We start from the raw sequence: 455,319 nt of genomic DNA, 5'->3' as shown, positions 1-455,319 counted from the left end.
TACTTTGTGTACGGCAGAGGCCAGGCAACAACGCCAGAACAGATTTGCCGGCGACTCTTACTTGCTGCGCTTCATCGAGTCGAAGAACTCGTCGTTGGTCTTCGTCTGGCGCAGCTTGTCGAGGAGGAACTCCACGGCAGCGATCTCGTCCATCGGGTGGAGGATCTTGCGCAGGATCCACATGCGCTGCAGCTCTTCCTCACCGGTGAGCAGCTCTTCGCGACGGGTGCCGGAGCGATTGATGTTGATCGCCGGGAACACGCGTTTTTCCGAGATGCGACGGTCGAGGATGAGTTCCGAGTTACCGGTACCCTTGAATTCCTCGTAGATCACTTCGTCCATCTTCGAGCCGGTTTCGATCAGCGCGGTGGCGAGGATGGTCAGCGAACCGCCTTCCTCAATGTTGCGCGCGGCGCCGAAGAAGCGCTTGGGCTTTTCCAGGGCGTGGGCGTCGACACCACCGGTGAGCACCTTGCCGGAGCTGGGGATCACGGTGTTGTAGGCACGGGCCAGACGGGTGATGGAGTCGAGCAGGATGATCACGTCCTTCTTGTGCTCGACCAGGCGCTTGGCCTTCTCGATCACCATCTCGGCGACCTGCACGTGGCGGGTCGGCGGCTCGTCGAAGGTGGAGGCGACCACTTCGCCGCGCACGGTGCGCTGCATCTCGGTCACTTCTTCCGGGCGCTCGTCGATCAGCAGGACGATCAGGTGGCACTCGGGGTTGTTGCGGGTGATGTTCGAGGCGATGTTCTGCAGCATGATGGTCTTGCCCGCTTTCGGCGGGGCGACGATCAGGCCGCGCTGGCCCTTGCCGATCGGCGAACAGAGGTCGATCACACGGCCGGTGAGGTCCTCGGTGGAGCCGTTGCCGGCTTCCATGGTCAGGCGCTTGGTCGGGAACAGCGGCGTCAGGTTCTCGAAGAGAATCTTGTTCTTCGCGTTCTCCGGACGATCGAAGTTGATCGAGTCGACTTTCAGCAGGGCGAAGTAACGCTCGCCTTCCTTCGGCGGCCGAATCTTGCCGATGATGGTATCGCCCGTGCGCAGGTTGAAGCGACGGATCTGGCTGGGCGAGACGTAGATGTCGTCGGGGCCGGCCAGGTACGAGGAATCGGCGGAGCGCAGGAAGCCGAAGCCATCCTGGAGAATCTCCAGCACGCCGTCACCGGAGATTTCCTCGCCGCTTTTCGCGTGCTTCTTCAGCAGTGCGAAGATGATGTCCTGCTTGCGCGAACGGGCCATGTTTTCCAGGCCCATGGCATCGGACATTTCCAGCAATTCGGCAATCGGCTTTTGCTTGAGTTCGGTCAGATTCATAGAAGGGACGTAAATACGCTGAAAGGGGAAAAGGGAACAAGCGTGATGCTTGAAGAGCCGCGCCGTAGATGACGGACAGGATCGCTTGGAATTCGAATGGGAAGTGCGTCGGCGACGGCTTGCAGGGGACAACGAAATAATCGTTGTGCGCCCGAATTTAACACCCGGGTTTCGGAGCGTCTAGGGGCAATAACGAAAAAACCCCGCACATTGGCGGGGTTTCTCGAGGCTTCTCGACTTAGATGTTGCTGTCGAGGAAGGCAGCCAGTTGCGACTTGGACAGTGCACCGACCTTGGTCGCTTCGACGTTGCCGCCCTTGAACAGCATCAGGGTCGGAATGCCACGCACGCCGTACTTCGGCGGGGTGTCCTGGTTCTCGTCGATGTTCAGCTTGCAGACTTTCAGCTTGCCCTGATAGTCCTTGGCGATCTCGTCGAGTACCGGGGCGATCATCTTGCACGGACCGCACCATTCGGCCCAGTAGTCGACCAGCACGGGACTATCGGACTTCAGTACGTCCTGCTCGAAGCTGGCATCGGTAACATTGACGATATGTTCGCTCATGTATTCTCTCCGTCAATCGGATGCGAAAAAGTGTCCGCCATCATATCCCGCCTCGGCCCACACCGAAAGGCGCAGCCGATTGAGTGTATCTATCGCTGCCGCGGTGACTTCTGATCGGTGACAACCCCTTCATTGGCACTACCTGCCTAAAATGGCAGGATGTCTCCCGTATTTATCCGGACCCGCCCCTATGCCCCATACCCCTGCCAAGACCTTTCCCATGATCGCGGCCATTGACCTTGGCTCGAACAGTTTCCACATGGTCCTGGCGAAGGCCGATCACGGCGAGATCCGCATCCTCGAGCGGCTGGGCGAGAAGGTCCAGCTGGCCGCGGGCATCGGCGAGGACCGCATGCTCACCGCGGAAGCGATGCAGCGCGGCTACGACTGCCTGAAGCAGTTCGCCCAGTTCATCAGCGGCATGCCGCCGGGCTCGGTACGCGTGGTGGGCACCAACGCCCTGCGCGAGGCGCGCAACCGTGCCGAATTCATCCGAGAAGCCGACCAGATCCTCGGCCACCCGGTGGAAGTCATCTCCGGCCGTGAAGAAGCGCGTCTGATCTACCTCGGCGTGTCCCACACCCTGCCGGACAACCCCGGCAAGCGCCTGGTGGTCGACATCGGCGGCGGCAGCACCGAGTTCATCATCGGCCAGCAGTTCGAATCGCAACTGCGCGAGAGCCTGCAGATGGGCTGCGTGAGTTTCACCCAGCGCTATTTCAAGGACGGCAAGATCACCCCGGCGCGCTATGCCCAGGCCTACACCTCGGCCCGCCTGGAGCTGATGAGCATCGAGAACAGCCTGCGTCGCCTGGGCTGGGACGAGGCCGTTGGGGCCTCCGGCACCATCCGCGCAATCTGCCTGGCGATCCAGGCCGGTGGCCACGGCAACGGCGAGATCAACCCCGAAGGCCTGGCCTGGCTCAAGCGCAAGATGTTCAAGCTGGGCGAGGTCGAGAAGCTCGACATCGACGGCATCAAGCCGGACCGCCGGCCGATCTTCCCGGCCGGCATGGCGATCCTCGAGGCGCTGTTCGACGCCCTCGAACTGACCCGCATGACCCATTCCGAAGGCGCCTTGCGCGAAGGCGTGCTCTACGACCTGCTCGGCCGTCATCACCACGAGGACGTCCGCGAGCGCACCATCGGCGCCCTCATGGAGCGCTACCACGTCGATCCGGAACAGGCCACACGCGTCGAGGCCAAGGCGCTGGAATCGCTGGATCAGGTCGCCAAGGCCTGGGACCTGAACGACGAAGGCCACCGTGAGCTGCTGATGTGGGCGGCGCGCGTGCATGAGCTGGGTCTGGACATCGCCCACTACCACTACCACAAGCACGGCGCCTACCTGCTGGAGCACTCGGACCTGGCCGGCTTCTCGCGCCTGGACCAGCTGACCCTGGCGCTGCTGGTGCGCGGCCACCGCCGCAACATCCCGGTGGACAAGTTCAACGAGCTGGGCGACGAGGGCGACAAGCTGATCCGCCTGTGCATCGTGCTGCGCTTCGCCATCCTCTTCCACCACATCCGTGGCACCCAGGAAATGCCGGCCGTGGCCCTGAAGGCTTCCGGCAAATCGCTGGACGTGCGCTTCCCGGACGGCTGGCTGGCGGCCAACCCGCTGACCCAGGCCGACTTCGAGCAGGAAGCCGAATGGCTCAAGCGCGTGGGCTATGCGCTCAGCGTGAGCTGATCGCCCCCGCGACAGACAAGGCCCCGGCGCGCAAACGCCGGGGCCTTTGCATTTCCAGGCATGACCTGCAGGAGCGGGCCATGCCCGCGAAATCCCGTGCGGCGGAATCCGCTCTCCACGTTGACGATCGAGCGCGGCACCAACGCCGGCCTTGCCGGCGGCTCGCGGGCATGGCCCGCTCCTACAAAAACGTGCTCATGAAAAAGCCCTGCCGAGGCAGGGCTTTCAAAGGCACCAGTCAGATCAGCGCGAGTTGATCACCGGCGTGCACAGGCGCTCCAGCAGGGTCGCCTGGGCGTTGCGGGCGTTCTGGTTGCCGCTGGGGCTCTGGCGCACGTAGCTGCCGTCGGACTGCAGAACCCAGGCCTGGGTGTTGTCGCTCAGGTAGGACTCCAGCTCCTTCTTCACCCGCAGCACGAGCTTCTTGCCTTCCACCGGGAAGCAGGTCTCCACACGCATGTCGAGGTTGCGCTCCATCCAGTCGGCGCTGGAGAGGTAGAGCTTCTCCTCGCCGCCGTTGAGGAAGTAGTAGATCCGGCTGTGCTCGAGGAAGCGGCCGATGATCGAGCGCACCTGGATGTTGTGCGACACGCCCGGCACGCCCGGACGCAGGCAGCACATGCCGCGCACCACCAGATCGATCTTCACGCCGGCCTGGCTGGCCTTGTACAGCGCGCGGATGACCTTGGCGTCGGTCAGCGAGTTGACCTTGGCCATAATGTGCGCCGGCTTACCCTCGGCAGCCTGGGCGGCCTCGCGGTTGATCATCTCCAGCAGGTTCTTCTTCAAAGTGAAGGGCGCGTGCAGGAGCTTCTTCATGCGCAGGGTCTTGCCCATGCCGATCAGCTGGTTGAACAGCTTGTGCAGGTCCTCGCAGAGCGCCAAGTCGGCGGTCAGCAGGCTGTAGTCGGTGTACAGGCGGGCGTTGCCGGCGTGGTAGTTGCCGGTGCCCAGGTGCGCGTAGCGGCGCAGCTCGCCGTCCTCGCGACGGAGGATCAGCATCATCTTGGCGTGGGTCTTGAAGCCGACCACGCCGTAGATCACCACCGCACCGGCCTGCTGCAGGCGGCTGGCCAGCTGCAGGTTGGATTCCTCGTCGAAGCGCGCCCGCAGCTCGATCACCACGGTGACTTCCTTGCCGTTGCGCGCGGCTTCCACCAGCGCGTCGACGATCTCCGAGTTGGCCCCGGAGCGGTACAGCGTCTGCTTGATCGCCAGCACGCTGGGGTCCTTGGCGGCCTGGCGCAGCAGGTCGACCACCGGGGTGAAGGACTCGAACGGGTGCATCAGCAGCACGTCGAGCTTGCCCAGGACGTTGAACAGGTTTTCCTTCTTCTGCAGCAGCTTGGGGATCGCCGGGGTGAACGGCGGGGACTGCAGCTCCGGGTGGCTGGCGAGGCCGGTGACACTGAACAGGCGGGTCAGGTTGACCGGCCCGCTGACGCGGTACAGCTCGGTCTCGGACAGGCCGAACTGCTTGAGCAGGTAGTTGGACAGCGGCACCGGGCAGGTATCCACCACCTCCAGGCGTACGGCATCGCCGTAGCGGCGCGAGAACAGCTCGCCGCGCAGCGCGCGGGCCAGGTCTTCGACGTCCTCGGCATCCACCGAGAGGTCGGCGTTACGGGTCAGGCGGAACTGGTAGCAGCCCTTCACCTTCATGCCGTGGAACAGGTCGTCGGCGTGGGCGTGGATCATCGACGAGAGGAACACGTAGTTGTCGCCGGGGCCGGCGACTTCCTCAGGCAGGCGGATGATCCGCGGCAGCGAGCGCGGCGCCGGGATGATCGCCAGGCCGGAATCGCGGCCGAAGGCGTCCAGGCCTTCGAGCTCGACCATGAAGTTCAGGCTCTTGTTCACCAGCAGCGGGAACGGGTGGGTCGGGTCGAGGCCGATCGGGGTGACGATGGGCGCGATCTCGTCGCGGAAGAAGCGACGGACCCAGGCCTTGATCTTCGGCGTCCAGTAGCGGCGGCGGATGAAACGAATGTCGTGCTTGGCCAGCTCCGGCAACAGGATGTCGTTGAGGATGCTGTACTGGCGACTGACCTGCTCGTGCACCTGCTCGCTGATACGCGCCAGCGCCTGGTGCGGCAGCAGGCCATCGGCGCCGGCCTGTTCACGGGCGAAGGTGATCTGCTTCTTCAGGCCGGCAACGCGGATCTCGAAGAATTCGTCGAGGTTGCTGGAGAAGATCAGCAGGAACTTCAGGCGTTCCAGCAGTGGGTAGGACTCGTCCAGCGCCTGTTCCAGCACGCGGATGTTGAACTGCAGCTGGGAGAGCTCGCGATGAATGTAGAGGGCACTGTCGTCCACGTTGATCGCCGGCGCCGCCGGTTCGACAGGTGGCGGCGGCGCCTCGACGGCCTCGGTCACCACGACTTCGCTGATGTCGGTGATTTCGGCGGTGGTGTCAGCTTCGATAACTTCGGTTTCGCTAATGCCTTCGGTATTCATCGCTCGTCTCTTCGACGGGGGAGATCAGCCCCCGCTTTGCATTTTCAATTGTTGTGCCGCGCGCTTGGCGAAGTAGGTCAGGATGCCATCTGCGCCCGCACGTTTGAAGGCCAGCAGCGATTCGAGGATCACCGCCTCGCTGAGCCAGCCGTTGTTGATCGCCGCCATGTGCATCGCGTACTCGCCGCTGACCTGGTAGACAAAGGTCGGCGCGCGGAATTCGTCCTTGGCCCGGCGAACGATGTCGAGATACGGCATGCCCGGCTTGACCATGACCATGTCGGCGCCTTCGGCGAGGTCAGCGTAGATCTCGTGCAGCGCTTCGTCGCTGTTGGCCGGGTCCATCTGGTAGGTGGCCTTGTTGCCCTTGCCCAGGTTGGCGGCGGAGCCGACGGCGTCGCGGAACGGGCCGTAGTAGGCGCTGGCGTACTTGGCCGAGTAGGCCATGATGCGGGTGTTGATGTGGCCGGTGGACTCCAGGGCCTCACGGATCGCGCCGATACGACCGTCCATCATGTCCGAGGGCGCCACGACCTGGGCGCCGGCTTCGGCGTGGGAAAGCGCCTGTTTGACCAGCACATCAACGGAAATGTCGTTCAGAACGTAGCCGTCCTCGTCGAGGATGCCGTCCTGGCCGTGGCTGGTGAACGGGTCCAGCGCCACGTCGGTGATGATGCCCAGCTCCGGGAAGCGCTCGCGCAGGGCGCGGGTGGCGCGCTGGGCGATGCCGTCGGGGTTGAAGGCTTCGGCGCCATCGAGGGATTTCTTCTCCAGCGGAGTCACCGGGAACAGCGCCAGCGCCGGGATGCCCAGTTCCACCAGCTCTTCGGCTTCCTTGAGCAGCAGGTCGATGGACATGCGCTCCACACCCGGCATCGAGGGCACCGCTTCACGCTGATTCTTGCCGTCGAGGACGAATACCGGAAGGATCAGGTCGTTGCTGGTCAGGACGTTTTCGCGCACCAGACGGCGGGAAAATTCGTCACGACGATTGCGACGCAGTCGAGTGAAGGGGAAGGCACGATCGGCGGGAATGAAGCTCACGGCGTACTCCAGGGCCTGATACAGCAGGCACAGTCTGACAGTTATAGCCCTGAATTATGACCGATTGGTAACAACCGGTAACAGTGACCCTTGGTCGCGGCATCCTGCCGCAGCGGCACGGCGCCGCTCTGCACCGGCACAGACTTGTTCCAGGTCAGCTGTGCGCACTGGTGTACCTTCCCTGCGGGCCGCAACCGGGTTAGGCTTCGCGTTCATTTCGCTGCGTTGCCTCGATAATGCTCCAACAATTCCTGCAGGATTTCGGCTACTTCGCGCTGTTTCTCGGCACGTTCTTCGAGGGTGAGACCATTCTGGTCCTGGCCGGCTTCCTCGCTTTCCGCGGCTACATGCAGCTGGAGTACGTCGTCGCGGTGGCGTTCTTCGGCAGCTACGCGGGCGACCAGCTCTGGTATTTCCTCGGCCGTCGCCATGGTCGCAAGCTGCTCGCGCGCAAACCGCGCTGGCAGAAGATGGGCGACAAGGCTCTGGAGCACGTGCGCAAGCATCCCGACCTGTGGGTGCTGAGTTTCCGCTTCGTCTACGGCCTGCGCACCGTGATGCCGGTAGCCATCGGCCTGTCCGGCTACCCGCCGGCACGCTACCTGCTGCTCAACGGCATCGGCGCCATCGTCTGGGCCACGGTGCTGGGCAGCGCTGCCTTCTACTTCGGCAGCGTGCTCGAAGGTGTGCTGGGCAACATCAAGAAGTACGAACTGATGGTCCTCGGTGGCCTCGTGGTGATCGGCCTGCTGTTCTGGCTGCGTCGCCGCTTCAAGGCCAGCAAGGCCGACTGAGCGCGTCGGCCCATCGGGTCGGCCGCTCAGGCCGCCTGCGGCAGGCGCTCGGCGCGCCGCAGGCCGAGCAGACCGATCAGGCTGAGCAGCGAGTAGACCGCCAGCGCCCAGGGCGCCCACTGCGGCAGCTCGATCCCTCCCCATAGCGCCATTGCCGCCACTGCCGCCACGTTCAGCGCCAATCGCAGCAGTTCCAGGCGCAGTGCCCAGCTACGGTTCTCCAGCCAGCAGCCGATGGCGTAGAGCCCGAAAGCCATCCAGCTCCAGCCGATCACCAGCGGCAGCACCTGCCAGTGCTCGCCGACGCCCAGCAACCAGGTGCCGACCACCACGTAGGTGGCGAACTGCAGCCCGGCGTACCACTGCCGGCCACGCGTCAGCGGCACCTCGAACTTGCGGAAGGACGCCAGGTCCGGCTTGGCCATGGGGTAGCGCTGGGCGACGTCCTCGGGGCGCCAGCCGGTGCGCATGAACCAGATGCGCAGCTTGTCCCACAGGCTGCCGGCACGGCGCGCATCGCTCCACAGGTGTGCGTAGACCTGCAGGTTGGCCCACAGCGGGTTCCAGCTCGCCAGCGGAACGGTCACGCCGAACACCACCGGCTCCTCGTCCAGCTCTTCCTGGAAGGTGCCGAAGAGGCGATCCCAGACGATGAACACGCCGCCGTAGTTGCGATCCATGTAGACCGGGTTCTGCGCGTGGTGCACGCGGTGGTTGGACGGGGTGATGAAGATCCACTCGAACCAGCCCAGCTTGGGGATGTGCCGGGTGTGCACCCAGAACTGGTAGAGCAGGTTCAGCGCACCGACGGTGAGGAACACCAGCGGCGGCACCCCGGCGATGGCCATGGGCAGGTAGAAGATCCAGCCGAAGATGAAACCGGTGCTGGTCTGCCGCAGGGCGGTGGAGAGGTTGTAGTCCTCGCTCTGGTGGTGCACTGAATGCGCGGCCCAGAGCACGTTGCGCTCGTGGCCCAGGCGGTGGTTCCAGTAGTAGCAGAAGTCATAGAAGACGAAGGCGAACACCCAGACCCAGAGGTTCTGCGTGGACATCTCGAACACCGCCAGGTGCTGCCAGGCGATGGCGTAAGTGAGCACCGCCAGACCCTTGGTCAGCAGGCCGCTGGTGGTGGACAGCACACCGGCGCTGAGGCTGTTCAGCGCATCGCTCAGGCGATAGGTGCGCATGCCGCGCCAGCGGTCGGCAAGCAGCTCGATGGCGATCAGGAGGAAAAAGAAGGGTACGGCGAAGAGGATGTAGTTCATGTCGCGGCCGAGTCGTTATGCTTATGGGAAGGCCTCAGGGCTCAAACGCCCTGATGATTGATCCTAGCCCCTACTCCCGCGCCGGCCCCGACCGCCGGCGACAACCCGGGCGGCATATCGCGACACGCCCGGCATCCTCGAACAGGAGCAGTTCATGCAGAAGAAAGTTGCCGTCATCCTCTCCGGCTGCGGCGTCTATGACGGCGCCGAGATCCACGAAAGCGTGATCACCCTGCTGCGTCTTTCCCAGCGCGGCGCCAAGGTGCAGTGCTTCGCCCCGAACATCGCCCAGCACCACGTGCTGAACCACCTCACCGGCGAGGAAATGGCCGAGAACCGCAACGTACTGGTGGAATCCGCGCGCATCGCCCGTGGCGAGGTGAAGGACGTACGCGAAGCCAGGGTCGAGGACTTCGACGCCCTGATCGTGCCCGGCGGCTTCGGCGCGGCAAAGAACCTCAGTGACTTTGCCTTCAAGGGCGACCAGTGCGAAGTGCAGCCTGATGTCCTGGCCCTGGCCAAGGCCTTCGCCGCGGCGAAGAAGCCGGTCGGCCTGCTCTGCATCGCCCCGGCCATGGCCGCGCGCATCTATGGCGCCGGCGTGGAATGCACCATCGGCACCGACGCGGATACCGCCCAGGCGCTGACCAGCATGGGTGCCAAGCACATCGATTGCGCCGTGGACGACATCGTCGAGGACAAGGACCACAAACTGGTCACCACCCCGGCCTACATGCTTGCACAGTCCATCGCCGAAGCCGCCAGCGGCATCAACAAGGCGGTAGACCGGGTGCTGGAGCTGGCCTGAGCGGCACGCTGAATGCAAAACGCCCGGCAATGCCGGGCGTTTTCGTTTCAGGCCGGATCAGCCCTTGCGAGCCTCTGCTTCTCGCAGCAGGCGCGTCAGCAGCCGGTCCAGACCATTGGCGAAGGCCTGGCGATCCTTGTCGCCGTAGGGCGCCTGCCCTCCTCCCACCTGGCCCTGTTCGCGCAGGTCGGTGAACAGGTTGCGCACGGCAAGACGCTCACCCATGTTCTTCTCGTCGAACTCGCGGCCACGCGGGTCGAGCGCGTCAACGCCCTTCTTCACCAGGCGGTCGGCCAGCGGCACGTCGCTGCAGATCACCAGGTCGCCGGGCTCGGCCTGCTCCACCAGGTAATCGTCGGCGGCGTCCATCCCGCTGGGCACCACTATCAGGCTGACGCAGGCGAACGGCGGCTTGGCCACGGGCTGGCCGGCAACCATCACCACCTCCAGCTTGCGCTTGAGGGCGAACTTGGCCACCAGCTCCTTGGCCGCGCGCGGGCAGGCGTCGGCATCGATCCAGATACGCATCGGAAAACCACTCTCCACAAAGCACAACGGCCAGTATCGCACTGGCCGTTGTGTATAGCTTGGCTATTGCCTCAGGACGAGGCGATCTCGGCGGCCTTGCGGCGTTCGGAGAAGTAGCTGCGTCCGTAAAGCACGGCCACCGCCACCAGCGCCACGGCCTGGGCCGACAGCGAGTAGGCGTCGGCCTTGATGCCGAGCCAGTCGAAGTCGAAGAACGGCACCGGGCGGGTGCCGATCACACCGGCTTCCTGCAGGGCGACCACGCCGTGGCCGGCGAAGACCACCGACAGGGCGCAGAGCAGCGCGGCGTTGACGGTGAAGAACAGCTTCAGCGGCAGCTTCGCCGAACCACGCAGGATCACGAAGGCGATGCCGATCAGGATCACCACGGCGGTGCCCGCGCCGGCGATTACCGCGTTGTGCCCGGCCGGGCCGGCCTGCAGCCAGAGGGTCTCGTAGAACAGGATGACCTCGAACAGCTCGCGGTAGACCGAGAAGAACGCCAGCACCGCGAAGCCGAAGCGGCCACCGCCGCCCACCAGGCTGCTGCGGATATAGTCCTGCCAGGCGGCGGCGTGGCGGCGGTCGTGCATCCACACACCGAGCCAGAGCACCATCACGCAGGCGAACAGCGAGGTGAAACCTTCCATCAGCTCGCGCTGGGCGCCGCCGATGTCGATGACGTAGGCGGCGACTGCCCAGGTGGCGAAGCCGGCGACGAAGGCCAGGCCCCAGCCGACGTGAACGCCGCGCACTGCCTTTTCCTGTCCGGTGTTGCGCAGGAAGGCAAGGATCGCGGCCAGCACCAGGATCGCTTCCACGCCTTCGCGCAGGAGGATCAGCAGGGCCGAGACAAAGCTGATGGAGAAGCTCAGCGAGTCGCCGCTCAGGGCCTTGGCGGCGTCCGCCAGCTTGGCCTTGGCCAGTTCCAGCTGCTTCGCCACTTCGGCTTCCGGCAAGCCGTCACGCAGTGCCTGACGGTAGGCCATCAGTTGCTTCTCGGTGGCCTTGCGCAGGTCAGCGTCGACGTTGTCCAGCGAGCTTTCCACCAGCTCGAAGCCTTCCAGGTAGGCCGCCACGGACAGGTCGTAGGCCTGGTCGTGGTCGCCGGAGCGGTATACGGCGAAGCTCTTGTCCAGGGTTACGGTGGTGTAGTCGATCTGCTGCGCCGGGCCACGGTGCTCCAGCGGCGGGTGCGCGCGCAGGGCACGGAAGCTTTCGGCCGCAGCCTCGCCATCACGCTCGGCGACGTCGGCCGGGGTCTGGGTCGAGAGGGTCGCCAGCGGGTAGGCATGCGCCGGATCGGCCTTGGCCTGGCCGGCGCTGAGGCTGGCGACGTAGGACGCCAGGTCCCAGCGCTGACGCTCGTCGAGCTGGTCGGCGAAGGCCGGCATGTCGGTGCCGGAAATGCCCAGACCGATGACGTTGCGCAGGTCGTAGAGACTCAGCTGGTCAAGGCGCGCGCGGTCGGTCAGGTTGGCCGGCGGCGGCTCCAGGCCGATGCCGGCCGGGCCATTGCCCTTGCCGGCGTCACCGTGGCAGATCGAGCACTGCTGGGTGTAAACCTCGGCGCCGCGGGTCGGGTCCGGAGTGATCGCAGGGGTCTGCACCACCTGGTAGAGATCGGCGACGCGCGCCTCCAGGTGACGGGCCTGCTGGGCGACCTGCTTGCCCGGAAGCCGCTGCTCGATGGCCTGCTTGAGGCCGGCGGCGTCCTTCTCCAGGTCGGCGCGCTCGGCAACGGCCGGCAGGGCAACGATCAGCGCCTGCAGAGTGCCGACGAATTCCAGTTGCTCCTTGTATTCGCTCTCGTCGACGACCTTGCCGTCAGTGACGGTGGCCGGGTAGTCGGCAGCGAGATAGCTGAGCAGGTGAAGGGCTTGGGAGGGGTCGACAGCCGTGTCGGCTTGAGCTCCAAGGCTGAAGAGGCCGACCAGCGGCAACAGCCAGACGAAAAGTTTGGAGGGGCGCATACGGAAAGGTAAATGAGAATGAAAGAGGTTAAATTGTCACCTCAGGTTTCCGTCTATGCAAGGACAAATGTCCCGCACAGTTGCGTCCGAAGCGCCCACAAGGTCGCTCCGGAGCCAGGAAATCACCCTCAGGCCGGCGCGCGGCGGACGGTGGCGAGCAGCGCGGCGGCCCCCACGAACAGGGTCGCGAAAGTCCGATTCATCACCCGCTGCTGGCGTTGCGAGCGCAGGGCGCGCAGTACGCGAGCGGCCAGGCCGGTATAGCCGGCCATGACGATCAGGTCCACGGTGATCATGGTGGCGCCCATGATCACGTACTGGATCGCCATCGGGCGGTGCGGGTCGACGAACTGCGGCAGCACCGCGAGCATGAAGATCACCGCCTTGGGGTTGCTGGCGTTCACCAGGAAGCCGCGCAGCACCAGAGTCAGCGGCCGGCCGATGGCGCGCTCGCCGCTGGCTGCCATGACTTGCGGAGCGGCGGTCCACTGCCGATACGCAAGGTAGACCAGGTAGACCACGCCGAACCATTTGATCGCACTGAACGCCACCGCCGAAGCCGAGAGCAGCGCACCGACCCCCGCCGCCACGATGGCGATCTGCAGCGCCAGGCCGATCTGCAGACCCAGGGCATTCCAGTAGCCGCGCCAGAAGCCGTATTGCAGCCCGCAGGACATCGAGGCGATGGCCCCGGCGCCGGGCGACAGGCTGATCACCCAGCAGGCGATGAAGAAGGCGAACCAGGTACTGGCGAGCATTGCGGACCTCACGGCGCCCAGGCAGGCGCAATAATTTGTTACGGGCAGCCAGTGTGCCTCAGTCGAGCCGACTCTCCCAGCGCTGCCGACGAAGGTCGGGTGCCCCCTGTAGGAGCGAGCTTGCTCGCGAACAGAGACTCCCGGCGACACTTCCCCTGGGCGGTTCGCGGGCAAGGACTAGGCGTCCCCCTCGGTCCTACGAAAAGCAAAGACAAAAAGCCCGGCACTGGGCCGGGCTTTCTTGCTTCAACACAGAGCCATCAGCTCGGCACGTCCTTGCGCAGCTTCACCGGCTCCTCGCCACGCTTGCGCGCCAGGGCGCCGCGCAGGCGGATGTTGATCGCCTCCACCGCCAGCGAGAAGGCCATGGCGAAGTACACGTAGCCCTTGGGCACGTGGATCTCGAAGGCCTCGGCGATCAGCACGGTGCCGACCACGATGAGGAACGACAGGGCGAGCATCTTCAGCGACGGGTGCTTCTCGATGAAGGCGCTGATGGTGCCGGCCGACAGCATCATCACGCCGACCGAGATGACGATGGCCGCAACCATCACCGGTACGTGCTGCACCAGCCCCACGGCGGTGATCACCGAGTCCAGGGAGAACACGATATCGATGATCGCGATCTGGATGATGATGCCCATGAAGCCGCGGGACTTGCCGCCCTGCTGCCCGCCCTCTTCCGCACCTTCGAGGCTGTGGAAGATTTCCATGGTGCTCTTGAACAGCAGGAACAGGCCGCCGAAGAACAGGATCAGGTCGCGCCCGGAGATACCGTGGTCGAACACGGTGAACAGGTCGGCGGTCAGGCGCATGACCCAGGTAATCGAGAGCAGCAGCAGGATCCGCGTGCCCATTGCCAGCGCCAGGCCGAAGAAGCGCGCCTTGGGTTGCTGGGCGGGCGGCAGGCGGCCGACCAGGATGGAAATGAAGATGATGTTGTCGATGCCCAGTACGATTTCCAGGGCAGTCAGGGTCAGAAAGGCAACCCAGATTTCGGGGCTAGTGAGCCATTCCATAGTGGGGGAGTCCGTTGAGGGCAGTGGGTCAGGGAGTGGTGGGGAAATTCGATCCGCGCCAGCGGCGGATGGCTTTCTGGAAGAACAGGTTGTTCGGTACCTGCAGCAGCGCACCAGGCGTGCCGTCTTCGTTGGTCTCTTCCAGGGTGGTATAGAGCAGGTTGATCGCTATCACCCGCCCCTTCACGCCGGGTTTGTCGGCGGACTCGATGACTTCCACCCGGTCGCCCAGGCGAAACGGCCCCATGGTGAAGATCATCAGCGCGCAGAACAGATTGGAGAGCACACTCCAGATGGCGAAGAAGGCCACCGCGGCAACGGCGGCGAAGCCGGTCAGCGCGGCCCAGAGCACATCGGCGGAGACGCCCAGGCGCTCCAGCACCAGCATCAGCGCCGAGCCCATGATCAGCCAGCGCAGGCCACCACGCAGCGGCAGCAGCAGCTCCGGCGGCATCGGATAGCGCTCGCCCAGGCGACTGATGGCGCGCGCTACCACTCGCTGCAGCAGCCACGCCAGCAACAGGACGAGGATGATCTGCCCGCCACGCAGCAGCGGTTCGCTCCACGCCACCAGCAGGTTCACGTCATCCATCACTCACTGGCCTCGAGCTGGCGCTGCAGTTCTTCGAGGGTTTCCAGGGCCATCAGCCAGGACTCTTCCAGCTCGCTCTCGCGGGATTTCAGGGTTGCCTGACGGGCCAGCAGGTCACGCAGTTCGTCCTTGCGCGCAGCCTCATAGAGCGCGCTGTCGCCCAGGCGCTCCTCCAGTTCAGCGAGCAGCTCGTGGACCTTGCCCAGTTCCTTCTCCAACTTGTCCGCCTCGCGCTTGTGCGGGGCGAGTTGCTGGCGCAGGGCCGCGGCGGCCTGGCGCTGGGCGCGCTTGTCGGTCTTGTCGCCAGCCGGCGCAGAGGATGTCGACGGTGTCTGCCGCGCACGGAAATCCACCAGCCAGCGGGCATAGTCCTCGAGGTCGCCGTCGAACTCCTGGATGCGCCCGTCGGCGACCAGGAAGAACTCGTCGGTGGTGCTCTTGAGCAGGTGACGATCGTGGGAAACCACCACCACGGCGCCGGAGAACTCCTGCAGCGCCAGGGTCAGCGCCAGGCGCATTTCCAGGTCGAGGTGGTTGGTCGGTTCGTCGAGCAGCAGCAGGTTGGGCTTCTGCCAGGCGATCAGCGCCAGGGCCAGGCGCGCCTTTTCGCCACCGGAGAAGTTCAGCACCGGCTCGTCGCAGCGCTCGCCGCGGAAGTCGAAGCCGCCGAGGAAGTCGCGCAGGGTCTGCTCGCGTTCCGCCGGGGCGATACGCGCCAGGTGCAGCAGTGGGCTGGCCTTGGGATCGAGCGAGTCGAGCTGGTGCTGGGCGAAGTAGCCGATGGCGAGGTTCTCGCCACGGGCAAGCTCTCCCGACAGCAGCGACAGGTCGCCGGACAGGGTCTTGATCAGTGTGGACTTGCCTGCGCCGTTGGGGCCGAGCAGGCCGATGCGCGCGCCGGGAACCAGTTGCAGCTTGACCTTCTCCAGCACCGTTTTCTCGCCGTAGCCCAGGCGGGCCTCGGACAGGTTGAGCAGCGGGCTGGAAATCTTGTCGGACTCGCGGAAGGCGAAGTCGAACGGCGAATCGACGTGGGCCGGTGCCAGTTCCTCCAGGCGCTCCAATGCCTTGATCCGGCTCTGCGCCTGGCGGGCCTTGGTAGCCTGGGCGCGGAAGCGGGCGATGTACTTTTCCATGTGCGCGCGTTGCGCCTGCTGCTTCTCGTACGCCTGTTGCTGCTGGGCGAGGCGTTCGGCGCGGGTGCGCTCGAAGGCCGAGTAGCCACCGCGGTACAGGGTCAGCTTGCGCTGTTCGAGGTGGGCGATGTTGTCCACCACGGCGTCGAGGAAATCGCGGTCGTGGGAGATCAGCAGCAGCGTGCCCGGGTAGCTCTTGAGCCACTCTTCCAGCCAGAGGATGGCATCGAGGTCGAGGTGGTTGGTCGGTTCGTCGAGCAGCAGCAGTTCGGACGGGCACATCAGCGCCTGCGCCAGGTTCAGGCGCATCCGCCAGCCGCCGGAGAAGTCGCCGACGCGACGGTCCATCTGCTCGGAGGTGAAGCCCAGGCCCGCCAGCAGCTTGCGCGCACGGGCGTCGGCGGTGTATCCGTCAGCACTGTCGAGTTCGCTGTGCAGGCGCGCCAGGGCAGTGCCGTCGTGGGCGTCTTCGGCCGCGGCGAGGTCTGCCTGGATCTTGCGCAGGTGCACGTCGCCATCGAGCACGTAGTCGACGGCGAGGCGGTCGAGGGTATCGACCTCCTGGCGCATGTGCGCGATGCGCCAGTCCGCGGGCAGGTAGCAGTCGCCGGCGTCCTGGCCGAGCTGGCCGCGCAGCAGGGCGAACAGGCTCGACTTGCCGGCGCCGTTGGCGCCGATCAGGCCGACTTTCTGTCCGGCGTGCAGGGTGAGTTCGGCACCTTCCAGCAAGCGCTGGGGGCCACGCTGTAGCGTAAGATTTTGTAGTCGAATCATGGCGGCGGAGTTTATCAGCTTCGCCTGGCAATCGCTGTGGGTGCTCTATGTCTGATGATGTCTGGTCGTATGCACTGAAACTCTACGCCCGCCCTGGGGTTGAGGCGGCTTGCCTGACCCTGCAGGAAGGCGGCGCGGATGTCTGCCTGGTGCTCGCTGCAGCGTGGCTGGGCGGCACTGGCGTGGCCTTCGCGGCGGCGCGAATGAGCGAGCTGGAAAGCACGGCGCAGGGATGGCGCGAAGAGGTGGTTGTGCCTTTGCGTTCGCTGCGTCAGCGCTGGCGGGAATCGGCGGAGCAGGATGCGCAGCTGGCGCCATTGCGCGAGCGAGTCAAACAGCTCGAACTGGAAGCGGAAAAGGTGCTGCTGGGAAGACTGGAGACGGTGGCGCAGGATTGGCCACGGGATGAAGCGGAGGACCTGGCGCGCTGGCTGGAAGCCGCGACAGGTGAAGCGGGCGGCTTGCGCCGCGATGCGCGGGAAACCCTGCACACCGCGGCGAGCCTCTCCTGAGCCTCAGGAAGCGCTGGAGGAGTTGCTGCTGGCCGGAGCAGCCGGTGCCGGAGTGGCGCTGGCAACCGGGGTAGCGGCCGGAGTGCTCGGCTGAGCAGCCGGGGCGCTCGGAGCAGCCGGAGCGGCCGGCTTGGCAGCCACGGCGGGCTTGGCCGCAGCCGGTTTGGCGGCAGCCTTCACGGCCGGCTTGGCAGCCGGTTTCGCAGCGGGCTTGGCGGCCGGTTTGGCAGCGGCAGCGGGCTTCGCGGCAGGCTTTGCAGCAGCCGGTTTGGCGGCAGCGGCGGGCTTGGCGGCAGCAGGTTTGGCAGCCGGTTTAGCGGCGGCTTTCGCAGCAGGCTTGGCGGCCGGCTTGGCAGCGGGCTTCGCAGCAGCCGGTTTGGCGGCAGCGGCGGGCTTGGCGGCAGCAGGCTTGGCAGCCGGTTTCGCGGCAGCTTTTGCAGCCGGCTTGGCGGCGGGTTTAGCGGCGGGTTTAGCGGCAGCCTTGGCAGCCGGCTTGGCAGCGGCAGGCTTGGCGGCAGCGGTGCGCGCGGCGGGTTTGGCAGCGGGCTTGGCAGCTGCTTTAGCGGCAGGCTTGGCAGCCGGTTTGGCCGCGGGTTTCGCAGCAACTTTAGCCGCGGGCTTGGCAGCGGCAACCTTGGCGGCCGGCTTCGCAGCAGGCTTGGCCGCGGGTTTTGCTGCAGCTTTGGCGGCAGGCTTGGCGGCAGCTTTCACGGCCGGCTTGGCAGCCGGTTTGGCAGCGGCCTTGGCAACCGGTTTTGCGGCAGCAACCGGCTTGCGGGTAGCGAGGGATTTGCCAGCGGCTTCCTTCACCTTGGTCACGCCCTGGGCGAGCTTCAGGCTCTCCTGCACATCGCGCTTGAGGTTGGCGATGTAGGCACGGGTTTCAGTCTGGCGGGCCTTCAGAACATCCAGCACGCCATCGAGCTCAGCGATGCTCGACTTGGCCTTGGCCTGCGCCTTCGCCTTGCCGGCCTTGGACGCGTCCTGCAGCTTGGTGCGTGCGTTGTGCAGCTTCTCCTGAGCCTTGCCGCGCTGTTTCTCGAGCTTGGCGAGCAGCTTTTCGGAATCGACAAGCGCCTGCTTGCAGGCACCTTCGAGGTGTTCGATCAGACTGTTGGACAACTGGTGCAGCAGGTGCAGAGGGGTAGTGACGGGTTTCTTGTTGGCCGACATGACGTGCCTCCTGGCGGACGTGGTTGCGCCCATACTAGCCCCGCTGATGGCCTCTCGCCAATGTCCCTATTGTGCTGCAGGCCGCAGCAGGCATTGGCTTCAGGGGTTTTCAGCAGTGCGCGAAGGCGCGTTTTTTCACTCACCCAGTGACGCCGCATCTCGCACTTGGTTCCATTGACGCAACCGTCGTGGCGGCGCAAACGCCCGTGGCACGGGCGTTTGACGGATGAAAAAATATTTCCCCGACACGCCTGGGATGCCCGTCGCAGAGCTTTCGGAACACTGCCTGAAGGCCCCGATGAAGGCGGATTGCGCGGCGTTAGCGGCGCACCAGCACGACGCCGAAATCGCGATCAGGACACAGTGGAAATGCTCGCGCGAACACGCCTTCACAGTCACCCTGGCGATCCATTTCCAGCCGTGAACCAGGGCCCGAAAAAGACTGCGCCAGCACCGCTGCAAGCTGCCGAACGGCGCGAACTTTCAGCGCTGCGGATCCTGGTACGCGGCTCGATACATCGCCGACAGACATCCGCTCCTGCGCGGAGGGGTGAACCTTGGGCAGGAACGGACTTCGCCCGCGATCGCATGAACAGCCCGGACTCAAAACGACAACGGCGCGAGTGCTGGAGGCACCCGCGCCGTTGTCGGACGTCCCTTCGCTCAGGCCGTAACGGCTTTCTGCTCGTGGGAGTTGTGCAGTACTTCGATCAGGCAGTCTTCCAGTTCGAAGCGTTCGTGCAGTTGCTGGCGCAGGCTTTTCAGCTCGCTGGTCAGGCAGGTGCCTTCGCGGCAATCGCCGTTGTCGCAGCGGTCGTTGAAGTTCAGTGCATTGGCGGTGATGGTCTCCAGGCGCGGGTAGATCTGCTTGGCCAGTTCCAGGCCGCGCGTATCACCGAAGGCCTGCGCCTCGTTCATCAGTTGTTCGTAGACCTCGAAGTGGCCCGCCGATACGTAGTCGAGCAGAAGCTGGCAGAAGCTCTGCAGGTTCTCGGCATTGGTCTTCGGCGCCTGGACACCGTCCAGGGAATCGAATGCCCGGACCAATTCATGTCGATCCCGCAACCAGCGGTCGATCAGCTGGTGTACGCCTCCCCAACGTTCCTGGGCATTACGGCAGCTCTCGAGCATGTTGTCCTCACTTCCCTTTTCGCCGTCCCGGCTAGGTCCGCCCCGGGACAATATTCTGTCGAATCTCGACATCCGCGATGTGTGAAGCTTGTTCGGCGGCGGCTTTCCGACGGAGTGGAAAACCAGAGTATGCCCGCCCGTTGCCGCCTTCAAGACACCGGCCGCGGGAAAATTCATACGGGCGTTTAATCGACAGACCGCGACGCCTCTGGCCTGCACCGATGGGACGCAGGCCATGGCGAATTGCGATGCGACCCTCAGCCGCGGCGGCGGAAGAACTGCACGATGGCGAACAGGGCGTAACCGACGAAGGCCAGCAGGCTCCACTCCGCGATACTCATGCCGAGCAGGGTCCAGGTCACCTCGGCGCAGTCGGCCGAACCGTGGAACATGGTGTAGAGAATCTGCGTGTAGGGCATGCTTTCGAGCATGAAATCCAGCGGCGGCAGGCAGGACGGCAGCTGGTCCGGCGGCAGGGTCTGCAGCCAGATCTGACGGCCTGCGGTGCCGGCACCACCCAGGGCACTGAGCAGAATCAGCAGCGAGTACACGCGCGGCGCACGGCCATGTAGAGCGGCGATCAGCGAGAACAGACCGCAGCCGGCGAAGAAGATGCGCTGCAGGATGCACAGCGGACAAGGCTCCAGCCCGACCACGTACTGCAGGTAGAAGCCGGTGCCGAGCAAGGCGACGCAGGCGAGGAAGGCAAGGAAGAACAGGGAACGAGGGCTGGCCAGGTTCATGGCGGCTCCGCTGAAAAGCGCTGTTGCAGGAAAGGCCGCTACGGTAGTGGAAACACGACGATCAGTTCAAGGCGAGTGTCTAGACTGGCCGTGGCACTCATCCGGGAATTCCTGCCATGCGTCGTCATTTCCTGCTTTTCTCGCTGCTTTCACTGACAGCATCGCCGGCAATTGCCGCCACCGACCTCAGCCAGATCCGACTCCCTGAAGGCTTCCACATCAGCCTGCTCACCGACCAGGTGCCGGGCGCCCGCGCCATGGCCTGGGGCGAAAGGGGTACGCTGTTCGTGGGCAGTCGCTCCGCCGACAAGGTCTTCGCGGTGAAGCCTGACGGCCAGGTGAAGGTAATCGCCGATGGCCTGCAGATGCCCGTGGGCGTGACCTTCCACAAAGGCGACCTGTACGTGTCGTCGATCAACCGCATTGTCGTGCTGCGCGACATCGAAGCGCACCTCGACGCACCTCCCAAGGCCGAAGAGCTGCCGGCGCAGTTCCCGAAGGAGACCGCGCATGGTTGGAAATTCATCGCCTTCGGCCCGGACGACAAGCTCTACGTACCGGTCGGCGCGCCCTGCAACATCTGCCGACCGGACCGCGAGCAATACGCCAACCTGCAGCGCATGAACGCCGATGGCAGCGCGCGGGAAGTGGTCGCCTACGGCATCCGCAACACCGTCGGCTTCACCTGGCATCCGCAGACGAAGCAGCTGTGGTTCACCGACAACGGCCGCGACCTGCTCGGCGACGACAAGCCCGACGATGAACTGAACAAGGTCAGCAAGGTGGGCGAGGACTTCGGCTATCCGGACTGCCACCAGGGCGATATTGCCGACCCCGAGGAAGGCAGAACTCCCTGCTCGTCCTTCACCCCGCCAGTGGCCAAGCTCGGCCCCCACGTCGCTGCGCTCGGCCTGCGCTTCTACACCGGCGAGCAGTTCCCCGTCGAATACCGCGACAACCTGTTCATCGCCGAGCACGGCTCGTGGAACCGCACGCGGAAGATCGGCTACCGGGTGGCGCGGGTCGAGCTCAACGAGGACGGCACGCTGAAGCGCCAGAGCGTGTTCGCCGAAGGCTGGCTCGACAAGGATGGCGGGGTTCACGGGAGGCCAGCTGACGTGCTGGTCGCCCCGGACGGATCGCTGCTGGTCAGTGATGACCAGAACGGCGCGATCTACCGCATCCACTACGGCAATCCCTGACAACGAAAACGGCGCCCTCGGGCGCCGTTTTCACTCACGTCGACAGGATCAGGCGCGCACCGCCACCGGCAGTGAAACAGGTGGAGCCAGCAGGCCCAGGCCTTCCTGGAACAGCTGGTTGCTGCGCTCCACTTCGCCCAGTTGCGCCAGCAGACGCGCCAGTTCAGCGCAGGTTTCCGCGCTGCGCTGGCGGGCCAGACTGGCTTCCAGGTACTCGCGCGCCTTGCCCCACAGCTTGTTCTGCAGGCACAGGCGGCCGAGAGTCAGCAGCAGTTCGGGATCGTCGCCCTGCTGCTTCAGCCAGCCTTCGGCGGTCTTCAGCTGGTGCGCGCCGTCGCGGCCGCGGGCGCGGCCATAGAGGTGCACCAGACGGCTGTCGTAGCCTTCCTTGAGCGCCTTGCGCAGCACTTCTTCGGCCTCTTCCGGCGCGCCCAGACGCAGCAACTGCTCGGCGTAGGCAGCCACCAGCGGCGGCTGCGCGCGAAGATTGGAGGGCACGTTCTGCCAGCGCTGGGTCAGCGGCTGCAGGCTGCTTTCGCCCTGGCCGATGCCCTGCTCGCCCGCCTCGCCCAGCGCGGCCATCCAGGTGCGGCGCTCCAGGTCAGCCAGCTCGGCGTTCTGCAGCACACGCTCCTTGCGCAGCTCCGGCAACAGCACGCACAGCGCCTGCCATTCGTGGAGGCTGACGTAGAGCTGCTGGAGCAGGCGCAGCACGGTCGGGTGGCGCGGGTGATCCTGGTGCAGCTTGTCCAGCACCACGCGGGCGCGGGCGAAGTCGCCACGATTGATCAGCAGTTGAGCGCGGGTAAGACCCACCGCAAGCTCGGAGCCGGGCTCGCGCTCCTGGGCACGGTCCAGCAACTCGTCGCACTCTTCGATCTTGCCCAGCTCGTTGGCCGCGCGGGCAGCGCCCAGGTAATGCGGCAGCGGGCGATCACTCAGCTCGGCGGCACGACGCAGGTGACGCAGCGCCTGCGTCCAGTGCCCTTCGGCGAGATCGCGCTGGCCATGTTCCTCGGCCAGTTGCGAGCGACGGCGGCGGTTGAAGCGCGACCAGGGATTCACCACTCGGCCGGAGACCCCCAACAGACGTAGCACCAGGCGCACGGCGAGGTAGATCACCCAGAACACCACCAGCAGCGCGAGGAAGGTCCACAGGCTGGATTCGTAGCGGAAGCTCTTGTAGGCGATCAGCACGTAGCCGGACTGCTCGGCGACGGCCAACCCGACCAGGGTGGCCGCCAGAACCACCGCAAGGATCAGGACGTAGAAGCGGCTCATGGCTGGGTCCCCGCGTCGGGCGCCACTGCCTCCTGCTGTTGCACCGCATTCTCGCGGCGCGACAGGTAGGCCTGCAGCGAACTCAGGGCCGGGCCGAGGTCCGGCGTCTGCACGGTGACGGCCTGGCCACTCAGCTCATCCAGGCGCGCGACCAGCGCGCGGCTGTCGGCGAGGTCGGCGTTGAAGAAGTCGCTGACGATCTGCCTGGCCTGTTTCAGCGCCTGCTCGTAGACGTCCTGCTTGCCGTTCAACGCGGCCCACTGCGCCTGCTCCAGGGCGAGGCTCAGGGCAAGGCGGACGCGGTCCAGTTGCTGGCCGGAAAGCAGCGGGCGAATGTCCTGTCCGGCATTGAAATCGATGCGCACGTACTGCGAGACGCGGTCCCACCACTCGCTCCAGCGGTCGTTGCCGTCGCTCCAGGCGGTGTTCGGGCCAGTGCCGGTGTCGGAGGGCTTGAAGGCGGGGTTCAGCGGTTGCAGCTGGGCAGCCTGGTCGCGCAGCGCGCCCAATTGCAGGAACAGACCAGTGCGGTCGGGCTGGGGCAACGCACGTAGCGCTTCGAGGCTCTTGGCCAGTTGCGCGCGAGCAGCGAAGGCGCCCGGATCGTTGTTCACACGAAGGATGTCGTCGGCGCCCTGGACCAGCTCGATGGCGCTGTCGATGTCCTGCAGCGCGGAGAGACGCAGCGCGGCCAGACGCAACAGGTGCTCGGACTCGGCCAGGCGCCATTGCTGGCGGCCCTGCCCCAGCACCTGCTTGACCTGCTTGGCCAGCTGCTGCTGGTCGCCTTGCAGTTCCACCACCAGGCGACGGCGGGCTTCGAGCTCGTCGGCGTTGGGCAGGGTATCCAGGCGCTTGTTCAGCTCGGCGTTGGCGCTCTGCACGCCCTGCGCCTGGGCGCGGGCGTCTTCCAGTTGCGCGGCGCGCTGCTGCTCGGCGCCCTTGAGCTGCTGGACCTGCCAGACGCCCCAGCCGCCAGCGGCGAGACCGGCGGCGCCGACCAGCAGGGCCAGCAGGGCGATGCCCGTGCCGCCCTTGCGCGGGGCCGGCGCGGCGGCCGGACTGGACGATGTTGGTGAAGTCTCTTGGGGAGTGACGGCTTCGCTCACAGATCCATCCTTCGCTCGGAAATTGTTCTAGTCGGCGCTTCTCAACGCTTCCATTAATGCCGTCGGGCTTGCGCCCCGGCAATCGATTACTCGCAGCGCCCCCATCTCCCGCGCCTGCTCAGCCACCCGCGGGCTGGGCACGAACAACGGCATCGCGCTGACTTGCGGCCAATCCGCCGCCGCCAGCTGGCGCAGGTGCTCGAGCCCCTGCCCACTACTGACCGCGATGGCGTTCAAACGCTCCCCCTGGATTCGCCGCAGCAGTTCGCCCGGGGGGTAAGCCGGCATTTCGCGCCGGTAGAGTTCCAGATAGTCGACCATCACGCCTTGGCCGCGCAGGCGTTCGGCAAGGAATTCTCGGCCACTCTCGCCGCGCATGATCAACACCTTCGGATCATGCACCTGCAGGGCCTGCTCGAACTCCGGCAAGGCCAGCAGGGCTTCGCTGTCGTCACCACCCTGCGGGCAGACCACATCCAGACCGTAGTCTTCGAGGATAGCTGCCGTGGCGGCCCCGACGGTGAACCAGCGCTGGGTCAGCGGCGCTTGCGGCCAGTAGCGGTCGACCCGCTCCAGGCCCAGGCGCGCCGCGGGCTTGCTGACCACGATAACCGCGCAGTAGCGGTCCAGGTCAAGGATCAGGCTGCGCTCGGCGGGGGTTTCTTCCCGCGGCGTGATCGCCAGCAAGGGCAGGCAGTCGCCGTGGATGCCGTGTTCGGCGAGGGTGGCGGCGAGCGCCGCGCAATCCTCTTCGGGACGGGTCAGCAGCAGCCGCCAGCGGCTCACGGGTGACCGGCCTCGCCGTAGACCGCATCGAGGATTTCCTGGGCGCCCTGGCCCAGCAGATCTTCCGCGACCTTCACGCCGAGGGTTTCGGCTTCGGCGAACGGTGCGCGGGCTTCAGCGCGCAGCAGTTCGGTGCCGTCGGGCTGGCCAACCAGGCCGCGCAGCCACAGCTGGTCGCCTTCGAGGATGGCGTAGCAGGCGATGGGCACCTGGCAGCCGCCGTTCAGGCGCTTGTTCAGCGCACGTTCGGCGGTGACGCGCAGGGCGGTCTCACGGTGATGCAGCGGTTGCAGCAGGGCATGGATCTCCGCGTCGGCGCTGCGGCACTCGATACCCACCGCGCCCTGGCCGCCAGCCGGCAGGCTGGCCTCGACGCTGATGGAGGAACGGATGCGGTCTTCGAAGCCGAGGCGGATCAGGCCGGCGGCAGCGAGGATGATCGCGTCGTACTCGCCGGCATCGAGCTTGGCCAGGCGGGTGTTGACGTTGCCGCGCAGGAAGCGGATCTGCAGGTCCGGGCGGCTGGCCAGCAGCTGGGCCTGGCGGCGCAGGCTGGAGGTGCCGACCACGCTGCCGGCGGGCAGGTCGTCGAGGCTGGCGTAGGTATTGGAGACGAAGGCGTCGCGCGGGTCTTCACGCTCGCAGATGCAGTACAGGCCCAGGCCTTCGGGGAAGTCCATCGGCACGTCCTTCATGGAGTGCACGGCGATGTCCGCTTCGTTGTCCAGCAGGGCGGTTTCCAGCTCCTTGACGAACAGGCCCTTGCCGCCGATTTTCGCCAGTGGCGCGTCCAACAGCTTGTCACCGCGGCTGGTCATCGGCAGGAGGGTCACGGTCAGGCCGGGATGGGCCTGTTCCAGGCGGGCCTTGACGTATTCGGCCTGCCAGAGTGCCAGGGCGCTCTGGCGCGTGGCGATACGGATTTCGCGAGACATGGGCATTTCCAGGCAAAGGAAGCGTGCAAGAAAGTGCCCGCATGATAACAGCTCACGCAAACGAAAAGCCCGGGGGGGGTGGCCCCCGGGCTTCGAGTGCTGCGGCACTGTGTCGCTACAGGTTATGCATGAGTCGCCGGACACCGGCGACATGGCGGCGGCTGACGGTCAGCGCGTCGCCGTTGAGTCCTTTCAGGTACAACTGGAAGTGCCCCAGCGGGGTGCGCTGCAGGCGTTCGATACGCTCGCGGGAGACCAGCGCGTTGCGGTGGATGCGCACGAAGCGGTCACCGAACTCGTCCTCCAGCGCCTTCAGCGGTTCGTCCAGCAGCACTTCGCCGCCCGCGTGGCGCAGGGTCACGTACTTGTGGTCGGCGATGAAGAAGATCACGTCTTCCAGCGGGATCAGCTCGATGCCCTTGCGGGTCCGCGCACTGATGTGGCTGCGCGGGCCGGGGCCACCGGCCGCCGGGGGCTTGGTCAGCGCCGCAAGCTGCACGCGGTTAGGCCGCGAGGCTTTCTTCAGGGCGTCGGCCAGGTCCTCGCTGCGGACCGGCTTGACCAGGTAGCCGACCGCACTGACCTGGAACGCCTCCAGGGCGAATTCATCATGGGCGGTACAGAAAATCACCGCCGGCGGGGCTTCGCGCTCGCACAGCTTGGCGGCCACCTGAAGCCCATCCAGGCCGGGCATGCGGATATCCAGCAGGACGATATCCGGCTTCAGGCTGTCGATCAGCGTCAGCGCTTCTTCGCCGTTGCTGGCGGATGGCTCGAGGACGCGATAGCCGTCCAGTTGCCCCACCAGCCGGGCCAGGCGCTCTCGCGCCAGGGGTTCGTCATCGACGATCAGGACATTCATAAGCTCAGGCTTCCTGCATGAGACGCGCACATGGATAGCGTAGACAGGTGAAGTGCCGTCCGTCACGGCGCTCGACGGTGAGACTAGCTTTTGGCCCGAAAAGTGCCGCAAGTCGCGCTGCAATATTCTGCAGGGCCTGCTTGGTCCCCTTCGTGGGCAGCGTCTCGGTCGCTTCGTCGTACGGGTTGCTCACGCAGAGCTGGAACACACCGTCACGGTAGTCCGCCTCAACTTTCACCAGACCGCCTTCGATGCGCGGCTGGATGCCATAAATCAATGAGTTCTCGAGCAACGGCTGCAGCGTCAACTGGGGAATCGGCACGCCTTCGGGCACGCCGCTCACCTGCCAGTCCATCTGCAACCGGTCGCCAAGACGGAACTGCTCAATGGAAAGATAGCGTCTGGCCAGCTCAAGTTCCTCTCCCCAGGAAATTAATGTTCCAGGTTTGGCCAGGCTGGCGCGAAAAAGGTCCGAAAGATTCAGTACCGCCAGCTCGGCCTTGCCCGGATCGATCTCGATCAGGCTGGCGATGCTGTTGAGGCTGTTGAACAGGAAGTGCGGACGGATGCGCGCCTGCAGCGATTCGATCCGCGCCCGCAGTTCTGCCTGCTCCTGCCTTCGCCATTGGCTCACCAGGTAAAAGTAGCGTAGCAACAGCGTGGACATGATGAGCGCAATCAACGCATGGCGCAGGTAAAGGTTGACCTCGCCGGTGCGGCTCATGGGCCCGCCGAGGGAGAAATAATCCGCCACCCAGGTGCAGCCCAGCGTCAGCAGGACCACCAGCGCGCAGCTGAGCAGCCCGGAGAACCATGCCGGCCAGCGCGCCATGAACGGCCGCAACTGGCATAGCAGGCCGGCCGAGAGCAGCACGATCCACTGCACGAACAGCGAGGAAAGGGCCAGGCGCACCCAGTTGAAGCTGGGCGTCATCGGCTCGGCGAGCACCAGCACGAGCACCAGCAGTTCGGCGAGCAGCACCAGGCTGAACAGCGCTTCGGGCTGGCAGAGTTCGGGGATGAAATAGTCTTCGTTGGGCGCCGGCTGGTCGCCGGTCTTCGTCAGTCTGGGCATCGACGCAGTTTCCGTAAGCGCCTGCACGGCGGCAAGCGCCGCGTGCGACCAAAAGCCAGGAATTGTCGGACAGCGCAAAGATCGGCACGGGGCTCGCGACGATTCACCGCCACTCCCCCGCCGCAACCTGCCAAAGCGCCGCCGGTTTTGTCCTTCAGCCTGCTATTATCGTCGCACTTTGCCCTTCATGCAGGCCGCGCGCCGCGCCTGCCCGTTTCAGCGAGAGAGATCCATGAGCGTAGAGAAGACCAACCAGTCCTGGGGCGGCCGTTTCAGCGAGCCCGTCGATGCCTTTGTCGCCCGCTTCACCGCTTCCGTCGACTTCGACAAGCGCCTCTATCGCCACGACATCATGGGCTCCAAGGCCCACGCCACCATGCTGGCCAAGGTCGGCGTACTGAGCGACGCCGAGCGCGACACCATCATCGACGGTCTCCAGCAGATCCAGAGCGAGATCGAGGCCGGCACCTTCGACTGGCGCGTCGACCTGGAAGACGTGCACATGAACATCGAAGCACGCCTGACCGACCGCATTGGGGTCACCGGCAAGAAACTGCACACCGGCCGTTCGCGCAACGACCAGGTCGCCACCGACATCCGCCTGTGGCTGCGTGACGAAATCGACCTGATCCTCGCCGAGATCACCCGCCTGCAACAGGGCCTGCTGGGTCTGGCGGAAGCCGAAGCCGACACCATCATGCCCGGCTTCACCCACCTGCAGACCGCGCAGCCGGTGACCTTCGGCCACCACCTGCTGGCCTGGTTCGAAATGCTCAGCCGCGACTACGAGCGCCTGGTGGACTGCCGCAAGCGCGCCAACCGCATGCCCCTGGGCAGCGCCGCGCTGGCGGGCACCACCTACCCGATCGACCGGACCATCACCTGCGAACTGCTGGGATTCGAAGCGATCTCCGGCAACTCGCTGGACGGCGTGTCCGACCGTGACTTCGCCATCGAATTCTGCGCTGCTGCCGCTGTGGCGATGATGCACCTGTCGCGCTTCTCCGAAGAGCTGGTGCTCTGGACCAGCGCCCAGTTCCAGTTCATCGACCTGCCCGACCGCTTCTGCACCGGCTCCTCGATCATGCCGCAGAAGAAGAACCCGGACGTACCGGAGCTGGTGCGTGGCAAGTCCGGCCGCGTGTTCGGCCACCTCGCCGGCCTGCTGACCCTGATGAAGGGCCAGCCGCTGGCGTACAACAAGGACAACCAGGAAGACAAGGAGCCGCTGTTCGACGCCGCCGACACCCTGCGCGACAGCCTGCGTGCCTTTGCCGACATGGTTCCGGCGATCAAGCCCAAGCGCGAGATCATGCGCGAAGCGGCCCGCCGCGGCTTCTCCACCGCCACCGACCTGGCCGACTACCTGGTGCGCCGCGGCCTGCCGTTCCGCGATTGCCACGAAATCGTCGGCCACGCGGTGAAATACGGCGTGGACAGCGGCAAGGACCTGGCCGAAATGAGCCTGGATGAGCTGCGTCAGTTCAGCGACCAGATCGATGACGACGTGTTCGTCGTGCTGACCCTGGAAGGCTCGGTGAATGCCCGCGACCACATCGGCGGCACCGCCCCGAACCAGGTCCGCGCCGCCGTCGCTCGCGGCCAGGAACTGCTGGGCACGCGCTAAGCGCCATCAGGCCGCGCCACCCGGCGCGGCCATCGAGGGGAACGGATTCCCATGCTCGACGACCTTCCCACCGCCCTGCTCGGGCGTCTGCTCCGCCTCCTGCTGCTGGGTCTGGAACTGGTCTTCGAAGGGCTGCTCGACGCGCTGTTCAATCGCTTCAGTTACCTGCTCGGATGGCTTCTGCTGCGCGCCTTGACGCTCGGCCGGAAACCCCGGGGACCCGCCTTTCCCGATGACTTTCGCGGCACCGACTGGCTGGTCCAGCTGGCGGGCGCCCTGGTATTGCTGGCGATGATCGCCGTGGCGCTCTGGATCGCCCTAAGTCCGCCCCAGCCCTAGGTCCGCCCTAGATAACCCAGCTGCGCCGGCGTCAGCTGCAGCATGCGCGCGGCCTTGTGGTCCTTGAGCCTGGGCAACTCCTCCTCGGGCAGACGCGCCGCACTGGCCGCCAGGTTGACTATCAGTGCCTCGCGGCTGAACACGCCGTTATCGATGGCGTAGGCAGCGGCGATCAGGTTGCGCAGCTCCAGCGGCAGGCGCCAGCGGGTGCGCAGAGCGGAGCCGAAGCTCGCGCCGTGCTCCTTCAGGGCCCTATCCACATCCGCCTCACTCAGCTCGCCACCCGCGCTGTGCCAGTCCTGCAGACTGCGCAGCAGCGCAAGATCGCCCAGACAGTGCAGCAGGCCGGCGGTAAAGCAGCGGTCAGCATCGGCGCCGAGGGACTCGGCCAGCGCAAACGCAGCGTCGGCGGTATGTTGGGACAGCTCCCAGAAACGCCCGGCGTGCTCCTTGAGCAGCGGATCATCGAGGGTCGCGGCGCGCTGCAGCGCGACTGCCAGCATCAGGTTCAGCGCCTGCGCCACGCCCAGCCGCGACAGCGCCTGCATCAGCGTCTGGCAGGGCATGCCGACGTGCCGCGCGGCGCTGTTAGCGGCGGAGATCAGGCAGGCGGTGATCTGCGGGTCGTGGCCGAACTCCTGTTCGAGCATCTCCAGATTGACGTCACCGGCCTCCATGCAGCGATTCACCGCCGCACCAACCTCACCCATCAGCGGCGCGCCTTCGGTGGCATCGCGCTCGGTCTGCAGGAAGCGCTCCAGCGACAGGCTCTGCTCCAGCGTCGGCAACTCGCAGACGACGTTCTCACCCGGCGCCAGCAACAGCGAGCGCAGGCGTTCGCGCAGGTTCTCGGCGTTGAAGGGTTTGACCAGGTAGGCGGTGGGCGCCAGCGGCAAGGCCGCGCGGACGCTGGCGGCGTCGGCCTTGGAGCTGATCAGGATGAAGGGCTGGGCAACCGGGCCGCGGCGGCGCATGCGCACATGGCGCAGCAACTCCAGGCCATCGCTGCCGGGCAGTTCACGCTCCGCCAGGATCAGCGCGAAGGGATGACGGCGGCAGGCCTCGATGGCCGTGTCACCGTCTTCGCAGAATTCGACATTGGCGTCGCAACGCACGCTCAGCACCAGCTGGCCGAGCAGCTCACGGCTCCAGGGGTCGCTGGCAGCCACCAGCACGCCGGGAGAAACGCTCATGGATCGCACCTCGTTCGGGACGTCTGCCGTCGCGGGCGGAAACAGCCGATCCAGAGCCATCCCTGTCGAGTGCCCGGTCCTTCGGATGCCGCCGGCCAACGGCCTTCGGATACTGCGCAGCGTAGTCCAAAGCCCACGAGCTTTCCCATGCGCGCCATCAACTTCGACGGACATTTCGCACAAAGAACACGCCCAAAGCGCGGGCATAAAAAAAGGCCCGCTTGCGCGGGCCTTTCTCTCGAACCGTTAGAGCGGTAAGGCTCAGGCCAGTTCGTCGAAGCACTCGGCCAGAATGGCCAGGCCTTTTTCCAGCTGCGCGTCAGGGATGGTGACGGGCATCAGGAAGCGGATCACGTTGTAGTAGGTACCGCAGGAGAGCAGGATCAGACCTTTCTCACGGGCACGAACCACGATCTTGCTGACCAGTTCAGCGGCCGGCTTGTTGTGATCGCCGCCTTCGAACAGCTCGATGGCGATCATCGAACCCAGGCCACGAACGTCGCCGATGACCTTGTGCTTGGCCTGGATGTCGCGCAGACCCGCCTTCAGGCTCTCGCCAACGGCTTGCGAACGCTCCAGCAGCTTCTCTTCGTCGAACACTTTCAGCACGGCCAGGGCCGCGGCGCAAGCGATCGGGCTACCGGCGTAGGTGCCGCCCAGGCCGCCGGGAGCGATGGCGTCCATGATTTCAGCTTTACCGGAAACACCGGAGATCGGGAAACCACCGCCAACGGACTTGGCGAAGGTGGTCAGGTCCGGAACGATGCCCAGTTGCTCGGTGGCGAAGAAGGTGCCGGTACGGCCAGCGCCGGTCTGCACTTCGTCGGCGATCAGCAGGATGCCGTGCTCGTCGCACAGGGCGCGCAGGCGCTGCATGAAGGCCTTGGAGTTGACGTAGAAGCCACCTTCGCCCTGAACCGGCTCGATGATGATGGCAGCGATGTCGCGCGGCTGGGCGTCGTTCTTGAAGATGCGCTCGATGCTGGCGATCGACTCGTCTTCGCTCACGCCGTGCAGTTCGCACGGAGCCAGGGCGCGGAAGATGCCGCCCGGCATCAGGCCCATGCCAGCGGAGTACGGAACGACCTTGCCGGTCAGGCCCAGGGTCATCATGGTACGGCCGTGGTAGGCGCCGGTGAAGGCGATCACGCCAGCGCGGCCGGTGGCGGCACGGGCGATCTTGACGGCGTTTTCAACGGCTTCGGAGCCGGAGGTGACCAGCAGGGTCTTCTTCGGGAAGTTGCCCGGAACGCGCTTGGCGATCTCTTCGGCCAGCTCGATGTAGGGCTCGTACGCCAGCACCTGGAAGCAGGTGTGGGTCAGCTTGGTCAGTTGCTCCTGAACGGCGGCAACCACTTTCGGGTGCAGGTGGCCGGTGTTCAGAACGGCAATGCCGCCGGCGAAGTCGATGTACTCACGACCTTCGACGTCCCACACGGTGGAGTTCTCGGCGCGCTCGGCGACGACCGGGTGGATCTGGCCTACACCGCGCGGTACGGCGGCCTGACGACGTTGCAGCAGGGATTCGTTGGTTTTGCTCATAGCTTCCTCAGTGGCCGCTCATCGGGCGACCGGATCAAAGGATGAAAGCGGGGAGAAGCCACACACGACAGCATACGATGATCGACTGTCATGGCACTTGCGGCCCGCCGGACGGGTTGTCCGGTGCTACCACCGGAAAACGCCGACGCGAAGGTGGCTGTCAGCTCTTGCCTGCCACCTCGCGCCCACGGAAAAAACGGGTCAGATACCGCCGAGGCAGAGGTATTTGACTTCGAGGTAGTCCTCGATGCCGTACTTCGAACCTTCACGGCCCAGGCCGGAGGCCTTGATGCCGCCGAACGGCGCCACTTCGTTGGAGATCAGGCCGGTGTTGATACCCACCATGCCGTATTCCAGCTGCTCGGCAACGCGGAACACGCGGGCCAGGTCGCGGGCGTAGAAGTAGGAAGCCAGGCCGAACTCGGTGTCGTTGGACATGGCGATGACTTCGGCCTCGTCCTTGAAGCGGAACACCGGCGCCAGCGGGCCGAAGGTCTCGTCCTTGGACACCAGGGCGGACTTCGGTACGTCGACCAGGATGGTCGGCTCGAAGAAGGTGCCACCCAGGGCGTGCGGCTTGCCGCCGGTGAGGACCTTGGCGCCCTTGGAAACGGCGTCGGCGATGTGCTCTTCGACCTTGGCCACAGCCTTGGAATCGATCAGCGGGCCGGTGGTGATGCCCTGCTCCAGGCCGTTGCCGATGTTCAGCTTGGCCACGGCGACCTTCAGCTTCTCGACGAAGGCGTCGTACACGCCGTCCTGAACGTACAGGCGGTTGGCGCAGACGCAGGTCTGGCCGTTGTTGCGGTACTTGGAGATCAGCGCGCCTTCGACGGCGGCGTCCAGGTCGGCATCGTCGAACACGATGAACGGAGCGTTGCCGCCCAGTTCCAGGGACACTTTCTTGATGTCCTTGGCGCATTCGGCCATCAGCTGGCGACCGATCTCGGTGGAACCGGTGAAGGTCAGCTTGCGCACGATCGGGTTGCTGGTCAGCTCACCGCCGACTTCGCCGGCGCTGCCGGTGACGACGCTGAACACGCCCTTCGGAATACCGGCGCGCTCGGCCAGCTCGGCCAGGGCCAGGGCGGAGTACGGGGTCTGCGAAGCAGGCTTGAGCACCATGGTGCAGCCAGCGGCCAGGGCCGGGCCGGCCTTGCGGGTGATCATCGCGGACGGGAAGTTCCACGGAGTGATGGCCGCGGTCACGCCGATCGGCTGCTTGATCACGATGATGCGCTTGTCGGGCTGGTGGCCCGGAATGGTGTCACCGTAGATGCGCTTGGCTTCTTCGCCGAACCACTCGAGGAAGGAGGCGGCATAGGCGATCTCGCCCTTGGCTTCGGCCAGCGGCTTGCCCTGCTCGATGGTCATCAGGCGGGCCAGGTCGTCCTGGTTGGCGATCATCAGGTCGAACCACTTGCGCAGCTTGTTGGCGCGTTCCTTGGCGGTCAGCGCACGCCAGGCCGGCAGGGCCTTGTCGGCGGCTTCGATGGCACGACGGGTTTCGTCGGCGCCCATCTTCGGCACAGTGCCGATGATCTCGTTGGTGGCCGGGTTGTTCACGTTGATGGTCTTGCCGTTGTCGGCGTCGACCCAGGAACCGTCAATGTAAGCCTGTTGGCGGAACAGCTTGGCATCATTGAGTTGCATGACCTGTCTCCTTTCGAGGAAAGCCTGTGGACGGCGGGTCTGACTCGAGTCCCGCCTGCCTTGTTGTCTGGATGGGAGAGACCGCAGCCTCTGCCGTTCATTCACCCCGGCCGATCAGTATCGACGCGGAAGGCGAACGTCGCCTCAGCTTGGAGGCGATGCCAGGCGAACGGCTCTTAGTTCGCTCGGCATGCGGACACGAAAAAACGCAGGCCGGGGTCATTGCCCGGTCTGGTTGAACTCGTTCACGCACAGATTCCCGGGCTCGGCCCAGGAGTACGCCTGCCCTACAACCTTCCGGTACGCTGATCGACGGAAGCCGCACGGAGACCTGTCACAAGGGACATGCGGTGGGTGCAACGGAAGACTGTCATCCCGCAGGCTGATGGCCGGCTGGTGTGATGCCAATGCTCCGGTCTCCTGTTGTTGTGATGGGGAGGCGTTTGAAATCTCAAACGAATCCTAGGGCCCTCGACTGCAAAGGGCAAGAGCTCGTTCGACAAAACCAACGAAGCTATCAGATTGCAGCGGGTTTTCGGCGGAGTTCTACCGACAGGCGGCAGTTTTCGTTCGATATCATGAACGAGCGTACCTGCATTGGACGCCCGCACGGGAGATGCGTATGATTGCCGCCTGCCGCGCCAGCCGCGGCATACGCACCAGTAGCTCAGCTGGATAGAGTACTGCCCTCCGAAGGCAGGGGTCGTGGGTTCGAATCCCGCCTGGTGCGCCATCTCCTCGCTTTCCTTGCCCAGGGAAAGCCGTAAAAAGGCCCGCAGATGCGGGCCTTTTTTGTTTTCGCCGGCACTGCCGGGCTTACTGCGCCATGATCTGCTGATAGCGGCGCTGGTATTCCTCGTACGACATCGGTGTCGCCTGCAACATTTGCAGCTGTTGCTGCTGCCATTGAGCCTTGTTCAGCGAACCATTGGAAGCAGACTGGGCTTGCGGCTGAATCTGCAGAGGTGCAGCTGCACTCTGGCCGACCTGCGTGCCGAGATTACCCAGGCACTGATACTTGACCACGATCTGCGCGGCGATGCAGGTGCCGTACCCATTGAACTGGTTGCAGTGTTGGGTCTGGCCGCCAAAGGCCTCGGCATCCTGATAGCCCCACACCTGGCACTTGGACTTGGCAATGGCCTGGGCTTGCGACACGTCGACGACCGGCTGCTCGAACTGCTGGACGTCGTAGGCCAGGTCGACAGTGCCGTCTGCGCGACTGCCACCGGATGCATAGAAATTCTTCTTCACAGCACAGCCACTGCTGGCAGCGAGGGCAATCAACAGCAGAGCGAGGGAAATACGGCGCACGGCAACCTCCTTGTCATCGATAGCTTCATTTTGCCATCACGGCAGACCAGGCGCCAACCGATCATCCAGCAGGCCTGCACGCCGACAGGCGCCGGTGAGAAGGTTGCCCTCGACGCCCGACGATTCCGCTTCGCCATCAGAGGCTGTATAAGCCTTGCGCCATCGCGCGCGAAAAGGACAAACCGCCCATGCTCCGGCTTCTGCTGCCCGCCCTGCTGCTGACACTTGCCGGCTGCGCCACCAAGCCCCCGGCGCACCCCGAGAACCTTTGCGAGATCTTTCGTGAAAAGCCGCAATGGCACGAGGCCGCGCTGAAGGTGCAGAAACGCTGGGGCGGGACCGTTCAGGTGCCCATGGCGATGATGTACCAGGAGTCCTCCTTCAGGCACGACGCCCTGCCGCCGCGTTACTACTTCCTCGGCTTCATTCCCTGGGGCCGGGTCAGTTCCGCCTACGGCTATGCGCAGGCCAAGGACGAGACCTGGGCGGACTACAAGAAGGAAGCCGGTGGCTGGGGCGCCGACCGCGACGACTTCGCCGACGCGCTGGATTTCATGGGCTGGTACATGAACAAGAGCTACAGCGTGAACGGCGTGTCCAAGTGGGACGCCTACGGCCAGTACCTGAACTACCACGAGGGCTGGGGCGGCTACCGCCAGCGCAGCTACGACGCCAAGCCGTGGCTGAAGACGGTGTCGCAGAAGGTCCAGGCGCGTGCCTACCTGTACGGCGCGCAGTACAAGAGCTGCCAGCAGGAGCTGTCGGGCGGCGGCTGGTTCTAGCTGCCGCGTCTGCCCGCTGGCGACATCAGGGGCTCAGTGCCCCATGATCCGCCGGTACTCGTCACGGTATTCCTCGTACGGCAGGTTGCGCCGCTGCAACTCCATCAGTTGCTGCTCCTGGGTCAACGGACGGGAGACGTGGGCGACGGTTTCCGCCGCGGTGGGCGAGACCGGCTGCGGTACGGCCTCGGGCGGCTGCGCCGGCGTGGCGGCAGGCAGCGGCTTCGGCAGGCTGCGCGACGGACGGGCGACCAGTAGCGCACCGGTGATTTCTTCGACTATCTGTTCCGACACCGCACTGACTTCCGAGGAGCCCATCGAGGTGAACAGGTCGCCGTCGGCTTCGCTTTCATAGCGGCGCGAGGCGAGCAGTTGGCCGGTCAGGCCGTCGTGGTAGCGCACGGTGGAGGTAATCCACTCCTCGTCGCCACTGCCGGGACGGTTGTTGGCGTTGTGGCCGGCACCGACCTCGATCACCACCAGGGTGGACAGGGTGTCGGTGGCACGCGGCTCGCCGTCCTGCTCGGTGAGCTGGTAGTCCGCCGAACCCGCCTCGTCGCGCAGCGCTTCGCGCCAGCTGGCCTTCAGCGCGCCCCAGCGCGGGTTGGCCGCCACCGTGGCGTCGGGCTGGAAGTTCACCACCATCACGTGACGGGTGTCGCGGTAGAGGGAGATGGGCGCGGTGCGGTCATCCCGGCGGACGTCCGAGGAACATCCACAGAGCAGGGAAACGGCCAGGGCGAGCGTGACGTTGCGCATGGTGCTTTCTCTTTATTGTCTGGCCAGCATTCTGCCAGCCAATCATGACGCCCGGAAATCGTCCGAAGGTCAGTCCCTTACCAGTCCTCGTCGTCGTCCAGGCCTGGCTGGTATTCCTCCGCGTCCTCGTCGTCCTCCTCATGGTCGCCGGGCGGGTCCTCGAAGAACGCCGCATCCTCCTCCAGCAGGCCGTCGAGGTCGTCGTCGAGGTCCAGCAGGTGGTCGTGTTCGGGCTCGTGGAGGTCGAGGTCTTCGTCAGTCATGGCCGGTCTTTCGTAGGGGGAAACGGGGAAGGGAATCACAGTATAAGTCGCGCCGCGGGTGGATGACGCTCCCGTGACGGCGGACGGCGCTTTCCGGCCTTGCCGGATCGCGATTCGTCCACGATTCTCTATGGACCACGGGCTTCGCGCCGTGCGACGACAAACAGGGGGTATGAATGAAGACTGTGGCTCAGCTGTTGAACGCCAAGGCGGACCAGCAGGTTTACACCATCGCCCCGGATGCGCTGGTGATCGATGCATTGCGCCTGATGGCGGAGAAGAACCTCGGCGGCCTGCCGGTGGTGGAGGCCAACCAGCTGGTCGGCTTCTTCAGTGAGCGCGACTACGCCCGGCGCCTGGCGCTCAAGGGACGCAACTCGGAGAACACGCCGGTCAGCGCGGTGATGACCGCTCCGGTGATCACCGTGGACACCCACCTGAACGTCGACAAGTGCATGGGCATCATGACCGAGCGCCACCTGCGCCACCTGCCGGTGGTGGAGAACGGCGAGCTGCTCGGCCTGCTGTCCATCGGCGACCTGGTGAAGGCCGCCATCGCCGAACAGGCCGAGCTGATCCAGCAACTGGAACAGTACATCCGCGGCGAGTGATCGCCCCGGCGGCCGCTCAGCCCGCGGCCGCCGTTTCCACCTTGCCGGTTTGCATGTCGACAATGCTCAGGCAGCCGTCGGCATAGCCGCTGCCCGTGTCGATGTAGTGGGTGTTGCCGAGCGGGCGCACGGCCCTCTGCGCGGTATGCCCGACATAAAGGCGCTCCAGCCCGGCAATCGGCGTCGCATCTTCCTTCTCGATTCGCGTGCGCGCCCACATGGCCAGGCCGACGGCATTGCGCCGGGCGGCTTCGCCCAGCTCACCGGCCAGCGCGGCGACGCCGCTGTCCCAGTCGGGGAAGGCCGGTGAAACTGGCGCCTCGGCGTGCACGATGCCGACGCGCCGGCCCTCTTCCAGCTCCACTTCGATCACCAGCGGCAACTGCTGCAGCCGGCGGGCGATGCGCTCGCGGGTCACCGGGGTGAGCTTGTACAGCCAGGTGCCGCCATTGCGGAAGTGCAGATCGCGGTCATCGCCGGTCAGCACCACGTCGATCACCAGTTGCTCGTGGTTGCCGCGCACCGAGGCGAACCAGGGCCTGGCCAGCCAGTCCATGACCTGCGGCGAATAGGGGCCGCGGTCCACCAGGTCGCCGGCGGCGAACAGGCGGTCGGCGGCCGGATCGAAGCCGACCTGGTCGAGCAGTCGTTGCAGCAGTTCGAAATGGCCGTGCACATCCCCCACCACGAAATCGCGGCCGCGCAGGTTGCGCGGGAAACGCTTGAGGGGTTGTTCCGGCAAGAGCGTGTTCATTGCCAACTCCAGGGCTTTCAGGAGATCAGCTTATCAGCTGCAAATGGCGTTCCCGCGGCAGTTCGACGAAAGCCGCGGGAGCCTGCTGACGCGCTGCTGCCCAGGCAGCGATGGCCCAGCATGGACTGTTGCCTCAGCAGCACCCCGGCCGCAGGAATCCATAAAAACCCTTTTGCATCAACAAGTTAATAGGAAGCAAAAAAGCGGTACGGATGTTGCGATGTCCCCGGCAAGCCTTTCGGCCTTATCACGCGTGAGCCAGCACAAGAGCAACGCAATAACCGCTTCATGCCTTGCGGCGACGACCGAGCACCACAGAGCCAGCCGTCCTTTCGCCGCCCCCCGGGGACACCATGTTCAAACGCACCACCCTTTCCCTTGCCATCCTGGCGAGCCTGGCCAGCGGCGCGGTCCACGCAGCCGACGGCAACGCCCAGAAAACCGATGCTCAGAGCACTGATACTCAGAGCACCGATGCTCAGAACACCGCAGAAAGCAGCGCCGCACCGACCCTCGGCAAGGTGGTGGTCACCGCGCAGAAGCGCGAGGAATCGGTACAGGAAGTACCGGCGCCGATCACCGTGCTGAGCGGCGAGAAGATCCGCGACGCCTCCCTGCAATCGGCCAGCGAAGTCACCCGCTACACCCCCAACGCCTCCGCCGGCACCACCGACGGCCACGGCCGTCCGCGCTGGTGGATCCGCGGTCTGGGCACCGGTGACCAGGGCGCCAACACGGTCAGCCCGATCGGCATCTACGTCGACGACGTGTACATCGCCAACATCAGCGCCACCGGCTTCCCGCTGTTCGACCAGGAGCGCGTGGAAGTGCTGCGCGGCCCGCAGGGCACCCTGTGGGGCAAGAACACCACGGGCGGGGCGATCAACTTCATCTCGCGCAAGCCGACCTTCAGCCCCGAGGGCTACTTCAAGGTCGACCTGGGCAACTACGCCAACCGCATCGTCGAAGGCGCGGTGAGCGACGCGCTGGTGGACGACAAGCTGGCCGGGCGCCTGTCCTTCCACCACCAGGGCCGCGACGGCTATACCGAGAACGAGAACGACGGCAACGACCAGGGCGCGCTGGAAGACGACGCCGTGCGCCTGCAACTGGCCGCGCGGGTGAACGACAACCTCGACGCAAACCTCAACGTCCACGCCCGCCATTACCACGACACCGCCAGCTACAACACGGTGAGCTACGGCACCCGTCCGGACGGCACCAATCAGTTCGGCTATTCCATCGACCCGAAACTGGGAAAGGCCAACTTCAACGCCAAGTACCAGGCCGAGATCGACCAGGCCGGCAGCAACCTCAACCTGGTCTGGCAGCTGGGCGAGTTGGAGCTGACCTCCATCACCGCCTTCGAACACTTCACCCGCGACGGCTGGACCGACAGCGACAACACCCCGCTGGAACTGCAGCGCAGCTACAGCTACGCCGACAGCCAGCAGTGGTCGCAGGAGCTGCGCCTGGCCTCACCGCGCAGCGACCGGCTGAACTGGGTGCTGGGCTTCCACTACTTCAACGAGGACCTGGAGTCGAAGAACGCCAACGCGGCGCTGCCCAACGTCTACGTCCCCAGCTACTACAACAACGTCAGCTACGACCAGAAGACCGAGAGCTACGCCATCTTCGGCAGCACCACCTACAACTTCACCGACGACTTCAGCGTCACCGCCGGCCTGCGCTGGACCCGCGAGACCAAGGACATCGACCTGGAGCGCCTGGTCAACCGAGGCGCCGCCAGCTTCGGCGACGGCCACTGGTGGCAGCCGGGCAACGTCGACTCGCCGCTGATCGTCAACGCCACCCAGGACGAGAGCAACACCTGGAGCGACTACAGCTGGGACCTGACACCCGAGTACCGGATTTCCGATAACGCCCGCGCCTACTTCCGCTATGCCCGTGGCTTCCGCTCCGGCGGCTACAACGCCGGCGTCACCAGCCAGGCCACGGTGGCCAAGGTCGATCCGGAATACCTCACCTCCTATGAGCTGGGCCTGAAGTCGGAATGGTTCGACGGCCGCCTGAACGCCAATGCCAGCGTCTTCTACTACGACTACGAGGACATCCAGCTCAACATCGTCACCGCGGTGAACAACCAGACTGTCTCGCGCCTGGCCAACGGCGCCCAGGGCGAGGCCTACGGCGCCGAGTTCGAGCTCGAAGCCATCCCGGTGCAGAACCTGCACCTGAACCTCGGCCTCGGCCTGCTGCACACCGAGTTCACCGACTACACCTCGGGCAACGACGACTACTCCGGCAACCACTTCGTCCGCGCACCCAGCGTTTCGGCGGTGATCGGCGCCGACTACCGCATCCCGCTGAACGTCGGCGGCGCGGTGGTGCTCGGCACCGACTGGAACACCCGCAGCCGCCAGTACTTCTTCACCAACGACCAGAGCGCCAACATGCGCACCGGCGGCTACACCCTGGGCAACGCGCGGGTGACCTACGAACTGCCGGGCGAAACCACACGCATCACCGCCTACGTGAACAACCTCACCGACAAGGAATACCGCAACCACACCCTGCCTACCGGCTACCAGACCGCCGCCGTCATGTACGGCGACCCACGCACCTTTGGCGTCTCGGTCACTACCGACTTCTGAGCGAGGTAATCCCCATGACCCTTCTGCATCGCGCGCTGCGCCGGCTGCTGCCGGCCGCCGCCGTGCTGCTCGCAGGCAGCGCCCTCGCCGCCGAGCAGCCGACCACCCTGCGCATTGCCACGGTGGCCTACGCCAACGCCGGGCACATCACCTTCAACGGCCCGTCCTACGTAATCGACCGTGACAAGTGGCTGGAGCAGCAACTGGCCCGGCGCGGCATCAAGCTGGAATGGGTGCCCGCCGCCACCGGCTCGGTGGGCACCTTCGTCAACGAGGAGTTCGCCAACAAGCGCATCGACTTCGCCTTCTACGGCGACCTGCCGTCGATCATCGCCAACGCCTCGGGCGTGCCGACCCAGCTGATCGTCCCCGGCGGCATCGGCAACAACGTCTACCTGGTGGTGCCGCCGGGCTCCACGGCGAAATCCATCGCCGACCTCAAGGGCAAACGCATCGCCCTGCACCGGGGCCGGCCGTGGGAGCTGTCGTTCGCCAAACTACTGGAAGCCAACCACCTGGGCTTCGAGGATTTCCGCATCTTCAACCTAAATCCCCAGGCCGGCGCCGCGGCATTGAGCGCCGGGCGGGTCGACGCCTTCTTCACCCTGAGCGATGCCTTCCTGCTGGAAGACAAGCAGGTCGGCCGCGTCATCTGGTCGAGCAAGGAAGCTCCGGCGGACTGGAAGATGCGCGCCGAGGTCTGGGGCACGAAGGACTTCGTGAAAGACCATCCCGACCTCACCCAGCTGGTGGTGGACGCCTACCTGAAAGCTGCGTGGTGGGTCTCCCAGGACGCCAACCAGGCGGAGTACCAGCAGGCCCAGACCCGTTCCGGCGTGCCGCTGAGCGTGCTGCAGCGCGAGGTCGCCGGCGAGCCGTGGCCCGCGCACTTCTCTCCGCTCTACGACGACGCTCTGCGCCAGCACTACAGCGACGGCATCGCCTACAGCCTGAAGGCGAAACTGATCCGCAACGAGGTGAGGGTGGACGACCTGCTGGAGCCGAAGTTCGTCGAGCAGGGCTTGAAGAACCTCCAGCTGGAAAGCTTCTGGCAGCGCAGCGCCGGCCCCTCGGTCGCCGCCAAGCCCTGATCTGAACGTAGGAGCGCCCCTTGGGCGCGATCGCGGGCATGGCCCGCTCCTACAGGAGCGCAGCACCTGACCAAATCTGTAGGAGCGAGCTTGCTCGCGAATAACCCCCGCTGCGGAGGCGGTTCGCGAGCAAGGACTGGGCGTCCCCCTCGGTCCTGCGAAAAGCGCGATCCGCGCCCACAAAAAAGCCCTCGCAAGAGGGCTTTTTCATGCCGGGCAGAAACTCAGGCCGCCGCGCCCAGCAGCTTCTGGCCCTGCTCCCAGAGGCCGGTCATCTTCCACTGCTGCTCCAGCACGCCGGGGCCGAACTCCCGGGAGCCGCCGAGGCTTTCGGCGAGGCCCTGGAAGTAGGCGCCTTCCTCCAGCAGCAGGATCAGCTTGGACGCCTTGATCAGGTCGTCGCCCCAGAAGGTCGCGCCGCCGTTGGCTTCGAGGATGGCCGGGGTGTGCGGGTTCTCCGCCAGCTTGTCGAGGATGAACAGCGGCTCGGGCTGGCGGCGGTCGATGTAGATCGGCAGCTCGCGGGCCAGGGTCACGCGCTGGGAGGCGGCGTAGCGGATCGGCAGCACGCGGTGGGCGCTGGCCCAGCCACCGAGGTAGGCGGTGTGCACGTGGATCACCACGTTCACCTCCGGGCGCGCCTGGAAGATCGCCGCGTAACGCTTGCCGTTGCCGCCTGCGCCACGGCCGCTGAGCGGGGTCGCGCCGGGGATGCTTTCGTCGAGGATCACCTCGCCGTCGTAGGTAGCAACGACCGCGCGGATTTCCTGGTCGTCGGCCCAGGGGTTCGGCGCGTGGACGGCGATCACCCGGTCACTATCCGGCACGCGCACGTAGGCCTGGTAGGTGTTGCTGGCGGTGAGGGTGCGGCTTTCCTTGAGCACGCGGAAGGCCTTGGCGAAGTCGCGGCGGACTTGTTCGAGCTGGCGGGCGAGTTGCGGATCGAGGGTGGACATGGAGTGCCTCCTGGCAGTCGGGGATGGATGAACCGCGTGGCGGTGTTCCAGTGACTGAGCAGGACTTGTGCCACTAATAAATATATTTACGAATCAATACGTTAGAGGAAGACAAGGCCATCAGCAGGCCGACAACCCCGCCTGAGCGGGCAAAACTGCTGCCCGCCCAGCATCCCCTGCTGCCCCACTGCTGCTGTACAGACAAACGCCCTGCTGCCACAGCAGCACGCCAGCCTGAAAGCCCCGCCACGCCTGGCCTGCAGGCTTTGGGCACAGCCCTTGCTCAAGACCTTGCACGAGCAGCACGACGCTGCCCCCGCCAAGCAAAGGAGCATGGCCATGAGCACCGAATTCTTCTGGCGACTGCCGCTGGGCAGCGACGGTCCCTATCTCGCCTCGGACAAGAACAACCGCGGCAGCCACATCGAGCGCCCCGGCAACATCGCCCCCGGCCGCCTGGCCAACGGCGAGCCGGACGGTTTCACCTACATCGACTACATCGCCCAGGTGGCCAAGGCCGCCGAGATCGCCGGCTTCGAGGGCGCACTGCTGCCCACCGGGCCGGAGCCGTGGATCGCCGCCGCCGCGCTGGCCCGCGAGACCCGCCGGATCAAGTTCCTGATCGCCTTCCAGGCCGCCTGGACCCTGCCGGCCTACGCCGCGCAGCAGGCGGCGATCCTCCAGCACCTGTCTCGCGACCGCCTGGAGTGGAACATCATCACCGGCGGCAACCCCGCCAGCCAGCGCGCCAACGGCGACTTCCTCGAACACGACAAGCGCTACCAGCGCACCGGCGAGTTCCTCGACATCATCGACGGCCTGTGGAAGAACGAGCAGTTCTCCTACCAGGGCGACATCTACCAGCTGGAGAACGGCTCGCTGCCGATCGCGCTACGCCACGTGCGCAAGCCCGGCGTGTACTTCTCCGGCTTCTCCGACCCGGCGCTGGACGTCGCGGCGAAACACGCCGACGTCTACCTGAACTGGGCCGAGCCGATCGACAAGCTCAAGCCGCACCTGGAGCGGGTGCGCGAGCTGGCCGACAAGCAGGGCCGCGAAATCCGCTTCGGCATCCGCATCGACCTGTTCGCCCGCGAGACCGAAGAAGCCGCCTGGAGCGAACTGCGCCGCCAGTACGAGCGCATCGACGCGCGCACCAGCGCCTTCATCAAGAACTTCGCCACCGGCTCGGACTCCGTCGGCGCCGCGCGGCAGACCGCCTACCACCAGAACGTCGAGCGCTTCGACGACCTGATCCTCGGCCCCAACCTCTGGGCCGGCTTCGGCAAGGCCAAGCCAGGACCGACCATCGGCCTGGTGGGCAGCCACGAGAACGTCGCCGAACGCCTCGCCGAATACCGCGACGCCGGTTTCTCCACCTTCATCCTCGCCGGCAATCCGCACCTGGAAGAAGCCCTGCGCATCGGCCAGGAAGTCCTGCCGCTGGTGCAGGGAAAACGCGCCGACGTCCACGAACTCAAGGCCCGCGCCTGAGCCACAAGGAGCTGAACATGTCCCGTCCCCTCGATACCCTCTGGTACACCCGCTGCCCGGTTCCCACCGGCCTCGGCATCGCCGTGCAGAAAGGCTGGCTGGAAGAATCCCTCGCCGAGCAGGGCACGCAGATCAAGTCGCTGCGCGAGTCCGCCGACCAGGCGGTGCGCGAGTCGCACTTCGACCACACGCTGCAGAACTCGGTGCGCCACGGCGGCAACATCCCGGCCATCTGGGCCCGCGCCAGCGGCCGCGAAACCCGCGTGATCGGCCTGTCCTGGGCCGATGAGGCGCAGCTGATCCTGACCACCGCAGAGAGCGGCATCCGCAGCGTGCGCGACCTCAAGGGCCGGCGCTTCGGCCTGCCGGACTGGAGCGGAGCGCAGATCGACTTCACCCGTGCCCAGGCCATCCGTGGCCTGGAGAACGCCCTGCGCCTGGAAGGCCTGGAAGTGCGCGACCTGGAGCTGGTGGACTTCGGCCTGAAGGGCACCTTCAGCGACGAGGCGCCGGGCAACATCGTCGGCATCACCGGCCACGGCGGCAGCCGCCGGCGCAGCCAGAACCCGGAACTGGTCGGCCTGCTGCGTGGCGAAGTGGATGCGATCTTCCTCAAGGGCGCCCACGCCGTGCAGCTGGCGCAACAGTTCGGCCTGCACACGGTGGTCGACACCGGCGCCCATCCGGAGCCGCTGGTCCGCGCCAACAACGGCACGCCGCGCACCCTGAGCGTCGACCTCAACCTGCTGGAGCAGCACCCCGACGCCGCCACCGCGATCCTCGCCTCGGTACTGCGTGCCGAGGACTGGGCGCACCAGCACCCGGACGACACCCGCCGCTACCTGGCGCGGGAAACCAACAGCAGCGAGTTCTGGGTCGCCAGCGCCTACGGCGAGGACGCCCACCTGCGCCTGCGCACCAACCTCGACGAAGGCTCGATCCTCGCCCTGCAGGACTTCACCGACTTCCTGCAGCGCTGGAACTTCATCCCGGCGCGCTTCGACGTGCGCGAGTGGATCGACCCGCGCCCACTGGAAGCCCTGCGCAGCCGCCTTGCACAGAAGACTGCCTGAGCAACGTCACGAGGGCGCTTCCCTCTGTTTCCCGCCCTGGGCCCCCGCGCGACGGCGCGGGGGCTTTCTTCCCTGACGGACACCCATGAGCACACCGCTGGAAACCCTCTGGTACACCCACAGCCCCGTTCCCACGGGGCTCGGCATCGCCGTCGAATCCGGGCGCCTGGCGCAGGCCTTCCGCCCGTTCGGCACGCGCATCCAGTCGCTGCGCGAGTCGTCCGAACGCGAGGTGCGCGAGGCGCACTTCGACCATCACCTGCCCTATTCCGTACGCCACGGCGGCAACATTCCGGCCATCTGGGCCCGCGCCAGCGGTGCGCGCACGCGGGTGGTCGGGCTGTCGTGGAGCGACGAGGTGCAGCTCATCGTCAGCGCCCCGGACAGCGGCGTGCGCAGCATCCGCGACCTGCGCCACCGGCGCTTCGGCCTGCCGAAGTGGGCCAACGTGCAGATCGACTTCACCCGTGCCCAGTCCCTGCGCGGCCTGGAAAACGCCCTGCGCCTGGAAGGCCTGGAGGTGCGCGACGTCGAGCTGGTGGACTACCCCTACGGCGGCACCTTCAGCGATGACCCGGTGCGCCACGTGTTCGGCGCCCAGGTAGCGCTCAAGGGCAACCGCGTGGTGCAGCGCAACAACGAGCTGATCGGCCTGCTGCGCGGCGACATCGACGCCCTCTTCCTCAAGGGCGCCCACGGCCTGCAGCTGGCCCATGAATTCGGCCTGCACGTGGTGATGGATGTCGGCTCGCACCCCGAGCCGCTGGTGCGCTCGAACATCGGCACGCCGCGCACCCTGACCGTCGACCAGCAACTGCTGGACGAACACTTCGATGCCGCCGTGCGGGTGCTCGACACCGTGCTGCGCGCCGAGCAGTGGGCCTGGGCGCATCCCGAGGAGACCCGCCGCTTCCTCGCCCGCGAGCTGAACACCAGCGAGTTCTGGGTCGCCAGCGCCTACGGCGAGGACGCGCACCTGCGCCTGCAGACCAACCTGGCGGAGCGCTCGGTCAGCGCCCTGCGCGACCTCACCGCCTTCCTCCAGCGCTGGGAGTTCATCGGCGCCGATTTCAGCGTCGACGACTGGATCGACCCACGTCCGCTGGAAGCCCTGCTGGGGAAGATCGATGTCGCCATCTAGCCCGGCGCGGCCCGCCGCCTTCCTGCTCAACTTCATGCTGCTGGCGGCGTTCAGCGGCGCCACCATCGGCATGGCGAAGATCGTCACCACGCTGTACGCCATCAGCATCGGCGCCAACGCCATGCAGATCGGTATCATCTCGGCCATGGAGGCGCTGGGCATGGTGATCCTCACCCTGCCCGCCGGCTTCGTCATCGCCCGCTTCGGCGCGCGCCGGGTGTACTTCCTCGCCAGCCTCGGGCCGATGCTGCTGAACCTGGCCATCCCGCTATTCGGCGGCTGGCTGTGGCTGGCGTTTGCGCGACTGCTGATCGGCCTGTGCATCCCCTTCCGCATCGTCGCCATGAACAGCGCCTTCCTCCGTCAGCTCAAGCGCATCGGCAACGACAAGGCCGGCTGGTACCGCGGCTCGCTGACCCTCGGGATGGGCCTGCTCGGCCCGCTGCTGGGCAACTGGCTGAGCGGCGCGGCGAGCTTCACCTGGGGCTTTGCCGCCATCGGCCTGTGCTTCGGCCTGATGGCTTTCTACAGCCTCGGTTTCTGGGAAGGCGAGGCACCCGCCGAGGACCTGCCGATGGCCGCCACCGGCGGGTTGCTGCAACAGGTCAGCGCCATGCTGGCCAATGTCGAGATCGCCGAGAGCTGCCTGGTGGAGCTGCTCAGCGCCGCCACCAGCGCGCTGTTCGGCACCTTCATCCTGCTGCTGGCGATGGAAGTCGTCGGCCTGTCGCAAGGCCAGGCGGTGAGCCTGGTGATGATCCAGGGCCTGGCCTCGGTGCTCGGGCTGTTCGGCTTCGGCTACCTGATCGAACGCAGCGGCCGGCGACTGGCCTACGTCGGCAGCCTCGGCGCGGCGCTGGCCGCCCTGCTGTTGCTCGGCGTCGCCCGAGACTACTGGCTGCTGGCGCTGGGCGGCGTGTTGCTCAGCGCCGCGGCGGCACTGATCCACCTGGTGAACATGGCCCAGTTGGGCGAGCACGCCATGGACAAGAGCAAGATTTCCGGGTTGTTCAACCTCGCCTCCATGTCCGGCAGCTTTTCCGGCGCGCTGCTGGGCGGGGCGGTCAGCCACTTCGTCGGGCTGGGCAACCTGTTCCTCTGCTGGATTCCCCTGGTGCTGCTGGCTGCGCTGTTCTGCTGGCAACGCAAGCAGCGCCGTCAGAGTGCCGGGCCACTGCTCGGCCAGGAGGGTTGACCCATGACTCGAACACTCGATCGCCTGAGCTGGTTCGCCTCGCCGCTGCTCCTGCTGCTGGCCTGGTTCGTCGCCGCCCGCGCCGGCTGGTTCCCGCCACAATTACTGGTGCCGCCGGCGGAGGTCTGGGCCAGCTTCCAGGACCTGCTGGCCAGCGGCGAGCTGCGCGAGCACGTAGTGAACAGCCTGTCGCGCCTGGCCATCGGCTTCACCGTCGGCGCCGTAGGCGGGCTGCTGTTCGGCACCGCCATGGCCCTGTCGAAGACCGTGGAAGCCTACTGCGCGCCGCTGTTCCAGAGCCTGCGCCAGGTGCCGTCGATTGCGCTGATCCCGATGTTCATCCTGTTCTTCGGCGTCGAAGAGACTTTCAAGATCCTGATCGTCACCAAGGCCGCCTTCTTCCCCGTGGCACTGGCCGCCAGCGAAGGCGTTAAGGGCATTCCGCGCGGCTACTTCGAGGTCGCCAGCGTGTACCGCCTGCCGCTGTGGAGCCTGCTGCGCGACGTCGCCTTCCCCGCCGCCGCGCCGCCCATCGTCACCGGCCTGCGCATCAGCCTGAGCCGCGCCTGGATGGTGCTGGTGGCCGCCGAACTGCTCGCCGCCGACAGCGGCCTGGGGCAGATGATCGAGCTGAGCCGGCAGATGCTGCGCATCGACATCGTGATGGTCGGCGTGGTCGTCACCGGGGCCATCGGCTTCGTCCTCGACTTCGCCTTCCGCCTGTTGGAGAAGCGCCTGCTGCGCTGGAGACCGACGCCATGATCCGACTTCTCAAGCGTCTTCGCGGGCTGGTATTGCCGGCGCTGCTGATCGCCGCCTGGCACTGGCAATCGCAACAGGGCGCCAGCGCCGCTTATGCCTTCGTGCCGCTGGAGCGCATCGGCGCCGGCTTCGCCGAGCTGATCCGCACCGGCGAGCTGTGGCTGAGCGTTTCCGCCAGCCTGCAACGCACCTGCCTCGGCCTGCTGCTGGGCGTGCTCGCCGGCTTCGCGCTGGGCGCCGGCATGGCGCTGTCGCGGCCGCTGGAGCGGCTGTTCGCGCCGCTCTACCACACCATTCGCCAGGTGCCGATCCTCGGCCTGATCCCGCTGATCGCCCTGTGGTTCGGCAGCGGCGAGCCGTCCAAGGTGCTGATCGTCAGCCTCGCCGCCTTCTACCCGATGACGCTGAATGCCTTCGAGGGCTTCCGCGACGTGGAGAAGCGCTACCGCGAAGTCGGCCGCCTGTATGCCTTCGGCCCCTGGCAGCAGTTCCGCGAGGTGCTGCTGCCCGGCGCGCTGCCCAGCCTGAGCAACGGCGTGCTGCACGCGCTGGCCTTCGCCTGGGTCAGCTCGGTGGGCTGCGAGCTGTTCCTCTCCACCGGTATGGGCCTGGGCAACCTGATGATGAACGCCGAGACCGGCTCGCGCATGGAGATCGTGGTGATCGGCGTGCTCAGCATCGGCCTGCTCGGCTACGCCATGAACCAGCTGTTCGCCCGCGCCGCGCGCCACCTGCTGCGCTGGCGCAACCTGCGCTAGCTCCTTCCAGATTCGGCCTATTCGTTATGAGTGCCCAGACCATGAACGCGATCCTCGATCCCGCCCTCCTTCCGGCTCAGCAGACGCAACACGGCGCGCTGGCCATCCAGGGCCTGAGCAAGGCCTATTCCATCGACGGCCGCAGCCTGCCGGTGCTGCAGAACATCGACCTGGCGGTGCGCCCTGGCGAGTTCGTCAGCATCGTCGGCGCCAGCGGCTGCGGCAAATCCTCGCTGCTGCGCCTGATCGTCGGCCTGGAGAACGACTACAGCGGACGCATCCTCCTCGACGGCCAGGCCGTGACCGGCACCGGCCTGGAGCGCGGCATCGTGTTCCAGGACCACCGGCTGTTCCCCTGGAAGACCGTGGAGCAGAACGTCGCCCTGGCGCTGAAACAGCAGAAGCTCAGCCGCGCCGAGAAGCGCGAGTTGGTGGCCGGGCACCTGGAACTGGTGGGCCTGACCGGCTTCGAACAGGCCTACCCGCATCAGCTGTCCGGCGGCATGGCGCAGCGCGCGGCCATCGCCCGCGCGCTGATCACCCGGCCCAGGGTGCTGCTGCTCGACGAACCTTTCGGCGCCCTCGACGCCCTCACCCGCGTGCGCCTGCAGCATGAGCTGCAGCGCATCTGGGTGCAGCAGCGCAGCACCATGATCATGGTCACCCACGACGTGGAAGAGGCGCTGTACCTGGGCGACCGGGTGATCGTCATGGACGCGCGGCCGGGGCGGATCCGCCATGAGGTGCGGGTCGATCTGCCGCATCCGCGTGAGCGTGGGCATGCGCGGCTGGCCAGTTTGAAGGACGAGCTGCTGGCGGAGCTGATGCAGGGATAACGAGAGACATCGGCGCGGGGCCTTTCCCCTCTCCCCCGCCCTCTCCCTGAAGGGAGAGGGAGTTTCCGTGCCACCCAAGCTCCAGTGTATTCCTGACACGTCAGCATCAAGGACGCACGGCGCCACCGCTCACACCGATCCAGTCCCCTCTCCCTTCAGGGAGAGGGCTAGGGAGAGGGTGCAAAACCAACGCACCCAGCTCTCCCGTTACTCCTCCAGACCCGCCGCAAGCGCCGCCGGGAAGTCCGGGTGATACCCCGCGCCGATCTCCTCCAGCACACCCGCCTTGCGCAGCTTGCCGAGCACCCGCGCGTTGGCCTCGCACAGGCGTACTTCGATGCCGCGTCGCTGCAACTGCGCAATCACCTCCTGCAGCGTCTGCAGGCCGGTGATGTCCATGAACGGCACATGGCGCAGGCGGATGATCAGCACCTGCGGGTCGGTGTGGGTCTTGGCCAGGGCGCGTTCGAAGGTTTCCGCCGCGCCGAAGAACAGCGGCCCCTCGATGCTGTAGACCAGCACGCCGGGTGGCAGCTCGCCGAGGCCGCGGCCGCGCAGTTCCACGTCCAGTTCGGGACCGGCGTCGGCGTGCACTTCCACCGAGGACGCCATGCGCCGCAGGAAGTGCAGCATGGCGAGGATCACGCCGATGTTCACCGCGATCACCAGGTCGCTGAACACGGTGAGCAGGAAGGTCACCAGCAGTATGGCCACGTCGGCCCGCGGCGCGCGCTTGAGCATGAACAGGAAGTGCCGCGCCTCGCTCATGTTCCACGCCACCACGAAGAGGATCGCCGCCAGCGCGCAGAGCGGGATGTTCGACGCCAGCGGCGCGAGGAACAGCAGGATCAGCACCAGGGTCAGCGCATGGGTGACGCCGGCCAGCGGACTGTTGCCGCCGTTGCGGATGTTGGTCGCGGTACGGGCGATGGCGCCGGTGGCGGCGATGCCACCGAACAGCGGGGTGACCAGGTTGGCGATGCCCTGGCCGATCAGCTCCTGGTTGGAATCGTGCCGGGTGCCGGCCATGCCGTCGGCGACCACTGCCGAGAGCAGCGATTCGATGGCACCGAGCATGGCGATGGCGAAGGCCGGGCCGATCAGTTCCAGCACCCGCGGCAGGGTCACTTCCGGCAGGCTGAAACTGGGCAGGCCCTGGGGGATACCACCGAAGGCGCTGCCGATGGTGGCCACGCCGTCGAAATGGAACAGCGACTGGATGGCCGTCACCACCACCATCGCCACCAGCGGGCCGGGGACCCGGCGCAGCGCGGCGATGCGCGGCGTGAAGAGCACCAGCGCGAGACTCAGCAGCGCCAGCAGGGTCGTCGCCAGGTGCAGTTGCGGCAGCGCCTGTATCAGGTGCCAGAGCTTCTGGTGGAAGTGTTCGCCGGTCACCGTCGGCAGGCCGAAGAAGTCCTTCCACTGGCCAACCCAGATGATCACCCCGATGCCGGCGGTGAAGCCGACGATCACCGGCGCGGGGATGAAGCGGATGATGCTGCCCAGCCGACTGACGCCCAGCAGCACGAGGATCGCCCCGGCCATCAGCGTGGCGATCTGCAGACCGTCCACGCCGTACCTGGCGGTGACGCCGGCGAGGATGACGATGAAGGCGCCGGTCGGCCCGGCGATCTGCACGCGGCTGCCACCCAGCAGCGAGACCAGAACGCCGGCGAAGATCGCCGTGTAGATACCCTGCTCTGGCTTCACCCCGCTGGCGATGGCGAAGGCCATCGCCAGTGGCAGCGCGACCACCCCGACTATGACCCCGGCGACCAGGTTGCGCGTCCAGTGCTCACGACCGAAGAGTCCGGCCTTCCAGGCTTCTCGCAGGGCGATCATCGCAGTCTCCGACGGGATATCGATGGTGGATGCTAACAGGCTGCACACCGGAAGGGCCTGGCGCAGGTCATGCCTGTGGCGCGCTGTCGCAGGCCGAACGAAGTGAACAAAATATTGCACAGACCTGATGGCGCGCAGGGTCCAACGGGGTTCGCAGGCGCCTGTCCATGGGCATTCATGACGCAAATCAACCGGGTCGATTTGCCAGTGAAGCGAAAAATGGGCACAATATGTTCATTATGTTGAACATCAAGGCTCTACCTCTTCCCACTTCCCGCCTGGTTTCGCGCGAGCGTCACTGGACCGGCGACCTCTAGCTCCTCCCTTCGGCCACCCCCTTCTGGTGGCGCCAGGCGCGGTGAACACCCACAGGTGATTCCCGCCCGAGTCGGCACCACTGAACCCGAACCGAAACCGCCGCAAGGATGCTCTTAGCGAGACTGCGCGCGGCTGCCCGTGGGAGGGCTTTACCATGCGTTCCTGGATCTATCTGCTGGCCGCCATCGGCTTCGAAGTCGTTGGCACCACCTCGATGAAATTCACCCACACGCTGTTCCCGATTGCCGGGCTGCTGCTGATGTACGTGATGATCGGCCTGTCGTACTACTTCCTCTCGCTGGCCATCAAGCGCGTGCCGGTCGGCGTGGCCTACGCCCTGTGGGAAGGCATCGGCATCGTGCTGATCACCCTGGTCAGCGCCTTCTTCCTCGGCGAACACCTGAGCCTGGACAAGACCCTGGGCCTGGCGGTGATGATCGCCGGCATCCTGCTGGTGAAGTCCGGTACCCGTACCGGCCCGCGTGAAGACAGCCGCGCCCTGAATGGGGAGGCCGCGACATGCTGAACCATGACCTGATTCCGATGGCCTGGCTGGGCCTGGCCATCGTCCTGGAAGTGATCGCCAACCTGCTGCTCAAGTACTCCGACGGCTTCCGCAAGCGCCTGATCGGCGCGACCTCGATCCTCTGCGTACTGGGCGCGTTCACCGCGCTGGCGCAGGCGGTACGCGGCATCGAACTGTCGGTGGCCTACGCCATCTGGGGCGGTTTCGGCATCCTCGCCACCGTCGCCATGGGTTGGGCCCTGTTCGGCCAGCGCCTGGTCTGGCGCGGCTGGGTCGGCCTGGCGATGCTGGTGCTGGGCATGGGCCTGCTGAAGCTGGCCTGAAGTCGGGACTGTCTCCCGCATCACCGGCCGCCCGGTTCGATCCCGCTGCGCCCGGCACGTCGGCCGAACATGACCAAGCTCACGAAAGCCACTGCCAGCGATGCCATCCCCCCTGCGTCGCCCCTCGCCTGCAACCCCGTCGTTAACATTGCCGCTTTTGCGGACGACCCCTCAGGTCGTCCCGCAGGACTGGGCGGCAATGTCCGCCGGAGAAGACAGGAGGAGTTTTTCGTGACACCCCGTACGTCCCGCCGAGCCGCCGGGCTCATCCGTGGCTCACAGGCCGCCGCCCGAGTACGCACTACGCGCACCGCGAACGGCAATGGCCAGGGCGCACTCGAAGCCGGTCCGCGCAGGGTCATCTGCCGCCTGTCGAGGCGGCCACTGTGATCCCGCGCGCCCTGGAAGATGCGCGCAAGCGCCGCAAGATCACCCGCGAAACCCCGCAGCTGTGGACTTTCCACGACCAGGGCTTCGGCTACATTCAGATTCCCAAGGTGGCGACCCGCTCGATCCGAGCAGCGCTGGGCGGTCTGGGCGGGCTGAGCGACGAAAGCTCCGACCGCACTCGCTTCGCCGATTTCGAACAACGCTTCAGCCGCCACCTGCCGCACCACGACATACGCCGGAGCGCCGAAGGACTCCTGGTGTTCGCCTTCGTGCGCGACCCTCTGGCACGACTTTACTCAGCCTATGTGAACAAGATTGTCGACGCCGAACAGCAGGGGCTGAGGAACATCCTCCGCTGCCACGGCATGCGCTTCGGCATGTCCTTCGAAGACTTCGTGGTACGGACCTGCGAACTGGATGATCGCCACATCGACCGGCACCTGCGCTCGCAGGCCTGGTTCCTTACCGACGGGAACGGGACGATTCCGGGCTTCATCGGGCGGATGGAAAGCTTCGCGCAGGACTGGAACAGCCTGCGCGACCGGCTGCCCTGCCTGGGCCCGGTGGGGCACCATAACAAGGCAGTCGGCAAGACGGACTATCGCCAGTTCTACTCTGACCGCGCCCTTGAGCTGGTTGCTCGGCGCTATGCACGGGACATCGAGCTGTTCGACTATCGGATCGGCTGAAGCGCAGTGTCGGCTCAGGCCAGCAGGCTGACCACCGCGAAGCGACTCAGGTTGGCCTGGGCCACCACCGTCTGCGCCGCCGCACTGTAGTGCGTGGCGCTGCGCCCCATGCGGTCGAGCATCGAAGCGGCAAAGTTGTGCGCCCACTCGCGCTCGTCTTCGCTGGCATGGCGGTCGAGGAAGTCGCGGATGTCATCCTGGCGATGGCGCAGCTGGTCGCGCAGACCGCCGATGCGGTCCAGCGCCGACACCACCGAATCGAGCAACTGACGCTGTTCGCGGAAAGCATCGGTCCTGATCTCGGTGGGGAACGCCAGCAGCCCTTCTTCCTGGCTCTTCAGCCGGGTGTTCTTGCCCTTGGCGAACAGCTTGCCCTCGCCCTGCACCGCCAGCTGGCCCTTGAGCTGCTGCCAGTCGGCCTCGGGGGCGGAGAACTTCAGCGCGCCATCGCCATCCAGCTCGGCGCGAATGCCGGCCTGGCCGAGGGTGGCGTTGAAACGGCGCAGCACCTGCTCGGTACTCATGCCGTCGTCCAGCACCACCGCCGCCGGTTCGGCGAGCTGGCGGCCGGCGCTGAACAGCAGGGTTTCCTTGCCCGAGCGCTGGATGTCCTGTACCGACTCCAGGCCTTCGAGGCTGAAGCGGCTGCGCACCGGCTCGTTGAGGCGCAGGCGGAAGTTGGCATCGAGGCTGCCGTCCGAGCGCTGGGCGCGCTGCTCCAGCAGTTCGTTGACCTGCCGGGTAGCCTGGCGCACGCCTTCGCGGTCCTGGGACTGCGGCACGCTGAGTTCGCGGCTGAGGTTGAGCTTGAGGCCGCCGAGGCGGTCCTGCAGGTCGCCCAGGTAGCTGTCGGCCGACTGTATGGAGGACAGCTGCTGGTTGAGCTGCAGGTTGAAGCTGCCGCTCTTCTGCGCGCCCCGCGCCATCTGCGCGGCGTTCTCACCCTTGTCCTCACCCTTGCGCAGGGCGTTCTGCCGCTCGCCGGCAGAAGGCAGGACGACATCGCGGCGGGTACTGGGATCGAAGACGGCGGCGGCCGGCAGTTGCTTGATGACCTTCATGGCGACCTCTGCACCGGGTGTGCTTCCGCCCGGCACTGGGGGCCGGGCGGAGGCGGGATAAAAAGCAGGGGAACCGGGCACTGCGCCGCCGATTGGCGTCCAGACCTCCTTGCGGTGCGGCCCGGCTCCCCTGCGAAGAAACTTACAGGCGACTGAACAGCGACAGGTCGTTGAGCTTCAGGTAGGTCTTCTGCGTGGCCTGCAGCGCCAGCTGGTAGGTGTTCAGGTCGATGCTCGCGCCGGCGTAGTCCAGCTGCGACAGCTCGCCGTTGATCTTCTGGTTCACCAGCGACACCTCCTCGTTGCTCGAGTTGAGCATGGTCAGAGTGTTCTGCCGGCCACCCAGCTCGGTGATGGCGCCGAGCACACCGTCGTGGGCGCTGTCGAGGCTGTCGATGGTCGCCGCGATCTGCGCATGTACCGCAGGATCGGTGATGTCCAGCGCCGGGTCCTTGAGCATCTTCACCGTGGCGTGCAGCTGGTTGAGGAAGTCCATGTTGCTGCCGAACACGCCCAGCGCGGTGACGTTCTCTTCCACCTGCACGCCGTTGGCCACGGCAGCCTGGCGCGACTTGTCGTTGCCAGTGGCGACGTAGGTATCGGTCAGCGGCTCGTAGGTCGCCGCGGCGGTATCGCTCAGGGTTCCGGAAAACAGGTAGCGACCTTCCTCGTCGCGCACGTTGACGAAGCTGACGATGGTCTTCTCGATGTTCTCCAGCTCGCCGGCCATGGCATTCAGGTCACCTCCGGTGTTGGAACCGTTGGCCGCCCAGAGCAGCAGGTCGCGCACGTTGAGCATCGCGTCGGAGGTCGCCTGCAGGTTGGTTTCCTGGGTCGACAGGTTGCCCGAGACGTTGCCGATGTTGGTGCGGTACTGCGCCAGGCTCGCTTCCTCGCGCTGGATGCGCAGCATGCGCACGCTGGCGATGGGGTCGTCGGAGGGCTGGAGGATGCGCTGCCCGCTGGACATCTGCTGCATCAGCTTGCCCAGGGCCGCCGAGTTGCTGTTCATCGAACCGCCCATCAGCGCGGTGATCTGTGCATTGGTAATGCGCATGGTGCTTTCCTTAGCCAGGGGCCCTTAGAAGGCCGCGAGCATCGAGTCGAACAGCTCCTTGGCGGTGCTGATGACTTTCATGTTGGCCTGGTAGGCCTGCTGGTAGGTGATCAGGTTGACCGCCTCTTCATCCAGGCTCACCGCGCTGACGCTGTCGCGCTGGGCCTGCGCCTGGGTGGCCACGGTGGTGGCGGTCTTCTGGTCGGCCTGGTTCTGCCGGCTGGCGCTGGCGACCTTCCCGAGCAGGCCGGCGAAGGCGTCGTTGAGGGTCACCTGGCTGCCGTCGAGGGTGATCGACTGGCCCTTGAGATCGAGCAACGCCAGCAGGTTCACGTTGTTACCGGACTCGCCCGCGGTGTCCGACAACGCCAGCTCCTCGGGCTTGAGGTCGTTCACGCTGAGCATCGCCGTGGTGCTGCCGGCGTTGTAGCTGAGCAGCGCCTGGCCGGCGTTGCCGTTCAGGTCGAAGCCATTGGCCAGGGTGTCGTTAACCATCTGCGCGAACTGTCCGGCCATCTCGTGCAGGGCGGTCTGGTTCGGCCGCAGGGTGTCGTACTCGGTGTCGAACAGCGCCCCGAGGGAACCGCCCATGCCATCCTGGGCCAGCGGGAAGCTGGTGCCGGCGAAGGTCAGGGCGATTTCCTGCTCGCCGCTGGCGGTGCGGCTGATCGCCAGTTGCCCGGCGGAGTTGCCGGCCACCAGCGGCTGGCCGTTGGCCAGGGAGACGGTGAGCGAGCCGTCGGCTACCTCGTTGACGCGAATCGAGGCGTACTTGGAAAGGTCCTGCACCAGGCTCTCGCGATGGTCGCGCAGCGCCGTGGTGTCGCCGCCGGAGGAGCCGACCTCGACGATCTGCCGGTTCAGCGCGGCGAGGTTGCTGGTCAGGCCGTTGATCTCCCCGACCATGGAACCGCGCTGCTCCTGCAGGGCGCGCAGCTGGCTGTCGATGTTGCCGGACAGGCCATTGAAGCGCTGGGCGAGGTTCTTCGTCTCGTTGACGATCTGCTGGCGCAGGGCGACCGAGCCGGGCGTGGCGGTGGCCTCGCTGAGTGCAGCGAAGAAGTTGTCCAGGCCGACGCTGATGCTCGAACCATCGCCGCTCATCAGGCCTTCCAGCGCGGACAGGTACTGCTGGCCGCTGTCGTAGTAGCTCTGCTCGGTGGTGGCGCGCCACAGCTGCTGGTTCTGGAAGTCGTTGGCCATGCGGCGGATGCTGGTCACCGTCACGCCGCCACCGACGTTCAGGCCACCCTCGCCGGCCAGCGAGGCGAGCACCGGGTTCAGCCGGCTGAAGCCGGGGGTGTTGGCGTTGGCGACGTTCTGGCCGGAGGTGGCCAGGGCGATCTGCGCCGCGCGCAGACCGCTGTAGCCGATCTGGCTCAACATACTCAAGAGGCATTCTCCTTCGACTCGAGGCGGATCGGCTGGGCAAACGCCGCCGAGGCCGGTCGGGAAACAAATTCGGGCTGTTGTCCCTGATAGGCGACGGAATCCGCGTGGCGCTTAAATCCTTCCTGCGGCGCGTGCTTCAGGCCGCTCTCGGGCGACAGGCCGCTGCCGGGAAGCTGCGCCGGCGCCTGGGCCTCGCGCACGCGGCGCAGCACGCCGAGGGTGTAGTCGCGGGTCTCGTCATAGGGAATGCTGCGCACCCAGTCGGCCATGCCGATCTGTCCGCTGCGCGGGTCGCCGTTGTTCTTCAGCCACTCGTCCACCTTGCCGGGGCCGGCGTTGTACGCGGCCAGGGCGAGCACGTGCTGGCCGTCGTAGCGGTCGAGCAGCTTGCCCAGGTAGGCACTGCCCAGGGCCTTGTTGTAGGCCGGGTCGCTGGTCAGGCGCTGCTCGTCGTAAGGCAGGCCCAGCTCGCCGGCGACTTCGCGGGCGGTGTCGGGCATCAGCTGCATCAGGCCGCGCGCGCCCTTGGGCGAGACGGCGGCAGTATTGCCGCCGGACTCCTGACCGATCACGCTGTCCACCAGGGTGCGGAAGCCCGCCGTGCCCTGCTGCCAGGCGTGGGCGAGACGGTCCACGCCACGCTGCCAGGTGTCCACCAGCGGGTTGCGGCTGGACACCGAAGGCCGGCGCAGCGCCTCACCGCCATCGGCGAGCGCCACCGGCTCGGCGGTGTCGGTCGGCTCGGCGGAGAGCTGGCGCACCAGCAGATCGGCGATGCCGGTCTGCTTGCGCGTGGCGAGGTGCTCGGCCAGCGCTTCGTCGTAGAAGTCGCGCATCGTATCGAGGTCGCGGCTGCGCAGCGGGCTGCCGGCGGACAGCACGTCACCGGCCTTGCGCATCTGCTTGAGGATCTGCTGCAGGAACATCGCCTCGAACTGTTCGGAGGCTGCCTGCAACTGCTCGCGGCGCACCTGCTCGGGCGACTCGCCGGGCTGGCCGCTCGGCACGATGGGGCGGTTCAGGGACGTGATGCTCATGCTTCAGATCACCACCAGCTCGGCGTTCAATGCGCCGGCCTGTTCCAGCGCCTGGAGGATGCTCATCACGTCATCGGGCGTGGCGCCCAGGCTGTTCACCGTGTTGATGATGCTTTCCAGACTGGTGCCCTCGGGCCACTTGAACATCGGCTTCTTGTCCTGGCTGACCGAGACGTCCGACTGCGGGGTGACCGCCGTGGTGCCGTTGGAGAAGGGCCCCGGCTGGCTGACCTGGGGGTTCTCGCTGATGGTCACGGTGAGTGTGCCGTGGGCGACGGCGGCCGCCTTCACGCGCACGCCCTGGCCGATCACCACGGTGCCGGTGCGGCTGTTGAACACCACCCTGGGCCGGGTGCGGCCTTCCTGCACTTCCATGCCTTCGAGCAAGGCCATGAAGCTGGTGCGCTGGGCCAGGCTGACCGGGGCGCGGACGGACACTTTGGTGCCATCCAGCGCGGTGGCGGTACCGGAACCGAAGCGTTCGTTGACCGCGTTCATCACCTGGTTGGCGGTCTGGAAGCTCGGCTTGCGCACGTTGAGCATCACGTCCGGGCGCTGGGCGAAATCGCTGGGAATCATCCGTTCGATGGTCGCGCCGTTGGGAATCAGGCCGCTGTTGGCGCTGTTGATCGACACGCTGGAGCCGCTCTGCCCCTGCGCATGCAGGCCGCCGACGACGAGGTTGCCCTGGGCCAGCGCATAGACCTCGCCGTCCACGCCCTGCAGCGGCGTCATCAGCAGCAGGCCGCCGCGCAGGCTCTTGGCGTCGCCCAGCGAGGACACGGTGACGTCGATGGTCTGCCCGGCGCTGTAGGAGGGCGGCACGCTGGCGATGACGCTGACCGCGGCGACGTTCTTGAGTTTCGGGTCGACGTTCGGCGGCAGGTTCACGCCGAACTGCTTGAGCATGTTGGCCACCGACTGGTTGGTGAACTTCACCTGGTTCTTGTCACCGGTGCCATCGAGGCCGACGACCAGGCCGTAGCCGATCAGCTGGTTCTCGCGCACGCCTTCGATGTCCACCAGGTCGAGCAGCGGGATGGCCAGCGCCTGCGCCTGCCAGGACAGGCAGAGCAGCGCCAGCAGGCGGGTAAGGTTTCTACGCATGAGCGTTCTACGCATGGACGGCTCGCCTGCTTACATCGGGAACAGCGGATGGGTGAAGAAGCGCGTCAGCCAGCCGGCCGAGTTGCTGTCGTTGAGCACGCCGCGCCCGGCGTAGGAAATCTTCGCGTTGGCGACGTTCTGCGAGGAGACCTGGTTGGAGCGGTTGATGTCGTCGATACGCACCAGGCCGGTGAGGCGGATGAACTCGTCGCCCTGGTTCAGGCGCAGGGATTTCTCGCCCTTCACCAGCAGCACGCCGCCGGGAAGCACCTTGTGCACGGTCACCGCAATGGAGCCGGAGAGGGTGTTCTGCTGCGAGCTCTTCGCCGAGCCGGTGAAGTCGCGGTTGGCCGTGGCGGAGGTTTCCAGGCCGCCGTAGTCCTTGGTCAGGATGGTCGGTACCGGCACGTCCAGGCTGGACTGCTTGCCGAAGCTGGTGCCCGCGCTCTTGCTCGACTGGGTGGACTCGCTGAGCACCACGGTGACGATGTCGCCGACGCCGATGGCGCGCTTGTCGCGCAGCAGCGAGCCGCCGTAGCCGGAACGGAACAGGCCGCCGCTGGTGGTCGGCGGCTGGCTGTAGTCCAGCTCCGGGGGCTGGTAGGTCGAGGAATCCTCGTCCGGCAGCATCTCGTCGAAGCTCTGGCATCCGGCGAGCAGCGCCAGGGCGAGCAGCAGGGCAAGGCGCGTCATGGTCAGACCGTCTGGTTGAGGAACTGCTGCATGCCCGACGCGGCGTCGAGCACCTTGGCGTTGGCCTCGTAGGCGCGCTGGATGGCGATCATGTTCACCATCGCTTCCACCACCTGCACGTTGGAGCCTTCCAGCACGCCCTGTTTGAGAGTGCCCAGGCCTTCCTCGCCCGGCGTGCCTTCCTGCGGCTCGCCGCTGGCGGCGGTTTCCTTGTAGAGGTTGCCGCCGAGGGCTTCCAGGCCCGCCGGGTTGGTGAAGTTGACCAGGGTGATCTGGCCCAGCTCGGTGGGCAGGGTCTCGCCCGGCAGCACGGCGGTGACGATGCCGTCGCTGCCGACGGTGAAGCGGCTGGCGCCGGCCGGCACTTCGATGTTCGGCGTCAGCGGCAGGCCCTGGGCGTTGACCACGATGCCTTCATTGTTCAGCTGCAGCTGGCCGTTCTCGGTGTAGTAGGTGTCGCCGTTGGGCGCTTCGACCTGGAAGAAGCCGCTGCCGACGATGGCCAGGTCCATGGGCTGGCCGGTGGTCTGCATGCTGCCTTCGGTGAACACCTTCTGCGTGCCGACGACGCGCACGCCGCTGCCCAGCTGGATGCCCGAAGGCACGGTGTTGACCTGGTCAGCCTGGGCGCCGGGTTGCAGCTGCACCTGGTAGAACAGGTCCTCGAAGACCGCGCGGTCGCTCTTGAAGCCGACGGTGTTGACGTTGGCCAGGTTGTTGGCCACGGTGGACATCGCGGTGTCCTGGGCCGCCAGGCCGGTCTTGCTGACCCAAAGTGCCGAACTCATGTTGTGCTCCTGTCTGCGTGCCGCGGGTTAGCCGCCACGGATCATGCGGTCGCCGGCCTCGGCAAGATCCGAGGCGGCCTTCATCATCTTCACCTGGGTCTCGAACCGCCGGTTCAGGCTCATGGTGCCCACCAGCTGGTCGATGGCCGAGACGTTGCTCTGCTCCAGGTGCCCGGAGACCAGGCGCACGTCCTCGCTGGCGGCGACGTTCTGGCCGTCCTTGCTCACCAGCAGGCCCTGGGCGTTCTTCACCAGAGAGGCAGCCGGCGCGTCTACCAGCTTCAGGCGGTCGACGTCGGTCATGAGAAAATCGCCGCGCGGCATCACCGAAATGGTGCCGTCACTGCCGATGGCGATGGCGTCGTACTCGGGCAAAGTGATCGGCCCGCCCTCGCCGAGCACGGCGCGGCCGTTGATCATCAGCTGGCGGTCGGCGTCGATCTCCAGGTTGCCCTGGCGCGTGTACGCCTCGCCGTTGCCGCTCTGCACGGCGAACAGGCCCTGGCCCTGGATGGCGACGTCGAGGTCGCGCCCGGTGGCCATCAGGGTGCCGGCGCTCATGTCCACGCCGCTGCTTTCGATGCGCGCGAGGTGGCGGCTGTCATAGCCGGCGCCACTCACGTCGACGGCGGTGGCGTGTTCCAGGTCGGCGCGGAAGCCGGGGGTGTTGACGTTGGCGAGGTTGTTCGCGCGCACGTCCAGCGCCGCCATGCTGCGGCTGGCGGCGGTCATTGCGGTGTAGCCGAGGCGATCCATGACGAGTCCTTAGATGGCCGAGAACAGCACCTGGGTGAGTTCCTTGTCGGTGGTCATCACCTTGGTGTTCGCCTGGTAGTTGCGCTGGCCTTCCATGAGGCCCACCAGTTGCTGGGTGATGTCGACGTTGGAGCCTTCCAGGTTGCCGGCCGACAGCGAGCCGAACTGGCCGATGCCGGGCACGCCGATCAGCGGGGCGCCGGAGGCGGAGGTCTCGGTCCAGGCGGTGCCGCTCTGGTTCTGCAGGCCGCCGGAGTTGATGAAGTTGGCCAGGGCGACCTGGCCCTGCAGCATGCGCTGGCCGTTGCTGTAGTTGACGTAGACCTTGCCGTCGTTCTCCACCGCGATACCGGTCTGCTCGCCGGCGGCGTAGCCGGTGGTGCGGTTGGTGGTGACGACGAAGTCCGAGCCGTACTGGCTGGTGCCGGTGTAGTCCAGGGCGATGTTCATCGGATCGACACCGGGCAGGGTGAAGCTCACCGGTACCGAGGCGATCGGCGAGGACAGCGAGCCGTCCGGAGCGAAGGTCAGCGACTGGGTGGCGCCGACGGCATTGCCGTCCACCGCGTAGTGCGCGTCCCAGGTGTTGGTGCCGGTCAGCACGAAGTACTGGGTCAGGGTGTGTTCCTTGCCCTGGGAGTCGTAGATCTTGCTGGTGTAGGTGGAGTTGTAGGTCTCCACCTTCTGCGGGTCGAACGGCGAGACGGTCGGTACTGTCTCGTTGGAGTCCAGGTTGGCGACGAACTCCAGCTTGTCAGTGGCCTTGGCCGGCAGGTTGGCGGTCTTCACCTGCAGGTCGGAGACGGTGCCCACCAGCAGGTTGCCGGCGGCGTCGGTCGGGTAGCCCTGCAGGCGCTGGCCGGTGGCGTTGATCAGGTAGTTGGCGTTGTCCTGGCTGAACACGCCGGCGCGGGTGTACTGGGTGTCGCCGTTGCCGCTCTTGACCACGAAGAAGCCGCCGCCGGAGATGGCGAGGTCCAGTGCGCGGTTGGTCGACACCAGCGAGCCGCCCTGGCTGATGCTCTGGGTGGTGCCGGCGACTTCCACGCCCATGCCCTTGCCGTCGGCGTAGACGCTGCCGAACTCGGTGCGCGAGGACTTGAAGCCCACGGTGCCGGAGTTGGCGATGTTGTTGCTGATGGTGTCCAGCTGCTGGGTGACGGCGTTCAGGCCGGTCAGGGCGATGTTGAAGCTCATGGCGTTAGCTCATCCTAAGAGGGGGGAAACAGGCGTTCAGGCGGCCTGGCCCTGACTGAATTCGACGATCTTGTAGAAGGGCACCGAGCCTGCGCCCTCGACTTCCAGCACCGGCCCGTCGGCGCTGACACGGACGTTGTGCACCAGGCCGGAAACCTCGATGCCCGGCGTCTCGCCACTCTCGGTCTTGACCGCCAGGCTGTACTTGCCGGGTTTCAGGCCCAGCGTCTGCGGGTCCACGGTAAAGGGCACGGCACCGGCTTCCTGCGGGCCGAGGGGGATGTCGGTACGCACGCCGTTGGCGTCGGTGAGCTGCAGCACGGTGGTGGCCGAGGCGTGCTCCAGGGTGATCTGTCCGCTGACCTGGTCGCCGTCCAGCTGCAGGCTGTCGGCGCTGACCTTCACTTCCTGGCCCACCAGGCCGGCGGCAGTGAGGGTCTGCAGGTTGTCCATCAGCACCAGGTTGTTCTGCTGCAGGGTGGTCATGTTCTGCATGCTCTTGACCTGCGCCATGGCCGAGTACTGGTTGATGAACTCGGTGCTGTCCACCGGCTTGGTCGGGTCCTGGTACTGCACCTGGGCGACCAGCAGGGTGATGAAGCTGTTCTCCATGTCGGTCATCTCGCCCAGATTGACCGCCTGCCTGGGCGTATCGGACGAGGTACCGCTGGTGGTGCTGCTGGTGTCGTTGTTGACCGTGCTCATCAGGCGTCTCCCAGTTTCAGCAGGCTGGACTGCATGCTCTTCACCCGGTTGAGCACTTCCACGCCGGTCTCGAAGCTGCGGGTGGCGGACATCATGTCGGTCATCTCTTCGATCTCGTTGACGTCGGGGTAGTAGACGTAGCCGGTGGCGTCGGCCAGCGGGCTGCCGGGCTCGTAGCGGCGCTGCGGCGAGCGGCCGGAGGTCACCACGTCGAGCACCTGCACGTGGGCGCCGCCCATGCCGGCGCCCCGGGTCAGCTGGTCGTTCTCGTAGACGGCGGCGAACATCGGCTTGCGCGCCTGGTACACGGTGTCCGGGCTGTTGGCGGCGGAGTCGGCGTTGGCCAGGTTGCTCGCCACGGTGTTCAGGCGCACGGTCTGCGCGTTCATCGACGAGCCGGCGATGCGGTAGATGGAATCGAATGCCATGGCGTCAGCGTCCTTCGATGGCCTGCTTGAGGCCGCGGAATTTCAGGGTCAGGAAGGTCAGGCTGGTCTGGAAATCCATCGCGTTGCGCGAGAACTCCGCCTGCTCGGTGGACAGCTCCACGCTGTTGCCGTCCTGGGAAGACTGGTTGGGGATGCGGTACTTCAGGTCCGGGCGCGCGGCGCTGGTGCTCGCCAGCAGGACGCTGGGGCTGTCCTGGCGCTGCATCTCGGCGGCGAAGTCGATGTCCCGCGCCTTGAAGCCTGGGGTGTCTTCGTTGGCCAGGTTGGAGGCCAGGATTTCGCTGCGCTGCATGTGCAGCGAGAGGGCTCTCTCGTGGATACCCAGGGTCTCGTCAAACCGTATACTCATTCGCGCAACCCGCTCTCGTCGTTCGGCCATCTTTCGGTGTGCGCAGCGATAGAGCACAAAGCATGCCCACCCCGGAATACCGCTTCATGCCGTTGATTTACAAGGATTTATTCGAATTGCAGAGCCACGCGCGCAACGCGGCTCTTCCGCTTTCGACGCACCGCGCGACGGGATGCGGAAAGGTCCTTTCCGCCTGCTTCCTCCTGCTGCTGCCCGCCCTCGCGCAAGCCCAGGATGCGCGCGCGCAACTCGACGCCGCGGGGCGGCAGCAGGTCGCCGCCGAACTGAAGGAAGCCGCGCGCAAGGCCGGCTGGAAAGGCATGACTTTCAGCGTGAACAACAACCTGCCCAACAGCCTGGGAAAACTCGCTGCCTGCCCCGGCAGTCCGCAACTGCGCGCACTCGAAGCGCCCGCCGCGATCACCGCGCGACGGCGCTTCGAAGCTTCCTGCGCGGGGCAATCCGGCTGGCCGGTGACCTTCATCAGCCAGCCCACGGTGTACCTGCCGGCCGTGGTCGCCAGCAGCGAGATCGAGCGCGGCCGGACGCTGGATGCGGCGCAGCTCAAGCTCGCGCCGGTGGAACTCGGCAAGAGCTCGCGGGGTTACTTCACCGATACCGCCGAGGTGACTGGCAAGACCGCCCGCCGCCGCATCCGCGCCAACCAGCCACTGACCCCGGCGCTGCTCGATGGCGCGATGCTGGTGCGTCGCGGCCAGCAGGTGAAGATCGTCGCCAGCCAGGACGGCATCCAGGCCAGCGCCGTCGGCGAGGCGCTGGCCAACGGCAAGCAGGACGAAGTGATCCGCGTGAAGAACCTGCGCAGCCAGAAGATCATCGAGGCGAAGGTGATGGCGTCAGGCGAGGTGAGCAGCATCTTCTGAATGCCGCTCGCGCCAACCTCCGGAATCTCCCTGCAGGAGCGCGCCATGCGCGCGATCGCGGGCATGGCCCGCTCCTACAGGTTGACGCGGTGATACACCGGCGCGCCTCAGGTCCACCAATAGCGGACGAAATGGAAGAACACCGGCGCGGCGAAGCACACCGAGTCCAGGCGGTCGAGCATGCCGCCGTGGCCTTCGATCATGTGGCCCCAGTCCTTCACCCCGCGGTCGCGCTTGATCGCCGACATCACCAGCCCGCCGAAGAAACCGAGGATGTTGATCATCAGGGCGATCAGCAGCGCCTGCCAGAAGCTGAAGGGCGTGATCCACCACAGTGCGCCGCCGATCAGCGTGGCCAGCGTCACGCCGCCGACGAAGCCTTCCAGGGTCTTGGATGGCGACAGATTCGGCGCGATCTTGCGCTTGCCCATGAGCTTGCCGCAGACGTACTGCAGCACGTCGGACAGCTGCACGACGATGACCAGGAAGGCGATCAGCAGCAGGTTGCGCCCCTCGTAGCCGGCGATCTCCAGGGTCAGCAGCGCCGGCACGTAGGAGATGCAGAACACCGCCAGCATCAGCGCCCACTGCACCTTCGAGGCGCGTTCGAGGAAGTGCTTGGAGTCGCCACCCAGCGAGGCGAGGATCGGCAGCAGCAGGAACACGTAGACCGGGATGAAGATGGAGAACAGCCCGTACCAGCCAATGCCGATCAGCAGGTACTGCATCGGCAGCACGAAGTAGAACGCCGCCACCAGCGCCGGATAGTCGCTGCGCCGGGTCGGCATCAGGGTGAGGAATTCGCGCAGGGCGTAGAACGACACCCCGTAGAACAGCAGGATCACCGCCCAGTACCCGAGGGCGAAGGCGCAGCCGATCACCGCGACCATCACCCACCAGGCGTTGATCCGCGCGTTGAGGTTGTCGATCACCGCGTGCGGTCCGGGCGGCGCCTTCCAGCGCAGCACCGCGCCGACCAGTGAGGCGAGGATGAGGATGGCGCCGATGCCACCGAAGAGCAGCCAGGTCTGGTTCATTTCAGCGACCCTCCGGCGCGGCGAGCTTGAGCAGCGCCTCGCGAGCGCGTTCGAGGAAGGCTTCCTTGGCCTCGCCCTCCTCCACCGCCAGCGGGGCACCGAAACTCAGGGTGCACAGTAGCGGCAAAGGCAACGCACGGCCCTTGGGCATCACGCGGTTGAGATTGTCCAGCCACACCGGCACCAGTTCGACCTGGGGATAGGCCCTGGACAGGTGGTAGATGCCGCTCTTGAACGGCAGCAGACGCACTTCCTCGTCGAGGTTGCGGGTGCCCTCGGGGAAAAGGATCAGCGAGTCGCCTTCGGCCAGGGCGCGCTCCACCGGTTCCAGCGGGTTGCCACCCTCGGCACCGCGCGTGCGGTCGATCAGCACGCCATGGAACACGCGGTTGATGATGAAGCCACGCAGGCCGCCCTTGCCCCAGTAGTCCATGCCGGCAACCGGCCGCGTGCGCGAGCGCAGCTCCGCCGGCAGCGACGCCCAGAGCAGGACGAAATCGCCATGGCTGCTGTGGTTGGCGTAGTAGATGCGCTGCGCCGGGATCGGCGTGGTGCCGAGCCACAGGCTGCGCAGGCCGGTCACCGCACGGGCGCCGGCGATGATGGCGTAGGCGCAGAGTCGTTCCAGCATTGCGGGTACGTTCCTCAGGATTGGAAGGTCAGGGTGATCAGGCACAGCAGCGCAATGAGCCACTGTGCGGCGCAGAGCTGCACCTGCCGGCGCAACAGGGCGAGCGCGCCACGGCTGCGCTCGCTCCAGGGGCGACCGGTCTTGTCCGTCGGCACACCGGCGTAGGTGGCCAGGGCGTCGTCCAGTTGCCGGGTTTTCTCCGGCAGCGCCTCGCCGGCGTTGGCCATGGCCTCGAACAGGTCGGCGTCCAGCGCCACGCGCATGGCATAGAACTTCTGCACCAGCCCCAGCAGCACCAGCAACGCCATGCTCAGGCTGAACGCCAGGGTGGCGCTGGCCATCAGCACGCCGTAGAAACCCAGCGCCAGCGCCAGCACCGTGAGCGCCGAGGACAGGCCATTGAGACTGCTGCCGCGGCGCAGCAGGCTGGCCACCAGGATCAGGGCCGGATCAACCGACATGACTCACCTCCTGTGTCAGGTTCGGCTGGCCGGCGATCTGCGCCAGCACCGCCAGTTGTTCGGCCTTGAGCACCACCTGCGGACGTGCGTGGCGAACCTGCGCCAGCGCTTCCTCGAGCGTGGCCGCACGGCCGGATATCAGCAGCCACGCCGCCACCAGCGTGGCGCTGCGCGAGTAGCCCAGTGCGCAGCACACCAGCACCGGGCCTTCGGCATGCATTCGCTGGATCAGCTCCGCGCCCTGCCGGCACTGCTCGACACTCGGCGCCACCAGGTCGAGCAGGGGCAGGCACTCGTAGCGCCGGGTCAGCGCAGTGCAGGGCAGCTCGGCGCACAGGTCGAGGATCGACAGGCTCGGCAGATGCCGGGGCTTGTACCAGTCCGGCAGGCGCCCGAGCCAGAGACCCGGCAGCACTTCGTCCGGCTGCGGATGGCGGCGCGTCCACCAGCGCGCGTTGAGCCACGCGCCCAGCCAGCAGGGCGCCAGCAGCCAGGAGACTGCCACCGAATGGCGACCGTCCAGGCGTTTCTGGAAGCCCACCGTGCCGATCGCCAGGTAGCACAGCGCGACCAGCGCCAGGGACACCGCAGGCCAGCACAGCCAGAGCCACAGGCCGCCGCCGGCCAGCGCCAGCACCAGACAGAGCAACGACCCGGCGCCGTAGATCGCGGCCAGCCTGCGCCGCTGCGGATCGCCGCTGAGGCTCCACGCCTGCAGCGGCGAGCGCACCTCCCGTGGCCACAGCCAGACGCAGAAGAAGCCCAGCAGTGCACCGGTCGGTACGTCGATGAAATGGTGTTGCCAGGTGGTCAGCACCGACAGGCCGATCAGCGCGAACCAGCCGTGCAGCAACCAGCGCCATGCGCCACTGGCGTAGCGACCGTAGGCGGCCCAGAGGATCACCAGCAGGGCGATATGCAGCGAGGGCGCCTGGTTGAAGGGTTTGTCGAAGCCCATCAACAGGTCGAACAGTACGCCGAAGAAGCCCTCCAGCATGGGCCGCTCGAAGCTGAAGCGCAGCGGAAACAGCAGGAAGCAGGTCACCGCGATAACCTGCGCGGTGAGCAGGCGCAGGGCGTGGCAGTCCAGCCCGCGGCGGGTACGCGGCAGCAGGAAGGACAGCCCGTACAGCAGGTCGATGGACCAGTACGGGATGATCGTCCAGGGCCATAGCGGCATGCCGCGCTCCCAGTCGAACACCAGCACACCGACCGTTTCGCGCTGCCCCGCCACCCAGTTGGCGAAGCCATAGCTGAGGAAGAAGAACGGCCCGAGGAACAGCAGCCAGATCACCGCGCGCCGCAGGACTCCGGGATCGCGCGCCGGCATCGACGCCATCAGCTGCGCTCCCGACGGGCCAGGGAGACGGTGAAGATGCCATCTTCATCGATGCGCTGGGCCAGCTTGCGGAAGCCGGCAGCGGCCACCAGCTGGTCCATCTCTGCTTGCGTGCGGCGGCGCATGACCCAGGCCTGCCCGGCGCGGTGACTGGTGAGGGCGCGGGCGATCAGCTCCAGCTGCGGGTGCCAGGGCTGGCCGGTGTAGATCAGGTAGCCGCCCTCTTCCACTGCCTCGCCCAGGCCGGCCAGCGATCCGCTGACCAGGGCGTTGTCGGCGAACAGCTCATAGAGACCGGAGACCACCGCCAGCGTCGGCTTCGGCTCGACGGCGGCGAGGTCGGCGCCATCGAAGGCGTCGCCCTGCACGAAACGGGCGCGCTGCTTGAGCCCCAGGCGCTCGATCAGCGCCGAGCCCTCGCGCACGTTCAGCTCGCTGTAATCGCGTAGCAGCACGCTTTCGGGCAGCGCCTCGAGGCCCTGCAGCGCTTCGAGGATGTAGCGCCCGTGGCCGGCGGCGATGTCGAGGATGCGTACCTCGCGACCCTGCTCGCGCAGGCTGGCCATGGCCAGGCGCAGCAGCTCCTCGATGTTCACCTTGCGCTGGCGGATGCCGCGCCAGCCGGCGGACTCCAGGTAGGTACGATCGATCATCCGGCCCACCGGCCCCGCTCCGGCGGGCTGGTTGCGGTAGACGTAGTCCAGCGTGCTGCCGGAGTCGAAGCCGGTCTGGAAGCCGAGGTTGATGCCGTCGGACAGCAGCCGGCCGAGGCGCATGTTGGCGCGGGTCGCGCGCCAGTAGAGATCACGGATCGACCAGGCGGGCAGCGGTGTCGCCAGTGCTTCCGCCTCGGCGCAGGTGTAGCCGAAGCGGTCGGCGTCGCGCAGGTCCGCGCACTCAGGCTGGCGGGTGAAGCATTCGAGGATGAAGCGCCGCGCGCGGGTCACTGCCTGCTCGCGCTTCAGCTCGCCCAGGGTGTCATGGAAGAAGCCGGGCAGGATGTGCAGCTCCTTGCGGGCCGTGCCGAGATTATCGAAGAAGCGCTGCTGCGGCTTGCGGTGCACCACGAAGTCGGAACCGGAAATCAGCAGTTGCGTCGGCACCTGGATCGCCTGCGCATCGGCCACCACACGGTCGGCCGCTTCGTACAGGCCCAGCAGCACGTTCACCGAGATGGCCTTGGCGATCAGCGGGTCGCTGTCGTAGGAGGCGATGCGCTCAGGGTCGTGGGTGAGGAATTTCGCTTTCACATAACTGTTGACGAAGAAGTTGCCGCGCCACCCGCGCGCCAGCTTCAGGCCCGGCCGGGCGAAAGGCACGTAGAGCTTGACCTTGAACGCCGGCGAAGCGAGCACCAGGCTGCGGATCGGCGGCGCATAGTCGTGCACCCAGGTGGAGGCGACCACCGCGCCGACACTCTGCGCCACCACCGCCATATCGCTGATGGCAACGCCGTAGGTCGAGGCGATGTGCTCGACGAAGGTCTGCACGTCGCGGACACTGGTGCCGAAACTCGGGCTGTCGCCACGCGCGCCGGGCGACTGGCCGTGTCCGCGGGCATCCCAGGCGAAGACGTCGAAGCCGGGCAGGTCGAGTTCGTCGGCCAGGTGGCCGATACGCCCGGAATGCTCATGGCCGCGATGGAACAGCAATACCGCGCGGCGCGGCTCGTCGCTGCCGGCAACGGCCGGCCAGTGGCGGTAGAACAGCTCGACGCCGTCGTGGGTAACGAAGTGGTGATTCGAAGACTCGCGCATAACTTCCTCTGTTCGATGGCTTGCGGGACTGTCCGGTCCCCGTCCTGAGATGGCGGCCGTGGCTCAGGCCTGTTGTTCCTTCTGCTCGGCCAGCCCCTGGCGCACCCGGTTGACGATAGTCAGCACCAGCAGCAGTGCCAGCAGCACCAGCAGCGGGTTCAGCCAGACCAGCGGCAGCTGCCCGGCCGCCACGGCCGCGCCGAAAACGCCGAAGCACAGTGCGCGGTCGCTCTTGCCCATGGGGCCGTCGTAGCGCCGCGAAGCTCCCACCATCAGCCCGAGCACGCCGGCGTATTCGCTGATCACCGCCAGCAGGACCACCAGTACCACCAGCGCCGGGCTCACGCCCGGCAGCAGGGCGAATGGCAGGTACAGCGCGCCGTCGGCGATCACGTCCGTGAGTTCGTTGAGATAGGCGCCCAGCTTCGACTGCTGGCCGAACTCGCGGGCGAGCATGCCGTCCATGGCGTTGAGCGCCATGCGCAGGAACATCCACAGGGGGATCAGCAGGAATATCCAGGCGTGGCCGGCCAGCAGTGCGACCGTGAGCGCCACCAGCAGCGAAAGGCCGCAGGCGGCCAGCGTCACCTGGTTGGCGCTGACGCCACGCTCGTGCAGGCGGGTGACCAGGGGGCGGAGCAGGTTCTGGAAACGGGACTTGAGCTGGTAGACGGAGATCATGAGGTTCCTTTCTCACAGTTCGGAACGAGGGATTCGGTCGAACGATCCACAACCTTGTGGACCCGGGGAGCTTAGCCGCACCCCGGCGCCAGGGCTGTCAGATATGTCTCAACAAGATAGATGACCGATCCTGAGATTCAGGGCACAGGGTGTCGGTCAGGGAAGTCGACGGACCGACTGCCGGCTTCGCCGGAATCCCCGCGCCAAATTTTTTTCATCCCCCCTTAATCCTTCCCCGCGAGCTGTCGCCTTACCCCTTCAGCAGGCACAACGCCGGCTTCATTCAGCTCATACAGGAAGTCCACCATGGCCTTGTCGATTCAAACCAACTACTCCTCCCTGATCACCCAGACCAACCTGGGCAAGACCAACAACCTGCTGGCCACCAACCAGCAGCGCCTGGGCACCGGCCTGCGTATCAACTCCGCTTCCGACGACGCCGCCGGCCTGCAGATCGCCACCCGCCTGAACGCCCAGTCCCGCGGCATGGACGTGGCCATGCGCAATACCAGCGACGCCATCTCCCTGATGCAGACCGCTGACGGCTCCTTCAGCGAGCTGACCGACATCACCCAGCGCATGAAGGACCTGGCTACCCAGGCTGCCAACGGCACCAACACCACCGACGACGGCAAGGCCCTGTCCGCCGAGTTCAACGAGCTGGGCAAGGAACTGAAGAACATCATCGCCAACACCAAGTTCGGCGGCGATGCGCTGTTCGGCGTCGATGGCGCCAGCGGCAAGTTCGGCGCCACCGGCGGCGTGACCTTCCAGATCGGTTCGGACAAGGCCGAGACCCTGAACGTCGACGTCACCACCGAACTGAAAGCCGTGACCGACGCCTTCGGCGCCCTGACCACCCAGTTCCAGGCTACCAGCGCCGACGGCACCGAGCTGGAAACCATCACCAACGCCAACGGCTCCATCGACAAGGCCAACGATGCCCTGGACGCCATCGGCGCCCTGCGTGCCCAGTTCGGTGCGAACATCAACCGCCTGCAGCACACCTCCAACAACCTGGCCAACATGAAGGACAACACCGACCTGTCCAAGGGCCGCATCATGGACGCCGACTTCGCCGTCGAAAGCGCCAACATGAGCAAGAACTCCATGCTGATGCAGTCTGGCATCTCCATGCTCAAGCAAGCTGGCCAGATGCCCAGCATGATCATGGGCCTGCTGGGCTAAGCCCCGGCCAGCGCGAGGAGCCCCCCGCCTCGCGCGCCCTGATCCGCCATCGCCCCGCCCAGGCGGGGCGTTGTGCTGTCTGCGGGTCCGCTGACAAACGGCATGGCGACTACCGGTCGCGGTGCAGCCCCTCTGCGTCGGTGGTTTCTAGGCTTGCGTGAAAATTGCAAGCACGAGTGTGCAAAATTCAGAACTTGCACCCACATTTTTCTGACGTCAAAATAATGCCTCTGCCTCCATGGACAAATGGAGTTTCCCCGCGACCGTCTAGGGAGCGGCTCGCAAGGGCAAGATGAACACACTCACTTCCACGCCAGCGGACAGTCGGCCGATCGCCTGCCTGACCCTCCGTACCGGGCGTTCCGATTGCGTCGCGCAGTTCTATCCCGCGCTCTATCAACTCGACCTCGACCGTGACGGCCAGGTGGAGCGTATCGACCTGGGTTTTTCCGGCAGCCGCGTGCTCGAACGCCTGCTGCAGAGCCCGGGCGACGTGGTGGCGCGCGATGAGCTGCTGACCCACGCATGGTCCGACCGGGTGGTCGGCCAGGGCAGCCTGAACCAGCAGATCTACACCCTGCGCCAGGTGCTGGCGGACGAGAAGCAGCGGCAGATCATCCAGACGCTGCCGCGCCGCGGCTACATGTTCAACCCGCAGTACCTGATCGGCCAGGCCAGCGAGCCGGATGCGGAAGTCACCGACGCCACTCCGGAGGTCATTCCGCTGGAGGAAGTCGTTTCCGTCCCCGGGCTGCGTCCGCCGAACCTGCGGCGCCTGAAACTCGCCGCCGCCAGTCTCTGCACCTTCGGCCTGCTGGTCCTCTCCGGCGCCTTCTACTACACCCAGGTTCGCAGCCCGGTCCTCACCGCCGAACAGAAAGTCGGCTCCCTGCAGATCACCTACGTCGAAGACAACGAGCAGGACCTGCAGCGGCTGATCAGCAACACCCGCCCCCTGGCCCACCAGCTGGCCGACCTGGCCAGCCGCCCCATCGGCCTCATGCTGCACATGACCTCGGGCTTCTATGAACTGGTCTGCGTGCAACCCGAAGGCAATTCCAACTGGCTGCTGATCCATGAAAGCCAGGTCGCCCGGATTCCCCAGGAGCAGCTGCGCAAGTGCCTGAACTGAACCTACGCCGCCAGCTCGGCGCGGCGCGCCGCTGCCTGGTGATCTCGCTGTTCGGCGTGATCTGCCTGACCCTGGCGCTGGGCATGCTGTGGAAGCACGCCCACAGCACCTCGGCCATCGACGGCCGCTACGCCTCTTCCGGGCAGGTGCTGCTGGGCAACGGCAAGGTGCTGGAGATCGCCCAGACCACCATGTTCCATGAGGGGCGCTTCTACTCGATGATCCAGCAGGACGCCAACATCCTCGAAGTCTCCGGCCTGGTCGGCAGCGACCTGGGCGGACGCTTCCAGCTGCAGGTGGAGGAAAACAGCATCAGCAACCTGCAGGCCGACAGCGGCCTGGACAGCGAGCTGATCTTCAACCTGCTCTACGGCCGCCAGCGCGGCGCCCGCATCACCCTCGAACCCCTGGGCGGCTGCCTTTATGGCGTCGAGACGCGCCAGGTGTTCTGCCCGCGCCACCTGCGCAATCGCTGAACCCTCTCAGAGCTTGAGCGTCGGCTCCGCCGCCCTGGCGGGAGCCGTTGCTTCGAGCGCCGCTGAAGCCGGCGCCTTCTCCTCCGCTTCCTGCCGCAGCTGCGGCTGCGGCTGCGGCTGCGGCTGCGGCTCGACGAGCTTCGCGCCCGACTCCGAGTAGTGCACCTGGGCATAACTCTCGCCGAAGATTTCCCGGTACAGGCTCTCCGCACGCCGGGTCAGCAGAAGGATTTCGATGCGCCGGTTGGCGCCGTTCTCCGGGTCCTCCGGGCGCAACGGCATGACGTCGGCCTGGGCCGCCACCTGCAGGACATGCGCGGCCGGCAGGCCGCTGTCGACCATCACGTTGCGCGCACGCAGGGCACGGTCGCCGGAGAGGTTCCAGTTGTTGTAGCCATCCGGCCGGCGGTATTGCACGGCATCGGTGTGGCCACTGAGGATCAACCTGTTCTGCACCTTGGCCAGCACGCCGGACAGCGCGCCGAGCAGGGTCTGGAAGTGCGGATCGAGGGTCGCCTGGCCACGGGCGAACATGAAGCGCTGCTGGTCGTCCTTGATCAGGATGCGCAGCCCCTGCGGCACCACCGTCACCTCGATGTTGGCCAGCGCGTCGACCTTGCCGGACACCTCGCGGATCAGCTCGGCCAGCTCACGCAGGTCCTCGTTGCTGTCGTACTGACGGCCTTCGCCGTCCTGCTGCACGCTGGAGTCCTTCGCCTGTTCGCCCGCCTTGCCCTGCTTGCCAGCCTCCAGAGCCAACTGCGGCGCGGGCTTTTCCGGGGTCTTGATCGGCTGCGGCATGCCGTCCAGCTCGATGGGTGTGCGGCTGGCGCCATCGAACACGCCGGCGCCGCCATCGACCACCGGGTTGGCGTCCTGGTCGCCCACCGCCACCGGCTGCGGCTCGGTCTGCGGATGGACGATCCACAGCACCATGAACAGCGCCATCATCGCCAGGGTGAAGTCGGCGAAGGCTACCTTCCAGGCGCCGCCGTGCTCGTCATCGTGGCCTTTCTTGCTGCGGCGCTTGATGATGACTTCGCTGTGCTTGTCGGCACGCTTCTTCATGCTGCGTCCCGCTCTTCCTCATAGCGGGTGACCCAGGTCTCCAGCTGCTTGAAGGCCGGTTTCACGTCCTGCTCGATCAGCTTGCGACCGGCATCCACCGCCAGCAGCGTGGGCTTGCCGGCAACGTGGGCGACCAGCGTGGTCCGCACGCATTCCAGCGCCGACAGCTCGGTCTTCACGCGCTGCGACATGGCGTTGGACAGCGGGTCCATCAGGCAGTAGCAGACGAAGATGCCGAAGAAGGTCCCCACCAGCGCGGCAGCGACGTGGGCACCGATCTCGGCGACCGAGCCACCGATGTTGCCCATGGTGATGATGATGCCGAGGATCGCCGCGAGAATGCCGAAGCCGGGCATCGCCTCGCCGACCTTGTGCAGCGACTTGGACGGCTGCAGCAGGGCGTGCTCCATTGCGTCGAGTTCCTGTTCGAGGAAGCCTTCGAGCTCGTGGGCGCTGATCTTGCCCATGGCCATCAGGCGGAAGTTGTCGGCGATGAACGCCATCAGGTTCTTTTCCTGGAGGATCAGCGGGTAGCGGGCGAACAGGTCGCTCTGCTCCGGCTCCTCGATGTGCGCGTCGAGCACCTTCAGGCCGCCGACGTCGACCATTTCCAGCAGCTCGTAGAGGAGCATCAGCAGCTGCCGCTGGAACTCTTCGCCACGGCGCTTGAAGACAAACACGCCCTTGATCTGCGAGCACATCTCCAGCAGCACTTCGCGCGGATTGGCGACGACCAGGGTGCCCAGGCCGGCGCCGAGGATGATGAGCATCTCCGCCGGTTGCCAGAGTGCGCGCATGTCGCCATGGGCCATGGCGTAGCCGCCGAGCACGGCGGCGATGATGATCAGGGCGCCGATGATTTTCTGCATGGTGATGGGTTCTTCAGAGAGGGTCGGGATCGTTGAGGAAACGGCTGCACTTGCCGATCGCCTGCTTCATCAGCTGGCAGATGCGCGCATCGGTCAGCTCCAGCACCAGGGCGATTTCCTTGAGGTTCAGCTCGTGCTGGTAATACAGGTTGAGGATCAGCCGCTCGCGCTCGTTGAGGCGCTCCAGCGCCTGGGCCAGCAGGCGCTCCTTGAGCACACGTTCTTCCAGTGCGTCACCGCTGCCCTGCACGCCGTCGTGGCCGTTCTGCAGCAGCGCATCGAAACTCTCGATGGCCTCGGAGGACTCGGCGCGCAGATAGTCCTGGTAGCCCGCCTCGTCGAGGCCGGTGGCGGCGAGCACTTCCTCGTCGCTGGGCACGCGGCCGAGCTGGCGTGCCAGCGCGCGGATGCCGTCGCGCACCTTGTGCGCCTGCTGCCGCACCTGGCGCGGGCGCCAGTCCTGGCGGCGCAGTTCGTCGAGGATGGCGCCGCGAATGCGCAGCGCGGCGAAACGGCCGAACTGCTCATCCGGCTCACCGTAGCGGCGCAGCCCTTCGAGCAGGCCCATCAGGCCGATCTGCTCCATGTCCTCGCGATCCAGCACCTGGTTGGCCTGCAGCGACAGCTGGCTGACGATGCGCCGCACCAGCGGCAGGTACTGCATCATCCAGCGCTGCTCGGCCGCCGGCGACAGGCGCGCATGGCCGCCTTCGGGGCTGTCGTAGCCACCGGCACCACTGGCATAGCTGAGGGCAGGATCGCGAAGGGCGTGCATGGCGGTTTACTGGACGATCATCTTGCTGAGCATCACGTGCTCGAAGGGCACCACCACCTTGCGTGCGGCGAAGTCGTCGATCACTGCCTTCTCCAGGCGTGCCTGCACGTCGCCGATGGGCATCGCGCGCAGCACTTCGAACTTCTCCGGGGTCAGGTTGGCAACTACCGAGCTGCGCACCATCGGCGCGACGCTCTCGAGCTTCTTGCGCTCCTGCTCGGCCTTCGCCTGCAGCACCAGGTCGATCACGAAGTAGTGTTCGCGGTCCTCGCCACGGGAGCTGACGATGATCTTCTCCACCGGCACGAAAAGGTACTCGGCACTCTCCTGCTCTTCCTCCTCCCTGGCGTCGTCCTTGCCACCCTCCTTGCCGGAAGCGGCGGCGGCCGGGGCGAGGCTGGCGGCCTTGATCATCTTGTAGTTGACGAACACGCCACCCAGCACGACGGCGATATTCACGATGAGCATCAGTAGAACGAGACGCGGCGTGGTCATGGGGTTTCTCGAAAAATCCTGTGGGAGTACGGGCCGCTGGCGGCCTACACGGTAATCAGTACGTCGCTGTCGCCACGCGGCGAGGAGCGTTCGCCCGCCTGCGCATCGCGCGGGTTGGCGGCCACCGCAAGCTGTTCCTCGGCGAAGCGCTGGCGGTGCTGTTGGCCCTGCTGGCCGGACTGCGAATCGGATGAGACCTGCACGTTGACCTGCAGGAAGTTCTGCCCGACCAGCTCCTGGCGCAGGCGCTCGCTGGTGTTCTGCAGCAGGCGCACCACGTCGCCGTTGGACGCGGATATCTGCACGTTGAGCTGGCCGGCCTCATGGCGCACGAGGATCTCCAGGGCGCCCAGTTCCGGCGGGTCGAGGCGGATCGTGGCGTTCTGCACACGCTGGCCGAGTTGCAGCTCGACGTTGTCGCGTAGCGCACTGACCATCTGCTCACCCCAGTGGGCCTCGTTGCTGCCCTTGAGGTGCAGCGGCCTGTCGAACAACGGCGAGGCCGGTGTCGAGGCGGCGGGCTGGGCGGTGCCGTCGGTGGCCGGCAAACGCGGATCGAGTACAGCGCCCGGCAACGTCGGAACGCCGGACTCCGGCGCCTGTGCGGCAGCGGCCAGGTGCTGTTGCAGCAGCGTCTGCGCCTGGCTCTGGGTCGCCTCACGGGGTGCCGGCGCAGCGGCCTTGGCGGGCTCCTCGGAGAGTTCGGCAGGCGGCAGCAACACATCTTCCGGCTTCACGGCGGCGGGCGTCGGCTGCGCAGACGTATCAGCTGCCTGGGTGGCGAAGCCGGCCACGCGGGCGCTGGTCTGCTCGGGCGGATTGTCCCGTGCCTGCACCACCAGGCCAGCCTGACCGAGCATGCCGGCGAGCCAGCTCTCCGCACCAGAGGGCGAAGACGCTTCGGCCTGCTGGCCCGGCGTATCGCTGTCGCGGGTGTCCGCGGGCAGTGTTTCAGGCAGCACTGGCGCTGCGGCGTTGGGCTGCTGCAGCGGCTCTTCGATCTGCGCGGTGTCGAACTGCGCGAGGAAGGACTGCACGGTGATGGTCCGCTCGCCGGCATTCGACGGCATCATTTGCTGCGCCTGGAAGCCGGCAACGCTGGCAGCACCGGCGTCATCACGACGCGAATTCTGCGGGCGCGCTTCGGCCACCACAGGTGTATCGCGCTCGGTGCTCGGCAGGGACTGGGTCGGTAGCTGAATCACGGTCTATCGACCCTCCTGGTACGTATCCACCTGCATGTATGCCGAGCGTCCCTCGGCATATTCCAGGTGCGAGAGCAGGAGGCGACGCAGACGCTCGCACTCCTCGGCGCAGGCCTGCGAGGCTTGCTCATGCAGGCGCTTCAGGTGCTTCCTGGCCAGCAGCACATCAGCCGCCAGCTCGGTGCGCGAGGACATCGCCACCAGTTGCGCGCGGATCGCCAGGTCGACCTGCCCCATGGCTTTCCAGTCCTTGCGCTGCAGCGCCCCGCCGAGCCGTTCGTACAGCTGCAGCAGGCGCTGGCGATCATCCACGGGCGGCACTCACGCCCTCCCAGCCTTCACGCAGGATGCCCAGCAGGCGCACCACTTCGTCGATGCCGGCGACCTCCAGCGACACGCTGACGTCGGAGAGGCGGTAGATGCAGTAGTCGTAGAGGCGCGCCAGGCCCTGCACGGTCTCGCCGCCGTTCTCGTAGTCGAGCGCGCCGTTGAGGCCGTTGAGAATGTTCAGGCACTTCTCCAGGGAGCGGCCCTTCTGCTGGTAGCGCTTGTGCTCGATGTGCCCGCGGGCGCGGGCCAGTTCGTCGAGCAGGCCGTCGAACAGCACCAGCACCAGTTCATAGGGCGAAGACGAGGCGGCCTTGGATTCCAGGTCGATCATCCGGTAACTGTCGTAGCTTTCGTTCATGCCGTAGGCGGTCATCCGAACATCCCGCTGGTCTGGTCCATCGACTGCATGGTCTGCATCATCGAGGTGTATTGCTTGAGGTAGCGCGCGTAGTAGGTGTCGTACTGCTTCTGCAGGTTGTCGTAGTCATCGTCGACGCGGCGCAGGCTGTTGTTCAGGGCGTCCTTGCGGTTCTTCATGACGCCGTTGACGCTGTTGGTGTACACGGCGACGCCCTTGTCCAGGCTGTCGAGCAGGTTGCCCTTGCCCATGAACAGCTTGTCCAGGGCCTCGGGGTCGCTGGCGATGGCCTTCTCGAAACGGGTGGCGTCGAGGGTCAGCTTGCCGTTGCGGTCGGCACTGATGCCCAGGGTGATCAGGTTGGCGCCGCCGAAGCTGGTGCGGACCATCTGGTTCAGCGCGTTCTCGATGGAGCGCACGCTGGAATCGCCGGCCAGGGCGCCGCGTGCGTTGCCGTTCTGGTCGCCGGCGGCGGTCAGGCTGTCGATGGTGCTGGCCAGCGCGTTGAAGGCGTCGATGAAGGTCTGCACCTTCTTCTTGGTTTCGCTCTGGTCCTGGGCGACGGTCAGGCGGATGGCCTGCTCGCCGGACTTCTGCGCCTGGGTGAAGGTGGCGCTGACGCCGTCGATGATGTTGTCGAAGGTGTTGCTGGAGTTGGTCAGCAGCATGCCGCTCTCGCCGCCCAGGCGGACGCGGGCATCCTGTGCCCTGGACAGTTCCTGCGGGTTACCGATGGCGTTCTCGAAGGCGCTGTTGGCGCTGTCGGTGCCGCTCAGCGACAGGCTGATGGCGTTGTCCGCGCCGGACTTCTCGGCACCCAGCACCAGCGACACCTGGCCGTTGCTGCGCACCAGGGTGGCTTTAACGCCGGTGTTGTCGGTGGCCTTGTTGATCGCTGCGGCCAGCTCGTCCAGCGAGTTGCTGCCGTCGCCGTCGGTGTCGATGCTGCTCAGGTCGATGTCGAACGACTTGCCGTTCTGGGTCAGGGTCAGGGTGCCCTGGGTGTCGACATCGCCGGCCTGCAAGCCGGAGAAGGACAGCTGGTGGCTGGTGGCGAGCTGCTCGACGAAGAAGTCGTAGCTGCCGGGCACGGCGTTCTTGTCGACCTTGGCGGTCAGGTAGCCGTCCTTGCTGGTGGTGGCGCTGTTCACCAGCATGCTGGTGTTGCTGCCGGTCACGCCCTGCAGGCTTTTCACCGCCGAGGAGAAGGTCTTGAGCGCCGACTCCAGGGAGGTCACGGCCGTCAGCTGGGACTGGTACGAGGTCTTGTTGCGGTCCGCCTTGTTCAGGCCGTTCTGCACTTCGTACGTGGCCAGCTGCTGGGCCATGCTTTTGACGTAATCGGAATCTATGGTCGCCATCTGAATCCACCTCTTTGGGTCGGAAGAGCAATTACGGTGCCAATGCCAGAAGGCCCGCAGCACGGGGCTTTCCGGGATTACCGGGGAGAAGTTTCACTTCCGCCCGGCGTGCCTTGGCGCGCAGCGGGAAGCGGTATTTCCGCCTGCCGGGTGCGTGCCCTGATGGAGGGAAAGGGCGACCGTGGGGAGGGATTCGTTAAGCGACTCTGGCGGGGTATTTTCGCGAGCTACGACGGGATTGGGTGCAGTGCGGTTCGCGAGCAAGCTCGCTCCTACAAGGGAATGCCGGCGCGCTCTTCGTAGGAGCGAGCTTGCTCGCGAACAGAGCCGGGAAAACGCGAAGCGTGGGTCAGTACAGCTGGCGCGAATAAACCGGCTGTTCGCGAGGATCGCCCATCAGCTGACTGAGGATGTCGTGGTGCATCGCCAGCAGCTTGCCGTTGCGTTCGTTGAGGCGTTTGCACTGGGCGGTGAGCTGGCCCAGTTGCTGCCACTCCTGCTGCAATTCCTCGCGACGCGGCGGCTGGTAGTTGGACAGCAGCGTACGCATGCCGTCGGCGTCCATCGGCAGCTGGAAGGCGCGCAGCACGCGGCTGCGGCGCTGGGCGCGGCCGGCGACGGCTTCGAGCAGGGCCTGGATATCCGGGTTCAGCGCTTCGATCTGCGCGCTGTCCCGCGCCAGCAGGTGGCGATACAGCTCCTGCAGGCGATCGCGCAGCGCCAGGCAATCGCGGCCATCCTGCTGGATGTCCTGCTCGATGACCTGCAGCAGCCGCGCGCGCTGGGTCATGCGTCGCTGCCGCGGTGGTAGGAGAGGATGCTGGTGGCAAGCACGCTGGTGTCGTTCTGCAGCTCGCCATTCATCAGCGCGCGGCGGATTTCGGCGACGCGGCTCTGGTCCACGTCGGGCATGGCGCGCAGGGTTTCCTGCATTTCGTCCAGGCGCAGCGAATCGCTGACCGGCGCACTGGCGCTGGTCTCCGCCACCGGGGCGACGCGCTCGCTGCGCGCGCTCTTGGCGGACTCGCTGGTGGCCAGCGCGACGCTGGTCAGTTGCCGGGTGATTTCCATGGTCGGTATCCGAATGTCTTTGGGCCTTTCACTCAGAGGGCGACCGCCTCGGAGGAAAACTTAAATGTCGAATTTCGCGGAACAGACGGCGGATAACCGCAAGCGGTTATTCGCCCTGCGGATCCCCCGCGTAGGGCGCATAACGCGGCACGCGTTATCCGCCATTTTCGCTGGCCACGTTCACGCCCGCGCCCGCCACCAGGACTGCGCGGCGAGGCCATCCTGGATTTTCTGCTCCTGCTGCGCAAGCTGCAGCTGCCACAGGCCGACCCTGGCCTCGATCACCTGGGCCAGCACCTTCTCGCTGCGCATGGCCGCCATCAGCTCGCCCTGGATGCGCGCCAGGGTCTGCTCGGCGACTTCCAGCTCGCGGCGCTGCAACTGCAGCATCTTGTGCAGGGTGGCCTTGTACTGCTGCTGGTTGTGCCGCTGCAGCGGCGTACTGGTGGCCACGCTGAAGCCGCACAGGCGATCCAGCCCGGTGATGTTGTTGCGGTAGCGCTGGCAGAGGTTCTGCTGGTAATTCACCCGCCCCAGCAGCTCGCGGACCTTGCCGCCGCGCACATCGGCCAGGCGCCCGAGCATGTCGATCTGCGTCTTCATCAGCGGCCCCCGACGATGCTTTGCAGGGTAGCAACGCTGCTGCCCAGCTCCGCGCCGTCGGCGGTCTCCTGGCGCAGGTAGCGTTCCAGCATGGGCGCCAGCTGCACGGCGCGGTCGGTCTTCACGTCCATGCCCGGGGTGTAGCCGCCCAGCGGGATCAGCTCCTTGATCCGCTCATAGGTGCCGCTGAATTCCTTGAACTGGCGCGCCGCGGAGAGGTGCAGCGGGTCCGCCACCTGGCTCATGCAGCGGCTGACCGAGGCGCCGATGTCGATGGCCGGGTAGTGCCCGACGTCCGCCAGCCGGCGCGACAGCACGATGTGCCCATCGAGGATGGCGCGGGCGCAGTCGACGATCGGGTCCTGGTGATCGTCGCCCTCCGCCAGCACGGTGTAGATGGCGCTCAGGCTGCCGGTCTCGCCCTCGCCGTTGCCGGCGCTTTCCACCAGCTCCGGGAGCATGCCGAACACCGACGGTGGATAACCCTTGGTGGCCGGCGGTTCGCCCAGGGCCAGGGCGATCTCGCGCTGGGCCATGGCGTAGCGGGTCAGCGAATCCACCAGCAGCAGCACGTCCTTGCCCTGGTCGCGGAAATAGGCGGCGATGCTGTGACACAGCTCGGTGGCCTTCAGGCGCATCAGCGGCGACTCATTGGCCGGCGCTACCACCACGACTGCCTTCTGCAGGCCTTCCGGGCCGAGGGAATGCAGGATGAACTCCTGCACCTCGCGGCCGCGCTCGCCGATCAGCCCGACCACCACCACGTCGGCCCTGGTCTGCCGGGTGATCATCCCCAGCAGCACGCTCTTGCCCACCCCACTGCCGGCGAACAGGCCGACGCGCTGGCCCTTGCCCAGGGTCAGCAGGCCGTTGATGGCGCGCACGCCGACATCCAGCGGCTCGGACACCGGGCGCCGGCGCAGCGGGTTCACCTGCGGCAGCTCGGTGGGCAACGGGTGGCGGCCGGCGAGCTTGCCGAGGCCGTCCAGCGGTTCGCCGAGGCCGTTGACCACGCGCCCCAGCCAGGAATGATCGATGTGCAGCACGGCTTCGTCCGGCGCCGGGAAGACCCGCGAGCCGGAGGTCAGGCCGACGGGCTTCTTGAAGGGCATGAGGTAGGTGATGTCACGGTTGAAGCCGACCACCTGCGCCTCCAGGCGCTCGCCGTCGGCGACTTCCACGTAGCAGCGCTGGCCGGTCATGCGCCGGCAGCCGAGGCTTTCCAGCAACAGGCCGGAGACCCGCACCAGGCGACCGCTGACCCGCGCCAGCTGGACCGAGTCCAGCGAGCGCAGCGCTTCCTCGAGCTTGAAGCCGTCGCCCAGGGCCATGTCAGTCTTCGTCCTGCAGGTGCGCGCTCAGGGCTTCCATGCAACTGTCCAGGCGCTGCTGGCAGCCGATGTCCGCTTCCGCCTGGGCAGTGACGACGCGGCATTCGCCCAGCGCCAGGCGCTCGTCCGGCACCAGCCGCCACCTGGCGGCGCGCTCGGGGTTCAGCTCGCGGATACGCGCGCATTCTTCCGGGTTGAGCAGGATCTGCACGTCGCCCTGCTCACCCGGCATGGCCGCGAGAGCTTCCTCGGCCAGGGTCAGCAACTGGGTGGGGTTGAGCGTCAGCTCGACGCGGATGACCTGTTTCGCGACCTTCTGCACCAGCTCCAGCAGCTCCTTCTGGCGGCTGCGCTGGAAGGCCTGGTGGTACTCGCCGAAGGCCTCGACGGCGGCCTGCAGCGGCGCGCTGGCCTCGTCGAACACCTGGCGGCCGGTGGCACGGCCTTCCTCGCGGCCCTTGCGCAGGCCATCCTGGCGACCGGCTTCGAAGCCTTCGCGCAGGCCGGCTTCACGGCCTTCGCCGACGCCATCCTGGTAGCCCTTCTCCAGGCCTTCCTGGAAGCCGTCGGAGATGGCGCGCTGGCGCGCCGCCGGGTCGCTGTCCCAGCCATGGTTGTCGGCGCTGGCGGTGGCGCAGCGCGGCGGGAAGCGGTACGGACGCCAGGCGCGGCTGTCGGCCTTGATGACTTTGATCGCCATGCGCGGTTACTCCACCGTCTGCTCGCGGAACAGCTGCACCTGCAGGTCGCCGTCGGCGGCCAGCTCGCGCACCACGCCCATGATGTCCTTGCGTACCTGCTCCACGCGGCTCAGCGGCACCGGGCCCTGGCGGCGGTTGATCGACTCCATCTGCTGCGCCTGGCGCTTCGGCATGGCGCCCTGGATGGCGCGCACCAGCTCGGGCTCGGCGCCCTTGAGGGCGACCACCCACTCGTCCAGCGGGATGACTTCCAGCAGGGTCTGCAGCACTTCCTGGTTCTGCCGGGAAAGGATGAAGAAGTCGTACATCTCGTCTTCGATCCTGCCGACCAGGTCGTCGTTGTGGGCGCGCAGCAGCTCGAACATCTGGTTACGGTCGCCCTTGAAGCGGTTCATGATGTCCGCCGCCTGCTTCACTCCGCGCACCTGCGAACCCTGGGTGGAGAGCACGCGCAGGCTGCGATCGATCAGTTGTTCCAGCTCGGCAATGACATCGCTGTTTACCTCGCTGAGGTTGGCGATGCGGAACAGCAGCTCGTCCTGGCGCTCCGGCGGCATGGCTTCGAGCACGTCGGTGGCCATGCCCGGCGGCAGGAAGGCGAGGAACACCGCCTGCATCTGCGCGTGCTCCTTGGCGATCAGCGCGGCGAACTGCTTGGGATCGATCCACTCCATGCGCGCCATCTTGGCGCGGATTTCCTCGCCGTAGATGCTGTCCAGCAGATTGCGCGTGATGTCGCTGCCCAGCGCCTTGCCGAGCATGCCGGCGAGGTAGGAGCGCGACGCGCCCTTGATGCTGGACTGCAGCTTGTAGTCGTCGAAGAACCGGCCGATCACGTCGGAGACGGTGTTCTGCTTGACGTTGGACAGCCGCGCCATCGCCTGGCTGATGCTGACGATCTCCTCGCGGCTGAAGTTGCGCAGGATGCCGGAGGAGGCTTCGTCACCCATGCTCAGCATGAGGATCGCCGCCTGTTCCAGGGAGCTCACGGCGCGCATCTGCGGGCCGCGCTTTTTCGTTTCTTCAGGCAGGCTCGTGTCGGTCATTGCGGCCAATCCAGTGCTTGATCACTTCCGAGACCCGTTCCGGGTCGTTCTTCGCCAGCATCTGCAGATGCTCGATCTGGTGCTCCAGGCCCGAGCCCGGTGCCGGCAGGCGGATTTCCGAGAGCGGGTTCAGCTCGCCGAGCACGTTGAGCCCACCGACGCTCTCGCTGCCCAGCGACAGGCGCCGCTCGGCGTCCAGCGCCAGCGGGTACTCGGCGCCGCCCTCGGCCAGCTCGGCGGTGGCCGACGGCTGCGTGCGCTGGGTCAGGCTGCGCACGGCCGGGCGCACACCGAACAGCAGGAACAGCAGCGCAATCAGGCCGAGCACGGTGTAGCGCACCAGCGACTGCAGGGCGCTGCTCTCCCACCAGCTGGCGGTGGACTCTTCCACCGCGGTGGCAGCGAAGGGGAACACGCTGACGGTGATCAGGTCGCCGCGCTGGGCGTTGAAGCCCACGGCGCTCTTGACCATGGTTTCGAGGTCGGCGCGGGCCTTGTCGGTCCAGCCGCCCTCGGGCGCGGTGGAGGCGTTGATCACCACAGCGACGCTCTGCTGGCGCAGGGCGAAGGCCGGGTACTTGATGTGGGTGACGCTCTGGTCGAAGTCGTTCTGCCGGGTGGCTTCCTCGCGAGTCGAGGTCGCAGCCTTGTTGCCGGTACTGGCGACCTTGCCGTTGCCGGGGGGCCCCCCAGCAGCTTGATTGTTGCCCTGGGCGTTGTTCTGGCCCTGCTGCACTTGTGGCGGCGGCTCCGGCGGGCGGTTGCTCAGCGAGCCGGGCACGCCGAGAGCAAGCTGGTCCAGCGTGCTCTCGTTGCGCAGCACTTCGCTGCGCAGGCGCGGCGCCTCACCGTAGGCCTGCAGGGTTTCTTCCTTCTGGCTGAAGTCGATATCCGCGGACACGCTGATGCGGTAGTTGCCCAGGCCGAGTACCGGCGCCAGCACTTCCTCGACATTGCCCACGGCCTTGCGCTGGTACTCGTCCACCGCCTGCCAGTTCTGCGAGGGGCCGCCGACGCCACTGATGCCGCGCGACAGCAGCACGCCGTTCTGGTCCACCACGCTGACATCTTCGGACTTCAACTGCGGCACGCTGCCGGCCACCAGGTTGACGATGGCGCCGACCTGCTCGGGGCTCAGCCGCTGGCCGGGCGCCAGTTGCAGCAGTACCGAGGCCTTGGCCGGGTCGCGCCGGCCGACCACGAAGGAATTGCTGTCCTCGCGGGCGACGTGCACGCGCGCCTGCTCGATGCCTTTCAGGCCCATGATGGTGCGGGCCAGCTCGCCTTCCAGGCTGCGCTTGAGGCGAACATCCTGGAGGAAGTGACTGGTGCCCAGCGGCTCGTCCTTGTCGAACAGCTCGTAGCCGGCCGGCAGGGACACCTTCACGCCCTTGGCTGCGAGCAGCATGCGGGCGCGCGCCAGGTCTTCCTCGCGCACCAGCACCTGGCCGCTCTGCGGGTGCAGGCGATAATCGAAGGCCTCGGCGTCCAGCACCTGCATCACGTCGGCGGCAGGATAAGCTTCGCCGGCACCATACAGCGGGCGGTAGGCACCCTGGTCGCGCCACAGGTAGAAGACCACGGCAGCGGCCAGCAGGGCGGCGCCCAGGGCGATGCCGAGCAGCCCCAGGCGCGGGTCGAGCTTGAGTTTGTCGAGCGGCAGGCGCCCTTTGAGATTCTGCAGCACTGTCAGTCCTTACAGCGGCATGCGGATGATTTCATCGAAGGCGCCGGTGAGCTTGTTGCGCACCTGCAGCAGCGCGGAGAACGACACGCTGGCCTTCTGGCTCTGGAGCATGGCGCCGACCAGGTCTTCGCTCTGGCCGCTGTCCACCGCGGCCATGGCGGCGCTGGACTTGTGCTGCTCGGCGTCCACCGAGCGCAGTGCCTGCTCGAAGCTGGCGCCGATGCCCGCAGCCGGCGCATCGCTTGCGAGCTGCGCGGAGGGCCGCACGGCCGGGCCGCTGGCGAGGTCGGCGTAACGGTTCATCCGGTCCAGCATGTCCTGCTGCACCTGCATGATCGAACTCATGGAAGTTTCCCCCGGAAACGAAATCAGAACTGCACCTGCACGCCCTGCTCACGCATCGCGTTGAGCCGGTAGCGCAGCGCGCGGGTGGTCATGCCCAGGCTCTCGGCGGCCTTGGTCTTGTGCCCGCCAAAGCGGCGGATGGTGTCGATGACGTGCTGGTACTCGGCGAGCTTGCCGCTGGCGCGCAGCGCGGCGCGCCCGCCTTCGGCTGCCAGCGGGATCACCGCAGCGACGGTACCGGCAGGCACATCCGGCGCAGCCAGGCCCAGGTCGCGCGGCTGGATGAACAGGCCGTTGCGCAGTACCAGCGCGCGCTGCAGGGTGTTCTCCAGCTCGCGCACGTTGCCCGGCCAGTCGTGTTGCAGCAGCGCACGGCCGGCGGCTTCGGTGAGCAGATCGTGCTCGGCGTCCTGCGGGGCGAACTGACGGATGAAGCGGCGCGCCAGCGGCAACACGTCTTCCTTGCGCTCGCGCAGGGGCGAGATATGCAGCGGCAGCACGTCGAGGCGGAACATCAGGTCGGCACGGAAGCGCCCTTCGCTGACTTCGGCCTGCAGATCGCGGTTGGTCGCGGCGATGATGCGCACGTCCAGTTCGATCTCGCGGCGCCCGCCCAGGCGCTCCACACGCTGCTCCTGCAGCACGCGCAACAGCTTGGCCTGCAGGGCCAGCGGCAGTTCGCCGATCTCGTCCAGCAGCAGGGTGCCGCCGTTGGCCAGTTCGAACTTGCCCGGCTGGGCAGTCACCGCGCCGGTGAAGGCGCCGCGTTCGTGGCCGAAGAGGATGGATTCGAGCATCGCCTCGGGGATCGCCGCGCAGTTCACCGCGATGAAGGGCGCGTCCGGGCTGGCGATACCGTGGATGTAGCGGGCCAGCAGCTCCTTGCCGGTGCCGGTTTCGCCGGTGATCAGGATCGGCGCGCGGGTCTGCGCGACCCGTTGCGCCATGGCCAGCAGGCGGCGCCCGGCCTGGGAGCGCGAGACGAACAGTTCCTGGGCGGCGCTGGAGGCTTCCTGGCGGCGCAGCAGTGCGGCCAGCTGGCCGGCGCCGAAGGGCGACAGCAGGTAGTCGACGCAACCCAGGTCGAGCAGGGTCGCGGCCTTGTCCTGCTCTTCATAGCCGACGATGGGCACCACGTCGCGCTCGCGGCCATCGCTGAGCAGCGCGCCGACCTGTGCATAAAGGTCAGGGGCGGGGAAGGCGCCAGCGAGGATGAACAGCAGGCCGGCATCGCTGCGTGCGCGGGCCAGTTCGGCGAAGCCGGAGAAGCGCTCGACGCGGCAGCCTTCGGCCAGCAGCGTCTGCAAAAGGTGGGCGTGAGCGGCGTCCGAGGACGGCCCGATGATCGCAACTTTTTTCTGCGCCGGCCGCTCTTCGAGCAGCGTTTCACATAATTGGTCGATCGACTGGCTTAAACTGTTCACCGCAACTTTCCATTCGCTAGTGCGTTCGAAAACCCTCCTGCGTTCAACGCCAGCATCGGCCGAAAAATGTTATCGGCGACTGCGGAACTTCGTGACGGATCGGTTATCTCACGGGGGGCATTGCAACAACTTCGTCACACCTGAAGTCGCTGCAACCTGTAACTAACCCACCCACACTAACAAGTGCCAGCACTACGCCATAGCTTCCCGCCGATTAATTTAAATCAATAGACAAAAAGTTCCGTCAAAAACAGCATTTGATATCTATTGATTTAATCGAACGACCTCAGATCGCTATCATTGCGCCACGTCAGCAGCCTGTGACGCAGCAGTCACGGGCCTCCTGAAAGACAGAGCATGCCGCGAGCAACGATCAGCCGATCCCGGCGGTCATGACACCTCCCGTGTCCTTGGGCAGATGGCAGATCGAACCTGGAAGTACGACGCTGAGCATGACTGGTAAATCAAAAGTCCACCATGGCGTGCCCGCCGATAGTCTGATTCGACTGAAACCGCAGAAACTCGGCCGGCATTATCACAAGATCCCGCAGTACATCAAAGAGATCTCCGGAAAGTATCCGAGGATTATCAGCGACTACTTCCTGCGGCATTATCGAATCAATCTCGAACTGCATAACCTGACGATTCACGAGGAACTTCCCCGTGAACTGGAGTGCCTGTTCGATTCGCCCCTGGGCAAGTTCGGTTTCGCCATGGACCGCGCCCTGCTCACCGAAGTCATCGAGTGCTATTACGGCGGCACCGTGGTCGCCAATCGCGACACGCCGCCGATCAGCAGTTCCGAGCAGCGCATGCTCGACCGCCTCGGCCTGGATGTGGTGGACCTGTTCGGCCGCGCCCTGCTGATGGGCGAGTCGGTCGGCCGCCTGCAGCAGATCGACCCCACCTATGAAGAAGTGCAGTGGGAGTACGTCGCCGAGTTCAGCTACGTCAGCCACCTGACCGGCGAACGCTCCTCGCTCTACCTCTACCTGGACAACCCGCTGGCGGACGAACTGACCCGCCGCCTTGCCGGCCCGCCGCCGCCGCGCCTCACCGGCAACCCGGTGGAGCACATCAAGCACCTGCCGCTGCGCCTGGACTGCGTGGTCGCCGCCGCTCGCCTGCCGCTGTCGCAGGTGCTGGCCCTGGAGCCGGGCGATGTGCTGACGATCCGCCCGCTGGAGCGCGTCGACGTGCGGGTCAACCAGCAGAAGCTGTTCCGCGGCGCCATCTTCGAAGACGACGGCACCCTCTTCCTCTCCTCCCTGGAAAGCGTGAAAAACCCATGACCGGTTCTCTCTCCGACTCCGAGTTCGAGTCGCTGATCAACGACGGCGACCTGGGCCTCACCCAGGACGTCACCGACCTCCCCGCCGAGCCGGTGCGCGCGCCGCTGCCGCAGCAGGACCTGAGCTTCTTCGGCAAGATCCCGGTGAACGTCACCCTGGAAGTCGCCTCGGTGGAAATCTCGCTGAAGGAGCTGATGGACGTCGACGCCAACAGCGTGATCATCCTCGACAAGCTCGCCGGCGAGCCGCTCGACGTGAAGGTCAACGGCGCGCTGTTCGCCAAGGCCGAGGTGGTCGTGATGAACGGCAACTACGGCCTGCGCGTGCTCGAACTGTGCGGCGCCAGCCTCGACGCCCTGACTGCGTGATGCTGCCGCGCTGCCTGGCCACGCTTGGCCTGCTCATCGCCGCGCTCTGCCCGCTCTACGCGCAGGCGGCCGGCGGCGAGGTCACGCTGTTCAACCTGCATGACACGGCGGACGGCCAGGCCTTCAGCGTCAAGCTGCAGATCCTCATCGTCATGACCCTGCTGGGTTTCCTCCCGGCGATGCTCATGCTGATGACCTGCTTCACCCGCTTCGTCATCGTGCTGGCGATCCTCCGGCAGGCCATCGGCCTGCAGCAGAGCCCGCCGAACAACGTGCTGGTGGGCATCGCCCTGGTGATGACCCTGCTGGTCATGCGCCCGGTCTGGCAGGACATCTACAGCAACGCCTACCAGCCCTTCGAGGCCGACCAGATCAGCCTGGAAGACGGACTGGGCCGTGCCAAGCAGACCCTCAGCCGCTTCATGCTCGCGCAGACCAACCGCACCTCACTGGAGACCATGGTCAGCCTGGCCGGCGAGACGCTGCCGGAGAACCTGAATGACCTGGACTTCTCTCTGCTGCTGCCAGCGTTCGTGCTCAGCGAGCTGAAGACCGCGTTCCAGCTGGGCTTCATGATCTTCATCCCATTCCTGGTGATCGACCTGGTGGTGGCCAGCGTGCTGATGGCGATGGGCATGATGATGCTCTCGCCGATGATGATCTCGCTGCCGTTCAAGCTGATGATCTTCGTGCTGGTGGACGGCTGGGCCCTGATGATGGGCACGCTTACCAGCAGCGTGCAGCCGTTCTAGGAACCCTGCGATGCTCACTCCGGAAAGCGCCGTCGACATCGTTTCCAACGCCGTGCACATCACTGCGCTGATCGTCTGCGTGCTGATCGTGCCGAGCCTGATCGGCGGCCTGCTGGTGAGCATTTTCCAGGCAGCCACGCAGATCAACGAGCAGATGCTCAGCTTCCTCCCGCGTCTGCTGATCACCCTCGGCATGCTGGTGTTCGCCGGCCACTGGATCCTGCGCACGCTCTCGGAGCTGTTCATCGAGTCGTTCCACCAGGCAGGCCGTCTGGTCGGCTGATGCCATGCAGCAAGGCGCATCCCTCCTGCAGGCCTTCGACACCCTGCAAACGCTGCAGGCCTGGTGGTGGCCCTTCTGCCGGATCATGGCGGTGTTCGCCCTGGCGCCGATCTTCAGCCACAAGGCGATCCCCATGCGCCTGCGCATCCTCCTCGGCCTGGCCCTGACCGTCGCCCTGGGCGCCGCGCTGCCGCGCCCGCCGGCCATCGATCCGCTGTCCGCCCAGGGCCTGCTGGTGGCGCTGGAGCAGATCGCTTTCGGCCTGATGCTGGGCCTTGCGCTGATGCTGGTGTTCACCGTGTTCACCCTGGTGGGCGACGTGATATCCACCCAGTTGGGCCTGAGCATGGCGGTGTACAACGACCCCATGAACGGGGTGTCGTCGTCCTCGATCTTCTACCAGCTGTACTTCATCCTGCTGGTGTTCCTGTTCCTCTCCATCGACGGCCACCTGCTGGTGGTGAGCATCCTCTACCAGAGCTTCGTCTACTGGCCGGTGGGCAGCGGCCTGCACTACCTGGGGCTGGAATCGGTGGCCGGCAGCCTCGCCTGGGTGTTCTCCGCCGCCGTGCTGATCACCCTGCCGGTGGTGTTCTGCATGACCCTGGTGCAGTTCTGCTTCGGCCTGCTCAACCGCATCTCGCCGGCACTCAACCTGTTCTCCCTGGGGTTTCCCATGGCGATCATCGCGGGTCTTGCGTGCATCTGGCTGACCCTGCCGGACATCCCCGAGAACTACCTGAAGCTCACCCGCCAGTTGCTCGACGCCATCGGCGTGATCTTCCGCGAGGGGCGCCATGGCTGACCAGCACAGCGCCCAGGAGAAAACCGAAGAGGCCTCCCAGCAGAAGCTGAAAAAGAGCCGCGAGGATGGCCAGGTCAGCCGCTCCAAGGACCTCTCCACCACCCTCTCGCTACTGGCCACGCTGGTGGCGCTGAAGTTCTGCGTGGAGCACTTCTACGACGGCATCAAGCAGGGCTTTGCGCTGTCCTTCATCGATCTGCGGCACAGCGAGATCGGCCTGGACGACCTGCCGCTGGTGCTCGGCCACCACCTGGTGCTGTTCATCACCACGCTGCTGCCGCTGCTGGTCACGCCGCTGCTGGTGGTGCTGTTCTCGATGATCCCCGGCGGCTGGATCTTCTCCAGCAAGAACTTCATGCCCAAGCTTTCCAAGCTCAACCCGATCACCGGGCTCGGGCGCATCTTCTCGCTGCAGAACTGGACGGAGCTGGCCAAGTCGCTGCTGAAGATCGCCGTGCTGATCCTGGTCGCCCTCTACCAGCTGCACGGCGCCCTGCCCGGCCTGCTGGCGCTGCAGCGCAGCAACGTGCACAGCGCCATCGCCGCCGCCTTCGGCACCTTCTACAACATCACCCTGTCGCTGCTGGTGGTGTTCATCCTGTTCTCGCTCATCGACATCCCGATCCAGTACTTCTTCTTCAAGAAGAAGCTGCGCATGACCAAGCAGGAACGCAAGGAGGAGCACAAGAACCAGGAAGGCCGCCCGGAAGTGAAGGCGCGCATCCGCCAGATGCAGCGCCAGCTGGTGCACCGGCAGATCGGCAAATCGATCAAGACCGCCGACGTGGTGATAGTGAACCCGGTGCATTTCGCCGTGGCGCTGCGCTACGACCCGAAGAAGGCCCAGGCGCCCTACGTGGTCGCCAAGGGCCTGGACGAGACCGCGCTGTACATCCGCAAGCTGGCCAAGGCCCAAGAGCTGGAAGTGATCGAGCTGCCGCCGCTGGCCCGCGCCATCTACGCCACCACCCAGGTGAACCAGCAGATCCCCGCGCAGCTGTACAAGGCCGTGGCCCACGTCCTCACCTACATCCTCCAGCTCAAGGCCTGGCGCTCCGGGCGCCGTGAACGGCCGGAGCTGATACGCAACGTCCCCATTCCCGAAGAACTGCTGAACAGAGTCTGACCATGCGCCTACTGCAGTCACTATTGCCGACCTTCCAGAGCGGCCGCATCGGCATCCCGCTGATCATCCTGTCGATCCTCTCGATGATCATCCTGCCGCTGCCGCCGCTGGTGCTGGACGCCCTGTTCACCTTCAACATCGTGGTGGCGATCCTGGTGCTGCTGGTCAGCGTGTGGTCGAAGAGTCCGCTGGACTTTTCCCTGCTGCCCACGGTGATCCTGGTCACCACGCTGCTGCGCCTGACCCTGAACGTCGCCTCCACCCGCGTGGTGCTGCTCGACGGCCACACCGGCACCGGCGCGGCGGGCAAGGTGATCGAAGCCTTCGGCCACGTGGTGATCGGCGGCAACTTCATCGTCGGCCTGATCGTCTTCGTGATCCTGATGATCATCAACTTCATGGTCATCACCAAGGGCGGCGAGCGCATCTCCGAGGTGACCGCGCGCTTCACCCTGGACGCCCTGCCCGGCAAGCAGATGGCCATCGACGCCGACCTCAACGCCGGCCTGATCGACCAGAACGAAGCCAAGCGCCGCCGCTCGGAAGTGGCCAAGGAAGCCGACTTCTACGGCGCGATGGACGGCGCCTCGAAGTTCGTCCGCGGCGATGCCATCGCCGGCATCCTGATCCTGCTGATCAACCTGTTCGGCGGCCTGGCCATCGGTGTCTTCGTCTACGACCTGCCGGCGGCGCAGGCCTTCCAGCGCTACGCCCTGCTGACCATCGGCGACGGCCTGGTGGCGCAGATTCCGGCGCTGCTGCTGTCCACCGCGGCGGCGATCATCGTCACGCGGGTCAACGAGTCGGCGGAAATCACCAGCCTGGTGCGCAAGCAGATGCTCGCCTCGCCGTCGCTGCTCTATACCGTCGCCGGCATCCTCGTGGTGCTCGGCCTGGTGCCGGGCATGCCGCACATGGCGTTCTTCGCCTTCGCCGCGCTGGTGGCCTTCATCGCCTGGCGCCTGTCGCTGGCCGGCCCGCCCGGCGAGGCGAATACGCTGGAGCAGACCCAGGCGCTGACACAAGCGATGGACCAGGAGCGCGCGCAGCAACTGGGCTGGGAAGACATCCCGCTGGTGGAGCGGTTGTCCATCTCGCTGGGCTACAAGCTGGTCAGCCTGGTCAACGAGGCCAGCGGCGCACCGTTGCCGCAACGGATTCGCGGGGTGCGCCAGACGCTCTCGGAGAACCTCGGCTTCCTCCTGCCGGAAGTGCAGATTCGCGACAGCCTGCGCCTGAAGGCCTCGCAGTACGCCATCCACATCAACGGCGAGCGCATCGACGGTGCGGAAATCCACGCCGACCGGCTGATGGCGATTCCCTCGCCGGAGCTCTACGGCGAGATCGACGGCATCCTCGGCGTCGACCCGGCGTACCGCATGCAGGTGGTGTGGATTCTGCCGGCAGACAAGTCCCGCGCGCTGAACCTGGGCTACCAGGTGATCGACTGCGCCAGCGTGGTCGCCACGCACCTGAACAAGGTGGTGCGCGAGCACCTGCCGGACATCTTCAAGCACGACGACGTCGAGCACCTGATGCAGCGCCTGACCCTGCAGGCGCCCAAGCTCGCCGAATCGCTGAAGGCGCAGCTGACCTACTCGCAGCAGCACCGGGTGTTCCGCCAGCTGCTGCAGGAAGAAGTCGCGCTGAAGGACATCGTCACCATCGCCAGTGCCCTGCTCGAAGGCAGCGAGACCACCAAGGACCCGGTGCTGCTGGCCTCCGACGTGCGCTACGCGCTGCGCCGCAGCATCGTCTCGTCGATTGCCGGCGATCGCCCGGAGCTGAGCGTGTTCGTGCTGGAGAACGCCCTGGAGAACACCCTGCTCGGCGCCCTGAGCATCGCCCAGCAGGCCGGCCCGGTGAGCCTGGACAACATCCCGGTGGAGCCCAGCCTGCTCAACCAGCTGCAGCACAGCATGCCGGTAGTGAAGGAGAAGCTGCGCAAGGAAGGCCACCCGCCGATCCTCACCGTGATGCCGCAGTTGCGGCCGCTGCTGGCGCGTTACGCGCGGGTATTCAGTCCGGGGCTGCACGTGCTGTCGCAGAACGAGATTCCGGAGCGGGTGGGGGTGCAGATTTTGGGGACGCTGGGGTAGGGCGTTCCAGGCGAATCTCGAGCTGGGCGTTGCCCTCTCCCCCCCTGGCTGCGCGCCCCGCTCCGAAGGGAGAGGGGACTGTCCCGAGTGGGCTGGAGATTCAGCGCTCGCCGGCTGACTCAGAAACGTCCGCAGAATGCCTTACGGCCCCCTCTCCCTTCAGGGAGAGGGCTGGGGAGAGGGTGCAACAGGCCCGCACCCAAGCCAACCCCATCACGACAACCGCGCCCTCCCCAACAAACTCCGATTGAAACTCACCGACATCGACGTCACCAGCTCGGTGAACGCCGCGCTCGGCCGGTCCAGCTTGAAGCCCTGCTCGAAGCGCACGTTCTTCGCGTCCTTCTTCGACCACTGGCAGATCGCGGTGATGTCCACCGAGCGCGTGTGATCCTCGCGCACCGGAATCTCCAGGCGCATGTCGTAGCAGCTGCCCGGCGCCAGCGGCTCCTCCGTCACCAGCCGCAGGCCACCCATCGAGACATCCAGGACCACCCCCATGGGGTCGCCGCTCAGGCGGTTGGTCACGTTGATCTGGCCGATGTGGCGGAAGGTCAAACGGCGGTGCTTGCGCATGGGGGCCTCTTGTAGGGAACGGGCTCTGGGACAGGCGCCTCAGGGAGCGAAACGCGCGCGCATCCTAGCAGCGTCAGCACCTCAAACGATCTCAAAAGCTATCAACTGGCCAGTATTGGCCGCGAAAAGCCCAGCGCCTTCCATCGGCCGGCGCGCCGCTGCAGCGATGCAGCGGATACCCTGCAATCTGCGCTGCGTGATTGCCCGCAGTGCTGCGTTTTTGCATACACCCTCCAGCGCCACCCCACGGCACACGGGCTTTGCCGGCTGGCATGCAACATGCCTGCGCTCTTCCCCCGCGCCTCAGACGGCGCCTCGCCGTGTTGGGAATTTGCATTGGAGATCTGCCTTGGAGGGACAAATGGACCCACTCAAACTGCTGCTGGACAGGGGCCTGCTGCTGTCCGACAGCCTGACGTCCCAGGGACGCTTCATCGAAGTCTCCGCCGAACAGACCGACCAGCTCGGCTACCCGCCCGGTTCGCTGGATGGCCAGGGCGCCGAGCTGATCTACACCGCCGACTCGCTGAACGCGCTGATGCAGCTGTTCGCCAGCCCGCCGGCAGATGAGCGCGTGCAGGACCTGGAGCTGACCCTGATCCGCCACAACGGCGGCCTGCTGCCGGTACTCGCCAGCGGCGTGCTGCAATGGCGCGACGGCGAGCCGGCGCGCCTGCACCTGGTGAAGATGCCGCTGGGGCCGATCAGCCGGCGCCTGGGCGAGCTGCAGAGCGCCAACGAAGTGATGAGCCAGATGCTCTTCAGCGCGCGGGTGGCCTACTGGTGCATCGAGTTCGCCGAGTCGGTGGATGTGCGCGAGACGCCCGACGAGATCGTCCGCCAGGTGTTCGAAAACCGCTCCTACTGGCGCATGTGCAACCGCGCCATGGCCAACATCTACGAGATGCCCGCCGACGTCGATTTCAGCGAACAGCCGGTGCGCCTGTACTGGCCGCGCAGCCCGGCCAACGAAGAGTTCGTGCGGCGCCTGATCGAGGCGGAATTCCACGTCGACGGCGCGCTGTCGGTGGACCGCCGCCACGACGGCTCGCCGGCCTACGTGGAGAACGACGTGCGCGCCAGCATCCACAACGGCCGCATGCTGCGCATGTGGGGCAGCCTGCGCGATGTCAGTCAGGAGCTGCGCATGCAGCACGACGCCGAGCAGCGCATCGAAGCGCTGCGCCGGGTGTTCGACGCGGTGCCCGACGCCGTGCTGGTGATCGACGAGCAGGCCCAGCCGCAATGGCGCAACGCGGCCTTCGAGCAGACCTTCGGCATCACCCGCGCCGCCGGGCTGGCCTCGACGCTGAACCGCATGCCGCTGCCCGAACGCACCTGGCAGGTGCTCGACCTGCCGGACCAGTTCGGTAACTACCAGTCCTTCAACAGCCATTGCTCGCGCATCCTCATCCGCGAGGGCGTGGCCTGGCGCGTCTTCGTGCTGCGCTTGGCGAACAAGGCGACGGAGCTCCATCCATGAGCAAAAAAGCATGAGCGAAGAAGGCTTCTTCGCGCCGCTGCGCATGGGCATGCGCTCGTCGGTCAGCGCCTCGGCGGAGATGCTCTCCGCGCTGCTGGAGACGCCAGCCCTGCACGCCCTGCTGGACAGCTTCAGCGAGGCGCTGATCGTCTGCGATGGCGACTCGCGGGTGCGCTTCATCAACCTCGCGGCGGAGCGGGTCAACCGCGTCACCCGCGTGGATGTGCTGGGGCTGCCGGAGGTGGACTTCTTCCAGCGCTCGGCACTGCAGTTCGACGACTTCCAGCAGGCCCTGCGCCGCGGCGGCAAGAGCGCGCTGACCCGCTCGCGCGATGGCCGGGTGTTCCTCACCCGCGCCCAGGCCGTGCCGACCACCGCCTACGAGAAGCCTTACACCCTGCTGATCCAGCGCGAATACGAGCCGGGCACGGCGGGCAGCCTGCGCAGCCCTTCCGGGCGCGCCTCGACCACCGACCTGCAGGGCCTCGGTGACCCGCAGGACAACGCGCTGCACATGTCGCCGCTGCTCTCATCCATCGCCGACATGGGCGTACGCGCCTTCCGCCGTCGTGCGCGCCTGCTGCTGCTCGGCGAGCCCGGCGTGGGCAAGACCGCCATCGCCCGGCACATCCACCGCGCCGCCGGCTGGGGCGACCGGCCCTTCATCGACGTGAACTGCGCGAGCATCCCGGAAACCCTGTTCGAGTCGGAGATGTTCGGCTACGAGCGCGGCGCCTTCACCGGCGCGTTGCAGTCGGGCAAGCGCGGCTACATCGAGAGCGCTTCGGGCGGCACGCTGTTCCTCGACGAGATCGGCGAAATCCCGCTGCAGGTGCAGGCCAAGCTGCTCAAGTTCCTCGAGGACGGAACCATCCAGCCGGTGGGTTCGCCGCTGTCGAAACAGGTCCAGGTGCAGGTGATCGCCGCCACCAACAAGGACTTGCGCGCCCAGGTGGCGGCCGGCGAATTCCGCGCCGACCTCTATTACCGCCTGGCCGTGCTGCCGGTGGAAATCCCGCCGCTGCGCGCCCACCGCGACGACCTGCCAGTGCTGATGGACATCCTCCTGGCGCGCATCAACCGCGACCGCCAGCCGCCGCTGCGGCTCGCCTCGGGTTGCCGCGAACGCCTGCTGGGCTACGACTACCCCGGCAACATCCGCGAGCTGGTGAACATCTTCGAACGCCTCGCGGTGCTCGCCGACGACGTGGCGGAAGAGTTGCACCTGCCGCCGGAACTGCTCGGCGCGCCGCCAGCCGGCAGCCCCATCGCCCACGACGAACCGGCCGCGGCCATCGACGACCAGCCGCTCAAGGCCCAGGTACAGCGCTACGAGCGCCAGGTGATCCTGCGCGCGGTGCGCCTGTGCGGCAGCAAGCGCAAGGCAGCGATCCACCTGGGCATCGATGTCGGCACGCTGATCCGCAAGTTGCAGCGGGACGATTGAGCGCCGCCTCTTTACGCCGTCCTTCCCGGCACGCGTAGGAGCGGACTCCGTCCGCGATAGGTCCGCATCGCGCCGGAGACCATCGCGGACAGAGTCCGCTCCTACGCAAATCCCATCCACGGTATGCCTGCTCGGGGCCACCCGGTCACGCCGCCGTGCCGCACCCGGCAGAAACACCCCTGCGACAATCCACCGCTGCAAGCCTGCCTACAGGCGTTGTCATTTCTGCTTACACCTGCGTTTTCGAATTCTTACTTTTCCTTTTAATTTCAATTACTTAAATATTTGGCACAGCCTGTGCTCTGTGTACCTCCGACCCGTGGCCGTGCACGGGTCCTCGAATCGCGCTGGCTTTCTGACCACAGAGTGCCGGCAGTTCTGGAGGCACAAGAATAATGCTCATCACAGGTATCAAGAGCCGGCCGGTCTACGACCAGTTGCGCCCGCTCGCAGGTGGTCACCACCACATCATCGCCGGCCAGGGCAGCGGCGGCGCTGCCATGCTCCGTCTGCTCGCCGAGATGCCGCGCACTGCGCCCATCCGCGTGCTGTATTCCAGCGAATCCTTCTCCGGCCAGGATCACCTGGCGGCGCTGCGCGACATCACCGACGTGGAGCTTTCGATCTACCCGAGCAACCGCGCGCTGGTCGATGACCTGCACGCGCTGCTGGGCCAGTCGCGCATGGGCACCCGCCTGTACCTGGCCGGCTCCGAGAGCTTCATCGGCACCGCCATGCAAGCCGCCGATGCGATCAACCTGAACAAGGACGAAGTGCTGCGCGAGCACGCCGGCTCCTTTGTCCGCCGCGTCTGGTGCGTGCATTGCGACGGTTACACCGAGAACGTCACCCAGCGCGTCTTCGACTGCCCGCACTGCGCCCGCACCCTGGTGGTCCGCGACCACTACTCCCGCCGCCTGGCTGCCTTCCAGGCAGTGAAGGCCGACGCCGAAGTTCCCGGCGAACTGCCCGATGCCGAGGAGCTCGACACATGACCCAGTCCAACGGAACCCTGAATGTCCGCGTCACCCGCATCGAGCAGGTGACCCCGGAGATCAAGCGCTTCACCCTGGCCTCCACCGACGGCGCACACCTGACGCCGTTCTCCGGCGGCAGCAACGTCGTGGTGCTGATGCCCCACGCCAGCGGCACCTACCGCAACGCCTACTCGCTGATGAGTTCGCCCTACGACGCCAGTGCCTACCAGATCGCCGTGCGCCGCGTGGAAGAAGGCCGTGGCGGTTCGAAGCACATGCATGACGTGGTGCGCGAAGGCGACGAGCTGGAAATCCTCCGCCCAGTGAACCTGTTCCCGCTGAGCAAGCACGCGCGCCTGCACCTGTTCATCGCCGGCGGCGTGGGCATCACTCCGGTGTGTTCGCAGCTGGCGGAACTGCGCCTGCGCGGCACACCCTTCGAAGTGCACCTGGCGGTGCGCGGCGACGCCCATGCGCGTCTGGGTGAGGAACTGCTGCAGGAATACGGCGACGCCGTGCGCCTGTACCGCGACGAGCGTGGCGAGCGCCTGAACATCAGCGCCGTGCTGGCCGACCGGCCGCTGGGCAGCGACGTTTACGTCTGCGGCCCCGAGGGCATGATCCAGGCGACCATCGACGCCGCCCACGCCCACGGCTGGACCGACAGCCATATCCACTACGAGCGCTTCCTCGAACAGGGCAGCGTCGGCGAGGCGTTCCAGGTCACCCTGGCGCGCAGCGGCGCGACCCTCTCCGTGTCGCCCGACCAGAGCCTGCTGGAAGCCGCCGAGGCCGCAGGCCACGAAATCCCCTACCTGTGCCGCGGCGGCGCCTGCGGCATGTGCGAGACCAACGTCCTGGAGCTGGACGGAGAAATCCTCCACACCGACGACTGGCTGTCCGACGAGGACAAGGCCGCCAACACCAAAATCATGCCCTGCGTGTCGCGCGCCAAGTGCTCGCGGCTGGTCATCGACTGCTGAGCCGGAGAACGACCATGACCATCCAATTCCGCCCCGACGAAACCTACCGCGACGACTACACCTACGCCAACAGCCAGGCCTGCATCGACCGCGCGCCCTGGCCCTTCCCGGACGACGAGTACATGTACTCGATGAACCTGGAGCCGCACGTCCCGGTGGGCACCGATGCCTTCCGCGCGGTGTTCGACATCGACGAGCACTACATCAGCGAGTGCCGCGACCGTGCGATCACCCTGGAGAAGGACCCGGGCATGCACTACGTCTCCGCGCCGCACATGATGGAGGCGCAGTGGGACCTGCTCGAGCTGATCATGGAGTCCTACGCCAAGGACTACCCCGAGTACTTCTCCCTGGAGAAGGACGGCACCCGCTGGCACTGGACCAACAAGCTGCTGAACATCGACGACACCTTCACCTTCGGTGATCCGTCGACCCTGCCCTATGAGCCGATGGAATACGTGACCCGCCAGGCCCAGGGCGACTGGGTCCTGCAGGAAGAGCGCGACGGCACCCTGTACTGGGGCGCGGGCATCGCCACCCAGCGCGCCGACTACTCGCTGCGCTTCAACCTGGGCATGGCCTGGCACGAGTTCCACGGCCCGGTGCCGCTGGTGAAGGAGAGCGGCATGCTCGACCGTGCGCTGAAGTTCCTCCTGCGCCTGCGCAACGGCCACCCGGTGCGTCGCCTGAACTGGTCGCTGACCGTCAACCCGCGCCTGGACGTGTCCGCCGAGTCCCTGCCCGAGTGGGCGCCGGACCGCACCACGGTGACCGCCGAGAATGCTGGTCAGAAGGTCTACTTGCGCATCGAGCTGCAGCCGCTGCACCGTCTGCCGCGCAGCAACGCCATCGTGTTCCCGATCCGCACCTACCTGCTGAGCCTGGAAGACATCGCCACCAACCCGGCGTGGGCCAAGCGCATGCACCGCGTGCTCAAGAGCCTCGACCAGCAGCTCGTCGACTACAAGGGCTTCACTCGCTACCACCAGCAGGCGGTGCAGTGGCTTTCGCAGTTCGACGACGGCCAGTAGTTCCACAGCAGTACACACAACTACAAACCCGAAAAGGGAACCGGCGGGCGTCGTGAGGCCCGCCGGTCGATTGCCTTCTGCCCATCACCCCCCCGAGAGGAAACAACGATGAGTGGGTCTCCTGCCAAGCGTGCCGCTGGCGTAACCGATTCCGATGCCGAGCAGCTCGCTGCCCTCGGCTACAGCTCCAACTTCGAACGCAGCATGAGCCTGTGGGAGAACTTCTCCCTGGGCTTCACCTACCTGTCGCCGGTGGTCGGCGTCTATACCCTGTTCGGCCTGTGCCTGGCCGCCGGTGGTCCGCCGATGTTCTGGACCTACCTGCTGATCGGCCTGGGCCAGATGCTGGTGTGCCTGGTGTTCTGCGAAGTGGTCTCGCAATTCCCGATCTCCGGTGGCGTCTACCCCTGGGCGCGTCGCCTGGTGGGCAAGCGCTGGGCGTGGATGGTCGGCTGGGTGTATGCCTGGGCGCTGTGCACATCCATCGCCGGTATCGCCGTGGGCGCCAGCCCGTACATGGCCGCCATGCTCGGCTTCGAGATGCACGGCAACGCCGCCATCGGCATCGCCCTGGCGCTGATCGCGCTGTCCACCGTGCTCAACCTGTCGGGCACCAAACTGCTGGCCCGCGTCGCCATGTTCGGCTTCATCTGCGAACTGGGCGGGGCGCTGCTGGTGGGCGGCTACCTGCTGATCTTCGAGCGCCACCAGTCGTTCAGCGTGCTGTTCAACACCTTCGACATCAAGATCGACGGCAGCTACTGGCCGGCCTTCCTCGCCGCGTCCCTGGCGGGGCTGTTCCAGTACTACGGTTTCGAGGCCTGCGGTGACGTCGCCGAGGAAACCCCGAACCCCGGCAAGATGATCCCCAAGACCATGCGCATGACCATCTACATCGGCGGCGCCGCCGCGATGTTCGCGTGCCTGGCGCTGATCCTCTCGGTGCCGGACATCCAGCGTGTGATCAACGGTGAAGACACCGACCCGGTGACCACCATCCTGGCCAACGCCTTCGGCCCGGTGGGCTCGAAGCTGGTGATGGCGGTGGTGATGGTGTCGTTCGTGTCCTGCGTGCTGAGCCTGCAGGCTGCCGCCAGCCGCCTGCTGTTCGCCTATGCCCGCGACGAGATGATCGTCGGCAGCAAGGCCCTGTCGAAGCTGAACACCAACCACGTGCCGGCCGTCGCGCTGGTGGTAGCGGGCGTGATGCCGGCGGCCATCGTCTGCCTGGGCCTGTTCATGGGCGACGCCGTGGCCACCATCGTCGGCTTCGCCGCGATCGGCATCTACGTGTCGTTCCAACTGATCGTCATCGCCTCGCTGATCGCCCGCGCCAAGGGCTGGGTGCCCGGCGGCCACTTCAGCCTGGGCAAGTGGGGCGTGCCGGTGAACGTTGCAGCGCTGATCTACGGCGTGGCGGCGATCACCAACATGGTCTGGCCGCGCACCCCGGACGCGCCCTGGTACATGAACTATTCGATGATCCTCACCACCGTCGTGGTGATCGGCGCGGGCCTTATCTACATGCTGCTGGCCAAGCCCTACGACAAGGGCACGGCACCGGCGGGCGACGCCCACCGGATCTCCGGCCGCCAACTACCCGCGCGCGCTACGGGCGCGCAGACCGAACCGGCTTGATCGCAACGTTGACGCAATTCGGGCCATACGCCTGAGGGGCTGCGTCTGGAGCGTCACCTACCCCTGGTGACGCTCCCCTGCGTTTGCGCAACGGACCCGCCATCCCCGCGATGGCCGGTCCGTTTTTTTATGCCCGGTTTTTGTAGGAGCGAGGGGGACGCCTAATTCTTGCTCGCGAACAGATTTTCCGGCGGCTCCGGAGCTGGGCGGTTCGCGAGCAAGCTCGCTCCTACAGGGTTACGCCGATGCCGCTGAAAACGTAGGGGCGGACTCCGTCCGCGATGGCTTCCGGCGCGCTGCGGACCGATCGCGGACAGAGTCCGCTCCTACGCAAGGTCTGCTATCGGGCGATCCAGAGCAGGCACAGGGAGAGCGTGACCAGCGACCCCAACGTCGACACCAGGATGCTCCGCGACACCACTGCCGCCTCGCGCTGGTAGTACTCGGCGAGCATGAACGGTCCGGTGCCGGTGGGCAGTGCGCTGAGCAGCAGCGCCGAATCCGCCCACAGCGGCGGCAGGTCGAAGACCTTGTAGGCGAGGAAGCCGGTGAGCAATGGCTGGCCGACCAGCTTGATCGCCACCAGCGGCCAGGCGCCGACCTGTTCGCCCTCCTGCTTCTGCGCCAGGAACAGGCCCAGCGAGACCAGCGCGCACGGCGTGGTCGCCGCAGAGAGCATGTCGAGGAAATGCAGCAACGGCGCCGGCAGGCCGATGCCGGTCAGCGCCCACAGGCCACCAATGATCGGCGACACCACCAGCGGGTTCTTGCCCAGCGCCTTGCTCACCACCCAGACGGCACGGCCGAGGTGCTTCTCTTCCTGCAGGCCGACCTCGATGCACACCACGGCGATGGCGAACAGCACGCAGACCACCAGCAGCGAGGCGATCAGCGCCGGCTCCAGGCCGTCCTGGCCGAACACCAGCAGGCACAGCGGAATGCCCATGTACCCGGTATTGGCGTAGGACGCGCTGAGGCCATCAATACTCGCCGCCGGCAGCGCCCGGCCCTGCATCAGGCGCCAGACGAGGGTGGCGAAGAACACCAGCAGGCAGCCGCCGGTGAAAGCGGCGAGGAAGCCCGGCTGCCAGATTTCCGCCCAGGTCGCGGTGGCGGTGACCTTGAACAGCAGCGCCGGCAGGCACAGCCAGACCACCAGCTTGTTGATCTCCGAGGCCGCCTGCGGGCCGAGGCGGTTGGTGCGCCGGCACAGCCAGCCGACCAGGATCAGCGCGAAGATCGGCAGGACGACGGCGAACACGGTGTGCATGACAGGGAACCTGGAGAGCGGGAGCGGCAGGCGAGCATAGGGTTGCCAATTGATACCGTCCAATGCTTACTAAAGCGCAAATTCATACCTGATCCGTATCGATGATCGACTTCCGCCAGCTGCGCTATTTCCTCGCCGTTGCCGAGCACTTGCACTTCGGCCGCGCCGCCGAGGCGCTGCACATCACCCAGCCGCCGCTGAGCCGGCAGATCGCCGCGCTGGAAGAGGAACTGGGCACTCCGCTGTTCGCCCGCCACTCGCGCTCGGTGGAGCTGACCGCCGCCGGCCGCGACTTCCAGCAGCAGGCCCGGGCGCTGCTCGCCGGCCTCGACCTTGCCGTGCGTTCGGCCCGCGCCACTGCTCGCGGGGAGCGCGGCGAGCTACGTATCGGCTTCACCATGCTAGCCGCCTGGACGCTGCTGCCACGCCTGCTGAAAGCCTTCGCCGACGGCCACCCGGAAGTGAAGCTGGTGCTCAACGAGATGCTCCCGCGCGACCTCGGCCCGGCGCTGGACAGCGGCGAGGTGGACGTCGCCCTGACCTTCCCCGAACGCGAGCCGGGCCAGCGGCTGTACCGCACGCTGCAGCGCGAGCCGCTGTGCGCGGTGCTGCCGGCCGATCACGGATTGGCGCAGGAACCCGAGTTGGACGTGGCCAGGCTGGCCGGCGAGCCCTTCATCACCTTCCCGCCGGCCACCGCGCCGGCGCTGCACGAGTCGGTGATGGACTGCTGCCGCCAGCACGGTTTCGCCCCGGCGGTGCGCATGGAGACGCACCTGCAGCAGACCATCGTCAACCTGGTGGCCGAGGGGCTGGGGGTGTCGCTGGTGCCGGATTCGATGCGGCGCATGCAGCTGCCCGGCGTGGCCTTCCGCGCCATCGGCCGGTCGCCGCAGGTGGAGTACGGCGCGGCCTGGAGTCCGCACAACGACAACCCGTGTCTGGCAGCTTTCCTGCGCAGCGTGGGGGCTGTCGAAGCCTGAACCCACACCGGATTCCACCTGTAGGAGCGAGCTTGCTCGCGAACCGCCCAGCGCCGAAGCCGCCGGAAAGTCCGTTCGCGAGCAAGCTCGCTCCTACGAATAGCCCCCCTGCTCAATACGCAGGGCGCATAACGCCGAGGTGTTATCCGCCATCGCGGCGGATAACCCGTGCCGGGTTATGCGCCCTACCAAAGCCGCGCAATCACACCCGCCCGGTCACCGGAATGCACGCCCCGGTAATGGCCGCCGCCGCGTCGGAAGCAAGGAACAGCAGCGTCGCCGCCAGTTGCTCCGGCTGCACCCAGCGGTCGAACTCGGCGGTGGGCATGTCGGCACGGTTCTGCGGGGTGTCGATGATGCTCGGCATCAGCGCGTTGACGGTGATGTGCGCGTCCTTCAGTTCCTCCGCCAGCGCTTCGGTCAGGCGCATGACGCCGGCCTTGGACGCCGCATAGGCGCCCATGCCCAGTGCCGCGCGGGTGGCGGCAGCGGCGGCGATGTTGAGGATGCGCCCGTGCCCACGTTCCTTCAGGTGCGCCAGCGCAGCCTGGCTGGAAACCACGGCGGTGCGCAGGTTGATGCGGTACATCAGGTCCCAGGTGTCGATGTCGCCATCGCCCAGGGTTTCCCAGTGGAAGCCGCCGGCCACGTTGATCAGCGCGTCCAGGCCGCCGAAATGCTCGCCGACCTGGTCCAGCGCCGCGCGGGCGGCAGCCGGATCGGTGAGGTCGATGCCGCCGATGGACAGCGCACCGGCCTGTGGATAACGCGGGCCGACGGCGCGGTCGAGCAACGCGACCTGCCAGCCGGCGTCGGCGAACGCCTGGCCGACCACGCTACCCAGATGGCCGAAGCCGCCGGTGATGGCGACGATCCTGTTCATGCTGCTACCTCGTGACGGTGGGAGAGGCGTTCTTATAGGGGTAGCAGGGGTTGCGCGAAAGGTCGCGGGCGCCAGATGAGGGGACGGATCGGGACGGCGAGCAAACCCTCTCCCGAAGGGAGAGGGTCAGAGATCGGCCTTACTTCACCAACCGCGCATCCAGGCTGTTCTGCGCCAGCCGCTGCGCCTGCTCCTTCGTCATCCCCAGGTGCTCGTGCAGGGCGTGGAAGTTCTCGGTGACGTAGCCGCCGAAATAAGCCGGGTCGTCCGAGTTCACCGTCACCTTCACGCCACGTTCGAGCATGTCGAGGATGTTGTGCTCGCGCATGTGGTCGAACACGCAGAGCTTGGTGTTGGACAGCGGGCAGACGGTCAGCGGGATCTGCTCGTCGATGATGCGCTGCATCAGCCGCTCGTCCTCGATGGCGCGCACGCCGTGGTCGATGCGCTCGATCTTGAGCAGGTCCAGGGCCTCCCAGATGTACTCCGGCGGGCCTTCCTCGCCCGCGTGGGCGACGGTGAGGAAGCCTTCGCTGCGGGCGCGGTCGAACACGCGCTGGAACTTGCTCGGCGGGTGGCCGACTTCGGAGCTGTCCAGGCCGACGGCGATGAAGGCATCGCGGAACGGCATGGCCTGGTCGAGGGTCCTGAAGGCCTCTTCCTCGGAAAGATGGCGCAGGAAGCTGAGGATCAGGCCATGGCTGATGCCCAGCTGCTTCTCGCCATCCTTGAGCGCGCCCTGGATGCCGCGCAGTACCACCTCGAAGGGCACGCCGCGGTCGGTGTGGGTCTGCGGGTCGAAGAACGGCTCGACGTGGATGACGTTCTGCGCCTTGCACTTCTGCAAGTAAGCCCAGGTCAGGTCGTAGAAGTCCTGCTCGGTGCGCAGCACGTCGGCGCCGGCGTAATAGAGGTCGAGGAATTCCTGCAGGTTGTTGAACGCATAGGCCTTGCGCAGGCTCTCGACGTCGCCCCACGGCAGGGCGACCTTGTTGCGCTCGGCCAGGGCGAAGAGCAGCTCGGGCTCCAGCGAACCCTCCAGGTGCAGGTGCAGTTCGGCCTTGGGCAGGGCATTGAGCCAGTCGTACATGGTGAGGTCTCGTTATCGGTGGGTCAGGCGTCCGTGATTGGCACACAGGCCGGCCCGGCAAGCAATTGGCAGCGGGGCGGCGGGCCCCATCACGCAGTGGACGGAGATAATTCTGACGCAAAAGACAGATATCCGCGAAATCTTCCGACCGGGCCCCTTTCTAGAATCACCTTCCTCCTCTCCCATCCGGCCCACTCCATGAACAAGACTCTCCTGGCCCTGTTGCTGCCGCTGGCCCTGGCCGCCTGCGGGCAGCCCGGCGACCTGAAATACAACGAGGTGGTGACCTCTGCCTTTCTCGCCAACGTGCAGCGCATCGACCGGGACATGGAACGCCTGATCAACGGCGATTTCGATCCGGGCCAAGGCGCCAGCCCCGGCTCCCCGGCAGGGAACCCCGGCGAGCACATTGCCGAACTCGAAAAGAACCTGAACCAGGTGCAGCAACTCCAGCACAGCCCGGATGCCAGCCAGTTCGCCAGCAACCTGTCCCGTTACTACGAACTGCAGATCGGCTACTACCAGCAACTCAAGCGTTACGCGGAGACCACCGACCAGGCGAAGAAGGAGACCCTCGCGCAAAGCCTGGCGACCACCTACCAGAGCCTGCGGGGACTGCCCGAACAGATCTTCGCCGCACAGAAGCAGTTTCTCGAGCGCACCGGCCGGCTTCACTGAGGACCCGCGCGGCAAGCCGTCGCCCGCTGGTGCGCTTACCGGGCATTGCCTAAGATGGCGCACCCGCCTCTCTTCGGAAATGGATAGCCCTCGATGCTACGCGCGCTCAAAGAAGAAAAATTCCTCCTCCTCGTCGTGCTGGTGGCCATCGCGGTGTACCCGCTGGAGCACAGCCTGCTGGGCGGCGGCAAGATGCTCGCGGGGATCGCCGCCACCGCGCTGCTGGCGGTGATCATCGGCGTCTCGCTGCGCGTGGCGCACCACGCCGAGATCCTCGCGGAGAAGGTCGGCGAGCCCTACGGCACCATGATCCTGACCCTGGCGGCGGTGCTGGTGGAGGTGGTGATCCTGGCGATCATGATGAACCACAACCACTCGCCGACCCTGGCCCGCGACACCATCTACGCCGCGGTGATGCTCGACATGAACGGCATCCTCGGCCTCGCCGCGCTGCTGGGCGGCCTCAAGCACGGCGAGCAGTCGTACAACGACGATTCGGGCAAGACCTACGTGACCATGATCCTCACCGCCGTGGGCATCTCCATGGTGGTGCCGGAGCTGATCCCGGCCGAGCAGTGGAAGCTCTACTCGTTCTTCACCATCGGCTGCATGGTCATGCTCTACGCGCTGTTCCTGCGCATGCAGACCGGCCAGCACAGCTATTTCTTCAGCTACAACTACGCCACCCACGGCGAGCACCCCGAAGGCCACGAGGCCCCCGGCAACAGCAAGCAGTCCATGGGCCTGCTGGTGGTCGGCGTGGTGCTGATCGGCGCGCTCGCCGAGGTCATGTCCAAGGCCCTGGACGTCGGCCTGGAAGGCAGCGGCGTGCCGCCGATCGTGCCGGCGCTGCTGGTGGCAGCGATCTCCGCCAGCCCGGAAATCCTCACCGCCCTGCGCGCGGCGATGGCCAACCGCATGCAGCCGGTGGTCAACATCGCCCTGGGCGCGTCGCTGTCGACCGTGATCCTCACCGTGCCGGTGATCGAGGCGCTGGCGTTGTTCAAGGGCCAGCCGATCCAGATGGCGATGACCCCGCTGCAGACCGGCATGATGTTCATCACCCTGATGGTCGCCGGCTACAACCTGCATGACGGCAAGACCAACGCCATCGAGGGCATGACCCACTTCGTGCTGTTCGCCACCTTCCTGATGCTGTCGTTCATGGGGCTCTGACCATGCTCAAGCTGTACCTCGCCGGCCCCGATGTGTTCCTCCCCGATGCCTTCGAGCAGGGCGAGCGGCTCAAGGCCCTGTGCGCCGAATTCGGCGTGCAGGGGCTGTACCCGCTGGATCACTCGGTGCCGGCGGGCATCGTCGAGCCGGTCGAGCAGGCGCGCTGGATCTACCAGGCCAACCTGGAACTGATCCGTCAGGCCGACGCGGTGCTGGCCAACCTCAACCCCTTCCGCGGCGCCGAGCCGGACAGCGGCACGGCCTTCGAGCTGGGCTACGCCGCCGCACTGGGCAAGCCGCTGTTCGGCTACCTCAACGAAGGCGGCAGCTGCCTCGAGCGCCTGCCCTGCGAATGGAAAGGCGAGGAAGAGGGTCGCGACCGCGACGGCAACCAGATCGAGGCCTTCGGCCTGCCGCTGAACCTGATGCTTGGCGTGCCGGCGAAGATCGCCGTGGGCGGGGCGCGGGAGGCGCTGGAGCTGCTGCGCGCGGAACTGATGCCACTGTAGGAGCGGGCCATGCCCGCGATCCGCGCCTGCAGGGCGCGCTGGCAGGCCAATCGCCGGCAACAAAAAACGCGCCCCGGGGCGCGTTTTTCGTTTCACTCGGCCGGCCGTCAGCGACGCCCTTCGAGCTTGAAGAAGAACACCTTGGTCGCCTGGCGGGCGACGATCCGGCCGCCGCTGACGCGCGGCTCGAAGCGCCACTTGTCCATGGCGTCGCGCACGGCGTTGTCGAACATCCGCGCGGGCGAAGACTCCAGCACCTGGATGTCGGCGATGCGGCCGTCGCTGGTGATGGTGAACAGCACCTTCACCCGGCCTTCGATGCCACGGTTCAGCGCCATGCGCGGGTAGACCGGCGGATCCATGCGCAGCGGCTTGATGTCGCTGTCATTGAGGCTGCCGGTGGGCAGGCCGGCGGGTCCCTGGGAGCCGGTCGGCGCAGCCTGGGCGCCCGGGGTGAACTGGCCGACGGTGGGTGCGGCGGGCGGCGGCGGTGCGGCCGGAGTCGGCGGCGCGGCAGCTTCCTCGGCGGGCTCCGGGTCCGGTTCGGGCTTGGGTTTCGGCTTGGGCTTGGGCGATACCTTGGGCACGGCCTTCTCGGGCGGCTTGGATTTCGGCTTGGGCTTCTCCACCGGCTTGGGCGGCTCGATCGGTTTCGGCGGCTCGGGCTCCGGCGGTGGCGGGGTCGGCGCAGCGGCGGGCGGCTGCTGCACCGGCTCGGGTTTGGGCGGCAGGGTGACGACGCTCACCTGCATGGCCTTGGGCATCTCGCCGGCACCCAGATTCAGCTCGGCCGGCGTAGGCATCACCCAGACCAGCGCGGCGACGATGGCCAGGTGCAGGCCCACGGCCAGGCCGGAGGATTTCCACCAGCCACCGGGAGGCGGCGGCTGGTCGCCGTCTTCCACGCCTTCGACCGGTGCGGCGTAGGGAATCAGGACCTCTTCGGGAACCACTTCGTCATCCCGGCGGGGGCCCGCACAGCTGACGAGTCGCAGGTTGGCCTCACTGGCGCGCTGGGCGTTCACACTGGGCAAAGGGGCGCCGTCATCCGCCGTGGCGGAAGTGAACAGCTGTTCCTCAGCGTCCACGGCAGGACTGGCGTCCGCCGCTTTGCGCGGTTGGGGTAACGACATGAGAAAGCCTGCGGGAAGAGTTCACGAAGCAGTATCTGCTGATAATTATTATCATTCACTCGTTCCGCGAGGGCAACCTTCTCTGTCAGATCGGTGATCTCGCGCAACGCAGAAGGCCTTGCTGAAGGGCCTGTGGATCAGCCTCGGCGGCCAGGATCAGCTCTATCCGACTGTCCTTGCGCCAGGCACTGGGCGTCCACGGCGCCGGACCAACGGTACGGTTACAGGCCAGCCAGGCGTCCTCGGCGTGCACCACCGCCTTGGCCCGCAACAGGCCGGGAAGCCCGGCCAGCCAGGCGTCCAGCTCGGCGATGGAGAAGCGCCAGTCACGGTGGAAGCGCCAGCCGACCGCCTGCCGGCCCTCTTCGAGGCGTACCTGGCGCAGCGGCGATTCACGACGCAACAGCATCGCCGGTTCGGCAGGTGAAGCGCCCTGCGGCAAATCAGCGCCCGCCGCTTCAATCGGTGCGCTGGGCAGCTCGCCCAGCGGTAGCCGGCCGTGGCTCGTCCAGTACAACGCCACCTCAGGCATGCGCGCCGCCAGGGCTGCACGCGCGGCGTCGTCCACGGCCTCGGATTTGTTCATCAGCAGAAGAGCCGCATCGGCGAGTGCCAACTGCTGAGCTTCGGGCAGGGGCTGCCCGGCAGCCAGTGCGGCGGCATCCAGCACCATCACCAGTGGCTGCACGGCCAGTACGCCCTGCCAGGGCGCCGCAAGCAATTGCGCCAGCAGTTGCGCGGGGTGGCCAAGGCCGGACGGTTCGATGAACAGCCGCTGCGGCCTGGCCTTGCGCAACAGCCGGCCGAGGCCGACCTGGAACGGCGCACCATTCACGCAGCACAGGCAGCCGCCGGCGACTTCGCCCAGGGCGATGCCGTCTTCGTCACGGGACAACAGCGCGGCATCGAGGCCGACCTGGCCGAATTCGTTGACCAGCACGGCCCAGCGTTCGCCCGCCGGGCGTTGCGCCAGCAAGTCCTGCAGCAGGCTGGTCTTGCCCGCCCCGAGGGGACCGGCGATGAGATGAGTCGGGATCTGCTTCAACATTCGCCCATGGTGCCGCCTGACGCTCGCCGGGAAAAGCGCTAGAGTCGCGGCTTTCTCTCGCCAACCCCGGATCGATCATGCGCCTGTTGCTGCCTCTCGCCTTCGCCTGCCTGCCCCTGCTCGCCCACGGCGAGGCCTGCATGGTGCACACCCAGGGCAAGGACGTTGACGTGAAGGTCTGCCAGCAGAACCGCACCATCCCGGAAAAGCTCTTCCGCGAGGGCTTCTGCCAGCCGCAGTTGAAAGACCAGAAGGTCGAGGTCACCTATTCCGAGAGCTGCCCAAGCGGTGCCTTCGGCGTCTGCGAGAACGCCCAGACCCAGGGCGTGCCCTACCGCCAGGACATCCACTACTACGGCGTGGCCAGCGATGCGCGCATCCTCCAGCCGTTCTGCGAACAGCAGAGCAACGGCCACTGGCGCCAGGGCGAGTAACGGTCATCGCCCTGTCACACGGCTCGGGCTTACTGTCGTCGGGTACCTCACACCCTCCCGGCACCCCACGCCGGACATGATCTTGGTGAATTGGGCCGCTCTCCCCGGGCGGCCTGTTTTTTTGCCCGCGCGAAACCTCAGCCAAGCCAGTCGAGCGTGAGCAGCAGGCGTCGTTCCCCCGGCGCCGGCAGCGGCGAGCGATGGACGATGCCGCCGCCGAGATTGCCGGCCCATTTCTCGCCCTTGAACAGCCCCACGTCGCCGGCAGACATCTCGCGGATCTCCGCCCGGCTGACCGGTTCGGCCGCCGCATCGCCGAGCCGTGCGCGGGCCATGGCCCACTCCTCCAGCCATTGGCTGGCGGGCCCGGCATAGGTGGTCACCAGGCGCAGCGGCACATGGTCGACGTGGAAGCGCGGGCACATGGCCTTGTCCAGGCTGCGCAGGCGCAGGCCGATGCGCTGCGCGCCGGTCAGGCAGGCGAAGGCTTCGGCCAGCCATTGCAGGTCACTGCGAAACAGCGTGCAGCCCTCGAGCATGGCGTAGGGGCGCAGCAGGTCGCCCAGCTCGACGCGTTCATCGACCACCTCGAGGCTCTGCGTCAGGTCGACCGCCTGGGTGCTCAGCCAGCCACCGAAGCGGCTGATTTCCGGGTACAGCGTGCGCTGCCAGACGGTCAGGTTGACGTCGTCCCTGAGCACTTCGGCAAGCACCTGCGGATCGTCGCCAAGCACCTGGCGCGGCCAGGCCGGGGTTTCGAGGGCGAGCATCAGGCGCCGGCCTCCCAGGGTTCGAAGGGGTCGGGCAGGCGTTTCCACGCGGTAGTGCCAGCGGCCATCTCTTCATCGTCGAGCAGGCAGTCGTCCAGCTCGGCGAACAGCTGCGGGAAATCCAGGTTCTGGCCGATGAACACCAGTTCCTGACGGCAATCGCCGCTGTCTTCGCGCCAGTGGCGGAGCACGCCCTGCAGCTCGGTGGTGTCCTGCGGCCAGTGCTCGCGCGGGACGAAGCGCCACCAGCGCCCGGCCAGGCCGTGGCGCATCAGGCCGCCGGCCTGGGACCAGCTGCCCGCCTCGCGGTAGCGGCTGGCCAGCCAGAAGAAGCCCTTGGAGCGCAGCAGCCGGCCGTTGCTCCAGGGCTGGGCGAGGAAGTCGTGGAAGCGCTGCGGGTGGAAGGGCCGACGCGCCCGGTAGACGTCCGAGGCGATGCCGTAGGCCTCGGTCTCCGGCAGGTGCTCGCCGCGCAGTTCCTTGAGCCAGCCCGGAGCCCGCTCGGCACGCTGAAAGTCGAAGCGGCCGGTGTCGAGGATGCGCGCCAGCGGCACCTGGCCCATCACCATCGGCTGGATGTCGGCGTCGGGGTTGAGCCGACGCAGGATCGCCAGCAGTTCGTCGCGCTCGGCGCTGCCGATCAGGTCGATCTTGCTCACCAGGATCACATCGGCGAATTCCACCTGTTCCACCAGCAGGTCGCTGAGCGAGCGCTCGTCGTCCTCACCCAGGGTTTCGCCGCGCTCGGCGAGGCTGTCGGCACCCTGGTAGTCGGCGAGGAAGTTCAGCCCGTCGACCACCGTGACCAGGGTATCCAGCCGCGCCAGGTCGGACAGGCTGCGGCCCTGCTCGTCGCGGAAGGTGAAGGTCTCGGCCACCGGCAGCGGCTCGGAGATACCGGTGGATTCGATCAGCAGGTAGTCGAAGCGGCCTTCGCTGGCGAGCCGGCTGACTTCTTCCAACAGGTCCTCGCGCAGGGTGCAGCAGATGCAGCCGTTGCTCATCTCCACCAGGCGCTCCTGGCCCCGGTTGAGGCTGACATCGCGCTGCACCTCGCGGCCATCGATGTTGATCTCGCTCATGTCGTTGACGATGACCGCGACCTTGAGGTCCTCGCGGTTCTTCAGCACGTGGTTGAGCAGCGTGCTCTTGCCGGCGCCAAGGAAGCCGGACAGGACGGTAACGGGAAGTGGGGCATTCACGGTGCGGCTCACGGGGATCATCTCCAGGGAATTCAGGCTTCGCGGACGTGCAGTTCGCGCCGTTCCTGGCGCTCCTTGGCCTCGATGCACAGCGAGGCGGTGGGGCGCAGCAGCAGGCGGCGCAAGCCGATCGGTTCGCCGGTTTCCTCGCACCAGCCGTAATCGCCCCGGGCCAGGCGCTCCAGCGCCTGGTCGATCTTGTCGAGCAGCTTCTTCTCGCGCTCCAGCAGGCGCAGCTGCCACTGGCGCGACTCTTCGCGGCTGGCGACATCGGCTTCGTCGCTGGCCCGTTCGGTGTCCTGCAGCGCCTGGAATTCCTCTTCGATGCGAACCTGCAATTCGTCGCGCTGGTCCAGCAGCAATCCGCGGAAATAGCCCTGTTGCGCCTCGCTCATGTAGGCCTCGCCGGGCTGGGCAAGCAGTTCCTGTTCGGTCATGACCGTCTCCGGAAGGGAGTGATCTTTTATGTTATATTATAACAATGCACACCTCTGCAATCTGCGTCCGACCACCGCTGATCGACAAGGCGTCCACCGCCGTGCGATACCGATGCTCCGCTCCGCCCCTTCCGAGAACCCCGATGCCGCGCCGCGCTCTGCTGCCCCGTTTGCTTGCCTCCTTCGCCAGCTTGTTCGCCCTGGGCGCCCACGCCTCCGGCCAGCTGCCGATCCCCTTCCCCGGTGAGGCACCGGCGCGCTGCGCCTGGTCGGCCAACGTGCTGGCCTGTATGGACGACTCGGGGAATCTCTACAGCGTCGCCACCCTGGGCCGCGACACCTACCTGCGCGGCTTCGAGGCGAGGAGCGGACGGCACTGGGCGCAGACCGGCACGCGCTACGGCAGCCTGACTTTCTTCAGCGGAGTGACCAGCGATGGCCAGGTTTGGGTCGGCACCAGCCGCGGTATCGGCTGGACCAACATCAGCCGTTTCAGCAGTTCCTCGGGCGACAGCGCGCGGCTGACCTGTGGCCGTGTCAGCGGTTGCAAGCAACAGGAACGCTGACGAGGCCATTGCGGGATCGTCGCGAAGCAAATACGTTATATTATAACAATTGCCGACCGTGACCCGCCCATGACCGCCCTGCTCCCCGATATCGCCTGCCAATCCACCCGCCTGCCCATCCCGCTCGACTGGGTCGGCATGCAGGGCATCGCCGTGCCGCTGCGTATAGCCGGCGAGCGCGTTGCTGCCTTTGCCGACGCCGGCGTCAGCCTCGATGAAGCCGAGGCGCGCGGCATTCACATGTCGCGGTTGTACCTGGCGCTGGAAACGCTGGCGGAGGCCGAGCTGTCACCGGCACTGCTGCGCGACTTGCTCAAGCAGTTCCTGCGCAGCCACGCGCAGCTCTCGCGGCGAGCCAACCTGGCGCTGCGTTTCGAACTGCTGCTGCGGCGCCCGGCGCTGGTCAGCCCGCTGAGCGGCTGGAAGCGCTACCCCTGCGAAATCCACGCGCAGCTGGAGAATGACGCGCTGCAACTGGAGTTGCGCCTGAGCCTGCCCTACTCCTCGACCTGTCCGTGCTCGGCGGCGCTGGCGCGCCAGCTGATCCAGGAGCGCTTCGACGCCGACTTCACCGGCCGCCCGCTGAAGGCCAGCGAGGTCCGCGCCTGGCTCGGCAGCCCGCAGGGCATAGTCGCCACGCCGCACAGCCAGCGCAGCGAGGCGCGGCTGCACCTGCAGCTCGATCCGAGCGCGTCGGCCTTCACTTTCAGCGAGCTGATCGACCACGCCGAAGACGCCCTCGGCACTGCCGTCCAGACGGCAGTGAAACGCGCCGACGAGCAGGCCTTCGCCCTGGCCAATGGGCAGAACCTGATGTTCTGCGAGGACGCCGCACGGCGGCTGCACCGGGCGCTGTTGCAGCGCGGAGAAGTGTCAGGCTTCGAAGTGCGCGTGGTCCATGCAGAAAGCCTCCACGCCCACGATGCGGTCGCGGTGAGTCGCTGGGTGCGCGGCTAGACGCCGAGGTCGAGCGCCAGGCGAATCTGGTCGCGGCAGTGGATACCGTTCTCGTAGATCGGCTCGGGGTAATGCCGCACGAAGTGATCCGTCTCGATGCCGACGATGCGGAAGCCCAGGCGCTGGTACAGGCCGAGCTGGGCCAGGCTGGAGTTGCCGGTGGCGATGGTTACTCGCTGCAGGCCGGCCTCGCGCGCCTGCTCGATGGCCGCCAGCAGCAGGCGTCGGCCCAGGCCGCGCTCCTGCCATTCGTCTTCCACCGCAATGCTGGTGATCTCGGCGACGCCGGGTTCGCGGGGAGTCAGCGTCAGGACGCCGCGCACGGAATCCGCCTCGTTCAGCGCCAGCAGGCGCGAGTCGGCCAGGTAGCTTTCGATCTGCTCGCGGCTGGGGTCGGCCTTGAGCAACAGTGGCCAGGGCGCCTGCGCGGGCGAGAGTTCGACAAGGGACAGGTCCGGGAAGAAGTTCACCATGATTCATCTACCAAAGAGTCAGTGGGGAAAGGGGGTTTAGCCTCCCGCGCCCCTCGATGCAAGCCTTTTGCTCCTCTCCGGAAAGGCATCGGGCCCCGGCAAGCCGGGCCCGATGCACGCCCTTGCAAGGCTCAGGCGTAGATGTCGCGGCGGCTCCAGGGCACTTCGTGGCCGCCGTCGGTGTGCGGCTTGCTGGCCAGAATCTGGTGCAGGTTGATCCAGCCCTTCTTGAAGCCGTAGGCGCAACCGGCGAGGTACAGGCGCCAGATGCGCAGGGCCTGGTCGGGCACCAGCTGCGCCGCCTCGGCCAACCTGGCTTCGAGGTTGGCGCTCCAGAAGTCCAGGGTGCGCGCGTAGTGAAGGCGCAGCCCTTCGACGTCGACCACTTCCAGCCCCGCCTCGCTCATGCGGTTAACGGCCAGGGACAGGTGCGGCAGCTCGCCGTGGGGGAACACGTAGCGGTCGATGAAGTCACCGGCGCCGCGTCCGACCGGGCGGCCGTCGGTGTTGCTGGAGGTGATGCCGTGGTTCATCACCAGCCCGCCCGGCCGCACCGCGTCATACAGGTGCTGGAAGTAGAGGCCCAGGTTGGCGTGGCCGACGTGCTCGAACATGCCGACGCTGACCACCTTGTCGTAGCGGCCGTCGCGCGGCAGGTCGCGGTAGTCCAGCAGCTCCAGCGTCACCTGGCCTTCCAGGCCGTCCGCCAGGACCCGCTCGCGGCCGAGCTTGAGTTGCTCCTCGCTGAGGGTGATGCCGTGCACCCGGGCGCCGAATTCCCGCGCCGCCAGGCGCGCCAGCCCGCCCCAGCCGCAGCCGACGTCGAGCAGCTTCTCGCCCGGTTTCAGGCGCAGCTTGCGGCACAGGTGGCGCAGCTTGGCCAGCTGGGCGCTGGCCAGGTTTTCGTTGCCGGTTTCGTAGTAGGCGCAGGAGTACACCATCTCCGGGTCGAGCCAGAGCTGGTAGAACGCGTTGGACAGGTCGTAGTGGTAATGGATGGCTTCGGCGTCGGTGGCCTTGTCGTGGCTTTCGCGCACGTAGTCGGCATCGTCGTCGTCATCACCCAGCGCGGCGCTCAGGGCGTCGGCGGTGGCGATCACTTCCTGCATCGGCCCCTCGATGTCCATGCGGCCCTCCACGTAGGCGCTACCGAGGATATCGAGGCTGGGGTGGGTGATCTCGGTCAGCAGCGTGGGATCGCGGACAACCAGAGTTACCTGCGGGTCGGGGCCGAGGTCGAAGGCCTGGGCCTCGCCGGTGCGGATGCGCAACGGCAACTGCAGGGACAGCAACTCAGAGGGCAGATTGGCTTTCATGCAAACCTCCTGGTCACAGGGCTGAGGAACTATAGACCAGCACTTCCATAGTCTTCGCCTATGGCCTGGCCCGCGAAAAACTATCGGGCGCCGATCCCTGCAACAGGTCCGAAGATTCCCTTGCAGTGGAGTACGCCCCGGCGGGTTGCGTTCCAAAAAGAACTGCACGGCAGGATAGCTCGCCTATCAAGCGTAGCAGCCGCTTCGCCCATCATCTTTGTCAGGCCTGAGATAGAGCCTTTCCTGCCCGGTAACTATCGCGCAGGTGTGACAGTTCGCCGCTGCCTTGCACTACACTGGGGGCCGCCCGCGCCCATCCCGGCCGGTGCACCTCTGCAGTGAAGGGGGCCTTCCTTGAATACCTTGTCCGAGCCGCGTCCGGCGGTCCGCACCGTGCTGGTGGGGCTGATGCTGGCGATCTTCCTCGGTGCGCTCGACCAGACCATCGTCGCCGTGTCCCTGCCGGCGATCTCCGCCGGCTTCGGCGACTTCGACCTGCTGGCGTGGGTCATCTCCGGCTACATGGTGGCGATGACCATCTCCATGCCGATCTACGGCAAGCTCGGCGATCTCTACGGCCGCCGCGTGCTGATGCTCTTCGCCATCGGCCTGTTCACCTTCGCCTCGCTGCTCTGCGGCGCCGCCCAGAGCATGGAGCAGCTGGTGATCGCCCGCGTGCTGCAGGGCATCGGCGCCGGCGGCATGATGTCGGTGAGCCAGGCGATCATCGGCGACATCGTTCCGCCGCGCGAACGTGGCCGCTACCAGGGCTACTTCAGCAGCATGTACGCAGTGGCGAGCATCGCCGGCCCGGTGTTGGGCGGCGTGCTTACCGAGTACCTGTCGTGGCGCTGGGTGTTCCTGATCAACCTGCCGGTGGGCCTGGTTGCCCTCGCGGTGTCGCGCCGGACCCTGCGCGGCCTGCCCGTTCCGGGACGCAAGCCGGTGATCGATTACCTCGGCACCGTGCTGATGATCGCCGGCCTGGGCAGCCTGCTGCTGGCGATCACCGAGGTCGGCCAGGGCGCGCGCTGGAACGACCCGCAGATGCTCGCGCTGTTTGCCGCCGCGCTGGTGCTGATCGCGCTGTTCGTGGCGCAGGAACGCCGCGCGCCGGAGCCGCTGGTGCCGATGCACCTGTTCGGTATTCGCGCGGCCACCCTGAGCTGGCTGATCAGCTTCTTCGCCAGCTTCCAGGTCATCTCGCTGTCGGTGCTGGTGCCGCTGCGCTTCCAGTCGGTGACCGGCGCCGGTGCGGACAGCGCCGCGCTGCACCTGCTGCCGCTGGCCATGGGCGTGCCGATTGGCGCGTACTGCTGTGGCCGCCTGACCGCGATCATCGGCCGCTACAAACCGCAGATCGTCGGTGGCGGCCTGCTGATGCCGCTGGCGATTGCCGGCCTGGCACTGACACCGCCAAGCGCATTCCTGATCTCGGGCATCTGCATGCTGCTCACCGGCATTGCTGCCGGTACGCAGTTCCCCACCAGCCTGGTGGCGGCGCAGAGCGCGGTGGAGACCAAACACCTGGGAGTGGCGACCAGCAACATCACCCTGTTCCGCTCACTGGGCGGGGCGGTGGGGATCGCGCTGATGTCCGCGCTGCTGCTGGCGATGCTGCAGCCGCTGGCGGGCGAGGCGGGTCACGGGCTGTCGACCAGCGCGCTGCTGGCCAGCCTCGGTGGAGCCGGCCACGAAGCGCAGCGGCTCACGCTGGATGGGGTATTCGGGCACCTGTTCCTGATCAACGCAGGCTTAGGCGCCCTGGCCCTGCTGATCGCCCTGGCGCTGCCCGACCACGCCCTGCGTGGCCGCGGCAACGACCAGGGAAGTCGCGCAGGTCAGTCCTCGTCGTTGAGGTAGCTGACCTTGCGCAGGTCCGGCAGCAGCAGGCAGACCAGCAGCGCCACGCCGCACATGACCGAGACGTAGATGTAGAACACCTCTTCCATGCCCATGGTCTTGAGGCCCAGCGCGGCGTATTCCGCCGAGCCGCCGAAGATGGCGTTGCCCACCGCATAGGACAGGCCGACGCCCAGGGCGCGGATTTCCGGCGGGAACATCTCCGCCTTGATCAGCCCGCTGATGGAGGTGTACAGGCTGACGATGGCCATCGCCGCGATGATCAGCACGAAGGCCAGGTACGGGCTGCTCACCGCCTTCAGCGCGGAGAGGATCGGCCAGGTGAAGATCATCCCCAGGAGGCCGAACCAGAGCATCGAGGTCTTGCGCCCGATGCGATCGGACAGCGCGCCGAACAGCGGCTGCATGCACATGTAGCAGAACAGCGCGAAGGTCATCACGCCGCTGGCCACCTTCGGGTCCATCCCGGCAGTGTTCACCAGGTATTTCTGCATGTAGGTGGTGAAGGTGTAGAAGATCAGCGAGCCGCCGGCGGTGAAGCCGAGCACGGTGAAGAAGGCGCGCTTGTGGTGGGTGAACAGCTCGGCGAGGGTGCCCGACTCCTTGCGCTTGAGGTTGGCCTCCTTGGCCGTCTCATGCAGTGAACGGCGCAGGTAGAAAGCGATCACCGCGGTGATTGCACCAACCACGAAGGGAATCCGCCAGCCCCATTCCTTCAGCTCGTCGGTGGTCAGCAGTTGCTGCAGGATCACCACCACCAGCACCGCCAGCAGCTGGCCGCCGATCAGGGTCACGTACTGGAAGGAGGCGAAGAAGCCGCGCTGGCCCTTGAGCGCCACTTCGCTCATGTAGGTCGCGCTGGTGCCGTACTCGCCGCCCACGGACAGCCCCTGGAACAGCCGCGCCAGCAGCAGCAGCGCCGGCGCCGCGACGCCGATGCTGGCGTAGGTCGGCATCACCGCAATCGCCAGCGAGCCGCCGCACATCATCAGCACCGAGATCATCATCGCGGTCTTGCGGCCCTTCTTGTCGGCGATGCGGCCGAACAGCCAGCCGCCGATGGGACGCATCAGGAAGCCGGCGGCGAACACCCCGGCGGTGTTGAGCAGCTGCACCGTCGGATCGTCTGAGGGGAAGAAGGCATGGGCGAAGTACAGTGCGGTGAAGGCATAGACGTAGAAGTCGAACCACTCCACCAGGTTGCCCGACGAGGCGCCGACGATGGCGAGGATGCGCGAGCGGCGCTCGTGGGCGGAATAGTGCGGTACGGCAGGTGTGTTCATGGGGATTCTCTTGTCAGGTGGAACAGCGTCCCGTCTTGATGGACGGAAATCCTTCTGCCGTCCGTGCCCGCGCGTCGCTCCAGAAGCGGAGTTTTCCCGGACACAATCAGAAACAGTATAGACACCTCCGATAGCCGGCTAACGAAATCCGCGGCCCCGACCGGCCCTTTTTGGTTCGAATATCGGACACTGGCGAACGCGTGTTTGTCGTTTCCGATTGACCGGCCACTAGCCAGCTTCTATCGTTGGCCCGCTCCCGGCCCTGCGGGAGACTTGTCAGGTACCCCTCGCAGGGCCGGAGCCCGACCTTGTCCACAAGACAAGGTCGATCTCCATTCCCCTCGTGTAGCGGCCTCTGCCGCCTGGCCTCGGTGCCCCGTCCACACCCCCGGACGTGCAGGCACCGGGGGAATGTTGATTCCCCCGCGCCGCGCCACCAAAGCGAAATATCCCCTCCGTAGACTGCCGAAAAATGCTGCAGGTCGCGCCGTGCGCGGCTTTCGTCCATCCGGCAAGGGGCCTGGCTTGAACGCCGTCAATCCACTCTGGTTCGCCATCGGGCTGCTCGCGCAGGCTGCCTTCTCCGCTCGCTTCCTGGTCCAGTGGCTGCTCTCCGAGCGCGCGCGGCGCAGCCTCATGCCGGTGCACTTCTGGTATTTCAGCTGCGCCGGAGCCGTGCTGCTGCTGGCCTACGCGACGCACCAGCGCGACCTGGTGATCTGCCTGGGGCAGCTCGCCGGCCTGGCCATCTACCTGCGCAACCTGGAACTGGAGCGCCACCACGGCGGTGGCCGGCCGCTGTTCTTCGCCTGGCCCTGGCTGGCCTGGGTGGCCGTGGCGGTGATTCCCGGCTGGTTGTCCAAGCCCGAACCGATGATTCAGGCGATCAGCGCCGCCGATCCCTGCTGGACTGCCGTCGGGCTGGTCGGCCAGGTGCTCTTCACCGGGCGCTTCGTGCTGCAGCTGTGGTTCTCCGAGCGCGCCGGGCGGCCGGTCAACCCGATCCACTTCTGGTACCTGTCGATGGCCGGCAGCGTGCTGCTGTTCAGCTACGCGGTGGCCCAGCGGGACCCGATCATCATCCTCGGCCAGTCCTTCGGCATCCTGGTCTATCTGCGCAACCTGGCGCTGCTGCGGCGCCAGGGCGGAGGCGCCGGCGCGCAGAGTCACTGAGGCGGGCTCAGCGCTTCTCGAAGCGGTAGAACAGGTTCGGCTCGCTGACCACGTAGAGGTTGCCGCTGGCGTCCATGGTCAGCCCTTCGGCCTGCGGCGCGCGGTGCTTGAGGTCGCCGAAGCCGCCGAGGGAGCGGAAGCTCACCAGGCCGCCCTGATCGTCCAGTTCCATGATCAGCCGCGACTCCTCGCTGAGCACCAGCAGGTGGCCGCTGCGGCGGTCATAGTGCAGGTCGGAGATGTCGGTGCCGAACACGCTGCGCTTCACCCAGGCGGTGCGGTCGATGATCTTCAGCTGCAGCTTCCCGGCCAGGCTCGCACGCACTCCGGTGACCTCGTAGATCTGCCGCGGGCCGCGCTCCTTGCCGATGAACAGACGGTCGTGGTCGGGATCGTAGGTGAGCCCTTCGAAGCCCTTGTTGTGGATGCTCGGGTTGATCGCCAGGGCGAAGGACTGCACCTCGCTCGCCTGGATGGTCTGGCCAGGGCGCTCGGGCAGGGTGAAGAAGTCGATCTGCTGCAGGTTCTCGTCGGCCACCGCGACCAGGCCGCCGCCCAGGTAGGCCACCGCCTCGACATCTTCGAAGCCGCGCATGGGGTACTGCGCGAGCATTTCACCGGTCTTGCTCAGCACCGCCAGCTTCATGTTGCCGGCATTGGTCACGGCGAGCAGGCGGTCCTGGTCGAAGTCGTAGCTGATGGCCGACAGGTCCGACTCGATGCCCTTCACCGGCAGCGCATCGATGGTCACCTTGTAGTCCGGCAGCCAGACGCTGCGTCCTGCCCAGTCCGCCGCATGCAGCTGGCTGCGCAGGTAGAACCAGGCGCGCTGCTGCCAGTGCTCGGTCAACACCAGCGACACAGCCGGCACCAGCAGGGCCAGGGCCAGGCCGAGGCGCAGCCAGGTGCGACGGTCGATCCGGCGCCACGACGGGCTCCGCGGTAATGCTTCGATGCTCTCGACGATCTGGCTCACGTACGGGCTCCTCGCGGGGGTTCAGGGCAGCGGGCGCTGCCAGACAAAGCGGTAGGCCGGGGCGCTGGCGTCCTCGGCGCACTGGCCGTTGTCGGCCTCGGCGCCGACCAGAAACCAGTGCTCCTCGTAGTCGCCCTTCACCTCGCGGGCAGCTTCACGGCGGAAGCAGCGTTCGAGGTCTTCGGCGCGGACCATCGCCAGCGCCTGCGGATGAGCACGCACCCAGGTCAGGGCCTTCCCGGTCTGGTTCGAGGTATCGATGCCGAAGTGCACCAGCGGCTGTCGCGCGTAGAGCCAGTGGCCCTCGCGCCATTGGGTCAGCACCAGCTCGCGGCCGTCGCTGAGGCGCTGTACCTCGGCCATCAGCGGCCGGCGGTCGTCGCCGGGGTCGTTCAGCGGTTCGATGAAGCCGCGAGCGAACCAGGCGCCAAACCAGACCAGCACCAGGCCGATGAAGACCTTGCGCGCCCATGGCCGATCAGCGAACCAGCGGCGCAGCAGCCAGGGCAGCAGGGGCGCCATGGCCAGCACCAGGCCGGGCAGCGCGGGGAAGATGTAGAGCTTGCGCTTGCCGCTGCTGAGGCTGAAGAACAGCAGCACCAGCGCGACCCAGCCCAGCAGCACCAGCAGCCTGCCGTCGCGCCGCGCCAGCTGGCGGCGCCAGGCCGGCAGCATCCAGGGCAGCGCGAGGATCAGCGGCAGCCAGTACTGCGGGATGACCTTGGCGAAGAAGTACCAGAACGGCTCCTGGTGCTGCCAGGCGCTGGCATAGCGCTTGGCGGTCTGGTGCAGGAGGATGTCGTCGAGGTAGGCGCGGCCGTCGGCGCTGCCGCTGCTCAGCACGTGCAGCACCACCGGCAGCAGCCACAGCAGGATCGCCGCCAGCGCAACCAGCAGGCCGAACCACCAGCGCCGCGCCTGACCGGGCATCGCCACCACACCCGGCCACTGGCGGCGCACCGCGAAGGCGTACGGGATGAGCATCAGCGCCGGCAGGAAGCCCACGCCCTTGCTGATGACGCCCAGCCCCATTGCCGCGCAGGCGACATAGAACCAGCGCCAGGCCGGCCCCAACAGCAGGTGCCGGCACAGGCCGTAGATGCCCAGGCTTGTCCACAGGCAGAGGAAGCCGTCGATGCTGCCGTCGCGCAGCACCGAATAGGTCTGGTAGCTCGCCAGGAACAGCAGCCCGGCGACGAGACCGATGCGCGGGTTCCACAGACGCCGGCCGAGGTCGTAGAGGCAGGCGGTGGCGACCATGCCGGAGAAGAGCGCCGGCAGGAACAGCGCCAGGTTCGGCGCGATGCCCAGGCGCACTAGGGTCGCCAGCAGCCACATGAACAACGGCGGTTTGTCCGGGTAGATCTCGGCGGCGCGGCGGGGGATCAGCCAGTCGCCGCTCTGCAGCATCTCCAGGGCGACACCGAGGAAGCGTTCCTCATCCACGTTGCTCGGCTGGCGCAGGCCCAGCCCGGCGCCCAGCAGCAAGGCGGCCAGCAACAGCAGCAGCCAGGGGCGCTCGGCGCAGCGTCGCCACCAGGAGAACTGCGCGCGATCGGGCAGGCTCAGGGAGGTACCGGGCACGCCCATGGCTCAGCGGCCCAGCTCGCGCGGCAGCGCGTCCAGCCGCGTGCGGCGGATCAGCCACCAGACGCCGAACAAATCGAGGATGCCCACCAGCGCGCGGTCGAGGTTGCCGTACTTGGACACCCCGGCGTTGCGTGCCCGGTGGTTGACCGGATGCACGCGCATGCTGCCCTGGTGACGCTGGATCAGCGCCGGGATGAAGCGGTGCATGTGGTCGAAGTACGGCAGGCGCAGGAAGGCCTCGCGCTCGATCAGCTTGAGACCGCAACCGGTGTCCGGAGTCCGGTCGCGCAGCAGGCGTCCGCGCAGGCGGTTGGCGAAGCGCGAGGCCCAGCGCTTGCTGGCACTGTCCTGGCGCTTCACGCGGTGGCCGGCGATCAGCTTGAGGTCAGCCGGGCAGTCTGCCGCGCGTACCAGCGCGAGCATGCCGGGGATGTCCGCCGGGTCGTTCTGCCCGTCGCCGTCCAGGGTCGCCAGCCAGTGGCCGCGCGCGGCCACGGCGGCGTGGTAGATCGATGTGCTCTGGCCCAGCGAGCGCTCGTGGGCAAGCACCCGCAGCTGGCCGTAGCCGCCCTGCTGCAGCCCTTGCAGCACGCTGCGCGTGGTATCGGTGCTGCCGTCGTCCACCACTATGACTTCGAAGGCTTCCCCGGCCAGGGCGGTGCGGACTTCCTCGAGCAGGGCGGGAAGGTTTTCGGCCTCGTTCTTCGCCGGGATCAGTACCGACACGAATGGACTGCTGGACATGCTCAGACGCTTGCTCCGTACCCGTCACGCCGCCGGGGCGCAGGGCTGCTCGACCGCGTAGAACTCGCGGTACCAGTGGACGAATCGTTCGACGCCGCTCTGCAGCGAGGTGGCCGGACGGAAGCCGGTGCGTTGCGCCAGCGCCTCGACATCGGCCCAGGTGCGCAGCACATCGCCCGGCTGCAACGGCAGGTAGTTGCGGATGGCACGACGCCCCAGGGCGCGCTCGACGCAGGTGACCATGTCGAGCAGGCGCACCGGCGAGCCGCAGCCGATGTTGTAGAGCGCCGCCGGCGCCGCGCCGAGTTCGCCGGCCTCGGGCGGGCAGTCCTGGATACGCAGCAGGCCTTCCACCACGTCGTCGATGTAGGTGAAGTCGCGGGACATCTCGCCATGGTTGTAGATATCGATCGGCTGCCCCTCGAGGATCGAGCGGGTGAACTTGAACAGCGCCATGTCCGGACGCCCCCAGGGGCCGTACACGGTGAAGAAGCGCAGGCCGGTGAGCGGCAGGCGGTAGAGGTGCGCATAGGTGTGCGCCATCAGCTCGTTGGCGCGCTTGGTGGCGGCGTAGAGCGACACCGGTTGGTCTACTGCTGCGTCGGTGCTGAAGGGCATCGCGCTGTTCATGCCATAGACCGAACTGCTGGAGGCGTACACCAGATGACCCACGCCGGTGTGCCGGCAGCCTTCGAGCAGATTGACGAAGCCGCTGAGGTTGGCGTCGGCATAGGCCTGCGGGTTCTCCAGCGAATAGCGCACGCCAGCCTGGGCGGCCAGGTGGATCACCCGCTCGAAGCCCTCGCGGCGCATCAGTTCGGCCAGCGCGGGTGCGTCGGCGATATCCAGGCGCTCGAAGCGGAAGTTGCGCAGCCCGCACAGGATCTCCAGGCGGGCCAGCTTGAGTCCGACGCTGTAGTAGTCGTTGAGGTTGTCGATGCCGACCACCTCGTGCCCTTCACGGCACAGGCGCTGGGCGGTATGGAAGCCGATGAAACCGGCTGCGCCGGTCACCAGCAGCTTCACCGCGCAAGCTCAGGAGCAGGACCCGAGACGCGGCCAGTCAGCACGAATCCTTCGATCGTCATCAGTCGCCAGCACCTGTTGCGTTGTTGTGGTGACCGGCGCTGTGCCGGTTCCCGATGTGCGGCGCGCGCAGCAGCTACGGCGATGCGCGCATCCGATCAGGTTGCAGCGCTGAGGGTGGCTGACCGAGTTGGCAGGCTGGGGACGGTTTCGTGAAGCTTTGGCGGGAGTCCTGCGACGGATTTGTTGCGCGGGCTGCGGAGGGCAGAAACAAACAGGGGGCCGGCGCGATGCGCGGGCCCCCTGCGGGTGGAGCTATACCGGCCGGCTTACTCGACGGTCACCGACTTGGCCAGGTTGCGCGGCTGGTCGACGTCGGTGCCCTTGAGCACAGCGACGTAGTAGGACAGCAGTTGCAGCGGCACGGTGTAGAGGATCGGCGCCAGGCAGTCGTGGATCGCCGGCATGCCCACCACGTGGGTGCCCTCGCCATTGGCGATGCCGCTGCCGCCTTCGGCGAAGACCACCAGTTCGCCGCCACGGGCGCGGACTTCCTGCAGGTTGGACTTGAGTTTCTCCAGCAGCTCGTTGTTCGGCGCCACGGTGACCACCGGCATGTCGGCGTCGACCAGGGCCAGCGGGCCGTGCTTGAGCTCGCCGGCCGGGTAGGCTTCGGCGTGGATATAGGAGATTTCCTTGAGCTTCAGCGCGCCCTCCATCGCCACCGGGTACTGCGCGCCGCGGCCGAGGAACAGGGTGTGGTGCTTCTCGGCGAACAGCTCGCCGATCTTCTCCACCACCTTGTCCATCGCCAGGGCTTCTTCCAGGTGGGTCGGCAGGCGGCGCAGCTCGCTCACCAGCTCGGCCTCGACGCCGTCGCCCAGGCGCTTCTGCACCTGGCCGATGCCCAGGGTCAACAGCAGCAGGGCGACCAGCTGGGTGGTGAAGGCCTTGGTGGAGGCTACGCCGATTTCCGGGCCGGCGTTGGTCAACAGGGTCATGTCCGACTCGCGCACCAGCGAACTGGTGGCGACGTTGCAGATCGCCAGGCTGGACAGGAAGCCCAGCTCCTTGGCGTAGCGCAGCGCGGCCAGGGTGTCGGCGGTCTCGCCGGACTGGGAGATGGTGACGAATAGGGAGTCCGGATGCACCGCGACCTTGCGGTAGCGGAACTCGCTGGCGACTTCGACCTGGCAGGGAATGCCGGTCAGACTCTCCAGCCAGTAACGGGCGACCATGCCGGCGTGGTAGCTGGTGCCGCAGGCGACGATCTGCACGGTGCGCACCTTGGCCAGCAGCTCGCGGGCCTGCGGGCCGAAGTTGTCCACCAGCACTTGCTGGGTGCCGAGGCGGCCTTCCAGGGTGCGCTGCACCACGGCCGGCTGCTCGTGAATCTCCTTGAGCATGAAGTGGCGATAACCGCCCTTGTCGGCCGCCTCGGCGCCCTCGTGGTAGCGCACTTCCTCGCGCTGCACCGGGTTGCCCTTCACATCCCACAGTTGCAGGCCGTCGCGGCGGATTTCGGCGATGTCGCCTTCTTCCAGGTAGATGAAGCGGTCGGTGACCTGGCGCAGCGCCAGCTGGTCGGAGGCGAGGAAATTCTCGCCATGCCCCAGGCCCACCACCAGCGGGCTGCCGCTGCGGGCGGCGAGGATGCGGTCGGGCTGCTTGCTGCTGATCACCGCCAGGCCATAGGCGCCGTGCAGTTCCTTGACCACGGCCTTGAGTGCGACGGTCAGATCGCCCAGTTCCCCCAGGCGCAGGTGCAGCAGGTGGGCGATGACTTCGGTGTCGGTCTGCGAGGTGAACACGTAGCCGCGCGCCTTGAGCATTTCGCGCAGGGGCTCGAAGTTCTCGATGATGCCGTTGTGCACCACCGCCACTTCACCGTTGGAGAAGTGCGGGTGGGCGTTGGCCTCGGTGGGCGCACCATGGGTGGCCCAGCGGGTGTGGGCGATGCCCAGGCGACCCAGCAGCGGCTGCTCGGCAATGGCCTGCTCGAGGCTGGAGACCTTGCCGGCGCGGCGGCGGCGATCCAGCGCACCGCTGTTGTCGATCACCGCCACACCGGCGCTGTCGTAGCCACGGTATTCCAGGCGCTTGAGGCCTTCGACGAGGATCGGGGTGATGTTGCGCTCGGCGATGGCGCCTACGATTCCACACATGGCTTGGGTCTCCTGTCAGTCTTCGCAGCGCGCGCGGATGACTTTCACGCCGCGCGTCTGGATCAGTTCGAACGCGTCATCGCTCAGGCGTTCGTCGGTAATCAGGGTCTGGACGCTGCTCCAGGGCAGCTCCAGGTTGGGAATGCGCCGGCCCAGCTTGTCGGACTCGGCCATGACGATCACCTCGCGGGCGACCTCGGCCATGACCCGGCTCAGGCCCAGCAGTTCGTTGAAGGTCGTCGTGCCACGCTCCAGGTCGAGCCCGGTGGCGCCGATGAACAGCTGATCGAAATCGTAGGAGCGCAGCACCTGTTCGGCCACCTGGCCCTGGAACGACTCCGAATGCGGGTCCCAGGTGCCGCCGGTCATCAGCAGCACCGGCTCGCGCTCCAGTTCGCGCAGGGCGTTGGCCACGCTCAGGGAGTTGGTCATCACCACCAGGCCGGGCTTGCGCCCCAGTTCCGGAATCAGCGCGGCGGTGGTGCTGCCGCTGTCGATGATGATCCGCGCGTGCTCCCGGATGCAGGCCGCCGCGGCACGGCCGATGGCCTGCTTGTAGCGCGACAGCGGCTGGCTCGGCTCGGCGATCAGCTCATGAGGCATCGGCACCGCGCCACCGTAACGGCGCAGCAGCAGGCCGTTGCCTTCCAGGGCGGCGAGGTCCTTGCGGATGGTCACCTCGGAGGTGGCGAAGCGGCGCGCGAGATCGTCGACGCTGACTTCGCCCTGTTCGGCGAGCAGCGCCAGGATGTCGTGGCGGCGTTGGGGTGTGTTGCGTTTCGACATGAACTATTAAGTTTCGATTCGAAAGATAATAGACCGAATCAAAACCTATGTTGTTTCGTTCGTCAAGATTTTCCCGCACGAACGGAAGCGCTTTTCTGTAGGAGCGGACTGCGTCCGCAATGATCGTCGGCAGCGACGAGGTTCGCGAGCAAGCTCGCCCCTGCAGAAAGCGGAGTGTGATCAGTCGACTTCCAGGCGGTTGCGCCCGCCGCGCTTGGCGCGGTAAAGCGCCTGGTCCGCGCGCTCGAAGGCGGCCTCGGCTCGTTCGCCGTCGCGGAAGGCCGTCAGGCCCGCCGAGCAGGTGATGCTCAGGCGCTCACCCTTGAAGTGGAACGGGCAGGCCTCGATGGCGCCGCGCAGCACGTCGAGCAGTTGCTGCCCGCCCTCCAGCGGCGTGGACGGCAGCAGCACGACGAACTCCTCGCCACCGAAACGGGCGATGAAATCGGTCTTGCGCACGCGCTTGGCCAGTTCGTTGGCGATGATCTTCAGCACCTTGTCGCCGGCGAGGTGGCCGAAGTCGTCGTTGATGCGCTTGAAGTGGTCGACGTCCAGCACTGCCAGCAGCAGGTCGCCGCCGTAGCGCTCCCAGCGCGACACTTCCAGGTCCAGCCGCTCGGTCAGCGCGGCGCGGTTGGGCAGGCCGGTCAGGGCGTCGGTCATGGCCTTCTGGCGCTGATCCTCGATGTTCGCCTGGAAGGTGCGGGCCTCCTCTTCCATGCTGGCGACGCGGGTCACCAGCGACTGGATGCGCTCGCCCACTTCGCGCTCACGGACTTCGCGCTCCTCGCGGAAGCGGTCCATGGTGCCGACCAGGCCCTGCAGGCGCGACTCGACATTGCGCTTGAGGCCTTCCAGGTCGGTGGCCTCCAGCACGCTTTCCTTCAGGCCGCTGACCTGTTCGCGCAGGCTGTCGTCCAGGTCGCGGGCGCTGGAGCTGGAGCCGCTGTGGTTGTCCTGGACTGCCTGCAGGCCATCGAGGAACGTGCCCAGGCGTTCGTTGAGCTGGTGCAGGTAGCCTTCGAACTCGCGCTGGCCGCTGTCGTTGAGCGACAGCACGAGGACGCCCAGGTCATCCAGCACCGGCACCAGTTCGTACCAGTTGAGACTGCCATGGATGCGCGAGCGCAGCTCCTCGGCCTGGATCTGCTGGGCGGCCGGCAGGTGCATCTCGTCCAGCAGGCGCAGCAGGCTCGCTTCGATGTGCGGCGCCACGGCACTGTAGCCGGGTTCCGGGCGCGGCGGCAGGGAATAAGGATCGCTGGCCTGGCGCGCGTCGTCCGGCGTGCCGAACAGACCGGGTGGCACCGGCAGGCTGTCGAGCAGCTTGGAATCTTCGTGGGTGGCGGGCTCCGCTGCGGGCGCAGGTGCGCGTGCAGGTGCAGCCGCTTCCGCCACGGAGACCGGTTCAGCCAGTTGCACCGGTGACGGCGTGGCGACGGGCTCTGGGGCCGGCGCCTCGACCCGCGCCACGATGGGTTCGGCAACTGCTTCAGCAACAGCCGCCACGGCCGGAGCCAGTGCAGGTGCAGGTGCAGGTGCAGGTGCAGCAGGTTGGACGACGGCCGGCAATGACTCAACCAGCGCCGGTTCGTCGCTGGCCGCGGCTTCTGCCGTCGCAGCTGGTGAACTGGCGGCTGCTTCCGGCAGGTCGGCATCATCGCTGTCGTTGTCGCGGCTGCCGAACAGCCGCTGCAGGAAGCCGGGGCGCTGCTCGCCGCCGCCATTGCCGAAATGGTCCAGCACCTGGCGCTGCAGGCGGCTCAGCTCGCCGAGCAGTGCCGGGAGTTCGCGGGAGGAACTGCCGCGGCTGGGAATGTCCTTGGACAGGCGCTTGAGCGGCTTGCGCACGTCGCCCGGCATATCCAGGGACAGCAGTTGCTGCGACAGCTGGGTCAGGGCGGCGACATTCTGTTCGATGCGTTGCTGGCGGCGCTGCTCGGAGTCGAGCACGGCCTTCTCCAGCTGCGGGATCAGGCGCGACAGACCAGCGTCCATCTCGTCGCGGCGCAGCACTTCGCGCAGCTCCTTCATGCAGGCGTCTACCGCCTTGTCGCTGCCTTCGGCGGCCAGACTGCTGCGCACCAGACCGCGACGCAACAGGTCGAGTCGGGCATCCCAGCGGCGCTCGAGCTTTTCCTGCTGCTCGAGGTTGTCCAGGTACTTCTGTTTCCAGCGTTGGTCGTCGTCGCGACTCATTCGGGGGCCTCGCCGCGCAAGGCGAGCGACGAGGACGAACGCAGGGCATCCGGCAGGCGGATTTCCACGGCCACGGGCAGGTGGTCGGAAATCGGGTGCGGGAGGACACTGACGCGTTCCAGCGCCAGCTCGGAACTGAGCAGGATGTGGTCCAGGCAGCGCTGCGGGCGCCAGCTGGGGAAAGTGGCCTCGACCTGCGGGGCGATGAGCTGGAGGTCGCGCAGCGGCGAGCTTTCCAGCAGGTCGGTGGCATGGGTGTTCATATCGCCCATCAGCACGTGGTGGCGGTAGTCCTGCAGCAGCTCGCGAATGTAGGCGAGCTGCCGGGTGCGGGTCCGCGCGCCGAGGGCCAGGTGCATCATCACCACGGCCAGTGCATCGCGGCCTTCGCCGAAGCGCATGAGGATCGCACCACGTCCGGGCGGGCCGGGCAGCGGGTGGTCTTCCAGGGCGGTGGGCTGCAGGCGGCTGAGCAGGCCGTTGCTGTGCTGGGCGATGCGCCCGAGATTGCGGTTGAGCTGCTGGTACCAGTAGGGGAAGGCACCAAGCTGGGCCAGGTGTTCGACCTGGTTGATGTTGCCGGAGCGAATGCTGCCGCCGTCGGCTTCCTGCAGGGCGACCACGTCGTAGTCGTGGAGCAGTTCGCCGATGCGCTGCAGATTGCTGGCGCGCCCGGCGGCCGGCAGCAGGTGCTGCCAGCCGCGGGTCAGGTAGTGGCGGTATCTTTCGGTACTGATCCCTACCTGGATGTTGAAGCTGAGCAGGCGGAGCCGGCCGTCGTCGGGCAGGCCGGCAGAGGTCCCATGGGCGGCATTCACCCGCGGGACGCAGGCCCCCGCGACACGATCACGAGTCCGCCGGCGCAGCATCGTCGTCGGACCTTACTGAGCGGCCTTGGCGCTGGCGCGTTCCTTGGCGATCAGCTGGTCAGCCAGCTGCAGCGCCTCGTCCGGGCCACCGGCCGAGCCGATGTCGAAGCGGTACTTGCCATTGACCACCAGGGTCGGCACGCCGCTGATCTGGTAGGCCATCGCCAGCTTCTTGGCCTTTTCGATCTGGCCCTTGATGGCGAAGGAGTTGTAGGTGCTGAGGAACTTGTCCTTGTCTACGCCCTGTTCGGCGACGAAGTCAGCCATTTCTTCCGGGGTAGTCAGGGCTTTCGGGTTGTTGTGCAGCTTCTCGAAGATCGAGTGGTGCACCTTCTTCTCCACGCCCATGGATTCCAGGGTCAGGAACAGCTGGCCGTGGATGTTCCACAGACCGCCGAACATGGCCGGAATACGCACGAAGTGAACGTCGGCCGGCAGCTTCTCGACCCACGGGTTGATGGTGGGTTCGAACGCATAGCAGTGCGGGCAGCCGTACCAGAACAGCTCCACCACCTCGATCTTGCCGGGCTGGGAGACCGGGACGGCCTGATTCAGCTCGGTATAGTTCTTGCCCGCTTCGAAGTCGGCGGCGTTCGCGTTGACGGCGAACAGGCCGGCGAAGGCAAGAGCGGCGGTGAAAATCAGGTTACGCATGGTTCACTCCTTGGCTGAGCGGAACCGCCACGCTGCGCGCGGCGGGATGTAGCGGTTTGACCGTCGGGGTCAGACACGGTTCGGAGCATTGTAGTGGCGGCGGATGCAAAAAAGGGTGGCCTAAGCCACCCTTTTTTTTGATCCAGCATTCACACCCAGGCGACTTAGTGCAGGCCTTCGATGTAGCTGGAGATCGCGGCGATGTCCTTGTTGGACAGCTTTGCGGCGATGCTGCGCATGATCATGGCGTCGCCGTCGTTGGTGCGCTCGCCTTCGCGGAAGGCGGTCAGCTGCTTGGCGGTGTAGGCCGCGTGCTGGCCACCCAGGTGCGGGAAGCCGGCTTCGGCGTTGCCCTGGCCAGCCGGGTTGTGGCAACCGGTGCAGGCCGGCATGCCTTCGGCGAGCTTGCCGCCGCGGAACAGGGCTTCACCCTGGGCCACCAGCTTGGGATCGGCGGCGCCGACGCTGCCGTTCTGGCTGGAGAAGTAGGCGGCGATATCTGCCAGGTCCTCATCGCTGAGGTTGGTCAGCAGGCCGGTCATTTCCAGCACGGTGCGCTTGCCGTCCTTGATGTCGTGCATCTGCTTGAGCAGGTAACGCTCACCCTGCCCGGCCAGTTTCGGGAAGTTGGGCGCCATGCTGTTGCCATCGGCGCCGTGGCAGGCACCACAGACAGCAGCTTTCGCCTGACCGGCCTTGGCATCGCCAGCGGCGTTCGCCACACCGACCAGACCCAGGGTCAACAGCAGACTCACGATCAATTTGTTCATCAGCTAATCCAATAACGGCTAAGGGTGAAAGAGTAAGGCCTGGGAGTTACTTCGACATCCACTGGATAATTGTCTGGTAATCCTCGGCGCTGCAGTCGGTGCACAGGCCGCGAGGCGGCATCGCGTTGAAACCGTTGGTCACATGTTGCACCAGCGTGTCCATGCCCTTGTCCAGGCGTGGCTTCCAAGCGGCGGCGTCGCCCTTCTTCGGCGCCATTGGCAACTGACCATTGTGGCAGGCGCCACAGGCTCTGTTGAAAACGGCTTCCGGATCCTGGGCCGCCAGTGCGCTGGATGCCAGCGCGGCAACGATGGCTGCGAACAGCAGTTTCTTCATGATTATCCTCATCGCAGGGAACATCCGCGTTCTTGATTGCGCGGACTCCAACGTTCCCGTGTGGCTCGACCCTGGGGGATAAAGCGCACACAAAATCCGCGGCATTATATACTTCAGATGCCCAAACGGAAACGAAACCGCCCCCCGCGACACCGCGTCGCACCCGCCGCGAAGTTACCCATGTCCTCGAATAACGCTACGAAAAACCCGATTCTCGGCCTCTGCCAACAGGCCACTTTCCTCATCTCCGCCGCCAAGGTGAACCAGTGCCCGGAAGACTCCGGCCTGGAAGTCGCCTTCGCCGGCCGCTCCAACGCGGGCAAGTCGAGCGCCTTGAACGCGCTGACCCACGCGAACCTGGCGCGGACTTCCAAGACCCCCGGCCGCACCCAGTTGCTGAACTTCTTCCGCCTGGATGACGAACGCCGCCTGGTCGACCTGCCCGGCTACGGCTACGCCAAGGTGCCGATCCCGCTGAAGCTGCACTGGCAGCAGCACCTGGAAGCTTATCTCTCCAGCCGCAATGCGCTAGCCGGCGTGGTGCTGATGATGGATATCCGCCACCCGCTGACCGATTTCGACCGCCTGATGCTCGACTGGGCGCAGGCCAGCCAGCTGCCGATCCACGTGCTGCTGACCAAGGCCGACAAGCTGGCCTACGGCGCGGCGAAGAACGCGCTGCTCAAGACCCGCAAGGAAATCCTCGACGGCTGGGGCGATGTCGCCACCCTGCAGCTGTTCTCGGCGCCCAAGCGCCAGGGCGTGGAAGAGGCGCAGCTGGTCCTGGCCGGTTGGCTGGGGCTGCTGGACGAAGAAGAAGAGGCCGGCGAGGAAGCCTGAGGCCAAATCGCAGGCAAAAAAAACCCCGAGCTTCGTATGGGGAGGGGGAAGTTCGGGGTTTAAGTCCGGACCGCTAGGGCGGGGTCCAGTAATCTGCCAACACTAAACACTGCAAAGGAGCATCGAAGGGCTTCACCAGCCATTCACGAGTTCTGACTCGGCTCCCGAGGTGAAGTTCAGCAGGTCACAAAAGATTTTTTCAGGCGGCCCCGAAAGCGCCTGAACAATCGTGCCAGAAGGCCCGGCTGGTGGGCCTTGTGACCGTTCGTCCAGTCGTCAGTGCGCCTCGTCCCAGTTCGCCCCGACACCGGCTTCGACGACCAGCGGTACGTCCAGTTCCGCCGCGCCGCTCATCAGCGGCCGAATGCCATCACGGACCTGATCCACCAGGTCCTCGCGCACTTCCAGGACCAGTTCGTCGTGTACCTGGAGGATGACGCGGGCATCGATGCCGCTCTCCTGCAGCCAGTTATCCACAGACACCATCGCGCGCTTCATGATGTCCGCGGCGGTGCCCTGCATCGGCGCGTTGATCGCGGTGCGCTCGGCGGCCTTGCGCATGGCGCCGTTCTTCGAGGCGATTTCCGGCAGGTACAGGCGACGGCCGAACAGGGTTTCGACGAAGCCCTGTTCCGCGGCCTGGGCGCGGGTGCGCTCCATGTAGGCCAGCACGCCCGGGTAGCGGGCGAAGTAGCGGTCGATGTAGGCCTGGGCTTCCTTGCGCTCGACGCCGATCTGCTTGGCCAGGCCGAAGGCGCTCATGCCGTAGATCAGGCCGAAGTTGATCGCCTTGGCGCTGCGGCGCTGATCGCCGGTCACCTCCTCCAGCGGCACGCCGAAGACTTCGGCGGCGGTGGCGCGGTGCACGTCGCGGTCATGGCGGAAGGCGTCCAGCAGGCCTTCATCCTTGGCCAGGTGGGCCATGATGCGCAGCTCGATCTGCGAGTAGTCCGCTGCCAGCAGCTGGTAGCCCTTGGCTGCGACGAAGGCCTGGCGGATGCGCCGGCCCTCGGCGGTGCGGATCGGGATGTTCTGCAGGTTCGGGTCGCTGGAGGACAGCCGGCCGGTCGCCGCCACCGCCTGGTGGTAGCTGGTGTGGATGCGCCCGGTGCGCGGGTTGATCTGCTCCGGCAACTTGTCGGTGTAGGTGCTCTTGAGCTTGCTCAGGGAGCGGTACTGCATGATCACCTTGGGCAGCTCGTAATCCTGCTCGGCCAGCTCGGCAAGGACGGCCTCGGCAGTGGACGGCTGGCCGGTGGCGGTCTTGGACAGCACCGGCAGGCCGAGCTTTTCATAGAGGATGGCGCCCAGCTGCTTGGGCGAGCCGAGGTTGAACTCCTCGCCCGCCAGGTCATAGGCCTGGCGCTGCAGTTCGACCATCTTCTCGCCCAGCTCGACGCTCTGCTTGCCCAGCAGGTTGGCGTCGACCAGCGCGCCGTTGCGCTCGATGCGGGCCAGCACCGGCACCAGCGGCATCTCGATGTCGGTGAGGACCTTGGCCAGCGACGGGATGGCCTCCAGCTTCTGCCACAGGGTCTGGTGCAGGCGCAGGGTCACGTCGGCGTCTTCGGCGGCGTAAGGGCCGGCCTGCTCCAGGGCGATCTGGTCGAAGGTCAGCTGCTTGGCGCCCTTGCCGGCGATATCCTCGAAGCGGATGGTGCTGTGGCCCAGGTACTTGAGCGCCAGGCTGTCCATGTCGTGGCGGGTCGCGGTGGAGTCCAGCACGTAGGATTCGAGCATGGTGTCGTAGGCGACGCCCTGCACGGCGATGGGCGTCGAGGCGTTGGCCAGGACGTTCATGTCGTACTTGGCGTGCTGGCCGACCTTGCGCTTCTTCGGGTCTTCCAGCAGCGGCTTGAGCGCCTTGAGCACGACGTCGCGGTCCAGTTGCGCCGGCACGCCCATATAGCTGTGGGCCAGAGGCACGTAGGCGGCTTCGCCTTCTTTTACTGCGAAGGACACACCGACCACCTGCGCCTGCTGCGGGTCGAGGCTGGTGGTCTCGGTGTCGAAGGCGATCAGCTCGGCGGCTTCCAGCTTCTTCAGCCAGGCGTCGAACTGCGCTTGTTCCAGGACGATCTCGTAGCTCTTCTCAGCCTCGGCCGCCGCCGGGGCCTCTTCCAGCGCCAACTGCGGAGTGCCGGCCTTGGCGGCCTGGCGTTGCAGGTCGTCCAGCCCGGTCTTGAATTCCAGGGTGCGGTACAGCTCGGCCAGCGCCTCGCGGTCCGGCTCGCCGGGGTGCAGGGCGTCGATCTCGATGTTCAGTTCGACGTCGCACTTGATGGTGGCGAGCTGGTAGGACAGGTAGGCCATGTCCTTGTGCTCTTCGAGCTTGGCCGGCAGGCCCTTGGCGCCGCGGATCGGCAGTTCGGGCACCTTGTTCAGGCTGGCGTAGAGCACATCCAGGCCGCCACCGACACCGGTGAGCAGGCCGAGGGCGGTTTTTTCGCCGACGCCGGGCACGCCCGGAATGTTGTCGACCTTGTCGCCCATCAGCGCCAGGTAATCGATGATCAGTTCAGGACCGACGCCGAATTTCTCTTTCACGCCATCCACGTCGAGCACGCTACCGGTCATCGTGTTGACCAGCGTAATGTGCCCGTCGACCAGCTGCGCCATGTCCTTGTCACCGGTGGAGATCACCACCGCCCGGCCGCCGGCCGCACTCTGCCGGGCCAGGGTGCCGATCACGTCGTCCGCTTCCACGCCTTCCACGCACAGCAGAGGCAGGCCGAGGGCGCGCACGGTAGCGTGCAGCGGCTCCACCTGCACCCGCAGATCGTCCGGCATCGAGGGGCGATTGGCCTTGTACTCGGCGAACATCTCGTCGCGGAAGGTCCCGCCCTTGGCATCGAAGACCACCGCGAAGGGGCTGTCCGGGTACTGCTTGCGCAGGCTCTTGAGCATGTTCAGCACGCCCTTCACCGCTCCCGTGGGCATGCCGCTGGAGGTCATCAGCGGCGGCAGGGCATGGAAAGCGCGATACAGGTAGGACGAGCCGTCCACGAGGACGAGGGGTGCTTGGCTCATGAGGGGAATCAACCTTTTCAGAAGGGCTCGGGCTAAAATGCCCGTAGCCAATTCGACAAAGGGACAAGGTTATCATGCGTACGTTGAACCGCCTGTTGCTCGCCGCTCTGCTGGGTCTTGGCGCGACCACCGTGTTGGCGGCGGACGATGCCCCGACGCCGGAACCGGATGTGACCATCCGCCAGGAGGGCGACAAGACCATCCAGGAATACCGTGTGAACGGATTCCTCTACGCCATCAAGGTCGTGCCCAAGCACGGCAAGCCGTACTTCCTGGTGCGCCAGGACGGCAGCGACGGCAACTTCATTCGCTCGGACCAGCCCGACAAGCTGATTCCGCAGTGGCAGATCTTCAGCTGGTAAACCCTCCCCTCCACGACGCTCCAGAGGATTGAGCATGTCGGTATTCACGCCTCTGGAACGTCCGGTCCTGGAAGACTTCCTCGCCCCCTACGGCCTCGGCCGCCTGCGGGACTTCCGCGGCATCGCGGAGGGCTCGGAGAACAGCAACTTCTTCGTCAGCCTGGAGCGGGGCGAATTCGTCCTGACCCTGGTGGAGCGCGGCCCGGTGCAGGAGATGCCGTTCTTCATCGAGCTGCTCGACGTGCTCCACGAAGCCGACCTGCCGGTTCCCTACGCCCTGCGCACGAAGGACGGCGAAGCGCTGCGCCAGCTCGAAGGCAAGCCGGCGCTGCTGCAACCGCGCCTGGCCGGCCGTCATGAACGCTCGCCGAACAACCATCACTGCCAGGAAGTCGGTGCCCTGCTGGCCCGCCTGCACCTGGCGACCCGCGAACGGATCATCGAGCGCCCCAGCGACCGTGGCCTGAGCTGGATGCTGCAGGAAGGCAAGACGATGCAGTCACACCTCTCCGGCAACGCGGCGACCCTGCTGGGTAACGCGCTGGAAGAAATCGCCCGCCTGCTGGCTGAGCAACCGGCGCTGCCGCGGGCCAACCTGCACGCCGACCTGTTCCGCGACAACGTGCTGTTCGACGGCCCGCACCTGGCAGGGGTGATCGACTTCTACAACGCCAGTTCCGGCTGGATGCTCTACGACCTGGCGATCACCGTGAACGACTGGTGCTCCAGCGACGACGGCGCCCTCGACGCGCCCCGCGCCCGCGCCCTGCTGGCGGCCTATGCGGCCAGGCGGCCGTTCACCGCGCTCGAAGCCGAGCTGTGGCCGGAAATGCTGCGGGTGGCCTGCGTGCGCTTCTGGCTGTCGCGATTGATCGCTGCCGAGGCGTTCGCCGGGCAGGACGTGCTGATTCACGATCCGAGCGAGTTCGAGCAACGCCTGGCGCAGCGGCAGACGGTAGGGATTCATTTGCCGTTTGCGCTGTAGCTCAGCGCCGGCCTTCCGGCCGGATCGCGGATAAATTCGCTCCTACGAAAGCAGACGGATGCACGCCTGAAGGAGCTGCAGGTGGCTGATGAACCCCTTGTAGGAGCGCGCCATGCGCGCGATCGCGGGCATGGCCCGCTCCTACACGGAGCTCCGGCATGAAGCGGAGGAGTGAAGATCCAAATCGGAGCTGGCATCCCTGCCGCAACTCCTCTGCCCAAGGTCAGCCCCGGCCCGGCCATCCATGGCCGGTCGTTCGCCCTTCAAAACGCATGCGTTTTGAGCGGGCTCACCCGCACTTCGAATGCCCACAGTTCAGGCAGGTCGCGCAGCCATCCATCTGCACCACCGCCATGGTGTTGCACTTGCCGCACAGCTGGGCGCCGGCGGGGAATCCCTCGCCGGGTTCGGCCTTGTTGGTGCCCTGGGCGGCTTCGTAGGCGGCGCGCTTCTCGGCGAGGTAGAGGCGCTGTTCCTCATCCAGCTGCGGACCTTCCATCAGGCCGATGGCAACCAGGTGACGCTCCACCACGGCGCCGATCTCGGCGACGATCGACGGCATATAGATGCCGCCGCGCTTCAGGTAGCCGCCACGGGGGTCGAACACCGCCTTCATCTCTTCCACCAGGAAGGTGCAGTCGCCGCCCTTGCGGAACACCGCGGACATGATCCGGGTGAGCGCGACGATCCACTGGAAGTGGTCCATGTTCTTCGAGTTGATGAAAATCTCGAAGGGCCGGCGCTGCTCGTACGGGGTGTCCGGGTTGAGCACCACGTCATTGATGGTCACGTACAGCGCATGCTCGAACAACGGCGACTTGATCTTGTAGGTCGCGCCGACGAGCAGCTCCGGCCGCTGCAAGGTTTCATCCATCTTCACCACCGCAGCTGCCGCGGCGGCTTCCACACGGGCCTTTTCCTCGGCCACGTCCACCACCTGGAAGCCTTTGATCTTCTGGTTGATCTTGACGCTCATAGCTTTCTCCAGGGGCATCAGTACTTGCCGTAATAGCCTTCTTTCAGGGCATCGAAGAGGTTGGCGGCGGTATGCATCTCGCCGTCGTACTCCACTTCCTCGTTGCCCTTGAGTTCCACCACGCTGCCGTCTTCCAGCTCGAAGCGGTACAGGGTCTTCTCCAGGTCCGCCTCCTTCACCAGCACGCCCTGGAAGGCCGCCGGGTTGAAGCGGAAGGTGGTGCAGCCCTTCAGGCCCTGGCGCCAGGCGTAGAGGTAGATGTCCTTGAAGTCCTCGAACGGGTAGTCGGTGGGGACGTTGGCGGTCTTGGAGATCGACGAGTCGATCCACTTCTGCGCGGCGGCCTGGATGTCCACGTGCTGCTGCGGGGTGATGTCGTCGGCGGTGATGAAGTAGTCCGGCAGGCGGTGCTTCTCTTCCTCGGCGCCCGGCACCGCGTGATTGTCGACCTGGTCGCGATAGGCCAGCAGCTCGTAGCTGAAGACCGAGATCTTCTCCTTGGTCTTGCGCCCAGGGCGGATCAGGTTGCGCGAATAATGGTGGGCGAAGCTCGGCTCGATGCCGTTGGAGGCGTTGTTGGCCAGGCTCAGGCTGATGGTGCCGGTGGGCGCGATGGAGCTGTGGTGGGTGAAGCGCGCGCCATGCTCGGCCAGTTCCTCGATCAGCTGCGGCGCATGCTCGGCGACCCGCTGCATGTAGCGCGAATACTTGGCATGCAGCACGCGGCCGGCCACCTTGTCGCCGACCTTGAGGCCATCGGCTTTCATTTCCGGGCGCTTGCGCAGCATCTCGGCGGTGACTTCGTATTCCTTCACCAGGGCCGGCGCCGGGCCTTTCTCGCGGGACAGTTCCAACGCCACTTCCCAGCCCACCAGCGCCATCTCGCGCGCCACTTCCTCGGTGAACACGCAGGCTTCCGGGCTGCCGTAGCGCAGCTTGAGCAGGGTCAGCGCCGAGCCCAGGCCAAGGAAGCCCATGCCGTGGCGGCGCTTGCCGAGGATTTCCGCGCGCTGCTGCTCCAGCGGCAGGCCGTTGATCTCCACCACGTTGTCGAGCATGCGGGTGAACACCCGGACCACTTCGCGGTAGCGCTCCCAGTCGAAGCGCGCGTTGTCGCCGAAGGCGTCGATCACGAAGCTGGTCAGGTTCACCGAGCCCAGCAGGCATGAACCGTAGGGCGGCAGCGGCTGCTCGCCGCAGGGGTTGGTGGCGCGGATCGCCTCGCACCACCAGTTGTTGTTCATCTCGTTGACCCGGTCGATGAGGATGAAACCGGGTTCAGCGTAGTCGTAGGTGGACACCATGATCATGTCCCACAGGTGCCGCGCCTTGACCCGCCCGTAGACCTTGCAGGCCACGCGGCCATCGTCGCCCACCAGGTAGTCGTCGTGCAGCGGCCAGTCGCGCCAGACCACTTCCTCGGCGTTCTTCAGGTCGACTTCGTCGCGTTCCTTCTGGTGGATCGGGAACACCAGCGGCCAGTCCTCGTCGTCCTCCACGGCGTTCATGAAGCCGTCGGTTATCAGCAGGCTGAGGTTGAACTGGCGCAGGCGGCCGTCCTCGCGCTTGGCGCGGATGAACTCGCGCACGTCCGGATGGCTGACGTCGAAGGTGCCCATCTGCGCGCCGCGCCGGCCGCCGGCGGAGCTGACGGTGAAGCACATCTTGTCGTAGATATCCATGAACGACAGCGGGCCGCTGGTGTGTGCGCCGGCGCCGGAGACGTAGGCGCCGCGCGGGCGCAGGGTACTGAACTCGTAGCCGATGCCGCAGCCGGCCTTGAGCGTCAGCCCGGCCTCGTGGACCTTCTCGAGGATGTCGTCCATGGAGTCGCGGATGATCCCGGACACGGTGCAGTTGATCGTCGAGGTGGCCGGCTTGTGCCCCTGGGCGCCGGCGTTGGAGATGATCCGTCCGGCCGGGATGGCGCCATTGCGCAGGGCCCAGAGGAAGCGCTCGTACCAGTGCTCGCGCAGCGCCTTGTTGGATTCGACGTCGGCGAGGGCGCGGGCGACGCGCTGCCAGGTTTCGTCGACGCTGCCGTCGATGGGGTCACCGCTCTTGTGCTTGAGGCGGTACTTGCTGTCCCAGATGTCCTGCGAGGCAGGCTGCAGGGCGAGAACTCCAGGGTTGGCGCCGCGTTGGCGCGCATCGGTCTTGGCCATCCGGGAAATAACCTCCTGTCGGTTGGGTGGCAGGCGCAAATGGAGCGCGAGTAGACCCCATATGTAGGCATAGATTCCTGACGACCATCAATATCTTGTGTCAGAGACCCCCAGCCAGACACCATAGACAATGGAACAGCGAACGCCGTCAAAGATACGGAAAGCCGACGATTGGCGGGGAATTTGGGGAGGAAAGTGCGGGAAATTTCAGGCAGGGGTGGTGCGACGAACGGGCGCGGATATGGCGCTGCGCCTCGGCCGATTCCGGGGATGAATTGTAGGAGCGCGCCATGCGCGCGATCGCGGGCATGGCCCGCACCTACAAGGGAGAGTTCAATGTGGGCGGATGCACCCTCTCCCTAACCCTCTCCCTGAAGGGAGAGGGGACTGTCCTGCGCAAGTAGTCAGTCCTGTGTCAGCCGACTAATCCGGATGTCTCAAAGCATACCGAACGGCTCCCTCTCCCTTCAGGGAGAGGGCTGGGGAGAGGGCAAGCCCGGCGGAGGAATGTCACGAGAAGCCCAACTCAGAGCTTCTCCAGGCACCCCGCAAACTCATCCGCCAGGTTGCCCAGCAGGTTCTCATAACCCTGGGCATCCACCTTGACGCCCACGCCCAGGTCATCCAGCTCGGCCAGGCGCACCGGCAGGCCCTGGCTCAGGGTGTCGGCCAGGCGCGGGCGGATCGGCGGCTCGCTGAAGATGCAGGACGGTCCGGCCTTCTGCAGTTGCGCACGCATCATGGCCACGTGGCGGGCGCCCGGCTGCACGTCGGCGGATACCGCGAATACGCCGGCATGGCGCAGGCCATAGGCCTCTTCGAAGTAGTCAAAGGCCTCGTGGAAGACGAAGAACGGCTTGCCCTTCAGCGGATCGATACGCTGCTTCAGGCGGGTATCGAGGGTTTCCATGCGCTCGTCGAAGGCCTTCAGGTTGGCCTGGTAGCGGCTGGCGTTGGCCGGGTCGGCAATGGCCAGGTCTTCGGCCATGCGCGCGGCGATCACCTGGGCATTGGCCGGCAACAGCCAGAGATGTGCGTCGATCATGCCCGGACGGTGGTCATGGTCGTGACCGAGGTCGTCATGGTCCGGATGATTGGATTCGCTGAAATCGGCGAACTTGCGCAGGTGCATGCCGGCCTGGTCCTGCACGGCGATGCTCGGGCCCTTGCGGCTTTCCAGCACCTTGGGCAGGAAATTCTCCAGGTCCGGGCCGACCCAGTAGAACAGCTGCGCGTCGCGCACCCGGCGGATGTCCGATGGCCGCAGCGAGTAGCTGTGCGGCGAGGCGCCCGGCGGCAGCAGCACGTCCGGCGTACCCTCGCCATCCTGGATGGCGGCGGCGATCAGTTGCAGCGGCTTGATGCTGGTCAGCACGCTGACCTCGGCACGTACGGGGAGGCTGAGCAGCAGCACGCAAGCGGCGGTCAGCAGGGCGACGGGACGGAAGGACACGGCGGCACTCACACAGGGGAGACATGAAAGAGTAATATAATAACGTCTCTGAACCCGAGCGTCGCCGCGCATGTACAAGATTGCCCCCAAGACTCCCCTCGCCTGCCGTCCGCACGACCACGCCAACTGCGTGGCCAGCGCCCTGGCCGACGCCGATGCGCTGTGCGCGCGCCAAGGCGTGCGCCTGACCGAGCTGCGCCGGCGCGTGCTGGAGCTGGTCTGGGCGAGCCACAAGCCGCTGGGCGCCTACGACATCCTCGCCGTACTGAGCGAGGAGGACGGCCGCAAGGCGGCGCCGCCGACGGTCTATCGCGCCCTGGATTTCCTCCTGGAAAACGGCCTGGTGCACCGCATCGCCTCGCTCAACGCCTTCATCGGCTGCGCCCACCCCGAACATGCCCATGAAGGCCAGTTCCTGATCTGCCGCGCCTGCCACACCGCCATCGAGCTGGAGCAGCCGGCCATCAGCGAGGCCATCATCCACGGCGCCAGGGGCGTCGGCTTCGCCGTGGAAAGCCAGACCGTCGAGATCGTCGGCCTCTGCGGCGCCTGCGCCCCCGGCCAGCGGGAGGCGTGATGAGCGACGCCCTGATCCGCCTGCAAGGCATCGGCGTCAGCTACGCCGGCCAGGCCGTGCTGCAGAACGTCGACCTGACCATCGCCCCCGGCGAGATCGTCACCCTGATCGGCCCCAACGGTGCTGGCAAGACGACCCTGGTGCGCAGCGTGCTCGGCCTGCTCAAGCCCGACACCGGCAGCGTCTGGCGCCAGCCGAAGCTGTCCATCGGCTACATGCCGCAGAAGCTCCACGTCGACCCGACCCTGCCGCTGACGGTGTTCCGCTTCCTGCGCCTGGTCCCCGGCGTGCAGCGCTCCCACGCGCTGGACGCGCTGAAGGAAGTCGGCGCCGCCCACGTCATCGACAAGCCGCTGCAGAGCGTCTCCGGCGGCGAGCTGCAACGCGTACTGCTGGCCCGCGCGCTGCTGCGCAAGCCGGAACTGCTGGTGCTCGACGAGCCCGTGCAGGGCGTCGACGTTGCCGGCCAGGCCGAGCTGTACCGCCTGATCGGCCGCCTGCGCGACCGCCTCGGCTGCGGCGTGCTGATGGTCTCCCACGACCTGCACCTGGTCATGAGCGCCACCGACAAAGTGGTCTGCCTGAACCGCCACGTCTGCTGCTCCGGGCACCCGGAACAGGTCAGCGGCGACCCGGCCTTCGTCGAGCTGTTCGGCCAGGACGCCCGCAGCCTGGCGGTCTATCACCACCACCACGACCATTCCCACGACCTGCACGGCGAGGTGGTGAAACCCGCCTTCCCGGCCGGCACCCGCTTCACTCCGGTCCACCAGCACGGCCCCGACTGCAACCATGGCTGATTTCCTGCTCAACGCTCTCCTCGCCGGGCTGGCCCTGGCGGTGGTCGCCGGGCCCCTGGGTTCGTTCGTCGTCTGGCGACGCATGGCCTATTTCGGCGACACCCTCTCCCACGCCGCCCTGCTCGGCGTGGCCCTCGGCTTCCTGCTGGACGTCAGCCCGACCCTGGCAGTGACCGTCGGCTGCGTGCTGCTCGCCGTGCTGCTGGTCACCCTCCAGCAGCGCCAGCCACTGGCCGCCGACACCCTGCTCGGCATCCTCGCCCACAGCACGCTGTCGCTGGGCCTGGTGACCCTGAGCTTCATGAAGGAAGTGCGCGTCGACCTGATGGCCTACCTGTTCGGCGACCTGCTCGCCGTCAGCCAGACCGACCTGATGTGGATCATTGCCGGCAGCGCCCTGGTGCTGGGGCTGATCTGCTGGCTGTGGCGACCGCTGCTGGCGATCACCGTGCACGAGGAACTGGCGCGGGTCGAAGGCCTGCCGGTCACCGCCATCCGCCTGGCGCTGATGCTGCTGATCGCCATCGTCATCGCCGTGGCCATGAAGATCGTCGGCGTGCTGCTGATCACTTCCCTGCTGATCATCCCCGCCGCCGCCGCCCAGCGGCACGCGCGCAGCCCGGAACAGATGGCCTTCGGCGCGAGCCTGATCGGCCTGGTGGCGGTGTGCGCCGGACTCTCGCTGTCCTGGTTCAAGGACACCCCCGCCGGCCCCTCCATCGTGGTCAGCGCGGCAGCCCTGTTCCTGCTGAGTTTTGTCCTGCCGCGCCGGACGGTGTAGAATTTGGCGATTTTTTGATCAAAAGAGACCCTGACGCATGAAGTCGTTCGTCATCCGCCTGTTCGCGCTGATGGCCATGGCGCTGGCCCTCGCGGCCTGCCAGAGCACCGCGAGCCAACCGCCCAGCAGCAGTGGCTTCGAGACCGAACTGGCCGCCGGCCGTCTGGAATCCGCGCAGCTCGCGCTGGGCTCCGAACAGGAAGACGCCACCCAGCTCGCCGAGCGCCGCAAGCGCCTGGCCGACGCCTACCTCGAGCGCAGCCGCGAAGCGCTGGCCAAGGGCGACGTCAACGGCGCCACCACCGCCCTGACCCGCGCCCGTTCGCTGATGCCCCGCGCCCCTGGCGTCGCCGCCGACGTCAGCGGCCTGCAGAAGCCCGCCGCCGCGCCGGCTCCGGCCGCCCAGCCGAACTGCACGCCCTGATCTCCACGGGCGCCCGTTCGCGGCGCCCGTTATTTCCTTTTGTTCCGTGCTTAGCTGAACAAAGATTAATCAGCCATAAAAAAGCAGGTTAAAATGCGCGGTTTTGGCTGACCGCCTACGCTCGTTGCCTACGCCTGTTCATCCGACGGCCCCGGCAGCGAGCGGCGCCTCCCCGTACCCACAAGGTTCGCTACGTGATCGAATTCCACGACGTCCACAAGACCTATCGCGTCGCCGGACGCGATATCCCGGCCCTGCAGCCGACCCGCCTGTCCATCGAGGGCGGCCAGGTCTTTGGCCTGATCGGCCATTCCGGCGCCGGCAAAAGCACCCTGCTGCGCCTGATCAACCGCCTGGAAGAACCCAGCGGCGGGCGCATCGTCATCGACGGCGAAGACATCACCGCCCTGGACGCCGACGGCCTGCGCCGCTTCCGCCAGCGCGTCGGGATGATCTTCCAGCACTTCAACCTGCTGGCCTCCAAGACCGTCGCCGACAACATCGCCATGCCGATGAAGCTCGCCGGCACCTTCAGCGCTGCCGAGATCACCGCACGGGTAGACGAACTACTCGACCGCGTCGGCCTCAAGGAGCACGCGCGCAAGTACCCGGCGCAGCTCTCCGGCGGCCAGAAGCAGCGTGTTGGCATCGCCCGCGCGCTCGCCTGCCGGCCGACCATCCTGCTCTGCGACGAGGCCACCAGCGCCCTCGACCCGCAGACCACCGGCCAGGTCCTGCAGCTGCTGGCGGAGATCAACCGCGAGCTGAAGCTGACCATCGTCCTGATCACCCACGAGATGGACGTGATCCGCCGCGTCTGCGACCAGGTGGCGGTGATGGATGCCGGGCGCATCGTCGAACAGGGCGAGGTCGCCGACGTGTTCCTCCATCCGCAGCACGAAACCACCCGCCGCTTCGTCTTCGAGGCCGAGCGCGTCGACGAGGACGAGCAGCACGATGACTTCGCCCACGTGCCAGGCCGCATCCTGCGCCTGACCTTCCGCGGCGAGGCGACCTATGCGCCGCTGCTGGGCACCGTCGCGCGCCAGACCGGCGTCGACTACAGCATCCTGGCCGGGCGTATCGACCGCATCAAGGACCAGCCCTACGGCCAGCTCACCCTGTCCCTGGTGGGCGGTGACATCGAAGCCGCCCTGGCGCAGCTCAACGCGGCCGAAGTCCATGTGGAGGTGCTGCGCGCATGAGCGACTTCTTTGTAAACATTGATTGGTCCGAGATCCTCCAGGCCAGCCTCGACACCTTCTGGATGCTCGGCGGCTCGCTGCTGTTCACCGTCATCCTCGGCCTGCCGCTGGGCGTGCTGCTGTTCCTCACCGGGCCCAAGCAGATGTTCGCCAACCGCGGTATCTACGGCGTGCTGGCGTTCATCGTCAACGTGCTGCGCTCGCTGCCGTTCATCATCCTGCTGATCGTGCTGATCCCGCTCACGGTGATCCTGGTCGGCACCTCGCTGGGCGTCGCCGGGGCCATCCCGCCGCTGGTGGTGGGTGCCACGCCGTTCTTCGCGCGCCTGGTGGAAACCGCCCTGCGCGAAGTAGACAAGGGCATCATCGAGGCCACCCAGGCCATGGGCGCCAGCACCCGCCAGATCATCTGGAACGCCCTGCTGCCCGAAGCCCGTCCGGGCATCATCGCCGCCATCACGGTCACCGCCATCACCCTGGTGTCCTACACCGCGATGGCCGGCGTGGTCGGCGCCGGCGGACTCGGCGACCTGGCGATCCGCTACGGCTACCAACGCTTCCAGGACGACGTGATGCTGCTCACCGTGGTGATGCTGGTGGTCCTCGTCCAGATCCTGCAGACCGTCGGCGACAAGCTGGTGGTCCACTACTCGCGCAAATAACCACAAGGCCCGCCGGATGCGGGCCGATACAGGAGTCAACCATGAAGAAACTGTTCACCGCGTTCGCAGCCGCCGCCGTCATCGGCGCCCCGCTGGCCCAGGCCGCCGACACCCTGACCGTCGCCGCCACCCCGGTGCCGCACGCCGAGATCCTCAACTTCGTCAAACCCATCCTGGCCAAGGAAGGGGTTGAGCTGAAGGTCAAGGAATTCACCGACTACGTGCAGCCCAACACCCAGGTCGCCGAGAAGCGCCTGGACGCCAACTTCTTCCAGCACCAGCCGTACCTGGATGAGTTCAACAAGACCAAGGGCACCAGCCTGATCGCCGTCACCGGCGTGCACATCGAGCCGCTGGGCGCTTACTCCACCAAGTTCAAGAAGCTCGAAGAGCTGCCCTCCGGCGCCACCGTGGTGATCCCCAACGACGCCACCAACGGCGGCCGCGCGCTGCTGCTGCTGGACAAGGCCGGCGTGATCAAGCTCAAGGACAACAAGTCCATCACCGCCACCCCGAAAGACATCGTCGAGAACCCGAAGAACATCAAGGTGCGTGAGCTGGAAGCGGCCACCCTGCCGCGCGTGCTGACCCAGGTCGACCTCGCCCTGATCAACACCAACTACGCCCTGGAAGCCAAGCTGAACCCCACCAAGGACGCGCTGGCCATCGAAGGTGCCGACTCGCCCTACGTGAACATCCTGGTTGCCCGCCCGGACAACAAGGACAGCGCCGCCATGCAGAAGCTGGCCGCCGCCCTGCACAGCCCCGAGGTGAAGCAGTTCATCCTCGAGAAGTACAAGGGCGCCGTGGTGCCGGCGTTCTGATCGCCGCGTAGCTGACGCTCTGAAAAAGCCCGGTCGAATGACCGGGCTTTTTCGTTTCCGGCTTTCCGGTTTTGGATGCTCTTCGTAGGAGCGAGCTTGCTCGCGAACCCACCCAGCTTCGGAGCAACCGGCAAACACGGTTCGCGAGCAAGCTCGCTCCTACAGTGACCAGCTCCAACTCGGCGCTTTGAGCAATTTTTCGCCAACCTTCCTTGCATATTTTCCATGCCGCCAAAGCATCGGATTTTTGCGATTTCACGCAAAGCACCGGATGACGTGGCCTGCAGCGATCCACGGAAAAGACATAGCACCAAAAGTTATTTAAACAAGATAAACAATCACTTCAAGAGCTAAGGCGCTCCGCCAATCATGCAGGTCCGTTCCAAGCGCGACTCAGAGCCGCGCAGACCTGCAAGGAGATCGTTCATGGCTCAACCCCAGCATGCCCTCGCGCCGGATGCCTTCCTGCGCCACGTGCCCGGCGGCGACCTGGTCGATCTCGGCCGCCCGCTGCGCCATGCGCTGGAACTGGGCCGTCATGTACCGGCGAAAGCCCGCGCGCTGAGCCGCCGCGAAGCCGTGCTGCTCGGTCTGTTCACCCTGACACTGCATGGCGCGGTGGTCTACTGGCTGAGCCAGCAGCCCACCCCGCAACTGCCGGAGGTGCCGCCGCAGGTGCCGCCGATGACCATCGAATTCACCGCACCCACTCCGCCGGTGGTCGAGCCGCCGCCGCCCGAGCCGATCCCCGAGCCGGTGGTGCAAGAACCGCCCCCGCCGGTGGTCGACGAGAACGCGGTGAAACCGCCGCCGCCCAAGCCGATCCCCAAGCCCGTCTCGAAACCTAAGCCGAAACCGGTGCCCAAACCCGTGCCCAAGCCGGCGGAGCAGCCCGCGCCACCCAAGGCTGAAACCCCGCCGCCGCAACCGGCTCCGCCCGCCCCGCCGGCACCAGCACCGCTGACGCCGCCCTCGGCCAGCGCCGGCTACCTGAAGAACCCGGCGCCGGAATACCCGCCCCTGGCCCAGCGCCGCGGCTGGGAAGGCACCGTGCTGCTGCGCGTGCACGTCCTCGCCAGCGGCAGCCCGAGCGAGATCCAGGTGCAGAAGAGCAGCGGTCGCGATGCCCTGGACGATGCCGCGGTGCGCGCGGTGAAACGCTGGAGCTTCGTCCCCGCCAAGCGCGGCGACGTGGCCCAGGAAGGCTGGGTCAGCGTGCCCATCGATTTCAAATTGCATTGATTCCACTTGCCCAGATCAGCCGCACGAGAATCGCGGAAGGAGAAAACCCATGAGTCTGCCCCTGAACCCACTGGAATCCGTCGAAGGCGCAGTCATCTGGCTGCTGGTCGGCTTCTCCGTCGTCACCTGGGCGCTGGCCCTGGTGAAAGGCGTCCAGTTCACCCGCCAGAAGTCCCAGGACAAGCGCTTCCAGAAGCAGTTCTGGAGCGCCACCAGCCTCGAATCGGCCGGTGACCAGGCCGCTGGCAAGCCCGGCGCCGGCGCCCGCGTGGCCCAGGCCGGCTTCGCCGCCATCCAGGTCCAGGACAACGGCCAGCCGGACCTGGCCCAGTCGATCAACCACCAGGACCGTCTCGAACGTGCCCTGCGCCAGCAGATCCAGCGTGAGCGCCGCTCCCTGGAATCGGGCCTGGCGGTGCTCGCCTCCATCGGCTCCACCTCGCCCTTCATCGGCCTGTTCGGCACCGTGTGGGGCATCATGGAAGCACTCAAGGGCATCAGCGCGGCGGGTTCGGCGAGCCTGGAAACCGTCGCCGGCCCCATCGGCAGCGCGCTGATCGCCACCGGCGTGGGGATCGCCGTCGCCGTACCGGCGGTGCTGGTCTACAACTACTTCCTCCGCCGCCTGAAGCTCACCGCGGCCGACCTCGACGACTTCGCCCACGACTTCTACAGCCTCGCGCAGAAGAGCGCCTTCCGCGTCGTTGCCCTGCCCACCGCCGCACGCAAACCGGCTGCCGGCGCCAGCGTGAAGGAGGCGAGCTGACATGGCCTTCTCGACCCAGGACAGCGACGAGGTTCTCTCCGAGATCAACGTGACCCCGCTGGTGGACGTGATGCTGGTGCTGCTGGTGGTGTTCATCGTCACCGCGCCGCTGCTGACCAACGCCATCCCGATCAACCTGCCCAAGACCGAGGCAGTCGCCCCGCCGGAGCAGAAGGACCCACTGGTGGTGAGCATCGACGGCGCCGGCAAGTGGTTCATCAACAAGGACGAGATCCAGCCCGACCTGCTGCAGAGCAACCTGGCGGCGGCCAAGGCCAAGGACGCCGAAATCCGCGTACAGCTGCAGGCCGACGAGACCGTGAATTACGGCCAGGTGGCCAAGGCCATGGCCTCCATCGAGAAGGCGGGGATTACCAAGCTGGCGGTGATCACCGCGCGCTGAGGTACCTGTAAGACACCTGAAACAGAGCGGGTGTAGAAAGGGACCTCCACAACGTACCGAGCTTCAAGGCCGCTCTCCCAATACTCAGGCAGGGGTGAGCGGCCTTTTTTTATCTGTGGATTCCTGGCTCACCGAGTCGTCGGTGACACCCTCTCCCTAGCCCTGGCTACGCGCCCCGCTCCGAAGGGAGAGGGGACCGTCTGGCATGTGCCCATACTCCAGCGCTCGCCGGCTAATTCCGATATTTCCAAAACACGCCGAACAGCTCCCTCTCCCTTCAGGGAGAGGGCGGGGGGAGAGGGTAGCCCTGAGTGCGGGAGTTCCCCTGCCCAAAAGGTCTACCTCCCCCGCCGTTCGTCGTCATCCCCGCCCTGGCAATAAACCTATGCCTTTCAGACCCTTCCGCGACTGCCGGACTTCCACTAAGTTGATGACAGTCTGGAGACCTGAGGGGTACCGCATGACATCGTCTCCCGCTTCGGAAGGCCCGTTCTATCCGCCGACACTGGGGGTGCCGGAACGTTTCACACCCGCGCAGCTGCGCGCCTCGCTCGATATCACCATGGGCGAACACGGCGCCGGCCCGGTGTGGCTGTTCGCCTATGGTTCGCTGATCTGGCGCCCGGAATTCCCGGTGGCCGAGGCCCGCCGCGCGCGGGTGCATGGCTACCATCGCGGGCTCTACCTGTGGTCCCTCACCCACCGCGGCACCCCGGAAGCGCCGGGCCTGGTGCTCGGCCTCGACCGCGGCGGCTCCTGCGCCGGCTTCGCCTTCCGCCTGCCTGACGACAACCTCGACGCCAACCTCTATGCGCTCTGGGAGCGGGAGATGCCCTATGCCTCCTATCGCCCGGAATGGCTGAACTGCCGCCTCGACGACGGCAGCCGCGTACGCGCCCTGGGCTTCGTTCTCGAACGTCACCTGCCCAGCTACGCCGGCTCCCTGCCCGACAACATCGTCCAGCACGTGCTCGACAGCGCCCAGGGCCACTTCGGCACCACCCGCGACTACGTCGAGCAGACCGCCAAGGCGCTGCGCGACTACGCCATGCCCGACCTCAACCTGGAAGGCATCCTGGCGCGCTGCTGCCCACTGCGCCGGGCGCAGGACTGAGGCGTTATCGCCATTCGTTAGATAGAAATACTGCATAAGAAAAGAATTTCTTATTCCTTAACGAATATTAAAACCCTCCCTAGAATGCCTTCTCATGACGATTCGAGAGGGCCGCTCCATGCGCAACGAACGCATCCGCTACCTGATCGTGCCGGGCTGGCACGGTTCCGACGACGCCCACTGGCAGAGCCACTGGCAGCGCGCCCTGCCGAATGCCGCGCGGGTGCAGCAGCAGGACTGGATCACCCCGCAGCACAACGACTGGGTCGCCGAACTGGACCGCGAAATCCGCCGCGAGCCCGGCCGCGTGGTGCTGATCGCGCACAGCCTGGGCTGCGTCACCGTGGCCTCCTGGGCGACCCGCGCCGACCGCCGCGCCCTCGCCCAGGTCGCCGGCGCACTGCTGGTCGCCCCGGCTGATGTGGAGCGCGAGACCTGCCACGAAGCGCTGCGCAACTTCGCCCCTATTGCCGCGCAGAGCCTGCCCTTCCCCGCCGTGCTGGTGGGTTCGGACAACGACGCCGCCTGCAGCCCGCAGCGCGCGCTGATCCTCGGCCGCGCCTGGGGCGCCGAGACGGTGATCCTGCCCTCCGCCGGGCACATCAACGTGAAATCCGGCCACGGCGCCTGGGAATCGGGCTACCGTCATCTGTATCGCCTGCAGTACCTGATCGACCAGCAATCGCGCCAGCGCGCCTGACTCCTGGAGTCTTCGAGCGCGGTGTGACGACCGCGCCTATCCCATCGCGGCGCGGATTCGGCTAGGGTGAGGCATAGCCCCACGCCGGAGACCGCCATGCCCCCGCTGCACGACCTGTCCGCCGTCGAACTGCTGGCCCTGTACCGCTCGCACCAGCTTTCCCCCGTCGAGTACCTGGAGCACCTGATCGCCCATATCGACCGCTGGGAGCCGCAGCTCTGCGCGCTCTTCGCCTTCGATCCGCAGCGGGCGATGGAGCAGGCGCGGCGCTCCGAAGCGCGCTGGATCCGTTGCGCACCCTGCGGCGAACTGGATGGCGTGCCGGTGACCATCAAGGAGCTGATCGCCACCCGCGGCGACCCGATTCCCCAGGGCAGCGCCGCGACCCTCCTTCAACCCTCTGCCGGCGATGCACCACCTGCCGCGCGGATGTTCGAGGCCGGCGCGATCCTGCTGGGCAAGACCACGGTGCCGGACTTCGGCATGCTCTCCTCCGGGCTTTCCAGCTTCCACGAACTGGCGCGCAACCCCTGGGACCTGCGCATGAACCCCGGCGGCTCCAGCGCCGGCGCCGCCTCGGCGGCCGCCGCCGGCTACGGGCCGCTGCACATCGGCACCGACATCGGCGGCTCGGTCCGCCTGCCGGCGGGCTGGTGCGGCCTGGTCGGCTTCAAGCCGAGCTTCGGGCGCATTCCCATCGACCCCTACTACACCGGGCGCTGCGCCGGGCCGATGACCCGCACGCTGGATGACGCGGCGCTGATGATGAAACACCTCGCCCGCCCGGACTGGCGCGACGCTACGGCGCTACCGCCCGAGGACCTGGACTGGCACATCGAGGAGCTGGACGTGCAGGGCCTGCGCATCGGTCTGCAACTCGACCCCGGCTGCGGCCTGCAACCGGACGCGGAAGTCCGCGCCGCCGTCGAGGCCGTCGCGCGGCGCTTCGCCAATGCGGGAGCGGAGATCGTCGAAGTCCAGCCGATCCTCGACCGCGAGCTGCTCGATGGTCTCGACAAGTTCTGGCGCGCACGCCTGTGGGCCGAGCTGGAGAACCTGCCCCGCGAGCGCCAGGCCAAGGTGCTGCCGTACATCTACCAGTGGGCCGAGGGCGGCGCCTCGGTCAGCGGTGCCGACGCGGTGCGCGGCTACAACCGCACTTTCGACATGCGTCGACGGGCCGCCGAGCAGTTCCACGAGATAGACTTCCTGCTCTCGCCGACCAACCAGGTCGCCGCCTTCCCGGCCGAGTGGGCCTCGCCCACCAACGACCCGGCGCTGCCCTTCGAGCACATCGGCTTCACCGTGCCCTGGAACATGTCCGAGCAACCGGCACTCTCAATCAACTGCGGCTTCACCAGCACCGGTATGCCCATCGGCCTGCAGATCGTCGGTCCGCGCTTCGCCGACATCGAGGTGCTGCGCCTGGGCAAGACCTACGAACAATGGCGCGGCCCCATCAGCCGCTGGCCGCAGCCGCCGGGAGTCAACTAGGCTCAGACACACCGCCGACCACAAGGAACCGATCGCGCGCCCATGCAGTACACCACCTACATCGCCCACTTCCTGGTCGTCATCCAGCTGTTGGGGATCATCGCCGCAGTCCACGCGGTGCTCAGCGTGCGCACCGCACAGGGCGCCATCGCCTGGGCGACTTCGCTGGTGTTCATGCCGTTGCTGACGCTGGTGCCCTACCTGGTATTCGGCCGCAGCCGCTTCGACGCCTACATCGGCGCGCGGCGCCAGGCCAACGAGGAAATGCACGTGGCCGCCGCCGAGCTGGACTGGCGCCCCTGGGTGGAAGAAGCCCTCGCCGCGCGCCAGTACCACGCCTACAAGGCACTCAAGGCCATGGTCGGGCTGGCACGCATGCCGACCCTGGCGAACAACAAGGTGCGCCTGCTGGTGAACGGCAAGGCCTCTTTCGACGCGATGTTCGAGGCCATCTCCAGCGCGCAGAAAGTCATCCTGGTGCAGTTCTTCATCATCCGTGACGACGCCCTCGGCCAGCGCCTCGCGCAGCTGCTGCTGGAGCGCGCGGCCAATGGTGTGGACGTGTTCCTGCTGTATGACGGCATCGGCAGCCACGCTCTGTCGCGCCGCTACGTCGAGCGCCTACGCCAGGGCGGCGTGCAGGTGCACGCCTTCAGCACCGGCAGCGGGATGATCAACCGCTTCCAGGTGAACTTCCGCAACCACCGCAAGATCGTGGTGGTAGACGGCGTGCGCGGTTTCGTCGGCGGGCACAACGTCGGCGTCGAATACCTGGGCGAGAAGCCGCCGCTGGCACCCTGGCGCGACACCCATATCGAACTGCACGGCCCGGCGGTGGCGTGCCTGCAGGAGTGCTTCGCCGAAGACTGGTTCTGGGCCACTCATGCGCTGCCGACGCTGATCCTGCCCGACGGTTACGACGACGCCGGGATGCTCTGCCAGGTGGTGCCCAGCGGCCCGGCGGACACCCAGGAAACCTGCTCGCTGTTCTTCGTCGAATCGATCAACGCAGCGGTCGAGCGAGTGTGGATCACCACGCCGTATTTCGTCCCCGACGAAGCCGTTGCCGCCGCCCTGCGCCTGGCGGTGCTGCGCGGTGTGGACGTGCGCATCCTGCTGCCTTCGCGGCCGGACCACCGGACGGTGTATGCAGCCTCCAGCCTCTATGCGCTGGACGCTGTGCGCGCCGGCGTGCGGGTATTCCGCTACCAGCCGGGGTTCCTGCACCAGAAGGTGGTGCTGATCGACCACGACAGCGCCGCCGTGGGCAGCGCCAACCTGGACAACCGTTCGTTCCGCCTGAACTTCGAGATCATGGTGATCACCGTCGACGAAGGCTTCGCCCGCGACGTGGAGAACATGCTGGAAGAGGACTTCGCCCAGTCGGTGGAAATGACCCTGGACGACCGCAAGCGCGTGCACCGCCTGCAGCAGTTGGGCATGCGGGTGGCGCGGCTGGTGTCGCCGATTCTCTGAAGCTCTGGCGCGGCGATGTTCGCGAGCAAGCTCGCTCCTACGAAGAGCAGGCGCTCGACTTCCCTGTAGGAGCGAGCTTGCTCGCGAACGCTTTGGGCGCACAAAAGAAAACGCCCGGTTCACTCGCATGAACCGGGCGTTTCTTCTTCTAGCGCGAGGTCATCAGGCTGGCGCGGAGGAGCGGATCAGGTGGTCGAAGGCGGAGAGCGACGCCTTGGCGCCTTCGCCGACTGCGATCACGATCTGCTTGTACGGTACGGTGGTCACATCACCGGCGGCGAAGATGCCCGGCAGCGAAGTCTCGCCGCGAGCGTCGACGATGATCTCGCCACGCGGGGTCAGCTCGATGGTGCCCTTGAGCCATTCGCTGTTGGGCAGCAGGCCGATCTGCACGAAGATGCCTTCCAGGTCGACGGACTTGAACTCTTCCGAGTTGCGGTCCTTGTAGACCAGGCCGGTAACCTTCTGGCCATCGCCTTTCACTTCGCTGGTCAGCGCGCTGGTGATGACGTCGACGTTCGGCAGGCTGAACAGCTTGCGTTGCAGGACGGCGTCGGCGCGCAGCTTGCTGTCGAACTCCAGCAGGGTCACGTGGGACACGATGCCGGCCAGGTCGATGGCCGCTTCGACGCCGGAGTTACCGCCGCCGATCACCGCCACGCGCTTGCCCTTGAACAGCGGACCGTCACAGTGCGGGCAGAAGCACACGCCCTTGGCCTTGTATTCCTTCTCGCCCGGCACACCCATTTCGCGCCAGCGGGCGCCGGTGGCCAGGATCAGCGACTTGGCCTTCAGGCTGCCGCCACCTTCGAACTGCACTTCGTGCAGGCCGCCGGCGGTCTTCGCCGGAATCAGCGCGCTGGCGCGCTGCAGGTTCATGATGTCGACTTCGTAGTGCTTGACGTGCTCTTCCAGCTGGCGCGCCAGTTTCGGGCCTTCGGTCTCGGTCACCGAGATGAAGTTCTCGATGGCCATGGTGTCCAGCACCTGGCCGCCGAAGCGCTCGGCTGCCACGCCAGTACGGATGCCTTTACGGGCGGCGTAGATCGCCGCCGCAGCGCCGGCCGGGCCACCGCCGACGACCAGTACGTCGAAGGCTTCCTTCGCCGACAGCTTCTCGGCTTCGCGGGCAGCGGCGCCGGTGTCGATCTTGGCGAGGATTTCTTCCACGCCCATGCGGCCCTGGCCGAACACTTCACCGTTGAGGTAGATGCTCGGGACAGCCATCACCTGGCGGCGCTCGACTTCTTCCTGGAACAGCGCGCCGTCGATGGCGACGTGGCGGATGTTCGGGTTGAGCACGGCCATCAGGTTCAGCGCCTGAACGACGTCCGGGCAGTTCTGGCAGGACAGCGAGAAATAGGTTTCGAACTCGAACGAACCCTGGATGCCCTTGATCTGCTCGATCACTTCGGCGTCGAGCTTGGACGGGTGGCCGCCGACCTGCAGCAGTGCCAGCACCAGGGAGGTGAATTCGTGGCCCATGGGGATGCCGGCAAATGCCAGGCCGATGTTCGCCCCCGGGCGGTTCAGCGCGAAGGACGGCTTGCGCGCGTCGCTGCCATCTTCACGCAGGGTGATCTTGTCGGTCAGGCCGACGATTTCGTGCAGCAGCTCGCTCATCTCGCGGGATTTGTCGCTGTCATCGAGGGAAGCGACGATCTCGAACGGCTGCTGGACCTTTTCCAGGTAGGCCTTCAACTGGGTTTTAAGCGTGGCGTCCAACATGATCCAGATCCTCGAAATTTGAGCAAAGGGGTTCCCCGGCGGGCTTTTCAGCCCACCCTACGCACGCTTTTGGCTTTGGTAGGGAGGATGCCGGTAGGCATCCTCGGGGTGTTGCGAAACGGCTCGGGAAGCTCGCTGAGCGGGCGCCCGATGGTGGCGCGGCGGGAGCCGCCGCGCCACCGCTTCCCGGTCGTTCTTAGATCTTGCCGACCAGGTCCAGGGACGGAGCCAGGGTCTTCTCGCCTTCTTTCCACTTGGCCGGGCAGACTTCGCCCGGGTGAGCGGCGGTGTACTGGGCAGCTTTCAGCTTGCGCAGGGTTTCGCCGACGTCACGAGCGATCTCGTTGGAGTGGATTTCGACGGTCTTGATGATGCCTTCCGGGTTGATCACGAAGGTGCCGCGCAGGGCCAGGCCTTCTTCCGGGATGTGTACGCCGAAAGCGTTGGTCAGCTGGTGAGTCGGGTCGCCGATCAGCGGGAACTGGGCTTTGCCAACGGCCGGGGAAGTTTCGTGCCACACCTTGTGGGAGAAGTGGGTATCGGTGGTCACGATGTAGACCTCGGTACCTGCGTCACGGAAGGCGGCGTAGTTGTTGGCAGCGTCTTCGATCTCGGTCGGGCAGTTGAAGGTGAAAGCTGCCGGCATGAAGATCAGAACGGACCACTTGCCCTTCAGGGACTGCTCGGTGACTTCGATGAACTTGCCATTGTGGAAAGCGTTGACCTTGAACGGTTGAACGGCGGTGTTGATCAGATTCATTAGGCAATTCCTCGTAGAGAGTTGTCGTTTAATCGAGTGGTCGATCGGTTGAAATTCGACAGGGGCAAGATTATCGCCTGATGACAATGAATGCCCATTGATTTAGGGCATCATGAAAATTGAGTCTCTCTATGGAGAGATCTATATAAGGAAGAAGTTTCCTATCAGGCGAATCGCGGTGTCCTACGCCTGGATTGCGGCCGCGAGGCTTCTGGGCTGGCCCTTTCGGCGTTCCTCCCGGTCCGGCGGCGAGCAGCGGCCTGACCACCTTCGCCGCCAAGCGCCGGGAGGACAACGCCCGTCGCGACGTACGGCGCTTCGAAGTCTTTCGAGCGCAGCGGTTTTCCTGCCTCACTGGTCAAGCCCTCCCACGAGCCTATGCTTGTGCCTGAGAGCCCAGCGCCACGCGGCTCTCGACGTCTACGGACAGCCTTCGCGAAGCGGCGCGGCCGCACGCATGACGACGAGGACTCCCGATGATCCAGTTCCTGCTCGGCGACGAAAGGGTCCAGGCCGACGGCTTCGCGCCGGAGACCAGCCTGCTCGATTACCTGCGCATCCACCGCGCACGCACCGGCACCAAGGAGGGCTGCGCTTCGGGCGACTGCGGCGCCTGCACCGTGGTGCTCGCCGAGCCCGAGGGTGAGGCGCTGCGCTACCGCGCGGTGAACGCCTGCATCACGCTGCTGGGCGCAGTCCACGGCCGCCAGGTGCTGACCGTGGAGCACCTCGGCGAACCCGGCGCGCTGCACCCGGTGCAACAGGCGATGGTGGACTGCCATGGCTCGCAGTGCGGTTTCTGCACGCCGGGCATCGTCATGTCGCTGTTCGCCTGGCACCACTCACCGCCGCCGCACGACCGCGAGACGGCGCTGACCGCGCTGTCCGGAAACCTGTGCCGTTGCACCGGCTACCGGCCGATTCTCGATGCGGCCAGGCAGATCGCCGCGCTGCCCTGCCTCGACGCCTTCGAGCAGAACAGCGTCCATACCATCGCCCGCCTGCGCGAGATATCCACAGCCGGAACCCTTCGCGACGGGGCGGCACAGGCCTGGTTGCCCGGCTCGCTGGAGGAACTGGATGCCCTGCTGCAAAGCCAGCCGGCTGCCCGTCTGATCGCCGGCGGCACCGACCTGGCGCTGGAAGCCACGCAGAACCTGAAAGCCTTCCCGGCGCTGATCCACCTCGACCGGGTGAGCGAACTGCACCGCCTGGAAGTCCACCCCGAGTACCTGCTGATTGGTGCCGCGCGGACCTACGCCGACTGCCTCGACGCGCTGCAGGAATTCCCCGGCGTCGCCGACCTGCTGGAGCGTCTCGGCTCGCTGCAGATCCGCCAGCGCGGCAGCCTGGGCGGCAACATCGCCAACGCCTCGCCCATCGGCGACATGCCGCCGGTGTTGCTGGCACTGGATGCCCGCCTGCGCCTGCGCAGGGCGGGAAGTGTGCGCGAGGTCGCCATCGACGGCTTCTTCACCGGCTACCGCCAGACCGTCCTGCAGCCCGGCGAGTACATCGAGGCGCTGCTGATCCCGCGCCTGCGCGGCAACCAGCGCTTGCGCGTCGACAAGGTGTCCAAGCGCCGCGACGACGACATCTCCGCCGTCTGCCTGGCCCTTCGCCTGGACTTCGATGAGCAGGGCATCGTCAACGACGCGCGCCTCGCCTGCGGCGGCATGGCCGCCACACCGTTGCGCGGAGCGAAAACCGAAGCAGCCTTGCTCGGCAGGCCCTTCGACGGCGTCGCCGTGGCTGCCGCACAGGCCGCGATCCCGGAGGATTTCCAGCCCATCGACGACCTGCGCGCCAGCGCCGCCTATCGCCTGAAGGTGGCGCAGAACCTGTTGCAGCGCGCACTACTGGAATGGACCCTGAGCCCTGCGGAGGTGCACCATGCGTAGCCTGCCACCGCTGGCCAGCAATGGCGTCGCGGTCGCCATCCACAGCGCGGGCAAGCCCCGCGAGCACGACAGCGCCACGCTGCATGTGAGCGGCGCCGCGCGCTACGTGGACGACCTCAAGGAGCCGCGCGACCTGCTGCACGCCGCCGTCGGCCTGACTGAAATAGCCTGCGGCGCCGTGCTCTCCCTCGACCTCGATGCCGTGCGCAGCGCGCCCGGCGTCGTGGCCGTGCTGACCCTGGGCGACGTGCCCGGCCACACCGACATCGGCCCGGTGTTCCCCGGCGACCCGCTGCTGGCTGGCGAGCGGGTGAAGTACCACGGCCAGGCGCTGTTCGCCGTCGCCGCGCAGAGCCTGCTCCAGGCACGCCGCGCGGTACGCCTGGCGAAGGTGGAGTACGCGAAGGAAGACCCGCTGATCGACCCGCTGCAGGCCAAGGCCGAAGAGCGCTTCGTGCGCCCGCCGCACCACATGCGCCGGGGCGACGCTCAGGCGGCGCTGGAGCAGTCTCCGCAAGTGCTGGAAGCGACCCAGTTCATCGGCGGCCAGGAGCACTTCTACCTCGAAGGTCAGGCCTCGCTCGCCCTGCCCGGCGACGACGGCGGCATGCTGGTGCACACCTCCAGCCAGCACCCGAGCGAAGTGCAGAAACTGGTCGCCGAAGTGCTGGCGATTCCGCTGGCCAAGGTCACGGTGGAAGTGCGGCGCATGGGCGGCGGATTCGGCGGCAAGGAAACCCAGGCTGCGCCCTTCGCCTGCCTCGCCGCATTGCTCGCGCACAAGACCGGCAGCGCGGTGAAACTACGCCTGCCACGGGCCGACGACATGCGCCTGACCGGCAAGCGCCACCCCTTCCACAACCGTTACCGCATAGGCTTCGACGACGCCGGCCGGCTGCTCGCCGCGCAGCTCGAAGTGGTGGGCGACTGCGGCCATTCGCCGGACCTCTCCGACGCCATCGTCGACCGCGCGATGTTCCATGCCGACAACGCCTACTTCATCCCCGACGTGGCCATCTCCGGCTACCGCAGCTTCACCAACATTGTCTCGCACACCGCCTTCCGCGGCTTCGGCGGGCCCCAGGGGATGATGCTCATCGAACGCGCCATGGACGACATCGCCCGCGCGGTGGGCAAGGACCCGCTCGAAGTGCGCAAGCTGAACCTCTACGGCGGAATGGGACGGGAGCTGACGCCCTACCACCAGAAGGTCGAGCACAACCTGCTGGGCGAACTGATCGCGCGGCTGGAACAGAGCAGCGACTACGCCACGCGCCGCTCGGCAATCCATGAGTTCAATGCGCGGAGCCCGGTGCTGAAGAAGGGCCTGGCGCTGACGCCGGTGAAGTTCGGCATCTCCTTCACCGCGCAGCACCTCAACCAGGCCGGCGCGCTGGTGCACCTCTACACCGACGGCAGCATCCAGCTGAACCACGGCGGCACCGAGATGGGCCAGGGCCTGAACACCAAGGTCGCGCAGATAGTCGCCGAGGAATTCCAGGTGCCGCTGGAGCGCGTGGTGATCACCGCCACGCGCACCGACAAGGTGCCCAACACCTCGCCCACCGCCGCCTCCAGCGGCACCGACCTGAACGGCATGGCCGCCCGTGACGCCGCGCGCACGCTGAAGAAGCGCCTGGCCGACTTCCTCGCCGAACGCGATGGCGTGAAGCCGCAGGAGATCCGCTTCGAGCACGGCGGCGTGACGGTCGGAGCACAGCACCTGAGCTTCACCGAAGTCATCCAGGCCGCGTACTTCGCGCGCATCCAGCTCTCCGCCACCGGCTTCTACCGCACGCCGAAGATCTTCTACGACCGCGAGAAGGGCGAAGGTCATCCGTTCTTCTACTTCGCCTACGGCGCAGCGGTATCCGAGGTGGAGGTGGACACGCTGACCGGCGAATACCGCGTGCAGCGGGTGGACATCCTCCACGACGTCGGCCGCAGCGTGAACCCGGCCATCGACATCGGCCAGATCGAGGGCGGCTTCGTCCAGGGCATGGGCTGGCTGACCACCGAGGAACTGCGCTGGGACGCCGCCGGCAAGCTGCTCACCGTGGGGCCGGCGACCTACAAGATTCCCGCCGTCAGCGACGCACCGGAAGACTTCCGCGTAGCGCTGTTCGAGCGCCCCAACGAGGAGGACAGCGTGTACCTGTCCAAGGCCGTGGGCGAGCCGCCATTCATGCTGGCGATCTCGGTGTGGTCGGCGCTGCGCGACGCCATCGCCAGCCTCGCGGAGTACCGCCTGAGCCCCGACCTGGATACGCCGGCGACGCCGGAGCGGGTACTCTGGGCCTGTGAGGCGATGCGCCAGGAGAAACGAGCATGACCCGCCACTGGATGGACGCCATCGCCCGCCTGCGCGACAGCGCCGAGGGCTACGTGCTGATCACCGTGATCGGCGTGCAGGGCTCCACGCCTCGGGAATCCGGCAGCAAGATGCTGGTCACCGCCGGGGAAACCTTCGACACCATCGGCGGCGGCCATCTGGAATACGCCGCCATCGAGCACGCGCGGCAACTGCTGCTGGCCGGCCAGTACAGCCAGGCGCTGGTGCACTTCCCCCTCGGCGCGCGGCTGGGCCAATGCTGCGGCGGGCGCGCCAGCCTGCTGTTCGAATGCTTCGCCGCACGCGGACCGCAGGTGGTGCTGTTCGGCGCCGGCCACGTGGGCCGCGCGCTGGCGCCGCTGCTGGCGGGGTTGCCGTTGCGCCTGGAGTGGGTGGACAGCCGGGCGGCGGAGTTTCCCCGGACCGTTCCCGAGGGCGTGCGCATGCGCCTGCTGGAGGAGCCGGAAGACGCCGTGCAGGAAGCGCCGCCGGGCAGCTACTTCCTGGTCATGACCCACAACCACCCGCTGGACTACGCCATCGCCGAGGCGGTGCTCAAGCGCGGCGACGCCGGCTTCCTCGGCATGATCGGCTCGCGCACCAAGGCCCGGCGCTTCCAGATGAGGCTGGAACAGCATGGTTATCCACAGCAGGTGATCGAGCAGATGCACTGCCCCATCGGCCTCTGCGAAGTGCCCGGCAAACGCCCGCTGGAAGTGGCCATCTCGGTGGCCGCCCAGGTCATCGCCCGTTATCACCAGGACATCCCTGCCCGGCAGACCCGCGAAGGCGTGGAGTGGGCCGCGCTGTGCAGCGAGGGTTCGTGCAGCGATTTGCCGGAAAACGCAAAAACCTGACCAATGGGACAACAGTTTTCCCCGCCGCCGCCGATACATTCAACGACCCCGTCTCTTCGCCCGCCACCGGCGGGCGTTTCGTTGTGCGTTCGGAGGAAAACAAGAAAATGCGCCTGCGAAGTATCCAGACCCAGCTCATCCTCAGCATGGGCGCCGCCCTGCTCATCAGCCTGCTCATCGTCCTCGGCCTGTATGCCGTGCTGGTCAACCGCCTCAGTGAGCGCTACCTGCTCGAACAGGCGCTGCCGGCGAGCATCCAGGCGATTGCCAACGACTTCGAGAAGCGCCTCACCGGCCCCATCACCGCAGCGGCCGGCATCGCCGACAACACCCTGGTGCAGGACTGGCTGGCCGCTGGCGAAAGCCCGGAGAAGCTCGCCGAATTCACCCGCTACCTGGGCGGCATCCGCGCCTCGCAAAAGGCCTTCTCCGCGCTGATCACCTCCAACGCCAGCGGCGCTTATTACAGTGACAAGGGCAAGGAGCGCACGCTGAGCCGCAGCGAGCCGAAGGACAGCTGGTACTTCCAGTTCATCGACAGCGGCAAGCCGCGCATGTGGAACATCGATACCGACGGCAGCACCGGCGAACTGGCGCTGTTCATCGACCAGCGCGTGGAGCGCGACGGCAAGCTGCTCGGCATCGCCGGGCTGGGCCTGGAGATGCGCGAGCTGTCGACGCTGATCCGCGACTTCCGCTTCGGCCAGTCCGGCCGCGTGTACCTGGTGAAGAACGACGGCCAGGTGCAGATCCATCCCGACGCCTCGCTGCCCAAGGGGCGCAACCTCGGTGACCTGATCGGCGCCAGCGCCGCCAGCGCACTGCTCGGCCAGCAGGGCTTCCACAGTGCCCGCTTCGAGCGCGACGGCGAGGCCTACCTGGCTGCCAGCCTGCCGCTGCATGACCTGGGCTGGACCCTGGTGAGCGAGGTGCCGGAAGCGGAAATCTACGCCGACGCCCGCGAGGCGCTGGCGTTCTCCGGCCTCGCCGGGGCCCTGGTTGCCCTGCTCTGCCTGGCACTGGTGGTGCTGATGGCGCGCAGCCTGGCCCGGCCGATCCGCCAGGTCACCAGCGCGCTGCTGGAAATAGGCGGTGGCGGCGGCGACCTCACCCGCCGCCTGGACGACAGCCGCGCGGACGAACTGGGCGATCTGGCCCGCGGTTTCAACCGCTTCCTCGAAGGCCAGCGCGCGCTGATCGGCGCCGTACTCGGCACCAGCCAGCAACTGCTGCGCACCGTCGGCGAGGTGGCGCAGGTGGTGGACAACACCGCCGACCGCGCCGGCCGCCAGCAGGAGATGACCGACATGGTCGCCACGGCGGTGAACGAGATGGGCAGCACGGTGCAGGAGATCGCGCGCAACGCCGAACAGGCCGCCAGCGCCTCGCAGCAGGCCCGCGAGGAAGCCGGCGCAGCACGGCGAGTAGTCGGCGGCTCGCTGCAGGTCGGCCAGCGCATGTCCGGGGAGATCGGCGAGGCGGCCGGCGCGGTGGGCGAACTGGCCGGGCAGGTGGCTAGCATCGACCAGGTGCTGGCGGTGATCCGCGGTGTCTCCGAGCAGACCAACCTGCTCGCCCTCAACGCCGCCATCGAGGCGGCGCGCGCCGGCGAACTGGGCCGTGGCTTCGCCGTGGTGGCCGATGAGGTACGCACGCTGGCCAGCCGCACCCAGGGCTCGACCGACGAAATCCTGACGATCATCCAGCGCCTGAAGGGCGGCGCTGATGCCGCGGTACGCTCGATGCAGTCCAGCCAGCAGACCACCGGGCAGAGCCTGGCCGCCAGCGAGCAGGCCGGCGCCTCGCTGGGCGCCATCGCCGACCAGGTGGAGCGCATCAGCGACATCAACCACCAGGTCGCCACGGCCACCGAGGAGCAGTCGGCGGTGACCGAGGAGATCAACCGCAACGTGCAGGGCATCGCCGACCTGGCCCATGCCACCACCCGCGAAGTGCAGCATGGCCGCGAGCAGTGCCGCGAGCTGCGCAACCTGGCCGATGACCTAGCCCGGCAGATGGCCCAGTTCCGCCTGTGAGCAGCCCTGGCGCCGGCCTTGTGCCGGCGCCTTTTCCCCAGTGTTATCCACAGATTTTTCAAGCGAAGCGGCAGGCTTTTCGCCAGGGCCGGCGGGTGATGACGGCCGATCAGCGCACGAAGTGTCTCGCCGGCGAGACACCTTGCCCACAAGTTGCCCACAGATTGTCCAGAGACTTGCCCCCAAGGCTCAGGGGAACGCCCGCGAATCCGCCGAAATGCCCGAGCCCAGGCCCGGCAAGCCCTGCATCACTCCGATGAATAACTCACCGAGTGGTCAGAAGTCGCGTCTGACGCTGTTCCGGGGGAATTTCACCCACATCTTTTCCACAGCTTGTTCATATTTTGTTCAACAGGCGCGAGAGCCATTGATCAAGAAACGAGCAAGACGCTGAAGGCTGCGGAGTACGTGGGCAGCAGAGGTCCTGCCACAGGTTATCCACAGGCGGCTCCACGGTGTTTGGGGAGAAGAATCAGGCGTCCAGCAACTGCGCCTGGATTCGACCGCGACTGAGATCGCCCAGCAGCTTCTGCAGGGGCTCGACCAGGGTGGTCGGCAGGTTCAGCGTCATGTGCACGCCTTCCGCAGCAAAGGCTTCATCTTCGATGCTGGCGCCGAGCGCCAGCACCCGCGCCTTGAGCAGCGCGTGCTCGGCGAAGCTGCAGTCGAATGCCAGCCGGCTGCTGGGCACCAGTTCGATGCGCTCGGCGTCCTGCAGGCACTTCGCCGCGCAGCCGCCATAGGCGCGAGCCAGACCGCCGGTGCCGAGCTTGATGCCACCGAACCAGCGGCTGACCACGACCACCACGCGGTCCATGTCCTGCCCCTCGATGGCCACCAGCATGGGCCGGCCGGCGGTGCCGCCGGGCTCGCCGTCGTCGCTGAAGCGGTACTGGTTGCCCAGCTTCCAGGCCCAGCAGTTGTGCCCGGCGCCGGGGTCGCGGTGCGCTGCGAGGAAGGCATGGGCCTCGGCCTCGCTGGCGATGGGAGCGGCGACGCAGTGGAAGCGGCTCTTGCGGATGTCTTCCTGGTAAACCGCGGGGCCGGCGAGGGTGAAACTCATGCCGAGGCCGGCGGCGGCGTCAGCCCGCAACCCTTGAGGATGATGCGGATGAGGTTGTCGCTGGCATCGCTGAAGTCCTGCTTGGACAGGCGCTTGCGGCCGGTGACGAAGCCGATCTGGGTGGCGAAGTCGGCGTAATGCTGGGTGCTGCTCCAGATCAGGAAGATCAGGTTCACCGGGTCCACGGCGTCCATCTTGCCGGCGTCGATCCAGGCCTGGAACACCGCCGCACGGCCGGCGAACCAGGTGCGGTAGTCCTGGCTGAAGTGCTCGGAGAGGCATTCGCCACCGCTGATGATCTCCATGGCGAATACCCGCGAGGCCTGCGGATAACGACGGGAGAATTCCATCTTGGCGCGGATGTAGGTGGCCAGCGCAACGGCCGGATCATCGTCCACGCTGAGGTGGTTGAAGGTGCTGTCCCACAACTCGAGGATGTTGCTCAGCACCGCCACGTACAGCCCCAGCTTGTTGCTGAAGTAATAATGCAGGTTGGCCTTGGGCAGGCCGACGCGCTGGGCGATGGTGTTCATGCTGGTGCCCTTGAAGCCGTGGCGGGCGAATTCCTCCTCGGCGGCGGCGAGGATGGCTTCCTCGTTCTTCTGGCGAATGCGACCGGCGGGCTTTTCGCCGTTGGGCGCGGTGTGGGCGGGTACCTGGAGGGTCATGCGGGATGTCCGTGCATTGAGCGGGGGCGCTGCATGGATAACCCAGGCGGGTAGCGGGATTCAAGCGCGAGGCGTGAAAAAGGGCAGGAACCGGGGTCGTCTTGCGATCCGGCTCCCGCCCGAGTCATGGCAGCCCCCGTGAGTGGGCCGGGGGCATGGCATCACTGGGTGGTGCCGGTGGTGCCGGAGTTGTGGTGACCGCCACCACCGCCGTGGTTGCCGATGGCGGCGCCAACAGCGACAACGGCAGCGCCGATACCGACAGCAGCGCCGACGGTGAGCGAACCTACCAGCGGAGTGCTCAGGCCCAGGCCAGCTCCCGCTGCCGGTACCGTCGCGGTTGCCACACCCGCTTCAGCACTACCAGCAGTAGCGGCACCTTCAGCACCTGCATGCGCACCGGTCTCCACGACGGCATCGTTGGGAATCGGCTTCTTCACGGTATCGCGGAAGAAGCCGCCCTCGTGAGTTTTCTCATGCTGCTCAAGCGGCTTGACCTTGCCATTACCACCGTACTGGACGTGTTCCGGCTGCTGCGAATTTTTCTGTGCCGGCGCGGCCAGCACGGGCGTGCAAATGCTCGCGGCGATGGCCGCGATCAACAGTTTCTTCATGGCTCACATCTCCTAGGGTGAAGCAAAAGAGATGCAAAGCTAGAGGTTGTCCGGGGCCCGACCAATCGGTCGTGAGCCGGATGGCCTGTCGGCAACTTCCGAAAAATGCGCGGACATTTCAACCAGCGCGCGAAAAAGCCGTACGCCGCCTGAAAAGACCGACCCCGCCAGGCGGCGGGGTCGGAGGGGAACATCAGAAGTGGTACTTGACCAGCGCGCTGACGGTGTTCTGGTCGGTGGTGAAGTACTGCGAATCCTTGATGCCGTACTTGTCGGACCAGTAGTCGTACTCGATACCCACGTACAGGTGCTTGGCCTCGTAGCCCAGGGACTTGCCCAGGTCGTACTTCAGCTGCGGGTTGAAGTGCAGGTTGGCGTGGTAGTCCGACTGGTTGCGGTGGCTGGAGCTGGCGTCCTTGTTGTTCACGACCCAGTCCATGAAGCCGTCGAACAGGATGTCGGAGTTGCCCACCGGGAAGGTGATGGCCCAGGCCGGGGTAATCTGCCAGGCACCGGACGGCACGCGGTTGCCATCGGGCTTGCGGTAGTAGAAGTTCAGCTGGAAGTAATCGAAGCCCGGCAGCGCCAGGTCGAAGCCCGGGCCGAGCAGGTAGGACTCGACGTCGCCTTCGCCGAACTCGTAGGTGCTGGCCAGCAGCACGTCCTTGACCGGGCCGAACGACAGGTCGGCACCGGTGATCTTGCCGAACGACAGGCGCGGGCTGAACTCACCGTAGTAGGTGTTCTTGCCGTTGGTGGCGCTTTCCTTGCCGTTGTAGTTGATCTGGTCGACGAAGAACCAGAGGTCACCCCAGGTCCAGGCGCTCGCGCTCTCGAAGGTGAAGGTCTGCTGGATCGGCGGGTCGACCTTGAAGTTCTTGCCCCACAGGTAGGTCAGGCTTTCGTTGTGCCAGATCAGCGGGCCGTCGTTGGAAGCCGGCGCCGGGGTCAGGTCTTCACCGCCAGCCATGGCCTGCCCGGCCGCGAGCAGCCCGCCGGCGAGCAGCAGGGATGCGAGAGTGCGAGTCATGCGTTGCTCCTAATCAGTGCAGTCGTGTTGCATTTTTAATTGTCGGTGGAACCTGTCCGGTCGGTCAGGCCTGGCGAGGAAAAGCAAGATTGGCGCCAATCCTGTCCAGATGTTCCACTTTTATGACGAACCCCTCAGGGTCCGCTCCTTTGGCAGGTAAGACGCAGGTGCACGGGCCGGGCCGTTTCCTGACTCACAGGACAACTTTGCCTGTTTCGAGGGCATCGGCCCGGCAGGAAGCACTGCAATGGCGATCACCAACCAGAAGATTGGATACAGGGCAAACCTGTGTTGAAACGAATCAACACAAATTATGTATACAACTATCTTGTGGGAAATCTACACAACAGTCGTCGGAATACACCACGCGTTTTTCCGGGCGCGGATAATGCCAGACAAGGGCCTTCACCACACCTGCCAGGATGCCTCGGGCTGCCCGGCGGTCGTGCTGTCAGATGCTTCTTTCAGGAGTCGAACGCCGCCGTTCGGGTCGGCAACGGCTCTGATCCGGCTTGAGGTGGACAGGGCAGCCTGCCAGACTGCGGTTCTCCAGCGACATTTTCCAAAGTTCTACCGATGAAAGGACAAGCTCCCGAACTGCAACGCCTGATCCCGGTGCTCGATCGTCTGCCGCGGCCGGTCTATGCCCGCGCCGAGCGTTTGCGCGCGGGCTCCTGGACCAGCAGGCACCATCACGCCTGGGTGCAGCTGTCCTACGCGATCACCGGGGTGCTGGGTGTCCACACGGCCGAAGGCAGCTTCTTTGCGCCACCGCAACGGGCGATCTGGATTCCGGCCTTCCTCGACCATGAAGTGGTGACCTCGACCCAGGCGGACATGCGCAGCCTGTACATCCGCGACGACGCCTGCCGTTGGGCACCGGACCGCTGCCGGGTGCTGGAGGTGACGCCGCTGGCGCGCGAGCTGATCAAGAGTTTCTGCGAGCTGCCGGTGGATTACCCACCGGGTGACAGTGCCGAATCGCGGCTGGTGGAAGTGCTGCTGGACCAGTTGCGCGACCTGCCGGAAGTCGCCTTCTCCCTGCCAATGCCGCAGGAGGGCCGCCTGCTGCAGTTGTGCCAGACGCTGATCGACCATCCCACCGACAGCCACACCCTGGGCGCCTGGGCGCAGCGCATCGGCACCTCGGAGAAGACCCTGTCGCGGCTGTTCCAGCGCGAGACGGGAATGACTTTCCGCCTGTGGCGCCAGCGCCAGCGCCTGCTCGCCTCCCTCGGCTCGCTGGAGGCGGGCGAGAGCGTGACGGCGGCGGCGCTGGATTGCGGGTACGACTCGACCTCGGCGTACATCGCGTCGTTCAAGGGGTTGTTCGGGTTTACCCCGGGGGATCTGTTCCGTCAGCGCTAGAGCGTGCCGCCTGATGCTGATCGCGGACGAAGTCCGCTCCTACCCAAAGCCCGTCCTCGCGAACCGCCCAACGCAGGGACGCACCTGATCGGCGGATTTCCGCTCAACGGCCACCCCGATCGGCGCCGCTTCGCCTGCCCGCACCCCCTCAAAAAACTCCAACTCCTAGTGCCACGCGGCTTTCAAGCCTTGGCACGCTGTCTGCTATCGCCTCGACACTGCGCCGCCCTCGCGGCGCGCCGGCGTGACGTTTCGAGTAGTCCGCACGCCTGACGACAACAACGACAAAGAGGAATACCCATGGATAGCGCAAGCGCCGTCTCCGCTTCTGCCGCACCCCGCACGACTTCCCAGCGCATCAAGTCGATCTTCAGTGGCTCGGTCGGCAACCTGGTCGAGTGGTACGACTGGTACGTCTACGCCGCCTTCTCGCTGTATTTCGCCAAGGCGTTCTTCCCCCAGGGCGACATGACCGCCCAGTTGCTGAACACCGCCGCGATCTTCGCCGTGGGCTTCCTCATGCGTCCGATCGGTGGCTGGCTGATGGGCATCTACGCCGACCGCAAGGGCCGCAAGGCGGCGCTGCTGGCCTCGGTCCTGCTGATGTGCTTCGGCTCGCTGATCATCGCCCTGACCCCCAGCTATGAAACCATCGGCGTCGGCGCCCCGATCCTGCTGGTGCTCGCGCGCCTGCTGCAGGGCCTGTCGGTCGGTGGCGAATACGGCACGTCCGCAACCTACCTGAGCGAGATGGCCAACAAGGAGCAGCGCGGCTTCTTCTCCAGCTTCCAGTACGTGACCCTGATCTCCGGCCAGCTCATCGCCCTGGCGGTGCTGATCGTGCTGCAGCAGACCCTGACCACCGAGCAGCTGGAAAGCTGGGGCTGGCGCGTGCCGTTCTTCATCGGCGCGCTGTGCGCGGTCGTGGCCATGTTCCTGCGTCGCGGCATGGAAGAGACCGAGTCCTTCACCACGAAGAAGGAAGAGCCCAAGGAAAGCCTGATGCGCTCGCTGATGCGCCATCCCAAGGAAGTGCTGACCGTGGTCGGCCTGACCATGGGCGGCACCCTGGCCTTCTACACCTACACCACCTACATGCAGAAGTACCTGGTGAACACGGTGGGGATGAGCAAGAACGATTCCACCATGATCTCGGCGGCCACCCTGTTCCTGTTCATGCTGCTGCAGCCCATCGTCGGCGCGCTGTCGGACAAGATCGGCCGTCGCCCGATCCTGATCGCCTTCGGCGTGCTCGGCACCGTCTTCACCTACCCGATCCTCAGCACCCTGCACACCATCGACACCTGGTGGGGCGCGTTCTTCCTGATCATGGCCGCGCTGGTCATCGTCAGCGGCTACACCTCGATCAACGCCGTGGTGAAGGCCGAGCTGTTCCCCACCGAAATCCGCGCCCTGGGCGTGGGCCTGCCGTACGCGCTCACCGTGTCGATCTTCGGCGGCACCGCCGAATACGTGGCGCTGTGGTTCAAGAGCATCGGCATGGAGAGCGGCTTCTACTGGTACGTCACCGCGTGCATCGCCTGCTCGCTGCTGGTCTACGTGACCATGAAGGACACCCAGAAGCACTCGAAGATCACCACCGACTGATTGGGCTCCTTGCCCAGGCCCCGGCGCACACTCTCCGGGGCTTTTTATCCACAAGGCCCGGCGCAATGCCGGGCCTTGTCGTTTTGGGAACCGGCATTTCACGTTGCCGCGACACCCGCCCTTGATATTCTCGCCGGCGACTCTCCCGGCAGATCAAGCCCATGAACCCTCCGCAGATTCCCCTCGGCCCGTTGCAGGCCCGCGAGCTGCGCGGCGCGCACAGCGGGCCCTTCGATCTCGACCTGGCGCCCGGCCGCTGCACGGTGCTCAGCGGGCCCTCGGGCATCGGCAAGAGCCTGCTGCTGCGCATGCTCGCCGACCTCGACCCCAACCAGGGCCAGGTCAGCCTCGCCGGGGTCAGCCGCGAAAGCCTGCCGGCCAGCACCTGGCGCCGCCTGGTGACCTACCTGGCGGCCGAGTCCGGCTGGTGGGAAGACAGCGTCGCCGCGCACTTCACCGATCTCGATACGGTGCGCCCCCTGATGCCGCAGGTGAACCTCGACCCGGCGCTGTTGCAGGCCCAGGTCCTGCAACTCTCCACCGGCGAACGGCAGCGCCTGGCGCTGCTGCGCGCGGTGGTGCAGAACCCGCGCTTCCTGTTGCTCGACGAACCCACGGCGGCGCTCGACCCGGCCAGCCGCGATGCTGTCGAAAAACTGCTCAAGCGTCTGCAGGCGCAGGGCACCGGCCTGCTGCTGGTGAGCCACGACCCGGAACAGGGACGGCGCCTGGGCGATGTCCGCCTGCTGCTCGACGCCCACGGCCTGCGCGAGGTGACAGCATGACGCCGATCCAGCTGAGCCTGCCGGAACTGGCCCTCGCGGCCCTGCTGATCGTCATCGCCGCGGCGCTGTCCTGGGCGCTGCGCCTGGGCCTGCAGAGAACCCTGCTGGTCAGCGCGGTGCGGCTGGTGGTGCAGCTGGTGCTGGTGGGATTGTTCCTGCGCCAGGTGTTCGCCCTTTCCGCGCCCTGGCTGACCGCACTGGTAGTGGCCGGGATGCTCACCGCCGCCACCTTCGAGGTCGGTTCCCGGCAGAAGCGCCGCCTCGCCGGCTTCTGGCACCTGGGCATCGGCGGCGGCAGCGTCGGTATCGCCACCCTCGGCATCGCCCTGTTCGCCCTCTCCGGCAGCCTGCGGCCACAGCCCTGGTATGACGCGCGCCATGCGATTCCGCTGGTGGGCATCATCCTCGGCACGGCGATGAACGCCGCCAGCCTGGCGCTGAACCAGGTGTACCTGAGCGTCACCCGCGAACGGGCCGCCATCGAGGCGCGCCTGGCACTCGGCGCCGATCGCTACACCGCCCTGGGCGGCGTGCTGCGGCGGGCGCTGTATACCGGGATGATCCCGACGCTGAACCAGATGTCCGCCGCCGGGATCATCACCCTGCCCGGCATCATGACCGGGCAGATACTCGCCGGCATGGACCCGCTGGACGCCGCGCGCTACCAGATCCTGCTGATGTTCCTGCTGGCCGCCGCCGGCTTCGCCACGGCCCTCGGCGCGGTCTGGCTGTCGGCCTGGCGACTGACCGACGAGCGCGACCGCTTGCGTCTGGACCGCCTGCGCGCGGAGAACTGAGCGGGTATGCTGAGGACTTTTCAACGGCACCGGAGAACGCCATGAGCACTGCCAAATCCGCCCTGATCATCGGCGCCTCGCGCGGCCTCGGCCTGGGCCTGGTGCGCGAACTGCTGGAGCGTGGCTGGGACGTCACTGCCACTGTGCGCGACGCTGCCAACGCCGGTGAGCTGGCCGCCCTGCCGGTGCGCGTCGAATCCCTGCTGCTCGACGAGGCACAGTCCCAGGACCGCCTCGCCGAAGCCCTCGCCGGCGCGCACTTCGACCTCATCTACATCAACGCCGGCATCTACGGCCCGCCGCACCAGTCGGCCATCGACGCCAGCCTCGCCGACGTCGGCCAGCTGTTCATGGTCAACGCCATTGCCCCCTTGCGCCTGGCCGAGCGCCTGCTGCCACGCCTCGACGCCGAGCGCGGCGTGCTGGCCTTCATGACCTCGGAGCTGGGCAGCGTCACCGGCAACCAATCCGGCGGCATGGCGCTGTACCGTGCGAGCAAGGCGGCGCTCAATTCGCTGACCCGCAGCTTCGTCGCCGAGCTGGGCGAGACCGGCCTCACCGTGCTCAACCTGCACCCGGGCTGGGTACGCACCGACATGGGCGGCGAGTCCGCACCGCTGGACGTGCAGACCAGCGCGAAGGGCCTCGCCGACCAGGTCGAAGGCCACGCCGGCCGTGGCGGTCAGTTCTACCTGGACTACCAGGGAACGACGATCGACTGGTGACGAACCGCCCCGATACGGCTACCATGAGCCCTCACTTGACTCCGACGTCAGGTTCTGCGAGCTAGAGCCAGGCAAGGCGGCGGTTGGCGGGAAAGCGCAGTTGACTCCAGTCAATGAGCATTTCCCGACGATCGCCAACGCCGCATGGCCGACGCGCAGCGAACCGCTCGGTAGCACCAAGCGCACCTGGATCAGCAGACAGGGTTAACACTGAGCTGGCTTCCCATGACCCCATGGAGCCGGCTCGCTACGAACGGCTCCGTCCGTTTGGAGAACTCACCCATGTCTTCCCCGCGTCTCTGGCTGCGCAACCCGCTGGCCATCTTCACCGCCAATGACCTCGACGCCCGTGGCGGCATCGTCGTCCAGGACGGCCGCATCGTCGAACTGGTCGCCGCCGGCCAGCAGCCCTCGGCTCCCTGCCAACAGACCTTCGATGCCAGCCAGCACGTGCTGACCCCCGGCCTGATCAACACCCACCACCACTTCTACCAGACCCTCACCCGCGCCTGGGCGCCGGTGGTGAACCAGCCGCTGTTCCCCTGGCTGAAGACCCTCTACCCGGTGTGGGCGCGCCTGACCCCCGAGCAGCTCGGCGTGGCCACCAAGGTGGCGCTGGCCGAACTGCTGCTGTCGGGCTGCACCACTGCCGCCGACCACCACTACCTGTTCCCCGACGGCCTCGAGCAGGCCATCGACGTGCAGGCCGGCGTGGTCCAGGAACTGGGCATGCGCGCCATGCTCACCCGTGGTTCGATGAGCCTGGGCGAAGCCGACGGTGGCCTGCCGCCGCAACAGACCGTGCAGAGCGCCGAGGCCATCCTCGACGACAGCCAGCGCCTGATCCGCGAGTACCACCAGCGCGGCGAAGGCGCCCAGGTGCAAATCGCCCTGGCGCCCTGCTCGCCGTTCTCGGTCACCCCGGAAATCATGCGCGCCAGCGCCGAACTGGCCGAACGCGAGGACGTGCGCCTGCACACCCACCTCGCCGAAACCCTGGATGAAGAAGACTTCTGCCTGCAGCGCTTCGGCCAGCGCACCGTGGATTACCTGGACAGCGTCGGCTGGCTCGGCCCGCGCACCTGGCTGGCCCACGGCATCCACTTCAACGACGAGGAAATCCGCCGCCTCGGCGAAGCCGGCACCGGCGTCTGCCACTGCCCCAGCTCGAACATGCGCCTGGCCTCGGGCATCTGCCCGACCGTGGCCCTGGAAGCGGCCGGCGCGCCGGTGGGTATCGGCGTGGACGGCTCGGCCTCCAACGATGCCTCCAACATGATCCTCGAAGCCCGCCAGGCCCTGTACATCCAGCGCCTGCGCTACGGCGCCGAGCAGATCACCCCGGAACGCGCACTGGGCTGGGCCACTCGCGGTTCGGCCAAGCTGATCGGCCGCAGCGACATCGGCGAACTGGCCGTGGGCAAGCAGGCGGACCTGGCGCTGTTCAAGCTCGACGAGCTGCGCTTCTCCGGCAGCCATGACCCGCTGTCCGCCCTGCTGCTGTGCGGCGCCGACAAGGCCGACCGGATCATGATCGGCGGCACCTGGCGGGTCATCGACGGCGAAGTCGAAGGACTCGACCTCAAGCGCCTGATCGCCGACCACACCCAGGCGGCGCGCAAGCTGCTCGGTACGCTGTAAATCCCCCTCGTAGGAGCGGACTCCGTCCGCGATAGGTCCGCATCTTGCCGGATGCCATCGCGGACGCAGTCCGCTCCTACGCCCCCTCCCTACCCCGCCGGCGGGTGGCTCCGGATGCCACTCCGGCGGGCACGTTTTGCCATCGAAAAATCGCTACAACCCGCGTCACACAAGGCCTACGCACTACCGCCCGTCGCCCGCCGAACAGCTTCGATGAACGGTCCTTCAGGGAAAACCCCTCTAGATCAAGGGTCTATCCCCAGTGACGGGAATATGCCGTCAGTTTGACATCACGCCTTGGCACTCTAGTTTTAAAACGCCGGGCCGAATTCCTGCTCAAGACGTTGTCAGCAGCCGTTCGGCCCGGTTACCGGCGCCCGGCAATGGAGTGCACTCATGCGCGATTCACAGTTGAACCCCCAGGCGGTTCAAGAGAGCGGCCAGGACTGGCCGCGGCGCCTCATCATTCAGACCCTGCCGTGGGCCGTCGTGGCCGTGCTCTGCGCCGTCGGCGTGCCGTTCTGGTGGATGCTGCCGGTGGGCTGGCTCTCCAGCCTGGTGCTCTGCACCCTGCTGTGCGGCGCCAGCAAGGCCGCCGTCGATGCCCAGGCCAGCACCCTGCAGAACGACGAGCTGCCGTGCTGGCGCCCGCTGCAGGAAGCAGTGGAGGGCCATCTGGCCCAGCTCAACGGCCACACCCACCAGATCGACAACCTGCTGCACCAGGCCATCCGCCAGCTGACCGACAGCTTCCACGCCCTCGCCGATCGCATCGACAGCCAGCGCGGCCTGTCCCACTCACTGATCGAGCGCTACGACGGGCGCGGCCACCTGGACGGCGACATCGACTTCCAGCGCTTCATCCACGCCACCCAGGAAACCCTCGGGCTGTTCGTCGAGGCCACCCTGGAGACCAGCCGCACCTCGCAGCAACTGGTGCAGCGCATGGACCGCGTGACCCACAAGATCGCCGAGATCCTGCAGTCCACCCAGGACATGGACGCCATCGCCAAGCAGACCAACCTGCTGGCGCTGAACGCCGCCATCGAAGCCGCCCGCGCTGGTGAGAGCGGCCGTGGCTTCGCCGTGGTAGCCGACGAGGTACGTGCGCTGTCCACCCGCTCCACGCACTTCTCCCAGGCCATCCGCGAACACGTCGACGTGGTCTACCACGAGATCAAGGACGCCGAAGGCGCCATCAGCCAGCTGGCCGACAAGGACATGACCTTCGCCCTGGATTCGCGGCAGAAGATCCAGCACATGCTCGATGACCTCGACGCCATGAACCAGCACACCGTGAAGGTGGTGCAGGAGCTGGACCGCATCTCCCTGGAAGTGGGCGACGGCGTCAACGCCGCGGTGACCGCCCTGCAGTTCCAGGACATGAGCAGCCAGTTGCTCGGGCAGATCGGCAAGCACAGCGCCCGCCTCGGCGCCCTCGCCGTCGGCCTGGGCGCACTGGATGGCCGCCAGCCCGGCGAGTGGGGCGAGCGCCTGCGCGGCGAAGTCAACGAACTCGGCCGCCCGCTGAGCAACCCGGTCGCCCAGACCAGCCTCAGCGCGGGCGAAGTGGAACTGTTCTGAACTGAAGGCAAAGCAGGAGCAACGACATGCTGCAGTCCGTCTTCGAATACCTGGCCAATCTCGCCCTCATCGGCTGAGCCCCAAAACCATTTCCACGCGCCGGGATGGCGCGAGCACTTGTGCGCCTGGCAACAGGCAAACGCATTGCAACCCGAGGAGAAGCAACGCAATGGGAAAGCAGATTCTGATCGTCGATGACTCGGCCTCCATCCGGCAGATGCTGAGCTTCACGCTCAAGTCCGCCGGCTACGAGGTGGACGAGGCCGTGGACGGCAAGGACGGCCTGGGCAAGGCCCAGCGCAAGACCTACAACCTGGTCTTCACCGACCAGAACATGCCGAACATGGACGGCCTGACGCTGATCCGCAGCCTGCGCGACATGGCCGGCTACCGCGGCACGCCGATCCTCATGCTGACCACCGAATCCAGCGACGCCATGAAGCAGCAGGGCAAGAGCGCGGGCGCCACCGGCTGGCTGGTCAAGCCGTTCGACCCGCCGAAACTGCTGGAAGTCACCCGCAAGGTCCTGCCCTAGGGGTATCGCCGATGGCCACTGGAATGGAGCAGTTCCTCCAGGTGTTCTTCGAGGAAACCGACGAACACCTGGCGACCCTCGAACTCCTGTTGATCGGGCTCGACCTCGATCAGCCGGACGCCGAGTCGCTCAATGGCATTTTCCGCGCGGCCCACTCGATCAAGGGCTCCAGCGGCATGTTCGGGTTCGACGACCTGACCGCCGTGACCCACGAGCTGGAAACCCTGCTCGACCGCATCCGCTGCGGGCAGACCGCCCTGCACATGGACATGATCGGGGTGTTCCTCGAAGCCCGCGACGTCCTCCAGCGCCTGCTCGACGCGCACCGCAGCCAGGTGCCCGATCCGGACGTACCGGTGGCCGCCACCGTGGAACGCCTGCGTGCCTGGCTCGCGGAGCCTGCCGCAGCAGCGGCCGACGTCGGCCGGTTCGACAGCGCCCCGGCGGCGACTGAAGACAGCGCCAGCGCTGACGACGCCTTTGGCTTCTTCGACGATGCGCCCGGTACTCCCGGCGCCAATGAAACCAGCGCCAGCAGCGACGACGATTTCGGCTTTTTCGACGACGCCCCCGGTGTACCGGACGCCAAGCCGGTCGAGCCCTACGGCATCTTCGACAAGGCCCCCGGCGCACCCGCGACCGCTGCCGTCGCAGCCCCGAGCGAGCAGCCCAAGGCCGCACCCAGTGCCGTCGCCAAGCCGGCCGCCCGCCCCGACAGCGAATCCAGCTCCATCCGCGTCAGCGTCGAGAAGATCGACAGCCTGATCAACCTGGTGGGCGAGCTGGTGATCACCCAGGCCATGCTCAGCCAGCTCAGCGAAGACCTCGACCCCACCCACTTCGAACGCCTGCAGCAGGCCCTGGCGCAGCTGGAACACAACACCCGCGACCTGCAGGAATCGGTGATGTCGATCCGCATGCTGCCGATCAGCTTCATCTTCAGCCGCTTCCCGCGCCTGGTGCACGACACCTCCGCGCGCCTGGGCAAGCAGGTCGAACTGATCCTCCAGGGCGAGCACACCGAACTGGACAAGAGCGTCATCGAGAAGCTCAGTGACCCGCTCACCCACATCGTCCGCAACAGCATCGACCACGGCATCGAGACGCCCGCCGAACGCCTGGCCGCCGGCAAGCCGGCCCAGGGCTCGGTGAAGCTCGCCGCCAGCCACCAGGGCGGCAGCGTGGTGGTGGAAATCTCCGATGACGGCCGTGGCCTGTCCCGCGAGCGCATCCTCGCCAAGGGCCGCGAGAAGGGCCTGCCGGTACACGACGGGATGAGCGACGCGGAGGTCTGGCAGCTGATCTTCATGCCCGGCTTCTCCACCGCCGAAGCGGTCACCGAGCTGTCCGGCCGCGGCGTGGGCATGGATGTGGTGCGGCGCAACATCCAGGCCATGGGCGGGCGGATCGACATCGATTCGGCGCCCGGCATGGGCACCCGCATGAGCATCCGCCTGCCGCTGACCCTGGCCATCCTCGACGGCCTGATCGTCGCCGTGGAGAAGGTCAACTACGTGGTGCCGCTGACCTACATCGTCGAGTCGCTGCAGGCCCGCGCCGACGACGTGCGCGGCCTCGCCGGCGAGGACGCGACGGTGATCCGCGTGCGCGGCGAATACCTGCCGCTGTTCTCCCTCAACCAGCTGCTGCGCATCGGCGCGGCGCCCGTGCCTGCGGATCAGGGGATCGTGGTGATCCTCGAATCCGAGGGCAAGAGTTTCGCCCTGCAGGTGGACGAACTGGTCGGCCAACAGCAGGTGGTGATCAAGAGCCTGGAACAGAACTTCCGCCGGATCGACGGGATCGCCGGCGCCACCATCATGGGCGACGGCAGCGTCGCCCTGATCCTCGATGTCGATGCCCTGCCGCGTCTGGCAGCACAAGGAGAATCCACCCATGAGCGCAGCTGAAGCCCACGCGGCGAGCAGCCCGGTGCAGGAATACCTGACCTTCACCCTGGGCCGCGAGGAGTACGCCATCGACATCCTGCGCGTGCAGGAGATCCGTGGCTATGACCAGGTCACGGCGATCGCCAACGCCCCCGCCTTCATCAAGGGCGTGATCAACCTGCGCGGCGCCATCGTTCCCATCGTCGACCTGCGCATCAAGTTCAACCTGGCCGACATCAGCTACGACCAGTTCACCGTGGTGATCATCCTCAACGTCGGCCGGCGCATCGTCGGCGCGGTGGTGGATTCGGTCTCCGATGTGATCGCCCTGGCCGGCGAGGAGATCAAGCCGCGCCCCGAATTCGCCGCCAGCTTCGACACCGAGTACCTGCTGGGCCTGGCCACCGCCGGTGAGCGGATGCTCATCCTGGTGGACATCGAAAAACTCATGACCAGCCGCGAAATGGCACTGGTCGACGAAACCGCCGCCTGATCGCGACCGAGGATAATCACAATGGGTCTGTTCAACGCACACGCCGTGGCGCAGCAACGCGCCGACCGCATCACCGCCATCCTCCACAGCCTGGTGGACGGCAACCTCGACGTCGCCATCGGCGAAGCACCAGCCGCCGGCTATGAGCGTCTCTACGACGGGCTGCGCAGCATCCAGCGCAACCTGCGCGAGCAGCGCGCCGAGCAGGCCCAGGTGGAAGCCCTGGAAGCCGGCCTCGCGGAGATGACCCGCCAGCACGAGCTGGGCTGGATCGACGAGGTGATCCCGGTGGACAAGTTCGCCGGCCGCCCGGCGCGCATCGCCAAGGGCATCAACGACCTGGTCGCTGCGCACATCGCAGTGAAGATGCGCGTCGTCGCCACCGTCACGGCCTACGGCAAGGGCGACTACTCGGTGGACATGGACCGCCTGCCGGGCAAGAAGGCCATCATCACCGAGGCCATCGACGGTGTGCGCGACAGCCTCAAGGCCAACGCCGATGCCGCCGAGTACAACGCGCGGATCAAGAGCGCGCTGGATAACGTCTCGGCCAACGTGATGATCGCCAACAACGATCTCGAGATCATCTACATGAACCGCACGGTGACCGAGATGCTCGGCAACGCCGAGGCGGACATCCGCAAGCAGCTGCCGAACTTCAACGCCAGCCGCCTGATGGGCACCAACATCGACGTGTTCCACAAGAACCCGGCGCACCAGCGCGGCATGCTCGCGCACCTGACCTCGCGGCATAAGGCCGAACTGAACCTGGGCGGCCGCCGCTTCGCCCTCGACGTGGTGCCGGTGTTCAACGATGCCGGCGAGCGCCTGGGCTCGGCGGTGCAGTGGACCGATCGCACCGAGGAATACCGCGCCGAACAGGAAGTCTCGCAGCTGGTGGACGCCGCCGTGGCCGGCGACTTCACCAAGCGCATCGAGGCCGCCAACAAGGAAGGCTTCTTCCTGAAGATCGCCACCGGCCTGAACAACCTGGTGGACACCGCCGACAAGGGCCTGCGCGACGTCACCCGGGTGCTCGGCGCCCTGGCCCAGGGCGACCTGACCCAGCGCATCGACGCCGACTACCAGGGCACTTTCGGCGAGCTCAAGGACTACGCCAACGAGACCGCGCAGAGCCTGTCGCGGATGCTCGGGCAGATCCGCGAAGCGGCCGACACCATCCACACCGCCGCCAGCGAGATCGCCAGCGGCAACGCCGAGCTCTCCACCCGCACCGAGCAGCAGGCCTCCAGCCTGGAAGAAACCGCCTCGAGCATGGAAGAGCTGACCAGCACCGTGAAGCTCAACGCGGAGAACGCGCGCCAGGCCAACTCGCTGGCGGTGAATGCCTCCGAAGTCGCCACCGAAGGCGGCAGCGTGGTGCAGAAGGTGGTGGGCACCATGTCGGCCATCAACGATTCGGCGCGCAAGATCGCCGACATCATCGGGGTGATCGACGGCATCGCCTTCCAGACCAACATCCTCGCGCTCAACGCCGCGGTGGAAGCGGCGCGCGCCGGCGAGCAGGGCCGCGGCTTCGCGGTGGTGGCCGGTGAAGTGCGCACCCTGGCGCAGCGCTCCGCCGCCGCCGCCAAGGAGATCAAGACGCTGATCAACGACTCGGTGGACAAGGTCGAGAGCGGCAACAGCCTGGTCGCCCAGGCCGGCCAGACCATGAGCGACATCGTGGTGGCGATCAAGCGCGTCACCGACATCATGGCCGAGATCGCCGCCGCTTCCGCCGAGCAGAGCAGTGGCATCGAGGAAGTGAACGGCGCCGTGTCGCAGATGGACGAGATGACCCAGCAGAACGCCGCGCTGGTGGAAGAAGCCGCTGCCTCGGCCGAGGCGCTGCAGGAGCAGGCCGGCATGCTCAACCAGCAGGTCGCGGTGTTCAAGCTCGAAGCCATCGCCGCCACCGTGGTGCCGCTGGCCTCTGCCCGTCCGGCCCGCACCGAGCCGGCCGCGCACACCTCGCGCGCCGCCCGTGGTGTGGCCAAGGCAGTGCGCGCCAAGGGCAAGGAAGACGACTGGGAAGAGTTCTGATCGGGCGGGGCTGAGGGATGGCGGCGGCCGGAGCAATGGGAGGGTCGGCCGCCGCGCGCGGACCAGGGATGGTCAGGGATGGGTTTTCCACGGCGACTCCTTGCCTGAGGCGCCCTCTCCCCCCGCCCTCTCCCTGAAGGGAGAGGGAGCCGATCGGCGTGGCCGGGAGCCACGGAGTTCCACTTGATGCCATTCAGTCCCCTCTCCCTTCAGGGAGAGGGCGACGCCCAGCACCGAACTTTCCCGATCCACCCAATGATGTAGGGCGCATAACGCCACAGGCGCTATCCGCCCTACGCAACCGGCTCACCACCGAGACAACCCGATGTCGATCAACCTGCCCGCCCCCGAGCACGAATTCCACTACACCCGCCGGGACTTCCAGCAGGTGCGTGAGCGTCTCTACCAGCACGCCGGCATCAGTCTCTCGGAGAACAAGCAGCAACTGGTCTACAGCCGCCTCTCGCGGCGCCTGCGCAGCCTGCGGCTGGGCAGTTTCGCCGAGTACTTCGCCTACCTGGAGAACCACGCGGAAGAGTGGCAGCAGTTCGTCAACGCGCTGACCACCAACCTCACCGCGTTCTTCCGCGAGAAACACCACTTCGACCACCTCGGCCGCTTCGCCGCCGAGCAGTGGCAGGACCACCAGCCGCTGCGTTTCTGGTCCACCGCGTCGAGTACCGGCGAGGAGCCCTACTCCATGGCCATGACCCTGGTGGACGCGCTGGGCAGCTTCGCCCCGCCCATCGAGCTGATCGCCTCGGACATCGACACCGGCGTACTCGGCCACGCGCGCCAGGGTATCTATCCGCTGGAGCGCATCGAAGCGCTGAGCCCCGCGCAGAAGAAGCGCTTCTTCCTTCGTGGCACTGGCGGCAACGCCGGCAAGGCGCGGGTGGTGCGCGAGCTGCGGCAGATGATCGACTACCGGCAGATCAACCTGCTGGACAAGGACTGGGGCATCCCCGGCGGCCTGGACGCGATCTTCTGCCGCAACGTGATGATCTATTTCGACAAGCCGACCCAGACCCGCCTGCTCGAACGCATGGTGCGCCTGCTGCGGCCCGGCGGGCTGTTCTTCGCCGGGCACTCGGAGAACTTCGTTCACGCCAGCCACCTGGTGCGCTCGGTGGGGCGCACCACCTACCAGGCGGTGGGGAATCATTGATGGGCGCCGCCCTGGACCAACCCAACCGCTACTACGACCCGCGCTTCGGCATGGAGGCGGTGAAGCTGCTGCCCGGCGAGTGCTACGTCACCGCCGAGCCGGTGATGCTGGTCACCGTGCTCGGCTCCTGCGTTTCGGTCTGCCTGCGCGACCGCAGCAGCGGCCTGGGCGGCATGAACCACTTCATGCTGCCCGGCGACACCGGCGTGCAGGGCCTGCTGTCCAACTCCGGGCGCTACGGCGTGCATGCCATGGACCTGCTGATCAACGGCCTGATGCGCCGCGGCGCCCAGCGCCGGCACTTCGAGGCCAAGGTGTTCGGCGGCGGCTCGGTGCTGAAGAACCTCAGCGCCGACATCGGCCAGCGCAACGTCGAGTTCGTCCTGCAATACCTGGAGGACGAAGGCATCCCGCTGGCCGCCCAGGACCTGCTCGACGTGCACCCGCGCAAGGTCTATTTCTTCCCCGGCAGCGGCCGGGTGCTGGTGCGCAAGCTGCGTACCCTGGCCAACGACACGGTGCTGCAGCGCGAGCGGCAGTACTGCCAGCAACTGTCCCGTCGGGAGCGCGGCGGGAGCATCGACCTGTTCTGAAAGGAGGGACGCCCGATGGCCGTCAAGGTCCTGATCGTCGACGACTCGGCGCTGATTCGCAGCCTGCTCAAGGACATCATCCACAACGACCCGGAGCTGCAACTGGTGGGCGCGGCGCCCGACGCCTTCGTCGCCCGCGACCTGATCAAGCAGCACTCGCCGGACGTCATCACCCTCGACGTGGAAATGCCGCGCATGGACGGCCTGACCTTTCTCGACAAACTGATGAAAGGCCGGCCGACCCCGGTACTGATGATCTCCTCGCTCACCGAGAAGGGCTCCGAGGCCACCCTGCGCGCGCTGGAGCTGGGCGCCATCGACTTCATCGCCAAGCCGCGCCTGGGCATTGCCGAGGGCATGCAGGCCTATGCCGAGGAAATCTGCGCCAAGCTCAAGGCCGCCGCACGCGCGCGCCTGCCCCGTGCTCGCCCCGTCGCACCGTCCGATGCACCGGCAACTGGCAGCGCGCCGCTGCTGAGCACCGAGAAGATCTTCGCCATCGGCGCCTCCACCGGCGGTACCGAGGCGATCAAGGAAGTGCTGCTGGGCCTGCCGCCGGACTGCCCCGGCACCGTGGTCACGCTGCACATGCCGCCGGGCTTCACCAAATCCTACGCCGATCGCCTGGACCGTCAGACACGCCTGTCAGTGCGCGAAGCCCGCGACGGCGACCGCATCCTCCCCGGCCATGTGCTGCTCGCCCCCGGCGACTTCCACATGGAAGTCCAGCGCAGCGGCGCCAACTACGTCGTGCGGCTGCACCGCGAGGCTGCGGTCAATGGCCACAGGCCGGCGGTGGACGTGATGTTCAACTCCCTCGCCCGCTGCGCCGGGCGCAACCTCATCGCCGCCCTGCTCACCGGCATGGGCAAGGATGGGGCCCGGGGCTTGCAGGCGATCCGTCAGGCCGGCGGCCACACCGTCGCCCAGGACGAGGCCACCTGCGTGGTCTACGGCATGCCCCGCGAGGCGGTGGAGCTGGGCGCGGCCAAGGAGGTCCTGCCGCTGGAACGCATAGCAGGCTCGCTCCTACAGCAGGCACGCCAGAGCGGAAGCGGGAACAGAGTCTAGTTGTGCGGGAATCGTCTCGGGCGATCGAGCGCCTTTTCCCACAGCGTCTAGACTTCGGCCAATTGACTGGCGCCAATAATATGGCGATACGATATCAAATTGGTTTGATTGTGCCCGTATACAAAATGCACAATTGAGCTTTCGCCAAAAGACCGGCACACGGCGGGCGACACGGGGAAACAAGATAGCCATGGCGGCAAGATGGGGGTTGCGCGGCAAATCGGTGGTGGCATTGCTCATCGCCTGTCTCCTGGCGCTGGTACCGGCAGTCATGCTGGGCTGGAAAGCCATGGAGGACATCCGCACGCATTTCGGCCTCGCCTTCGCGAGAAACTTCACGCTGCTCAACCAGCAGAAGATCATCGCGCCGGTGATCCGCGAGCTGGCGCTCTCACGGCGCCTGGCCGAGTCCGTGGTGACGCAGGACTGGCTGCTGTCCGAGAACGACCCGGCGCGCCGGGCGCTGTTCTTCCGCGAGGCCGAAGGCTTCCGCGCGGACCAGCACAACTACTCCTACTTCGTCGTGGTGGACTCCTCGCGCCACTACTACTTCAACGACTCCAGCTCGCCGCTCTCCAACTCGCCGCGCTATACCCTCAGCGACACCGACCCGCAGGACCGCTGGTACTTCGATACCCTGGCCCGCGACGAGACCTACAACATCAACGTCAACTACGACGCCAAGCTGAAGGTCACCAAGGTCTGGTTCAACATGGTGGTGCGCGCCGGCAACGAGAAAGTCGGCCTGGCCGGTGGCGGCCTGGACCTCACCGAGTTCCTCGACCAGTTCATCTCGCGCCGCGAAGCCGGGGTGACGCCGATGATCGTCGACCCCGACGGTGCCATCCAGGCGCACCCGGACACCCGCCTGATCGCCTTCTCCTCCGGCTCCAGCGGGCAGGCCAGGCACCATGTCTACGACCTGCTGGCCAATGACCAGGAGCGCACCGCCCTGCGTCAGACCCTGCGCCAGGCCGAGGCCAACCCCGGCGAAGTGGAAACCATGTGGGGCACCCTCGACGGCAAGGAACAGCTGATCGCCACCGCCTACATCCCGCAGCTGCGCTGGCACGTACTCAGCGCCATCGACCTGCACGCCGCGCAAGTGCTCGACAGCCGCTGGATCTGGCCGCTGGTGGGCACCCTCGCCGGGTTGCTGGCGATCCTGCTGATCGGCTTCGCCTACACCGTCGACCTGCTGGTGCTGCGCCCGCTGCGCGGCCTCAAGCAGTCGGCCAAGGCGATCGCCGCCGGGCAGTACGACAGCCCGCTGCCGCGCACCCGCCCGGACGAGATCGGCGAGCTGTCCAGCGCCTTCGCCAGCATGGCCGACCAGGTCCGCCGGCACACCGAGGAGCTGGAAGACAAGGTCCAGCAGCGCACCCAGGCCCTGGAAGCGGCCAACCGCGAGATGGCCGCCGCGCAGAAGAAGATCGGCGACTCCATCGACTACGCCAGCCTGATCCAGCGCGCCATTCTCCCCGATCGCCAGCTGCAGGCCTCCCTCGGCCAGCACCACTTCGTCCTGTGGAAACCCCGCGACGTGGTCGGCGGCGACTTCTACATCTACCGCGAAGGCCCCGTCGACAGCCTGATCGGCGTGGTGGATTGCGCCGGCCACGGCGTGCCCGGCGCGCTGATGACCATGCTCGCCCTGGCCGCCATCGACCACGCCATCGACAGCGTGAAGAGCCACGACCCGGCGGCCATCCTGCACGAGACCGACCACGTGATGCGCGGCATGCTCGGCCAGGAAGAGTTCACCCACTCGCTGGCCACCAACATGGATGCCGGCCTGGTGCGCGTCGATCACCAGCGCAAGCTGCTGCACTTCTCCGGCGCGAAGATTTCCCTGTTCGCCAGCGACGGCAGCGAGGTGCGCGAATACAAGGGCGCGCGCCGCGCCATCGGCGACAAGCGCCAGGGCGACTATCAGGATGTGGAAATCCCGATGGAAACCGGCTGGACCTATTACCTGTGCACCGACGGCTTCCTCGACCAGGCCGGCGGCGAGCACGGCTTCGGCTTCGGCAACAGCCGCTTCGCCGACCTGCTGCGCAACCACGCGCGCCGACCGCTGGCCGAGCAGGCCGACGTGTTCGCCGCTACCCTCGCCCAGTACCAGGGCGAGCAGCCGCAGCGCGACGACATCACCATTCTCTCTTTCCGCTTCGACTAGGGGTTAATCCATGGAATCGCTAGATCTGTTGGCCATGCGCGAGAGCTTCACCCGGCAACGCATATTGCTCTGCTTCAACGGGCCCATCTCGCGCAGCCTGATCGAGGAAATCGGCCACGCGCTGCGCAACTACCTGCAGGCCGAACAGGCACACCCCAGCGAAGCGATGGACGTGTTCGCCGTCTACATCGAGATGACCCAGAACATCCGCCACTACGCCACCCAGCGCGGCTACAACGACCAGGAGGCCTCGGCCACCGTGGCCATCGCGCGGGATGACGAAGGCCACTACGTGGTCTCCGCCGGCAACCTGGTGCAACTGGCCGACGGCCAGGGCCTGGTGCGCAGCATCGAAGCCATCGCCGGGCTCGACAAGGCCCAGCTCAAGGCGGCCTACAAGGAACAGCTGCGCCGCCCGCGCGACGCCGAAGCCTCCACCGGCGCAGGCCTTGGCCTGCTGGACATCGCCCGCAAATCCAGCGCGCCGCTCAAGACCTCCCTCACCGAACAACCCGACGGCCGCGCCTTCTTCAGCCTGCGCGCCGTGATCTGAACCGCGAAATTCAGGAAGACCCGACATGAGCGATCTCAACGTCACCGGAACCCAATCCACCCCGCAGATCCACGGCGACTGGCAGGCCGGCATCCTCGCGATGCAGGGCGACTCCTACCCGGAGAACTCCTTCGAGCTGTTCGGCCAGGTCATCGAGTGGGTCGAACGCTTCCTCACCCAGGAACAGCGCCCGCTGGAACTCGACCTGCGCCTGCTGTACCTCAACACCAGCTCGATCAAGGCCATGATGGACATCTTCGACCTGCTCGAAGAAGCCCACGGCCAGGGCCGCGCCACGAGCGTCGCGTGGCACTATGACCGACGCAACGAGCGCGTCGCCGAACTGGCCGAGGAATTCCGCGAGGACTGCACCTTCCCGTTCGTCATCCAAGCCTACGACGAGTAAGAGCCATGACTAGCGAGCGCGAGCTGGACCTGCTGATCGAAGACCTGCTGGCCGACCCACAGTACGAAGGGCACCCGCTGCGCGAAGCCCTGTACCAGAAGCACCAGCAATCCCTCGACCAGCTCGCGCGCCTGGAGCGCATCGCGCGGATCTCCGACGGTTTCCAGTCCATGGCCCGGCAGCAGAACAGCACCCTCTCCGAGCGCTACCACAAGCAGCTGCGCCAGCTGGAAAAGGTCGCGCGCATCTCCGACCGCTACCAGGACATGATGCGTGACCTCAACGTCGCGCTGAAGGAAGCCTCGACCCACGACACCCTCACCGGCATCGCCAACCGCCGCCTGCTGATGGAGCGCCTGCGCGAAGAAAGCGAACGCGCCCAGCGCCACGGCGAGTCCTACGTGCTGGCCATGCTCGACGTCGACCGCTTCAAGCAGGTCAACGACACCTGGGGTCATGAAGTGGGCGACCGCGTGCTGGTGGAAATCGGCCGCGCCATGGAGTCCGCCCTGCGCCAGTACGACCTCTGCGGTCGCTGGGGCGGCGAGGAATTCCTGCTGATCCTCCCCGACACCCGCCTGACCGACGCCGCCGCCATCATCGAACGGGTGCGCAACGACATCCGCTGCCTGGCCGTGCGCGTAGGCACCAACGCCCTGTCGGTGACCGCCAGCTTCGGCGTCGCCGAGCACCACCCGGGCGAAAGCTACTCCCAGACCCTCAGCCGCGCCGACGCCGCCCTGCTCGACGCCAAGCGCAGCGGGCGCGACAAATGCGAGTTCGCCACGGCCTGAGACGGCCCGCACGCACGAATGCTTCCGCGTGACTGGCATCCCGGGGTGAACCTGATTAAGGTCCATGGACCACATGCAAAGGATGCAGCATGGCCAACAAGTCTCCCTCCCCTCGCCAGCAGACCCATCTCGCCGTCCTGATCGACGCCGACAATGCACCCGCCGCCATCGTCGAGGGGTTGTTCGAGGAGATCGCCAAGTATGGCGTCGCCAGCGTCAAGCGCATCTACGGCGACTGGACCAAGCCCAACCTGGGCAAGTGGAAGCAGGTGCTGCTCGACCACTCCATCCAGCCCATGCAGCAGTTCGCCTACACCAGCGGCAAGAACGCCACCGACAGCGCGCTGATCATCGACGCCATGGACCTGCTCTACACGCGGCGCTTCGACGGCTTCTGCCTGGTGTCCAGCGACAGCGACTTCACCCGCCTGGCAGCACGGCTGCGCGAGGAAGGGCTGACCGTCTACGGCTTCGGCGAGGAGAAGACGCCCAAGCCCTTCGTCTCTGCCTGCGACAAATTCATCTACACCGAGATCCTCCGCGCCGCCGCCGAGCCCGTCGCCGAACCCGCGCCGGCCACCGACAAGGCCGCCGCCCCGAGCACCACCGAAGCGCCGAAACCGGCCAGCAAACCCAAGTCGCAGAAAGTCCCGCTGGACTTCATCGCCAAGGTGCTCGACGACATCGACGGCGACGACGACGACTGGGTGCAGCTGGGCGCCCTGGGGCAGAACATCAGCAAACTGCAGCCGGCCTTCGACCCGCGCCTGTATGGCTTCAAGAAGCTCAGCGACCTGATCAAGGGCCACCCCAAGCGCTTCGAACTGCAGGCGCGCGGCATCGGCAGCTCAGGCGGCAAGGACCTCTACGTGCGCAACGTCGGCCCGCTGCGCTGAGCCTGCGTCAGCGCAATGCAGCACGCGATTGCCCGGCGTTAGACTGACCGCCGAACCCGCAACGGAACCGCCTCATGCGCCCCTGGCTGATCGCCCTGCTCCTCACCCTCGCCGCCGGCACCGCCCAGGCCGGCACCCTGCGTTGCGGCACCGGCCTGATCAACGAAGGCGACCCGATGGACGCGGTGCTCGCCAAGTGCGGACAGCCGGACAAGCGCGTCGTCACGCCGCCCACGCAGCCACGGCGCGGGCCGGACGGCAAGTTCATCCCCGGCCAGCCGCAGCTGGAGACCTGGATGTACGGACCGAACAACGGCACGTACCGCTACCTGTTCTTCCGCGACACACAGCTGCAACTGATCAACACCACGCGCAAGGAACTGCTCTGAGCGTCCCGCACGAATCGTCCCAGCACGCCCGCCGCTACCAATGGCGCCTACCCATCGTGGCAGCATCTCCCTAGACTGGTCGCCTTCGCCAATCCGGAGGGCACCATGCACAGCCAATTCGACTTCACCCTCGGCATCGACCCGCAAGCCCGCGACGTCGTGGTCAAGGGCCTGCTCGCCTACAACCTGGGCCAGATGGGCCGCAGCAACACCTACGACGACTTCGAACTCTACGCCCGCAGCGAAGACGGCGAAGTGGTCGGCGGCATGTTCGGCCAGTCCGGCATGGGCTGGCTCTACATCGACTACCTCTGGCTGCAGGACGACCAGCGCGGAAGCGGCCTGGGCAGCCAGCTCATCGCCCTGGCCGAAGACGAAGCCCGCCGCCGCGGCTGCGTCGGCCTGTTCCTCTACACCTACAGCTTCCAGGCCCCCGGCTTCTACGAGAAGCAGGGCTTCGAGCGCATGGGCGTGCTGGAAGACTGCCCGCCGGGGCATCAGCGCATCTACCTGAAGAAACACCTGGGCTGATCAGCCCCTGTAGGAGCGAGCTTGCTCGCGAACCCGCCCAACGCCGGCCCTGCCGGCGTATCACCGATAGCCTGCGCCCCGCATGACTCCTGCGTGGGGCCACCCCTCACCCTAACCCTCTCCCGGGGGAGAGGGGACCGCTCGGTGCGTAGCGTAACCACCGTTTCAGCCGGCACGAACAGCTCCCGTAGGGCGCATACCGCCTCCGGCGTTATCCGCCGTTCTGGCGGATAACCCGTTCCGGGTTATGCGCCCTACGATTCATGGGTCCGGCTCTGGCTCTTGAAGACTTCCAGATAAATATCCGCTCGCACCGAGCTGCCCCGTTCAGGAGGCCTCGTTGAAGCGGAGTTTCAGGGGTTGAGCGACATGGATGTCGCGAGAGCGCTGTCGGGCCAGGGATGGCCCGTCAGCGCGTGCCCCTGAAACTCCGATTCAACGAGGGAATTTTTCGCCTAAGCGAAAAACCGGATGTCCGGGGCAAGACCTTTGCCTCCTTTGGGTCGTTTGCCAAAGGAGGTCGCCCGAGGGGGCGAAACAAAAAGCCCACGCGCACGTCGAAGCGGCGCAGAACACCCGACCTGGAAGCATCGCGGACAGAGTCCGCTCCTACGCACACGGGAACGCCAGCGTTGGGCGGTTCGCGAGGCCGAATCCGTTCCCTACGGATTTCGGCATTTCCCACGTCCCTGTGGGTCACAAGCTCGCTCCTACAGGCAAGCCGGAAACCGCTGCTTGTTGGGCACACCTGCCATTCCTATCCTCGCCCAGTCACATCAGTGACCTGGGTTTGGCGACCCGGAACTAGTGGCGCGAAAGCGCTTGAAGGCGCTTGCGAGAACAGCGAATGTTCTTGCAGGTCCCCGCACGTGCAGAATTTTCTGCAACGCTCAATGGCGGATCGCGCGGGGAGACCTCCGGGTCTGCCGGGCACCACTAGCCGGTTCGCCAACCCCGCGCGGTCTGCCACCCTTCGTTTGGCGACGTCGATGGCAGCTCTAAACTTCTAGTGGAGCTTCATCAATGCACAACATCATCTACACCCCAACCTTCTTCACTCGCCACAACCGCCCCCTGCGCGGCGTCCTGATCGACAACCAACCCTGGTTCGCCGCCCGCGACATCGCCCGCCTGGTCGCCTACCGCTTCCCCCACAGCATCCACCACCGCTTCTACCCTCACGAAGTCCGCACCGCTTGCCTCGCCTACAGCACCGGCAGCGAAGAAGAAACCGTGATGCTCAGCGAAGCCGCCCTCTACAAGGCGCTGCTGCGCTTCGGCCACCCCGAACTCGAAGCCCTCGACCGCTGGCTCACCCAGGACGTCCTCCCCACCCTGCGCGACCAGCACTCCCCGGAATCCGCCGCCCCCCGCCGCATACTCCTCACCTGGGACGCCCGCCGCCTGATGCTGCTGAACTGGCAAGGCGACCTGTGGATGCGCTGGGACGAAATTCCCCAACTCGCCTGGCGCGACTGACCTGAAATGAAGAAGGGCCGCATCGGCGGCCCTATTTGTCGTAGTGGTATCGGCACTGCAGGATCGTCAGCACCTCGCCCTCGAAGAAGTAGATCAGGCGGTGCTCACGGGTGATGCGGCGCGACCAGAACCCGGACAGATCGCCCTTCAACGGCTCAGGCCGGCCCGTGCCCTTGTGCGGCGTGCGCCGACACTCTTCGATCAGTTCGTTGATGACCCGGAAGACATCCGCATCACCCTGCTCCCAGAACTGATAGTCCTCCCAACCATGGCTGGTGAAGGCAACGCTGATGGAGTCGCGGGCGGTCGACTTGTTACGGCTTTTCGACTTCACGTTCAACGGCCAGCTCCTTGACCTGAGCCTTGCCCGCCCGCACCTCGTCGAGAGACTCGCGCAGCCGCTTGGCGTTGGCAGTGGAACTCAGCAGATAGAGGGTCTCCTGCATGCCGTTGTAGTCCTCCAGGGAAATCATCACCACCGGCTCGCCGCGCTGGCGGGTGATGACCGCCGGTTCGTGATCCCGGCACACATCGTCCATGGTCTGCTTCAGGTCGGCGCGGGCCTGGGTGAAGGTGAGTACTTGCATGAAAGGTGATCCTTGCCGCCGATGGCGAACAGTGGCGTGCGAGGCAACATTGTACCTAACTACGTACCATCTTTTCAGTGCCACTGATCCACAAGTTCTGCCGCTGGAAACAAAAAAGGCCGGTCATCTGACCGGCCTTTTTCTTACCGCTTATTCACCATCAGCCATTGCTGGGGAAGGCGAACTGCGCCGCTTCGTGCGACTTGCGCTGCGGCCAGCGCTGGGTGATGGCCTTGCGCTTGGTGTAGAAGCGCACACCATCCGGGCCGTAGGCGTGCAGGTCGCCGAACAGCGAACGCTTCCAGCCGCCGAAGCTGTGGTAGGCCACCGGTACCGGCAGCGGTACGTTGACGCCGACCATGCCGACTTCGATCTCGTCGCAGAACAGGCGGGCCGCTTCACCGTCGCGGGTGAAGATGCAGGTGCCGTTGCCGTATTCGTGGTCGTTGATCAGCTGCATGGCTTCTTCCAGGCTGTTCACGCGCACGATGCAGAGCACCGGGCCGAAGATTTCTTCCTGGTAGATGGTCATGTCCGGGGTCACCTTGTCGAACAGGGTGCCGCCGATGAAAAAGCCGTTCTCGTGACCGGCCACCTTGAAGTTGCGGCCGTCGACCAGCAGCTGGGCGCCTTGTTCTACGCCGGTGTCGATGTAGCCGGTGACCTTGGCCTGTGCCGCGCCAGTGACCAGCGGGCCCATGTCCAGGCCGCAGTTGGTGCCAGCACCGATTTTCAGGGCCTTGATCTGCGGAACGATCTTCTCGACCAGCGCGTCGCCGATCTGGTCGCCCACGCAGACGGCCACGGAGATGGCCATGCAGCGCTCGCCGCAGGAGCCGTAGGCCGCACCCATCAGGGCGCTGACGGCGTTGTCCAGGTCGCAGTCGGGCATCAGAACCGCGTGGTTCTTGGCGCCGCCCAGGGCCTGTACGCGCTTGCCGCGCTTGGTGCCTTCGGAATAGATGTACTCGGCGATCGGGGTCGAGCCCACGAAGCTCAGGGCCTTCACTTCCGGGGCTTCGATCAGTGCGTCGACGGCGGTCTTGTCGCCGTGCACCACGTTCAGCACGCCCTTGGGCAGGCCGGCTTCTTCGAAGAGTTCGGCGATCAGCAGGGTGGAGCTCGGGTCACGCTCGGACGGCTTGAGGATGAAGGTGTTGCCGCAGGCGATGGCCAGCGGGTACATCCACAGGGGCACCATGGCCGGGAAGTTGAACGGGGTGATGCCGGCGACCACGCCGATCGGCTGGAAGTCGCTCCAGGCGTCGATGTTCGGGCCGACGTTGCGGCTGTACTCGCCTTTGAGGATTTCCGGGGCGGCGCTGGCGTACTCGACGTTCTCGATGCCGCGCTTGAGTTCACCGGCAGCGTCTTCGATGGTCTTGCCGTGTTCTTCGCTGATCAGCTGGACGATGCGCTGCTCGTTGGCTTCGAGCAGTTGCTTGAAGCGGAACAGCACCTGGGCGCGCTTGGCCGGCGGGGTGTTGCGCCAGGCCGGGAAGGCGGCCTTGGCGGCGTCGATGGCCTGCTGCACGGTTTCGCGGCTGGCCAGCGGGACCTTGCGGATGGCTTCGCCGGTGGACGGGTTGAAGACGGCGGCGGTGCGGCCGGTGTCGGCGATCATCTCGCCGCCGATCAGGTGCTTGACGGTGGTCATGGGAAGTCTCTTCTCGCTGAAAGTGTGGGGCGGAGCTCGCGAAGAGCCCCTCTCCCTAGCCCTCTCCCTGAAGGGAGAGGGGATTTGTACGGTGCACGGCTCGGGCGTGGAGGCCCGCCGGGAAGGTCACTCTACGGTGACATCCGCCGGCGTGCCTTCTCGCGTGCCCGCGCACTCAGTGGCTGTGCGGGTGGTCGTCGCTCTTGAGCTCGATCTCGATGAACGCCACTTCGTGATCGCACGGGTTGATCACGTTGTGCTCGGTACCGATCTGGCGGGTGTAGCTCGCACCCAGGACCAGCGGCGCGCGGCGCTCGCCCTCGGGGGTTTCCAGCAGCAGTTCGCCGTTGGTCACCGGGACCACGACGTATTCCATGCCGTGGCGGTGCCAGCCGGTCTCGGCACCGGGGGCGAAGCGCCACTCGGTGACCAGGACCTTGTCGTTGTCGATCTGTACCGTCGGGACGGCCTTCGGACGCTCGCTCACTTACGCTACCCCGTTGAGGGCGTCGCCCACGGCGCTGAACAGGCGGTCCAGGTCTTCGGGCTTGGCGTTGAAGGTCGGGCCGAACTGCAGGGTGTCGCCGCCGAAGCGCACGTAGAAGCCTTCTTTCCACAGCTTCATGCTGGCTTCGAACGGACGCACGATGGCGTCGCCGTCACGGGCGCCGATCTGGATCGCGCCGGCCAGGCCGCAGTTGCGGATGTCGATGACGTTCTTCGCGCCCTTCAGGCCGTGCAGGGCCTTCTCGAAGTAGGGAGCCAGTTCCAGCGACTGCTGGATCAGGTTCTCTTTTTCCAGCAGGTCCAGCGCGGCGATACCGGCGGCGCAGGCGACCGGGTGCGCGGAGTAGGTGTAGCCATGGCCGAACTCGACGGCGTATTCCGGCAGGTTCTGGCCCATGAAGGTGTCGTAGATTTCGCTGCTGGCGATCACCGCGCCCATGGGGATGGCGCCGTTGGTGACCTGCTTGGCGACGTTCATGATGTCCGGCTTCACGCCGAAGAACTCGGCGCCGGTGGCCTTGCCCATGCGGCCGAAGGCGGTGATCACTTCGTCGAAGATCAGCAGGATGTTGTGCTGGTCGCAGATTTCGCGCAGACGCTGCAGGTAGCCCTTCGGCGGTACCAGGACGCCGGCGGAACCGGACATCGGCTCGACGATGACGGCGGCGATGTTCGAGGCGTCATGCAGTTCGATCAGCTTCAGCAGTTCGTTGGCCAGCTCGACACCACCGGTTTCAGCCATGCCCTTGGTGAAGGCCATGCCCGGCTGCAGGGTGTGCGGCAGGTGGTCGACGTCCATCAGTTGGCCGAACATCTTGCGGTTGCCACCGATGCCGCCCAGGGCGGTGCCGGCGACGTTCACGCCGTGGTAGCCACGGGCGCGACCGATCAGCTTGGTCTTCTGCGCCTGGCCTTTCAGGCGCCAGTAGGCACGGGCCATCTTGATCGAGGTGTCGGCGCACTCGGAGCCCGAGCCTGTGAAGAACACGTGGTCGAGGCCGGCCGGGGTCAGCTGGGTGATTTTCTCGGCCAGCTTGAAGGACAGCGGGTGGCCGTACTGGAAGGCCGGGGAGTAGTCGAGGGTGGTCAGCTGCTTGGCGACCGCGTCGGCGATTTCCTTGCGCGAGTGACCGGCACCGCAGGTCCACAGGCCCGACAGGCTGTCGTAGATCTTGCGGCCCTGGTCGTCCACCAGCCAGCTGCCTTCGGCGGCGACGATGATGCGCGGGTCTTTATGGAAGTTGCGGTTGGCGCTGAAGGGCATCCAGTGGGCCTTCAGGTTCAGTTCGCTGGCCACCGACGGGGTGACGTTCACTTGCTGGTTCATGGAGCATGTCCTCGACGACAGTCTTGTTGGGCGCGCAGGCCGCGTCGGGCCTGGTGCGATGCTCGTAGATTGGGCCTGACTTAACGTGAGTTAAAGCTTATTCTTCTTACGTTCAGTTTCGTATTGGTAAAACTAAAATGGCGAAACAACGGGCGCCTTCGCTGGGCCAGGTCAGCGACTTCGAGATCCGCCTGCTGCGCATCTTCAAAACCATAGTCGAGTGCGGCAGCTTCTCGGCCGCGGAAAGCACGCTGGGCATCAGCCGCTCGGCCATCAGCCTGCACATGGGCGACCTGGAAAAGCGCCTGGGCATGCGCCTGTGCCAGCGCGGCCGGGCGGGCTTCGCGCTGACTGACGAGGGCCGCGAGGTGTACCGCGCAACCCAGTCGCTACTGGCAGCGCTGGAGGGCTTCCGCGCCGAGGTCAACGAGCTGCACCAGCACCTGCGCGGTGAGCTGAACATCGGCATCATCAACAACCTGGTGACCCTGCCGCAGATGCGCATCACCCACGCCCTGCGCGCGCTGAAAGCCAGCGGGCCGGGCGTGCGGATCAACATCGGCATGACCACGCCCAACGAGATCGAGCTGGGAGTTCTCGACGGACGGTTGCATGTGGGCGTGGTACCGCTCATCAGCCCGCTGTCGGGGCTGGAGTATTCCGCTCTTTATGAAGAACGCTCGCTGCTGTTCTGCAGCCAGGAACACCCGCTGTTCGAGCGCGACGACGCGAGCATCACGGTGGAGGAAATCCACGCCTGCGACGCGGTGGAGCCCAGCTACCGCATCCCCGCCGAAGCCCAGGAACGCCACCAGGAACTGCGCGGCAGCGCGAATGCCTCGGACCGCGAGGGCATGGCCTTCCTGATCCTCACCGGCAGCTACATCGGCTACCTGCCCGACCACTACGCCGCCGACTGGGTCGCCCAGGGCCGCCTGCGCCCGCTGCGCCCGGAGCGCTTCCACTACGACATCCCGCTGACCGTGGTGACCCGCAAGGGCCGCCGGCCGAACCTGGTGCTGGAGCGATTCATCGAGGCGGTGGCGGAGAGCCGCTGATCCGCCTGACTTTCAGGATGAATGCGTTCGTAGGATGGCGTGGAGCGCAGCGATACCCATCAATCCGGTGCGCCGACAGCATGGGTATCGCTGCGCTCCACCCATCCTACCCAGCGGCACGCCGGTGACGTCGGCGCGGGAGCAATCCCGCACAAGCCACATTCTGCCTATCCAATTTGTCGCCCCAGCCACCAAAAATCCTATACCCCCTCCCCTGCAGCCCGCGGGCCGCGGGGTTTGCGTGGGTGCAGCTTTTCCCTAGCCTGCGACTACAAAAAACATAATTTCGCTATTCACAGCCTCTGAACAGAATGCGGCCAACACCTCATCGCAAGCCGCAACAAGAACAAACGTGATCAGAGTCTGAGGAAGCAAGCCATGACCGACCTGAATCCAGGCGCCTTCGGCAAGAAGTCGCTTGATAACCTGGAAATCGACACGCTGGTCGTTGGCGCCGGACAAGCCGGCGTGGCCATGAGCGAGCACCTGACCCAGCAGGGCGTGCCGCACATCGTGCTGGAAAAGAGCCGCATCGCCGAAGCCTGGCGCACCGGCCGCTGGGACTCGCTGGTCGCCAACGGCCCGGCCTGGCATGACCGCTTCCCGAACCTGGAATTCCCGGTTGGCCCGGATGATTTCCCGGCCAAGGAGCAGGTCGCCGAGTACTTCGTCGCCTACGCCAAGCAGTTCAACGCGCCGATCCGCACCGGCGTGGAAGTGAAGAAGGTCACCCGCAACGAAGGCCGCCCCGGCTTCAGCGTGGAAACCTCCGAGGGCACCCTGCAGGCCCTGCGTATCGTCTCCGCCACCGGCCCGTTCCAGCGCCCGGTGATCCCGGCCATCGCGCCGAAGGACGAGAGCATCCAGCAGATCCACTCGGCCAAGTACTTCAACCCGCAGCAGCTGCCCGAAGGCGCCGTGCTGGTGATCGGTGCCGGCTCCTCCGGCGTGCAGATCGCCGACGAGCTGAACCGCGCCGGCAAGAAGGTCTTCCTCTCCGTGGGCGCCCATGACCGTCCGCCGCGCTCCTACCGCAACCGCGACTTCGTCTGGTGGCTGGGTGTGCTCGGCCTGTGGGATGCCGAGGAAGTGCAGCCGGGCCGCGAGCACGTGACCATCGCCGTGAGCGGTGCCCGTGGTGGCGAGACCATCGATTTCCGCCGTCTGGCCAACGAGGGCATCACCCTGACCGGCCTGACCAAGTCCTTCGCCGACGGCAAGGTGACCTTCCAGGACGACCTGGTAGCCAACCTGAAAGCCGGCGACGACAACTACCTCGGCCTGCTGGACGCCGCCGACGCCTACATCGAGCGCAATGGCCTGGACCTGCCGTTGGAACCGGAAGCCCGCAAGGTCTACCCGGACGCCGAGTGCATCCGCAACCCGCTCCAGCAACTGGACCTCGCCGCAGCCGGCATCACCTCGATCATCTGGGCCACCGGCTACGCCGTGGACTTCAACTGGCTGCAGGTGGACGCCTTCGACGACAAGGGCAAGCCCAAGCACCAGCGCGGTGTGTCCCGCGAGCCGGGCGTGTACTTCGTCGGCCTGCCGTGGCTGTCGCGCCGTGGTTCCTCGTTCATCTGGGGCGTGTGGCACGACGCCAAGCACGTGGCCGGCCACATCGCCACCCAACGCCGTTATGTCGAATATCAGGATGCCTCGCAGCGCGAAGGCTCCGTTCCGAAAGCCGCATCCTGGGAGTAAGAGATGCCTACCCACACTCGCATCCGCATGTTCAACACCAAGGACACCTACCCGAACCAGACCCTGGACAACGACCTGTGCCAGGCCGTGCGTGCCGGCAACACCGTGTATGTACGCGGCCAGGTCGGGACCGACTTCGAGGGCAACCTGGTAGGGCTGGGCGACCCGCGTGCCCAGGCCGAGCAGGCGATGAAGAACGTCAAGCAGCTGCTGGAAGAAGCCGGCAGCGACCTGTCGCACATCGTCAAGACCACCACCTACCTGATCGACCCGCGCTACCGCGAGCCGGTGTACCAGGAAGTCGGCAAGTGGCTGAAGGGCGTGTTCCCGATCTCCACCGGCCTGGTGGTGTCGGCCCTCGGCCAGCCGCAGTGGCTGATGGAAATTGACGTCATCGCGGTCATTCCGGACTGAAAGCTACTGCGCTAGGCCATGCTGCGTTGGGGCCGGTCGAGAAAATGCTCATTTGCTACAGCAAACTGCGCTTTTCTCGACCAACCCCGCCTTGCCTGGCCGTCGCTCGTGACGCTTTCCAGCGTGCAGGCGATGCGGATTCTCCGCATCGCCCTTTGTCGTTTTAGCTACCAGAACAAGCAAGGAGCCACCATGACCTTCTCCATCGTCGGCCGCTGCGCCGAAACCGGACAACTGGGTATCGCCATCAGCTCCTCGAGCATCGCCGTGGGCGCCCGCTGCCCCTGGGTACGCGCCGGCGTCGGCGCGGTGGCCACGCAGAACATCACCCTGCCGGCCCTCGGCCCGCAGATCCTCGATCAGCTCGAAGCCGGCCTGGAGCCGGGCGCGGCGCTGGACAAGGCGCTCTCCAGCAACGGCTACAGCCAGTACCGCCAGGTAACGGTGATCGACCATCACGGCAAGGTCGCACTGTTCACCGGCAGCGAAGCGCTGGGCGTATACAACGCCGTGGCCGGGGAAAACTGCGTGGCGGCGGGCAACCTGCTGTCGTCCCCCGCGGTGATCGAAGCCATGACCCAGGCCTTCGAAAGCGCCAACGGCTGCCTGGCCGAGCGCCTGCTGGCGGCAATGCAGGCGGCGATGGCCGCCGGTGGCGAAGCCGGCCCGGTGCATTCGGCCGCCCTGAAAGTCGTCGGCGACCTGGTCTGGCCGATCGTCGACCTGCGCGTGGACTGGGCCGACGAAGCGCCCATCGATGAGCTGGAGAAACTCTGGGTGGCCTACAAGCCGCAGCTGGAGGACTACCTGGTGCGCGCCCTCGACCCGACCAAGGCACCGAGCTACGGTGTGCCGGGCGACGAATAACGCCGTCGAAACGGGCAATGTCTGCGAAGCCTTGATGCGCTGAGTGCGGGCATACCCCCTCTCCCCCCGCCCTCTCCCTGAAGGGAGAGGGAGCTGTCCGTGCCGGCTGACACCCAGGATGTCATCCTGTGCCGATCGGTCCCCTCTCCCTTCAGGGAGAGGGTTAGGGAGAGGGCAGCCCCAACGCAATAACAGTGGTTAGTACAAAGCTCTAAAGCAGGACCAGACCATGCCTTCCAGCCGTGAAATCCTCGCCGACCTGATCGCCTTCGACACCGTCAGCCGCAACTCCAACCTGGCGCTGATCCACTACATCCGCGACTACCTCGCAGGCTTTGGCATCGCCTGCGAGCTGTTCCACGATGCCGAGGGCGGCAAGGCCAACCTCTACGCCACGCTGGGTCCGCAGGATCGCGGCGGCGTGTGCCTGTCCGGCCACACCGACGTGGTGCCGACCGATGGCCAGCCGTGGACGGTCCCGCCGTTCGAGCTGACCGAGCGCGACGGCCGCCTCTACGGGCGCGGCACGGCGGACATGAAGGGCTACATCGCCTGCGTGCTGGCGGCAGTGCCGGCGTTCCTCGCCCAGCCGCTGCGCCTGCCGGTGCACCTGGCCTTCTCCTACGACGAGGAAGTCGGCTGCCTGGGCGTGCGCTCGCTGCTCGCCGCGCTGGCGCATCGCGAACACAAGCCGATGCTGTGCATCATCGGCGAACCCACCGAACTCAAGCCGGTGCTCGGCCACAAGGGCAAGCTCGCCATGCGCTGCCAGGTACACGGCGCGCCGTGCCACTCGGCCTATGCGCCGCAGGGCGTGAACGCCATCGAGTACGCGGCGAAACTGATCGGCCGCCTCGGCGAAATCGGTACCCGCCTGGCCGCACCGGAGCGCCATGATCCGCGCTTCGATCCGCCCTACTCCACCGTGCAGACCGGCGTCATCAGCGGCGGTCGCGCGCTGAACATCGTGCCCGCCGAATGCCAGTTCGATTTCGAGGTGCGCGCGCTGCCCAGCGACGATCCGCAACAGGTCGCCGATGACCTGCGCGCCTTCGCCGAGGCCGAGCTGCTACCGAAGATGCGTGCGGTAAAGGCCGAGACGGATATCCGCTTCAGCGAAATTTCCGCCTACCCGGCGCTGGTGACCGACCAGCAGGCCCAGGCGGCCGAGCTGATCGCGCTATTGAGCGGCTCGAACGATTTCACCACCGTCGCCTACGGCACCGAGGGCGGGCTGTTCCACCAGGCCGGCATCCCCACCGTGGTCTGCGGCCCGGGCAGCATGGACCAGGGCCACAAGCCGGACGAGTTCGTCAGTCTGGAGCAGTTGGCCAAGTGCGATGACATGATGGGCCGGCTGGCGGAGTGGCTGCGCGGCTGATTCGCCACGCGGTTTACCCGGCTTTGTAGGAGCGGACTCCGTCCGCGATTGCTATCCGACTGGCAACGGCCTGTCGGCCGGATCGCGGATGAATCCGCTCCTACGAAGAGCCGCCCACGGCAAACCTGTAGGAGCGAGCTTGCTCGCGAACCAACCCCAGTCGAAAAACGTCAGGCAAACGCCGCACGCAGCTCGTCCATGCTCGCGAAGTAATGCGCCGGGCTTTCCGCCATCAGCTCTTCACGGCTGCCGAAGCCATAACCGACGCCAGCGGCGGACAGACCATTACGGTGCGCGCCGATCAGGTCATGTTTGCGGTCGCCGATCATCAAGGTCTGTTTCAGATCCAGTTTCTCGATGCCCAACAGGTGCTCGATCAGCTCGACCTTGTTGGTGCGGGTGCCGTCCAGCTCGCTGCCGTAGATCACCCTGAAGTGCCGGGCGAAGTCGAAGTGGCGGGCAATTTCCGCGGCGAACACCGTCGGCTTGCTGGTGCAGATGTACAGCGTGCGACCCTGGCCACCGAGCAGCTGCAACAGCTCGGCAACGCCGTCGAACACCTTGTTCTCGTACAGCCCGGTGTCCTTGAAGCGCACGCGGTAGTGATTCACCGCTTCCCAGGCGCGCGCCTCGTCGAAGTCGTAGGTGCTCATGAAGCACTGCAGCAGCGGCGGGCCGATGAAGTGTTCGAGCTGACGCAGGTCGGGCTCGTCGATGCCCAGTTGGGCGAGGGCGTACTGGATCGAACGGGTGATGCCCTCGCGCGGGTCGGTGAGGGTGCCGTCGAGGTCGAAGAGGATGTTCTGGTAATGCATGGGATCAGCGTCCGGCCGCGAAAGTCGGGCGGGAAGGATACTGCGCATGGCCGCCCACGCGAAGTGCGGAGCGCCGAACGACACCTCAGGGCGCCGCGCCCTGCCCTTGCTTGAGCACACGGAAACCGCCGCTGACGCTCACCGGCTCGGCCTCGCCGGCGCCGTAGGTCCGGGCTGTGGACGGGTCTTCTGCTTCATCCTCCGGCTGCGCCAGCCGGCCGGTCAGGCTCTGCTGCACGCGGGCGCCGAGGTGATCGACGCCGGCCATCACCCCGCCGTCGGGATCGCGCATCAGCGCCAGCCACTGCTCGTCGAAGGCAGCATTGATCTCCTTGCGCAGCTGGGTCTCCACCTCGGGGCGCTCGTGGTCGTTGCCAGCCATGCTGAACAGGGTGAAGGCCACCGAGATGACCGAGCCGGCGACCTTGCCCGCTGCGCTCGCCACTACCCCGGCGATGCTGCGGTTGCGCAGTTCGTGGACCAGCTTGGCGCTGGTGCGCTGGGCCACCGGCGAGACGCCGCTGACCTTGGTCCCGGCTCCGGCCTTGCCGGCCGCCGTGCGGATGTCCTGCATCAGCGCGGCGAAGGCCGGCACCTTGCCGATGTCCTTGGCATGCACCACGTCATACAGCGAAGCATCGCGGCTGGAGGGCGGGCCGAGGGAGATCGCCGGGATGCCCATCAGGTGCTCGTCGAAGGCCTTCTGCGGGATGCCGCGGCGCTGGGGAATCTCCTTCACCGCCACGGTCAGCAACTCGATGTAATGCCGGGTGGCCTTCTCCATCACCGCGTCGGGGTCGACCTGCCTGGCGACCGGTATCAGTACCTGCTTGCGGTACTGCTCCTGCAGGTAGACGGCCAGCTTGTCGACGGTGGGGTCGAGGTCGCCGTGGGAGCCCATCTTGTACCAGGCGACCTTCATGCTCAGCCATTCCTGGGTCCAGTAGCTGGAGAACCAGGGAATGAATGTCTCGTCGGTGCGCTGGTAGACCAGGTCCATCCACTGCTGCATGGCCTGTTCGGCGTAGGCCCGGGCCTGGGAAGTGGCGGCCAGCGAAGCGGCGCCGATGTCGGCGTCGACCTGGTGCCAGGTGGCTTCGGTGAGAGGTGCCGCAGGCTGGGCAGGGTGATGGGCGCAACCACTGAGCGCCAACAGGAGCAGGGCAATGACACCGCCGCGCCGCCAGGGCGAAACGGTGGCGCTGGGAGAGCACAGACTGTTCATGGCCGCTCGCCGGCTCGGCGGCGCCGTGGTGGCTGGCCGCCCGCTGCTGAACCCGGCCGGGCACGCGCTGGCGTCCGGTCACCTCGGGTCAGTATAGGGCGCCAGACCCTGCATGGCCGGCCGTCTGGCGGGACGGCCTGGTTGTAGGGCGGATAACGCCTCGGGCGTTATCCGCCATCGGGCATCGGCGGGGGGCGATGGTTCGCGAGCAAGCTCGCTCCTACAAAGAGCGAAGCCGGAGACGTCGACGGGCGAGCAGTCCTGTAGGAGCGTGCCATGCCCGCGATCGCGCGCAGGGCGCGCTCCTACAATTGAGGCTGGCAAGGCGGCCCCGATCAGCCCGCGTAACCCTCGGCAATGTGCTGGTCCTTCAACTTCACATAGTTCCCGGCCGTATAGCTGAAGAACGCCCGCTCCTTGTCGGTCAGCGGCCGGGCCTTCTTCACCGGGCTGCCGACATAGAGGTACCCGCTCTCCAGCGTCTTGCCCGGCGGCACCAGGCTGCCGGCGCCGAGGATCACCTCATCCTCGATCACTGCGCCATCCATGACGATGGAACCCATGCCCACCAGGATGCGGCTGCCGATGCTGCAGCCATGCAGCAGCACCTTGTGGCCGATGGTCACTTCGTCGCCGATGGTCAGCGGGAAGCCGTCCGGGTTGAAGGGGCCGGCGTGGGTGATGTGCAGCACGCTGCCGTCCTGCACGCTGGTGCGCGCGCCGATACGGATGCGGTGCATGTCGCCGCGAATGGTCACCAGCGGCCACACCGAGCTGTCCGCGCCGAGCTCCACGTCGCCGATGACCACGGCGCTGGCGTCGACGAAGACGCGCTCGCCGAGAGATGGCGTTTTGCCCTGATAGGTTCGAATCGTCACGATAGCTTTCCTGTGGCTGCGGTTACGGTCGATTGTATTTAAGATGGCCGGGTGTTTCTTCAGCCAAGGTGCCACCGTGAGCGCGAATCCCCTTCTGCAGAGCTACGACCTGCCGCCCTTCTCCTCCATTCGCCCCGAGCACGTGAAGCCGGCCATCGAGCAGATCCTCGCCGACAACCGCGCCGCCATCGCGCGCATCCTCGCCCAGCAGAACGGCACCCCGACCTGGGCCGGCCTGGTGCTGAGCATGGACGAACTGCATGACCGCCTGGGCAAGGCCTGGAGCCCGGTCAGCCACCTCAACGCGGTGTGCAACAGCGCCGAACTGCGCGAAGCCTACGAAGGCTGCCTGCCGCTGCTGTCCGCCTACTGGACCGAACTGGGCCAGAACCGCGAACTGTTCAAGGCCTACGAGTCGCTGGCCGCCAGCACCGAGTCGAAAGGCTTCGACGTCGCCCAGAAGACCATCCTCGAACACGCCCTGCGCGACTTCCGCCTGTCGGGTATCGACCTGCCGGCCGATCAGCAGCAGCGCTATGCCGAAATCCAGACGCGCCTGTCCGAGCTGGGCAGCCGCTTCTCCAACCAGCTGCTCGACGCCACCCAGGCCTGGACCAAGCACGTCACCGACGAAGCCGCACTGGCCGGCCTGACCGACTCGGCCAAGGCGCAGATGCAGCAGGCCGCCGAGGCCAAGGAGCTGGACGGCTGGCTGATCAGCCTGGAATTCCCCAGCTACTACGCGGTGATGACCTACGCCGAAGACCGCGCATTGCGCGAAGAGGTCTACGCCGCGTACTGCACCCGCGCCTCTGATCAAGGCCCGAACGCCGGGCAGAACGACAACGGCCCGGTGATGCAGGAAATCCTCGACCTGCGCCAGGAGCTGTCGCACCTGCTGGGCTTTGCGAACTTCGCCGAGCTGTCCCTGGCCACCAAGATGGCCGAGACCCCCGAGCAGGTCCTGCACTTCCTCCGCGACCTGGCCTTGCGCAGCAAGCCCTTCGCCGCCCAGGATCTTGCGCAGCTCAAGGCCTACGCCGCCGAGCAGGGCTGCGCGAACCTCTCCAGCTGGGATGCCAGCTACTTCGGCGAGAAGCTGCGCGAGGCGCGCTACAGCGTTTCCCAGGAAGCCCTGCGCGCCTACTTCCCAGTGGACAAGGTGCTCTCCGGCCTGTTCGCCATCGTGCAGAAGCTCTACGGCATCCAGATTCGCGAGCTGAACGACTTCGAGCGCTGGCACCCGGACGTACGCCTGTTCGAGATCGAGGAAAACGGCCAGCACGTCGGCCGCTTCTACTTCGACCTCTACGCCCGCGCCAACAAGCGCGGCGGCGCCTGGATGGACGGCGCCCGCGACCGTCGCCGCACCGCCGGTGGCGAGCTGCAATCGCCGGTCGCCTACCTGGTGTGCAACTTTACCCCGGCGGTCGGCGGCAAGCCGGCGCTGCTGACCCACGATGAAGTCACCACCCTGTTCCACGAATTCGGCCACGGCCTGCACCACCTGCTGACCCGCGTCGAACACGCCGGTGCCTCGGGCATCAACGGCGTGGCCTGGGACGCCGTCGAGCTGCCGAGCCAGTTCATGGAGAACTGGTGCTGGGAGCCCGAAGGCCTGGCGCTGATCTCCGGCCACTACGAGACCGGCGCGCCGCTGCCCCAGGACCTGCTGGAGAAGATGCTCGCCGCGAAGAACTTCCAGTCCGGCCTGATGATGGTCCGCCAGCTGGAGTTCTCGCTGTTCGACTTCGAGCTGCACGCCACCCACGGCGACGGCCGCAGTGTGCTCGATGTGATCGAGGCGATCCGCGCTGAAGTCGCGGTGATGCGCCCGCCGGCCTACAACCGCTTCGCCAACAGCTTCGCGCACATCTTCGCCGGCGGTTACGCGGCCGGTTACTACAGCTACAAGTGGGCCGAAGTGCTGTCCGCCGACGCGTTCTCCCGCTTCGAGGAAGAAGGCGTGCTCAACCCGGCGACCGGCGCGGCCTTCCGCGAGGCGATCCTGGCCAAGGGCGGCTCCCAGGAGCCGATGGCGCTGTTCGTGGCCTTCCGTGGCCGCGAGCCGTCCATCGACGCCCTGCTGCGCCACTCGGGCCTCTCCGAGGAGGCGGCGTGATGAGCGAGGTGAAGAAGCGCTTCATCGCCGGGGCGGTCTGCCCGGCCTGCAGCGAGCAGGACAAGATCGTCATGTGGGACGTCGACGGCGTGCCGCACCGCGAATGCGTGGCCTGCGGCTACGCCGACACCCTGAACGCCCAGGGCCAGTCGGTGCCCAAGGAACTCTCCACCCGCGTCAACACCAGCGCGCTGGAAAAGCCCAAGGACCCGAAGGTGCAGGGGGTGCAGTTCTTCCCCAATCCGAAGCTGAAGAAGCCTCAGGAATAGCGCCCGCATGACGCACAGAGAATGCCCTGGCTTGCCCGGGGCATTTCTTTTTCCGCCGCTCCGATCTTGCCGACGCCCCCTATAATGACCAGAATTCTGGACATTATTTGGAGCCATTTCATGCAGAACCTGCTTGCTAATACCGCCGTCAGTGTCTCGGAACTCAAGAAGAATCCTTCTGCCGTACTGGCCGAATCCGGTGGCGAGCCGGTAGCGGTGCTCAATCACAACAAGGTGATGGGCTACATGGTCCCGGCGGATCTGTTCGAGTCGATCCTGGAGCGTCTGGAAGACCTGGAACTGGCGGAAATTGCCCGCTCGCGACTGGGCGAAAAAGGCATCCCGGTGACGCTCGATGACCTATGAGCTTGAGTTCCTCCCGACAGCGCTGAAGGAATGGCACAAGCTGGGTCATACGGTGCGTCAGCAATTCAAGCGCAAGCTCGCAGAACGCCTGAAAAACCCTCGCGTACACGCCGACGCCCTGCATGGGATGGCGGACCACTACAAGATCAAGCTGCGCTCGGCGGGCTACCGGCTGGTCTACCGTGTCGAAGAAGATCGCGTGGTGGTTTCAGTCGTTGCCATCGGCAAGCGCGAACGCGGCGAGGTGTATAGCGCAGCGCAGGAGCGTCGCTGAGATTTCGAGGACATTGGAGCATCAAGTGCTTATCGCGGAATCGATATCAAGGAAGGTCTCTGCCCGCTGACTTAGCATGCCCCTCCGCCCGGCTCGACCGGCCAGCCCATGTCGCCATGGCCGGCTAGTCTGTAGGGCACCGCCGCAAGGAATCCGCCAGATGCCGCCACCGACCCGAAGGAAGCGCCCCCGTGCTTGACCGCTTTGGCATGCTCGAGGTGATGCGCGCCTCGCGCCTGACGCAGTTCCCGATCAGCCCGGTGCTGCGCGAGACCCACGGACTCAAGGGGCGCCTGACCTTCTTCCTGCTGCTGGCTGCCGCCCTGGTATTCACCTTCGCCGCGCTCGGGCACGACATCCACACCAGCGGCACGCACCTGGAACCGGGCTGGTCGGTGGTGGTACTGGTGATCGCGCTGCTGATCGCCCTGGGCTTCGAGTTCATCAACGGCTTCCACGACACCGCCAACGCGGTGGCCACGGTGATCTACACCAACGCCCTGCCGCCGCGCTTCGCGGTGGCTTGGTCGGGGCTGTGGAATTTCCTCGGCGTGCTCTTCTCCAGCGGTGCGGTGGCCTTCGCCATCGTCTCGCTGCTGCCGCTGGACCTGCTGCTCAAGGTGGACAGCAGCGCCGGGCTGGCGATGATCTTCGCCCTGCTGATCGCCTCGATCCTGTGGAACCTCGGCACCTGGTGGCTGGGCCTGCCGGTATCCTCGTCGCACACGCTGATCGGCTCCATCGTCGGCATCGGCCTGGCCCACGGCGCCATGGCCGGGCATCTGGGCCTGTCCGGCAATGCCTGGTCGCAGCTGCTGACGGTGGGCTATGCGCTGTTCCTCTCGCCGGTAGTGGGCTTCTTCGCCGCCTTCGTGCTGCTGCGGGTGGCGAGTTCGACCATCCGCAACCGCGCGCTGTTCCACGCCCCGGAAGGCCGCACGCCGCCGCCCCGGTGGATTCGCGCGATCCTCATCCTGACCTGCACCGGCGTGTCCTTCGCCCATGGCTCCAACGACGGGCAGAAAGGCATCGGGCTGATCATGCTCATACTGATCGCCACCGTTCCGCTCGCGTTCGCGGTGGATCGCGCCCACTCCCCGGAGCAGAGCCGGCAGTTGCTCGCCCTGACCCAGGCCAGCCAGGAACAACTGCACCGCTCTGGCGGCAGCCCGGCGGCGGACCCGCGCCAGGCGCTGCTGAGCTACCAGGAGGATGAGGTAGTGCGGCCGGAATTGCTGCCGTCGCTGGGCAGCGTGATCGGCGCTGTCGGTGCGCGCCTGGAACGCTACGGGCAGCTGGACAAGGTGCCCGCCGAAGAAGTGAAGGACCTGCGCAACGACCTCTACCTGAGCCTGGAAACCATCCGCCTGCTGGACCGCAGCGGCCAGCACTTCGAACTGGACACCTGGAGCAGCCTGCAGGCGCTGCGCGCCGAGGCCGACCGCACCATCCGCTTCATCCCGGTGTGGGTGAAGGTTGCGGTCGCCCTGGCGCTTGGCCTGGGCACACTGGTGGGCTGGCGGCGCATCGTCACCACGGTCGGCGAGGGCATCGGCAAGACCCCGCTGACTTATGCACAGGGCGCCTCGGCGCAGCTGGTAGCCATGCTCACCATCGGCGCGGCGGACGGCTTCGGCCTGCCGGTGTCGACCACCCAGGTGCTCTCTTCCGGCGTGGCCGGCACCATGGCGGCCAACGGCAGCGGGCTGCAATGGCCGACCATCCGCAACATGCTACTGGCCTGGGTACTGACGCTACCGGCCGCCATCGGGCTGGCGGCGGGGCTGTACATCCTGTTTTCAAAGATGATTTAGAATTGGAAACCAATTACAGTTGATCAAGATCCTGATCAGAACTGACCCCATACCTTCCGAATCGCGAAAATAATGTTTGGACTCTATAGATTCTGCCTATCGTTGACTGTTGTGACCAACCATTTGCTTGCAATCCCAATTCTCGGCCACTACGCCGTTCATGGTTTTTTCATACTGAGCGGCTATCTGATGACGCTGATAATGGTGAAAACCTACGGATACTCAGCAAGCGGGGTCGGACGCTTCTGCCTGAACAGAATTCTACGCTTATACCCGGCATACTGGATTGTTCTGGCGTTCTCGATCCTGGCCATATTCTGGTTAGGAGAGGAAAACTCAAAAACATACCGGGCATTCATGTTCATCCCTGGCAATCTTTCTCAATGGCTGCAAAACCTGACATTGACATACTGGAGCACTTTCCCTACGACCGTGCTGCCGAGAGTATCTCCGCCGACCTGGGCCTTGACCGTGGAGATCTTCTTCTATGCATTGATTGCCTTGGGGATCTCTCGCACCAGAAGGTCAACGACCATCTGGTTTCTCAGCAGCATGGTTTTCATGCTTACAACGCACGTTCTGGGACTAGGCTACGGATATAGATACGATTTCATATTCGCTGGCACGCTGGCATTTTCGCTGGGCGCCATGATTTTCCATTACCAGGAACTACTCAATTCATTTATCTCCCGACACAATAAATCCGCCTTGACCACCGGCGTGCTGACACTTTTAATCATGAATTGTGCGGCAGCATTGATATTCGGCCGCGAAGGAATGGCGAATACTGTGGCGGTTATTTGCTTCTACACAAACTATATACTCAATGCCACATTGATAATCTTGCTGATCAACACAACCGCTCCAACCAGATTTAAAAAGCTCGACAAAATCCTGGGCGATTTCAGCTACCCACTTTACCTGATGCACTGGCAGGTTGGCTTCGTATGCTCGATGCTGATCTTTGGTGCACCCATCAATGGTTCGTCCATCCCGGGGATTCAGAATTTTATCGTCACCCTGTTCGTATCACTCGTGCTCTGCAATCTGATCGTCAAGAGCATCGAGGTGCCTATACAGAGAATCAGAGGGCGACTCAAATCCACTGGAGTCAAAGCCACTGCATCCAAAGCGGCGTCCGGGGTCTAGGGACCCCTACGACCCAGATCAGCCCGGTGGTGGATAACGCTGGTGCGTTATGCGCCCTACGCACTGTTCACCCGGCTGCTCTGACGAACAACCATAGGGCAATCCAACCGCCGAGCAGGTAATGCTGGCTGTGGAAAACTCAGTGGATTACTGTATTTATATACAGCAAACCTTCAGAGCTTTCCCACATGAGCACTTCCCTTCCACCCCGCGGCCGGGGCACCGCCAGCAATCCGCACAACCGCTTCGCGCCGACCACCTCGGTGCCTGTGGATAACGACTGGTACGACGAAGTGCCCAAGCCCCAGGTGACCGAAATCCGCAGCGAGCGGGCAAAGTCGGTGATCTCGCGCAACCAGTCGCCGGACCTGCCGTTCGACCGTTCGATCAATCCCTATCGCGGCTGCGAGCACGGTTGCATCTACTGCTATGCACGGCCAAGCCACGCCTACTGGGACCTGTCACCGGGGCTGGATTTCGAAACGAAGCTGATCGCCAAGACCAACGCCGCCGAGGTGCTGGAAGAGGATCTGAGCCGCAAGGGCTATGTCTGCGCGCCGATCAATCTGGGCGCCAACACCGACCCGTACCAGCCCATCGAGCGCCAGCAGCGCCTGACGCGGCAGATCCTCGAGGTACTGCTGCGTTATCGTCATCCAGTGACCATTGTCACCAAAGGTTCGCTGATCCTGCGCGACCTCGACCTGCTGGCCGAACTGGCGCAGCACAAGCTGGTGGGGGTGATGATCAGCCTGACCACCCTGGACGACGAGCTCAAGCGCATCCTTGAACCCCGCGCCGCCGCGCCCTCCGCGCGCCTGCGGGCGATCCGAGTGCTGCGCGAGCACGGCATCCCGGTGGGTGTGCTGTGTTCGCCGATGATCCCGATGATCAACGACCGCGAACTGGAGGCTCTGCTCGAAGCCGCCCACGACGCCGGTGCCCAGAGCGCCAGCTACATGATGCTGCGCCTGCCACGCGAGGTCGGCCCGCTGTTCGAGGAGTGGCTGGCGGTGCACTACCCGCAGCGCGCCAGCCATGTGATGAGCCTGATCCGCCAACTGCGCGGCGGGGAAATCTACGACAGCCGCTTCGGCCACCGCTTCCGTGGCGAAGGCCCGTTCGCCGATCTGCTGGCCAAGCGCTTCGAGGTCGCCATGCGCCGCCTGGGCCTGAACCGGCGCGGCAGCTTCGGCCTGGACTGCACGGCATTCGCGCCGCCGCGCAGCCAGATGAGCCTGTTCTGAATCAGCGGTCGGGCGCCACCAGGTCCGCCATCATCTGGGCGAGCTGCAGCGGCGAGTTGAGCAGCCTCTCGATGACCACCAGCACGTTCTTCTCCTCCTTGCTGACCTTGCTGCCGAAGCCGAAGAAGCCGCCGCCGGAGGACTCCGCCACGGCCTTGCCCAGCGCCAGCAGGTCGGCCTTGAAGGCTGCCGCGTCAGTGTCGCTGGCCTGCTGTCCGAGCAGTCGGTTGACGTCGACCAGGTACTGCAGGCGGTTGAACTGGGGGTCGGTGAAGCGCTGCAGGAAATCCATCAGCACCGCGCGGCCGCTGGGCGTATCCGGGCTGAGTTCGGTCATCACGCGCTGCATCAGCACGCTGGGGTACTTGCCGGACTCCTTGAACAGCTTGCCGAAGGCCGCGGCCTCCTTGGCATCGATCTCGCCGTCGGCACTGGCGACCATGCAGAAGATCGCCACGGGCGCCTCGCGCAGGTGCTTCCAGTCCTCGCCGGAGAAGCCGGCGAAGCCGCTCATGCCGGTGATCTGGTCCTGCTGGTGCTCCTTCCAGATCGCCCGACCCTCGGCGTTCTCGTCGCGGCCCTGGTAGAAGGCGTCGATCAGCGGTTGCAGCTCGTCCTGGGCGATGCCGGTCACGCCCAGCAACTTGGGCTTGAACACGGCGAAACCTTCATGGCTGTGGGCATGGCGATAGGGAACGGCCAGCTGCATCTCGCGGCGCGGCTCGGCGTAGGAAACAACGTTGAGAATCAGCGCATCGACCTTGCCGACCTCCTTGTGGGTCACGAAGCCATCGACGATCCACACCGCGCCCAGCGCCTGCTGGGTGTTCTCCTGGTACATGCGCTGGCCGGCCTGCATGGCCTCCTCGCCGGTGTCCGCCATCAGCACCACCATCTTGAGCCGGCCATCGGGCTCCAGGCAGTGGAACATCGGCATCAGCAGCTCGCCGCCGCTGACCGTTTGCACCGCGCTCGCGGCCGCGTTGCCGGCCATCCTGTAGATGTCTTGCATGGTCACATCCTTGTTTTCGGGGGGGACTGGGGAAGGGTCCGGCGTCGTGCGCCACGCTCGTCATCCTGACCAAGCGTCAGGCCCGGTGGTCCGGGTCTGACAGAATCTGCAACGGATAATGTCATATTGCCTTTAGGCAGAATATCGCTGCCGTCACACTGGCCCTGTGACATTTTATCGCCATGATAGCTTGCCGATATCATCTTGGAATGTCGGCGAAACATCATGCAAAAGCTCATTCCAGAGCGGTTTTTTAATTTTGGTTTAATCTTCTCCGTCTAGGGTTTGAGCACAAAGTGACCCAGCGGTCACGTCAGATTTTTTCCCACGTCTGTGCCTTTTCTCCCCAGGGAGAGCGTCGGCTGACGTGGGAAAATTCTTCGTCACTCTTCGAGGCTGATACATGAACGACAAAACGCACGGTGAGGATCACGCCCACGAAACGGCCGACGAGGCGCTTCGCCATATCGTCGAGGGCTTCCGCCAGTTCCGCCATGAGGTCTTCCCGCAGCAGGAAGAACTGTTCAAGAAGCTGGCCCACGCGCAGAACCCGCGCGCCATGTTCATCACCTGTGCCGACTCGCGCATCGTCCCCGAGCTGATCACCCAGAGCTCGCCGGGCGACCTGTTCGTCACCCGCAACGTCGGCAACGTGGTGCCGCCGTACGGCCAGATGAACGGCGGCGTGTCCACCGCCATCGAGTTCGCGGTGATGGCCCTGGGCGTGCAGCACATCATCGTCTGCGGTCATTCCGATTGCGGCGCGATGAAAGCGGTGCTGAATCCGCAGAGCCTGGAAAGCATGCCGACGGTGAAGGTGTGGCTGCGCCACGCTGAAGTCGCCCGTACCGTGGTCGCGCAGACCTGCGGTTGCGCCACCCAGGAACACCTGGGAATCCTCACCGAGGAAAACGTGGTCGCCCAGCTGGATCACCTGAAGACCCACCCGTCCGTGGCCGCGCGCCTGGCTTCCGGCCAGCTGTTCATCCATGGCTGGGTGTATGACATCGAGACCAGCGCCATCAAGGCCTACGACGCCCAGGAAGGTCGTTTCCGTCCGCTCGACGGCGAAGGCCCGACGCCGAGTGCGACCCCGCGCCCGCGCTATTCCCCCCAGTAAGCGGCTGATACCGGTACGCTCCCAGGGCGTGGCGGCCCAGCAGAACAAACGCCGCGCCCTCCTTTCTTGTTGATCCCTGCCTGAGGCGCACGCTCCCACCGCGTTCGCCATCCCCCTGAATTGCGCGTGTCGATGCGGTCGAGACCGGCGTCGTGGGCTTTCGCGCGCCCGAAAAATGCCTCGAAGGAGAACAGCGCCATGTCGGCCTCCCACTCTGTTCCATCCGCTTTTTCCCAACTGCGCCAGGCACTGCCACGTGATCTGCTCGCGTCGGTCGTGGTCTTTCTCGTTGCCCTGCCGCTGTGCATGGGTATCGCCATCGCCTCGGGCATGCCGCCGGCCAAGGGCCTGGTGACCGGCATCATCGGTGGCCTGGTGGTCGGCTTCCTCGCCGGCTCACCCTTGCAGGTCAGCGGCCCGGCGGCGGGACTCGCGGTGCTGGTCTTCGAGCTGGTGCGCACCCACGGCCTGGCCATGCTCGGACCGATCCTGCTGCTGGCTGGCGCGCTGCAACTGCTGGCGGGCAGGCTGCGTCTGGGCTGCTGGTTCCGCGTGACCTCGCCGGCCGTGGTCTACGGCATGCTCGCGGGCATCGGCATTCTTATCGTGCTGTCGCAGGTCCACGTCATGCTCGACCTCAAGCCGCAGGCGTCCGGGCTGGATAACCTGCTGGCCTTCCCGGCGGCGCTGCTCTCCGAAACCAGCGGCTTCGATGCAGCGCTGCTCGGGCTGGGCACCATGGCCTGCATGGCGCTGTGGGACCGCTTCAAACCAGGACGGCTACGCATGCTGCCCGGCGCGCTGATCGGCGTGAGCCTGGCGACGCTGGTGAGCATCGTGCTGCCACTCGATGTGTTGCGGGTGAGCGTGCCGCAGAATCTCGGCGACGCCATCGACTGGGTCCGCCCGAGCGACCTTGCGGCACTGCTCGATCCGACACTGCTGCTGGCCGCCGTGGTGGTGGCCTTTATCGCCAGCGCCGAGACACTGCTCTCGGCCGCCGCCGTGGACCGCATGCACAGCGGCCCGCGCTCGGACATGGACCGTGAACTGAGTGCTCAGGGCGTGGGCAACATGCTCTGCGGGCTGGTCGGCGCGCTGCCGATGACCGGGGTGATAGTGCGCAGCTCAGCCAACGTACAGGCCGGCGCACGCAGCCGCGCCTCGGCGATCTTCCACGGGCTGTGGCTGCTGGCGTTCGTCGTGCTGCTGGGCGGGCTGCTGCGGCAGATCCCCATCGCCAGCCTGGCCGGCGTGCTGGTCTACACCGGGATCAAGCTGGTGGACCTGAAGGCGCTGCGCTCGCTGGGCCGCTATGGGCGCATGCCGGTACTGGTGCACGCGGCGACTGCGCTGGCCATCGTTGCCACCGACCTGCTGACCGGCGTGCTGCTGGGCTTTGCGCTGACGGTATTGAAGCTGGTGTTCAAGGCCGCGCGGCTGAAGATCAACCTGCGCTACGACGATGAGGGCAACGGCGCCGAGCTGCGCCTGGTTGGCGCTGCCACCTTCCTCAAGGTGCCGGCGCTGTCCCAGGCGTTGCAATCAGTCAAACCCGGCACGCACCTGCGCGTGCCGTTGCAGCACCTGAGCTACATCGACCACGCGTGCATGGAGTTGCTGGAAGACTGGGGCCGCAGCGCCGCGGCAAGCGGCTGCCGGCTGTCCATCGAGGGCCATGGGCTGCGCCGCCGCGTGGAGGGCCGGGTGCGTGCGTTACAGGGCGCGGGCTGAGCCTCAGTCGCGGCCCAGCTCCAGCTCCACACCGAACTGCCGCGACAGGCACGGCCACTGCTGCCAGGCCATGACCACCTGCGGGTCATTGAGGCTGGCGCGGTAGCTGACAGCGGATTCGGCGTTGAAGGTGCTGTCGTCGAGCATGCCGTTGACCGCGTGGTGCACCGCTTCATCCAGCTGGTTGGCGAAGGGCTCGCCGATCAGCTGGTGCGCCACCAGGTTGGCCACGGTGGTGTCCAGCGGGATCAGCGGCTGGTTGAAGTGGGCGATGTAGCGGTCGTTCACCTCTTCCACCAGGCGGTGGGCGAGGTAGGCCTCGTCCAGCAGCGCGTCGAGGCCGTCGTGGCCATCGAGCAGCGCGGGTGGGGTGAGGAAGAACTGTTCGGCGAGCTTGAGCACCGGCTTGATGCGGTCCTCGATACCGGCGGCGCGGGCCACCGAGTTGGCGGCGTCGAGGAAGTCCGGCACCTGCTCGATGTAGGCGTGGACGAAGCGTGTCAGCGTGCCGCTGGGGTCCTCGCCGGTCAGGGCGATGCTCTTGTGCAGGCTTTGCAGTTGGCTCTGGATCAGGCGGGCGAGATGGCCATGGCGGGATTCGAGCAGGTGGGCATTCCGGATCAGCTCACGCAGTGCAGCGGTGTTCATGACAGCTCCAAGACAACGGGTTTGGAAAGTGAAGAAAGACCTTAGCCGCACCCCGGGCGTAGCTAAGACGCGATTGTCATATTCATGAACTGTTTATGCCGACGCGGCATATCAGACGGCCAGCATGGTACTCCAAAGCCGCGCCGTCCGTGGCTTTGAGATCGCACTTCGGTCTTTCAAACAGAGTTTTTACTCTGCGTTGTTATGTCGCAACCCGTGGCTATACTCCGCTTCGACACACCGAAAACCTGATGGACCCGGCCTGCCCTGCGTGCTGCCGAGGTACGACGTCAAAGTAAGTTGTCTTGGCGGTCACTCCCTTGGCCGTTGGCTTGTTCAGGCTCGATCCCTCTGGAATGGGGATCGCAGCCAGGGCGCTATGCCGGCGGGATAAAAACAACGATAAGGGGAACCCGAATGCTGCGACATCCACGAGTCTGGATGGGCTTCCTTTTGCTCTTGGCTTTCAGTCAGGCAAACGCCGCCTGGACGGTCAACATGACCCCCGGTGCGACAGAAGTCAGCCGTAACGTTTTCGATCTGCACATGACGATCTTCTGGATCTGCGTGGTCATCGGCATCGTCGTCTTCGGCGCGATGTTCTGGTCGATGATCGTCCACCGCCGGTCCACCGGGCAGCAGCCCGCGCATTTCCACGAGAGCACCACGGTGGAAATCCTCTGGACCGTCATTCCCTTCCTGATCCTGGTGGTGATGGCCGTGCCGGCCACCAAGACGCTGATCCACATGTACGACACCTCGGAGCCCGAGCTGGACGTGCAGGTCACCGGCTACCAGTGGAAGTGGCAGTACAAGTACCTGGGCCAGGACGTGGAGTTCTTCTCCAACCTCGCCACGCCCCAGGACCAGATCCACAACAAGGCCGACAAGGACGAGCACTACCTCCTGGAGGTGGACAACCCGCTGGTGCTGCCGGCCGGGGTCAAGGTGCGCTTCCTGGTCACCTCCAGCGACGTGATCCACTCCTGGTGGGTGCCGGCCTTCGCGGTCAAGCGCGACGCCATTCCCGGCTTCGTCAACGAGGCCTGGACCAAGGTCGACCAGCCGGGCATCTACCGTGGCCAGTGCGCCGAGCTGTGCGGCAAGGACCACGGCTTCATGCCCATCGTGGTGGACGTGAAGTCCAAGCCCGAGTTCGACAAGTGGCTGGCCGAGCGCAAGGAAGAGGCGGTCAAGCTCAAGGAGCTGACCAGTAAGGAATGGACGAAGGAAGAGCTGGTCGCCCGCGGCGACAAGGTCTACCACACCATCTGCGCCGCCTGTCACCAGCCTGAAGGCCAGGGCATGCCGCCGATGTTCCCGGCGCTCAAGGGCTCGAAGATCGTCACCGGGCCCAAGGAGCACCACCTGGAGACCGTGTTCAACGGCGTCCAGGGCACGGCCATGGCGGCCTTCGGCAAGCAGCTCTCGGAAGTGGACATCGCTGCGGTGATCACTTACGAGCGCAACGCCTGGGGCAACAACGACGGCGACATGGTGACCCCGCAGGACGTGGTCGCCTACAAGCAGAAACAACAATAAGGAGGCCGCGATGAGTACAGTGATCGATCACCCCGACCATTCTCACGCCGGCGACCACCACCACGGCCCCGCCAAGGGCCTGATGCGCTGGGTATTGACCACCAACCACAAGGACATCGGCACGCTGTACCTGTGGTTCAGCTTCTGCGCCTTCCTGCTCGGCGGCTCCTTCGCCATGGTGATCCGCGCCGAACTGTTCCAGCCGGGCCTGCAGATCGTCGAGCCGGCGTTCTTCAACCAGATGACCACCATGCACGGCCTGGTGATGGTCTTCGGTGCGGTGATGCCGGCCTTCGTCGGCCTGGCCAACTGGATGGTGCCGCTGATGATCGGCGCGCCGGACATGGCCCTGCCGCGCATGAACAACTTCAGCTTCTGGCTGCTGCCGGCGGCCTTCGGCCTGCTGGTGAGCACCCTGTTCATGCCCGGCGGCGGCCCGAACTTCGGCTGGACCTTCTACGCGCCGCTCTCCACCACCTTCGCGCCGCACAGCGTGACCTTCTTCATCTTCGCCATCCACCTGATGGGCATGAGTTCGATCATGGGCGCGATCAACGTGATCGCCACCATCCTCAACCTGCGCGCCCCGGGCATGACACTGATGAAGATGCCGCTGTTCGTCTGGACCTGGCTGATCACCGCGTTCCTGCTGATCGCGGTGATGCCGGTGCTGGCGGGTTGCGTGACGATGATGCTGATGGACATCCACTTCGGCACCAGCTTCTTCAGCGCAGCCGGCGGCGGTGACCCGGTGCTGTTCCAGCACGTGTTCTGGTTCTTCGGCCACCCCGAGGTGTACATCATGATCCTGCCGGCGTTCGGCGCCGTCAGCTCGATCATCCCGGCCTTCAGCCGCAAGCCGCTGTTCGGCTACACCTCGATGGTCTACGCCACCGCCTCGATCGCCTTCCTGTCCTTCGTCGTGTGGGCGCACCACATGTTCGTGGTGGGCATCCCGCTGGTGGGCGAGCTGTTCTTCATGTACGCGACCATGCTGATCGCCGTGCCCACCGGGGTGAAGGTGTTCAACTGGGCGTCGACCATGTGGCAGGGCTCGCTGACCTTCGAGACGCCGATGCTGTTTGCCGTGGCCTTCGTCATCCTGTTCACCATCGGCGGCTTCTCCGGCCTGATGCTGGCCATCGCCCCGGCGGACTTCCAGTACCAGGACACCTACTTCGTGGTGGCGCACTTCCACTACGTGCTGGTGCCCGGCGCAATCTTCGGCATCTTCGCCTCGGCCTACTACTGGCTGCCGAAGTGGACCGGCCACATGTACGACGAGACCCTGGGCAAGCTGCACTTCTGGATGAGCTTCATCGGCATGAACATGGCGTTCTTCCCGATGCACTTCGTCGGGCTGGCCGGCATGCCGCGGCGGATTCCGGACTACAACCTGCAGTTCGCCGACTTCAACATGGTCTCGTCCATCGGCGCATTCATGTTCGGCACCACGCAGCTGCTGTTCCTGTTCATCGTCATCAAGTGCATCCGCGGCGGCCCGCCGGCCCCGGCCAAGCCGTGGGATGGCGCGGAAGGCCTGGAATGGACCATTCCCTCGCCGGCGCCGTACCACACCTTCAGCACGCCTCCGGAAGTGAAGTGAACCCACAGCGGCGGGAGCGGCATCGGCCGCTCCCGCGGTGGAGGAGCAAACCATGAGCGACGGCAACATCGAAACGCGCAAGCTGGTGACCCGGCTGGTCATAGCCGTGGTCGCCATGTTCGCCTTCGGCTTCGCCCTGGTGCCGCTGTACGACGTGATGTGCAAGGCACTGGGCATCAACGGCAAGACTTCCGGCAGCGCCTACCAGGGCGACGGCCAGGTGGTCGATCAGTCGCGCGAGGTGAAGATCCAGTTCGTCGCCAACAACAACATCGACATGGTCTGGGAATTCCACCCCGAGGCCGAGCAACTGGTGGTGCATCCGGGCGCGGTGAACCAGATGCTGTTCGTCGCCCACAACCCCACCGACAAGCCGATGACTGCCCAGGCGATCCCGAGCATTGCGCCGTCGGTGGCGGCCACCTACTTCCACAAGACCGAATGCTTCTGCTTCACCCAGCAGGTGCTGCAGCCGGGCGAGCGCATCGAAATGCCGGTGCGCTTCATCGTCGACCGCGACCTGCCCAAGGATGTGCGTCACCTGACGCTTGCTTACACGCTGTTCGACATCACTGCCCGCAAGCCACCCGTGGCCAGTAACGAGCGCTGAAGGGCAAAGGAGAACAAGAACAATGGCAACCCACGATCCCTATTACGTCCCCGCGCAGAGCAAGTGGCCGATCATCGCCACCATCGGCATGCTGGTGACAATGTTTGGCGTCGGCACCTGGATGAACGACATGAGCGCCGGCAAGGAGCACTCCCACGGCCCGTGGATCTTCTTCGCCGGCGGGCTGATCCTGGCGTACATGCTGTTCGGCTGGTTCGGCAACGTCATCAAGGAAAGCCGCGGCGGACTCTACAGCCCGCAGATGGACCGCTCGTTCCGCTGGGGCATGAGCTGGTTCATCTTCTCCGAGGTGATGTTCTTCGCCGCCTTCTTCGGTGCGCTGTTCTACGTACGCCACTTCGTCAACCCGTGGCTGGGCGGCGAGGGTCACCACGGCATCTCGCACATGCTCTGGCCGCAGTTCGAGACCGGCTGGCCACAGCTGAACAACCCGGACAACAAGCTGTTCCCGCCGCCCAAGGAAGTGATCGATCCGTGGAAGCTGCCGCTGATCAACACCCTGCTGCTGGTCACCTCCAGCTTCACCGTGACTTTCGCCCATCACGCGCTGAAGAAGAACCATCGCGGCCCGCTGAAGATGTGGCTGGCGGCGACCGTGGCGCTGGGTGCCTGCTTCATCGTGCTGCAGGCCTACGAGTACCACGAGGCCTATAGCGAGCTGGGCCTGACCCTGGGCTCGGGTATCTACGGCGCAACCTTCTTCATGCTCACCGGCTTCCACGGCGCCCACGTGACCATTGGCGCAATCATGCTGAGCATCATGCTGATCCGCATCATCCGCGGGCACTTCGACGCCGACAAACACTTCGGCTTCGAGGCCGCCAGCTGGTACTGGCACTTCGTCGACGTGGTGTGGATCGGGCTGTTCATCTTCGTTTACGTGCTGTGAAGCGCGGTGGCGCGGGCCTTGGCCCGCGCCTTTTTGAGATCAGAAGTGCCAGGGGGCGGAGCTGCCGAGTTGGCCGCTGAAGAAACCCCAGGCGATGAGAGCGACGGTCAGGGCAGTCAGGGTGACACGCACGGTCAGCGCGTTGACCACCCGCGAACCGTGGCCCTCGTCCTTGACCAGAAAGAACAGGCCACTGAACAGACTGACGACGGTCGCCAGCAACAACAGAACGATCGCAGCTTTGAGCACTACCGGCCTCCTGTCCGCAGGGGACTGGGGTTGAGGGGGATGTCTTGCAGTATAGCCAGCACGCATCTGAGCACGGCTCTGATCCAGAACGGCAAGGCCGCGCCACGCGCGCCTTCCGGCCCGGCCTCGCGCCGACCCTGGTGGTCCTCGCGCTGCTGCCGGTGCTGATCGGCCTGGGCTTCTGGCAACTCTCCCGCGCCGCCGAAAAACGCACCCTGCTCGCCGCCGCCGAAGTCCAGCGCGAACAGGACCCGATCAGCATCGCCGAGCTCGAACGCCAGCCGCCGCGCAGCTACGTCCGCGTGCGCCTGCAAGGCCAGCTCGACGCCGAACACACCGCCCTGCTCGACAACCGCACGCGCAACGGCCAGGCCGGCGTCGAGGTGCTGCAGCCCTTCTTCGACCGCATCGGCCACCAGTGGCTGCTGGTCAACCGCGGTTGGGTGCCCTGGCCCGACCGCCGCGTGCCGCCGAAAGTCGACACGCCCAATCACGACCTGCTGCTGGATGCCTGGACCTACGTCCCTGCAGCCGCCACTCCGAGCGCCCCGGCCGCCAGCTGGCCGCGCCTGATCACCCAGGTGGACGCCGCGTTCCTGTGGGACCAGCTCGGCCGTGAAGGCAGCCCGCTGGAAATCCGCCTGGAGCCGGGCGACGCCGCCTTCGACACCGACTGGCCGATCGTCGCCATGCCCCCGGAGCGCCACGTCGGCTATGCCGTGCAGTGGTTCGCCCTAGCCATCGCGCTTTCCGCCCTTTACCTCTACCTCGGCATCCGTCGCGCACGGGAGACACTTGACCATGACCGCCATGACTCTGCCTGACTCCACTGCCCGCCGCCGCGGGCGCGTGCAACTGCTGCTGATCCTCGGTTTCGTGCTGGGGCCGATGCTGCTCGCCACCGCCATGTACAAGCTGCAGTTCTGGGTGCCGGAAGGCCGCAGCTACCACGGCGACCTGATCGCCACCGGGCAGACCCCGGCCGATCTCGGCGTGCAGGACGACAAGGCCAGCGACCAGTGGCAGCTGCTGGTGACCGCGCCGGAAACCTGCACCAGCGACTGCCAGCAACTGGTCTACCTTGCGCGCCAGATCAACATCGGCCTGGGCCGCGAAGCCAGCCGCGCCGAACATGCACTGGCCTTCGCCAAACCGCTGCCGGTCGAATTCACCGGCCTGCTCGACAAGGACTACCCGCGCCTGCAGCGCCTGGGCCTGACGCCCAACCAGCACACTGGCGCGCAGCCGCAACTGTGGATCGTCGACCCCCACGGCAACCTGGTGCTGCGCTACGACGCCAAGGCCAACGGCAAGTCGATCCTCAAGGACCTGCAGTTGCTGCTGAAACTTTCCAACATCGGTTAAGCCGGTCGAGACATCGCCAGCCCCACGACAACAACAAGATCGGGAGCGACGCATGATCCAGGCAAGACGCAAACCCGCCTTCTACCTCGCCGTGCTGGCTACGGCGCTGGCCTTCGTGGTCATCCTGCTGGGCGCCTACACCCGCCTGACCCACGCCGGCCTCGGCTGCCCGGACTGGCCCGGCTGCTACGGCTTCGTCCACGTGCCGCTGAACGAAGCACAGCTGGCCCACGCCGAAATGCACTTCCCCGACTCACCGGTGGAGGCGCAGAAGGGCTGGAACGAGATGATCCACCGCTACTTCGCCGGCAGCCTCGGCCTGTTGATCCTCGGGCTGGCGGTGCACGCACTGCTGCGCCGTGGCCGCGACGGCCAGCCGATGCGCCTGCCGCTGGTGCTGCTCGCAGTGGTGATCGCCCAGGCGGCGTTCGGCATGTGGACCGTCACCCTCAAGCTCTGGCCGCAGGTGGTCACCGCGCACCTTCTCGGCGGCTTCACCACGCTGTCGCTGCTGTTCCTGCTCAGCCTGCGCCTGTCCGGTGCCTTCGCCCCGCTGCAGCTGCCCTCGAAGCTGCGCGCGCTGGCGGCCCTGGCGCTGCTGATGGTAGTCGGGCAGATCGCCCTCGGCGGCTGGGTCAGCAGCAACTACGCGGCGGTGGCCTGTATCGACCTGCCGATGTGCCACGGCGAGTGGTGGCCGAACATGGACTTCGCCAATGGCTTCCACCTCACCCAGCACATCGGCCCGAACTACCTGGGCGGCCAGCTCGACAGCGACGCCCGCACGGCCATCCACATGACCCACCGCATGGGCGCGCTGTGCGTCACCGCGGTGATACTGCTGCTGGCCTGGAACCTCCAGCGCCACGGTCTGATCGGCATCACGGCGCTGATGCTGCTGGGACTTTCCCTGCAGATCGGCCTGGGCATCAGCAACGTACTGCTGCACCTGCCGCTGCCGGTAGCGGTGGCGCACAACGGCGGCGGCGCCTTCCTGCTGCTGATGCTGGTGCTGGTGAATTTCCGGGTTCGCGCGCCCGCGGCAAAACACGTCCAGCTGCCCGCCAGCAGCCCGATCACCCTGGACGCACTGGAGAGACCGGTAGCCTATCCCTCGCAGGGATGACCTTGCACGGTTGAGCACGATGGCCGGCGCCGCGGCGCGCCGGTCCCCCTAAAAGAAGTCAGGAGAAATGCCCATGGCCAGCGTCATCAGCACTTCCAGCCAAGCCAGCTGGCGCGACCTGCTCGAACTGACCAAACCCAAGGTCGTGCTGCTCATGCTGATCACCTCGCTGATCGGCATGCTGCTCGCCACCAAGGCCGGGGTGCCCTGGCAGGTGCTGGTGTTCGGCAACCTCGGCATCGGTCTGTGCGCCGGCGGCGCGGCAGCGGTGAACCACGTGGTGGACCGGCGCATCGACTCGATCATGGCGCGCACCCACAAGCGCCCGCTGGCTGAAGGACGCGTCTCGCCGCCCATCGCGCTGGGCTTCGCCATGCTGCTGTCGGTGGCCGGGATGGCGGTACTGCTGGTGTTCACCAATGAGCTGACGGCCTGGCTGACGCTGGCTTCGCTGCTCGGCTACGCGGCGCTCTATACCGGCTTCCTCAAGCGCGCCACACCGCAGAACATCGTGATCGGCGGCCTCGCCGGCGCCGCCCCGCCGCTGCTGGGCTGGGTCGCGGTGACCGGGCAGGTCTCCGCCGAGCCGCTGCTGCTGGTGCTGATCATCTTCGCCTGGACCCCGCCGCACTTCTGGGCGCTGTGCCTGCACCGCAAGGACGAATACGCCAAAGCCGACATCCCGATGCTGCCGGTGACCCACGGCGAGCACTACACCAAGCTGCACATCCTGCTCTACACCCTGGTGCTGTTCGCCGTAACGCTGATGCCCTTCGCCATCCACATGGCCGGGCTGGTCTACCTGCTCGCCGCACTGGCCCTCGGCGCGCGCTTCCTCGACTGGGCCTGGGCGCTCTACTGCGGCAGCCGACCCCATGCGGCGATCAAGACCTTCAAGTACTCTATCGCCTACCTGTTCCTGCTGTTCATCGCGCTGCTGGTGGACCACTACCTGCCGCTGCACCTGAACTACTGAGGGTTCGCGATCTCGCTCCTGCACCTAACTCTCCCGCAGGAGCGAGCTTGCTCGCGAACATCGCCGCACCCCCGCCATGCAGGGGCGCGGCACGAACAGCAGCCTCAAGCCCAGACGTCCCGACCCACGAGAACCCCATGTCCCGAGTCAACAAGACCGTCTTCATCCTCGTCGCCATCGTCGCCCTGATCCTCGGCCTCACCGTGCAGAAGGTGCTCAACCAGCGCCACCAGCTCGACCCGGCCGCGCTGCTGGACGCCGGCATCGTCATCCTGCCGCAGACCCGCAGCGTCCCCGACCTCACCTTCACCGACCAGGACGGTCAGCCATTCCAGACCGCCAGCCTGAAGGACAAGTGGTCCCTGCTGTTCTTCGGCTACACCTTCTGCCCGGACGTCTGCCCCACCACCCTGGCGCAGCTGCGCGAGCTGCAGACCAAGCTGCCGCCGGAAGTCGCGAAGAACCTCCAGGTGGTATTCGTCAGCGTCGACCCGCACCGCGATACCGCGCCGCGCCTCAAGGAATACCTCGGCTTCTTCAACGCCGGCTTCAAGGGCATCACCGGCTCGGAAGAGAACGTGCAGAAGCTGGCCAACGCCATGAGCATCCCCTACATCCCGGCCGACACCAGCAAGCCCAACTACACCGTCGACCACAGCGGCAACCTGGTCATCATCGGCCCGGACAACACCCAGCACGGCTTCATCCGCGCCCCGCTGCACAACGACAAGCTGGTCGCCCAGCTGCCCGGCGTGATCGGCACGAACCACTGACCCGCGACACCGTGTCTCACCCCCAGCGGCCACCCGATAGCGGTGGCCGTTGTTTTTTCTGCGTCATTCGTCCCTCCAGCAGACAAATCCCGACTTTCTGCTAAACCTCACTGCAAGGCTCTGGCGCGTTGCAACACGCGGCCCTGAGGCTTTCTGCAGCTTTTCCTGACCCCGTAGTCAATGTAAAAAATCTGCTACAGGAAATCAGGCATCAGGAATGACTCATACTCCATATTAGAAACATTAATTAACACCTATGCCTGAGCCTGTTGCAGGATTACCGGGCCTTTCGGTGGGCATGGGGAGCCTCTGATGGGGGGTCATTCACGGCGAGGATGACATTTCCGTCCGGTCACAATAGGCAATTAGGCTTAACGCCAGGGTCCACGCGGCCTCGGTGGCGACCGGAAAACTACGGGTCCAAACGTGACTTGTAGTTATCGCTTAGTACCACTCCAGAACTTCTTGATGCCCTCCAGGTTCGATTGCACAATGCCGCGGCCACCGGGTCACAGCCCGGTCACAAAATAAGCTCTTAAAACAAAAGCAGACCGTTGCCAGTTCAAAACCCGGGTCGCCAACGTAGTAGCCCGGACAATCCCAGGATCACGCAGGAGATTTGCAAGTGCAGATCGGTGTACCCCTCGAGACCCAAGCCGGTGAGACGCGGGTCGCAGCAACGCCGGAGACGGTCAAGAAACTGATCGGGCAGGGCCATCAGGTCGTCATTCAGAGCGGTGCGGGCGTCAGCGCCAGCCAGCCGGATGCCGCCTATGAAGCCGTTGGCGCGAAGATCGGCACTGCCGCCGATGCCTACGGTTCGGAGCTTGTGCTGAAGGTTGTCGCGCCCAGCGAAAGCGAGCTGGCGCAGATGAAGCCGGGTACCGTGCTGATCGGCATGCTCAACCCGTTCAACAACGAGAACATCGCCCGCATGGCCGAACACGGCGTCACCGCCTTCGCCCTGGAGGCCGCGCCGCGTACTTCCCGCGCGCAGAGCCTGGACGTGCTCTCTTCCCAGGCCAACATCGCCGGCTACAAGGCCGTGCTGCTCGCTGCCCACCACTACCCGCGCTTCATGCCCATGCTGATGACCGCCGCCGGCACCGTTAAGGCCGCCCGCGTGCTGATCCTCGGCGCTGGCGTTGCAGGCCTGCAGGCCATCGCCACGGCCAAGCGCCTGGGTGCGGTGATCGAGGCGTCGGACGTACGCCCGGCAGTGAAGGAGCAGATCGAGTCCCTCGGCGCCAAGTTCGTCGACGTGCCCTACGAGACCGACGAAGAGCGCGAGTGCGCCGAAGGCGTTGGCGGCTACGCCCGCCCGATGCCGGCCTCGTGGATGGAGCGCCAGGCCAAGGCCGTGCACGAACGCGCCAAGCAGTCGGACATCGTCATCACCACCGCGCTGATTCCGGGCCGCAAGGCGCCGACCCTGCTGCATGAGGCTACCGTCGCCGAAATGAAGCCGGGCTCGGTGGTCATCGACCTCGCGGCATCCCAGGGCGGCAACTGCCCGCTGACCGAGGCCGACCAGGTCGTGGTCAAGCACGGCGTGACCATCGTCGGCCTGAGCAACCTGGCCGCGCTGGTGCCGGCGGATGCCTCCGCACTCTACGCACGCAACCTGCTCGACTTCCTCAAGCTCACCCTGACCGCCGAAGGCTTCACGGTGAACCTGGAAGACGACATCGTCGCCGCGTGCCTGATGTGCCGCGACGGCCAGATCGTGCGCAAGAACGGCTGAGCCCTTCTTATATAAGAACGCGCCGGACCCCGCGTCCGGCCCTGAAGACCGGTGAGAAACTATGGAAGACATGCTGATCTCCCACGGCATCTACAACCTGATCATCTTCGTGCTGGCGATCTACGTCGGCTACCACGTGGTCTGGAACGTCACCCCTGCCCTGCACACCCCGCTGATGGCAGTGACCAACGCCATCTCGGCCATCGTCATCGTCGGCGCCATGCTGGCCGCCGCCCTGACCGTCACCCCGCTGGGCAAGGCCATGGGCACCCTGGCCGTGGCCCTGGCTGCAGTGAATGTGTTCGGTGGCTTCCTGGTCACCCGCCGCATGCTGGAAATGTTCAAGAAGAAAGCGCCGAAGGCGGAGAAGCACTGACATGAGCATGAACCTCGTCACCCTCCTCTACCTCATCGCCTCGGTCTGCTTCATCCAGGCCCTGAAAGGCCTTTCGCACCCGACCACGTCGCGCCGCGGCAACCTGTTCGGCATGATCGGCATGGCCATCGCCGCGCTGACCACCGTGGCCCTGGTGTTCAAGATCAGCAGCGAAATCGCCACCACCGGCATCGTCTACGTGATCATCGGCCTGCTGGCCGGCGGCACCGCCGGTTCGATCATGGCCAAGCGCGTCGAGATGACCAAGATGCCGGAACTGGTCGCCTTCATGCACAGCATGATCGGCCTGGCCGCCGTGTTCATCGCCATCGCCGCCGTGGTCGAGCCGCAGTCGCTGGGCATCGTGCAGAACCTGGGCGATACCATCCCGACCGGTAACCGCCTGGAACTGTTCCTCGGCGCGGCCATCGGCGCCATCACCTTCTCCGGTTCGGTGATCGCCTTCGGCAAGCTGTCGGGCAAGTACAAGTTCCGCCTGTTCCAGGGCGCCCCGGTGCAGTTCACCGGCCAGCACATGCTCAACCTGGTGCTGGGCCTGACCACCCTGGGCCTGGGCCTGCTGTTCATGTTCACCGGTAACCTCACCGCCTTCGTCGTGATGCTGGCCCTGGCCTTCATCCTCGGCGTGCTGATCATCATCCCGATCGGCGGCGCCGACATGCCGGTCGTGGTGTCGATGCTGAACTCCTACTCCGGCTGGGCCGCGGCAGGTATCGGCTTCTCGCTGAACAACTCGATGCTGATCATCGCCGGTTCCCTGGTGGGCTCCTCGGGCGCGATCCTCTCCTACATCATGTGCAAGGCGATGAACCGCTCGTTCTTCAACGTCATCCTCGGTGGCTTCGGCGCCGAAGCGGACGCTGGCGGCCCGGCCGGTGCGAAGGAAGCCCGCCCGGTGAAATCCGGTTCGGCCGACGACGCCTCCTTCCTGCTGACCAACGCCGACAGCGTGATCATCGTCCCTGGCTACGGCCTGGCGGTGGCCCGTGCCCAGCACGCGCTGATGGAACTGGCCGAGAAGCTGACCCATCGCGGCGTCAACGTGAAGTTCGCCATCCACCCGGTTGCCGGTCGTATGCCGGGCCACATGAACGTCCTGCTCGCCGAGGCCGAAGTGCCTTACGAGCAGGTGTTCGAGATGGAAGACATCAACTCCGAGTTCGGCCAGACCGACGTGGTGCTGGTACTGGGCGCCAACGACGTGGTGAACCCGGCCGCGAAGAACGATCCGAAGTCGCCGATCGCCGGCATGCCGATCCTCGAGGCCTACAAAGCCAAGACCGTGATCGTCAACAAGCGCTCGATGGCCAGCGGCTACGCCGGCCTGGACAACGAACTGTTCTACCTGGACAAGACCATGATGGTCTTCGGCGACGCCAAGAAAGTCATCGAAGACATGGTCAAGGCCGTCGAATAAGACGACCGTCGATCCACAAGACACCGGCCTCGCGCCGGTGTCTTGCTTTCCAGCGATGGGAAAAGCGCTGGACATTGGTAGTAAGAAGGCCCCGGCCGCGCGATTTTTCGACCTTGGTATAAGAGCCAAAAATCGCCGAGTCCCTAGACTGGCGGCCTCGCACTTCCTACTGCCCGAGGTTTTCCCATGTTCCGTGATCGCGTGCGTATGTCCTCCCTGTTGGACAAGGTGATGACTGCCGACCAGGCCGCGGCCCTTATCAAGGACGGCATGACCGTCGGCATGAGCGGTTTCACCCGCGCCGGCGAAGCCAAAGCCGTACCCAAGGCCCTCGCCGAGCGCGCCAAGCAGGAGCCGCTGCGCATCAGCCTGATGACCGGCGCCAGCCTGGGCAACGACCTCGACAAGCAGCTCACCGAAGCCGGCGTGCTGGCCCGGCGCATGCCCTTCCAGGTCGACAGCACCCTGCGCAAGGCGATCAACGCCGGCGAGGTCATGTTCATCGACCAGCACCTCTCCGAGACCGTCGAGCAGCTGCGCAACCACCAGCTCAAGCTGCCGGACATCGCCGTCATCGAAGCCGTCGCCATTACCGAGGAAGGCCACATCGTGCCGACCACCTCGGTGGGCAACTCGGCCAGCTTCGCGATCTTCGCCAAGCAGGTGATCGTCGAGATCAACGTTGCGCACAACCCCAACCTGGAAGGCCTGCACGACATCTATATCCCGACCTACCGGCCAACCCGCACGCCGATCCCGCTGACCAAGGTCGATGACCGCATCGGCAGCACCGCCATCCCGATCCCGGCAGAAAAGATCGTCGCCATCGTCGTCAACGACCAGGCGGACTCGCCGTCCACCGTGCTGCCGCCGGACGACGAGACCCAGGGCATCGCCAACCACCTGATCGACTTCTTCAAGCGTGAAGTGGACGCCGGCCGCATGAGCAACAGCCTCGGCCCGCTGCAGGCCGGTATCGGCAGTATCGCCAACGCGGTGATGTGCGGCCTGATCGAGTCACCCTTCGAGAACCTGACCATGTACTCCGAAGTACTGCAGGACTCGACCTTCGATCTGATCGACGCCGGCAAGCTGCGCTTCGCCTCGGGCAGCTCCATCACCCTGTCGGCGCGCCGCAACTCCGATGTGTTCGGCAACCTGGAGCGCTACAAGGACAAGCTGGTACTGCGTCCGCAGGAGATCTCCAACCACCCCGAAGTGGTCCGTCGCTTAGGGATAATCGGCATCAACACCGCGCTGGAATTCGACATCTACGGCAACGTGAACTCCACCCACGTGGGCGGCACGAAGATGATGAACGGCATCGGCGGCTCGGGTGACTTCGCCCGCAACGCGCACCTGGCCATCTTCGTGACCAAGTCCATCGCCAAGGGCGGCAACATCTCCAGCGTTGTGCCGATGGTCAGCCACGTCGACCACACCGAGCACGACGTCGACATCCTCGTCACCGAGGTCGGTCTGGCCGACCTGCGTGGCCTGGCGCCGCGCGAGCGCGCCCGGGTGATCATCGACAACTGTGTGCACCCGTCCTACCGCGACGCCCTGAACAGTTACTTCGATGCCGCCTGCGAGCGCGGCGGCCACACCCCGCACATCCTGCGCGAGGCCCTGGAGTGGCATATCAATCTGGAAGAACGCGGCCACATGCTGGCAGCGAGCTGACTGCAGACGCTTTGCGGGTCATTCAGCAATGAATGGCCCGCAAGGGTTTACAGCCAAAAAAAAACCACGTAAAAACACTCCTGAACAGATTTTTATCCCGCTCCAACTGTTCAGCTTCCCCCGCCGCCACCCTGGCCGGCACCCTCGAAAAACCTCAGACGCCCGCCAATTGCGCACCAGAATGGAGCGCAACGGTACAGTTCGCCCTGAAAAAGACCATTACAGTTCAAAATTACAATCGGCTGACCAGCCGCAATACAGCGCAACTGTACCTGTCATCTCTGACTGAAAAGTCAGATCATATGCTCAATCCATTCAGCAACTTGACTACTCGCCACAAGCGAGAAGGATGACCACCATGGAACGTACCCTCGGTTCCGCAGCTCTGAGCACCACCCGTAGCACCTCCAGCGCCCATCGTGGCCTCGTCGGCACCGTCCGCCTGTGGCAGCGCCGCATGGAAAGCCGCCGTCAGCTGGCCCGTCTGGACTCCCGCCTGCTGGCCGACGCCGGTATCAGCGAAGCCCAGCGTTACGCCGAACTGAACAAGCCGTTCTGGCGCTGATTCAACAGTACAACTGAGCCACACTCTCCAGGCTCGCCGTAACTGTACTGGTAAGTTCTTTGCCCTGGTCGCTCAGCCCGAGCGACCTTCGGGCAACAGCCCTTCCTTCTCCGCCCTCTCGTCCAGCAGATTGCGATACAGATCTGCCCAGACGCGCCCCATCGCCTCAGCCGTGAACAGCTCCTGATAGCGAGCTTCCGCGTGCCGGCCCATTTCTGCAGCCGCCTGTGGATTTTCCCAACACCATTTCATCGCCTGACGGAACGCCAGAGGATCGCTCGGTGGCACCACCAGTCCGGTCAGCCCGTTGGCATTGATGAAACTGGTCCCAGTGCCAATCTCGCTGGAAATCATCGGCTTGCCGTACATCGCGCCTTCCAGCAGGGAGATGCCGAAGGCTTCCGAGCGCAGGTGCGAAGGGAAGACGATTGCCCGCGACAGTTGCAGCAGGGCGACCTTGTCCTCTTCGCTGACGCGGCCGACAAAGCGCACGTGGGACTCGACGCCCAACGCCGCCGCCTGTGCCTTCAGCTCCAGTTCCAGCGGCCCGGCCCCGACTATCACCACCGGGTACCCGGTTCCCTGCACGGCTTCCAGCAGGATGTGCAGGCCCTTGTAGTAGCGCATCACGCCGACGAACAGGAAGAACTGTTCTCCTACCTCTTGGCGCCAGCGTGCCGTGCATTCCTGAGAGGGGACGGGATAAGCCTGCTTGTCCAGTCCATAGGGAATGACTTCTGCCTTGTCCCGGTAGCGACGCAGGGTCTCGCTGGAGCCCAGGTAGTTGGGCGAAGCCGCGACGATGCGGTCCACGCTGCCGAGGAAGCGGTGCATCAGCGGCTGGTAAAGCTTGAACAGGTGCCGCTGGCGAACGATATCCGAGTGGTAGGTCACCACGGTCGGCTTGTCGATGCCCGCCAGCAGATGCACCACATCCATGAACGGCCAGGGGAAGTGGAAATTGATGATGTCCGCTTCTGCTGCGAGCCGGCGGAACTGCGGCACGACACTGTAGGAAAAGCCGGTGGATGCCAGTTGCAGGTCGAGGCGCGCCCGGTAGACGCGATGCCCGTCGACCATCAGCTCGGCGGGCTCGGGATTCGGGCTCAGGGTCAGTACCTGGTGCTCGATGTCATGTTGCCGCCCGGTACGGCAGAGCTGGTTGATCACCTGCTCGATGCCCCCCACGGAGTCCGGCAGATAGGTCTTGAAGAAGTGCAGTACGCGCATTCAGCCTCCTACAGCCTTTCGGTAGGCTTCGCTGGTTATCCGGGCGCATCGCTGCCAGCTGAAGTGCCGGGCCCTCTCGAGCCCCAGCACCCGGCAGCGCTGCCCGAGAGAAGAGTCGTCCACCAGTTCCTGCAGGGCGTGACACATTTCCTGCGGATCATGGGCATCGACATAGATGCCCGCCTCCCCCGCCACTTCCGGCAGCGAGGAAGTCCGAGTCAGTAATACCGGCACGCCACTGGCCATCGCTTCCAGCACGGGCAGGCCGAAGCCTTCGTACAGCGACGGGAAGAGCAAGGCCTTCGCCCCGGCCAGCAACTGCGCCAGCACTTCGTCACTCTGGTAGCCCAGCACCTTTGCCCAGCCACCTTTCACGGCGACATCCAGCGTCTCATCGAGGCCTTCGCTGCGCCAGCCTGGCATTCCGACTATCACCAAAGGCAAGCGCGAGCGCAGCTTTGCCGGCAGCAGGGCATGGGCCCGCAGCGCCAACTGAAGGTTCTTGCGCGGCTCCAGTGTGCCGACGCAGATCAGGTACTGCCCCGCCGACAATCCAAACGATGCCAGCGTGCTCGCCAGCTCCGCTTCCGAGCGAGGGCGGAAGCGCGGTGCGTAACCCAGCGGCGCCACCACCACACGCTCATCGGGTAGGGCGAAATGCTGGCGGACCTCTGTGGCGACATGCTCGGAATCCGTCAGTACCACTTGTGCACGCTCGACGCCACGGCCAACGTGGCGTTCGATTTCGGCCAGACGATCGGCGGGTTGGGTGTGCGGGTAATGCACATGCGTCAGGTCGTGCAGGGTCATGACCATCGGGCCGTCGAACTCCAGCGGCCACAGGCTGGGCTCGTGGTAGAGGTCGATCGAGCGCTGACGCAGCCCGCGATCGAAACTTCCCTGCTCCAGCCAGCGGCGAATACGGTAGGCAGCGGGCACCCGCTTGGCCAGCGCGGCGCGGCGGGAATAGCCGGGCATCGGGGCCGGCGGCAGATCGATCGACCACTGACGGCCCAGGAACAACTGCAGGCTGACTTCCGCCTGTTCCTGCAACGCCTGGGTCAGGGACGACACGTACTGGCCAATACCGGTTCTCGGCGCCTTGAGGATGCGGGCGTTCAGAGCAACGTGCACGCTCAGCTCACTTCAACTTCAGGCTCCAGCGGAGCCGATCGGCGCGGCGACAGCGCAATCAATACACGCCCCACCAGCTGTCGGCTGGCGTCCCGCCAACCCAGCCAACGCCATTCAGACACGGCGCGGGTAGCCGGGAATCGGTCTGCAGTCTCGTACTCCTGGACCAGCGCCGCCAGGGAAGCGGGCTGCTGCAGATCGAAGTACGCGACGAAGTCGCCACCGACCTCGCGAAACACCGGAATGTCACTGGCCATAACCGGCAGATTGCGTTGCATCGCCTCGACCAGAGGCAAGCCGAAACCTTCCACGTAGGACGGGAACACCAGGGCGCGCGAATGCGCGTAGGCATACTCAAGGCCACGGTCATTGAGCTTGTTGAACATGAACAGGCGCTTGTTCAGCTCGGGATGGCTGCGGATGCGCGCGATCAGGTCTTCGCACTTCCAACCGATGCGACCGATGATGCACAACCGGGCGTTGGAGCCCTCAGCCCAGAGCAGATCGAAGGCGTCGAGCAGATAAACGTGATTCTTCCGCGGCTCGATGGTGCTGACCATGAGATAGACCGGGTCGCCGTCATCGAACATCCTCGTGAGCTTGCCGTCCAGCGCGGAAGTATCACGCACCAGGTCCAGCTCCGAGCCCAGATAGAAGTGGTCAAACCAGAGCTTCTGCGCCGATTCCTCACCGCGGCGTCGCACGATCTCCGCTCGCACCTGGTCGCGAATGGTCGTCGAGATGCAGATGAAGCCGTCGGCCATCTCGGCAATCCAGTCGAACCAGCGATCGAAGACCTTCACCAGGCCAGCATCGCAGAACTGCGGGTGGGTCGAGGGGATCAGGTCGTATATCACCGAGACCAGGCCGACCCCTTGCGCCTTCAACCGCTCGGCCACCGGGAAGAAGTCCGCGTGCCAGGAAGAGTCCAGCAGCAGCAAGTGGTCACCCGGGCAGGTGTCGAGAGGCTCCAGGCGCTCCGGCACCACATGGTTGCGCGAGGCGAACATGGCAAAACGCAAGGGCAGGGTAATCACCAGGCTGGCGAGCTTGCAGACCACATAGAGTGCACGTCGCGCATTGTGCCAGCGGCTCATCGGCCAACGCCTTTCCAGGCCGGCATGCCATACCCAATAGTCGTTGCGCAGTTGCTCCAGTGCGACTTTCATACGGCTGTGCCAGGGCAGTTCCTTGCCGGACAGCGGAGCCAGGTGAAGCACTCGATACATGCGGCCGCGGATGAAAGCCACAGGAATACACTCGACACCGCCCTCACCCTGTTCCAGGTGACGGATGACATTGCGCACCACGCGCTGGATACCGGAGTTCACATGGGGATGTTCGAAGACATAAGTGCATTCGACGAGCAGGCGCATCAGGAGTGCTCTCCACTGCGGTGAACCAGGGAATCGCTGGGGAAATGCTCGATACTGGCGCGGGCATCCAGCCAGGAGTAACCGATGAAGTTCTCGCGCGTGCTGTTGACCACATGGAAGATCATCGCGCAGTCCCGCCACTCGTAATTGCCGTCAAGGTGCGAGTCGAGCCGCGAAAGGCTCAACGACACCGAATAGTTGCCCGCTCCAAGCCGCATGGGGAAGGCATAGCGGTAGACCAGCCGATCTCCGGTCTTCAGCCCCTTCTGCACCTGCTTGAGGCGGTGCGAGTTGATGCCATACATCGCCTGTCCGAGCCGGTCCTTGAGCATGAAGCCGAGCACCAGCCGGTCGACGTCCTGGCAGACCCTTACACCGACCTCCAGCACGACGTCGTGGCCGACTTCGACCAGGTCGATATCCTTGCCGCCAGCATCCAGCAACCTTACCGATTCGATTTCCGCCTCGCCGGTACCGGAGATGGTCCGGGCCTTGCCGTTGGCCAGCATCTCCTGGCGCACAAGGTGGTTGAGCCCCTCGCCCATCCGCGCGTGGTAGTAGTCCATGACCATTTCCGGGTCGCCCTGCATCGCCACCTGGCCGAACTCGAGCAACACCGCGCGATCGCAGATGGACTGAATGGAGAAGCGGTCATGGGACACGATCAGCAGCGTGGTGCCGGCCCGACGGAAGCTGCGGATGCGCTCGAAGCTCTTGTGCTGGAAATACGAGTCGCCGACCGACAGGGCCTCGTCGATGATCAGCACATCCGGGCGCCGCGCAGTGGCCACGCTGAACGCCAGGCGCATTTGCATGCCGCTGGAGTAGGTGCGCACCGGCTGGTCGATGGCGTCGCCGATTTCGGCGAAGGCCTCGATCTGCGGAAACAGTGTGTCGATCTCTTCACGCTGCAGGCCGAGCAGTTGCGCAGCCATGTAGACGTTCTGCCGGCCGGTGAACTCCGGGTGGAAGCCCATGCCCAGTTCGAGCAGGGCCGATACCGATCCACCGACCTCGCAGGTGCCGCTGGTGGGCTGCGTAGTGCCGGTGATGATCTTGAGCAGGGTGCTCTTGCCGGCGCCATTGGAACCGACGATACCGACCGCCTCGCCCGGCGCGATCTCCAGGGAAATGTTCTGCAGGACCCAATGCTTGTGGTGCCGCGGCTTGTCACCGGGAGCGATCCACTCGACCAGACGCGACCAGCGCTTAGGGTACTGACGGTAGGCCTTGCCCAGTTGCTGAATACGGATATGGCCCATCAGAGTTCGTCCACCATTTCTCCCGCGCGTGCGCGGTACAACATCATGGCCAGCACGCACAGCAGGGCGCCGGAAACCGTGACCGGCAGCAACTGCGAGAGCTGCGGCCACTGGCCGTGGAGAAACAGGTTCTGGTAGGCCTGCATCAGGCCGGTCAGCGGATTGAGCTGCACCAGCCGGCCGATCGACTCCGGCAGGATGGTCAGCGGGTAGACGATAGGGGTGAGCCAGAACCAGAACTGCAGGAGAATCCCGAACAGCTGTCCGACATCACGGAAGAACACATTGAGCACGCCGACCAGCATGCCCAGGCCGACCGCGAACATCAGTTGCAGCGCCAGCAGCAGCGGGAACGACAGCAGCGCAACACCGGGCAGGCGCCCGGTGATGAGCAGGAAGCCGATGAACAACGCGAAGATGATGGCGAAATTCAGCGACGCACTGCAGACGCTCACCACCGGCAGGCAGAGGCGCGGGAAGCTCAGCTTCTTCAGCAGGTTGGCGTTCTCGAGGAACATGTTCAGGCAGCGGCTGACCACCTCGGAGAACAAACCCCAGGTCAGCAGGCCCGCGCAGAGGAACACGCTGTAGGCCATCTTGTCGTCCACGCCCGGCAGGCGCGCACGCATCACCTCGGAGAAGATCACCGTATACACCAGGATCATCGCCAGCGGATTGAGGATGGTCCAGGCCGCTCCGAGCAACGAGCCGCGATAACGCGACTCGAATTCCCGCCGCACGCTGCCCACGATGAAACCGCGGTACTGCCAGGTGCCTTTCAGACTGCTCAGCGACATCAGACGATCCTGCCGTAGATATCCTCGAAGCGGACGATATCGTCCTCACCCAGGTATTCGCCGCTCTGCACCTCGATCATCACCAGGTCGATCACGCCCGGGTTTTCCAGGCGATGGCGATGCCCTGCGGGGATGTAGGTGGACTCGTTGCTGTTCACCAACCGCACGGACTCGCCGTTGGTGACCTTGGCCATGCCCTGCACCACGACCCAGTGCTCGCTGCGGTGATGGTGCATCTGCAGCGACAGGGCGGCACCGGCCTTGACCACGATGCGCTTGATCTTGAAGCGCGGGCCTTCCTCGAGAACGGTGTAGGTACCCCAGGGACGACTGACGGTGCGGTGCAGGCGATAGGCCTCGTTCTCGGTGTCCTTGAGCTGCTTGACCACCTTGCGAACGTCCTGCGCGCGCTCGGCGTTGGCGACTAGGATCGCGTCCGCCGTCTCGACCACGATCAGCCCTTCTACGCCGACGGTGGCGATCAGGCGATCTTCGCTCTGCACGTAGTTGTTCTTGCTGTCGACGAAGATGGCATTGCCCGTCGCCCGGTTGTTGTCGGCATCGGCCTCCACCAGCGCGCTCATGGCAGTCCAGGAACCGATGTCGCTCCAGTCGAACGCGGCCGGGATCACGGCGACGCGGTCGGAGCGCTCCATCAGCGCGTAGTCGATGGAAATGTCCTCCAGCGCGCAGAAGTGCTCCGAAGGCAGCTCCTGCTGCACCAGGTTGCCGAACTCGGCCGGTTGGCTGGCCATCTGGCAACCGATGGCCAGTTCGAGCATCTGCGGCGCGTACTTCTCCAGCTCGCTGATGAAGGTGCCGACGGTGAAGCAGAACATGCCGGAGTTCCACAGGAAGGTACCGGCCTGCAGGAAGCCCTTGGCGGTATCCAGATCGGGCTTCTCGACGAAGCGCTTCACCCGGCTGCCACCCTTGGTATCCAGCGCATCGCCCATTTCGATGTAGCCGAAGCCGGTTTCCGGCGCGTTGGGCACCACACCGAAAGTCACCAGCTGCCCCGCCTCGGCCAGCTCCACGGCGTGCTCGACGCAGCGGCCGAAGGTCTCGACATCACGGATCAGGTGATCCGCCGGCATGACCACCATGGTCACGTCATCGCCATGCAGGGCACGCAGCGCCAGGGCGGCAACCGCGATGGCCGGCGCGGTGTTGCGACCAGCCGGTTCAAGGATGAAGTGGCCGCGCTGGCGCAGCTTGGCCGACTGGAAATGATCCTTGCTCTGGAAGTAGTAGTCACGGTTGGTCACCGTGACGATGTGTCCGTCCGCCCCCAGCAGGCTGGCGGCGCGCCGATACGTCTTGCTCAGCAGCGATTGCCCGTCGGGCATTGCCATGAACGGCTTGGGCTGCCCTTCACGGGAGACCGGCCACAACCGGGTGCCGGCTCCACCGGAAAGGATGACAGGGACGAGCATGAATCACTCCTTGCCAACGCGACGCAGGTCGGCGTCGACCATCATGTGGATAAGGTTCTCCAGGCTGGTCTTGGGGCTCCAGCCCAACACTCGCTCGGCCTTTCCAGGGTTACCCAGCAGCACGTCCACTTCCGCCGGGCGGAAGAAGGCCGGGTCGATCACCACATGATCCTGGTACTTCAGACCTACATATTCGAAGGCGATGCGGCACATCTCGCGGACCGTGGTGGTCACGCCGGTGGCGACCACGTAATCATCCGGCTGCTCCTGCTGCAGCATCAGCCACATGGCTTCGACATAATCGCCGGCGAAGCCCCAGTCACGCTTGGCGTCGATGTTGCCCAGGCGCAGTTCGTTCTGCTTGCCCAGCTTGATGCGGGCCACCGCATCGGTGACCTTGCGCGTGACGAATTCGATGCCGCGCAGCGGTGATTCATGGTTGAAGAGGATGCCGCTGGAGGCGTGGAGCTTGAAGCTCTCGCGGTAGTTCACGGTGATCCAGTGACCATAGAGCTTGGCCACGCCGTAGGGGCTGCGCGGGTAGAACGGCGTGTTCTCGTCCTGCCGCTCGGCCTGGATCAGGCCGAACATCTCGCTGGTGGATGCCTGGTAGAAGCGCGTTTCCGGATTGAACTGGCGGATGGCTTCCAGCAGATGGGTCACGCCCAGACCGTCGACGATGCCGGTAGTGACCGGCTGGTCCCAGGAGCTGCCGACAAAACTCTGAGCACCGAGGTTGTAGAGCTCGTCCGGCTTGGCCTTGATCACGGCACGCTGCACGGAGGAAGCGTCAGCCAGATCGCCATCGAGGTAGATCACCTCGGACTCGATCCCCAGTTCACGCAAGCGCCAGCGCGTATCGCTGCTGCGGCGAGCTACCAGACCATGGACCTTGTAGCCCTTTTCCAGCAGCAGTTTCGCAAGGTAGGCGCCATCCTGGCCGGTCAGGCCGGTGATCAGAGCACTTTTTGTCATTCTTCTAGCATCCGTGATGGCCCGCAGATGAAAGCGCTGCGAGCTCGTTTTAGTTATGTCGGAGACTCGATCGGCTTCCACCCGAGCGATGCCTCCGCGTACTGCACATTACCTGGGACCCCGTTCCCCCTGGCAGGCCTGGCGGGGTCCTGAACCGGCGACAGGTATCGCCAGCAGTGGTCGCAAACCCAGTGCGACCGCTGTCACTCCTGCAAGGCGCGGACATCCCAGTCAGCCAGGACATCCCGCAGGATCTGCTCCATCCCGTGAACCGGCTTCCAGCCGGTCTCACGCTGCAGCTTGGCGTTGCTGCCCCGAACACGCCTTTGCTCGGCCTTGCGCAGCTTCTGCGGATCCTGACGGATCTGCAACTCCACGCCGGCCAGCGCGGCCATCTGGCCGATCAGGTCGCGCAGGCGATACTCCTGGCCCGAACAAACGTTGTACACCTCCCCCGAACGCCCCTTTTCGAGCAATGCGAAGTAGGCCGACAAAACATCACGCACATCGAGGAAGTCGCGGGTGACATCGATGTCCCCTACCTCGATACACGCGTCCTGCAATCCATGACGAATACGCGCGAGTTGCCTTGCGACCGCCGGTATCACGAAATCGGCCTTCTGGCCCATTCCCACGTGGTTGAACGGGCGTGCCACCATCATGCGCCAAGGCTCTGCGAAGCTCCACTGCTGGCAGAGCAACTCCGCCGAAAGCTTGCTCACGCCGTAGGGATTCCTCGGCCTGGGCAACTGCAACTCGGTAACCGGCAGCTGATCCTCGCTCACCTGTCCGTAGACATCCCCGGAGCTGACATACAGAAACGCACCGGAAAAGCCGCAACGCTTGAGCGACTCGAGCAGGTTCAGCGTACCGACGAGGTTCACCTGCAAGGTTCCGGCAGGATCACGGAACGCCTGCGGCACGAACGTCTGGCCCGCCAGGTGAATCACGGCGTCAGGCACATCGTCGCGCAGGTACTCATCGAAAGCCCCAGGCTCGGCCAGGTCCAGGCGCGGCAGCTCCATCAACTGCCATTGCGGTCCCAACGACGCCCGCAGTTGGGTGCCCACGAAACCGGAAAGCCCTGTCACCAGTAATCGCTTGTTCAAAGGCCAGTCTCTCTGATTGTTCCATGAAATAAAAACCGACAATGGCTGACCGGTCGGTCACGCAGAACTGCGCACCAGGTTCGCCTGCCAGGAAGGCTCCGGACAATGGCTGTGACTCGGCCCGACGGTACTCGTTCCGGCCTGGGCGGCGCGAGCATCTGAAGCTCGCTCCGGTGAACCACTCACCGGGAGGACTCGGATTCCGCTTCATTGCGGCACACTGGAGGGACGATAAAGCGTGCGGTAGGATTCACGCCACTTGCCTCGGACGGCTCACGCGAAAGCATCGATGAAACTTGCGTTGATCTACACGTTATTGGCGGCAATCGCAACCGTTGCCAACATACTCTCCCAAGACATCACTACCCGACTGTACTCCGGCCCCTACCACATCGCGCTGTCGATCCTCATCGGCACCGGCGTGGGCCTGGTGGTGAAGTACATCCTCGACAAGCGCTACATCTTCCGCTTCACCGCGCGCGATGCCGCACACGACGGCAAGACATTCATCCTCTACGCGTTGATGGGCGTGGTGACCACCGCCATTTTCTGGGGATTCGAGTTCGGCTTCGAGCACCTGTTCGCCACCAAGGAGATGCGCTACCTGGGCGGCGTGATCGGCCTGGCCATCGGCTACGTGACCAAATACGAGCTGGACCGCCGCTTCGTCTTTCGCCAGGGTGCAGCCTGATGGAGCTGTCCGGTTGGGGGCGCTACCCCCGCAGTGACTGCAACCTGCAGTCGCCCCTGGGCGAGACACCTGCTCGCCAGATGATTGCCGAGACCCCCCAGTTGCTGGCACGCGGCATGGGCCGCAGCTATGGCGATGCCGCCCTTGGCGGCACCCTCCTCGGTACGCGCCAGTTCGATCGCCTGCGCGCCTTCGATGAACAGAGTGGCGTGCTGCGCTGCGATGCAGGCGTCACCCTGGCGGATATCGTCGACGTGTTTCTGCCGCGCGGCTGGTTCCTCGCAGTGACGCCGGGAACGCGATTTGTCAGTGTCGGCGGCGCCATCGCCAGCGACGTGCATGGCAAGAATCACCACCTGGACGGCTGCTTCAGCGAATTCGTCGACTCCTTGACCCTGGCCTGCGGCGACGGCCAGGTCCGGCACTGCTCGCGCAGCGAACACCCGGAGTTGTTCCTGGCTACCTGCGGCGGCATGGGACTGACCGGCGTCATCCTGGAAGCGACCCTGCGCCTGCGCCGCGTCAGCAGCGCCCATATCGAGCAGGTAACTTACAAGGCACAGAACCTCCAGCAGGCGCTGGAGCTGTTCGAAGAGCACCACCGCAGCACCTATTCGGTCGCCTGGATCGACTGCGTCGCCTCAGGTACCGCCCTGGGCCGCTCCCTGCTGATGGTCGGGGAGCATGCACGCGACCAGGACCGTCATGTCAGTACCGGGTTGCCGCTGAGCATTCCAATGGACGCGCCCTCGGCGCTGCTCAACCACTATTCGATCCAGGCTTTCAATAGCCTGTACTTCCACCGTGTACGCCGCCGACGCAGCGAGCAGCGAGTTGATTACCGGAGCTTCTTCTATCCACTCGACGGCATCGGTCAGTGGAATCGCCTGTATGGGCGCGGGGGCTTCGTCCAGTACCAGTTCGTCCTGCCGCGCGAGGCGGGCATCGACGGACTGAGCAGCATCCTGCAGCGGATCGCCGCCTCCGGTCGCGGTTCGTTCCTCGCCGTGCTCAAGGCCTTCGGCCCAGGCAATGACTCGCCCCTGTCATTTCCACTGGAGGGCTACACCCTGGCGCTGGACTTCAAGATGCAAAGCGACCTGTTGCCGCTGCTCGACGAACTGGACCGCCAGGTCCTGGACCACGGCGGTCGCCTCTACCTGGCCAAGGACGCACGCATGAGCGCGGACACCTTCCGCCAGAGCTACCCGCGCTGGGAGGAGTTTCAGGCGCTGCGCGAGCGCTTTGGCGCGCTCGGCAAGTTCGTTTCCCTGCAAGCCCAACGTCTAGGACTGGAATAGGACAACAATGAAAAAGATCCTCGTCATCGGCGCGACCTCCGCCATCGCCGAAGCGACTGCACGCCGCTTCGCCTCCCGCGGCGCCGAGCTGTTCCTGCTGGCGCGCAATCAGGAGCGTCTGACGAGCCTGAGTGAAGACCTCAAGGTGCGCGGCGCCAGCAGCGTCCACAGCGAGATCTTCGACGCCAATGACTTCGCCCGCCACACGGCCGTAATCGGCAATGTGATCGAGCAACTGGGCGGACTCGACCTGGTCCTCATCGCCCACGGCACCCTGGGCGACCAGAAGGCCTGCGAACAGGACGTGGCGCTGACCCTGAGCGAACTGAACACCAACGCCCTGAGCGTGATCAGCCTGCTAACTCCGCTGGCCAATCATTTCGAGCGCCAGGGCCACGGCAGCATCGCCGTGATCAGCTCGGTCGCCGGCGACCGTGGCCGCCAGTCCAATTACATCTACGGCACCGCCAAGGGTGCGCTGAGCATCTTCCTCCAGGGCCTGCGCAATCGCTTGTACAAGTCGGGCGTACAGGTGCTCACCATCAAGCCCGGCTTCGTCGATACACCGATGACCGCCGCCTTCCCCAAGGGCCCGCTCTGGGCAACCCCGGAGAAGGTCGCCGGCGACATCGAAAAAGCCATCGGCAAGAGCAAGGACGTGCTCTACACGCCAGGGTTCTGGTGCCTGATCATGGCGATCATCCGTTCCATACCGGAGTTCATCTTCAAGCGGCTGTCGCTGTAAGGCGATGCCTCAGATGCTGAAGCAAAAAGGACTCTGGCTCTGCCTCGGACTTTATCTGGCCCTCGCCGTCATCACGCTGGCCCTGTGGCAGCACAAGGGCCTCAATCAGGTCACGGGGGACGAGCCCCACTACCTGGTCATCGCCGACGGTATCGCCCGAGACGGCAGTTTCGACGTCAGCCAGGCCTATGCGCGGGAGTTCGCCGAGCGCCGCATTTTCCCGGCGGGGCTGGCGCCTGCCGATGCCGTGCCCGGCCCCTCCAACAGCCACGGGCTACCCGGCCCGAATGGGCTGTTCAGCGGCCATAACGTCGGCCTCCCGCTGTTGCTGGCATTGCCCTTGAAGCTGGGCGGAATGCTGGGCAGCAAGCTGTTCATGATCCTGCTCAGCAGCTGGGGAGTGGTCCTGGCCTGGAAGCTGTCCCGCCACTACGGCGCCTCGACGAAACTAGCCATGCTGGCGGTCGTCGCCTTGACCACGGCACTGCCGATGCTCCCCGCCGCGAACCAGATCTACCCCGACCTGCTGGCCGGCCTGATCTGCCTGAGTGGCCTGTATTGGCTGGCAACCCCCCAGTATCAGCGGCGCACCCTGACAGTTCTCGGCTACGCCCTGGCAGTGGCTTTCCTGCCCTGGCTGCAGATCAAGTTCAGCGCCGCCGGGCTTGTTCTGGTCCTGGCCGCTACCTGGCTATCTATTCAGCAACGGCGCGACGCCATACGGACGCTGCTGTGGCCCGTGGCCTTCGGTCTATCCATCCTGCTGCTTGCCAGCTACAACCTCTACGCCTACGGCAAGATGAGCGGGCCGTATCAAAGCGATGCGCTGGAGATCAGTGCGAATGCGCTGATGGTGCTCGTGGGCCTGCTGGTCGATCAGAACCAGGGCATGCTGCTGCAGAACCCGATGCTGATGCTGGGAGCGTTGTTCCTCGTACCCCTCGCACGACGCGAGCCAATGCTGATGGGCACCTGGCTACTGGTGTTCCTGGCTTTGCTGGTCCCCAACGCCATGCACCCGAACTGGTATGGCGGCGGTTCGTTTTCCGGGCGCTTCGGCTGGTCCGCGGCCCTGTGCCTTTTCCTACCGACCCTGGCGGCCCTTCCTCCCCTCAAGGAGCGCATCGGCAAGCGGCCACTGGTCATCCTGCTGATCGCTTTCATCTTCCTGCAGGCCTACGCATGGCGCTGCTACGCCTGGTCCGGGGTCAGTCTCTATCAACGCCCGACGGAAACCTGGCTCAGCGCCTATTCGGTCTTCTACGGCCGCCTCACCACCTGGCTGCCGGCGCTGTACGACATTCAGTGGGCACCCACCTATGCGCCCAACTATCTGTTCGCTCTGCTGCTGCCGCTGCTGATGGGCTACGGCTGGTACCTTTTCCGCGGCAAACCAGCCACCGGAGTGCTGCGCCCACGCTATGTTCTGGCCAGCATCGTCGTCCTCGTGGCGCTGACCGGTTCGTTCAGCCGCTATCAGGAACCGCCCTTGCACTTCCCTGCGGCGGTATTGCCGGCGTTGACCGGGCAGCTGGATGGCTGGGGCAGACTTGCCCTGCCTCAGCGAGACGCTCCCGGTTTCGTCTCGTTCGGCCCCTATGTCACGCTACCCCAGGGCCGTTATCGCCTGAGCATCAACTATCAGGGCAGCGCGCCCTCCAGCGAGTCCGTGGCCACCTGGGACGTCTATCGCCCGCGCTCGTCGGACCCTGTGCTCATGGCAGTATCGCTGCCCGGCACCTCCGGGGCAGTGGCCCATCAGGAAATCGAGTTCCGCGTGAAGCGCTCGCGGCCAGAACCCTATGAGTTCCGAGTGTCCTGGCCTGGCAACGCGGAGCTGCGCGTGATGTCCCTGGCCATCGAGCGCCTGCACTGACTTCCCCTGTCCTCGGAAAGGAATCCATGACTCCAGGTGTCTCCCTCGGCTCCGCAAGGCTACCCTTCAGATCGCTGGTCTGTGCCTTCTTCGTTGCACTGAGCCTGTACGCGCTAATGCACGGCGCGGCGGGAAGGCTGGGGCAGGAAGTGTTGCCCGTCGAAGATTTTGCCGCCGACATGCTGCTGGTGGATCAGTTGCACGACGAGGGCTACCTGCTGACGGGGCACTATTCGCGCTACGGCTTCAACCACCCGGGCCCCGTGTTCCTTTACGCCAACGCGCTGTTCGAACAGGTAGGCAACGTTTTTCACCTGCCACGCTCGAGCAGCTGGCTGCTCTGCGCACTGGTCTTCAACTTCGGCTTCCTGCTGTTGGCCGGCTGGTGCAGCGCCCGGCTGTTCGGGCAGCGCTTCTCGGCAACGGCGGTCGCTGTTGTGCTGCCGATGGCGATACTGATTGGTGGCAACCTGGTTTCCGCGTGGATGCCCTACCGCCTGATCCTGCCTTTTGCCGTGTTCTACCTGTCGATCCTGCTGCTGCTCGGCAAAGGTCTGCGCTATCTGCCATTGGCGATGCTGATGGCCTGCGTGCTGATTCACGGGTACATCAGCATGCCGATTGCCACGCTTCCGCTGCTCGGGGTGACAACCCTGGTCGTGCTGCGACGCGACGGCCTGCAGCAAGGCCGAGCGCTGCGTTGGCTGGCCATCAGCCTGGCCATAGGCGCGCTGTTCTTCCTGCCGATTCTGCTTGATCTGCTGCTTCACACCGACAGCAACCCGCTGCGGGTCCTGAGAGCACAGCAAACCCTCAGGGGCCTGGAAACAGCCAGGCTGCCAGAATCCCTGGGCTACACCCTGTCGTTCTGGAACCTGGCCGGCGCCCTGCTGATTCCGTCGATGCTGTTCTGGCTGGCCACCAGTTCGAACACTGCCTCGCCACTGCGCCGGGTATTGACGCACGCCGCGCTGGTCGCAATCGTCATGAGCGCCACGTTTGCGCTTTATCACCTCAAGGTGCCCAAACCGCTGTATCCCTTCATGGGCCTGTACTACCTGGCGATCCCCGCAACGCTGGGATGCCTGCTGCTTCATGCCGGTTTGCTGAGCATTGCCCAGACCACCGTGCGCAGGGCACTCACCCTGTTCCTGGGCGCCGTCGGTGTGTTCTGGCTCGCGAGCCAGCCGCTGGCCCCCCTGGAGCGTAATGGCGCAATCAGCGAGATCGGTGACTTTCTCGCCAGCCGATACGACCATCCGGTCGCTCTGGACTATTCCGCCCAGGACGAAGCGCTGTGGGCCGACACTGCCGGATTGCTGGTGTACCTGAAGGATCACGGTGTAGATGCCTGCGTCGCCCGCCCGGAAATGGATTACCTGTTCTCCCGCAAAGGAGTCTGTGCTCCCGGGGTCGCGGCCGATGTACAACTGGTGAAAGCGTCAGCCTGCGCAGTGGATTGTCTGTTCACAACACCAACTCTGGGCCTCGAACGCCCGCCCTTCAGCGCAACGCTGCAGCGAATCGATTACCCCGCGTGCAAGCTGCCCCGGCCGGACTCAAGCCACGCCGGCGCAGGCTGCGAAGTTTCTGCAAGCCACCCAGGGCTCGTGACCTTCGGTCCGTACGTGCAGTTGCCACCGGGTCACTACCGGGTAGAGATCGAGTTCGCCACCAACCTCCCACGTGGGGCGCAGGCCGGGAAATGGGACATTGCATTCGACAGAGGCCAGGGGATACTCGGCAGAGGCGAGTTGATCGGCACCGACGGCAACCGCGAAGTGATGAGCGCCGAGTTCACCAACGAACAGCGCCATGAGACCGAAATCCGCACCTACCTGGATGCGCAAGGTTCTCTGACCATCCATCGAGTCAGCCTGCAGCGACTCTAGGCATAACAACAAGACGGCGAATACGACCATGCTGGGCATCACCCGCTTTTTCCTGGCCATCCTGGTACTGCTCTCGCACACGACCGGCGCGGGCTTCACCTTCAACCCCGGCGTCGTCTCGGTCATTGTGTTCTATTTCACCAGCGGATACCTGATGCAGCGCAGCTACAAGCGCTTCGTCGAACACTCCCGCACACCGGTCCGGTCGTTCTATGCCGACCGGATACTCAAGCTTTTCCCCCAGTACGCCGTCGTTGTGCTCGCCAGCTTCGCCGCCATTGCCTGCTTCGGCCCCGCCCAGCACGTGCTGTTCCTCAACCAGGAACCTGACCTGGTCAAGATTGTCCTCAATCTGGCGCTGTTGCCCGCCAACTATGTATTCCCGCCCCTGACGATCGCGGGAATCCTTCCTCATCCGATCATTCCACCCGCCTGGTCACTCGCCAGCGAGTTCCATTTCTACCTGCTCCTGCCCCTGATCTTCCTGCTGCCGCGCAATCGATTCGCAGTGCTGGTCGGTGCAACACTGGCGATTCAGGTCAGCGCTCTGTTCTTCGGTAGCGGGCCCTTCAATAGCGACAACTTCGGTTATCGCTTCATCTTCGGCGTACTGGTGTTCTTCCTGGCCGGCTGCGCCTATGCACGCAGCGCTTCCGAACCCTTCTACCGGCGGCTGCTGCAGACCGTCTGGGCAATCTATGCAGTGATGCTGATCGGCGTGGCACCGGCGCTCGGGCTGTTCAAGAACCGCTTCGCTCTGGAGGCGCTGCTCGGGGCGGTACTTGCCTGGCCGCTGGTGGCCGCGGCGCTGCGAGCTCAAGTCACCGAACCCTGGCTGAAGGCCCTGGACAATCGACTGGGACGCCTTGCCTACCCGATCTTCATCAGCCACTTCCTGGCCTTCTACCTGAGCGAAAAATGGCTGGGCTTCCAGGGGCAGGAGGGCGTCGCGATTCCTGCCTGCATCTTCATCTGCCTGGCCATCTCACTCGTCCTGATGAAACTGCAGACACTCATCGACAATTACCGTCTGCGGCGGCGAGGCTTCGCCAGCATGGCCACGGGCGGCCCCAGCACCCCGCCTCCCGAAAACTCCCTCACGGACGCGAGACCTGACAGCGCATGACCCAGCCCCAGAACAACAAGACCTACTTCCACGCGCTGGATGGCTTGCGCGGCATCGCGGCCATCGCTGTCGCGCTGTTCCACTGGCTGCTGAGCTTCGCCGGGTTCCTCGCCGTGGACTTCTTCCTGGTACTCAGCGGCTTCATCCTCGCACATCGGTATCTGTACTCCGAACATCAGGTCAGCGCCGGCCGCTTTGTCCTGAGCCGCATCGCCCGCCTCTACCCGATGCACCTGTTCGGCCTGCTCAGCTATGCAGTGGTCTATACCCTGCTGGCCGGCAGTATTCCCCGCTACCCCGATGGCACGCTGTTCACCTTCGTCCAGCAACTGACCATGACCCACAACATCGGGCTGAACCCCCATGGACAGACCTGGAACGTACAGAGCTGGTCGATCTCCGTGGAGTTCTGGTTAAACCTGGCGTTCTTCTGCTGGGTGCGCCGCTCCACCAGCAGCCTGAGCCTGCTCCTGATGAGCGTCGCCGGCCTGGTGATCATCCACGGGATGACCGGGAACATCGACACGACCTACCAGAACTATTTCCAGGTGATCAATTCCGGGCTGCTGCGCGGCTGGTCGTCCTTTGTACTCGGTGTTCTGGCCTATCGCGGCTGGCTCTGGGCGCGCGGCCAGGAATGGCAGCCCTGGGCAATAGCCCTGAGCGAAGTCGTGGCCGTCCTCTGCGTGCTGGCGCTGTTTTTCGGTCGTGGCGAAAGCATGAAGCCCATGCAGATATTTGCACCGTTGGTCTTCGCTGCCGTCGTGACGCTCTTTGCCCTGGAGCAGGGCCTGCTGGCCCGGCTGATCGCTCGGTGCCAGTGGCTTGGCACGATTTCCTACTCCATCTACCTCAACCATCTGGTCGTGCTGATGCTGGTGGACACAGGGCTGAAAGGGCTGGGCATGAGCCACGCCGCGCTCACTCCGATCTACCTCGGCGGGCTGTTGGTTTACTCGATGGTGACTTACCGCTGGATCGAGTTGCCGGGCAAGGCGTGGCTGTTGAGCCTTGCCTCGCCCGGCAGAGCCAAGCGCAACGACAAAGCCGCGGAAGAGGAGTCGAGCGCCTGACCCGCCAGACGCTCAGGGTGACGGCAGGGGCTTCAGCTGTCCGTCCTGATCGATTTCATACTGCGCGACATCACGCGCAACGAACTCCAGATTCGGGTAGCGAAGCGGCAGTACAACCGCGAACGGCTTGTAGACACGCAACCAGTCGCCGTAGACGTACAGGGGCAGGTTACCCTCGGCGATCCGCACTGGGCGATCTGCCGGCAACTCATCCAGGTTGGCCAACAATCGCGTCATGTAATGATGCGCCTGCTTGTGAACCTCTCCGTACTCAATGAACTGAGCCTTTGCCGACAGGTAGGCCAGCAACGGATAAAGGACGGCCAGACCGATTGCCAAAACTCCTGTATACCGGCCCCTGATACCTTCGCCGCTGTATTGTGAACTTGACGGGTTCAGAATCAGGCTGAAGAAGATCACTGGCAGAAAGAGCACTTCAAAGTAGTAGCGTGGAATCCCCGCCAGATAGGCGCCGAACATCTGCCCTCGGGACGAAACGCCGATCACCAGGAAATTCAGAGCCACCAGCCCCAACAGTACCAGCCAGTAGATCAGGTTCTCCCGGCGCTTCAGGCAGGTCACCAGCATGACCAGCCCCCACGCCACCAAAACCCCTCCCCCAACCAGACTCCATGGGCCTGGCTGCCGGAGTACCAGCAGATCAGCCATCGTGCGCATGAAGGCCAGGGTGATCTCGACGGCGACGGAAATCGATGCGGTACCCGCCGGCCGAGTTACCGGCGCATAGAGCACGTACCAGACAACGTATCCGATGACAGCAAGCAACATCGAGGCGCCGACCGCATAGCGTCGCAGCACGGCAAATCCCAAGCGCCAGCTCAGACAGAACTCCAGCGCCAGCACATAGACTGGAATCAGTACAGCCTTGCTGTAGAAACCGAAAGCCAGGACAAGGCAAGCCCAGGCAGCAACAAGCTGGCGCCAGCGATGCTGTTCTCGATATCCCAGATAGAAGTACAGACAGGCAATACTCAGAAGCACGTAGGGAAAACGGTGTATCCCGGCGCTCCACCAGACCAGCAATGGCAGCAGCAAACTGTTGCACGCGAAGACTACGAGTAAGGTCGCATTCCAGGGACCGGGGCGCAGGCGCCCCAGTAGTAGCGCGAGCAGCAAAGTGGCGGCGAGTTGAAACGCCATCAGCACAGCCACCGCGAGATCAAAGTTCAGCGGTGCGAGCCTCAGCAGGAGCCAGCTGAACAGCCGGTGCAACGGCACAAAGTGAACATCGATCGGCGTGAACAGGTACTGCAGGAACGACATCGAACCGATCAGCTGGAAGTGATCGTAATCGTCCCCGATGAAGTAGCTGTTCCTCAGCGCATATCTCGCCGTCACCCAGGCGAACGTCAGGATGACCAGACCGACGACTCCATTCATCCAGAGCGCTGGCGACCGCTGAGCGGCAGCCACTGGCGTTCCCTTCATATCCATCATTTACCTTGCGAGATGATGCTGCAGCCGGTGTCCTGGCTCTTGCGTGGATAACCATCCCAGTCGTACACCGCCAGATAGGGCGGGAACAGCGCGCTATCGCAGAAGACCCGGTAGTCGTTGGTCCGTGGCGGGGAAACCTGGGTCATGCTGTGCCCGGAAATACTCCAGCGCGCTCCGGATTTGGCGAACTCATTGAAGAAGAAAGGCTCGACACCGGAATAGCCGAACGAGACCGTTGCCCCCGGCGGCAACGCCGCGACCCACGCACGAACTTTTTCCACCTCCTGGGTCGCCAGGAACGAGCGGTGCAACAAGGCCGCACGCGGCCACATTGGCTCGAACTGCGGAGTACGAGCCCAGGAATACTGCCCCAGCGGGAAGAGCAGCGCCACGGCCAGCACAGCAGCCGCACCACGAGCCCAGACGCGCCCTTGCAGACCCTGAATACTGTGGAGCAACCCCAGCAACACCAGCCAGATGGCGAAGACCTGCGCGAAGCCGTACCACATGTTGTGCCCATTCAGGAACAGCGCCAGGAAGCCCGCGCCATAAAGCGACAGCATCACGTCCTTGCCCAGGTCCCGGCGCACGACCAACTGCACCAGAGCCAACAGGAACAGTGAGCCCACCTTCAGCCAGCCGCTTGGGCCATCCATGACTGGGGAACCCATCTTGAAGGCGAACTGGAATCGCATGTCGTCGGCGAAAGCACCAAGGTGCTTCACGGCGAAGAGTCCGTATGCCAGTAGCGATACCGCCGCCAGTACCAGCATCAGCAGCTCCAGCGGGCGAATCAGCAAATCCTCGCGCCGCAGGATCTTCCAGGCGACGAGCAGGGCATAGGGTGGAAGCATGTAGACCGCGTTGAAATGAACTATCGCCCCAAGCAGCACCAACGCCAGTCCCAACCCGGGACGATCGCGCAGCATGGCCCAGAGTGAAGCCAGGAAGATCAGCGTGTAGAAGGCCTCCATCCGCGCCATATTGGAGATGGCAAGCGTATAGGGCGAGAGGAAGGCAGCCAGCGTCAGCAGCACCGCGATACCGGCTTTCCAGCCGTCCAGACGCAGGCTGCGCAGGATGCCCAGCGCCACGCAGAAGCTGCCCAGGTACAGCAGCGTCGACACCCAGCGCGCCAGCTCGAAGCTGTAGCCGAACACCTTGAAGATACCGGCCAGCAAGAGCATATAGCCTGGCGGCATCCACATGACGATGCGCTCGGCGTTGAGTCCATAGACGAAGAAGCTGCCGGTTCGACTGAACTCGAAAGCTTGCGACGTGAAGGCTGTCTCGTCGTTCCAGGGAATGGGGAACTCGAAGCCCATTCCAACCCGAACCACCAGGGCTGCCAGCAGCACCAGCAACGCAGCCGACCACTGCCCATATCGCCCACCGAGCCAGCTCAGCAAGGTGCCGATACGCGTAATCCCGATCATTGCTGCATCCTTGTCAGAGCGGCTTGCGCGCAATGATCGCCTGGCTCTTGGGCATCGCCTTGTCCAGGGCCTTCTTGATCCGCGGCCCGTCTTCGGTCGCCAGCAGCATGTTCCAGGTGCGCGTCCAGCTATCGAGCAGCGGGTGCCAGGGCGGCGACAGGTCCTGCTTGCAGGCCCAGAAGAAGAACCACCACACCGACCAGTAGAAGCCGTAGTGCGCCTGACGTTCGATGACCAGGCCCGAGTCGCGGATCAATTGCTCGAAGGCTTCGCGCTCGAAGACGCGGATATGGTTGGGGTGCTCGAAATAGGCAGGGGGAGCCAGCTCCTTCTGTACGCTTTCACCCAGCGGATCGGGCACGGTGATCAGGTACAGCGCGCCGGGTTTGCCGACGCGGACCAGTTCGCTCATGAACTGCGCCGGGTCCTCGACATGTTCCAGCACCTCCATCGCCACGACCTTGTCCACCCGCGCATCAGGCAAGGGAATCGGATTCGCGTCGGTGACCAGGGGCAGCATCGCGCGGGCATTGGAGCCCTGCAGTGCGCGCTCGACGCCGGCTACCTTGTCGGCATCGATGTCGGCGAAGATCACCTCGGCGCCACGCTGGGCGCAGAACTGCACGAAGGGACCGTCGCCACAACCGATATCCAGGACCGAGTCCTGCGCACTGATCGGAAAGCCCTCGAACAGCTCATCGGTTTCCTGCTGAAACCAGCCGCTGAGGTAGGTATCGGTCAGCGTCGACAGGTCCTCCGTCGGCGCGGCAGGCGGCACGGCCTCCTGCGGCTGGGTAACGGGCGCCGGCTTGCGCCCCAGGCTCTTGATGAACTCCAGCATGTCAGCTCCCGCTATGACTTCGTATGTGCCGCAGCGCCGTCAGGCGGCGCCTGCGGCCAGAAACGCCTGGAGGCGGCCACGACCGGCCTCCAGCGAACAGTGCGTACGCATTCTTTCCATCGCCGCAGCCGACATGCGCGCATAGCGCTCCGGTTGCTGCGAATAGCACAGGAAGGCGGCGCGATAGGCTTCGACCAGCGATGCCCAGTCGATCTGGTGCCGCAGCGTGCGATACGCCAGCCGCGGATCGTGCGGCCAGGCAGTCGCATCCAGCCAGGTCGCCACTTCGAAGGCGACGCTCGCGTCGATGTAATCGACCATCGCGGAATGGCGTGGTGCAACCGCCGGCTTGCCGCAACTGAGGAACTCCATCAGCGGCAGGCACTGGCCCTCTCCGTGGGAGGCATTGACGATGTAAGCGGTATGACGGATCAGCTCGTCGAACTCGGAACGATCCAGATAGCCGTGCAACAGGACGACACGGCACTGGAAGGCCGGCATGCGCGCCATGCACATCAGCATGTCGTTCATCGCCGACTCGTACTCGTGGTGGCCCAGCTTGAACAGCAGCGTGGCTTCGGGCGTATCACGGAAGGCGCTGCAGAACGCGGTGAGCATGTCGACCCAGTTCTTGCGACCATCGTAAGGGTTGAACACGGCCGTGAAGACCACGCCGGACAGGGTCAGCCGATGCTCGCCGAATGGCAGCGGCGGCATCGCCTCTTCATCCACTTCAACATCCGGCAGACCACCCGGCTCCACCGGGTTGGGCGGCTCCATCCGCGCCGGTGCAGGCTCGGCGGCAACCGGTACGACCGGCAGCGGCGCTCGCCAGGCCAGGCGGTACCACTCGACCAGGTAGCGCAGGGTGATACGCGCCAGAGACTGCCGCACAGCTGCGCTGGGTTCCGTAGCTTCGGGCTTTGTCGCCGCCACCGGCAGCTCCCGCGCGCGCGCGCTGGCAACAGCGCGGGTGACTGCATCGGCGTTGGGGAGGTAGGGCGCAAGCGACAGGTCATGGGTATCCATGACCACGCCCGAACGCACTGTCAGGGTCACCGGCTCGCTGGGCAAGCCCGCAGCCTGCTCGCGCAGGCGCGCAAACTTGTCCCACACCGGCGCCGGAATGGAGACCACCGGAAACGCCGCGCCCAACTCGGCATGGGTCGCCTCGACGGTGAGCCCGGAGTGGGTGATGGCACGGCCACAACGCTGCAATACCGCCGCCCAGTTCTGCCGGTCATCCTCAAGCCACTGCTGGTTGGGGATGGAGTCGAACTCCCAGGCGAACACCGGAATGGTCGGGCACTGCAGGTCCAGCGGCGTCTTGTGTGGCGGCGTGAAGCTGAGGAAAACACACTGCTCGCCTTTGTCGAGAGCCTGCCGATAGAGGGCATCCACCTCCTCGACCTGCTCCACCACGGTGACTTCCCCCAGGCCGCGCAGCAGCGGGAGGAACTCCTTGAGCACGAAGTAGTAGCTGTAGTCCGGCAGCCCCAGGCTCGACTCGATGCGCGCGCTGTTGACCTCGGAGTGAACCAGGAACCTCATTCCGCCATTCCTCCCGCGACACGGGCAGGCGCCCGTACCGACCGATCGGGGTCCAGGACATCACCGATGAAGACTTCCAGTGCGCCCGCCACTGTCTTCAGGGAGCTGAACGCCTCCATGCGCGTGCAGGCCGCGCGGGACATCTGGGCATAGACCTGGGGCTCACGGATCGCCACTGCATGGCTGCGGCGGAACGCCTCCATCAGCGACTGCCAGTTCAGCCGGTGGCGGTGCGTGACCAGCATGCCGGTGGGATCGTGGGGCCAGCAGGTCGGCTCCAGGGCACCCTCGACAACGAACGCCATGCGTTCGTCCAGGTAATCGGCCATCGCCGTATGCCGTGGTGCCAATGCAGGTTTCCCCGCACTCAGGAATTCCATCAGCGGCAGGCACAGGCCTTCGCACGACGAGGCGTTCACGTAGTAGTCGGTGGCCGCGACCATCGCCTGGTACTGGTCGTCTTCGAGGAAGCCGTGCAGTACGACCACCCGGCAGGAAAACGGAGCCAGGCGGGAAAGCAGCGTCATCAGGACGACCCGGTAATGCTCCAGATTGTGGTGGGTCATTTTCACCAGCAGTACGGCATCGGGCGTATCGCGGAACGCCCAGCAGAACGCAGTGATCAGGTCGATCCAGTTCTTCCTGCCGTCCGCAGGATTGAGGACGGTGGTGTAAACCACTCCATCGAGCACCACTTCGCGAATGGTGGATACGGCCACGACCGGAGCGCTGGCCGCAGGCACCTCCGGCGCGCCGAAGACCTCCCGACGCCAGCCATCGAACAACTGCCGGCCCGTCTCGAGCCGCAGCTTCCAGCGCGAGGGCGCAGCGGGTGCGACGACGACCTCAGGCACGGGAGCGGGGACCTCAGCGCGGCGGACCAGGCCATCGGCACTCAGGCCCAGCAACGGACTGTCGATGACGACGCCCGAGAACGGGATGCGCCGCTCGCCCTGAGCCGGACGGACGGGTGCGACCTTGCCTGTGCCGAAGCGCTCCCAGATCGGAGCGGGCGCAGCCAGTACCGGCAAGTGACGATGCTGCTCGGCGACCAGGGCAGCGGCCTCGCGGCTCGTCGCGATGGCGCCCTGTACGCGTTCGAAGACATGACGCCAGTCGTTGCGAGGGTCACCCTCCCAGGCAACGTCGGGCAGGCTGTCGAACTCCCAGGCGAACAGCGGAATGGTCGGGCAGCGCAGGCCCAGGGGCGTCTGTTGCGGCGGGCTGACGCTGATGAACACCACCGGCCGGCCGGCCGCATGGTGCTGATCATAAAGAGCGTCGACCTCGGCGATGCTACGTACTTCGACCACCGTGCCGATCGCCTCGAAGGCTGGCAGGAACTCCTTCAACAGGAAGTAGTAACTGTATTCCGGCTTGCCCAGCGAGCTGTGGATGGTGTCCTGGCTGATTTTCGAGCCAATGAGAATAAGCAGATCCATCATGCGGACGCAGGCCCCGTTCCCGCGCTGTTTTTGTTATGGCACAACCGGTCGGACCGGTGCGTTTTTCAAGGAAGACATGCATAGCACCAGTTCTTCGAGGCGCTGGCAAGCATCCGGATACATTGAGTACAGCTGAGGCGATAACGGGGCCGTACAGTTGTGAAAGTCGCAGAACTGACCCGGAACAATCCTTCCTGCCTGTGACTGGAGAGTCATTGCCGTGCAGCCTGATCATGTCCTCCCATACCACTCGCCCCCCGACAGGAGCCGGAGGACACCGTCATGGAACGCACCCTCGCCCGATCGGCAATCGCTCCGCTCGCCGGGACGCAGCACAGCCTCTGGCAACTGCTGCGCCAGTGGCACCAGAACGCCCGCACCCGTCGTCAGCTCGCCGAGCTGACCAGCCTGCAGCTGGCCGACCTGGGTATCAGCCCCAGCGATCGCGTGAGAGAAATCTCGAAACCATTCTGGCGCTGAATGCTGGTGACGCCGGTCAGTCTTGGCTAGTCTGAGCACAGTTAGAGTGGCCGCCCCGGCCACCTTTGCCTGGCCTTACTCCGGAGCCACTCCCATGAAGAACAGCCTTCGCCTGATCGCTGCCGCCGCCCTGATCGGTTGCGCCACCGGTGCCTACGCCACCAGCTTCGTCTACACCACCGACCTGTCGGTACGCGCCACCGGCGCCACCTCTGACGGCACCTCGGACCTGAGCAACTCCTTCAAGGACGACAAGATCGTCCTCGAAGCCCGCGACGACGCGGCCACCTTCGTCGCCAGCCAGGGCCAGATCCGCGGCGCACACCTGGAAGCCGCCCTCGCCCACATCCGCAGCAAGCTGCCGACCCTGGCCGCCAACGACCAGCAGCTGGCCCAGGCCATCCTGACCATCTGATCGGCTGAACCCTCCGCGCCGGGTGCCCCGCCCGGCGCTCCGCGCTGGCTCTCGCCCGCGCATTCCGTTAGCCTTGGCGGCCGTGCTTTTCCGATCGTCCGAGCCCATGCGTACCTTGCTGTTACTGCCGCTGCTGCTGACCTGCTCCCTGCCCGCCTGGGCATTCGACCAGACCACCCAGTTCCCGGTAGCGACCAGCTACGCCACCAGCCAGGTCACCAGCGCGCCCTTCGACAACAAACTGCTGCGCGGCGCCCGCGACGACGCGGCGCAGTTCGTTGCCACCGATGGAGCCCTGCGCGGCGCCCGCCTGGAGGCCGCACTGCACTGGCTGCGCCAGCGTCATCCGGAGCTGGCGGCAAATGATCGGGAACTGGCCGAAGCAATTCTTGCCAAATAAGTCGTGAGCAGCTCCCGCTGCCCTTTCGGAGACATCCATGCGCCTCAGCTCGCTTTCCAAGAGCCCCCTGATCCTCGGCCTCCTGCTGGCCGCCTGTGCCTCCACCGCCCAGGCCCAATCGGTGGTCCGCGTATTCAACATCACCACCAATGCCTTCGCCCGCAGCATCGACTTCACCTCGGACACCACCACCTCCGTGCGTGACATGAAAGTCGTCCGCGAGGCCCGTGACGATGCCGCCAGCTATGTCGGCAGCGACGGCGCGATCCGTGGCGCCCAGCTGGAAGCCGCGTTCAAGGTGCTGCGCGAGCAGGTGCCGCAGGCGCGCGAAGCCTCCGACCAGGACCTGGCCGAAGCCATCCTCGCTCTGTGAGACTCCGGGCTGGCCGCTGGCTGGCGGCCCTGGCACTGCTAGTCGCCGCCAGCAGCCACGCCTCGCTCCGCCTGGAGCTGGACGCCGACGGGCTGAACGCCGCCCAGCGCCAGGCCAGCCAGCAACTGCTGGACGAAGCCCTGCACACCCTGCCGGACAGCTTCGTCCAGCGCCTGGACCGCAGCGTCCAGGTGCAGTGGCGCAATGACCTGCCCAGCAATGGCATGGGCCGCACCCTGCGCCCCGGCGCCATCGCCCTGAATACCCGCTATCTCGGCCCGCTCACCGACGGCAGCGCCGCCACCGAGCAGACCGGTCGCACCCATGGCACCCTGCGCCGCGAACTGCTGGCCACCCTGCTCCACGAGCTGACCCACCTCTACGACCGCGCACACCTCTGGGATACCGACGAAGGCCGGCTGATCCGCCGCTGCACGATGCGCGAAAAGAGCCTCGGCCGCGTCGGCGCACCGGACGATTGCCGTGGCCAGACCGGCCGCCGCTTCAGCCTCTCGGACGACCCGCGCCTGCTCGATCTCGCCGGCTGGCCGCAATACGCCGGCAAGCATGGCGAGCGCGAACAGCACAACCGCTTCCTGCTGCGCAGTCCGGACCGCTACGAGCTGACCAACCCGCGCGAGTACGTCGCGGTGAACATGGAGTACTTTCTCCTCGACCGCAGCTTCGCCTGCCGCCGCCCGGCGCTGTATCGCTACTACGCAGAACGCTTCGGCGAGCGCCCCCACGACGAATGCTCGACCCGGTACGCCTACCTCAACGCCGGCCGCGACTTCGGCCGCCAGCCGCTGGGGTATCTCGACCCGGAGCGCGTCTACGAGGTCGACTACCTGATCGCCGAGGCCAACAACGAGATCGCCAGCCGCTGGGGCCACACCATGCTGCGCCTGGTGGTCTGCGCGCCGGGTCGCCCACGCGGTCCGGCCTGCCGCCTGGACCTCGACCAGCACCTGGTGCTGTCCTACCGCGCCTTCGTCGGCGACCTGCAGCTCTCCAGTTGGGACGGCCTGACCGGCGCCTACCCGTCGCGCCTGTTCGTGCTGCCGCTGTCCCAGGTGATCGAGGAATACACCAAGGTCGAGCTGCGCAGCCTCGCCTCGATACCGCTCAGGCTCAGCCGCGACGAAGTCGCCAGCCTGGTGGAGCGCTCGGCGCAGAGCCACTGGAGCTACGACGGCAACTACTACTTCCTGTCCAACAACTGCGCCGTGGAGACGCTCAAGCTGCTGCGCAGCGGCATCCAGCGTCAGAGCCTGCAGACCCTGGACAGCATCACGCCCTACGGCGTACTCGGCCTGCTGGAGAACAAGGGCATCGCCGACGCCAGCGTGCTGGACAACCCCAAGGAGGCGCTGCGCCTGGGCTATCGCTTCGACTCCTTCCGCGACCGCTATCAGGCCATGTTCGACGTGCTGAAGCAGCGCATGCACGTCCCGCAGGACAAGGTCGAGGACTGGCTCGCCCTCCCCGCCGTCGAGCGCCGCCCGTGGTTCGACAAGGCTGACCTGCGCTCCAGCGCCGCCCTGTTGCTGCTCGAACAGGCCTCGCTGCGCCGCCAGCTGCTGCTCGCCCAGGACGAGCTCAAGCGCCTGTACCTGAGCAACCCCGACGCCATGCAGAGCAAGCCGGACCTCGCCGCAGCCGGCAAGACGCTGCAGCAGATCCTCGACGACAGCGGCTTCCTCAGCCGCCCCGCCGAGTTGCTCGACGGCGGCTACGGCCTGCCCCAGGCGCCGGAGACGGCGACCCTGGAGAAGCAGACGCAGCAGCGCCAGCAGCGCCTGCGCCAGCTCAGCGACAACCTCGACCGCGAAGTCCGCGCCCTGCTGACACCCGAGCGCCGTGACGAGCTGGCCGCGCTGGAAGCCAACACCAAGCAGATCGGCGCGCACCTGCGCGAACTGCACAAGGCATCGGGCGGGCTGGAGCTGCCCTGACTCCAGCGCTGGATTGCCCAGTTTCGTAGGAGCGGACTCTGTCCGCGATAGGCCCGCATCGCGCCGGAAGCCATCGCCGATGAATCCGCTCCTACGCGTGGTACGTCGGAGCTAGAGACGCTCCTCCCACTCCTCTTCCAGCTGCTCGTCCAGGTGAATCCACGGCAGCCGGCTCTTCACCCAGATATGCCGATCCGGCACCACCGTGGCGACTTCATCCAGCGTTGCCGTGGTCAGGTCGAGGGTCTCCGGTGCGTGGTCAGTGAAGAGCGCCAGCTGCGCGCCGCAGTGGCGGCAGAAGTAGCGGATGCAGGATGCCGAGGAGCGATACTCGGCCGGCGTCCCGAGGGTCCAGCGGAAGCGGCCCAGAGGCACCGTGGCCCAGGTGGTGACGATGCCGCCGGTGGTGCGCCGGCAGATCGAGCAATGGCAATGGGCGACGTCCGTCAGCTCGGCATCGCACTCGTAACGCAGCTGGCCGCAATGGCAGCCGCCGGCATGTACAGCCTTCATCAGTGTGTCTCCCAGTCAGTCGTACTCGGCCGCCTCGTGGTCGCCCAGCAACCGGCGTTGTCGCGGCGTGCAGGCGTCGAGCACCTCGCGGTTGAAGGTCCAGTCCAGGTAGGGCGAGAACTTCTGCGCGACCATCCGGCGCCCATAGTGCACTTGCAGCAGGTAGCGGGTGCGCTCAATCAGATTACGGCTGCCGGCGTGCCACAGGTCGCTGCGGAACAGCAGGCAATCGCCCGCGCGGCACAGCACCGGCTCGGCCATCCGGCCTGACCATTCGCGCTCGTCCGGCGCTGGCGCACGGCCCGCCCGATGGCTGCCGGGAATGACCCAGGTCGGGCACAGCTGTTCATTGATGTCATCGAGATAGACCTGCGCGGTGCAGATGAACATCGGCAGTTCGACGCCCGCTCCCGGCAACGCGACCGGCAGGTAGTCCTGGTGCATCTCGGCGCCGATGAAGCCGGGATGGCAGCGCCAGGCGGTCTGGCCGATCACGTGGCAATCCGCGCCCAGCGCCGCTTCCGCCAGCTCGATCAATCCCGGCGGATCGAGAAAGGCCAACCACCGCGGGGAACGGTTGAACACGCACTTGTAGTGATCCACCAGCCCCTCGTAGTCCCAGTGCAGCGGCCGCAGATCGTCGATCAGCGAGCGCACTTCGACCACCTGTTCGGCGTCCAGCAGGCCGCGCAGCAGGACGAAACCGTCCTCGCGCAATGCCTGCAGGCCGCTGCTCATGCCGGCTCTCCACTGCCCAGTTCGACCTGGGCTCGCTCCAGGGCATCGAGGAAGGCCCCCAGCACCTCGCCCGGCTCGGCGCCCTGGCGTGTCACGCAATGGAACTCCGAGACATAGGCCAGCTGCGCCGGGCGAATCGCCCGCAGGCGATCCTCGGCGACCCACTCCGCGGCGTAGTGCGTGGGCAGGTAGCCGATGAACGTACCGCTGAATACCAGGTTGGCGATCGCCTCCATGCTGTAGGCGTTGGTGGCACGGCTGAAGATCAGTCCATGGGGCCGCCGGCTCTCGGTCATGTAGCCACGGCCGACGTACTCGGCCGCGCAGATCTGCTCCAGGGACGGCTCGTCCTGCACGGACTCGAAGAACGGGTGCCCCTGGGCGCAATAGAGGTTCTGCTCCTCGCGGAACAGCAGCTGGTAGCGCAGGCCCGACAGGCGATGATGGAAGGCGCCGATGGCCAGTTGCAGGCGCTCTTCCAGTACAGCGTTCTCCAGCTCGTCCGGGCGCTGGGTGTGCAGGTTCAGGCGCACCCGCGGATGCCCTTCGCGAAACAGCCGGAGCGCCAGTGGCAGGGGCCAGCAGCGCTGGCCGAGCACGCCATCGACGCAGCCCAGGTGCAGCACCTCGCGGTCGCGGCCGCCAAGGCCGGTCACCTGCTCGCGGAAGCGCTCGATATCGACGAACAACCCGAGCGCCGCCTCGTACAGCTGCTGCCCTTCCTCGGTGAGCTGGAAGCCGCTGCTGCCGCGCCGGCACAGCGAATAGCCCAGGCGCAGTTCGAGGTCGCGAACCAGCACGCTCAGCCGTGACAGGCTGGTGTTCAGGCGCACCTGGGCAGCGGTGAAGCCGCCCGCCTCGACGATGGTGCAGAAGGTGCGCAGCAGGCGCAGGTCGATATCGGAAAGGTTGCCCAGCATGGGAGTTCTCGTGGCGACGGGCGCAGGCCTTTTGTTATAGCGCCGAGCGCGCCGCCCCGTGAACCCCCAGGGTGGTCAACGGCGTGCGGCGACCGAATCGGCCAGCACGCAGAGCAGCTCGAACATCATGGTGGCGCCCACCAGCGCGGTCGCCCCGCCCTGGTCGAATGGCGGCGAAACTTCCACCACATCAGCGCCGATCAGATTCAGGCCCTGCAGCCCGCGGATCATGTGCTGTGCCTCCAGCGTGGTCATGCCACCGATCTCCGGCGTGCCGGTACCGGGCGCGTAGGCCGGGTCGAGCACGTCGACGTCGAAGGTCACGTAGGTCGGCCCCTGCCCCACCACCCGGCGCACTTCGGCCAGCGTGGCGGCAACACCCAGGTCGGCGAACTCCTCCATGTGGATCACCCGGATGCCTTGCTCATGGGCGAAGGCCTCGTCGTCGGCGTCATAGATCGACCCGCGAATGCCGATCTGCACCGTGCGCTTCGGGTCCAGCAAGCCTTCCTCGATGGCGCGGCGGAACGGCGTGCCGTGGGTGTAGGGGTTGTCGCCGAAGTAGCGGTCGTTGGTGTCGGAGTGGGCATCGAAGTGCACCATGCCGATGGGCCTCTCGGCGGCCAGTGCGCGGAAGATCGGCAGGGTCACCAGGTGATCGCCGCCCACCGACAGCGGAACGGTTCCGGCAGCATGAATGCGCCGGTAGAAGCCCTCGATCTGCTTGAGCGAATCGAGCAGGTCGATGGGGTTTACCGGGGCGTCGCCGATGTCGCCGATGCGCAGCAGGTCGTAGGGCGCGATGTGGCTGACGTGGTGGACCTTGCGCATCAGGCTCGACTGGTTGCGCACCTCGCGCGGGCCGTGGCGGGCGCCGGCGCGATTAGTGGTGCCGCCGTCCCAGGGCACGCCAAGCAGGGCGATATCCACCTGCGCCGGGTCTTCGAAGATCGGCAGGCGCATGAAGCTGGGGATACCGGCAAAACGCGGGATCTGCGCGGCGTCCAGGGGTTGCGGGAAGTCATGGGGCATGGGGCGTCTCCTGTCGGATGTAGGTTCAGTCGGCCTGCGCCTGCAGGCTGGCGGCGGGCGCTCCAGCGAGGCTGACCACCACGAAGGTGACCAGGCTGGCGAGCAGGCCGTAGGCGATGGGGGTGTTGGCGAGCACGCCGTCGATGGCCATGAAGGCGACCACCACCAGGCAGCCGACCACGATGCTGGCCATGGCTCCGCGAGCGGAAGCACGACGCCACAGCAGGGCGCCGAGGATGGGCACCAGCAGGCCGCCGACCAGCAGGTTGTAAGCGATGCTCAGGGCCCCGATGACGTCGTTCACCAGGCACGCCAGGGCCAACATCACCACGCCCATCATCAAGGTGAACAGGCGGCTCTGACGCAGGCCATTGGGCGCGCCAGGGCGCAGGAAGCGCGCATAGATGTCTTCCTGGAACACCGTGGCAGCCGCCAGCAGGCAGCCCGAGGCGGTGGACATGATGGCCGACAGCGCCGCTGCAACCACCAGCCCGCGCAGGCCCGGCTGGAGCACCTGGCGGGTGACCTCGGCGTAGGCGTTTTCCGGCACTGCCAGATTGGGCAGCAGCACGTGTGCGGCGGCTCCGATCAGTGCGCAGGCCAGGCCGTAGAGCATGCAGTAGACACCGGCGCCTAGGCCGGCGTAGCGCACCACCTTCTCGCTGCGTGCAGTGAACACGCGCTGCCAGATGTCCTGGCCGATCAGCGCGCCGAAGAAGTACAGCAGGAAGTAGGTGAGGATGGTGTCCAGGCCGATGTGGCCGAGATCGAAGAAGCCCGCCGGCAGCACTTCCTGCATGCGCGACAGGCCGCCCGCTTCGTGGATCGACAGCGGCAGCAGCACGGCGAAGATGCCGAGGGTCTTGATCACGAACTGGATGATGTCGGTGAGGGTCAGCGACCACATGCCGCCGATCACCGAGTAGACGATGACGATGCCGCCGCCACAGAGGATCGCCGGGATGCGCGGGATCTCGAAGACCACCTCGGTCACCGATCCGATGGCAATGGTCGCGGTGACCGCCACCATCAGGTCGTAGGCGACCATCACGATGCCGCCGATCAGCCGCGAGGACGCCTGGTAGCGCTGCTCGAGGATCTGCGTGACGGTGTAGACCTTCAGCCTCGCGATCTGCCGCGAGAACACCAGGCTGAGGACGATGATCCCCAGTCCCAGCATGAACACCAGCCACAGGCCGGACAGCCCGTAGAGATAGCCCAGCTTCACTGTGCCGATGGTGGAGGCACCACCGAGCACCACCGCTGCCATGGTGCCCAGGTAGAGCCCCGGGCCGAGGCGGCGCCCGGCGACGAGGAAGTCGTTCTGGTTGCGCGCCTTGCGCATTCCGTACCAGCCCAGGGCAAGCATGCCCAGGGCGTAGACCAGCATGATCAGGTAATCGAGCAGCATCGCGGGGGGCTCCTGTTGTTGTTGTGTGGGAATCAGGCCTTCGCCCCGCCAGCCTGATGCCCCTCGCCCCGCCGGCAAATCCCCGAAGCCGGAAGCCAACTTTCGCCGCCGCGAAAGTGGCCTTGCGGCCCGCGCCTGGCGGGCTTTCACGGTGTCTCCAGGAAAAAATCCGCCGCTGCCAAGTGCTTGATTCGTATACGTATGTTATCGTTGTATACTGTGTATACAGCGTAAACGGAGCTGTTCAAAAAGTGACCACTGTTGTCTCGTTCCGCGCCGATGACGCCCTCGTGGCGGCGCTGGACCAGCTGGCCCGCGCCACCCACCGGGACCGGCCCTACCACCTGCGCCAGGCGCTGGCGCAGTACCTGGAGCGCCAGAGCTGGCACGTGGCGGCCATCGATGAAGGGGTGGCGGACGCCGATGCCGGCCACCTGCTGGAGCACGCGGCCATCGAAGCCAAGTGGGGTCTGGCATGAGCCTGCAGTGGACGCACAAGGCCGCCGCCGACCTGGACGCCATCTACGACCACTACGTCGTGCTGATCGGCCCGGAGAAGGCGCTGCGGGCCATCCAGGACATCGTCGAGCAGGTCAGCCCGCTGGCGAACCTGGAGCAAAGCAGCAGCGGCATGCCCAGCGAGGTGCCCGGCGTGCGCGAATTGCTGGTCGAGCGTTGGCCGTACCAGGCGTCTTTCCGGGTAAAGGGACGTTCTGTGCAGATTTTGCGCATCGACCGTGTGGATAACTCGGGGTAAAAGTGGCCACACGGTTACAAGATGTTTCAAAGTATTGACTTTGGAATTTGGTTAAAAAGCATTCAAACAAACGAATATCAATATCTCTGCCTATTTAGCGACCTTTCTTGAGCAGAAGAATTTTCAGTGACCAAAGGCAGAGCCTATGGTCACAAATCTTCAGCGCCGCCTGGCTTTTCCCAGGCAACAAAAAACCCGGCCTTGGCCGGGTTTTTTCGTTTTTGCGCTTTTTTCGCCAGCGCTGTCAGGCGGCTTGCCAGTTCACCGGCAGCTGGCCTTCTTTCCAGGCGAAACGGTCGAGGTGGCTGACCACCACGTTCTGCAGGCGCTCGAGCCCTTCCGCATCGGCGGACTCGGCGTCCATCAGCAGCGCTTCCGGGGTTGCGTGCAGGCGGCAGGTGCCGAAATCGAAGGGCAGCACGCCACGCTCGTCGGTCAGTTCGACCGGCAGCTTGTGGGCGAAGTGGTTGCACAGGCGCTTGAGGTAGCGCGCGGCATCGGGGGTAGGGACGGTGGCACGGCTCGAAGGCATCTTTTCTCTTCTCCATTTTGGGAGATGACATCCTAGGCGCCGGCAATCCAGGGAAAAACCCGCTATTTTGCCTTTCACTCTTTAGCGGAGCTTCACAATGGACAATCTTCGCGGCATGGCGGTGTTCGCCACCGTGGTCGCCCGCGGCTCCATGGCCGCCGCGGCCGAAGCGCTGGGCATGACACCTTCGGCGGTCAGCCAGCAGATCCGCAAGCTCGAAGCCCACGCCCAGGTCACGCTGCTGCACCGCACCACCCGCAAGCTGACGCTGACCGAGGCCGGCGAAGCCTTCTACCGCAGTTGCGCGCAGCTGCTCGCCATCGCCGAGGAGGCCGAGCAGCGCCTGGGCGAATGGCGCGAGGCACCGGTGGGCGAACTGCGCCTGGCCGCGCCGGTGGGCTTCTCCGGCAAGCTCATCACCGAAGCGCTGCGCCCGCTGCTGGAGAACCACCGCCAGCTGCGCCTGCAGCTGTTCTTCCACGACGAGCAGATCGACCTGATCGAGCAGCGCATCGACCTCGCCATCCGCGTCGGCACGCTGTCGGATTCCAGCCTGGTGGCAAGGCACCTGGCCGAGTGGAACAACGTCATCTGCGCCGCGCCCGCGTACCTGCGGCGCATGCCGGCCATCGACCACCCGCAGCAACTGCAGGGCGTCGACTGGCTGTCGCTGAACACCGTGGCGCACCAGGCCTACCTGAACTTCAGCGGGCCGGGCGGGGAGAGCTGCAAGCTGCGGCTGGAGGCGCGCGTGGCGGCCAACAGCATGATCGCTCTGCGCCAGTTCACCCTCGACGGCCTCGGGGTTTCCGCCCAGCCGGAGCCGGAAGTCCGCGAGGCGCTGGAGGAGGGCAGGCTGGTGCGACTGCTGCCGGAATGGACGCTGCCGCCGTTCGGCATCTATGCCGTCACCCCGCGCCGGGATGCCCAGCCGGCCAAGGTCAAGGTGGCCATCGAAGCGCTGCGCCGGCATCTGGGCGGCTCGACCACGCTGCGCTTCCACGCGCCGGTCTGAGGCGCGCTACCATGCCGCTCTGAAGACGCCACCTTGATGATCGGAGTGAACACCACATGGCCCTGAACTGGACCTGCAAGCACCACCGCGACCTGACCAAGGAAGAGCTCTACGCCATCCTGCAGCTGCGCACCGAAGTCTTCGTGGTGGAACAGAAATGCCCCTACCAGGAAGTCGACGGCCTGGACCTGCTCGGCGACACCTGCCACCTGATGGTGGAAGAGGAGGGCCAGCTGATCGGCTATCTGCGCCTGCTCGACCCGCAGCACCATGACGGCGACGTGGTGATCGGCCGCGTGGTGATCGCCCCGCAGGGCCGCGGCACCGGCCTGGGCCACCAGCTCATGGAGCAGGCGCTGCAGGCCATCGCCCAGCGCTGGCCGGGGCTGCCAGTGTACCTCTCGGCCCAGGCGCACCTGCAGGGCTACTACGGCCGCTACGGCTTCACTCCGGTGACCGAGGTCTACCTGGAAGACGACATCCCGCACATCGGGATGCGCCGCGAAGCCTGATTCAGGCCGGGTAGTGCCGGCTGAGGAAATCTCCCAGCAGAGCGTTCACCCGTTCCGGCTGCTGGCTCTGGATCCAGTGGCCGCAGTTCTCCAGCACATGCTGTTCGAGGTTGGGCACGTGCTCGGGCATGCGCTGCACGGTATAGGCCTCGAAGCGGCCGACCGGGTCGCGGTCGCCGATCAGGAACAGCGTCGGTTGCCCGACCTTGCGCCCGGCCAGCGGCTCGCTGCGCTGCCAGCTGCGCTCGAAATTGCGGTACCAGTTCAGCGCGCCATGGAAGCCCCGGCCTTCGAAGGTCCGTACATACCACTGGAAATCCTCGGCGCTGCACCAGGCCGGGTGCGCCGGCGGCGGTGGCAGGCCGTCGAACAGGCGACCGTCGGGGGACTGATCCGGCGCCAGGCGCACGTTGTCACCGAGGAAGTGGCGCAGGCTCATGGCGATGTCGGCATCCAGCTCGGCCTCGGCACGGCCGGGCTGCTGGAAGTAGAGGATGTAGAAGAACTTTCCGGCGAACACCTCACGCATGATTTCCACGGGTGGGCGCTTCGCGCGACCGGCGAAGGGCACCGAGAGCGTCGCCAGCACCTCCACGCGCAGCGGCTCCAGCAGCGCCAGGTGCCATGCCACCGGCGCCCCCCAGTCATGCCCGACCATGGCCACGCGCTCGTGTCCCAGCGCATCCATGGCGCCCTGGATATCCGCGCAGAGCGTCAGCACATCGTAGGCGGCCACTTCCTGTGGCGCGCTGGTCTGGCCGTAGCCGCGCATTTCCGGGACGAACACGCGGTAGCCGGAGGCGGCGAGGGCGCGCATCTGGTGCTGCCAGGAATGCCAGCACTCGGGAAAGCCGTGCAGCATCCACACCGGCTTGCCGTCCGCCGGCCCGCAGCTGTAGAGGCTGAGCTGGATGCCATTGACCGCCAGCAACTGGTGTTCGAACTCGTTCATGGCGCACGCTCCGCAAAGGATGAGCTTCACTATGCCAAGCCCGAACGGTAGTCCGAACCCTATTCACCAGGCGAATGAAGGGTCCTTTCCGAGCACTGAAGCGGCGACGGCGACCGAGAGATAATGCCCACCTCATCCACAGAAACGTCCAAGGAGGGAACCCCCATGAGGCGCCAGCCTGCCACCCAGCTCTGCCCGGAACTCGACGCCATCCTGCGGGCCGAGTTGCGCGCCGGCAATCAGCTCGGCGAAGGCCCCGTGCGCACCGGCTGGCCGCAGCCCGGCTCGATCTACGCGGCCCTGCGCGACAGCCTGAAAACCCGCACGCCGGGGGAGTCCGGCCCGGTGCGCCACTCGATCTGCCGCGACCTGCACTACGGCTGGAACGACGAATGCTACTGCGAACTGCACGGCGACCTGCTGGTCGCGGGGAGCACGCAGCGCCCCTGATTGTGCCCCCGCAGAAAGCCACCGGACCCTCCGCGCCGAGTCGAAAAGGACTTGCAATCCATCGATAAAAAACAGCATCGTATTCTGCACAGCGAAACATCATTCCGTTAAAACAACGCCAAGACGGAGTTCAGCATGTCAGAAGCGGTACAACTCGAACGCCGGGGCGAAATTGCCCTGGTGACGGTCGACAACCCACCGGTGAACGCCCTCGGACACCCCGTCCGCGCCGGGCTGCTCGCCGCCTTCCAGCAGGCCGAGGCCGATCCGCAGGTCCGCGCGGTAGTGCTGGTCTGCGCCGGGCGTACCTTCATGGCCGGCGCCGATATCCGCGAGTTCGGCAAGCCGCCGCAGGCGCCGTCCCTGCCCGACGTGGTGGATATCCTCGAAGGCGCCAGCAAGCCCAGCGTCGCCGTGATCCACGGCACCGCCCTGGGCGGCGGCCTGGAAGTCGCCCTGGCCTGCCACTACCGCATCGCCCGTCGCGACGCCCAGGTCGGCCTGCCGGAAGTGAAGCTCGGCCTGCTCCCCGGCGCCGGCGGCACCCAGCGCCTGCCACGCCTGGCGGGGGTGGAAAAGGCCCTCGACATGATCGTCTCCGGCGCGCCGATTCGCGCGCCGCAGGCGCTGGAATTCAACGTCGTCGACGAGTTGTTCGACGGCGACCTGATCGAAGCCGGCCTCACCTTCGCCCAGCGTCTGCTGGCGGACGGCAAGGGCCCGCGACGCACCGGCGAGCGCAACGAGCGCGTGCAGCAAAGCGGCCTCGCCGAGCTGATCGCCCACAAGCGCGGCGAAGTGCAGAAGCGCCTGCCCGGCCAGTTCTCCCCGCAACGCTGCATCGACGCCGTGGAAGCCGCGACCCGGTTGCCGCTGCGCGAAGGCCTGCTGCGCGAGCGCGAGCTGTTCATGCAGTGCATGGAATCGCCGCAGCGTGCCGCGCTGATCCACGCCTTCTTCGCCGAACGCGAGGCAGGCAAGGTCGACGGGCTGGCCGCCGAGGTGCAACCGCGGGAAGTCCGCCGCGCCGCCGTCATCGGTGGCGGCACCATGGGCGTCGGCATCCTGCTGTGCTTCGCCAACGCCGGCATCCCGGTGCAACTGCTGGAAGTGAATGAAGACGCCCTGCAACGCGGCCTCGACCGCGCCCGCAGCCTGTACGCCGCCAGCGTGGCGCGTGGCAGCCTGGGCGCTGAAGAGATGGAGCGGCGCCTGGGCCTGATCAGCGGCGTGCTCGACTACGCCGCGCTGGGCGACGCCGACGTGGTGGTCGAAGCCGTATTCGAAAGCCTGGAAGTGAAGCGCCAGGTCTTCGAACAACTGGACGCCCACTGCAAGCCCGGCGCGATCCTCGCCAGCAACACCTCCTCGCTGGACCTCGATGCAATCGCCGCCTTCACGAAGCGTCCGCAGGACGTGGTCGGCCTGCACTTCTTCAGCCCGGCCAACGTCATGCGCCTGCTCGAAGTGGTGCGCGGCAAGGCCACCGCGGACGCCGTGCTGGCCACTGCCATGCAACTGGGCAAGCGCCTGAAGAAAGTCTCGGTGGTGGTCGGCGTGTGCGACGGTTTCGTCGGCAACCGCATGATCTTCCCGTACGGCCGCCAGGCCGAATTCCTCCTGGAGGAGGGCGCCACACCCGCGCAGGTGGACCGCGCGCTGCGCGGCTTCGGCATGGCCATGGGGCCGCTGGCGGTACGCGACCTGTCCGGCCTCGACATCAGCCACGCGATCCGCTCGCGCCAGCGGCCGACCCTCAAGCCCGGCCAGACCCTGCCCACGGTGCTCGACCACCTGATCGCCGCCGGCATGCTCGGGCAGAAGACCGGCACCGGCTTCTACCAGTACGCCGAAGGCGGCCGCGCCGCCCAGGACAACCCGGCGCTGCCGGCCATGCTGGAACAGGCCGCCGCCGAGCGCGGCATCACCCGCGCCCCGGTCAGCGACGAAGAGATTGTCGAGCGTCTCATCTACGCGCTGATCAACGAGGCCGCCAACATCCTCGACGAAGGCATCGCCCAACGCGCCAGCGACGTCGACGTGATCTTCCTCAACGGCTACGGCTTCCCCGCCTGGCGTGGTGGCCCGCTGTTCTATGCCGACAGCGTCGGCCTTGGACAAGTGCTCGAACGAATCCGCGAGTTCCACCAGCGCCTCGGTGCCTGGTGGCAGCCCGCTCCGCTGCTCGAACGCCTGGTGGCCGAAGGCCGCCGCTTCGCCGATCTCTGAGGACCCGCCATGGACATCCACTTCACCCCCGACGAACTGGCGTTCCGCGATGAAGTCCGCCACTTCCTCGACAGCCAGCTGCCCAAGGACATCGCCAGCAAGGTGCGCCTGGGCAAACACCTGAACAAGGGCGACCACCAGCGCTGGCAGCGCGTGCTCGCCGAGCAGGGCTGGTACGCCACGCACTGGCCGGAGGAGTTCGGCGGCACCGGCTGGAACGCCGTGCAGAAACACATTTTCGAAGAGGAATGCGCCGCCTTCGGTGCGCCGCGCACCATCCCCTTCGGCGTCAACATGGTCGCCCCGGTGATCATCAGGTTCGGCACGCCCGAACAGCAGGCGCACTACCTGCCGCGCATCCTCGACGGCACCGACTGGTGGTGCCAGGGCTACTCCGAGCCGGGCGCCGGCTCCGACCTCGCGTCGCTGAAGACCCGCGCCGTGCGCGATGGCGACCATTACGTGGTGAACGGCCAGAAAACCTGGACCACCCTCGGTCAGCACGCCGACTGGATCTTCTGTCTGGTGCGCACCGACCCCGAGGCGCAGCAGCAGCGCGGTATCAGTTTCCTGCTGATCGACATACAGAGTCCCGGCATCACCGTGCGCCCGATCATCACCCTGGACGGCGAGCACGAGGTCAACGAGGTGTTCTTCGACAACGTGCGCGTACCGGTGGCAAACCTGGTCGGCCGCGAGAACGAAGGCTGGACCTGCGCCAAGTACCTGCTGACCTACGAACGTACCGGCCTCGCGGGCATCGGCGCGTCCAAGGCGGTGCTCGCGCACCTGAAGCAGGTCGCCAGCCGCGAGCTGTGCGATGGCAGGCCGATGCTCGAAGACCCGCTGTTCCGCGCCCAGGTGGCGGAGGTGGAGATGCAGCTGATGGCCATCGAGATGAGCACCCTGCGCATCCTCGCCGCCGCCCGCGAAGGCGGCGTGCCGGGCGCGGAAAGCTCGATCCTGAAAGTGAAGGGCACGGAGATCCGCCAGGCGATCAGCCACCTGCTGCGCAAGGTGCTCGGCCCCTACGCGCTGCCCTTCATCGAGGACGAATTCGAGCTGGGCAGCGAGGCGCTGCACGCGGATTACTCGGCCGCGCCGGCCAGCCAGTATTTCAACCTGCGCAAGCTGTCGATCTTCGGCGGCTCCAACGAAATCCAGAAGAACATCGTCTCCAAGATGATTCTCGAGCTGTGAGGCCAGGACCATGGACTTCAAACTGAGCGAAGAGCAGCAGATGCTGCAGGACACCGCGGCCCGCCTGGTCCGCGACGCATACCCGTTCGACAAGCGCGAGGGCTTCAGCAAGAGCGAACCGGGTTACAGCGCCGAGTTCTGGCGCCAGCTCGGCGAGCTGGGGCTGACCTCGGTGTCGCTGCCGGAAAGCCACGGCGGCTTCGGCGGCGGCGTGGAGAGCATGCTGGTGCTCACCGAGCTGGGCCGCGGCCTGTGCCTGGAGCCTTATCTGCAATCGGTGGTGCACGGCGGCGGGCTGATCGCCCAGTTGGGCAGCGATGGGCAGAAAGATAACTGGCTGCCGCGCATCGCCAGCGGAGATGCGCAGCTGGCCGTCGCGCTGGAAGAACCGCAGAGCCACTACCAGCTGCACGACGTGCAGACCCGCGCGGAGCAGGCCGGCAACGGCTGGGCGCTGAGCGGACGCAAGGCGGTGGTGATCGGCGGGCAGAGCGCCACGGCGATCCTGGTCTCGGCGCGGGTGTCCGGCAACGCGCGGGACGAGGCGGGCATCGGCCTGTTCCTCGTCGATCCGCAGCAGCCCGGCGTGAGCCGCCGCGAGTACCCGACGGTGGACGGCCAGCGCGCCTGCGAGCTGTTCCTCGACGGCGCCGTCGGCGAGGCCATCGGCACGCCGGGCGAGGCACTGCCGGCGCTGCGTTATCAACAGGGCCGCGCCATCGCCGCGCAGTGCGCCGAAGCCCTCGGCAGCCTGCAGGAAGCCTGCACACTGACCCTGGACTACCTGAAGACGCGCAAGCAGTTCGGCATCCCGATCGGCAAGTTCCAGGTGCTGCAGCACCGCATGGTGGACATGCGCAGCGAGCTGGAACAGGCCACCAGCATGGCCATCCTCGCCGCCTGCGTCGCCGACCAGCCCGACAGCGCCGAGCGCAGCCGCACCCTGGCCGCCGCCAAGTTCATCGTCACCCGCGCGGCGCGCTTCGTGGCCGAGCAGGCGATCCAGCTGCACGGCGGCATCGGCATGACCTGGGAATACGTCCTGGCACACCACGCCAAGCGCCTGGTGATGCTCAGTCACCAGCTGGGTGACGACGATCATCACCTGAAGGTTTATGCGGGGCTGATGGAAGTCGCCTGAGGCGCAGCGGCTTCACCTGTAGGAGCGAGCTTGCTCGCGAACGGATTCACCGGCAGCTCCGGTGCTGGGCGGTTCGCGAGCAAGCTCGCTCCTACAAGGGGAAGTCCTGAGCGGAGGCCGGCCCTCTCCCTAACCCTCTCCCTGAAGGGAGAGGGGACTGTTCGGCGTGTTCTGAGACTCAACGCTCTCCGGCTAACTCTAGGTTTCCTCAATGCAGAGGATGGCTCCCTCTCCCTTCAGGGAGAGGGCTGGGGAGAGGGTGCATGAACCGCAGAGGTGCAAGACTGGACGATCAGGCCCCGAGGCTCTCGATATCCCGCGCCAGAATCTCCAGCTCATGGGCCAGCGAGCCGCGCAGCGTCTCCTCGCTGAGCTGGAACGACGGCGCTCCGCAGGTCAGCGCCATCAGCCCGCCGTCGGCCAGGCGCAGCGGTACGCCGGCAGCCCGCACATTGCGGTCCCAGTCGCCGAGGGACAGGCAGAAACCATGCTGGCGGAATTCCTCGAAGGACGCCTCCAGCGAGGCGCGCATGACCGACCAATCGCCTTCGTGGCGCTCCTGCAGGGCCGACAACAGGTGTTCGCGCTCCTGCTCCGGGGTCGCGGCGAGGTACGCACGGCCGGCGGCGGTGGTCGCCAGCGGCAGACGCACGCCAGCGTCCATGCGCAGGGAGGTGGCCTCCGGCGGACGGCAGTTTTCCACATAGATCATCGACAGCCAGTCGCGGCAGGTCAGGCCGACCGTGGTGTTGGTGCGACGGGCGAAGGCGTCCATGTACGGCTTGGCCAGCTGGCGTACGCGCAGGTTGGAGACATAGGCGTAACCCAGCGCCAGCACGCCGGAGTCCAGCTGGTACTTCTCGTGCTGCTGCGAGTAGCAGAGGTAGCCGAGCTGGGTCAGGGTGTAGGTCATGCGCGACACCGTCGCCTTGGGCAGGCCGGTGATCCGCGAGATTTCCTGGTTGCCGAGCACCACCGAGCCGTGGGTGAAGGCGCGCAGCACGTCCAGTCCGCGGGCCAGCGCCTCGACGTACTTGCGGTCCTTGGGGTTGCTGCTGTCTTCGACTTCGTCGCTCATGGGGCCTCGGCGGGGATCTTTGTGGCGGCGCCACAGGCGGCGCGGGCGAACGATAGCAGATCGCCCCAACGCCACCCAGCGGTCCGCGTGTGCTCGTTGCACGGAGCTAGCCTATCGCATACCATCGATTTCGACACACTGTTTCGCTGTGCAGAACAACAATTCGAAGCCAGAGCCGATCCCGGCTCGGAAAAAGCAACGGAGAAGTCGATGTCCGCTCAACCGACCGGTCACGTGGCCCGCGAGATCACCCGTCACGCCTACCAGAACCTCCACGACCTGCTGCGCGATGCCTGTCGCGAATTCCCCGAACGCCTGGCGTTCTCCTGCGGCGACAGCCACCTGAGCTTCGCCGAGCTTGAGCGCCAGGCTGATGCCTTCGCCCGCTACCTGCGCCACCACGCCGGCCTCCAGCCCGGCGACCGCCTGGCGCTGATGCTGCCCAACTCCCTGCAGTACCCCATCGCCACCTTTGGCGCGCTGAAGGCCGGCGTGGTGCTGGTGAACACCAACCCGCAGTACACCGCCAGCGAGCTGCGCCACCAGCTGGCAGACTCCGGCGCCAGCGCCGTTCTGCTGCTCGATCGCCTGCTGCCGCTGCTGCGCGGCGTGCAGGCGCACAGCGACATCCGCCAGGTGCTGCTGACCTCCATCGACGATATCGAGCGCCCGCAGTACGACAGCGAGGAGGCCGACTGCACGCGCTTCCAGCAGGCCCTGCGGCTGGGCGCCGAAGCGCCGCCGGTGGAGGCCGAACCGGGCCTGGATCGCCTCGCCCTGCTGCAGTACACCGGCGGCACCACGGGCGTCTCCAAGGGCGCGATGCTCAGCCACCGCAGCCTGATCGCCAACGTCGTGCAGACCCTGGAGCTGTTCCTGCGCCCCGGCCTGCTGGAGCCGGCCACCGACGTGCGCATCGCACCGTTGCCGCTGTACCACATCATGGCGTTCTCGACGAACCTGCTGTCCTCGGTGGGCATGGGCCTGCACACGGTGTTCATCCGCGACGGCCGCAACCTCGACGAGATCCTCGGCGCGATGCGCCGCTATCCCTTCACCCTGATGAGCGGGATCAACACCCTGTTCGTCGGCCTGATGAACCACCCGGACTTTCCCGCCATCGACTTCAGCCACCTGAAGTGGGTGACCTCCGGCGGCGCGCCGCTGAACCGCGAAGTGGGCCGGCGCTGGGAAGCGCTGACCGGCGCGCCGGTGCGTGAAGGTTTCGGCCTCACCGAGGCGTCGCCGGTGGTCTCCACCGGCACGCTGCTGAGCCCCTACCGCGAGGGCTACGTCGGCCAGGCGCTGGTGGATACCGAGCTGCGCACCGTGGATGAGGAGGGCGACGACACCGGCCCCGACCAGCCCGGCGAGCTGTGGCTGCGCGGCCCGCAGGTCATGCAGGGCTACTGGCAGCGCCCGGAGGAGAGCGCCCAGGTGCTCACCAGCGACGGCTGGCTGAAGACCGGCGACATCGCCGAGCTGGACGCCGACGGCATGCTGAAGATCGTCGACCGCAAGAAGGACATGATCCTGGTCTCGGGCTTCAACGTGTTTCCCAACGAGGTGGAGGACGCGGTGATGCGCCACCCGGGCGTGCGCGAGTGCGTCGCCATCGGCGTGCCGGACGAGCGCAAGGGCGAGTCGGTGAAGCTGTTCGTCAGCCTCAGGGACGAGACGCTGGCGCCAGCGCAGATCATCGCGCACTGCCGCGAACACCTCACCGGCTACAAGGTGCCGAGCTTCGTCGAGGTGCTCGACGAGCTGCCCAAGACCAGTGTCGGCAAGCTGCTGCGCCGGCAGCTGCGCGACCTGGAACTGGCCAGAAGGACCACCGCGTGAGCACAGCGTCTATGGTTGATGCAGGTGCGCACGACGAGACCCGCAGCATGACCGAGTCCTTCCACCGTATCGGCGTGATCGGCGCCGGGGCCATGGGCCGCGGCATCGCCCAGCTGTTCGCCAGCGCGGGCCTGCCCGTGCGGCTGTACGACAGCAACCCGCAGACCGTGGAGCAGGCCCTGGCCTTCAACCGCGAGCTGCTGGAGCGCGCGGTAGCCAAGGGCAAGCTCGCCGCCGACGAACTGGGTGCGACGATGCAGCGCCTGCTGCCGACCCACAGCCTGGATGAACTGGCCGACTGCGACCTGCTGATCGAAGCCATCATCGAGGACCTCGGCGCCAAGCAGGCGCTGCTCGCCGAGCTGGAAAAACGCGTGGCGCCGGATGCCGTGCTGGCGAGCAACACCTCGTCGCTCTCGGTCACCCGCATCGCTGCACGCTGCCAGCATCCGGAACGGGTCGCCGGCTTCCACTTCTTCAACCCGGTGACGCTGATGCGCATCGTCGAGGTGGTGCGCGGCCAGCGCACCAGCGAGTCGGTGGTGCGCCGCCTGAGCCGGCTGGCGGAGCAGGCCGGGCATTACCCGGCGGTGTCGCCGGACAGCCCCGGCTTCATCGTCAACCACGCCGGGCGCGCCTTCAGCACCGAGGCCCTGCGCATCCTCGGCGAAGGCATCGCCAGCCCGGCGCAGATCGATCGCATCCTGCGCGACGGCGTGGGCTTCCGCATGGGGCCGTTCGAACTGCTCGACCTGACCGGCCTGGACGTTTCCCACGCGGTGATGGAATCGCTCTACCAGCAGTTCTACCAGGACCCGCGCTACACCCCATCGCCGCTGGCCGCGCAACGCGTCGCCGGCGGGCTGCTGGGGCGCAAGAGCGGCGAGGGTTTCTACCGCTATCGCGACGGCCAGGCCGTGCGCGAGCCGGAGGAACAGCACGAGGCGGTGCTGCTCAATCGCCCCTACTGGCTCGACAGCCAGGACCCGGAGCTGCGCCACCGCGTGGCGGCGATCCTCACCCTCGGCGGCGTGGTGCTGGAAACCGGCGAAGCGCCGTCGTCCCGCGCCATCTGCCTGGTCACCCCGCTGGGCGTGGATGCCAGTACGCGCATCGACGCCCTCGGTTTGCCGCCGGAACGCAGCCTGGCGCTGGAGACCTTCACCGAACTGGACCGCCGCCGCGTGCTGATGCGCCAGCCGGCGCTCGACCCCAAGCTCGAAACCCAGGCGCGCCAGGCGCTGGGCAGCGACGGCGTGCCGGTGGAAGTGATCAACGATTCGCCCGGCTTCATCAGCCAGCGGGTGGTCGCCGGCATCGTCAACCTCGGCGGCGAGATCGCCCAGCGCGGCATCGCCACGCCGGTGACGCTGGACCGCGCAGTGCAACTGGCGCTGGGTTATCCCCTGGGCCCACTGGCTTTCGGCGAGCACTACGGCGCGGCGCGTATCCTCACCATCCTCCAGGGCCTGCAGGCCTGCTACGGCGAGGCACGCTACCGGCCAAGCCCGTGGCTGCGCCGTCGCGTGCAGCTGGATTTGCCGCTGCATAGCCCGGACAGGCCAGAGTGACAGGCGCTCCTACAGGAAAACGCTGCACCCTGAACAGCCAGGGTGCTGAACCCGCCCAGCGAAGGCATCAGCGGAAGCGGACGAACTCCCCCGCCTTGAGCTTCTCCAGCGCCGCCTTGCGCTCTGCTGGCGGCAGCGCGCCGAGCTTTTCCACCCGCGCATAGAACGCCGGCCAGTTGCCGCCGACCTGGGCGAACAGCGCAGCGAAGGCCGGCACCCACTGGTCGTAGAGGCCGAAGGGCAGCAGCTTGGCGTTGTTCAACGGGCCGTTGACCCAGGCATCGAAGGGCGCCTTGCCGCCCCAGTCCTCATCGCGCATCTGCGCGTACTCGCGGCGCAGGCGCTCGAACTCGGCCTGCTTGCCGGCGCGCTTTTCCGCGTCGCTGCGCGGGCTCGCATACAGCTTCTGCAGGCGCTCGCGGGTATCCAGTACCAGCTGGGTGAAACGCTTGCGCTGCTCCGCCAGCAGGGGCGATTCGTCCGGCAGATGCCGCGCCTCACGCCAGCGGCGGCCACCCTCGTCCTCGACGAAGGAGGCATAGGACTCGTTGAAGGCGGTGTCGCCGGGCAGATAGAACTTCTGGTGCGCCAACTCGTGGAAGATGGTCTCGGCCAGGCGCTGGTCGCCCCAGCGCAGCATGCTGCTGAGGATCGGGTCGTCGAACCAGCCGAGGGTGGAGTAGGCCTCCACACCACCGACGTAGACATCCCAGCCCTCTGCCTTCAGGCGCTGCGCCTCGGCCTGCGCACCCTGGTCGCCATAGTAGCCGCGATAGGCCACACAGCCGGCGATGGGGAAGCAGTGGGTCAGCGGCTGCAGCGACAGCTCGGGCGTGGCGAACACGTTCCACACCACGTTGGGCCGATGGATGTCGGCATACAGGCGATAGCTCTGGTTGTCCGGCAGGCCCAGCTCGGCACTGGCGAAGGCACGGGCCTCCTGCGACAGCTCCAGGCGCTGGCGCAAGGCGGGGTCACGGGTCGGGTCGGCGACCACCTCGGCCACCGGCTCACGGGCGGCGAGCAGGCGCAGCTGACCGTTGGCCAGCTGGCTGTAGTAACCCACGCTGGAACAACCGCTCAGCGCCCAGATCGCCAGGCAGGGAACCCAGCGGCACAGGCGGCTGTCGAGTGTCGGGATAAGAAGGCGGAAGGGCATGCGCGGAACATAGCACAGGGCCTGGCCCGCCCGCTGCCGCCCCCTCGACCCAGGAGCCAATCCGATGCGTGCCCTTCTCCTACCTGCCGGCCTGCTCGCCCTGAGCGGCTGTTCGATGCTGATGCCCCAGCCGGACCCGAACCGTGCCTGGGTCGACCTGGACACCAACAGCCAGAGCGATCTTGCGGCCATGGAAGTGGACAGCAAGGAGTGGTCCAGCACCCGCTACTTCGAGGTCGACCCCGGCTCCCACGAATTGCGCGTGCGCTTCCAGTTCCAGGTCGAGCCGGTGGACATCGGCCCGGTCGCCGAATCGCTGTGGCGCGATTGCGAGATGACCGTGCAGTACAAGGAATTCAGCGCCGGCCAGCGCTACCGCCTGGAGACCGGCAGCATCGGCTTCCGCCCCTGGGCCAAGCTCTACGACGCCCAGGGCGGCGAGATCGCCCGCGGCCGCGAACGGGGCTGCGCCAAGGCCTGAGCGGGGTATGCTGTGGGATGAACCCATTCCACGGTGAATCCTCATGCGCGCGCGCTGCCTGCCCGGCCCTCTGTCCCTGAGCCTCGCCCTGTTGGCCGGCTGCGCCAGCCCGCTGCCCGCCCACGACCCGCAGATGGCCTGGGTCGACCTGTACACGGCGGCAGGCAGGACACTGATGGCCGAGCGCCTGGACGGCCAGTCGGTGAACGACGGCCGCTACTACCAGGTGACGCCGGGGCGCCACGAGCTGGTGGTGCGCTTCCAGTACGAGATCGCCAGCGGTGGTGGCATGGGCCAGATGAATGACCCCGCCGAGCTGACCTGCCGGGTCAAGGTGATCTACGACGACTTCGCCGCTGGCCAGCGCTATCGCCTGGAGCTGCGCCCGCAGCTGCGCAGCGCCCTGGCGCTGCTGACCGATGGGAACGGCAAGCTGGTGGCGAAGACGGACTTCCAGGGGCCGGTGCGTTGCGGGCCGTTCTGAGCGCGGGACAGCATCGAGCTGGCGGATAATCCGTTCCGGGTTATCCGCCCTACGTACTGCGGGGCTGATCGTTGCGTAGGAGCGATCACGATGCCCGGCACGGGTGGATCTCAGCTGTCGTTCTTCTGGTAGATGATCCGCCGCTGGCCGTTGTCACAGGAGCCGACGACCATGTTCGGGTCCTTCACCTCGGCCTTGTCCACGATCTCCAGGGTGTAGGAGGTCACCCCGGCGGCCTGGATCTTGGTCTCGATCTCGGCCTTGAGCTCCTCGCAGGGCTTCACCGCCGCCCAGCTCGCGCCACTCGCGAGCAGCAGCGCCACGCCCGTCGCCACGGTCCACTTCATCGTCGCCATCACATTCCCTCGTCATAACCCCACGCCGGGGCACCCTATCCTAACGGTGGACCGCAACCGCCGGACAGAGTGCCCCGCAGGCTCATTCGAGGCGGGCGTCGAGGGTGATGCGCGCGTTGAGCACCCGCGAGACCGGGCAGCCGGCCTTGGCCTTGTCGGCGATGGCCTGGAAGGTCTGCGCGTCGGTGCCCGGCACCTTCGCCTTCAACGTCAGGTGCACGGCAGTGATGGTGAAACCGTCGGTGAGCTTTTCCAGGCTGACCTCGGCCTGGGTATCGATGCTCTCGGCGGTCAGGCCGGCCTCGCCGAGCATCATCGACAGGGCCATGGAAAAGCAGCCGGCGTGGGCCGCGCCGATCAGTTCTTCCGGGTTGGTGCCCGGCGCACCCTCGAAGCGGGTGTTGAAGCCATAGGGCTGGGACTTGAGCGCACCGCTCTCGGTGGAGATCGTGCCCTTGCCGTCCTTCAGGCCGCCCTGCCAGTGGGCCGATGCCGATTTCTTCATGTCGCGTCCTCCGCGTGGGTTGCAGTCAGGACTTTCGAGGCCGGTCCGCACCAGCAGGTTCAGCTTTTTGCAGGCCATGACAAAGGCCGGGCCCCTCGCGGAGCCCGGCCTCGATTCACGTCCAGGCGCTTACTTGGAGTAAACGATTTCCTTGGTACCGCCTTCGCAGGTGCCGACGACTTGCTTGCCGCCCGCGCTGCCCTTGTCGACGACTTCCAGGCTGTACGAAGCAACGCCTTTGGCCTTGAGCTTCGCATCGATCTCCGACTTCAGCTCTTCGCACGGCTTGCCGGCGGCAAAGACGTTGCCAGCCAGGGCGAAGACCCCCACAGCGATCAGGAACTTCTTCATCGGTAACGCTCCCTCGTCTTTCACAGGAAAAGGCCCGAACGGGCCGGAAAACCGGGCTACCCCGGTACGCACGACCACGCGTCCCGCCAACCTGGCACGACCGCGTGACAAAACAGCCGCGTGACAAACAGGGTCGAGCCGCGTGCGGTCTAGCTGTTGGCGATGCGGAAACCGACCTTGATGGTCACCTGGTAATGCCCCACCGCGCCGTTCTCGATATGCCCGCGGGTGTCCACCACCTCGAACCACTCCAGGAAGTCGATGCTCTTGGCCGCTTCGGCCAGGGCGTTGTTGATCGCATCCTCGATGCTGGTGCGCGAGGAGCCGACGAGCTCGATCTTCTTGTAGGTGTGGTGATTGGACATCGCCGCTCTCCTCGGGTCATGGCGCCGCACAAGCAAAATGCCAGCGCGCTCAATGGACAGTAGTAGAGGGGTGGACCGACGGCAAACGGCGCGGTTCAGACTTTACGCGCGGCCGTTCAGCTCGGCCTGCAGCCAACGCGCCAGGCGTTCGGCGCGCGGGTCGGCACGACGCTCGGGGACCCACAGCGCCAGCCGCGCGGTCGTTTCGACGAAGCCCCAGGGCGCTGCCAGGCGGCCAGCGGCGAGGTCGTCGGCCACCAGTTGCTGCGGCGCGATGGCCACGCCAAGCCCGGCCACGGCAGCTTCCAGCAGATAGTAGAGGTGCTCGAAACCCTGCCCGAGCTTCAGCCGCGCCGGCTCCAGGCCATGGCTCGCAGCCCATTCCGGCCAGGCCTGCGGGCGCGAGACGGTGTGCAGCAGCGATTCGCCCAGCAGCGCCTCGGCAGGTGCCGCGCACAGTTGCTCGAAGCGAGCCGAACGAGGGCTGAGCACCGGGCCGATGCTTTCCACCGCCAGTTCCAGCACGCGCATGTCCGCCGGCCAGGGCGGCGCGGCGAAGCACAGGGTGGCGTCGAGGCCGCCACGGCGCGGGTCAAGGTCGCCATCACTGGCGGAAAGCTGCAGGTGCAGGTCCGGCAGGTCGCGGTTCAGGCGGTCCAGCCGCGGGATGAACCAGCGCGCCAGCAGACTGCCGGGGCAGCCGAGAACGAAGGGCGCATCGCCGCCGGCCTGGCGGCGCAGTTCGGCGCAGACGCTGCGCAGGCGCTCGAAGGAATCGCTGGCCACCTCGCTCAGACGAACGCCGGCATCGGTGAGTTTTACGCCACGTCCTTCCTTGACGAACAGGGTCACCCCCAGCTCCTCCTCGAGCAGACGAATCTGCCGGCTGATCGCCCCGTGGGTGACGCTCAGCTCATCAGCCGCTGCGCTAACGCCGCGCTGGCGGGCGGCGGCTTCGAAGGCACGCAGGGCGTTGAGCGGTGGAAGGTCTCGGCTCATGGTGTTCTATCCGTGAGTTTTACTGACAGGTTGTGTCGATCTTATCGCTTTTCCCCGTCATCACACAGCCGTATCCTGATGCCCATTCGTAGGAGCGGACTCTGTCCGCGATCGCCCCCAGCCGGCACCTACCTCTCGACAAACCAAGGAGCCTTCCCATGTCCACACTGCGCACCGGTCCTGACGCCAAGGGCCTGTTCGGCCACTTCGGCGGCCAGTACGTCGCCGAGACCCTGATGCCGCTGATCCACGACCTGGCCCGCGAGTACGAGAAGGCCAAGGAAGATCCGCAGTTCCAGAAGGAGCTCGCCTACTTCCAGAGCGACTACGTCGGCCGTCCGAGCCCGCTGTACTTCGCCGAACGCCTGACCGAGCACTGCGGCGGCGCGAAGATCTACCTCAAGCGCGAAGAGCTGAACCACACCGGTGCGCACAAGATCAACAACTGCATCGGCCAGATCCTGCTGGCCAAGCGCATGGGCAAGAAACGCATCATCGCCGAGACCGGCGCCGGCATGCACGGCGTGGCGACCGCCACCGTGGCCGCGCGCTTCGGCATGGAATGCGTGATCTTCATGGGTACCACCGACATCGATCGCCAGCAGGCCAACGTGTTCCGCATGAAGCTGCTGGGCGCCGAGGTGATCCCGGTCACCGCCGGCACCGGTACCCTGAAGGACGCGATGAACGAAGCGCTGCGCGACTGGGTGACCAACGTGCACAACACCTTCTACCTGATCGGCACCGTGGCTGGCCCGCACCCGTACCCGGCGATGGTCCGCGACTTCCAGGCGGTGATCGGCAAGGAAACCCGCGAGCAGCTGGCCGCGAAGGAAGGCCGCCTGCCCGATTCGCTGGTCGCCTGCATCGGCGGCGGCTCCAACGCCATGGGCCTGTTCCACCCGTTCCTCGATGACGCCAGCGTCAAGATCATCGGCGTCGAAGCCGCCGGCCACGGCATCGAGACCGGCAAGCACGCGGCCAGCCTGAACGGCGGCGTGCCGGGCGTACTGCACGGCAACCGCACCTTCCTGCTGCAGGACGAGGACGGTCAGATCATCGACGCGCACTCCATCTCCGCCGGCCTGGATTACCCCGGCATCGGCCCGGAACACGCCTGGCTGCATGACATCGGCCGCGTCGAGTACACCTCGATCACCGACCACGAGGCGCTGGACGCCTTCCACCAGTGCTGCCGCCTGGAAGGCATCATCCCCGCGCTGGAGTCCTCCCACGCGCTGGCCGAAGTCTTCAAGCGCGCGCCGAACCTGCCCAAGGACCACATCATGGTGGTGAACCTGTCCGGTCGTGGCGACAAGGACATGCAGACCGTCATGCACCACATGCAACAGGAGCCGCAAGCATGAGCCGCCTGCAGACCCGCTTCGCCGAACTCAAAGAGCAGAACCGCGCCGCCCTGGTGACCTTCATCACCGCTGGCGACCCGGGCTACTCGACCTCGCTGGACATCCTCAAGGGCCTGCCCGAAGCCGGCGCCGACGTGATCGAACTGGGCATGCCCTTCACCGATCCGATGGCCGACGGCCCGGCGATCCAGCTGGCCAACATCCGCGCCCTGGGCAACGGCCAGAACCTGGTCAAGACGCTGAAGATGGTCCGCGAATTCCGCGCCGGCAACAGCACCACGCCGCTGGTGCTGATGGGCTACTTCAACCCGATCCACTACTACGGCGTGGACAAGTTCATCGCCGACGCGAAGGAAGCCGGCGTCGACGGCCTGATCGTCGTGGACCTGCCGCCGGAGCACAACGAAGACCTCTGCCACCCGGCCCAGGCCGCCGGCATCGACTTCATCCGCCTGACCACCCCGACCACCGACGACCAGCGCCTGCCGACCGTGCTGAACGGCAGCTCGGGCTTCGTCTACTACGTTTCGGTGGCCGGCGTGACCGGCGCCGGCGCAGCGACCCTGGACCACGTCGAGGAAGCCGTTGCCCGCCTGCGTCGCCACACCGACCTGCCGGTGTCCATCGGCTTCGGCATCCGCACCCCGGAACACGCGGCCAACATCGCCCGCCTGGCCGATGGCGTGGTGGTGGGCTCGGCGCTGATCGACAAGATTGCCGAAGCCACCAGCTCCGCCGATGCCGTGCAGAGCGTGCTCGGCCTTTGCCGTCAGTTGGCCGAGGGCGTGCGTAGCGCCCGCTGAGTGTTGCCATTCGGCTCTACGTAGGATGGCGTGGAGCGCAGCGATACCCATCGATTCCGTGCACCGACAGCATGGGTATCGCTCCGCTCCACCCATCCTACGTACTGCGTCACCTGGAATATCCGCTCCTACAGGGGGCACAAAAAAGCCCGGCGCATGCCGGGCTTTTTCGTTGCAGGCGAGGCTTATTCCACGCTCTCTTCCTGCGGCTCTTCTTCGGCACCAGCCGCCGGGCCGCCCAGACCCAGGCCCTGCGCGGAGCCCATGGCGAAGGCCATGAATTCCGGCACGCTCATGGCCTTGCCGTTGAACTTCACCTGGTCGTTGGCGTAGGCCAGCGAGCTGGACAGCGCGTTGCCGTCGAGCACCGCCCACTGCGAGTTCAGCGCCATGCCGCTGAACAGGTCGGTCATGGCGTCGGACTGCTGCTTGAGCGCCACCGGGTCGACGCTGCCGGCGGCTTCGCCACCCAGCGAACCCTGCAGGGCAACGATGTCGCCGATCACCGCCTTGTCCACCTTCAGGTCGGCCTTGAGCGCGGCCAGGATGCTGCGGGCCATTTCGTCAGGCGTGGCAGCGGCAGCGTCGGGCTTGCGCAGGTCGACCGACAGCGACGCCTTGGCCACACCGTGGGTGGTCTGCAGCGACAGCTCGTCCAGCGACAGCACCGGCGAGCCTTCCAGCAGGGCCAGGCCGAGGCGCTTGAGTTCCTCTTCCTGCTGCGGGGTCAGCTCGGTGCTTTCCAGGCTGTCCAGCGCCATCTTGTTGTAGGACTCCTTGAAGGTCTTGAGCACGCCTTCGTCGAGGTTGCGCAGGCTCAGGTCGAGCTTCACGCCGCCGATTTCCTGGCCTTGTACCACGACCTTGCCGATGCGGTAGGAAACGCTCTGGTCCAGGCCCTTGCCACCCTGCTTGAGCACTTCCTCGACCACGGCTTCGCGCAGTTCGACTTCCGGCGCGCCCGGCGACTTGATGTTCAGGCTCTTGATGGTGGCGGAGCTGGGGCCCAGGGCGAAGCCGTTGGCGTTTTCCTTCTTGTCGCCCTGCATGCCCAGGTCACGCAGCTGCACCTTCGCCGGCTGGCCAGTGTTGACGTCGGTGAAGTCCAGGTCGACCTCGGCGAGGTTGCCCACGGCGCTCACGTCCTTCTTGTCGGCGGAGACGCTGAAGCTCAGGTTGATCGGCGACAGGCGCAGCTTGTCGCTGTCCTTGGCGAATTCCAGGGCGGCGGTCTCGACCTTGCCTTCCTGCTTCTGGTCATAGTGGATGGTCAGGTCGCCGGACAGCGGGGCCTTGCCGCCTGCAGCGGTGAACAGCGGGGCGGTGAGTTCGTTCTGCTCCAGGGCGAAATGGCTCTGCGCCATGACCGGCGCCAGCTTGCCCGCCGCCAGGCGCGAGGCTGGGAAGGGGCCGTGCTCCAGGTGATCGGTGAAGACCAGGACCTGCGGCTCTTCGCCGTCCTTGCCGGTGAACGACAGGTTGTAGCGCGCGGTGCTGGAGAACAGGCCGCGCTGGATGTCCACCAGGGTCAGGTGGGCGCCCAGGCCGGGAGCTTCCTGCTGGAACAGTTCGTTGGCTTCGGTGATGCCGCGGTTCACTTCCTGCTCGACACGGCTGCCGGTGTACCAGGCGCCGGCAACGGCGGCGCCGACGATGGCAACGGGAATGGCGATGGCCAGGGCGGTCTTCTTCATGCTGAGTCCTTTCAGGTGCGGCCGTACGGGGGACATCCTGTCGACCGTTTATGGGAGTGGGGCGGCGGGATGCTAGCAGGCGCACTGCCATCACTCCAGAGGCACGGGCGACCCACTTCACAGCGCCAGCATTGACCGATGGGACACGGCTGTCAGGATAGAACGCTCCCCTCGTCCGAGAAGCCCTCGCCATGGCCCTGCTGCACAGCCTTCATCACGTCGCCCTGATCTGCTCGGACTACCCGCGCTCGAAGCACTTCTACGTGGAGATATTGGGCCTGAAGGTGGTCGCCGAGACCTATCGCACCGCGCGCGACTCCTGGAAACTCGACCTGGAACTGGGCGATGCGCGCCTGGAGCTGTTCTCCTTCCCCGGCGCCCCGACGCGGCCGTCCTACCCCGAGGCGCAGGGCCTGCGCCACCTGGCGTTCGCCGTGGACGACCTGGACAGCGCCGTGGCTCATCTGCAAGGCCACGGCGTGGCCTGCGAGCCGATCCGCGACGACGAACTGACCGGCAAGCGCTTCACCTTCTTCGCCGACCCGGACGACCTGCCGCTGGAGCTTTACGAGCGTTGATGCCCCCGCAGTGATTTCGCAGGATGGCGTGGGGCACAGCGACACCCATCCTGTGATCTACGTCCCGGCACAAATAGGTTCGCGAGCAAGCTCGCTCCTACGAAGGGCGCCGTGATGCCCAGCCTGTAGGAGCGAGCTTGCTCGCGAACCGCACGGCAGAGGAGTCCGCCAACCGGCAGCGACTCAGGCCGGCACGGCCTCGCTGCCCAACGCCCCGCGCAGGCTCGCCAGATCCCGCAGCGGCGGCGCACCGAACAGGCGGCTGTACTCGCGGCTGAACTGCGAGGGGCTCTCGTAACCGACGCGGTGCCCGGCCACCGCCACTTCCAGCCCTTCGGACAACATCAGGCGCCGCGCTTCCTGCAGGCGCAGCTGCTTCTGGTACTGCAGCGGGCTCAGCGCAGTCACTTCCTTGAAGCGGTGGTGCAGGGTGGACACGCTGAGGTTCACCTCGCGGGCGAGGTCCTCGATGCGCAGGGACTTGTCGTAGTTGCGGTTGAGCCACTCGATGGCGCGGGTGACGCGGTGGGTCTGGCTGTCGGTCATCGCCAGGTCGTGCAGCAGGTGCCCCTGCGGGCCGCGCAGCAGGCGGTAGAGAATCTCGCGGACGAACAGCGGCGCCAGCATCTCGATGTCGCGTGGAGTATCCAGCAGGCGCATCAGGCGCAGCAGGGCGTCGAGCACGGTGCAATCCAGGCGTTGCAGGTAGATGCCCCGGCTGGCCGGCCGCGGCGCAGTGCCGGCAAGGCCGGCCTCGGCGATCAGCCGGGTCAGCTCGCCGGGGTCGATATCCAGGCGGATCGACAGGTAGGGCCGGTCCGGCGAGGCCTCGATGACCTGGCCGGAGACCGGCAGCGTCACCGACACCACCAGCAGGTTGAGTTCGTCGTAGCGATAGACCTCGCTGCCCAGGCGCACTTCCTTGCAGCCCTGGGCAATCACGCACAGGGCCGGGCGGTAGAGCGTCGGCATGCGGCCTTCGTTGGGGCAGTCGCCACGGGCGACCAGCAGCGAATCGATGGCGGTTTCGAAGAGACCTTCACCCTGGCAGTGACGCTGGATGATGTCGGCCAGCTCCTGGCGGCCGGCGGCGATGGGATCAAAGGCGGGAACGGACTGGGACATGCACAGGACCTCCAGTGGCGGCGCACGCAGCTTACGCCCACGGCGCGTGCGCGCGTGTGACAGTAAGGCAGCCGCTGGAGGATCAGGCAAGCAATCGGCAGGAATGGACAAGCCATTCCGGCTTCGGGTCACGCACCGTGGCGGTGCAAAGGCAGGAAACACGCGGTTTCAGACTTGCGCGAAGCTCCCGCAGAATCAGGCAAGAAGGCGACAGCATCCGGATAACGCCCGGCGCTGGCGGCGCCGTAAGCTTCCTGTCAGTCGTCCGAGGAGCCACCTCGGGCTTCTTCCTGGATTGCGGAGGACAGGACATGCACTGGCAAACCCCCATCGAACACGAATTGCAGATCCACCCCCGGCTGGGCCACGAGGCGGAGCTGGGCGCCCTGATCGACAACCTGGTCGACGGCGCACGCCGCGCGCCGGGATGCCTGCGCTGCCAGCTGGTGGCCCGTGACAGCGGCCAGCCGTGGTTGCTGCAGGGCAGCTGGAAGAACGAGGAGGCGCTGCTGGACTACTTCGCCACGCCCTCGTTGCAACTGCTCAGCGAAGTGCTTCTATGCCACTGTCGAAGCCTCAGCGGCGGCATAGTGGAAACCCTCGATCAGGCCACCGGAAAGGTGGCCTGAGTTTTTTCCGCTGGAGAACTTTCAGTATTCCAGGCTCCAGCCCAGGGTGAAGGTACGGCCGCGACCCTGGTAGTCGTAGAGGTAGGCCGGTCCGTAGGTCGGCGAATAGAACAGCGCGGCGCGCTGGCCCCAGACGGTGCTGTACTGCTTGTCCAGCAGGTTCTGGATACCAGCGCTGAAGGTGCCGAAACCGGTCTTCTGCTCGCCCATCAGGTCGAAGGTGGTGTAGCCGTCGATCTCATGGTCCGCATCGTCCTTCAGGTTGAAGGCATGTTGGGCCTGCAGACGGGCACTGCGCTCGCCATCGCCCCAGCCGACGAACGCGGTGGACTTGGACAGCGACGCATAGCGCGCATCGCGCTTGATCCAGTCACCGTCGGCATCCTCTTCTTCCGAGCGCACCAGGTGCAGCGTGGTGCCCCCCTGCCAGCCGTTCTCGAAGTAGCGGGTGACCGCGCCTTCAAAGCCGAAATCGCGGCTCTTCTGGTCTTCCACGTCGATGGTCAGGGTCGCCGCATCGGTGGTGATGATCTTGTCGGACCAGATGTAGTAGACCGCCGCCTGCGCCTGCCACTGCATGTCGCTGTAGCGCCAGCCAGTCTCGACCTGGCGGCTCTTGATGCCGGCCAGCGGGTTGTCGTCCACCGACAGGCCGGCCTTGCCGTAGTACTTGGCCGGGTCGGGCAGGTCGAAGCCCTCGCTGTAGTTGGTCCACAGCTGGTGGCCGTTCCTGAAGTCGTAGATCGCGCCGAGGTTGAACAGATTGACCTGGTAGTCGTTGCTGCCGCCGGGCACGCCTTTGAAGTCGTCCACCTCGACATCCATCTTCTGGTGGCGCGCGCCGCCGGAGATAGTCAGGTTGTCGCTGGCCTTCCAGTCCAGCTGGCCATAAAAGGACAGGCCGTCGACGATGTAGCTGGGGTAGCGCGGCGCGCTGCTGGCGGTTTCCAGGTCCAGCCCGCCGCTCTCGGAGGACAGGCGCTGGTCGAAGACTTTCTGTTCGGCGTTGAAACGCTCGTGGTCGAAGTCCACACCGTAGGTGAACTTCAGCGCATCCCACTGCTTACTGAACAGGCCCTTGAGGCCGCTGACCTCGAAGTTCTGCTGCGAGCCGGCGAAGTACACGCCCTTGGAGCCGGTGGGCTTGCCGGTGTTGTAGTAGGGGAAGGGATAGAAGTTGTCGTCTTCCTTGCGGTAGTACGCCTGCAGGTAGAAGTCCTGCTCCAGCAGGTTGCTGTGATGGTAGTTGGCGTTGAGCAGCACGCGGCGCGAGCGCGGCTCCAGGTCGGTGTCCAGGCCGCTGCGAATCTCCGCGTCCTCCAGGTTCGACGGGCCCTGGTACTTCAGGTTGGGAAAGTAGATGCCGGTGCTGCCGTCGTTGCCCGAGTCGTAGTACTGCGCCAGCAGGTCGAGGCTCTGCTCGTCGGTGAACTGCGCGGTGAGGTTACCCATCACGTCGACGGTGCGGTTGTACTGCAGGTCGGTCTGGGTGTTGTCGATGAAGATCTGGTTGCCGCCGCCGTCGTAGAAGGCTTCGTTCTTCTCCGCCGACACGCCCAGACGACCGACCACGCGATCGTTGCCGCCGCTGATGGACTGTGCGGCGCGGGTCGACAGGTCATCGCTGTTGTTGAAGCCGCTGGTGGCGCCCAGCTGCGTTTCGAAGCGCGCATCGCCGGCCGCGCCCTTCCTGGTGATGATGTTGATGATGCCGCCGGTGGCACCGCCGCCGTAGATGGCGCTGGCGCCGGAGAGCACTTCGATGCGCTCGACGTTGAACGGCGAGATGCTGTCGAACTGGCGCGACAGACCGCGCGAGCTGTTCTGGCTGACGCCGTCGATCATCACCAGCACGTTGCGCCCGCGCATGTTCTGGCCATAGTTGGTGCGACCTTCCGGCGCCAGGTCGAGGCCGGGGACCAGCTTGCCCACCGCTTCCTTGAGGCTGACGCCGGTATCCAGCTGCTCGCGCAGCTGGGTCTGGTCGACCACCCAGACAGTGCCGGGGATCGAGCTGATGTCGGTGGGCGTACGCGCCGCCACGCTGATCTGCATCGGCGCCAGGCTCAGGGCGGCGGAGTCGTCCTTCTCGCGCTTGAGCAGCACGGTGCGCTCATCGGTGAAGCGCCAGCTCACGCCGCTGCCGGAGAGCAGCTGGTTGAGCGCTTCTTCGGTGCTGTAGGTACCGTCCAGCCCTTCGCTCTGCAGGCCCTGGATGTCCTCGGAGTTGAACAGCAGGTGCAGCCCGGCCTGGTCGGCGAACTGGGTCAGCGCGCTGTCCAGGCTGCGCGGGGCGATGTGCAGTTCAACGGCGGCGGAGCCGGCCGCGTGGACCAGGGGAGCGGTGGCGCCGAGCAGGGAAGCCAGCAACAGCGCGCGGTGCAGCGGGGAAGGACGGTAAGGCATGCGGGTGAAATCCGTTCTTGTGTGGGCAGGGTCGCGTATTGAGAATTTTTCGCGTTCCTGCCTACGACGAAACGGCCAGGCAAACCTTGCAGTGCCAAATGCAAAAAATTTTCATTTTCTTGTTTGGGAGAGCGGCAAAGGCTTTCGTAGGGCGAATGAAGCGGAACGCTTCATCCGCCGATTCGGCGCGCACGGCGGATAACGCTTGGGGCGTTATTCGCCCTACGGCTCTGAAACTCCGAGTTGGGGCTGCCCTCGCCCTAACCCTGGCTGCGCGCCTCGCTCCGAAGGGAGAGGGGACTGGAATGGAGCAGGGTGAATCATTGCCGCCAGCCGGCACGAACGGCTCCCTCTCCCTTCAGGGAGAGGGCTGGGGAGAGGGTCCTAACGCCACGTAGAAACTTCCGTGTGGCAACGCATTTCTTCTCAGCCCTTTAGCGCAGGCCGAATCAGCACCAGCCAGGGCAGGTGGGTGACCGTCACCGGCTGCAGCCGCTCCAGGGTCTTGAGCAGGGCACCGGGGTCCTGCAGGTCGAACACGCCGCTGACCTTGTGCTGGCGCAGCGCGCTGTCGGTCAGCACGATGCGGCCGGGCACGTAGCGTTCCAGCTCATCGAGCACTTCGCCCAGCGGGCGCTGGTTGAAGATCAGCTTGCCGCGCTGCCAGGCACTGGCGCTGGACAGGTCCAGCGGCTGCACCGCCTCGGGCGCGGCACTGTCGCGGTAGCTCAGGCGCTCGCCGGCGGCCAGGCGCACCGGCGCGCTGCCGGCGCTGTTCACCTGCACCATGCCTTCGGTCACGTCCACGCGCACCTGCGGCCCGCGACTGTCGACATCGAAGCGCGTGCCCACGGCGCGCACTTCGCCGCCCCTGGCCTCGACGATGAACGGCCGCGCCGGGTCCTTGGCCACCTCGAACAGCGCCTCGCCGCCCTGCAGGCGCAAGCGCCGCTGCTGCGGGCTGAAGTCCACGGACAACGCGCTGTCGCTGTTCAGCCAGACGCGGCTGCCGTCGGCCAGCTCCAGCATGCGCCGCTCGCCGGTGCGGGTGGCATAGTCGGAGTACAGCCCGGCCAGCGGCTCGGGCAGGGCGATGGTCACCGCGATGGCGGCGACACACGCAGCGGCCGCCAGCGCCAGCAAGCGACGCGGGCGCCGCGCACGCAAGCGATAGCGCTGAGCAGTGCGAGTTTCCGGCAAGGCGCCCCACAGGGCTTCCGCCTCGCGGGCAGCACGTTCGTGCTCCTCGCTCTGCCCACGCCAGCGCAGGAAGTCCATGCGCTCGGTCGCTCCGGCGCTGCCCGACTGCAGCTGCACCAGGCGCTCGATGGCCTCGTCGGAGAGGGACAGTTCGCCGCGGTTCATGGCGTGCCCTCCTGGCGCTGCGCCCAGTCGCGGCAATGGCGCATGGCCTGGACGATGTACTTGCCCACCATGCTCTCGGACACCCCGAGGCGCCGGGCGATCTGCGCGTGGGTGAGGCCGTCGAGGCGATTCATCAGCAGCGCCTCGCGGGCGTTCGCCGGCAACTGGTCGAGGGCGGCGTCCAGATGCTCCAGCGCCTCATGGGCGAGCAGGCGGTGCTCCAGCCCGGACGCGGGATCGCTCAGGTCGTCGGCGGCAGTTTCGTCGACATGCAGTTCGGCCAGCCGGCCCTCGCGGCGCAGGTTGTCGATGGCGATGTTGCCGGCCACGCGGAACAGGTAGGCGCGCGGGTCCTGCACCTCGGCTTCGGCGGGGTGGTCGGCCAGGCGCAGCCAGGTGTCCTGGGCGACGTCGGCGGCGCGCTGGTTGTCCCCCAGCCTGCGGGCGAGGAAGCGCATCAGGTCCGCGTAGTGCGCCTGGAAGCTCTGCAGCAGGGAGGAGGAGGCGAAGCGCCGCATGATGGCCGAAATACCCTGGAAAACCGGCCAACGTCTGTCAGACCGATGCGAAGGGTGGGCAGCATACACCGAATCGAGAATTATTATCGAATGCAAAAAAGTGTCAGCTCGTGAACTGCGAGAGGTCCAGCGGCCGCACTTCGCCCATCCACAGGGCGTAGTCGCGGTGGTCGCGCAGGTCGTTGCCGGTGTTGGGGTGGACGAAGATCACCAGCCCGTCACGGTTCAGCGCCAGCCAGGGCACCAGGGTGGCGAAGGTGGCGTTGTCGAAGGCCAGCTGGCAGCTCCAGTCCGGATGCGGGCCGACCGGCCGTTCGTGGACGCGGCCCATTTTCGCACCGAAGCGCCGCGACGCCTCCTCGCACAACGCGCGAGCGCGCTCGATGCTGCCGGCGTCGAAATAGACATGGGCGTGGAAGTCCTGAATCTCACTCATCGGTCCTGCTCCAGTTCCGCCTGCAACCAGTCGACGAATCGCTGCACCAGGCGCATCCGCCGTTTGCGCTCGGGCAGCACGGCGTAATAGCCGAAACGCGATTGCAGCGATGCGGCGATGGGCCGGCACAGTAACCCCTGTTCCAGCAGTTCGTCGACCAGATGCCGCCAGCCGATGGCCACGCCCTGCCCGGCGATGGCCGCCTGCACCAGCAGGGTGTAGTTGTCGAAACGCAGGCCAGCCGGCGCCGGCGTACCCTCGATACCCAGCGCGCGGTAGACGCCACCCCAGTCGAACCAGCGGCTGGAGGCCTCGGGCTTGAGGTGCAGCAAGGGCAGCTCGGTGAGCGTCTGGGGCGACAGCGGCGGCTCGCGGCCTTCGAGCAGGCGCGGGCTGCACACCGGGAAGACTTCCTCGCTGAACAGGCGCAGCGCCTCACCGTGCTTGAAGCGCCCGTCGCCGAAGGCGATGGCCACGTCGATGTCGCTGCGCAGGGCAATCGGGCTGCGGTCGCTGCTGATCAGGCCGACGTCCAGCTCCGGGTGCGCCTGGCGGAAGCGCGGCAGGCGCGGCATCAGCCAGTAGGCGGCGAAGGCGAAGTCGGTGGCGACCTGCAGCACCTCATGGGGATGTTGCGCGGTGACCGCGGCGATGCCGGCGTCGATGCTCTCCAACCCGGCCTGAACGTGCTGCTGCAGCACCTGTCCACTCTCGGTGAGGGCGATGCCCCGGTGGATGCGGTCGAACAGGCGCACGGCGAGGAGTTTCTCCAGGCGCTTGATCTGCTGGCTGACCGCCGGCTGGGTGGTGCCGAGCTCGCCGGCAGCGGCGGTGAAGCTGAGCAGGCGGGCAGCGGATTCGAATACGCGCAGCAACTCCAGCGGCACGCTCATGGCTCGCTCTCACATAAGTCAGCGTTATCCGAATCATGTTGCGCCATGCGCTTTACCCCCTATCCAGCAGGAAACAGACTCATTCCAGCGTCATTTCGCCACAGCATCCCATAACAGCGCCCACAGGATAAGCCCAACGCCATGAAGCGCCAGCGCCCGAACATCCTCTTCATCATGGCCGACCAGATGGCCGCGCCACTCCTGCCCTTCCACGACAAAAACTCGCCGATCAAGCTGCCCAATCTCTCGCGCCTCGCCAGCGAAGGCGTGGTGTTCGACTCGGCCTACTGCAACAGCCCGCTCTGCGCCCCTTCGCGCTTCACCCTGGTGAGCGGCCAGCTGCCGACGAAGATCGGCGCCTGGGACAACGCCGCCGACTTTGCCGCCGACATTCCCACCTACGCGCACTACCTGCGCCGCCTGGGCTACCGCACCGCGCTGTCGGGCAAGATGCACTTCTGCGGCCCGGACCAGCTGCACGGCTACGAGGAGCGCCTGACCAGCGACATCTACCCCGCCGACTACGGCTGGGCGGTGAACTGGGACGAGCCGGACGTGCGCCCGAGCTGGTACCACAACATGTCCTCGGTGCTGCAGGCCGGCCCGTGCGTGCGCACCAACCAGCTCGACTTCGACGAGGAGGTGGTGTTCAAGGCGCGCCAGTACCTCTACGACCACGTGCGCGAGCACCCCGAGCAGCCGTTCTGCCTCACCGTGTCCATGACCCATCCGCACGACCCCTACACCATCCCGCGCGAGTACTGGGACCTGTACCGCGACGAGGACATCCCGCTGCCCTCGGTAGAGATCGCCCAGGACGAGCAGGACCCGCACTCCCAGCGCCTGCTCAAGGTGATCGACCTGTGGGGCCAGGAGATGCCCGAGGAAAAGGTCCGCGCCGCCCGCCGCGCCTACTTCGGTGCGTGCAGCTATGTGGATGCGCAGATCGGCGCGCTGCTGCGCACCCTGGAGGAGTGCGGCCTTTCCGAGGACACCCTGATCGTGTTCTCCGGCGACCACGGCGACATGCTTGGCGAGCGCGGCCTCTGGTACAAGATGCACTGGTTCGAGATGGCCGCCCGCGTGCCGCTGCTGGTGCATGCGCCCAAGCGTTTCGCACCGCATCGGGTCAGCCAGTCGGTGTCCACCGTCGACCTGCTGCCGACCCTCGTCGAGCTGGCCGGCGGGCAGGTCGAACCCGGCGTCGACCTCGACGGACGCTCACTGCTGCCGCACCTGCAAGGCACTGGCGGGCACGACGAAGTGATTGGCGAATACACCGCCGAAGGCACCGTCAGCCCGCTGATGATGATCCGCCGCGGCGACTTCAAGTTCATCTACTCCGAGCAGGACCCGTGCCTGCTTTTCGACGTCGCCAACGACCCGCGCGAGCTGCAGAACCTCATGGATTCGCCGGTCCACGCCAACCTGGTACGCGACCTGCTGGGTGAAGCCCGCGCACGCTGGGACGTCCCGGCTATAACCAGGCAGGTACTGGCCAGCCAGCGCCGCCGCCGGCTGGTGGCCGAGGCACTGACCCATGGCGCGCTGAAAAGCTGGGACCACCAGCCCCTGGTCGACGCCAGCCAGCAGTACATGCGCAACCACATCGACCTCGACGATCTGGAGCGCCGCGCCCGCTATCCACAACCGAAATAACAACCACAACAAGCCGAAGGGGAAGGGAGCATGACCAAGTTCACCGTAAGAAGAGCATCCGCACTATTGCTGGCCGGCGCACTGGCGCTGAGCGGCCCGCTGGCCTGGGCCGAAGATGAAGCCTGCAGTACGGTGAAATTGGCCGATCCGGGCTGGACCGATATCGCCGTCACCAACGGCATCGCCGCCTTCCTCCTCGACGGCCTCGGCTACAAGGTGAAGATCGACACCCTGTCGGTGCCCATCACCTACGGCGGCCTGCGCGACGGCCAGGTGGACGCCTTCCTCGGCAACTGGATGCCGGCGCAGCAGGGCTTCTACGATCAGTTCATCGCCAGCAAGCAGGTCACCCAGCTGGCGAAGAACCTGCAGGGCACCGAGTTCACCCTGGCCGTGCCGACCTACGTGTGGAACGCCGGGGTGAAGACCTTCGACGACCTGAACAAGCACGCCGACCAGTTCAACAGGAAGGTCTACGGCATCGGTTCCGGCGCGCCGGCCAACCAGTCGATCCAGAAGATGATCACGGGTAACGAGTTCGGCCTGGGCGACTGGAAGCTGGTGGAGTCCAGCGAACAGGCGATGCTCGCCGAGGTCGGCCGCGCGGTGAAGCGCAAGCGCTGGGTGGTGTTCCTCGGCTGGACGCCGCACCCGATGAACGTGAAGGTCGACATGAAGTACCTCACCGGCGGCGAGAAGTATTTCGGCAGCACCGGCAGCGTGTTCACCGTGACCCGCAACGGCTACGCCGAACAGTGCCCGAACAGCGGCAAGCTGCTGGCCAACCTGTCCTTCGACCTGAAGATGGAGAACGCCATCATGTCCGAAGTACTGGAGAAGAACGTGAAGAACCCCGACGCGGTAAAGGCCTGGATCAAAGCCAACCCGCAGAGCCTCGACACCTGGCTGCAAGGCGTGAAGACCCGCGACGGCGGCGACGCGCTGGCCGCCGTGAAGGCCAGGCTGTAGGCCGTAGATGCACCGTCTGATCCGCCTGCTGCCGTTCCTCGCCTGGCTGCCCCAGGTCAGCGGGCGCGACCTGCGCCGTGACCTGGGTGTGGGCCTTTCCGGCGCGGTGCTCGCCCTGCCGCAATCCATGGCCTACGCGCTGATCGCCGGACTGCCAGCGGAATACGGGCTCTACGCGGCGATGCTGCCGGTGCTGATCGCCTGCCTGTGGGGTTCGTCCAGGCACATGGTCGGCGGGCCGACGGCGGCGATCTCGGTGGTGCTGTTCACCGCCATCGCCCCGCTGGCGCCGCCGGGCAGCGCGCCGTTCATCCAGTACGCCCTGCTGCTGACCTTCCTCGCCGGGCTGTTCCAGTGGTTGCTGGGCATGTTGCGCTTCGGCGTGCTGGTGAACTTCGTCTCGCATTCGGTGCTGCTCGGCTTCACCTGCGGCGCCGCGCTGGTGATCGTGATCGGCCAGTTGCCCTATCTGCTCGGTATCAGCGCAGAAGGGCAAGGCACGGCGCTGACCAGCGCCGCCGCGCTCTGGTGGAAGCTGCCGCAGTTCCACGGGCCGTCGCTGCTGGTGGGGCTGTTCAGTCTGGCGCTGAGCCTGATCGTGAAACGTCTGTGGCGACGCGGGCCGGCACTGCTGGTCGGCCTGTTCGGTGCCAGCGCGCTGGTCTGGGCGATGCCGACGACCTTCACCGAGGTGGCAAGGGTGGCCGCCTTCCGCAGCGCGCTGCCACCGTTCAGCGCATTGTCGTTCGACCTGTCCGACATCGCCCAGCTGCTCCCCGCCGCCGTCGCCTGCGGCATGCTTGGGCTGGTCACCAGCCTGTCCATCGCCCGCGCCCTGGCGGCGCGCTCGCACCAGGCGCTGGACGCCAACCAGGAAGTGCGCGCGCAGGGGTTGTCCAACCTGATCGGGCCGTGGCTGTCCGGCACCCTGTCCGCCGGCTCCTTCACCCGTTCCGGGCTGAACCAGGATGCCGGCGCGCGTACGCCGCTGGCCGGGGTTTTCTCGGCAATGTGGGTCGCACTGCTGGCGGTGGCCGGCGCCGGGCTGATCACCCACATCCCGCTGCCGGCCATGGCTGCCGGCATCCTGCTGATCTGCTGGAACCTGGTCGATCGCCCGGCCCTGCGCGCGCTGTGGAAAGGCAGCCGCGCGGAATCCCTGGTGATGCTGCTGACCCTGGCCGCCACCCTGCTGCTGCCGCTGCAGAACGCCATCTATGCCGGCGTGCTGGCCTCGCTGTTCTTCTACCTCAAGCGCACCTCGCAGCCGCGCGTGCAGCAGTGGGAGAAGGAGGACGAGGAAGTGCTGCGTATCGAAGGCTCGATCTTCTTCGGCGCCTGCGACTACCTGCAGAAACTGATGCAGCACAGCCGCGGTGAACGCCTGGTGCTGGACGCCCACCACGTGAACTTCATCGACTTCGCCGGCGCGCAGATGCTCCAGCAGGAAGCCCGCCGCCTCGCCAGCGAAGGCCGCAGCCTGGTGCTGCGCAACGCCCGGCCACGGGTGCGCGCGGAGTTGGAAAAGCAGATGGGGAAGGGTGGGGTGTTATTGGTCGAAGAGCAGTGATTGCACCAGTAGGAGCGATCGTCAGCCCTTGAGCTGTCGGCGCAGCTCTTCCAGCACCGGCGCCGAGTCCGGGCGCACGCCGCGCCACAGCAGGAAGGCTTCCGCCGCCTGCTCCACCAGCATGCCCAACCCGTCGATGCAGCGCACCGCGCCGTGTTCGGCGGCCCAGCGATTGAACGCTGTCACGTCCTTGCCATACATCATGTCGTAGCAGACGGTGTGCCCCGGCTGGATCAGTGCCGGGTCGATGGGCGGCAGCTCGCCGGCCAGGGAGGCCGAGGTGCCGTTGACGATCAGGTCGAAGGGCTCGGCGCGCAGGTCGAAACCACCGCCGCTCACCGCGCCCAGGTCCTGGAACTCCTGCGCCAGCTGCTCGGCCTTGGATGCCGTGCGGTTGGCGATGACGATGCACGCCGGCTGCTGGCCGAGGAAGGGTTCGAGGATGCCACGCACTGCACCACCGGCGCCCAGCACCAGGATGCGCGCACCGCGCAGGACGACGCCGTGGTTCACCGCGAGGTCGCGGGTCAGCCCGGCGCCGTCGGTGTTGTCGCCCAGCAGCCCACCGCCGTCCAGCTTCTTCAGGGTGTTCACCGCGCCAGCCCGGCGCGCGCGCTCGCTCAGCTCGGTGGCCAGACGATAGGCGTCTTCCTTGAACGGTACGGTAACGTTGCCGCCCAGACCTTCGGCAAAGAACTCGCGGGCACTCCCGGCGAAATCGTCCAGCGGCGCCAGTCGCGTGTCGTAGCTCAGCGCCTGGCCGGTCTGCTCGGCGAACAGACGGTGGATCTGCGGCGACTTGCTGTGGCCGATGGGGTTGCCGAAGACGCAGTAGCGGTCCATTCAGAATCCTGAAGCGTGAAATACAAGAAGGCGCAGAGATTGCGACTTTTCGGTTTGGGTGCCAAGCCATGTTCGCGAGCAAGCTCGCTCCTACAAAAGCTGCATCGGCGCCGCCTGTAGGAGCGAGCTTGCTCGCGAACCGCCTCGGGAACGAACGTCAGGCCTGCGCCAGCCAATCCCGATCGGTGAGGAAATACTCGGTCAGGCGCGCTTCCTCGCTGCCCGGTTCCGGCTTCCAGTCGTAGCCCCAGCGAACCTGCGGCGGCAGCGACATGAGGATCGACTCGGTGCGCCCGCCCGACTGCAGGCCGAACAGGGTGCCGCGGTCGTAGACCAGGTTGAACTCGACGTAGCGGCCGCGGCGGAAGGCCTGGAACTCGCGCTGCTGCTCGGTGTAGGGGGTGTCCTTGCGCTTGCGCACGATGGGCAGGTAGGCGTCGATGTAGGCATCGCCGATGGCGCGCAGGAAGGCGAAGCTGGTGTCGAAGTCCCACTGGTTCAGGTCGTCGAAGAACAGGCCGCCGACACCGCGCGGTTCGTTGCGGTGCTTGATGTGGAAGTAGCGGTCGCACCATTCCTTGTAGCGCGGGTAGACGTCCGCGCCGAAGGGCGCGCAGGCGTCGCGGGCGACCTGGTGCCAGAGCACGCAGTCTTCTTCATGGGCGTAGTAGGGCGTCAGGTCGAAGCCGCCGCCGAACCACCAGACCGCTTCCTCGCCTTCCTTCTCGGCGATGAAGAAACGCACGTTGGCGTGGGAGGTCGGCACGTGGGGGTTGGTCGGGTGGATCACCAGCGACACGCCCAGCGCCTGGAAGCCGCGACCGGCCAGCTCCGGGCGGTGCGCGCTGGCGCTCGGCGGCAGGCCGGCGCCGAACACGTGGGAGAAGTTCACCCCACCCTTCTCGATCAGCGCGCCATCGCCGATCACCCGTGTCCGACCGCCGCCGCCCGCCGGGCGCTGCCAGGCGTCCTCGACGAAACGAGCGCTGCCGTCCTCGGCTTCGAGTGCGGCGCAGATGCGGTCTTGCAGGTCGAGCAGGTAGGCCTTCACGGCCTCGATGCGGTCGGTCACGAGAATCACCTTGGAGCGGGAAAGCCACGCGTGGCGCGGGCCGGAGCGGGGTTCAGGGTCGAAAACGGGCGCCAGCATACCATCGCAGACGGCAAAGCTGGTCTTGACGACCGTCACGCCGGCGGCTTGGATGAAAGTCTTTTCCCCGGCGAGGCAGAGCCTCGCGCCCTCAGGAGAGCGACATGGCCAAGCGTGTTCAATTCGCCAAGACCGGCGGCCCGGAAGTCCTCGAGATCGTCGACTACACCCCGGCCGAACCCGGCCCGAACGAGGTGCGGGTGCGCAACCGCGCCATCGGCCTGAACTTCATCGACACCTACTACCGCAGCGGCCTGTACCCGGCGCCCGCCATGCCGTCCGGTGTCGGCACCGAAGGTGCGGGCGAGGTGGAGGCAGTGGGCAGCGCAGTGACCAACGTGAAGGTCGGCGACCGCGTCGGCTACGCCACCGGCCCGCTCGGCGCGTACAGCGAGCAGCATGTGCTGCCGGCGGCCAGCGTGGTGAAGCTGCCGGACGCGATCACCTTCGAGCAGGCCGCCGCGGTGATGCTCAAGGGCCTGACCGTGCAGTATCTGCTGCGCCAGACCTACAACGTGCAACCGGGCCAGACCATCCTCTGGCACGCGGCGGCCGGCGGCGTCGGCCTGCTCGCCTGCCAGTGGGCGAAGGCCATCGGCGCGCACCTGATCGGCACCGTGAGTTCGGCGGCCAAGGCGGAGCTGGCGAAATCCCACGGCGCCTGGGAAATCATCGACTACAGCCACGAGAACGTGGTCGAGCGCGTGCTGGCGCTGACCGACGGCAGGAAGTGCCCGGTGGTCTACGACTCGGTGGGCAAGGACACCTGGCTGACTTCGCTGGACTGCACCGCCCAGCGCGGCCTGGTGGTGAGCTTCGGCAACGCCTCCGGTCCGGTGGACGGAGTGAACCTGGGCATCCTGTCGCAGAAGGGTTCGCTCTACGTCACCCGCCCGACGCTGTTCGGCTACGCCAGCACGCCGGAACGCCTGCAGGCCATGGCCGATGATCTGTTCGGCATGATCACCAGCGGCAAGGTGAAGGTGGAGATCAACCAGCGCTTCGCCCTGGCCGACGCCGCCAAGGCGCAGACCGAACTGGCGGCGCGGCGCACCACCGGCTCGACCATCCTGCTGCCCTGACTGGGTGAAGAGCGTTCGCGAGCAAGCTCGCTCCTACTGGTTCGACGTACGCCGATAGTCCGGAGCAAGCCGCATCACATCGAAGTGTCCGGTCTATGAAGGCCGTACGGTCTCGCCGGTGCGCAGGTCGCGGATCAGACTGGGATTACGGCGTCCGCCCAGGGCGCCACCGAGCACGCCATCCAGCTCGCCACGGAAGTACTGTTCCACGCGCAGGCGACTACGCGCGGCCGGGCGGCCGGCGGGGTTGGCGGAGGTGGATATCAGCGGGCCGGTGAAGCGGCACAGCTCGCGCACCAGCGGGTGGTCGGTGACCCGCAGGGCCACCGTGTCGTGCTCGCCGGTCACCCACTCGGGCAAACGGCCCTGGTGCGGCACCAGCCAGGTGTTCGGGCCGGGCCAGCTGGCGGCGAGCTTGTCGCGCCAGGCTTCGGGCAGGTCTTCGAGGAGGAAGTCGAACTGGCGGATGTCACCGGCCACCACGATCATGCCCTTCTCCACCGGACGCGCCTTGATCGCCAGCAGGCGGTACACGGCGTCGGCGCTCCACGGGTCGCAGCCCAGGCCCCAGACGGCTTCGGTCGGGTAAGCGATCACACCGCCATCGCGCACGACCTGGGCCATGCGCTGGATACGCCAGTTGCTGTACATCGGGAACTCCTCGGGTCTGCGATGCGCGGCAGTTTACGTGCTCAGGGGGCACGATGCACCCAGACGCCGGCCTCGCAGGCCACCCGTCCGTCCAGCTCCAGTTCGGTAAGCTCCACCAGCACCTGTGGCAGTTCCAGGCCACTGCGCAAGGCCAGTTGCTCACTGCTTTGCGGGGCAGCGCGCAGCAGGTCGACCAGCGGGTGGGGCGGCAAATCCGGCAAGGGTTTCATCGCCGGAACGCTCTGCGTCCAGCCCTGCAATCCTTCGAGGATGTGCTCGACCGTCTCTACCAGCATCGCGCCCTGGCGGATCAGCTCGTGGCAGCCGCGCGCGCCGGGGTGATGGATGGAGCCGGGAATCGCATAGACCTCGCGGCCCTGCTCGGCGGCCAGCCGTGCGGTGATCAGCGAGCCGCTGGAGGGGCTGGCTTCCACCACCAGGGTGCCCAGGGAAAGACCACTGATGATGCGGTTGCGCCGCGGGAAGTTCGAAGCATGCGGCGCGCAGTTCAGCGGCAGCTCCGAGATCACCGCTCCCCCTTGCTCGATAATGCGCTGTGCCAGCCCGAGGTGACGACGCGGGTACATGTGCTCCAGCCCCGTACCCAGCACTGCGATGGTCTTGCCTCTGGCCTCCAGCGCCCCCTCATGGGCCGCACCATCGATACCCAGCGCCAGCCCACTGGTGATCACGAAGCCGCCGCCGGCCAGGCTGCGGGCAAAGGCCCGCGCGGTGTCCAGCCCCGGTTTGCTGGCCCGGCGGCTGCCGACCATCGCCAGCTGGGGTCGCTCCAGCAGGGTCGGATCGCCGGCCAGGAACAGCATGGGCGGAGCATCATCCAGCTCCTCCAGCAGCGCGGGATAGCCCGACGCATCCCAGCAGACCAGATGATGTTCGGGTGCCTCCAGCCAGCGCATCGCCTCGGCCGCCTGTTCGCGAATGGCGGCATCGCGGCGCGGCTCGGCGCAACTGGCGGGAAGCCCCAGCGAGCGCCAGGCAGCCGCCGGCGCGCTCAAGGCGGCGGAAGCCGAGCCGAAGGCCTCCAGCAGTCGGCGGAAGCGCCGGGGGCCCAGGTCGGGCAGGCCATGCAGGCGCAGCCGCGCTTCGAGTTCGGACGGAGAGAGAGACGGGGAGTGAGGCATGGCGCAGTCCTTGGCGTGGGGAAGACGCCCGGACTATGCCGCGACAGCTGGCGCCCCCGCTGTCGGACCCTTCCGGATCACGCCCACAAAAAACCCCGCCGGAGCGGGGTTTTCTTCAACTCACGCGTCGATCAGGGATTCAGGACGCGGTCGTTGACTTCCAGCGAGCGGGTAGCGGTCAGCACCAGCCCGTAGCTCAGGCGGTTGTAGGTGCGGAAGATCATCACCAGGCCCGAGCGCTCGTCCGGGATCTTCACCATGTCTTCGGTGACGCGGTCGCGCACGGTTTCGCCCAGCTTGTAGATCGCCAGCACGTTGCCTTCGACCAGGCCATCGCGAGAGCCCTTGTCGATGGTCACCACGTCGTACTTGCCGATCTGGGTCACGCCGCGCGGCACGTCGATGATGATGCCCTTGATCGGTGTGCTCGGTTCGCTGGGCATGAAGGTCGAGGTGATAGCGCGTTCCTCGGTGGGGAACAGGCGGTCGCCCGGACGCACTTCCTGGGTGGTGCGGGTCAGGTTCAGGGTAGCGATATCGCTTTCCTTCGCCGTGACGTTGGCGCTGCCGACATCCATGGCGTCGACGCCCAGGACTTCGTTGGTCTGCGGGTCGGTGTAGACCTTGGCCTGGCGGAAGATGCCGTAGCTGCCCTGTTCGGACAGCGAGTTGCCGCGAGCGTAGGCGCGGTCGCCGGCTCCGCTGATCACGCTTTCCTGATCGCCAGCGACCACATGGGGGGCATTGGAGAATTCGTCAGTGCTGTCGACGATACGGTTGGACAGCAGGAAGGCGTTGATCTTGTCCAGCGGGATGGTCGGGATTGCCTCGGCGATCGGCGTGCTGCGCACCCGCGGCGACAGCTTGATGGTCCCGCGCGACTCACCGCGATTGAGCATCAGGCGCGGCTGGCCGTCGATGTAGGTGAGGCTCAGCACGTCACCCGGATAGATCAGGTGCGGATTCTGAATCTGCGGATTCACCTGCCAGATTTCCGGCCACTTCCACGGCTTGCTGAGGAACTTGCCGGAGATGTCCCAGAGGGTGTCGCCCTTCACTACGGTATAGCGATCCGGATGGCCTTCCTTGAGCTGCACGGCAGCCTGCGCCACCCCGCCTGCGGCGAGCAGCAGCAGGGCGAGTAGTGTTTTCCTCATGCGGTGAATCCCTTTATTATGTGTACACATGAAACGCCTGGAAGCCGCCCCTACCGCGCTTTCCAGCCGTTTTTCGATGCTGCTCAGCATATTAGCAGCCGATTTTGACTTTATTCCACAAGTGCATCACAAACGTATATGGCCATTCTGAACATTCTCGAATTCCCCGATCCGCGCCTGCGGACCATCGCCAAGCCCGTCACGGTCTTCGATGACGCCCTGCGCACGCTGATCGACGACATGTTCGAGACCATGTACGAGGCGCCGGGCATCGGTCTTGCGGCGACCCAGATCAACGTGCACAAGCGCGTCGTGGTGATGGACCTGTCCGAGGACAAGTCCGAGCCCCGGGTCTACATCAACCCGGAGTTCGAATTCCTCACCGAGGAAATGGACCAGTACCAGGAAGGTTGCCTGTCGGTGCCCGGCTTCTACGAAAATGTAGACCGTCCGCAGAAGGTGCGGATCAAGGCTCAGGACCGCGACGGCAACCCGTTCGAGGAAGTGGCCGAGGGCCTGCTCGCGGTGTGCATCCAGCACGAGTGCGATCACCTCAACGGCAAGCTGTTCGTCGACTACCTGTCCAACCTCAAGCGCGACCGCATCCGCAAGAAGCTGGAAAAGCAGCACCGGCAACAGGCGTGACCCCATCCCCCAAAGGCTTGCCCCGGCAAGCCTTTTGTTTTTTGTGAGCCAGAAATGAGCCAAGCACTGCGCATCGTCTTCGCCGGTACTCCGGAATTCGCCGCCGAACACCTCAAGGCCCTGCTCGATACTCCCCACGAGATCGTCGCCGTCTACACCCAGCCGGACCGCCCGGCCGGCCGCGGCCAGAAGCTGATGCCCAGCCCGGTCAAGCAGCTTGCCGTCGACAACGGCCTGCCGGTGCTGCAGCCGCCGACCCTGCGCGACCCCGCCGCCCAGGCTGAACTGGCCGCGCTGAAGCCGGACCTGATGGTGGTGGTGGCCTACGGGCTGATCCTGCCGCAGGTGGTGCTGGATATCCCGCGCCTGGGCTGCATCAACAGCCACGCCTCCCTGCTGCCGCGCTGGCGCGGCGCCGCGCCGATCCAGCGCGCGGTGGAGGCGGGCGACGCGGAAAGCGGCGTCACCGTGATGCAGATGGAAGCGGGCCTGGACACCGGGCCGATGCTGCTCAAGGTCAGCACGCCGATTTCCGCCGCAGACACCGGCGGCAGCCTGCACGACCGCCTGGCCGAGCTGGGCCCGAAAGCCGTGGTCGAGGCCATTGCCGGCCTCGCTGCCGGCACGCTGAAGGGCGAGGTGCAGGACGACGCACTGGCCACCTACGCACACAAGCTGAACAAGGAAGAGGCGCGCATCGACTGGTCGCGCCCGGCCGACGAACTGGAGCGCCGCATCCGCGCCTTCACACCCTGGCCGGTCTGCCATACCACCCTCGGCGAGGCCGCACTCAAGGTGCTCGGCGCCAAACCGGCGCAGGGCAAGGGCGAGCCCGGCAGGATCCTCGACACCAGCCGCGACGGTCTGCTGGTCGCCTGTGGTGAAGGCGCGCTGCTGCTGACCCGCCTGCAACTGCCCGGCGGCAAGCCGCTGGCCTTCGCCGACCTGTTCAACAGCCGCCGCGAGCAGTTCGCTGCCGGCCAGATGCTTGGCCATCAAGAGCAGGGTCTGCAAGGGCAGGGCGCATGAGTACCAATCCCCGTCTGGCGGCTGCCCGCGCGCTGGCCGCCGTGCTCGCCGGCCGCGCCTCGCTGGGCAGCTCGCTGCCGACCCAGCTGGAGAACGTCGAGCCGCGCGACCGTGGCCTGGTGCAGGAGCTGGCCTTCGGCAGTGCCCGCTGGCAGCCACGCCTGTCCACCCTCGCCGCACGCCTGCTGCAGAAGCCGTTCAAGGCCGGCGACCGTGACGTCGAGGCCCTGCTGCTGGTCGGCCTGTACCAGCTGCTCTACACCCGTATTCCCCCGCACGCGGCCATTGGCGAAACCGTCGGCTGCGCGGACAAGCTGAAGAAGCCCTGGGCCAAGGGCCTGCTCAACGCCGTGCTGCGCCGCGCCCAGCGCGAGAGCGAGAGCCTGCTGGCCGAGGTCGACAAGGACCCGGCCGCGCGCCTGGCGCATCCGCGCTGGCTGCAGAAGGCCCTGAAGAAATCCTGGCCGGAGCAGTTCGAAGGCATCTGTGCCGCCAACAACGCGCACCCACCCATGACCCTGCGGGTGAACCGCCGTCACGGCAGCCGCGATGCCTATCTGGAGGAGCTGAACCGCGTCGGCTTCGAAGCGACTGCCTGCGCGTTCAGCCGCGACGGCATCAATCTGGTGCAACCGTGCGATGTGCGCGAGCTGCCGGGTTTCGCCGAGGGCCGCGTCAGCGTGCAGGACGAGGCGGCGCAACTGGCCGCCGACCTGCTGGAGCTGGCCCCCGGCCAGCGAGTGCTGGACGCCTGCTGTGCCCCGGGCGGCAAGACCTGCCACCTGATGGAAGCCGAACCAGCACTGGCTGGCGTGGTTGCCGTGGACCTGGAAGAAAGCCGCCTGGTGCGCGTGCGCGAGAACCTCGCGCGCCTGCAGCTCTCGGCCGAACTGTTCGCCGCCGACGCCCGCGACACCGCCAGATGGTGGGACGGCAAGGCCTTCCAGCGCATCCTGCTGGACGCGCCGTGTTCCGCCACCGGGGTGATCCGCCGTCACCCGGACATCAAGCTGACCCGCACCGCCGAGGACATCGAGGCGCTGGCGAAGCTGCAGGGTGAGCTGCTCGACGCGTTGTGGGCAACCCTCGAAGTCGGCGGCGTGATGGTCTATGCGACCTGTTCGGTGATGCCCCAGGAAAACACCGAGCAGATCGCCGCGTTCCTCGGTCGCACCCCCGGCGCCCGCGAGCTGGACCTGCCGGGCCCCTGGGGCATCAAGCAGCCCCACGGGCGCCAGCTGTTCCCCCAGGAAGGGGGGCATGACGGCTTCTACTATGCCAAGCTCATCAAGATTTCGGCGAAGTAACAGGCGCCGATTCCCAACGGATCGAAACGGAAAGCACGCCGCTCCATGAAGATCATCATCCTCGGTGCCGGCCAGGTCGGCGGCACTCTGGCCGAGCACCTCGCCAGCGAAGCCAACGACATCACCGTCGTCGACACCGACGGCGAACGCCTGCGCGACCTCAACGATCGCCTGGACATCCGCACCGTCCACGGCAAGGCCTCATTCCCCACCGTGCTGCGCCAGGCCGGCGCCGACGACGCCGACATGCTGGTGGCGGTGACCAACAGCGACGAGGTGAACATGGTGGCCTGCCAGGTCGCCTACACCCTGTTCAACACCCCCACCCGCATCGCCCGCGTACGCGAGGCGGCGTACCTGACCCGCGCCGGGCTGTTCGACAACGAGGCGATCCCGGTCGACGTGCTGATCAGCCCCGAACAGGTGGTGACCAACTACATCAAGCGCCTGGTGGAATACCCCGGGGCGCTGCAGGTGATCGACTTCGCCGAGGGCAAGGCGCAGCTGGTCGGCATCCGCGCCTACTACGGCGGCCCGCTGGTGGGCCAGGAGCTGCGCCAGCTGCGCGAGCACATGCCCAACGCCGATACCCGCGTAGCGGCGATCTACCGGCGCAACCGGCCGATCATTCCCCAGGGCGACACGGTGATCGAGGCCGACGACGAGGTGTTCTTCATCGCCGCCAAGGCTCACATCCGCGCGGTGATGGGCGAGATGCGCCGGCTCGAGGACAGCTACAAGCGGATCATCATCGCCGGCGGCGGCAACATCGGCGAGCGCCTGGCCGAGGCCATCGAGAGCCGCTACCAGGTGAAGATCATCGAGATGAACCCGGCGCGCTGCCGACACCTTTCCGACAGCCTGGACAGCTCCATCGTGCTGCAGGGCAGCGCCTCGGACCGCGACCTGCTGCTGGAGGAGAACATCGGCGACACCGACCTGTTCCTCGCCCTGACCAACGACGACGAGGCCAACATCATGTCCTCGCTGCTGGCCAAGCGCCTGGGCGCGCGCAAGGTGATGACGCTGATCAACAACCCTGCCTACGTCGACCTGGTGCAGGGCGGCGAGATCGATATCGCCATCAGCCCGCAGCTGGCCACCATCGGCACCCTGCTGACCCATGTGCGCCGCGGCGACATCGAGAGCGTGCACTCCCTGCGCCGCGGCGCCGCCGAGGCCATCGAGGTGGTCGCCCACGGCGACGCCAAGTCGAGCAAGGTGATCGGCCGCAAGATCAACGAGGTCCAGCTGCCGCCGGGCACCACCATCGGCGCGGTGATCCGCGATGACGACGTGCTGATCGCCCACGGCGAGACGATGATCGAGTCCGGCGACCACGTGATCCTCTTCGTGGTGGACAAGAAGCGCATCCGCGACGTCGAGCGGCTGTTCCAGGCCGGTCTGACCTTCTTCTGATCCTGAGGCGGGCCACCCTTTGGTGGCCCGCCAGATCAATCCGAGGCAGTTTCAGACAGCTCCTACTGCGCCAGCCCGCCTCTCTTGTCACCCTGCGCGGCCTGTTCCAGCTGCCTGCCTCCGGTCATGCGCTACTCCTCCATCGGTAGAATCCTCGGCGTGTTGCTGATGCTGTTCAGCGCCACGCACCTGCCACCGCTGCTCGTGGACCTTCATTACGCCGAGCGCTCGTGGCAGCCCTTCGCGCTGTCGTTCCTGGTCACGCTGCTGACCGGCTTCGCCATCTGGTGGCCGTGCCGGCGGCACAAGCAGGACCTGCGCATCCGCGACGGCTACCTGGTGACGGCGCTGTTCTGGATCGTGCTGGGCTCCTTCGGCGCGCTGCCCTTCGCCCTGTCGGATGCACCGCACATGGGCATGGTCGATTCGCTGTTCGAGTCCTTCTCCGGCCTCAGTACCACCGGTGCCACCGTCCTTACCGGGCTCGATGCGCTGCCCCACGCCATTCTCTATTACCGTCAGCAGCTGCAATGGCTGGGGGGTATGGGCATCGTCGTACTGGCGGTGGCGGTGATGCCGATGCTCGGCATCGGCGGCATGCAGCTGTACCGCGCGGAAATGCCCGGCCCGCTGAAGGAGCACAAGCTCTCGCCGCGCATCGCCGATACCGCCAAGACCCTGTGGTTCCTCTACTGCGGCCTGACCCTGGCCTGCGCGCTGGCTTACTGGGCGGCCGGCATGAACCTGTTCGACGCGGTCGGCCACAGCTTCTCCACCATCGCCATCGGCGGTTTTTCCACCCACGACGCCAGCATCGGCTTCTTCGACAGTCCGCTGATCGAGCTGATCTGCATGACCTTCCTGGTGATCTCGGGGATCAACTTCAGCCTGCACTTCCTCGCCTGGCGCCAGCGCAGCCTGCGGCATTACCTGAAAGACACCGAGTGCCGGGCGTACCTCGGCATCCTGCTGGTGCTGTTCCTGATCAGCGCAGCGACGCTGATCCTCAATCACCACTACGACTCGCCATTGCAGTCGATCCGCTACGCGGCATTCATGGTGGTTTCGGTAGCGACGACGACCGGCTTCGGCCTCGCCGACTTCAGCACCTGGCCGACCCTGCTGCCCTACCTGCTGCTCTACAGCACCTTCATCGGCGCCTGCGCCGGCTCCACCGGCGGTGGCATGAAAGTGATGCGCATGCTGCTGGTGTACCGCCAGGGCATGCGCGAGTTTCTGCGCCTGCTGCACCCCAACGGGGTGTTTCTGGTGAAACTCGGGCGGCGCACCGTGCCCGACCGCGTGGTGGAATCGGTGTGGGCGTTCTTCTCGATCTACCTGCTGACCTTCGTCAGCCTGATGCTGGTGCTGCTGGCGCTGGGCGTCGATCAGCTCACCGCGTTCTCCACGCTCGCCTCCTGCCTGAACAACCTCGGCCCGGCGCTGGGTGATGCCGCGGCGCATTATGGCAACCTGCCGGGCAGCGCCAAACTGGTGCTGAGCCTGGCGATGGTGCTGGGGCGGCTGGAGGTGTTCTCCCTGCTGATCCTGCTGACACCCGCGTTCTGGCGCGCTTGAGCCTGGGGCAGCGCTAATGGGGCACAATGGCGGCCTGCTGACGGAGACCGCCATGATCGAATCGCTGGAAAAGATGCTCGCCAAGGGCGTGGACAACCCGCTGCTGCGCTTCGGCCTGGGCAAGGGCTATCTGGACGCCGGCGACGCCGTGCAGGCCGCCGAGCACCTGCGCCGCTGCGTGGAACAGGACCCGAAGTATTCCGCCGCCTGGAAGCTCTTGGGCAAGGCGCTGCAGGTCCAGGGTGACCTGGATGGAGCGCGCACGGCCTGGACCGATGGTCTGGCCGCTGCACAAATTCATGGCGACAAGCAGGCGGAGAAGGAAATGACGGTATTCCTGCGCAAGCTGGACAAGGCCGCCAACGCCCGCTGAATCATTGCACTCGCTGGATCGGCAAATTATTACAATATGTGTCTAATATGACTCTGCAACGGCCATAGCCTGTTGGAGAGTCCATGCCTGTTCCCACCGCGGCTCCCGAGCCAGCCCTGCAGCCCTCTGACAGCGCGGCAAGTCGACTGGAGCAGGGCGAAATACTCTGCTTCCCGCAACTGGGCTTCGATCTCTCGCCTGCCGAACGGGAGTTGCTCAACCCCGACCTGGTCGAACGCAAGCGCAAGAACATCAGCTTCGACGCACAGCGCGATCGACTCAGTGGCGTCACTGTCCCGGAACTACAGCCTCTGGTGCGGCGGCTGCTCGAACGCTACGGCCGGTTCAGCCAGGACCTGCTGGAAGAACTCGTGCCGGCCTACCGCGGACATCTCTGGCAGCCCACCACCAGCCTGCGCCTGCACTCCATCGCCAACTGGGCGCAGAACAGCTCCTGGCGCAAGGACGACCGACGCCTGCACATCGACGCCTTCCCTTCGCGGCCGCTGCACGGCGCCCGGATCCTTCGCGTATTCAGCAACATCAACCCGCATGGCCTGCCGCGTCGCTGGCAGGTTGGCGCGGATTTCGAAACCCTCGCCAGCCGCTATCTCCAGCAGCTGCGCCAGCCCAACCCGCTGCACACCTGGCTACTGGCGCAGTTGAGGATCACCAAGCGCCGGCGCAGCGCCTACGACCACCTGATGCTGCAGCTGCATGACCGCATGAAGGCCGACGGCGAACTGCAGAACGGCAATGCCGCGCGGCCCATGGAGTTTCCAGCGGGAAGCACCTGGGTCTGTTTCAGCGACCAGGTGGCCCATGCGGTCAGCGAGGGTCAGTACATGCTGGAGCAGACGGTGCTGCTGCCGATAAAGGCCATGCATGACCCGCAACGTTCGCCGCTGCGGGTGCTCGAACGTCTGACTGGGCGGCAGCTGGCCTGAGGCCAGCGCCGCGGTTTCGGCCGTAACGAAGGTGCACGCCGGCAGGAGCGCCCGATGGGCGCTTTTCGCGGGCATGGCCCGCTCCTACAGCACCTCAGCCGCCACCGCATCCACCGCCGCCTTGGCGATGCCGACGATCTCGTCGGCTTCAGCGCGGGTCAGCACCAGCGGCGGGGCGAAGCCGAGGATGTCGCCATGGGGCATGGCGCGGGCGATCATGCCGCGCGCAAGGCACTCCGCCGAAACCTTCGGGCCGACCTTCAGCGCCGCATCGAAAGGCGTGCGCGCCTCGCGGTCGGCCATGAACTCCAGCGCCGCCAGCATGCCATCGCCGCGCACCTCGCCCACCAGCGGGTGGCCCTCGAAGGTCTGGCGCAGCTGCTGGTTGAGGTAGCCGCCGACGTCCGCCGCATTGGCGGTGATGTTCTCCCGCTCGAGGATGTCGAGGTTGGCCAGCGCCGCTGCCGCGCAGATCGGGTGGCCGGAATAGGTCCAGCCATGGCCCATGGCGCCTTCGCGGGTCGAGGCGCTGTCGATCACGTCCCACACCTTCTCACCGACTATCACCGCCGACAGCGGCGCATAGGCGCTGGTCAGGCCCTTGGCGGTGGTGATCAGGTCCGGGCGCATGCCGTAGCGCTGGCTGCCCATCTTGTCGCCGAGGCGGCCGAAGGCGCAGACCACCTCGTCAGCGATCAGCAGCACGTCGTATTTCGCCAGCACCGCCTGGATCGCCTCCCAGTAGCCCTTGGGCGGGACGATGATGCCGCCGGTGCCCATCAGCGGTTCACCGATGAAGGCCGCCACGGTATCCGGGCCTTCGGCAAGGATCAGGTTTTCCAGCTCCTGGGCGCAGTGGCGCACGAAGCCGGCTTCGTCCATGCCGGCCGGGGCCTTGTAGAAGTGCGGGCAGAGCGTGTGCCTGACGCCTTCCACCGGCAGGTCGAAGTGCTGGTGGAAGCTCGCAAGGCCCGTGAGGCTGCCGGTGACGATGCCCGAGCCGTGGTAGCCGCGCTGGCGCGAGATGATCTTTTTCTTCTGCGGCCGGCCCAGCACGTTGTTGTAGTAGCGCACCAGCTTGACCTGGGTTTCGTTGGCGTCGGAGCCGGAGAGGCCGTAGTAGACCTTCTTCATGCCCGCCGGCGCCCAGTCGCGGATGATCCGCGCCGACAGCTCGATGATCGCCTCGGAGGAGTGGCCCACGTAGGTGTGGTAGTAGGCCAGCTGCGTGGCCTGGGCATGGATGGCGTCGGCGACCTCGGTGCGGCCGTAGCCGATGTTCACGCAGTACAGGCCGGCGAAGGCATCGAGCAGCTCACGGCCCTGGTGGTCGCGGATGCGCACACCGGAAGCGCCGGTGATGATTCGCCCCGGCAGCGCGCCACTGGCGTGATCGTGGGCGTGGGTCGAGGGGTGCATGAAGTGCGCGCGGTCGTCTTCGAACAGCTTGGCGTAGTCGGTCATGGCGTTGGTCTCCCGGTCAGATGGCGCCGTGGTGCAGGGCGAAGTACTTGGTTTCGACGAAAGGCTCGAAGCCCTCGCTGCCGCCTTCGCGGCCCAGGCCCGAAGCCTTCATGCCGCCGAAGGGAATGGGATGGCCGGTGAACCTGGCGCCGTTGACCGCCACCATGGCGAACTCCAGGCGCCGCATCAGCGGCCAGACGTGATCCAGGCGTTGCCCACAAAGGTAGGCGGCCAGGCCGTATTCGGTGTCGTTGGCCTGCCGGACGGCTTCGTCGAGGTCGTCGTACGCGCTGACGCCGGCGATAGGGGCGAAGGTCTCCTCGCGCCAGATGCGCATCTGCGGCGTGACATCGGCCAGCAGGGTCGGCTGATGGAACCAGCCGCCCAGTGCATGGGGCTCGCCGCCGGCGAGCAGGCGCGCGCCCTGGGCGATGGCGTCCTGCACACGCTCGCAGGTGACGTCGAAGGCTCCCTGGTGCATCAGCGGGCCGATCTGGCTGCGCGAATCGCTGGCCGGGCCGACGCGCAGTTCGCGCACGGCGCGGGCGAAGCGCTGCAGGAAGGGTTCGTAGAGTTCACGTGCGACCAGGATGCGGTTGGCCGCGCAGCAGTCCTGCCCGGAGGTCTGGAACTTGGCGTCGAGGGCGAACTGCACCGCCTGCTCCAGGTCGGCGTCGGGCAGCACGATGAAGGGCGCGTTGCCGCCCAGTTCCAGGGCGACTTTCTTCACGTCCTGGGCGGCGGCCTGCAGGACCAGCTTGCCCACCCGGGTGGAGCCGGTGAAGCTCACGGCGCGCACGCGACTGTCGCCCACCAGGGTCTCCATGGCCATCTGCGGCTCGCCGAGCACCACGTTGAACACCCCGGCAGGGAAGCCGGCTTCATCCGCCAGTTGCGCCAGGGCAAAGGCGGAGTAGGGCGTCTCATGGGCCGGTTTGACCACCACGCTGCAACCGGCGGCCAGGGCGGCGGCAGCCTTGCGGGTGATCATCGCCGAAGGGAAGTTCCACGGTGTCAGCAGGGCGGCGACGCCGACCGGCTCAACCACCGTGCCCAGGTGCGCGTTGGGGATGTGGCTGGGGATGTTGCGGCCGTTCAGCCGCCGCGCTTCCTCGGCGAACCAGGGGATGAAGCTGGCGGCGTAGTCGATCTCGCCGAGGGCTTCGGCCAGCGGCTTGCCCTGTTCCAGGCTGAGGATCTGCGCAAGGTCTTCGCGGTGCTGGTGAATCAGCTCGGCCCAGCGGCGCAGCAGGGCGCCGCGCTCATCCAGCGTGCGCGCACGCCAGGCGGGGAAGGCGGCAGCGGCGGCGTCCACCGCGGAAACAATCTGCTCGCGGTCGAGCAGCGGCACGTGGCCGATGGCTTCGCGGGTGGCAGGGTTGTCGACGGCAATGCTGGCGCCGCTGGTGCTGTGCAGCCAGTGGCCATTCACATAGCAGAGCGACTTGAACAGCAGGGGATGGGCAAAGGGCATGGCGGCGACTCCCGGACGGTTGGCATGGAGACCATGCTATGGGCCGGAGGCGCGCGGTTTTTTCCTAAGCGGGGGATGACGGCGGCAAATCTTTTCGCAGTTCTGCCGCCGCTGTTGGGCTTTTTCGGGTGGCGTCAGGCTGTGGCAGCGCGACGCAAGTTGCGGGTAATGGCGCTGAGCAGCATGCCGTAGAGCGGCACGAAGAGCATCAGCATGACCGCCAGCTTCACGCCGTAGTCGACCCAGGCGATCTCCACCCAGTGCTCGGCCATGAAGGCGTTGTCGCTCCCCCAGAAGGCGATGGAGAAGAAGGTGAAGGTGTCCAGCAGGTTGCCGAACAGGGTCGAGACTACCGGGGCGATCCACCACTGGCGCATGCGCCGCAGGCGGTCGAAGACCTGGATGTCGAGGATCTGGCCGAACACGTAGGCGAGGAAGCTGGCCAGGGAAATCCGCGCGACGAAGGTGTTGAATTCGCCCAGGGCGGCAAAGCCATGGAAAGCGCCTTCCTGGAACACCACCGAGATCAGGTAGGAAGCCAGCAGCGCCGGGATCATCACCCGGGCGATGACCAGCCGCGCCGGGCGCTTGCCGAGCAGGCGGACGGTGAGGTCGGTGGCCAGGAAGATGAACGGGAAGCTGAACGCGCCCCAGGTGGTGTGCCAGCCGAACAGGGTCATTGGCAGCTGCACCAGGTAGTTGCTGGCGATGATGATCAGAATGTGGAACGCGACCAGGCCGGCGAGTGCGCCGCGCCTTGCCGCCGGAAGGGATGCCGACATGCTTTGGGCCTTTTTCGTCGATGGGGTGAGGGAACCCATGCCCGGCACCATGCCGAGCGGCGCGCATTGTATACGATCCGGATCTGGAAGTCAGGATTTATTGAGCAAATTTTGTTCAATGCCGAGAGATGCGTGTAGGGCGCATAACGCGCCAGCGTTATCCGCCGCATGGGTTGTCCGCCACATGGGGAGCGGCGGATAACCTGTTCCAGGTTATTCGACCTACGAGAAGCTGCCTTCCTGCGCTTCGGTGGGGATTGCCGCATCCTGCGTCTTGATCACCTTGGTGACGATGTAGGTGAAGTAGCGCTCGATGCCCACGTCCTCCAGCAGCAATTGGTCGATGAAGCGCTGGTAATGGTCGATGTCGCGGGCCTGGATCATCGCGATGTAGTCCACCCCGCCGCCGGTGGCGTAGCAGAAGCCCACCTCCGGCGCCTGCTGCAGGCGCTGCTCGAAGCGCTTCATGTCCTGCGCGGTGTGCCGTGCCAGGGTGATTTCCACCAGCACCTGCTGCTGTTTGAACAATGCCGGCCAGTCGATCTGCGCGCGGTAGCCCTTGATCAGCCCGGCCTCCTCCAGCTTGCGCACGCGCTCCCAGGCCGGGCTGACCGAAAGGCTGATCGCCTCGGCCAGGCTCGACTTGGTGATGCGCCCGTCGCCGGCGAGTATGCGCAGGATCTTCAGGTCATAACGGTCGAGCTTGATCATCGCTGCCTCCCGCGCGGCTCAGTCGAGCACCTCGGCAACCACCGCGAGGGTGTCGCCGCTCTGCACCAGGCCGGGGAAGTGTCGCGCGGCGAGGATGCCGCTGCGCCTGGCGCGGTACTCCACCGGTGCCGCGCCAGTGCGCAACACGTCGTGCACCCGCGCCAGCACCTCGCCGCACTCCACCCGTTCGCCCAGGTCGCGACACATTTCCAGCAGGCCGCCGTGCTGGCTGGCAACGAAGCAGTCGCCATCGGGCATGTCGAGCATCACCGAATCCGCCGGCTCCAGGTCGCCGCGCAGGATGCCGGCCTGCACCAGTACATTGCGCACGCCGCGCCGCGCGATGGCCACGGTGCGCGCGCTGCTGCTGCCGCCGCCACCCAGTTCGGTGGTGACGAAAATCTTGCCCTGCTCCTCGGCCGCTGTGTCGTACATGCCCACTGCGTCCAGCTCCAGCATGCGCATGGCGAAGGGCGCAGCGAAGGCGCGCATCAGCGCTTCGCTGGCTTGCTGCTGGGCCTTGTCCGGCAGCACGTGGCAGGCGGCGAAGGGCAGGAAGTCGAGGGTGCGGCCGCCGGAATGGATATCCAGCACCACGTCCGCCAGCGGCAGCAGGGTGCGCTGGAAGTAGTCGGCGATCTTCTGCGTCACCGTGCCGTCCGGGCGACCGGGGAAGCTGCGGTTGAGATTGCCGGCGTCGATCGGCGAGGTGCGCTTGCCGGCGAGGAACGCCGGGGTGTTCATGAACGGCACGATGATCACCCGGCCGCGTACGTCCTCGGCGCGCAGTTCCTGGGCCAGGCGGCTGAGCGCCACCGGGCCTTCGTACTCGTCACCATGGTTGCCGCCGGTGAGCAGCGCGGTGGGACCGTCGCCGTGCTTCACCACGCAGATCGGGATCATCACCGCGCCCCAGGCCGAGTCGTCCCGCGAGTAGGGCAGCTTGAGGTGGCCGTGCTGCACGCCGTCGCGCTGGAAATCGACACTGGCGGCGATGGGGTTGTCGCGCAGTGGCTTGTCGAGTGCATGGGTCATCGCCTCACTCCTTCACGAACAGCTGGCGCGGGTAGTCGCAGAAGGTCTCCACGCCGCGCTCGGTGATGAGGATGCTTTCGGTGATCTCCAGGCCCCAGTCGTCCATCCACAGGCCGGGCATGAAGTGGAAGGTCATGCCCGGTTCGAGCACGCTGTTGTCGCTCGGCCGCAGGCTCATGGTGCGCTCGCCCCAGTCCGGCGGGTAGCTGATACCGATGGGGTAGCCGCAGCGGCTGTCCTTGTGGATGCCGAATTTCTCCAGCACGCCGAAGAAGGCGCGGGCGATATCGCCGGTGGTGTTGCCGGGTTGGGCGGCGTCCAGGCCGGCGGCGATGCCTTCGACCACGGCCTTTTCCGCGTCGAGGAAGTGCTTGGGCGGCTTGCCGAGGAACACGGTGCGCGACAGCGGGCAGTGGTAGCGCTTGTAGCAGCCGGCGATCTCGAAGAAGGTGCCGGCGCCGCGTTCGAAGGGCGTGTCGTCCCAGGTCAGGTGTGGTGCGCTGGCGTCGGCGCCGGTGGGCAGCAGCGGGACAATGGCCGGGTAGTCGCCGCCGTGGCCGTCGGCGCCGAGGATGCCGGTGCTGTAGATCTCGGCCACCAGTTCGTTCTTGCGCATACCCGGTTCGATGCGCTCGACGATGTGCGCGTGCATCTTCTCGACGATGCGCGCGGCGACGCGCATGTACTCGATCTCCCGCGGCGATTTCACGGCGCGCTGCCAGTTCACCAGGGCGGTGGCGTCGACGAACTTCGCGCTCGGCAGGTTGGCCTGCAGCGAGCGGAAGGCGGCGGCGCTGAAGTAGTAGTTGTCCATCTCCACGCCGATGCTCCTGCCGGCCCAGCCGCGCGCGGCGATGACCTCACGGGACAGGTAGTCCATCGGATGGCGCTCGGTGGACTGCACGTAGTGGTCGGGGTAGCCGACGATATTGTCCGCCTGCATGAACACCGTGCGGCGCGCGCCGTTGGCGTCCTGGCCTCGGCCGAACCAGACCGGCTCGCCCTCCAGCGCCAGCAGCACGCACTGGTGCACGTAGAAGGACCAGCCGTCGTAGCCGGTGAGCCAGGCCATGTTCGACGGGTCGGTGACCAGCAGCAGTTCGATGCCGCGCTCAAGCATGCTGGCGCGGACCTTGGCGATCCGCTGGGCGTATTCCTCCCGGCTGAAGGGGAGATTGACGACGATTTCGGACATGCGGAAATCCTCTCTGGTTGGCTTTTCGTAGGAGCGAGCTTGCTCGCGAACCCGCCCAGCGCTGGCACCGCCGGAAAATCCGTTCGCGAGCAAGGGCTAGGCGCCCCCCTCGGTCCTACAGGTGTCTTTCAGTGACTCCCGCGAAGCGGGACGATTTTTTCAGCTGCTGAAACGGAACCCCATGCCCATCCGCTGCGCCCGCTGGAAAGCCAGGCCGGCGATGGCGGTGTCCTGCGCGCCGGTGCCGGTGAGGTCGCAGAGGGTGATGTCTTCGGCGCGGCGGCGGCCTTCGCGCTGCCCGGCGATGACCTGGCCCAGCTCGGCGAAATCGTCATCCCGGCTGACGTCGCCGGCCTGCACCGCGTGGTGCAGCTCGCCCAGCACCAGGGTCTGGCTGACGCGGTCGGCGACATAGCAGTCCACGGCGGCCAGCGCGGCGGCGGCGATCTCGTTCTTGTGCTCGGCGTCCGAGCCCATGGCGGTGATGTGCAGACCGGGGCGCAGGTGCTTCTTCTGAATCAGCGGCTCGCGGCTGGGGGTGCTGGTGATGGCGATGTCGGCGCCTTCCAGCGCTTCGTCGATGCTGGCGCAGGCGCTGACCGCGATGCCCATGGTGCTCAGTTCCTGCGCGCAGTGCCGCGCCTTGTCGAGGTCCCGCGCCCAGACGCTGGCCGCTTCGATGGGCCGCACCAGGCACAGTGCCTTGAGCTGCAGCCGCGCCTGTTCGCCGGCGCCGATCAGCGCGACCTGCCGCGAGTCCTCGCGGGCCAGCCACCTGGCCGCCACCGCTCCGGCGCAGGCGGTGCGCACGGCGGTGAGGTAGCCGTTGTCCAGCAGCAGGGCGTCGAGCAGGCCGGTGCGCGAGGAGAGCAGCATCATCATGCCGTTGAGGCTGGGCAGGCCGAGCCTGGGGTTGTCGAAGAAACCGGGGCTGACCTTGATGGCGAAGCGCGGCAGGCCGGGCAGGTAGGCGGTCTTCACGTCGACTTCGCCGTTGTGCTCGGGCACGTCCAGGCGAAGGATCGGCGGCATCGCCACCGGCGCGGTGGCCAGCAGGCGGAAGGCCTGTTCGACGGCGTCGAGGCTCTCCCGGTCGATGGCCACGCAGGCGCGCAGGTCGGCTTCGCTGAGCAGGGTGACGTCAGCCATGGGCGGTCTCCTCGAGGATCTGCTGGTGTTGTTCGATGGCGATGTTGCGGCCGCTGACGATCACCACCACCGGGCCGACCGGGGCGATCAGGCCGTCCAGCAGCGCGGCGATGCCGACTGCGGCGGCGCCTTCCACCACCTGCCGCTCCTCGCGGTAGGCGTGGCGGATACCGGCGGCGATGGAGGGCTCGTCGAGCAGGTGCAGCTGGTCGCAGTAGTCGCGTGCCAGGGCGAAGGTGCAGCGGTTGTCCAGGCCGATGCCGCCGCCGAGGGAATCGGCGAGGGTCGGCAGTTCTTCCACTTCCATCGGATGGCCGGCGGCGAGGCTGGCGGCCATGGCGGCGCCACGGCGCATGCTGATGCCGTGCACGCGGATGCTCGGATCGGCGTGCTTGAGCGCCAGCGCCACGCCGCCGAACAGGCCGCCGCCGGAGAGTGGCACCAGCACCTGGCGCACGTCCGGCAGCTGTTCGAGGATTTCCAGGCCGAGGGTGCCCTGGCCGGCGATGATCTGCGGGTGGTCGAAGGGCGGCAGCAGCGCCGCGCCCTGCTCGCGGGCAATCCGCTCGGCTTCGGCCTGGGCGTCGTCCTGGCTGTGGCCGACGATGCGCACCTCGGCACCCAGTTCGCGGATCGCCTGGACCTTGTTCGCCGGCACCAATTGCGACAGGCAGACGGTGGCGTGCACGCCGAGCATCCGCGCGGCATGGGCCAGCGCCCGGCCGTGGTTGCCGGTGGAGGCGGCGACGACGCCCCTGGCCTTCTGCTCGTCGTCGAGCTGGGCAATCGCATTGCTTGCGCCGCGCAGCTTGAAGCTGCCGGTGATCTGCTGCGATTCGAGCTTGAGGTACACCGGCGCACCGAGCAGGCGCGACAGGCTGGCCGAGTATTCCAGCGGCGTCTGCCGCACCAGACCCTGGATGCGCTGGCGTGCACGGTACAGCTCGATGAGGGGAATCGGCTCCATCTCGGCCTCCGGAGAATGCAGTGGGGCCGAGTGTAGGGGCGGGAAATTGTCGCGATGAATGTACTAGGACGATGTCGTTCTCGGAGGATCCGCTCCTACGGTGAAGCTGAGTACAGACCGTAGGGCGGATATGTGTAGGAGCGAGCTTGCTCGCGAACCCGCCCAATCCCGACGTCGCCGGGAAATCCATTCGCGAGCAATAACGATGGCGTCCCCCTCGCTCCTACAGGGAGATTTCGGCTTCAGAAATCGTGGATCTTCGGGAACTGCCCGAACAGCTCGCGCATGTCTTCCAGGGCGCTGACCATGCGCTGATCGCTGCATTCCGCGCCCATGCACAGGCGCACCGCGCGCGGTCGCGGGGTACCACGCACCATGAACGGATCGGGCGGCGTCACGGCGATGTGCCGATGGCGCAGCTCGCGCACCAGGCTGTCCAGTTCCCAGTGTTCGGGGATGCCGATCCAGGCGCTCAGCGAATGCGGATCGCAACCGCGCAGGTAGTCGCCGAGGTATTCGCGCACCAGCCCCTGGCGCGTCTCCAGCACACGGCGCTGCAGGCCGATCAGCGCCTGGGCGTTGCCGTTGTAAATCCAGCGCGCGGCGACTTCCGCCAGCAGCGGCGTGCCCATCCAGCTGTTCACCCGCAGGATGCTTTCGGTGCGCAGCGCCAGCCGCCGCGGCATCGCCAGGTAGCCGATGCGCAGGCCGGTGAGCACGCTCTTGGTGAAGCTGGTGCAGTAGAACGACAGGTCCGGCAGGTAGTGGCTGAGCGGCGGCGGGCGGCGCTCGCCGAGCAGCGGGCCGTAGACGTCGTCCTCGATCACGTGCACGCCATAGCGCTGGGCGATGGCGGCGATCTCGCGGCGACGGGTGTCGGGCATCAGGCAGGAGGTCGGGTTGTTCAGGTTGGGCGTGCACACCAGCGCGGTGATGCGCTCGTTGGCGCAGAGGTCTTCGAAGTGCTCCGGGTCGATGCCTTCCCTGTCGATCTCCACGCCCTTGAGGGTGAAGCCGAGCACCTGGGAATTGCCGATCACGCCGTGGTCGGTGAGCTGCTCGCAAAGCACCACGTCATCCGGCCCGGCGAGGGACGCGAGGGCCAGGAAGATGCCGTGGGCCGCGCCATTGGTGATCAGCACGTCGTCGCGCTCGCGCTCGAGGCCCAGCTGCGCCATCCATTTCACCCCGGCGTCGCGGTGCGAATCGAAGCCGGCCACCGGGCGGCAGGCGCGCATCCAGGGCTGGTCGGTTTCCAGCGCCAGCTCGCGGCAGCTGTCCTGCCACAGGCGGTCGTGCTCGCGGGTGTGGACGATGCTGGCGATGGAGAAGTCCACCAGCGCGCGTTCGGGGTGGTCGACCATGTAATGGGCCATGCCCTCGGTCATCCGCCGGGTGACGAAACTGCCGCGGCCGACCTCGCAGCGCACCAGGCCCTGGCGTTCCAGTTCCTTGTAGGCGTTGGTCACGGTCTGCACGCTGATGCCCAGGCCATCGGCCACGTGACGCTGCGGCGGCAGGCGCTGGCCGTCGCTGAGGCGGCCCTGCTCGATGTCACCGGCAATGGCCTGCACCAGGGTCTTGTACTTGGATTCGCCGACCCGCAGGTCGGCCAGGGCGCGACGCCAGGCTTCCATCTTCAGCGCTCCGTCTGGTCAGGGGTCCAGAGTGACCGACCCGCACACCGGCGGCAATTGTCCTAGTGCAATGTCGCCGCTTCGACCCCTTTTGTATGCTCGGGCGCAGGACATACAGCCGCGCACCTGTCAGTACATCGGGCCGCATTGTCAGGCCCGCGCAGAAAAAACCTGCGGATGCGTTCGTCGCGACGGTGGCTTTTTCCCGCCGCGGGGTTGTCGATCAGGAACAGCCGCAAGGCGCCGCGGCTTAGTCTGGCGTCGAGCTGATCGCCCTTGCCGGCGTGAGAACTTCGGAAGGCCCCCAGGGGCCCGACCTACAAGAACAACAGTCGTACGACATTGCTACCTGCCATCCATCGCCGCGCGCCCACCGCGTTCGGCAAGAGAAGATCAGGAGATCCGAAGATGAGTACCGCCCCTGTTTTCCTGCGCCGCCTGAGTCTTGCCTGCACCCTGCTGGCCTGCGCTGTCGCCAGCGCCGGCAGCTATGCCGAAACCACCCTGGAACGCATCAAGAGCACTGGCACCGTGCGCATCGGCTACGCCAACGAAGCGCCCTTCGCCTACACCGAGACCTCCGGCAAGGTCACCGGCGAATCCCCGGAAATCGCCACGCAGATCTTCACGAAAATGGGTGTGAAGAAGATCGAGCCGGTGCTGACCGAATGGGGCGCGCTGATCCCCGGCCTGCGCGCCGGACGCTTCGACGTGATCGCCGCCGGCATGTACATCACTCCGCCACGCTGCCAGCAGGTGATCTTCACCGACCCGCACTACCAGATTCCCGATTCGCTGCTGGTGAAGAAGGGCAACCCGAAGAACCTGCACAGCTACGCCGACGTGAAGAACAACCCGGACGTGAAGCTGGCGATCATGTCCGGCACCGCCGAGCTGGGTTACGCCCGCGCCGAGGGCGTGGCGGAAGAGCAGATCGTCCAGGTACCCGACACCACCGCCCAACTGCAGGCCGTGCGCGCCGGCCGCGCCGATGCCAGCGTCGGCACCGCGCTGACCATGAAGGGCCTCGCGGCGAAAGGCGGCGATTCGGTGGAAGCCATCGCCGACTTCAAGGACGACCCGTCGCACATCGGCTACGGCGCCCTGGCCTTCCGCCCGGACGACAAGGACCTGCGCGACGCGGTGAACGCCCAGCTCAAGCAGTGGCTGGGCGGCCCCGAGCACCTGGCGACGGTCAAGCCGTTCGGTTTCGACAAGTCCAACGTCACCGACAAGACCGCCGCCGAACTCTGCAAACAGTGACCGCGCGAGGCGCGTCGCTGGCATAGGGCGCGCCTGCCCGGCCGTTTGGTCGAACCTGTCGCAACGGGATACGTACCATGGGTGAATTGCTTCCTCTGCTGCTGGAGGGCGCCTGGATCACCGTCCAGGTGACCGTCTTCGGCTCCCTGCTGGCGGTCGCCGCCGCCATCATCGCCGCACTCGGCCGGCTCTCGCCGTGGCCGGCAGTGCGCTGGGTGTCCATCGCCTACATCGAGCTGTTCCGCGGCACCTCGCTGCTGGTGCAGCTGTTCTGGCTGTACTTCGTGCTGCCGCTGCCGCCGTTCAACCTGGAGATGAGCGCCTACAGCGTGGCGATCATCGGCCTGGGCCTGCACATCGGCGCCTACGGCGCGGAAGTGATGCGCGGCGCCATCGGCTCGGTGCCCAAGGGGCAATACGAAGCCTCGCTGGCGCTGAACATGTCGCCCTTCACCCGCTTCCGCCGGATCATCCTGCCGCAGGCACTGCTCTGTGCGATTCCGCCCGGCACCAACCTGCTGATCGAGTTGCTGAAGAACACCTCGCTGGTGTCGCTGATCACCCTCTCGGACCTGACCTTCCGCGCGCGCCAGCTGGACCAGGCGACCTTCGAGACCATGAAGATCTTCCTGCTCACCCTGGTGCTGTACTTCGTCATGGCCCAGGTCATCGTCTTCCTCATGCGCCGCCTCGAACGCTGGCTGGGGCACGGCCGAATCCGCGGAGGCCTGTGATGAAATTCTTCGACTGGGACTTCGCCTGGCAGATTCTCCCGCAACTGCTGCACGCCTCGCTGCGGACCATCGCCATCACCCTGGTGGGGTTTGCCCTGGCCGTGGTGTTCGGCCTGCTGTTCGCCATCGCCCGGCGCAGCCGGCACATCTGGCTGTCGTGGCCGGCGGCCTGGCTGATCGAGTTCATCCGCAGCACGCCGCTGCTGATCCAGGTGTATTTCCTGTTCTACGTGCTGCCGACCTACGGGCTGAGCATGACCGCCCTGGTGGCCGGTACCCTCGGCATCGCTCTGCACTATGCCTGCTACACCGCCGAGGTATACCGCGCCGGCCTGGAAGCCGTGCCGCGCGGGCAATGGGAAGCGGTCACCGCGCTGAACTTCTCGCCGTTCAAGGCCTACCGCGAAGTCATCCTGCCCCAGGCGATCCGCCCGGTGCTGCCGGCGCTGGGCAATTACCTGATCGCCATGTTCAAGGACACCCCGGTGCTCTCGGCGATCACCGTGGTGGAAATCATGCAGCAGGCGAAGAACATCGGCTCCGACAGCTTCCGCTACCTGGAACCGATCACCCTGGTCGGGGTGTTCTTCCTGCTCATCTCCATCGGCCTGGCAAGCGTCGTGCGCCAGGTGGAAAAACGTACGGCGCTGCCATGACTGACTCTTCTGGAGGTACTCCGATGTCCGTTCACTCCCTACAGACTGCGCCCCGCTTGGCCAGCCAGGATGCCCCGGCCGCGCGCGCCGATACGGCCCAGCCGATGGTCAGCTTCCGCAATGTGTGCAAGAGCTACGGCAGCTTCAGCGTGCTCAAGGACCTCAACCTGGAGGTGAAGGCCCACGAGAAGGTCGCCATCATCGGCCCCAGCGGCTCGGGCAAATCCACCCTGCTGCGCGCACTGATGACCCTGGAAACCATCGACAGCGGGCTGATCGAGGTCGACGGCGAACCGCTCACCCACCTCAAGCGCAACGACACCCTGGTGCGCGCGCCGGAAAGTCACGTGCGCAAGGTGCGCAGCAAGATCGGCATGGTCTTCCAGTGCTTCAACCTGTTCCCGCACATGAGCGCGCTGCGCAACGTGATGGAGGCGCCAGTACAGGTGCTCGGCATGCGCCGCATTGAGGCCCGTGAGCGGGCGGTGGAGCTGCTGGAAATGGTCGGCCTGGGCAACAAGCTCGACCACTATCCGTCACAGCTCTCCGGCGGCCAGCAGCAGCGCGTGGCCATTGCCCGCGCGCTGGCGATGCGGCCCAAGGTGATGCTGTTCGACGAGGTGACCTCGGCGCTGGACCCGGAGCTGTGCGGCGAGGTGCTCAACGTGGTGCGCAAGCTGGGCGCCGAGCACAACCTGACGATGCTCATGGTCACCCACCAGATGGGCTTCGCCCGCGAATTCGCCGACCGCGTGTGCTTCTTCCACCAGGGCAGCATCCTCGAGCAGGGCAGCCCGCAACAGTTCTTCGGCCACCCGCAGCATGAGCGGACGCGGGCGTTCCTGAGTGCGGTGAACGAGGCGAATTGAGCGGGTTTCTGCAAAGAGCCCCTCACCCTAACCCTCTCCCGCAAGCGGGAGAGGGGACCGTTCGGAGCAGGATGGAACCACAGCATCAGCCGGCACGATCTGCCCCCTCTCCCTCCGGGAGAGGGTTGGGGTGAGGGGATGCGCGAGCACGGATTAATCCAGGGAAAGACAGTTGCTCCTACAAAGAGCAATCAGGCGTTAGCGACAAAGCGGAAGCCCGCGCCTTCGGCGTCGGTGCGCATCACTTCCATCTCCAGGATCGGCGCCTCGAAGGGCATGTCCTGCACCTGGCCGGTCACGCGGGTGCCGGCGGGCAGCGCGGCGAGCACTTCATGACGGACATAGACGCCGCCGTCGGACAGATCACGGGTATGGCCGAACACATCACCGAAGCTGGCATGGCTGATCTTGATCCGGCACTTCATCGGGGTACGCGGGTACTGCCTTTGGTTCGACATGAATGGCATCCGTCCTGAATGTCAGCGCACTAATGGGCCTGAAACCCGGGGGTCAGGTCAAGCCAGCAATTGCGCGAGCAGCCAGAGATTGGCGACGCTGATGACGCAGAACAAGCCCCAGGCCAGCACCCGGGTGAGCAGGGAGTTGGCGAACTCGCCCATCAACGCGCGATCGCTGGTGAAGCGGATCAGCGGCCAGAGCGCGAACGGCAGTTGCAGGCTGAGCACCACCTGGCTGAACACCAGCAGCTTGCCCACCGCCTTGTCGCCCAGCATCACCACGCCGATCAGCGCCGGAATCAAGGCCAGGGCGCGGGTGATCAGGCGGCGCTGCCAGCAGGGGATCTTCATCTGCAGGAAGCCGTCCATGATCACCTGCCCGGCGATGGTGCCGGTGAAGGTGGAGCTCTGCCCGGAGGCAAGCAGGGCGACGCCGAAGAGGATCGCCGCCAGGCCGGTGCCCACCAGTGGTTCGAGCAGGCGATAGGCGTCCTGGATTTCGGTGACGCCGGTGTGGCCGGTCTCGTGGAAGGCTGCGGCGGCCAGGATCAGGATCGCCGCGTTGACCAGCAGCGCGAGGCTCAGCGAAACCACGGTGTCGATGCGTGTCAGACGGATCGCCGCGGCCTTGCCGTTGGTCCCGCTGACCTGCCGCGTCTGCACGATGGAGGAGTGCAGGTAGAGGTTGTGCGGCATCACCGTGGCGCCGAGGATGCCGATCGCCAGGTACAACGGCTCGCGCTGGGTGACCGCGTCCCAACTGGGCAGGAAGCCGGCGGCGACGTCGGGCCAGTAGGGCTTGATGAGGATCAGCTCGACCAGGTAGCAGCCGCTGATGGTGACGATCAGCCCCAGCATGATCGCTTCCAGGTGGCGGAAGCGCTGGCCCTTGAGGCCGAGCACGATGAGCGTGTCGAAGGCGGTGAGGATCACGCCGGTGACCAGGTCGACGCCCAGCAGCAGGTGGAAGGCCAGGGCACAGCCGAGCACTTCGGCGAGGTCCGTGGCGACGATGGAGAGTTCCGCCAGCAGCCATTGCAGGCGCGCCACGCCGAGGCTGTAGCGGCTGCGCGAGAGCTGCGCCAGGTCCTGGCCGGTGACGATGCCCAGGCGCATCGCCAGGCACTGCAGGACCATCCCGGCGAGGCTGGAGAGCAGCACCACGAACAGCAACTGGTAGCCGAAGCCGGAGCCCGCCTCGATGGCCGTGGCCCAGTTGCCCGGGTCCATGTAGCCGATGGAGACCAGCAGGCCGGGGCCGGCGAACTGCAGGATACGTTTCCACAGCGGCGCGCCGGCCGCGACCTGGATGCTGCCTTTGACTTCCGAGGGACAGAATGGCGCGGTGGCGGTGGTCGGCAGGCCGAGCATGAGCAGAGATTCCGGGAGCGTGAGACGTTCAGCCTGACGCCCCGGGCGTCAACAATCCAGGGGCGCCGTGCCTATCGGGTCGATTGAGCGGGGCGTGCTCAGTACCACCGGGCCTCGCCCTCGGGGCGCTTCTTGAAGCGCTTCATGGTCCACATGTACTGGCTGGGATAGGCCCGTACGTACTTGGCCAGCTCGCGGCTGAGCGCCGCCACCGACACTTCCATGTCCTTGTCGTACATGTCCGCCGGGGCGGCTTCGAGGATCACCTTGTAGCCGCTGCCGTCGGGCAGCCGCACGGCGTGGAAGAACACCCCGCGGGCCTTGCCGCGCGCGAGCAGCGAGGGCACGAACTTGCTGGTCAGCGCGGTGGTGCCCAGGTAGGGCACGAATAGGCCCGAGCCGAGGTCCGGCTCCGGGTCGCAGGGGATGCCGACGCAGCCGCCGTTCTTCACTTCCCTGATCACACTCTTGATGCCTTCAGGCGTCGAAGGCGCGACGCGGTTCCCCAGCTGCACACGCTGCTTCTTCAGCAGGTCGTCCACCGCCTTGAGCTTGGGCGGGCGGTAGAAAATGATCGGCTTGGCGTAGGAGCAGTAGAAATGGTTGAGCACTTCCCAGTTGCCCAGGTGGCTGGTGATGCCGACCAGGCCGTCACCGGAGGCCAACGCCTCTTCCAGCACTTCCATGCCTTCGACTTCGCGGATGAACTGCAGCGATTTCTGCGGCGACCACATCCAGGCGCAGGCGCTCTCGGTCAGCGTGCGGCCGATATCCATCAGGCTCTGGCCGACGAGTTTCTCCAGCTCGGCCCCGGACAGCTCGGGGAAGCAATGCGACAGGTTGATCCGCACGATCTCGCGGGACCGGTTGGGCAGCTTCCACATCAGCCAGCCGATCCCGGCACCCAATGCGCCCACCGCGCGCCACGGCAGCATGGCGAACAACCGCAGGAAGCCCACCACCAGTGCGCCCTTGAATTTCTCCACGGAAAACTCCTTCAAGCAGATGGCGGCCATTGTAGCCGCTCGTGCCGGCAAATCGGGCGCCATCGAGGCTCCATACAATCTCCACCCGGCGAACACATTGCGCCCACGGCGCGCGCGCAACCTGCGGCCATTCGATCCACAGGCCCGGAGGCCCGCGATGCGCACCCCAACCTTCCTTGCACAGCTGTGCTGCCTGCTGCTGACGATGAGCGCCAGCCTGGCGGCGCTGGCCGCAGATGACAGCAGTTCCAGCCCCTACTTCTTCGTCGAGAACGCTGATCCGGCCGTCGATGCCCTGCCGCTCAAGTCGACCCGCGTGGATGCCCGCGTGCTGGGCAACATCGCCGAAGTGACGGTGACCCAGGAATACCGCAACCAGGGCAAGACGCCGCTGGAGGCACGCTACGTGTTCCCCGCTTCGACCCGCGCCGCCGTCCACGGCATGACCGTGCACCTGGGCGAGCGGGTGATCCAGGCGCAGATCCGCGAGAAGCAGAAGGCCAAGGCCGAATACCAGCAGGCCAGGACACAGGGCAAGACCGCCGCGCTGCTGGAGCAGGAACGCGAGAACCTGTTCCAGATGAACGTCGCCAACATCCTCCCCGGCGACGTGGTGCAGGTGGAGCTGCGCTACAGCGAACTGCTGGTGCCCACCGACGGGCACTTCCAGTTCGTCTTCCCCACGGTGGTGGGGCCGCGCTACAACGGTCGCGGCGAATCCGGCAGCGGCAAGCAGCGGTGGATCGAGTCGCCGTACCTGCCGGCCGGGCAGCCTTCGGCCACGACCTTCGCCCTGCAGGTCGAACTCCTGGCGCCGGTGCAGATCGGCGAGATCACCTCGCCGTCCCATCGCCTGACGATCCAGCGTGACGGCCAGCGCGCGAGCGCTCGCACGGCAGCCGACGATGCCACCGCCGGCAACCGCGACTTCATCCTCGATTACCAGCTCGGCGGCGAGTCCGTGCAGAGCGGCCTGCTGCTCGCACGTGGGGAAAAAGAGAACTTCTTCCTCGCCATGGTCGCCCCGCCGCGCGCGCCGGAAGCCCGGCTCATCGTGCCGCGCGACTACGTCTTCGTGGTCGACGTTTCCGGCTCCATGAACGGCTTCCCGCTGGCTACCACCAAAACCCTGCTGCGCGACCTGATCGGCCGCCTGCGCCCCAGCGACACCTTCAACCTGCTGCTGTTCGCCGGCGACAACCGCAAGCTGGCGGAGCGTTCGCTGGCCGCCACACCGGAAAACACCCGCCTGGCCATCGAGCTGCTGCACAGCCAGGTCGGCGCCGGCGGCACTGAGCTGATGCCGGCCCTGCGCGAGGCGCTGGCGATGCCCACGGACCCGGAGCGCTCACGCAGCTTCGTGGTGGTGACCGACGGCTACGTCACCATCGAGAGCAGCGCCTACAAGCTGGTGCGCGAGAACCTGAGCAAGGCCAACCTGTTCGCCTTCGGCATCGGCAGCGCGGTGAACCGCAGCCTGATCGAAGGCCTGGCGCGGGCAGGGCAGGGCGAGCCCTTCGTGGTGACCGATGATGAGCAGGCGGGCAAGGCGGCCCAGCGCTTCCGCAGGATGATCGACAGCCCGTTGCTCAAGGGCATCCACGCAAGCTTCGAAGGCCTCGACGTCTACGACGTGGAGCCGTTGCAATTGCCCGACCTGTTCGCCAATCGCCCGTTGGTGCTGTTCGGCAAGTGGAAGGGCCAACCGCGCGGCGAGCTGCGCATCGACGCCCATGCCGCCGAGGGTCCGTTCCAGGCGCGCCCGCCGATCAGCGCCGGCAACCTGACCGACAACGGCGAAGCACTCGCTCACCTGTGGGCGCGCAAACGCCTCGCCGAGCTGATGGACCAGGAGGCCCTCGATGGCGGCTTCGAGTTCAGCTCGCAGATCCTCGACCTCGGCCTCAAGTACCAGTTGCTCACGCCCTACACCTCGTTCATCGCCGTCGACCAGCAGGTGCGCAATCCCGATCCGCAGGCGAGCAGGACGGTCGACCAACCGCTGCCGATGCCCCAGGGCGTGAGCAACAACGCTATCGGCAACACGGTGCCCGGCACACCGGAGCCGGGCGTCTGGGCCATGTTGCTGCTGGCGGCCCTGGGCGGCTGGTGGTGGCGGAGGAAGGCCACATGATCCGTCGCCTGCCCGGCTGCAGCTGGCTGCTGTTCGCCACGCTGGCGGCCTGGCCAAGCTGGCTGTGGGCAGCTCGGCGGCTTGGTGATGGCTCGGATGATCCGCTGGGGATCATTGCGCTGGCGACACTCGGGCTGCTGCTCTGGCGTGACCGCTCCAGTCTGCGCGTACAACCACGCTTGCATTGGCTGAGCAGCGCAGCGGTGCTGCTGGTCGTCGCAGCAGTTTCCCAGACGATCCTGCCGCCATTGCTGCGCGGATTGCTCTCGGTGCTGGCGCTGCTGCTGGTGATCCTCAGCCTGCGCGCCCCCGGCCAGCCCTGGCTGGCCTCCCTGGGGCTGGGCGTGCTGTCGTTGCCGCTGCTGTCTTCACTGCAGTTCTTCGTCGGTTATCCGCTGCGCGTGGTCACCGCCGAGGTCAGCGCGTGGCTGCTGCGCCTGGGCAGCTGGACGGTGGAACGGCAGGGCAGTGCGCTGCGGGTGGACGGCCAGTGGGTGATGGTCGATGCGCCCTGCTCGGGCATCCAGATGGCCTGGGTCGGTTACTTCACCGCCTGCGCGCTGGCGGCCTGGCAGCGGCTGCCGGATCGTTCGCTGCTGCGCCGCCTGCCGCTGGTTGGGCTATTGGTGCTGGCCGGCAATGTCCTGCGCAACACGCTGCTGGTGTGGGGCGAGAGCGGGGCCAGCGGGTTTCCCGGCTGGGCCCATGAGGCAGTCGGGCTGCTGGTGTTCGCCGGGGTCTGCGGGATGATTTTCCGGGTGATCGGGCGCGGCGCCTTTGCGCTGTCCGCATCGGTCGAATCGTCGCTGCCGGTTGCTTCGACGCGTTTCACCGGCAGCCTGCTGGGTGCCCTGCTGCTGGCGATGCTCTGGCCATTGCTGGCGCCGGCTACCGCGGCAACGACGGCAACGCGGGTCGCCCAGGAATGGCCAGTGCAATTCGAAGGTCGTACCTTGCGCCCGCTGGCGCTTTCGCCGGTGGAGCAGCGCTTTGCCGAGGACTTCCCCGGCCAGCTTGGCCGCTTCAGCGACGGCCAGCGCAGCATCGTGCTGCGCCAGGTGCTGCGGCCGACGCGCAAGCTGCATCCGGCGGAGGATTGCTTCCGCGCGCTGGGCTATCGCATCGAGCAGACGCAATTGCGTCAACGCGCCGGAGCTCAGGGCCTGCAGCGCTGTTTCGTGGTGACCCGTGAGGGCATGCGGCTGCAGGTCTGCGATTACATCGAGGACGCCACCGGCCAGTCCTTCTCCGATACCTCGGCCTGGTACTGGTCGGCGCTTTCCGGCCGTTCCATCGGGCCCTGGCAGGCGGTCACCCTGGCCAGCCCGCTGCCTTAGGCGCGGCTCAGCTGGGCGTAGCGGTCGCAGTCGACGGTGTGGTCCATCACCATGCCGGTGGCCTGCATGAAGGCATAGCAGATGGTCGGGCCGACGAAGTTGAAACCGGCCTTGCGCAGCGCCTTGCTCATGGCCTCGGCTTCCGGCGTCACCGCCGGCACGTCACCGCGACCGCTGAAGTGATTGACCCTGGGCTGGCCGCCGACGAAGGACCAGAGGAAGGTCACCGGGTCGTCCAGCTTCAGCCAGGCCTGGGCGTTCTGCCGCGCGGCCTTGAGCTTGGCGAAGTTGCGGATGATGCCCGGGTCCTGCATGCGCTCCTCGATTTCCTCGTCGGTCATGCGCGCCAGGCGCTCGGGGTCGAAGCCGAACAGCACCTCGCGGTAGCGCTCGCGCTTCTTCAGCACGGTGATCCATGACAGGCCGGCCTGGGCGCCTTCGAGGATGATCATCTCGAACAGCGCGCGGGGGTCGCGCTGGGGCACGCCCCATTCGGCATCGTGGTAGGCGATATACAGGGGATCGTCGTTACACCAGAAGCAGCGGGGCATGGCAGTCGGCCTTGGAAACGGGAAGGTTCTGACTATAGACAAAAGGCTGTACAAAAACACAGTCATGTCGCCGATTTTTCGCTCATCCAGGGCGTACGAACGGTCGCGCAAACAGCGCTGTGAAGCCCAAGCTGCAAGCGTCTTGCGGTATACTGCCGGGTTTTAGTCGCATATCCAGCACAGGTGAAATTCGTGAGCCAGACTACGCCCGCCGTGCCCACCTTCCAGGACCTGATCCTCGCCCTGCAAAAATACTGGGCCGATCAGGGCTGTGTGGTGCTGCAGCCCTACGACATGGAAGTAGGCGCAGGCACCTTCCACACCGCCACCTTCCTCCGCGCCGTGGGCCCGGAAACCTGGAACGCGGCGTACGTGCAACCGAGCCGCCGTCCCACCGACGGCCGCTACGGCGAGAACCCCAACCGCCTGCAGCACTACTACCAGTTCCAGGTGGTCCTGAAGCCCAACCCGGAAAACTTCCAGGAGCTGTACCTGGGCTCGCTGCAGGCCATCGGTATCGACCCGCTGGTGCACGACATCCGTTTCGTCGAGGACAACTGGGAATCGCCGACCCTCGGCGCCTGGGGTCTGGGCTGGGAAATCTGGCTGAACGGCATGGAAGTCACCCAGTTCACCTACTTCCAGCAGGTCGGCGGCATCGAGTGCTACCCGGTCACCGGTGAAATCACCTACGGCCTGGAGCGCCTGGCCATGTACATCCAGGGCGTCGACTCGGTGTACGACCTGGTCTGGGCCGACGGCCCGTTCGGCAAGGTCACCTACGGCGACGTGTTCCACCAGAACGAGGTGGAGCAGTCGACCTACAACTTCGAACACGCCAACGTCGAGAAGCTGTTCGAGCTGTTCGACTTCTACGAAAGCGAAGCGAATCGCCTGATCGAGCTGCAGCTGCCACTGCCGACCTACGAGATGGTCCTCAAGGCCTCGCACACCTTCAACCTGCTGGACGCCCGCCGCGCCATCTCGGTGACCGAGCGTCAGCGCTACATCCTGCGCGTGCGCACCCTGGCCCGCGCCGTGGCGCAGAGCTACCTGCAGGCCCGCGCCCGCCTCGGCTTCCCGATGGCCACCGCCGAATTGCGTGACGAAGTACTGGCCAAGCTGAAGGAGGCCGAATAATGAGCGCGAAGGATTTCCTCGTCGAACTGGGCACCGAAGAGCTGCCACCCAAGGCGCTGAAGAGCCTCGGTGAAGCCTTCCTGGCCGGCATCGAGAAGGGCCTCAAGGCCGCCGGTCTGACCTACGCTGCCGCGCGCTGCTACGCCGCGCCGCGTCGCCTGGCCGTACAGATCGACCAGCTCGCCGTGCAACAGCCCGATCGCACCGTGAACCTCGACGGCCCGCCACTGCAGGCTGCCTTCGACGCCAGCGGTAACCCGACCCAGGCAGCCCTCGGCTTCGCCAAGAAGTGCGGCGTGGACCTGGAGCAGATCGACAAGAGCGGCCCGAAACTCAAGTTCAGCCAGACCATCGCCGGCCAGCCTGCTGTAGGCCTGCTGCCGGGCATCGTCGAAGCCTCGCTGAATGACCTGCCGATTCCCAAGCGCATGCGCTGGGCGGCCCGTCGTGAAGAGTTCGTGCGCCCGACCCAGTGGCTGGTGATGCTGTTCGGCGACGACGTCGTCGACTGCGAGATCCTGACCAAGAAGGCCGGTCGTGAATCCCGTGGCCACCGCTTCCACAACCCGACCAACGTGCGCATCTCCGCTCCGGGCAACTACCTGGAAGATCTGCGCAGCGCCTATGTGCTGGCCGACTTCGCCGAGCGCCGCGAGATCATCTCCAAGCGCGTTGCCGAACTGGCTGCCGAGCAGAAGGGCAGCGCCATCGTCCCCGCCGACCTGCTGGACGAAGTGACCGCGCTGGTCGAGTGGCCGGTGCCGCTGGTGTGCTCGTTCGAGGAGCGCTTCCTCGCCGTGCCGCAGGAAGCCCTGATCACCACCATGCAGGACAACCAGAAATACTTCTGCCTGCTGGACGCCAACGGCAAGCTGCTGCCGCGCTTCATCACCGTGGCCAACGTCGAGAGCAAGGCGCCGGAGAACATCGTCTCCGGCAACGAGAAGGTCGTGCGCCCGCGCCTGACCGACGCCGAGTTCTTCTTCAAGCAGGACCAGAAGCAACCGCTGGAAGCCTTCAACACCCGTCTGAAGAACGTGGTATTCCAGGCCCAGCTGGGCACCGTCTTTGACAAGGCCGAGCGCGTTTCCAGGCTGGCCGCCTACATCGCCGAGCGCATCGGTGGTGACGCAACCAACGCTGCCCGCGCCGGCATCCTTTCCAAGTGCGACCTGGCCACCGAGATGGTCGGCGAGTTCCCGGAGATGCAGGGCATCGCCGGTTACTACTACGCCACCGCCGGTGGCGAGGCCAAGGACGTCGCCCTGGCGCTGAACGAGCAGTACATGCCGCGCGGCGCCGGCGCCGAACTGCCGGGGACCCTGACCGGTGCCGCGGTGGCCGTGGCCGACAAGCTCGACACCCTGGTCGGCATCTTCGGCATCGGCATGCTGCCCACCGGCAGCAAGGACCCGTACGCCCTGCGCCGTGCCGCCCTGGGCGTGCTGCGCATCCTCATCGAGAAGCAGCTGGACCTCGACCTGGTCGACGCCATCGGCGTGGCCGTGGCCCAGTACGGCGACAAGGTGAAGGCCGAAGGCCTGTCCGAACAGGTGCAGGACTTCGTCTTCGACCGTCTGCGCGCCCGTTACGAGGACGAAGGCGTCAACGTCGCCGTGTACCAGGCCGTGCGTGCGCTCAAGCCGACCGCTCCGCTGGACTTCGACCAGCGCGTGCAGGCCGTGCAGGCGTTCCGTCAGCTGCCCGAAGCCGAAGCCCTGGCCGCCGCCAACAAGCGCGTGTCGAACATCCTGGCCAAGGCCGAAGGTGAAGTACCTGCCACCGTCAACGCCAGCCTGTTCACCGAGACCGCCGAGAAGGCCCTTGGCAGCGCCGTGGCGACTGCCGAGAGCGAAGTGGCTCCGCTGGCCGCGGCTCGCGACTATCGCGCCGCCCTGGCCCGCCTGGCGGCCCTGCGCGCGCCGGTCGATGCCTTCTTCGAGGAAGTCCTGGTCAACGCGGACGACAACGCCGTGAAGGCCAACCGCTACGCGCTGCTGGCGAAGCTGCGCGGGTTGTTCCTCGGCGTCGCCGACATCTCGCTGCTGGGTTGATGCCCGCCTGAAGGCCGGGAGTTCGCAACGGTTCGCCGTGACGGACTCCCGGCTTTTTCATTTCCGACTTATCGAAAGCATCCATGAAGCTACTGATCCTCGACCGCGACGGAGTCATCAACCAGGACTCGGACGCATACATCAAATCCCTCGACGAGTGGATTCCGATCCCCAGCGCGATCGCTGCCATCGCCCGCCTGAGCAAGGCTGGCTGGACCGTGGCCGTGGCCACCAACCAGTCGGGCATTGCCCGCGGCTATTACGACCTGGCCACCCTGGAGAGCATGCACCAGCGCCTGCGCGACCTGGTAGCAGAGCAGGGCGGTGAACTCGGCCTGGTCGTCTACTGCCCCCATGGCCCCGACGAGGGCTGCGACTGCCGCAAGCCGAAACCCGGTATGCTGCTGCAGATCGCCCAGCACTACGGCGCAGATCTGCGCGGTATCTGGTTCGTAGGTGACAGCCGGGGTGACCTGGACGCCGCACGGGCCGTCGATTGTCAGCCCGTGTTGGTAAAAACCGGCAAAGGCGAGCGAACCCTGACCAAGCCGTTGCCCGAAGGCACGCTGGTATTCGACGATCTGGCGGCAGTAGCCGACCAACTTCTTTCCTGAGGACCCATCCCCCATGTCGATAGTGCAGGCCATCAGAACCGTTCTCTTCTACCTGCTGCTGTCGTTCAGCGCTTTCGTCTGGGGCACCCTCAGCCTGCTCATTGCGCCCTTCCTGCCGTACCGCGCGCGCTACCGCTTCATTGCCCAGGCCTGGTGCAAGTTCGCCGTCTGGCTCGCCAGCTGGGTAGTCGGCGTGCGCTACGAACTCAAGGGCGCGGAGAACATCCCCGACCAGCCCTGCGTGATCCTGGCCAAACACCAGAGCACCTGGGAGACCTTCTTCCTCACCGGCTACTTCGAGCCGCTGGCGCTGGTGCTCAAACGCGAGCTGCTGTTCGTGCCCTTCTTCGGCTGGGCCATGGCGCTGCTCAAGCCCATCGCCATCAACCGCGAGCAACCCAAGGTAGCCCTCAAGCAGATAGCCAAGCAGGGCGATGAATGCCTCAAGAAGGGCGCCTGGGTACTGATCTTCCCCGAAGGCACCCGCGTTCCCACCGGCCAGATCGGCAAGTTCTCCCGCGGCGGCGCCTCCCTGGCAGTCAATGCCAACCTGCCGGTACTACCGATCGCCCACAACGCCGGGCACTGCTGGCCGAAGAACGGCTGGGCGAAGTACCCCGGCACCATCCAGGTGGTGATCGGCCCGGCCATGTACGCCGAAGGTGAGGGCGCACGCGCCATCACCGAGCTCAACCAGCGTGCCGAAAACTGGGTTATCCAGACCCTGCGCGACATGGGTGAACTGCCGGCCGACGCCACGCCACAGACAGTCGCCGAAGCCTCCTGAGGCATCCCGCGGATAAACGCGAGACAAAAGAAAAGGGCCCCGAAGGGCCCTTTCTTTTTGCCTGGAGCGTTCCCGGATGTAGGTGGGAAAAGATAATCAACTTTGACGCTTCTGAAAATCAGCGTTAGACAACAGTTCGGTCAAAGTTAATTTCAGCTTCGGCTAAAGTTATTTAATGAAAATCTACTTTCGCCAAAAGTTACTTTCCACCTCATAAATTGACAAGCTGTCAAGAACTGTAAATATCCTACTCCGACCGGCCAAATAATCAAGTTTTAACTCAGAGCTCATTGCAGAGAGCACCGAACTGTTAACTCATCATTTAGTCTCGGGGAGCGAGTCATTCAGCTTGGAATAGAGTTCCTTCGCCAAAAGCTTTGCTCGAGTATCAGACGCTGCGTCCAATGCTGGGATATGCACGCCCTCATCACCATCGACGTATAGCGGCCCACCGATATCGTCGTCGTACAGCTCTCCGTCATAGGCCCCACCATCGTGGTAAGCCCGCATGGTGCCCCGGCGAATATCATTGTCCAGCTCTGCAGATAAATAGATCCAGACCCATCCCTGAAAGTGGTTGTTCGGCTCAAGCTCCTCAACGAGCGTCCTCATCGCTTCTGTATCCCCTTGCGCTGCAGCCACGTAGTACCAACGCCGCGCATCCTCTTCACGACCATGGCCATAGGCAAGCTCTGCCAGGCGCAGAGGGTCATCAACTGAATCGAGGTTCCAGGCTTGCTCGAGCCATCGGGGATCTTCGCCCAGCTCAGCCAGCTCCAACACTGCACCATGATGTCCCAGCGCCGCCGCGCGCATTAGATGAAAAAGACGCAGTGACCTTTTTTGCTGGAGCTCCTGTGCCGTAATCGCCCATTCGAGCGGAATGCCATCCAATGCCTCTCCGGCCTGCATACGCTCCAACCAATACTCGCCTCCCATTCCTGGCTGATGGTCGTCATCGGTGCGCTCTCCCCCATACAGGAGGGCCAGCGCAAAATGGGCAGCTGGGTTTCCTTTCCCCGCCAGCCTGTCCAACCCATCGATTAGCACCTGGAGCTCAGCATCTGTCTCGACATCCAGAAGCTCGAACGGATCTTCCTGCAAGATGGAAACGACATTACGCAAGCTGTAGCACGCCAAATCCCCCTCCTTTATATAGGCAGCTAGGATTTCGGCCGCTCGAGTCGCCGTTTCCCCATACCCTAACTCCGCCAAACGGCGCTGCAGCAATGCTGGGGAGATCGACCGCCCAGAACTGTTCGTAGCCACCGCCAGCAGGTGATCAGAGTTCAACGCCGCGCTTGAATGGAAGCCAAAGGCGCTGGCGAGCAGCTCATAAACGTGGCTATGCGAAATCGGCACGCCGATTGTGGACTGAAGGTGTTGTTTGACGCCGAATGCGAACGATCTGAGGGACATGAAACCATCCTCGGTGCACAGCCGATAGGAGCGAGCAGCACACGTTTAAGCCCCGCACGGCCGCGCGGTAGGTGGTTTCAAGCTAAAGAGGAATGCCTGTTTTAACTCGTGTGCAAGTTTGGCGGGCGCCTCAAACATCCTATTCCCTCTTATGTCAGCGAGTCGAGTGAATTCAATACAAAAAGCCCCCTTTCTGAAGCTCATTGTGTCGCGCGGCGTCAAGTGCGGGCTGCAACGATCAGAGCTAGTCGTGTCGCGTGGAGGAGGACAACGCATCAATTGCTGCAACAGTATCAACTAGTCGTTGCCTGAGTAGCGGTAATTCGACGGAGATCGATGCATGCGGTCTCTTCGCCATGCTCAAGAACGCGTCTAGTGCAGCATCAGAGTGCATAACTATTGCAACCAGATGCTCGCCTCGAGGCCCTGAAGAGCCCGCTAACCAGTTCTTAGCCGTTCGCTCCGCCGCATTCGTCCATCGCATCAGAGTCTTGGTGGCCTGATGGCTCGCACCAAGCTCTGTACGCAACGCTTGAGCAATCTGGTAGGCGTACTGATCGGAATTCAGAAAAATATTGCCCGTTTTCGTGAACATTTTTCCTCCAATTATCTTCTACTTTTTAAAAGCTACTTTCGCAGTTGGAGATATCGAGCTCAAAGTCACTCTTGACTCAGATTGACTAGGGTTAGGAGTTATGCCAATGCAAAAGTCTATATATCTCACTGGCGAGCAGTGCAGGGCCAAAGAAAATGCTGCAGCAGCTTATGTTCGCATGTCCACAGAGCACCAACAGTACTCGACGGAGAACCAACTAGATACAATCCGCCTCTATGCAGCGGCACACGATCTGGAGATTGTTCGGGTGTATACCGACGCTGGAAAAAGCGGACTTCGTCTCGAGGGAAGGGACGCTCTTATGCAGCTTTTCAGCGATGTCGAATGCGGTCGGGCCACCTACACTACGATCTTGGTGTATGACGTCAGCCGGTGGGGACGATTTCAAGATCCTGACGTTAGCGCAAGCTACGAAGTACGTTGCAGGCAGGCGGGCGTCTCTGTCCAGTACTGTGCGGAACAATTTACGAACGATGGTTCTCCGGTGTCGAACATCATTAAGAGCGTCAAGCGCATGATGGCCGGAGAATACAGTCGTGAACTATCAGTAAAAGTATTTTCTGGTCAGTCTCGATTGATTGAGCACGGCTACCGGCAAGGAGGCTCTGCCGGATTTGGTTTGCGCCGACAACTTATCGACGCCAAGGGAAATCCAAAAGGAATTCTTAGAAACGGTGAGCATAAAAGCTTACAGACAGACCGAGTTATTCTAATCCCAGGGCCAATTGAGGAGATTGAGACGGTTCGTGGAATTTATAAATTATTCGTCGATGAAGGACGTAGTGAACGAGAAATTGCAACTTGGCTGAACGACCACCATGTACTAACCGACTGGGGAAAGTCCTGGACTCGCGGCACTGTCCATCAAGTACTCATAAATGAAAAGTATATCGGCAATAACGTCTGGAATCGCAGATCCTTCAAGCTAAAGCAGAAGCACGTGCGAAATCCTCCGGAGCAATGGGTACGAGCCGATGCCGTATTTCTACCCATCGTTGAGGCAATTCTATTCAGAGCGGCTCAAGAGCTAATCCTAGCTCGTTCATATCGAATGCCCGACACCGAAATGCTTAGTAAGCTTCGTCACGTTTACGAACAGCATGGTCGCTTGTCGGGATTACTAATCGACGAAGCTGACGACTGCCCATCCAGCAGCGCTTATCAGCATCGTTTTGGCAGCCTCCTTCGCTCATATGCGCTTATTGGCTACACACCCGATCGCGATTATGAATTCATCGAGGCAAACCGCCGTTTACGTCGACTGCACCCGGTAATACTACAACAAGCAATTGATGCAATAGGCGCAACAGGAGCCCACGTCTCAGTCGATCCCACAACTGACTTGTTGACCATAAATCAAGAATTCGTCGTATCTCTCGTCCTTTGCCGCTGCATGATAACAACGGGAGGGTCTAAGCGCTGGAAAATTCGCTTCGATCTCGGCCTTGATCCAGACATTACCATTGCCGTAAGAATGCAAGAGAGAGAAAAGTCCGTCTTAGATTATTTCATTCTTCCCACACTCGATCTAAACTCGGAACGACTCCGACTTGCGGAAAGCAACGCGGCAGAGTTAAACATCTACAGATTTGACAACCTGCAGATGCTAGTAGAACTCTCTCGCCGCTCGCCCACCAGGAGAGCGGCATGAGTGGCAGTTTCGATAATCAAAAAGTAACTCATCACATTGCCGAAGAAGCTGATATTCGCCTCCTTCCGCTGGAAAGAATCCGCATACTTAATCCACGGGTGCGTAATCGCCAAGTCTTCGCAAAATTAGTAGAGAACATAGCGGCACTGGGCTTAAAACGCCCAATCACTGTGACGCGAGTTGCAAGACAGGCTGAAGAGTCCTACGAGATAGTTTGTGGTCAAGGTCGCTTCGAGGCTTTCCAAGCGCTTGGCGAGACGCTCATCCCATGTCTCGTTGTGAGCGCTAGAGAAGCAGATCGCTTTCTCATAAGTCTCGTGGAAAATTTGGCACGTCGCAAGCACTCTAACAGAGATCTTTTAAATTCTATTCAAGTACTTTCAGACCGTGGCTATTCGGCCCAAGCGATAGCAGAGAAGACCTGTCTAGATTCAGGCTACATAGGGGGAATCCTGATGCTACTGCGTGAAGGTGAGGAGCGCCTAATAGCCGCAGTCGAAAAGGGTTGGCTTCCCATAAAATTCGCCATGGAAATTGCTCGTACGGATGACAGCGAAATTCAGTTAGCCATGATGGAGGCTTACGAAACTGGGGTATTGCGAGGCGAGCAACTAATGCGTGTAAGGCGCTTGATCGATCGGCGTAAAGCGTTGGGCAAACGCTATGGTCAAACTTCCGGAAGCGACAGACTGAACACACCGCAAAAGCTCCTTAACGCTTATCAGGCAGAAGTGCGAAGGCAAAAAGTCATGATCAAGAAAGCGGATATTAATGAGCAACGATTACTGATTATCGTAACCACACTTCGTAGGCTTTTGACGGACGATTATTTTTGCACACTTCTGCGTACCGAGGAAATTCAGGACATGCCAAAAGCACTGGCCGATCGTATCGCAGGGCAAAACATCTAATGGGCAACATCAAACAAGCCTTCGAACAACGCGTGGTGGCAATTCCCGTCGATTGCATTTTACCCACCCGCATGCTTCCAAAAGCTAAGGAGACCAGCAAAAAATACCTAACCATTCTCTGTTCTATACGCGAACTCGGCATCATAGAGCCGCTGGCTGTCCATCCTCAGCCAGTACAACAAAACGGTTCTACCTTATACATTTTGCTAGACGGGCATATGCGCTTAGCCGCTCTTAAAGCACTTGGCGCAACAGAAGCACTATGTCTCATTGCAACCGACGATGAGGGTTTTACTTATAACCGCCAAGTAAGCCGTCTGACACCTATTCAAGAGCACAAGATGATTTTGGCGGCACTGAAGAAGGGGGTCGACCCCAAAAGAATCGCTCAGGTATTAGGTATTCATGTCGAACGTATCCACGCTCGAAAAAATCTCCTCAAAGGCATCGCCCCAGAAGTTTCCGAGATGCTTAAAGTTCGGATGGTGGCACACAGCGTATTCAATGTGTTGCGACAAATGAAGCCCATCCGGCAAATACAAGCAGCAGAAATGATGATTAGCGCGAACTGCTATTCGCTCAGTTATGCACGCATGGTCTTGGCGGCGACACGTCCAGAGTTTCTCATTGAGCAAAAGAAGCCTATCGCCGAAATCACCCCGGTTGACATTGCTCGGATGGAGCGGGAGATGGAGAACCTACAGCACGACTACCGCCTCGTCGAAGACTCCTTAGGTGAAACCATGCTCAGCTTGGTGGTTGCTAAAGGCTACCTCATGCGTTTGCTGCGCAACGAACCGATTGCGATTTACCTTCATCAGCACCATGCCGATTTACTCGAGGAGCTTGTGTCTATTATGGAAGCGGTAAGCTCGGACGCGAGACATCTCGAGCGGGAGTAACCTTTTTCTGCGTATTCTGCTCAAGTTCCGACAACTCAGATAGCACGCTGTCGCTCGCCCACATCGGGAACACCCAATTGCGATACTTCGGCGCGTAGCGTCCGCCAAAGCGTCTGGCAAGTAGCTTCAAATGCTGTACCACCGAGAGGTTGTAAGCCACGCTCCGCAGCGCAAAGGCGCCAAACGGCAACAACCAGGCATCGATCCACATACCGTCCACTATAAAACGACGCGGCAGCAATATACCGTCGTCGGACGTCATAGCCACGGTATCGCAGATGGGATCTGCCGGCACCTCGGAAACCCCATTCTCAACGGGAACTAACCACCGTTTGCACTGCAGTGAATGCAGAATGAATGTGCGCAAGCTGGCTGAAGGAACATGCGTCGCCCGCTGCACACATTCACGCAAGTCGATTTCCACTACGCGGGTTGCCTTCGTCTGTAGGCACGCCAGCTTTTCTGCATCAACGAAAGAGGTCACTGCGATCTCTATAAGCAACTCACCATCGGGAAGTCGCGCAACCAAATCAGGGCGAATACCGTCGAGCCATACTTCCTCCTCAACAGCCTCAAAATCCCACCAGCTACTGGTGTCTTCCGAACAAGGAGTCTGCCCCGGCATCGGTGGCAGCTGGAGTCCCATTGATTCACAAATGACCTGCTTGGCATAGCGATGTAACACGCTCTCGTGGGCAATGGCGCAGCTGGCCTTTCGAGATCGATGGGAAAAGTGGTGCTCCCGAAACGCCCCCTTACGAGCAACCACAGACTCGCCACACGACAAACAAACGCAAGCACAGGCAAGACCTCGTTCCACTTCGTGAATATCGACAAGTTGATTCAGCGTGTTCAAGGCAACAGACATGGACATAGCGGCTTCCTCCCTCAAGAGTCCGCCATAAACGTCGTACTTTGGGGCCGCTTAAACAGCTAAAAACCGAGTGAATCCGCTTTCCCCTTGGGCACACGAATGCTACAACCGGCACGCGAACTGGCTTCCAAGGAGGGTTGTCATGCACGGCGCACTCAATCGATTGAAACAAGAGCTCATTGACCGCCCCTTCACTGGCCGCACCTACGAGCTACTGCAGTTCATGGTGGATCAGAGCCTGGCGCGGATCGATGACACCATCCCGCAACCCGTAACCTTCGAAGCGCTTACATTACAAAGCGCATGTGCCAGCCCAGCAGAACGGGAAATGGCACCTAAAGATTGGATGCCAAAACGACCGGTACTGGAGGCTACGCTGGTGCGAGTGCAGCGTGCGTTACCGTTACCCCATTTACAGTTTGGCTATGCCAAAGGTGGTGGGCGCGGCAACCCCAGCCTCTTCTGGCTTGAGCTGACACAAGAGTCACCTGATCAAAATGACGCGGTTTCCGTCCACGGTCAGGCCCTCTCCATCGACTACAAACGTTCTGGCTTAGGCGCAGTAAAACCCTCATTACTGATTCGCTGGCTCATGCGGGATGGACAGATTCGAAATCGCAGCTCTCGAGGACTCACACTGCTGATCGGCGTACTCATCGGTACGCTGCTGTGGGGACTGGGTCTGGTTTCGGTGCTGCTGGCTCTAGGACTGACTCATCAACCACTTACCTCCAGCAGCCTGGTGATCTTGCTGGTGTCCTTGGCGGGATTTTGGGTGGGATGGAAACAGCTCTACGAGCCCTGGTATCGCCTGCTGGATGAGCGGGTCGTCAAAGCACCGAACTGGGTACCTGCCGTTCTTGAGGATCCCTGCGAGCTAGAGATTTTCCGGCACGACAAGCAACGCTGGATTCGCCTGGTGCGCTATACCGCTGACTGTCCTCTATGCGGCGGAGAGGTCGAGCTGATGCCGGGCAAACCTGATCAACGCCTTCCGTTGGTCGGCCGCTGCATTGAAAGCCCGCACATTCACGTCTTCAGTTTTGATCGCACCTCGTTGCAGGGCTCGTACTTGGGCCCCATCCTTCCACCGTCACACAAGCATGTCCGTGCCCATGCCGGCAGCCCTCCTACTGACGAACGGACAGACGCCCCCTACCCGAATGAACGCCACCAATCCTCGGACGGAACCTCGATGCGCTGATCCAGCAGCGCATCAGCGGCTCTAACCAAAGGATCGAGCCAGTCAGCTTTAGCCCGGGCCCAGGTCACATAGGTCTGTAGCTCTGCCGTTAATCCGCCGTGGAGCCCGGCCTGCGCCTCAAAAGCATCCAAGTATTCGCGCAGCTGAATAGCTCGGCGCCACGCCCGCGCGTCACGCTCGACCTCGCGCAGCTTTCCCCGCTCATGCTCCTGCTGCGCCTGGAGGGCCAGCGCGGCCTCACGCTCGGCACGCCGCTCAGCAGCCAGACGCTCCTGTGCTTCGCGCTCGACCAGCGCCTTCACTACCCACCGCCCCATCATCACAATCAACGCATTGAGCCTCTCCTCAATAGGCGCGCGAGCGGTATCGGCAATGCGGCCCGCAAAGCCATGCGCCGCCTGCAGGGTCAGCTTACCGGTGGGTACGAATTGCCACTGCGGCAGGTAGACCGGCTCACCCCGTGCTAACTGGGTGCGCTGACGGCGCGTAGGTTCGTAGGGACGGCGCACACTGCCTTCGAATAGCTGTAGATCCAGGTGCACTCCCAATAGCTCGATCTGGGTGCGCTGATCGTGCACCTGGACTCGATACCCCCGTCGCTCAAGGGCCTTGATCAAGGCATCCATCAGCCGTCCGGCGCGGGCCTGCATTGATTCAGACACGCGGACATCCAAGGAGCGCGCACTCGGTTTAGGAAACCCTTGGCGATCCTGGAAGGGGGCTTTGAGTGCCGCCCGCCATTGGCGCACCAAAAAGTGCGGGCGGCTCAATCGCCCGGCTACCTGGATGTGCTGCTCGGGGTCACGCTCGTGCATCAGGATCGCCTGTAGTCGGGGCTCCCAGGTCAGATCCGGCTCAGCCGGGCGCTCAGGCATGTAGAGGTGAAGGTGACGCGGCGAGCCCTCATAGGGCTTAAGCACCGGTGGGCTCGGCACACGCTTACCGGCCTTCAGTTTGGCCCAGTACCCTCGACCGGGAGTCGGCACCTGCAGGCGCGCGCACAGCTTCTTCAGACCCACATCCGACAGGCCATAACGCGGTGCCACACTCTGCATTGGTTCCGCCCACACCTCGGCCAGCAGCTGCTCACGGTTGAGGGTCACGTACATGCAGGGGCTCCCACGGGCCCGGCCGGGCCCGTAACAAACAGCGATTTAACCCAATACGGGTTATGCGAAGGACGGTTCGAATCCCCCAGCGCCGAGCGGGACAGCACGTCACGATGAGCTTAAAGGCTCAACCGTTGCTACATCATTCTGCGGGGGCCAAATATACAGCGGCAGGCGCTCTAGGGCGGTACTTATAGGACTTTATAGAAAATTATAGAGCGATTATAGAAACACTCCTCTAACGACAATGGCGCAGCAGTGCCCCAGGCGCAAACGTCGCCCCCATCGCAGAGGGACTTCTGACAAGTGATGGCGCCGCAACGTCGCATGTCAAAGAAACACTGCAGAGGAAACGCCAAAACGCGTCGACAGTGCTCGGATCTGTCTCCGCGTAAATCGCCGTCGACCACTGAGTAGATCGGCAATACCTTCAGCACTGGCTATCTCGGGCAAGTCGTCGAGGCCAAGCGCACGTTCCGTCATCAGATACTGCAGCACTTGCCCAGGGCTACTGGAAGGCATTGGAAAGTGCTTCGCGTCATAGGCCGCAATGTTGTCACCTAAACGACTCAAGAGGCCCTCTAGCGGGTGCAGCTCGTTATCTCCAACGATATCCAACAGCTGATTCAGTGCCCTCACCAAGACTCTGTACTCCTCGTCATTCAGCGGCATTCTCAGCAGGGGCTCGACATGAGGCCAATGCTTACAGGCGTGCTTCAACAGAGACGACCTCACCCTGGTCTCCCGCAGAATGCTGCGTCGCGTGCCCAACTCCGCACGCATCCAAGCCTTTCTAGCGTCACCATCAGCTCATTGATCCAATAAGCCAGAATTCACTCGACCGAAATCCTGCTCCTCATACACGACGTCATCGTCAAACATCGTTGCTGTCCGCCGGAGACTGCGAAGCGTCGTTAGTGCATAGAAAAAGCAGGATTCACACAGTTGCAGTCGGTACTGCTCCCCCACGTGCGCTGAGCCTTCACCCCAGTTCGCCAGCAACTCCCCATGCCGACAACCACTTCTATCGTGAGGAAGCCTGCGCCGACAAACATCGCAAAGACCCTCGGTGGCAGTACTGACCTTCTCCATGCTATCCCTCCAGTTGCCCAGTGCCTCAACGCAGGCCCCACTCACGCAGACGAACATCGAGGTTATTGAGTGGAATGACCGGTGCACTGCGTACTGCGTGGGGTAAGTCGACCAGCAGATCGGGCAAGGCTCGGAATCGCTGCGCGGTGTCGCGCAGCCGATCAAACATAGCGCCGGGTTCGGCAAACTCCGCCAGCACCTCACACACCGCACGCCAGACATGCCGGTGGCTGCGCTCTGCTGCCCATTTAGTGGAACGACTAATGCCTTGGGGATCCAACACCATAGGAGCGAGATCGTAGATCGGCGCCAGCTTCAGCTGGCCGTCTCGAAGGATCGCGCTGTTTCGTCCGTGGTTATCGGAGTTGCCCAGGATGCGATTGAGCAGATCCCGACGCAGATACTCGAACACAAGCTCTTCGACCAGGTGGGCCTGTCCAGCCTCCCGCCATAGTCCGACCAATGCAGTCAGCACCGCCTCGTGGCGTAACGCAGAGCCTGGATGGGTGTTTCCGCAGAGCGAGTACATCGACTCCATTGGCATGCGCTGTACGGCTTCCCCTCTACGCACTCGATCAAAGCGCGGCATCCACAGGCTAGGAAGATCGCCCGACTCGAAGGCCAATCCATGTAGCGCGATGCTGTCCAAACCCAGCTGCGCCACAGCGCGGTAGTACAGGTACTCGCTGCGCAGAATGTCTCGATCCAATGCAGTACTGCCTCGCGGAAACTTTACCAGCCAGTGCCTTTCTGCAAACTGATCCGGTAGCAGCGCATCTGCAAATAGCTCTCCGTGCCGTGTCTCAGCGAGGAGGAGCTTAGGCGCCTCGCCGCCAGCACCGAGTGAGCCACCTGCGACTAGTCCATGTTCTTCACCAGGATCGAAGAGGCGAAGGTTTTGCCGAACCACTTCCTCGCGCGGCACAGCAAATCGGGGGGAGGTGGCGATAAGTGCTGCGGACTCCTTTATCCGCAGATGTCCGACCGGTGCCGGGGTGCAATACATCAGCCCATCAAGACTTGGCGGGAGTTCCAACGCCTGCAAGGCTCGCCAACGACACAGCACTGTGCGCGCCGCACCCGACGGCATCAGGTCATACAAGAATGCGGGGAAGCCTTCGGCGTGAAAACGCGTCCAATCCAGACGATGACGTACGCTGACAGCACAGGCGAACGGAGTACCCAGCTCACTGTGGAAACGGCTGATGAACGGGTCGGTATAAGAGAACGCGCAGGGCCCGAAACGCCCTTGTTCCGGGCGTGTGAAAACCATGGTCAGCGCATCGAACCAGTCATCACCAATGTGCGCCTGGACGGTCATTCGGACAGCGCTCGACATATGCCTCTCCAGTTCACTGTGCCATGTCCCACGGGGGCGGAACAGAAACACCTAATGGATGGACATCACCACCCCCAGCGGAGCGGTTCGGCGCGTACCGGGGCCTAGGAGCACGTAAACGGTATTGCGGCTCTCGAAGAGGCCCGCACTATCGTCCCGAGACACCTCAAAAGTGCTACGAATCCAATTACCCGGTGGGCCGCGATGGGCACTGTCCGAAACAATGCAATGGGCGAACACCACCGTCGGGCGCCGTCCACTTCGCTCGATGAGGGTCAAGGCAGCTGCAGGACACTCCAGATCGATCAGGGCCCATTGGCGCACCAGGCAGTAGGGCTTACGCGGAAAACGCCGCTGCACCTCGATCACTGCCTCAGCCTCGGCTAATTGGCATCCGGGCATCGGCGTCCCTTCGCTGTACAGCGCGTCCCAGGCCTGCCCCACCAGCTCCTTCATGTCCATCACGACACCTCCGGCACAGTCAGCTGAATCAGCTTGTAGGGAGACCAACCCGTCTGCTCTCCGGGATAGCCTCGGGGATTGCATACCACGCGGGTACCACGTAGCTCGTAATCCACCGCCGTATGCACGTGGCCATGCAGCCAAAGCGAAATCGGATCACCCATCAGGTCATCCCATTGGTTGGCGAAAGCCGCATCGAGGTGGCCACCAGCGTGCGGATTATCCTGCAAGGATCTCAGCGAGGGGGCATGGTGAGTGATCACCACCGTTGGCCCGCTGAAGAGAATCGCCAACTGTTCCTGCAGCCAGAGTCGCGTCAGCGAGGCCTGGGTGATGAAATCCAGCGGCCGACAGGGGCGGTAATTCTCGGTACGGATCTGTCGGAAATCGTTGAGTAACTGTCCAGCCAAGGCCGCAGCGGTGGGTTGATTGTCGGTCGCCGCAAAATCCGTCCAGGCGGTTGCCCCCAGAAAGCGCACACCGCCGAGTTCCACTACATCCCGATCCAGCACACGTACTCGATCCGTCTGCGCAGCCCTGATTTTTTCCAGGGTTCTTTTGAGATGTCCTCGGTAAAATTCGTGATTGCCCGCGACGTACAGCACAGGGCAGGTAAAGACCGATGTGGCCCATTCCACCCCCCGGATCCCGAGATCAATATCTCCGGCGAGAACCACGATATCGGCGTCCACGGGGGGCGGCTGATAGCACTCAAACTCGTTGTGCAGGTCGGACAACAACAGGATTTTCATACTGGCTCACCTGTGTCGTCTGGCCACGCCTCGTAGGAGCACAGGCAGCGCAACCGCTTATGGGCATAGTTGTCGCCTGTGATCCGGGCGTACACGAGGTCGAAGAGTGCTTGGCGCTCTACTGAATTGGCCCTACTCAGAGCGGCCCTGCCAAGCTCCTCCAGCAGGCGCTGCTCGACCCGAGCGCAATCGCTCACCAGCTGGAGATTGACGGGGGCGCGAAGCTCCCGGCTGATCTGAGTGAGAAGGGCTGCCAGGCTGTGCTGTTCGAGTGGGCTGTCTGGATAAAGCAGGGTGGCCACAGCGACGGCCTGTTGCTTCAACCACCACAATGCCACGCGATCACCTTCGGTCAACTCGAGCGTTATCATTGATGTGATCATGGGCCACCTCGGCTATTGCAGCGCCAGAGGCGTAGGGAATATGCCTCTGCACAGAAGCGGCAGATACGCTTCCAGCGATTTCCGCCCGCCCGGTCGCTGGAACGACACGACGACGTATTGGCTCTGGCTTTCGGTGGCGAGCAGCCAATAGCGTCCAGACTGCACCACTCGATGGATGTCCGAGGTTCGGATCAACCGACCATTAAAAAAGCGTCGCTGCGCATCCCAATAGACGACACCCAGGGCGCAGCCAGCGCAGATACGAACGTCCGTTAGATACGCCGTCACTGGCTCGCCAAACCTATGGAGCCGGGCACGCAGCAGCCGCGCCTCGGTCTCAGGGTCAATCAACCTGACCATAGATCGCTCCCACATCATGGACTGAGGAGGAAGGAGCCACCGGAAGGCTCGCTGGCTCGTCGTTGACGGAGCGCCGCCACGCCGGCGCGCGGCCTGTGGCAACGTTGAGCAATGCAGCCGTGCTGAGCAGCAGCCCCCGCCGAACACCTTCGGTATTGAGGTGCCCTGCTTGGGCAACCAGTCCTCGGCTGTACAGCGACTCCTGTAACCAGACGGATTTGGTCTTGAGCTGATCAGCCGCATCCGCGACGACAACGTAGCGCGAGAGAAACTCCACCAGGTGAGCCGGTGAAATCCAGATGCGCTCCCGTCCGCGCAGCGTTTCGCGTCGGCATGGCAGCCAGCCAGCCTCTATCCAGCCTCTGATCGTTGCGTGCTTCCAACGGGTGAACTTGGTGAGATCCGTGATACTCAGCTCGAAGCGTGGCGCCTCGGCCGGCGCCACGATGGCGAGAATGTCATGCTGATCGAAACGCAGGGATGCCAACCCCTCGATGTCCTGCAGGCGAATCACCGGTTTCAGTTGCCCCGAGCCGATTTGTCGATACAACTCGGTGAGTTGATCTCGCGGAAATTGCCGTGCACTGATTTCCGCCAAGCTCAGGGTTGGGCCGCCCTCATGCACGTCACAGGCTTCACTCAGTCGTGCCAAAAGCTGCTCGACCTCGACGCGCCAAAATTCGCCCTTACCGAATAACGGCCGTTGCACATCCGGAATACGCTGCAGCACCCCACTCTCGATGAGGCGATCACCAAGATGGCGTGAAACATTGAGCATTCGCTGCACGTCTTTTCGAGTAATCACCTCTGCCGCCAGGCGCTGCTGTTCCTCGACTTCCGTACGTTCGACCAGACAGTACTCAACGGCCCCCCCTTGAAGTACTTGCCCACGAAGACGCCCCGCTTTGACGAAGGCAACAATCCGATCCGGAGACGAACCCAACAGGCGAGCCGTTTCGGCGGTGGTGTACGTCGACTTCATCCCGAGCAGGTCGCTGCCGATCTGCTTCATCTTCCGATTGATTGGTGCGATCGCATGCAGCACCAGACACTCCGCAGCAATCCGCACGACGGCGGCATACTCGGGTCGATCGAAATCACGGGTGAGCTGGCGATACCAACCGCCCAACTCCGTGATGAATTTGGCGCTTTGGCGTTGATTAGCGTGCTGAATCCGCCGCCGAACAAATGCTTGGAAGCTAGAGGGGATATCTTCCAGGAAATGATAAGCAGCCCTGTTTAATGCTTCGGCCTCGCCCAGAGTAATGCCACGCCCTCGACGCCATGGCTGGGCTCGATTCAGGTTGGCAAGGAACACCACGAAAGCATCGATATCCTCAGGTAAGCAGGGCAGGCCTCCCAGTTGCTGTTGCACTGAGCGAACTGCTTGCTCCTCACCGCTGATGAGGGCCGATACCAGCAGATTCCCTGCATCGGCAGTCTGCTGCGGCATCGCCGAAAGATCCACTCCGCACGAACAGTGAGTCAGCGGCCCCCGGTGGTGGCTAAGCGGCTGCCGGCATCCCGGACAACTTTCCAGGAGTGCAGCGCTGTGCCGTCTGCAGGCAGTAACCAACACGTGGTACCAGCTTTGACGGAGATAGGGCTTCTCAGCCAGGCATTGAGGGCACACCGCAGCTCTGAGCCGCAGGAACTTTCCTCGCGCCAATGCTCCTGAAACGGAAGGAAACGCGGCCATCTCAATAAGCTGCTGCGCTTCGAGGGCGTAATGCTCCGCAAACTGTTTGAGTTCGTCGGGGCTAAATAGCCGTTTGGAGCGCAGCCCTACAGGGCGTAACAGCTGCTGGCTACTGGTAAGAAACTGGGCAAGTGCCAGGCGCTGCAGGTAGCTTTCGAGACTCTCGTCGGCAAAGGGTTCAGGGGCGAAGGGCAGCATGTCAGCACCCTCCACGTGGAGCAAAGACTTCTGGCATCACCGACACATAGGCACGCGCGAGATGCTCAGTTTCTACGACGAGACTTTGCTCAAATGGGTTATTGCGCTCGCCCGGTTGCATGATGGCTTGGTCGAATGCCTGAGCAAACGCGGGATAGTCCGCGTGTTTGGCCGAGCCCTGGGCCCTCGCCACTACCTCCTGAAACAAGCGATGCACCACACCATAGCGACCGGCCGAAGCCAGATACATACGTCTGGCAAACTCTACATCGTTGCTGGAAAAGGTCTGCCAACCCCACTCCTCCAGAGCTGCCAAGGCGCCCGCCAGGGCCGCACGGAAAGCGAGGAACTCGTCACCGTCCCATTGATAGGGGTAGTACTCGACCTCCCGCCGAGAACGACCAGCCAGCTGTTCGTTAGCCTGGAATAGCGCCAACATGGAGGGCAGGCCTAGCAGCAACACACTACAGCGAGCCTCATCGAACAGAGTCTTGAGGAAGTCGCCCGCCGCGCGGGCCGTGGTCGAACCGGCGCGCTCGAGCATGTGCTGCGTTTCGTCGAACACCACCAGCCTGGTGCCTGCTTGCTTTAGCCCTTTCAACAGAGCCTGATCAGCCATCACCTGATTGCGGTACAGGTCAGGCATCAGGCCCAGCGCTGCCAAACACGCATCGGGCAGCGCACGCCGACTCAAATGCTTAGGGCTGGTGACAATCAAAACCTCGCGATGACTGGTTCCGCGTGGGGCAGAGGGCAAACTGCGTAAGAGTGTGGACTTGCCGACCCGGCTCGGCCCCACGATCGGCAGAATCTGGGGATCGCCCTGGCGAGCACACAGGAGCAAATCGTGTATCGCTGTTTCAGCGTTTAAGAATCGTTCATGACAAATCAGGGGATCGAACTTAGTCATTGGCGCGCTCCCGTCGTGGCGCCGGCACCACGATCTGATCTACTGCGCGGGAGGGGCCAACCTCCGGCAAGACTGCAACCGAGGTATGTGCTTGCAACTGCTGCTGCAAATTCTTCGTGTGCTGATGTTGCTCACGCTTACGTGCCTCACGATTGTTTTCGGAAACCTTCTTCCGACGCCCACCCTGGCTGTCTCGTGTATAGCGCGCCAGCGCCTCGGCATACAGACGTCGGTAATCGCTTCCCTGCATCGCTCCCGCCCGGGTGTAGAGCTTGCGCAGCGACTTGGCGATTTCAAACGACACCGGAGGCACGCCCGGCATTTTGTTCGGCAGCCGCATCAAGCTGCGATCATCCGGGTGCACGGCAAAAATCGCTGAGCAGTCGTCCGGGTTGTACAGGATTTCCAGGCTCGGGATATCGCGGCTGCGGGCCAGATCAGCCAGTGCTCTGCTGTGGTACTGAAAGCCCTCAAAATCCACGCCGTAGTGCTGCAGCTTCCGCACGTCACGGTTGATGTTCAGGATCAGTCGCTGAATCGTCTCCAAAGGCGGTGGTGGCAGTGGCACGAACTGTTGCATTGCTTTGTGCATGGCATCGTGAATCGAAGTCTTTTCGCCAAAGCGGAATCCCAACTTTTCCCGGGGCTCGTGGATGTACACGTCCGCGACAAATCGCATGATCTCGCGGTAGATCTGCTCAATCGTGTAGCACGCCTCAGCGCTAGCCCTCGCGTGGCGATTTGGGTTGCGCCCATCCTGGCTGCGGGTAGCGCCCGGCAACTTATGCAGCAGGCGCTTATCGAGTACGCCAAACAGCGACTCGACGTGACCTTTGTCGTCGCCACGCGCGACACGCGCGTATTCGAAACTGATGCCAACCTCTCGCAGCAACGCAAGCGCCAGATCCGAGGAGTTTTCTGCTGCGTTATCGAATACCACTAGCGACAACGCGCTGGGCGCCACCAAATCCGTACGAATGCCAAAGCGATCCTTGAACGCCTGGTCTTTCGGCGTAAAGAAGTTCTCAAAGAGTTTCAACAGGGTGTACTCGCTGGGCTTTCCAGCGCAGACATAGATCGCCAGCGGATAGGAGGCGTAGGCACACACCATCGCGTACAGCGTGAGTTGGGTGTACAGATTTCCCACCTCATCGCGGCAGTACATATCGATGGTTTTGGCATCCAGCTCAACGCGCTCGAGAGGCTGCCTCACCTCGAAGGTGCGCACCGCCTGGCGATTCCACAACGCGAACGTGCGAGGATCGAGTCGTCCCTCCCTAACGAGCCCCTTGGGCATCCGCTGGATCATCCGACTGATGGTTTTTCGATCCAGCTGCGCCGGCGCCCCCTGGCTAGCGCTGCCTTTTTCCAGTCGGTTATTCACCATCAGAGCGAGGCCGCTCAAATTGATTTTGTCATCGCGCATGAAGGTTTCAAGGATGACCTCCTCGGCAAGCTCCTTCGCTGCGCGCTTACGCGACCACCCCGAGCCTCCACGACGGCTGAAGCTCGGAACAAGTCCTTCAAATCCTGCTGTGGCGAAGGCGTCGCGGTACTTCAGCAAAGTCTTGGCACAGGGCAGCTTGCGCTTCTGCTGACTGCAGAAAGCTTCGAGCCTGAACTTGCGCTCCTGAGCGTCGATCGGGAGCCTCTCTAACTGGGCGTTAAGATCCAGCAATGCCAGGCGAAACTCGGCTTCCTGACGCTCCTTCATCGTTGTGACCCGCTTGGCCGGCGTGACTGCACCGGACTGCAGGCGAATCGCTCCGCTGGCGATCCCGTTCTGGAAGTCTCGCAGTGGCAAGGTAAGCCTCACCCCCCCTTTGCCTTCCAAGTCGATGTCACCCAAAAACGGTTTGATGGCATGGATCTGATACCAGGTACCCTCGCGCTCGATGAGCTGACCAACCGCCAATGAGTCAGTCATAGCGCAACACCTCAAATACGCCGAGCGAGCCGAGCGCCGGCTCTACCTCAAAATCCATGTGCTCCAGACAGTGTTCACACAGGTCTACCCGCAGAACCCCCAACAGCAGGGCGGCTCCCAGGTAATGATTGGCCGGGGATAGACCCGCGAGTACCTCACGCAGTGACCCACGCAGTTGCTCCGGCGCACGCCGCGTCAGCGGTTCTACCCAGGAGACCAAATGACTGGACGCCTGAGTCAGGAAGGGTAGGAGCACTGCCAGGTTGCGCTGATAGACCGGCGGAAGATCCGCCTCAGTGATCACCACGAAACGCCGACCCAGGGCCAAAAAGCGCGACCGCAAGTGCACAAGCTGCTCGCGACGTTCCTCAAGAAAGGCTGCTGGCTTGACCTCGATCACCACCTCCAAGCCATTCACATCTGCGACGAAGTCCGGGGTATAGAACGTCTCCAGCGCCTGGCGCCGGGATGGGCGCTCGGCGAGTAATCGACCGGTACTGAGTTCCAGGGTGAAGGGCTGGGTGCGGTAGCTGCGTACCCGGGGATCAAGCTCCAAAGCCTGCGCAACGGACTGCTCCAGCCGCGACTCCAGGCGAATTTCGACTCGACCGTTTTTCGGCGAGCACAGGACAAAGGCGCGGCGGCCACGATGCGTACGCCGCGCAACGTCGCGGCTGTGAAGGGGGGAAAGGGCGTCAAGCTTCATGACTCATCCAACGGCAATGTCCAATGGCGCCATTGCCATATAGTGCTGGTTGTGCGGTGGAAAACCGGCACTATATGACAGGCTGTAATTTATATCTGCCATTAGGAATAGCGCAGTCCACGGGTGTCGTCAAACACCATTACGTTTCGCCCGCAATTTCCGGCAAAATGAGGCGTCGATGGAAGGAGCCCTCAGTGGGACGGCGCGCCAACACAGCCTGGTTCAGTCAGTATCGAGTGGCCTCTGCAGAGCTCCCTACGGCGCTAGCCAAAGGGGAGCGTCAGGCAGACGTCCTCCTGCGCCACGCCCAAAGCGCCGGTGTCAAAAACGCCACATTTGCGCGGATGATGAAGGCCGGGCGGGCGCTAGATGACCTGAGACCGAACCTTGGCCTCGAGGAGGTCGGTTGCACCTATATGCAAGCCGACATGCTGGGCAAGATTGCGCAGATATCTCCCGCTCGTGCCCAGACATTGCTCCCCGACGTCCTGCGCAACCAGTGTTCTTTGGAGCAACTCAACAGCCTCTTGGGTGAGTTGCAAGAGGCACAACCGCAGAAGGCGGTGCTGCACAATCGCGACAGTACCCGACGCCTCCTGCTTGCCCATGAGCGCAGCAGTGCTGACGCCATTGCGCGCGTTGGCGCAAAGTTCTTTGGTTACCCCGAAGGGCGCATCCTGCAGCAGGCGGGCGCCACCCTGTACCAGGCTCCCAATATGCTGGTCACCCAGGATGGCGTTGCCCAGGTGGCCCTGTTCATCCGGGTGGGCAGTATTGCAAAACCCGCCATGGCGGTTGGCTTGGAGTACCTTCAGCTCGCTTTGGCTCATCGAGCACTGGTGCCGCGAATCTGTTTCGTTCTGCCCCAGGCCAGCCCCATCATCTCAGCGCTGACCCGCCTGATCACCCAAGTCGAAGCTGCCCCTTACCAAGGCGATTGGCTGAACCTCGCCATGCTTGATCCAGCGAATGGGCAATTGAGCATGCAGAGTGAGGACACATATCAGACACTGGCGGCCATGGCGGTTTTTGATGACGATGCAGCGGATCTGCGCTGGGCAGGGCGCGATTTGGTCAGCGGGGAGGCCGCGAACCTGAATTACTTCGCCGCCCTGCAGCGCTAAGAAGCCCAATGCTCTGCTCGACGAGGAGGTCTAAACCAAAAGTGCCGCGTCCTCCAGCTGCCGTAGCATGCCGGTAAGCTCCTCAATCTGCTTAATGACCGAGCCCTGCAGCACCTTGTCTTCCGCCAGTGCACAAACTGCTTTGCGCCAGCGGCCAGTGCTGATAATCGAGTCGCCATAGGGAGCCACCCAGAACGACTCGTCGATGAACTCGTCCCCGCCAAACTCTTCGATCAAATAGCTACGCTCGTCGGCGAAATAGACGATCGGCTCATCGACGGATAGCAAGCTCACAGCACTCTCTGCACCGGGTGGCATTTCCACAGCTGCCCTCAGCTCAAGATACTTCCAGTGCTTGAGGCTCAGCACGTTCTGCTGGGCTTCTTCGCAACTGAGATCAACAGGCGCTGGGGCATCCGGAGACTGCATCAAGTACTGCTGTGCGGCCACGGCCACTTCGCGGCAACAGGCATACTCTCCCCGAACAAACGCATGGTGATAACGCTGTCGCCAGAGGTTTCCCCGAAGTCGAGATGAGTGCGCCCGCTGTTCCACATCGACGATGCCCGCCAGTTGCGCAAAGCGGTTGCCCAGTTCCTGCATTCCAGCAGTGGAGCAATGGGTAGTGAGTACCTGCAGCAACGCTCTGTCGTTCAGGACATGCAGGATTTCCGTCGACGTCCAGTACTGCAAATCATCCAGCACTCGATCCCGCAGACGTTCGTATCCACCAAAGCCCAAGACATAGCCAATGTGCAATAGCTTCAGCGCGATCAGGTGGCGCTGTGGGTCAAGCAGCAAGCGTTGAAAGAAGGAGAAGCCCATTGACCGGCCGACCAAATCCGCCCATTCATGATGGAGCATGGCCGCAACCTCGAGCTCCAACTCGGAGAGTCCATGGCTTTTGCCGCCACGTCCTCCCAGACGCTGATACCAACGACTGGCTTCGCTCCATACGAATTCGGGCCCCATCCCGTTGGCAGCGTAGGCACGCTGTACGTCAACGTCCGACGAGAGCGGCGCCGAGTGGGGGCGCAGCAAGGTGAAGAGCCAATCAATGCACCAGTTGCGAACCACTTCATACTGGTCGCGGTGACGATACTGCCGCGCTTTGTGCTCCAACTTAAACGGCCAATAGCGCAGGGCCGGAAAAATCACCGACCGGTGCTGATGCAAGGCGTTGGCAATACGCCCCTCCGCCTCATCGCGCATCTCCTCGGCCCACTGTTCATGTGACGACCCCGGGTCGGCCCACTCACGCGCCTGCTGATAACGCCAGCGCGCTTGCTCCCCCCCACGCTTTTGCTCAAGGCACCCCAACGCCAAGAGCATCCAGGCCTCAGAGTGTTGAGGGTTGATCGCGACCGCCCGGCGTGCTGCTTGGTGGGCCTGCGCCTGTAGGCCCAAGCGATGCAACGCCCAGGCTTTTTCACTGAGCTGCTCGGCATCCACAGTGGCGCCGCGCCCCTGCTCTTCGACGCTCTCGAGCAATTGCACCGCCCGCAAGGCGTAGGGTGCGCCCGGCTGCTCGGCCGCGCTCGCGGTGCTTAACGGCAAGCGATCTTGCAGTGCAAAGGTTTCCAGCGACGGTCGATCCTGCAACAGCGCCTCGAGTGACTCCAGGCGATCGAACCAATAGGCATAGGCCCGCAGCTTCTGTTGCAGGCGTGCCTGAGCGTGGGCGATTTCACGGCGTAGTTCGCCGTCCGCTACCTCGCCCTTCGCGAGACGGCCACAGAAGCTTCGGCTGTTGAACACGCTGTCCAGCGCCACTAGGTTCTTGATCAGGTTGTCGCATGCGTCCGAGCGCTTGAGCGTCAGCGAATTCCCTTTGGGGTCGACGCGATGCGCCTGCAGTGGCGGTTCATCCGCGAGTTTGCTGACCAGGCTGCGATCCGCATCGTGGCCAAATAGGCGACGCAGGGTATCGGCGATGCCGTTGGTTTCGGCTTTACGGGCCATTTTTACGCTCCTTGTCAGACCGGGGAAGGAGGATTCCCCGGCCTACCATGCCTGGTTATTTGCCGGGCTTCGGTGCTTGCCGGCTGCTGTGGTACGCAGGGTTGTTCGGGTTCAGCTGGTTCGACCGATTGTCCTGAGCCGCCTGGTGGCTCGGATGGTTCGGATTGGATTGATTGGCGTGATGCTTGTTGTGATGGCTCATGGGGCAACTCCTGTGGGGTTGGAGTCCCCAACCTACAATTGCGCCGGGCGCAGAAAAGACTTTCCTCTGCTTTCGTTCATTCGCCCCTCAGGAGTCCCTCCATGCCTTTCCCAGTGATTCTGCTGTGCAGTCTCATGCTGATGGCCGGCGCGTTCCCCCTACCGTACGCCTACTACAGTGTCCTGCGCCTGCTGGCCTGCGCGGTTTTCATATTCGCCACCTACTTGGCGGCGCAACGTCAGCATCGCTGGTTACCCTGGGCCTACGGCCTGTGCGCCTTGGTCTTCAATCCGCTCGCCAAACTGCATCTCCCCAAAGAGCTGCGGATGCTGCTGGATATCGCGGCTGGACTATTGCTGCTCGGTAGCGCGGGCGTTATTCGGCGCCGCGCGTCACCTCCCACCGAGTGATCTTGCCAGCACGAACGTGCCAACCGACAATTGCATTTCGCCACCAAGGGTGGCCGGCGAGTTCGCCCAGGATGCACCGGGCGCCGATTGCGGCGCTTCAAGGCAAGGGACATGCAGAAACCGCGTACGCACTACGACAACCTGATGGTGGCGCGCACGGCCTCGGCCGAAGTCATCCGCGCCGCGTATAAGAGCCTGACACAGAAGTATCACCCGGATAAGAATCCGGGTGATCCGCAGGCCGCGCGGATCATGGCCATGATCAATCAGGCGTACGAGGTGCTTTCCGACCCACAGCGCCGGCGCTCGCATGATGAGTGGATCGCGCAGCAAGAGCAGGCCTTTCAACAGGCACAGTTCGAACAGTTCCAGCGCCAGGCCGGCCGCGCCCACACGCAGCCACCACCGCCTCCGCCGCCGAAAACGCCCCCGCCACCCCCACCGCAGCAGCGTCAAAGCGCGCCTCCGCTCGCCTGGGGCGCACTGCTCGGCAATCTGTTTCGCACCGCCCGCTGGATCGGCGCACTAGGCTTCGCCCTCGTGCTCGGGCTGTCCTACCTGGACTCGTACGGTCAACGCCACAGTGCCTACGTACCGCCGTCTGCCCCTGCGCCCACAACGACATCGGCGACGCCCAGCAGTCCGTTGTTGCCGACCGCAACCCCCGCCGCCAGCCGTACGGCACCGGCCGCGCCCCCTGTACCGCGCTGTCAGCCCATGCCACAGGATCCCAAGGGTCGTGCCTGGCCGCGTACGGCGGGCTACGTGCGTGGGTTTGGCATCCCCTACAACGCCGGTTACTCGCAAATCAGCATCGACAACTCCCAGGGCAACAGCGCGCTGTATATCAAACTGGGCCCCGCCACCTCACGCAGCGGCACCCTGGAGCGGCATGCCTTCGTGCCCGCCGGGCAGAAGTTCACCCTGCGCCAGATCAGCCCAGGGACGTACTACGTGAAGTACAAGGACATCGCCAGCGGCTGTAACTTCCGCTCCAGCCTGCTGCAAGTCGAGCAGTTCAGCACCGCCACCGGCTATCAGTACAGCGACATCAGCCTGACCCTGTACAAGGTGCTGCACGGCAACATGCGCGTCGAAAGCCTCAGCGAGGCCGACTTCTAGCGCACTGCAGAGCAGTGGACTGCGCGTAATAGGACGTTATGGTGAATAGCCCCCCACACCTGAACCAGGGGCGGTGACCGCTTGGCCGGCGACGGCTACCGGCACGCCATGCTGCGCTATACCAGACATCGGGGAACTGGCGGGTGGGAGAGCCGGGGCGATGAAAAAAGCCATTGAGCAGGACACCCTGCAGGCGCTGGTCGAGACCGGCGCGGCGCGGGAATTTCGCGTGCTGCGCGATGGGGAAACCTGGCGCCTGGAGCTGCGCCTCGGGGTGAAATGGCTGCCGGTGCGCTCACGGCGTGAGCCCGTAAGAGTGTGGCGCTCGCTAACGGCAGTGGGGCGGTTCTGCCAAGGAATCGGGATCAAGGTGCTGACGGTGGCGCTTTAGCCCACTCAGCCTATCGCGGGCGCGCCCGCCAGAGCTCTTCGATGTCGAGATCGTTCAGAGCATCGCGCATACGTACAAAGGCATTGTCGGAAAAGCGCGGAATCCGGGTCGAGCCAAATTCGAAGACATGCCGGCAATTCACATCTTCATCAATCCCGAGGTGAGCTCGTAATAGCTTAGCCTTGGGCTGTGTCAGGCCGACCTTCTGCGCAAGGTCGGCTGCACCCAGGTGAAACTTCTTCTGGAGATCCAACTCCCGCACCGCCGCTGCGTCGGCAGGGTCATCACCGCCGATATAGCGCACAGGCGCGCCTTCCTTCTTGGTGAAGTGCACGACCAGATTCACGCCCTCACCATCGGTGCGGGTTCCTACGGTAGACAAGCGCGGGAAAACCTCGAGAATCCCTTGTCCGGCACGTATGGCCTTTTCAATGCGGTCGATGTCGCGTTCTGAAACCTCCACTTCTTCGACGGCGATCGACTCCAGCGCGAGCAGCGAACGGATGCGCGCCCGAGCCTCATCTCGATGTCGTCTACCGGGCTCCAGCAGCTCCCTGACCAGGCGATACTCCCGATCCACCAGAAACTCGAAATCGCCCGGGGGCATGGTCGAGACAGGCAGTACCCGAGCAGGGATATGCTGGATCAAGGCATCCTCCAGGGCTCGCTGGAGGTAGGCATCAAAGGCGGTAATCAGTGCCCGCGTATTGAGATACAGCAGGTCCTCGGCGACTACGACGAACCAGTGCTGGGCCGCATCGCGCAAACTATCGACTGCACGCATCACACCCGCTTCCTCGGCTGTCAGCCCGTACTGAGCGATGCACAGTCCGACGCTCTTATCGAAGGAGATGGAGCGTCCGGTGACTTTGTCGAACACGTTGGCCTGGTTCTGCACCAATACTGCTTTCAGCAGCATCTCGCAGGCATGCTGAAGATGTAGCAACACCGTGGTGATGCGCCCGTCCTCATTGAAGCTATTGAATGCCTGCATCCCTGTGCGAAGAGAGCTGAGTGCCTTGGCTTTCAGAGTGCGTGCATCTCGAACCAGCTTCATAATCATCCTGTCTACTGGTTGGCGACTGCCAGAGTGGAGTCGCCACTCCCGATCTACAATGACCTACTCAAACCGCTACGACCACCCTGATTAACCCGGAACCAGCGGCTCGAAGTGCTGATCGGCTCTATTCCTCCCGGTCGCGTGAATCGCTGGTGTACCACTACCTCAGCAGGCACCTGCAGCTGAGCAACCGACAATGTGCTTTGAGGGGCTGGCCAATTTTCCTGCAGAGCCATAGTTTATATTTTTATAAAAATTATAGACTCGAAGTATTCATATCGATATTTGTCAGGCTTGACGAAATATTGTCAACCCCGTCAATTAAAGTTTTTGCAAACGAGAGATCTTTCGTCCAATTGAGCTCTTCTGAAATATTTGAGGACGCTTCGTCGATACGATTGAGCAACGTACTTGCAAATGAGTGGTCATTTATCCAGTTTAGCTCGTCTTTTATTTCCTTAATATCACCCCTTAAATCGTTAATGCTCTCCAGAATATTTTCATTAACGTCTACAAGCCGAGAGAGAAGTGCCTCAATGAGCTCTGTGTTCATACCGACTCCTGGGAAAGTGCTGCATGGATTGTCCAATCCATGCAGAGTGTTAGTTGATCTGCTTTATGCGTAGTCAGCGATTAGGGAAAGTACATCATCGATGAAGCGCCCTTCGATCGGATCGGTGCCCTCGCGAAGGTAGCCCGGCAGCCTCTGTTGAAATTCGTTGCGGTCGACCGGCTTGAACTCCAATAAGGCTTCTAGCATTGCGGGGCGCAGCAACCGACGATTATCTGGCGTGGTCGGTAGGGCAGTACGAATGATCTGCTGATCCAGATAGATCAGTTTCTCCCGTAGGCTGGTACCGCCTTCTTGGGCGATGTGCTGGGCGTGCTGGCTCTGCTCTTCGGCAACGAGCTGAATAATCTGTTCTTCGGCCGGCTCTAGCGCTATCTCCATAACTGGCTCGGTACGCAGTGCGGCGAGCTCCTGGAGAATAGGTTCAAGTTGCAGCTTGGCGTTGCGGAACCAGTCCACCGACCAGATGCGGCGAATACGCCAGCCGAGCTGTTCCAAGACGCTCTGACGCAGACGGTCGCGGTCGCGAGCTGACTTAGCGGAATGATAGGCCGCACCATCACACTCGATGCCCATCAGGTAGCGGCCGGGCTGACCTGGGTCGCGCACGGCGAGGTCGATGAAGAAACCGGCCACGCCGACTTGCGGCTCACACTGATAGCCATGGCGCTCAAGCGCTTCGATAACGGCTACCTCGAAGTCGCTGTCAGAAGCTCTACCCGTTTCGCGAATATGAGGCATATGACCGGATTCGGCGAACTGCAGGAAGTCACGTAGGGCCAGCACACCACGGCTTGATGTGCCTGTAGCAACTACGTCACTGGCAGTGAAGGAAGCGAATACCTGCATGCGCTTCTTAGAGCGGGTAAACAGCACGTTCAGACGGCGCCAACCATCTGCTCCGTTGATAGGGCCAAAGCGCTGGGGCACGCTGCCGCCGATCTCCATCGGGCCATAGGTGGTGGAGATGTAGATGACGTCCCGCTCATCCCCCTGGACGTTCTCCAGGTTCTTGATGAACAGCGGCTCATCGCTTTCTTCGTTACGGCTGAAGGCCTCCTGCAGCGCTGGATTCTGCTTGGCAAGTTGCTCCAGAGCGCGGTCGATTTGTTCGGCTTGCTTGACGTTCATGGCGACGACGCCGAGCGACTCTTCAGGGCGGTGGAGCAAATGGTGTTCGATTGCCTTGGCAACGATCTCCGCTTCTTCAATGTTACGTTGCTCGACGAAACGGCCGCGTGCCACCCGCACAAACTTCACGCCGAACTCGTTTGATTCGCGATGAGGTGACGGGTAAACCACCAGGTTGCTGTCGTAGAAGGCCCTGTTGGAGAAGGCGATCAGGCTTTCATGACGCGAACGATAGTGCCAACGCAGGCGGCGTAGCTTGAACAGTGGCATGGCCGCTTCGAGGATGCTTTCCGAATCCTGGGCCAGAGATAGCTCTTCACTTTCCTCGTCATCGTCACCCCCTTGGCGGGAGAAGAAGCTGGTAGGGGGCAGCTGTTTGGGGTCGCCGACCACGACCAGTTGGCTACCTCGGGAAATGGCGCCTAAGGCTTCTTCCGGACGCATCTGCGAGGCTTCGTCCATGACGATGATGTCGAAGTGCACTTTGCCGGCTGGCAGGTATTGAGCTACCGCCATGGGCGACATCATGAAGCAGGGCTTCAGCCCTTGTAGGGCCTCAGGGGCTCGCAGCATCAGCGAGCGAATGGACTCATGGCGAGTTTTCTTACCAGCCTCATGCTTCAGCAAAGCGAGTTGGGTGCGATCTTTCACTTTGCCGGAGTTGTTACCTTCCGGAACCTTGTGTTGATCAATCTTCGCGGCCAACTGCTCGCGTTGAAGTTTGGTGAGCTGGCTGTCTATCTCGGCAAAGCGACCTCGGATAGCCTCCTGATCCTTGCCGGAGAACTGCCCCAGCGCCGGATTGTTTTCGAGTATTTGTTTGGCCCAGAGATCCATCAGGCCCAGTAGGCAGGCATCTTTGGCGCTTACTGCCATAAGTGTTTGGTTTTCGACAGCGAAGATCACCGCCTCAAAGCCCAAGTCAGCAAGCCGCTTGCGCAATCGGCGGTATTCCAGCCAATGCTCAAGCAACTCTTCGTTTTGTGCTGCCCACTGCAGACGTTGCATGAGGGCCGTCAGATCATCCTTGTCGACACGCTTCCACCAGTTGGCCGGTTCTACGTCGGCTTTGTCGATAAAGCCGGTTAAGGCTCGCTCCCAAGCCTGGAGCGTACTCGCTAGTTGCTGCCCTAGGGTGTTCCAGTCACCAACCAACTGCTCGGCCTGTTTGGTGGTACAGGCTGCGAGTTGAGGTACCAGCAGGTGGCGTATCGACAGCGCCATGATTGGGCGCACGAAGGATACGGTGTGGCGCCAAGCAATTAGGCGACCACGCGCCTCGGCTAGGTTATCGAAGCGAGGCAGCTGTTCTCCCTTCAAACACGCGAGTAACTCGGCATTATTCTGCAGAGCTACTGCACGTTCCTGCCAGTTCTCAACGGCTTGCGCGAGCGCAAGCACGCGCCCAGTGGTCGGTGCCTGCTCACTAATCAACGGCAAAAGCGCATTGAGTGCGCTGCCCAGTTCCTTAATGAGTCGCATGTACAGGCCATTGGGAGCCAGCAAGTCTTCTGACTGGAGTAGGTGACTATCCAGAGGGAGAGTGTTCTCCAACTCACTGCGATGGGACAGTACATCCGAGAGGTATTCTTTCAGCTCGCTCGCATCACCTAGCATGTGCTCAAGTACCTGAGCATTTTCTTTGAGCAGATACTCTGCAATCCAGACATTGCCGCCGAATCCGCGTCCACACTTGTCCCTTAGCGTCCGATACCAATTGCGCAGAGCAATCAGCTCAGCGGTTCTGGTTAGCTCGCCTCTGAAGTGATCACCGAGTGCCTCGCGGAAGGAAGATTCAGTGGCTAGGCGATGCTGCTGACGCTTATAGGCAATGCTGTCTGGTAACGTCTGAAGGGCAGCCTTCAGTTTGATCCCTGGCCGTATCATGGCCGAAACCTCAGCCTTGGCTGCTCGCCAATCACTCTTGAACCAACGAAGAAGCGAGCCGTCAGCGAGCACACGCTGCAGGTCTTCCAGGCGCGAGTAGCTGGGCAGGCGATCAAGGGTAAAAACGCGAGCGGATTGCTCTTCGAGCTGCTTGATCTGGGTTAACAGCTCGCTGAGCTCAGGAAGTACTCTGTCTAGCGAGGCCTCTTCGAAGCGTTTGTGGCGCCACTCCGCCAGGGCGATGGGCATCTGCAGGACTAGATCAAGCAGCAGGCGCAGCTGCTCAATTCCCTGTTTGTCCGCCCTTAGCAACTGGGCGGTCGATGTTTTCGCGATGCTCTGGATCAGTAGCTGAACCCTGGGAGCTTCATCAATCAGCTCATTGGCCTCTTGGATCAACTCCAGAAGGGCATCCAGTTTCAAGTCGCCGCTATCGTTGTGCTGTCGTATCTGTACGCAGGACTTCTTGATAGTTTCGAGAGCCTGAGGCGAGCCGATAACACTGGGGTGCAAGGCTTGGTTCAGGGTGACTTGCTGCTCCGTCAACTGATCCATACCTTCTAACCAGGCTTGGAGCGCTTCACAGCTGGAAGCATCGAGCTGGCTGATCACCTCCCAGTCTTCGTCGCCTTTTGGCATAGGCATTGCCGACAGTGCGCTTGCCAATTGATGAATGGCTTTGGGGCTGAACGAGGCGACCTCAGCTGCCTTAAGGTGGGCGGAGGACTTGGCTCGTATTGCGCGAAGCTCATCAAGCGCCGTTATGGTGTGTTTCAGCTGGAGCAGGATGTCCGCTCGCTCTATCCCGCTTATTTGTGTCTTGGTGCAGCCAAACCATGGATGAGTTTCAAGCTGGCCGCTCTGGCCAGCTTCCTCTGCCGTCTTTGTGTAGATGTGGGCAAAGTAACCTGCCTGCTCATAGACCTGATTTTTATCCAGGTTGACCGCGTTAGCGGGATGGAAGTCAGCAGGGCGGATGGCCAAACTTTCACGCAAGCGTGTGGCTTGCATCAAAATCTGGTGGGCGGTTAATCCAGTGGCTGCATGTTGGGTATGCAGTTGCCTGACGTGCTCATTGAGCTGCTGCTTCAGTCGCTCGTAATTGTTAATCAAGTCGCTCAGCTGACCGGGCTGTCTATAGCTGCCACGGTTACTAATGCGCTGCCCAATGCTTGCAGCCACTGCACTCTTCTGGCTCTTGTGACTGTGAAGCTCGAGACAGAACTCACCTAATCCGGCGCGCGCGAGTCGGTTTTTGACAACCTCCAGAGCTGCTCGTTTTTCCGCAACAAAGAGCACCTTTTTGCCCTGCGCCATGGCGGCGGAGATCATGTTGGTGATGGTTTGCGATTTACCGGTGCCGGGCGGGCCTTCGATTACCAAGTCTTCACCGCGAATTACATCGACCAATGCGCTGTGTTGCGAACTGTCCGCGTCATCGATCAACGGGTAGTTCAGGTGCACATCTTGGAGCTCGTCGATTGCGTGCTCGCTGCTGAAGCCGTTGGCAGTAGATTCGGGGCGTTCGCTATCTGCCAGGCCGATTAGGCGCTGCACCAAGCCGCTCTGGAGTAATACCTGATTTTTGCCAGGCTCGAGATCCAGATACATCATCAATTTGCCAAACTCGAACAGCCCCAACGAGGCAAAACGATGCAGCTTCCAGTCAGGTTTCACTTCGAGAACGGTCTCCCGTACACGAGCGAAGTACTCTTCCGGCAGCAGATCTTCGGTAATACGTGGAAGCGCAATGCCGAAATCGCGGCGTAGTTTCTCCCGGAGCGAAAGGTTGGTGAGGATATCTTCGCCGGTATACAGAACCTCGTAGTCAAAGGTTGCTGTTTTGGGGTTGAGTTTCCCTTTTTCCAGGCGGACGGGCAGCAACATGAGCGGGGCAAGGCGTGGGCTGTTTTTCCCAGCTACCGACTCGTCCCACTCGAGGAATCCGAGTGCTAGGTAGAGGATGTTGGCGCCGGTTTCATCAAGTGACAGGCGCGACTGTGCATGCAGTATCTGCAGCCGTGACTCAAGCTCGGTGGGGTAGTACAGGGTTTGAATGGCATCGTCGGCGTGCTTATCGCTGGGCGCCTCCGATTCGGTTGGTAGTTCGTAGCTGGTTTGCATGCCCAGAATCTGCGCCCAAGTCTCCGCTGTTGGCGGTTTCTTCAGTTCGCGGACACTGCCTGTTTGCTCGTCGAACTTGAGGTACCCCTGCTCAATCAGTTGGCGCTCCGTCGGCTCGGGAACAGGCGCGAAGCGCATTGTCTGATCGTTTGTCAGCAATTCGAAAAGCTGATCAGGAAGTTCGTCGATAATTCGCGCGAAACGTTTAGAACGAGCATGCGAGAAATTCAGAAGCCGGTTTCTCGCACTGAGGTCTAGAAGGCGACTGCGCAGCTTTTCCAGGCTTTCCGGACTATCGCTGGCGGGCTCATCAAGATCTTCCCAGTTGGTTTGCTCATCAACTGTCTGTTGGGGGCTAGGTTTCCACTTGCTATCGAAGCGGAACACCGAGCCGCCCCGACCGCTGCCTTTCTGCAATTTGCCTCGTACGATCAGTTCTTCCCGAATAGACCAATACTCCTCGTCGCTGACGGCGAAGTCATGAAGCTCAGCTTTCTGCTCGAGCCGCTGCTTGAGGGTCTTGTTGCCTACCGCTGCTCCGTCTCCAGGTACCAGATCCAGTATCCAGTCCTGTACGAGCTTCCTTTCATTGACTGTCAAAGGCCGGCTGGCAGGAGATTGCACCGTCATGTAATTCATCCATCGGGAAACCTAGAGGCAGATGCAGGCCGAGCTTGTCGAAACAGGACAACTGGGATGGCGGAGATTGGGGAGCGCCTTAGGCGCTATTGCACTTGCGGAAGCCATCCCTGGTGTCATGCGGCAAAACTGTGACTGCGCTCGTGTCACAGTAGCGGGCTGGCTGGAAACGGTAAAGACGGATAGTGGCTAACTAGCAGCTACCAGACAGGGGCTTTGGTCAAGCGGCAGCCCGGCCATGGAAAGCAGGCCCTCTCAGGGCGATCTCCGGTCTTATTTGGAAATCGCCCGACGCACGGCAGTATGCGAACGGCCCGTTTAGTTTCCAAAGATCGCCGCTGCCACCGCAGTGGGGGTAGCGATGCTCTCTGCAGGCTTCGGCCACACGAGCAGCGCCGCTTTGAGCAGCGCTTTCGCACGATTCTCGATGGCAACGTCGTTCCATGTGGAAAACGCTATCTGGTGAAAATAGGTATTCAACAGCAGGGCGCTTTGACCTAGGCGGGAGCGCTTACCCAGAATCTGTTCACCCTCAGCGTCTAGGGTATCGGCAAATGGGCCATTGCTGATTGAGCTGTTCAAAGGCTGGGTCAGCAGCGTCAAGTTACCAAACCCATGTATAGCGGCCTCTCTCAGCTGACGCTGCCCCTCCGTCATGTCGGCTATCTGGTAGGCAGGCAGCTTTTCCCAGCTTTGCGGCAGCACATGCTCAATAGTCAAATCCGACTGAGCGGGAACATGGTTACTCCCTTGCTGAGGCCCCCGAGCCGCATACTCCAGCGCACGCAAGACGCCGCAGGTTTTGACAGGCCGAAGCTCCCTGTAAACCGGACGATGGCACCACTTGTCACTAAACAGCGAGTCATCTGGCCAAACCTCGCTGGTTGCCGTCGCTCCCAGAAGCACTGCGCGCAACACGACATGAGGAGCTTCAGGAGCACCGGCCACAGCGTGCAGTACACGCATGAAAAAGCGGTTGTAACCCTTGGTGGTCAAGCCACATACCGCGCGGCGCGTCAGATAGGAGGCCAGGTCACCAAGGGCCTGTTTCAGTTCCGCACTGTCGCTGGCTAATCGTTCACGCAACGCGAGGTAAACCGGCGTGACCGTTCCCACATCTAGCGATTTCACCAAGCGTGCAAATTCAGCCAAATAGCCGGTGCCCTCTGGGGAAACCAACTCCTGGAAATGTTGGCTGGAGGAGACCAGTCGCTTCAGTTCGACTTCAAGGTCACGTGGCTGCTCTTGCCACCATGCCTTGTATGACTGGAAAACATGGCTGGCGAGTGTGATTTCTTGACTACGTAATGTGGCGTAGTTGTAGAAGAACAGATCAATACGCGGATAGGTAATACGCCCCTGACGCTCTTTTTCCCGCCAATAGGCATTCGCAGAGATGCCCTTTTCGGTCGTCGCGACAAGGTCAAATTGGCGCCAGTAGCGCTCATATAGCTGTGGCACAGGTTTGCCCTGCCGAGCAGCTTCAAGGAACACGAAGTTGCGTACTAGGTCGGAGGCCAGTAGCGGTTCACCACGTGCGTTGAGTGTTTCGAAGATGACTTGGGGATCATCCTCGGCCTCGAGCGTCAGCGTCATAATCTGCACATGGTCGGATAATGCCATGTAAAGCGCTTCAGCACGCTCCGGCTCCAATTGCATATGAGCTTGAAGTGGCGATACTTCGTTATTGCGACGGATTTCTGCTATCAGAGCCTCTCCAAAGGTATGGTCGGAGGTCTGCTCTATGACATCGGAGAGGTCGACACTCCGCATGTAGGCAAGACAAGCGTGGTAGAGATAGAGGTACGTCTGCACCATCAAAGGCCGCTCAAGCTTTGCGCGGCCATCTCGTGCAGGATACATGGCACATATGTCTTTGATAGTGGTAGCAGTGTCGCTCAAGCGGCGCATCTCATCCTGCCCCGCCTGAGTTGGCCAAACCTTGTAATGATCTTCTGCACGCTGGTAAGGGCCGGGGTTTCGTACCAACCCATCGAGCATTTGCGGGATTGGGTTATCCACCAGCTCGCGGGCAGCTTGGCGAAAGGCGAGCAGCAGTAGCTGCAACGTGGTCGAGCGCTGCTGGCCATCGATTACTTCAAAGGCAGGCACTCTGCCGAAGCTGTTCGGTACTGGCGTCATCACGATGGAGCCCAGAAAGTGCTTCTGTAATGGCTTCAGTGCTGCAGCGGTACCAGTAGATGCCAGCGCTAGTTGCTCCAGCACAGCATCTGCTCGGTCTTGGATGTCAGTCCACAATGGGCCAACTTGCTTCTCCAGCGTCCATACATAACCCCTTTGAAAAATTGGTATCTGATACTGATGTGGGGTACTGAAGAGGCTGGTGACCGTAGCTTTACTGGGCTGCATGCTGAATTCCTTATCTGCTTTTCAAAATCATAGCGCCAGCTTTTTTACCCGATATCGAGGGAGGGCAAAGCCGTGACGATTTTCTGAGTTTCCAAACTGACGGTGACCACGCGCTGGAACAGCTCAAGCGGGTACTTGGGGTTGCCCATGGTTTCGACGGCCCAGTCGTTGGCGTCGTTGACGATGCCGCTGGCCTTGTCGGTACGTACGGCCTGCCGCTCCATTACCCAGTCCAGCGCGGCCTTACCGTTAACCACATAGTCCCAGGCCGCTTCCGGGATGCCCTTCAGGGTGATGCGGTGGTTGTAAATGACCGTGCTCTTGTCGCCCTTCTTGGCGAACTTCATTTTCTCCACACGGTATTCGACATTGGTAAGCGGGCCCTTGGCCTCGATGGTCAGGGGATACGGCTCGACAGTTTCGTAGTTCAGATGAATATTTGCCAAGGCGCGGCCTGCCTTGCTGAAGACCCAGAAGTCGGCAACCTTCTTCACTGCCGGAATGCGCGGCAGTTCCTTGCTGAGGTTGTCGGCAAAGCGCTCACGGTAGTCCGGTGAATGGAGGATGCCGTAGACGTAGTAGAAAAGGTCTTCTTTGCTGATTGACTCACCGGGGTAGGCGCTCTGGAAATCCGCCAGGCCAGCATCGGTGACAGCATCACGTCGGCGCAAGCCTCCTCCAGCAGTTTCAACAAAGAGGTCGTCTTTTGTGGCTTGGGCTGCTTCGTCATAAAGGTAGAGAGGGAAGCACTGCGAACCTTCGATATCCACGAAGTGAAGGCTTGGGACATGGCGCGAAATCAACGCACTGAACGCCACCTTTTCCCCTGCGGCGGAAACTCCGATCACCAAATTCTCCGCTGCGGCATCGGGAAAGATGCGCGGCATCTGATAGACCCTTTCGTTGAGGCGACGGTTGTAGTAGAGCCATTGCTTGGTGAACGGACGATACAAGCTAAGCGCCATGCATTCACTCTCGCAGGCATAGCTGCGGTTTTTGCCTAAATCCTGCTTTAAATTGACAGTCCAACTGATACGAGTCGGGTCAGTATCGATAAACCCGTCCACCTTCGTCTGACGTACTTTTGCGTCCAGCTCAGGATGAGCCGCATTGAAGCGATCTACTTCTGCGTTGTAAAAGCCGATCATTCTGCCCATGTTGTTCTCCAGCTTGATTTTGCTGGAGTTGTATGCCCAGGCATCACGCTGGGTTTTCACACCATTGGAATAGTTTTCGAACAGTGTTAGCGCGCTCTTGTCGTCTTTGTCGCCTAGCACGATGAACTGGTTGAAACTGTCGTCGCGCTGCTTTAGCCAGTCACCGTGCTCGTCTGGGGTAATCTGCTGCCACTGTTGTATGCCGGCAACACTGCTAAAAGCTGCGATTTTCTCCAGCTTTTCCTCGCGGCTCAGGTAGTCGCCAATGTCATGGAAAAAAATCTGACCATGCACCTTCGCTTCGGGATTTTTAACTAGTAGCGATATTGCGATAGCAGCTGAACTTCCCATACCGAAAATTTGCCCACCTTCTTTCTTTGCACGCTCGCCGGCTGTTTTCTGCCCCCTCAGACCACGAAGATGGAAGACATAAAGAGAAGAAAACTCGTCGGCTAGGCATCTACGCAATCCATCAGCCGTTCTGGCGTCTACGAACCCAGCATTAGTCACAAAGCCAATGATTCCAGCGTCGCCAATACGATCACTGGCCCAGCGGATAGAGCGTATGTAGCTGTCATACAGGGAGTTTTTGTTGGTTGCTTCAGAGCGTGCTCCATAGGTGTTACGGATACGGGCATCCAACCCAGGGTAAGGCACGTTAGCGTTGTTAGCATTGGCATCACCCTGACCTACCGAATACGGCGGATTTCCTACGATTACCCGAATATCCAGCGCCTTTTGCCGCTTGCGTCGGGCACTGTTGTCTTCCAGCAGGGCGTCTATCAGATCGTCCTTCTCATACATCTGGAAGGTGTCGGTCAAGCAGATGCCTTCAAATGGGGTGTATTCGTCGATCACTTCGCCGTGGTAGGCCGCTTCGATATTGATGGCCGCAATGTAATAGGCCAGTAGCACCAGCTCGTTGGCATGGATTTCGTGCTTGTACTTGTGCGGCAGCTCTTCAGGCTTGATCAGACCCGACTGGATCAGGCGCGTAATAAAGGTGCCGGTGCCGGTGAAGGGGTCGATAATGTGAACGCCCTTGCTACCCAGCGTCTGGCCGAACCCCTGATGCAACAAGTGATTGACGCTGTGGAGGATGAAGTCCACCACCTCAATCGGGGTGTATACGATACCCAGGCGCTCGGTCATCTTGGGGAAGGCGTTGCGGAAGAACTTGTCGTACAGCTCGACGATGATCTTTTGCTTGCCTTGGGCGTTATTGATGCCGACTGCACGTTGGCGCACGCTGGCGTAGAACTTCTCCAGGGTATCGGCTTCCTTGGCCAAGTGATGCTCATGGAGGGCGTCCAGCACGCCTTGCATGGCCTTGGACATGGGGTTGTTGCTGGCAAAGCTGTACTCATCGAACAGCGCATCGAACACCGGCTTGGTTACCAGGTGCTGGGCGAGCATTTCGACAATCTCGCCATCGCTGATACTGTCGTTGAGATCGTCGCGCAGCTCGGCGGCAAACGTGTTGAAAGCCTCCTTTTCCTGAGTGTTGGCCTGGTTCTCCAAGATGCCCTGGATGCGGTCGATATGGGTGCGTGCAATCTTGGCGATGTCGTTGGCCCAGTCTTCCCAGTGGTGGCGGTTACCGCACTTCTCGACGATCTTGGCGTAAATAGCCTTCTCAATTTCACCTACTTCGTAGGCCAGCTCGGCCTGCTGGGTCATCTGCCCTGGAGCATCATGGTTCTTGCTGCCGATGCCGTACTGACCTTTGCCGGCCTTGCCGTTGCTGGTGCCAGTGACTTTCTTTTCCTTCTTCTCGGCTTTGTCGGTGATGGCAATGACTTCCATTTTGTGCGGGTCTGAGCCGTTGAAGTCGAGCTTGTTGACCATGGCGTCGAAGCTGTCATCGTGCGAGCGCAACGCCTGAAGTACCTGCCAGACCACCTTGTAGGTCTGGTTGTCGTTGAGCGCTTCGTGGGGTTCCATACCCGCCGGAATGACCACCGGCAGCACGACATAGCCGCGCTTCTTACCCGGTGCGTTGCGCATCACGCGGCCAACGGACTGCACCACATCTACCTGGGAGTTGCGCGGGGTAAGGAAAAGGACGGCGTCTAACGCCGGCACGTCCACACCCTCAGAGAGGCAGCGTACGTTGCTGAGGATGCGGCAAGTGTTGGCCGGGGGGGCTTCCTTCAGCCAGCTGAGCTTGGCTTCCTTCGCGCTGGCATTCATGCCACCATCCACGTGCTCAGCCTCGCAGATAAGTCGCGAGGCTTCGTCGATCTCTTCGGATTTCTGGTAAGCCTCCACCACCGATTGGAACATGCTGGCGATGTTGACCGAGCTGACCTTGTGCTTGGTGCCCTTATAGTTGGGCGAAATGACCTGGCAGAACGCCACGGCACGCTTCATCGGTTCGTCATCACCTATCAGCTGCTCATGCAGACCCTGCTTGGCCAATGCCTTCCAGCAGCCGACAATCTTGGCCGCGTCATCCACTTTTAGCTGGTTGTTCTCGTCCTTCAGCATGTCCTGAAGGCGACGGCTGATGGTGCTCTCCTCGACGGTGAGTACCAGCACCTTGTAATCGGTGAGCAAGCCGCGCTGAACGGCCTCGGAGAAGTTGATGACGAACAGCTCTTTGCCGTATAGCGCCTCGTCATCCATCGAGCACAGGGTGACTTCGCCGGACTCAGCTTTGATTTTTGCGCTGTCACCGTAGATGCGTGGTGTTGCGGTCATGTACAGACGCTTGGCCGCGCGGATGTAGTCGGCTTCATGAACGCGTACGAAGTTGCTTTCGTCATCGTCGCCAAAGGTGGCGCCGGTAGTGCGGTGCGCTTCGTCGCAGATCACTAGATCGAAAGCGGGTAAGCCATGATCTGCCTGGGCACGGTTGATCACGTCGATGGAGTGATAGGTGGAGAACACTACACTCATGTGGTCGGAATCGTGGCGCTTAAGCATTTCCGCTGCGAGGCGATCCGCCTTGGTGGTGGCGGGATAGCGCAGCTCGTGGCTGAACACCTGAACCGCGTCATCCTCTGCTTTGCGCTTCTTGCCTACGTCGCTGTCAGAGCAGACGGCAAAGCTGTGGAGTGGGGTTGCGCTTTCCTGAGTCCACTCGGTGAGGGTCTGCGACAGCAGCGAGAGACTAGGCACAAGGAACAATACGCGCTTGCCTTTGCCAGCCCGCTGCTCAGCGATCTTCAGGCTGGTGAATGTCTTGCCTGTACCGCAAGCCATGATCAGCTTGCCACGCTCGGCTTCCTTGAGGCCCGCAGCCACAGCGTTCAGTGCTGTATGCTGGTGATCGCGAAGCTGCTTACGCGCCTTGAGCACCACGGCCTGATTGGGCTGGTATTTAACCCAGTCGATCTGGCTGTCTTCCAGAGCTTGCAGGTCGATCTTGCTAACTGGAGGCTGCTGGCCCTGCAAAGCGTCCTCTGCGTGCTCGCTCCAGTTGTTGGTCGTTGTCACTATGATACGGTGCGAAAACGGCGCCTTTCCCGAGGCTGTGAAAAAGCTGTCGATGTCCTTCTTCTGAACCTTGTAGTCTTCAGCGTACAGCTTGCACTGTATGGCGTGGTACTCGCCGGTACCCTGGGTACGGGCCACCAGGTCGATACCCGCGTCCTTACCGCTGAGGCCGTGCTCTTTGGCCCATCCGGCGTATGTCCACACCTTGTCGTACAAATCACGGTAGGTTGCTTCGTTGCGCAGATAAGCGCAAATCAGCTCCTCGAAGTAGGTTCCTTTTTCGCGCTCGGTGACGGAGGCGGAACGAAAGGTATCGAGGAGAGCGGAGAGGGCGGACATTGCGAATTCCTTTTAATTACAGCTAGCGCAGATCTCAGGCGCTAAATTATTCCAGTCTATCAATAGCCGTCTTTGTGAGCAGCCAAAAGAAAACCCCAGTAGATACGAGATCTACTGGGGTTTTTTCTCTACTCATTTACTTTGGCCGGAACTCTTAACATTGGCCAATAGAGCAAATAACTTTGCCCACCTACACAGGATCAGACGTCCAGGTTGGACACCGCCAGGGCATTGCTTTCGATGAAGTCGCGGCGCGGCTCCACGGCATCGCCCATCAGGGTGTTGAACAGCTGGTCGGCCGCGATGGCGTCCTCGATGGTCACCTTCAGCATGCGGCGCACGTTCGGGTCCATGGTGGTTTCCCACAGCTGATCCGGGTTCATCTCGCCCAGACCTTTGTATCGCTGGATGCTGTGGCGCTTGGTGCCTTCAGTCATCAGCCAGTCCAGGGCATCCTTGAAGGTGCTGACGTTCTTCTTGCGCTCGCCTTTCTGCACATAGGCGCCGTCTTCCAGCAGGCTGTTCAGCTTGCCGCCCAGTTCAGTCACCGCGCGGTAATCGTTGCTGGCGAAGAAATCGCGGTTGAAGGTGACGTAGTTCGACAGGCCGTGGGCGACCATCTCGACTTCCGGCAGCCACAGGTGGCGCTCGCGGTCTTCGCGCAGGCTGACCTTGTAGGTCAGGCCGGACTTCTCGACAGCCTTCAGGCGCGCCTGGAACTGCTCGATCCAGGCCTGCATGGTGGCCTCATCACCGAGCTTGTCGGCCTCGATACGCGGCAGGTAGATGAAGTGCTCGGTCAGGTCCTGCGGGTACAGACGGGACAGGCGGGAGAGGGTGCGCATGACAGCGCGGTACTCGTTGACCAGCTTCTCCAGCGCTTCGCCGGACAGGCCCGGGGCGCTTTCGTTGACGTGCACGCTGGCCTCTTCGAGGGCCGACTGGGTCATGTACTCCTCCATGGCCACGTCGTCCTTGATGTACTGCTCCTGCTTGCCACGCTTCACCTTGTACAGCGGCGGCTGGGCGATGTAGATGTAGCCGCGCTCGACCAGCTCCGGCAGCTGACGGAAGAAGAAGGTCAGCAGCAGGGTACGGATGTGCGAACCGTCGACGTCGGCATCGGTCATGATGATGATGTTGTGGTAACGCAGCTTGTCGATGTTGTACTCCTCGCGACCGATACCGCAGCCCAGTGCGGTGATCAGCGTGCCGACCTCCTGGGAGGACAGCATCTTGTCGAAGCGAGCCTTCTCGACGTTGAGGATCTTGCCCTTGAGCGGCAGGATCGCCTGGGTCTTGCGGTTACGGCCCTGCTTCGCAGAACCGCCCGCGGAGTCACCTTCCACGATGTACAGTTCGGAGAGGGCGGGGTCCTTCTCCTGGCAGTCGGCGAGCTTGCCCGGCAGGCCGGCGATGTCCAGCGCGCCCTTGCGGCGGGTCATCTCACGGGCCTTGCGCGCGGCCTCACGGGCACGGGCGGCGTCGATCATCTTGCCGACCACGGCCTTGGCTTCGTTCGGGTTCTCCAGCAGGAAGTCGGCGAAGTACTTGCCCATCTCCTGTTCCACGGCGGTCTTCACCTCCGAGGAAACCAGCTTGTCCTTGGTCTGCGAGCTGAACTTCGGATCCGGCACCTTCACCGAAATGATCGCGGTCAGACCTTCACGGGCGTCGTCGCCGGTGGTGGCGATCTTGAATTTCTTCGCCAGGCCTTCCTGCTCGATGTAGTTGTTCAGGTGACGGGTGAGCGCCGAGCGGAAGCCCGCCAGGTGGGTACCACCGTCACGCTGGGGAATGTTGTTGGTGAAGCAGAGGATGTTCTCGTTGAAGCTGTCGTTCCACTGCAGGGCGACTTCGACGCCGACGCCGTCTTCTTCGCGCTGGCAATTGAAGTGGAAGACCTGGTTCACCGCGGTCTTGTTGGTGTTCAGGTACTCGACGAATGCACGCAGGCCGCCTTCGTACTTGAACAGCTCTTCCTTGCCGGCACGCTCGTCGCGCAGGACGATACCAACGCCGGAGTTCAGGAAGGACAGCTCGCGAATCCGCTTGGCCAGGATGTCCCAGCTGAAGTGGATGTTGTGGAAGGTTTCCGGGGACGGCTTGAAGTGCACCTCGGTGCCCGAACCATCGGTATCGCCGACCGGGCGCAGCGGGAACTGCGGAACGCCGTGGTGGTAGACCTGTTCCCAGACCTTGCCTTCACGGCGAATGGTCAGGCGCAGCTCGTGGGAGAGGGCGTTCACCACCGACACACCCACGCCGTGCAGGCCGCCGGAGACCTTGTAGCTGTTGTCGTCGAACTTACCGCCGGCGTGAAGGACGGTCATGATGACCTCGGCCGCGGAGACCCCTTCTTCCTTGTGGATATCCACCGGAATGCCGCGACCGTTGTCGCGCACGGTGATGGATTCATCGGTGTGAATGGTGATGCTGATCTCGCTGCAGTAGCCCGCCAGCGCTTCGTCGATCGAGTTGTCCACGACCTCGAAGACCATGTGGTGCAGGCCAGTGCCGTCGTCGGTGTCACCGATGTACATGCCCGGACGCTTACGTACGGCATCCAGCCCCTTCAGTACCTTGATACTGGAAGAGTCGTAGGTGTTCTCGCTCATTCTTCACTCCCGATGGTAGTGTCCTGAGAGACGCGCCCATGTTCCACGTGGAACATCGACACCGGCGTTTCCATTTGCCAGCCGTCTTTCAATAAGTTTGGGTCGACGCAGGTGATGAATACCTGGCAACCCAGATCTTCGAGAAGTCGGCACAAAGACAACCGATGCTTCTCATCCAATTCGGAGGGGAGGTCATCCACCAGGTAAACGCATTGCCCGCGCTTGGCCTGGTTGATCAAGTGCCCCTGGGCGATCCGCAACGCGCAGACCACCAGTTTCTGTTGGCCACGGGATAGAATCTCCGCGGCATTGTTGCCCCCCAGGCGAATTCTCAGATCCGCCCTTTGCGGTCCTGCCTGGGTGTGCCCCATCTGCTGATCGCGCAGCAGGCTGGAAGACAGCACCTCGCTCAGGTCGCGTTCCTTATCCCATCCCCGGTAGTAGCTGAGCGTCAGGTCATCGAGCTGAATGAGCTCGGCCAGGGTGCGCTCGAACTGGGGCTTGAGAGCCTGGATATAGGACCGGCGATAAGCGTCGATTTCGTCGCTCGCTGCACATAATTCGCGGTCCCACGCAGCCTGCGAAGCACCGTCCAGTTTACCATGTCGGAGCCACGAGTTCCGCTGTCGCAAGGCCTTCTGCAGCCTCTGCCACGCGACCATGAAGCGTTGTTCCACGTGGAACACACCCCAATCGAGGAACTGCCGGCGAATCTTCGGCGCGCCTTCCAGTAAACGGAAGCTATCCGGATTGATCAGCTGCAGCGGCAGAGTCTCCGCCAACTGAGCAGCGCTGCGTGCGTTCTGACCGTCGATACGAATCTGGAATTCACCCTGTCGATCGCGCGAAACGCCGAGGCTACTGTCAAAGCCGTTGCCCAGACGCACCTGTCCGAAAACCGTACAAGCGGGCTCTTCGTACTGAATGACAGGTTGCAGACGGATGCTGCGGAAGGAGCGGGCGAGGCCGAGCAGGTAGATGGCTTCCAGCACGCTGGTCTTGCCGCTGCCGTTTTCGCCGTAGAGGATGTTGATGCGGGGGGAGGGGGAGAAGGTCACCGGGTGCAGGTTACGCACCGCGGTGACCGAAAGGCGGGTAAGGGACATCGATACGCGTCAGAGGCGCATCGGCATGACGACGTAGGCAGAATCGTCGTTGTCTGCTTCCTGCACCAGCGCACTGCTGTTGGAGTCGGAGAGGATCATGCGCACCTGCTCGGTACCCATGACGCCCAGGACGTCCAGCAGGTAGCTGACGTTGAAACCGATTTCCAGGCTGCCACCGTTGTAGTCGACCTGCACTTCTTCTTCCGCCTCTTCCTGCTCCGGGTTGTTCGCCTGGATTTTCAGAAGGCCGTTGGAGAGCTGCAGGCGAATGCCGCGGTACTTCTCGTTCGACAGGATCGCGGTACGGCTGAAAGCTTCACGCAGCACCTGGCGATCACCGATGACCAGTTTGTCGCCGCCCTTGGGCAGCACGCGCTCGTAGTCGGGGAACTTGCCGTCGACCAGCTTCGAGGTGAAGGTGAACTCGCCGGTGGTCGCACGGATGTGGTGCTGACCAAGGACGATGGATACTTCGCCGTCCTGCTCGGTGAGCAGGCGAGCCAGTTCGAGGATGCCTTTGCGCGGCACGATCACCTGGTGGCGATCCTGCGCTTCCGGCACGCCATTGCTCAGCGAGCACATGGCCAGGCGGTGGCCGTCGGTGGCTACGGCGCGCAGCGTGCCGCCGCCCACTTCCAGCAGCATGCCATTGAGGTAGTAGCGGACGTCCTGCTGCGCCATGGCGAAGCTGGTGCGGTCGATCAGGCGGCGCAGCTTGCTCTGCACCAGGCTGAAGGTCAGCGAACCCGGGCCTTCTTCCACAGTGGGGAAATCGTTGGCCGGTAGGGTGGAGAGGGTGAAGCGGCTGCGGCCGGCCTTCACCAGGAGCTTCTGCTCGTCCACGCGGATGTCGATCACGGCGTCGCTGGGCAGGCTCTTGCAGATGTCCATCAGCTTGCGCGCCGGCACGGTGATTTCGCCCGGCTCGGCGGCATCTTCCAGGGTGACGCGACCCACCAGTTCGACTTCCAGGTCGGTACCGGTCAGCGACAGTTGCTGGCCTTCGACGACCAGCAGGACGTTGGAAAGAACCGGCAGCGTCTGGCGGCGCTCGACAACGCCAGCGACCAGTTGCAGGGGTTTCAACAGAGCTTCGCGTTGAATAGTGAAATGCATGGTCTAGTCCCTTGCCTCGTGAGGCTGCGTCAGGTGGTCAGAGTACGCAGCAGGTTCTTGTAGTCCTCGCGAATATCCGCGTCGGATTCCTTGAGTTGAGCGATCTTACGACAGGCGTGCAGCACCGTGGTGTGATCCCGACCGCCGAAGGCCACGCCGATTTCCGGCAGGCTGTGGTTGGTCAGTTCCTTGGAAAGTGCCATGGCTACCTGGCGCGGACGTGCCACCGAGCGCGAACGGCGCTTGGACAGCAGGTCGGCGATCTTGATCTTGTAGTACTCGGCGACGGTGCGCTGGATGTTATCGATGCTCACCAGCTTGTCCTGCAGGGCCAGCAGGTCCTTCAGCGACTCACGGATCAGCTCGATGGTGATTGGCCGGCCCATGAAGTGGGAGTGGGCGATCACGCGCTTGAGCGCACCTTCCAGTTCGCGCACGTTGGAGCGGATGCGCTGGGCGATGAAGAACGCGGCGTCGTGCGGCAGCTCGACCTTGGCCTGCTCGGCCTTCTTCATCAGGATCGCCACGCGGGTTTCCAGCTCCGGCGGCTCCACCGCCACCGTAAGACCCCAGCCGAAGCGCGACTTCAGGCGCTCTTCCAGGCCTTCGATTTCCTTCGGGTAGCGGTCGCTGGTCAGGATGACCTGCTGGCCGCCTTCGAGGAGGGCGTTGAAGGTGTGGAAGAATTCTTCCTGGGAACGCTCCTTGCGGGCAAAGAACTGGATATCGTCGATCAGCAGCGCGTCCACCGAGCGGTAGAAGCGCTTGAACTCGTTGATGGCATTCAGCTGCAGCGCTTTCACCATGTCCGCAACGAAACGTTCCGAATGCAGGTACACGACCTTGGCATTGGGATTCTTCTTCAGCAGATGGTTACCCACAGCGTGCATCAGGTGGGTCTTGCCCAGGCCGACGCCACCATAAAGGAAGAGCGGGTTGTAGCCGTGCTTGAGGTTGTCCGCCACCTGCCAGGCAGCCGCGCGGGCCAGCTGGTTGGACTTACCCTCGACGAAGTTCTCGAAGGTGAAGGTGCGATTGAGGTAGCTGGTGTGCTTGAGCGCACCTTCTACCTGCACGTTGCGTTCGGTACGCACAGCCGCGGCTGGCATGGCAGCCGCCATCGGATCGATACCCGGGCTGGACTCGTCGAGATCGACGATGGTCTGCACCGGCGCGACCTGAACAGGCTGCGGCTCCGGCATGGCCATGGCAACTGGCGCCGGCGCAGCCACGGGGGCAGGTACAGCGGCAACCGGCGCGGCTGCCTGCTGCACGCTCACTTGCGGCGTCGGAACCAGGGCTGGGCGCGGAGTACGGCTGCGGCGGCTGCCGATCAACAGCGAAATCGCCGGGATCTGGCCATTGCCACGCTCACTCAGCAACTCGAGCAGGCGCCCCATGTACTTCTCGTTGACCCAGTCGAGCACGAAGCGGTTGGGTGCGTAGACGCGCAGCTCCTCACCCTCGGCCTCGACCTGCAAGGGTCGGATCCAGGTGTTGAATTGCTGGGACGGCAGCTCGTCGCGCAGAAGCTCTACGCACTGCTGCCAAAGTTCCACGGACACGGATATCCCCCAAAAGAAGTCGCAAAGCGAAACAGGCCGCTATTGTATCCCCGCCGGACCAACTTATCCACAGTTAAGCGCGCCGGGATGCAAGCAAAATCAAGGTGTTAATGATTTTACCGGCGGTCGGGTAATGGCGCCTTGAACCTTGTGGATAACAGCTTGATGGGGCAAGGGAAGACTCTGGTGATCGTTCTGTGGAAAAAATCCCTGTGGAAAAATCTGCATTCCATACCCAGCTTTCCAACCGGCCCCACACAAGTGGCCCACGACTTCCCGACAGGGTTATCATTTGCCCCGAGGCGCTTGTTCAGAGGCTGTTGGCGAGTTATGCACAGGCAAAGGCCGACATAAACATAATCATCGCTTCAATCTTTAGAAAAGAGATTTCCTTCTTTTCTATAGATTTTGTATCCGGGTCTGGTTGGAAATTGACCTGACCGCCCGATTTCACTAGAATCGCCGGTCTCTTTAAACGGGGTCACTGCGACCTCATGTCGTCAAACCCAGGTACCGAATCATGAAACGTACTTTCCAACCCAGCACCCTCAAGCGCGCTCGCGTGCACGGCTTCCGCGCTCGTATGGCCACCAAGAACGGTCGTCAGGTTCTGTCGCGTCGTCGCGCCAAGGGCCGTAAGCGTCTGACCGTCTGATTTGTCTGACACAGGTGGTGAGTCGAGATTTCAGCCGGGATAAACGTCTTCTGACAGCCCGGCAATTCACCGCAGTCTTCGACTCCCCCACCTCCAAGGTTCCCGGCAAGCACATCCTGCTGCTGGCGCGCGAAAACGGTCTCGATCACCCCCGCCTGGGCCTGGTGATCGGCAAGAAGAACGTCAAGCTCGCTGTCGAGCGCAATCGCCTCAAACGCCTTCTCCGTGAATCCTTCCGCCATCACCAGCAGAAGCTGGCCGGCCTGGATATCGTGGTGATCGCACGCAAGGGCCTCGGCGATCTGGAGAATGAAGAACTGCACCAGCAGTTCGGCAAGCTCTGGAAGCGCCTGTTGCGCAACCGGCCCAGCCCGGAACCTTCGACAGATTCTCCGGGAGTGACCGACAGTTCCCATGCGTAGACTGGCGCTGTTACTGATCCAGTTTTACCGCTACGCCATCAGTCCCATGATGGGCAGGCACTGTCGTTTCTACCCCAGCTGTTCCTGCTACGCGCAGGAAGCCATTGAAACCCATGGCTTCCTGCGTGGTGGCTGGCTGGCCGCTCGTCGCCTCGGCCGCTGCCACCCCTGGCATCCCGGTGGCTACGATCCGGTTCCGCCAGATCCTTCCAAGCCCGCCCCTTCCTCGACGGCCGAGTAACCATGGACATCAAACGTTCAATCCTATTCGTCGCCCTGGCAATCGTGTCCTACGCGCTGGTTCTCCAGTGGAACAAGGACTACGGCCAGCCCGAACTGCCGGCGCAGACCGCGACCTTCAATCAGACTGAAGGCTTGCCGGACACTTCCGTGCCTGCCGGCAATGCAGCCAATGCCGACGTACCCACCACGCAGAACGCCCAGGCCAGCCTGCCCAATGAGCAGAAGCCAGCGGCAGCCAGCGAACAGCTGATTCGCGTGAAGACCGATGTCCTGGACGTGACCATCGACCCGCGCGGCGGCGACGTGATCAAGCTCGGCCTGACCCAGTACCCGCTGCGCCAGGACCGCCCGGACGTACCGTTCCCGCTGTTCGAGCGTGACAACCAGCGCACCTACCTGGCGCAGAGCGGCCTGACCGGCGCCAACGGCCCGGATGCCGCTGCCAGCGGTCGCCCGCTCTACGCCTCGGCCAAACCGGTCTACGAACTGGCCGACGGCCAGGACCAGATGGTGGTCGACCTGACTTATGCACAGGATGGCGTGAGCTACATCAAGCGCTTCACCTTCCACCGCGGCCTGAAAAACGACTGCACCGAGAAGGAAAAGGCGCAGAAGAAGCTCGAGTGCATCAACCCCAATGCCTATCAGGTCGGCGTGACCTACCTGATCGACAACCAGAGCGACAAAGCCTGGAACGCCTCGCTGTTCGCCCAGCTCAAGCGTGACGCCAGCGTTGACCCGTCCTCCACCACCGCTACCGGCGTATCGACCTACCTCGGCGCCGCGGTCTGGACCCCTGAAAAGCCCTACGTGAAAGTGTCCATGAAGGACATGGACAAGGAGCAGTTCAAGGAAACCGTCCAGGGTGGCTGGGTAGCCTGGCTGCAGCACTACTTCGTCACCGCCTGGGTTCCCGCCAAGGGCGATACCCACAGCGTGATGACCCGCAAGGACGCCCAGGGTAACTACATCGTCGGCTACACCGGTCCCAACCTGACCGTTGCGCCGGGTGCCAAGGGCGAAACCAGCATGACCCTGTACGCCGGCCCGAAACTGCAGGCGTACCTGAAGGAACTCTCTCCGGGTCTGGAACTGACCGTGGACTACGGCCCGCTGTGGTTCATTGCCCAGCCGATCTTCTGGCTGCTGCAACATATCCACAACCTGGTGGGTAACTGGGGCTGGTCGATCATCTTCCTGACCATCGTCATCAAACTGGCCTTCTTCCCGCTGTCCGCCGCCAGCTACCGCTCCATGGCCCGCATGCGCGCCGTGTCGCCGAAACTGGCTGCCCTGAAGGAACAGCATGGCGATGATCGCCAGAAGATGTCCCAGGCGATGATGGAGCTGTACAAGAAAGAGAAGATCAACCCGCTGGGCGGCTGCCTGCCGATCCTGGTGCAGATGCCGGTCTTCCTCTCCCTGTACTGGGTACTCCTGGAAAGCGTCGAAATGCGCCAGGCCCCTTGGCTGGGCTGGATCGTCGACCTCTCCGTGAAGGATCCGTTCTTCATCCTGCCGATTATCATGGGCGCCACCATGCTGGTTCAGCAGATGCTCAACCCGACGCCGCCGGACCCCATGCAGGCCAAGGTGATGAAGCTGATGCCGATCATCTTCACCTTCTTCTTCCTGTGGTTCCCGGCCGGCCTGGTGCTGTACTGGGTTGTGAACAACTGCCTGTCCATCGCACAGCAGTGGTACATTACCCGCCGGATCGAAGCGGCGTCGAAGAAGGCTTCTGCCTGATAGCGAGCGCACCTCCGATCGACAAGACGCCCCCTCGTGGGGCGTTTTGCTATGTGGATAACTCAGCTTTTGCTCGAGCCACGAACACAACCGCGAGACCGCCGACATGAATGCAGCCCGTGAAACCATCGCCGCCGTCGCCACCGCCCAGGGCCGTGGCGGGGTCGGCATCGTCCGCGTCTCCGGTCCCCGTGCCCGCGCCATGGCCATCACCCTGAGCGGCCGTGAGCCACAGCCGCGCTTCGCTCACTACGGCCCCTTCCATGCCGATGACGGCGACGTCATCGACGAAGGCCTGCTGCTGTACTTCCCCGGCCCCAACTCCTTCACCGGTGAGGACGTGCTCGAGCTGCAGGGCCACGGTGGCCCCGTCGTGATGGACATGTTGCTGCAGCGTTGCCTGGAGCTTGGCGCCCGCCAGGCCCGCCCGGGCGAGTTCAGCGAACGAGCCTTCCTCAACGACAAACTCGACCTGGCCCAGGCCGAAGCCATTGCCGACCTCATCGAGGCCAGCTCGGCCCAGGCTGCGCGTAATGCCGTGCGTTCGCTGCAGGGCGAATTCTCCAAACGTGTGCACAGCCTGACCGATCAGCTGATCGGCCTGCGTATGTATGTCGAGGCCGCCATCGACTTCCCGGAGGAGGAAATCGACTTCCTCGCCGACGGCCATGTTCTGTCGCAACTGGATGCGGTTCGTGCCGAGCTGGCTGCGGTGCTGCGCGAAGCGGGCCAGGGCGCACTGCTGCGCGACGGCATGACCGTGGTAATTGCCGGGCGCCCGAACGCCGGCAAGTCCAGCCTGCTGAACGCGCTGGCGGGCCGTGAAGCCGCCATCGTCACCGATATCGCCGGCACCACCCGCGACGTACTGCGCGAACATATCCACATCGACGGCATGCCGCTGCACATCATCGACACCGCGGGCCTGCGCAGCACCGATGACCATGTGGAAAAGATCGGCGTGGAACGCGCGCTGAAGGCGATCAACGAAGCGGATCGGGTACTGCTGGTAGTGGACTCCACGGCACCGGAAGCCAGCGATCCGTTCGCGCTGTGGCCCGAGTTCCTCGACAGCCGCCCAGACCCGGCGCACGTGACCCTGATCCGCAACAAGGCGGATTTATCCACAGAGAGCATCGGACTCGAAGAGAGCGCCGACGGCCACGTCACCATCACCCTCTCCGCGCGCTCGGGCAATGGCCTGGAGCTGCTGCGCGAGCACCTCAAGGCCTGCATGGGCTTCGAACAGACCGCCGAGAGCAGCTTCAGCGCGCGCCGGCGCCACCTGGAAGCCTTGCGCTTGGCTGGTGACAGCCTCGAGCACGGCCGCGCACAGCTCACCCTGAGCGGCGCAGGCGAGCTGCTGGCCGAAGACCTGCGTCAGGCCCAGCAAGCCCTGGGCGAGATTACCGGGGCCTTTACGCCGGACGACCTGCTGGGACGCATCTTCTCCAGCTTCTGCATCGGCAAGTAATCCACAACGCTGCTTTTCCCACCGGTGACGGAGCACTTCCGTCATCGCGCCTCGTGCTGCCCGGCATTTCATATCCCTTCCAGCTATCCACAGCATAAAAGTATCTACAGGCCCCGTAATACTTGGCTTTCAGCGAATTCAAAGGGAATTCAACAGGCATTCCTGAACCCTGTGGAAAAGTCGCGTACAGCTACGTGAACAAACCCTGCATCAAGCAGTGGATAAATCCACCTGTTGATAACACCTCATTTAATCCACAAGCTGATAACGGGACATCCCCCGTCACCGTACAGCATCGACACAGGGTTGTTAGGCGCTGTAAGCCTTGCAGTAGCTGGTGTCCAAGAGGTTATCCACAGAAAACCGCTCCACCATACATAAACACAAGCTCTAAAAAGATTTAAAAAAGTTCCTCTCTTTTATTTTCTATAGAGGCGAACAGTACCCGTTGGCTATTTTTTGTTCAGGTGCCTTCAATCGAAAGCCCTTAACCCCTATACTGTCCGGCTCTCTTCTTTCTCCTTGATCAACAGGCACGAGGTGCGTGGTGGATTTCCCTTCCCGTTTTGACGTGATCGTGATCGGCGGCGGCCATGCCGGCACAGAGGCCGCACTAGCGGCCGCACGCATGGGCGTGAAGACGCTGCTGCTCACCCACAATGTGGAAACCCTTGGTCAGATGAGCTGCAACCCCGCCATCGGTGGGATCGGCAAAAGCCATCTGGTCAAGGAAATCGATGCGCTGGGCGGTGCCATGGCACTGGCCACCGACAAGGGCGGCATCCAGTTCCGTGTGTTGAACAGCCGCAAGGGCCCGGCAGTCCGTGCCACTCGCGCCCAAGCTGACCGCGTTCTCTACAAGGCCGCCGTACGCGAAATCCTCGAGAACCAGGCGAACCTGTGGATATTCCAGCAGGCCTGTGATGACCTGATCGTCGAACAGGACCAGGTACGCGGCGTGGTGACCCAGATGGGTCTGAAATTCCATGCCGATAACGTCGTCCTCACCGCTGGCACTTTCCTCGGCGGACTTATCCACATCGGACTGGAGAACTACTCCGGTGGCCGTGCCGGCGATCCGCCCTCGATCGCCCTGGCTCGCCGCCTGCGTGAACTGCCGCTGCGTGTCGGCCGCCTGAAGACCGGCACTCCACCGCGTATCGATGGCCGCAGCGTTGATTTCAGCGTGATGACCGAGCAGCCCGGTGATACTCCGATCCCGGTGATGTCGTTCCTCGGCAACAAGGAAATGCATCCGCGCCAGGTCAGTTGCTGGATAACCCACACCAACTCGCGGACCCACGAGATCATTGCGTCCAACCTCGATCGCTCGCCGATGTACTCCGGAGTGATCGAAGGGGTCGGCCCGCGCTATTGCCCGTCGATCGAAGACAAGATCCATCGCTTCGCCGACAAGGACAGCCATCAGGTCTTCCTCGAACCGGAAGGCCTGACTACCCACGAGCTGTATCCGAACGGCATCTCCACTTCGCTGCCCTTCGACGTGCAGCTGGAGATCGTCCGCTCGATCCGCGGCATGGAGAACGCGCACATCGTTCGCCCGGGCTATGCCATCGAGTACGACTACTTCGATCCGCGTGACCTGAAGTACAGCCTGGAGACCAAGGTCATCGGCGGCCTGTTCTTCGCTGGCCAGATCAACGGCACCACCGGCTACGAAGAAGCCGGCGCCCAGGGCCTGCTCGCCGGCGCCAACGCCGCGCTGCGCTCGCAGGGCCGCGAAAGCTGGTGCCCGCGCCGCGATGAGGCGTACATCGGTGTACTGGTCGACGACCTGATCACCCTCGGCACCCAGGAGCCGTACCGCATGTTCACCTCGCGCGCCGAATACCGGCTGATCCTGCGGGAGGACAACGCGGACCTGCGCCTGACCGAGAAAGGCCGCGAGCTGGGTCTGATCGACGACGAACGCTGGGCGGTCTTCGAAGCCAAGCGCGAAGGCATCGAACGTGAAGAGCAACGCCTGAAGAGCACCTGGGTTCGTCCCAACACCCCGCAAGGCGATGCCATTGCCGAGCGCTTCGGTACTCCGCTGGCACACGAGTACAACCTGCTGAACCTCCTGGCGCGCCCGGAAATCGACTACGTCAGCCTGGCCGAAGTGACCGGCGCCGGCGCGGAAGACCCGCAGGTCGCCGAACAGGTGGAGATCCGTACCAAGTACGCCGGCTACATCGATCGCCAGCAGGAAGAGATCGCTCGCCTGCGGGCCAGCGAGGACACACGCCTGCCTGTGGATATCGACTACCCGTCCATCTCCGGGCTGTCCAAGGAGATCCAGCTCAAGCTGAGTACTGCCCGACCGGAAACCCTCGGTCAGGCCGGACGCATTCCGGGCGTGACGCCGGCGGCGATTTCCCTGTTGCTGATCCACCTGAAAAAGCGCTCGTCCGGTCGTCAGCTGGAGCAGAGCGCCTGATGTCCCTGGTCACTGCCCGCCACGCCGAAGAACTCGCGCGCGGCATCCAGACGCTCGGCCTGGATATCGACGCCACCGCCCAGCAGCGCCTGCTGGACTACCTGGCCCTGCTGGCCAAGTGGAACAAGGCCTACAACCTCACCGCCGTGCGCGATGTGGATGAAATGGTCTCACGTCATCTGCTCGACAGCCTGAGCATCGTCCCGTCGTTCGAAGCTGCCGGCGGCGAGCGCTGGCTGGACGTCGGCAGCGGCGGCGGCATGCCTGGCATCCCGCTGGCCATCCTGTTCCCCGGCAAGTCCCTGACCCTGCTGGACAGCAACGGCAAGAAGACCCGCTTCCTCACCCAGGTGAAGTTGGAGCTCAAGCTCGACAACCTGCAGGTTATCCACAGCCGGGTGGAAGCCTTCCAGCCCGAGCAGCCGTTCAGCGGCATCGTCTCGCGGGCTTTCAGCAGCCTCGAAGACTTCACCAACTGGACGCGCCACCTGGGCGACATCCAGACCAACTGGCTGGCCATGAAAGGCGTACACCCCAGCGACGAGCTCGCGGCACTCCCGGAGGATTTCCGGGTCGAAGCCGAACGCGCTCTGGCGGTGCCGGGTTGCCAAGGCCAGCGCCATCTGCTGATACTGCGCCGCACTGCATGACGGGGAGTGGGGAAAACCATGGCTAAGGTATTCGCGATCGCCAACCAGAAGGGCGGCGTCGGCAAGACCACGACCTGTATCAACCTCGCGGCATCGCTGGTCGCCACCAAGCGCCGCGTGCTGCTGATCGACCTCGATCCACAGGGCAACGCCACCACCGGCAGCGGTGTGGATAAGTTGTCCCTGGACCATTCCATCTATGACGTGCTCACCGGCGAATGCGACCTGGCCCAGGCCATGCAGTTCTCCGAGCATGGCGGCTACCAGCTGCTGCCCGCCAACCGCGACCTCACCGCGGCGGAAGTGGTGCTGCTGGAGATGGACATGAAAGAACACCGCCTGCGCCACGCGCTGGCGCCGATCCGCGAGAATTACGACTTCATCCTCATCGACTGCCCGCCGTCGCTGTCGATGCTGACGGTCAACGCGTTGTCCGCTTCCGACGGCGTGATCATCCCGATGCAGTGCGAGTACTACGCACTGGAAGGCCTGACCGACCTGATGAACAGCATCCAGCGTATCGCCGAGCGGCTGAACCCGGCGCTGAAGATCGAAGGCCTGCTGCGGACCATGTACGACCCGCGCATCAGCCTGACCAACGATGTCAGCGCGCAGCTGCAGGAACACTTCGGCGACAAGCTCTACACCACCGTGATCCCGCGCAACGTGCGACTGGCCGAGGCGCCCAGCTTCGGCATGCCGGCGCTGGTCTACGACAAGCAATCCCGCGGTGCCCTCGCCTACCTGGCGCTGGCCGGCGAGCTGGTGCGCCGTCAGCGCGCCGCCCGCACCACCGCCCCCGCCTAAGAGATTAAGGAACCCGCATGGCCGCCAAGAAACGAGGTCTCGGACGCGGGCTGGATGCCCTGCTCAGTGGCTCCAGCGCCGCTACGCTGCAGGAAGAAGCCGTTCAGGTGGACAGCAAGGAGCTGCAGCACCTGCCGCTGGACCTGATCCAGCGCGGCAAGTACCAGCCCCGTCGCGACATGGACCCGCAGGCCCTCGAAGAACTCGCCCAGTCGATCAAGGTCCAGGGCGTGATGCAGCCGATCGTCGTGCGCCCGATCGACAAGGGCCGCTACGAGATCATCGCCGGTGAACGCCGCTGGCGCGCCAGCCAGCAGGCCGGCCTGGACAAGATCCCGGCCATGGTCCGCGAAGTACCGGACGACGCCGCCATCGCCATGGCGCTGATCGAAAACATCCAGCGCGAGGACCTCAACCCCATCGAGGAAGCCGCCGCGCTGCAGCGACTGCAGCAGGAATTCCAGCTGACCCAGCAACAGGTCGCCGACGCCGTGGGCAAATCCCGCGTGACCGTGGCCAACCTGCTGCGCCTGATTGCCCTGCCGGACGAGATCAAGACCCTGCTTTCGCATGGCGACCTGGAAATGGGCCACGCCCGCGCCCTGCTCGGACTGCCCGAGAATCGGCAGGTGGAAGGTGCGCGACATGTTGTCGCACGCGGCTTCACTGTGCGTCAGACCGAAGCATTGGTGCGCCAGTGGCTCAATGCCCCCGGCGAACCTGTCAAGGCGGTCAGGACCGACCCGGACATCAGCCGTCTGGAACAGCGCCTGGCCGAGCGCCTGGGCGCTCCGGTGCAGATTCGCCATGGGCAGAAGGGCAAAGGTCAGTTGGTGATCCGCTACAACTCCCTCGACGAGCTTCAGGGCGTCCTCGCCCACATACGTTGATACGAACGTAGCATGTAGGCGTCGTCGGAAATCACTACCTGACGGTTGAACGGGGGGCCTGCAGCCCCCTATACTCTGCGCGCAATTTTGTCGGCACAAAGTATGCCAAGTTATTGATTTGCGAAGCCGACACCAGAGGACTGTGAGTTAGAGATGGAACCCAGCAAGCCCGATCGTTTGCCCTTCCATCATCAACCGGCGTTTCGCCTGTTGCTCGTCCAGCTGGTGGTGCTGCTTATCGGTGCAGCAGTCCTGTGGTTTGCACGGGGATCGGTCGCAGGCTATTCCGGATTGCTCGGGGGCCTGATTGCGTGGTTGCCGAATCTGTACTTTGCTCGCAAGGCGTTCCGCTACAGCGGCGCGCGTTCTGCCCAGCTGATAGTCCGGTCCTTTTATGCCGGTGAGGCGGGAAAACTGATTTTGACGGCAGTGCTCTTCGCACTGACGTTTGCAGGTGTGAAGCCCCTGGCGCCGCTGGCGCTGTTCGGCCTCTACCTGCTGACCCTCGCGGTCAGCTGGTTTGCACCCCTGCTGATGCGAAACACATTTACAAGACCTTAGAGCGATTGAGGCAAACATGGCAGCAGAAAGCGCTTCGGGTTACATCCAGCACCACTTGCAGAACCTGACTCTGGGTCGTCTGCCGGATGGTTCCTGGGGGTTCGCCCACACCGCCGAACAAGCCAAGGAAATGGGCTTCTGGGCATTCCACGTTGATACCCTGGGCTGGTCCGTATTCCTCGGCCTGGTGTTCATCCTTATCTTCCGCATGGCAGCCAAGAAGGCCACCAGCGGTCAACCTGGCGGCCTGCAGAACTTCGTCGAAGTTCTCGTGGAGTTCGTCGACGGCAGCGTGAAGGACACCTTCCACGGCCGTAACCCGCTCATCGCACCGCTGGCGCTGACCGTGTTCGTCTGGATCTTCCTGATGAACCTGATCGACCTGGTGCCCGTGGACTTCCTGCCGCTGGCGGCTCAGGCAGTCACCGGTAACGAGCACCTGTTCTTCCGCGCCGTAGCCACCACCGATCCGAACGCCACCTTCGGCATGTCGATCGCGGTGTTCGCGCTGATCATCTTCTACAGCATCAAGGTCAAGGGCATCGGCGGCTTCCTCGGCGAACTGACCCTGCACCCGTTCAACAGCAAGAACATCGTGGTTCAGATCATCCTGATCCCGGTGAACTTCCTGCTGGAGTTCGTGACCCTGATCGCCAAGCCGGTATCCCTGGCACTGCGTCTGTTCGGCAACATGTACGCCGGCGAGCTGATCTTCATCCTGATCGCCGTGATGTTCGGTTCCGGCATCCTCTGGCTGGGCGGCATGGGCGTCGTGCTGAACTGGGCGTGGGCCGTGTTCCACATCCTGATCATCACCCTGCAGGCCTTCATCTTCATGATGCTGACCATCGTCTATCTGTCGATGGCTCACGAAGACAGCCACTGATCCAAAGATTCTGTACGCCCCTTCCCTGATGGGAGGGGGTGAAAGAAGAGCTTCACCACCTTAACTTGCTTCACCTTTAACCAACACGACAAAAAAGTCGGGAGGAAAAATGGAAACTGTAGTTGGACTCACTGCTATCGCCGTTGCTCTGCTGATCGGTCTGGGCGCTCTGGGTACCGCCATCGGCTTCGGCCTGCTGGGCGGCAAGTTCCTGGAAGGCGCTGCGCGTCAGCCGGAAATGGTTCCGATGCTGCAGGTCAAAATGTTCATCGTTGCTGGTCTGCTCGACGCCGTAACCATGATCGGCGTTGGTATCGCTCTGTTCTTCACCTTCGCTAACCCGTTCATTGCTCAGGTTGCCCACTAATTTCCGAACAGCGGAAATCTGTGACTGAACAACGAACGAGCGAGGTATTGGCGTGAACATTAATGCAACTCTGATCGGCCAGGCCATCGCGTTCGCCATCTTCGTCCTGTTCTGCATGAAGTTCGTATGGCCTCCGGTCATTGCGGCTCTGCAAGAGCGTCAGAAGAAGATCGCCGACGGCCTGGACGCTGCCAACCGCGCGGCTCGTGACCTGGAACTGGCCCACGAGAAAGCGGGTCAGCAACTGCGCGAAGCCAAGGCTCAGGCAGCCGAAATCATCGAGCAGGCGAAGAAGAGCGCTAACCAGATCGTTGACGAAGCCCGTGATCAGGCCCGTGCCGAAGGTGATCGCATGATCGCCCAGGCCAAGGCTCAGATCGAACAGGAACTCAACAGCGTCAAAGACGCCCTGCGTGCCCAAGTGGGTGCCCTGGCTGTCTCCGGCGCCGAGAAGATCCTGGGAGCTTCGATCGATGCCAACGCGCAAAAGCAGCTGGTTGATCAACTGGCCGCCGAGATCTAAGCAGAGGGCGATATGGCAGAACTGACCACATTGGCTCGTCCATACGCGAAGGCGGCTTTCGAGTACGCCCAGGCTCATCAGCAACTGGCCGACTGGTCCGCTGCTCTGGGTGTGCTGGCTGCAGTGTCGCGGGACGACACCGTGCGCCAGCTGCTCAAGGAGCCCCAGCTGACCGCGGCAGCCAAGGCTGACGCGCTGATCGACGTGTGTGGCGACAAGCTCAATGCTCCGGCCCAGAACTTCGTCCGGACTGTGGCTGAAAACAAGCGGCTCGACCTGCTGCCGACCATCTTCGTGATGTTCGAGCAACTCAAGGCCGAGCAGGAAAAGCTGGTCGAGGTCGAGGTCACCAGTGCCTTCGCCCTGGACCAGGAACAGCAGGACAAACTCGCCAAGGCTCTCAGCGCCCGGCTCAGTCGCGAAGTGCGACTTCATGCGTCGGAAGACGCGAGCTTGATCGGCGGCGTGGTAATTCGCGCCGGTGACTTGGTAATCGATGGCTCGGTGCGCGGCAAAATCGCGAAACTGGCCGAAGCGTTGAAATCTTGAGTTTGAAGGGGCAGCGGCATGCAGCAACTCAATCCTTCCGAAATTAGTGAAATCATCAAGGGGCGCATCGAGAAACTCGACGTCGCCTCGCAAGCGCGCAACGAAGGCACCATCGTCAGTGTTTCCGATGGCATCGTGCGCATCTTCGGTCTGGCCGACGTCATGTACGGCGAGATGATCGAATTCCCGGGCGGCGTCTACGGTATGGCGCTGAACCTGGAGCAAGACTCCGTCGGTGCTGTGGTACTGGGTGAATACCAGGACCTCAAAGAAGGCATGAATGCCAAGTGCACCGGCCGCATCCTGGAAGTACCGGTTGGTCCGGAACTGCTGGGTCGCGTTGTCGACGCCCTGGGTAACCCGATCGATGGCAAAGGCCCGATCGATGCCAAGCTGACCGACGCAGTCGAGAAAGTGGCACCGGGCGTGATCTGGCGTAAGTCGGTAGACCAGCCGGTTCAGACCGGTTACAAGTCGGTCGACGCCATGATCCCGGTTGGCCGTGGCCAGCGCGAGCTGATCATCGGTGACCGTCAGATCGGTAAAACCGCTCTGGCCATCGACGCCATCATCAACCAGAAGAACAGCGGTATCCGCTGCGTCTACGTTGCCATCGGTCAGAAGCAATCGACCATCGCCAACGTCGTACGCAAGCTGGAAGAGAACGGCGCCCTGGCCAACACCATCGTGGTGGTTGCCAGTGCTTCGGAATCCGCCGCTCTGCAATACCTGGCTCCGTACTCCGGTTGCACCATGGGCGAATTCTTCCGCGATCGCGGTGAAGATGCCCTGATCGTGTACGACGACCTGTCCAAGCAGGCCGTAGCCTACCGCCAGATCTCCCTGCTGCTGCGCCGTCCGCCGGGCCGCGAAGCTTACCCGGGCGACGTGTTCTATCTCCACAGCCGTCTGCTGGAGCGCGCTTCCCGCGTTTCCGAAGAGTACGTTGAGAAGTTCACCAATGGCGAAGTGAAAGGCAAGACCGGTTCCCTGACCGCCCTGCCGATCATCGAAACCCAGGCTGGCGACGTTTCCGCCTTCGTTCCGACCAACGTGATCTCCATCACCGACGGTCAGATCTTCCTGGAATCCGCGATGTTCAACTCGGGTATCCGTCCGGCCGTCAACGCCGGTATCTCGGTATCCCGTGTCGGTGGCGCGGCCCAGACCAAGATCATCAAGAAGCTGTCCGGCGGCATTCGTACCGCGCTGGCCCAGTACCGTGAACTGGCGGCCTTCGCCCAGTTCGCCTCGGACCTGGACGACGCGACCCGCAAGCAGCTGGAACATGGTCAGCGCGTTACCGAGCTGATGAAGCAGAAGCAATACGCGCCGATGTCCATCGCCGAGATGTCGCTGTCCCTGTATGCCGCCGAGCGTGGCTTCCTGCAGGACGTCGAGATCGCCAAGGTGGGCGCCTTCGAACAAGCGCTGATCGCCTACTTCCAACGTGAGAACGCCGCTCTGCTGGCGAAGATCAACGAGAAGGGTGACTTCAACGACGAAATCGACGCAGGCATCAAGGCCGGCATCGAGAAGTTCAAGGCCACCCAAACCTGGTAAGCCGCAGCGGGGGTCGTTAACGGCCCCCGCCTGCTAAACCGATAGGTGTGAAATGGCAGGCGCAAAAGAGATTCGCAGCAAGATTGCGAGCATCAAAAGCACGCAAAAAATCACCAATGCCATGGAAAAGGTGGCGGTGAGCAAGATGCGCAAGGCACAAATGCGCATGGCGGCCGGCCGTCCCTACGCGGAGCGCATTCGCCAGGTGATCGGCCATCTGGCCAACGCCAACCCGGAATACCGTCACCCGTTCATGGTCGAGCGTGAAGTAAAACGCGTCGGCTATATCGTGGTGAGCTCCGACCGTGGCCTGGCTGGCGGCCTGAACATCAACCTGTTCAAGGCTCTGGTCAAGGACATGAGCGGGCAGCGCGATCGCGGCGCGGAGATCGACCTCTGCGTGATCGGCTCCAAGGGTGCATCCTTCTTCAAGAGCTATGGCGGCAACGTAGTTGCAGCTATCAGCCACCTGGGCGAAGAGCCGTCGATCAATGATCTGATCGGCAGCGTCAAGGTCATGCTGGATGCCTACCTGGAAGGTCGCATCGATCGCCTGTACGTGGTTTCCAACAAGTTCGTCAACACCATGACCCAGAAGCCGACCGTGGAACAGCTGATTCCGCTGGTGGCCGAGGACAATGCCGAGCTGAAGCACCACTGGGACTACCTCTACGAACCCGACGCCAAGGCCCTCCTCGACGGCTTGCTGGTGCGCTACGTGGAATCCCAGGTGTACCAGGCCGTGGTTGAGAACAACGCCTGTGAGCAGGCGGCCCGGATGATTGCAATGAAGAACGCTACCGACAACGCCGGTGATCTGATCAGTGGTCTGCAACTGATCTACAACAAGGCACGTCAGGCGGCGATCACCCAGGAAATCTCGGAAATCGTCGGCGGCGCTGCCGCGGTGTAAGAACAGGTTCAAAATTCAGAGGAACCAGACATGAGTAGCGGACGTATCGTTCAAATCATCGGCGCCGTGATCGACGTGGAATTCCCGCGCGATGCCGTGCCGAGCATCTACGAGGCCCTGAAAGTTCAGGGCGTCGAAACCACTCTGGAAGTCCAGCAGCAGCTGGGCGACGGCGTGGTTCGTTCCATTGCGATGGGTTCCACCGAAGGCCTCAAGCGTGGCCTGAACGTGGAAAGCACCGGCGCAGCCATCTCCGTCCCGGTCGGTACCAAGACCCTGGGCCGTATCATGGACGTGCTGGGCAACCCGATCGACGAAGCCGGTCCGATTGGCGAAGAAGAGCGCTGGGGTATTCACCGCGACGCTCCGTCCTACGCTGACCAGGCTGGCGGCAACGACCTGCTCGAAACCGGCATCAAGGTTATCGACCTGGTCTGCCCGTTCGCCAAGGGCGGTAAAGTCGGTCTGTTCGGTGGTGCCGGTGTCGGCAAGACCGTAAACATGATGGAACTGATCCGTAACATCGCCATGGAGCACAGCGGTTACTCTGTGTTCGCGGGTGTGGGTGAGCGTACTCGTGAGGGTAACGACTTCTACCACGAGATGAAGGATTCCGGCGTACTGGACAAGGTAGCCCTGGTTTACGGCCAGATGAACGAGCCGCCGGGCAACCGTCTGCGCGTTGCACTGACCGGCCTGACCATGGCCGAGAAGTTCCGTGACGAAGGCCGTGACGTACTGCTGTTCATCGACAACATCTACCGTTACACCCTCGCCGGTACCGAAGTATCCGCACTGCTGGGCCGTATGCCTTCCGCAGTAGGTTACCAGCCGACCCTGGCCGAAGAGATGGGCGTTCTGCAAGAGCGCATCACCTCCACCAAGAAAGGCTCGATCACCTCGATCCAGGCCGTCTACGTTCCCGCGGACGACCTGACCGACCCGAGCCCGGCGACCACCTTCGCCCACCTGGACGCCACCGTCGTACTGTCCCGTGACATCGCCTCGCTGGGTATCTACCCGGCCGTCGATCCGCTGGACTCGACTTCCCGTCAGCTGGACCCGCTGGTCATCGGCCAGGATCACTACGACACCGCTCGTGGCGTGCAGTACGTTCTGCAGCGCTACAAGGAGCTGAAGGACATCATCGCGATTCTCGGCATGGACGAACTGTCCGAGTCCGACAAGCTGCTGGTGGCCCGTGCTCGTAAGATCCAGCGCTTCCTGTCCCAGCCGTTCTTCGTGGCTGAAGTATTCACCGGCTCGCCGGGCAAATACGTCTCCCTGAAGGACACCATCGCTGGCTTCAAAGGCATCCTCAACGGCGACTACGACCACCTGCCCGAGCAGGCGTTCTACATGGTCGGCGGCATCGAAGAAGCCATCGAGAAAGCGAAGAAGCTGTAATCCGTGCGCCCGGCAACGGGCGCTTACGTGAGGCAAGGGTATGGCTATTACTGTCCACTGCGACATCGTCAGCGCCGAAGCGGAGATCTTCTCCGGTCTGGTCGAGCTGGTCGTAGCGCACGGCTCCCTGGGCGATCTGGGTATCGCTCCGGGCCACGCGCCGCTGATCACCGAGCTCAAGCCGGGTCCGATCCGCCTGGTGAAGCAGGGTGGCGAGCAGGAGGTGTACTACATCTCCGGTGGCTTCCTCGAAGTACAGCCGAGCATGGTCAAGGTTCTCGCCGACACCGTGATTCGCGCAGGTGACCTCGACGAAGCGGCTGCCCAGACCGCACTGAAGGAAGCTGAGAAGGCTCTGCAAGGTAAAGGTGCAGAGTTCGACTACAGCTCCGCCGCAGCCCGCCTGGCCGAAGCCGCAGCGCAACTGCGCACGGTCCAGCAGGTTCGCAAGAAGTACGGCGGCTAAGCCGCGAAGTCCCCAGGGACTTCAGCGTCAAATAGGAAAAGGGTAGCCTTGGCTACCCTTTTTCTTTTTCTACACCCGGGGTTTCCCCGCTCACCAGGACGGTCCCTCACCCATGTCTCTCGAAATCGTCATCCTCGCCGCTGGCCAGGGCACCCGCATGCGCTCGGCCCTGCCGAAAGTCCTGCATCCGGTTGCCGGCAAACCGATGCTCGCCCATGTGATCGACACCGCCCGCGGTCTCGGCCCATCGCGCATCCACGTGGTGATCGGCCACGGTGCCGACCTGGTGCGTGAGCGCCTGCAGGCGGATGACCTGAATTTCGTGATCCAGGAACAGCAACTGGGCACCGGCCATGCGGTGGCGCAGGCTGCTCCGTTCCTCAGCGCCGAGAACGTGCTGATCCTCTACGGCGACGTGCCGCTGATCGAGCAGCCGACCCTGGAGCGCCTGATGGCCCAGGCCACGCCGCAGCAGCTGGCGCTGCTCACCGTCGAGCTGGACGACCCGACCGGCTATGGTCGCATCATCCGTGACGCCGCCGGTGAGGTGCAGGCCATCGTCGAGCAGAAGGATGCTTCTGCCGAGCAGCGCGCCATTCGCGAAGGCAACACCGGCATCCTTGCCGCACCGCGCGAGCGCCTGCTGGGCTGGCTGGCGCGCCTGTCGAATTCCAACGCCCAGGGCGAGTACTACCTCACCGATGTCATCGCCATGGCGGTCAGCGACGGCCTGCGCGTCGCCACCGCGCAACCCCAGGTGGCGATGGAAACCCAGGGCGCCAACGACCGCCAGCAGCTTTCCGAACTGGAGCGCTTCTTCCAGCAGCGCGTGGCCCGTCGTCTGATGGCCCAGGGTGTAACCCTGATCGACCCGGCGCGCTTCGATGTGCGCGGTGAAGTCAGCGTCGGTCGCGACGTGACCATCGACATCAACGTGATCCTCGAAGGCCAGGTGGAGATCGAGGACGACGTGCAGATCGGCCCGAACTGCTACATCAAGGACAGCACCCTGCGCCGCGGTGCCATCATCAAGGCCAACTCGCACCTGGAAGGCGCCCACGTAGGCCCGGACAGCGACGTCGGGCCGTTCGCCCGCCTGCGTCCGGGCAGCGTGCTGGAGCGCAAGGTGCATGTGGGTAACTTCGTCGAGCTGAAAAATGCTCACCTGCAGGACGGCGTGAAGGTCGGCCACCTGACCTACCTGGGCGACAGCGAAGTCGGTGCGCGCAGCAACATCGGCGCCGGCACCATCACCTGCAACTACGATGGCGCCAACAAGTGGCGCACCAGTATCGGCGAGGACGTCTTCATCGGCTCCAACAACTCTCTGGTCGCGCCTGTGGATATCGGTTCCGGTGCCACGACTGGCGCGGGTTCCACCATCACCGCAGAGGTTCCCGCGGGCACTCTTGGCGTCGGTCGCGCCAAGCAGCGGGTGATCGAAGGCTGGAAACGCCCGGAAAAGATCAAGAAATCCTGACAGGTAACGGATCGCCCTGTGGGTAAGTGTTTATCCACAGGGCGATCTGCTTTCTGCTTATTCACCGGCCATGTACACAGGTCGTTGCGCGCGGCGCAGCGGCGGGCCACCGCTGGAGTTTCACGGTCATGCTTGGCGTCGCCATCCTGATCTTTCTGATCACCGATCCGTTCGGCAACATCGCGGTGTTCCTCGCCGCCCTCAAGTCCGTCCCCGCCGAGCGCCGTCTGAAAGTGGCGCTGCGCGAACTGCTGTTCGCCCTGGGCCTGCTACTGCTGTTCCTCACCCTGGGCGAGCACATCCTCACGGGGTTGGGGCTTTCCAAGGAGGCCACCGGCATCGCCGGCGGGATCATCCTCTTCGTGGTCGCCATGCGCCTTATCTTCCCCACGCCGCAGGGCGTGCTGGGCGACATGCCGGACAATGAGCCGCTGTTCGTGCCGTTGGCAACGCCCGCCGTGGCGGGGCCTTCCGCCCTGGCGATGCTGATCACCCTGCGCAGCACCTACACTGGTCCCTTGTGGGAGCTGTACCTGGCGGTGATCATGGCGTGGGCGGCGACCGCTTTCATCCTGATGCAGGCGGCTTTCCTCCAGCGCTTCCTCGGTCCGCGCGGGCTGATGGCGGTGGAGCGCCTGGCCGGCATGCTGCTGATCATGCTCAGCGTGAACATGCTCCTGCAGAACGTGCGCAGCTTCCTGCACATCGCTGCCTGATGCTCTCTTGAGAATCGCCATGACTCTGCGTGTCCTGACCTTCGCGCTCCTCACCACACTGCTCGCTGGCTGCGCCGACAAGGGCCTGCAGATCGACCGCGAGCACGTGTCGAAGAACCAGGACAGCCGCATCCAGTACGTCATCGTCCACTACACCTCCGCCAACCTGCAGCGCTCGCTGGCGCTGCTGACCCACGGCGAGGTGAGCGCGCACTACCTGATCGGCGACAACCCGGCGACCATCTACCAGCTGGTGGACGAGAACCGCCGCGCCTGGCACGCCGGCGCCAGCGAATGGCAGGGGCGTACCTGGCTGAACTCCACCTCCATCGGCATCGAACTGGTGAACCCCGGGTATCGCGATACGCCGAGCGGGAAGATCTGGTACCCCTATCCGGACGCGCAGATCGATGCGCTGATCGCCCTGCTCAAGGACATCACCAAGCGCCAGGGCATCACCCCGGAACATATCCTCGGCCACAGCGACATCGCCCCGCAGCGCAAGGTCGATCCGGGCCCGCTGTTTCCCTGGAAGAAGCTCGCCGATGCCGGCCTGATTCCCTGGCCGCAGCCGGGCGAACTGGCGCGCCGCCTTGATGAGCTGAACGGCCAGCTGCCGGCTCCGGGCTGGTTCCAGCAACAGCTGGCGCGCCACGGCTACGCGGTGCCGCTCAATGGGGTGATGGACGAGGAAACCCGCAACGTGATCGCGGCGTTCCAGATGCGTTTCCGCCCGGCGCGCTTTGACGGCGAGCCGGACCTGGAAACCGCCGCGCTGTTGCTGGCGGTACCGACCTCTTAAACCGGCAGTAGCAGGTAGAAGCGCGAGCCCTTGCCCTGTTGCGAACGCAGGGCGATGCGTCCACCGTGCAGTTGCACGATTTCCCGGCATAGCGCCAGGCCGAGTCCTACGCCGCCTTTCTTGCGGCCTACCTGCACGAAGGGTTCGAAGATGCGTCCCTGCTGGCTGAGCGGGATGCCGTCGCCGCTGTCTTCGACGGCAATCGCCACGCGCTCTTCCTGGCAGCGCGCCTGCAGGCGGATGGTGCCGCCGGCGGGGGTGTGGCGCAGGGCGTTGCCGATCAGGTTGTCCAGCACTCGCTCGATCTGTGTGCGGTCGATATTGATTGGCGGCAGACCCTCGGCGAGCTCCAGATCCAGTTCGATGCGCTTGTCCGCCGAAGGGCCGGCAAAGCGCTGATGCGCCTGGCGAATCAGGTCGCCCACATCGCACAACTGCAGGTCGAGCTTCTGGGTGCCGCTCTGGTAGCGGGAGAAGTTCAGCAGGTCGTTGATCAGGCGGACCAGTCGGTGCATCTCCTCGTCCACCGTGCGTACCAGATCGCGCTCGCGGGACTCCTCGGGAAACTTCAGGCGCTCGGCGAGCAGGCCGAAGGCCATGTGCATGCCGGTCATCGGGGTGCGCAGTTCGTGGGATGCACGCAGTACGAAGTCGTTGCGCACGCGCTCGAAGGCTCGCTGCTCGGTGACGTCGCGCACCACCATCACCGCGCCGATGTTGCGCCCGTCGTCGTGGCTGACCGGCGACATGCCCCAGGTCAGCAGCCGGCTTTCGCCGCTCACTTCCACCACCAGGTCCTGCGGGGTCTCCTCCAGCAGGTTGCCGCTCAGGACCTGTTGGACTGCCTGGGTCAGCGCCGGATTGTTCAGCATCGTGCCCAGTTCCTGGCCCTGGGGATCGCTGTGGGAGAACAACTGGCGCGTGGCAACCGGGTTGGCGTGTTCGATACGGCCATGGCGGTCGAGGATCACCAGACCATCGTCGATGCTGTCGAGCACCGCCAGCAGGCGCTTGCGGCCCGAACCCAGCGCTTCGGTGTTGCTCGCCCGGTAGAGCCGAAGGGCTTCGGCCATCAGGCCGAAGCGCCGGCTGAGGGATGACATTTCGGCGACCCCGGAGACCGGCAGGGTGACGTCGAAGTCGCCCTGGCCGATCTTGTCCGCTGCCTTGGACAGCGTTTCGATGGGAGCGCCGAAGCGGCGGGCGATGCTGTGGGCGGTGATGAAGCCGACCACCAGGATGGCGATGCCGATGAGTCCGAGCAGGCCGCTGATCAGCAGGGTTCGGTCTCGGGCCGAACGCTCGTCGGCGCTGATGTTCTGCATCGCCTCCTGGTGCAGCGCCAGCAGGCGGTTGCGCAGGCCATCAAGGGTGCGGCTGAGGTCGCTGTCCTCCAGCAACTCCGGGCGTCCCGGGCCGGGGGTGTCGGTAGCTTCGACGAACAGGCGGTGAGCGTCGGCGATTTCCGTCATGGCCTGACGCTCATTACTGGTACGCGCCAGCGCGCGCCCTTGCTCGAGCGCCTGGGCGAAGTGGGCGCGGGCACGCTCGAGGTTTGCCGGACTGGGCCGTGCGCTGAGTACCTGCACCAGTTCGTCGCCCAGTGATTGGCGCAGGCGCTGACTGACCTCGATGACGTCGAAGTTGCGCTGGATCAGTTGGGCCTGCTCGCGGCCGGTCAGCACCACGCTGAACAGTCCGAGCAGCAACCCCAGCAGCGCTACCGTGATCAGCGCCGAGATACTCAGGAAGAGTCTCGTGCGCAGCGTCATCGGGATCGGCAGGTTCACAGGCTGTACTGCTTGCGTTTGCGATAGAGCGTGGAAGCGTCTATCCCCAGGGTCTTGGCGGCCTGGTCGAGGGTTGCGCTGGAGGCCATGACGGCAGCGATGTGGGCCTTCTCCAGTTCTTCCAGACTCATGGCCTCGCCAATGCGCGGCGCGGAGTTGATGGTTTGTTCGCCGATGGCAAGCTGTTCGACACCAATAAGCTCAAGATTGCAGATGATGCTTGCGCGTTCGATCACGTTGCGCAGCTCGCGCACGTTCCCCGGCCAGGTGTAGCGGCGCAGCAGCGCGCGGGCCTCGTCGGTGAAGCCGCGAGCAGGGCGGCCGTAGTCCTTCACGAAGCGGGCAAGGAAGCGCTCGGCCAGGCCGATGATGTCCTCGGCGCGTTCGCGCAGTGGCGGCAGATTCAGCACGATGACGTTCAGACGGTAGAGCAGGTCTTCGCGGAACGTGCCTTGGGCGACCATGCCGGCAAGATCACGGTTGGTGGCGGCGAGGATGCGTACATCGGCGTTGCGGGTTACCGGATCACCGATTCGCTCGTACTCCTTGTCCTGGATGAAGCGCAGCAGTTTCGGCTGCAGGATGAGGGGAAAATCGCCGATCTCGTCGAGGAACAGCGTGCCGCCATCCGCCTGACTGATGCGTCCGAGGGTATTTTCGGTAGCGCCGGTGAAGGCGCCACGGCTGTGGCCGAACAGTTCACTCTCCATCAGTTCGGCGGAGAGTGAAGGGCAGTTGATGGTGACGCAGGATTTCTTCGCCCGTTTGCTCCAGCCGTGGATGGCTCGCGCCAGCTCGCCCTTGCCGGAGCCGGATTCGCCGAGAATGAGGATGTTGGCGTCGGTCGCGGCGACCTGACGGGCCGTCTCCAGCACGGCGGCCATGGCCGGACTGTGGGATTCGAGGACATCGCCCTGCTTGCGCATCTCGCCTTCCAGCGCCTCGATGCGCGCGGTGAGCTGGCGCACTTCCAGTTGCTTGGCGGCGGCCAGGCGCAGCTGATCGGGGCTGCAGGGCTTCACCAGGTAGTCGGCGGCGCCGGCCTGCATGGCATCCACGGCGGTGTCCACGGCCGAATGCGCGGTGACTATCACCACGCGCATCCAGGGCGCCTGCATACGCATCTGCGCCAGCACATCCAGGCCGTTGTCATCGCCCAGGCGCAGGTCGAGGAAGCACAGGTCGAACACCTGGCGCTGCAACAGGTTCTCGGCCTGCTGCGCACTGTTGGCGGTGGCCACGCTGTAGCCCTCGTCCTCCAGGCAGTAGCGGAACGAGCGCAGGATGGCGGACTCGTCATCGACCAGCAGGATCCGGCCTTGCTGTTCTGGCGTTGCGTCCATTCAGCGATTTCCTCGTTAGGTGATGCGTTGTTGTAAGGGGTGTGATTTTTCTTAGTCCAGGGTTTTTCGTGCAAGTTGCAAGAATCTTTCTGGTCCTTCGGGCAGGGTGCACAGTCAGGGTTCTGCGCATGCCATTCAACACATTGAATTACAAGAATTTTATCCACAAATCGCACTGGCACGGCGCTTGCGAATCCAATGCTGCACCATCGTTTGACGGAGACCGCCATGCCTAACCCGAAGATCCTTGCCCTCGTCCTGGGTTCCGCTCTGCTCGCCCTGCAGCCTCTGGCCAGCCATGCCGCCGAGACCGGGCTGAGCGGGCAGCTGGCCGAAGCGCGCCAGGAAGGTTCGATCTGGACAGCCATCAACCTCAACCGCGAACTCAAGCCCTACGCGATCAAGGTGGATGTGGAGAATGGCCGCGCGCAGCTGACCGGTGCCGTGGCCAGTGAAGAACAGAAGGCGCTGGCCGGGCAGATTGCCGGCAGTGTCGAAGGCATCACCGCTGTGGATAACCAGCTGGGTGTGGATGCCTCCCTGGCTGACGCGCAGAAACCCGGCACCGCCAAGGACGAAGGTGTGGTGCAGAAATGGGACGACGCCACGCTGGCGGCGAAGGTGAAATCCAAGCTGCTGCTGGAGAAGCACGGTGAAGGCCTGGATATCAAGGTCACCAGCAAGTCCGGTGCGGTCACCCTTGACGGCACGGTGGTCAGCGAGGAGGCGAGCCAGCAGGCTGCCCACCTGGCGGCGCAGACCGAAGGCGTCAGCGCTGTGGATAACCGCCTGAAAGTCGACCCGGACGCCGCCTCCACACAGTCTTTGGAGAAGTCCGTCGGCGATGCCCAGGCCGCTGTCAGCGATGCCTGGATCACCAGCCAGATCAAGGCCGGCATCCTCTCGGCGCATGCGCTGCAGGGGCTGTCCATTGGCGTTTCCACCCGCGACGGGGTGGTCACGCTCAGTGGCCAGGTACCCAGCGCCGACGAGCGCCAGCAACTCATCGATTCCGCCCGCAAGACCCGTGGTGTGCGTGAGGTGGACGCCACTGCGCTGAAGGTGGCCGGCCAGGCCGCCTGACCCTTCCACCCTTCCTTTGCAGGAGTACCTGTCATGACTCGCACGACCAGTCAGCTCAATGAACTCATCGAGATCACCCGTGACGGCCAGCGCTTCTACCAGCATGCCATCCAGGAAGTGAAGGATGCCCGGTTGCAGAGGCTGTTCCAGTCCATGGCGCAAGCCAAGACCGACGTGATCAACGCCCTGGCCGGCCAGGTGGCCGCCAACCACGAGGACCCCGCCACCGGCGGCACGCTGCTGGGCAAGCTGCGCCAGGTCTACGCCGACACCCGCGCCACCCTGGCCAGTGACGAGGGCGCTACCTATGTCGCCCAGCTGGAGGAAACCGAGGACCGCATCCTCCATGCCTTCGAAGACGCCCTGGAGAAAGGCACGCCGGAAACCCAGGCGCTGCTGCGTGCCGAACTGCCCAAGGTACGGGCCTGCCACGACCAGATGAGCGAGTTGAAGCACTCGCTGAAGTGATGCAGTTCACTCGAGCGCAGGGAAGCGCTCCGGCGTCGGGATTGCAAATCGCACGACCTATCCCGGCCTATCGTGCAGGATGCGGCAGAAAGGTACTTTCGTACAATATTCAACTAATTGATTTATAAGGGAAAAATTAGATTTTTAAGACTGGCATGCGGCGTGCAATTCCTACTGCAAGACAGTCAACACCACCACCCGCGACGACAAGAACCCGAAGGCTCTGGGAAACAGCCTCAAGGTTCCACAGACAGATCGGCGACGGGCAGGAGAAACGGGATGAACAGCGGAACCAACAGCCAAGTGCAAGTCGCGCGTATCGATGTGTGGAGCCGGATCTTCTTCGCTGGTGCCCTGCTGCTGCTGCTGATCAACCAGGTGCAGCTGCAGATGCAGGTTTCCCACGCCCAGGTCGCCAGCGCGCCGGTCGCCTATGTCCCGAGCACTTCCAGTACGCCCGACCTGTATCGCGAAGCTTCGCGTTATCCACAGGCCGCTCCCGCGCGCGACCAGGCCCAGGTGCTGCAAGCCCCGCAGGCGCAGACCCAGGCTCAGGTCCAGCCGATGGCTCGGCCGCAGGGTGGCTGGGTGTTCTGACCCCTGGTCATGAATCGACGGTTTTCTGAATTGCCGGCAGGTCGCTGGCTTGCCGACAGGTCCGCAGTGCCCGGAAGCGCCCGGGCGGACACCCCTTCCGGAGACTGCCTTGCGATCACTCCGGAGCAGGTACCCGAAGCGGTGCCATACCGACAACGAGAAGAGGAGAGACCCCATGCTTAGCTGGGCACTGACATTCCTGATCATCGCCATCATCGCCGCGGTTCTGGGCTTCGGTGGTATCGCCGGCGCCGCGACCAGCATCGCCAAGATCCTGTTCGTGATCTTCCTGGTGCTGTTCATCGTGTCCTTCGTCATGGGCCGTCGCCGCGGCTGATGCCGCGGACCGGTGGAAGTCGAACAAGGAGCGTAGGGATGAGTTTTACCCGCAATCTGCTGCTGTCGGCACTCCTGCTCGGCGCCGGGGCCCAGGCCCTGGCCGCCGAGGCCGACAAGGACGCGCAGTACCGCCTGAACGAACTGGTAGCCAGTGATCCGCAGTACCGCGATACCTGGCAATCGGTGGTCAAGGACGAGAGTCGCCTGCCGGACTGGGTGATGAACCTGAGTGGCACCGCAACACCGATGCAGGCGGTGGACGAACAGGGCGACAAGTACCTGGTCGGCGAGTTGTGCGAAGCGCACAACTGCGCAGCTCACCGACTGTATGTGGCCTTTACCTGGGACAAGGACAAGGCCTACGCGCTTTACGTGAAGGTTCCCGAGAATCTTCCGGCGGACAAATCGCCAAGCAAGCACGCCAGTTTCCGCTGGCTGGGTGAGCCGGACGATTCGGTGAAGCGGATTCTCGACGACCAGCTCAAGAGTGATCCGAACTGGTACTGAGCGTACCAGCAGGCAGTTTCTGAGATACGCGTACCCAGAAGGCGTACGCACGGCCAGGGGGCCGGGATGTTCGGGATGCGCCAGGTCCTGAATGACCCAGGGGTACAGGGGGTACCTCCGCATCAGCGGGCCGGGCCAGGCAAAGCCTCCGGAACCGGCGCGGGATTCTCGCGCCGGCTCCGGAGCGCTTCATTTCATGCGGCAGCGGATCACGGCTTGAAGTTGGCCGCGTCGCGCGCCCAGCCATCGAGCACCGGTTTCAGGTCCGTCAGATTCAGGTGAGTGCTGGTGTTCTCCAGCGTCTTGCCGGCGCCCTTGCGCACGACCTTGGCGACCGGTTTGCTGGTCGCGCCATCCAGCGCCTCGAATTCCACATAGACCTCGGTGTCCTGGTCGCGGGTACCGATGGCCGTGGTCGTCGCCGCCACCACCAGGGCGATCGGAATCACTTCATAGGCTTTCAGCCCTTCGGTGGAGATGTTCACCCCGGTGATCGCGGTGCGCAGCACCAGGGTGTCGCGATCAGCCTGCTGGACGATGCGGTAACGGCTGCCCAGTTGCAGTTCGACCTGCTTCTTCAGGTAATCGGGAATCTCGTTGAGGGTCTTCTGGTCGATGTTCTCGTTCGGCTTGGGCGGCGGGTAGTAGACCGGCCGCTCGACCAGTACCGAGCTGTAGTTCTGCAGTTTCAGGTCCGGGTCGACCCAGCGCAGCACCGGCTGGCCACTGGGGGAGGTGGCGGGCTTGAGTTGCGAGTAGTCGCCGAGGAAGCCCGAGTATTGCGAGGCGTCCGGTTTCTGGCTGGAGCAGCCGGCCAGCGCCAGGGCGCCAGCGAAAAGCAGGGTGGGTACTACGTAGCGTCGCGTCATAGAGCGTCCTTATCCAGAGTGTCACCGCGTTGTGCTTTCACCACATTGAACAACCCGTTGCTTTCCCGGCTGTCGCGGCGGCCGCAGGGTATCCGCACGCACGCTCGAAGCCGGTCGAACTTCACTGATGTCAGTCAATTCGGAGTGCTGTGGAAACGCCTTACAATCACTCGCCGGTTCCCGTCGGTCGAATTACCCGACCTCCCGGGAGCCAGCCACCGCAACAATGAAGAGCGGAATCCGGCGACTTATCCACAGGAGCGCCCGCATTCCCGCCAGCCTTGCAGTCGAAGGGCCCTTTCTCCGCCCTCGGCCATCCCCCGACGGTCCCCGGATGGCGACCGTACATCCGGTAACAAGAAGCCGCGACCTGAGCGTCACGACCTTCCTGACCGATCAATCCGGCCATTGATGGCCGATTTGCACCAAGCCTAGACGGCTTTGAAGAGCGCTGCGTGACAGGCGTCGAGGTACCTGTGTCATGCAGAAAATCAAGGGTCTCATGACCTGGAACCAAGGTTTCAGATGCCTTTTCCTATGCCGATTGTGCATGGGGTAGGCGTTTCCGGCATTAGACGGGGAAAGGGTGGATCGGAATCATGCGCCCCTTTTTTCGCTGGCCGTCGGCATCCCGATGGTTCGGCGACCCCGACTTCCACAAGAATCAAGGGTGACTCACTATGGGCAAAGCCAAGCTCAGCCTCGCCTGGCAGATCCTCATCGGCCTGGTACTCGGAATCGCACTGGGCGCCGCGCTCAACCACTTCAGCGCGGAAAAGGCCTGGTGGATCAGCAATATTCTCCAGCCGGCGGGCGACATCTTCATCCGCCTGATCAAGATGATCGTCGTACCGATCGTGATTTCCTCGCTCATCGTCGGCATCGCCGGCATGGGTGATGCGAAGAAGCTCGGACGCATCGGCCTGAAGACCATCATCTACTTCGAAATCATCACCACCGTCGCCATCGTGGTCGGCCTGCTGCTGGCGAACATCTTCCAGCCCGGCGCCGGCATCGACATGAGCACCCTGGGCACTGTGGATATCTCCCAGTACGCGCAGACCGCCAAGGAAGTCGAACACCACCACGCGTTCATCGAGACCATCCTCAACCTGATCCCGTCGAACATCTTCGCGGCCATGGCCCGTGGCGAGATGCTGCCGATCATCTTCTTCTCGGTGATGTTCGGCCTGGGCCTGTCCTCGCTGCCGGCGCCGACCCGCGAGCCGCTGGTGAAGATGTTCCAGGGCGTGGCTGAGGCGATGTTCCGCGTTACCCACATGATCATGCGCTACGCCCCCATCGGCGTGTTCGCGCTGATCGCGGTGACGGTCGCCAACTTCGGCTTCGCCTCGCTGCTGCCGCTGGCCAAGCTGGTGGTCCTGGTGTACTTCGCCATCGCCTTCTTCGCCTTCATGGTGCTGGGCCTGGCCGCACGCCTGTTCGGCTTCTCGATCATCAAGCTGATGCGCATCTTCAAGGACGAACTGGTCCTGGCGTACTCCACCGCCAGTTCCGAGACCGTGCTGCCGCGCATCATCGAGAAGATGGAAGCCTACGGCGCGCCCAAGGCGGTGAGCAGCTTCGTGGTGCCCACCGGCTACTCGTTCAACCTCGATGGCTCGACCCTGTACCAGAGCATCGCAGCGATCTTCATCGCCCAGCTCTACGGCATCGACCTGTCCATCGGCCAGCAGCTGATGCTGGTGCTGACCCTGATGGTTACCTCCAAGGGCATCGCCGGCGTGCCGGGCGTTTCCTTCGTGGTCTTGCTGGCGACCCTGGGCAGCGTGGGCATCCCGCTGGAAGGCCTGGCCTTCATCGCCGGTGTCGACCGCATCATGGACATGGCCCGCACGGCGCTGAACGTGATCGGCAATGCCCTCGCGGTCCTGGTGATCTCCAAGTGGGAAGGCGTGTACGACGCGCAGAAAGGCGCCCGCTACTGGGAAGCCATGCGCAACGGCCGCGTCGAGGCTTTCCTCGAAGGGGAAAGCCCGGACGGCAAGCAGAGCCCCGCCGCTCACTGACCCGCAAGGGTTATCCACAAGGCCCCGGCAGAGTCCGGGGCCTTGTCGTTTCTGGCGTCAGAGGCGCCCGTGCCGCTATCATCGCGGCCATTCCAAGGGGGACATCGCATGCTCAACGGCCTGTGGCTGGGCTTTTTCATCGTCGCGGCGGTCACCGCGCTTTCCCGCTGGCTGCTGGGTGGCGAGGCCACCGTGTTTGCCGCCATGGTGGAAAGCCTGTTTGCCATGGCCAAGCTGTCGGTGGAGGTCATGGTGCTGCTGTTCGGCACCCTGACCCTGTGGCTGGGCTTCCTGCGCATCGCCGAGAAGGCCGGCCTGGTAGAAAAGCTTGCGGTGCTGCTCGGCCCGCTGTTCCGCCGCCTGATGCCGGAAGTTCCCGCCGGCCACCCGGCCATCGGCCTGATCACCCTGAACTTCGCCGCCAATGGCCTGGGCCTGGACAACGCCGCCACGCCCATCGGCCTCAAGGCCATGAAGGCGCTGCAGGAGCTCAACCCCAGCAGCACCACCGCGAGCAACGCGCAGATCCTCTTCCTGGTGATGAACGCCTCGTCGCTGACCCTGCTGCCGGTGACCATCTTCATGTACCGCGCCCAGCAGGGCGCGGTGGACCCGACCCTGGTGTTCCTGCCGATCCTGCTGGCCACCAGCGCCTCCAGCCTGGTCGGCCTGCTCAGTGTCGCCGTGATGCAGCGCCTGCGACTGTGGGACCCGGTGGTGCTGGCCTACCTGATTCCCGGCGCACTGGCGCTGGGCGCCTTTATGGCACTGTTGGCGGGGCTGTCCGCCACCGCGCTGGCGCAGCTGTCCTCGTTGCTGGGCAACCTGACGCTGTTCGGCATCATCATGCTGTTCCTCGTGGTCGGCTGGCTGAGGAAGGTGCCGGTCTACGAAACCTTCGTCGAAGGCGCGAAGGAAGGCTTCGACGTCGCCAGGAGCCTGTTGCCGTATCTGGTGGCGATGCTCTGTGCCGTCGGCGTGCTGCGCGCCTCCGGGGCGCTGGAGATGGCGCTGGATGGCATCCGCTGGGTGGTCGAAGGCGTAGGCTGGGATACCCGCTTTGTCGATGCGCTGCCTACCGCGCTGGTCAAGCCGTTCTCCGGCAGCGCCGCGCGGGCGATGCTGCTGGAGACCATGCAGTCCCACGGCGTGGATAGCTTCCCGGCGCTGGTGGCGGCCACCGTGCAGGGCAGCACCGAGACCACCTTCTACGTGCTCGCCGTGTACTTCGGCGCCGTCGGCATCCAGCGCGCCCGTCACGCCGTGGGCTGCGCGCTGCTGGCGGACCTGGCCGGCGTGCTGGCGTCCATCGGCGTCTGCTACTGGTTCTTCGCCTGAAGCGCGTGAGTGACCTTGCGCGCCGAGCGGGCCTGGAACAGCAGCCACTCACGCTGGATCACGCTGTAGGGCACGAACACGCTCAGGCGTGACATACCGGCCAGCTCCGGGCGGTTCGCCGGGGGCCGGAAGCCCGCCTGGAAGCCGATGTTGATTCCCAGCACGCTGCCGTCACTGCCGATCAGCGGCCCGCCGGACATCCCCTTGGCGATGGCCGCGTCGTGCACACCGTAGCGTTCTCCACTGGCCGAGCCGTCATCGACGAAGGGCACCGGCCAGACCTTGCCCGTGCTGCTCATCGGAATCAGCAACGAGCTGCTGCCCAGTGCCGTGACCGCCTCGCCTGCACGGAACTGGCGCCATTGCGGCAGCGCACCGTCGGCCTTGTGCGCGATGAACAGCAGGTCGCAGCCGGTACTGCAGCGATAAGCCTGGTGGTGCAGGAAGGGGGTATGGGCCGCGGTCACGGCGTAGTCGGCATTCCATTGCACCGCCGAGGCGACGATGAAGCCGGGAATCGGCGGCCCGGAGAGAACGGTGAAATAGCGATCCGTCAGGCGGCCATCGGTTTCCGGCGAGACCCAGCCGTTGCAGCCGGCCAGGGAAAACAGCAAGAACATTCCCCACAGATTTTTCATACGAAAGCTCTTCCTTTTGTGGGAAAAGCTAACCGCTAATAAGAGAAATTTCTTATATAAAAATAAGATTCTTACTTGCGATATTTAATGATTATTTATCTTGAATGAAGAAAGTTTCCTACAGAAGTTTCTGAAGGAAACTATCAATTTAAATATATTTAGATGAGTGAGAAGTTGATCGCGAGATAGAGTAACCCGACGAACGGTTTCGAAGCTTTCACCAAGCTTTCAATTCCAGTAAATATGGGCCTTTCAGCCATTTTTCGATTGTCTAGTCGAGGCTTTTACACATAGGGTTACAAATCAATCGCCCATCCAGGGCCTGCCTGCCGTGGATGGGGATCATCGATTTCCCTTCGGGGAAGTCCCCCGTGTAACAGCCCTGAGTGATGTTCTTATGGCCTCGAACAACTCCAAAGCCAAAGCCGTCTTCCGTGTGGTAAGTGGCAACTTCCTCGAGATGTATGACTTCATGGTCTATGGCTTCTACGCCACAGCCATTGCCAAGACCTTCTTCCCCGGCGATGACCCCTTCGCCTCCCTGATGCTGTCGCTGGCGACCTTCGGCGCCGGCTTCCTGATGCGCCCCCTCGGCGCCATCTTCCTCGGGGCCTATATCGATCGCCACGGCCGTCGCCAGGGCCTGATCATCACCCTCGGCCTGATGGCCATGGGTACCCTGCTGATTGCCTTCGTTCCGGGCTACGCCACGCTCGGAGTGGCGGCGCCGCTGCTGGTGCTGTTCGGTCGGCTGCTGCAGGGCTTCTCCGCTGGCGTGGAACTGGGCGGCGTGTCGGTGTACCTGGCGGAAATCGCCACCCCCGGCAAGCGCGGCTTCTTCGTCAGCTGGCAGTCGGCGAGCCAACAGGTCGCGGTGGTCTTCGCCGGCCTCCTGGGCGTGATCCTCAACCACTGGCTGAGCCCGCAGGACATGGGCGAGTGGGGCTGGCGCGTGCCGTTCTTCGTCGGCTGCCTGATCGTCCCGGCGCTGTTCATCATCCGCCGTTCGCTGGAGGAAACCCCCGAGTTCCAGCAGCGCAAGCATCGTCCCAGCCTGGGTGAGGTGCTGCGCTCCATTGGCCAGAATTTCGGCCTGGTGCTGGCCGGTACCGCCATGGTGGTGATGACCACCGTGTCCTTCTACCTGATCACCGCCTACACCCCGACCTTCGGCAAGAACGAGCTGCACCTGTCGGACTTCGACAGCCTGCTGGTGACCATGTGCGTGGGCCTGTCCAACTTCATCTGGCTGCCGCTGATGAGCGCGGTGTCCGACCGCATCGGGCGCAAACCGCTGTTGCTGGCCGCCACCGTGCTGGCACTGGTCACTGCCTACCCGATGCTCTCCTGGCTGGTGGCCGAGCCGAGCTTCGCCCGCCTGCTGGAAGTGGAGCTGTGGCTGTCCTTCCTCTATGGCAGCTACAACGGCGCCATGGTCGTTGCGCTCACCGAGATCATGCCGGCGGACGTACGCACCACCGGTTTCTCCCTGGCCTACAGCCTGGCGACCGCAACCTTCGGCGGCTTCACCCCGGCGGTCTGCACCTGGCTTATCCACACCCTGGAAAACAAGGCCGCACCGGGAATCTGGCTCAGCGGTGCGGCGGCCCTCGGCCTGCTCGCCACCCTGGTGCTGTTCCGCAAGGGCGCTCGCATACGCCCCGGAGCCCTGGCCGCCAGCGCCTGAGGCCAGCTGCGACGTTCTGCCCCATGACGGTTCCGGGCGGCATTGACCCAGGTCAGGCTTGCCCGGCGCCTGCGGGAGAAGGATAGGGTCATCCCAATCCCTCTTCGCCAGCGGAGAACGCGTCATGATGACCCACACCACCGCCGAGCTTGCAGCCCTCGGGGCTGTTGGCGCCGATCACTGGATAGAAACCCTCGATGACGGCAGCCATGTGCTGATCCGCCCGTTGCGCGCGGAAGACCGCGAGCGCGAACGCCTGTTCCTCGAGCGCCTGTCGCCCATGACCCGCAAGTTCCGCTTCCATGGCGAGGTGAAGATCGACGACAGGCTGCTCGATCGCCTCATGGACGTCGACTACCAGACCACCATGGCCTTCATCGCCCTGACCCACGTGGACGGCGAACTGCGGGAAGTCGGCATCAGTCGCTACGCGGCTGTGGATAACCAGCAGTGCGAATGCGCGGTGACCATCGCCGACGAGTTCAAGCAGCTGGGCCTGGATATCGCGCTGATGCGCCACCTGATCGACGTCGCCAAGCGCAATGGTTTCAACCAGATGTATTCGATCGATTCGTCCATGGACCGCGACATGCGCGACATGGCCCGCGAGCTGGGCTTCCGCGCCCAGATCGACCCGGACGATTCCTGCCAGGTCATCCGCCGCCTCGCTCTCTGAGGCTCCTACGGCGCGGCGGGGTGCTTCAGCCCCGCCGACGCCACAATGCCAGCCCGACCAGCAACGCCAGCAGCAGCGTACCCAGCGCCGCCAGCGGATAGACCATGTCGTCGTCCAGCAGCGGCTTCTCGATGCGCAGATAACCCTCGTCCTTGAACAGCTGCTTCGCCACCTCGTTGGCGTGGGCCAGGCTGACTTTCGCCAGACGCTTGTCCTCATCAGGGAACTTGCCGTCGTCGAAGTCTGCCAGTGCGCCCCAGTAGTAATCCGCCAGGGTCGAATTGCCCGGTGTGCTCCAGGCCAGTTGCGCGCGCGCCACGCGCTGGATGCGGGCAAAGCGCTGCGGGTCGAGGCCGTCGTGGCGGATCTTCTCCACCAGCTCCGTCAGGGCCTTCTGCGCCGCCTTCTGCTCATCCCGCTCGACATTCGCATTGAGGCTCATGAAGCCCTGGTTGGCCCAGGCGGTGCGTTCGCTCCAGGGACCGTAGGAAAGTTCGCGGCGCACGCGCAGTTCGGTGTAGAGCGCGTCGTTCAGATAAGCCTGCAGCAGATCCAGTGTGGCGCCGTCGGCGTCTTCGGGCTCCGGGAAGATCCAGTGCAGCACGGCGCTCTCGCCGAATAGCCCGGTGGTCAGGTTGCGCTGGCGCTCGGCGCCGCTCTTCATCTGCGGCAGGTCGCGGCGCTCCGGCGTATCGTGATCGACGAGCGCGCCGTAGGTGCGGCCCAGGTAGACCGGCAGGCGCGGGTCGAGGTCGCCGACGATGATCAGGGTCATGTTGCTGGGGACGTACCAGTCCTTGCGCAGTTGCTCCAGCTGGGCTTGGGTGAGGTTATCCACAGGCGCGCGCTCATCGCAGGACAGCCCCAGCTCGACGGCCAGTTGTTCCTGCCCGGCACGGCTGACGTTCTGGTGATCCAGCCAGCGCTGCAGGTGGGAATAGTGGCCGCCGTCCTCGCGCACCAGCACCTGCTTGGCGGAGTCGATCTTGCGCTGGTCGAGCTGGGTGCGGGTGATGATTTCCAGCAGCAGATCCAGCACCTGGCGCTGGGTGGCAGCGGGGGATTCGACGACGAAGGCGGTGTCGCCCTCGCTGGTGTAGGCGTTCCACTGCCCGCCCAGGGCCTGCATGCGCGCTTCCAGGTCGGCCTCGTCGCCGCCGTCCAGGCCACTGAAGAACAGGTGCTCCATCAGGTGCGGAAGCTGCCGGTCGCGGCAACTGAAATCGCTGAAGCCGACGCCGACGATCAGGCGGATCGACACGTGGCCTTTCTCGCGGGTGGGCTTGAACAGCACGCCCATGCCGTTCGCCAACTGGTAGGCCTCGACCGTCTGTCGCTGGTCGGCATGGGACCAGGCGCTGAGCAGCAGGGACAACAGGGGGACGAACAACCAACGCATGAGCGGTGTGCCTGAACGCAAAGCCGTGAGGATAGCGGATTGACCGGCGCGAACCCACCGCGTTCAACCTTTGTCGGGTGGCATCTCAGGTCATGGGCTCTGGCTTGCGAGGTCACTGCCGCAGTCGGGCCGTGCCACTACGCTGAGATCATCTACCTTTGTAAAACGGTCCTGTCGTTCACTTCGCGCGGAGCGATCTGGAGGCTACATGCGTGTCCTGGTTACCGGCGCCGCGGGAATTCTCGGGCAGAGCCTGCTCAATGAGCTTGCCGTCCAGCATCTGGACTGGACGCTCATTGCCGCTGACATGCAGCGGATCAAGTCCCAGGGCCTGCGGCCGAACATCGAGCCGGTATCGCTGGACCTGAGCGTGGCCGCCAATACGCGGGCCTGCGTCGAGCACTGGAAGCCCGATGCGATCGTGCACCTGGCCGCGGTGGTGAACCCGCCGCGGGAGATGACGCCGCAGAAGCGCCACGCCATCGAAGTCGGCGGCACCCGTGCGCTGATCGAAGCGGCACGGGAAACCGGCGTCCAGCAGCTGATAGTCACCAGTTCCGGCGCGGCCTATGGCTTCCATCGCGACAACGCCGAATGGATCGATGAATCGCATCCGCTGCGCGGCCACCCCCAACTGCTCCATGCCCGCTGCAAGCAGGAGATCGAGCAACTGCTGGCCAGTGCACGGGAGCGTTATCCACAGCTCAAGCAGCTGATCCTGCGCCCCGGCACCATCCTCGGCCGGCGTGTGCATAACCCGCTGGCCGAGCTGTTTGCCCGCCCCACTCTGGTGGGGGTGCTGGGGCACCGCAGCCGCTTCGTGTTCATCTGGGACCAGGATGTGGTGAACGTCATTCGGCAGGGGCTGGAACGCGGCAGCGAGGGCATCTACAACCTCGCCGGCGACGGCGCATTGTCCATGCGCGAGATCGCCGGCCTGCTCAACAAACCCTACCGGCCCATGCCGGCAAGCCTGATGCGCGTGGGCTTGGGGCTGCTCAAGCCGCTGGGGCTGTCGCGCTTCGGGCCCGAACAGGTGGACTACCTGCGCTACCGGCCGGTGCTGGACAACCGCCGGCTGAAGGAAGAGTTCGGTTACGAACCGCGTTACTCCAGCCGCGAGGCGTTCCTGGCCTATCTCGCTGCACGCGGCCCGAACGGCTGACTCCCAGGCTGTGCGCAACCTGTAGACAACTCTGTTGAAAAGCCTGTGCGCTGCCCGCTGTGATCGGTGCCCGGTATGGCCCGCTAGTTCTCCGACTGGCGCCGCCGCTGGCGGTACTCGCCCGGCGTCAGCCCCGTCCAGTGGCGGAAGGCACGGAAGAACACGCTGGGCTCCGAATAACCGAGCAGGGCGGCGATATCCGTGGCCGGCAGGTTGCCTTCCCCCAGGTAGCGCTCCGCCAGCTGCCGCCGGGTATCCGCCAGCAGCTGTTGATAACTGCTGCCTTCCTCTGCCAGCCGGCGCTGCAGCGTGCGTTCGCTCAGGCCCAGCTCGCCGGCGACGGCGGCACGGCCAGGTTCGCCGCGGGTCAGTTGCTCGCCGAGCAGGGCGACTACCCGGCCACTGACGCTGGCGCTGGGCAGGCGGGCGAGCAGGCCTTCGGCGTGCTGGCGCAGCAGGTCGCGCAGCGGCGGGTTGGCCTGCGGCAGTGGAGCGTCGATGAGCGCCCGGGGTAGGCCCAGGGCGTAATCCGGCGCGTCGAATTGCAGAGGGCAGTCGAAGGCCTTTTCGTAGTCCGCCAGGCTTTGCGGCTGGCTGTGCATGAAACGGCAACCGGCCAGTTGCAGGCCGCTGAGCAGGGCGCGCAGCTGCCGCGACCAGAACCCCAGCAGTGCCAGCGCGCGGGCGCGGGTGGAGGGCGGTTCGGGGTCCAGCGGGCGGTAGCTCACCCAGATGATCTCGGCCTGGGCCTCGATGGTGACCTGGCCGCCCTCGCCCACCAGGCGCTGGTAGCGCATGGCCGACTCGAGGGCGTCACCCATCGTGGTGCTCGACTGCAGCAGGTAGCCCAGTGCGCTGAAGGATGCCGGCGACAGCGCACGGCCCATGGCCAGGCCGGGCTCGTCATGCTTCAGGTCGGTCTGGATCACCTGCCACATGCGCTCCTGCAGCGCGAAGTCGATGCGCGCGTCCGGGTCGCTGAGCTGGGATTCGTGAATGCCGCTGGCAGCGAGCAGGGCGTCGCGGTTCAGACCGAGACGCACAGCCGCCAGCAGGATGGCCTGGGTCAGGCTGGCGCTGACCGAGGGGGGGCGTTGGGATTGAGTGCATGCTTCCATGGCGGCGGATTCTGCCCGAACCCTGGGCGTCGTGATATCAGGACTTTGTAGGGGCTGGCGAAGGTTCCGACGGAACGTTCGCACAGGCCCCCTGGCCATCAACCCGTCGCGCTGGAGCCGGGGGAGGCCGGCCGCTGGTGATCCTGTACTGCCTCGACTTCGCGTTCGACGAAGTCATCGTCTTCCACAGGTTCGCCGATTGCCGAACTGCTGGCATCGGGGTTGTCCAGAACAGCATAGGCGATAGCGCAGAACAGCGAGTTCAAGCGCTTCATGTCGCTGATCAGGTCCAGGTGCAGCGAGCTGGTCTCGATGCTCTGCACCACCTGCTGGCGCAGGCGGTCGACGTGGGAGTGGGCGAAGCGCCGTTCCTGCAGGCGGAAGCGCTGCTTGGCGCGGCGCAGGCGCTTGGCGCCTTCCTGGTCGCCATTGAGGAACACCGAGAGCGACAGGCGCAGGTTGGCCACTAACTGGCCGTGCAGCACGGTGATCTCCTCCAGGCCGTTGTCGGAGAAGGAGCGGCTGCGCGAAGTCTTCTTGTCCTGCACGGCGCCGAGCATGTGCTCGATGATGTCGCCGGCCTGTTCCAGGTTGATCGCCAGCTCGATGATTTCCGCCCAGCGGCGGCTGTCGGCCTCGCTCAGGTCCTCGCGGGGCATGCGCGCCAGGTACAGCTTGATCGCGGTGTAGAGCGCGTCGACATCATCGTCCTGCTTGCGGATTTCCTTGCCCAGCAGTGGGTCACCGCTGTGGATAACCTGCATCAGGTTGTTCAGCATCTGCTCGACGATATCGCCCATGCGCAGGGTTTCGCGCACCGCGTTGACCAGCGCCAGGCTTGGCGTATCCAGCGCCGCCGGGTCGAGGTGGCGCGGGCGCACGGTGTCTTCCGGGGAATGGCGGTCGGGCATGATCCGCGTGCAGAAGGCCGCCATGTGCCCGGTCAGCGGCAGGCAGGCGAGGCAGCGGGTGGCGTTGTAGAGCACGTGGAAGGCGATCACCAGTTCGGCGGTGCTGAACTGCCAGTGGTCGATCCACTCGGCCAGCGGCCCCACCAGCGGCAGCACCAGGGCGCAGCCGGCGACCTTGAACAGCAGGCTGCCCAGCGCCACGCGGCGTCCGGCGGCGTTCTGCGAGGAGGCGCTGATCATCGCCAGGATGCCGCTGCCCAGGTTGGCGCCGACCACCAGGCACAGCGCCACCTTCAGCGAGATCACCTTGGACGCCGCCAAGGTTGCGGTGAGCAGCACGGCGGCCAGGCTGGAGTAGGAAATCATGGCGAACAGCGCGCCGGTGAGGGCATCCAGCATCACGTCGCCGGTGAGGCTGGAGAACAGCACCTTCACGCCCTTGGCCTGGGTCATCGGCTCGGCGGCGGCGACGATCAGCTGCAGCGCGAGGATGATCAGCCCCAGGCCGATGAACACCCGGCCCAACTGGCCGAGGCGCGTCTGCTTGCGGCCGAGGAAGAAGATCACCCCGAAGAAGATCAGCAAGGGCGACAGCCAGGACAGGTCAAGGGTCAGCACCCGCGCCATCAGCGCCGTGCCGACGTCGGCGCCGAGCATGATTGCCAGCGCCGGCGCCAGAGCCATCAACCCGGTGGCGACGAAGGAGGTGGCGAGCAGCGCCGTGGCGTTGCTGCTCTGTACCAGCGCGGTGACGCCGATGCCGGCGGCGAAGGCCAGCGGGCGCTTCTCCACGCTGCGGCTGAGGATTTTTCGCAGGTTACTGCCGTAGACCCTGAGGATGCCGGTGCGGACGATATGTGTGCCCCACACCAACAGGGCGACGGCAGAGAGCAGATCGAGCAGTTTGAGCATGTCGGGCCCCCTCGCACTCAAGCGGGCCCGTGGGCGGTGCGTCCGTCTACGGACCCTGTAACGACCTCGCCCGCGGCTCCGTACAGACAGCGCGGAGGGCCGAGAAGGACACGGCAACGCTCAGGCGATTGTCACAAGACTGTCATGGTAGACCCTCGTTCTTCCCTGAGGGTTCGCCAAATCGCTGATTTGCCGGCAATCCTGTCTGTGAGTAAAGCCGATCGAAAGGGAGTGCGAGCGGCGTTGTATCGACTATTTCGCACGGCCTGGCGTGCGCTGATGTCTAGAATCCGTCCTTTGTGCGCGCACCAGGAACAAGTGTGCGCACACCAGACACAAGCTGAGGAGAAGTCGCATGCGTTGGTCGTTCCCCGTCCTGGTCCTGCTGGCCCTGGTGGGCTGCGGTGACAAGTCCGCCCTGCCGTTCACCGCCGGCACCGGGCCGCAGCCGCAATTGCCGGAACCGCAGAGCAGCCTGCTGCCGACCGTCAACATCGCCACGGCCACCGGCTGGCCCGCCGGGCAGATGCCGCGCGCCGCCGAAGGCCTGGAAGTACAGCGCTTCGCCGACCGGCTGGAACACCCGCGCTGGCTCTACGTGCTGCCCAACGGCGACGTGCTGGTGGCGGAAAGCTCGGCGCCGCCCAGGGAGGAGTCCGGCGGGTTGAAGGATTGGGTTGCCGGCAAGGTCATGGCCAAGGCTGGTGCCAACGCACCCAGCGCCAACCGCATCACCCTCCTGCGCGATGCCGACGGCGATGGTGTACCGGAGCAACGCAGCGTGCTGCTGGAAGGCCTTTTTTCACCCTTCGGCATGGCCCTTGTGGATAACTGGCTGTACGTCGCCAACGCCGACGCGGTAGTGCGCTTCCCCTACAAGACCGGCGAGACGACGATCAGCGCGAAGGCCGAGAAGGTGGTCGACCTGCCGGGTGGGCCGATCAACCACCACTGGACCAAGAACATCCTCGCCAGCCCTGACGGTCGCTACCTCTACGCCACCGTCGGCTCCAACAGCAACGTTGGCGAGAACGGCCTGGACGCCGAGAAGGATCGCGCCGCGATCCTGCAGATCGACCTGAGCAACCACAATGTGCGCGTGTTCGCCTCCGGCCTGCGCAACCCCAACGGACTGGACTGGGAACCCAATACCGGTGCCCTGTGGACAGCGGTGAACGAGCGCGACGAGCTGGGCAATGACCTGGTGCCGGACTACATGACCTCGGTGCAGGACGGCGGCTTCTATGGCTGGCCCTGGAGCTACTTCGGCCAGCATGTGGATAAGCGTGTGGAGCCGCCGCGCCCGGACAGGGTGGAGAAGGCGCTGGTGCCTGATTACGCCCTCGGCGCACACACCGCCTCCCTCGGCCTTGCCTTCTATCAGGGCAGCCTGCTGCCGGAGCGTTACCGTGGCGGGGTGTTCATCGGCCAGCACGGCTCGTGGAACCGCAAGCCGCGCAGCGGCTACCAGGTGGTGTTCATCCCCTTCGGCGGCGGCAAGCCCAATGGCCAGCCGGTGACGGTGCTGGACGGCTTCGTCAACGATAACGACGAGGCCATGGGCCGGCCGGTCGGCGTCGCTGTGGATAAGTTCGGCGGCCTGCTGGTGGCCGATGATGTGGGTAACACCGTGTGGCGCTTGCGCCCGGCTACCCTGAAGTGAATCGACAAGGAGCAAGCATGACGATGGCCCGGCGTATTGCCCTGATGACCCTGCTGCTGGCGCTGGGCGCCTGCAGCAGCCTGTTCGGCACGCGCGACCCGCTGAACATCGATCTGGTCGGCCTGGAGCCGGCGACCGGGCAGGGCATGGAGGCGCGCTTCACGGTCAAGCTGCGGGTGCAGAACCCCAATGACCAGGTCATCGACTACAACGGCATCGCCCTGGACCTGTCGGTGAACGGCCAGCCGCTGGCCAGCGGGGTCAGTGATGCCAGCGGGCAGGTGCCACGCTTTGGCGAAACAGTGATCAGCGTGCCGGTGAGCATCTCGGCGTTCTCGGCCTTCCGCCAGGCCTGGGGCCTGTCCGGCGGGCCGCCGCGCCAGGGCATGCCCTATGAGATCAATGGCAAGCTGGCGGGTGGCCTGTTCGGCACGGTGCGTTTCAACGACAAGGGCGTGCTGAACTGGCCGGAGCCGGTCGCACGCCCTTGATCGCGAGCTGCTGTGGATAAACCGGGCTGTGGATAGCCCGGTTTCTTATTTCCCGACTGTTATTCACTGCCGGTGGATAACGCTTGTGAATTACTGCCCCGGAATGTCCTTGCGCAGCTTCACCGGGTCTTCCTTCCTGCCGCGCGCGGTGCGCATGCGGATGTTCAGCGCCTCCACGGCCAGCGAGAACGCCATGGCGAAGTAGACGTAGCCCTTGGGTACGTGGACTTCGAAGGCTTCGGCGATCAGCACGGTGCCGACCACGATGAGGAAGGAGAGGGCGAGCATCTTCAGCGACGGGTGCTTGTCGATGAAGTCGCTGATGGCGCCGGCCGCCAGCATCATCACCAGCACCGCGACGACGATCGCCGCGACCATCACCGGCACATTGGAGACCATGCCCACGGCGGTAATCACCGAGTCCAGGGAGAACACGATGTCGATGATGGCGATCTGGATGATGGTGCCGATGAAACCGCCCATCACGCTCTTGGGTTCGCCCTCGGCTTCGTCCTCGCCTTCCAGGCCGTGGAAGATCTCACTGCTGCTTTTCCACAGGAGGAACAGGCCGCCGAAGAACAGGATCAGGTCGCGCCCGGAGATGCCCTGGCCGAACACTTCGAACAGGTCCGCGGTGAGGCGCATGACCCAGGTGATCGAGAGCAGCAGCAGGATGCGCGTGACCATCGCCAGCGCCAGCCCGAAGAACCGCGTGCGCGGCTGCATGTGCTTGGGCATGCGGCCGACCAGGATGGAAATCATGATGATGTTGTCGATGCCCAGGACGATCTCCAGGGCAGTCAGGGTGAAGAACGCAATCCAGATTTCAGGGCTGGTCAGCCATTCCATGTGAGCGGTACTCGAAGTCAGTCATTGAAAAGGGGGAACAGGCCCAGCAGCAGGGCCGCGGCAAGGATCGCCAGGCACACCAGCACGGCCCACTTGAGGGTAAAGCGCTGGTGGTCGCCGAAGTCCACCTTGGCCAGCCCCACCAGCAGGTAGGTGGAGGGCACCAGCGGGCTGAGCAGGTGCACCGGCTGGCCGACGATGGAGGCGCGGGCCATTTCCACCGGGGTGATGCCGTACTGCGCGGCGGCCTGGGAGAGTACCGGGAGCACGCCGTAGTAGAAAGCGTCGTTGGACATGAAGAAGGTGAACGGCATGCTCACCAGCGCCGTGATGGTCGCAAGATAGGGCCCCAGTGCCGGCGGGATTACTGCCAGCAGGCTCTTGGACATGGCTTCGACCATGCCCGTTCCGGAAAGAATCCCGGTGAAGACCCCCGCGGCGAAAATCAGCGAGACCACCGCGAGGACGTTCTCGGCATGGGCGCCAATGCGCCTCTTCTGCTCCAGGATGCAGGGATAGTTCACGATCATCGCGATACCGAAGGCGATCATGAAGAGAACCGGCATCGGCAGCAGGCCGGCGATCAGCGTGCTCATCAGGATCACCGTGAGCACCGCGTTGAACCACAGCAGCCTGGGCCGGCGCGCCTCGGGGAACTGCGAGACGCTGACCTCGGCCATGGCCTCGTGGTCGGTCGGCAAGTGCAGTTCGCCCAGGCGCGCACGCTCGCGTTTTCCATAGACCCACGCCAGCGCGAAGATCGCCGCGATGCCGGCGAGCATGGCCGGGATCATCGGCACGAAGATGTCCGCCGGGTCCACGTGCAGCGCGCTGGCCGCGCGGGCGGTCGGGCCGCCCCAGGGGGTCATGTTCAGCACGCCGCTGGAGAGCATGATCAGGCAGGCCATCAGCAGCGGGCTCATGCCCAGCCGGCTGTACAGCGGCAGCACGGCGGCTACGCAGATCATGTAGGTGGTCGAGCCGTCGCCATCCAGCGAGACGATCATCGCCAGCGCGGCGGTGCCCATCGACACCTTCAGCGGGTCGCCCTTGACCAGCCTGAGGATGCGCCGCACCGCCGGGTCGAACAGCCCGGAGTCGATCATGATGGCGAAGTAGAGGATGGCGAACATCAGCATCACGCCGGTCGGCGCCAGGGTACGGATGCCATCCAGCATCATCGGCCCCAGGCCCTTGGCGAAGCCGCCAAGCAGGGCGAAGGCGATCGGCACCAGGATCAGCGCGATCAGCGCCGACAGACGCTTGGTCATGATCAGGAACATGAAGGTCGCCACCATGGCGAAGGCGAGGAAAGTCAGCATGGGGATAACTCCGGGTCGGCGCGGGGGATTCAGCAGCGGCTGTGGATAAGCACGCGCGGTGCAGACGGAGTCAGGACGGGTAGGGACAGGAAGCGGGGCATGGGCGATCACCGATTGTTGTTTTTGTACGCTGCGCGAACGCAGGTCCGGCCGGGAGGACCGAGGCGGCGATGCTAGGGGGTCAAGCTTTCAGCAGGCTTTCGCAGAGGATGACCGCTGATCGGAGCTATTGCTGACGGAGCGGGCCGTGCCCGCGCCAGCCTGACAGCGAATCTTTCCCGTGTAGATTCAGCGACGCTGGAAAGCCCTGGCCGGCGGCTGCCAGTCCATCAGCTCGTTCTCCCGCGCGTCGGCGTTGGCCTTGAGCCAGGCGCTCATGCTGTCGCCGGCTGCCTGGCCGTAGATTCGATGGGAATAAATCACCCCCGTGCCGGTGCCGTTCTCCAGCTTGAGGCGGGAAAACACCGCTTCGATGAACGTCGGTTGCGGGAAGACTGCTGCGATGAAGTACACGGCGGGTTGGCTGCCCTGGGTGGGACGGGCATCCACCTTGAGGATCATCGCGCCCTGCTGCTTGTAGTTGTCCAGTACCGCGTTGGCCACGGCCGCCATCTGTTCGGCGTCCTTCGCCGTCGTATAGCGGTGCAGGGTGAGCATGTCCTGCCACTTCGCCAGATCCGCCTGGCCTTGTGGCGTGAACTCGTGCTGATCCTCCCGGGACCAGCGATGGAAATAGTCGGTACCGGCGAAGGTGAAGTCCTTCGCCTGCTCTGCGGCCCAGGCAAGGGGAGCAATCAGGGCGAGCAACAGGATCAGCCTGCGCATGGGGGAATCCTCGAATCACGATGAACGAGCCAGTGAACACAACCCGCGCGGCTCAACCGGCCGGCCACACCAGGATCGCCTGCACCAGCTCTGCCTCGCTGCGTTTTGCCCAGTGCGGGTCCTGGCGCAATTCACGCAGCGAGGACTCGAGGAAAGGGCCGCGGATTTCGCCATTGCTGGCGACGTAGCTGGCGGCATCGTCCTTGGCAGCGGCGATGCTATCGCTCAGCTTTCGGCTCATCCCTTGCGAGAGGACGGTGGTCGCAATGAAGGGAAGCAGGGTCGTAGCGGCTGGCCAGAAGGTACTGGCTTCCAATGGCTCATCCTTGAACGTCGGGAACTGGATGAAGTTCCCGGCCAACGCAGCCTGGAAAGGCAGCATGAGCGCAAGTGAGAGGCTGAATAGACGTCGCATTGCCATGGCCTGGGTCTGGCGGGAAGGGGCCAGGCAAGCATCAGGATTGTAGGATCGTTGGCATAGGTACGACTGACGACGGCGGCTGACAGACTATTCCTAAGAATAAGGCTGGCATCTGAATCAGGCCCATTACCACCCGCAGACTGGTACCCGTGAGCGGCCGTCAAAGTTGTGTGGGTAAGTCGCGAGTCAAATGTTTGCGCCTGTGGGTAACAGGTTTCGGAGTATTGCCGGCCATGCATAAGGATCGTGGGCGCGGTCGGCTCCTACAGGTCCGCACTATCCGCGCAGCTTGCGTAGGATCGGACTCCGGGGTCAGCCGAGCGACTGGATCAACCCCATCACCACCAGCAGGCTGGCACCTGCCAGCAGCGTCTGCAGGGTGATGATCCCGGCCATCAGCCCGCTCTCGCCGCCCAGCTGGCGGGTCAGCACATAGGCGGTCGGGGCTGTGGGCAAGGCGAAGAACAGCACCAGCAGGGCGCTTTCCAGCGGCGGCAGGGCCAGCAGGCGGGCGATGGCGAAGGCCAGCAGCGGCATGGCCAGCAGGCGGATCGCGCAGTTCCAGCCCAGCGCCGAAGCTTCTGCGCGCAGCTCCTGTGGTTGCAGTGCAGCGCCCACGCAGAGCAGGCCCAGCGGCAGGCTGGCCACGGCCAACAGGTTGAACAGACGGTCGGTACCGCCGGGCAGGCCGATACCCGTCACGTTGAGCACTGCGCCAGCCACGCAGGCGAGGATCAGCGGGTTCTTCACGATGGGCAGCAGCAGCGAGCGCAGGCTGATGCCACGCTCGGCGGTCAGCGCCCATACCGACATCACGTTCACCGTCGGCACCATCAGTGCCAGCATCAGCGCGGCCAGGGTCAGCCCCGGCTTGCCGTACAGGCTGCCGACAGCGGCGAGCCCCAGGTAGGTGTTGAAGCGCAGCACGCCCTGGGCGATGGCGCCGAAGCGTGCGGCATTCCAGCCGCGCAGGCGCTTGACGATCAGCAGGACGACCCAGGCGATGCCCAGGCCCAGCACCACCGCCAGCGCCTGGCGGGCGAGGCCGGGGTCGTTCAGCGGCGCGCTGGCCAGGCTGCTGGCGAGCAGCGCGGGGAACAGGATGAAGTAGTTGAGTCGCTCGGCCGCCGGCCAGAAGGCGTCGCCGGGGAAACCTTTGCGGCGCAGCACGAAACCGCCGACGATCAGTGCGAACAATGGCCAGAGGGCCTGGAACAGAGCGGTCACGGCAACCCCGCGATGGTGGTGGGAGCGGGCATCTTGCCGAGGGCGCGCGGGGAAGGGCAAGGCGTGTGGATAAGTTTCTCACCTTGCCCGACGTGGTTTTCCACAGCCACCCGTGGTGTGGAAAACCTTGTCCACAGGCTCAGCGGCGGAAGCCGCCGCCGCCGAAATGGCCCCCGCCGAAATGCCCGCCACCGAAACCGCCACCGCCCCATTGTCGCTGGGTCTGGCCAAAGCGCTGCTGGCCGATCTGCCGCGACTGGTACTGCTGGTCCAGCTGGCTGCGCACGTTGGCCTGGTTCTGCTGCACCGGCTGCCAGCCGTTGTCCGTATGCTGTTGCCAGCCGCTGTCGGTGTGCTGGTAGACGTTACCGTCGTGGCCGGCATAGACATCGCCGTTCTTCCAGGCCACGGCGTTGCCGGTGCGCCGGTTGTAGCTGACGCCCTGGCTTTGCCTGTCGTAGCTGTCGCGGCCTTCGTCCACATCGCCCTTCACACCGCGCTCGGCGATGGTGGTGCGACCGGTCTGGGCGTTATGGGTGGCGACCTGGCGTCCGGCGGCGAAATCACCGCTGTCGGTATGTGCGGCCACCCCGCTGCGACCGGCGCCGGAGATTCCGGTCGACGCGTTGGAGAAGGCCCCGCGTCGGCCAGCGGCGGCATCATCGCTGTACGGGTTGAAGGCCGCACCCTGGGCACCCTGGAAGTGCGTACCGGTGCGCGGGTTGTAGCCCACCGCCGAGCTGCCCTGCCATTGGGTGCCGGTCCAGCCGTTGTAGCCGTAGGCGTGGTTCACCGTGCCCTGGCCCCAGCGGCCGTAGAAGTTCGCCTGGTTGACGTTGGCATAGCTCCAGCCGCCTTGCGGGTAGGGGCCCCAGTACGGACCCCAGTACGGCTCCGGCGAACCCCAGTAGGCACCCGCCGCGTAACCGAAGGCGAAGCCGGTCAGTGCGCCGATGGCGAAACCGGCGCCGTAGCCATAGGTGGGCGGGTAGCCGTAGTAGACGGTCTGGCTGACGTAGGCCGGGTAGGTGTAGCCGGTGCCGTAGACCACCGTGCCGCTGCTGTTCACCACCACGCCCAGGTAGCCGGGGGTGTAGCCCACGACCACGGTCTGCGGGGTGACCGAGTAGATGTGCACGTAGGTGACGTAGTACACCGGAGAGCTGGGCGGGATGCCGTAGATCGCCGCCGGTACCTCGGTCGCCACCTGCCACGGGCCGGTGGGGCTGGGGGCGACGAACCAGACGCCGTTGGTCACGGCGAAGAACTGGTTGGCGGCGACCTCGATCACTGGCGTCGGCGTGTTCACTGCGTACTGCAGGCTGGTACCGCTGATGGGCTGGAAACTGGGCGCTCCGTCGTAGCTGACCTTCATGGTCGCCTTGCTGCGCGACACGGAGGCCGTTTGCGGAATGCTGGCGGCGATGGCTGCCTCCTTCGCCTGCGGGGTGCCGGGCACCGACACCAGCACGTTGGCTTTCGGGTCCTTGGGCGAAATCTTCGCGAAGTCGGCGGGCAGGTCCTTGCCGTCGACGAACTGCCAGGGGCCCTTCTCGCCGGGGCCGCTGAACCAGCGGCCGGAGAGCAGCACGTACCAGGTGTTGTGGGTCGGATCGACGAACACCGCGTGGTCGGCGTTCTGCATGGTCAGCAGACTGACGCCGTCCACTGGCTGCATCTGCGGGGTGCCGTCGCTGACGATCAGCTCGGTGGGCGTGGTCGCCACCAGGATCGCCGGCGCCTTGCCCGGCGCCTTGCCGTCCTTGGGCAGCAGGGCGTCCACCGGACCGGCTTTCTCCGCCACCTGCCGTGCATTGAGCAGCGCCTTGGGCGGCTGGCTCAGGACCAACCAGCTGCCATCCAGCGCCTGGGCCGTGTACCAGTTGCCGGCGGCATTGAGGTAATGGTTGCCCTGGGCGTCGCGCAGGATCAGCACGCGACTGTTGAGTACGCGCTGGAAGTCGCTGCTCGGCAGGGCCTGCCAGTTCGGCTGGCCGTCGATCATCACCAGCACCGTCGGGGTCGCGGTGAAGACGATCTGCGGCGCGTCGTTCTTCACCTCCACGTGACGCAGCTGGTCGAGCTGCTGGTTTACCGCGTAGCTGGCCTGCAGTTCATCGAGGGAGACGGTCAGGCCGTCCTTGGGCAGGCGCGCCACCAGTGCATCGCGCACCTTGCCGGCGCTGTCCGGGGCGGTGGGCACCTCCACCTTGTCGATGCGCAGGTCGGTGAGTTGCACCAGGCCGCTGGCCTTGTCGATGGCAGCGGCGGCGGAGAATTGCGCCACGCCATAGGTGGGCGCGCCATTGGCGGGGCCGACGGCGATGGCGGCACGCCCTCCCATGCGGGTGCCATCCCAGCTCTCGATCTGCGGCTGGAATATCTGCACGTGCTGCTCGCCCAGGGCGAAGTCCCGCGGCCATTTCAGCTCGGTGACGGCAGGGGCCTGGGGATTGGCGGCGAAGGACAGAGCGGGGTGCAGCGACAGCCCGATGGCGAGCGCCAGGGCCGACAGAACGGGACGTAAAGCCATGTTTGAAACCTTCCTTGAGGAGAGCTGCGTTCAACCTTAGTGCAGCGCGAAACAACCCGCGCGTGTCCGAGTTCTCCCCTGCTCCATGCTGGTGCATTTTCACCGGCAAGGCAGCTTTTTCTTATGGCGCAACGACATATTTAATAATTTTCCGAGCCTCCCGCTTCGGCGACCATCGGTTTGTCAGACATGTCGCGAGACAAAGCCTTCAGACGCTGAGCCATAGAGCTCGATGCCGCGCATGTCCCGGTTTTACCGGCCTCCTGGCCACTGCCGCAGTAAACCAACAAAAAAGCCAACCGGCTGTGGGAGTGCTTCATGATCAAGTCCTTGCTCGTGCGTTCCATCGCGTGTTCCGCCCTGGCTCTCGCCGCCGTTTCCGGCGCGCAGGCCGGCACCCTGTCCATCGGCCACACCACCTGGGTCGGCTACGGCACCCTGTACCTCGCCCGTGACCTGGGCTACTTCAAGGAACAGGGCCTGGACCTGCAGCTGACCACCATCGAGGAAGCCTCGATGTACATGGCGGCCCAGGCTTCCGGCCAGCTGTCCGGCTCCGCCTCCACCATCGACGAAATCCTCAAGTACCGTCCCAAGTTCTGCTTCAAGGCCGTCGCCGCGCTGGACGACAGCCATGGCGGCGACGGCGTGCTGGTGGGCAAGGACGTCACCTCGCTGGCCCAGCTCAAGGGCCAGGAAGTGGCAGTGAACGAGGGCTCCGTCTCGCAGTTCTGGCTGGCCTACCTGCTCAAGCACGCCGGCATGAACATGAGCGACATCAAGGTGCAGAACATGACCGCCGATGACGCCGCCAGCGCCTTCATCGCCGGCCGCGTGCCGGCTGCCGTGACCTGGGAACCGCATCTGTCGCTGGTGCGCGAGAAGCAGCAGGGCAAGGTGCTGGTGGACAGCTCCACCACCCCCGGCGTGATCGTCGACGTGGTCGCCCTCAACTGCGACGTCATCGAGAAGCAGCCCGAGGACGTGAAGGCCCTGGTGAAAGGCCTGTACAAGGCCGTGCAGTACACCCAGGAGCACCCGGACGAGGCCTACGCCATCATGGCCAAGGGCGTCGGCGGTTACCTTGCCGATCCCAAGGCCCTGGCCGATGCCGCCAAGGGCGTGCGCTTCTACGACAAGGCGATGAGCGAGCAGCTCATTGGCACCCCCGGCAAGCCTGGCGACATCAAGGGTCTGATCCGTCTCGCCAACGAGACCTGGAGCGGCCTGCAGGGCAAGCGCCTGGAAGTCAGCTACGACGACCTGGTCGACCCGCGCTTCGTCTCCGAGTAACCGTCTCTCTTGTCCCCGCGGGCGGCCTGGCGCCGCTCGCCTGGAGGAATCCGCGATGCCTCGTCGTTCGCAATCCTGGCTCAGCCGCTGCCTGACGCCCAAGGTCGACCTGCCGTTGAAGCTGGTCTGGTCCGCCGGCACCCTGTGCTGGCTCCTCGTGTTCGGCCTGTGGGCCGGGCTTTCCTACGGCGGCGTGGTGCCGGCGATGTTCCTGCCGACCCCGGACGCGGTGCTCGCGGCCGGCGTGCGCCTGGCCAGTGACGGCACCCTCGCCACCCACGTGATGGCCAGCGTCAAGGTGGTGATGATCGGCTTCATCGTCTCCTCGCTGGTGGCGGTGCCGCTGGGGCTGCTGATGGGCAGCTTCCGCATCGTCCAGGCCTTCCTCGAACCGCTGGTGAACTTCATCCGCTACCTGCCGGTGACCTCCTTCGTACCGCTGTTCATCCTGTGGATCGGCATCGGCCTGGAACAGCGCGTCACCGTGATCATCTTCGGCGTGTTCTTCCAGCAACTGGTGATGATCGCCGACGTCTCCCGTGGCGTCGCCAAGGACCTGGTGAACGCCTCCTACACCCTGGGCTGCAACCGCCGCGACGTGGTCCTCCATGTGCTCGGCCCGGCCTCGCTGCCCGGCGTGCTCGACACCCTGCGCGTGACCATGGGCTGGGCCTGGACCTACCTGGTGGTCGCCGAACTGGTCGCCGCCTCCAGCGGCCTGGGCTACATCAGCCTCAAGGCCATGCGCGGCTTCCAGGTCGACGTGATCTTCCTGGCGATCGCCATCATCGGCCTGCTGGGCCTGATCACCGACCAACTGTTCCGATTCATCCGACTGAAGGTGGCGTCATGGGCGCAGTAGCGATCAAGCAGGAAGAACCCGCCGTGACCGGCCAGCAACCTGCCAACCCGGCCCGCCTGCGGGTGGAGAACGTCAGCCTGCGCTACCGCACGCCCGACGGCGGCACCTTCAGCGCGCTGGAGAACGTCTCCTTCGAGGTGCCCGACCAGCAGTTCGCGGTGATTGTCGGGCCGTCCGGCTGCGGCAAGTCGAGCCTGCTCTACCTCACGGCCGGGCTGTCCGAGCCCACCGAGGGCGATATCTACGTCGGCGGCCAGCTGGTCGACGGCCCGGGCGCCGACCGCGGCATGGTGTTCCAGAGCTACACCCTGTTCCCCTGGCTCACCGTGCGCCAGAACGTCGAGTTCGGCCTCAAGCGCCGCGGCATGCCGGCGGCCGAGCGCCGCGAGATCGTCGACTACTACCTCGACGAGGTCGGCCTGCGCCGCTTCGAGAACAACTACCCCAAGCAGCTCTCCGGCGGAATGATGCAGCGCGTGGCGATTGCCCGCGCGCTGGCCAACGACCCGCAGATCCTGCTGATGGACGAGCCCTTCGGCGCGCTCGACAGCCAGACCCGCATGCAGATGCAGCAACTGCTGCTGCGCGTGTGGGACCACAGCAAGAAGACCGTGGTGTTCGTCACCCACGACATCGACGAGGCCATCCTGCTGGGCGACCGCGTCTACGTCATGGGCGCTCGCCCCGGTCGCATCAAGCAGATCCTCGACGTGCCCATCGAGCGCCCGCGCTCGCTGGACATGGTCATGGACCGCCCGTTCATCGAGATGAAGCGCGAGATCCTCGGGTTGCTCCACGACGACCTGAAAGAAGCGCACTGACCTGCCGCCGGCTGGCGCCTCCTGCAGGGCGCCGGCCGATGCGGTGATCCGCTGCAGCACCGTTCGGCCCCCTCTTCCCTCGGGAGAGGGTTGGGGTGAGGGGTTCTGCGATTCACGCAAGACTCACGGGGAGCCCCCATGTCCTTCACCCAAGATTCCACCTACGACTACCTCATCGTCGGCGCCGGCTCGGCCGGTTGCGTGCTGGCCAACCGCCTGAGCGCCGACCCGTCGGTACGCGTCTGCCTGCTGGAAGCCGGCGGCAGCGACGCCAGCCCGCGCGTGCAGACCCCGGCCGGCACCATCACCCTGTACAAGAGCAAGGTGTTCAGCTGGAACTTCTACTCCGCACCACAGAAGCGCCTGAACAACCGCTCGCTGCACTGCCCGCGCGGCAAGGCGCTGGGCGGCTCCAGCTCGATGAACAGCATGATCTACATCCGCGGCCACGCCTCCGACTACGATCGCTGGGAAGCCGAAGGCTGCCCGGGCTGGGGCTGGAAGGACGTGCTGCCGTACTTCAAGAAATCCGAGCGCAACCTGCTTGGCCAGGACCCGGCGCTGCACGGCACCCTGGGCGAACTGGTGGTGGACAAGCCGCGCGATCCCAACCCGTTGTCCAGCCTGTTCATCAAGGCCGGCGAACGCATTGGCCTGCGCCGCAACGATGACTTCAACGGCCGCGAGTTCGAAGGCGTCGGCATCTACAACCTGACCCAGAAGGACGCCAGGCGCCTGAGCAGCTACCGCGCCTTCGTCGCACCGCTGCAGCGCCCCAATCTCACGGTGCTGACCGAGCGCCAGGTGGGCCGCCTGCTGCTCGAAGGCGAGCGCGTCAGCGGCATCGAACTGCGCAGCGGCGAACGCCTGCTGGCGCGCCGCGAGGTGATCCTCACCGCGGGTGCCCTCGGCTCGCCGCAGATCCTCCTGGCCTCCGGCATCGGCCCGGCTGCCGAGCTGAAAGCTGCCGGCATCCCGGTGCAACACGACCTGCCGGGCGTGGGCAAGAACCTCCAGGACCACCTCGACGGGCTGGTCACCGTACGCTCGCCGAGTCCGCTGAGCCTGGGCTTCTCCCTCGGTTCGCTGCCGCAGATCCTGCTCTCGCCGTTCAAGTACCTGCTGGCGAAGAAGGGCTGGCTGACCACCAACTACGTCGAGGCCGGCGGTTTCGCCCGCACCCCGCTCGCGAATGAGCTGGCCGACGTGCAGTTCCACTTCGTGCCCGGCTACCGCAGCCACCGTGGCCGTCTGTTCGAATGGGGCCATGGCTACGCCGTGCACACCTGCGTGCTGCGGCCCAAGAGCATTGGCGAGTTGCGGGTGAAGCCCGGTGGCGACATCGAGATCGACTACAACTTCCTCGCCAACGAGGAAGACGGCCGCGTGCTGGTGGAAGGCGTCAAGCTGGCGCGCAAGATCCTCGCCCAGCCGGAGTTCGACACTATTCGTGGCGCCGAGATGCTGCCCGGCCCGCAAGTGCAGACCGATGAGCAACTGCTGGAGCACCTGCGTGAATACGCCGCCACCGTGTTCCACCCGGTGGGCACCTGCAAGATGGGCGAAGACCCGCTGGCGGTGGTCGACCTGCGCCTGCGCGTGCACGGCCTCAAGGGCCTGCGCGTGGTGGACGCGTCGATCATGCCGACGCTCATCAGCGGCAACACCAACGCGCCCTGCATCATGCTCGGCGAGCGCGCGGCGGCGATGATCCTGGAAGACAGCCGCGCCACGTCGGTCGCTCCCGCCCAGGCAGTCCCAGCCTGATCGGCAAATCGTACGGCGGATAACGCTGGTGCGTTATGCGCCCTACGGCTCGGCGTCCCCATTGGCTCTACAGTCACCGGCTAGCTCATTCGTAGGATGGGTGGAGCTTGCGATACCCATCAGCGAGTTTGCCGGTGATCGATGGGTATCGCTTCGCTCCACGCCATCCTACGCAGTGCCCCAGTCAATCTTGTGGATAACGGATCTAGAGCCCCAGCTCGCTCAACGACGGATGTTCGTCCGGCCGGCGCCCCTGCGGCCAACGGAACAGGCGCTCGTCCTCGCTGATCGGCAGGTCGTTGATGCTGGCATGGCGCTCGAACATCAGGCCGTTCTCGTCGAACGCCCAGTTCTCGTTGCCGTAGGAGCGGAACCAGTTGCCCGAATCGTCGTGCCACTCGTAGGCAAAGCGCACGGCGATACGGTTGTCGGTAAAGGCCCAGAGCTCCTTGATCAGCCGGTACTGCTGCTCGCGCACCCACTTGGCGGTGAGGAACTGGACGATCTGCTCGCGGCCCTGGACGAAGGTGGAGCGGTTGCGCCAGCGGCTGTCCGGCGTGTAGGCCAGCGACACGCGGTGCGGATCGCGGCTGTTCCAGCCGTCCTCGGCGAGGCGGACTTTCTGGATGGCGGTTTCGCGGGTGAACGGCGGCAGAGGGGGACGGGCTTCGCTCATGGTGGTCTCCAGTGGCGGTGAGAGTGGGGTGCCTGGTGTGCATACTCCGCCCGACCCCGGATGGGGTAAATGACGGTAATCCCACAGATATTGCCAATCGCAGTGCAGCGCTTTTGCTCTTCGTAGGAGCGAGCTTGCTCGCGAACAGATCTCGCCGGTAATTCCCAAGGTGGACGGTTCGCGAGCAAGCTCGCTCCTACAAGATCGGCCGGGCAGTGGAGCTCTCTGTGGATACGTAGGGCGCATAACCCCGTAGGCGTTATGCGCCCCACAGGTGTCAGGCCTTGGCCGCCACCTTGCGCAACCCCACCCGGTCCTGGCTCGGGCACACCCCGAACTTCGCCCGGTAGCTGCGCGACAGGTACGAGGGTGTCTCGAAGCCACAGGCGACGCCGATTTCCAGTACGCTCAGGTCGGTCTGGCGCAGCAACTGGCGCGCCTTGTCCAGGCGCAGGCCGAGGTAGAAGTTCGACGGCGTGTCGTTGAGGTGCAGACGGAACAGGCGTTCGAGCTGGCGCCGGGTCACCTGGATACGCTCGGCCAGCTCCAGCGTCGACAGCGGCGGCTCGGTGTGACGCTCCATCTCGCCGATCACCTGCACCAGCTTGCGGTTGTTCACCCCGTAGCGGCTGGCGACCTGCAGCCGCTGGTGGTCCTGGCGGGTACGGATGCGCCCGACCACGAACTGCTCCGAGACCTGCACCGCCAGCTCCGGCCCGTGGGCCTGGGCGATCAGGTCGAGCATCAGGTCGATGGACGCGGTGCCGCCGGCAGAAGTGATGCGCGGCCCGTCGATCTCGAACAGCTCCTGGGTCGCCTGCACCTGTGGATAAGTTTCCCGAAAAGCGTCCAGCGCCTCCCAGTGCACCGTGCAGCGCTGGCGCTGCAGCAGCCCGGCCTCGGCCAGCACGAAGCTGCCGGTGTCGATGCCGCCCAGGGTCACGCCGTCGCGGTCCAGGCGCTTGAGCCACTGCAGCAGCGCCGGGGTGCAGGCGCGCAAGGGTTCGAAGCCGGCCACCACCAGCAGCGTGTCACCTGCGCGCAGTGCTTCCAGGCCGCTGTCGGCATTCATCGACATGCCGTTGCTGGCCAGCACCGGCCCGCCGTCCAGACTCATCAGGTGCCAGCGGTACAGCTCGCCGCGAAAGCGGTTGGCCACCCGCAGCGGCTCCACGGCGGAAACGAAACCCATCACGGAAAAACCGGGCAACAGCAGGAACCAGAAGTCTTGGGACATGGCGTTTTCCGTGCGGTCGGGGCGAGCGCTGAGCTGGCGTTGTGTTGGCATAGTGCAATTAGTCCTGCCTGGCAATGGGGGAGGTCGCTGCTGTGCAAGAGCTGGTCGCCGCAGTGCGATTCGCCGGGCCGCCGCCTGCGTAATTTGTTCCTCAGCCCCCGTGAGGGCCATGACGTACAAAAACGATAACCAATGCCGCAAAGGCCTTGAGGGAGAAGTCATGAAGCTATCGATCCAAGCGCTCGGCTGTGCCGCGCTCATGCTCGCCGCCGGCACCAGCTGGGCCGCCGAACCCGCCCAGTGCCAGAACGTGCGCATGGGCACGGTGAACTGGACCGACGTGGTGGCCAGCAGCGCTGTGGCGGAGGCCGTGCTCGACGGCCTGGGCTACAAGGTCAAGCAGACCAGCGCCTCGCAGCAGATCATCCTTGCCGGCATGGCCGACAAGCAGCTCGACGTCTTCCTCGGCTACTGGCAACCGACCATGCAGCCGGTGGCCAAGCCCTACCTCGACAAGCAGCAGATCGACGTGATCACCCCGCCGACCCTGCCCGACGCGCAGTCCACCTACGCCGTGCCGAGCTATGTCTACGACGGCGGTCTGAAGACCTTCGCCGACATCGCCAAGTTCAAGGACAAGCTGAGCAACAAGATCTACCTGATCGAGCCCGGCAGCGGCTCCAACCGCATCACCGCGAAGATGATCGCCGACGACAAGTTCGGCCTGAAGGGCTTCCAGATCGTCGAGTCCAGCGAGGCCGGCATGCTCACCGCGGTCAAGCGCGCCATCAAGCGCAAGCAGTGGGTGGTGTTCTTCGGCTGGAAACCGCACCCGATGAACCTGCAGATCGACATGAAATACCTCACCGGCAGCGACGACGTGTTCGGCCCCAATGAAGGCTCCGCCACCGTCTCGATCATGACCGCCGGCGGCTACCAGGCGCAGTGCGGCAACGTCGCCAAGCTGCTGCACAACCTCAAGTTCAGCAGCGAGCAGGTGAGCCAGGTGATGGTGCCGATCCTCGACCGCAGCCAGCCGGTGGACGCCGCCAAGGCCTGGTTGAAGCAGAACCCCGAGCCGCTCAAGGCCTGGCTCGACGGCGTGACCACCTTCGACGGCAAGGACGGCCTCGCTGCCGTTCAGGCCTCGCTGAAGTAACTCCCAACAACAAGATCCCTGCGCGTCGCCCGGCGCGCAGTGGGTTCGTTCGACCCGAAGAAGGACAGCCACCGTGAACCATGAAGTGATCGTCACCTGCGCGGTGACCGGCGCCGGCGACACCGTCGGCAAGCACCCGGCCATTCCCGTCACCCCGAAGGAAATCGCCGCCGCCGCCATCGAGGCCGCCAAGGCCGGCGCCACCGTCGCCCACTGCCACGTCCGCGATCCGCAGACCGGCAAGCCGAGCCGCGACGTGAACCTCTACCGCGAAGTGGTCGAGCGCATCCGCGAGAGCGACACCGACGTCATCATCAACCTCACCGCCGGCATGGGCGGCGACCTGCAGATCGGCCAGGGCGAGCAGCCGCTGGAGTTCGGCGCCGGCACCGACCTGGTCGGCCCGCTGGAGCGCCTCAAGCACGTCGAGGAGCTGTTGCCGGAAATCTGCACCCTGGACTGCGGCACCCTGAACTTCGGCGACGGCGACTTCATCTACGTCTCCACCCCGGCCCAGCTGCGCGCCGGCGCCAAGCGCATCACCGAACTGGGGGTGAAGGCCGAGCTGGAAATCTTCGACACCGGTCACCTCTGGTTCGCCAAACAGATGCTCAAGGAAGGCCTGCTGGAAGACCCGCTGATCCAGATCTGCCTCGGCATCCCGTGGGGCGCCCCGGCCGACACCACCACCATGAAGGCGATGGCCGACAACATCCCCGACGGCCTGACCTGGGCCGGCTTCGGCATCGGTCGCTCGCAGATGCCCATGGTCGCCCAGGCCATGCTGCTGGGCGGCAACGTGCGGGTCGGCCTGGAAGACAACATCTGGCTGGACCGTGGCGTGCACGCCAGCAACGGCCAACTGGTCGAACGCGCCATCGAGATCATCGAGCGCCTGGGCGGCCGCGCCCTGACCCCGGCGGAGGGGCGCAACAAGATGAACCTCAAGGCCCGCTGATTGCGGCCCACGTACTGACCGAACTGCTCTTCGTAGGAGCGAGCTTGCTCGCGAACCCAGCTCCGCTGCGGACCCTGTTCGCGAGCAAGCTCGCTCCTACAACGAACCCCGACGCCCCGCCACCTTTCCGGAGCCATCCATGTCCTTCATTACCGATATCAAAACCTTCGCCGCCCTCGGCAGCGGTGTCATCGGCAGCGGCTGGGTCGCCCGCGCCCTGGCCCACGGCCTCGACGTCATCGCCTGGGACCCGGCTCCTGGCGCCGAAGCGGCGCTGCGTGCGCGCGTCGCCAACGCCTGGCCGGCGCTGGAAAAGGCCGGGCTTGCCCCCGGCGCCTCGCAGGAGCGCCTGCGCTTCGTCGCCACCATCGAGGAGTGCGTGCGCGACGCCGACTTCATCCAGGAAAGCGCCCCCGAACGCCTCGACCTGAAATGCGAGCTGCACGCGAAGATCAGCGCCGCCGCCAGGCCCGACGCCCTGATCGGCTCCAGCACCTCGGGCCTGCTGCCCAGCGAGTTCTACGCCGACGCCACGCACCCCGAACGCTGCGTGGTCGGCCACCCGTTCAACCCGGTGTACCTGCTGCCGCTGGTGGAAGTGGTGGGCGGCGTGAAGACCGCGCCGGAGGCCGTGCAGGCCGCCATCCAGGTCTATGAATCCCTCGGCATGCGCCCCCTGCACGTGAGAAAGGAAGTCCCCGGCTTCATCGCCGACCGCCTGCTCGAAGCCCTCTGGCGCGAAGCGCTGCACCTGGTCAATGACGGCGTCGCCAGCACCGGCGAGATCGACGACGCCATTCGCTTCGGTGCGGGCCTGCGCTGGTCCTTCATGGGCACCTTCCTCACCTACACCCTGGCCGGCGGCAACGCCGGGATGCGCCACTTCATGGCCCAGTTCGGCCCGGCGCTGCAACTGCCCTGGACCTACCTGCCGGCCCCGGAACTGACCGACACCCTGATCGACCGCGTGGTGGAAGGCACCGCCGAGCAGCAGGGCAGCCGCAGCATCGCCGAGCTGGAGCGCTACCGCGACGACTGCCTGCTGGCGGTGCTCGGTGCGATCAAGGAGACCAAGACAAAACACGGCTTCGCCTTCGCCGACTAACCTCTCATTTCACCGCCCGCTCTGGACGGCCCCCTCTCTCTTCAGGGGGGGACGCCTAGTTAGAGGGTTGGGGAGAGGGGACCTGAATAGAGAGCCGAAAATGCACGCCCTGAAAACCTACGAAACCCCCATCCTCGCCGAGTGGACCGACTACAACGGCCACCTGCGCGACGCCTTCTACCTGCTGCTGTTCAGCTACGCCACCGACGCCCTGATGGACCACCTCGGTCTCGACGCCGCACACCGCGCCGCCACCCATGACTCGCTGTTCACCCTCGAAGTGCACCTCAACTACCTGCACGAGGTGAAGGAGGGCGAGACGGTCGAAGTGCGCACCCAGCTGATCGCCCATGACCGCAAGCGCCTGCAGGTTTTCCACAGCCTGCACCGTGCCGGCGAGGACCTCGCCCTGGCCGCCAGCGAGCAGATGCTGTTGCACGTGAACCTCGAAGGCGGCGCCCGCTCGGCGCCCTTCGAAGGCAGGGTGCTCGAGCATGTGCTGGCGCTGGCCGAAGCCCATCGCCCGCTGCCGCGCCCGGATTACGTCGGCCGCGTCATCGGCCTGCCAGGCTGAGCGGGAATGAGCCGGCGCTATCCGCTGTCCGATGCCATGCAGGCCTTCGTCACCGAAACGGAGGCTCACCCACTGGAAGGCCCCACGCTCGCAGCGCAGCGGGAAAACTACGAGCGCATGGCCGCTGCCTTTGCGCCGCAGGTTCCGCCGGGCCTGCTGGTCCGCGACGTACAGCCTGACGGCCTGGTCGAGCTGCGCCTGTACCGCCCCGAAGGTGCGCCGCCGGCGAATGGCTGGCCGACAGTTTTCTACATCCACGGCGGCGGCTGGGTACTGGGCAACGCCCGCACCCATGACATGATCTGCATTCCCCTGGCCGCAGAACTGGGCGCGCTGGTGATCGCCATCAGCTACCGGCTGGCGCCCGAGCACCCTTATCCCGCCGCCCTCAATGACTGCCTCGACACCTGGCGGCGGATTCACCAGGACGGCCTCGGCGAGCCTGTGGATAAGACCCGCATCGCGGTCGCCGGCGACAGCGGCGGTGCCAACCTCGCCGCCGCGCTGTGCCAGGCCCTGCGCGGTAGCGGCGAAGCGCTGCCGCTGGCCCAGGCGCTGATCTACCCCGCTCTGGGCAACCTCGATACGCCCTCGCGCACCACCTGCGCCGACGCACCGCTGATGACCAGTGCAGCGGTCGATGAATACCTCGCCGCCTACCTCTCGCGCCCCGCCGACTGGCGCGACCCGCTGGCGCTGCCGCTGCTCGCCGAAGACCTCGGCGGCCTGCCGCCGGCCTTCATAGCGGTCGCCCAGTTCGACCCGTTGCGCGACGACGGCGCGCTGTACCGCGACCGCCTGCGCGAAGCCGGCGTGGCAGTGGATTACTTCCCCGGTGCCGGGCTCGTCCACGGCTGCCTGCGCGCCCGGCGCGTGGCGGAAGTGGACGCCCTGCGCGGCGCCCTGATCGCGGCCCTGCGCCGCAGCCTGAATCGATGAGGAGGAACGCATGCAGACCACGCTGGAAAACCCCGGCATCGCCGACTGGCGCACCTACCGGCTGACCGCCGCACTGGGCAGCCTGCGCCCGCTGGAAAACCGCCTCGAAGTGCTGTGGGCCGACGGCCGCGTCAGCCCCTTCCACCACCAGTGGCTGCGCGACAACTGCCCCTGCAGCGAGTGCGTCTACAGCGTCACCCGCGAACAGGTGCTGGAAATCATCGACGTCCCCGCAAGCCTCGCCCCGTCGCGCGCCAGCCTCGATCAGGGCCAGTTGTGCATCGACTGGCAGGATGGCCACCGCAGCCGCTTCGACCCTGGCTGGTTGCGCGCCCACGCCTATGACGACGCGTCCCGCGCAGAACGCCTGGCCGCGCACCAGACCACCCGTGTCTGGCGCCGCGACTTCGAGGTGCCGGTGTACCAGCACGACCACTTGATGGACGACGACTCCGCGCTGCTGGAGTGGATGCTCGCCCTGCGCGATCTTGGCCTCAGCCGCGTGGACGGCGTGCCCACCGCGCCCGGCTCGCTGAATCGCATCGCCCAGCGCATCGCCTTCATCCGCGAGACCAATTTCGGTGTGCTGTTCGATGTGAAGTCCAAGGCCGCGGCCGCCGACAGCAACGCCTACACGGCCTTCAACCTGCCACTGCACACCGACCTGCCGACCCGCGAGCTGCAACCGGGGCTGCAATTCCTGCATTGCCTGGTGAACAACGCCGACGGCGGCGACAGCGTGTTCGTCGACGGCTTCGCCATCGCCGAGGCACTGCGTGACGAAGCGCCGGAAGATTTCCGCACGCTCTGCGAGATGCCCATCGAATTCCGCAACAAGGACCGCCGCAGCGACTACCGCTGCCTGGCGCCGGTGATCGCCCTGGATGCGCGGGGCGAGATCAGCGAAATCCGCATCGCCAACTTCCTCCGCGGCCCCTTCGATGCCCCGGCCGAGCGCATGGATGCGCTGTACCACGCCTGGCGCGCCTTCCTCACGCTCACCCGCGATGCGCGCTTCCGCCTGCAACAGAAGCTGCGCGCCGGGCAGATGTGGTGCTTCGACAACCGCCGGACCCTGCACGCCCGCACCGCCTTCGACCCGGCCAGCGGCGAACGGCACCTGCAGGGCTGCTACATCGACCGCGACGAACTGCTGTCACGCATCCTGGTGTTGCAGCGCGAGCGCTGATATTTCCGGCCTGTGCCGTCTGTTGCAGGAGCGAGCTTGCTCGCGAACCGCCCAGCTTCGGATTCGTCGGGAATCGTGTTCGCGAGCAATAACGAGGGCGTTCCTCTCGCTCCTACGAAAAGCCGGACAAAAAAATCCCCTGCGGCGCCCGACGCGCGGCAGGGGACAAATCGAGCCGGTTCGGGCTCTCAGTGTGCGAGGCCCCGCAGCGGGCGCCGGTGCCGGCTGCGGGGTATGGAAGCCAGTCTGCGCGTCGCGCCGCCGCCTCGGTTAGCCGAAAACGACCTGCGCTTGCCCGCCGCGGACATTCCGTCGGACAGGTGCTTGCCGCGCCCCGCCGGGCTTACCAGAATCGATGCAGACCCTGCCGCTCCCAAGGAGACCCGCGATGATGCACGCCGACCTGATCGACCAGGACGATTTCCGCGAACGCCTGCAGGCGCTGGGTTTCGCCGTGCCGCCGGGCATCACCGCCGAGCAGGCCTGCGAATACGCCGTGCGCGGCCTGACCCCGGAGCGCTCGCTGGCGCTGCGCCGCCTGGTGGAGGAAATGCTCGCGGGGAATGCGACCCTGCTGCCCGCCGTGCGCGAGGCGATCTCCCGGCAATTGCTGCCGGCGCTGGTACCCAAAGTGTGACAATCAGGCGCACAGGCAAGCATCGTTTGTGCGCGGTATCTCCCAGAAAATGGGAAATGGCTTACAGTTCGTCGGGGTGGTGGCCTAAGGGCATCATGTATCAAATATGATCCAATCCGTTTTTTTGGACGGACTGGCCGTACGGCCAGATGACAGGGATCGTAAGGATGCATGTTCTCTACCGTGGCTGGATGCCCGTCCTGGCATTCTGCTGTGCCTCGGCAAGCTTTGCCGCGCCACTCCCCTCGCCGGGCGACAACGACCTTCAGCGCCAGCGCCAGGAACAATTGCTGCGCGAACAGCGCCAGCGCCTGGAAGAGCTCCAGCAGCTCCCCGGCAAGGCGCCGACCGAGGTGCCGCCGACCACCGCGCCGGACACCCGTTGCTTCGCTATCCGCAGCATCAGTCTCGAAGGCGCCGAGCACCTCGACGCGCGTTCGCGCGAAGCGCTGCTGGCGCCGTACCAGGGCCAATGCCTGGGCGTGAACCAGCTCAATGAGCTGCTCAAGGGCATCACCGACCACTATCTCGCGCGCGGCTTCGTCACCACCCGCGCCTACCTGCCGCAGCAGGACCTCTCCAGCGGCGAGCTGAAGATCATCGTGGTCGAAGGCCGCTTCGAGGGCTTCGACCAGTCCGAGCTGGCCAGCGAGCGCGAGCTGGCGATGACTTTCCCCGGCACCACCGGCGAAGTCCTCAACCTGCGTGATCTGGAACAGCTGGTCGACCAGATCAACCGCCTGCCCTCGCGCCAGGCGCAGATGGAGCTGGTGCCGGGCAAGGAAGTCGGCGGCAGCAGCGTGCAGCTCAAGGGTGAGCGCAGCAAACCCTGGCGCGTCTCCGCCAGCCGCGACAACAACGGCGACGCGACCTCCGGCGAACAGCAGGCCGGCGTCGGCCTCGACTGGGACAGCCCGCTGGGCCTGGCCGACCAGTTCGGCCTGCGCTACGGCGAGGACGTGGTCAGCGACCACTGGAAGCACTCCGACAACCAGAGCCTGTGGTACAGCGTTCCCTACGGCTGGTGGACCTTCAACTACAGCTACAGCCGCAACTACTACCGCACCCGCAACGAAGACGCCGGCTTCGCCTTCAAGTACGACGGCGACAACGAAACCCACCAGCTGGGCGCCGAGCGCGTTTTGTACCGCGACGACGTGAGCAAGACCGGGGTGAACTTCGGCCTCAGCCACCAGCGCACGCGCAACTACATTGACGACACCCTGCTCGACGTCTCCAGCACCCACCTCAGCGAATTCAACCTGGGCTTCAACCATGGCCGGCGCATCGGCAGTGCCTTCGTCAACGCCGACATCGGCTGGCAGCGCGGCATCGGCGCCTTCGGCGCGCAGGACGACGAGCATGGCGCCCCGCACGGCAGCCCCACCGCCCGCTACAACAAATACAGCCTGACCCTGAGCTACCTGCAGCCGTTCACGCTGTGGGAGCAAGCCTTCAGCTTCGAAAGCCTCGCCACCGGCCAGCACAGCGAGGACGTGCTCTACAGCCCGCAGCGCATCAGCCTGGGCGGCCTCAGTTCGATCCGCGGCTTCAAGGACCAGACCCTCTCCGGCGACTCCGGCTACTACTGGCGCAACCAGCTGCGCTGGCGCCGCGCCGTGACCTGGGAACCGCTGCTGCCCTGGGTGCAGGAGTACGGCGTGGCCTACGCCTACGACTTCGGCGCCATCGAGCACGGCCAATACAACCCGGGCCTCTCCGGGCGCATGAGCGGCCATGGCGTGGAGTTCAGTGCGCGCGGGCAGTACGCCGCCGCCTCCGTGACCCTGGCGCGCTCCCTGGAGCGCCCCGACATCATCGAGCGACGCGAGCACCCGGTGTATTTCCGCGTCGACCTCTTCTTCTGAACCGCTTCGCTCTTTAGCTAGTAGCTGGCATCTGCCGGCACTTGGGAGATTCCCACATGGACGTACGCCATCCGTTGTACCAGGCCATCGCCAGCGTGCTTGCCGGCATCCTGATCCTCAACCCCATCGTCGCGGCAGCGGCCGAGCTGGCGGTGGACGCGGCAGCCGGTGGCAATACGCACCTGGGCGCGGCGGGCAACGGCGTGCCCGTGGTGAACATCGCCACGCCCAACGGCGCGGGGCTCTCCCACAACAAGTTCAGCGACTACAACGTCGGGCAGAACGGCCTGATCCTCAACAACGCCACCGGCAAGACCCAGTCCACCCAGCTGGGCGGGATCATCGTCGGCAACCCGAACCTCAAGGGCGGCGCGGCCAACAAGATCCTCAACGAAGTCACCGGGGCCAACCCCTCGCAACTGCGCGGCTACACCGAAGTGGCCGGGCAGGCCGCCCACGTCATAGTCGCCAACCCCCACGGCATCACTTGCAACGGCTGCGGCTTCATCAACACCCCGCGCGCCACGCTGACCACCGGCAAGCCGCTGATGGATGGCGAGCGCCTGCGTGGCTACGACGTCGACGGCGGCGAGATCAGCGTCGAAGGCGCCGGCCTGAACGCCAGCAACCTCGACCAGTTCGAGCTGATCACCCGCAGCGCCAGGCTCAACGCCGACCTCTACGCACAGCAACTCGCCGTGGTGACCGGCCGCAACCAGGTGGACGCCGAGACCCTCGCCGCCACCGCCAAGGCCGACGACGGCAGCGCCAAGCCGCAACTGGCCATCGACAGCTCCGCGCTGGGAGGCATGTACGCCGGCGCCATCCGCCTGGTGGGCACCGAGCAGGGCGTGGGCGTAAAGCTCGCCGGCAACATGGCCGCCAGCGGCGGCGACATCCAGATCGACGCCAACGGCCAGCTGACCCTGGCCCGCACCAGCGCCGCCGGCAACCTGCGCGCCAAGGCCAGCGACATTGCAGTCACCGGCCCGGCCTATGCCAGCGGCGTCGCCGAGCTGAACGCCAGCGGCCAGCTGAGCAACAGCCAGAGCCTCGCGGCTGGCCAGCGTGTCGCGCTCACTGCCGCTCAGGTCAGCAACAGCGGCGTTGTCGAAGCCGGCGTCGACCCGGACAACAGCCGCAACGCCCAGGGCGACGTGGCGATCACTGCGCAGAACCTGCGCAACAGCGGCAGCGTGGTCGCCAGCCGCAACCTGGATGCCAACGCCAGCGGCACCCTGGACAACCAGGGCGGCGCGCTCAAGGGCGCCACCACCCGCGTCAGCGCCGGCAGCCTGGACAACCGCCAGGGCCGCCTGCTCGCCAGCGATCAACTGACGCTCAACGCCGCGCGCCTGGACAACCGCAACGGCCAGGCCGTCGCCAACCGCCTGCAAGTCAGCGGCGGCGCGCTGGACAACCGCCTCGGCCTGTTCTCCGCCGAGCAGTCGCTGGACTTCACCCTCGACAGCCTGGACAACAGCGGCAAGGGCACCCTGGTCAGCAACGGCACCCTGCAGGCCCGCGTCCAGCACAAGCTCGACAACCAGGCCGATGGCCTGCTCTCGGCCAAGGGCGCGCTCGGCGTGCAGGCCGGCAACCTCGACAACCGTGACGGGCTGGTGGTCGGCGATGCCGGCGTGACCCTTTCCGGGGCCAGCCTGAACAACAGCGCGCTGGGCGTGATCAGCAGCCTGGGCGACCTGAAGCTCGACGTCGGCCAGCTGGACAACAGCCAGGGCGGCGCCCTCGACAGCGGCGCGGCACTGCGCCTGACGGCCAGCCAGGTGAACAACGCCCAGGGCAGCGTGAATGCCAAGGGCGATCTGCAGGCCAAGGCCGACAGCTTCAGCCAGCAGGGCGGCGAACTGCTCGCCCAGGGCGCGCTGAACCTCGAAGCCGGGCAGCTCGACAACCGCAACGGCGGCTTGGTCGCCGCCAACAACGGCGTCAGCGTCAAAGGCACCGACCTGCTCAACCAGGGCGGCGAAATCTCCAGCCGCGCCAAGGTCGCTGTGCAGGCTGCCAGCCTGGACAACGGCGCAGGCAAGGTGATCGGCGACGCCGGCCTCGACCTGCAGGTGCAGCGCATCGCCAACCGCGCCGGCACCCTGGCCGGCCGCGACGGCCTGAACCTCACCGGGCAGAGCCTGGACAACAGCCAGGGCGGCCGGGTGAACAGCCAGAACAGCCTCTGGCTGCAACTGGCCGGCGCGCTCGACAACAGCGGTAACGGCGCCCTGCTCAGCCAGGGCAGCCTGACCCTCAACGCCGGCAGCCTCGACAACCGTGGGGGCGCGGTCTCCAGTGCCGGCCTGCTGTTCTCCCGCCTGGCCGGTGCGCTCGACAACCGCGGCGGCAAGCTGCTCAGCGACGGCAGCATCGATCTTGCCGGCGCCGACCTGAACAACGCCGGCGGCATCCTCAGCGCCGCTGGCGACATCCGCCTGCAAGGCGCGAAGCTCGACAACAGCCAGCAGGGCCGCATCGTCACCGATGCCGCCATCCACCTCGCCACCGCCCAGCTGGACAACAGCCAGAGCGGCAGTCTCTCCGCGCGCGGCGTCATCGACGGTCGCATCGCTGGCCTCGACCAGCACGGCGGCGGCCAGCTGATCGGCCAGGGCGGCGTCGACCTCGACCTCCAGGGCGGCGCCCTGAACAACGCCGGCGGCCTGCTCGGCAGCCCCGGCCAGCTGGTGCTGCGCAACGTCGCCAGCCTCGACAACCGGGGCGGCGAAATCTCCAGCGACCGCGCCTTTGCCCTCACCACCGGGACGCTGCTCAACCAGGGCGGCAAGATCCTCTCCGGCGACCGGCTGACCCTCACCAGCGGCGCACTGAACAACAGCAACGCCGGGGTGCTCTCCGGCAGCAACGGCCTCAGCGTCAGCGCCGCCAGCCTGGACAACAGCCTGGGCGGCACCCTCGCCAGCCGCGGCGACCTGCTGCTGCGCAGCCAGGGTGCGCTGGACAACCACGGCGACGGCGCACTGGTCGCCAGCGGCCAGCTCGATGTCGGCAGCGCCAGTCTGAACAACCAGGGTGGCCTGCTGTCTGCCACCGGCGACCTGCTGCTGGCCACCGGCAGCACCGACAACCGCGACGGCCGCCTGCTCGCCCAGGGCCGCCTCGACGCCAGCACCGCCGACCTCGACAACCGCGACGGCGTGATCAGCGGGGCGCAGGGCCTCGACCTCGGCGCCGGCAACCTCCTCAACGGCGCCAGCGCCACCGGCAAGCCCGGTGGCCTGATCACCAGCCAGGGCGCGCTGACCCTGCGCGGCGGCAAGCTCGAAGCCACCGGCGGCGGGGAAATCTCCGCCAAGGGCGACCTGCACCTGATCGTCGCCCAACTGATCCAGCGCCAGGCCGCGCTGATCGGCGAAGGCAAGGTCACCCTCGACCTGGGCAACGGCGCCCAGCGCGGCGACTTCGACAACCGTGGCGGCCTGCTCAGCGCCACCGGCGCCCTGCAGATCAACGGCCTGGGCAACCTCGACAACCGGGGCGGGGAACTCTCCGCCAGCCAGGGCTTCGCGCTCACGGCCAGCGGCCAGCTCGACAACGGCGACAGCGGCCGGATCATCAGCGCCGGCCAGCTCGAACTGAACGCCGGCGCCCTGCGCAACGCCAGCCAGGGTCTGCTTTCGGGCTGGCAAGGCCTGGTGGTTAACGCCGCCACCCTGGACAACAGCAGCAGCGGCACGCTCTCCAGCCGCGATGGCGCGCTGACCCTGACGGTCAGCGGCGCGCTCGACAACCACGGCGCCGGCGCGCTGGTCAGCAAAGGCAACCTCGGCCTCGGCGCCGGCAGCCTGAACAACGCCGGCGGCATCGTCTCCACCCAGGGCGGGCTCGGCCTGACCGTGGGCGGCGACGTGGACAACAGCAACGGCGGCCTGCTCAGTGCCCAGGGCAGCCTGACCGGTAGTGCCAAGGCTGTGGATAACCGCGCCGGGCAGATCAGCGCCGCCAGCGTCGACTACGACGCCAGCAGCCTGAACAACAGCGGCGGCAGCCTGGTCAGCCAGGGCGCGCTGCGCCTGGGCCTGCTCGGCGCACTGCTGAACAACGGCGCCGGCTCGAAAATCGCCAGCGGCGGCCCGCTCAACCTGAGCGTCGGTAGCCTGGAAAACCGTGGCGGCCAGCTCGCCAGCCAGGGGCTGCTCAAGGTCCTCGCCGGGCGCTTCGACAACAGCGTCAGTGGCACCGTGGCTGCGCAGGACGACCTGACCCTGCAACTCACCGCCGAGCTGCTCAACGGCCAGGACGGCCTGGTCTTCAGCAAGGCCGGCCAGCTCAACCTCAGTGCCGCCAGCATCGCCAACGGCGGCGGCACCCTGCAGGGCCAGGGTGATACCACCCTCAAGGCCACCGGCGTCCTCGGCAACCAGAACGGCCGCATCATCAGCCAGACCGGCCAGCTCGACCTGGGCAGCAGCAGCCTCGACAACAGCAACGGCGGTGTCATCAACGCCGCCAACGGCAACCTCAAACTGGTCACCGGCACCTTCAGCAACAACGCCGGCACCACCCAGGCCAAGGCACTGGACATCACCGCCACGGGCGGCATCGACAACCGCGCCGGCCACCTCTCGGCGGTCAGCGGCGACAACCGCATCAGCACCACCGACTTCGACAACCGCGGCGGCGGCCTCTACGCCGGCAACCTGCTCTACCTGCGCGGCAACCAGCTGCTCAACGACGGCGCAGCACTTGGCCAAGGCGGCAAGATCGGCGCCGGCAACCTCGACGCCAGCCTGAGCGGCGCGCTGAACAACCAGTTCGGCCTGATCGAAAGCAGCGGCAACCTGACCCTCGGCGCGGCCAGCATTAATAACGTGCTGGGCGCTATCCGCGCACTCGGCCAGACGCCCGTGAGCCTGCTGCGCGCAGCCAATCCCAGCCAGATGAAGATCGCCAGCGGCGGCCTGCTCAACAACAACCTCGGCCGCATCGAAGGCGCCACCCAGGACCTGATCCTGCAGACTGGCGCCCTGCAGAACGTTGGTGGCAACGTGCTGCACGTCGGCACCGGCACCTTCGGCGTCGACCTCGGCCAGGCCGGCCAGGCCGGTGGCAACTTCACCTCCAACGGCAGCCTCACCTACCAGGCCGCCAGCTGGACCAACAACGCCATCATCCAGGCGCGTAACCTGAGCCTGGACATCGGCCAGCTCAACCAGGGGCAGTCCGGCCAGCTGCTGGCCGCGCAGAGCCTCATCGGCCGCGGCGGCAACTGGGCCAACGCCGGCCTGATCGCCAGCGATGGCACACTCGATCTCGATCTGAGCGGCAACTACACCGCCGATGGCCGCCTGAGCAGCCTGGGCAGCCTGTCCCTAGGCGCTGGCTACATCGGAATCGGCCAGAGCGGCAGCATTGGAGGCGGTGGCGCGACGACCCTCATCAACAGCAGCGGCACCCTCGACAACGGCGGTCGCCTGACCGCCACCCAGGACCTGCGCGTCAGCGCCGCCAGCCTCAACAACCGCGGCACCCTCGGCGCTGCCGGCAACCTCTACCTCGGCGCGCCGAACCTGCTCAACGAGAACGGCCTGATCTTCAGCGGCGGCAACATGCAGTTGCGCACGCAGAATTTCAGCAACCGCAACGCCGACCTCTACAGCCTGGGCACATTGCACATCGCCGCCAACGACCAGGAAGGGTGGGCGAGCAGCGTGCAAAACATCTCCGGCAGCTTCGAAAGCGGCGGGGCCATGACCCTGCTGGTGCAGGATTTCGACAACCGCCGTGCCGACGACTTCCAGATCGGCGAGCGCATTGTTGCCGGCAATTTCCGCATGTATGCCGACGACGTCTGCGATGGCAAGGGCTGCGAATTCAAGTTCCAGTCCTGGGAGCGCTATGAGGACATCATCCTCAAGGACGCGCCTCAAGCCTCGATCACCGCAGGTGGCGACTTCCGCTTCCGTGGCGACTCCTTCGACAACCTCTACAGCAGCATCGCCTCGGGCGGCAATATCGACATCCAGACGGCCACCTTCCGCAACCAGGGCGCCGCGGGCGGGGAAGAGCGTCACCTTGATGGCAGCTTCTATTCGCGTGATGACAACCTGTATTGGGCCGTTCGGAACAACAAAGACCTCTACAACCGTTACAACGATCCCAACTCGTCAGACTACAGTCCCGGCGCACTGACTCGACTGCAGATTCTTGAGTCTGGTGGCTATCCGGAGGGAAAAGCCTTTCGGAGCATGACCGAGTCCGTCATCCCTGTCTCCGGCACGCCCGCCGCCTCCGCGGTGATCCAGGCCACCGGCAATGTGACGATCAATGCCAGCGACAGCTTCGACAACAGCGTGGTGAAGCGCGACGCCGGCGCCCAGACCATCAGTCCGCGCGACGTCGGTGTTACCAACGGCGCCACCACCGTCCAGCTGGCGATCACCTCGCAGTTGCCGCCGGACCTCGCGCAGAAACAGGTCAACCCCGTCACCCTGCCGGGCTTCAGCCTGCCGCAGGGCGAAAACGGCCTCTTCCGCCTCAGCGGGCAGGGCGGCACCGGCGGCAGCACCGGCACTGTGCAGGGTGCGGGCGATCTCAGTTTCAGCGGCCAGAGCATCAGCGCCGCGCAGCGCGAACGGAGCCTCGACGGCGCTGCGGCTGGCGCGGGCAGCGTTGCTCCGGGTGGCAATGCCGCCGCCGCTGATGCTCAGTCGGGTGCGGCCATCAACGTCCCGCGCGTGCAGGGCCTGCCCAGCAGCGCTACGCCGGACAACAGCCACAAATACCTGATCGAGACCAACCCCGAGCTGACCAACCTGAAGAGCTTCCTCGGCTCCGACTACCTGCTCGGCCAGCTCGGCTACGACCCGGACAAGGCACAGAAGCGCCTCGGCGACGGCCTCTACGAACAGCGCCTGATCCAGCAGGCGGTGGTCGCCCGCACCGGCCAACGCTACATCGACGGCATGGCCAGCGACGAAGCCTTGTTCAAGTACCTGATGGACAACGCCATCGCCTACAAGGACAGCCTCCAACTGCAATTGGGCGTCGGCCTCTCCGCCGAGCAGGTCGCCGCGCTGACCCACGACATCGTCTGGCTCGAAGAAGCCACCATCAACGGTGAAAAGGTCCTGGTGCCGGTGCTCTACCTCGCCCAGGCCGATGGCCGTCTGGCCGCCAACGGCGCTCTGATCATGGGCAACGACCTGTCGCTGATCAGCGGCGGCAGCCTGACCAACCAGGGCACCCTGCGCGCCAGCGGCGACCTCGCCGCCAGCGCCGCCAACATCAACAACAGCGGCCTGATCGAAGCCGGTAACCGTCTCGATCTGCTGGCCGTCGACAGCATCCGCAACGCGGCTGGCGGCATCATCAGCGGCCGCGATGTCAGCCTCACCGCGCTGACCGGTGACGTCATCAACGAGCGCAGCATCACCTCGGTCGACGCCAGCAACGACGCCCACCGCATTCACAAGGAAATCGCCAACAACGCCGCCCGCATCGAAGCCCGCGGCGACCTGGAGGTTACCGCCGGCCGCGACCTGATCAGCGCCGGCAGTGTCATCCAGGCCGGCGGCAATGCCGACTTCACCGCCGGGCGCGACCTGCGCCTGGAGGCCGCGCAGGAAGTCGACAGCATCGACTTCCAGAGCCGCCGAATCACCGGCAACGTCACCAGCGTCACCCAGCACGGCAGCGAGGTGCAGGTTGGCGGCAACCTCGAACTCAACGCCGGCCGCGACCTCAGCGCCGTCGCCAGCCGGATCGACGCCGCCCGCGACATCGCCATGAGCGCCGGGCGCGACGTAGTCCTCGCCTCCGCCGCCAACGAAGAGCACAGCGACGCCAAGTACAAGGGCGGCGGCAAGAAGATCACCACCCAGGAAGACCACGTCGGCCAGCAGGCCACCGAGGTCAACGCCGGTGGCGACGTCCTGATCAGCGCGGGCGAAAACCTCACCCTCGTCAGCAGCAAGATCGGCGCCGGCAACGAGGCCTACCTGGTGGCCGGCGACAAGATCGAACTGCTCGCCGCCAACGACAGCGACTACTCGCTCTACGACATGGAGGAGAAGGGCGGCTGGGGCAAGAAGAAAACCCAGCGTGACGAAGTCACCGACGTTCGCGCCGTGGGCAGCGAAATCAGCGCCGGCTCCGACATCACCCTGTTTAGCGGCGGCGACCAGAAGTACCAGGGCACCAAGCTGGAGGCGGGCAATGACATCGCCATTCTCAGCGGCGGCGAAGTCACCTTCGAGGCGGTCAAGGACCTGCACCAGGAAAGCCACGCCAAGGAAGACAGCGATCTCTCCTGGACCAGATCCAAAGGCGAAGGCAAGACCGACGAGACACTGCGCCAGACCCAGATGATCGCCCAGGGCAACATCGCCATCAAAGCCGTGGACGGCCTGAAGATCGACTACAAGCACATCGATAAACAGTCGGTGAGTCAGGCTATCGATGCGATGGTCCAGGCCGATCCGAGCTTGGGTTGGTTGAAGGAAGCTGAAGCTCGGGGGGATGTGGACTGGCAGCGAGTTAAGGAAATACATGACTCCTACAGCTACAGCCACTCGGGCATGGGGC

General features: G+C 65.1%; 420 protein-coding genes, 1 tRNA gene and 3 pseudogenes (1 of these 424 cut by a window edge). 225 read left to right on the top strand and 199 right to left on the bottom strand.

Annotated features, from left to right (window positions below; translation table 11 throughout):
* Positions 1-57 precede the first annotated feature (57 nt).
* A complete protein-coding gene (gene rho / locus J2T47_RS02855) occupies positions 58-1,320 on the bottom strand; it encodes a transcription termination factor Rho (protein ID WP_015475046.1) in 1,263 nt (420 codons plus the stop codon).
* Positions 1,321-1,558: 238 nt separating this feature from the next.
* Positions 1,559-1,885 carry a thioredoxin TrxA gene (trxA, locus tag J2T47_RS02850; RefSeq protein WP_081519510.1) on the bottom strand — a complete coding sequence of 109 codons (327 nt, stop codon included), beginning with the start codon at positions 1,883-1,885 and terminating at the stop codon, positions 1,559-1,561.
* Between the two features lie 190 nt (positions 1,886-2,075).
* Between trxA and ppx the strand changes: the two genes are divergently transcribed.
* Positions 2,076-3,578 (top strand): exopolyphosphatase, encoded by a 1,503-nt coding sequence (ppx, locus tag J2T47_RS02845; protein WP_253442217.1) that lies wholly within the window; start codon positions 2,076-2,078, stop codon positions 3,576-3,578.
* 243 nt (positions 3,579-3,821) lie between these two features.
* On the opposite strand, the gene ppk1 is transcribed toward ppx, so the two are convergent.
* Both ppk1 and hemB read right to left on the bottom strand, forming a co-directional pair.
* Positions 3,822-6,035, bottom strand: a complete 2,214-nt coding sequence (gene ppk1 / locus J2T47_RS02840) for a polyphosphate kinase 1 (protein ID WP_253442215.1) — start codon at positions 6,033-6,035, stop codon at positions 3,822-3,824.
* 24 nt (positions 6,036-6,059) lie between these two features.
* Positions 6,060-7,079 carry a porphobilinogen synthase gene (hemB, locus tag J2T47_RS02835; RefSeq protein ID WP_253442213.1) on the bottom strand — a complete coding sequence of 340 codons (1,020 nt, stop codon included), beginning with the start codon at positions 7,077-7,079 and terminating at the stop codon, positions 6,060-6,062.
* 233 nt (positions 7,080-7,312) lie between these two features.
* On the opposite strand from hemB, the gene J2T47_RS02830 reads away from it, so the two are divergent.
* The gene (locus J2T47_RS02830) at positions 7,313-7,873 is read left to right on the top strand and encodes a DedA family protein (RefSeq protein WP_253442704.1); all 561 of its coding nucleotides are present in this window, start codon (positions 7,313-7,315) and stop codon (positions 7,871-7,873) included.
* A 26-nt stretch (positions 7,874-7,899) separates the two neighbouring features.
* Here the strand turns inward: J2T47_RS02830 and J2T47_RS02825 are convergent, their stop codons facing one another.
* A complete protein-coding gene (locus J2T47_RS02825) occupies positions 7,900-9,138 on the bottom strand; it encodes a sterol desaturase family protein (protein WP_253442211.1) in 1,239 nt (412 codons plus the stop codon).
* 154 nt (positions 9,139-9,292) lie between these two features.
* Between J2T47_RS02825 and elbB the strand changes: the two genes are divergently transcribed.
* Entirely contained in the window at positions 9,293-9,946 is a 654-nt protein-coding gene (elbB, locus tag J2T47_RS02820; RefSeq protein ID WP_253442209.1) for an isoprenoid biosynthesis glyoxalase ElbB, read from the top strand.
* 57 nt (positions 9,947-10,003) lie between these two features.
* Here elbB and J2T47_RS02815 read toward each other — a convergent pair whose 3' ends face one another.
* The 6 genes from J2T47_RS02815 to abc-f all read right to left on the bottom strand — a co-directional run bounded on the left by J2T47_RS02815 (position 10,004) and on the right by abc-f (position 16,726).
* Positions 10,004-10,474, bottom strand: a complete 471-nt coding sequence (locus J2T47_RS02815; protein WP_253442207.1) for a YaiI/YqxD family protein — start codon at positions 10,472-10,474, stop codon at positions 10,004-10,006.
* A 71-nt stretch (positions 10,475-10,545) separates the two neighbouring features.
* Positions 10,546-12,447: a cytochrome c/FTR1 family iron permease gene (locus J2T47_RS02810; RefSeq protein ID WP_253442205.1), complete on the bottom strand. Its 1,902-nt coding sequence runs from the start codon at positions 12,445-12,447 to the stop codon at positions 10,546-10,548.
* 128 nt (positions 12,448-12,575) lie between these two features.
* Positions 12,576-13,205, bottom strand: coding sequence for a LysE family transporter (locus J2T47_RS02805; RefSeq protein WP_253442203.1), 630 nt, complete (start codon positions 13,203-13,205; stop codon positions 12,576-12,578).
* Positions 13,206-13,465: 260 nt separating this feature from the next.
* Positions 13,466-14,224 carry a TerC family protein gene (locus J2T47_RS02800; protein WP_253442201.1) on the bottom strand — a complete coding sequence of 253 codons (759 nt, stop codon included), beginning with the start codon at positions 14,222-14,224 and terminating at the stop codon, positions 13,466-13,468.
* Positions 14,225-14,252: 28 nt separating this feature from the next.
* Entirely contained in the window at positions 14,253-14,816 is a 564-nt protein-coding gene (locus J2T47_RS02795; protein ID WP_253442199.1) for a mechanosensitive ion channel family protein, read from the bottom strand.
* Positions 14,816-16,726 (bottom strand): ribosomal protection-like ABC-F family protein, encoded by a 1,911-nt coding sequence (gene abc-f, locus J2T47_RS02790; protein WP_253442197.1) that lies wholly within the window; start codon positions 16,724-16,726, stop codon positions 14,816-14,818. Before abc-f ends, J2T47_RS02795 begins: the two co-directional genes overlap by 1 nt.
* 47 nt (positions 16,727-16,773) lie before the next feature.
* Here abc-f and J2T47_RS02785 point away from each other — a divergent pair, with 47 nt between their 5' ends.
* Positions 16,774-17,238, top strand: a complete 465-nt coding sequence (locus J2T47_RS02785; RefSeq protein ID WP_253442195.1) for a TIGR02444 family protein — start codon at positions 16,774-16,776, stop codon at positions 17,236-17,238.
* 300 nt (positions 17,239-17,538) lie between these two features.
* On the opposite strand, the pseudogene J2T47_RS02780 reads toward J2T47_RS02785, so the two are convergent.
* Positions 17,539-18,411: pseudogene (locus J2T47_RS02780) on the bottom strand (AlgP family protein); the annotation flags it as partial.
* A gap of 226 nt (positions 18,412-18,637) precedes the next feature.
* Between J2T47_RS02780 and J2T47_RS02775 the strand changes: the two are divergent.
* On the top strand, positions 18,638-18,835 hold the full coding sequence (locus tag J2T47_RS02775; protein WP_253442188.1) for a hypothetical protein: 198 nt from the start codon (positions 18,638-18,640) through the stop codon (positions 18,833-18,835).
* Between the two features lie 239 nt (positions 18,836-19,074).
* Here the strand turns inward: J2T47_RS02775 and J2T47_RS02770 are convergent, their stop codons facing one another.
* Positions 19,075-19,542, bottom strand: coding sequence for an Rsd/AlgQ family anti-sigma factor (locus tag J2T47_RS02770; protein ID WP_045213212.1), 468 nt, complete (start codon positions 19,540-19,542; stop codon positions 19,075-19,077).
* Between the two features lie 257 nt (positions 19,543-19,799).
* The gene (locus J2T47_RS02765; RefSeq protein ID WP_253442185.1) at positions 19,800-20,285 is read right to left on the bottom strand and encodes a disulfide bond formation protein B; all 486 of its coding nucleotides are present in this window, start codon (positions 20,283-20,285) and stop codon (positions 19,800-19,802) included.
* 116 nt (positions 20,286-20,401) lie between these two features.
* Between J2T47_RS02765 and J2T47_RS02760 the strand changes: the two genes are divergently transcribed.
* Positions 20,402-21,487, top strand: a complete 1,086-nt coding sequence (locus J2T47_RS02760; protein WP_253442183.1) for a PQQ-dependent sugar dehydrogenase — start codon at positions 20,402-20,404, stop codon at positions 21,485-21,487.
* Positions 21,488-21,535: 48 nt separating this feature from the next.
* Here J2T47_RS02760 and J2T47_RS02755 read toward each other — a convergent pair whose 3' ends face one another.
* The 6 genes from J2T47_RS02755 to J2T47_RS02730 form a co-directional block, all read right to left on the bottom strand.
* Positions 21,536-22,768: a heme biosynthesis HemY N-terminal domain-containing protein gene (locus J2T47_RS02755; RefSeq protein ID WP_253442181.1), complete on the bottom strand. Its 1,233-nt coding sequence runs from the start codon at positions 22,766-22,768 to the stop codon at positions 21,536-21,538.
* A complete protein-coding gene (locus J2T47_RS02750) occupies positions 22,765-23,877 on the bottom strand; it encodes a uroporphyrinogen-III C-methyltransferase (protein WP_253442179.1) in 1,113 nt (370 codons plus the stop codon). Before J2T47_RS02750 ends, J2T47_RS02755 begins: the two co-directional genes overlap by 4 nt.
* 27 nt (positions 23,878-23,904) lie before the next feature.
* On the bottom strand, positions 23,905-24,663 hold the full coding sequence (locus tag J2T47_RS02745) for a uroporphyrinogen-III synthase (RefSeq protein WP_253442177.1): 759 nt from the start codon (positions 24,661-24,663) through the stop codon (positions 23,905-23,907).
* Positions 24,660-25,598: a hydroxymethylbilane synthase gene (hemC, locus tag J2T47_RS02740; RefSeq protein ID WP_253442175.1), complete on the bottom strand. Its 939-nt coding sequence runs from the start codon at positions 25,596-25,598 to the stop codon at positions 24,660-24,662. Before hemC ends, J2T47_RS02745 begins: the two co-directional genes overlap by 4 nt.
* A gap of 115 nt (positions 25,599-25,713) precedes the next feature.
* Positions 25,714-26,460, bottom strand: coding sequence for an alginate biosynthesis regulator AlgR (gene algR / locus J2T47_RS02735; RefSeq protein ID WP_017521347.1), 747 nt, complete (start codon positions 26,458-26,460; stop codon positions 25,714-25,716).
* A 4-nt stretch (positions 26,461-26,464) separates the two neighbouring features.
* Positions 26,465-27,535 carry a sensor histidine kinase gene (locus tag J2T47_RS02730; RefSeq protein ID WP_253442173.1) on the bottom strand — a complete coding sequence of 357 codons (1,071 nt, stop codon included), beginning with the start codon at positions 27,533-27,535 and terminating at the stop codon, positions 26,465-26,467.
* Between the two features lie 232 nt (positions 27,536-27,767).
* On the opposite strand from J2T47_RS02730, the gene argH reads away from it, so the two are divergent.
* Both argH and J2T47_RS02720 read left to right on the top strand, forming a co-directional pair.
* The gene (gene argH, locus J2T47_RS02725; protein WP_253442172.1) at positions 27,768-29,162 is read left to right on the top strand and encodes an argininosuccinate lyase; all 1,395 of its coding nucleotides are present in this window, start codon (positions 27,768-27,770) and stop codon (positions 29,160-29,162) included.
* Between the two features lie 51 nt (positions 29,163-29,213).
* Entirely contained in the window at positions 29,214-29,501 is a 288-nt protein-coding gene (locus J2T47_RS02720; RefSeq protein ID WP_253442171.1) for a hypothetical protein, read from the top strand.
* Here J2T47_RS02720 and J2T47_RS02715 read toward each other — a convergent pair.
* The 3 genes from J2T47_RS02715 to gabD all read right to left on the bottom strand — a co-directional run bounded on the left by J2T47_RS02715 (position 29,498) and on the right by gabD (position 33,889).
* Positions 29,498-30,694 carry an HDOD domain-containing protein gene (locus tag J2T47_RS02715; protein WP_253442170.1) on the bottom strand — a complete coding sequence of 399 codons (1,197 nt, stop codon included), beginning with the start codon at positions 30,692-30,694 and terminating at the stop codon, positions 29,498-29,500. The two genes, J2T47_RS02720 and J2T47_RS02715, sit on opposite strands and share 4 nt — an antisense overlap.
* A 261-nt stretch (positions 30,695-30,955) precedes the next feature.
* Positions 30,956-32,236, bottom strand: a complete 1,281-nt coding sequence (gabT, locus tag J2T47_RS02710; protein ID WP_045213232.1) for a 4-aminobutyrate--2-oxoglutarate transaminase — start codon at positions 32,234-32,236, stop codon at positions 30,956-30,958.
* Between the two features lie 201 nt (positions 32,237-32,437).
* A complete protein-coding gene (gabD, locus tag J2T47_RS02705; protein WP_081518737.1) occupies positions 32,438-33,889 on the bottom strand; it encodes an NADP-dependent succinate-semialdehyde dehydrogenase in 1,452 nt (483 codons plus the stop codon).
* Positions 33,890-34,545: 656 nt separating this feature from the next.
* Here gabD and J2T47_RS02700 point away from each other — a divergent pair.
* Positions 34,546-34,622, top strand: a tRNA-Arg gene (locus tag J2T47_RS02700).
* A gap of 83 nt (positions 34,623-34,705) precedes the next feature.
* Here J2T47_RS02700 and yecR read toward each other — a convergent pair.
* Positions 34,706-35,203 carry a YecR family lipoprotein gene (gene yecR / locus J2T47_RS02695; RefSeq protein WP_253442169.1) on the bottom strand — a complete coding sequence of 166 codons (498 nt, stop codon included), beginning with the start codon at positions 35,201-35,203 and terminating at the stop codon, positions 34,706-34,708.
* Positions 35,204-35,391: 188 nt separating this feature from the next.
* Between yecR and J2T47_RS02690 the strand changes: the two genes are divergently transcribed.
* Positions 35,392-35,985 (top strand): hypothetical protein, encoded by a 594-nt coding sequence (locus tag J2T47_RS02690; RefSeq protein WP_253442168.1) that lies wholly within the window; start codon positions 35,392-35,394, stop codon positions 35,983-35,985.
* 33 nt (positions 35,986-36,018) lie between these two features.
* Here the strand turns inward: J2T47_RS02690 and J2T47_RS02685 are convergent, their stop codons facing one another.
* Both J2T47_RS02685 and J2T47_RS02680 read right to left on the bottom strand, forming a co-directional pair.
* Complete coding sequence (locus J2T47_RS02685; RefSeq protein ID WP_253442167.1) at positions 36,019-36,744, bottom strand: hypothetical protein; 726 nt, start codon at positions 36,742-36,744, stop codon at positions 36,019-36,021.
* 77 nt (positions 36,745-36,821) lie between these two features.
* Complete coding sequence (locus J2T47_RS02680) at positions 36,822-37,007, bottom strand: hypothetical protein (protein ID WP_253442165.1); 186 nt, start codon at positions 37,005-37,007, stop codon at positions 36,822-36,824.
* Between the two features lie 176 nt (positions 37,008-37,183).
* Between J2T47_RS02680 and J2T47_RS02675 the strand changes: the two genes are divergently transcribed.
* Positions 37,184-37,618, top strand: coding sequence for a CBS domain-containing protein (locus J2T47_RS02675; protein WP_253442163.1), 435 nt, complete (start codon positions 37,184-37,186; stop codon positions 37,616-37,618).
* Between the two features lie 16 nt (positions 37,619-37,634).
* Here the strand turns inward: J2T47_RS02675 and J2T47_RS02670 are convergent, their stop codons facing one another.
* Entirely contained in the window at positions 37,635-38,372 is a 738-nt protein-coding gene (locus J2T47_RS02670; protein ID WP_253442161.1) for a metallophosphoesterase, read from the bottom strand.
* 353 nt (positions 38,373-38,725) lie between these two features.
* Here J2T47_RS02670 and J2T47_RS02665 point away from each other — a divergent pair, with 353 nt between their 5' ends.
* Entirely contained in the window at positions 38,726-40,987 is a 2,262-nt protein-coding gene (locus tag J2T47_RS02665) for a TonB-dependent receptor (RefSeq protein WP_253442159.1), read from the top strand.
* 14 nt (positions 40,988-41,001) lie between these two features.
* Positions 41,002-42,078, top strand: a complete 1,077-nt coding sequence (locus J2T47_RS02660; protein WP_253442157.1) for an ABC transporter substrate-binding protein — start codon at positions 41,002-41,004, stop codon at positions 42,076-42,078.
* Between the two features lie 224 nt (positions 42,079-42,302).
* On the opposite strand, the gene J2T47_RS02655 is transcribed toward J2T47_RS02660, so the two are convergent.
* On the bottom strand, positions 42,303-43,034 hold the full coding sequence (locus J2T47_RS02655; RefSeq protein WP_253442155.1) for a class II aldolase/adducin family protein: 732 nt from the start codon (positions 43,032-43,034) through the stop codon (positions 42,303-42,305).
* A 339-nt stretch (positions 43,035-43,373) separates the two neighbouring features.
* On the opposite strand from J2T47_RS02655, the gene J2T47_RS02650 reads away from it, so the two are divergent.
* The 7 genes from J2T47_RS02650 to J2T47_RS02620 all read left to right on the top strand — a co-directional run bounded on the left by J2T47_RS02650 (position 43,374) and on the right by J2T47_RS02620 (position 50,293).
* The gene (locus J2T47_RS02650) at positions 43,374-44,528 is read left to right on the top strand and encodes an LLM class flavin-dependent oxidoreductase (RefSeq protein ID WP_253442153.1); all 1,155 of its coding nucleotides are present in this window, start codon (positions 43,374-43,376) and stop codon (positions 44,526-44,528) included.
* A gap of 17 nt (positions 44,529-44,545) precedes the next feature.
* Positions 44,546-45,601 (top strand): ABC transporter substrate-binding protein, encoded by a 1,056-nt coding sequence (locus J2T47_RS02645; protein WP_253442151.1) that lies wholly within the window; start codon positions 44,546-44,548, stop codon positions 45,599-45,601.
* A gap of 85 nt (positions 45,602-45,686) precedes the next feature.
* Positions 45,687-46,742, top strand: a complete 1,056-nt coding sequence (locus J2T47_RS02640) for an ABC transporter substrate-binding protein (protein WP_253442150.1) — start codon at positions 45,687-45,689, stop codon at positions 46,740-46,742.
* Positions 46,729-47,937, top strand: coding sequence for an MFS transporter (locus J2T47_RS02635; RefSeq protein WP_253442147.1), 1,209 nt, complete (start codon positions 46,729-46,731; stop codon positions 47,935-47,937). Before J2T47_RS02640 ends, J2T47_RS02635 begins: the two co-directional genes overlap by 14 nt.
* A 3-nt stretch (positions 47,938-47,940) precedes the next feature.
* Complete coding sequence (locus tag J2T47_RS02630; RefSeq protein ID WP_253442145.1) at positions 47,941-48,699, top strand: ABC transporter permease; 759 nt, start codon at positions 47,941-47,943, stop codon at positions 48,697-48,699.
* Positions 48,696-49,457: an ABC transporter permease gene (locus tag J2T47_RS02625; protein ID WP_253442143.1), complete on the top strand. Its 762-nt coding sequence runs from the start codon at positions 48,696-48,698 to the stop codon at positions 49,455-49,457. Before J2T47_RS02630 ends, J2T47_RS02625 begins: the two co-directional genes overlap by 4 nt.
* Before the next feature lie 41 nt (positions 49,458-49,498).
* Positions 49,499-50,293, top strand: a complete 795-nt coding sequence (locus tag J2T47_RS02620) for an ABC transporter ATP-binding protein (RefSeq protein ID WP_253442141.1) — start codon at positions 49,499-49,501, stop codon at positions 50,291-50,293.
* A 207-nt stretch (positions 50,294-50,500) separates the two neighbouring features.
* Here the strand turns inward: J2T47_RS02620 and J2T47_RS02615 are convergent, their stop codons facing one another.
* The gene (locus J2T47_RS02615; RefSeq protein WP_253442140.1) at positions 50,501-52,138 is read right to left on the bottom strand and encodes a SulP family inorganic anion transporter; all 1,638 of its coding nucleotides are present in this window, start codon (positions 52,136-52,138) and stop codon (positions 50,501-50,503) included.
* A gap of 472 nt (positions 52,139-52,610) precedes the next feature.
* Here J2T47_RS02615 and J2T47_RS02610 point away from each other — a divergent pair, with 472 nt between their 5' ends.
* From J2T47_RS02610 to J2T47_RS02600, 3 genes are all read left to right on the top strand, one after another.
* Complete coding sequence (locus tag J2T47_RS02610; protein ID WP_253442139.1) at positions 52,611-52,982, top strand: SMR family transporter; 372 nt, start codon at positions 52,611-52,613, stop codon at positions 52,980-52,982.
* A complete protein-coding gene (mdtI, locus tag J2T47_RS02605; protein ID WP_253442138.1) occupies positions 52,976-53,305 on the top strand; it encodes a multidrug/spermidine efflux SMR transporter subunit MdtI in 330 nt (109 codons plus the stop codon). The genes J2T47_RS02610 and mdtI overlap by 7 nt, the downstream gene beginning before the upstream one ends.
* Positions 53,306-53,691: 386 nt before the next feature.
* Complete coding sequence (locus J2T47_RS02600) at positions 53,692-54,384, top strand: sulfotransferase family 2 domain-containing protein (RefSeq protein WP_253442137.1); 693 nt, start codon at positions 53,692-53,694, stop codon at positions 54,382-54,384.
* A 14-nt stretch (positions 54,385-54,398) separates the two neighbouring features.
* Here J2T47_RS02600 and J2T47_RS02595 read toward each other — a convergent pair whose 3' ends face one another.
* The 12 genes from J2T47_RS02595 to flgB form a co-directional block, all read right to left on the bottom strand.
* Entirely contained in the window at positions 54,399-55,445 is a 1,047-nt protein-coding gene (locus tag J2T47_RS02595) for a hypothetical protein (RefSeq protein ID WP_253442136.1), read from the bottom strand.
* 142 nt (positions 55,446-55,587) lie between these two features.
* Positions 55,588-56,502 (bottom strand): flagellar hook-associated protein FlgL, encoded by a 915-nt coding sequence (gene flgL / locus J2T47_RS02590; protein ID WP_253442134.1) that lies wholly within the window; start codon positions 56,500-56,502, stop codon positions 55,588-55,590.
* 24 nt (positions 56,503-56,526) lie between these two features.
* Positions 56,527-57,894: a flagellar hook-associated protein FlgK gene (gene flgK / locus J2T47_RS02585; protein WP_253442131.1), complete on the bottom strand. Its 1,368-nt coding sequence runs from the start codon at positions 57,892-57,894 to the stop codon at positions 56,527-56,529.
* On the bottom strand, positions 57,891-58,931 hold the full coding sequence (locus tag J2T47_RS02580; RefSeq protein ID WP_253442129.1) for a lytic transglycosylase domain-containing protein: 1,041 nt from the start codon (positions 58,929-58,931) through the stop codon (positions 57,891-57,893). The genes flgK and J2T47_RS02580 overlap by 4 nt, the downstream gene beginning before the upstream one ends.
* A 3-nt stretch (positions 58,932-58,934) precedes the next feature.
* A complete protein-coding gene (locus J2T47_RS02575) occupies positions 58,935-60,038 on the bottom strand; it encodes a flagellar basal body P-ring protein FlgI (protein WP_253442127.1) in 1,104 nt (367 codons plus the stop codon).
* A 30-nt stretch (positions 60,039-60,068) separates the two neighbouring features.
* Positions 60,069-60,731: a flagellar basal body L-ring protein FlgH gene (flgH, locus tag J2T47_RS02570; RefSeq protein WP_138213236.1), complete on the bottom strand. Its 663-nt coding sequence runs from the start codon at positions 60,729-60,731 to the stop codon at positions 60,069-60,071.
* Between the two features lie 2 nt (positions 60,732-60,733).
* Positions 60,734-61,519 (bottom strand): flagellar basal-body rod protein FlgG, encoded by a 786-nt coding sequence (gene flgG / locus J2T47_RS02565; protein ID WP_253442125.1) that lies wholly within the window; start codon positions 61,517-61,519, stop codon positions 60,734-60,736.
* A gap of 27 nt (positions 61,520-61,546) precedes the next feature.
* Positions 61,547-62,275, bottom strand: a complete 729-nt coding sequence (gene flgF, locus J2T47_RS02560) for a flagellar basal-body rod protein FlgF (RefSeq protein ID WP_253442124.1) — start codon at positions 62,273-62,275, stop codon at positions 61,547-61,549.
* 9 nt (positions 62,276-62,284) lie between these two features.
* Positions 62,285-63,472, bottom strand: a complete 1,188-nt coding sequence (flgE, locus tag J2T47_RS02555; RefSeq protein WP_253442122.1) for a flagellar hook protein FlgE — start codon at positions 63,470-63,472, stop codon at positions 62,285-62,287.
* Between the two features lie 36 nt (positions 63,473-63,508).
* A complete protein-coding gene (locus J2T47_RS02550) occupies positions 63,509-64,177 on the bottom strand; it encodes a flagellar hook capping FlgD N-terminal domain-containing protein (RefSeq protein ID WP_253442120.1) in 669 nt (222 codons plus the stop codon).
* A complete protein-coding gene (gene flgC / locus J2T47_RS02545) occupies positions 64,177-64,605 on the bottom strand; it encodes a flagellar basal body rod protein FlgC (protein WP_045213291.1) in 429 nt (142 codons plus the stop codon). The genes J2T47_RS02550 and flgC overlap by 1 nt, the downstream gene beginning before the upstream one ends.
* 4 nt (positions 64,606-64,609) lie before the next feature.
* Positions 64,610-64,975, bottom strand: a complete 366-nt coding sequence (gene flgB / locus J2T47_RS02540; RefSeq protein ID WP_253442118.1) for a flagellar basal body rod protein FlgB — start codon at positions 64,973-64,975, stop codon at positions 64,610-64,612.
* Positions 64,976-65,037: 62 nt separating this feature from the next.
* Between flgB and flgA the strand changes: the two genes are divergently transcribed.
* Positions 65,038-65,859 (top strand): flagellar basal body P-ring formation chaperone FlgA, encoded by an 822-nt coding sequence (gene flgA, locus J2T47_RS02535; protein ID WP_253442116.1) that lies wholly within the window; start codon positions 65,038-65,040, stop codon positions 65,857-65,859.
* A 107-nt stretch (positions 65,860-65,966) separates the two neighbouring features.
* On the opposite strand, the gene J2T47_RS02530 is transcribed toward flgA, so the two are convergent.
* From J2T47_RS02530 to J2T47_RS02505, 6 genes are all read right to left on the bottom strand, one after another.
* Complete coding sequence (locus J2T47_RS02530; RefSeq protein ID WP_253442114.1) at positions 65,967-66,896, bottom strand: phosphatidate cytidylyltransferase; 930 nt, start codon at positions 66,894-66,896, stop codon at positions 65,967-65,969.
* A gap of 1 nt (position 66,897) precedes the next feature.
* Complete coding sequence (locus J2T47_RS02525) at positions 66,898-67,527, bottom strand: lysophospholipid acyltransferase family protein (protein ID WP_253442112.1); 630 nt, start codon at positions 67,525-67,527, stop codon at positions 66,898-66,900.
* Between the two features lie 14 nt (positions 67,528-67,541).
* Positions 67,542-67,988: a hypothetical protein gene (locus J2T47_RS02520; RefSeq protein ID WP_253442110.1), complete on the bottom strand. Its 447-nt coding sequence runs from the start codon at positions 67,986-67,988 to the stop codon at positions 67,542-67,544.
* Positions 67,978-69,318, bottom strand: a complete 1,341-nt coding sequence (locus J2T47_RS02515; RefSeq protein WP_253442701.1) for a phosphatase PAP2/dual specificity phosphatase family protein — start codon at positions 69,316-69,318, stop codon at positions 67,978-67,980. Before J2T47_RS02515 ends, J2T47_RS02520 begins: the two co-directional genes overlap by 11 nt.
* An 8-nt stretch (positions 69,319-69,326) precedes the next feature.
* Positions 69,327-71,084, bottom strand: coding sequence for a bifunctional alpha/beta hydrolase/class I SAM-dependent methyltransferase (locus J2T47_RS02510; protein ID WP_253442108.1), 1,758 nt, complete (start codon positions 71,082-71,084; stop codon positions 69,327-69,329).
* A gap of 63 nt (positions 71,085-71,147) precedes the next feature.
* Positions 71,148-71,765 (bottom strand): CDP-alcohol phosphatidyltransferase family protein, encoded by a 618-nt coding sequence (locus J2T47_RS02505; RefSeq protein WP_253442106.1) that lies wholly within the window; start codon positions 71,763-71,765, stop codon positions 71,148-71,150.
* Positions 71,766-72,071: 306 nt separating this feature from the next.
* Between J2T47_RS02505 and lafA the strand changes: the two genes are divergently transcribed.
* The 3 genes from lafA to J2T47_RS02490 all read left to right on the top strand — a co-directional run bounded on the left by lafA (position 72,072) and on the right by J2T47_RS02490 (position 74,561).
* On the top strand, positions 72,072-72,953 hold the full coding sequence (lafA, locus tag J2T47_RS02500) for a lateral flagellin LafA (protein ID WP_138213248.1): 882 nt from the start codon (positions 72,072-72,074) through the stop codon (positions 72,951-72,953).
* A 292-nt stretch (positions 72,954-73,245) separates the two neighbouring features.
* On the top strand, positions 73,246-74,085 hold the full coding sequence (locus J2T47_RS02495) for a winged helix-turn-helix domain-containing protein (RefSeq protein WP_253442104.1): 840 nt from the start codon (positions 73,246-73,248) through the stop codon (positions 74,083-74,085).
* Complete coding sequence (locus J2T47_RS02490) at positions 74,073-74,561, top strand: hypothetical protein (RefSeq protein ID WP_253442102.1); 489 nt, start codon at positions 74,073-74,075, stop codon at positions 74,559-74,561. The genes J2T47_RS02495 and J2T47_RS02490 overlap by 13 nt, the downstream gene beginning before the upstream one ends.
* Positions 74,562-74,567: 6 nt before the next feature.
* Here J2T47_RS02490 and J2T47_RS02485 read toward each other — a convergent pair whose 3' ends face one another.
* From J2T47_RS02485 to J2T47_RS02405, 17 genes are all read right to left on the bottom strand, one after another.
* Complete coding sequence (locus tag J2T47_RS02485) at positions 74,568-75,629, bottom strand: OmpA family protein (protein ID WP_253442101.1); 1,062 nt, start codon at positions 75,627-75,629, stop codon at positions 74,568-74,570.
* Positions 75,626-76,498, bottom strand: a complete 873-nt coding sequence (gene motA / locus J2T47_RS02480; protein WP_138213252.1) for a flagellar motor stator protein MotA — start codon at positions 76,496-76,498, stop codon at positions 75,626-75,628. Before motA ends, J2T47_RS02485 begins: the two co-directional genes overlap by 4 nt.
* 13 nt (positions 76,499-76,511) lie before the next feature.
* Positions 76,512-77,273: a FliA/WhiG family RNA polymerase sigma factor gene (locus J2T47_RS02475; protein ID WP_253442100.1), complete on the bottom strand. Its 762-nt coding sequence runs from the start codon at positions 77,271-77,273 to the stop codon at positions 76,512-76,514.
* A gap of 6 nt (positions 77,274-77,279) precedes the next feature.
* On the bottom strand, positions 77,280-77,768 hold the full coding sequence (locus J2T47_RS02470; RefSeq protein ID WP_253442099.1) for a flagellar basal body-associated FliL family protein: 489 nt from the start codon (positions 77,766-77,768) through the stop codon (positions 77,280-77,282).
* A gap of 44 nt (positions 77,769-77,812) precedes the next feature.
* The gene (locus J2T47_RS29310) at positions 77,813-78,973 is read right to left on the bottom strand and encodes a flagellar hook-length control protein FliK (protein WP_253442098.1); all 1,161 of its coding nucleotides are present in this window, start codon (positions 78,971-78,973) and stop codon (positions 77,813-77,815) included.
* 3 nt (positions 78,974-78,976) lie between these two features.
* Complete coding sequence (locus J2T47_RS02460) at positions 78,977-79,294, bottom strand: hypothetical protein (RefSeq protein WP_253442097.1); 318 nt, start codon at positions 79,292-79,294, stop codon at positions 78,977-78,979.
* The gene (gene fliS, locus J2T47_RS02455) at positions 79,278-79,676 is read right to left on the bottom strand and encodes a flagellar export chaperone FliS (protein WP_037017149.1); all 399 of its coding nucleotides are present in this window, start codon (positions 79,674-79,676) and stop codon (positions 79,278-79,280) included. Before fliS ends, J2T47_RS02460 begins: the two co-directional genes overlap by 17 nt.
* Positions 79,673-81,022 carry a flagellar filament capping protein FliD gene (gene fliD, locus J2T47_RS02450; protein WP_253442095.1) on the bottom strand — a complete coding sequence of 450 codons (1,350 nt, stop codon included), beginning with the start codon at positions 81,020-81,022 and terminating at the stop codon, positions 79,673-79,675. The genes fliS and fliD overlap by 4 nt, the downstream gene beginning before the upstream one ends.
* Positions 81,023-81,371: 349 nt before the next feature.
* On the bottom strand, positions 81,372-81,812 hold the full coding sequence (flgN, locus tag J2T47_RS02445; RefSeq protein ID WP_253442093.1) for a flagellar protein FlgN: 441 nt from the start codon (positions 81,810-81,812) through the stop codon (positions 81,372-81,374).
* Entirely contained in the window at positions 81,809-82,093 is a 285-nt protein-coding gene (gene flgM, locus J2T47_RS02440; protein ID WP_045213327.1) for a flagellar biosynthesis anti-sigma factor FlgM, read from the bottom strand. The genes flgN and flgM overlap by 4 nt, the downstream gene beginning before the upstream one ends.
* A gap of 180 nt (positions 82,094-82,273) precedes the next feature.
* The gene (locus J2T47_RS02435; protein ID WP_253442091.1) at positions 82,274-82,696 is read right to left on the bottom strand and encodes a flagellar export protein FliJ; all 423 of its coding nucleotides are present in this window, start codon (positions 82,694-82,696) and stop codon (positions 82,274-82,276) included.
* Positions 82,696-84,027, bottom strand: coding sequence for a flagellar protein export ATPase FliI (gene fliI / locus J2T47_RS02430; RefSeq protein WP_253442089.1), 1,332 nt, complete (start codon positions 84,025-84,027; stop codon positions 82,696-82,698). Before fliI ends, J2T47_RS02435 begins: the two co-directional genes overlap by 1 nt.
* 1 nt (position 84,028) lies before the next feature.
* A complete protein-coding gene (fliH, locus tag J2T47_RS02425; protein WP_253442087.1) occupies positions 84,029-84,727 on the bottom strand; it encodes a flagellar assembly protein FliH in 699 nt (232 codons plus the stop codon).
* Between the two features lie 6 nt (positions 84,728-84,733).
* Entirely contained in the window at positions 84,734-85,774 is a 1,041-nt protein-coding gene (locus tag J2T47_RS02420; protein ID WP_253442085.1) for a FliG C-terminal domain-containing protein, read from the bottom strand.
* Positions 85,752-87,461 carry a flagellar basal-body MS-ring/collar protein FliF gene (gene fliF, locus J2T47_RS02415; protein WP_253442083.1) on the bottom strand — a complete coding sequence of 570 codons (1,710 nt, stop codon included), beginning with the start codon at positions 87,459-87,461 and terminating at the stop codon, positions 85,752-85,754. Before fliF ends, J2T47_RS02420 begins: the two co-directional genes overlap by 23 nt.
* 9 nt (positions 87,462-87,470) lie before the next feature.
* On the bottom strand, positions 87,471-87,806 hold the full coding sequence (locus J2T47_RS02410; protein ID WP_253442081.1) for a flagellar hook-basal body complex protein FliE: 336 nt from the start codon (positions 87,804-87,806) through the stop codon (positions 87,471-87,473).
* Positions 87,807-87,829: 23 nt separating this feature from the next.
* Positions 87,830-89,209, bottom strand: a complete 1,380-nt coding sequence (locus J2T47_RS02405) for a sigma-54 dependent transcriptional regulator (RefSeq protein WP_253442700.1) — start codon at positions 89,207-89,209, stop codon at positions 87,830-87,832.
* A gap of 473 nt (positions 89,210-89,682) precedes the next feature.
* Between J2T47_RS02405 and J2T47_RS02400 the strand changes: the two genes are divergently transcribed.
* The 7 genes from J2T47_RS02400 to J2T47_RS02370 are packed head-to-tail and all read left to right on the top strand — an operon-like array spanning position 89,683 to position 95,955.
* On the top strand, positions 89,683-90,522 hold the full coding sequence (locus tag J2T47_RS02400) for a FliM/FliN family flagellar motor switch protein (RefSeq protein WP_253442079.1): 840 nt from the start codon (positions 89,683-89,685) through the stop codon (positions 90,520-90,522).
* On the top strand, positions 90,519-90,890 hold the full coding sequence (locus J2T47_RS02395; RefSeq protein WP_253442077.1) for a FliM/FliN family flagellar motor switch protein: 372 nt from the start codon (positions 90,519-90,521) through the stop codon (positions 90,888-90,890). The genes J2T47_RS02400 and J2T47_RS02395 overlap by 4 nt, the downstream gene beginning before the upstream one ends.
* A complete protein-coding gene (fliP, locus tag J2T47_RS02390) occupies positions 90,890-91,642 on the top strand; it encodes a flagellar type III secretion system pore protein FliP (protein WP_253442074.1) in 753 nt (250 codons plus the stop codon). Before J2T47_RS02395 ends, fliP begins: the two co-directional genes overlap by 1 nt.
* A gap of 10 nt (positions 91,643-91,652) precedes the next feature.
* Positions 91,653-91,925, top strand: coding sequence for a flagellar biosynthetic protein FliQ (locus tag J2T47_RS02385; protein ID WP_045213351.1), 273 nt, complete (start codon positions 91,653-91,655; stop codon positions 91,923-91,925).
* Between the two features lie 4 nt (positions 91,926-91,929).
* On the top strand, positions 91,930-92,730 hold the full coding sequence (gene fliR / locus J2T47_RS02380) for a flagellar biosynthetic protein FliR (protein ID WP_253442072.1): 801 nt from the start codon (positions 91,930-91,932) through the stop codon (positions 92,728-92,730).
* Complete coding sequence (flhB, locus tag J2T47_RS02375; protein ID WP_253442070.1) at positions 92,723-93,856, top strand: flagellar biosynthesis protein FlhB; 1,134 nt, start codon at positions 92,723-92,725, stop codon at positions 93,854-93,856. Before fliR ends, flhB begins: the two co-directional genes overlap by 8 nt.
* Positions 93,857-93,858: 2 nt before the next feature.
* The gene (locus tag J2T47_RS02370) at positions 93,859-95,955 is read left to right on the top strand and encodes a flagellar biosynthesis protein FlhA (RefSeq protein ID WP_253442068.1); all 2,097 of its coding nucleotides are present in this window, start codon (positions 93,859-93,861) and stop codon (positions 95,953-95,955) included.
* Positions 95,956-96,168: 213 nt separating this feature from the next.
* On the opposite strand, the gene J2T47_RS02365 is transcribed toward J2T47_RS02370, so the two are convergent.
* Complete coding sequence (locus J2T47_RS02365) at positions 96,169-96,531, bottom strand: PilZ domain-containing protein (protein WP_088415807.1); 363 nt, start codon at positions 96,529-96,531, stop codon at positions 96,169-96,171.
* A 361-nt stretch (positions 96,532-96,892) separates the two neighbouring features.
* Here J2T47_RS02365 and J2T47_RS02360 point away from each other — a divergent pair, with 361 nt between their 5' ends.
* The 6 genes from J2T47_RS02360 to J2T47_RS02335 all read left to right on the top strand — a co-directional run bounded on the left by J2T47_RS02360 (position 96,893) and on the right by J2T47_RS02335 (position 104,090).
* Entirely contained in the window at positions 96,893-98,014 is a 1,122-nt protein-coding gene (locus J2T47_RS02360) for a PAS domain-containing protein (RefSeq protein WP_253442066.1), read from the top strand.
* 10 nt (positions 98,015-98,024) lie between these two features.
* Positions 98,025-99,461, top strand: coding sequence for a sigma-54 interaction domain-containing protein (locus tag J2T47_RS02355; protein WP_253442064.1), 1,437 nt, complete (start codon positions 98,025-98,027; stop codon positions 99,459-99,461).
* A 395-nt stretch (positions 99,462-99,856) separates the two neighbouring features.
* Positions 99,857-100,456: a dimethylamine monooxygenase subunit DmmA family protein gene (locus J2T47_RS02350; RefSeq protein ID WP_253442062.1), complete on the top strand. Its 600-nt coding sequence runs from the start codon at positions 99,857-99,859 to the stop codon at positions 100,454-100,456.
* Positions 100,453-101,421 (top strand): PDR/VanB family oxidoreductase, encoded by a 969-nt coding sequence (locus tag J2T47_RS02345; RefSeq protein WP_253442060.1) that lies wholly within the window; start codon positions 100,453-100,455, stop codon positions 101,419-101,421. The genes J2T47_RS02350 and J2T47_RS02345 overlap by 4 nt, the downstream gene beginning before the upstream one ends.
* Before the next feature lie 14 nt (positions 101,422-101,435).
* Positions 101,436-102,452 carry a heme-dependent oxidative N-demethylase family protein gene (locus J2T47_RS02340; RefSeq protein WP_253442058.1) on the top strand — a complete coding sequence of 339 codons (1,017 nt, stop codon included), beginning with the start codon at positions 101,436-101,438 and terminating at the stop codon, positions 102,450-102,452.
* A 108-nt stretch (positions 102,453-102,560) separates the two neighbouring features.
* Positions 102,561-104,090, top strand: coding sequence for an APC family permease (locus tag J2T47_RS02335; protein ID WP_253442056.1), 1,530 nt, complete (start codon positions 102,561-102,563; stop codon positions 104,088-104,090).
* Between the two features lie 340 nt (positions 104,091-104,430).
* Here the strand turns inward: J2T47_RS02335 and J2T47_RS02330 are convergent, their stop codons facing one another.
* Positions 104,431-105,360 carry an AEC family transporter gene (locus J2T47_RS02330; protein ID WP_253442054.1) on the bottom strand — a complete coding sequence of 310 codons (930 nt, stop codon included), beginning with the start codon at positions 105,358-105,360 and terminating at the stop codon, positions 104,431-104,433.
* A 101-nt stretch (positions 105,361-105,461) separates the two neighbouring features.
* Between J2T47_RS02330 and J2T47_RS02325 the strand changes: the two genes are divergently transcribed.
* The gene (locus J2T47_RS02325) at positions 105,462-106,343 is read left to right on the top strand and encodes a LysR substrate-binding domain-containing protein (RefSeq protein WP_253442052.1); all 882 of its coding nucleotides are present in this window, start codon (positions 105,462-105,464) and stop codon (positions 106,341-106,343) included.
* A 202-nt stretch (positions 106,344-106,545) separates the two neighbouring features.
* Here J2T47_RS02325 and J2T47_RS02320 read toward each other — a convergent pair whose 3' ends face one another.
* Together J2T47_RS02320 and J2T47_RS02315 are read right to left on the bottom strand one after the other, a co-directional pair.
* The gene (locus J2T47_RS02320) at positions 106,546-107,226 is read right to left on the bottom strand and encodes an SDR family oxidoreductase (protein ID WP_253442050.1); all 681 of its coding nucleotides are present in this window, start codon (positions 107,224-107,226) and stop codon (positions 106,546-106,548) included.
* Between the two features lie 139 nt (positions 107,227-107,365).
* Positions 107,366-108,316, bottom strand: a complete 951-nt coding sequence (locus tag J2T47_RS02315) for an adenosine deaminase (RefSeq protein WP_253442048.1) — start codon at positions 108,314-108,316, stop codon at positions 107,366-107,368.
* Positions 108,317-108,514: 198 nt separating this feature from the next.
* Here J2T47_RS02315 and J2T47_RS02310 point away from each other — a divergent pair, with 198 nt between their 5' ends.
* The 3 genes from J2T47_RS02310 to J2T47_RS02300 all read left to right on the top strand — a co-directional run bounded on the left by J2T47_RS02310 (position 108,515) and on the right by J2T47_RS02300 (position 110,679).
* The gene (locus J2T47_RS02310) at positions 108,515-108,994 is read left to right on the top strand and encodes a hypothetical protein (protein WP_253442046.1); all 480 of its coding nucleotides are present in this window, start codon (positions 108,515-108,517) and stop codon (positions 108,992-108,994) included.
* Positions 108,995-109,087: 93 nt separating this feature from the next.
* Positions 109,088-110,170 (top strand): calcium:proton antiporter, encoded by a 1,083-nt coding sequence (locus J2T47_RS02305; protein WP_253442044.1) that lies wholly within the window; start codon positions 109,088-109,090, stop codon positions 110,168-110,170.
* A 2-nt stretch (positions 110,171-110,172) separates the two neighbouring features.
* Positions 110,173-110,679: a nucleoside 2-deoxyribosyltransferase gene (locus J2T47_RS02300; RefSeq protein ID WP_253442043.1), complete on the top strand. Its 507-nt coding sequence runs from the start codon at positions 110,173-110,175 to the stop codon at positions 110,677-110,679.
* 107 nt (positions 110,680-110,786) lie between these two features.
* Here J2T47_RS02300 and J2T47_RS02295 read toward each other — a convergent pair whose 3' ends face one another.
* Both J2T47_RS02295 and J2T47_RS02290 read right to left on the bottom strand, forming a co-directional pair.
* A complete protein-coding gene (locus tag J2T47_RS02295) occupies positions 110,787-111,812 on the bottom strand; it encodes an energy transducer TonB (RefSeq protein WP_253442042.1) in 1,026 nt (341 codons plus the stop codon).
* An 85-nt stretch (positions 111,813-111,897) separates the two neighbouring features.
* Entirely contained in the window at positions 111,898-112,860 is a 963-nt protein-coding gene (locus J2T47_RS02290; RefSeq protein WP_253442041.1) for a CobW family GTP-binding protein, read from the bottom strand.
* A 77-nt stretch (positions 112,861-112,937) separates the two neighbouring features.
* On the opposite strand from J2T47_RS02290, the gene J2T47_RS02285 reads away from it, so the two are divergent.
* Positions 112,938-113,294, top strand: coding sequence for an NADH:ubiquinone oxidoreductase (locus J2T47_RS02285; protein ID WP_253442040.1), 357 nt, complete (start codon positions 112,938-112,940; stop codon positions 113,292-113,294).
* Between the two features lie 137 nt (positions 113,295-113,431).
* Here J2T47_RS02285 and J2T47_RS02280 read toward each other — a convergent pair whose 3' ends face one another.
* From J2T47_RS02280 to dksA, 3 genes are read right to left on the bottom strand one after another with little or no spacing between them, the layout of a single operon-like run.
* Entirely contained in the window at positions 113,432-114,064 is a 633-nt protein-coding gene (locus J2T47_RS02280; protein ID WP_253442039.1) for a DUF1826 domain-containing protein, read from the bottom strand.
* A complete protein-coding gene (gene zigA, locus J2T47_RS02275; protein ID WP_253442699.1) occupies positions 114,064-115,266 on the bottom strand; it encodes a zinc metallochaperone GTPase ZigA in 1,203 nt (400 codons plus the stop codon). The genes J2T47_RS02280 and zigA overlap by 1 nt, the downstream gene beginning before the upstream one ends.
* 32 nt (positions 115,267-115,298) lie before the next feature.
* The gene (dksA, locus tag J2T47_RS02270) at positions 115,299-115,703 is read right to left on the bottom strand and encodes an RNA polymerase-binding protein DksA (protein ID WP_253442037.1); all 405 of its coding nucleotides are present in this window, start codon (positions 115,701-115,703) and stop codon (positions 115,299-115,301) included.
* Positions 115,704-115,846: 143 nt separating this feature from the next.
* Between dksA and J2T47_RS02265 the strand changes: the two genes are divergently transcribed.
* Positions 115,847-116,269 (top strand): hypothetical protein, encoded by a 423-nt coding sequence (locus tag J2T47_RS02265; RefSeq protein WP_253442035.1) that lies wholly within the window; start codon positions 115,847-115,849, stop codon positions 116,267-116,269.
* Between the two features lie 69 nt (positions 116,270-116,338).
* Positions 116,339-117,226 carry a GTP cyclohydrolase FolE2 gene (gene folE2, locus J2T47_RS02260; protein ID WP_253442033.1) on the top strand — a complete coding sequence of 296 codons (888 nt, stop codon included), beginning with the start codon at positions 116,339-116,341 and terminating at the stop codon, positions 117,224-117,226.
* On the opposite strand, the gene J2T47_RS02255 is transcribed toward folE2, so the two are convergent.
* Complete coding sequence (locus tag J2T47_RS02255; RefSeq protein ID WP_253442031.1) at positions 117,223-117,699, bottom strand: GNAT family N-acetyltransferase; 477 nt, start codon at positions 117,697-117,699, stop codon at positions 117,223-117,225. The two genes, folE2 and J2T47_RS02255, sit on opposite strands and share 4 nt — an antisense overlap.
* 131 nt (positions 117,700-117,830) lie before the next feature.
* A complete protein-coding gene (cfaB, locus tag J2T47_RS02250) occupies positions 117,831-119,015 on the bottom strand; it encodes a C17 cyclopropane fatty acid synthase CfaB (RefSeq protein WP_253442029.1) in 1,185 nt (394 codons plus the stop codon).
* Between the two features lie 354 nt (positions 119,016-119,369).
* On the opposite strand from cfaB, the gene J2T47_RS02245 reads away from it, so the two are divergent.
* A complete protein-coding gene (locus J2T47_RS02245) occupies positions 119,370-120,878 on the top strand; it encodes an MDR family MFS transporter (protein WP_253442026.1) in 1,509 nt (502 codons plus the stop codon).
* On the opposite strand, the gene J2T47_RS02240 is transcribed toward J2T47_RS02245, so the two are convergent.
* Positions 120,857-122,161 carry an MFS family transporter gene (locus J2T47_RS02240; protein WP_253442024.1) on the bottom strand — a complete coding sequence of 435 codons (1,305 nt, stop codon included), beginning with the start codon at positions 122,159-122,161 and terminating at the stop codon, positions 120,857-120,859. The two genes, J2T47_RS02245 and J2T47_RS02240, sit on opposite strands and share 22 nt — an antisense overlap.
* A gap of 525 nt (positions 122,162-122,686) precedes the next feature.
* On the opposite strand from J2T47_RS02240, the gene J2T47_RS29385 reads away from it, so the two are divergent.
* The gene (locus J2T47_RS29385) at positions 122,687-123,334 is read left to right on the top strand and encodes a lipid-A-disaccharide synthase N-terminal domain-containing protein (protein WP_437180943.1); all 648 of its coding nucleotides are present in this window, start codon (positions 122,687-122,689) and stop codon (positions 123,332-123,334) included.
* A 7-nt stretch (positions 123,335-123,341) separates the two neighbouring features.
* On the opposite strand, the gene J2T47_RS02225 is transcribed toward J2T47_RS29385, so the two are convergent.
* From J2T47_RS02225 to J2T47_RS02175, 11 genes are all read right to left on the bottom strand, one after another.
* Positions 123,342-124,310, bottom strand: coding sequence for an SdiA-regulated domain-containing protein (locus tag J2T47_RS02225; RefSeq protein WP_253442022.1), 969 nt, complete (start codon positions 124,308-124,310; stop codon positions 123,342-123,344).
* A 21-nt stretch (positions 124,311-124,331) separates the two neighbouring features.
* Positions 124,332-125,873, bottom strand: coding sequence for an ArnT family glycosyltransferase (locus J2T47_RS02220; RefSeq protein WP_253442697.1), 1,542 nt, complete (start codon positions 125,871-125,873; stop codon positions 124,332-124,334).
* A gap of 30 nt (positions 125,874-125,903) precedes the next feature.
* On the bottom strand, positions 125,904-126,644 hold the full coding sequence (locus tag J2T47_RS02215; RefSeq protein WP_253442020.1) for a glycosyltransferase family 2 protein: 741 nt from the start codon (positions 126,642-126,644) through the stop codon (positions 125,904-125,906).
* A 24-nt stretch (positions 126,645-126,668) separates the two neighbouring features.
* Positions 126,669-127,670 carry an NAD-dependent epimerase gene (locus J2T47_RS02210; protein ID WP_253442018.1) on the bottom strand — a complete coding sequence of 334 codons (1,002 nt, stop codon included), beginning with the start codon at positions 127,668-127,670 and terminating at the stop codon, positions 126,669-126,671.
* A gap of 329 nt (positions 127,671-127,999) precedes the next feature.
* Positions 128,000-129,835, bottom strand: a complete 1,836-nt coding sequence (gene glmS, locus J2T47_RS02205) for a glutamine--fructose-6-phosphate transaminase (isomerizing) (protein WP_253442017.1) — start codon at positions 129,833-129,835, stop codon at positions 128,000-128,002.
* 15 nt (positions 129,836-129,850) lie between these two features.
* Positions 129,851-130,621 carry a DeoR/GlpR family DNA-binding transcription regulator gene (locus J2T47_RS02200; protein ID WP_253442016.1) on the bottom strand — a complete coding sequence of 257 codons (771 nt, stop codon included), beginning with the start codon at positions 130,619-130,621 and terminating at the stop codon, positions 129,851-129,853.
* A gap of 180 nt (positions 130,622-130,801) precedes the next feature.
* On the bottom strand, positions 130,802-132,820 hold the full coding sequence (locus J2T47_RS02195; protein ID WP_253442015.1) for a GGDEF domain-containing protein: 2,019 nt from the start codon (positions 132,818-132,820) through the stop codon (positions 130,802-130,804).
* Entirely contained in the window at positions 132,817-133,689 is an 873-nt protein-coding gene (locus J2T47_RS02190; protein ID WP_253442014.1) for an endonuclease/exonuclease/phosphatase family protein, read from the bottom strand. The genes J2T47_RS02195 and J2T47_RS02190 overlap by 4 nt, the downstream gene beginning before the upstream one ends.
* 12 nt (positions 133,690-133,701) lie before the next feature.
* Positions 133,702-134,343, bottom strand: coding sequence for a thiol:disulfide interchange protein DsbA/DsbL (locus J2T47_RS02185; RefSeq protein WP_192225573.1), 642 nt, complete (start codon positions 134,341-134,343; stop codon positions 133,702-133,704).
* Between the two features lie 164 nt (positions 134,344-134,507).
* Complete coding sequence (locus J2T47_RS02180) at positions 134,508-135,113, bottom strand: c-type cytochrome (RefSeq protein WP_151188949.1); 606 nt, start codon at positions 135,111-135,113, stop codon at positions 134,508-134,510.
* 46 nt (positions 135,114-135,159) lie between these two features.
* The gene (locus tag J2T47_RS02175; RefSeq protein ID WP_017521244.1) at positions 135,160-135,450 is read right to left on the bottom strand and encodes a c-type cytochrome; all 291 of its coding nucleotides are present in this window, start codon (positions 135,448-135,450) and stop codon (positions 135,160-135,162) included.
* Between the two features lie 180 nt (positions 135,451-135,630).
* On the opposite strand from J2T47_RS02175, the gene yihA reads away from it, so the two are divergent.
* A complete protein-coding gene (gene yihA, locus J2T47_RS02170) occupies positions 135,631-136,290 on the top strand; it encodes a ribosome biogenesis GTP-binding protein YihA/YsxC (protein WP_253442013.1) in 660 nt (219 codons plus the stop codon).
* Positions 136,291-136,566: 276 nt separating this feature from the next.
* Here yihA and polA read toward each other — a convergent pair whose 3' ends face one another.
* On the bottom strand, positions 136,567-139,320 hold the full coding sequence (gene polA, locus J2T47_RS02165) for a DNA polymerase I (RefSeq protein WP_253442006.1): 2,754 nt from the start codon (positions 139,318-139,320) through the stop codon (positions 136,567-136,569).
* 74 nt (positions 139,321-139,394) lie between these two features.
* Here polA and J2T47_RS02160 point away from each other — a divergent pair, with 74 nt between their 5' ends.
* Together J2T47_RS02160 and J2T47_RS02155 are read left to right on the top strand one after the other, a co-directional pair.
* Entirely contained in the window at positions 139,395-139,682 is a 288-nt protein-coding gene (locus J2T47_RS02160; protein ID WP_045213413.1) for a DUF2782 domain-containing protein, read from the top strand.
* Between the two features lie 34 nt (positions 139,683-139,716).
* Positions 139,717-140,667, top strand: coding sequence for a homoserine kinase (locus tag J2T47_RS02155; protein ID WP_253442004.1), 951 nt, complete (start codon positions 139,717-139,719; stop codon positions 140,665-140,667).
* Between the two features lie 289 nt (positions 140,668-140,956).
* On the opposite strand, the gene J2T47_RS02150 is transcribed toward J2T47_RS02155, so the two are convergent.
* The 3 genes from J2T47_RS02150 to J2T47_RS02140 form a co-directional block, all read right to left on the bottom strand.
* Positions 140,957-141,643, bottom strand: coding sequence for a TSCPD domain-containing protein (locus J2T47_RS02150; RefSeq protein ID WP_017521239.1), 687 nt, complete (start codon positions 141,641-141,643; stop codon positions 140,957-140,959).
* 17 nt (positions 141,644-141,660) lie between these two features.
* On the bottom strand, positions 141,661-143,808 hold the full coding sequence (locus J2T47_RS02145; RefSeq protein ID WP_253442002.1) for an adenosylcobalamin-dependent ribonucleoside-diphosphate reductase: 2,148 nt from the start codon (positions 143,806-143,808) through the stop codon (positions 141,661-141,663).
* A 526-nt stretch (positions 143,809-144,334) separates the two neighbouring features.
* Positions 144,335-145,261 (bottom strand): zinc ABC transporter substrate-binding protein, encoded by a 927-nt coding sequence (locus tag J2T47_RS02140; RefSeq protein WP_253442000.1) that lies wholly within the window; start codon positions 145,259-145,261, stop codon positions 144,335-144,337.
* Between the two features lie 70 nt (positions 145,262-145,331).
* Between J2T47_RS02140 and zur the strand changes: the two genes are divergently transcribed.
* The 14 genes from zur to cls all read left to right on the top strand — a co-directional run bounded on the left by zur (position 145,332) and on the right by cls (position 157,729).
* Entirely contained in the window at positions 145,332-145,838 is a 507-nt protein-coding gene (gene zur, locus J2T47_RS02135) for a zinc uptake transcriptional repressor Zur (protein ID WP_253441998.1), read from the top strand.
* The gene (gene znuC / locus J2T47_RS02130; RefSeq protein WP_253441996.1) at positions 145,838-146,638 is read left to right on the top strand and encodes a zinc ABC transporter ATP-binding protein ZnuC; all 801 of its coding nucleotides are present in this window, start codon (positions 145,838-145,840) and stop codon (positions 146,636-146,638) included. Before zur ends, znuC begins: the two co-directional genes overlap by 1 nt.
* Entirely contained in the window at positions 146,631-147,419 is a 789-nt protein-coding gene (gene znuB, locus J2T47_RS02125) for a zinc ABC transporter permease subunit ZnuB (protein WP_088415771.1), read from the top strand. Before znuC ends, znuB begins: the two co-directional genes overlap by 8 nt.
* Before the next feature lie 37 nt (positions 147,420-147,456).
* Positions 147,457-147,843 (top strand): hypothetical protein, encoded by a 387-nt coding sequence (locus tag J2T47_RS02120; RefSeq protein ID WP_253441994.1) that lies wholly within the window; start codon positions 147,457-147,459, stop codon positions 147,841-147,843.
* A gap of 194 nt (positions 147,844-148,037) precedes the next feature.
* Positions 148,038-149,048: a methionine ABC transporter ATP-binding protein gene (locus J2T47_RS02115; protein WP_138213312.1), complete on the top strand. Its 1,011-nt coding sequence runs from the start codon at positions 148,038-148,040 to the stop codon at positions 149,046-149,048.
* Positions 149,045-149,710 carry a methionine ABC transporter permease gene (locus J2T47_RS02110; protein WP_024766991.1) on the top strand — a complete coding sequence of 222 codons (666 nt, stop codon included), beginning with the start codon at positions 149,045-149,047 and terminating at the stop codon, positions 149,708-149,710. Before J2T47_RS02115 ends, J2T47_RS02110 begins: the two co-directional genes overlap by 4 nt.
* Before the next feature lie 41 nt (positions 149,711-149,751).
* Positions 149,752-150,534 carry a MetQ/NlpA family ABC transporter substrate-binding protein gene (locus J2T47_RS02105; RefSeq protein WP_253441992.1) on the top strand — a complete coding sequence of 261 codons (783 nt, stop codon included), beginning with the start codon at positions 149,752-149,754 and terminating at the stop codon, positions 150,532-150,534.
* Positions 150,535-150,960: 426 nt separating this feature from the next.
* Complete coding sequence (locus J2T47_RS02100; RefSeq protein WP_253441990.1) at positions 150,961-151,776, top strand: energy transducer TonB; 816 nt, start codon at positions 150,961-150,963, stop codon at positions 151,774-151,776.
* 49 nt (positions 151,777-151,825) lie between these two features.
* On the top strand, positions 151,826-152,542 hold the full coding sequence (locus J2T47_RS02095) for a MotA/TolQ/ExbB proton channel family protein (RefSeq protein ID WP_024766993.1): 717 nt from the start codon (positions 151,826-151,828) through the stop codon (positions 152,540-152,542).
* A 1-nt stretch (position 152,543) separates the two neighbouring features.
* Positions 152,544-152,945 (top strand): ExbD/TolR family protein, encoded by a 402-nt coding sequence (locus J2T47_RS02090; RefSeq protein WP_253441988.1) that lies wholly within the window; start codon positions 152,544-152,546, stop codon positions 152,943-152,945.
* A 460-nt stretch (positions 152,946-153,405) separates the two neighbouring features.
* Positions 153,406-154,059, top strand: coding sequence for a gamma-glutamylcyclotransferase (locus J2T47_RS02085; protein ID WP_253441986.1), 654 nt, complete (start codon positions 153,406-153,408; stop codon positions 154,057-154,059).
* Between the two features lie 118 nt (positions 154,060-154,177).
* Entirely contained in the window at positions 154,178-154,759 is a 582-nt protein-coding gene (locus J2T47_RS02080) for an alpha/beta hydrolase (protein WP_253441984.1), read from the top strand.
* Positions 154,760-154,855: 96 nt separating this feature from the next.
* A complete protein-coding gene (locus J2T47_RS02075; protein WP_253441982.1) occupies positions 154,856-156,253 on the top strand; it encodes an amidase in 1,398 nt (465 codons plus the stop codon).
* A gap of 42 nt (positions 156,254-156,295) precedes the next feature.
* Entirely contained in the window at positions 156,296-157,729 is a 1,434-nt protein-coding gene (gene cls / locus J2T47_RS02070) for a cardiolipin synthase (protein WP_253441980.1), read from the top strand.
* A gap of 162 nt (positions 157,730-157,891) precedes the next feature.
* Here cls and ahpF read toward each other — a convergent pair whose 3' ends face one another.
* Together ahpF and ahpC are read right to left on the bottom strand one after the other, a co-directional pair.
* Entirely contained in the window at positions 157,892-159,457 is a 1,566-nt protein-coding gene (ahpF, locus tag J2T47_RS02065; RefSeq protein WP_253441978.1) for an alkyl hydroperoxide reductase subunit F, read from the bottom strand.
* A 196-nt stretch (positions 159,458-159,653) separates the two neighbouring features.
* Positions 159,654-160,217: an alkyl hydroperoxide reductase subunit C gene (gene ahpC, locus J2T47_RS02060; RefSeq protein WP_138213319.1), complete on the bottom strand. Its 564-nt coding sequence runs from the start codon at positions 160,215-160,217 to the stop codon at positions 159,654-159,656.
* A gap of 476 nt (positions 160,218-160,693) precedes the next feature.
* Here ahpC and xdhA point away from each other — a divergent pair, with 476 nt between their 5' ends.
* The 5 genes and pseudogenes from xdhA (at position 160,694) to J2T47_RS29375 (ending at position 167,343) form a co-directional block, all read left to right on the top strand.
* Positions 160,694-162,118: a xanthine dehydrogenase small subunit gene (gene xdhA / locus J2T47_RS02055; protein WP_253441975.1), complete on the top strand. Its 1,425-nt coding sequence runs from the start codon at positions 160,694-160,696 to the stop codon at positions 162,116-162,118.
* Positions 162,111-164,450 (top strand): xanthine dehydrogenase molybdopterin binding subunit, encoded by a 2,340-nt coding sequence (gene xdhB, locus J2T47_RS02050; protein WP_253441973.1) that lies wholly within the window; start codon positions 162,111-162,113, stop codon positions 164,448-164,450. Before xdhA ends, xdhB begins: the two co-directional genes overlap by 8 nt.
* Complete coding sequence (gene xdhC / locus J2T47_RS02045) at positions 164,447-165,307, top strand: xanthine dehydrogenase accessory protein XdhC (RefSeq protein WP_253441971.1); 861 nt, start codon at positions 164,447-164,449, stop codon at positions 165,305-165,307. The genes xdhB and xdhC overlap by 4 nt, the downstream gene beginning before the upstream one ends.
* Before the next feature lie 107 nt (positions 165,308-165,414).
* Positions 165,415-166,476 (top strand): annotated as a pseudogene (locus J2T47_RS29380) (HAMP domain-containing protein); the annotation flags it as partial.
* Positions 166,477-166,605: 129 nt separating this feature from the next.
* Complete coding sequence (locus J2T47_RS29375; protein ID WP_437180948.1) at positions 166,606-167,343, top strand: methyl-accepting chemotaxis protein; 738 nt, start codon at positions 166,606-166,608, stop codon at positions 167,341-167,343.
* 472 nt (positions 167,344-167,815) lie between these two features.
* Here the strand turns inward: J2T47_RS29375 and J2T47_RS02035 are convergent, their stop codons facing one another.
* The 4 genes from J2T47_RS02035 to J2T47_RS02020 form a co-directional block, all read right to left on the bottom strand.
* The gene (locus J2T47_RS02035; RefSeq protein ID WP_253441967.1) at positions 167,816-168,406 is read right to left on the bottom strand and encodes an IMPACT family protein; all 591 of its coding nucleotides are present in this window, start codon (positions 168,404-168,406) and stop codon (positions 167,816-167,818) included.
* Positions 168,403-169,074 carry a TetR/AcrR family transcriptional regulator gene (locus J2T47_RS02030; RefSeq protein ID WP_253441966.1) on the bottom strand — a complete coding sequence of 224 codons (672 nt, stop codon included), beginning with the start codon at positions 169,072-169,074 and terminating at the stop codon, positions 168,403-168,405. Before J2T47_RS02030 ends, J2T47_RS02035 begins: the two co-directional genes overlap by 4 nt.
* Before the next feature lie 161 nt (positions 169,075-169,235).
* Positions 169,236-169,688, bottom strand: coding sequence for a hypothetical protein (locus J2T47_RS02025; protein WP_253441965.1), 453 nt, complete (start codon positions 169,686-169,688; stop codon positions 169,236-169,238).
* 193 nt (positions 169,689-169,881) lie between these two features.
* A complete protein-coding gene (locus J2T47_RS02020; protein ID WP_253441964.1) occupies positions 169,882-170,718 on the bottom strand; it encodes an outer membrane protein OmpK in 837 nt (278 codons plus the stop codon).
* A gap of 576 nt (positions 170,719-171,294) precedes the next feature.
* Between J2T47_RS02020 and J2T47_RS02015 the strand changes: the two genes are divergently transcribed.
* The 22 genes from J2T47_RS02015 to J2T47_RS01910 all read left to right on the top strand — a co-directional run bounded on the left by J2T47_RS02015 (position 171,295) and on the right by J2T47_RS01910 (position 194,248).
* On the top strand, positions 171,295-172,086 hold the full coding sequence (locus J2T47_RS02015; RefSeq protein ID WP_253441963.1) for an AraC family transcriptional regulator: 792 nt from the start codon (positions 171,295-171,297) through the stop codon (positions 172,084-172,086).
* 300 nt (positions 172,087-172,386) lie between these two features.
* Positions 172,387-173,694 carry an MFS transporter gene (locus J2T47_RS02010; RefSeq protein ID WP_253441962.1) on the top strand — a complete coding sequence of 436 codons (1,308 nt, stop codon included), beginning with the start codon at positions 172,387-172,389 and terminating at the stop codon, positions 173,692-173,694.
* A gap of 161 nt (positions 173,695-173,855) precedes the next feature.
* A complete protein-coding gene (locus tag J2T47_RS02005; RefSeq protein ID WP_253441960.1) occupies positions 173,856-174,479 on the top strand; it encodes an ABC transporter ATP-binding protein in 624 nt (207 codons plus the stop codon).
* A complete protein-coding gene (locus tag J2T47_RS02000; RefSeq protein WP_253441958.1) occupies positions 174,476-175,276 on the top strand; it encodes an ABC transporter permease in 801 nt (266 codons plus the stop codon). Before J2T47_RS02005 ends, J2T47_RS02000 begins: the two co-directional genes overlap by 4 nt.
* Positions 175,277-175,317: 41 nt before the next feature.
* Positions 175,318-176,001 carry an SDR family oxidoreductase gene (locus J2T47_RS01995; RefSeq protein WP_253441956.1) on the top strand — a complete coding sequence of 228 codons (684 nt, stop codon included), beginning with the start codon at positions 175,318-175,320 and terminating at the stop codon, positions 175,999-176,001.
* 282 nt (positions 176,002-176,283) lie between these two features.
* A complete protein-coding gene (locus J2T47_RS01990) occupies positions 176,284-177,642 on the top strand; it encodes an 8-oxoguanine deaminase (RefSeq protein WP_253441954.1) in 1,359 nt (452 codons plus the stop codon).
* Between the two features lie 396 nt (positions 177,643-178,038).
* The gene (locus J2T47_RS01985) at positions 178,039-179,226 is read left to right on the top strand and encodes a methyl-accepting chemotaxis protein (RefSeq protein ID WP_367399494.1); all 1,188 of its coding nucleotides are present in this window, start codon (positions 178,039-178,041) and stop codon (positions 179,224-179,226) included.
* A gap of 169 nt (positions 179,227-179,395) precedes the next feature.
* Positions 179,396-179,761, top strand: a complete 366-nt coding sequence (locus J2T47_RS01980; protein WP_045213473.1) for a response regulator — start codon at positions 179,396-179,398, stop codon at positions 179,759-179,761.
* An 11-nt stretch (positions 179,762-179,772) separates the two neighbouring features.
* Positions 179,773-181,671: a chemotaxis protein CheA gene (locus tag J2T47_RS01975; protein ID WP_253441951.1), complete on the top strand. Its 1,899-nt coding sequence runs from the start codon at positions 179,773-179,775 to the stop codon at positions 181,669-181,671.
* A complete protein-coding gene (locus J2T47_RS01970; RefSeq protein WP_138213334.1) occupies positions 181,658-182,143 on the top strand; it encodes a chemotaxis protein CheW in 486 nt (161 codons plus the stop codon). The genes J2T47_RS01975 and J2T47_RS01970 overlap by 14 nt, the downstream gene beginning before the upstream one ends.
* 21 nt (positions 182,144-182,164) lie before the next feature.
* Positions 182,165-184,189 (top strand): methyl-accepting chemotaxis protein, encoded by a 2,025-nt coding sequence (locus J2T47_RS01965; RefSeq protein ID WP_253441949.1) that lies wholly within the window; start codon positions 182,165-182,167, stop codon positions 184,187-184,189.
* Between the two features lie 325 nt (positions 184,190-184,514).
* Complete coding sequence (locus J2T47_RS01960) at positions 184,515-185,357, top strand: CheR family methyltransferase (RefSeq protein ID WP_253441947.1); 843 nt, start codon at positions 184,515-184,517, stop codon at positions 185,355-185,357.
* On the top strand, positions 185,357-185,950 hold the full coding sequence (gene cheD, locus J2T47_RS01955) for a chemoreceptor glutamine deamidase CheD (RefSeq protein WP_253441945.1): 594 nt from the start codon (positions 185,357-185,359) through the stop codon (positions 185,948-185,950). Before J2T47_RS01960 ends, cheD begins: the two co-directional genes overlap by 1 nt.
* Before the next feature lie 15 nt (positions 185,951-185,965).
* Positions 185,966-187,021: a protein-glutamate methylesterase/protein-glutamine glutaminase gene (locus tag J2T47_RS01950; protein WP_253441942.1), complete on the top strand. Its 1,056-nt coding sequence runs from the start codon at positions 185,966-185,968 to the stop codon at positions 187,019-187,021.
* A 190-nt stretch (positions 187,022-187,211) separates the two neighbouring features.
* Positions 187,212-189,200, top strand: coding sequence for a biofilm regulation protein phosphatase SiaA (siaA, locus tag J2T47_RS01945; protein WP_253441940.1), 1,989 nt, complete (start codon positions 187,212-187,214; stop codon positions 189,198-189,200).
* A gap of 10 nt (positions 189,201-189,210) precedes the next feature.
* Positions 189,211-189,753 (top strand): biofilm regulation protein kinase SiaB, encoded by a 543-nt coding sequence (gene siaB, locus J2T47_RS01940; protein ID WP_253441938.1) that lies wholly within the window; start codon positions 189,211-189,213, stop codon positions 189,751-189,753.
* Positions 189,754-189,778: 25 nt separating this feature from the next.
* A complete protein-coding gene (gene siaC, locus J2T47_RS01935) occupies positions 189,779-190,159 on the top strand; it encodes a biofilm regulation phosphoprotein SiaC (protein ID WP_253441936.1) in 381 nt (126 codons plus the stop codon).
* Between the two features lie 5 nt (positions 190,160-190,164).
* Positions 190,165-190,953 (top strand): biofilm regulation diguanylate cyclase SiaD, encoded by a 789-nt coding sequence (gene siaD / locus J2T47_RS01930; RefSeq protein ID WP_054910626.1) that lies wholly within the window; start codon positions 190,165-190,167, stop codon positions 190,951-190,953.
* 89 nt (positions 190,954-191,042) lie between these two features.
* Entirely contained in the window at positions 191,043-191,849 is an 807-nt protein-coding gene (locus J2T47_RS01925; RefSeq protein ID WP_253441935.1) for an NYN domain-containing protein, read from the top strand.
* A 74-nt stretch (positions 191,850-191,923) separates the two neighbouring features.
* On the top strand, positions 191,924-192,238 hold the full coding sequence (locus J2T47_RS01920; protein ID WP_253441934.1) for a DUF2845 domain-containing protein: 315 nt from the start codon (positions 191,924-191,926) through the stop codon (positions 192,236-192,238).
* A 105-nt stretch (positions 192,239-192,343) separates the two neighbouring features.
* The gene (locus tag J2T47_RS01915; RefSeq protein ID WP_253441933.1) at positions 192,344-192,769 is read left to right on the top strand and encodes a GNAT family N-acetyltransferase; all 426 of its coding nucleotides are present in this window, start codon (positions 192,344-192,346) and stop codon (positions 192,767-192,769) included.
* A 1,023-nt stretch (positions 192,770-193,792) separates the two neighbouring features.
* Entirely contained in the window at positions 193,793-194,248 is a 456-nt protein-coding gene (locus tag J2T47_RS01910; protein ID WP_253441932.1) for a BRO-N domain-containing protein, read from the top strand.
* 31 nt (positions 194,249-194,279) lie between these two features.
* On the opposite strand, the gene J2T47_RS01905 is transcribed toward J2T47_RS01910, so the two are convergent.
* The 5 genes from J2T47_RS01905 to J2T47_RS01885 form a co-directional block, all read right to left on the bottom strand.
* The gene (locus J2T47_RS01905) at positions 194,280-194,588 is read right to left on the bottom strand and encodes a Txe/YoeB family addiction module toxin (RefSeq protein WP_301295333.1); all 309 of its coding nucleotides are present in this window, start codon (positions 194,586-194,588) and stop codon (positions 194,280-194,282) included.
* Complete coding sequence (locus J2T47_RS01900; protein WP_253441931.1) at positions 194,563-194,835, bottom strand: type II toxin-antitoxin system Phd/YefM family antitoxin; 273 nt, start codon at positions 194,833-194,835, stop codon at positions 194,563-194,565. The genes J2T47_RS01905 and J2T47_RS01900 overlap by 26 nt, the downstream gene beginning before the upstream one ends.
* A gap of 160 nt (positions 194,836-194,995) precedes the next feature.
* On the bottom strand, positions 194,996-196,492 hold the full coding sequence (locus J2T47_RS01895; RefSeq protein ID WP_253441929.1) for a CoA-acylating methylmalonate-semialdehyde dehydrogenase: 1,497 nt from the start codon (positions 196,490-196,492) through the stop codon (positions 194,996-194,998).
* A 175-nt stretch (positions 196,493-196,667) separates the two neighbouring features.
* A complete protein-coding gene (locus J2T47_RS01890; RefSeq protein WP_054910633.1) occupies positions 196,668-196,979 on the bottom strand; it encodes a cupin domain-containing protein in 312 nt (103 codons plus the stop codon).
* Positions 196,980-198,326 (bottom strand): aspartate aminotransferase family protein, encoded by a 1,347-nt coding sequence (locus J2T47_RS01885; RefSeq protein WP_081518871.1) that lies wholly within the window; start codon positions 198,324-198,326, stop codon positions 196,980-196,982. It abuts the gene before it with no gap.
* A gap of 137 nt (positions 198,327-198,463) precedes the next feature.
* On the opposite strand from J2T47_RS01885, the gene J2T47_RS01880 reads away from it, so the two are divergent.
* From J2T47_RS01880 to argE, 5 genes are all read left to right on the top strand, one after another.
* Positions 198,464-199,384 carry a LysR family transcriptional regulator gene (locus J2T47_RS01880; RefSeq protein WP_081518872.1) on the top strand — a complete coding sequence of 307 codons (921 nt, stop codon included), beginning with the start codon at positions 198,464-198,466 and terminating at the stop codon, positions 199,382-199,384.
* Between the two features lie 378 nt (positions 199,385-199,762).
* The gene (locus J2T47_RS01875) at positions 199,763-201,091 is read left to right on the top strand and encodes a flavin-containing monooxygenase (protein WP_253441927.1); all 1,329 of its coding nucleotides are present in this window, start codon (positions 199,763-199,765) and stop codon (positions 201,089-201,091) included.
* A 3-nt stretch (positions 201,092-201,094) separates the two neighbouring features.
* A complete protein-coding gene (locus J2T47_RS01870) occupies positions 201,095-201,505 on the top strand; it encodes a RidA family protein (RefSeq protein ID WP_015474916.1) in 411 nt (136 codons plus the stop codon).
* A 192-nt stretch (positions 201,506-201,697) separates the two neighbouring features.
* The gene (locus J2T47_RS01865) at positions 201,698-202,372 is read left to right on the top strand and encodes a DUF1028 domain-containing protein (protein WP_253441924.1); all 675 of its coding nucleotides are present in this window, start codon (positions 201,698-201,700) and stop codon (positions 202,370-202,372) included.
* A gap of 229 nt (positions 202,373-202,601) precedes the next feature.
* The gene (gene argE / locus J2T47_RS01860) at positions 202,602-203,753 is read left to right on the top strand and encodes an acetylornithine deacetylase (protein ID WP_253441922.1); all 1,152 of its coding nucleotides are present in this window, start codon (positions 202,602-202,604) and stop codon (positions 203,751-203,753) included.
* A gap of 170 nt (positions 203,754-203,923) precedes the next feature.
* On the opposite strand, the gene J2T47_RS01855 is transcribed toward argE, so the two are convergent.
* From J2T47_RS01855 to J2T47_RS01845, 3 genes are all read right to left on the bottom strand, one after another.
* A complete protein-coding gene (locus tag J2T47_RS01855; protein ID WP_253441920.1) occupies positions 203,924-204,568 on the bottom strand; it encodes an HAD family hydrolase in 645 nt (214 codons plus the stop codon).
* A gap of 85 nt (positions 204,569-204,653) precedes the next feature.
* Positions 204,654-205,793, bottom strand: coding sequence for a hypothetical protein (locus tag J2T47_RS01850; protein WP_253441918.1), 1,140 nt, complete (start codon positions 205,791-205,793; stop codon positions 204,654-204,656).
* 335 nt (positions 205,794-206,128) lie between these two features.
* Positions 206,129-206,671, bottom strand: coding sequence for a gamma carbonic anhydrase family protein (locus tag J2T47_RS01845; protein WP_253441916.1), 543 nt, complete (start codon positions 206,669-206,671; stop codon positions 206,129-206,131).
* A 76-nt stretch (positions 206,672-206,747) separates the two neighbouring features.
* Here J2T47_RS01845 and prlC point away from each other — a divergent pair, with 76 nt between their 5' ends.
* The 7 genes from prlC to J2T47_RS01810 all read left to right on the top strand — a co-directional run bounded on the left by prlC (position 206,748) and on the right by J2T47_RS01810 (position 213,912).
* The gene (gene prlC / locus J2T47_RS01840; RefSeq protein ID WP_253441914.1) at positions 206,748-208,793 is read left to right on the top strand and encodes an oligopeptidase A; all 2,046 of its coding nucleotides are present in this window, start codon (positions 206,748-206,750) and stop codon (positions 208,791-208,793) included.
* Positions 208,793-209,062: a YheV family putative zinc ribbon protein gene (locus J2T47_RS01835; protein WP_024763727.1), complete on the top strand. Its 270-nt coding sequence runs from the start codon at positions 208,793-208,795 to the stop codon at positions 209,060-209,062. The genes prlC and J2T47_RS01835 overlap by 1 nt, the downstream gene beginning before the upstream one ends.
* Before the next feature lie 120 nt (positions 209,063-209,182).
* Complete coding sequence (locus J2T47_RS01830; RefSeq protein ID WP_253441912.1) at positions 209,183-209,428, top strand: type II toxin-antitoxin system Phd/YefM family antitoxin; 246 nt, start codon at positions 209,183-209,185, stop codon at positions 209,426-209,428.
* Positions 209,418-209,702 carry a type II toxin-antitoxin system RelE family toxin gene (locus J2T47_RS01825; RefSeq protein WP_253441910.1) on the top strand — a complete coding sequence of 95 codons (285 nt, stop codon included), beginning with the start codon at positions 209,418-209,420 and terminating at the stop codon, positions 209,700-209,702. Before J2T47_RS01830 ends, J2T47_RS01825 begins: the two co-directional genes overlap by 11 nt.
* Positions 209,703-209,911: 209 nt before the next feature.
* The gene (locus J2T47_RS01820) at positions 209,912-211,516 is read left to right on the top strand and encodes an inorganic phosphate transporter (protein WP_301295360.1); all 1,605 of its coding nucleotides are present in this window, start codon (positions 209,912-209,914) and stop codon (positions 211,514-211,516) included.
* A 111-nt stretch (positions 211,517-211,627) separates the two neighbouring features.
* Positions 211,628-212,665, top strand: a complete 1,038-nt coding sequence (locus tag J2T47_RS01815) for an acyltransferase family protein (protein ID WP_253441906.1) — start codon at positions 211,628-211,630, stop codon at positions 212,663-212,665.
* A gap of 188 nt (positions 212,666-212,853) precedes the next feature.
* Positions 212,854-213,912: a PA0069 family radical SAM protein gene (locus tag J2T47_RS01810; protein ID WP_253441904.1), complete on the top strand. Its 1,059-nt coding sequence runs from the start codon at positions 212,854-212,856 to the stop codon at positions 213,910-213,912.
* Between the two features lies 1 nt (position 213,913).
* Here J2T47_RS01810 and J2T47_RS01805 read toward each other — a convergent pair whose 3' ends face one another.
* The gene (locus tag J2T47_RS01805) at positions 213,914-214,924 is read right to left on the bottom strand and encodes a hypothetical protein (protein ID WP_253441902.1); all 1,011 of its coding nucleotides are present in this window, start codon (positions 214,922-214,924) and stop codon (positions 213,914-213,916) included.
* A 403-nt stretch (positions 214,925-215,327) separates the two neighbouring features.
* Here J2T47_RS01805 and J2T47_RS01800 point away from each other — a divergent pair, with 403 nt between their 5' ends.
* A complete protein-coding gene (locus J2T47_RS01800) occupies positions 215,328-216,044 on the top strand; it encodes a carbonic anhydrase (RefSeq protein ID WP_253441900.1) in 717 nt (238 codons plus the stop codon).
* A 198-nt stretch (positions 216,045-216,242) separates the two neighbouring features.
* Positions 216,243-217,778: a SulP family inorganic anion transporter gene (locus tag J2T47_RS01795; RefSeq protein ID WP_253441898.1), complete on the top strand. Its 1,536-nt coding sequence runs from the start codon at positions 216,243-216,245 to the stop codon at positions 217,776-217,778.
* Positions 217,779-217,781: 3 nt separating this feature from the next.
* Here J2T47_RS01795 and J2T47_RS01790 read toward each other — a convergent pair whose 3' ends face one another.
* Positions 217,782-218,426, bottom strand: coding sequence for a hypothetical protein (locus J2T47_RS01790; RefSeq protein WP_253441896.1), 645 nt, complete (start codon positions 218,424-218,426; stop codon positions 217,782-217,784).
* A 417-nt stretch (positions 218,427-218,843) separates the two neighbouring features.
* Here J2T47_RS01790 and coxB point away from each other — a divergent pair, with 417 nt between their 5' ends.
* Genes coxB through J2T47_RS01770 form a run of 4 tightly spaced genes read left to right on the top strand, consistent with a single transcriptional unit; the run spans position 218,844 to position 223,094 of the window.
* Positions 218,844-219,968, top strand: a complete 1,125-nt coding sequence (gene coxB / locus J2T47_RS01785) for a cytochrome c oxidase subunit II (RefSeq protein WP_253441894.1) — start codon at positions 218,844-218,846, stop codon at positions 219,966-219,968.
* A 10-nt stretch (positions 219,969-219,978) separates the two neighbouring features.
* Positions 219,979-221,574 carry a cytochrome c oxidase subunit I gene (gene ctaD, locus J2T47_RS01780; protein ID WP_184586152.1) on the top strand — a complete coding sequence of 532 codons (1,596 nt, stop codon included), beginning with the start codon at positions 219,979-219,981 and terminating at the stop codon, positions 221,572-221,574.
* Between the two features lie 52 nt (positions 221,575-221,626).
* Entirely contained in the window at positions 221,627-222,184 is a 558-nt protein-coding gene (locus tag J2T47_RS01775) for a cytochrome c oxidase assembly protein (RefSeq protein WP_253441892.1), read from the top strand.
* Positions 222,185-222,206: 22 nt separating this feature from the next.
* Entirely contained in the window at positions 222,207-223,094 is an 888-nt protein-coding gene (locus J2T47_RS01770) for a cytochrome c oxidase subunit 3 (RefSeq protein ID WP_138213360.1), read from the top strand.
* Between the two features lie 39 nt (positions 223,095-223,133).
* Here J2T47_RS01770 and J2T47_RS01765 read toward each other — a convergent pair whose 3' ends face one another.
* Positions 223,134-223,343, bottom strand: a complete 210-nt coding sequence (locus tag J2T47_RS01765; RefSeq protein ID WP_015474903.1) for a twin transmembrane helix small protein — start codon at positions 223,341-223,343, stop codon at positions 223,134-223,136.
* 44 nt (positions 223,344-223,387) lie between these two features.
* Between J2T47_RS01765 and J2T47_RS01760 the strand changes: the two genes are divergently transcribed.
* The 11 genes from J2T47_RS01760 to J2T47_RS01710 all read left to right on the top strand — a co-directional run bounded on the left by J2T47_RS01760 (position 223,388) and on the right by J2T47_RS01710 (position 233,389).
* Positions 223,388-224,167: an SURF1 family protein gene (locus tag J2T47_RS01760; RefSeq protein ID WP_253441890.1), complete on the top strand. Its 780-nt coding sequence runs from the start codon at positions 223,388-223,390 to the stop codon at positions 224,165-224,167.
* Positions 224,145-224,708, top strand: a complete 564-nt coding sequence (locus tag J2T47_RS01755; RefSeq protein ID WP_253441888.1) for a hypothetical protein — start codon at positions 224,145-224,147, stop codon at positions 224,706-224,708. The genes J2T47_RS01760 and J2T47_RS01755 overlap by 23 nt, the downstream gene beginning before the upstream one ends.
* A 52-nt stretch (positions 224,709-224,760) precedes the next feature.
* Positions 224,761-225,834 (top strand): COX15/CtaA family protein, encoded by a 1,074-nt coding sequence (locus tag J2T47_RS01750; protein WP_253441886.1) that lies wholly within the window; start codon positions 224,761-224,763, stop codon positions 225,832-225,834.
* 73 nt (positions 225,835-225,907) lie between these two features.
* Positions 225,908-226,810, top strand: a complete 903-nt coding sequence (gene cyoE, locus J2T47_RS01745) for a heme o synthase (RefSeq protein WP_253441884.1) — start codon at positions 225,908-225,910, stop codon at positions 226,808-226,810.
* Between the two features lie 137 nt (positions 226,811-226,947).
* The gene (locus tag J2T47_RS01740; RefSeq protein ID WP_253441882.1) at positions 226,948-227,583 is read left to right on the top strand and encodes an SCO family protein; all 636 of its coding nucleotides are present in this window, start codon (positions 226,948-226,950) and stop codon (positions 227,581-227,583) included.
* Between the two features lie 625 nt (positions 227,584-228,208).
* Entirely contained in the window at positions 228,209-229,327 is a 1,119-nt protein-coding gene (locus J2T47_RS01735) for a Re/Si-specific NAD(P)(+) transhydrogenase subunit alpha (protein WP_253441880.1), read from the top strand.
* Between the two features lie 61 nt (positions 229,328-229,388).
* Entirely contained in the window at positions 229,389-229,703 is a 315-nt protein-coding gene (locus tag J2T47_RS01730; protein ID WP_015474896.1) for an NAD(P) transhydrogenase subunit alpha, read from the top strand.
* 1 nt (position 229,704) lies between these two features.
* Positions 229,705-231,141 carry an NAD(P)(+) transhydrogenase (Re/Si-specific) subunit beta gene (locus J2T47_RS01725; protein ID WP_253441878.1) on the top strand — a complete coding sequence of 479 codons (1,437 nt, stop codon included), beginning with the start codon at positions 229,705-229,707 and terminating at the stop codon, positions 231,139-231,141.
* 186 nt (positions 231,142-231,327) lie between these two features.
* Positions 231,328-232,824 carry an acetyl-CoA hydrolase/transferase family protein gene (locus J2T47_RS01720; RefSeq protein WP_253441876.1) on the top strand — a complete coding sequence of 499 codons (1,497 nt, stop codon included), beginning with the start codon at positions 231,328-231,330 and terminating at the stop codon, positions 232,822-232,824.
* Positions 232,825-232,856: 32 nt separating this feature from the next.
* Positions 232,857-233,177, top strand: a complete 321-nt coding sequence (locus J2T47_RS01715; RefSeq protein ID WP_253441874.1) for a hypothetical protein — start codon at positions 232,857-232,859, stop codon at positions 233,175-233,177.
* Positions 233,178-233,182: 5 nt separating this feature from the next.
* Entirely contained in the window at positions 233,183-233,389 is a 207-nt protein-coding gene (locus J2T47_RS01710) for a DUF1127 domain-containing protein (protein WP_015474893.1), read from the top strand.
* A gap of 72 nt (positions 233,390-233,461) precedes the next feature.
* Here the strand turns inward: J2T47_RS01710 and J2T47_RS01705 are convergent, their stop codons facing one another.
* The 8 genes from J2T47_RS01705 to J2T47_RS01670 all read right to left on the bottom strand — a co-directional run bounded on the left by J2T47_RS01705 (position 233,462) and on the right by J2T47_RS01670 (position 242,708).
* Positions 233,462-234,619 (bottom strand): glycosyltransferase family 4 protein, encoded by a 1,158-nt coding sequence (locus J2T47_RS01705; RefSeq protein WP_253441872.1) that lies wholly within the window; start codon positions 234,617-234,619, stop codon positions 233,462-233,464.
* Positions 234,620-235,753, bottom strand: a complete 1,134-nt coding sequence (locus J2T47_RS01700) for a glycosyltransferase family 4 protein (protein ID WP_253441870.1) — start codon at positions 235,751-235,753, stop codon at positions 234,620-234,622.
* A 2-nt stretch (positions 235,754-235,755) separates the two neighbouring features.
* Complete coding sequence (locus J2T47_RS01695) at positions 235,756-237,132, bottom strand: glycosyltransferase family 4 protein (RefSeq protein ID WP_253442695.1); 1,377 nt, start codon at positions 237,130-237,132, stop codon at positions 235,756-235,758.
* Positions 237,129-238,391, bottom strand: a complete 1,263-nt coding sequence (locus J2T47_RS01690) for an ABC transporter ATP-binding protein (RefSeq protein WP_253441868.1) — start codon at positions 238,389-238,391, stop codon at positions 237,129-237,131. The genes J2T47_RS01695 and J2T47_RS01690 overlap by 4 nt, the downstream gene beginning before the upstream one ends.
* Positions 238,391-239,188, bottom strand: coding sequence for an ABC transporter permease (locus J2T47_RS01685; protein ID WP_253441865.1), 798 nt, complete (start codon positions 239,186-239,188; stop codon positions 238,391-238,393). Before J2T47_RS01685 ends, J2T47_RS01690 begins: the two co-directional genes overlap by 1 nt.
* Positions 239,188-240,624 (bottom strand): mannose-1-phosphate guanylyltransferase/mannose-6-phosphate isomerase, encoded by a 1,437-nt coding sequence (locus J2T47_RS01680; protein ID WP_253441863.1) that lies wholly within the window; start codon positions 240,622-240,624, stop codon positions 239,188-239,190. The genes J2T47_RS01685 and J2T47_RS01680 overlap by 1 nt, the downstream gene beginning before the upstream one ends.
* A gap of 3 nt (positions 240,625-240,627) precedes the next feature.
* On the bottom strand, positions 240,628-241,599 hold the full coding sequence (gene gmd / locus J2T47_RS01675; RefSeq protein WP_138213375.1) for a GDP-mannose 4,6-dehydratase: 972 nt from the start codon (positions 241,597-241,599) through the stop codon (positions 240,628-240,630).
* 203 nt (positions 241,600-241,802) lie between these two features.
* Positions 241,803-242,708 (bottom strand): GDP-mannose 4,6-dehydratase, encoded by a 906-nt coding sequence (locus J2T47_RS01670; protein WP_253441861.1) that lies wholly within the window; start codon positions 242,706-242,708, stop codon positions 241,803-241,805.
* Between the two features lie 289 nt (positions 242,709-242,997).
* On the opposite strand from J2T47_RS01670, the gene J2T47_RS01665 reads away from it, so the two are divergent.
* From J2T47_RS01665 to J2T47_RS01635, 7 genes are read left to right on the top strand one after another with little or no spacing between them, the layout of a single operon-like run.
* Complete coding sequence (locus J2T47_RS01665; RefSeq protein WP_253441859.1) at positions 242,998-243,399, top strand: GtrA family protein; 402 nt, start codon at positions 242,998-243,000, stop codon at positions 243,397-243,399.
* Positions 243,399-244,700 carry an FAD-binding oxidoreductase gene (locus J2T47_RS01660; RefSeq protein WP_253441857.1) on the top strand — a complete coding sequence of 434 codons (1,302 nt, stop codon included), beginning with the start codon at positions 243,399-243,401 and terminating at the stop codon, positions 244,698-244,700. The genes J2T47_RS01665 and J2T47_RS01660 overlap by 1 nt, the downstream gene beginning before the upstream one ends.
* A 7-nt stretch (positions 244,701-244,707) precedes the next feature.
* Positions 244,708-245,445, top strand: a complete 738-nt coding sequence (locus J2T47_RS01655; protein WP_253441855.1) for an SDR family oxidoreductase — start codon at positions 244,708-244,710, stop codon at positions 245,443-245,445.
* Between the two features lie 13 nt (positions 245,446-245,458).
* Positions 245,459-247,321: a hypothetical protein gene (locus J2T47_RS01650; protein WP_253441853.1), complete on the top strand. Its 1,863-nt coding sequence runs from the start codon at positions 245,459-245,461 to the stop codon at positions 247,319-247,321.
* A 26-nt stretch (positions 247,322-247,347) separates the two neighbouring features.
* Positions 247,348-249,213 carry a hypothetical protein gene (locus tag J2T47_RS01645; RefSeq protein WP_253441852.1) on the top strand — a complete coding sequence of 622 codons (1,866 nt, stop codon included), beginning with the start codon at positions 247,348-247,350 and terminating at the stop codon, positions 249,211-249,213.
* A 28-nt stretch (positions 249,214-249,241) separates the two neighbouring features.
* Positions 249,242-250,339: an acyltransferase family protein gene (locus J2T47_RS01640; RefSeq protein WP_253441851.1), complete on the top strand. Its 1,098-nt coding sequence runs from the start codon at positions 249,242-249,244 to the stop codon at positions 250,337-250,339.
* Positions 250,336-251,412, top strand: a complete 1,077-nt coding sequence (locus J2T47_RS01635; protein WP_253441850.1) for an acyltransferase family protein — start codon at positions 250,336-250,338, stop codon at positions 251,410-251,412. The genes J2T47_RS01640 and J2T47_RS01635 overlap by 4 nt, the downstream gene beginning before the upstream one ends.
* 12 nt (positions 251,413-251,424) lie before the next feature.
* Here J2T47_RS01635 and J2T47_RS01630 read toward each other — a convergent pair whose 3' ends face one another.
* The 5 genes from J2T47_RS01630 to J2T47_RS01610 are packed head-to-tail and all read right to left on the bottom strand — an operon-like array spanning position 251,425 to position 258,143.
* A complete protein-coding gene (locus tag J2T47_RS01630) occupies positions 251,425-252,846 on the bottom strand; it encodes a hypothetical protein (protein WP_253441849.1) in 1,422 nt (473 codons plus the stop codon).
* Between the two features lie 20 nt (positions 252,847-252,866).
* The gene (locus J2T47_RS01625; protein WP_253441848.1) at positions 252,867-254,306 is read right to left on the bottom strand and encodes an ArnT family glycosyltransferase; all 1,440 of its coding nucleotides are present in this window, start codon (positions 254,304-254,306) and stop codon (positions 252,867-252,869) included.
* Positions 254,307-254,319: 13 nt separating this feature from the next.
* Positions 254,320-255,147 carry a class I SAM-dependent methyltransferase gene (locus J2T47_RS01620; protein WP_253441847.1) on the bottom strand — a complete coding sequence of 276 codons (828 nt, stop codon included), beginning with the start codon at positions 255,145-255,147 and terminating at the stop codon, positions 254,320-254,322.
* Positions 255,148-255,186: 39 nt separating this feature from the next.
* Positions 255,187-256,698 carry a glycosyltransferase gene (locus tag J2T47_RS01615; RefSeq protein ID WP_253441846.1) on the bottom strand — a complete coding sequence of 504 codons (1,512 nt, stop codon included), beginning with the start codon at positions 256,696-256,698 and terminating at the stop codon, positions 255,187-255,189.
* Complete coding sequence (locus J2T47_RS01610) at positions 256,695-258,143, bottom strand: glycosyltransferase (protein WP_253441845.1); 1,449 nt, start codon at positions 258,141-258,143, stop codon at positions 256,695-256,697. Before J2T47_RS01610 ends, J2T47_RS01615 begins: the two co-directional genes overlap by 4 nt.
* Before the next feature lie 282 nt (positions 258,144-258,425).
* Between J2T47_RS01610 and J2T47_RS01605 the strand changes: the two genes are divergently transcribed.
* The 5 genes from J2T47_RS01605 (at position 258,426) to J2T47_RS01585 (ending at position 261,766) form a co-directional block, all read left to right on the top strand.
* Positions 258,426-258,623, top strand: a complete 198-nt coding sequence (locus tag J2T47_RS01605) for a DUF1127 domain-containing protein (protein ID WP_253441843.1) — start codon at positions 258,426-258,428, stop codon at positions 258,621-258,623.
* 94 nt (positions 258,624-258,717) lie between these two features.
* Positions 258,718-259,038 (top strand): DUF2388 domain-containing protein, encoded by a 321-nt coding sequence (locus J2T47_RS01600; protein WP_081518914.1) that lies wholly within the window; start codon positions 258,718-258,720, stop codon positions 259,036-259,038.
* Between the two features lie 106 nt (positions 259,039-259,144).
* Positions 259,145-259,438 (top strand): DUF2388 domain-containing protein, encoded by a 294-nt coding sequence (locus J2T47_RS01595; RefSeq protein WP_253441841.1) that lies wholly within the window; start codon positions 259,145-259,147, stop codon positions 259,436-259,438.
* 37 nt (positions 259,439-259,475) lie between these two features.
* Positions 259,476-259,811, top strand: coding sequence for a DUF2388 domain-containing protein (locus tag J2T47_RS01590; RefSeq protein ID WP_017517696.1), 336 nt, complete (start codon positions 259,476-259,478; stop codon positions 259,809-259,811).
* Positions 259,808-261,766, top strand: a complete 1,959-nt coding sequence (locus tag J2T47_RS01585) for a DUF7844 domain-containing protein (RefSeq protein ID WP_253441839.1) — start codon at positions 259,808-259,810, stop codon at positions 261,764-261,766. Before J2T47_RS01590 ends, J2T47_RS01585 begins: the two co-directional genes overlap by 4 nt.
* 111 nt (positions 261,767-261,877) lie before the next feature.
* Here J2T47_RS01585 and J2T47_RS01580 read toward each other — a convergent pair whose 3' ends face one another.
* From J2T47_RS01580 to J2T47_RS01560, 5 genes are all read right to left on the bottom strand, one after another.
* Positions 261,878-262,279 (bottom strand): GFA family protein, encoded by a 402-nt coding sequence (locus J2T47_RS01580; protein ID WP_253441838.1) that lies wholly within the window; start codon positions 262,277-262,279, stop codon positions 261,878-261,880.
* Positions 262,280-262,294: 15 nt separating this feature from the next.
* A complete protein-coding gene (locus J2T47_RS01575) occupies positions 262,295-263,017 on the bottom strand; it encodes a phytanoyl-CoA dioxygenase family protein (protein WP_253441837.1) in 723 nt (240 codons plus the stop codon).
* Entirely contained in the window at positions 263,014-263,937 is a 924-nt protein-coding gene (locus J2T47_RS01570; RefSeq protein WP_253441836.1) for a LysR family transcriptional regulator, read from the bottom strand. The genes J2T47_RS01575 and J2T47_RS01570 overlap by 4 nt, the downstream gene beginning before the upstream one ends.
* A 75-nt stretch (positions 263,938-264,012) precedes the next feature.
* Positions 264,013-264,969 carry an agmatinase gene (gene speB, locus J2T47_RS01565; protein ID WP_253441835.1) on the bottom strand — a complete coding sequence of 319 codons (957 nt, stop codon included), beginning with the start codon at positions 264,967-264,969 and terminating at the stop codon, positions 264,013-264,015.
* 25 nt (positions 264,970-264,994) lie between these two features.
* Positions 264,995-266,380, bottom strand: a complete 1,386-nt coding sequence (locus J2T47_RS01560; RefSeq protein WP_253441834.1) for a sodium:solute symporter — start codon at positions 266,378-266,380, stop codon at positions 264,995-264,997.
* Between the two features lie 251 nt (positions 266,381-266,631).
* On the opposite strand from J2T47_RS01560, the gene J2T47_RS01555 reads away from it, so the two are divergent.
* Positions 266,632-266,859 (top strand): CopG family ribbon-helix-helix protein, encoded by a 228-nt coding sequence (locus tag J2T47_RS01555; protein WP_045213580.1) that lies wholly within the window; start codon positions 266,632-266,634, stop codon positions 266,857-266,859.
* Positions 266,856-267,137, top strand: a complete 282-nt coding sequence (locus tag J2T47_RS01550; RefSeq protein WP_253441833.1) for a type II toxin-antitoxin system RelE/ParE family toxin — start codon at positions 266,856-266,858, stop codon at positions 267,135-267,137. The genes J2T47_RS01555 and J2T47_RS01550 overlap by 4 nt, the downstream gene beginning before the upstream one ends.
* A 244-nt stretch (positions 267,138-267,381) precedes the next feature.
* On the opposite strand, the gene J2T47_RS01545 is transcribed toward J2T47_RS01550, so the two are convergent.
* A complete protein-coding gene (locus tag J2T47_RS01545; RefSeq protein WP_253441832.1) occupies positions 267,382-267,669 on the bottom strand; it encodes a DUF2218 domain-containing protein in 288 nt (95 codons plus the stop codon).
* Between the two features lie 97 nt (positions 267,670-267,766).
* Between J2T47_RS01545 and J2T47_RS01540 the strand changes: the two genes are divergently transcribed.
* Together J2T47_RS01540 and J2T47_RS01535 are read left to right on the top strand one after the other, a co-directional pair.
* Entirely contained in the window at positions 267,767-268,684 is a 918-nt protein-coding gene (locus tag J2T47_RS01540) for a LysR family transcriptional regulator (protein ID WP_253441831.1), read from the top strand.
* A gap of 56 nt (positions 268,685-268,740) precedes the next feature.
* Positions 268,741-269,196 carry a GNAT family N-acetyltransferase gene (locus J2T47_RS01535; RefSeq protein WP_253441830.1) on the top strand — a complete coding sequence of 152 codons (456 nt, stop codon included), beginning with the start codon at positions 268,741-268,743 and terminating at the stop codon, positions 269,194-269,196.
* A 1-nt stretch (position 269,197) separates the two neighbouring features.
* On the opposite strand, the gene J2T47_RS01530 is transcribed toward J2T47_RS01535, so the two are convergent.
* Positions 269,198-270,148 (bottom strand): alpha/beta fold hydrolase, encoded by a 951-nt coding sequence (locus J2T47_RS01530; protein WP_253441829.1) that lies wholly within the window; start codon positions 270,146-270,148, stop codon positions 269,198-269,200.
* Positions 270,149-270,313: 165 nt separating this feature from the next.
* Between J2T47_RS01530 and J2T47_RS01525 the strand changes: the two genes are divergently transcribed.
* The 4 genes from J2T47_RS01525 (at position 270,314) to J2T47_RS01510 (ending at position 275,168) form a co-directional block, all read left to right on the top strand.
* A complete protein-coding gene (locus tag J2T47_RS01525; protein WP_253441828.1) occupies positions 270,314-270,598 on the top strand; it encodes a hypothetical protein in 285 nt (94 codons plus the stop codon).
* A gap of 135 nt (positions 270,599-270,733) precedes the next feature.
* Positions 270,734-272,827: a 3-hydroxyacyl-CoA dehydrogenase NAD-binding domain-containing protein gene (locus J2T47_RS01520; protein WP_253441827.1), complete on the top strand. Its 2,094-nt coding sequence runs from the start codon at positions 270,734-270,736 to the stop codon at positions 272,825-272,827.
* Positions 272,828-272,836: 9 nt separating this feature from the next.
* Positions 272,837-274,027: an acyl-CoA dehydrogenase family protein gene (locus tag J2T47_RS01515; RefSeq protein ID WP_253441826.1), complete on the top strand. Its 1,191-nt coding sequence runs from the start codon at positions 272,837-272,839 to the stop codon at positions 274,025-274,027.
* A gap of 10 nt (positions 274,028-274,037) precedes the next feature.
* The gene (locus J2T47_RS01510) at positions 274,038-275,168 is read left to right on the top strand and encodes an acyl-CoA dehydrogenase family protein (protein ID WP_253441825.1); all 1,131 of its coding nucleotides are present in this window, start codon (positions 274,038-274,040) and stop codon (positions 275,166-275,168) included.
* Between the two features lie 292 nt (positions 275,169-275,460).
* Here the strand turns inward: J2T47_RS01510 and J2T47_RS01505 are convergent, their stop codons facing one another.
* Positions 275,461-276,246, bottom strand: coding sequence for an IclR family transcriptional regulator (locus tag J2T47_RS01505; protein ID WP_081518930.1), 786 nt, complete (start codon positions 276,244-276,246; stop codon positions 275,461-275,463).
* A gap of 210 nt (positions 276,247-276,456) precedes the next feature.
* On the opposite strand from J2T47_RS01505, the gene J2T47_RS01500 reads away from it, so the two are divergent.
* On the top strand, positions 276,457-278,088 hold the full coding sequence (locus J2T47_RS01500; protein ID WP_253441823.1) for an AMP-binding protein: 1,632 nt from the start codon (positions 276,457-276,459) through the stop codon (positions 278,086-278,088).
* Between the two features lie 47 nt (positions 278,089-278,135).
* Positions 278,136-279,659: a 3-hydroxyacyl-CoA dehydrogenase gene (locus J2T47_RS01495; RefSeq protein ID WP_253442693.1), complete on the top strand. Its 1,524-nt coding sequence runs from the start codon at positions 278,136-278,138 to the stop codon at positions 279,657-279,659.
* 67 nt (positions 279,660-279,726) lie between these two features.
* Here the strand turns inward: J2T47_RS01495 and J2T47_RS01490 are convergent, their stop codons facing one another.
* The gene (locus J2T47_RS01490) at positions 279,727-280,818 is read right to left on the bottom strand and encodes an aminopeptidase (RefSeq protein WP_253441822.1); all 1,092 of its coding nucleotides are present in this window, start codon (positions 280,816-280,818) and stop codon (positions 279,727-279,729) included.
* A 64-nt stretch (positions 280,819-280,882) separates the two neighbouring features.
* Between J2T47_RS01490 and J2T47_RS01485 the strand changes: the two genes are divergently transcribed.
* Together J2T47_RS01485 and J2T47_RS01480 are read left to right on the top strand one after the other, a co-directional pair.
* The gene (locus tag J2T47_RS01485) at positions 280,883-281,299 is read left to right on the top strand and encodes a hypothetical protein (RefSeq protein WP_253441820.1); all 417 of its coding nucleotides are present in this window, start codon (positions 280,883-280,885) and stop codon (positions 281,297-281,299) included.
* 43 nt (positions 281,300-281,342) lie between these two features.
* Positions 281,343-281,783: a hypothetical protein gene (locus J2T47_RS01480; protein WP_253441818.1), complete on the top strand. Its 441-nt coding sequence runs from the start codon at positions 281,343-281,345 to the stop codon at positions 281,781-281,783.
* A 110-nt stretch (positions 281,784-281,893) separates the two neighbouring features.
* On the opposite strand, the gene J2T47_RS01475 is transcribed toward J2T47_RS01480, so the two are convergent.
* The 5 genes from J2T47_RS01475 to J2T47_RS01455 all read right to left on the bottom strand — a co-directional run bounded on the left by J2T47_RS01475 (position 281,894) and on the right by J2T47_RS01455 (position 284,359).
* Positions 281,894-282,130, bottom strand: a complete 237-nt coding sequence (locus J2T47_RS01475) for a DUF1161 domain-containing protein (protein ID WP_253442691.1) — start codon at positions 282,128-282,130, stop codon at positions 281,894-281,896.
* A 91-nt stretch (positions 282,131-282,221) separates the two neighbouring features.
* Positions 282,222-282,644 (bottom strand): OsmC family protein, encoded by a 423-nt coding sequence (locus J2T47_RS01470; RefSeq protein ID WP_253441816.1) that lies wholly within the window; start codon positions 282,642-282,644, stop codon positions 282,222-282,224.
* 129 nt (positions 282,645-282,773) lie between these two features.
* Positions 282,774-282,995, bottom strand: a complete 222-nt coding sequence (locus J2T47_RS01465) for a DUF1161 domain-containing protein (RefSeq protein WP_081518936.1) — start codon at positions 282,993-282,995, stop codon at positions 282,774-282,776.
* A gap of 149 nt (positions 282,996-283,144) precedes the next feature.
* Complete coding sequence (locus J2T47_RS01460; RefSeq protein ID WP_017518905.1) at positions 283,145-283,360, bottom strand: dodecin; 216 nt, start codon at positions 283,358-283,360, stop codon at positions 283,145-283,147.
* Between the two features lie 102 nt (positions 283,361-283,462).
* Positions 283,463-284,359: a LysR family transcriptional regulator gene (locus J2T47_RS01455; RefSeq protein ID WP_253441814.1), complete on the bottom strand. Its 897-nt coding sequence runs from the start codon at positions 284,357-284,359 to the stop codon at positions 283,463-283,465.
* A 158-nt stretch (positions 284,360-284,517) separates the two neighbouring features.
* Between J2T47_RS01455 and trpB the strand changes: the two genes are divergently transcribed.
* Both trpB and trpA read left to right on the top strand, forming a co-directional pair.
* Positions 284,518-285,726, top strand: coding sequence for a tryptophan synthase subunit beta (gene trpB / locus J2T47_RS01450; protein WP_253441812.1), 1,209 nt, complete (start codon positions 284,518-284,520; stop codon positions 285,724-285,726).
* Positions 285,723-286,529 (top strand): tryptophan synthase subunit alpha, encoded by an 807-nt coding sequence (trpA, locus tag J2T47_RS01445; RefSeq protein WP_253441810.1) that lies wholly within the window; start codon positions 285,723-285,725, stop codon positions 286,527-286,529. The genes trpB and trpA overlap by 4 nt, the downstream gene beginning before the upstream one ends.
* A gap of 185 nt (positions 286,530-286,714) precedes the next feature.
* Here trpA and J2T47_RS01440 read toward each other — a convergent pair whose 3' ends face one another.
* Positions 286,715-288,223: a YdgA family protein gene (locus J2T47_RS01440; protein WP_253441809.1), complete on the bottom strand. Its 1,509-nt coding sequence runs from the start codon at positions 288,221-288,223 to the stop codon at positions 286,715-286,717.
* Positions 288,224-288,414: 191 nt separating this feature from the next.
* On the opposite strand from J2T47_RS01440, the gene gloA2 reads away from it, so the two are divergent.
* Positions 288,415-288,801, top strand: coding sequence for an SMU1112c/YaeR family gloxylase I-like metalloprotein (gene gloA2, locus J2T47_RS01435; RefSeq protein ID WP_253441807.1), 387 nt, complete (start codon positions 288,415-288,417; stop codon positions 288,799-288,801).
* Positions 288,802-288,984: 183 nt separating this feature from the next.
* On the opposite strand, the gene J2T47_RS01430 is transcribed toward gloA2, so the two are convergent.
* Positions 288,985-289,926, bottom strand: coding sequence for an AraC family transcriptional regulator (locus tag J2T47_RS01430; RefSeq protein ID WP_081518942.1), 942 nt, complete (start codon positions 289,924-289,926; stop codon positions 288,985-288,987).
* Between the two features lie 311 nt (positions 289,927-290,237).
* On the opposite strand from J2T47_RS01430, the gene J2T47_RS01425 reads away from it, so the two are divergent.
* Positions 290,238-290,555, top strand: a complete 318-nt coding sequence (locus tag J2T47_RS01425) for a putative quinol monooxygenase (RefSeq protein WP_253441805.1) — start codon at positions 290,238-290,240, stop codon at positions 290,553-290,555.
* A gap of 21 nt (positions 290,556-290,576) precedes the next feature.
* Here J2T47_RS01425 and J2T47_RS01420 read toward each other — a convergent pair whose 3' ends face one another.
* From J2T47_RS01420 to J2T47_RS01400, 5 genes are all read right to left on the bottom strand, one after another.
* On the bottom strand, positions 290,577-292,961 hold the full coding sequence (locus J2T47_RS01420) for a TonB-dependent receptor (protein WP_253441803.1): 2,385 nt from the start codon (positions 292,959-292,961) through the stop codon (positions 290,577-290,579).
* Between the two features lie 426 nt (positions 292,962-293,387).
* A complete protein-coding gene (locus J2T47_RS01415; RefSeq protein ID WP_253441801.1) occupies positions 293,388-294,326 on the bottom strand; it encodes a FecR family protein in 939 nt (312 codons plus the stop codon).
* On the bottom strand, positions 294,323-294,844 hold the full coding sequence (locus tag J2T47_RS01410) for a sigma-70 family RNA polymerase sigma factor (RefSeq protein ID WP_253441799.1): 522 nt from the start codon (positions 294,842-294,844) through the stop codon (positions 294,323-294,325). The genes J2T47_RS01415 and J2T47_RS01410 overlap by 4 nt, the downstream gene beginning before the upstream one ends.
* Before the next feature lie 103 nt (positions 294,845-294,947).
* A complete protein-coding gene (locus J2T47_RS01405; protein ID WP_253441797.1) occupies positions 294,948-295,280 on the bottom strand; it encodes a DOPA 4,5-dioxygenase family protein in 333 nt (110 codons plus the stop codon).
* Entirely contained in the window at positions 295,277-296,173 is an 897-nt protein-coding gene (locus J2T47_RS01400) for a choline sulfate utilization transcriptional regulator (RefSeq protein WP_253441795.1), read from the bottom strand. Before J2T47_RS01400 ends, J2T47_RS01405 begins: the two co-directional genes overlap by 4 nt.
* A gap of 141 nt (positions 296,174-296,314) precedes the next feature.
* On the opposite strand from J2T47_RS01400, the gene betC reads away from it, so the two are divergent.
* The 3 genes from betC to J2T47_RS01385 are packed head-to-tail and all read left to right on the top strand — an operon-like array spanning position 296,315 to position 300,371.
* The gene (gene betC, locus J2T47_RS01395) at positions 296,315-297,832 is read left to right on the top strand and encodes a choline-sulfatase (protein ID WP_253441793.1); all 1,518 of its coding nucleotides are present in this window, start codon (positions 296,315-296,317) and stop codon (positions 297,830-297,832) included.
* A 30-nt stretch (positions 297,833-297,862) separates the two neighbouring features.
* Entirely contained in the window at positions 297,863-298,801 is a 939-nt protein-coding gene (locus tag J2T47_RS01390; RefSeq protein WP_253441791.1) for a choline ABC transporter substrate-binding protein, read from the top strand.
* A 7-nt stretch (positions 298,802-298,808) separates the two neighbouring features.
* Complete coding sequence (locus J2T47_RS01385) at positions 298,809-300,371, top strand: SulP family inorganic anion transporter (protein ID WP_253441789.1); 1,563 nt, start codon at positions 298,809-298,811, stop codon at positions 300,369-300,371.
* A gap of 21 nt (positions 300,372-300,392) precedes the next feature.
* Here J2T47_RS01385 and aroE read toward each other — a convergent pair whose 3' ends face one another.
* On the bottom strand, positions 300,393-301,214 hold the full coding sequence (gene aroE / locus J2T47_RS01380; protein ID WP_253441787.1) for a shikimate dehydrogenase: 822 nt from the start codon (positions 301,212-301,214) through the stop codon (positions 300,393-300,395).
* A gap of 157 nt (positions 301,215-301,371) precedes the next feature.
* A complete protein-coding gene (gene hemF / locus J2T47_RS01375; RefSeq protein ID WP_253441785.1) occupies positions 301,372-302,286 on the bottom strand; it encodes an oxygen-dependent coproporphyrinogen oxidase in 915 nt (304 codons plus the stop codon).
* A 182-nt stretch (positions 302,287-302,468) separates the two neighbouring features.
* On the opposite strand from hemF, the gene J2T47_RS01370 reads away from it, so the two are divergent.
* The gene (locus J2T47_RS01370; protein ID WP_253441783.1) at positions 302,469-303,446 is read left to right on the top strand and encodes an NADPH:quinone reductase; all 978 of its coding nucleotides are present in this window, start codon (positions 302,469-302,471) and stop codon (positions 303,444-303,446) included.
* 93 nt (positions 303,447-303,539) lie between these two features.
* On the opposite strand, the gene J2T47_RS01365 is transcribed toward J2T47_RS01370, so the two are convergent.
* The 3 genes from J2T47_RS01365 to J2T47_RS01355 form a co-directional block, all read right to left on the bottom strand.
* Positions 303,540-304,097 carry an L-threonylcarbamoyladenylate synthase gene (locus J2T47_RS01365; RefSeq protein WP_253441781.1) on the bottom strand — a complete coding sequence of 186 codons (558 nt, stop codon included), beginning with the start codon at positions 304,095-304,097 and terminating at the stop codon, positions 303,540-303,542.
* Between the two features lie 41 nt (positions 304,098-304,138).
* A complete protein-coding gene (gene dprA / locus J2T47_RS01360) occupies positions 304,139-305,239 on the bottom strand; it encodes a DNA-processing protein DprA (protein ID WP_253441779.1) in 1,101 nt (366 codons plus the stop codon).
* Positions 305,240-305,370: 131 nt separating this feature from the next.
* Positions 305,371-306,396: a LysM peptidoglycan-binding domain-containing protein gene (locus J2T47_RS01355; protein WP_253441777.1), complete on the bottom strand. Its 1,026-nt coding sequence runs from the start codon at positions 306,394-306,396 to the stop codon at positions 305,371-305,373.
* Positions 306,397-306,534: 138 nt separating this feature from the next.
* On the opposite strand from J2T47_RS01355, the gene def reads away from it, so the two are divergent.
* The 7 genes from def (at position 306,535) to J2T47_RS01320 (ending at position 313,694) form a co-directional block, all read left to right on the top strand.
* Positions 306,535-307,041, top strand: coding sequence for a peptide deformylase (gene def, locus J2T47_RS01350; RefSeq protein WP_138520006.1), 507 nt, complete (start codon positions 306,535-306,537; stop codon positions 307,039-307,041).
* A gap of 54 nt (positions 307,042-307,095) precedes the next feature.
* The gene (fmt, locus tag J2T47_RS01345) at positions 307,096-308,070 is read left to right on the top strand and encodes a methionyl-tRNA formyltransferase (protein WP_253441775.1); all 975 of its coding nucleotides are present in this window, start codon (positions 307,096-307,098) and stop codon (positions 308,068-308,070) included.
* Complete coding sequence (gene rsmB / locus J2T47_RS01340; protein WP_253441773.1) at positions 308,067-309,377, top strand: 16S rRNA (cytosine(967)-C(5))-methyltransferase RsmB; 1,311 nt, start codon at positions 308,067-308,069, stop codon at positions 309,375-309,377. Before fmt ends, rsmB begins: the two co-directional genes overlap by 4 nt.
* 45 nt (positions 309,378-309,422) lie before the next feature.
* On the top strand, positions 309,423-310,796 hold the full coding sequence (trkA, locus tag J2T47_RS01335; RefSeq protein ID WP_253441770.1) for a Trk system potassium transporter TrkA: 1,374 nt from the start codon (positions 309,423-309,425) through the stop codon (positions 310,794-310,796).
* A 126-nt stretch (positions 310,797-310,922) separates the two neighbouring features.
* Complete coding sequence (locus tag J2T47_RS01330) at positions 310,923-312,374, top strand: TrkH family potassium uptake protein (protein WP_253441768.1); 1,452 nt, start codon at positions 310,923-310,925, stop codon at positions 312,372-312,374.
* 52 nt (positions 312,375-312,426) lie between these two features.
* Positions 312,427-312,747, top strand: a complete 321-nt coding sequence (locus J2T47_RS01325; protein WP_253441765.1) for a tetratricopeptide repeat protein — start codon at positions 312,427-312,429, stop codon at positions 312,745-312,747.
* Between the two features lie 83 nt (positions 312,748-312,830).
* Positions 312,831-313,694 (top strand): Kdo hydroxylase family protein, encoded by an 864-nt coding sequence (locus J2T47_RS01320; protein WP_253441763.1) that lies wholly within the window; start codon positions 312,831-312,833, stop codon positions 313,692-313,694.
* Between the two features lie 84 nt (positions 313,695-313,778).
* Here the strand turns inward: J2T47_RS01320 and J2T47_RS01315 are convergent, their stop codons facing one another.
* The 9 genes from J2T47_RS01315 to J2T47_RS01275 form a co-directional block, all read right to left on the bottom strand.
* Positions 313,779-315,158 (bottom strand): aspartate aminotransferase family protein, encoded by a 1,380-nt coding sequence (locus J2T47_RS01315; RefSeq protein WP_253441761.1) that lies wholly within the window; start codon positions 315,156-315,158, stop codon positions 313,779-313,781.
* Between the two features lie 16 nt (positions 315,159-315,174).
* Positions 315,175-316,632 carry an NAD-dependent succinate-semialdehyde dehydrogenase gene (locus tag J2T47_RS01310; RefSeq protein WP_253441759.1) on the bottom strand — a complete coding sequence of 486 codons (1,458 nt, stop codon included), beginning with the start codon at positions 316,630-316,632 and terminating at the stop codon, positions 315,175-315,177.
* 134 nt (positions 316,633-316,766) lie between these two features.
* Positions 316,767-317,414, bottom strand: a complete 648-nt coding sequence (locus J2T47_RS01305) for a 7-cyano-7-deazaguanine/7-aminomethyl-7-deazaguanine transporter (RefSeq protein WP_253441757.1) — start codon at positions 317,412-317,414, stop codon at positions 316,767-316,769.
* Positions 317,415-317,636: 222 nt separating this feature from the next.
* Positions 317,637-318,125 (bottom strand): Lrp/AsnC family transcriptional regulator, encoded by a 489-nt coding sequence (locus J2T47_RS01300; RefSeq protein ID WP_253441755.1) that lies wholly within the window; start codon positions 318,123-318,125, stop codon positions 317,637-317,639.
* A gap of 18 nt (positions 318,126-318,143) precedes the next feature.
* Entirely contained in the window at positions 318,144-319,160 is a 1,017-nt protein-coding gene (doeB, locus tag J2T47_RS01295) for a N(2)-acetyl-L-2,4-diaminobutanoate deacetylase DoeB (RefSeq protein WP_253441753.1), read from the bottom strand.
* A gap of 4 nt (positions 319,161-319,164) precedes the next feature.
* A complete protein-coding gene (gene doeA / locus J2T47_RS01290; RefSeq protein ID WP_253441751.1) occupies positions 319,165-320,355 on the bottom strand; it encodes an ectoine hydrolase DoeA in 1,191 nt (396 codons plus the stop codon).
* Between the two features lie 159 nt (positions 320,356-320,514).
* Complete coding sequence (locus J2T47_RS01285; protein ID WP_253441749.1) at positions 320,515-321,504, bottom strand: cyclodeaminase; 990 nt, start codon at positions 321,502-321,504, stop codon at positions 320,515-320,517.
* A complete protein-coding gene (eutB, locus tag J2T47_RS01280; RefSeq protein WP_253441747.1) occupies positions 321,497-322,471 on the bottom strand; it encodes a hydroxyectoine utilization dehydratase EutB in 975 nt (324 codons plus the stop codon). Before eutB ends, J2T47_RS01285 begins: the two co-directional genes overlap by 8 nt.
* Positions 322,472-322,713: 242 nt before the next feature.
* Positions 322,714-324,108: a PLP-dependent aminotransferase family protein gene (locus J2T47_RS01275; protein WP_253441745.1), complete on the bottom strand. Its 1,395-nt coding sequence runs from the start codon at positions 324,106-324,108 to the stop codon at positions 322,714-322,716.
* A gap of 408 nt (positions 324,109-324,516) precedes the next feature.
* Here J2T47_RS01275 and ehuB point away from each other — a divergent pair, with 408 nt between their 5' ends.
* The 4 genes from ehuB (at position 324,517) to ehuA (ending at position 327,630) form a co-directional block, all read left to right on the top strand.
* Positions 324,517-325,371, top strand: coding sequence for an ectoine/hydroxyectoine ABC transporter substrate-binding protein EhuB (ehuB, locus tag J2T47_RS01270; RefSeq protein WP_253441743.1), 855 nt, complete (start codon positions 324,517-324,519; stop codon positions 325,369-325,371).
* A 77-nt stretch (positions 325,372-325,448) separates the two neighbouring features.
* Positions 325,449-326,105, top strand: coding sequence for an ectoine/hydroxyectoine ABC transporter permease subunit EhuC (gene ehuC / locus J2T47_RS01265; RefSeq protein ID WP_138213443.1), 657 nt, complete (start codon positions 325,449-325,451; stop codon positions 326,103-326,105).
* Entirely contained in the window at positions 326,105-326,761 is a 657-nt protein-coding gene (gene ehuD, locus J2T47_RS01260) for an ectoine/hydroxyectoine ABC transporter permease subunit EhuD (protein ID WP_138213444.1), read from the top strand. The genes ehuC and ehuD overlap by 1 nt, the downstream gene beginning before the upstream one ends.
* A 23-nt stretch (positions 326,762-326,784) precedes the next feature.
* Positions 326,785-327,630 carry an ectoine/hydroxyectoine ABC transporter ATP-binding protein EhuA gene (gene ehuA, locus J2T47_RS01255; RefSeq protein WP_301295329.1) on the top strand — a complete coding sequence of 282 codons (846 nt, stop codon included), beginning with the start codon at positions 326,785-326,787 and terminating at the stop codon, positions 327,628-327,630.
* Between the two features lie 191 nt (positions 327,631-327,821).
* Here the strand turns inward: ehuA and J2T47_RS01250 are convergent, their stop codons facing one another.
* From J2T47_RS01250 to J2T47_RS01240, 3 genes are all read right to left on the bottom strand, one after another.
* Positions 327,822-328,088: a PilZ domain-containing protein gene (locus J2T47_RS01250; protein ID WP_253441735.1), complete on the bottom strand. Its 267-nt coding sequence runs from the start codon at positions 328,086-328,088 to the stop codon at positions 327,822-327,824.
* A gap of 57 nt (positions 328,089-328,145) precedes the next feature.
* Positions 328,146-329,459 (bottom strand): Nramp family divalent metal transporter, encoded by a 1,314-nt coding sequence (locus J2T47_RS01245; protein WP_253441733.1) that lies wholly within the window; start codon positions 329,457-329,459, stop codon positions 328,146-328,148.
* A 98-nt stretch (positions 329,460-329,557) separates the two neighbouring features.
* Positions 329,558-330,445 carry a lysophospholipid acyltransferase gene (locus J2T47_RS01240; RefSeq protein ID WP_253441731.1) on the bottom strand — a complete coding sequence of 296 codons (888 nt, stop codon included), beginning with the start codon at positions 330,443-330,445 and terminating at the stop codon, positions 329,558-329,560.
* A gap of 157 nt (positions 330,446-330,602) precedes the next feature.
* Here J2T47_RS01240 and J2T47_RS01235 point away from each other — a divergent pair, with 157 nt between their 5' ends.
* Both J2T47_RS01235 and xrtQ read left to right on the top strand, forming a co-directional pair.
* Entirely contained in the window at positions 330,603-332,579 is a 1,977-nt protein-coding gene (locus tag J2T47_RS01235; RefSeq protein ID WP_253441729.1) for a VIT domain-containing protein, read from the top strand.
* Positions 332,576-333,916 (top strand): exosortase Q, encoded by a 1,341-nt coding sequence (gene xrtQ / locus J2T47_RS01230; protein ID WP_253441727.1) that lies wholly within the window; start codon positions 332,576-332,578, stop codon positions 333,914-333,916. The genes J2T47_RS01235 and xrtQ overlap by 4 nt, the downstream gene beginning before the upstream one ends.
* On the opposite strand, the gene J2T47_RS01225 is transcribed toward xrtQ, so the two are convergent.
* Positions 333,913-334,467, bottom strand: a complete 555-nt coding sequence (locus tag J2T47_RS01225; protein WP_253441725.1) for a DNA-3-methyladenine glycosylase I — start codon at positions 334,465-334,467, stop codon at positions 333,913-333,915. The two genes, xrtQ and J2T47_RS01225, sit on opposite strands and share 4 nt — an antisense overlap.
* A gap of 192 nt (positions 334,468-334,659) precedes the next feature.
* Here J2T47_RS01225 and glyQ point away from each other — a divergent pair, with 192 nt between their 5' ends.
* The 4 genes from glyQ (at position 334,660) to J2T47_RS01205 (ending at position 339,062) form a co-directional block, all read left to right on the top strand.
* The gene (gene glyQ, locus J2T47_RS01220) at positions 334,660-335,607 is read left to right on the top strand and encodes a glycine--tRNA ligase subunit alpha (RefSeq protein WP_253441723.1); all 948 of its coding nucleotides are present in this window, start codon (positions 334,660-334,662) and stop codon (positions 335,605-335,607) included.
* Positions 335,607-337,661 (top strand): glycine--tRNA ligase subunit beta, encoded by a 2,055-nt coding sequence (glyS, locus tag J2T47_RS01215; RefSeq protein ID WP_253441721.1) that lies wholly within the window; start codon positions 335,607-335,609, stop codon positions 337,659-337,661. Before glyQ ends, glyS begins: the two co-directional genes overlap by 1 nt.
* A gap of 83 nt (positions 337,662-337,744) precedes the next feature.
* Positions 337,745-338,275, top strand: a complete 531-nt coding sequence (gene gmhB, locus J2T47_RS01210; protein ID WP_253441719.1) for a D-glycero-beta-D-manno-heptose 1,7-bisphosphate 7-phosphatase — start codon at positions 337,745-337,747, stop codon at positions 338,273-338,275.
* Positions 338,276-338,288: 13 nt separating this feature from the next.
* The gene (locus J2T47_RS01205; RefSeq protein ID WP_253441717.1) at positions 338,289-339,062 is read left to right on the top strand and encodes a lysophospholipid acyltransferase family protein; all 774 of its coding nucleotides are present in this window, start codon (positions 338,289-338,291) and stop codon (positions 339,060-339,062) included.
* 318 nt (positions 339,063-339,380) lie between these two features.
* Here J2T47_RS01205 and J2T47_RS01200 read toward each other — a convergent pair whose 3' ends face one another.
* A complete protein-coding gene (locus J2T47_RS01200) occupies positions 339,381-340,481 on the bottom strand; it encodes a hypothetical protein (RefSeq protein ID WP_253441715.1) in 1,101 nt (366 codons plus the stop codon).
* 701 nt (positions 340,482-341,182) lie between these two features.
* On the opposite strand from J2T47_RS01200, the gene J2T47_RS01190 reads away from it, so the two are divergent.
* From J2T47_RS01190 to J2T47_RS01180, 3 genes are read left to right on the top strand one after another with little or no spacing between them, the layout of a single operon-like run.
* The gene (locus tag J2T47_RS01190) at positions 341,183-342,748 is read left to right on the top strand and encodes a recombinase family protein (protein ID WP_301295327.1); all 1,566 of its coding nucleotides are present in this window, start codon (positions 341,183-341,185) and stop codon (positions 342,746-342,748) included.
* Positions 342,745-343,659: a ParB/RepB/Spo0J family partition protein gene (locus tag J2T47_RS01185; protein ID WP_253441711.1), complete on the top strand. Its 915-nt coding sequence runs from the start codon at positions 342,745-342,747 to the stop codon at positions 343,657-343,659. The genes J2T47_RS01190 and J2T47_RS01185 overlap by 4 nt, the downstream gene beginning before the upstream one ends.
* The gene (locus J2T47_RS01180; protein ID WP_253441709.1) at positions 343,659-344,561 is read left to right on the top strand and encodes a plasmid partitioning protein RepB C-terminal domain-containing protein; all 903 of its coding nucleotides are present in this window, start codon (positions 343,659-343,661) and stop codon (positions 344,559-344,561) included. Before J2T47_RS01185 ends, J2T47_RS01180 begins: the two co-directional genes overlap by 1 nt.
* Here the strand turns inward: J2T47_RS01180 and J2T47_RS01175 are convergent.
* Positions 344,515-345,435: a competence protein CoiA family protein gene (locus J2T47_RS01175; RefSeq protein WP_253441707.1), complete on the bottom strand. Its 921-nt coding sequence runs from the start codon at positions 345,433-345,435 to the stop codon at positions 344,515-344,517. The two genes, J2T47_RS01180 and J2T47_RS01175, sit on opposite strands and share 47 nt — an antisense overlap.
* 142 nt (positions 345,436-345,577) lie before the next feature.
* Here J2T47_RS01175 and J2T47_RS01170 point away from each other — a divergent pair, with 142 nt between their 5' ends.
* Positions 345,578-346,639, top strand: a complete 1,062-nt coding sequence (locus J2T47_RS01170; protein WP_253441706.1) for a hypothetical protein — start codon at positions 345,578-345,580, stop codon at positions 346,637-346,639.
* Here the strand turns inward: J2T47_RS01170 and J2T47_RS01165 are convergent.
* The 10 genes from J2T47_RS01165 to J2T47_RS01120 all read right to left on the bottom strand — a co-directional run bounded on the left by J2T47_RS01165 (position 346,591) and on the right by J2T47_RS01120 (position 357,576).
* Positions 346,591-347,748, bottom strand: coding sequence for a hypothetical protein (locus tag J2T47_RS01165; RefSeq protein ID WP_253441704.1), 1,158 nt, complete (start codon positions 347,746-347,748; stop codon positions 346,591-346,593). The two genes, J2T47_RS01170 and J2T47_RS01165, sit on opposite strands and share 49 nt — an antisense overlap.
* Positions 347,749-348,865: 1,117 nt before the next feature.
* Positions 348,866-350,179: a type II toxin-antitoxin system HipA family toxin gene (locus J2T47_RS01160; protein WP_253441702.1), complete on the bottom strand. Its 1,314-nt coding sequence runs from the start codon at positions 350,177-350,179 to the stop codon at positions 348,866-348,868.
* A 51-nt stretch (positions 350,180-350,230) separates the two neighbouring features.
* Positions 350,231-350,641 carry a DUF6957 family protein gene (locus J2T47_RS01155; protein ID WP_253441700.1) on the bottom strand — a complete coding sequence of 137 codons (411 nt, stop codon included), beginning with the start codon at positions 350,639-350,641 and terminating at the stop codon, positions 350,231-350,233.
* Positions 350,641-351,393, bottom strand: a complete 753-nt coding sequence (locus J2T47_RS01150; protein WP_253441698.1) for a metallophosphoesterase — start codon at positions 351,391-351,393, stop codon at positions 350,641-350,643. Before J2T47_RS01150 ends, J2T47_RS01155 begins: the two co-directional genes overlap by 1 nt.
* Positions 351,390-351,776, bottom strand: a complete 387-nt coding sequence (locus J2T47_RS01145; protein ID WP_253441696.1) for a hypothetical protein — start codon at positions 351,774-351,776, stop codon at positions 351,390-351,392. Before J2T47_RS01145 ends, J2T47_RS01150 begins: the two co-directional genes overlap by 4 nt.
* Positions 351,777-351,788: 12 nt before the next feature.
* Positions 351,789-352,136, bottom strand: coding sequence for a hypothetical protein (locus J2T47_RS01140; protein ID WP_253441694.1), 348 nt, complete (start codon positions 352,134-352,136; stop codon positions 351,789-351,791).
* Positions 352,120-354,033, bottom strand: a complete 1,914-nt coding sequence (locus J2T47_RS01135; protein ID WP_253441692.1) for a TniQ family protein — start codon at positions 354,031-354,033, stop codon at positions 352,120-352,122. The genes J2T47_RS01140 and J2T47_RS01135 overlap by 17 nt, the downstream gene beginning before the upstream one ends.
* Before the next feature lies 1 nt (position 354,034).
* Positions 354,035-354,943: a TniB family NTP-binding protein gene (locus J2T47_RS01130; RefSeq protein WP_253441690.1), complete on the bottom strand. Its 909-nt coding sequence runs from the start codon at positions 354,941-354,943 to the stop codon at positions 354,035-354,037.
* Positions 354,936-356,870 carry a Mu transposase C-terminal domain-containing protein gene (locus J2T47_RS01125; RefSeq protein WP_253441688.1) on the bottom strand — a complete coding sequence of 645 codons (1,935 nt, stop codon included), beginning with the start codon at positions 356,868-356,870 and terminating at the stop codon, positions 354,936-354,938. The genes J2T47_RS01130 and J2T47_RS01125 overlap by 8 nt, the downstream gene beginning before the upstream one ends.
* Entirely contained in the window at positions 356,863-357,576 is a 714-nt protein-coding gene (locus tag J2T47_RS01120; protein ID WP_015474787.1) for a TnsA endonuclease N-terminal domain-containing protein, read from the bottom strand. The genes J2T47_RS01125 and J2T47_RS01120 overlap by 8 nt, the downstream gene beginning before the upstream one ends.
* A 194-nt stretch (positions 357,577-357,770) precedes the next feature.
* Here J2T47_RS01120 and J2T47_RS01115 point away from each other — a divergent pair, with 194 nt between their 5' ends.
* Positions 357,771-358,700, top strand: a complete 930-nt coding sequence (locus J2T47_RS01115) for a hypothetical protein (protein ID WP_253441685.1) — start codon at positions 357,771-357,773, stop codon at positions 358,698-358,700.
* Between the two features lie 30 nt (positions 358,701-358,730).
* Here the strand turns inward: J2T47_RS01115 and J2T47_RS01110 are convergent, their stop codons facing one another.
* Together J2T47_RS01110 and J2T47_RS01105 are read right to left on the bottom strand one after the other, a co-directional pair.
* Positions 358,731-360,662 (bottom strand): hypothetical protein, encoded by a 1,932-nt coding sequence (locus J2T47_RS01110; protein ID WP_253441683.1) that lies wholly within the window; start codon positions 360,660-360,662, stop codon positions 358,731-358,733.
* 55 nt (positions 360,663-360,717) lie between these two features.
* Positions 360,718-360,864, bottom strand: a complete 147-nt coding sequence (locus tag J2T47_RS01105) for a hypothetical protein (protein ID WP_253441681.1) — start codon at positions 360,862-360,864, stop codon at positions 360,718-360,720.
* Between the two features lie 101 nt (positions 360,865-360,965).
* Here J2T47_RS01105 and J2T47_RS01100 point away from each other — a divergent pair, with 101 nt between their 5' ends.
* The 3 genes from J2T47_RS01100 to J2T47_RS01090 all read left to right on the top strand — a co-directional run bounded on the left by J2T47_RS01100 (position 360,966) and on the right by J2T47_RS01090 (position 362,787).
* Positions 360,966-361,274 (top strand): DUF6804 family protein, encoded by a 309-nt coding sequence (locus tag J2T47_RS01100; protein WP_253441679.1) that lies wholly within the window; start codon positions 360,966-360,968, stop codon positions 361,272-361,274.
* A 111-nt stretch (positions 361,275-361,385) separates the two neighbouring features.
* On the top strand, positions 361,386-362,396 hold the full coding sequence (locus tag J2T47_RS01095) for a DnaJ domain-containing protein (RefSeq protein WP_253441677.1): 1,011 nt from the start codon (positions 361,386-361,388) through the stop codon (positions 362,394-362,396).
* Positions 362,397-362,556: 160 nt separating this feature from the next.
* Positions 362,557-362,787, top strand: a complete 231-nt coding sequence (locus J2T47_RS01090) for a hypothetical protein (protein ID WP_253441675.1) — start codon at positions 362,557-362,559, stop codon at positions 362,785-362,787.
* A gap of 10 nt (positions 362,788-362,797) precedes the next feature.
* Here the strand turns inward: J2T47_RS01090 and J2T47_RS01085 are convergent, their stop codons facing one another.
* The 9 genes and pseudogenes from J2T47_RS01085 to dnaA form a co-directional block, all read right to left on the bottom strand.
* Positions 362,798-363,847: a hypothetical protein gene (locus J2T47_RS01085; protein WP_170858248.1), complete on the bottom strand. Its 1,050-nt coding sequence runs from the start codon at positions 363,845-363,847 to the stop codon at positions 362,798-362,800.
* 256 nt (positions 363,848-364,103) lie between these two features.
* The gene (locus tag J2T47_RS01080) at positions 364,104-364,400 is read right to left on the bottom strand and encodes a hypothetical protein (protein WP_253441672.1); all 297 of its coding nucleotides are present in this window, start codon (positions 364,398-364,400) and stop codon (positions 364,104-364,106) included.
* Between the two features lie 63 nt (positions 364,401-364,463).
* Positions 364,464-370,190, bottom strand: a complete 5,727-nt coding sequence (hhe, locus tag J2T47_RS01075; RefSeq protein ID WP_253441670.1) for a DUF4011 domain-containing anti-phage protein Hhe — start codon at positions 370,188-370,190, stop codon at positions 364,464-364,466.
* A gap of 327 nt (positions 370,191-370,517) precedes the next feature.
* Complete coding sequence (locus J2T47_RS01070; RefSeq protein WP_253441668.1) at positions 370,518-372,569, bottom strand: DUF262 domain-containing protein; 2,052 nt, start codon at positions 372,567-372,569, stop codon at positions 370,518-370,520.
* Positions 372,570-372,613: 44 nt separating this feature from the next.
* Entirely contained in the window at positions 372,614-377,506 is a 4,893-nt protein-coding gene (locus tag J2T47_RS01065) for a DEAD/DEAH box helicase (RefSeq protein ID WP_253441666.1), read from the bottom strand.
* 200 nt (positions 377,507-377,706) lie between these two features.
* Entirely contained in the window at positions 377,707-380,124 is a 2,418-nt protein-coding gene (gene gyrB / locus J2T47_RS01060) for a DNA topoisomerase (ATP-hydrolyzing) subunit B (protein WP_253441664.1), read from the bottom strand.
* 3 nt (positions 380,125-380,127) lie between these two features.
* Positions 380,128-381,230 (bottom strand): annotated as a pseudogene (gene recF, locus J2T47_RS01055) (DNA replication/repair protein RecF).
* A 9-nt stretch (positions 381,231-381,239) separates the two neighbouring features.
* A complete protein-coding gene (gene dnaN, locus J2T47_RS01050) occupies positions 381,240-382,346 on the bottom strand; it encodes a DNA polymerase III subunit beta (protein ID WP_054907585.1) in 1,107 nt (368 codons plus the stop codon).
* 29 nt (positions 382,347-382,375) lie between these two features.
* Positions 382,376-383,911 (bottom strand): chromosomal replication initiator protein DnaA, encoded by a 1,536-nt coding sequence (gene dnaA / locus J2T47_RS01045; protein ID WP_253441660.1) that lies wholly within the window; start codon positions 383,909-383,911, stop codon positions 382,376-382,378.
* A gap of 520 nt (positions 383,912-384,431) precedes the next feature.
* Between dnaA and rpmH the strand changes: the two genes are divergently transcribed.
* The 21 genes from rpmH to J2T47_RS00940 all read left to right on the top strand — a co-directional run bounded on the left by rpmH (position 384,432) and on the right by J2T47_RS00940 (position 403,474).
* Positions 384,432-384,566: a 50S ribosomal protein L34 gene (gene rpmH, locus J2T47_RS01040; RefSeq protein ID WP_003100258.1), complete on the top strand. Its 135-nt coding sequence runs from the start codon at positions 384,432-384,434 to the stop codon at positions 384,564-384,566.
* A gap of 14 nt (positions 384,567-384,580) precedes the next feature.
* A complete protein-coding gene (gene rnpA / locus J2T47_RS01035; protein ID WP_253441658.1) occupies positions 384,581-384,988 on the top strand; it encodes a ribonuclease P protein component in 408 nt (135 codons plus the stop codon).
* A complete protein-coding gene (gene yidD / locus J2T47_RS01030) occupies positions 384,981-385,229 on the top strand; it encodes a membrane protein insertion efficiency factor YidD (RefSeq protein ID WP_015479779.1) in 249 nt (82 codons plus the stop codon). Before rnpA ends, yidD begins: the two co-directional genes overlap by 8 nt.
* Before the next feature lie 2 nt (positions 385,230-385,231).
* Complete coding sequence (gene yidC, locus J2T47_RS01025) at positions 385,232-386,980, top strand: membrane protein insertase YidC (protein ID WP_253441656.1); 1,749 nt, start codon at positions 385,232-385,234, stop codon at positions 386,978-386,980.
* A 106-nt stretch (positions 386,981-387,086) separates the two neighbouring features.
* The gene (gene mnmE, locus J2T47_RS01020; RefSeq protein ID WP_253441654.1) at positions 387,087-388,454 is read left to right on the top strand and encodes a tRNA uridine-5-carboxymethylaminomethyl(34) synthesis GTPase MnmE; all 1,368 of its coding nucleotides are present in this window, start codon (positions 387,087-387,089) and stop codon (positions 388,452-388,454) included.
* A 547-nt stretch (positions 388,455-389,001) separates the two neighbouring features.
* Complete coding sequence (gene mnmG / locus J2T47_RS01015) at positions 389,002-390,894, top strand: tRNA uridine-5-carboxymethylaminomethyl(34) synthesis enzyme MnmG (RefSeq protein ID WP_253441652.1); 1,893 nt, start codon at positions 389,002-389,004, stop codon at positions 390,892-390,894.
* Positions 390,894-391,544 (top strand): 16S rRNA (guanine(527)-N(7))-methyltransferase RsmG, encoded by a 651-nt coding sequence (gene rsmG / locus J2T47_RS01010; protein ID WP_253441650.1) that lies wholly within the window; start codon positions 390,894-390,896, stop codon positions 391,542-391,544. The genes mnmG and rsmG overlap by 1 nt, the downstream gene beginning before the upstream one ends.
* An 18-nt stretch (positions 391,545-391,562) precedes the next feature.
* Positions 391,563-392,351: a ParA family protein gene (locus J2T47_RS01005; protein ID WP_024765005.1), complete on the top strand. Its 789-nt coding sequence runs from the start codon at positions 391,563-391,565 to the stop codon at positions 392,349-392,351.
* 17 nt (positions 392,352-392,368) lie between these two features.
* On the top strand, positions 392,369-393,241 hold the full coding sequence (locus J2T47_RS01000) for a ParB/RepB/Spo0J family partition protein (protein ID WP_253441648.1): 873 nt from the start codon (positions 392,369-392,371) through the stop codon (positions 393,239-393,241).
* A gap of 153 nt (positions 393,242-393,394) precedes the next feature.
* A complete protein-coding gene (locus J2T47_RS00995) occupies positions 393,395-393,802 on the top strand; it encodes a F0F1 ATP synthase subunit I (protein WP_253441639.1) in 408 nt (135 codons plus the stop codon).
* Positions 393,803-393,818: 16 nt separating this feature from the next.
* Complete coding sequence (gene atpB / locus J2T47_RS00990) at positions 393,819-394,688, top strand: F0F1 ATP synthase subunit A (protein ID WP_253441638.1); 870 nt, start codon at positions 393,819-393,821, stop codon at positions 394,686-394,688.
* A gap of 109 nt (positions 394,689-394,797) precedes the next feature.
* Positions 394,798-395,055, top strand: coding sequence for a F0F1 ATP synthase subunit C (gene atpE / locus J2T47_RS00985; protein WP_043256731.1), 258 nt, complete (start codon positions 394,798-394,800; stop codon positions 395,053-395,055).
* 52 nt (positions 395,056-395,107) lie between these two features.
* On the top strand, positions 395,108-395,578 hold the full coding sequence (locus J2T47_RS00980; RefSeq protein ID WP_253441636.1) for a F0F1 ATP synthase subunit B: 471 nt from the start codon (positions 395,108-395,110) through the stop codon (positions 395,576-395,578).
* A gap of 12 nt (positions 395,579-395,590) precedes the next feature.
* Positions 395,591-396,127 carry a F0F1 ATP synthase subunit delta gene (locus tag J2T47_RS00975; RefSeq protein ID WP_017518841.1) on the top strand — a complete coding sequence of 179 codons (537 nt, stop codon included), beginning with the start codon at positions 395,591-395,593 and terminating at the stop codon, positions 396,125-396,127.
* Positions 396,128-396,145: 18 nt separating this feature from the next.
* On the top strand, positions 396,146-397,690 hold the full coding sequence (atpA, locus tag J2T47_RS00970; protein WP_045213785.1) for a F0F1 ATP synthase subunit alpha: 1,545 nt from the start codon (positions 396,146-396,148) through the stop codon (positions 397,688-397,690).
* Between the two features lie 52 nt (positions 397,691-397,742).
* Positions 397,743-398,603 carry a F0F1 ATP synthase subunit gamma gene (gene atpG, locus J2T47_RS00965; protein WP_017518839.1) on the top strand — a complete coding sequence of 287 codons (861 nt, stop codon included), beginning with the start codon at positions 397,743-397,745 and terminating at the stop codon, positions 398,601-398,603.
* A 30-nt stretch (positions 398,604-398,633) separates the two neighbouring features.
* Positions 398,634-400,010: a F0F1 ATP synthase subunit beta gene (gene atpD, locus J2T47_RS00960; RefSeq protein ID WP_045213787.1), complete on the top strand. Its 1,377-nt coding sequence runs from the start codon at positions 398,634-398,636 to the stop codon at positions 400,008-400,010.
* Positions 400,011-400,050: 40 nt separating this feature from the next.
* A complete protein-coding gene (locus J2T47_RS00955; RefSeq protein WP_045213789.1) occupies positions 400,051-400,476 on the top strand; it encodes a F0F1 ATP synthase subunit epsilon in 426 nt (141 codons plus the stop codon).
* A gap of 112 nt (positions 400,477-400,588) precedes the next feature.
* Positions 400,589-401,956, top strand: coding sequence for a bifunctional UDP-N-acetylglucosamine diphosphorylase/glucosamine-1-phosphate N-acetyltransferase GlmU (gene glmU / locus J2T47_RS00950; RefSeq protein WP_253441634.1), 1,368 nt, complete (start codon positions 400,589-400,591; stop codon positions 401,954-401,956).
* 128 nt (positions 401,957-402,084) lie between these two features.
* On the top strand, positions 402,085-402,672 hold the full coding sequence (locus tag J2T47_RS00945) for a MarC family protein (RefSeq protein ID WP_253441632.1): 588 nt from the start codon (positions 402,085-402,087) through the stop codon (positions 402,670-402,672).
* A gap of 19 nt (positions 402,673-402,691) precedes the next feature.
* Positions 402,692-403,474: an N-acetylmuramoyl-L-alanine amidase gene (locus tag J2T47_RS00940; RefSeq protein WP_253441630.1), complete on the top strand. Its 783-nt coding sequence runs from the start codon at positions 402,692-402,694 to the stop codon at positions 403,472-403,474.
* Here the strand turns inward: J2T47_RS00940 and J2T47_RS00935 are convergent.
* The gene (locus J2T47_RS00935) at positions 403,471-405,264 is read right to left on the bottom strand and encodes a KinB sensor domain-containing domain (protein WP_253441628.1); all 1,794 of its coding nucleotides are present in this window, start codon (positions 405,262-405,264) and stop codon (positions 403,471-403,473) included. The genes J2T47_RS00940 and J2T47_RS00935 overlap by 4 nt on opposite strands.
* The gene (gene algB / locus J2T47_RS00930) at positions 405,261-406,607 is read right to left on the bottom strand and encodes a sigma-54-dependent response regulator transcription factor AlgB (protein WP_253441626.1); all 1,347 of its coding nucleotides are present in this window, start codon (positions 406,605-406,607) and stop codon (positions 405,261-405,263) included. The genes J2T47_RS00935 and algB overlap by 4 nt, the downstream gene beginning before the upstream one ends.
* Positions 406,608-406,835: 228 nt before the next feature.
* Between algB and J2T47_RS00925 the strand changes: the two genes are divergently transcribed.
* The 5 genes from J2T47_RS00925 (at position 406,836) to J2T47_RS00905 (ending at position 409,601) form a co-directional block, all read left to right on the top strand.
* Positions 406,836-407,690 carry a BON domain-containing protein gene (locus J2T47_RS00925; protein WP_253441624.1) on the top strand — a complete coding sequence of 285 codons (855 nt, stop codon included), beginning with the start codon at positions 406,836-406,838 and terminating at the stop codon, positions 407,688-407,690.
* A 33-nt stretch (positions 407,691-407,723) separates the two neighbouring features.
* The gene (locus J2T47_RS00920) at positions 407,724-408,158 is read left to right on the top strand and encodes a PA2169 family four-helix-bundle protein (RefSeq protein WP_253441622.1); all 435 of its coding nucleotides are present in this window, start codon (positions 407,724-407,726) and stop codon (positions 408,156-408,158) included.
* A gap of 279 nt (positions 408,159-408,437) precedes the next feature.
* On the top strand, positions 408,438-408,755 hold the full coding sequence (locus J2T47_RS00915) for a hypothetical protein (protein WP_253441620.1): 318 nt from the start codon (positions 408,438-408,440) through the stop codon (positions 408,753-408,755).
* Positions 408,756-408,930: 175 nt separating this feature from the next.
* Positions 408,931-409,092 (top strand): DUF1328 domain-containing protein, encoded by a 162-nt coding sequence (locus J2T47_RS00910; RefSeq protein WP_081519001.1) that lies wholly within the window; start codon positions 408,931-408,933, stop codon positions 409,090-409,092.
* Between the two features lie 38 nt (positions 409,093-409,130).
* On the top strand, positions 409,131-409,601 hold the full coding sequence (locus J2T47_RS00905; protein ID WP_253441618.1) for an inhibitor of vertebrate lysozyme family protein: 471 nt from the start codon (positions 409,131-409,133) through the stop codon (positions 409,599-409,601).
* 209 nt (positions 409,602-409,810) lie between these two features.
* Here J2T47_RS00905 and J2T47_RS00900 read toward each other — a convergent pair whose 3' ends face one another.
* Positions 409,811-410,470, bottom strand: coding sequence for a DUF3313 domain-containing protein (locus tag J2T47_RS00900; protein WP_253441616.1), 660 nt, complete (start codon positions 410,468-410,470; stop codon positions 409,811-409,813).
* A 680-nt stretch (positions 410,471-411,150) separates the two neighbouring features.
* Between J2T47_RS00900 and gltP the strand changes: the two genes are divergently transcribed.
* Together gltP and J2T47_RS00890 are read left to right on the top strand one after the other, a co-directional pair.
* Positions 411,151-412,500 (top strand): glutamate/aspartate:proton symporter GltP, encoded by a 1,350-nt coding sequence (gene gltP, locus J2T47_RS00895; protein WP_253441614.1) that lies wholly within the window; start codon positions 411,151-411,153, stop codon positions 412,498-412,500.
* Between the two features lie 108 nt (positions 412,501-412,608).
* The gene (locus J2T47_RS00890; protein WP_253441612.1) at positions 412,609-413,838 is read left to right on the top strand and encodes a nucleoside recognition domain-containing protein; all 1,230 of its coding nucleotides are present in this window, start codon (positions 412,609-412,611) and stop codon (positions 413,836-413,838) included.
* Here J2T47_RS00890 and J2T47_RS00885 read toward each other — a convergent pair.
* Positions 413,820-414,476 (bottom strand): S1C family serine protease, encoded by a 657-nt coding sequence (locus J2T47_RS00885; RefSeq protein WP_253441610.1) that lies wholly within the window; start codon positions 414,474-414,476, stop codon positions 413,820-413,822. The two genes, J2T47_RS00890 and J2T47_RS00885, sit on opposite strands and share 19 nt — an antisense overlap.
* 397 nt (positions 414,477-414,873) lie before the next feature.
* On the opposite strand from J2T47_RS00885, the gene J2T47_RS00880 reads away from it, so the two are divergent.
* Together J2T47_RS00880 and J2T47_RS00875 are read left to right on the top strand one after the other, a co-directional pair.
* Positions 414,874-416,163: an MFS transporter gene (locus J2T47_RS00880; protein WP_253441608.1), complete on the top strand. Its 1,290-nt coding sequence runs from the start codon at positions 414,874-414,876 to the stop codon at positions 416,161-416,163.
* 124 nt (positions 416,164-416,287) lie between these two features.
* The gene (locus tag J2T47_RS00875) at positions 416,288-416,839 is read left to right on the top strand and encodes a GNAT family N-acetyltransferase (protein ID WP_253441606.1); all 552 of its coding nucleotides are present in this window, start codon (positions 416,288-416,290) and stop codon (positions 416,837-416,839) included.
* 25 nt (positions 416,840-416,864) lie between these two features.
* On the opposite strand, the gene J2T47_RS00870 is transcribed toward J2T47_RS00875, so the two are convergent.
* Entirely contained in the window at positions 416,865-418,238 is a 1,374-nt protein-coding gene (locus J2T47_RS00870; RefSeq protein ID WP_253441604.1) for a M16 family metallopeptidase, read from the bottom strand.
* A 208-nt stretch (positions 418,239-418,446) separates the two neighbouring features.
* On the opposite strand from J2T47_RS00870, the gene J2T47_RS00865 reads away from it, so the two are divergent.
* Positions 418,447-419,403, top strand: a complete 957-nt coding sequence (locus J2T47_RS00865) for an NAD-dependent epimerase/dehydratase family protein (protein WP_253441602.1) — start codon at positions 418,447-418,449, stop codon at positions 419,401-419,403.
* Between the two features lie 83 nt (positions 419,404-419,486).
* Here J2T47_RS00865 and J2T47_RS00860 read toward each other — a convergent pair whose 3' ends face one another.
* Entirely contained in the window at positions 419,487-420,521 is a 1,035-nt protein-coding gene (locus J2T47_RS00860; RefSeq protein ID WP_253441600.1) for an AraC family transcriptional regulator, read from the bottom strand.
* A gap of 98 nt (positions 420,522-420,619) precedes the next feature.
* A complete protein-coding gene (locus tag J2T47_RS00855) occupies positions 420,620-422,344 on the bottom strand; it encodes a Na/Pi cotransporter family protein (RefSeq protein WP_253441598.1) in 1,725 nt (574 codons plus the stop codon).
* Between the two features lie 355 nt (positions 422,345-422,699).
* Between J2T47_RS00855 and J2T47_RS00850 the strand changes: the two genes are divergently transcribed.
* Positions 422,700-424,007: a PQQ-dependent sugar dehydrogenase gene (locus tag J2T47_RS00850; RefSeq protein ID WP_253441596.1), complete on the top strand. Its 1,308-nt coding sequence runs from the start codon at positions 422,700-422,702 to the stop codon at positions 424,005-424,007.
* 17 nt (positions 424,008-424,024) lie between these two features.
* Positions 424,025-424,498 carry an LEA type 2 family protein gene (locus J2T47_RS00845; RefSeq protein ID WP_253441594.1) on the top strand — a complete coding sequence of 158 codons (474 nt, stop codon included), beginning with the start codon at positions 424,025-424,027 and terminating at the stop codon, positions 424,496-424,498.
* A gap of 90 nt (positions 424,499-424,588) precedes the next feature.
* On the opposite strand, the gene J2T47_RS00840 is transcribed toward J2T47_RS00845, so the two are convergent.
* The 7 genes from J2T47_RS00840 to J2T47_RS00810 all read right to left on the bottom strand — a co-directional run bounded on the left by J2T47_RS00840 (position 424,589) and on the right by J2T47_RS00810 (position 431,995).
* Positions 424,589-425,347 (bottom strand): TerC family protein, encoded by a 759-nt coding sequence (locus J2T47_RS00840; RefSeq protein ID WP_253441592.1) that lies wholly within the window; start codon positions 425,345-425,347, stop codon positions 424,589-424,591.
* Positions 425,348-425,364: 17 nt separating this feature from the next.
* Entirely contained in the window at positions 425,365-426,669 is a 1,305-nt protein-coding gene (locus tag J2T47_RS00835; RefSeq protein WP_253441589.1) for a CitMHS family transporter, read from the bottom strand.
* Positions 426,670-426,957: 288 nt separating this feature from the next.
* Entirely contained in the window at positions 426,958-427,494 is a 537-nt protein-coding gene (locus J2T47_RS00830) for a hypothetical protein (protein WP_253441587.1), read from the bottom strand.
* Positions 427,495-427,546: 52 nt separating this feature from the next.
* Positions 427,547-427,915 carry a DUF2388 domain-containing protein gene (locus J2T47_RS00825; protein WP_253441585.1) on the bottom strand — a complete coding sequence of 123 codons (369 nt, stop codon included), beginning with the start codon at positions 427,913-427,915 and terminating at the stop codon, positions 427,547-427,549.
* A gap of 312 nt (positions 427,916-428,227) precedes the next feature.
* The gene (locus J2T47_RS00820; protein ID WP_253441583.1) at positions 428,228-429,202 is read right to left on the bottom strand and encodes an AEC family transporter; all 975 of its coding nucleotides are present in this window, start codon (positions 429,200-429,202) and stop codon (positions 428,228-428,230) included.
* A 79-nt stretch (positions 429,203-429,281) separates the two neighbouring features.
* Positions 429,282-431,675: a carbohydrate-binding family V/XII gene (locus J2T47_RS00815; protein ID WP_253441581.1), complete on the bottom strand. Its 2,394-nt coding sequence runs from the start codon at positions 431,673-431,675 to the stop codon at positions 429,282-429,284.
* Between the two features lie 140 nt (positions 431,676-431,815).
* Complete coding sequence (locus J2T47_RS00810) at positions 431,816-431,995, bottom strand: hypothetical protein (protein ID WP_253441579.1); 180 nt, start codon at positions 431,993-431,995, stop codon at positions 431,816-431,818.
* Here J2T47_RS00810 and J2T47_RS00805 point away from each other — a divergent pair.
* The 4 genes from J2T47_RS00805 (at position 431,994) to J2T47_RS00790 (ending at position 436,418) form a co-directional block, all read left to right on the top strand.
* A complete protein-coding gene (locus J2T47_RS00805) occupies positions 431,994-432,968 on the top strand; it encodes an ABC transporter substrate-binding protein (protein ID WP_253441577.1) in 975 nt (324 codons plus the stop codon). The two genes, J2T47_RS00810 and J2T47_RS00805, sit on opposite strands and share 2 nt — an antisense overlap.
* Before the next feature lie 55 nt (positions 432,969-433,023).
* Positions 433,024-433,830, top strand: coding sequence for an ABC transporter permease (locus J2T47_RS00800; protein ID WP_088420737.1), 807 nt, complete (start codon positions 433,024-433,026; stop codon positions 433,828-433,830).
* Complete coding sequence (locus J2T47_RS00795) at positions 433,818-434,651, top strand: ABC transporter ATP-binding protein (protein WP_253441575.1); 834 nt, start codon at positions 433,818-433,820, stop codon at positions 434,649-434,651. Before J2T47_RS00800 ends, J2T47_RS00795 begins: the two co-directional genes overlap by 13 nt.
* A gap of 138 nt (positions 434,652-434,789) precedes the next feature.
* On the top strand, positions 434,790-436,418 hold the full coding sequence (locus J2T47_RS00790; protein ID WP_253441573.1) for a GMC family oxidoreductase: 1,629 nt from the start codon (positions 434,790-434,792) through the stop codon (positions 436,416-436,418).
* A 205-nt stretch (positions 436,419-436,623) separates the two neighbouring features.
* Here J2T47_RS00790 and J2T47_RS00785 read toward each other — a convergent pair whose 3' ends face one another.
* Entirely contained in the window at positions 436,624-437,094 is a 471-nt protein-coding gene (locus tag J2T47_RS00785; RefSeq protein ID WP_253441571.1) for a DUF1348 family protein, read from the bottom strand.
* 277 nt (positions 437,095-437,371) lie between these two features.
* Positions 437,372-438,331 carry a GlxA family transcriptional regulator gene (locus J2T47_RS00780; protein ID WP_253441569.1) on the bottom strand — a complete coding sequence of 320 codons (960 nt, stop codon included), beginning with the start codon at positions 438,329-438,331 and terminating at the stop codon, positions 437,372-437,374.
* Between the two features lie 220 nt (positions 438,332-438,551).
* Between J2T47_RS00780 and J2T47_RS00775 the strand changes: the two genes are divergently transcribed.
* From J2T47_RS00775 to J2T47_RS00735, 9 genes are all read left to right on the top strand, one after another.
* A complete protein-coding gene (locus tag J2T47_RS00775) occupies positions 438,552-439,490 on the top strand; it encodes a choline ABC transporter substrate-binding protein (protein WP_253441567.1) in 939 nt (312 codons plus the stop codon).
* A 73-nt stretch (positions 439,491-439,563) separates the two neighbouring features.
* A complete protein-coding gene (locus tag J2T47_RS00770) occupies positions 439,564-440,448 on the top strand; it encodes a 3-keto-5-aminohexanoate cleavage protein (RefSeq protein WP_253441565.1) in 885 nt (294 codons plus the stop codon).
* Positions 440,449-440,587: 139 nt separating this feature from the next.
* Positions 440,588-441,553 (top strand): L-carnitine dehydrogenase, encoded by a 966-nt coding sequence (locus J2T47_RS00765; RefSeq protein WP_253441563.1) that lies wholly within the window; start codon positions 440,588-440,590, stop codon positions 441,551-441,553.
* Positions 441,554-441,653: 100 nt separating this feature from the next.
* Entirely contained in the window at positions 441,654-442,127 is a 474-nt protein-coding gene (locus J2T47_RS00760) for a thioesterase family protein (protein WP_253441561.1), read from the top strand.
* Positions 442,128-442,133: 6 nt separating this feature from the next.
* On the top strand, positions 442,134-443,066 hold the full coding sequence (locus tag J2T47_RS00755; protein WP_253441560.1) for an alpha/beta hydrolase: 933 nt from the start codon (positions 442,134-442,136) through the stop codon (positions 443,064-443,066).
* Between the two features lie 10 nt (positions 443,067-443,076).
* Positions 443,077-444,255 (top strand): gamma-butyrobetaine dioxygenase, encoded by a 1,179-nt coding sequence (locus tag J2T47_RS00750; RefSeq protein WP_253441559.1) that lies wholly within the window; start codon positions 443,077-443,079, stop codon positions 444,253-444,255.
* A gap of 388 nt (positions 444,256-444,643) precedes the next feature.
* Positions 444,644-444,892 carry a hypothetical protein gene (locus J2T47_RS00745; protein ID WP_081519030.1) on the top strand — a complete coding sequence of 83 codons (249 nt, stop codon included), beginning with the start codon at positions 444,644-444,646 and terminating at the stop codon, positions 444,890-444,892.
* A gap of 191 nt (positions 444,893-445,083) precedes the next feature.
* On the top strand, positions 445,084-446,760 hold the full coding sequence (locus J2T47_RS00740) for a ShlB/FhaC/HecB family hemolysin secretion/activation protein (RefSeq protein WP_437180947.1): 1,677 nt from the start codon (positions 445,084-445,086) through the stop codon (positions 446,758-446,760).
* Between the two features lie 56 nt (positions 446,761-446,816).
* Positions 446,817-455,319 carry the 5' portion of a two-partner secretion domain-containing protein gene (locus J2T47_RS00735; RefSeq protein WP_253441557.1) on the top strand. 1,502 nt of this gene lie beyond the right edge of the window, so only the first 8,503 of its 10,005 coding nucleotides appear in the window; the start codon lies at positions 446,817-446,819; the stop codon falls past the right edge of the window.

Origin of the sequence: Pseudomonas nitroreducens (assembly GCF_024170165.1) — a bacterium.
Taxonomy (GTDB): domain Bacteria; phylum Pseudomonadota; class Gammaproteobacteria; order Pseudomonadales; family Pseudomonadaceae; genus Pseudomonas; species Pseudomonas nitroreducens_C.
This window is presented reverse-complemented; position numbering and strand designations above follow the sequence as displayed.

Bases quoted from the DNA above. Each gene is read 5' to 3' on its own strand.
- J2T47_RS01950 (WP_253441942.1), top strand. From the start codon at position 185,966: ATGGCCGTCAAGGTCCTGATCGTCGACGACTCGGCGCTGATTCGCAGC.
- xdhC (WP_253441971.1), top strand. From the start codon at position 164,447: ATGACCCGCCACTGGATGGACGCCATCGCCCGCCTGCGCGACAGCGCC.
- J2T47_RS02120 (WP_253441994.1), top strand. From the start codon at position 147,457: ATGAAGTCGTTCGTCATCCGCCTGTTCGCGCTGATGGCCATGGCGCTG.
- J2T47_RS02150 (WP_017521239.1), bottom strand. From the start codon at position 141,643: ATGAGCGTCAAGATCAACCAGAAGATCAAAGGCTTCCAGGTGGTGGAC.
- J2T47_RS01690 (WP_253441868.1), bottom strand. From the start codon at position 238,391: ATGGGCCATATCCGTATTCAGCAACTGGGCAAGGCCTACCGTCAGTAC.
- flgE (WP_253442122.1), bottom strand. From the start codon at position 63,472: ATGAGCTTCAACATCGCCCTGACCGGCCTGAACGCCGTCACCCAGCAG.
- J2T47_RS02550 (WP_253442120.1), bottom strand. From the start codon at position 64,177: ATGAGCACGGTCAACAACGACACCAGCAGCACCACCAGCGGTACCTCG.
- J2T47_RS01655 (WP_253441855.1), top strand. From the start codon at position 244,708: ATGAAAAAGATCCTCGTCATCGGCGCGACCTCCGCCATCGCCGAAGCG.
- J2T47_RS00745 (WP_081519030.1), top strand. From the start codon at position 444,644: ATGATGCACGCCGACCTGATCGACCAGGACGATTTCCGCGAACGCCTG.
- J2T47_RS01790 (WP_253441896.1), bottom strand. From the start codon at position 218,426: ATGAACACCGCTGCACTGCGTGAGCTGATCCGGAATGCCCACCTGCTC.
- J2T47_RS01095 (WP_253441677.1), top strand. From the start codon at position 361,386: ATGCAGAAACCGCGTACGCACTACGACAACCTGATGGTGGCGCGCACG.
- argH (WP_253442172.1), top strand. From the start codon at position 27,768: ATGAGCGTAGAGAAGACCAACCAGTCCTGGGGCGGCCGTTTCAGCGAG.
- J2T47_RS02180 (WP_151188949.1), bottom strand. From the start codon at position 135,113: ATGAACAAATTGATCGTGAGTCTGCTGTTGACCCTGGGTCTGGTCGGT.
- J2T47_RS01405 (WP_253441797.1), bottom strand. From the start codon at position 295,280: ATGAGTGAGATTCAGGACTTCCACGCCCATGTCTATTTCGACGCCGGC.
- rsmG (WP_253441650.1), top strand. From the start codon at position 390,894: ATGTCCCTGGTCACTGCCCGCCACGCCGAAGAACTCGCGCGCGGCATC.
- J2T47_RS01225 (WP_253441725.1), bottom strand. From the start codon at position 334,467: ATGCCCCGCTGCTTCTGGTGTAACGACGATCCCCTGTATATCGCCTAC.
- flgA (WP_253442116.1), top strand. From the start codon at position 65,038: ATGCCCACCCCGGAATACCGCTTCATGCCGTTGATTTACAAGGATTTA.
- J2T47_RS02285 (WP_253442040.1), top strand. From the start codon at position 112,938: ATGCGCCTGTTGCTGCCTCTCGCCTTCGCCTGCCTGCCCCTGCTCGCC.
- J2T47_RS00900 (WP_253441616.1), bottom strand. From the start codon at position 410,470: ATGACGCGACGCTACGTAGTACCCACCCTGCTTTTCGCTGGCGCCCTG.
- J2T47_RS01720 (WP_253441876.1), top strand. From the start codon at position 231,328: ATGTTCCGTGATCGCGTGCGTATGTCCTCCCTGTTGGACAAGGTGATG.
- atpA (WP_045213785.1), top strand. From the start codon at position 396,146: ATGCAGCAACTCAATCCTTCCGAAATTAGTGAAATCATCAAGGGGCGC.
- J2T47_RS01975 (WP_253441951.1), top strand. From the start codon at position 179,773: ATGGCCACTGGAATGGAGCAGTTCCTCCAGGTGTTCTTCGAGGAAACC.
- trkA (WP_253441770.1), top strand. From the start codon at position 309,423: ATGAAGATCATCATCCTCGGTGCCGGCCAGGTCGGCGGCACTCTGGCC.
- J2T47_RS02675 (WP_253442163.1), top strand. From the start codon at position 37,184: ATGAAGACTGTGGCTCAGCTGTTGAACGCCAAGGCGGACCAGCAGGTT.
- J2T47_RS02635 (WP_253442147.1), top strand. From the start codon at position 46,729: ATGTCGCCATCTAGCCCGGCGCGGCCCGCCGCCTTCCTGCTCAACTTC.
- J2T47_RS01175 (WP_253441707.1), bottom strand. From the start codon at position 345,435: ATGTCCATGTCTGTTGCCTTGAACACGCTGAATCAACTTGTCGATATT.
- J2T47_RS01110 (WP_253441683.1), bottom strand. From the start codon at position 360,662: ATGGCCCGTAAAGCCGAAACCAACGGCATCGCCGATACCCTGCGTCGC.
- fliS (WP_037017149.1), bottom strand. From the start codon at position 79,676: ATGACCGCCTACGGCATGAACGAAAGCTACGACAGTTACCGGATGATC.
- xdhB (WP_253441973.1), top strand. From the start codon at position 162,111: ATGCGTAGCCTGCCACCGCTGGCCAGCAATGGCGTCGCGGTCGCCATC.
- flgG (WP_253442125.1), bottom strand. From the start codon at position 61,519: ATGAGTTCGGCACTTTGGGTCAGCAAGACCGGCCTGGCGGCCCAGGAC.
- J2T47_RS02760 (WP_253442183.1), top strand. From the start codon at position 20,402: ATGCGTCGTCATTTCCTGCTTTTCTCGCTGCTTTCACTGACAGCATCG.
- fliI (WP_253442089.1), bottom strand. From the start codon at position 84,027: ATGGCCCTGGGCGACGGCTTCAAGCTCGAGGAAGCGCTGCGCTCGCTG.
- J2T47_RS01355 (WP_253441777.1), bottom strand. From the start codon at position 306,396: ATGAGGAAAACACTACTCGCCCTGCTGCTGCTCGCCGCAGGCGGGGTG.
- J2T47_RS01205 (WP_253441717.1), top strand. From the start codon at position 338,289: ATGTCGATAGTGCAGGCCATCAGAACCGTTCTCTTCTACCTGCTGCTG.
- J2T47_RS02655 (WP_253442155.1), bottom strand. From the start codon at position 43,034: ATGTCCACCCTCGATCCGCAACTCGCCCGCCAGCTCGAACAAGTCCGC.
- J2T47_RS01980 (WP_045213473.1), top strand. From the start codon at position 179,396: ATGGGAAAGCAGATTCTGATCGTCGATGACTCGGCCTCCATCCGGCAG.
- gabD (WP_081518737.1), bottom strand. From the start codon at position 33,889: ATGCAACTCAATGATGCCAAGCTGTTCCGCCAACAGGCTTACATTGAC.
- def (WP_138520006.1), top strand. From the start codon at position 306,535: ATGGCCATTCTGAACATTCTCGAATTCCCCGATCCGCGCCTGCGGACC.
- rsmB (WP_253441773.1), top strand. From the start codon at position 308,067: ATGAGTACCAATCCCCGTCTGGCGGCTGCCCGCGCGCTGGCCGCCGTG.
- J2T47_RS01130 (WP_253441690.1), bottom strand. From the start codon at position 354,943: ATGACTAAGTTCGATCCCCTGATTTGTCATGAACGATTCTTAAACGCT.
- J2T47_RS00790 (WP_253441573.1), top strand. From the start codon at position 434,790: ATGTCCTTCACCCAAGATTCCACCTACGACTACCTCATCGTCGGCGCC.
- J2T47_RS01370 (WP_253441783.1), top strand. From the start codon at position 302,469: ATGGCCAAGCGTGTTCAATTCGCCAAGACCGGCGGCCCGGAAGTCCTC.
- J2T47_RS02495 (WP_253442104.1), top strand. From the start codon at position 73,246: ATGAACACACTCACTTCCACGCCAGCGGACAGTCGGCCGATCGCCTGC.
- J2T47_RS02345 (WP_253442060.1), top strand. From the start codon at position 100,453: ATGACCCAGTCCAACGGAACCCTGAATGTCCGCGTCACCCGCATCGAG.
- J2T47_RS02075 (WP_253441982.1), top strand. From the start codon at position 154,856: ATGCCCCCGCTGCACGACCTGTCCGCCGTCGAACTGCTGGCCCTGTAC.
- J2T47_RS01005 (WP_024765005.1), top strand. From the start codon at position 391,563: ATGGCTAAGGTATTCGCGATCGCCAACCAGAAGGGCGGCGTCGGCAAG.
- J2T47_RS01830 (WP_253441912.1), top strand. From the start codon at position 209,183: ATGCAGAACCTGCTTGCTAATACCGCCGTCAGTGTCTCGGAACTCAAG.
- J2T47_RS01650 (WP_253441853.1), top strand. From the start codon at position 245,459: ATGCTGAAGCAAAAAGGACTCTGGCTCTGCCTCGGACTTTATCTGGCC.
- gltP (WP_253441614.1), top strand. From the start codon at position 411,151: ATGGGCAAAGCCAAGCTCAGCCTCGCCTGGCAGATCCTCATCGGCCTG.
- J2T47_RS02805 (WP_253442203.1), bottom strand. From the start codon at position 13,205: ATGCTCGCCAGTACCTGGTTCGCCTTCTTCATCGCCTGCTGGGTGATC.
- J2T47_RS01285 (WP_253441749.1), bottom strand. From the start codon at position 321,504: ATGGCTGACGTCACCCTGCTCAGCGAAGCCGACCTGCGCGCCTGCGTG.
- J2T47_RS01480 (WP_253441818.1), top strand. From the start codon at position 281,343: ATGCGCGCGCGCTGCCTGCCCGGCCCTCTGTCCCTGAGCCTCGCCCTG.
- J2T47_RS01120 (WP_015474787.1), bottom strand. From the start codon at position 357,576: ATGAAGCTTGACGCCCTTTCCCCCCTTCACAGCCGCGACGTTGCGCGG.
- J2T47_RS02080 (WP_253441984.1), top strand. From the start codon at position 154,178: ATGCGCAACGAACGCATCCGCTACCTGATCGTGCCGGGCTGGCACGGT.
- J2T47_RS02690 (WP_253442168.1), top strand. From the start codon at position 35,392: ATGCTCCGGCTTCTGCTGCCCGCCCTGCTGCTGACACTTGCCGGCTGC.
- J2T47_RS01985 (WP_367399494.1), top strand. From the start codon at position 178,039: ATGCGCGATTCACAGTTGAACCCCCAGGCGGTTCAAGAGAGCGGCCAG.
- J2T47_RS01635 (WP_253441850.1), top strand. From the start codon at position 250,336: ATGACCCAGCCCCAGAACAACAAGACCTACTTCCACGCGCTGGATGGC.
- J2T47_RS01275 (WP_253441745.1), bottom strand. From the start codon at position 324,108: ATGGAAGCCTGGCGTCGCGCCCTGGCCGACCTGCGGGTCGGCGAATCC.
- cls (WP_253441980.1), top strand. From the start codon at position 156,296: ATGCAGTACACCACCTACATCGCCCACTTCCTGGTCGTCATCCAGCTG.
- J2T47_RS00810 (WP_253441579.1), bottom strand. From the start codon at position 431,995: ATGAAGCACTCCCACAGCCGGTTGGCTTTTTTGTTGGTTTACTGCGGC.
- J2T47_RS01160 (WP_253441702.1), bottom strand. From the start codon at position 350,179: ATGTCGAGCGCTGTCCGAATGACCGTCCAGGCGCACATTGGTGATGAC.
- flgH (WP_138213236.1), bottom strand. From the start codon at position 60,731: ATGACGCGCCTTGCCCTGCTGCTCGCCCTGGCGCTGCTCGCCGGATGC.
- J2T47_RS02340 (WP_253442058.1), top strand. From the start codon at position 101,436: ATGACCATCCAATTCCGCCCCGACGAAACCTACCGCGACGACTACACC.
- J2T47_RS01510 (WP_253441825.1), top strand. From the start codon at position 274,038: ATGGACTTCAAACTGAGCGAAGAGCAGCAGATGCTGCAGGACACCGCG.
- yihA (WP_253442013.1), top strand. From the start codon at position 135,631: ATGTCCTCGAATAACGCTACGAAAAACCCGATTCTCGGCCTCTGCCAA.
- J2T47_RS01400 (WP_253441795.1), bottom strand. From the start codon at position 296,173: ATGAGCGTGCCGCTGGAGTTGCTGCGCGTATTCGAATCCGCTGCCCGC.
- atpB (WP_253441638.1), top strand. From the start codon at position 393,819: ATGGCAGCAGAAAGCGCTTCGGGTTACATCCAGCACCACTTGCAGAAC.
- J2T47_RS01885 (WP_081518871.1), bottom strand. From the start codon at position 198,326: ATGAACCAGCAAGTGAACGTCACCCCGTCGGTGGCCAGCGAACTGAAC.
- dksA (WP_253442037.1), bottom strand. From the start codon at position 115,703: ATGACCGAACAGGAACTGCTTGCCCAGCCCGGCGAGGCCTACATGAGC.
- J2T47_RS01190 (WP_301295327.1), top strand. From the start codon at position 341,183: ATGCAAAAGTCTATATATCTCACTGGCGAGCAGTGCAGGGCCAAAGAA.
- xdhA (WP_253441975.1), top strand. From the start codon at position 160,694: ATGATCCAGTTCCTGCTCGGCGACGAAAGGGTCCAGGCCGACGGCTTC.
- J2T47_RS02575 (WP_253442127.1), bottom strand. From the start codon at position 60,038: ATGCGTAGAAACCTTACCCGCCTGCTGGCGCTGCTCTGCCTGTCCTGG.
- folE2 (WP_253442033.1), top strand. From the start codon at position 116,339: ATGACCGCCCTGCTCCCCGATATCGCCTGCCAATCCACCCGCCTGCCC.
- J2T47_RS01620 (WP_253441847.1), bottom strand. From the start codon at position 255,147: ATGCTGGAGTTCATCAAGAGCCTGGGGCGCAAGCCGGCGCCCGTTACC.
- J2T47_RS02310 (WP_253442046.1), top strand. From the start codon at position 108,515: ATGAACAAGACTCTCCTGGCCCTGTTGCTGCCGCTGGCCCTGGCCGCC.
- znuC (WP_253441996.1), top strand. From the start codon at position 145,838: ATGAGCGACGCCCTGATCCGCCTGCAAGGCATCGGCGTCAGCTACGCC.
- J2T47_RS02795 (WP_253442199.1), bottom strand. From the start codon at position 14,816: ATGGATGACGTGAACCTGCTGGTGGCGTGGAGCGAACCGCTGCTGCGT.
- algB (WP_253441626.1), bottom strand. From the start codon at position 406,607: ATGGACGCAACGCCAGAACAGCAAGGCCGGATCCTGCTGGTCGATGAC.
- J2T47_RS02215 (WP_253442020.1), bottom strand. From the start codon at position 126,644: ATGTCCAGCAGTCCATTCGTGTCGGTACTGATCCCGGCGAAGAACGAG.
- J2T47_RS02325 (WP_253442052.1), top strand. From the start codon at position 105,462: ATGATCGACTTCCGCCAGCTGCGCTATTTCCTCGCCGTTGCCGAGCAC.
- J2T47_RS00905 (WP_253441618.1), top strand. From the start codon at position 409,131: ATGAGTTTTACCCGCAATCTGCTGCTGTCGGCACTCCTGCTCGGCGCC.
- J2T47_RS01545 (WP_253441832.1), bottom strand. From the start codon at position 267,669: ATGCCTTCGAGCCGTGCCACCGTCCCTACCCCCGATGCCGCGCGCTAC.
- J2T47_RS01310 (WP_253441759.1), bottom strand. From the start codon at position 316,632: ATGCCCTTTGCCCATCCCCTGCTGTTCAAGTCGCTCTGCTATGTGAAT.
- polA (WP_253442006.1), bottom strand. From the start codon at position 139,320: ATGAGCCAAGCACCCCTCGTCCTCGTGGACGGCTCGTCCTACCTGTAT.
- J2T47_RS01970 (WP_138213334.1), top strand. From the start codon at position 181,658: ATGAGCGCAGCTGAAGCCCACGCGGCGAGCAGCCCGGTGCAGGAATAC.
- J2T47_RS02395 (WP_253442077.1), top strand. From the start codon at position 90,519: ATGACCGGTTCTCTCTCCGACTCCGAGTTCGAGTCGCTGATCAACGAC.
- J2T47_RS01835 (WP_024763727.1), top strand. From the start codon at position 208,793: ATGAGCGAGGTGAAGAAGCGCTTCATCGCCGGGGCGGTCTGCCCGGCC.
- J2T47_RS02355 (WP_253442064.1), top strand. From the start codon at position 98,025: ATGAGCGAAGAAGGCTTCTTCGCGCCGCTGCGCATGGGCATGCGCTCG.
- J2T47_RS01135 (WP_253441692.1), bottom strand. From the start codon at position 354,033: ATGCTGCCCTTCGCCCCTGAACCCTTTGCCGACGAGAGTCTCGAAAGC.
- J2T47_RS01610 (WP_253441845.1), bottom strand. From the start codon at position 258,143: ATGATGGATCTGCTTATTCTCATTGGCTCGAAAATCAGCCAGGACACC.
- J2T47_RS01870 (WP_015474916.1), top strand. From the start codon at position 201,095: ATGCCTACCCACACTCGCATCCGCATGTTCAACACCAAGGACACCTAC.
- J2T47_RS01460 (WP_017518905.1), bottom strand. From the start codon at position 283,360: ATGTCCAATCACCACACCTACAAGAAGATCGAGCTCGTCGGCTCCTCG.
- fliR (WP_253442072.1), top strand. From the start codon at position 91,930: ATGCAGCAAGGCGCATCCCTCCTGCAGGCCTTCGACACCCTGCAAACG.
- J2T47_RS02000 (WP_253441958.1), top strand. From the start codon at position 174,476: ATGACGCCGATCCAGCTGAGCCTGCCGGAACTGGCCCTCGCGGCCCTG.
- J2T47_RS01855 (WP_253441920.1), bottom strand. From the start codon at position 204,568: ATGCATTACCAGAACATCCTCTTCGACCTCGACGGCACCCTCACCGAC.
- ehuD (WP_138213444.1), top strand. From the start codon at position 326,105: ATGAAATTCTTCGACTGGGACTTCGCCTGGCAGATTCTCCCGCAACTG.
- algR (WP_017521347.1), bottom strand. From the start codon at position 26,460: ATGAATGTCCTGATCGTCGATGACGAACCCCTGGCGCGAGAGCGCCTG.
- J2T47_RS02010 (WP_253441962.1), top strand. From the start codon at position 172,387: ATGGATAGCGCAAGCGCCGTCTCCGCTTCTGCCGCACCCCGCACGACT.
- J2T47_RS02195 (WP_253442015.1), bottom strand. From the start codon at position 132,820: ATGAGTCGCGACGACGACCAACGCTGGAAACAGAAGTACCTGGACAAC.
- J2T47_RS01645 (WP_253441852.1), top strand. From the start codon at position 247,348: ATGACTCCAGGTGTCTCCCTCGGCTCCGCAAGGCTACCCTTCAGATCG.
- J2T47_RS02370 (WP_253442068.1), top strand. From the start codon at position 93,859: ATGCGCCTACTGCAGTCACTATTGCCGACCTTCCAGAGCGGCCGCATC.
- J2T47_RS02650 (WP_253442153.1), top strand. From the start codon at position 43,374: ATGAGCACCGAATTCTTCTGGCGACTGCCGCTGGGCAGCGACGGTCCC.
- J2T47_RS00795 (WP_253441575.1), top strand. From the start codon at position 433,818: ATGGGCGCAGTAGCGATCAAGCAGGAAGAACCCGCCGTGACCGGCCAG.
- J2T47_RS00875 (WP_253441606.1), top strand. From the start codon at position 416,288: ATGATGACCCACACCACCGCCGAGCTTGCAGCCCTCGGGGCTGTTGGC.
- J2T47_RS02825 (WP_253442211.1), bottom strand. From the start codon at position 9,138: ATGAACTACATCCTCTTCGCCGTACCCTTCTTTTTCCTCCTGATCGCC.
- J2T47_RS01715 (WP_253441874.1), top strand. From the start codon at position 232,857: ATGGCCCGCAAGGGTTTACAGCCAAAAAAAAACCACGTAAAAACACTC.
- J2T47_RS00880 (WP_253441608.1), top strand. From the start codon at position 414,874: ATGGCCTCGAACAACTCCAAAGCCAAAGCCGTCTTCCGTGTGGTAAGT.
- J2T47_RS02305 (WP_253442044.1), top strand. From the start codon at position 109,088: ATGCTACGCGCGCTCAAAGAAGAAAAATTCCTCCTCCTCGTCGTGCTG.
- J2T47_RS01465 (WP_081518936.1), bottom strand. From the start codon at position 282,995: ATGAAGAAGTTCCTGATCGCTGTGGGGGTCTTCGCCCTGGCTGGCAAC.
- J2T47_RS02785 (WP_253442195.1), top strand. From the start codon at position 16,774: ATGTCTGATGATGTCTGGTCGTATGCACTGAAACTCTACGCCCGCCCT.
- J2T47_RS01470 (WP_253441816.1), bottom strand. From the start codon at position 282,644: ATGAAGAAATCGGCATCGGCCCACTGGCAGGGCGGCCTGAAGGACGGC.
- zur (WP_253441998.1), top strand. From the start codon at position 145,332: ATGTACAAGATTGCCCCCAAGACTCCCCTCGCCTGCCGTCCGCACGAC.
- J2T47_RS01505 (WP_081518930.1), bottom strand. From the start codon at position 276,246: ATGAGCGACGAAGTCGAAGACAGCAGCAACCCCAAGGACCGCAAGTAC.
- atpE (WP_043256731.1), top strand. From the start codon at position 394,798: ATGGAAACTGTAGTTGGACTCACTGCTATCGCCGTTGCTCTGCTGATC.
- J2T47_RS01065 (WP_253441666.1), bottom strand. From the start codon at position 377,506: ATGTCCGCCCTCTCCGCTCTCCTCGATACCTTTCGTTCCGCCTCCGTC.
- J2T47_RS02730 (WP_253442173.1), bottom strand. From the start codon at position 27,535: ATGCCCAGACTGACGAAGACCGGCGACCAGCCGGCGCCCAACGAAGAC.
- J2T47_RS00955 (WP_045213789.1), top strand. From the start codon at position 400,051: ATGGCTATTACTGTCCACTGCGACATCGTCAGCGCCGAAGCGGAGATC.
- J2T47_RS01140 (WP_253441694.1), bottom strand. From the start codon at position 352,136: ATGGTCAGGTTGATTGACCCTGAGACCGAGGCGCGGCTGCTGCGTGCC.
- cyoE (WP_253441884.1), top strand. From the start codon at position 225,908: ATGGCCAGCGTCATCAGCACTTCCAGCCAAGCCAGCTGGCGCGACCTG.
- hhe (WP_253441670.1), bottom strand. From the start codon at position 370,190: ATGACGGTGCAATCTCCTGCCAGCCGGCCTTTGACAGTCAATGAAAGG.
- J2T47_RS01640 (WP_253441851.1), top strand. From the start codon at position 249,242: ATGCTGGGCATCACCCGCTTTTTCCTGGCCATCCTGGTACTGCTCTCG.
- J2T47_RS02525 (WP_253442112.1), bottom strand. From the start codon at position 67,527: ATGCTGGAACGACTCTGCGCCTACGCCATCATCGCCGGCGCCCGTGCG.
- betC (WP_253441793.1), top strand. From the start codon at position 296,315: ATGAAGCGCCAGCGCCCGAACATCCTCTTCATCATGGCCGACCAGATG.
- J2T47_RS02610 (WP_253442139.1), top strand. From the start codon at position 52,611: ATGCGTTCCTGGATCTATCTGCTGGCCGCCATCGGCTTCGAAGTCGTT.
- J2T47_RS00765 (WP_253441563.1), top strand. From the start codon at position 440,588: ATGTCCTTCATTACCGATATCAAAACCTTCGCCGCCCTCGGCAGCGGT.
- J2T47_RS02365 (WP_088415807.1), bottom strand. From the start codon at position 96,531: ATGCGCAAGCACCGCCGTTTGACCTTCCGCCACATCGGCCAGATCAAC.
- J2T47_RS02660 (WP_253442157.1), top strand. From the start codon at position 41,002: ATGACCCTTCTGCATCGCGCGCTGCGCCGGCTGCTGCCGGCCGCCGCC.
- J2T47_RS01000 (WP_253441648.1), top strand. From the start codon at position 392,369: ATGGCCGCCAAGAAACGAGGTCTCGGACGCGGGCTGGATGCCCTGCTC.
- flgL (WP_253442134.1), bottom strand. From the start codon at position 56,502: ATGCGCATTACCAATGCACAGATCACCGCGCTGATGGGCGGTTCGATG.
- J2T47_RS01515 (WP_253441826.1), top strand. From the start codon at position 272,837: ATGGACATCCACTTCACCCCCGACGAACTGGCGTTCCGCGATGAAGTC.
- doeA (WP_253441751.1), bottom strand. From the start codon at position 320,355: ATGTCCGAAATCGTCGTCAATCTCCCCTTCAGCCGGGAGGAATACGCC.
- cheD (WP_253441945.1), top strand. From the start codon at position 185,357: ATGGGCGCCGCCCTGGACCAACCCAACCGCTACTACGACCCGCGCTTC.
- J2T47_RS01200 (WP_253441715.1), bottom strand. From the start codon at position 340,481: ATGTCCCTCAGATCGTTCGCATTCGGCGTCAAACAACACCTTCAGTCC.
- J2T47_RS01485 (WP_253441820.1), top strand. From the start codon at position 280,883: ATGCGTGCCCTTCTCCTACCTGCCGGCCTGCTCGCCCTGAGCGGCTGT.
- J2T47_RS02580 (WP_253442129.1), bottom strand. From the start codon at position 58,931: ATGAGCATCACGTCCCTGAACCGCCCCATCGTGCCGAGCGGCCAGCCC.
- J2T47_RS02420 (WP_253442085.1), bottom strand. From the start codon at position 85,774: ATGACCGACACGAGCCTGCCTGAAGAAACGAAAAAGCGCGGCCCGCAG.
- J2T47_RS01600 (WP_081518914.1), top strand. From the start codon at position 258,718: ATGAAGAACAGCCTTCGCCTGATCGCTGCCGCCGCCCTGATCGGTTGC.
- J2T47_RS02030 (WP_253441966.1), bottom strand. From the start codon at position 169,074: ATGACCCTCCAGGTACCCGCCCACACCGCGCCCAACGGCGAAAAGCCC.
- J2T47_RS00865 (WP_253441602.1), top strand. From the start codon at position 418,447: ATGCGTGTCCTGGTTACCGGCGCCGCGGGAATTCTCGGGCAGAGCCTG.
- J2T47_RS02755 (WP_253442181.1), bottom strand. From the start codon at position 22,768: ATGAGCCGCTTCTACGTCCTGATCCTTGCGGTGGTTCTGGCGGCCACC.
- J2T47_RS01390 (WP_253441791.1), top strand. From the start codon at position 297,863: ATGACCAAGTTCACCGTAAGAAGAGCATCCGCACTATTGCTGGCCGGC.
- J2T47_RS00870 (WP_253441604.1), bottom strand. From the start codon at position 418,238: ATGCGTTGGTTGTTCGTCCCCCTGTTGTCCCTGCTGCTCAGCGCCTGG.
- J2T47_RS01145 (WP_253441696.1), bottom strand. From the start codon at position 351,776: ATGATCACATCAATGATAACGCTCGAGTTGACCGAAGGTGATCGCGTG.
- J2T47_RS02350 (WP_253442062.1), top strand. From the start codon at position 99,857: ATGCTCATCACAGGTATCAAGAGCCGGCCGGTCTACGACCAGTTGCGC.
- J2T47_RS02280 (WP_253442039.1), bottom strand. From the start codon at position 114,064: ATGCTCGCCCTCGAAACCCCGGCCTGGCCGCGCCAGGTGCTTGGCGAC.
- J2T47_RS01660 (WP_253441857.1), top strand. From the start codon at position 243,399: ATGGAGCTGTCCGGTTGGGGGCGCTACCCCCGCAGTGACTGCAACCTG.
- J2T47_RS01775 (WP_253441892.1), top strand. From the start codon at position 221,627: ATGAGCGACGGCAACATCGAAACGCGCAAGCTGGTGACCCGGCTGGTC.
- J2T47_RS00850 (WP_253441596.1), top strand. From the start codon at position 422,700: ATGCGTTGGTCGTTCCCCGTCCTGGTCCTGCTGGCCCTGGTGGGCTGC.
- J2T47_RS02255 (WP_253442031.1), bottom strand. From the start codon at position 117,699: ATGGTGAACTTCTTCCCGGACCTGTCCCTTGTCGAACTCTCGCCCGCG.
- J2T47_RS01705 (WP_253441872.1), bottom strand. From the start codon at position 234,619: ATGCGCGTACTGCACTTCTTCAAGACCTATCTGCCGGACTCCGTGGGG.
- J2T47_RS01490 (WP_253441822.1), bottom strand. From the start codon at position 280,818: ATGCCCTTCCGCCTTCTTATCCCGACACTCGACAGCCGCCTGTGCCGC.
- flgC (WP_045213291.1), bottom strand. From the start codon at position 64,605: ATGGCATTCGATTCCATCTACCGCATCGCCGGCTCGTCGATGAACGCG.
- J2T47_RS02670 (WP_253442161.1), bottom strand. From the start codon at position 38,372: ATGAACACGCTCTTGCCGGAACAACCCCTCAAGCGTTTCCCGCGCAAC.
- J2T47_RS00920 (WP_253441622.1), top strand. From the start codon at position 407,724: ATGACTCGCACGACCAGTCAGCTCAATGAACTCATCGAGATCACCCGT.
- J2T47_RS01730 (WP_015474896.1), top strand. From the start codon at position 229,389: ATGGAAGACATGCTGATCTCCCACGGCATCTACAACCTGATCATCTTC.
- J2T47_RS01605 (WP_253441843.1), top strand. From the start codon at position 258,426: ATGGAACGCACCCTCGCCCGATCGGCAATCGCTCCGCTCGCCGGGACG.
- J2T47_RS01070 (WP_253441668.1), bottom strand. From the start codon at position 372,569: ATGCAGCCCAGTAAAGCTACGGTCACCAGCCTCTTCAGTACCCCACAT.
- trxA (WP_081519510.1), bottom strand. From the start codon at position 1,885: ATGAGCGAACATATCGTCAATGTTACCGATGCCAGCTTCGAGCAGGAC.
- coxB (WP_253441894.1), top strand. From the start codon at position 218,844: ATGCTGCGACATCCACGAGTCTGGATGGGCTTCCTTTTGCTCTTGGCT.
- J2T47_RS01795 (WP_253441898.1), top strand. From the start codon at position 216,243: ATGTCGGCCTCCCACTCTGTTCCATCCGCTTTTTCCCAACTGCGCCAG.
- J2T47_RS02360 (WP_253442066.1), top strand. From the start codon at position 96,893: ATGGACCCACTCAAACTGCTGCTGGACAGGGGCCTGCTGCTGTCCGAC.
- fliH (WP_253442087.1), bottom strand. From the start codon at position 84,727: ATGGCGATCAAAGTCATCAAGGCCGACAGCCGCGCCTGGCGTCCGTAC.
- dprA (WP_253441779.1), bottom strand. From the start codon at position 305,239: ATGCCTCACTCCCCGTCTCTCTCTCCGTCCGAACTCGAAGCGCGGCTG.
- J2T47_RS02105 (WP_253441992.1), top strand. From the start codon at position 149,752: ATGAAGAAACTGTTCACCGCGTTCGCAGCCGCCGCCGTCATCGGCGCC.
- J2T47_RS02715 (WP_253442170.1), bottom strand. From the start codon at position 30,694: ATGAGCGTTTCTCCCGGCGTGCTGGTGGCTGCCAGCGACCCCTGGAGC.
- J2T47_RS00855 (WP_253441598.1), bottom strand. From the start codon at position 422,344: ATGCTCAAACTGCTCGATCTGCTCTCTGCCGTCGCCCTGTTGGTGTGG.
- J2T47_RS01155 (WP_253441700.1), bottom strand. From the start codon at position 350,641: ATGGACATGAAGGAGCTGGTGGGGCAGGCCTGGGACGCGCTGTACAGC.
- J2T47_RS01125 (WP_253441688.1), bottom strand. From the start codon at position 356,870: ATGACTGACTCATTGGCGGTTGGTCAGCTCATCGAGCGCGAGGGTACC.
- J2T47_RS01415 (WP_253441801.1), bottom strand. From the start codon at position 294,326: ATGAACCGCGGCGAACTGTCCCTCTCCGACGAGGCCATCGAGCGCCTG.
- J2T47_RS02020 (WP_253441964.1), bottom strand. From the start codon at position 170,718: ATGACTCGCACTCTCGCATCCCTGCTGCTCGCCGGCGGGCTGCTCGCG.
- J2T47_RS02300 (WP_253442043.1), top strand. From the start codon at position 110,173: ATGCTCAAGCTGTACCTCGCCGGCCCCGATGTGTTCCTCCCCGATGCC.
- J2T47_RS02025 (WP_253441965.1), bottom strand. From the start codon at position 169,688: ATGAAGAAACTGTTGATCGCGGCCATCGCCGCGAGCATTTGCACGCCC.
- J2T47_RS02435 (WP_253442091.1), bottom strand. From the start codon at position 82,696: ATGAAGACGCAGATCGACATGCTCGGGCGCCTGGCCGATGTGCGCGGC.
- J2T47_RS01305 (WP_253441757.1), bottom strand. From the start codon at position 317,414: ATGTCGGCATCCCTTCCGGCGGCAAGGCGCGGCGCACTCGCCGGCCTG.
- J2T47_RS01865 (WP_253441924.1), top strand. From the start codon at position 201,698: ATGACCTTCTCCATCGTCGGCCGCTGCGCCGAAACCGGACAACTGGGT.
- J2T47_RS01770 (WP_138213360.1), top strand. From the start codon at position 222,207: ATGGCAACCCACGATCCCTATTACGTCCCCGCGCAGAGCAAGTGGCCG.
- ehuA (WP_301295329.1), top strand. From the start codon at position 326,785: ATGTCCGTTCACTCCCTACAGACTGCGCCCCGCTTGGCCAGCCAGGAT.
- J2T47_RS01710 (WP_015474893.1), top strand. From the start codon at position 233,183: ATGGAACGTACCCTCGGTTCCGCAGCTCTGAGCACCACCCGTAGCACC.
- J2T47_RS01525 (WP_253441828.1), top strand. From the start codon at position 270,314: ATGAGGCGCCAGCCTGCCACCCAGCTCTGCCCGGAACTCGACGCCATC.
- J2T47_RS02510 (WP_253442108.1), bottom strand. From the start codon at position 71,084: ATGCGCGAGTCTTCGAATCACCACTTCGTTACCCACGACGGCGTCGAG.
- J2T47_RS00910 (WP_081519001.1), top strand. From the start codon at position 408,931: ATGCTTAGCTGGGCACTGACATTCCTGATCATCGCCATCATCGCCGCG.
- J2T47_RS00925 (WP_253441624.1), top strand. From the start codon at position 406,836: ATGCCTAACCCGAAGATCCTTGCCCTCGTCCTGGGTTCCGCTCTGCTC.
- J2T47_RS02265 (WP_253442035.1), top strand. From the start codon at position 115,847: ATGCCGCGCCGCGCTCTGCTGCCCCGTTTGCTTGCCTCCTTCGCCAGC.
- argE (WP_253441922.1), top strand. From the start codon at position 202,602: ATGCCTTCCAGCCGTGAAATCCTCGCCGACCTGATCGCCTTCGACACC.
- J2T47_RS01530 (WP_253441829.1), bottom strand. From the start codon at position 270,148: ATGAACGAGTTCGAACACCAGTTGCTGGCGGTCAATGGCATCCAGCTC.
- J2T47_RS02315 (WP_253442048.1), bottom strand. From the start codon at position 108,316: ATGTACGACTGGCTCAATGCCCTGCCCAAGGCCGAACTGCACCTGCAC.
- J2T47_RS01315 (WP_253441761.1), bottom strand. From the start codon at position 315,158: ATGACCGACTACGCCAAGCTGTTCGAAGACGACCGCGCGCACTTCATG.
- J2T47_RS02035 (WP_253441967.1), bottom strand. From the start codon at position 168,406: ATGAGTTTCACCCTCGCCGGCCCCGCGGTTTACCAGGAAGACATCCGC.
- J2T47_RS02410 (WP_253442081.1), bottom strand. From the start codon at position 87,806: ATGAGTTCGATCATGCAGGTGCAGCAGGACATGCTGGACCGGATGAAC.
- J2T47_RS01455 (WP_253441814.1), bottom strand. From the start codon at position 284,359: ATGAGCCGAGACCTTCCACCGCTCAACGCCCTGCGTGCCTTCGAAGCC.
- J2T47_RS01595 (WP_253441841.1), top strand. From the start codon at position 259,145: ATGCGTACCTTGCTGTTACTGCCGCTGCTGCTGACCTGCTCCCTGCCC.
- hemC (WP_253442175.1), bottom strand. From the start codon at position 25,598: ATGTCTCGCGAAATCCGTATCGCCACGCGCCAGAGCGCCCTGGCACTC.
- eutB (WP_253441747.1), bottom strand. From the start codon at position 322,471: ATGGAGCCGATTCCCCTCATCGAGCTGTACCGTGCACGCCAGCGCATC.
- trpB (WP_253441812.1), top strand. From the start codon at position 284,518: ATGTCCACACTGCGCACCGGTCCTGACGCCAAGGGCCTGTTCGGCCAC.
- J2T47_RS02400 (WP_253442079.1), top strand. From the start codon at position 89,683: ATGACTGGTAAATCAAAAGTCCACCATGGCGTGCCCGCCGATAGTCTG.
- J2T47_RS00940 (WP_253441630.1), top strand. From the start codon at position 402,692: ATGACTCTGCGTGTCCTGACCTTCGCGCTCCTCACCACACTGCTCGCT.
- J2T47_RS02330 (WP_253442054.1), bottom strand. From the start codon at position 105,360: ATGCACACCGTGTTCGCCGTCGTCCTGCCGATCTTCGCGCTGATCCTG.
- J2T47_RS02085 (WP_253441986.1), top strand. From the start codon at position 153,406: ATGACATCGTCTCCCGCTTCGGAAGGCCCGTTCTATCCGCCGACACTG.
- rpmH (WP_003100258.1), top strand. From the start codon at position 384,432: ATGAAACGTACTTTCCAACCCAGCACCCTCAAGCGCGCTCGCGTGCAC.
- J2T47_RS01575 (WP_253441837.1), bottom strand. From the start codon at position 263,017: ATGAGCAGCGGCCTGCAGGCATTGCGCGAGGACGGTTTCGTCCTGCTG.
- J2T47_RS00885 (WP_253441610.1), bottom strand. From the start codon at position 414,476: ATGAAAAATCTGTGGGGAATGTTCTTGCTGTTTTCCCTGGCCGGCTGC.
- J2T47_RS02185 (WP_192225573.1), bottom strand. From the start codon at position 134,343: ATGCGTAACCTGATTTTCACCGCCGCTCTTGCCTTCGCCGGCCTGTTC.
- J2T47_RS00995 (WP_253441639.1), top strand. From the start codon at position 393,395: ATGGAACCCAGCAAGCCCGATCGTTTGCCCTTCCATCATCAACCGGCG.
- J2T47_RS02685 (WP_253442167.1), bottom strand. From the start codon at position 36,744: ATGCGCAACGTCACGCTCGCCCTGGCCGTTTCCCTGCTCTGTGGATGT.
- J2T47_RS01300 (WP_253441755.1), bottom strand. From the start codon at position 318,125: ATGATCAAGCTCGACCGTTATGACCTGAAGATCCTGCGCATACTCGCC.
- fmt (WP_253441775.1), top strand. From the start codon at position 307,096: ATGAGCCAAGCACTGCGCATCGTCTTCGCCGGTACTCCGGAATTCGCC.
- trpA (WP_253441810.1), top strand. From the start codon at position 285,723: ATGAGCCGCCTGCAGACCCGCTTCGCCGAACTCAAAGAGCAGAACCGC.
- J2T47_RS02515 (WP_253442701.1), bottom strand. From the start codon at position 69,318: ATGCCGGCGCGCGATCCCGGAGTCCTGCGGCGCGCGGTGATCTGGCTG.
- siaA (WP_253441940.1), top strand. From the start codon at position 187,212: ATGGCGGCAAGATGGGGGTTGCGCGGCAAATCGGTGGTGGCATTGCTC.
- J2T47_RS01080 (WP_253441672.1), bottom strand. From the start codon at position 364,400: ATGAACACAGAGCTCATTGAGGCACTTCTCTCTCGGCTTGTAGACGTT.
- mnmE (WP_253441654.1), top strand. From the start codon at position 387,087: ATGAATGCAGCCCGTGAAACCATCGCCGCCGTCGCCACCGCCCAGGGC.
- J2T47_RS02295 (WP_253442042.1), bottom strand. From the start codon at position 111,812: ATGTCGTTACCCCAACCGCGCAAAGCGGCGGACGCCAGTCCTGCCGTG.
- J2T47_RS01540 (WP_253441831.1), top strand. From the start codon at position 267,767: ATGGACAATCTTCGCGGCATGGCGGTGTTCGCCACCGTGGTCGCCCGC.
- J2T47_RS01440 (WP_253441809.1), bottom strand. From the start codon at position 288,223: ATGAAGAAGACCGCCCTGGCCATCGCCATTCCCGTTGCCATCGTCGGC.
- J2T47_RS01875 (WP_253441927.1), top strand. From the start codon at position 199,763: ATGACCGACCTGAATCCAGGCGCCTTCGGCAAGAAGTCGCTTGATAAC.
- J2T47_RS01330 (WP_253441768.1), top strand. From the start codon at position 310,923: ATGCGCTACTCCTCCATCGGTAGAATCCTCGGCGTGTTGCTGATGCTG.
- J2T47_RS01965 (WP_253441949.1), top strand. From the start codon at position 182,165: ATGGGTCTGTTCAACGCACACGCCGTGGCGCAGCAACGCGCCGACCGC.
- J2T47_RS02630 (WP_253442145.1), top strand. From the start codon at position 47,941: ATGACTCGAACACTCGATCGCCTGAGCTGGTTCGCCTCGCCGCTGCTC.
- J2T47_RS02810 (WP_253442205.1), bottom strand. From the start codon at position 12,447: ATGCGCCCCTCCAAACTTTTCGTCTGGCTGTTGCCGCTGGTCGGCCTC.
- J2T47_RS29375 (WP_437180948.1), top strand. From the start codon at position 166,606: ATGACCGACATGGTCGCCACGGCGGTGAACGAGATGGGCAGCACGGTG.
- ahpC (WP_138213319.1), bottom strand. From the start codon at position 160,217: ATGAATCTGATCAACACCGCCGTTCAACCGTTCAAGGTCAACGCTTTC.
- J2T47_RS01150 (WP_253441698.1), bottom strand. From the start codon at position 351,393: ATGAAAATCCTGTTGTTGTCCGACCTGCACAACGAGTTTGAGTGCTAT.
- J2T47_RS00750 (WP_253441559.1), top strand. From the start codon at position 443,077: ATGCAGACCACGCTGGAAAACCCCGGCATCGCCGACTGGCGCACCTAC.
- J2T47_RS01410 (WP_253441799.1), bottom strand. From the start codon at position 294,844: ATGCGGCGCTTCGCCTCCTCCTCCCTGCTGCAGAGCTTCCAGGCGCAC.
- J2T47_RS02765 (WP_253442185.1), bottom strand. From the start codon at position 20,285: ATGAACCTGGCCAGCCCTCGTTCCCTGTTCTTCCTTGCCTTCCTCGCC.
- J2T47_RS01535 (WP_253441830.1), top strand. From the start codon at position 268,741: ATGGCCCTGAACTGGACCTGCAAGCACCACCGCGACCTGACCAAGGAA.
- J2T47_RS02640 (WP_253442150.1), top strand. From the start codon at position 45,687: ATGAGCACACCGCTGGAAACCCTCTGGTACACCCACAGCCCCGTTCCC.
- J2T47_RS01590 (WP_017517696.1), top strand. From the start codon at position 259,476: ATGCGCCTCAGCTCGCTTTCCAAGAGCCCCCTGATCCTCGGCCTCCTG.
- J2T47_RS01825 (WP_253441910.1), top strand. From the start codon at position 209,418: ATGACCTATGAGCTTGAGTTCCTCCCGACAGCGCTGAAGGAATGGCAC.
- siaD (WP_054910626.1), top strand. From the start codon at position 190,165: ATGACTAGCGAGCGCGAGCTGGACCTGCTGATCGAAGACCTGCTGGCC.
- gyrB (WP_253441664.1), bottom strand. From the start codon at position 380,124: ATGAGCGAGAACACCTACGACTCTTCCAGTATCAAGGTACTGAAGGGG.
- J2T47_RS02290 (WP_253442041.1), bottom strand. From the start codon at position 112,860: ATGTTGAAGCAGATCCCGACTCATCTCATCGCCGGTCCCCTCGGGGCG.
- speB (WP_253441835.1), bottom strand. From the start codon at position 264,969: ATGCCCCATGACTTCCCGCAACCCCTGGACGCCGCGCAGATCCCGCGT.
- J2T47_RS00835 (WP_253441589.1), bottom strand. From the start codon at position 426,669: ATGCTGACTTTCCTCGCCTTCGCCATGGTGGCGACCTTCATGTTCCTG.
- flgF (WP_253442124.1), bottom strand. From the start codon at position 62,275: ATGGATCGCCTCGGCTACACCGCAATGACCGCCGCCAGCCGCAGCATG.
- J2T47_RS02160 (WP_045213413.1), top strand. From the start codon at position 139,395: ATGCGTACGTTGAACCGCCTGTTGCTCGCCGCTCTGCTGGGTCTTGGC.
- motA (WP_138213252.1), bottom strand. From the start codon at position 76,498: ATGCAGAAAATCATCGGCGCCCTGATCATCATCGCCGCCGTGCTCGGC.
- J2T47_RS01365 (WP_253441781.1), bottom strand. From the start codon at position 304,097: ATGTACAGCAACTGGCGTATCCAGCGCATGGCCCAGGTCGTGCGCGAT.
- ppk1 (WP_253442215.1), bottom strand. From the start codon at position 6,035: ATGAATACCGAAGGCATTAGCGAAACCGAAGTTATCGAAGCTGACACC.
- J2T47_RS02775 (WP_253442188.1), top strand. From the start codon at position 18,638: ATGAAAAAATATTTCCCCGACACGCCTGGGATGCCCGTCGCAGAGCTT.
- J2T47_RS01420 (WP_253441803.1), bottom strand. From the start codon at position 292,961: ATGCCTTACCGTCCTTCCCCGCTGCACCGCGCGCTGTTGCTGGCTTCC.
- J2T47_RS00890 (WP_253441612.1), top strand. From the start codon at position 412,609: ATGCTCAACGGCCTGTGGCTGGGCTTTTTCATCGTCGCGGCGGTCACC.
- J2T47_RS02595 (WP_253442136.1), bottom strand. From the start codon at position 55,445: ATGAAGGTCATCAAGCAACTGCCGGCCGCCGCCGTCTTCGATCCCAGT.
- abc-f (WP_253442197.1), bottom strand. From the start codon at position 16,726: ATGATTCGACTACAAAATCTTACGCTACAGCGTGGCCCCCAGCGCTTG.
- J2T47_RS02800 (WP_253442201.1), bottom strand. From the start codon at position 14,224: ATGGAATGGCTCACTAGCCCCGAAATCTGGGTTGCCTTTCTGACCCTG.
- J2T47_RS01750 (WP_253441886.1), top strand. From the start codon at position 224,761: ATGATCCAGGCAAGACGCAAACCCGCCTTCTACCTCGCCGTGCTGGCT.
- J2T47_RS02645 (WP_253442151.1), top strand. From the start codon at position 44,546: ATGTCCCGTCCCCTCGATACCCTCTGGTACACCCGCTGCCCGGTTCCC.
- J2T47_RS02665 (WP_253442159.1), top strand. From the start codon at position 38,726: ATGTTCAAACGCACCACCCTTTCCCTTGCCATCCTGGCGAGCCTGGCC.
- J2T47_RS01915 (WP_253441933.1), top strand. From the start codon at position 192,344: ATGCACAGCCAATTCGACTTCACCCTCGGCATCGACCCGCAAGCCCGC.
- atpD (WP_045213787.1), top strand. From the start codon at position 398,634: ATGAGTAGCGGACGTATCGTTCAAATCATCGGCGCCGTGATCGACGTG.
- J2T47_RS01900 (WP_253441931.1), bottom strand. From the start codon at position 194,835: ATGCAAGTACTCACCTTCACCCAGGCCCGCGCCGACCTGAAGCAGACC.
- J2T47_RS02680 (WP_253442165.1), bottom strand. From the start codon at position 37,007: ATGACTGACGAAGACCTCGACCTCCACGAGCCCGAACACGACCACCTG.
- J2T47_RS01165 (WP_253441704.1), bottom strand. From the start codon at position 347,748: ATGTACGTGACCCTCAACCGTGAGCAGCTGCTGGCCGAGGTGTGGGCG.
- J2T47_RS00975 (WP_017518841.1), top strand. From the start codon at position 395,591: ATGGCAGAACTGACCACATTGGCTCGTCCATACGCGAAGGCGGCTTTC.
- J2T47_RS01680 (WP_253441863.1), bottom strand. From the start codon at position 240,624: ATGCTCGTCCCTGTCATCCTTTCCGGTGGAGCCGGCACCCGGTTGTGG.
- J2T47_RS01475 (WP_253442691.1), bottom strand. From the start codon at position 282,130: ATGAAGTGGACCGTGGCGACGGGCGTGGCGCTGCTGCTCGCGAGTGGC.
- aroE (WP_253441787.1), bottom strand. From the start codon at position 301,214: ATGGACCGCTACTGCGTCTTCGGCAACCCCATCGGCCACAGCAAGTCG.
- flhB (WP_253442070.1), top strand. From the start codon at position 92,723: ATGGCTGACCAGCACAGCGCCCAGGAGAAAACCGAAGAGGCCTCCCAG.
- J2T47_RS00915 (WP_253441620.1), top strand. From the start codon at position 408,438: ATGAACAGCGGAACCAACAGCCAAGTGCAAGTCGCGCGTATCGATGTG.
- J2T47_RS02175 (WP_017521244.1), bottom strand. From the start codon at position 135,450: ATGAAGAAACTGCTGTTCGCAGCCATCGTTGCCGCGCTGGCATCCAGC.
- J2T47_RS02145 (WP_253442002.1), bottom strand. From the start codon at position 143,808: ATGGCCAAGACCGATGCGCGCCAACGCGGCGCCAACCCTGGAGTTCTC.
- glmS (WP_253442017.1), bottom strand. From the start codon at position 129,835: ATGTGTGGAATCGTAGGCGCCATCGCCGAGCGCAACATCACCCCGATC.
- siaC (WP_253441936.1), top strand. From the start codon at position 189,779: ATGAGCGATCTCAACGTCACCGGAACCCAATCCACCCCGCAGATCCAC.
- J2T47_RS00825 (WP_253441585.1), bottom strand. From the start codon at position 427,915: ATGGCAATGCGACGTCTATTCAGCCTCTCACTTGCGCTCATGCTGCCT.
- J2T47_RS01235 (WP_253441729.1), top strand. From the start codon at position 330,603: ATGCGCACCCCAACCTTCCTTGCACAGCTGTGCTGCCTGCTGCTGACG.
- J2T47_RS02095 (WP_024766993.1), top strand. From the start codon at position 151,826: ATGAGTCTGCCCCTGAACCCACTGGAATCCGTCGAAGGCGCAGTCATC.
- J2T47_RS02770 (WP_045213212.1), bottom strand. From the start codon at position 19,542: ATGCTCGAGAGCTGCCGTAATGCCCAGGAACGTTGGGGAGGCGTACAC.
- J2T47_RS02620 (WP_253442141.1), top strand. From the start codon at position 49,499: ATGAACGCGATCCTCGATCCCGCCCTCCTTCCGGCTCAGCAGACGCAA.
- J2T47_RS00805 (WP_253441577.1), top strand. From the start codon at position 431,994: ATGATCAAGTCCTTGCTCGTGCGTTCCATCGCGTGTTCCGCCCTGGCT.
- cfaB (WP_253442029.1), bottom strand. From the start codon at position 119,015: ATGAAAGCCAATCTGCCCTCTGAGTTGCTGTCCCTGCAGTTGCCGTTG.
- J2T47_RS01990 (WP_253441954.1), top strand. From the start codon at position 176,284: ATGTCTTCCCCGCGTCTCTGGCTGCGCAACCCGCTGGCCATCTTCACC.
- J2T47_RS01320 (WP_253441763.1), top strand. From the start codon at position 312,831: ATGCCTGTTCCCACCGCGGCTCCCGAGCCAGCCCTGCAGCCCTCTGAC.
- J2T47_RS01800 (WP_253441900.1), top strand. From the start codon at position 215,328: ATGAACGACAAAACGCACGGTGAGGATCACGCCCACGAAACGGCCGAC.
- atpG (WP_017518839.1), top strand. From the start codon at position 397,743: ATGGCAGGCGCAAAAGAGATTCGCAGCAAGATTGCGAGCATCAAAAGC.
- yidC (WP_253441656.1), top strand. From the start codon at position 385,232: ATGGACATCAAACGTTCAATCCTATTCGTCGCCCTGGCAATCGTGTCC.
- J2T47_RS02100 (WP_253441990.1), top strand. From the start codon at position 150,961: ATGGCTCAACCCCAGCATGCCCTCGCGCCGGATGCCTTCCTGCGCCAC.
- J2T47_RS01685 (WP_253441865.1), bottom strand. From the start codon at position 239,188: ATGTCGCTGAGCAGTCTGAAAGGCACCTGGCAGTACCGCGGTTTCATC.
- fliP (WP_253442074.1), top strand. From the start codon at position 90,890: ATGCTGCCGCGCTGCCTGGCCACGCTTGGCCTGCTCATCGCCGCGCTC.
- dnaN (WP_054907585.1), bottom strand. From the start codon at position 382,346: ATGCATTTCACTATTCAACGCGAAGCTCTGTTGAAACCCCTGCAACTG.
- gloA2 (WP_253441807.1), top strand. From the start codon at position 288,415: ATGGCCCTGCTGCACAGCCTTCATCACGTCGCCCTGATCTGCTCGGAC.
- J2T47_RS02240 (WP_253442024.1), bottom strand. From the start codon at position 122,161: ATGAACACACCTGCCGTACCGCACTATTCCGCCCACGAGCGCCGCTCG.
- J2T47_RS02190 (WP_253442014.1), bottom strand. From the start codon at position 133,689: ATGCTGCGCCGGCGGACTCGTGATCGTGTCGCGGGGGCCTGCGTCCCG.
- J2T47_RS01960 (WP_253441947.1), top strand. From the start codon at position 184,515: ATGTCGATCAACCTGCCCGCCCCCGAGCACGAATTCCACTACACCCGC.
- J2T47_RS01550 (WP_253441833.1), top strand. From the start codon at position 266,856: ATGAGCCTGCAGTGGACGCACAAGGCCGCCGCCGACCTGGACGCCATC.
- glmU (WP_253441634.1), top strand. From the start codon at position 400,589: ATGTCTCTCGAAATCGTCATCCTCGCCGCTGGCCAGGGCACCCGCATG.
- J2T47_RS01105 (WP_253441681.1), bottom strand. From the start codon at position 360,864: ATGAGCCATCACAACAAGCATCACGCCAATCAATCCAATCCGAACCAT.
- ppx (WP_253442217.1), top strand. From the start codon at position 2,076: ATGCCCCATACCCCTGCCAAGACCTTTCCCATGATCGCGGCCATTGAC.
- J2T47_RS01430 (WP_081518942.1), bottom strand. From the start codon at position 289,926: ATGTCCCAGTCCGTTCCCGCCTTTGATCCCATCGCCGCCGGCCGCCAG.
- J2T47_RS00775 (WP_253441567.1), top strand. From the start codon at position 438,552: ATGAAGCTATCGATCCAAGCGCTCGGCTGTGCCGCGCTCATGCTCGCC.
- J2T47_RS02475 (WP_253442100.1), bottom strand. From the start codon at position 77,273: ATGCACGCCCTTCGCGATCCTGCCCTCAGCTATGCCAGTGGTGCCGGT.
- J2T47_RS01920 (WP_253441934.1), top strand. From the start codon at position 191,924: ATGCGCCCCTGGCTGATCGCCCTGCTCCTCACCCTCGCCGCCGGCACC.
- flgN (WP_253442093.1), bottom strand. From the start codon at position 81,812: ATGACCCAGCGCGCGCGGCTGCTGCAGGTCATCGAGCAGGACATCCAG.
- J2T47_RS02015 (WP_253441963.1), top strand. From the start codon at position 171,295: ATGAAAGGACAAGCTCCCGAACTGCAACGCCTGATCCCGGTGCTCGAT.
- J2T47_RS01180 (WP_253441709.1), top strand. From the start codon at position 343,659: ATGGGCAACATCAAACAAGCCTTCGAACAACGCGTGGTGGCAATTCCC.
- J2T47_RS00780 (WP_253441569.1), bottom strand. From the start codon at position 438,331: ATGTCCCAAGACTTCTGGTTCCTGCTGTTGCCCGGTTTTTCCGTGATG.
- J2T47_RS01425 (WP_253441805.1), top strand. From the start codon at position 290,238: ATGCACTGGCAAACCCCCATCGAACACGAATTGCAGATCCACCCCCGG.
- J2T47_RS01805 (WP_253441902.1), bottom strand. From the start codon at position 214,924: ATGCAAGACATCTACAGGATGGCCGGCAACGCGGCCGCGAGCGCGGTG.
- J2T47_RS01625 (WP_253441848.1), bottom strand. From the start codon at position 254,306: ATGATCGGGATTACGCGTATCGGCACCTTGCTGAGCTGGCTCGGTGGG.
- J2T47_RS01880 (WP_081518872.1), top strand. From the start codon at position 198,464: ATGGCGAAACAACGGGCGCCTTCGCTGGGCCAGGTCAGCGACTTCGAG.
- J2T47_RS01100 (WP_253441679.1), top strand. From the start codon at position 360,966: ATGCCTTTCCCAGTGATTCTGCTGTGCAGTCTCATGCTGATGGCCGGC.
- J2T47_RS00815 (WP_253441581.1), bottom strand. From the start codon at position 431,675: ATGGCTTTACGTCCCGTTCTGTCGGCCCTGGCGCTCGCCATCGGGCTG.
- J2T47_RS00945 (WP_253441632.1), top strand. From the start codon at position 402,085: ATGCTTGGCGTCGCCATCCTGATCTTTCTGATCACCGATCCGTTCGGC.
- J2T47_RS01665 (WP_253441859.1), top strand. From the start codon at position 242,998: ATGAAACTTGCGTTGATCTACACGTTATTGGCGGCAATCGCAACCGTT.
- J2T47_RS01245 (WP_253441733.1), bottom strand. From the start codon at position 329,459: ATGCTCGGCCTGCCGACCACCGCCACCGCGCCATTCTGTCCCTCGGAA.
- J2T47_RS00800 (WP_088420737.1), top strand. From the start codon at position 433,024: ATGCCTCGTCGTTCGCAATCCTGGCTCAGCCGCTGCCTGACGCCCAAG.
- J2T47_RS00785 (WP_253441571.1), bottom strand. From the start codon at position 437,094: ATGAGCGAAGCCCGTCCCCCTCTGCCGCCGTTCACCCGCGAAACCGCC.
- J2T47_RS01755 (WP_253441888.1), top strand. From the start codon at position 224,145: ATGACCGCCATGACTCTGCCTGACTCCACTGCCCGCCGCCGCGGGCGC.
- J2T47_RS00740 (WP_437180947.1), top strand. From the start codon at position 445,084: ATGCCCGTCCTGGCATTCTGCTGTGCCTCGGCAAGCTTTGCCGCGCCA.
- J2T47_RS01325 (WP_253441765.1), top strand. From the start codon at position 312,427: ATGATCGAATCGCTGGAAAAGATGCTCGCCAAGGGCGTGGACAACCCG.
- znuB (WP_088415771.1), top strand. From the start codon at position 146,631: ATGGCTGATTTCCTGCTCAACGCTCTCCTCGCCGGGCTGGCCCTGGCG.
- J2T47_RS01500 (WP_253441823.1), top strand. From the start codon at position 276,457: ATGTCCGCTCAACCGACCGGTCACGTGGCCCGCGAGATCACCCGTCAC.
- J2T47_RS00830 (WP_253441587.1), bottom strand. From the start codon at position 427,494: ATGCGCAGGCTGATCCTGTTGCTCGCCCTGATTGCTCCCCTTGCCTGG.
- J2T47_RS02530 (WP_253442114.1), bottom strand. From the start codon at position 66,896: ATGAACCAGACCTGGCTGCTCTTCGGTGGCATCGGCGCCATCCTCATC.
- J2T47_RS01925 (WP_253441935.1), top strand. From the start codon at position 191,043: ATGGCCAACAAGTCTCCCTCCCCTCGCCAGCAGACCCATCTCGCCGTC.
- J2T47_RS02320 (WP_253442050.1), bottom strand. From the start codon at position 107,226: ATGAACAGGATCGTCGCCATCACCGGCGGCTTCGGCCATCTGGGTAGC.
- J2T47_RS02090 (WP_253441988.1), top strand. From the start codon at position 152,544: ATGGCCTTCTCGACCCAGGACAGCGACGAGGTTCTCTCCGAGATCAAC.
- J2T47_RS01725 (WP_253441878.1), top strand. From the start codon at position 229,705: ATGAGCATGAACCTCGTCACCCTCCTCTACCTCATCGCCTCGGTCTGC.
- J2T47_RS00760 (WP_253441561.1), top strand. From the start codon at position 441,654: ATGCACGCCCTGAAAACCTACGAAACCCCCATCCTCGCCGAGTGGACC.
- J2T47_RS01995 (WP_253441956.1), top strand. From the start codon at position 175,318: ATGAGCACTGCCAAATCCGCCCTGATCATCGGCGCCTCGCGCGGCCTC.
- J2T47_RS00755 (WP_253441560.1), top strand. From the start codon at position 442,134: ATGAGCCGGCGCTATCCGCTGTCCGATGCCATGCAGGCCTTCGTCACC.
- J2T47_RS01895 (WP_253441929.1), bottom strand. From the start codon at position 196,492: ATGACCACCGTCAAGCACCTGATCGGCGGCGAGATGATCGCCGACACC.
- ehuC (WP_138213443.1), top strand. From the start codon at position 325,449: ATGGGTGAATTGCTTCCTCTGCTGCTGGAGGGCGCCTGGATCACCGTC.
- J2T47_RS02200 (WP_253442016.1), bottom strand. From the start codon at position 130,621: ATGTCGAAACGCAACACACCCCAACGCCGCCACGACATCCTGGCGCTG.
- J2T47_RS02155 (WP_253442004.1), top strand. From the start codon at position 139,717: ATGTCGGTATTCACGCCTCTGGAACGTCCGGTCCTGGAAGACTTCCTC.
- doeB (WP_253441753.1), bottom strand. From the start codon at position 319,160: ATGACCCATGCACTCGACAAGCCACTGCGCGACAACCCCATCGCCGCC.
- J2T47_RS02110 (WP_024766991.1), top strand. From the start codon at position 149,045: ATGAGCGACTTCTTTGTAAACATTGATTGGTCCGAGATCCTCCAGGCC.
- J2T47_RS01580 (WP_253441838.1), bottom strand. From the start codon at position 262,279: ATGAAGGCTGTACATGCCGGCGGCTGCCATTGCGGCCAGCTGCGTTAC.
- J2T47_RS02505 (WP_253442106.1), bottom strand. From the start codon at position 71,765: ATGATCTCCGTCTACCAGCTCAAGTCCCGTTTCCAGAACCTGCTCCGC.
- J2T47_RS01385 (WP_253441789.1), top strand. From the start codon at position 298,809: ATGCACCGTCTGATCCGCCTGCTGCCGTTCCTCGCCTGGCTGCCCCAG.
- ehuB (WP_253441743.1), top strand. From the start codon at position 324,517: ATGAGTACCGCCCCTGTTTTCCTGCGCCGCCTGAGTCTTGCCTGCACC.
- J2T47_RS01810 (WP_253441904.1), top strand. From the start codon at position 212,854: ATGAGCACTTCCCTTCCACCCCGCGGCCGGGGCACCGCCAGCAATCCG.
- J2T47_RS01250 (WP_253441735.1), bottom strand. From the start codon at position 328,088: ATGTCGAACCAAAGGCAGTACCCGCGTACCCCGATGAAGTGCCGGATC.
- J2T47_RS01170 (WP_253441706.1), top strand. From the start codon at position 345,578: ATGCACGGCGCACTCAATCGATTGAAACAAGAGCTCATTGACCGCCCC.
- gmd (WP_138213375.1), bottom strand. From the start codon at position 241,599: ATGACAAAAAGTGCTCTGATCACCGGCCTGACCGGCCAGGATGGCGCC.
- J2T47_RS02815 (WP_253442207.1), bottom strand. From the start codon at position 10,474: ATGCGTATCTGGATCGATGCCGACGCCTGCCCGCGCGCGGCCAAGGAG.
- gabT (WP_045213232.1), bottom strand. From the start codon at position 32,236: ATGAGCAAAACCAACGAATCCCTGCTGCAACGTCGTCAGGCCGCCGTA.
- ctaD (WP_184586152.1), top strand. From the start codon at position 219,979: ATGAGTACAGTGATCGATCACCCCGACCATTCTCACGCCGGCGACCAC.
- J2T47_RS01495 (WP_253442693.1), top strand. From the start codon at position 278,136: ATGACCGAGTCCTTCCACCGTATCGGCGTGATCGGCGCCGGGGCCATG.
- mdtI (WP_253442138.1), top strand. From the start codon at position 52,976: ATGCTGAACCATGACCTGATTCCGATGGCCTGGCTGGGCCTGGCCATC.
- J2T47_RS01185 (WP_253441711.1), top strand. From the start codon at position 342,745: ATGAGTGGCAGTTTCGATAATCAAAAAGTAACTCATCACATTGCCGAA.
- J2T47_RS01820 (WP_301295360.1), top strand. From the start codon at position 209,912: ATGCTCGAGGTGATGCGCGCCTCGCGCCTGACGCAGTTCCCGATCAGC.
- gmhB (WP_253441719.1), top strand. From the start codon at position 337,745: ATGAAGCTACTGATCCTCGACCGCGACGGAGTCATCAACCAGGACTCG.
- J2T47_RS01520 (WP_253441827.1), top strand. From the start codon at position 270,734: ATGTCAGAAGCGGTACAACTCGAACGCCGGGGCGAAATTGCCCTGGTG.
- fliD (WP_253442095.1), bottom strand. From the start codon at position 81,022: ATGGCGACCATAGATTCCGATTACGTCAAAAGCATGGCCCAGCAGCTG.
- flgM (WP_045213327.1), bottom strand. From the start codon at position 82,093: ATGGAAATCACCCGGCAACTGACCAGCGTCGCGCTGGCCACCAGCGAG.
- J2T47_RS00845 (WP_253441594.1), top strand. From the start codon at position 424,025: ATGACGATGGCCCGGCGTATTGCCCTGATGACCCTGCTGCTGGCGCTG.
- glyS (WP_253441721.1), top strand. From the start codon at position 335,607: ATGAGCGCGAAGGATTTCCTCGTCGAACTGGGCACCGAAGAGCTGCCA.
- J2T47_RS02470 (WP_253442099.1), bottom strand. From the start codon at position 77,768: ATGACCACGCCGCGTCTCGTTCTACTGATGCTCATCGTGAATATCGCC.
- J2T47_RS02720 (WP_253442171.1), top strand. From the start codon at position 29,214: ATGCTCGACGACCTTCCCACCGCCCTGCTCGGGCGTCTGCTCCGCCTC.
- J2T47_RS02615 (WP_253442140.1), bottom strand. From the start codon at position 52,138: ATGATCGCCCTGCGAGAAGCCTGGAAGGCCGGACTCTTCGGTCGTGAG.
- J2T47_RS01910 (WP_253441932.1), top strand. From the start codon at position 193,793: ATGCACAACATCATCTACACCCCAACCTTCTTCACTCGCCACAACCGC.
- elbB (WP_253442209.1), top strand. From the start codon at position 9,293: ATGCAGAAGAAAGTTGCCGTCATCCTCTCCGGCTGCGGCGTCTATGAC.
- siaB (WP_253441938.1), top strand. From the start codon at position 189,211: ATGGAATCGCTAGATCTGTTGGCCATGCGCGAGAGCTTCACCCGGCAA.
- J2T47_RS01560 (WP_253441834.1), bottom strand. From the start codon at position 266,380: ATGCTGCTCGATTACCTGATCATGCTGGTCTACGCCCTGGGCATGCTT.
- ahpF (WP_253441978.1), bottom strand. From the start codon at position 159,457: ATGTTGGACGCCACGCTTAAAACCCAGTTGAAGGCCTACCTGGAAAAG.
- J2T47_RS01850 (WP_253441918.1), bottom strand. From the start codon at position 205,793: ATGAACAGTCTGTGCTCTCCCAGCGCCACCGTTTCGCCCTGGCGGCGC.
- J2T47_RS02335 (WP_253442056.1), top strand. From the start codon at position 102,561: ATGAGTGGGTCTCCTGCCAAGCGTGCCGCTGGCGTAACCGATTCCGAT.
- yidD (WP_015479779.1), top strand. From the start codon at position 384,981: ATGCGTAGACTGGCGCTGTTACTGATCCAGTTTTACCGCTACGCCATC.
- J2T47_RS01570 (WP_253441836.1), bottom strand. From the start codon at position 263,937: ATGCTGGGCAACCTTTCCGATATCGACCTGCGCCTGCTGCGCACCTTC.
- J2T47_RS00840 (WP_253441592.1), bottom strand. From the start codon at position 425,347: ATGGAATGGCTGACCAGCCCTGAAATCTGGATTGCGTTCTTCACCCTG.
- lafA (WP_138213248.1), top strand. From the start codon at position 72,072: ATGGCCTTGTCGATTCAAACCAACTACTCCTCCCTGATCACCCAGACC.
- J2T47_RS01615 (WP_253441846.1), bottom strand. From the start codon at position 256,698: ATGAGGTTCCTGGTTCACTCCGAGGTCAACAGCGCGCGCATCGAGTCG.
- J2T47_RS02385 (WP_045213351.1), top strand. From the start codon at position 91,653: ATGCTCACTCCGGAAAGCGCCGTCGACATCGTTTCCAACGCCGTGCAC.
- J2T47_RS02625 (WP_253442143.1), top strand. From the start codon at position 48,696: ATGATCCGACTTCTCAAGCGTCTTCGCGGGCTGGTATTGCCGGCGCTG.
- J2T47_RS01090 (WP_253441675.1), top strand. From the start codon at position 362,557: ATGAAAAAAGCCATTGAGCAGGACACCCTGCAGGCGCTGGTCGAGACC.
- rho (WP_015475046.1), bottom strand. From the start codon at position 1,320: ATGAATCTGACCGAACTCAAGCAAAAGCCGATTGCCGAATTGCTGGAA.
- J2T47_RS00860 (WP_253441600.1), bottom strand. From the start codon at position 420,521: ATGGAAGCATGCACTCAATCCCAACGCCCCCCCTCGGTCAGCGCCAGC.
- flgB (WP_253442118.1), bottom strand. From the start codon at position 64,975: ATGAGTATACGGTTTGACGAGACCCTGGGTATCCACGAGAGAGCCCTC.
- J2T47_RS02485 (WP_253442101.1), bottom strand. From the start codon at position 75,629: ATGAAGAAGCGTGCCGACAAGCACAGCGAAGTCATCATCAAGCGCCGC.
- J2T47_RS02005 (WP_253441960.1), top strand. From the start codon at position 173,856: ATGAACCCTCCGCAGATTCCCCTCGGCCCGTTGCAGGCCCGCGAGCTG.
- J2T47_RS02520 (WP_253442110.1), bottom strand. From the start codon at position 67,988: ATGTCGGTTGATCCGGCCCTGATCCTGGTGGCCAGCCTGCTGCGCCGC.
- xrtQ (WP_253441727.1), top strand. From the start codon at position 332,576: ATGATCCGTCGCCTGCCCGGCTGCAGCTGGCTGCTGTTCGCCACGCTG.
- J2T47_RS01740 (WP_253441882.1), top strand. From the start codon at position 226,948: ATGTCCCGAGTCAACAAGACCGTCTTCATCCTCGTCGCCATCGTCGCC.